The organism is Gordonia alkanivorans, from assembly GCF_004011905.1.
In the GTDB taxonomy this organism is placed as follows: Bacteria; Actinomycetota; Actinomycetes; order Mycobacteriales; family Mycobacteriaceae; genus Gordonia; species Gordonia alkanivorans.
Genome location: NZ_CP027114.1, coordinates 3329411 through 3790783 on the forward strand (window position 1 = coordinate 3329411; position 461373 = coordinate 3790783).

At 65.9% G+C, this 461373-nt stretch carries 415 protein-coding genes, 1 tRNA gene, 3 rRNA genes, 18 pseudogenes, 1 riboswitch and 1 other annotated feature (2 of these 439 only partly in view); of the genes and pseudogenes, 192 read left to right on the plus strand and 245 right to left on the minus strand.

All coding sequences use genetic code 11. The features are described from left to right. A protein-coding gene (locus C5O27_RS15135; RefSeq protein ID WP_035751714.1) for a precorrin-8X methylmutase crosses the window boundary here: on the minus strand, positions 1–311 show its 5' end (the start). It extends 313 nt beyond the left edge of the window; only the first 311 of its 624 coding nucleotides appear in the window; the start codon lies at positions 309–311; its stop codon lies off the left edge, out of view. Between the two features lie 13 nt (positions 312–324). Further along, positions 325–1506: a precorrin-3B synthase gene (locus tag C5O27_RS15140; RefSeq protein ID WP_006360379.1), complete on the minus strand. Its 1182-nt coding sequence runs from the start codon at positions 1504–1506 to the stop codon at positions 325–327. A gap of 112 nt (positions 1507–1618) precedes the next feature. Here C5O27_RS15140 and cobN point away from each other — a divergent pair, with 112 nt between their 5' ends. The 5 genes from cobN to C5O27_RS15165 all read left to right on the plus strand — a co-directional run bounded on the left by cobN (position 1619) and on the right by C5O27_RS15165 (position 10216). After that, positions 1619–5347: a cobaltochelatase subunit CobN gene (cobN, locus tag C5O27_RS15145; protein WP_279636545.1), complete on the plus strand. Its 3729-nt coding sequence runs from the start codon at positions 1619–1621 to the stop codon at positions 5345–5347. A 93-nt stretch (positions 5348–5440) separates the two neighbouring features. Further along, complete coding sequence (locus C5O27_RS15150) at positions 5441–5977, plus strand: FxsA family protein (RefSeq protein WP_127963045.1); 537 nt, start codon at positions 5441–5443, stop codon at positions 5975–5977. A 65-nt stretch (positions 5978–6042) separates the two neighbouring features. Further along, the gene (locus C5O27_RS15155; RefSeq protein ID WP_035751605.1) at positions 6043–7683 is read left to right on the plus strand and encodes an amidohydrolase; all 1641 of its coding nucleotides are present in this window, start codon (positions 6043–6045) and stop codon (positions 7681–7683) included. Further along, positions 7680–9362 (plus strand): apolipoprotein N-acyltransferase, encoded by a 1683-nt coding sequence (lnt, locus tag C5O27_RS15160; protein ID WP_127963046.1) that lies wholly within the window; start codon positions 7680–7682, stop codon positions 9360–9362. The genes C5O27_RS15155 and lnt overlap by 4 nt, the downstream gene beginning before the upstream one ends. Positions 9363–9370: 8 nt before the next feature. Continuing rightward, positions 9371–10216: a polyprenol monophosphomannose synthase gene (locus tag C5O27_RS15165; protein ID WP_035751607.1), complete on the plus strand. Its 846-nt coding sequence runs from the start codon at positions 9371–9373 to the stop codon at positions 10214–10216. 71 nt (positions 10217–10287) lie between these two features. On the opposite strand, the gene C5O27_RS15170 is transcribed toward C5O27_RS15165, so the two are convergent. Then, positions 10288–10632, minus strand: a complete 345-nt coding sequence (locus tag C5O27_RS15170; RefSeq protein WP_006360373.1) for an RNA polymerase-binding protein RbpA — start codon at positions 10630–10632, stop codon at positions 10288–10290. 281 nt (positions 10633–10913) lie between these two features. Here C5O27_RS15170 and C5O27_RS15175 point away from each other — a divergent pair, with 281 nt between their 5' ends. The 6 genes from C5O27_RS15175 to C5O27_RS15200 all read left to right on the plus strand — a co-directional run bounded on the left by C5O27_RS15175 (position 10914) and on the right by C5O27_RS15200 (position 14909). After that, a complete protein-coding gene (locus tag C5O27_RS15175; RefSeq protein WP_005199987.1) occupies positions 10914–11198 on the plus strand; it encodes a hypothetical protein in 285 nt (94 codons plus the stop codon). Next, positions 11195–12292: a DUF475 domain-containing protein gene (locus tag C5O27_RS15180; RefSeq protein ID WP_035751608.1), complete on the plus strand. Its 1098-nt coding sequence runs from the start codon at positions 11195–11197 to the stop codon at positions 12290–12292. The genes C5O27_RS15175 and C5O27_RS15180 overlap by 4 nt, the downstream gene beginning before the upstream one ends. A gap of 216 nt (positions 12293–12508) precedes the next feature. Further along, the gene (locus C5O27_RS15185) at positions 12509–12730 is read left to right on the plus strand and encodes a DUF3263 domain-containing protein (protein ID WP_006360370.1); all 222 of its coding nucleotides are present in this window, start codon (positions 12509–12511) and stop codon (positions 12728–12730) included. Positions 12731–12784: 54 nt separating this feature from the next. Then, positions 12785–13114 carry a hypothetical protein gene (locus tag C5O27_RS15190; RefSeq protein ID WP_127963047.1) on the plus strand — a complete coding sequence of 110 codons (330 nt, stop codon included), beginning with the start codon at positions 12785–12787 and terminating at the stop codon, positions 13112–13114. Continuing rightward, positions 13111–13845: a VOC family protein gene (locus C5O27_RS15195; RefSeq protein ID WP_042376276.1), complete on the plus strand. Its 735-nt coding sequence runs from the start codon at positions 13111–13113 to the stop codon at positions 13843–13845. Before C5O27_RS15190 ends, C5O27_RS15195 begins: the two co-directional genes overlap by 4 nt. Before the next feature lie 92 nt (positions 13846–13937). Further along, complete coding sequence (locus C5O27_RS15200) at positions 13938–14909, plus strand: oxygenase MpaB family protein (RefSeq protein WP_127963048.1); 972 nt, start codon at positions 13938–13940, stop codon at positions 14907–14909. A 223-nt stretch (positions 14910–15132) separates the two neighbouring features. Here the strand turns inward: C5O27_RS15200 and C5O27_RS15205 are convergent, their stop codons facing one another. Together C5O27_RS15205 and C5O27_RS15210 are read right to left on the minus strand one after the other, a co-directional pair. Beyond that, positions 15133–16500: an IS1380 family transposase gene (locus C5O27_RS15205; RefSeq protein WP_042378977.1), complete on the minus strand. Its 1368-nt coding sequence runs from the start codon at positions 16498–16500 to the stop codon at positions 15133–15135. 120 nt (positions 16501–16620) lie between these two features. Continuing rightward, entirely contained in the window at positions 16621–17724 is a 1104-nt protein-coding gene (locus tag C5O27_RS15210; protein WP_208651365.1) for an NAD(P)/FAD-dependent oxidoreductase, read from the minus strand. Between the two features lie 69 nt (positions 17725–17793). Here C5O27_RS15210 and C5O27_RS15215 point away from each other — a divergent pair, with 69 nt between their 5' ends. The 5 genes from C5O27_RS15215 (at position 17794) to C5O27_RS15235 (ending at position 24186) form a co-directional block, all read left to right on the plus strand. Beyond that, positions 17794–19023: a glucose-1-phosphate adenylyltransferase family protein gene (locus tag C5O27_RS15215; protein WP_035751613.1), complete on the plus strand. Its 1230-nt coding sequence runs from the start codon at positions 17794–17796 to the stop codon at positions 19021–19023. Further along, a complete protein-coding gene (locus C5O27_RS15220; protein ID WP_127963049.1) occupies positions 19002–20702 on the plus strand; it encodes a phospho-sugar mutase in 1701 nt (566 codons plus the stop codon). Before C5O27_RS15215 ends, C5O27_RS15220 begins: the two co-directional genes overlap by 22 nt. 39 nt (positions 20703–20741) lie before the next feature. Then, positions 20742–21173, plus strand: coding sequence for a helix-turn-helix transcriptional regulator (locus C5O27_RS15225; protein WP_127963050.1), 432 nt, complete (start codon positions 20742–20744; stop codon positions 21171–21173). A gap of 20 nt (positions 21174–21193) precedes the next feature. Further along, a complete protein-coding gene (locus tag C5O27_RS15230; RefSeq protein ID WP_164905322.1) occupies positions 21194–21604 on the plus strand; it encodes a VOC family protein in 411 nt (136 codons plus the stop codon). Positions 21605–21774: 170 nt separating this feature from the next. Beyond that, on the plus strand, positions 21775–24186 hold the full coding sequence (locus C5O27_RS15235) for an ATP-binding cassette domain-containing protein (protein WP_127963052.1): 2412 nt from the start codon (positions 21775–21777) through the stop codon (positions 24184–24186). 154 nt (positions 24187–24340) lie between these two features. Here C5O27_RS15235 and C5O27_RS15240 read toward each other — a convergent pair whose 3' ends face one another. Next, positions 24341–25603 carry an HNH endonuclease gene (locus C5O27_RS15240; RefSeq protein ID WP_052362772.1) on the minus strand — a complete coding sequence of 421 codons (1263 nt, stop codon included), beginning with the start codon at positions 25601–25603 and terminating at the stop codon, positions 24341–24343. A gap of 333 nt (positions 25604–25936) precedes the next feature. Between C5O27_RS15240 and C5O27_RS15245 the strand changes: the two genes are divergently transcribed. From C5O27_RS15245 to C5O27_RS15255, 3 genes are all read left to right on the plus strand, one after another. Further along, positions 25937–26374 (plus strand): globin domain-containing protein, encoded by a 438-nt coding sequence (locus C5O27_RS15245; protein WP_035751621.1) that lies wholly within the window; start codon positions 25937–25939, stop codon positions 26372–26374. Positions 26375–26467: 93 nt separating this feature from the next. Continuing rightward, the gene (locus tag C5O27_RS15250; RefSeq protein ID WP_127963053.1) at positions 26468–27745 is read left to right on the plus strand and encodes a glycosyltransferase 87 family protein; all 1278 of its coding nucleotides are present in this window, start codon (positions 26468–26470) and stop codon (positions 27743–27745) included. A 100-nt stretch (positions 27746–27845) separates the two neighbouring features. Then, complete coding sequence (locus C5O27_RS15255) at positions 27846–29261, plus strand: cytochrome P450 (RefSeq protein ID WP_187346496.1); 1416 nt, start codon at positions 27846–27848, stop codon at positions 29259–29261. A 224-nt stretch (positions 29262–29485) separates the two neighbouring features. On the opposite strand, the gene C5O27_RS15260 is transcribed toward C5O27_RS15255, so the two are convergent. The 13 genes from C5O27_RS15260 to C5O27_RS15320 form a co-directional block, all read right to left on the minus strand. Then, on the minus strand, positions 29486–30085 hold the full coding sequence (locus tag C5O27_RS15260) for an FKBP-type peptidyl-prolyl cis-trans isomerase (RefSeq protein ID WP_035751723.1): 600 nt from the start codon (positions 30083–30085) through the stop codon (positions 29486–29488). Between the two features lie 35 nt (positions 30086–30120). Next, on the minus strand, positions 30121–30588 hold the full coding sequence (locus C5O27_RS15265; RefSeq protein ID WP_127963054.1) for an SRPBCC family protein: 468 nt from the start codon (positions 30586–30588) through the stop codon (positions 30121–30123). Then, a complete protein-coding gene (locus C5O27_RS15270; protein ID WP_127963055.1) occupies positions 30588–31622 on the minus strand; it encodes an LLM class F420-dependent oxidoreductase in 1035 nt (344 codons plus the stop codon). Before C5O27_RS15270 ends, C5O27_RS15265 begins: the two co-directional genes overlap by 1 nt. After that, positions 31619–32032 (minus strand): nuclear transport factor 2 family protein, encoded by a 414-nt coding sequence (locus C5O27_RS15275; protein WP_127963056.1) that lies wholly within the window; start codon positions 32030–32032, stop codon positions 31619–31621. The genes C5O27_RS15270 and C5O27_RS15275 overlap by 4 nt, the downstream gene beginning before the upstream one ends. Beyond that, positions 31998–33008: a DMT family transporter gene (locus C5O27_RS15280; RefSeq protein ID WP_127963057.1), complete on the minus strand. Its 1011-nt coding sequence runs from the start codon at positions 33006–33008 to the stop codon at positions 31998–32000. The genes C5O27_RS15275 and C5O27_RS15280 overlap by 35 nt, the downstream gene beginning before the upstream one ends. After that, positions 33005–34132, minus strand: a complete 1128-nt coding sequence (locus C5O27_RS15285; RefSeq protein ID WP_127963058.1) for an MSMEG_0565 family glycosyltransferase — start codon at positions 34130–34132, stop codon at positions 33005–33007. The genes C5O27_RS15280 and C5O27_RS15285 overlap by 4 nt, the downstream gene beginning before the upstream one ends. Continuing rightward, positions 34129–34992, minus strand: a complete 864-nt coding sequence (locus tag C5O27_RS15290) for a carbon-nitrogen hydrolase family protein (protein ID WP_127963059.1) — start codon at positions 34990–34992, stop codon at positions 34129–34131. The genes C5O27_RS15285 and C5O27_RS15290 overlap by 4 nt, the downstream gene beginning before the upstream one ends. Before the next feature lie 52 nt (positions 34993–35044). Then, a complete protein-coding gene (locus tag C5O27_RS15295) occupies positions 35045–36496 on the minus strand; it encodes an MSMEG_0567/sll0787 family protein (protein ID WP_127963060.1) in 1452 nt (483 codons plus the stop codon). Continuing rightward, complete coding sequence (locus C5O27_RS15300; RefSeq protein ID WP_127963061.1) at positions 36497–37552, minus strand: MSMEG_0568 family radical SAM protein; 1056 nt, start codon at positions 37550–37552, stop codon at positions 36497–36499. A gap of 232 nt (positions 37553–37784) precedes the next feature. Then, positions 37785–39056 (minus strand): MSMEG_0569 family flavin-dependent oxidoreductase, encoded by a 1272-nt coding sequence (locus C5O27_RS15305; protein WP_127963062.1) that lies wholly within the window; start codon positions 39054–39056, stop codon positions 37785–37787. After that, complete coding sequence (locus tag C5O27_RS15310) at positions 39053–39370, minus strand: MSMEG_0570 family nitrogen starvation response protein (protein ID WP_127963063.1); 318 nt, start codon at positions 39368–39370, stop codon at positions 39053–39055. Before C5O27_RS15310 ends, C5O27_RS15305 begins: the two co-directional genes overlap by 4 nt. Further along, a complete protein-coding gene (locus tag C5O27_RS15315) occupies positions 39363–40262 on the minus strand; it encodes a carbon-nitrogen hydrolase family protein (RefSeq protein ID WP_127963064.1) in 900 nt (299 codons plus the stop codon). The genes C5O27_RS15310 and C5O27_RS15315 overlap by 8 nt, the downstream gene beginning before the upstream one ends. Positions 40263–40301: 39 nt before the next feature. Further along, complete coding sequence (locus tag C5O27_RS15320) at positions 40302–40826, minus strand: MSMEG_0572/Sll0783 family nitrogen starvation response protein (RefSeq protein ID WP_005195025.1); 525 nt, start codon at positions 40824–40826, stop codon at positions 40302–40304. Positions 40827–41334: 508 nt separating this feature from the next. Here C5O27_RS15320 and C5O27_RS15325 point away from each other — a divergent pair. Further along, entirely contained in the window at positions 41335–42021 is a 687-nt protein-coding gene (locus C5O27_RS15325) for a ZIP family metal transporter (RefSeq protein WP_127963065.1), read from the plus strand. A gap of 10 nt (positions 42022–42031) precedes the next feature. Here the strand turns inward: C5O27_RS15325 and C5O27_RS15330 are convergent, their stop codons facing one another. After that, a complete protein-coding gene (locus C5O27_RS15330; RefSeq protein WP_127963066.1) occupies positions 42032–43147 on the minus strand; it encodes an alpha/beta hydrolase in 1116 nt (371 codons plus the stop codon). Positions 43148–43272: 125 nt separating this feature from the next. On the opposite strand from C5O27_RS15330, the gene C5O27_RS15335 reads away from it, so the two are divergent. The 3 genes from C5O27_RS15335 (at position 43273) to C5O27_RS15345 (ending at position 49234) form a co-directional block, all read left to right on the plus strand. Continuing rightward, positions 43273–44793, plus strand: coding sequence for a DUF3375 domain-containing protein (locus C5O27_RS15335; RefSeq protein ID WP_127963067.1), 1521 nt, complete (start codon positions 43273–43275; stop codon positions 44791–44793). A gap of 257 nt (positions 44794–45050) precedes the next feature. Beyond that, complete coding sequence (locus tag C5O27_RS15340; RefSeq protein WP_482788943.1) at positions 45051–45899, plus strand: DUF4194 domain-containing protein; 849 nt, start codon at positions 45051–45053, stop codon at positions 45897–45899. Further along, entirely contained in the window at positions 45896–49234 is a 3339-nt protein-coding gene (locus C5O27_RS15345; RefSeq protein WP_208651371.1) for an ATP-binding protein, read from the plus strand. Before C5O27_RS15340 ends, C5O27_RS15345 begins: the two co-directional genes overlap by 4 nt. Before the next feature lie 271 nt (positions 49235–49505). On the opposite strand, the gene C5O27_RS15350 is transcribed toward C5O27_RS15345, so the two are convergent. Continuing rightward, positions 49506–52424: a UvrD-helicase domain-containing protein gene (locus C5O27_RS15350; RefSeq protein WP_127963070.1), complete on the minus strand. Its 2919-nt coding sequence runs from the start codon at positions 52422–52424 to the stop codon at positions 49506–49508. Between the two features lie 415 nt (positions 52425–52839). Between C5O27_RS15350 and C5O27_RS15355 the strand changes: the two are divergent. After that, a pseudogene (locus tag C5O27_RS15355) lies at positions 52840–53158 on the plus strand (SbcC/MukB-like Walker B domain-containing protein); the annotation flags it as partial. A gap of 275 nt (positions 53159–53433) precedes the next feature. Here the strand turns inward: C5O27_RS15355 and C5O27_RS15360 are convergent. From C5O27_RS15360 to C5O27_RS15385, 6 genes are all read right to left on the minus strand, one after another. Then, entirely contained in the window at positions 53434–53763 is a 330-nt protein-coding gene (locus tag C5O27_RS15360) for a hypothetical protein (RefSeq protein ID WP_127963071.1), read from the minus strand. Positions 53764–53862: 99 nt separating this feature from the next. Beyond that, complete coding sequence (locus C5O27_RS15365; RefSeq protein WP_127963072.1) at positions 53863–54888, minus strand: GIY-YIG nuclease family protein; 1026 nt, start codon at positions 54886–54888, stop codon at positions 53863–53865. An 86-nt stretch (positions 54889–54974) separates the two neighbouring features. Next, on the minus strand, positions 54975–55514 hold the full coding sequence (locus C5O27_RS15370; protein WP_425269569.1) for a DUF3320 domain-containing protein: 540 nt from the start codon (positions 55512–55514) through the stop codon (positions 54975–54977). 187 nt (positions 55515–55701) lie between these two features. Then, positions 55702–56490 carry an IS21-like element helper ATPase IstB gene (gene istB, locus C5O27_RS15375; protein ID WP_127963073.1) on the minus strand — a complete coding sequence of 263 codons (789 nt, stop codon included), beginning with the start codon at positions 56488–56490 and terminating at the stop codon, positions 55702–55704. Next, entirely contained in the window at positions 56487–57998 is a 1512-nt protein-coding gene (gene istA / locus C5O27_RS15380) for an IS21 family transposase (RefSeq protein WP_127963074.1), read from the minus strand. The genes istB (C5O27_RS15375) and istA (C5O27_RS15380) overlap by 4 nt, the downstream gene beginning before the upstream one ends. A 358-nt stretch (positions 57999–58356) precedes the next feature. Then, positions 58357–59495, minus strand: a protein-coding gene (locus tag C5O27_RS15385) for an IS3 family transposase (protein ID WP_127962480.1) whose coding sequence is annotated in 2 segments (ribosomal slippage) — positions 58357–59225 and positions 59225–59495 — 1140 coding nt in all. Because the reading frame shifts where the segments join, the coding sequence is not laid out codon by codon here. 174 nt (positions 59496–59669) lie between these two features. On the opposite strand from C5O27_RS15385, the gene C5O27_RS15390 reads away from it, so the two are divergent. The 3 genes from C5O27_RS15390 to C5O27_RS15400 all read left to right on the plus strand — a co-directional run bounded on the left by C5O27_RS15390 (position 59670) and on the right by C5O27_RS15400 (position 67596). Next, positions 59670–62558 (plus strand): SNF2-related protein, encoded by a 2889-nt coding sequence (locus tag C5O27_RS15390; RefSeq protein WP_127963075.1) that lies wholly within the window; start codon positions 59670–59672, stop codon positions 62556–62558. A 64-nt stretch (positions 62559–62622) separates the two neighbouring features. Beyond that, positions 62623–64602, plus strand: coding sequence for a site-specific DNA-methyltransferase (locus C5O27_RS15395; protein WP_127963076.1), 1980 nt, complete (start codon positions 62623–62625; stop codon positions 64600–64602). A gap of 3 nt (positions 64603–64605) precedes the next feature. Beyond that, a complete protein-coding gene (locus C5O27_RS15400; protein ID WP_127963077.1) occupies positions 64606–67596 on the plus strand; it encodes a restriction endonuclease in 2991 nt (996 codons plus the stop codon). A 121-nt stretch (positions 67597–67717) separates the two neighbouring features. Here C5O27_RS15400 and C5O27_RS15405 read toward each other — a convergent pair whose 3' ends face one another. Both C5O27_RS15405 and C5O27_RS15410 read right to left on the minus strand, forming a co-directional pair. Continuing rightward, positions 67718–68461 carry a hypothetical protein gene (locus C5O27_RS15405; protein WP_164905323.1) on the minus strand — a complete coding sequence of 248 codons (744 nt, stop codon included), beginning with the start codon at positions 68459–68461 and terminating at the stop codon, positions 67718–67720. 3 nt (positions 68462–68464) lie between these two features. Then, on the minus strand, positions 68465–69322 hold the full coding sequence (locus C5O27_RS15410; RefSeq protein WP_127963079.1) for an HAD family hydrolase: 858 nt from the start codon (positions 69320–69322) through the stop codon (positions 68465–68467). A gap of 211 nt (positions 69323–69533) precedes the next feature. On the opposite strand from C5O27_RS15410, the gene C5O27_RS15415 reads away from it, so the two are divergent. Together C5O27_RS15415 and C5O27_RS15420 are read left to right on the plus strand one after the other, a co-directional pair. Continuing rightward, positions 69534–69824 carry a transposase gene (locus C5O27_RS15415; protein WP_005195137.1) on the plus strand — a complete coding sequence of 97 codons (291 nt, stop codon included), beginning with the start codon at positions 69534–69536 and terminating at the stop codon, positions 69822–69824. After that, on the plus strand, positions 69821–70759 hold the full coding sequence (locus C5O27_RS15420) for an IS3 family transposase (RefSeq protein WP_020169777.1): 939 nt from the start codon (positions 69821–69823) through the stop codon (positions 70757–70759). The genes C5O27_RS15415 and C5O27_RS15420 overlap by 4 nt, the downstream gene beginning before the upstream one ends. Before the next feature lie 120 nt (positions 70760–70879). Here the strand turns inward: C5O27_RS15420 and C5O27_RS23135 are convergent, their stop codons facing one another. The 5 genes and pseudogenes from C5O27_RS23135 to C5O27_RS23005 all read right to left on the minus strand — a co-directional run bounded on the left by C5O27_RS23135 (position 70880) and on the right by C5O27_RS23005 (position 72575). Continuing rightward, complete coding sequence (locus C5O27_RS23135) at positions 70880–71485, minus strand: ATP-binding protein (RefSeq protein ID WP_341867538.1); 606 nt, start codon at positions 71483–71485, stop codon at positions 70880–70882. Beyond that, positions 71404–71649 (minus strand): ATP-binding protein, encoded by a 246-nt coding sequence (locus tag C5O27_RS23140; protein WP_279636548.1) that lies wholly within the window; start codon positions 71647–71649, stop codon positions 71404–71406. Before C5O27_RS23140 ends, C5O27_RS23135 begins: the two co-directional genes overlap by 82 nt. A gap of 62 nt (positions 71650–71711) precedes the next feature. Next, a complete protein-coding gene (locus C5O27_RS23000; RefSeq protein WP_244216518.1) occupies positions 71712–71942 on the minus strand; it encodes a hypothetical protein in 231 nt (76 codons plus the stop codon). Positions 71943–72022: 80 nt separating this feature from the next. After that, positions 72023–72172, minus strand: a pseudogene (locus C5O27_RS23225) (Mu transposase domain-containing protein); the annotation flags it as partial. After that, on the minus strand, positions 72099–72575 hold the full coding sequence (locus C5O27_RS23005) for a DDE-type integrase/transposase/recombinase (RefSeq protein ID WP_244216519.1): 477 nt from the start codon (positions 72573–72575) through the stop codon (positions 72099–72101). The pseudogene C5O27_RS23225 and the gene C5O27_RS23005, both read right to left, overlap by 74 nt. Positions 72576–73143: 568 nt before the next feature. Here C5O27_RS23005 and C5O27_RS15435 point away from each other — a divergent pair. After that, positions 73144–74306, plus strand: a protein-coding gene (locus tag C5O27_RS15435; protein ID WP_244216520.1) for an IS3 family transposase whose coding sequence is annotated in 2 segments (ribosomal slippage) — positions 73144–73428 and positions 73431–74306 — 1161 coding nt in all. Because the reading frame shifts where the segments join, the coding sequence is not laid out codon by codon here. Positions 74307–74341: 35 nt separating this feature from the next. Here the strand turns inward: C5O27_RS15435 and C5O27_RS23010 are convergent. The 6 genes and pseudogenes from C5O27_RS23010 to C5O27_RS15465 all read right to left on the minus strand — a co-directional run. Next, a pseudogene (locus tag C5O27_RS23010) lies at positions 74342–74642 on the minus strand (SAM-dependent methyltransferase); the annotation flags it as partial. 104 nt (positions 74643–74746) lie between these two features. Continuing rightward, positions 74747–75706: a hypothetical protein gene (locus C5O27_RS15445; protein ID WP_127963080.1), complete on the minus strand. Its 960-nt coding sequence runs from the start codon at positions 75704–75706 to the stop codon at positions 74747–74749. Further along, positions 75703–76443, minus strand: coding sequence for a T3SS (YopN, CesT) and YbjN peptide-binding chaperone 1 (locus C5O27_RS15450; RefSeq protein ID WP_127963081.1), 741 nt, complete (start codon positions 76441–76443; stop codon positions 75703–75705). Before C5O27_RS15450 ends, C5O27_RS15445 begins: the two co-directional genes overlap by 4 nt. Positions 76444–76835: 392 nt before the next feature. Beyond that, positions 76836–77441 carry a class I SAM-dependent methyltransferase gene (locus tag C5O27_RS15455; protein WP_127963082.1) on the minus strand — a complete coding sequence of 202 codons (606 nt, stop codon included), beginning with the start codon at positions 77439–77441 and terminating at the stop codon, positions 76836–76838. A gap of 57 nt (positions 77442–77498) precedes the next feature. Then, positions 77499–78329 (minus strand): mycofactocin-coupled SDR family oxidoreductase, encoded by an 831-nt coding sequence (locus C5O27_RS15460; RefSeq protein WP_127963083.1) that lies wholly within the window; start codon positions 78327–78329, stop codon positions 77499–77501. Continuing rightward, complete coding sequence (locus tag C5O27_RS15465) at positions 78326–79192, minus strand: amidohydrolase family protein (RefSeq protein WP_127963084.1); 867 nt, start codon at positions 79190–79192, stop codon at positions 78326–78328. Before C5O27_RS15465 ends, C5O27_RS15460 begins: the two co-directional genes overlap by 4 nt. 67 nt (positions 79193–79259) lie before the next feature. On the opposite strand from C5O27_RS15465, the gene C5O27_RS23145 reads away from it, so the two are divergent. After that, positions 79260–80171: a LysR family transcriptional regulator gene (locus tag C5O27_RS23145; RefSeq protein WP_127963085.1), complete on the plus strand. Its 912-nt coding sequence runs from the start codon at positions 79260–79262 to the stop codon at positions 80169–80171. Between the two features lie 4 nt (positions 80172–80175). Here the strand turns inward: C5O27_RS23145 and C5O27_RS15475 are convergent, their stop codons facing one another. Genes C5O27_RS15475 through C5O27_RS15485 form a run of 3 tightly spaced genes read right to left on the minus strand, consistent with a single transcriptional unit; the run spans position 80176 to position 82186 of the window. Beyond that, on the minus strand, positions 80176–80487 hold the full coding sequence (locus tag C5O27_RS15475; protein ID WP_127963086.1) for a hypothetical protein: 312 nt from the start codon (positions 80485–80487) through the stop codon (positions 80176–80178). Positions 80488–80506: 19 nt separating this feature from the next. Further along, complete coding sequence (locus C5O27_RS15480; RefSeq protein ID WP_127963087.1) at positions 80507–81013, minus strand: flavin reductase family protein; 507 nt, start codon at positions 81011–81013, stop codon at positions 80507–80509. 6 nt (positions 81014–81019) lie between these two features. Then, the gene (locus C5O27_RS15485) at positions 81020–82186 is read right to left on the minus strand and encodes an LLM class flavin-dependent oxidoreductase (protein ID WP_127963088.1); all 1167 of its coding nucleotides are present in this window, start codon (positions 82184–82186) and stop codon (positions 81020–81022) included. A gap of 206 nt (positions 82187–82392) precedes the next feature. Between C5O27_RS15485 and C5O27_RS15490 the strand changes: the two genes are divergently transcribed. Further along, the gene (locus C5O27_RS15490) at positions 82393–83151 is read left to right on the plus strand and encodes a helix-turn-helix transcriptional regulator (RefSeq protein ID WP_127963089.1); all 759 of its coding nucleotides are present in this window, start codon (positions 82393–82395) and stop codon (positions 83149–83151) included. A 206-nt stretch (positions 83152–83357) separates the two neighbouring features. On the opposite strand, the gene C5O27_RS15495 is transcribed toward C5O27_RS15490, so the two are convergent. Both C5O27_RS15495 and C5O27_RS15505 read right to left on the minus strand, forming a co-directional pair. Beyond that, positions 83358–83969 carry a DUF3558 family protein gene (locus tag C5O27_RS15495; RefSeq protein WP_127963090.1) on the minus strand — a complete coding sequence of 204 codons (612 nt, stop codon included), beginning with the start codon at positions 83967–83969 and terminating at the stop codon, positions 83358–83360. A 651-nt stretch (positions 83970–84620) separates the two neighbouring features. Then, positions 84621–85889 (minus strand): vWA domain-containing protein, encoded by a 1269-nt coding sequence (locus C5O27_RS15505; protein WP_127963856.1) that lies wholly within the window; start codon positions 85887–85889, stop codon positions 84621–84623. A 92-nt stretch (positions 85890–85981) separates the two neighbouring features. On the opposite strand from C5O27_RS15505, the gene C5O27_RS15510 reads away from it, so the two are divergent. Both C5O27_RS15510 and C5O27_RS15515 read left to right on the plus strand, forming a co-directional pair. After that, positions 85982–86701: an NUDIX hydrolase gene (locus C5O27_RS15510; protein ID WP_425269610.1), complete on the plus strand. Its 720-nt coding sequence runs from the start codon at positions 85982–85984 to the stop codon at positions 86699–86701. A 72-nt stretch (positions 86702–86773) separates the two neighbouring features. Then, positions 86774–88027 (plus strand): APC family permease, encoded by a 1254-nt coding sequence (locus C5O27_RS15515; RefSeq protein ID WP_127963093.1) that lies wholly within the window; start codon positions 86774–86776, stop codon positions 88025–88027. Between the two features lie 20 nt (positions 88028–88047). Here the strand turns inward: C5O27_RS15515 and C5O27_RS15520 are convergent, their stop codons facing one another. After that, positions 88048–88776, minus strand: a complete 729-nt coding sequence (locus C5O27_RS15520; protein ID WP_127963094.1) for a M23 family metallopeptidase — start codon at positions 88774–88776, stop codon at positions 88048–88050. A gap of 391 nt (positions 88777–89167) precedes the next feature. Here C5O27_RS15520 and C5O27_RS15525 point away from each other — a divergent pair, with 391 nt between their 5' ends. The 3 genes from C5O27_RS15525 to C5O27_RS15535 are packed head-to-tail and all read left to right on the plus strand — an operon-like array spanning position 89168 to position 96632. Next, on the plus strand, positions 89168–89563 hold the full coding sequence (locus tag C5O27_RS15525) for an SseB family protein (protein ID WP_127963095.1): 396 nt from the start codon (positions 89168–89170) through the stop codon (positions 89561–89563). Beyond that, on the plus strand, positions 89560–90198 hold the full coding sequence (locus tag C5O27_RS15530) for a hypothetical protein (RefSeq protein ID WP_127963096.1): 639 nt from the start codon (positions 89560–89562) through the stop codon (positions 90196–90198). Before C5O27_RS15525 ends, C5O27_RS15530 begins: the two co-directional genes overlap by 4 nt. Before the next feature lie 20 nt (positions 90199–90218). Beyond that, positions 90219–96632, plus strand: a complete 6414-nt coding sequence (locus C5O27_RS15535; protein ID WP_244216521.1) for a putative T7SS-secreted protein — start codon at positions 90219–90221, stop codon at positions 96630–96632. On the opposite strand, the gene C5O27_RS15540 is transcribed toward C5O27_RS15535, so the two are convergent. Further along, positions 96574–97712, minus strand: a protein-coding gene (locus tag C5O27_RS15540; protein ID WP_127962095.1) for an IS3 family transposase whose coding sequence is annotated in 2 segments (ribosomal slippage) — positions 96574–97442 and positions 97442–97712 — 1140 coding nt in all. Because the reading frame shifts where the segments join, the coding sequence is not laid out codon by codon here. The two genes, C5O27_RS15535 and C5O27_RS15540, sit on opposite strands and share 59 nt — an antisense overlap. A gap of 248 nt (positions 97713–97960) precedes the next feature. Between C5O27_RS15540 and C5O27_RS15550 the strand changes: the two genes are divergently transcribed. Together C5O27_RS15550 and C5O27_RS15555 are read left to right on the plus strand one after the other, a co-directional pair. After that, positions 97961–98380 (plus strand): hypothetical protein, encoded by a 420-nt coding sequence (locus tag C5O27_RS15550; RefSeq protein WP_006359083.1) that lies wholly within the window; start codon positions 97961–97963, stop codon positions 98378–98380. 92 nt (positions 98381–98472) lie between these two features. Next, a pseudogene (locus tag C5O27_RS15555) lies at positions 98473–98976 on the plus strand (nuclear transport factor 2 family protein). A gap of 7 nt (positions 98977–98983) precedes the next feature. On the opposite strand, the gene C5O27_RS23025 reads toward C5O27_RS15555, so the two are convergent. From C5O27_RS23025 to C5O27_RS15565, 3 genes are read right to left on the minus strand one after another with little or no spacing between them, the layout of a single operon-like run. Continuing rightward, positions 98984–99121, minus strand: coding sequence for a hypothetical protein (locus C5O27_RS23025; RefSeq protein ID WP_244216522.1), 138 nt, complete (start codon positions 99119–99121; stop codon positions 98984–98986). After that, positions 99118–99465 (minus strand): SRPBCC family protein, encoded by a 348-nt coding sequence (locus C5O27_RS15560; protein WP_244216523.1) that lies wholly within the window; start codon positions 99463–99465, stop codon positions 99118–99120. The genes C5O27_RS23025 and C5O27_RS15560 overlap by 4 nt, the downstream gene beginning before the upstream one ends. Before the next feature lie 31 nt (positions 99466–99496). After that, on the minus strand, positions 99497–100120 hold the full coding sequence (locus tag C5O27_RS15565) for a TetR/AcrR family transcriptional regulator (RefSeq protein ID WP_244216524.1): 624 nt from the start codon (positions 100118–100120) through the stop codon (positions 99497–99499). A 77-nt stretch (positions 100121–100197) separates the two neighbouring features. Between C5O27_RS15565 and C5O27_RS15570 the strand changes: the two genes are divergently transcribed. Continuing rightward, a complete protein-coding gene (locus tag C5O27_RS15570) occupies positions 100198–100485 on the plus strand; it encodes a hypothetical protein (protein ID WP_006359087.1) in 288 nt (95 codons plus the stop codon). A gap of 3 nt (positions 100486–100488) precedes the next feature. Here C5O27_RS15570 and C5O27_RS15575 read toward each other — a convergent pair whose 3' ends face one another. Next, positions 100489–101094 (minus strand): TetR/AcrR family transcriptional regulator, encoded by a 606-nt coding sequence (locus tag C5O27_RS15575; protein WP_127963099.1) that lies wholly within the window; start codon positions 101092–101094, stop codon positions 100489–100491. Between the two features lie 598 nt (positions 101095–101692). Here C5O27_RS15575 and C5O27_RS15580 point away from each other — a divergent pair. From C5O27_RS15580 to C5O27_RS15590, 3 genes are read left to right on the plus strand one after another with little or no spacing between them, the layout of a single operon-like run. After that, complete coding sequence (locus C5O27_RS15580) at positions 101693–102928, plus strand: ABC transporter substrate-binding protein (protein ID WP_127963100.1); 1236 nt, start codon at positions 101693–101695, stop codon at positions 102926–102928. Positions 102929–102979: 51 nt separating this feature from the next. Next, on the plus strand, positions 102980–105730 hold the full coding sequence (locus C5O27_RS15585) for a branched-chain amino acid ABC transporter permease/ATP-binding protein (protein WP_127963101.1): 2751 nt from the start codon (positions 102980–102982) through the stop codon (positions 105728–105730). After that, on the plus strand, positions 105727–106449 hold the full coding sequence (locus C5O27_RS15590; RefSeq protein ID WP_006359091.1) for an ABC transporter ATP-binding protein: 723 nt from the start codon (positions 105727–105729) through the stop codon (positions 106447–106449). The genes C5O27_RS15585 and C5O27_RS15590 overlap by 4 nt, the downstream gene beginning before the upstream one ends. A gap of 55 nt (positions 106450–106504) precedes the next feature. Here the strand turns inward: C5O27_RS15590 and C5O27_RS15595 are convergent, their stop codons facing one another. Next, on the minus strand, positions 106505–107071 hold the full coding sequence (locus C5O27_RS15595) for a TetR/AcrR family transcriptional regulator (protein WP_127963102.1): 567 nt from the start codon (positions 107069–107071) through the stop codon (positions 106505–106507). Positions 107072–107141: 70 nt separating this feature from the next. On the opposite strand from C5O27_RS15595, the gene C5O27_RS15600 reads away from it, so the two are divergent. Further along, a complete protein-coding gene (locus C5O27_RS15600; RefSeq protein WP_006359093.1) occupies positions 107142–108584 on the plus strand; it encodes a carotenoid oxygenase family protein in 1443 nt (480 codons plus the stop codon). Positions 108585–109318: 734 nt separating this feature from the next. Here the strand turns inward: C5O27_RS15600 and C5O27_RS15610 are convergent. Then, entirely contained in the window at positions 109319–110101 is a 783-nt protein-coding gene (locus tag C5O27_RS15610) for a FadR/GntR family transcriptional regulator (protein ID WP_006359094.1), read from the minus strand. Between the two features lie 174 nt (positions 110102–110275). Here C5O27_RS15610 and C5O27_RS15615 point away from each other — a divergent pair, with 174 nt between their 5' ends. Next, complete coding sequence (locus C5O27_RS15615) at positions 110276–110584, plus strand: ArsR/SmtB family transcription factor (RefSeq protein ID WP_050918698.1); 309 nt, start codon at positions 110276–110278, stop codon at positions 110582–110584. 1 nt (position 110585) lies between these two features. Next, the gene (locus C5O27_RS15620; RefSeq protein ID WP_127963103.1) at positions 110586–110981 is read left to right on the plus strand and encodes a VOC family protein; all 396 of its coding nucleotides are present in this window, start codon (positions 110586–110588) and stop codon (positions 110979–110981) included. A gap of 15 nt (positions 110982–110996) precedes the next feature. Here C5O27_RS15620 and C5O27_RS15625 read toward each other — a convergent pair whose 3' ends face one another. Continuing rightward, positions 110997–112130, minus strand: coding sequence for a DUF2235 domain-containing protein (locus C5O27_RS15625; RefSeq protein ID WP_127963104.1), 1134 nt, complete (start codon positions 112128–112130; stop codon positions 110997–110999). A 95-nt stretch (positions 112131–112225) separates the two neighbouring features. On the opposite strand from C5O27_RS15625, the gene C5O27_RS15630 reads away from it, so the two are divergent. From C5O27_RS15630 to fadD5 (C5O27_RS15650), 5 genes and pseudogenes are all read left to right on the plus strand, one after another. Further along, on the plus strand, positions 112226–112732 hold the full coding sequence (locus C5O27_RS15630) for a M15 family metallopeptidase (RefSeq protein ID WP_127963105.1): 507 nt from the start codon (positions 112226–112228) through the stop codon (positions 112730–112732). Between the two features lie 92 nt (positions 112733–112824). Then, entirely contained in the window at positions 112825–113202 is a 378-nt protein-coding gene (locus C5O27_RS15635) for a YciI family protein (RefSeq protein WP_006359099.1), read from the plus strand. Between the two features lie 10 nt (positions 113203–113212). Beyond that, entirely contained in the window at positions 113213–114460 is a 1248-nt protein-coding gene (locus C5O27_RS15640; RefSeq protein WP_127963106.1) for an RNA polymerase sigma factor, read from the plus strand. A 181-nt stretch (positions 114461–114641) separates the two neighbouring features. Then, positions 114642–116245: pseudogene (gene fadD5, locus C5O27_RS15645) on the plus strand (fatty-acid--CoA ligase FadD5). Between the two features lie 95 nt (positions 116246–116340). After that, positions 116341–117948: a fatty-acid--CoA ligase FadD5 gene (gene fadD5 / locus C5O27_RS15650; RefSeq protein WP_006359102.1), complete on the plus strand. Its 1608-nt coding sequence runs from the start codon at positions 116341–116343 to the stop codon at positions 117946–117948. Positions 117949–118029: 81 nt separating this feature from the next. Here fadD5 (C5O27_RS15650) and C5O27_RS15655 read toward each other — a convergent pair whose 3' ends face one another. From C5O27_RS15655 to C5O27_RS15680, 6 genes are all read right to left on the minus strand, one after another. Further along, entirely contained in the window at positions 118030–118725 is a 696-nt protein-coding gene (locus C5O27_RS15655; RefSeq protein ID WP_006359103.1) for a hypothetical protein, read from the minus strand. A gap of 31 nt (positions 118726–118756) precedes the next feature. Further along, the gene (locus C5O27_RS15660; RefSeq protein ID WP_006359104.1) at positions 118757–119914 is read right to left on the minus strand and encodes an FAD-dependent oxidoreductase; all 1158 of its coding nucleotides are present in this window, start codon (positions 119912–119914) and stop codon (positions 118757–118759) included. After that, positions 119911–120819, minus strand: coding sequence for a DUF1295 domain-containing protein (locus C5O27_RS15665; protein WP_006359105.1), 909 nt, complete (start codon positions 120817–120819; stop codon positions 119911–119913). Before C5O27_RS15665 ends, C5O27_RS15660 begins: the two co-directional genes overlap by 4 nt. Before the next feature lie 26 nt (positions 120820–120845). Further along, positions 120846–121322, minus strand: coding sequence for a glutathione peroxidase (locus C5O27_RS15670; protein ID WP_006359106.1), 477 nt, complete (start codon positions 121320–121322; stop codon positions 120846–120848). A gap of 66 nt (positions 121323–121388) precedes the next feature. After that, a complete protein-coding gene (locus tag C5O27_RS15675; RefSeq protein WP_006359107.1) occupies positions 121389–122105 on the minus strand; it encodes a ferredoxin reductase in 717 nt (238 codons plus the stop codon). Then, on the minus strand, positions 122102–122698 hold the full coding sequence (locus C5O27_RS15680) for a sulfite oxidase-like oxidoreductase (protein ID WP_006359108.1): 597 nt from the start codon (positions 122696–122698) through the stop codon (positions 122102–122104). The genes C5O27_RS15675 and C5O27_RS15680 overlap by 4 nt, the downstream gene beginning before the upstream one ends. 81 nt (positions 122699–122779) lie before the next feature. Between C5O27_RS15680 and C5O27_RS15685 the strand changes: the two genes are divergently transcribed. The 3 genes from C5O27_RS15685 to C5O27_RS15695 all read left to right on the plus strand — a co-directional run bounded on the left by C5O27_RS15685 (position 122780) and on the right by C5O27_RS15695 (position 125658). Then, a complete protein-coding gene (locus tag C5O27_RS15685) occupies positions 122780–122983 on the plus strand; it encodes a hypervirulence associated TUDOR domain-containing protein (protein ID WP_006359109.1) in 204 nt (67 codons plus the stop codon). Between the two features lie 111 nt (positions 122984–123094). After that, positions 123095–124057: an ABC transporter ATP-binding protein gene (locus tag C5O27_RS15690; protein WP_006359110.1), complete on the plus strand. Its 963-nt coding sequence runs from the start codon at positions 123095–123097 to the stop codon at positions 124055–124057. A gap of 8 nt (positions 124058–124065) precedes the next feature. Next, entirely contained in the window at positions 124066–125658 is a 1593-nt protein-coding gene (locus C5O27_RS15695) for an ABC transporter permease (protein WP_040004175.1), read from the plus strand. 99 nt (positions 125659–125757) lie between these two features. On the opposite strand, the gene C5O27_RS15700 is transcribed toward C5O27_RS15695, so the two are convergent. The 3 genes from C5O27_RS15700 to C5O27_RS15710 form a co-directional block, all read right to left on the minus strand. Then, on the minus strand, positions 125758–126624 hold the full coding sequence (locus tag C5O27_RS15700) for an LLM class F420-dependent oxidoreductase (protein WP_042376984.1): 867 nt from the start codon (positions 126622–126624) through the stop codon (positions 125758–125760). Positions 126625–126672: 48 nt separating this feature from the next. Continuing rightward, positions 126673–127563 (minus strand): hypothetical protein, encoded by an 891-nt coding sequence (locus C5O27_RS15705; RefSeq protein ID WP_127963108.1) that lies wholly within the window; start codon positions 127561–127563, stop codon positions 126673–126675. Between the two features lie 73 nt (positions 127564–127636). After that, positions 127637–128800, minus strand: coding sequence for a beta-ketoacyl synthase N-terminal-like domain-containing protein (locus tag C5O27_RS15710; protein ID WP_127963109.1), 1164 nt, complete (start codon positions 128798–128800; stop codon positions 127637–127639). A 292-nt stretch (positions 128801–129092) separates the two neighbouring features. Between C5O27_RS15710 and C5O27_RS15715 the strand changes: the two genes are divergently transcribed. The 4 genes from C5O27_RS15715 to C5O27_RS15730 all read left to right on the plus strand — a co-directional run bounded on the left by C5O27_RS15715 (position 129093) and on the right by C5O27_RS15730 (position 137794). Then, the gene (locus C5O27_RS15715; protein WP_231498932.1) at positions 129093–131489 is read left to right on the plus strand and encodes a sensor domain-containing protein; all 2397 of its coding nucleotides are present in this window, start codon (positions 129093–129095) and stop codon (positions 131487–131489) included. A 177-nt stretch (positions 131490–131666) separates the two neighbouring features. Then, positions 131667–133136: a sugar porter family MFS transporter gene (locus C5O27_RS15720; RefSeq protein WP_035752574.1), complete on the plus strand. Its 1470-nt coding sequence runs from the start codon at positions 131667–131669 to the stop codon at positions 133134–133136. Positions 133137–133154: 18 nt separating this feature from the next. Next, entirely contained in the window at positions 133155–134168 is a 1014-nt protein-coding gene (locus C5O27_RS15725; protein ID WP_006359118.1) for a nitronate monooxygenase, read from the plus strand. Positions 134169–134332: 164 nt separating this feature from the next. Then, complete coding sequence (locus C5O27_RS15730; protein WP_127963110.1) at positions 134333–137794, plus strand: serine/threonine-protein kinase; 3462 nt, start codon at positions 134333–134335, stop codon at positions 137792–137794. A 50-nt stretch (positions 137795–137844) separates the two neighbouring features. Here C5O27_RS15730 and C5O27_RS15735 read toward each other — a convergent pair whose 3' ends face one another. After that, entirely contained in the window at positions 137845–138603 is a 759-nt protein-coding gene (locus C5O27_RS15735; RefSeq protein ID WP_006359120.1) for an SDR family oxidoreductase, read from the minus strand. A 102-nt stretch (positions 138604–138705) separates the two neighbouring features. On the opposite strand from C5O27_RS15735, the pseudogene C5O27_RS15740 reads away from it, so the two are divergent. Then, positions 138706–139556: pseudogene (locus tag C5O27_RS15740) on the plus strand (helix-turn-helix transcriptional regulator). A 3-nt stretch (positions 139557–139559) separates the two neighbouring features. Here the strand turns inward: C5O27_RS15740 and C5O27_RS15745 are convergent. Next, complete coding sequence (locus C5O27_RS15745) at positions 139560–140030, minus strand: MarR family winged helix-turn-helix transcriptional regulator (protein ID WP_006359122.1); 471 nt, start codon at positions 140028–140030, stop codon at positions 139560–139562. 115 nt (positions 140031–140145) lie between these two features. Here C5O27_RS15745 and C5O27_RS15750 point away from each other — a divergent pair, with 115 nt between their 5' ends. Next, on the plus strand, positions 140146–140610 hold the full coding sequence (locus C5O27_RS15750) for a DoxX family protein (RefSeq protein ID WP_127963111.1): 465 nt from the start codon (positions 140146–140148) through the stop codon (positions 140608–140610). 267 nt (positions 140611–140877) lie between these two features. Continuing rightward, positions 140878–142392 (plus strand): acetyl-CoA hydrolase/transferase family protein, encoded by a 1515-nt coding sequence (locus C5O27_RS15755; RefSeq protein ID WP_075863084.1) that lies wholly within the window; start codon positions 140878–140880, stop codon positions 142390–142392. Positions 142393–142396: 4 nt separating this feature from the next. Here C5O27_RS15755 and C5O27_RS15760 read toward each other — a convergent pair whose 3' ends face one another. From C5O27_RS15760 to C5O27_RS15775, 4 genes are all read right to left on the minus strand, one after another. Continuing rightward, a complete protein-coding gene (locus C5O27_RS15760; RefSeq protein ID WP_127963112.1) occupies positions 142397–143413 on the minus strand; it encodes a YihY/virulence factor BrkB family protein in 1017 nt (338 codons plus the stop codon). A gap of 131 nt (positions 143414–143544) precedes the next feature. Continuing rightward, entirely contained in the window at positions 143545–144867 is a 1323-nt protein-coding gene (locus tag C5O27_RS15765; RefSeq protein ID WP_075863083.1) for an NAD(P)H-binding protein, read from the minus strand. 131 nt (positions 144868–144998) lie between these two features. Next, on the minus strand, positions 144999–145436 hold the full coding sequence (locus C5O27_RS15770) for a nuclear transport factor 2 family protein (RefSeq protein WP_006357261.1): 438 nt from the start codon (positions 145434–145436) through the stop codon (positions 144999–145001). 14 nt (positions 145437–145450) lie between these two features. Next, positions 145451–146359 carry a lipase family protein gene (locus tag C5O27_RS15775; protein WP_244216525.1) on the minus strand — a complete coding sequence of 303 codons (909 nt, stop codon included), beginning with the start codon at positions 146357–146359 and terminating at the stop codon, positions 145451–145453. 708 nt (positions 146360–147067) lie between these two features. Here C5O27_RS15775 and C5O27_RS15780 point away from each other — a divergent pair. Continuing rightward, positions 147068–147862: a hydroxymethylpyrimidine/phosphomethylpyrimidine kinase gene (locus C5O27_RS15780; RefSeq protein ID WP_042376974.1), complete on the plus strand. Its 795-nt coding sequence runs from the start codon at positions 147068–147070 to the stop codon at positions 147860–147862. 277 nt (positions 147863–148139) lie between these two features. Further along, on the plus strand, positions 148140–149348 hold the full coding sequence (locus C5O27_RS15785; RefSeq protein ID WP_005193666.1) for an IS110 family RNA-guided transposase: 1209 nt from the start codon (positions 148140–148142) through the stop codon (positions 149346–149348). A gap of 9 nt (positions 149349–149357) precedes the next feature. On the opposite strand, the gene C5O27_RS15790 is transcribed toward C5O27_RS15785, so the two are convergent. The 4 genes from C5O27_RS15790 to C5O27_RS15805 form a co-directional block, all read right to left on the minus strand. Beyond that, entirely contained in the window at positions 149358–150011 is a 654-nt protein-coding gene (locus C5O27_RS15790; protein ID WP_006360542.1) for a DsbA family protein, read from the minus strand. 265 nt (positions 150012–150276) lie between these two features. Further along, the gene (locus tag C5O27_RS15795) at positions 150277–150792 is read right to left on the minus strand and encodes a signal peptidase II (protein ID WP_005193672.1); all 516 of its coding nucleotides are present in this window, start codon (positions 150790–150792) and stop codon (positions 150277–150279) included. After that, a complete protein-coding gene (locus C5O27_RS15800; RefSeq protein WP_127963113.1) occupies positions 150789–152789 on the minus strand; it encodes a heavy metal translocating P-type ATPase in 2001 nt (666 codons plus the stop codon). Before C5O27_RS15800 ends, C5O27_RS15795 begins: the two co-directional genes overlap by 4 nt. Continuing rightward, positions 152786–153187 (minus strand): ArsR/SmtB family transcription factor, encoded by a 402-nt coding sequence (locus C5O27_RS15805; protein ID WP_010844639.1) that lies wholly within the window; start codon positions 153185–153187, stop codon positions 152786–152788. The genes C5O27_RS15800 and C5O27_RS15805 overlap by 4 nt, the downstream gene beginning before the upstream one ends. Positions 153188–153279: 92 nt before the next feature. Between C5O27_RS15805 and C5O27_RS15810 the strand changes: the two genes are divergently transcribed. Beyond that, positions 153280–153876 carry a class I SAM-dependent methyltransferase gene (locus tag C5O27_RS15810; protein ID WP_005193680.1) on the plus strand — a complete coding sequence of 199 codons (597 nt, stop codon included), beginning with the start codon at positions 153280–153282 and terminating at the stop codon, positions 153874–153876. 569 nt (positions 153877–154445) lie between these two features. On the opposite strand, the gene C5O27_RS15815 is transcribed toward C5O27_RS15810, so the two are convergent. Then, complete coding sequence (locus tag C5O27_RS15815; RefSeq protein ID WP_127963114.1) at positions 154446–154808, minus strand: Rv2640c family ArsR-like transcriptional regulator; 363 nt, start codon at positions 154806–154808, stop codon at positions 154446–154448. A 99-nt stretch (positions 154809–154907) separates the two neighbouring features. Between C5O27_RS15815 and C5O27_RS15820 the strand changes: the two genes are divergently transcribed. Continuing rightward, a complete protein-coding gene (locus C5O27_RS15820) occupies positions 154908–155396 on the plus strand; it encodes an ArsI/CadI family heavy metal resistance metalloenzyme (protein WP_174351863.1) in 489 nt (162 codons plus the stop codon). Positions 155397–155422: 26 nt separating this feature from the next. On the opposite strand, the gene C5O27_RS15825 is transcribed toward C5O27_RS15820, so the two are convergent. Genes C5O27_RS15825 through C5O27_RS15845 form a run of 5 tightly spaced genes read right to left on the minus strand, consistent with a single transcriptional unit; the run spans position 155423 to position 158432 of the window. Then, positions 155423–155833, minus strand: a complete 411-nt coding sequence (locus C5O27_RS15825; RefSeq protein ID WP_005193685.1) for an arsenate-mycothiol transferase ArsC — start codon at positions 155831–155833, stop codon at positions 155423–155425. Next, positions 155830–156255, minus strand: a complete 426-nt coding sequence (locus C5O27_RS15830) for an arsenate reductase ArsC (protein ID WP_006360546.1) — start codon at positions 156253–156255, stop codon at positions 155830–155832. Before C5O27_RS15830 ends, C5O27_RS15825 begins: the two co-directional genes overlap by 4 nt. A gap of 41 nt (positions 156256–156296) precedes the next feature. Next, positions 156297–156980 carry an arsenate reductase/protein-tyrosine-phosphatase family protein gene (locus C5O27_RS15835; RefSeq protein WP_127963115.1) on the minus strand — a complete coding sequence of 228 codons (684 nt, stop codon included), beginning with the start codon at positions 156978–156980 and terminating at the stop codon, positions 156297–156299. Then, on the minus strand, positions 156973–158073 hold the full coding sequence (gene arsB / locus C5O27_RS15840; RefSeq protein ID WP_127963116.1) for an ACR3 family arsenite efflux transporter: 1101 nt from the start codon (positions 158071–158073) through the stop codon (positions 156973–156975). Before arsB ends, C5O27_RS15835 begins: the two co-directional genes overlap by 8 nt. After that, positions 158070–158432 (minus strand): ArsR/SmtB family transcription factor, encoded by a 363-nt coding sequence (locus C5O27_RS15845; RefSeq protein ID WP_020173050.1) that lies wholly within the window; start codon positions 158430–158432, stop codon positions 158070–158072. The genes arsB and C5O27_RS15845 overlap by 4 nt, the downstream gene beginning before the upstream one ends. Before the next feature lie 176 nt (positions 158433–158608). On the opposite strand from C5O27_RS15845, the gene C5O27_RS15850 reads away from it, so the two are divergent. Next, on the plus strand, positions 158609–160084 hold the full coding sequence (locus tag C5O27_RS15850; RefSeq protein ID WP_006357572.1) for a flavin-containing monooxygenase: 1476 nt from the start codon (positions 158609–158611) through the stop codon (positions 160082–160084). A 57-nt stretch (positions 160085–160141) separates the two neighbouring features. On the opposite strand, the gene C5O27_RS15855 is transcribed toward C5O27_RS15850, so the two are convergent. Beyond that, the gene (locus tag C5O27_RS15855; protein WP_127963117.1) at positions 160142–161356 is read right to left on the minus strand and encodes a cation:proton antiporter; all 1215 of its coding nucleotides are present in this window, start codon (positions 161354–161356) and stop codon (positions 160142–160144) included. A gap of 173 nt (positions 161357–161529) precedes the next feature. Here C5O27_RS15855 and C5O27_RS15860 point away from each other — a divergent pair, with 173 nt between their 5' ends. After that, entirely contained in the window at positions 161530–161949 is a 420-nt protein-coding gene (locus tag C5O27_RS15860) for a DUF1622 domain-containing protein (protein WP_006357574.1), read from the plus strand. Between the two features lie 55 nt (positions 161950–162004). Here the strand turns inward: C5O27_RS15860 and C5O27_RS15865 are convergent. Further along, a pseudogene (locus C5O27_RS15865) lies at positions 162005–162955 on the minus strand (GlxA family transcriptional regulator). Between the two features lie 115 nt (positions 162956–163070). Between C5O27_RS15865 and C5O27_RS15870 the strand changes: the two are divergent. Continuing rightward, on the plus strand, positions 163071–163706 hold the full coding sequence (locus C5O27_RS15870; protein ID WP_127963118.1) for an isochorismatase family protein: 636 nt from the start codon (positions 163071–163073) through the stop codon (positions 163704–163706). Between the two features lie 87 nt (positions 163707–163793). Continuing rightward, entirely contained in the window at positions 163794–164582 is a 789-nt protein-coding gene (locus C5O27_RS15875; protein ID WP_006357578.1) for a thioesterase family protein, read from the plus strand. A gap of 23 nt (positions 164583–164605) precedes the next feature. Here C5O27_RS15875 and C5O27_RS15880 read toward each other — a convergent pair whose 3' ends face one another. Next, on the minus strand, positions 164606–165679 hold the full coding sequence (locus tag C5O27_RS15880) for a YihY/virulence factor BrkB family protein (protein WP_075863348.1): 1074 nt from the start codon (positions 165677–165679) through the stop codon (positions 164606–164608). A gap of 81 nt (positions 165680–165760) precedes the next feature. Beyond that, positions 165761–166420, minus strand: coding sequence for an FMN-dependent NADH-azoreductase (locus C5O27_RS15885; RefSeq protein ID WP_127963119.1), 660 nt, complete (start codon positions 166418–166420; stop codon positions 165761–165763). 96 nt (positions 166421–166516) lie between these two features. On the opposite strand from C5O27_RS15885, the gene C5O27_RS15890 reads away from it, so the two are divergent. Then, entirely contained in the window at positions 166517–166867 is a 351-nt protein-coding gene (locus C5O27_RS15890; protein WP_006357581.1) for a winged helix-turn-helix transcriptional regulator, read from the plus strand. Between the two features lie 9 nt (positions 166868–166876). Here the strand turns inward: C5O27_RS15890 and C5O27_RS15895 are convergent, their stop codons facing one another. From C5O27_RS15895 to C5O27_RS15920, 6 genes are all read right to left on the minus strand, one after another. Then, positions 166877–167608 (minus strand): lysophospholipid acyltransferase family protein, encoded by a 732-nt coding sequence (locus tag C5O27_RS15895; RefSeq protein ID WP_127963120.1) that lies wholly within the window; start codon positions 167606–167608, stop codon positions 166877–166879. A 113-nt stretch (positions 167609–167721) separates the two neighbouring features. Continuing rightward, positions 167722–168765: an NAD(P)-dependent alcohol dehydrogenase gene (locus C5O27_RS15900; protein WP_075863361.1), complete on the minus strand. Its 1044-nt coding sequence runs from the start codon at positions 168763–168765 to the stop codon at positions 167722–167724. A 118-nt stretch (positions 168766–168883) separates the two neighbouring features. Then, positions 168884–169282 (minus strand): TraR/DksA family transcriptional regulator, encoded by a 399-nt coding sequence (locus C5O27_RS15905; protein ID WP_050918651.1) that lies wholly within the window; start codon positions 169280–169282, stop codon positions 168884–168886. Positions 169283–169335: 53 nt separating this feature from the next. Beyond that, on the minus strand, positions 169336–169782 hold the full coding sequence (locus tag C5O27_RS15910) for a hypothetical protein (protein ID WP_127963121.1): 447 nt from the start codon (positions 169780–169782) through the stop codon (positions 169336–169338). Between the two features lie 74 nt (positions 169783–169856). After that, a complete protein-coding gene (locus tag C5O27_RS15915) occupies positions 169857–171362 on the minus strand; it encodes a protein adenylyltransferase SelO (RefSeq protein WP_127963122.1) in 1506 nt (501 codons plus the stop codon). Between the two features lie 46 nt (positions 171363–171408). Continuing rightward, positions 171409–171612 carry a zinc-ribbon domain-containing protein gene (locus C5O27_RS15920; RefSeq protein ID WP_035752409.1) on the minus strand — a complete coding sequence of 68 codons (204 nt, stop codon included), beginning with the start codon at positions 171610–171612 and terminating at the stop codon, positions 171409–171411. Positions 171613–171703: 91 nt separating this feature from the next. Here C5O27_RS15920 and C5O27_RS15925 point away from each other — a divergent pair, with 91 nt between their 5' ends. After that, complete coding sequence (locus tag C5O27_RS15925; RefSeq protein WP_244216526.1) at positions 171704–172429, plus strand: DUF6319 family protein; 726 nt, start codon at positions 171704–171706, stop codon at positions 172427–172429. Positions 172430–172436: 7 nt separating this feature from the next. Here the strand turns inward: C5O27_RS15925 and C5O27_RS15930 are convergent, their stop codons facing one another. Both C5O27_RS15930 and C5O27_RS15935 read right to left on the minus strand, forming a co-directional pair. Then, positions 172437–172841 (minus strand): VOC family protein, encoded by a 405-nt coding sequence (locus C5O27_RS15930; RefSeq protein ID WP_006357589.1) that lies wholly within the window; start codon positions 172839–172841, stop codon positions 172437–172439. An 82-nt stretch (positions 172842–172923) separates the two neighbouring features. After that, complete coding sequence (locus C5O27_RS15935) at positions 172924–173724, minus strand: crotonase/enoyl-CoA hydratase family protein (RefSeq protein WP_042377036.1); 801 nt, start codon at positions 173722–173724, stop codon at positions 172924–172926. Positions 173725–173801: 77 nt separating this feature from the next. Between C5O27_RS15935 and C5O27_RS15940 the strand changes: the two genes are divergently transcribed. From C5O27_RS15940 to C5O27_RS15960, 5 genes are all read left to right on the plus strand, one after another. Further along, positions 173802–174350: a YceI family protein gene (locus C5O27_RS15940; protein ID WP_006357591.1), complete on the plus strand. Its 549-nt coding sequence runs from the start codon at positions 173802–173804 to the stop codon at positions 174348–174350. Positions 174351–174499: 149 nt separating this feature from the next. Beyond that, positions 174500–175300: a hypothetical protein gene (locus C5O27_RS15945; RefSeq protein WP_006357592.1), complete on the plus strand. Its 801-nt coding sequence runs from the start codon at positions 174500–174502 to the stop codon at positions 175298–175300. Positions 175301–175724: 424 nt separating this feature from the next. Next, the gene (locus C5O27_RS15950; RefSeq protein WP_127963123.1) at positions 175725–176966 is read left to right on the plus strand and encodes an ABC transporter substrate-binding protein; all 1242 of its coding nucleotides are present in this window, start codon (positions 175725–175727) and stop codon (positions 176964–176966) included. A gap of 47 nt (positions 176967–177013) precedes the next feature. Continuing rightward, on the plus strand, positions 177014–179782 hold the full coding sequence (locus tag C5O27_RS15955) for a branched-chain amino acid ABC transporter permease/ATP-binding protein (RefSeq protein ID WP_127963124.1): 2769 nt from the start codon (positions 177014–177016) through the stop codon (positions 179780–179782). Beyond that, positions 179779–180504, plus strand: a complete 726-nt coding sequence (locus tag C5O27_RS15960) for an ABC transporter ATP-binding protein (RefSeq protein WP_075863353.1) — start codon at positions 179779–179781, stop codon at positions 180502–180504. Before C5O27_RS15955 ends, C5O27_RS15960 begins: the two co-directional genes overlap by 4 nt. Positions 180505–180897: 393 nt before the next feature. Here C5O27_RS15960 and C5O27_RS15970 read toward each other — a convergent pair whose 3' ends face one another. The 4 genes from C5O27_RS15970 to C5O27_RS15985 all read right to left on the minus strand — a co-directional run bounded on the left by C5O27_RS15970 (position 180898) and on the right by C5O27_RS15985 (position 184759). After that, positions 180898–181554 (minus strand): cytochrome P450 family protein, encoded by a 657-nt coding sequence (locus tag C5O27_RS15970; protein WP_244216527.1) that lies wholly within the window; start codon positions 181552–181554, stop codon positions 180898–180900. Positions 181555–181783: 229 nt separating this feature from the next. Next, entirely contained in the window at positions 181784–183034 is a 1251-nt protein-coding gene (locus C5O27_RS15975) for an NAD(P)/FAD-dependent oxidoreductase (RefSeq protein WP_006357600.1), read from the minus strand. Beyond that, positions 183031–184419, minus strand: coding sequence for a cytochrome P450 (locus C5O27_RS15980; RefSeq protein WP_127963125.1), 1389 nt, complete (start codon positions 184417–184419; stop codon positions 183031–183033). The genes C5O27_RS15975 and C5O27_RS15980 overlap by 4 nt, the downstream gene beginning before the upstream one ends. A 19-nt stretch (positions 184420–184438) precedes the next feature. Then, positions 184439–184759, minus strand: coding sequence for a 2Fe-2S iron-sulfur cluster-binding protein (locus C5O27_RS15985; protein WP_006357602.1), 321 nt, complete (start codon positions 184757–184759; stop codon positions 184439–184441). Between the two features lie 172 nt (positions 184760–184931). Between C5O27_RS15985 and C5O27_RS15990 the strand changes: the two genes are divergently transcribed. The 3 genes from C5O27_RS15990 (at position 184932) to C5O27_RS23035 (ending at position 186806) form a co-directional block, all read left to right on the plus strand. After that, the gene (locus C5O27_RS15990) at positions 184932–185567 is read left to right on the plus strand and encodes a TetR/AcrR family transcriptional regulator (RefSeq protein ID WP_040004000.1); all 636 of its coding nucleotides are present in this window, start codon (positions 184932–184934) and stop codon (positions 185565–185567) included. 307 nt (positions 185568–185874) lie between these two features. After that, positions 185875–186240: a hypothetical protein gene (locus tag C5O27_RS22760; RefSeq protein ID WP_051405881.1), complete on the plus strand. Its 366-nt coding sequence runs from the start codon at positions 185875–185877 to the stop codon at positions 186238–186240. After that, positions 186186–186806 carry a substrate-binding domain-containing protein gene (locus C5O27_RS23035; RefSeq protein WP_244216528.1) on the plus strand — a complete coding sequence of 207 codons (621 nt, stop codon included), beginning with the start codon at positions 186186–186188 and terminating at the stop codon, positions 186804–186806. Before C5O27_RS22760 ends, C5O27_RS23035 begins: the two co-directional genes overlap by 55 nt. 3 nt (positions 186807–186809) lie before the next feature. Here the strand turns inward: C5O27_RS23035 and C5O27_RS16005 are convergent. From C5O27_RS16005 to C5O27_RS16030, 7 genes and pseudogenes are all read right to left on the minus strand, one after another. Then, a pseudogene (locus C5O27_RS16005) lies at positions 186810–187674 on the minus strand (formate/nitrite transporter family protein). A gap of 228 nt (positions 187675–187902) precedes the next feature. Next, the gene (locus tag C5O27_RS16010; protein ID WP_006357606.1) at positions 187903–188478 is read right to left on the minus strand and encodes a hypothetical protein; all 576 of its coding nucleotides are present in this window, start codon (positions 188476–188478) and stop codon (positions 187903–187905) included. A gap of 79 nt (positions 188479–188557) precedes the next feature. Next, the gene (locus tag C5O27_RS22765; protein ID WP_164905324.1) at positions 188558–188704 is read right to left on the minus strand and encodes a hypothetical protein; all 147 of its coding nucleotides are present in this window, start codon (positions 188702–188704) and stop codon (positions 188558–188560) included. A gap of 39 nt (positions 188705–188743) precedes the next feature. After that, positions 188744–189514 (minus strand): ethanolamine ammonia-lyase subunit EutC, encoded by a 771-nt coding sequence (gene eutC, locus C5O27_RS16015; protein WP_127963127.1) that lies wholly within the window; start codon positions 189512–189514, stop codon positions 188744–188746. Next, entirely contained in the window at positions 189511–190920 is a 1410-nt protein-coding gene (locus C5O27_RS16020) for an ethanolamine ammonia-lyase subunit EutB (RefSeq protein ID WP_006357609.1), read from the minus strand. The genes eutC and C5O27_RS16020 overlap by 4 nt, the downstream gene beginning before the upstream one ends. Further along, a complete protein-coding gene (gene eat / locus C5O27_RS16025; RefSeq protein WP_006357610.1) occupies positions 190917–192359 on the minus strand; it encodes an ethanolamine permease in 1443 nt (480 codons plus the stop codon). The genes C5O27_RS16020 and eat overlap by 4 nt, the downstream gene beginning before the upstream one ends. A 219-nt stretch (positions 192360–192578) precedes the next feature. Beyond that, a complete protein-coding gene (locus C5O27_RS16030) occupies positions 192579–193472 on the minus strand; it encodes an SGNH/GDSL hydrolase family protein (protein ID WP_035752385.1) in 894 nt (297 codons plus the stop codon). Positions 193473–193735: 263 nt separating this feature from the next. Between C5O27_RS16030 and C5O27_RS16035 the strand changes: the two genes are divergently transcribed. Beyond that, positions 193736–194623: a universal stress protein gene (locus tag C5O27_RS16035; RefSeq protein WP_208651374.1), complete on the plus strand. Its 888-nt coding sequence runs from the start codon at positions 193736–193738 to the stop codon at positions 194621–194623. Between the two features lie 52 nt (positions 194624–194675). On the opposite strand, the pseudogene C5O27_RS16040 reads toward C5O27_RS16035, so the two are convergent. Then, a pseudogene (locus C5O27_RS16040) lies at positions 194676–196228 on the minus strand (heavy metal translocating P-type ATPase); the annotation flags it as partial. 85 nt (positions 196229–196313) lie between these two features. Then, complete coding sequence (locus C5O27_RS16045) at positions 196314–197237, minus strand: 1-phosphofructokinase family hexose kinase (protein ID WP_279636551.1); 924 nt, start codon at positions 197235–197237, stop codon at positions 196314–196316. Positions 197238–197475: 238 nt separating this feature from the next. Here C5O27_RS16045 and C5O27_RS16050 point away from each other — a divergent pair, with 238 nt between their 5' ends. Next, the gene (locus C5O27_RS16050) at positions 197476–198978 is read left to right on the plus strand and encodes a bifunctional aminoglycoside phosphotransferase/ATP-binding protein (RefSeq protein ID WP_244216529.1); all 1503 of its coding nucleotides are present in this window, start codon (positions 197476–197478) and stop codon (positions 198976–198978) included. Between the two features lie 12 nt (positions 198979–198990). Here C5O27_RS16050 and C5O27_RS16055 read toward each other — a convergent pair whose 3' ends face one another. Then, entirely contained in the window at positions 198991–201735 is a 2745-nt protein-coding gene (locus tag C5O27_RS16055) for a cation-translocating P-type ATPase (protein WP_127963129.1), read from the minus strand. Between the two features lie 12 nt (positions 201736–201747). Next, positions 201748–202308 (minus strand): Rv1733c family protein, encoded by a 561-nt coding sequence (locus C5O27_RS16060; protein ID WP_127963130.1) that lies wholly within the window; start codon positions 202306–202308, stop codon positions 201748–201750. Between the two features lie 447 nt (positions 202309–202755). On the opposite strand from C5O27_RS16060, the gene C5O27_RS16065 reads away from it, so the two are divergent. Both C5O27_RS16065 and C5O27_RS16070 read left to right on the plus strand, forming a co-directional pair. Next, a protein-coding gene (locus tag C5O27_RS16065) for an IS3 family transposase (protein ID WP_241548986.1) occupies positions 202756–204038 on the plus strand; the annotation gives its coding sequence in 2 pieces (ribosomal slippage) (positions 202756–203044 and positions 203044–204038; 1284 coding nt in all). Beyond that, positions 203034–203162: a sequence feature (AL1L pseudoknot), on the plus strand. It overlaps the preceding gene by 129 nt. Positions 204039–204144: 106 nt before the next feature. Beyond that, the gene (locus C5O27_RS16070; RefSeq protein WP_127963131.1) at positions 204145–204774 is read left to right on the plus strand and encodes a hypothetical protein; all 630 of its coding nucleotides are present in this window, start codon (positions 204145–204147) and stop codon (positions 204772–204774) included. A gap of 14 nt (positions 204775–204788) precedes the next feature. Here the strand turns inward: C5O27_RS16070 and C5O27_RS16075 are convergent, their stop codons facing one another. The 13 genes from C5O27_RS16075 to C5O27_RS22775 form a co-directional block, all read right to left on the minus strand. After that, positions 204789–205580, minus strand: a complete 792-nt coding sequence (locus tag C5O27_RS16075; RefSeq protein WP_084817259.1) for a Fic/DOC family protein — start codon at positions 205578–205580, stop codon at positions 204789–204791. An 82-nt stretch (positions 205581–205662) separates the two neighbouring features. After that, positions 205663–205899, minus strand: a complete 237-nt coding sequence (locus tag C5O27_RS16080; RefSeq protein WP_055475992.1) for an antitoxin VbhA family protein — start codon at positions 205897–205899, stop codon at positions 205663–205665. 98 nt (positions 205900–205997) lie between these two features. After that, the gene (locus C5O27_RS16085; RefSeq protein WP_055475991.1) at positions 205998–206192 is read right to left on the minus strand and encodes a hypothetical protein; all 195 of its coding nucleotides are present in this window, start codon (positions 206190–206192) and stop codon (positions 205998–206000) included. Positions 206193–206211: 19 nt separating this feature from the next. Next, complete coding sequence (locus tag C5O27_RS16090) at positions 206212–206898, minus strand: hypothetical protein (protein WP_055475990.1); 687 nt, start codon at positions 206896–206898, stop codon at positions 206212–206214. 28 nt (positions 206899–206926) lie between these two features. Next, positions 206927–207094: a hypothetical protein gene (locus C5O27_RS22770; protein ID WP_164905325.1), complete on the minus strand. Its 168-nt coding sequence runs from the start codon at positions 207092–207094 to the stop codon at positions 206927–206929. 99 nt (positions 207095–207193) lie between these two features. Beyond that, the gene (locus tag C5O27_RS16095; protein ID WP_127963132.1) at positions 207194–208255 is read right to left on the minus strand and encodes a hypothetical protein; all 1062 of its coding nucleotides are present in this window, start codon (positions 208253–208255) and stop codon (positions 207194–207196) included. Positions 208256–209010: 755 nt separating this feature from the next. Continuing rightward, complete coding sequence (locus C5O27_RS16100; RefSeq protein WP_127963133.1) at positions 209011–209349, minus strand: helix-turn-helix domain-containing protein; 339 nt, start codon at positions 209347–209349, stop codon at positions 209011–209013. A 2-nt stretch (positions 209350–209351) separates the two neighbouring features. Then, the gene (locus C5O27_RS16105; protein WP_127963134.1) at positions 209352–210464 is read right to left on the minus strand and encodes a tyrosine-type recombinase/integrase; all 1113 of its coding nucleotides are present in this window, start codon (positions 210462–210464) and stop codon (positions 209352–209354) included. 127 nt (positions 210465–210591) lie between these two features. After that, entirely contained in the window at positions 210592–210855 is a 264-nt protein-coding gene (nrdH, locus tag C5O27_RS16110; protein ID WP_127963135.1) for a glutaredoxin-like protein NrdH, read from the minus strand. Positions 210856–211231: 376 nt separating this feature from the next. Next, entirely contained in the window at positions 211232–212230 is a 999-nt protein-coding gene (locus C5O27_RS16115; protein WP_127963136.1) for a DUF3560 domain-containing protein, read from the minus strand. A 33-nt stretch (positions 212231–212263) separates the two neighbouring features. After that, entirely contained in the window at positions 212264–212761 is a 498-nt protein-coding gene (locus tag C5O27_RS16120) for a hypothetical protein (RefSeq protein WP_127963137.1), read from the minus strand. Between the two features lie 87 nt (positions 212762–212848). Continuing rightward, positions 212849–213280, minus strand: a complete 432-nt coding sequence (locus C5O27_RS16125; RefSeq protein ID WP_127963138.1) for a hypothetical protein — start codon at positions 213278–213280, stop codon at positions 212849–212851. 27 nt (positions 213281–213307) lie between these two features. After that, positions 213308–213457 carry a hypothetical protein gene (locus tag C5O27_RS22775; RefSeq protein WP_164905326.1) on the minus strand — a complete coding sequence of 50 codons (150 nt, stop codon included), beginning with the start codon at positions 213455–213457 and terminating at the stop codon, positions 213308–213310. A gap of 335 nt (positions 213458–213792) precedes the next feature. Here C5O27_RS22775 and C5O27_RS22780 point away from each other — a divergent pair, with 335 nt between their 5' ends. Next, positions 213793–213948: a hypothetical protein gene (locus C5O27_RS22780; RefSeq protein WP_164905327.1), complete on the plus strand. Its 156-nt coding sequence runs from the start codon at positions 213793–213795 to the stop codon at positions 213946–213948. A 20-nt stretch (positions 213949–213968) separates the two neighbouring features. Here the strand turns inward: C5O27_RS22780 and C5O27_RS16130 are convergent, their stop codons facing one another. Together C5O27_RS16130 and C5O27_RS16140 are read right to left on the minus strand one after the other, a co-directional pair. After that, positions 213969–214424 (minus strand): DUF4192 family protein, encoded by a 456-nt coding sequence (locus tag C5O27_RS16130; protein ID WP_279636577.1) that lies wholly within the window; start codon positions 214422–214424, stop codon positions 213969–213971. A gap of 697 nt (positions 214425–215121) precedes the next feature. After that, positions 215122–215598, minus strand: coding sequence for a PaaI family thioesterase (locus C5O27_RS16140; protein ID WP_006902447.1), 477 nt, complete (start codon positions 215596–215598; stop codon positions 215122–215124). 255 nt (positions 215599–215853) lie between these two features. Between C5O27_RS16140 and C5O27_RS16145 the strand changes: the two genes are divergently transcribed. The 11 genes and pseudogenes from C5O27_RS16145 to C5O27_RS16195 all read left to right on the plus strand — a co-directional run. Beyond that, positions 215854–216588, plus strand: a complete 735-nt coding sequence (locus tag C5O27_RS16145) for an MlaE family ABC transporter permease (protein WP_005194985.1) — start codon at positions 215854–215856, stop codon at positions 216586–216588. Positions 216589–216598: 10 nt separating this feature from the next. Beyond that, the gene (locus C5O27_RS16150; protein ID WP_006369623.1) at positions 216599–217462 is read left to right on the plus strand and encodes an ABC transporter permease; all 864 of its coding nucleotides are present in this window, start codon (positions 216599–216601) and stop codon (positions 217460–217462) included. Positions 217463–217471: 9 nt separating this feature from the next. Further along, complete coding sequence (locus C5O27_RS16155; RefSeq protein WP_127963141.1) at positions 217472–218509, plus strand: MlaD family protein; 1038 nt, start codon at positions 217472–217474, stop codon at positions 218507–218509. Further along, a complete protein-coding gene (locus tag C5O27_RS16160) occupies positions 218506–219519 on the plus strand; it encodes an MlaD family protein (RefSeq protein ID WP_127963142.1) in 1014 nt (337 codons plus the stop codon). The genes C5O27_RS16155 and C5O27_RS16160 overlap by 4 nt, the downstream gene beginning before the upstream one ends. Next, positions 219516–220511 carry an MlaD family protein gene (locus C5O27_RS16165; protein WP_127963143.1) on the plus strand — a complete coding sequence of 332 codons (996 nt, stop codon included), beginning with the start codon at positions 219516–219518 and terminating at the stop codon, positions 220509–220511. The genes C5O27_RS16160 and C5O27_RS16165 overlap by 4 nt, the downstream gene beginning before the upstream one ends. Beyond that, positions 220505–221566, plus strand: coding sequence for an MlaD family protein (locus C5O27_RS16170; RefSeq protein WP_127963144.1), 1062 nt, complete (start codon positions 220505–220507; stop codon positions 221564–221566). The genes C5O27_RS16165 and C5O27_RS16170 overlap by 7 nt, the downstream gene beginning before the upstream one ends. Further along, positions 221563–222606, plus strand: coding sequence for an MlaD family protein (locus C5O27_RS16175; RefSeq protein WP_006902456.1), 1044 nt, complete (start codon positions 221563–221565; stop codon positions 222604–222606). Before C5O27_RS16170 ends, C5O27_RS16175 begins: the two co-directional genes overlap by 4 nt. Then, positions 222603–223559: an MlaD family protein gene (locus tag C5O27_RS16180; RefSeq protein WP_006902457.1), complete on the plus strand. Its 957-nt coding sequence runs from the start codon at positions 222603–222605 to the stop codon at positions 223557–223559. Before C5O27_RS16175 ends, C5O27_RS16180 begins: the two co-directional genes overlap by 4 nt. Before the next feature lie 44 nt (positions 223560–223603). Beyond that, a complete protein-coding gene (locus tag C5O27_RS16185; protein WP_006902458.1) occupies positions 223604–224293 on the plus strand; it encodes a hypothetical protein in 690 nt (229 codons plus the stop codon). A gap of 29 nt (positions 224294–224322) precedes the next feature. Further along, on the plus strand, positions 224323–225966 hold the full coding sequence (locus C5O27_RS16190; protein WP_006902459.1) for a long-chain fatty acid--CoA ligase: 1644 nt from the start codon (positions 224323–224325) through the stop codon (positions 225964–225966). Positions 225967–226374: 408 nt separating this feature from the next. Next, positions 226375–226536, plus strand: a pseudogene (locus tag C5O27_RS16195) (helix-turn-helix domain-containing protein); the annotation flags it as partial. Positions 226537–226620: 84 nt separating this feature from the next. Here the strand turns inward: C5O27_RS16195 and C5O27_RS16200 are convergent. The 3 genes and pseudogenes from C5O27_RS16200 to istA (C5O27_RS16210) form a co-directional block, all read right to left on the minus strand. Then, a protein-coding gene (locus C5O27_RS16200; RefSeq protein WP_127962095.1) for an IS3 family transposase occupies positions 226621–227759 on the minus strand; the annotation gives its coding sequence in 2 pieces (ribosomal slippage) (positions 226621–227489 and positions 227489–227759; 1140 coding nt in all). 84 nt (positions 227760–227843) lie between these two features. Further along, positions 227844–228578 (minus strand): annotated as a pseudogene (gene istB, locus C5O27_RS16205) (IS21-like element helper ATPase IstB); the annotation flags it as partial. 36 nt (positions 228579–228614) lie between these two features. After that, a complete protein-coding gene (gene istA, locus C5O27_RS16210; RefSeq protein WP_127961568.1) occupies positions 228615–230126 on the minus strand; it encodes an IS21 family transposase in 1512 nt (503 codons plus the stop codon). Positions 230127–230177: 51 nt separating this feature from the next. On the opposite strand from istA (C5O27_RS16210), the pseudogene C5O27_RS16215 reads away from it, so the two are divergent. The 3 genes and pseudogenes from C5O27_RS16215 to istB (C5O27_RS16225) all read left to right on the plus strand — a co-directional run bounded on the left by C5O27_RS16215 (position 230178) and on the right by istB (C5O27_RS16225) (position 233598). After that, positions 230178–231516: pseudogene (locus C5O27_RS16215) on the plus strand (Mu transposase domain-containing protein). 101 nt (positions 231517–231617) lie between these two features. Then, positions 231618–232756, plus strand: a protein-coding gene (locus C5O27_RS16220; protein ID WP_127962095.1) for an IS3 family transposase whose coding sequence is annotated in 2 segments (ribosomal slippage) — positions 231618–231888 and positions 231888–232756 — 1140 coding nt in all. Because the reading frame shifts where the segments join, the coding sequence is not laid out codon by codon here. Continuing rightward, positions 232753–233598: an IS21-like element helper ATPase IstB gene (gene istB / locus C5O27_RS16225; RefSeq protein ID WP_127963859.1), complete on the plus strand. Its 846-nt coding sequence runs from the start codon at positions 232753–232755 to the stop codon at positions 233596–233598. Before C5O27_RS16220 ends, istB (C5O27_RS16225) begins: the two co-directional genes overlap by 4 nt. Positions 233599–233796: 198 nt before the next feature. Here istB (C5O27_RS16225) and C5O27_RS16230 read toward each other — a convergent pair whose 3' ends face one another. Next, the gene (locus C5O27_RS16230; RefSeq protein ID WP_006902476.1) at positions 233797–236889 is read right to left on the minus strand and encodes an MMPL/RND family transporter; all 3093 of its coding nucleotides are present in this window, start codon (positions 236887–236889) and stop codon (positions 233797–233799) included. Between the two features lie 82 nt (positions 236890–236971). Further along, positions 236972–237310: a DUF4873 domain-containing protein gene (locus C5O27_RS16235; protein WP_006902477.1), complete on the minus strand. Its 339-nt coding sequence runs from the start codon at positions 237308–237310 to the stop codon at positions 236972–236974. Between the two features lie 133 nt (positions 237311–237443). On the opposite strand from C5O27_RS16235, the gene C5O27_RS16240 reads away from it, so the two are divergent. The 6 genes from C5O27_RS16240 to C5O27_RS16265 all read left to right on the plus strand — a co-directional run bounded on the left by C5O27_RS16240 (position 237444) and on the right by C5O27_RS16265 (position 243815). Continuing rightward, a complete protein-coding gene (locus C5O27_RS16240) occupies positions 237444–238412 on the plus strand; it encodes an AurF N-oxygenase family protein (protein WP_005195186.1) in 969 nt (322 codons plus the stop codon). A gap of 161 nt (positions 238413–238573) precedes the next feature. Further along, on the plus strand, positions 238574–240094 hold the full coding sequence (locus C5O27_RS16245) for a flavin-containing monooxygenase (protein ID WP_035718354.1): 1521 nt from the start codon (positions 238574–238576) through the stop codon (positions 240092–240094). 47 nt (positions 240095–240141) lie between these two features. Then, the gene (locus C5O27_RS16250; protein ID WP_006369629.1) at positions 240142–241011 is read left to right on the plus strand and encodes an SDR family NAD(P)-dependent oxidoreductase; all 870 of its coding nucleotides are present in this window, start codon (positions 240142–240144) and stop codon (positions 241009–241011) included. Next, entirely contained in the window at positions 241008–242078 is a 1071-nt protein-coding gene (locus tag C5O27_RS16255) for a ferredoxin--NADP reductase (protein ID WP_005195189.1), read from the plus strand. Before C5O27_RS16250 ends, C5O27_RS16255 begins: the two co-directional genes overlap by 4 nt. Continuing rightward, complete coding sequence (locus C5O27_RS16260) at positions 242068–242973, plus strand: alpha/beta fold hydrolase (RefSeq protein WP_010844919.1); 906 nt, start codon at positions 242068–242070, stop codon at positions 242971–242973. The genes C5O27_RS16255 and C5O27_RS16260 overlap by 11 nt, the downstream gene beginning before the upstream one ends. Before the next feature lie 89 nt (positions 242974–243062). Then, a complete protein-coding gene (locus tag C5O27_RS16265) occupies positions 243063–243815 on the plus strand; it encodes a TetR/AcrR family transcriptional regulator (RefSeq protein WP_042378677.1) in 753 nt (250 codons plus the stop codon). A gap of 370 nt (positions 243816–244185) precedes the next feature. Here C5O27_RS16265 and istB (C5O27_RS16270) read toward each other — a convergent pair whose 3' ends face one another. The 7 genes and pseudogenes from istB (C5O27_RS16270) to C5O27_RS16295 all read right to left on the minus strand — a co-directional run bounded on the left by istB (C5O27_RS16270) (position 244186) and on the right by C5O27_RS16295 (position 250501). Next, positions 244186–244974, minus strand: coding sequence for an IS21-like element helper ATPase IstB (gene istB / locus C5O27_RS16270; protein WP_006902471.1), 789 nt, complete (start codon positions 244972–244974; stop codon positions 244186–244188). Beyond that, complete coding sequence (gene istA / locus C5O27_RS16275; RefSeq protein WP_127961568.1) at positions 244971–246482, minus strand: IS21 family transposase; 1512 nt, start codon at positions 246480–246482, stop codon at positions 244971–244973. Before istA (C5O27_RS16275) ends, istB (C5O27_RS16270) begins: the two co-directional genes overlap by 4 nt. Positions 246483–247001: 519 nt before the next feature. Beyond that, a pseudogene (locus tag C5O27_RS16280) lies at positions 247002–247973 on the minus strand (IS256 family transposase); the annotation flags it as partial. 54 nt (positions 247974–248027) lie between these two features. Next, positions 248028–248186, minus strand: a pseudogene (locus C5O27_RS23040) (IS21 family transposase); the annotation flags it as partial. Beyond that, positions 248183–248767, minus strand: a pseudogene (locus C5O27_RS16285) (NAD(P)/FAD-dependent oxidoreductase); the annotation flags it as partial. The pseudogenes C5O27_RS16285 and C5O27_RS23040, both read right to left, overlap by 4 nt. Next, positions 248764–250154 (minus strand): annotated as a pseudogene (locus C5O27_RS16290) (cytochrome P450). The pseudogenes C5O27_RS16290 and C5O27_RS16285, both read right to left, overlap by 4 nt. A 26-nt stretch (positions 250155–250180) precedes the next feature. Then, positions 250181–250501, minus strand: a complete 321-nt coding sequence (locus tag C5O27_RS16295; RefSeq protein WP_127963145.1) for a 2Fe-2S iron-sulfur cluster-binding protein — start codon at positions 250499–250501, stop codon at positions 250181–250183. A gap of 60 nt (positions 250502–250561) precedes the next feature. Here C5O27_RS16295 and C5O27_RS16300 point away from each other — a divergent pair, with 60 nt between their 5' ends. Beyond that, positions 250562–251665, plus strand: coding sequence for an AraC family transcriptional regulator (locus C5O27_RS16300; RefSeq protein WP_282579027.1), 1104 nt, complete (start codon positions 250562–250564; stop codon positions 251663–251665). Here C5O27_RS16300 and C5O27_RS16305 read toward each other — a convergent pair. After that, on the minus strand, positions 251643–252119 hold the full coding sequence (locus tag C5O27_RS16305) for a PaaI family thioesterase (protein ID WP_127963146.1): 477 nt from the start codon (positions 252117–252119) through the stop codon (positions 251643–251645). The genes C5O27_RS16300 and C5O27_RS16305 overlap by 23 nt on opposite strands. 207 nt (positions 252120–252326) lie before the next feature. Between C5O27_RS16305 and C5O27_RS16310 the strand changes: the two genes are divergently transcribed. Both C5O27_RS16310 and C5O27_RS16315 read left to right on the plus strand, forming a co-directional pair. After that, positions 252327–252953, plus strand: coding sequence for a TetR/AcrR family transcriptional regulator (locus tag C5O27_RS16310; protein ID WP_127963147.1), 627 nt, complete (start codon positions 252327–252329; stop codon positions 252951–252953). A gap of 86 nt (positions 252954–253039) precedes the next feature. Continuing rightward, the gene (locus C5O27_RS16315; protein ID WP_127963148.1) at positions 253040–256081 is read left to right on the plus strand and encodes an MMPL/RND family transporter; all 3042 of its coding nucleotides are present in this window, start codon (positions 253040–253042) and stop codon (positions 256079–256081) included. A gap of 51 nt (positions 256082–256132) precedes the next feature. Here the strand turns inward: C5O27_RS16315 and C5O27_RS23230 are convergent, their stop codons facing one another. From C5O27_RS23230 to C5O27_RS16365, 10 genes are all read right to left on the minus strand, one after another. Continuing rightward, positions 256133–256351, minus strand: a complete 219-nt coding sequence (locus C5O27_RS23230; RefSeq protein ID WP_244216531.1) for a transposase — start codon at positions 256349–256351, stop codon at positions 256133–256135. Positions 256352–256468: 117 nt separating this feature from the next. After that, a complete protein-coding gene (locus C5O27_RS16325; RefSeq protein ID WP_208651376.1) occupies positions 256469–256894 on the minus strand; it encodes an ArdC-like ssDNA-binding domain-containing protein in 426 nt (141 codons plus the stop codon). An 827-nt stretch (positions 256895–257721) separates the two neighbouring features. Then, positions 257722–257976, minus strand: a complete 255-nt coding sequence (locus C5O27_RS16330; RefSeq protein ID WP_127963149.1) for a hypothetical protein — start codon at positions 257974–257976, stop codon at positions 257722–257724. Positions 257977–258192: 216 nt separating this feature from the next. After that, the gene (locus C5O27_RS16335; protein WP_127963150.1) at positions 258193–259770 is read right to left on the minus strand and encodes a ParB/RepB/Spo0J family partition protein; all 1578 of its coding nucleotides are present in this window, start codon (positions 259768–259770) and stop codon (positions 258193–258195) included. 98 nt (positions 259771–259868) lie between these two features. Next, positions 259869–260147, minus strand: coding sequence for a hypothetical protein (locus C5O27_RS16340; RefSeq protein ID WP_127963151.1), 279 nt, complete (start codon positions 260145–260147; stop codon positions 259869–259871). 27 nt (positions 260148–260174) lie between these two features. Then, a complete protein-coding gene (locus C5O27_RS16345; RefSeq protein WP_127963152.1) occupies positions 260175–260402 on the minus strand; it encodes a hypothetical protein in 228 nt (75 codons plus the stop codon). Positions 260403–260931: 529 nt separating this feature from the next. After that, a complete protein-coding gene (locus tag C5O27_RS16350) occupies positions 260932–261402 on the minus strand; it encodes a hypothetical protein (RefSeq protein ID WP_227026573.1) in 471 nt (156 codons plus the stop codon). Between the two features lie 328 nt (positions 261403–261730). Further along, positions 261731–262999: a hypothetical protein gene (locus C5O27_RS16355; protein ID WP_127963153.1), complete on the minus strand. Its 1269-nt coding sequence runs from the start codon at positions 262997–262999 to the stop codon at positions 261731–261733. Positions 263000–263172: 173 nt separating this feature from the next. Further along, complete coding sequence (locus C5O27_RS16360; protein WP_127963154.1) at positions 263173–263463, minus strand: type II toxin-antitoxin system RelE family toxin; 291 nt, start codon at positions 263461–263463, stop codon at positions 263173–263175. Beyond that, a complete protein-coding gene (locus tag C5O27_RS16365) occupies positions 263460–263735 on the minus strand; it encodes a type II toxin-antitoxin system Phd/YefM family antitoxin (RefSeq protein ID WP_127963155.1) in 276 nt (91 codons plus the stop codon). The genes C5O27_RS16360 and C5O27_RS16365 overlap by 4 nt, the downstream gene beginning before the upstream one ends. A 327-nt stretch (positions 263736–264062) precedes the next feature. Here C5O27_RS16365 and C5O27_RS16370 point away from each other — a divergent pair, with 327 nt between their 5' ends. Beyond that, positions 264063–265010 carry an ABC transporter permease gene (locus C5O27_RS16370; RefSeq protein ID WP_127963156.1) on the plus strand — a complete coding sequence of 316 codons (948 nt, stop codon included), beginning with the start codon at positions 264063–264065 and terminating at the stop codon, positions 265008–265010. 16 nt (positions 265011–265026) lie between these two features. Here the strand turns inward: C5O27_RS16370 and C5O27_RS16375 are convergent, their stop codons facing one another. Together C5O27_RS16375 and C5O27_RS16380 are read right to left on the minus strand one after the other, a co-directional pair. After that, a complete protein-coding gene (locus C5O27_RS16375) occupies positions 265027–265404 on the minus strand; it encodes an SRPBCC family protein (RefSeq protein WP_127963157.1) in 378 nt (125 codons plus the stop codon). Between the two features lie 394 nt (positions 265405–265798). Further along, positions 265799–266632 carry a DUF4436 family protein gene (locus C5O27_RS16380; RefSeq protein WP_127963158.1) on the minus strand — a complete coding sequence of 278 codons (834 nt, stop codon included), beginning with the start codon at positions 266630–266632 and terminating at the stop codon, positions 265799–265801. A 250-nt stretch (positions 266633–266882) separates the two neighbouring features. Between C5O27_RS16380 and C5O27_RS16385 the strand changes: the two genes are divergently transcribed. Next, the gene (locus C5O27_RS16385; protein WP_035752373.1) at positions 266883–267272 is read left to right on the plus strand and encodes a DUF1304 domain-containing protein; all 390 of its coding nucleotides are present in this window, start codon (positions 266883–266885) and stop codon (positions 267270–267272) included. Positions 267273–267305: 33 nt separating this feature from the next. On the opposite strand, the gene C5O27_RS16390 is transcribed toward C5O27_RS16385, so the two are convergent. Further along, entirely contained in the window at positions 267306–267953 is a 648-nt protein-coding gene (locus C5O27_RS16390) for an LGFP repeat-containing protein (RefSeq protein WP_127963159.1), read from the minus strand. Between the two features lie 240 nt (positions 267954–268193). Here C5O27_RS16390 and C5O27_RS16395 point away from each other — a divergent pair, with 240 nt between their 5' ends. Next, entirely contained in the window at positions 268194–269522 is a 1329-nt protein-coding gene (locus tag C5O27_RS16395) for an oxygenase MpaB family protein (RefSeq protein WP_127963160.1), read from the plus strand. A gap of 168 nt (positions 269523–269690) precedes the next feature. Here the strand turns inward: C5O27_RS16395 and C5O27_RS16400 are convergent, their stop codons facing one another. The 4 genes from C5O27_RS16400 to C5O27_RS16415 all read right to left on the minus strand — a co-directional run bounded on the left by C5O27_RS16400 (position 269691) and on the right by C5O27_RS16415 (position 271808). Next, positions 269691–269894: a hypothetical protein gene (locus C5O27_RS16400; protein ID WP_230461933.1), complete on the minus strand. Its 204-nt coding sequence runs from the start codon at positions 269892–269894 to the stop codon at positions 269691–269693. Positions 269895–270016: 122 nt separating this feature from the next. Next, a complete protein-coding gene (locus C5O27_RS16405) occupies positions 270017–270472 on the minus strand; it encodes a nitroreductase/quinone reductase family protein (RefSeq protein WP_035752364.1) in 456 nt (151 codons plus the stop codon). Positions 270473–270538: 66 nt separating this feature from the next. Next, entirely contained in the window at positions 270539–271153 is a 615-nt protein-coding gene (locus C5O27_RS16410; RefSeq protein ID WP_035752361.1) for an AMIN-like domain-containing (lipo)protein, read from the minus strand. Positions 271154–271175: 22 nt separating this feature from the next. Beyond that, positions 271176–271808, minus strand: coding sequence for an LGFP repeat-containing protein (locus C5O27_RS16415; protein WP_035752551.1), 633 nt, complete (start codon positions 271806–271808; stop codon positions 271176–271178). A 122-nt stretch (positions 271809–271930) separates the two neighbouring features. Here C5O27_RS16415 and C5O27_RS16420 point away from each other — a divergent pair, with 122 nt between their 5' ends. The 7 genes from C5O27_RS16420 (at position 271931) to C5O27_RS16450 (ending at position 279095) form a co-directional block, all read left to right on the plus strand. Next, entirely contained in the window at positions 271931–272554 is a 624-nt protein-coding gene (locus C5O27_RS16420) for a TetR/AcrR family transcriptional regulator (protein WP_127963161.1), read from the plus strand. A gap of 43 nt (positions 272555–272597) precedes the next feature. Continuing rightward, positions 272598–273260: an enoyl-CoA hydratase-related protein gene (locus C5O27_RS16425; protein ID WP_035752356.1), complete on the plus strand. Its 663-nt coding sequence runs from the start codon at positions 272598–272600 to the stop codon at positions 273258–273260. 127 nt (positions 273261–273387) lie between these two features. Continuing rightward, a complete protein-coding gene (locus C5O27_RS16430) occupies positions 273388–274890 on the plus strand; it encodes an APC family permease (RefSeq protein ID WP_006357555.1) in 1503 nt (500 codons plus the stop codon). Between the two features lie 58 nt (positions 274891–274948). Then, the gene (locus C5O27_RS16435) at positions 274949–275950 is read left to right on the plus strand and encodes an alpha/beta hydrolase (protein ID WP_127963162.1); all 1002 of its coding nucleotides are present in this window, start codon (positions 274949–274951) and stop codon (positions 275948–275950) included. 105 nt (positions 275951–276055) lie between these two features. Further along, positions 276056–276685, plus strand: a complete 630-nt coding sequence (locus C5O27_RS16440) for a TetR/AcrR family transcriptional regulator (protein WP_035752350.1) — start codon at positions 276056–276058, stop codon at positions 276683–276685. Positions 276686–276717: 32 nt separating this feature from the next. Beyond that, positions 276718–277947 carry an oxygenase MpaB family protein gene (locus C5O27_RS16445; protein WP_127963163.1) on the plus strand — a complete coding sequence of 410 codons (1230 nt, stop codon included), beginning with the start codon at positions 276718–276720 and terminating at the stop codon, positions 277945–277947. Beyond that, complete coding sequence (locus C5O27_RS16450; RefSeq protein ID WP_127963164.1) at positions 277944–279095, plus strand: SRPBCC family protein; 1152 nt, start codon at positions 277944–277946, stop codon at positions 279093–279095. Before C5O27_RS16445 ends, C5O27_RS16450 begins: the two co-directional genes overlap by 4 nt. Positions 279096–279252: 157 nt before the next feature. Here C5O27_RS16450 and C5O27_RS16460 read toward each other — a convergent pair whose 3' ends face one another. Next, positions 279253–279744, minus strand: coding sequence for a GyrI-like domain-containing protein (locus tag C5O27_RS16460; protein WP_035752342.1), 492 nt, complete (start codon positions 279742–279744; stop codon positions 279253–279255). A 360-nt stretch (positions 279745–280104) separates the two neighbouring features. Here C5O27_RS16460 and C5O27_RS16470 point away from each other — a divergent pair, with 360 nt between their 5' ends. Beyond that, on the plus strand, positions 280105–280851 hold the full coding sequence (locus C5O27_RS16470; protein ID WP_035752339.1) for an MBL fold metallo-hydrolase: 747 nt from the start codon (positions 280105–280107) through the stop codon (positions 280849–280851). Positions 280852–280873: 22 nt separating this feature from the next. Here the strand turns inward: C5O27_RS16470 and C5O27_RS16475 are convergent, their stop codons facing one another. Beyond that, a complete protein-coding gene (locus C5O27_RS16475) occupies positions 280874–282046 on the minus strand; it encodes an acetyl-CoA C-acyltransferase (RefSeq protein ID WP_127963165.1) in 1173 nt (390 codons plus the stop codon). 121 nt (positions 282047–282167) lie between these two features. Here C5O27_RS16475 and C5O27_RS16480 point away from each other — a divergent pair, with 121 nt between their 5' ends. Next, on the plus strand, positions 282168–282641 hold the full coding sequence (locus tag C5O27_RS16480; RefSeq protein ID WP_035752544.1) for a winged helix-turn-helix transcriptional regulator: 474 nt from the start codon (positions 282168–282170) through the stop codon (positions 282639–282641). Positions 282642–282790: 149 nt separating this feature from the next. Here the strand turns inward: C5O27_RS16480 and C5O27_RS16485 are convergent, their stop codons facing one another. Further along, positions 282791–284167 carry an NAD-dependent succinate-semialdehyde dehydrogenase gene (locus C5O27_RS16485; protein WP_127963166.1) on the minus strand — a complete coding sequence of 459 codons (1377 nt, stop codon included), beginning with the start codon at positions 284165–284167 and terminating at the stop codon, positions 282791–282793. A gap of 297 nt (positions 284168–284464) precedes the next feature. Here C5O27_RS16485 and C5O27_RS16490 point away from each other — a divergent pair, with 297 nt between their 5' ends. After that, positions 284465–285466, plus strand: a complete 1002-nt coding sequence (locus C5O27_RS16490) for an alpha/beta hydrolase (RefSeq protein WP_035752334.1) — start codon at positions 284465–284467, stop codon at positions 285464–285466. 64 nt (positions 285467–285530) lie between these two features. On the opposite strand, the gene C5O27_RS16495 is transcribed toward C5O27_RS16490, so the two are convergent. Then, positions 285531–285974 (minus strand): hypothetical protein, encoded by a 444-nt coding sequence (locus C5O27_RS16495; RefSeq protein ID WP_230461930.1) that lies wholly within the window; start codon positions 285972–285974, stop codon positions 285531–285533. A gap of 451 nt (positions 285975–286425) precedes the next feature. Between C5O27_RS16495 and C5O27_RS16500 the strand changes: the two genes are divergently transcribed. From C5O27_RS16500 to C5O27_RS16520, 5 genes are all read left to right on the plus strand, one after another. Then, the gene (locus tag C5O27_RS16500; protein ID WP_006357543.1) at positions 286426–286791 is read left to right on the plus strand and encodes a hypothetical protein; all 366 of its coding nucleotides are present in this window, start codon (positions 286426–286428) and stop codon (positions 286789–286791) included. A 45-nt stretch (positions 286792–286836) separates the two neighbouring features. Next, positions 286837–287322, plus strand: a complete 486-nt coding sequence (locus C5O27_RS16505) for a GreA/GreB family elongation factor (RefSeq protein WP_035752330.1) — start codon at positions 286837–286839, stop codon at positions 287320–287322. 204 nt (positions 287323–287526) lie between these two features. Continuing rightward, positions 287527–287976, plus strand: coding sequence for a hypothetical protein (locus C5O27_RS23050; RefSeq protein ID WP_006357541.1), 450 nt, complete (start codon positions 287527–287529; stop codon positions 287974–287976). A gap of 82 nt (positions 287977–288058) precedes the next feature. Next, positions 288059–289417 (plus strand): NADP-specific glutamate dehydrogenase, encoded by a 1359-nt coding sequence (gdhA, locus tag C5O27_RS16515; protein WP_006357540.1) that lies wholly within the window; start codon positions 288059–288061, stop codon positions 289415–289417. A 144-nt stretch (positions 289418–289561) separates the two neighbouring features. Beyond that, positions 289562–290440 carry a hypothetical protein gene (locus tag C5O27_RS16520; RefSeq protein ID WP_075863417.1) on the plus strand — a complete coding sequence of 293 codons (879 nt, stop codon included), beginning with the start codon at positions 289562–289564 and terminating at the stop codon, positions 290438–290440. Positions 290441–290482: 42 nt separating this feature from the next. On the opposite strand, the gene C5O27_RS16525 is transcribed toward C5O27_RS16520, so the two are convergent. Beyond that, complete coding sequence (locus tag C5O27_RS16525; protein ID WP_035752543.1) at positions 290483–291064, minus strand: TetR/AcrR family transcriptional regulator; 582 nt, start codon at positions 291062–291064, stop codon at positions 290483–290485. 24 nt (positions 291065–291088) lie between these two features. Between C5O27_RS16525 and C5O27_RS16530 the strand changes: the two genes are divergently transcribed. Further along, positions 291089–292381 carry an MFS transporter gene (locus C5O27_RS16530; protein WP_127963167.1) on the plus strand — a complete coding sequence of 431 codons (1293 nt, stop codon included), beginning with the start codon at positions 291089–291091 and terminating at the stop codon, positions 292379–292381. Here C5O27_RS16530 and C5O27_RS16535 read toward each other — a convergent pair. Together C5O27_RS16535 and C5O27_RS16540 are read right to left on the minus strand one after the other, a co-directional pair. Further along, positions 292295–293044, minus strand: coding sequence for a DUF2332 family protein (locus tag C5O27_RS16535; protein WP_127963168.1), 750 nt, complete (start codon positions 293042–293044; stop codon positions 292295–292297). The two genes, C5O27_RS16530 and C5O27_RS16535, sit on opposite strands and share 87 nt — an antisense overlap. Before the next feature lie 2 nt (positions 293045–293046). Next, positions 293047–293730, minus strand: a complete 684-nt coding sequence (locus tag C5O27_RS16540) for a DNA alkylation repair protein (RefSeq protein ID WP_035752324.1) — start codon at positions 293728–293730, stop codon at positions 293047–293049. 129 nt (positions 293731–293859) lie between these two features. Between C5O27_RS16540 and C5O27_RS16545 the strand changes: the two genes are divergently transcribed. Next, entirely contained in the window at positions 293860–295515 is a 1656-nt protein-coding gene (locus C5O27_RS16545; protein ID WP_127963169.1) for an alkaline phosphatase D family protein, read from the plus strand. Between the two features lie 25 nt (positions 295516–295540). On the opposite strand, the gene C5O27_RS16550 is transcribed toward C5O27_RS16545, so the two are convergent. Next, complete coding sequence (locus C5O27_RS16550) at positions 295541–295978, minus strand: VOC family protein (protein ID WP_042375741.1); 438 nt, start codon at positions 295976–295978, stop codon at positions 295541–295543. 64 nt (positions 295979–296042) lie between these two features. Continuing rightward, on the minus strand, positions 296043–296474 hold the full coding sequence (locus C5O27_RS16555) for a PPOX class F420-dependent oxidoreductase (RefSeq protein ID WP_035752319.1): 432 nt from the start codon (positions 296472–296474) through the stop codon (positions 296043–296045). A 105-nt stretch (positions 296475–296579) separates the two neighbouring features. On the opposite strand from C5O27_RS16555, the gene C5O27_RS16560 reads away from it, so the two are divergent. Beyond that, positions 296580–297482 (plus strand): hypothetical protein, encoded by a 903-nt coding sequence (locus C5O27_RS16560; RefSeq protein WP_075862562.1) that lies wholly within the window; start codon positions 296580–296582, stop codon positions 297480–297482. A 49-nt stretch (positions 297483–297531) separates the two neighbouring features. Next, positions 297532–298086 (plus strand): DUF4334 domain-containing protein, encoded by a 555-nt coding sequence (locus C5O27_RS16565; protein WP_127963170.1) that lies wholly within the window; start codon positions 297532–297534, stop codon positions 298084–298086. 4 nt (positions 298087–298090) lie between these two features. Here the strand turns inward: C5O27_RS16565 and C5O27_RS16570 are convergent, their stop codons facing one another. After that, complete coding sequence (locus C5O27_RS16570) at positions 298091–298987, minus strand: hypothetical protein (RefSeq protein ID WP_035752315.1); 897 nt, start codon at positions 298985–298987, stop codon at positions 298091–298093. A 129-nt stretch (positions 298988–299116) separates the two neighbouring features. On the opposite strand from C5O27_RS16570, the gene C5O27_RS16575 reads away from it, so the two are divergent. The 5 genes from C5O27_RS16575 (at position 299117) to upp (ending at position 305227) form a co-directional block, all read left to right on the plus strand. Next, complete coding sequence (locus tag C5O27_RS16575; protein ID WP_035752313.1) at positions 299117–299536, plus strand: Fur family transcriptional regulator; 420 nt, start codon at positions 299117–299119, stop codon at positions 299534–299536. Positions 299537–299640: 104 nt separating this feature from the next. Further along, complete coding sequence (gene katG, locus C5O27_RS16580) at positions 299641–301869, plus strand: catalase/peroxidase HPI (RefSeq protein ID WP_127963171.1); 2229 nt, start codon at positions 299641–299643, stop codon at positions 301867–301869. Between the two features lie 189 nt (positions 301870–302058). Further along, a complete protein-coding gene (locus C5O27_RS16585) occupies positions 302059–303309 on the plus strand; it encodes a GTP cyclohydrolase II (RefSeq protein ID WP_006864987.1) in 1251 nt (416 codons plus the stop codon). Further along, positions 303306–304577 (plus strand): URC4/urg3 family protein, encoded by a 1272-nt coding sequence (locus tag C5O27_RS16590; RefSeq protein ID WP_127963172.1) that lies wholly within the window; start codon positions 303306–303308, stop codon positions 304575–304577. Before C5O27_RS16585 ends, C5O27_RS16590 begins: the two co-directional genes overlap by 4 nt. 20 nt (positions 304578–304597) lie before the next feature. Continuing rightward, the gene (upp, locus tag C5O27_RS16595) at positions 304598–305227 is read left to right on the plus strand and encodes a uracil phosphoribosyltransferase (RefSeq protein WP_127963173.1); all 630 of its coding nucleotides are present in this window, start codon (positions 304598–304600) and stop codon (positions 305225–305227) included. A gap of 11 nt (positions 305228–305238) precedes the next feature. Here upp and C5O27_RS16600 read toward each other — a convergent pair whose 3' ends face one another. Then, on the minus strand, positions 305239–305949 hold the full coding sequence (locus C5O27_RS16600; RefSeq protein WP_006360947.1) for a CPBP family intramembrane glutamic endopeptidase: 711 nt from the start codon (positions 305947–305949) through the stop codon (positions 305239–305241). A gap of 67 nt (positions 305950–306016) precedes the next feature. Between C5O27_RS16600 and C5O27_RS16605 the strand changes: the two genes are divergently transcribed. Next, positions 306017–307012: an arsenic resistance protein gene (locus tag C5O27_RS16605; protein ID WP_208651379.1), complete on the plus strand. Its 996-nt coding sequence runs from the start codon at positions 306017–306019 to the stop codon at positions 307010–307012. On the opposite strand, the gene C5O27_RS16610 is transcribed toward C5O27_RS16605, so the two are convergent. Together C5O27_RS16610 and C5O27_RS16615 are read right to left on the minus strand one after the other, a co-directional pair. Further along, positions 306987–307637 (minus strand): response regulator, encoded by a 651-nt coding sequence (locus tag C5O27_RS16610; protein WP_006360945.1) that lies wholly within the window; start codon positions 307635–307637, stop codon positions 306987–306989. The genes C5O27_RS16605 and C5O27_RS16610 overlap by 26 nt on opposite strands. Then, on the minus strand, positions 307634–308794 hold the full coding sequence (locus C5O27_RS16615; protein ID WP_127963175.1) for a sensor histidine kinase: 1161 nt from the start codon (positions 308792–308794) through the stop codon (positions 307634–307636). The genes C5O27_RS16610 and C5O27_RS16615 overlap by 4 nt, the downstream gene beginning before the upstream one ends. A gap of 135 nt (positions 308795–308929) precedes the next feature. Here C5O27_RS16615 and C5O27_RS16620 point away from each other — a divergent pair, with 135 nt between their 5' ends. The 5 genes from C5O27_RS16620 to C5O27_RS16640 all read left to right on the plus strand — a co-directional run bounded on the left by C5O27_RS16620 (position 308930) and on the right by C5O27_RS16640 (position 314136). Next, a complete protein-coding gene (locus C5O27_RS16620; RefSeq protein ID WP_208651381.1) occupies positions 308930–309844 on the plus strand; it encodes an ABC transporter ATP-binding protein in 915 nt (304 codons plus the stop codon). Further along, positions 309841–310653: an ABC transporter permease subunit gene (locus tag C5O27_RS16625; protein WP_127963177.1), complete on the plus strand. Its 813-nt coding sequence runs from the start codon at positions 309841–309843 to the stop codon at positions 310651–310653. Before C5O27_RS16620 ends, C5O27_RS16625 begins: the two co-directional genes overlap by 4 nt. A gap of 144 nt (positions 310654–310797) precedes the next feature. Beyond that, the gene (locus C5O27_RS16630; RefSeq protein WP_127963178.1) at positions 310798–312552 is read left to right on the plus strand and encodes an alpha/beta hydrolase; all 1755 of its coding nucleotides are present in this window, start codon (positions 310798–310800) and stop codon (positions 312550–312552) included. A 66-nt stretch (positions 312553–312618) separates the two neighbouring features. Further along, positions 312619–313581, plus strand: a complete 963-nt coding sequence (locus C5O27_RS16635; RefSeq protein WP_127963179.1) for a helix-turn-helix domain-containing protein — start codon at positions 312619–312621, stop codon at positions 313579–313581. Continuing rightward, positions 313582–314136: a dihydrofolate reductase family protein gene (locus C5O27_RS16640; protein ID WP_127963180.1), complete on the plus strand. Its 555-nt coding sequence runs from the start codon at positions 313582–313584 to the stop codon at positions 314134–314136. A 25-nt stretch (positions 314137–314161) separates the two neighbouring features. On the opposite strand, the gene C5O27_RS16645 is transcribed toward C5O27_RS16640, so the two are convergent. Then, the gene (locus tag C5O27_RS16645) at positions 314162–314821 is read right to left on the minus strand and encodes a PaaI family thioesterase (protein ID WP_127963181.1); all 660 of its coding nucleotides are present in this window, start codon (positions 314819–314821) and stop codon (positions 314162–314164) included. A gap of 72 nt (positions 314822–314893) precedes the next feature. Here C5O27_RS16645 and C5O27_RS16650 point away from each other — a divergent pair, with 72 nt between their 5' ends. Next, positions 314894–315736, plus strand: a complete 843-nt coding sequence (locus tag C5O27_RS16650; RefSeq protein WP_127963182.1) for a crotonase/enoyl-CoA hydratase family protein — start codon at positions 314894–314896, stop codon at positions 315734–315736. A 2-nt stretch (positions 315737–315738) separates the two neighbouring features. Here the strand turns inward: C5O27_RS16650 and C5O27_RS16655 are convergent, their stop codons facing one another. Beyond that, positions 315739–316668, minus strand: coding sequence for an N-acetylglucosamine kinase (locus C5O27_RS16655; RefSeq protein WP_127963183.1), 930 nt, complete (start codon positions 316666–316668; stop codon positions 315739–315741). A gap of 60 nt (positions 316669–316728) precedes the next feature. On the opposite strand from C5O27_RS16655, the gene C5O27_RS16660 reads away from it, so the two are divergent. Beyond that, positions 316729–317208 carry a nitroreductase family deazaflavin-dependent oxidoreductase gene (locus C5O27_RS16660; RefSeq protein WP_075862571.1) on the plus strand — a complete coding sequence of 160 codons (480 nt, stop codon included), beginning with the start codon at positions 316729–316731 and terminating at the stop codon, positions 317206–317208. A gap of 16 nt (positions 317209–317224) precedes the next feature. Here the strand turns inward: C5O27_RS16660 and C5O27_RS16665 are convergent, their stop codons facing one another. Next, on the minus strand, positions 317225–318208 hold the full coding sequence (locus C5O27_RS16665) for a hypothetical protein (protein WP_075862572.1): 984 nt from the start codon (positions 318206–318208) through the stop codon (positions 317225–317227). A 34-nt stretch (positions 318209–318242) separates the two neighbouring features. Beyond that, entirely contained in the window at positions 318243–320231 is a 1989-nt protein-coding gene (gene htpG / locus C5O27_RS16670) for a molecular chaperone HtpG (RefSeq protein WP_075862573.1), read from the minus strand. A 233-nt stretch (positions 320232–320464) separates the two neighbouring features. Here htpG and C5O27_RS16675 point away from each other — a divergent pair, with 233 nt between their 5' ends. Further along, positions 320465–321220 (plus strand): PIG-L family deacetylase, encoded by a 756-nt coding sequence (locus C5O27_RS16675; protein ID WP_127963184.1) that lies wholly within the window; start codon positions 320465–320467, stop codon positions 321218–321220. Positions 321221–321223: 3 nt separating this feature from the next. Here C5O27_RS16675 and recD read toward each other — a convergent pair whose 3' ends face one another. Genes recD through C5O27_RS16695 form a run of 4 tightly spaced genes read right to left on the minus strand, consistent with a single transcriptional unit; the run spans position 321224 to position 330461 of the window. Then, on the minus strand, positions 321224–323098 hold the full coding sequence (recD, locus tag C5O27_RS16680) for an exodeoxyribonuclease V subunit alpha (protein WP_127963185.1): 1875 nt from the start codon (positions 323096–323098) through the stop codon (positions 321224–321226). Continuing rightward, positions 323095–326544 carry a UvrD-helicase domain-containing protein gene (locus tag C5O27_RS16685; protein WP_127963186.1) on the minus strand — a complete coding sequence of 1150 codons (3450 nt, stop codon included), beginning with the start codon at positions 326542–326544 and terminating at the stop codon, positions 323095–323097. The genes recD and C5O27_RS16685 overlap by 4 nt, the downstream gene beginning before the upstream one ends. Next, a complete protein-coding gene (gene recC, locus C5O27_RS16690) occupies positions 326541–329975 on the minus strand; it encodes an exodeoxyribonuclease V subunit gamma (protein WP_127963187.1) in 3435 nt (1144 codons plus the stop codon). Before recC ends, C5O27_RS16685 begins: the two co-directional genes overlap by 4 nt. Before the next feature lie 9 nt (positions 329976–329984). Continuing rightward, positions 329985–330461: an acyl-CoA thioesterase gene (locus C5O27_RS16695; RefSeq protein ID WP_127963188.1), complete on the minus strand. Its 477-nt coding sequence runs from the start codon at positions 330459–330461 to the stop codon at positions 329985–329987. Between the two features lie 167 nt (positions 330462–330628). On the opposite strand from C5O27_RS16695, the gene C5O27_RS16700 reads away from it, so the two are divergent. Both C5O27_RS16700 and C5O27_RS16705 read left to right on the plus strand, forming a co-directional pair. Next, on the plus strand, positions 330629–331237 hold the full coding sequence (locus tag C5O27_RS16700; RefSeq protein ID WP_127963189.1) for a GNAT family N-acetyltransferase: 609 nt from the start codon (positions 330629–330631) through the stop codon (positions 331235–331237). 216 nt (positions 331238–331453) lie between these two features. Then, a complete protein-coding gene (locus C5O27_RS16705; protein ID WP_006360925.1) occupies positions 331454–332977 on the plus strand; it encodes an NAD(P)/FAD-dependent oxidoreductase in 1524 nt (507 codons plus the stop codon). A 36-nt stretch (positions 332978–333013) separates the two neighbouring features. Here C5O27_RS16705 and C5O27_RS16710 read toward each other — a convergent pair whose 3' ends face one another. From C5O27_RS16710 to C5O27_RS16740, 7 genes are all read right to left on the minus strand, one after another. Further along, positions 333014–333757, minus strand: a complete 744-nt coding sequence (locus C5O27_RS16710) for an urease accessory protein UreD (protein WP_035752291.1) — start codon at positions 333755–333757, stop codon at positions 333014–333016. 2 nt (positions 333758–333759) lie between these two features. Further along, complete coding sequence (gene ureG, locus C5O27_RS16715) at positions 333760–334446, minus strand: urease accessory protein UreG (protein WP_006360923.1); 687 nt, start codon at positions 334444–334446, stop codon at positions 333760–333762. Between the two features lie 48 nt (positions 334447–334494). Further along, a complete protein-coding gene (locus C5O27_RS16720) occupies positions 334495–335169 on the minus strand; it encodes an urease accessory protein UreF (RefSeq protein ID WP_035752290.1) in 675 nt (224 codons plus the stop codon). Continuing rightward, positions 335169–336887: an urease subunit alpha gene (locus C5O27_RS16725; protein ID WP_127963190.1), complete on the minus strand. Its 1719-nt coding sequence runs from the start codon at positions 336885–336887 to the stop codon at positions 335169–335171. The genes C5O27_RS16720 and C5O27_RS16725 overlap by 1 nt, the downstream gene beginning before the upstream one ends. Before the next feature lies 1 nt (position 336888). After that, positions 336889–337278 (minus strand): urease subunit beta, encoded by a 390-nt coding sequence (locus C5O27_RS16730; protein ID WP_127963191.1) that lies wholly within the window; start codon positions 337276–337278, stop codon positions 336889–336891. A gap of 45 nt (positions 337279–337323) precedes the next feature. Beyond that, positions 337324–337626, minus strand: a complete 303-nt coding sequence (locus C5O27_RS16735) for an urease subunit gamma (protein ID WP_006360919.1) — start codon at positions 337624–337626, stop codon at positions 337324–337326. A 185-nt stretch (positions 337627–337811) separates the two neighbouring features. Next, positions 337812–338234, minus strand: a complete 423-nt coding sequence (locus C5O27_RS16740) for a PaaI family thioesterase (protein ID WP_006360918.1) — start codon at positions 338232–338234, stop codon at positions 337812–337814. Positions 338235–338554: 320 nt separating this feature from the next. On the opposite strand from C5O27_RS16740, the gene C5O27_RS16745 reads away from it, so the two are divergent. From C5O27_RS16745 to C5O27_RS16785, 9 genes are all read left to right on the plus strand, one after another. Further along, positions 338555–338953, plus strand: a complete 399-nt coding sequence (locus C5O27_RS16745) for a BlaI/MecI/CopY family transcriptional regulator (RefSeq protein ID WP_006360917.1) — start codon at positions 338555–338557, stop codon at positions 338951–338953. A 47-nt stretch (positions 338954–339000) separates the two neighbouring features. Further along, a complete protein-coding gene (locus C5O27_RS16750; RefSeq protein ID WP_127963192.1) occupies positions 339001–339951 on the plus strand; it encodes a M56 family metallopeptidase in 951 nt (316 codons plus the stop codon). 96 nt (positions 339952–340047) lie between these two features. After that, the gene (gene gndA, locus C5O27_RS16755) at positions 340048–341505 is read left to right on the plus strand and encodes an NADP-dependent phosphogluconate dehydrogenase (RefSeq protein ID WP_006360915.1); all 1458 of its coding nucleotides are present in this window, start codon (positions 340048–340050) and stop codon (positions 341503–341505) included. A gap of 16 nt (positions 341506–341521) precedes the next feature. Further along, entirely contained in the window at positions 341522–342955 is a 1434-nt protein-coding gene (gene guaB1 / locus C5O27_RS16760) for a GMP reductase (RefSeq protein ID WP_127963193.1), read from the plus strand. A 1-nt stretch (position 342956) separates the two neighbouring features. After that, positions 342957–344378, plus strand: a complete 1422-nt coding sequence (locus C5O27_RS16765) for a hemolysin family protein (protein ID WP_127963194.1) — start codon at positions 342957–342959, stop codon at positions 344376–344378. After that, positions 344371–345444: a hemolysin family protein gene (locus C5O27_RS16770; protein WP_006360912.1), complete on the plus strand. Its 1074-nt coding sequence runs from the start codon at positions 344371–344373 to the stop codon at positions 345442–345444. The genes C5O27_RS16765 and C5O27_RS16770 overlap by 8 nt, the downstream gene beginning before the upstream one ends. Continuing rightward, on the plus strand, positions 345441–346331 hold the full coding sequence (locus C5O27_RS16775) for a 3-methyladenine DNA glycosylase (protein WP_127963195.1): 891 nt from the start codon (positions 345441–345443) through the stop codon (positions 346329–346331). Before C5O27_RS16770 ends, C5O27_RS16775 begins: the two co-directional genes overlap by 4 nt. A gap of 75 nt (positions 346332–346406) precedes the next feature. Further along, positions 346407–348599, plus strand: coding sequence for a malate synthase G (locus tag C5O27_RS16780; RefSeq protein ID WP_127963196.1), 2193 nt, complete (start codon positions 346407–346409; stop codon positions 348597–348599). A gap of 135 nt (positions 348600–348734) precedes the next feature. Next, positions 348735–349967, plus strand: coding sequence for a substrate-binding domain-containing protein (locus C5O27_RS16785; protein ID WP_006360909.1), 1233 nt, complete (start codon positions 348735–348737; stop codon positions 349965–349967). 3 nt (positions 349968–349970) lie between these two features. On the opposite strand, the gene gcvP is transcribed toward C5O27_RS16785, so the two are convergent. The 8 genes from gcvP to secA2 form a co-directional block, all read right to left on the minus strand. Next, positions 349971–352841: an aminomethyl-transferring glycine dehydrogenase gene (gene gcvP / locus C5O27_RS16790; RefSeq protein WP_127963197.1), complete on the minus strand. Its 2871-nt coding sequence runs from the start codon at positions 352839–352841 to the stop codon at positions 349971–349973. A 173-nt stretch (positions 352842–353014) separates the two neighbouring features. Next, a riboswitch (glycine riboswitch) is annotated at positions 353015–353113 on the minus strand. A gap of 97 nt (positions 353114–353210) precedes the next feature. Beyond that, positions 353211–353852 (minus strand): MerR family transcriptional regulator, encoded by a 642-nt coding sequence (locus C5O27_RS16795; RefSeq protein WP_006360907.1) that lies wholly within the window; start codon positions 353850–353852, stop codon positions 353211–353213. Between the two features lie 255 nt (positions 353853–354107). Further along, positions 354108–354620 carry a bifunctional nuclease family protein gene (locus tag C5O27_RS16800; RefSeq protein WP_127963198.1) on the minus strand — a complete coding sequence of 171 codons (513 nt, stop codon included), beginning with the start codon at positions 354618–354620 and terminating at the stop codon, positions 354108–354110. A gap of 157 nt (positions 354621–354777) precedes the next feature. Further along, positions 354778–355464, minus strand: a complete 687-nt coding sequence (gene ftsR / locus C5O27_RS16805) for a transcriptional regulator FtsR (RefSeq protein ID WP_127963199.1) — start codon at positions 355462–355464, stop codon at positions 354778–354780. Between the two features lie 42 nt (positions 355465–355506). Beyond that, positions 355507–355959 carry a glycogen accumulation regulator GarA gene (gene garA, locus C5O27_RS16810; protein ID WP_005199386.1) on the minus strand — a complete coding sequence of 151 codons (453 nt, stop codon included), beginning with the start codon at positions 355957–355959 and terminating at the stop codon, positions 355507–355509. Positions 355960–356307: 348 nt separating this feature from the next. Continuing rightward, the gene (gene gcvH / locus C5O27_RS16815; RefSeq protein ID WP_006360904.1) at positions 356308–356712 is read right to left on the minus strand and encodes a glycine cleavage system protein GcvH; all 405 of its coding nucleotides are present in this window, start codon (positions 356710–356712) and stop codon (positions 356308–356310) included. A 20-nt stretch (positions 356713–356732) separates the two neighbouring features. After that, positions 356733–357359 carry a CDP-alcohol phosphatidyltransferase family protein gene (locus tag C5O27_RS16820; RefSeq protein ID WP_006360903.1) on the minus strand — a complete coding sequence of 209 codons (627 nt, stop codon included), beginning with the start codon at positions 357357–357359 and terminating at the stop codon, positions 356733–356735. After that, positions 357356–359716: an accessory Sec system translocase SecA2 gene (gene secA2, locus C5O27_RS16825; RefSeq protein ID WP_040004407.1), complete on the minus strand. Its 2361-nt coding sequence runs from the start codon at positions 359714–359716 to the stop codon at positions 357356–357358. Before secA2 ends, C5O27_RS16820 begins: the two co-directional genes overlap by 4 nt. Positions 359717–359897: 181 nt before the next feature. Between secA2 and C5O27_RS16830 the strand changes: the two genes are divergently transcribed. Further along, entirely contained in the window at positions 359898–361439 is a 1542-nt protein-coding gene (locus C5O27_RS16830; protein ID WP_127963200.1) for a hypothetical protein, read from the plus strand. 194 nt (positions 361440–361633) lie between these two features. Here the strand turns inward: C5O27_RS16830 and C5O27_RS16835 are convergent, their stop codons facing one another. Then, the gene (locus C5O27_RS16835; protein ID WP_127963201.1) at positions 361634–362821 is read right to left on the minus strand and encodes a hypothetical protein; all 1188 of its coding nucleotides are present in this window, start codon (positions 362819–362821) and stop codon (positions 361634–361636) included. Positions 362822–362970: 149 nt separating this feature from the next. Here C5O27_RS16835 and C5O27_RS16840 point away from each other — a divergent pair, with 149 nt between their 5' ends. From C5O27_RS16840 to C5O27_RS16855, 4 genes are read left to right on the plus strand one after another with little or no spacing between them, the layout of a single operon-like run. Then, positions 362971–363366, plus strand: a complete 396-nt coding sequence (locus tag C5O27_RS16840; RefSeq protein ID WP_006360899.1) for an META domain-containing protein — start codon at positions 362971–362973, stop codon at positions 363364–363366. Then, on the plus strand, positions 363363–364346 hold the full coding sequence (locus tag C5O27_RS16845; RefSeq protein WP_127963202.1) for a malate dehydrogenase: 984 nt from the start codon (positions 363363–363365) through the stop codon (positions 364344–364346). The genes C5O27_RS16840 and C5O27_RS16845 overlap by 4 nt, the downstream gene beginning before the upstream one ends. A 28-nt stretch (positions 364347–364374) precedes the next feature. After that, a complete protein-coding gene (gene ppk2 / locus C5O27_RS16850) occupies positions 364375–365205 on the plus strand; it encodes a polyphosphate kinase 2 (protein WP_035752279.1) in 831 nt (276 codons plus the stop codon). 10 nt (positions 365206–365215) lie between these two features. Then, a complete protein-coding gene (locus C5O27_RS16855) occupies positions 365216–365512 on the plus strand; it encodes a DUF503 domain-containing protein (protein ID WP_006360896.1) in 297 nt (98 codons plus the stop codon). A 121-nt stretch (positions 365513–365633) separates the two neighbouring features. Here the strand turns inward: C5O27_RS16855 and C5O27_RS16860 are convergent, their stop codons facing one another. Then, the gene (locus tag C5O27_RS16860) at positions 365634–366197 is read right to left on the minus strand and encodes a mismatch-specific DNA-glycosylase (RefSeq protein WP_006360895.1); all 564 of its coding nucleotides are present in this window, start codon (positions 366195–366197) and stop codon (positions 365634–365636) included. Positions 366198–366213: 16 nt separating this feature from the next. Next, on the minus strand, positions 366214–366585 hold the full coding sequence (locus C5O27_RS16865) for a VOC family protein (RefSeq protein ID WP_006360894.1): 372 nt from the start codon (positions 366583–366585) through the stop codon (positions 366214–366216). A gap of 115 nt (positions 366586–366700) precedes the next feature. Between C5O27_RS16865 and C5O27_RS16870 the strand changes: the two genes are divergently transcribed. Next, on the plus strand, positions 366701–369898 hold the full coding sequence (locus C5O27_RS16870; RefSeq protein WP_035752538.1) for an ATP-binding protein: 3198 nt from the start codon (positions 366701–366703) through the stop codon (positions 369896–369898). A gap of 120 nt (positions 369899–370018) precedes the next feature. Then, the gene (locus C5O27_RS16875; RefSeq protein WP_127963203.1) at positions 370019–371446 is read left to right on the plus strand and encodes an FAD-binding oxidoreductase; all 1428 of its coding nucleotides are present in this window, start codon (positions 370019–370021) and stop codon (positions 371444–371446) included. A 24-nt stretch (positions 371447–371470) separates the two neighbouring features. Here the strand turns inward: C5O27_RS16875 and C5O27_RS16880 are convergent, their stop codons facing one another. Then, positions 371471–372352 (minus strand): LysR family transcriptional regulator, encoded by an 882-nt coding sequence (locus C5O27_RS16880; protein ID WP_127963204.1) that lies wholly within the window; start codon positions 372350–372352, stop codon positions 371471–371473. Positions 372353–372506: 154 nt separating this feature from the next. On the opposite strand from C5O27_RS16880, the gene C5O27_RS16885 reads away from it, so the two are divergent. From C5O27_RS16885 to C5O27_RS16930, 10 genes are all read left to right on the plus strand, one after another. Beyond that, entirely contained in the window at positions 372507–373700 is a 1194-nt protein-coding gene (locus tag C5O27_RS16885) for an MFS transporter (protein ID WP_075862588.1), read from the plus strand. After that, positions 373697–374092, plus strand: coding sequence for a PIN domain-containing protein (locus C5O27_RS16890; protein ID WP_006360889.1), 396 nt, complete (start codon positions 373697–373699; stop codon positions 374090–374092). Before C5O27_RS16885 ends, C5O27_RS16890 begins: the two co-directional genes overlap by 4 nt. 110 nt (positions 374093–374202) lie before the next feature. Then, entirely contained in the window at positions 374203–375834 is a 1632-nt protein-coding gene (locus tag C5O27_RS16895) for an FAD-dependent monooxygenase (RefSeq protein WP_127963205.1), read from the plus strand. 60 nt (positions 375835–375894) lie between these two features. Beyond that, a complete protein-coding gene (locus C5O27_RS16900; protein ID WP_127963206.1) occupies positions 375895–377199 on the plus strand; it encodes a polysaccharide pyruvyl transferase family protein in 1305 nt (434 codons plus the stop codon). Positions 377200–377278: 79 nt separating this feature from the next. Then, positions 377279–378454, plus strand: a complete 1176-nt coding sequence (locus C5O27_RS16905; RefSeq protein WP_127963207.1) for a serine hydrolase domain-containing protein — start codon at positions 377279–377281, stop codon at positions 378452–378454. A 25-nt stretch (positions 378455–378479) separates the two neighbouring features. Further along, positions 378480–378965, plus strand: coding sequence for a PPOX class F420-dependent oxidoreductase (locus C5O27_RS16910; protein ID WP_006360885.1), 486 nt, complete (start codon positions 378480–378482; stop codon positions 378963–378965). A gap of 62 nt (positions 378966–379027) precedes the next feature. Further along, positions 379028–379540, plus strand: coding sequence for a GbsR/MarR family transcriptional regulator (locus tag C5O27_RS16915; RefSeq protein WP_127963208.1), 513 nt, complete (start codon positions 379028–379030; stop codon positions 379538–379540). Beyond that, on the plus strand, positions 379537–380523 hold the full coding sequence (locus tag C5O27_RS16920) for an ATP-binding cassette domain-containing protein (protein ID WP_127963209.1): 987 nt from the start codon (positions 379537–379539) through the stop codon (positions 380521–380523). The genes C5O27_RS16915 and C5O27_RS16920 overlap by 4 nt, the downstream gene beginning before the upstream one ends. Beyond that, positions 380520–381323, plus strand: a complete 804-nt coding sequence (locus C5O27_RS16925) for an ABC transporter permease (RefSeq protein WP_127963210.1) — start codon at positions 380520–380522, stop codon at positions 381321–381323. The genes C5O27_RS16920 and C5O27_RS16925 overlap by 4 nt, the downstream gene beginning before the upstream one ends. Before the next feature lie 22 nt (positions 381324–381345). Further along, complete coding sequence (locus C5O27_RS16930) at positions 381346–381972, plus strand: GyrI-like domain-containing protein (RefSeq protein WP_127963211.1); 627 nt, start codon at positions 381346–381348, stop codon at positions 381970–381972. On the opposite strand, the gene C5O27_RS16935 is transcribed toward C5O27_RS16930, so the two are convergent. Further along, positions 381963–382400: a MarR family winged helix-turn-helix transcriptional regulator gene (locus C5O27_RS16935; protein WP_006360881.1), complete on the minus strand. Its 438-nt coding sequence runs from the start codon at positions 382398–382400 to the stop codon at positions 381963–381965. The genes C5O27_RS16930 and C5O27_RS16935 overlap by 10 nt on opposite strands. Positions 382401–382472: 72 nt before the next feature. On the opposite strand from C5O27_RS16935, the gene C5O27_RS16940 reads away from it, so the two are divergent. Then, positions 382473–383096: a maleylpyruvate isomerase family mycothiol-dependent enzyme gene (locus tag C5O27_RS16940; protein ID WP_006360880.1), complete on the plus strand. Its 624-nt coding sequence runs from the start codon at positions 382473–382475 to the stop codon at positions 383094–383096. Here C5O27_RS16940 and C5O27_RS16945 read toward each other — a convergent pair. Further along, a pseudogene (locus tag C5O27_RS16945) lies at positions 383054–383882 on the minus strand (helix-turn-helix transcriptional regulator). The gene C5O27_RS16940 and the pseudogene C5O27_RS16945 sit on opposite strands and share 43 nt — an antisense overlap. A gap of 165 nt (positions 383883–384047) precedes the next feature. Here C5O27_RS16945 and C5O27_RS16950 point away from each other — a divergent pair. Beyond that, positions 384048–384902 (plus strand): SDR family NAD(P)-dependent oxidoreductase, encoded by an 855-nt coding sequence (locus tag C5O27_RS16950; protein WP_127963212.1) that lies wholly within the window; start codon positions 384048–384050, stop codon positions 384900–384902. 84 nt (positions 384903–384986) lie between these two features. Here C5O27_RS16950 and C5O27_RS16955 read toward each other — a convergent pair whose 3' ends face one another. Together C5O27_RS16955 and C5O27_RS23055 are read right to left on the minus strand one after the other, a co-directional pair. Then, a complete protein-coding gene (locus C5O27_RS16955) occupies positions 384987–385403 on the minus strand; it encodes a DUF7715 family protein (protein ID WP_006360877.1) in 417 nt (138 codons plus the stop codon). A 219-nt stretch (positions 385404–385622) separates the two neighbouring features. Continuing rightward, a pseudogene (locus C5O27_RS23055) lies at positions 385623–385756 on the minus strand (LLM class flavin-dependent oxidoreductase); the annotation flags it as partial. Between the two features lie 160 nt (positions 385757–385916). Between C5O27_RS23055 and poxB the strand changes: the two are divergent. After that, the gene (gene poxB, locus C5O27_RS16965; protein ID WP_127963213.1) at positions 385917–387653 is read left to right on the plus strand and encodes a ubiquinone-dependent pyruvate dehydrogenase; all 1737 of its coding nucleotides are present in this window, start codon (positions 385917–385919) and stop codon (positions 387651–387653) included. A 33-nt stretch (positions 387654–387686) separates the two neighbouring features. On the opposite strand, the gene C5O27_RS16970 is transcribed toward poxB, so the two are convergent. Then, positions 387687–389312 (minus strand): HNH endonuclease signature motif containing protein, encoded by a 1626-nt coding sequence (locus C5O27_RS16970; protein WP_425269611.1) that lies wholly within the window; start codon positions 389310–389312, stop codon positions 387687–387689. A gap of 72 nt (positions 389313–389384) precedes the next feature. Beyond that, positions 389385–390032, minus strand: coding sequence for an MBL fold metallo-hydrolase (locus C5O27_RS16975; RefSeq protein WP_075862577.1), 648 nt, complete (start codon positions 390030–390032; stop codon positions 389385–389387). Positions 390033–390171: 139 nt separating this feature from the next. Here C5O27_RS16975 and C5O27_RS16980 point away from each other — a divergent pair, with 139 nt between their 5' ends. From C5O27_RS16980 to C5O27_RS16995, 4 genes are all read left to right on the plus strand, one after another. Next, the gene (locus tag C5O27_RS16980; protein ID WP_127963215.1) at positions 390172–391443 is read left to right on the plus strand and encodes an oxygenase MpaB family protein; all 1272 of its coding nucleotides are present in this window, start codon (positions 390172–390174) and stop codon (positions 391441–391443) included. Between the two features lie 83 nt (positions 391444–391526). Next, positions 391527–392579, plus strand: coding sequence for a fused (3R)-hydroxyacyl-ACP dehydratase subunits HadA/HadB (locus tag C5O27_RS16985; protein WP_006360872.1), 1053 nt, complete (start codon positions 391527–391529; stop codon positions 392577–392579). A 41-nt stretch (positions 392580–392620) separates the two neighbouring features. Then, positions 392621–393019, plus strand: coding sequence for an ArsR/SmtB family transcription factor (locus C5O27_RS16990; protein ID WP_042375720.1), 399 nt, complete (start codon positions 392621–392623; stop codon positions 393017–393019). A gap of 3 nt (positions 393020–393022) precedes the next feature. Next, positions 393023–394090 (plus strand): cation diffusion facilitator family transporter, encoded by a 1068-nt coding sequence (locus tag C5O27_RS16995; RefSeq protein ID WP_035752268.1) that lies wholly within the window; start codon positions 393023–393025, stop codon positions 394088–394090. 387 nt (positions 394091–394477) lie between these two features. On the opposite strand, the gene C5O27_RS17005 is transcribed toward C5O27_RS16995, so the two are convergent. After that, positions 394478–394900 (minus strand): nitroreductase family deazaflavin-dependent oxidoreductase, encoded by a 423-nt coding sequence (locus C5O27_RS17005; protein ID WP_006360869.1) that lies wholly within the window; start codon positions 394898–394900, stop codon positions 394478–394480. Between the two features lie 116 nt (positions 394901–395016). On the opposite strand from C5O27_RS17005, the gene C5O27_RS17010 reads away from it, so the two are divergent. Next, positions 395017–395538 (plus strand): methylated-DNA--[protein]-cysteine S-methyltransferase, encoded by a 522-nt coding sequence (locus tag C5O27_RS17010; protein ID WP_042375718.1) that lies wholly within the window; start codon positions 395017–395019, stop codon positions 395536–395538. Positions 395539–395551: 13 nt separating this feature from the next. Here C5O27_RS17010 and C5O27_RS17015 read toward each other — a convergent pair whose 3' ends face one another. Genes C5O27_RS17015 through C5O27_RS17030 form a run of 4 tightly spaced genes read right to left on the minus strand, consistent with a single transcriptional unit; the run spans position 395552 to position 400846 of the window. Beyond that, positions 395552–397282, minus strand: coding sequence for a dipeptide ABC transporter ATP-binding protein (locus C5O27_RS17015; protein WP_127963216.1), 1731 nt, complete (start codon positions 397280–397282; stop codon positions 395552–395554). Then, positions 397279–398163 carry an ABC transporter permease gene (locus tag C5O27_RS17020; protein ID WP_244216532.1) on the minus strand — a complete coding sequence of 295 codons (885 nt, stop codon included), beginning with the start codon at positions 398161–398163 and terminating at the stop codon, positions 397279–397281. The genes C5O27_RS17015 and C5O27_RS17020 overlap by 4 nt, the downstream gene beginning before the upstream one ends. Continuing rightward, positions 398160–399182, minus strand: a complete 1023-nt coding sequence (locus C5O27_RS17025) for an ABC transporter permease (RefSeq protein ID WP_127963217.1) — start codon at positions 399180–399182, stop codon at positions 398160–398162. The genes C5O27_RS17020 and C5O27_RS17025 overlap by 4 nt, the downstream gene beginning before the upstream one ends. Next, the gene (locus tag C5O27_RS17030) at positions 399179–400846 is read right to left on the minus strand and encodes an ABC transporter substrate-binding protein (protein WP_042375717.1); all 1668 of its coding nucleotides are present in this window, start codon (positions 400844–400846) and stop codon (positions 399179–399181) included. Before C5O27_RS17030 ends, C5O27_RS17025 begins: the two co-directional genes overlap by 4 nt. 232 nt (positions 400847–401078) lie before the next feature. Here C5O27_RS17030 and C5O27_RS17035 point away from each other — a divergent pair, with 232 nt between their 5' ends. The 10 genes from C5O27_RS17035 to C5O27_RS17080 all read left to right on the plus strand — a co-directional run bounded on the left by C5O27_RS17035 (position 401079) and on the right by C5O27_RS17080 (position 411165). Beyond that, positions 401079–402461: an LLM class flavin-dependent oxidoreductase gene (locus tag C5O27_RS17035; protein ID WP_127963218.1), complete on the plus strand. Its 1383-nt coding sequence runs from the start codon at positions 401079–401081 to the stop codon at positions 402459–402461. Further along, positions 402458–403657, plus strand: a complete 1200-nt coding sequence (locus C5O27_RS17040; RefSeq protein ID WP_127963219.1) for an acyl-CoA dehydrogenase family protein — start codon at positions 402458–402460, stop codon at positions 403655–403657. The genes C5O27_RS17035 and C5O27_RS17040 overlap by 4 nt, the downstream gene beginning before the upstream one ends. Positions 403658–404066: 409 nt before the next feature. Continuing rightward, positions 404067–404639, plus strand: a complete 573-nt coding sequence (locus C5O27_RS17045) for a recombinase family protein (RefSeq protein ID WP_127963865.1) — start codon at positions 404067–404069, stop codon at positions 404637–404639. Beyond that, positions 404636–404938: a hypothetical protein gene (locus C5O27_RS17050; protein ID WP_006360860.1), complete on the plus strand. Its 303-nt coding sequence runs from the start codon at positions 404636–404638 to the stop codon at positions 404936–404938. Before C5O27_RS17045 ends, C5O27_RS17050 begins: the two co-directional genes overlap by 4 nt. A 23-nt stretch (positions 404939–404961) precedes the next feature. Then, a complete protein-coding gene (locus C5O27_RS17055) occupies positions 404962–405249 on the plus strand; it encodes a cupin domain-containing protein (RefSeq protein ID WP_006360859.1) in 288 nt (95 codons plus the stop codon). A gap of 81 nt (positions 405250–405330) precedes the next feature. After that, complete coding sequence (locus C5O27_RS17060) at positions 405331–406431, plus strand: ATP-binding protein (RefSeq protein ID WP_244216533.1); 1101 nt, start codon at positions 405331–405333, stop codon at positions 406429–406431. A gap of 355 nt (positions 406432–406786) precedes the next feature. Next, positions 406787–407218 carry a chorismate mutase family protein gene (locus C5O27_RS17065; protein WP_006360857.1) on the plus strand — a complete coding sequence of 144 codons (432 nt, stop codon included), beginning with the start codon at positions 406787–406789 and terminating at the stop codon, positions 407216–407218. Between the two features lie 10 nt (positions 407219–407228). Then, the gene (gene pabB / locus C5O27_RS17070) at positions 407229–409343 is read left to right on the plus strand and encodes an aminodeoxychorismate synthase component I (RefSeq protein WP_127963220.1); all 2115 of its coding nucleotides are present in this window, start codon (positions 407229–407231) and stop codon (positions 409341–409343) included. Beyond that, positions 409340–410221: a prephenate dehydrogenase gene (locus C5O27_RS17075; RefSeq protein ID WP_127963221.1), complete on the plus strand. Its 882-nt coding sequence runs from the start codon at positions 409340–409342 to the stop codon at positions 410219–410221. The genes pabB and C5O27_RS17075 overlap by 4 nt, the downstream gene beginning before the upstream one ends. After that, positions 410218–411165, plus strand: a complete 948-nt coding sequence (locus C5O27_RS17080; protein WP_127963222.1) for a diiron oxygenase — start codon at positions 410218–410220, stop codon at positions 411163–411165. The genes C5O27_RS17075 and C5O27_RS17080 overlap by 4 nt, the downstream gene beginning before the upstream one ends. 236 nt (positions 411166–411401) lie before the next feature. On the opposite strand, the gene C5O27_RS17085 is transcribed toward C5O27_RS17080, so the two are convergent. The 10 genes from C5O27_RS17085 to C5O27_RS17135 form a co-directional block, all read right to left on the minus strand. Then, positions 411402–411728: a head-tail adaptor protein gene (locus C5O27_RS17085; RefSeq protein ID WP_127963223.1), complete on the minus strand. Its 327-nt coding sequence runs from the start codon at positions 411726–411728 to the stop codon at positions 411402–411404. Continuing rightward, positions 411725–412042, minus strand: coding sequence for a hypothetical protein (locus C5O27_RS17090; protein WP_127963224.1), 318 nt, complete (start codon positions 412040–412042; stop codon positions 411725–411727). The genes C5O27_RS17085 and C5O27_RS17090 overlap by 4 nt, the downstream gene beginning before the upstream one ends. Next, entirely contained in the window at positions 412042–412887 is an 846-nt protein-coding gene (locus C5O27_RS17095; RefSeq protein ID WP_127963225.1) for a phage major capsid protein, read from the minus strand. Before C5O27_RS17095 ends, C5O27_RS17090 begins: the two co-directional genes overlap by 1 nt. A 278-nt stretch (positions 412888–413165) precedes the next feature. Next, complete coding sequence (locus C5O27_RS17100) at positions 413166–413597, minus strand: hypothetical protein (RefSeq protein WP_244216534.1); 432 nt, start codon at positions 413595–413597, stop codon at positions 413166–413168. Continuing rightward, on the minus strand, positions 413594–414175 hold the full coding sequence (locus tag C5O27_RS17105; RefSeq protein WP_127963227.1) for a hypothetical protein: 582 nt from the start codon (positions 414173–414175) through the stop codon (positions 413594–413596). Before C5O27_RS17105 ends, C5O27_RS17100 begins: the two co-directional genes overlap by 4 nt. Continuing rightward, positions 414175–415458, minus strand: a complete 1284-nt coding sequence (locus C5O27_RS17110) for a phage portal protein (protein WP_127963228.1) — start codon at positions 415456–415458, stop codon at positions 414175–414177. Before C5O27_RS17110 ends, C5O27_RS17105 begins: the two co-directional genes overlap by 1 nt. Further along, complete coding sequence (locus C5O27_RS17115) at positions 415455–416927, minus strand: terminase large subunit domain-containing protein (protein WP_127963229.1); 1473 nt, start codon at positions 416925–416927, stop codon at positions 415455–415457. The genes C5O27_RS17110 and C5O27_RS17115 overlap by 4 nt, the downstream gene beginning before the upstream one ends. Positions 416928–417318: 391 nt before the next feature. After that, the gene (locus C5O27_RS17125) at positions 417319–417525 is read right to left on the minus strand and encodes a hypothetical protein (protein WP_127963231.1); all 207 of its coding nucleotides are present in this window, start codon (positions 417523–417525) and stop codon (positions 417319–417321) included. 144 nt (positions 417526–417669) lie between these two features. Then, positions 417670–417960, minus strand: a complete 291-nt coding sequence (locus tag C5O27_RS17130) for a hypothetical protein (RefSeq protein ID WP_127963232.1) — start codon at positions 417958–417960, stop codon at positions 417670–417672. Next, complete coding sequence (locus tag C5O27_RS17135) at positions 417957–418880, minus strand: DUF3631 domain-containing protein (RefSeq protein ID WP_164905329.1); 924 nt, start codon at positions 418878–418880, stop codon at positions 417957–417959. Before C5O27_RS17135 ends, C5O27_RS17130 begins: the two co-directional genes overlap by 4 nt. A 945-nt stretch (positions 418881–419825) precedes the next feature. On the opposite strand from C5O27_RS17135, the gene C5O27_RS17145 reads away from it, so the two are divergent. Then, complete coding sequence (locus C5O27_RS17145) at positions 419826–420482, plus strand: hypothetical protein (protein ID WP_127963235.1); 657 nt, start codon at positions 419826–419828, stop codon at positions 420480–420482. After that, positions 420479–421657, plus strand: coding sequence for a tyrosine-type recombinase/integrase (locus C5O27_RS17150; protein WP_127963236.1), 1179 nt, complete (start codon positions 420479–420481; stop codon positions 421655–421657). Before C5O27_RS17145 ends, C5O27_RS17150 begins: the two co-directional genes overlap by 4 nt. A 98-nt stretch (positions 421658–421755) precedes the next feature. On the opposite strand, the gene C5O27_RS17155 is transcribed toward C5O27_RS17150, so the two are convergent. From C5O27_RS17155 to C5O27_RS17240, 18 genes are all read right to left on the minus strand, one after another. Then, positions 421756–421829 (minus strand) — tRNA-Pro (locus C5O27_RS17155). 129 nt (positions 421830–421958) lie between these two features. Continuing rightward, positions 421959–422225, minus strand: coding sequence for a GlsB/YeaQ/YmgE family stress response membrane protein (locus tag C5O27_RS17160; RefSeq protein WP_006360853.1), 267 nt, complete (start codon positions 422223–422225; stop codon positions 421959–421961). 135 nt (positions 422226–422360) lie between these two features. Then, complete coding sequence (gene der / locus C5O27_RS17165) at positions 422361–423800, minus strand: ribosome biogenesis GTPase Der (RefSeq protein WP_006360852.1); 1440 nt, start codon at positions 423798–423800, stop codon at positions 422361–422363. Continuing rightward, positions 423797–424492: a (d)CMP kinase gene (gene cmk, locus C5O27_RS17170; protein ID WP_035752244.1), complete on the minus strand. Its 696-nt coding sequence runs from the start codon at positions 424490–424492 to the stop codon at positions 423797–423799. Before cmk ends, der begins: the two co-directional genes overlap by 4 nt. Beyond that, positions 424489–425424: a pseudouridine synthase gene (locus C5O27_RS17175; protein WP_006360850.1), complete on the minus strand. Its 936-nt coding sequence runs from the start codon at positions 425422–425424 to the stop codon at positions 424489–424491. The genes cmk and C5O27_RS17175 overlap by 4 nt, the downstream gene beginning before the upstream one ends. Positions 425425–425460: 36 nt before the next feature. Then, positions 425461–426165 carry an SMC-Scp complex subunit ScpB gene (gene scpB / locus C5O27_RS17180; RefSeq protein ID WP_006360849.1) on the minus strand — a complete coding sequence of 235 codons (705 nt, stop codon included), beginning with the start codon at positions 426163–426165 and terminating at the stop codon, positions 425461–425463. Further along, on the minus strand, positions 426162–427094 hold the full coding sequence (locus C5O27_RS17185; RefSeq protein WP_006360848.1) for a segregation and condensation protein A: 933 nt from the start codon (positions 427092–427094) through the stop codon (positions 426162–426164). Before C5O27_RS17185 ends, scpB begins: the two co-directional genes overlap by 4 nt. Beyond that, on the minus strand, positions 427091–428032 hold the full coding sequence (locus C5O27_RS17190) for a ParA family protein (RefSeq protein WP_006360847.1): 942 nt from the start codon (positions 428030–428032) through the stop codon (positions 427091–427093). Before C5O27_RS17190 ends, C5O27_RS17185 begins: the two co-directional genes overlap by 4 nt. Positions 428033–428199: 167 nt before the next feature. Continuing rightward, positions 428200–429117, minus strand: a complete 918-nt coding sequence (xerD, locus tag C5O27_RS17195; protein ID WP_127963237.1) for a site-specific tyrosine recombinase XerD — start codon at positions 429115–429117, stop codon at positions 428200–428202. Positions 429118–429154: 37 nt separating this feature from the next. Beyond that, entirely contained in the window at positions 429155–429778 is a 624-nt protein-coding gene (locus C5O27_RS17200; RefSeq protein ID WP_006360845.1) for an NUDIX domain-containing protein, read from the minus strand. Between the two features lie 5 nt (positions 429779–429783). Next, positions 429784–431568 (minus strand): CTP synthase, encoded by a 1785-nt coding sequence (locus C5O27_RS17205; RefSeq protein ID WP_075862581.1) that lies wholly within the window; start codon positions 431566–431568, stop codon positions 429784–429786. A gap of 163 nt (positions 431569–431731) precedes the next feature. Further along, entirely contained in the window at positions 431732–432667 is a 936-nt protein-coding gene (locus tag C5O27_RS17210) for a copper transporter (protein WP_035752236.1), read from the minus strand. A 3-nt stretch (positions 432668–432670) separates the two neighbouring features. Then, the gene (steA, locus tag C5O27_RS17215) at positions 432671–433858 is read right to left on the minus strand and encodes a putative cytokinetic ring protein SteA (protein WP_035752234.1); all 1188 of its coding nucleotides are present in this window, start codon (positions 433856–433858) and stop codon (positions 432671–432673) included. 101 nt (positions 433859–433959) lie between these two features. Further along, positions 433960–435714, minus strand: coding sequence for a DNA repair protein RecN (gene recN, locus C5O27_RS17220; protein ID WP_035752231.1), 1755 nt, complete (start codon positions 435712–435714; stop codon positions 433960–433962). A gap of 2 nt (positions 435715–435716) precedes the next feature. Continuing rightward, positions 435717–436736: an NAD kinase gene (locus C5O27_RS17225; protein WP_006360840.1), complete on the minus strand. Its 1020-nt coding sequence runs from the start codon at positions 436734–436736 to the stop codon at positions 435717–435719. 82 nt (positions 436737–436818) lie between these two features. Continuing rightward, complete coding sequence (locus C5O27_RS17230) at positions 436819–437679, minus strand: TlyA family RNA methyltransferase (protein ID WP_127963238.1); 861 nt, start codon at positions 437677–437679, stop codon at positions 436819–436821. A 25-nt stretch (positions 437680–437704) separates the two neighbouring features. Continuing rightward, positions 437705–438037 (minus strand): hypothetical protein, encoded by a 333-nt coding sequence (locus tag C5O27_RS17235; protein ID WP_040004403.1) that lies wholly within the window; start codon positions 438035–438037, stop codon positions 437705–437707. A gap of 11 nt (positions 438038–438048) precedes the next feature. Then, a complete protein-coding gene (locus C5O27_RS17240) occupies positions 438049–440280 on the minus strand; it encodes an HAD-IIA family hydrolase (protein WP_208651384.1) in 2232 nt (743 codons plus the stop codon). A gap of 114 nt (positions 440281–440394) precedes the next feature. Between C5O27_RS17240 and C5O27_RS17255 the strand changes: the two genes are divergently transcribed. Beyond that, positions 440395–441533 (plus strand): IS3 family transposase gene (locus C5O27_RS17255; protein ID WP_127962095.1). Its coding sequence is split into 2 segments (ribosomal slippage): positions 440395–440665 and positions 440665–441533, totalling 1140 coding nucleotides; the frame shifts between segments, so codons are not numbered across the junction. Between the two features lie 128 nt (positions 441534–441661). On the opposite strand, the gene rrf is transcribed toward C5O27_RS17255, so the two are convergent. The 15 genes from rrf to pheT form a co-directional block, all read right to left on the minus strand. Next, positions 441662–441778: ribosomal RNA gene (gene rrf / locus C5O27_RS17260) — 5S ribosomal RNA — on the minus strand. Between the two features lie 115 nt (positions 441779–441893). Continuing rightward, a 23S ribosomal RNA gene (locus C5O27_RS17265) occupies positions 441894–445030 on the minus strand. A gap of 441 nt (positions 445031–445471) precedes the next feature. Next, positions 445472–446994 (minus strand): 16S ribosomal RNA (locus C5O27_RS17270). The 16S, 23S and 5S rRNA genes sit together here, the layout of an rRNA operon. A gap of 432 nt (positions 446995–447426) precedes the next feature. Beyond that, positions 447427–448758 (minus strand): tyrosine--tRNA ligase, encoded by a 1332-nt coding sequence (gene tyrS / locus C5O27_RS17275; RefSeq protein WP_127963240.1) that lies wholly within the window; start codon positions 448756–448758, stop codon positions 447427–447429. A gap of 76 nt (positions 448759–448834) precedes the next feature. Beyond that, positions 448835–449050 (minus strand): Trm112 family protein, encoded by a 216-nt coding sequence (locus tag C5O27_RS17280; RefSeq protein WP_006360742.1) that lies wholly within the window; start codon positions 449048–449050, stop codon positions 448835–448837. A gap of 5 nt (positions 449051–449055) precedes the next feature. Next, the gene (locus C5O27_RS17285) at positions 449056–452052 is read right to left on the minus strand and encodes an AMP-binding protein (protein WP_127963241.1); all 2997 of its coding nucleotides are present in this window, start codon (positions 452050–452052) and stop codon (positions 449056–449058) included. An 85-nt stretch (positions 452053–452137) separates the two neighbouring features. Beyond that, positions 452138–453589, minus strand: a complete 1452-nt coding sequence (gene argH, locus C5O27_RS17290) for an argininosuccinate lyase (RefSeq protein ID WP_075864100.1) — start codon at positions 453587–453589, stop codon at positions 452138–452140. Beyond that, positions 453586–454785, minus strand: a complete 1200-nt coding sequence (locus C5O27_RS17295; protein WP_127963242.1) for an argininosuccinate synthase — start codon at positions 454783–454785, stop codon at positions 453586–453588. Before C5O27_RS17295 ends, argH begins: the two co-directional genes overlap by 4 nt. Before the next feature lie 158 nt (positions 454786–454943). Further along, a complete protein-coding gene (locus C5O27_RS17300; RefSeq protein WP_127963243.1) occupies positions 454944–455450 on the minus strand; it encodes an arginine repressor in 507 nt (168 codons plus the stop codon). A gap of 27 nt (positions 455451–455477) precedes the next feature. Beyond that, on the minus strand, positions 455478–456401 hold the full coding sequence (gene argF / locus C5O27_RS17305; RefSeq protein ID WP_006360747.1) for an ornithine carbamoyltransferase: 924 nt from the start codon (positions 456399–456401) through the stop codon (positions 455478–455480). Continuing rightward, on the minus strand, positions 456398–457609 hold the full coding sequence (locus C5O27_RS17310) for an acetylornithine transaminase (RefSeq protein ID WP_035752222.1): 1212 nt from the start codon (positions 457607–457609) through the stop codon (positions 456398–456400). Before C5O27_RS17310 ends, argF begins: the two co-directional genes overlap by 4 nt. After that, positions 457606–458532, minus strand: a complete 927-nt coding sequence (gene argB, locus C5O27_RS17315) for an acetylglutamate kinase (protein ID WP_006360749.1) — start codon at positions 458530–458532, stop codon at positions 457606–457608. The genes C5O27_RS17310 and argB overlap by 4 nt, the downstream gene beginning before the upstream one ends. Beyond that, positions 458529–459803 carry a bifunctional glutamate N-acetyltransferase/amino-acid acetyltransferase ArgJ gene (gene argJ, locus C5O27_RS17320; RefSeq protein WP_127963244.1) on the minus strand — a complete coding sequence of 425 codons (1275 nt, stop codon included), beginning with the start codon at positions 459801–459803 and terminating at the stop codon, positions 458529–458531. The genes argB and argJ overlap by 4 nt, the downstream gene beginning before the upstream one ends. Beyond that, positions 459800–460858 (minus strand): N-acetyl-gamma-glutamyl-phosphate reductase, encoded by a 1059-nt coding sequence (gene argC, locus C5O27_RS17325; protein WP_127963245.1) that lies wholly within the window; start codon positions 460856–460858, stop codon positions 459800–459802. The genes argJ and argC overlap by 4 nt, the downstream gene beginning before the upstream one ends. Before the next feature lie 72 nt (positions 460859–460930). Beyond that, positions 460931–461373: the end of a phenylalanine--tRNA ligase subunit beta gene (gene pheT / locus C5O27_RS17330; protein ID WP_127963246.1), read on the minus strand. Its footprint extends 2029 nt past the window's final position; only the last 443 of its 2472 coding nucleotides appear in the window; its start codon lies beyond the right edge, outside the window; it ends in the stop codon at positions 460931–460933.

Sequence of the window (461373 nt, forward strand, 5' to 3'; positions counted from 1 at the left end):
GGGAGACCCGGTTCGGAGAGATGGCACAGCACCTCGTTGTCGGCGGGCAGACGCTTGCGGGTGATGCCGGACGCCACCATCGACGCGTCGCAGAGGATCGGTGCTCCGGCCTCGAGTGCCCCGCGGGCCGCGCGTACGACGCCGGGTGTCGCGATGACGTCGCGTGTGAGATCGGTCTGTCCGCAGGCGTGGATCATCCGGACGACCACGGTCGACACGTCGGAGCCGAAGGCGGACAAGTCCGACTCGGCCCGAATCGTCGCAAAGGACTGGCGGTAGATCGCGGCGCCGTCGCGCAGGTACTCGGTCATGATGCGCACGAGCCTAGCGGCGACGCCGGTCGTACCCGCCGTCGGGCGTGGCCTGCACCGACAGGTGTGTACCGGCGGGGGAGCCGCAGCGACGCTCGCACCCCACCCAGTGTTCGCGATCGCCTACCGGGAGGCCGGCCTCGACATGGGCGAGCAGGTCCTCGCGCACCGGGGCGTTGGCCGATCCGCAGCCCGGGGCGCCCACACAACAGCTGAGCCGTGCCCACGGCGAGTTCGCGTCGAAGATCAGGCCCATCGGTGCGAGCACCCGCACCACGGTCTCGGCAACGCCTTCACCGAGGTCACAGATCAGGATCTCCCGGTCCGGGGTGAAGACCACCGGCGACTCCACCGCGCCGATGAACTCGGCGAGGCGCGCGGGCAGGCGGCCGAGTTCGACGACCGAGCCGAGCAGTACCGATCCGTCGTCCTGGTCGAACCAGCCCACGATCGGCTCCACCGGGGCCGCTACGTCGTCTTCGTCGGATTCGACGGTGGGGGCCAGGTTCTCGGCGACGAGCCGCTCCAGGCGGTGGCGGTCCTCGGCGCCGAGATCGCGGACGCGCCAGGCGCCGGGCGCCACCGCGTTCAGACCGGCGGCCACCGAGATGAGTGCCTCGACGATCCCGGGCACACCTCCGACCGATCCGACCGCGACGCCGCCGACCAGGATGTCGGCGACCACAGGTTCGGCCGAGCGCGCCACGGCACACGCGTCGGCGCCTCGGCGCCGGATGTCGCCGCGACCGTCGTCGACCCCGAACAGGAAGCGTCCCGAGATCGAGGTGGCCGCGGGATCGGCGCGCAGCGCGTCGTCGAGTGCCGCTGTCAGCGGACCTGCGTCGATGACACCGCCGATGCGGCCGGTCAGCGGGCTGACCTCGATGTTCCGGACCTTGTCGTGCGACGAGCTGGGCGCGAGGCCGGCGCTCACCACGGCGTCGGCCACGGCCTCGACGTCGGCGATCCCGCGCAGCTGCAGGTTCCCGCGCGCGGTGAGTTCGAGGAAGCCGTCGGCGTGAGCAGCCGCAGCCTGGGCGAGGGTGGTGAGCTGATCAGCGCGGATCCGGCCTCCGGGAAGCCGGATCCGGGCCAGTGCGCCGTCCTGCGCCTCGTGCGTGCTGAACACGCCGGGGCAACGATCCGCGGATTCCCGGATCGCCGTGCCGGGAGCGGGTTCAGCCGCTTCAGTCATCCCACCAGCCTACGACCGGACCAGGTGACGACTCCGCCGACCGGTCGCCGTAGGCTGAGACCCAACCGCGAGCGGGCTGAAGCCGGTGAGATTCCGGCGCGGTCGCGCCACTGTGAAGGGTCCCGGTAGACGCCGGTGCCCCAGCCAGACCAGTCCCTCGCACACACCCGACACTCCGGGCGCGACAACCCGGCGAGGAGACACGATGATCCTGCTGTTCTCGACCTCGGACACCGATCTGCTGACCGCGGCGGCCGCCGGCGAGGCGAACCCGGAAGTGGGGTTCCGCGGCGCGAATCCCGCACGACTGCTCATCGACGAGATCCCGGCACTGGCCGCCGACGCCGACCTGATCGTCGTCCGCATCCTCGGTGGAACGCGTGCCTGGGAAGAGGGACTCGCCGCGGTCGAGGCGACCGGCAAACCGCTGGTGGTGTGTTCCGGCGAGCAGCAACCGGACCCGGACCTGATGGCCCATTCGACGGTGCCGGCCGGTGTGGCCGCCCAGGCCCACGACTACCTCGCCGCCGGCGGCGTCGCGAACATCGTCAACCTGCATCATTTCCTCTCCGACACCGTGCTGTTCACCGGATACGGCTTCGAGCCGCCGCAGCAGACCCCGGCGTGGGGAATCCTGGAGCGCGCGCAGCGGGAGAATTCCGATGCACCAACCATCGCGGTGCTCTATTACCGCGCCCAGCACCTCGCCGGGAACACCCGCTACATCGACGCGCTCTGCAGCGCCATCGAGGAGCGAGGCGCCCGGGCGCTGCCGATCTTCTGTGCGTCCCTGCGTACCGCTCCCGACGACCTGATCGAGCTGCTCGGCACGGTCGACGCTCTCGTGGTCACGGTCCTGGCGGCCGGCGGCGCGACCCCGGCGACCGCATCGGCCGGCGGCGACGACGAGGCGTGGAACATCGAACGGCTTGCCGCACTCGACATCCCGATCCTGCAGGGCCTGTGCCTCACGGGTTCCCGGGCGGACTGGGAGGCGAGCGACGACGGTCTCTCACCGCTCGATGTCGCAACGCAGGTGGCGGTGCCGGAGTTCGACGGCCGGATCATCACCGTCCCGTTCTCCTTCAAGGAATTCGACGACGACGGCCTTCCCTGGTATCGGCCGGATCCCGAGCGCTGCGCCCGCGTGGCGGGCATCGCGGTGTCGCATGCACAGCTGCGCCGAATTCCGGCCGCCGACAAGCGCATCGCCGTCATGCTGTCGGCGTATCCCACGAAGCACGCCCGCATCGGCAACGCCGTCGGCCTCGACACCCCTCGGAGTCTGCTGCGTCTGCTCTCGGCCCTGCGCGCGGCCGGTTACGACATCGGACCGGAATCCGGTCCCGGTGCGATACCCGGTTTGGCAGAAGACGATTCGGATGCGCTGATCCACGAGATCATCGCGACGGGCGGTCAGGACCCGGATTGGCTGACCGAGGAAACCCTCGCCGCCAACCCGATCCGCCTGCCCGCCGCGGAGTACCGCGACTGGTTCGAGACGCTGCCGGAAGAACTGCGCAACGGCGTCGTCGAACACTGGGGCGAGGCACCCGGCGAGCTGTTCGTCGACCGGTCGAACAATCCCGACGGCGACATCGTCATCGCTGCACTGACTTTCGGCAACATCGCGATCATGGTGCAGCCGCCGCGCGGGTTCGGCGAGAACCCGGTGGCGATCTACCACGACCCCGACCTGCCGCCGTCGCATCACTATCTGGCGTCGTACCGGTGGATCGCCGCCCGACACGCAACGGGGCAGGCCGGTTTCGGTGCGGACGCGATCGTGCACGTCGGAAAGCACGGCAACCTCGAATGGCTGCCGGGCAAGAACCTCGGCATGTCCGCCAACTGCGGAACCGACGCCGCCCTGGGCGATCTCCCGCTCATCTACCCGTTCCTCGTCAACGACCCGGGGGAGGGGACCCAGGCCAAGCGCCGGGCCCACGCGGTGCTCGTCGATCACCTGATCCCGCCGATGGCGCGCGCCGAGTCCTACGGCGACATCGCCCGCCTCGAGCAGCTGCTCGACGAACACGCGAACATCTCCGCCCTCGACCCGGCGAAGCTTCCGGCGATCCGCCAGCAGATCTGGACGCTGCTCACCGCGGCGAAGATGGACCACGACCTCGGACTGGCCGAACGCCCGGACGAAGAGGTCTTCGACGACATGCTCCTGCACGTCGACGGCTGGCTGTGCGAGATCAAGGACGTCCAGATCCGCGACGGCCTCCACGTCCTCGGCGAGGCCCCCCGCGACGACGCCGAGGTCGACCTCGTCCTCGCGATGCTGCGCGCCCGTCAGCTGTGGGGCGGAACGTCGGCGTTGCCCGGACTCCGTGAGGCACTGGGCCTTGTCGAGGACGGCACCGCCGAACGCGGGACCGTCGACACCGTCGAGGCGCAGGCCCGTGAACTCGTCGCCGCATGTGCCAAGGACGACTGGTCGGAGGCTGCCGTCGCCGAGGCCACCGCCGGATTGCCCGACGCGGTCGCCGACGTCCTGCGTTTCGCCGCCGGCGAAGTCGTCCCGCGTCTGCGGCAGACCACGGGGGAGGTGCCTCGCGTGCTGCACGCCCTCGACGGCGGCTTCATCCCCGCCGGCCCCAGTGGCTCTCCGCTGCGCGGACTGATCAACGTGCTGCCGACCGGCCGCAACTTCTACTCCGTCGACCCGAAGGCCGTGCCTTCGCGGCTGGCGTGGGAGACCGGACGCGCGATGGCCGACTCACTGCTGGAACGCTATGTCGCCGACCACGGCCACCACCCGGCGTCGGTCGGCCTGTCGGTGTGGGGGACCAGCGCGATGCGCACGTCCGGTGACGACGTCGCCGAGGTCCTCGCACTGCTCGGCGTCATGCCGGTGTGGGACGAGATGTCACGCCGCGTCGTCGATCTCGAACTCATCGACCTCGCCGAACTGGGCCGTCCGCGTATCGACGTCACGGTCCGGATCTCCGGGTTCTTCCGCGACGCCTTCCCCCACGTGGTGGCGATGCTCGACGACGCGGTCGCCCTCGCCGCCTCAGCCGACGAGCCCGACGACCAGAACTTCGTCGCCGCCCACGTCCGCGCCTCGATGGCCGATCACGGCGACCGTCGCCGCGCCGTCACCCGGGTCTTCGGTTCCAAGCCCGGAACCTACGGCGCAGGGATCCTGCAGCTCATCGACTCCCGCGACTGGCGCAGCGACGAGGACCTGGCGCGGGTCTACACCGAGTGGGGCGGCTATGCCTACGGGCGCGGACTCGACGGCGTGCCCGCGGTCGACGACATGCGCGCGGCCTACAAGCGGATCGCGGTGGCCGCGAAGAACACCGACACCCGCGAACACGACATCGCCGACTCCGACGACTACTTCCAGTACCACGGCGGCATGGTCGCGACCGTCCGCGCGCTCACCGGAACGGCACCCGAGGCGTACATCGGTGACAGCACCCGGCCCGACTCCGTTCGCACCCGGACGCTCTCGGAGGAGACCGCCCGCGTGTTCCGCGCAAGAGTCGTCAACCCGCGCTGGATCTCGGCGATGCAGCGCCACGGCTACAAGGGCGCCTTCGAGATGGCCGCGACCGTCGACTACCTCTTCGGTTACGACGCCACCACCGACGTCGTCGCCGACTGGATGTACGAGAAGCTCACCGAGTCCTACGTCCTCGACGAGACCAACCAGGAGTTCATGCAGCAGTCCAACCCGTGGGCACTGCACGGCATCGCCGAACGACTGTTGGAAGCCGTCGAACGTGACATGTGGCACGAACCGCCCGCCGACCTCCTCGATCAGCTGCGCAACGTCTACCTGCAGACCGAGGGCGACATCGAGGCCCGCGGCGAAGACTGAACCCCGGGAGAAAAATCGCCCCGTCGTTCGTTAACCTGCCAGACCCTGACGTCGAGGGTGCCCACAAGGCACCGAAAGACAGGTGAGACGACCATGGCACTCCGCTACTTCGCCGTGTACGCGCTGCTGGAGATCGCCGCCTTCGTGGCGATGGCGGTATGGCTCGGGTTCGGCTGGGCCGTGCTGATCAGCATCGCGGCCGGCGTCCTGGGGTTCCTGACGCTGCGCTGGCAGGGCCGCAAGGTGTTCGGCGAGTTGCGCCGCGCCGCCAACAACGAGGTCGACGCACGGGCGCCGCTGGCCGACACCGCGCTGGTCGCCGCCTCGACGATCCTGCTGGTCATCCCGGGTGTCGTCTCGACTCTCGCCGGCATCCTGCTGCTGTTCCCGCCGACCCGCAAGGTGTTGCGCCCGGTCGTGGTGGCCGTGGGCGCGAAGCGGATGGCGACCGCGATGGACCGCGCGGGCCTGTACGCAACCGGCGTCTACGGCAGCCGAATCCGCGCTGGCGGCGTCCCCGGTGGTGGGACCGTCGTCGACGGCGTGGTTGTGGAGTCCGACACCCCCGGAACCGGCTTCGGCCCAGGAACCACACCGATGACCACCCCGCAGCTGCCGCCCACGCGCTGACCTGGGCACGCCCCGCCCGACCCCTCCCGGCCACATTCACTCACGGCAAGGCAGACTGAACGATCGTGGCAACCCAACTGCTTCTCGGCGGTGCCGTGTACTCGGCGGCCGCCCCCGACGCGACCGCGATGGCCATCACCGATGGGGTGGTGGTGTGGGTCGGTACCGATGACATCGGCCGGGCTCTCCACCCGGATGCGGAGATCGTCGACCTGAACGGGCTCTTCGTCAGCCCGGGTTTCGTCGACTCGCACGTGCACCTCACGTCGACCGGTCTCTCGCTCGACGGTCTCACCCTCAACGAGGCGACGAGCCGGACGCACTGCCTGCGTCTCGTCGGGAAGGCGGTGGCCGACGACGCCGCCGCCGGCCACGACGAGGGCGACCTGCTCTGGGGTCTCGGCTGGGACGACTCGACCTGGGAGGGCCCCGAACCCGAGGACGGCCGGTTCCCGACGACCAGCGAACTCGACGCCGTGGTCGGTGGCCGCCCGGTGTACCTGGCCCGCGTCGACGAACACTCCGCGGTCGCCTCGACGGCACTCCGTCGTCTCGTCCCGGAACTCGCGGGCGCCGTCGGCTACCACCCGGAGGAGCCGCTTGTCGCCGAGGCGCATCATCTCGTCCGCGGTGCGGCCCGCCTCCTCGTCACCGCCGCACATCGTGAACGGGCGCAGCGTCGTGCGCTCGACGTGGCCGCCGCGCACGGTGTCGTCGCCGTCCACGAGAACGGCGGCCCCGACATCAGCGGTATGGACGACTTCCTGGCCATCGCCGACCTCGACCACCCCGTCGAGATCCGCCGCTACTGGGGACAGACCGTCACCGACGCCGACCACGCGGCCGAGCTGATGACCATCACCCGCGCCCACGCCCTCGGCGGCGACCTCTTCATCGACGGCGCGATCGGGTCGCACACCGCGTGGCTCAACGAGCCGTACACCGACGCCCCGGACACCCGCGGCATCAGCTACCTCGACATGGAGACGATCCGCGATCATCTCCGCGGCTGCACACTGGCCGGTATCCAGTCCGGTTTCCACGTCATCGGTGATGCCGCCACCGGTGCCGTCGTCGCCGCGCTCACCGAACTCGCCGACGAGCTGGGCACCCCGGCGATCGCCCGCTGCGCCCACCGGCTCGAGCACGCCGAGATGGTCACCGCCCGCGACGCGGAGGTCCTGGCGCGCTGCGGCGTCATCGCCAGCATGCAACCGCACTTCGACGCCGAATGGGGCGGCGAAGGCGACCTCTACGACGCCCGACTCGGCAAGGCCCGCGCCGCAACGCTCAACGACTTCGCGATGCTCGCGAAAACCGGTGTGGCACTCTCGTTCTCGTCTGACGCTCCGGTCACGCCGATCGATCCCTGGTCGACGATCCGGGCCGCCGTGCACCATCATCAGCCGACCAACGCGATCTCCGCACGCGGCGCCTTCGCAGCGGCAACCCGCGGCGGCTGGCGCGCCGGCGGCATCAACGACGGTCTCACCGGCACCCTGACACCCGGCGCGCCAGCGAGCTACGCCGTCTGGGAGGTCGACGACCTCGTCGTCGCCGGCTCCCACGAGAAGGTGCAGCGCTGGTCCACCGACCCGCGTTCCCGTGTGCCCGCCCTGCCGGACGTCTCCCCGGGAGCCGAACTGCCGCGGTGCGTCCGGACCGTCCACCGCGGACAGGTCCTGTACGACCGGGCCGTCGGGTGAACGCCACCGACACGATGACGTCCGCCGAGGAGACCGAGGCGCGTTCGCGTCGCTTCACCCTGACCTGGGACTGGAGTCTCCGCACCCTGGCCGCGATCGTCGCCGGTCTGGCGATGTGGGCGGCCTTCCCGCCCCGCAACTGGTGGTTCCTCGCGGTCTTCGGGCTCGGCGTGCTGTTCTCCGCCCTGTACGTGCGGCGCCCGCGGGTGCGCACGGGTGCATGGGTCGGCTTCGTCTTCGGGCTCGCCTTCTTCATCCCGCTGCTGCCGTGGATCGGCGTCTACGTCGGGCCGCTGCCGTGGCTCGCATTGTCGGTGCTGCTGTCCGGGTACCTCGCCCTGTTCGGCGCGATCGCCACCCTGACCATGCGACTCCCGGTCCCGCCGGTCTGGTTCATGGTCTCCTGGGTGCTCGTCGAAGCCCTGCGATCGGCGTTCCCGTTCGGCGGGTTCCCGTGGGGGAGAGCCGCTTTCAGTCAAGTCGACGGCCCACTGCTACCACTGGCCTCCGTGCTGGGCGCCCCCGGGCTGTCCGCCGGCGTGGCGCTGTTCGGCGCGTCGGTCGCCTGGATGCTGGTCATCCTGGTCTCCGCCTATCGCCGATCCGCCCGATCGGCGGCGGCGCTCACCGGTGACCAGCCCTCGGGTTTCGTGCGGGTCGCGACCCTCGCCGTCGCCATCGCGCTGCTCGCGCCTGTGGCGGCGATCGCCCTCACACCGGCCACCATCGACCGCACCATCTCGTCGGAGTCGGTGCACATCGGGGCGGTCCAGGGCAACGTGCCCCGACTCGGCCTGGACTTCAACGCACAGCGTCGTGCCGTGCTCGACAACCATGTGCGCACCACCATCGGCTACGCCCAGGCGATCGATGCCGGCCTCGCCGCCCCGCCCGATTTCGTGCTGTGGCCGGAGAACGCCTCGGACATCTCGCCGCTGGACAACGCCGACGCCGCCGCGGAGATCACCGCCGCCTCCGAGGCGGTCGGCGCCCCGATCCTCGTCGGCACCCTGATCCGCAACTCCGACGGCCGCCCCACGAACTCGGTGCTCGTCTGGGACGGCGCGAAGGGACCGGTCGACCGCTACGACAAACACATCGTGCAGCCGTTCGGCGAATACCTGCCCTGGCGCCCGTTCTTCCGTCTCTTCTCGTCGTATGCGGACATGGCCGGCAACTTCAAGCCGGGCACCGGTCCCACCGTCGTGGACGTGCCCGGCCGCTCGGGTGAGGTCACGGTGGGTGTCGCGACCTGCTGGGAGGTCGCCTTCGACCGTGCGGCGCGCCAGTCGATCCGCGACGGGGCGCAGATGCTCTTCGTCCCCACCAACAACGCGACCTTCGGCCGCACCGAGATGACATACCAGCAGCTGGCGATGTCGCAGGTGCGCGCCGTCGAACACGGACGTGCCGTGGTCGTCGCCGCGACCAGCGGTGTGAGCGCGATCATCGACGCCGACGGCTCGATCACCGAACAATCCGGCGTCTTCTCCTCGGACGTACTGACCAGCACCCTCCCGCTGCACAACGGAACGACCCTCGCGACCCGCCTCGGGATGTGGCCCGAGGCCCTCGCGATCGTCGTGGCGGTGGGTGGTCTTTTGTTTGCGCTGGCCTCGCGTACTAGGTTCACACTCAAGCCACGCAGGGACGCCGCACGGGCGTCCGGTGACATTTAAGGAGCTCGATGGCATCGGGGATTGACGCCTCGGCAGGACAGCGGCAGTCAGGCGACGCGCCGCAGCCGGTGGTCGGCGCCGACGGAGCGGGCGCACTGGTCGTCGTGCCGACGTTCAACGAGCGCGACAACCTGCCGGTGATCGTCGAACGCCTCCAGGCCGCCCTGCCCGGCGTGCACCTGCTGGTGGTCGACGACTCCAGTCCGGACGGCACCGGCGAGGTCGCCGAGAAGCTGGCCCGCCAGGACGCCGAGGCACACGCCGAGAAGGGCGAGGAGTCGGGTCGCATCCACGTGCTGCACCGCGAGGAGAAGGACGGCCTCGGCAAGGCCTACCTTGCCGGTTTCGCGTGGGGCCTGAGCCGCGACTACCCGGTCATCGTCGAGATGGACGCCGACGGCAGTCACGCCCCCGAACAGCTGCACCGCCTGTTCGACGCCATCAACGACGGCGCCGACCTCGTGATCGGATCCCGGTACGTTCCCGGCGGCAAGCTGGTGAACTGGCCCAAGCACCGTGAGTTCCTCTCGCGCGGCGCCAACACCTACGCCCGCGTCGCTCTCGGCGCCAAGGTGCACGACATCACCGCCGGCTTCCGCGCCTACCGGCGCAGCGTGCTGGAGAAGATCCAGCTCGACACGGTCGAGTCGGCCGGTTACTGCTTCCAGATCGACCTGGCCTGGCGGACCGTGCGGGCCGGGTTCGATGTCCGCGAGGTGCCGATCACGTTCACCGAACGTGAGCTGGGCGTGTCCAAGATGAGTGGTGGCGTCATGTCGGAGGCCTTCACGATGGTCGCGCGCTGGGGCATCCAGAGCCGCCTCGAGCGCCTGGGCCTCGTCAAGAACTCCTAGCTCGGCATACACATACAGACCGGCCCGGCAGGTGTTCCTGCCGGGCCGGTCTGTATGTCAAGCGGTCGGGCTCAGTGCGAGATGCCCTTGCGACGTTGTTTCAGGAGGTCGAGGCGCTCGTTGAGAAGCACCTCGAGCTCTTCCTCGCTGCGACGCTCGAGCAGCATGTCCCAGTGGGTGCGCGGCGGCTTCGTCTTCTTCTCCTCGGGCTCTGCGCCCTCGAGGATCGTGCCTTCCATACCGTTCTTGCACGGCCACTTCGACGGCACCTCGGCGTCGTCGGCGAAAGGCACGTCGAAGATCTCACCGTTGTCGGTGCGGTACTGGACGATGCGACGTGGCGCGAGGTCGTGGTCGCGATCGGTCTCGTAGCTCACCGCGCCGAGGCGGCTACCCCGAAGTACTCGATCTGCCATGAAGGGTTCCTCTCAAAGCTTCGTCAGATTCTCAGTTTGCCGGATCTATCAGCTGTGTTCACGCGGCGTTCACCATCGAACGCAGCCAACTGAGTCGTCAACAGGAACATTCTACGCGCATTCCTCCCGGTGGCTCGCCACCGCCGACGACCCGTGTTGCCGGTGGCGGCTGCCGGACGTGCCGTGCCGGTCTCCGGGCGTCCGATCGGGGTACCGTCTCCGATGTGGAACAGGTCTCCCATCACCGGCGCCGCCCGTACAACTGTGCCTGGTGCGGCTCGATGATGGTCGACTCCGAACTCGGCCGGCGCCGCAAGTATTGCAAGCGTTCGTGCAGGCAGCGCGCCTATGAGCAGAGAACGCTCCTCGAGGGCACGTCCATTCCCGCCGACGCCGTGATCCTGTCCGCGGCCGAGGCCGCGGACTTCGGGGACCGGATGTTCGCCCTTCGCTGCGCCGCGGAGGACCTCGGCACCGCGGTCGCCGAACGCGCCGACCACGATGTCCTGGCAGAGCTGACCGACACCCTGCTCGAACTCGCGAAGGAAGCCGAGAAGCTGCGGTGATCACGCGCATCTTCGGCCTGTCCGCCGTCGTCTCGGTGGCGGCGCTGATCGTCGCCTATCTCTACCTCGGCTGGACCGGGCTCGCGCTGTGCGCCATCCTCGGCGTGCTCGAGGTGTCGCTGTCGTTCGACAACGCCGTCATCAACGCGACCATCCTCGAGCGGATGTCGGAGTTCTGGCAGCGCATGTTCCTGACCGTGGGCGTGCTCATCGCGGTCTTCGGGATGCGTCTGCTGTTCCCGCTGTTGATCGTCTGGATCACCGGCGGCCTGAATCCGGCCGAGGCGCTGCGGTTGGCCACCAACCCACCGCCGGAGGGGCAGACCCACTTCGCCGACGGCCAACCCAGCTACGAGACGATCCTCACCGAGGCGCATCCGCAGATCGCCGCGTTCGGTGGCATGTTCCTGTTGCTGCTGTTCCTGAACTTCGTGCTGACCGAGCGGGAGCGCACCTGGCTGACGTGGCTCGAGCGCCCACTGGCCAAGATCGGCAAGCTCGACCAGCTACCGGTCGTGCTCGCGTCGACCGGCCTCGTGCTCTGCGCGGAGTACCTCGCGTCCGACGACATCAGGGCCACCGTCCTGATCGCCGGGATCCTCGGCATGGTCACCTACATCACCGTCGACGGACTCAGTTCGCTGTTCATGTCCGACGGTCCGGAACACGACGAGCCGGGTCCGACCCGAGCGACCAGGGCGACCGGCAAGGCCGCGTTCTTCCTCTTCCTCTACCTCGAGGTGCTCGACGCGTCCTTCTCCTTCGACGGCGTGATCGGCGCGTTCGCGATCACCTCTGACCCGATCATCATCGCGCTCGGCCTCGGTTTCATCGGCGCGATGTTCGTCCGGTCCATCACGATCTACCTCGTGCGTACAGGCACGCTGGGGGAGTACCGGTATCTCGAGCACGGAGCGCACTGGGCGATCGGCGCGCTCGCCGTCATCCTCCTTCTGGGCGTGGAATTCCATATCGACGAGATCGTCACCGGCCTCGTCGGAGTGGCGTTCATCGGTGCCTCGCTCGCGAGCAGCATCCGGGCGAATCGACGCGACTCACGACGCCCGAAAACCCCGTCTTCGGTGAACGCCTGATGCCCCGATCGGAAGCGTTCGACGGGAATTCATGACCTTCCGGTGAACGTTCTGAGACACATTCGAATCACCCTGGGTCACTTACTCCCGACTGTCGGTCGACAGGTGTACAAAGGACTCCGTCGGTGACGTGCGTCACGCACGATCCCCGGGATTGCGCGACCGGGGCGAGGTGCCCCGGCACTACTTCGCAAACAGCACGCAGTTGGAGGTGGAATGAACGACAGGCAGCAGCAGATGATCCAGTTCGAGAAGTACTGGTACCCGCTGGGCGGTGGGTCGTCGAAGCAGATCATCGAGGAATTCGGGCTGTCTGATCGAGATTTCTTCACCGAGCTCAACCGGATCGTCGACGCCGATCCGCCGGAGGCCCTGAGCGCCGCCGAGCTACGCCGTATGCGTGAGGTCATCCGCCGTCGTCTGTGGATGGCCCGCTAGTCACGCGCCGGGCGCGGTTCTGCCGACGATCCGCGGTGAGGGGATAATCGATCCGTGCCCTTCTCCGACGACGATCTCGAATCGTTCTACCGCGAGATCGAGGCGCGGACGGCTTTCCACGAGCTGATGCACCGGCGCCCCGCGGCGCGAGCGGAGCGTCGGATCGAGACAGCCGAGTGTCCGACACCGGACAAGCTTCCCTTCTCGTCGCCGGCCGATGCGCTCGACGGCATCGACCGCATCAAGCGGCGAGCGCTGGGCACCCTGTCACTCCGCTACTACGAGTGCATGTGCGGTGCCTGGCACATCACCAGCTCGGCGCGGCTGACGTACCGACCCACCCCGCCGGGACCCCGTAGGCGGAAGGGTAAGAAGAAGCGGTGATCCCGCCGAACCCGTTCCCGACCGCGATCGTCGAACTCGCCTGCGCCGACCCCGCACTCGCCGCCCGTACTCACGCGAGCCTTCTCGGTCTCTCCGGTACGCCCGATGCCGATTCGCCGGCAGTGGTTCTCGGGAACACCGAGCTCCGGTTGCGTCAGGCACCCGCCGGGGATGCTGATGCCGAAGCCGATCACCGGGTGTATTTCACGGCCGACGACCTCCCGGCGATGCACCGGCTGCTGGTCCGACGCGGCTTCCCCGTGGTCGAGTCGACGCTCGGGGTGTTCGGCGAGACGGCCCCGCTCGGTGTCGCCGCCCGTGAGGCCGTGGGGGAGTCGACACATGCCGGGGACGTGACGGGGATGGACCACCTCGTCTTCACCTGCGACAACCGCGATCGGGCGGTCGCGCTGTTCGGCGGCGTGTTCGGCCTGGACTTCCGGCTCGACCAGCCGATCGGCGACAACGCCCGGCAGCTGTTCTTCCGCGCCGCTGACCTCATCGTCGAGGTCGTCACCGCCGCGACCTCGACCGAGCCGCCGACCCCCGCTGCGACCTCGCTGTGGGGTGTCGCCTGGCGGTCCACCGACGTCGAGGTGACCCACGCGCGTCTGTCGTCTGCGGGTTTGGCACTCAGTGAGATCCGTACGGGCCGCAAGAAAGGCACCCGCATCTTCACCGTCCGAGAACGCGCCCTCGGCACCCGCACGGTCATCATCGGTCCTGCTTGAGTGCCGAAACCTGGGTTTTCGGCGCCCCCTGCGCTAATCTGACTACGAATGTTGTCGAAAGACACGCTGTCGAAAACGACGTTGGGGGCACCATGACCGCGGTACACGACGAACCGACGACCGCCGCACTCGAGGACACCGATCGCCTGATCAACCACCGTGACGACGAGATCGAGCTGATCCCGCCGGATTCGCTGACTTCGCAGCTCACCGGGCTCTACACGTTCCTGCCGATCAACGGTGCCGCGTTCGTGATGCAGGTGATGCATCCGGTGATCGGCGATGTCGTCGACAAGTACTCGGTGTTCCGCACGGACCCGGTCGGGCGGGCGATCCGGTCCGCCGACTCGGTGCTGCGCTGGACCTACGGCGGTCAGGAAGCCATCGCCGAGGGGCACCGCCTGCGGAAGCTGCACCAGCCGCTGCAGATGCGCAACGCCGAGGGCAAGCACATCAGTGCGCTCAACCCGGAGGCCTACGCGTGGGTCATCGCGACCGCATTCCCGACGATGACCACGGCCGCGCCGCTCGTCCTCGGCCGTGAGTTCACACTCGAGGAGCGCACGGAACTACTCCGCGACAACCGTCGCATCGCGAAGATCGTCCAGGTCCCGATGAAGGGCTACCCGGAGACCCTCGAGGAGTTCGAGGAGTACTTCGACGACTTCGTCGAGAACAAGCTGGTCCGTCACCCGGTGGCGATCGAACTCATCGAGCAGATGCGTGCCGCCCCGCCGGTGCCGAAGACCGTTCCCAAGGCGCTGCGCCCGGCCGTCAAGAAGGTAGCCGCCACCGCGTCGGTCCCGTTCCAGGATTTCAACTACCTCACGACCGTCGGCGTCATGGATCCGCGCGTGCGCGAGATCCTCGGGCTGACGTGGACCAACGAGGAGCAGCGCCACCTCGAGAAGATCCACCGTCGCCTGCGGTTCGCCTACCGCACCCTGCCCGAGCGTGCGACCTACTTCCCGCTGGCCTACCACGCCCGTCGCCACCACGACGCGATCCAGGCCATGAAGAATCGCGAGAAGCAGAGCGCCGCTTACCAATACGCCGCCAAGTAGCTCCGCTCACGGGTCGCTCACGATCTCCGTTCCCGCTCACGCGGAAATCGTGAGCCGGTACAGAGATGATGAGCGGTTCGGCTCAGCCTTGATCCACCGACCGCATATGCGGCTGCGCTCCCATCGGGGTGAGGGTCGGGAAGGCGGATGTAGGCGTGACGGTATCGCCGGTCTGCCCGGCTTTTTCACTGGGGTCCTTGGTCGGGGCCGCTGGGGCCGGTGGTCAGTTAGCGGTCGCTGGTGGGCTGGTCGCGGAGGTGAACAGGGCTTGCCAGGCCGAGGCCCAGGGCCAGTCGGTGGGCAGGTGCAGGGTCAGTCGTCGTGCGGAGGAGGCGATGCGGGCGGGGATGTTGATCAGGTGGGTGCCGATGGTGGCCCAGCGGGCACGGGCATGTCGGGGTGAGGCCGCGGCGCCGGCAGCGCGGGCGAGGTTGAAGGCGATGACGGCATGGGCGAGCCAGGCGGCGTTGGCCGCGTATTTCCCTGAGGGCAGATGCGCCAGCGGCCCGTTCTTCAGTTCGGCGATGACCTGCTCGACGATGGCGTGATCGCGGTGATGGGCGTCGGCGTCGATCATCGGCAGGGTCGAGTTGGTGATGAACCCGTGGTGACGGTAGGTGGTGAACAACTCGTCTTGGCCATCGGCGCTGGCCGGGTTGAGGCGTTTGACGCGCCGCACGATCAACCGGCAGGTCACGTGGTCGCGTTTGCGGCGTGAGGTGAAGATCGTGACCGGGGTTTCGGCGACTTCGGCATCGGAAATCCAGCGCTGCTCGGCCTCGTCGTAGACGGCGTTGGTGTACTCGATCGGGGTCCATGCCGCCTCGTCGATGGCGGCGATCGCCGCGGTGATCTGTGGGTTGTGGCGGGCGGTGACCGAGAACCAGATGCCGGCCCGGATGGCGGCGGCGATGAAGGCGTGGCAGTAGTAGGCCGAATCCGCGCGGGCCAGGATCTGTCCGGTCACTCCGGCGGCGCGGGCGGTGTTGGCCGCCAGGGTGAGCAGGCGGCCGGAGCCGGTGTGGGAAGCGACGTTGCCGCGGCGGAGCCGGGCCCGGGCGATCACCGGTGCCGTCGTCGGGGTCGACAGTACGGCGAGCTGGGCGTTGAGGCCACGGACCTTGGAGTAGCCGAACGCAGCCGCCTGTTTGGCGTAGCCGTGGACTTCGCGGATGGTGTCGTCGATATCCAGAAATGCCAGCTCACCGGCCTCACCGAGGAGCGCCGGAACGGTTGCGGTCAGGCCGGCCAGGAGCCGGGTGGCCACGGCGTCGAGTTGCTGGACATGGCCGTGAGTGAACGAGCGCAGGTAGGTGCCCAAGGTCGAGGGTGCCCGTATCCCGGCGAAGAGCCGGTTCATCGCGCCGTGGCGGAGCAGGTCGAGGTCGTCGATGCTGTCGGCGCCGGCGAGCACGCCGGCCACGATGCTGGTCGACTTGAGGACCGGGTTGGGGCACTCCACGCTCAGGTGCCGCTCGCAGAGCTGGTGGAGGCCGGCGGTCTCGGCCAGGCGCATCACCGGGACCAGACCCGCCGCCGACACCAGGTTCGGGTCATCGAAAACTGGGGTGAGAGTGTGAGATGCTTTCATCTGCGAGATGCTCCTGTTTGGGCCGGAATTGTTGTTGTGGTAACTCCAATTCTCCAGCCCACCAGGGGCTCTCGCGTTCTACGACACGCTCAATCCCTCACATCATCGGTGGATCCAGGCTCAGAGACCGAGGACCCCGACGACGTACTCGCCGATCGCCAGGCACGAGGTGATGCCTGGCGACTCGATGCCGAACAGGTTGACCAGCCCGGCGTGCCCGTGTGTGGCCGGCCCGTGGATGGTGAAGTCCGCGGTCGCCTCGCCGGGGCCGCTGGTCTTGGGTCGGATTCCTGCGTATGCGGGAGTCAGTGTGCCCGAGGGCAATCCGGGCCAGTAGCGGCGGATCGACTCCTCGAACCCGGCCAGGCGTGTCTCGTCGACCGAGTAGTCGAGCTGCTCGCCGTCAACCCACTCCACGTCCGGGCCGAAGCGCGCCGCACCGGCGAGGTCCATGGTGAAGTGCACGCCCAGTCCGCCGTCGACCGGCACGGGATAGACCAGGTGCTCGAATGGTGCTCGTGCACCGGACAATCCGAAATAGTTGCCCTTCGCCAGGTGGCGCGGCGGGATCGGACCGTCGAACCCGTCCAGGGAGCGGGCAACGTCCCACGCACCCAGCCCGGCGCAGTTCACGAGCATCTTCGCCGACGCCGAGCCGGCCTCCGCAGTGTCGACGGTGACTCCGCCGCTGTCGACGTGCCCGCCGATCACCCTGCTGCGCAACGCCACTGCGCCGCCTGCGGACTCGAGGTCCCGTCGCAGAGCCCGGACCGTGCCGTCGACGTCGACGATCCCGGTCGACGGCGACAGCAGCGCGGCCACACCGTGCACATCTGGTTCCAGTTCGTGCAGTTCGGCACCGTCGATCCGTCGCAGATCGGCGACACCGTTCGTCAGTCCGTGCCGGAGCAGTACGTCGAGCCGGTCGGTCTGGGCGTCGTCGGTGGCCACGATCAGCTTGCCCGGGCGACGCCAGGAGACGCCGTGCTCGTCGCAGTACCGGGTGAGGAGTTCACGACCCCGCACGCACAACCGCGCCTTCAGACTGCCCTCGGGATAGTAGATCCCTGCGTGGATGACCTCCGAACTCCGCGAGGTCGTCTGCGTACCGACCGAGTCGGCCGCCTCGACGACGATCACCTCGCGCCCGGTCGAAGCCAGCGCATGAGCCACGGCCAGACCCACGATGCCGCCGCCCACCACCAGGCAATCGGTCCGTTCCACCGGGTTCTCCCTTCTCCTCGCCCATCCGATCATCCCGGTACAGATCGAGGTCTCGGGCACACTGGGCTGATGCGGCACTCTGATGTTCTCGCGATCGTGCAGGCCGGTGGGCGTGGTTCCCGGATGGAGGTGTTGACCGATCGACGGGCCAAACCGGCCCTGCCGTTCGCGGGGAACTATCAACTCATCGACTTCCCGCTGTCGAACCTGCACCACAGTCACGTCGACGACGTCTGGCTGTGCGTCCAGTACGAGGCGGAGACGCTGACCCAACTGGTCGCCGGCGGGCGCCCCTGGGACCTCGACCGCACGAGCGGCGGACTGCGGATCGTCATTCCCGAGCAGACCGACGCCCCGGAGACCGAGGACGGCTTCGCCACCGGCAACGCCGACCTTCTCTACCGGATCCGCGACCGCATTGCCGAACACGGACCGGCCGAGGTGATCGTCATGAGCGCCGACCACGTCTACGATTTCGACTTCCGCGACGCCCTCGACACCCACCGCAGCCGCGGCGCCGAATGCACCATCGTCACCACGACCTGTTCGCTGGAGGAGGCGTCCCAGCACGCCACGGTCACCTCCCGCCGCGACGGCACCGTCCGCGAGTTCCGCTACAAGCCCGACCGTGCGACGACCCGCACGATCGCCACCGAGATCTTCATCTACGACCCGCAGGTGCTCATCGAAGGACTCGAAGGCCTGGTGCGCGAGACGACGGTGGGTTCGGCCGAGGACGACACCGGGCTCGGCGACTTCGGCGAACACCTCGTGCCGTGGTTCGTCGACCGCGGAAAGACGGTTGCGCACGCGATGTCGGGGTACTGGATCGACGCCGGCCGGCCGGAGACCTACCTGCAGGCACATCGGGATCTGATCGACGGCAGGATCGACGTCTTCCGCGCCGAGCGACCGGTCCTGACGAACCAGCCGCAGCGCGCCGCGGCCCGGATAGAAACCGGGGCGGTCGTCGAGGACAGCCTCGTCAGCAGCGGCGCCCACGTGTGCGGAACCGTGCGACGCAGCGTCCTCGGACCGGGCGTGGTGGTGGAGAAGGGGGCCACCGTCGTCGACTCGGTTGTCTTCGCGGACTCCGTGATCGGCACCGGGGCGTCCGTGTCGTGGTCGATCCTCGACGAACGGGTCCGGGTGGGGCCGCGGGCGACGATCGGTGGCCATCCCCGAACCCGGCCGGTGCCGACCGAGAAGATCACGCTCGTGGGGATGGACACTCAGATCCTCCGGGGAGCGAAGGTCGCTCTCGGCGACCGCGTCGAATGTCACCGCCGGATCCGCTGACTGATAGCGTCGCGCGGGTGATCGAGACCGCGCGTACCTGGCGAGACCACGACCCGGATCCGGCGACCCGCGCCGAACTCGCCGGCCTCATCGAGGCAGCCGAATCCGGAGACGCCGCGGCCGCCGCCGATCTCGACTCCCGATTCCGCGGCCCGCTGACCTTCGGTACCGCAGGGCTGCGAGGCGAGGTCGGGGCGGGGGAGACCCGCATGAACGTCGCGGTGGTCACCCGCGCCACGTACGGCCTCGGCCGCCACCTCATCGAGACCGTCGGGCCCGATGCGCGCGCCGTCATCGGTTGCGATGCCCGGTACGGTTCCGATGCTTTCCTTGACGCCGCCGCCGAAGTCCTTGCCGCACAGGGCGTCACCGTGATGACGCTCCCTCGTCGGCTACCGACGCCGGTGACCGCGTACGCCACCCGCGCGCTCGACTGCGATGCCGGGGTGATGATCACCGCGTCGCACAATCCGCCTGCCGACAATGGCTACAAGGTGTACCTCGGTGGCCGCGCCACCGACTCTGCCGGTCGTGGCGTCCAGATCGTCCCGCCCGCCGACGAGCAGATCGCCGCCTTCATCGACTCCGCGCCGCCGGCTGACGAGATCACCCGCGACGCCGCCTCGGTCGTCGCCCTCGACGGTACGACTCTCGAGGCGTACATCGACCGGGCCGCCGCACTCCGGCCCGGCACCGGCCCCAGCCCGGTGCGCGTCGTCCTGACCCCGATGCACGGCGTCGGCGGTTCGACGGCACTCGCCGTGCTGAGCGCTGCAGGCGTCACCGACGTCCACGTCGTCGACGACCAGTTCTCTCCCGACCCCGATTTCCCGACCATCCCCTTCCCGAACCCGGAAGAACCCGGAGCCCTCGACCGTGCTCTCGATCTCGCCCGCCACGTCGACGCACATGTGGTGATCGCCCTCGATCCGGACGCCGACCGCTGCTCGGTCGCCACCCCCACCGACAGCGGCTGGCGGCAGCTCACCGGCGACGAGATCGGTTGGCTGCTGGGCGAACAGGCCGCCCGCGACGCCGGTCGCAACGGGAACACGCTCGCCTGCTCGATCGTGTCGAGCCGGCTGCTGGGGAAGATCGCCGCCCATCACGGACTTCGGTTCGCCGCGACCCTCACCGGCTTCAAATGGATTGCCCGGACACCGGATCTACGGTTCGGCTACGAGGAGGCCATCGGGTACTGCACCGATCCGGACTCTGTGCGGGACAAGGACGGGATCTCCGCGATGGTCCGGGTCATCGGTCTCGTCGAAGAACTCGCCGCCGCCGGACGCACGCTCGTCGACCTCCTCGACGACCTTGCACGCCGCCACGGCCTGCACGCGACCGCCCCGCTGACGATTCGCGTCGACGACGTCGCCGAGATCGGACAGATGATGGACCGGTTACGCACCACGACGATCGACGCACTCGCCGGCTCCCAGGTCGTCGAGGTCCTCGACCTCGCCACGGGTTCCGGCGACCTTCCGCCCACCGATGCACTCGTCCTCCGCACGGCCACCGACGACCGGGTCATCGTGCGGCCGTCGGGGACCGAACCGAAGCTGAAGTGCTACCTCGAGGTCGTCCTCGATTGTGCGGACACCGAGGTCCCGCACGTCCGCGCCGCCGAACGGCTCCAGGAGCTCAGCGCCGACATCGCCGCAGTTCTGCGCGGCTGAGTGGGTCCCGCGCGCCGGTTGACGATCTACGATCGACGGGTGCCCCGATCCGATTCCGACCAGCAGTTACGTGACCTGACCCTGCTCCGACAGGTCCGTGACCGGATCGACCGTGAGTACGCGCAGCCGCTCGACGTCGAGGCGCTGGCGCGGGGCGTCAACATGTCGGCCGGGCATCTGAGCCGTCAGTTCCGTCAGACCTATGGTGAGTCGCCGTACTCCTACCTGATGACCCGCCGCATCGAGCGGGCGATGACGCTGCTGCGCCGGGGCGATCTCAGCGTCACCGAGGTGTGTTTCGAGGTCGGCTGTTCGTCCCTCGGGACGTTCAGCACACGGTTCACCGAGCTCGTCGGGGTACCGCCGACGGTGTATCGCGAGCAGTCCGCCGATGCCACCGACGGAATCCCTGCGTGCATGGCCAAGAACATCACCAGACCGATCAGGAATCGAGAAGCGCAGCGGGGGTGAGGATGCCTAGCCTGACATCCATGAACATCAGCATCCAGTACGCATTCCTCCCACACACCGATGGCGAAGCAGCTCTCGGCTTCTACCGCGACATCCTCGGCTTCGAGGTCCGCAAGGACGTCGGATACGAGGGCATGCGTTGGCTGACGGTCGGCCCGCCGAATCAGCCGGGCACGTCGATCGTGCTGTACCCGCCGGCCGCCGAACCGGGCATCACGGACGCCGAACGGCAGACCATCCTCGAGTTGGTCGCCAAGGGCAGCTACGGCGCGCTCACCCTCGCCACCGAGGACCTCGACGGACTGTTCGAGAAGCTGCAGGCCAGTGGCGTCGACATCGTGCAGGAGCCGATGGACCAGCCCTACGGCGTCCGCGACGCCGCGGTGCGGGACCCTTCCGGCAACCTGATCCGTATCGACCAGGCGGCCTGAAAGGTGTGCGGCGCCGGTCGATTGCCGCCACGTGAAGCGCTCGCCGGGGGAGTTGCCGAATCGCCGATGACTCTCCTGGTTGGATCGAGTCAGACCAGTACGCCAACGGAAATCCTGCCCGACCACGACGATGGCTGCGCACCGAGACGCGCCGCCGCGATGGAGACACGATGAGCCCTGCCTCGCGCACGAAGTCGACGCCCCGATCCGCCCCGGTCGACGAGTACGACACCCATCCTGCCGACACCCACGACCGCATCCGGGTGCACGGGGCCCGCGAGAACAACCTCAAGAACGTCGACGTCGAGCTGCTCAAACGGCGGCTGACCGTGTTCACGGGTGTGTCGGGGTCCGGTAAGAGCTCTCTGGTCTTCAGCACGATCGCCGCCGAATCGCAGCGTCTGATCAATGAGACGTACAGCGCCTTCGTGCAGGGCTTCATGCCGTCGATGGCCCGGCCCGATGTCGACGTCCTCGAAGGACTCACCACGGCGATCATCGTCGACCAGGAACGCATGGGCGCGAACGTGCGGTCGACGGTCGGCACCGCTACCGACGCGAACGCGATGCTGCGAATCCTGTTCAGCCGCTTGGGGAAACCGCATATCGGTTCGCCGCAGGCGTTCTCGTTCAACGTCGCGTCGATCAGCGGCGCGGGTGCGGTCACCGTCGAGAAGGGCGGCCAGAAGGTCAAGGAGCGCCGCAGCTTCTCGGTCACCGGCGGCATGTGTCCGCGCTGTGAGGGCCGCGGCGATGTCTCCGACTTCGACCTGACCGCGCTCTACGACTCGTCGAAATCACTCAACGAGGGCGCCCTGACGATCCCCGGTTACACGATGGACGGCTGGTACGGGCGGATCTACCGGGGCTGCGGCTACTTCGACCCCGACAAGCCGATCGCCAAGTACACCAAGAAGCAGCTCAACGACCTGCTTTACAAGGAACCGACGCGAATCAAGGTCGACGGCATCAACGTCACCTTCGAGGGTCTGATCCCCAAGATCCAGAAGTCGATGCTGAGCAAGGACCGCGAGGCGATGCAGCCGCACATCCGCGCCTTCGTCGACCGCGCCATCACCTTCCAGACCTGCCCGGACTGTGAGGGCACCCGACTCACCGCCGAGGCCCGGTCGTCGAAGATCAATGGCATCTCCATCGCCGACGCCTGCTCGATGCAGATCAGCGATCTGGCGCAATGGGTCGCCGAACTCGACGAACCGTCGGCGGCGCCCCTGATCAAGTCGCTCCGCGAACATCTCGACGCATTCGTGGACATCGGCCTGGGCTATCTGTCCCTCGACCGCCCGGCGGGAACGCTGTCGGGCGGTGAAGCCCAGCGCACCAAGCTGATCCGTCACCTCGGATCGTCACTCACCGACGTCACCTACGTCTTCGACGAGCCGTCGATCGGATTGCACCCTCATGACATCGCGCGCATGAACGACCTCCTCCGGGCCCTACGCGACAAGGGCAACACGGTGCTCGTCGTCGAGCACAAGCCCGAGGTCATCGCCATCGCCGACCGCGTCGTCGACCTCGGTCCGCGAGCCGGCACCGACGGCGGCGAGATCGTCTTCGAGGGCACGGTCGAAGAACTCCGCGCCGCCGACACCCTGACCGGCCGTCACCTCGACGACCGCGCGTCGGTCAAACCCGACGTCCGCACACCCAGCGGTGCTTTCGAGATCCGCGGCGCGAACATGCACAACCTGCAGAACGTCGACGTCGACATCCCGCTCGGTGTCCTGGTCGTGCTGACCGGCGTCGCGGGGTCGGGCAAGAGTTCGCTGATCACCTCGTCGGTCGCCGGCGCCGACGGCGTGGTCTCGATCGATCAGACGGCGATCAAGGGTTCGCGACGCTCCAACCCGGCCACCTACACCGGACTGCTCGAACCGATCCGCAAGGCGTTCGCCAAGGCCAACGGCGTCAAACCGGCTCTGTTCAGCGCCAATTCGGAGGGCGCCTGCCCGAACTGCAACGGCGCGGGTGTCGTGTACTCCGACCTCGCCATGATGGCCGGCGTCGCGGCCCCGTGTGAGGTGTGCGAGGGCAGGCGTTTCCAGGCCGAGGTCCTCGAATACACCCTCGGCGGCCGCAACATCAGTGAGGTCCTCGAGATGTCGGTGGCGCAGGCCGAGGAATTCTTCGCCGATGGTGACGCCAAACTGATTGCAGCGCACAAGATCCTGCGTCGCATGGTCGATGTCGGACTCGGCTACATCAAGGTCGGTCAGCCGCTGACGACCCTGTCCGGCGGCGAACGCCAGCGTCTGAAGCTGGCGACGCACATGGGGGAGAAGGGGGACGTCTACATCCTCGACGAGCCGACAACCGGCCTGCACCTCGCCGACGTCGAACAGCTCCTCGGGCTGCTCGACCGGCTCGTCGACTCGGGTAAGTCGGTGATCGTCATCGAGCATCACCAGGCGGTGATGGCGCACGCGGACTGGATCATCGATCTGGGCCCCGGTGCCGGCCACGACGGCGGTCAGATCGTTTTCGAGGGGACTCCGGCGGACATCGTCGCCGATCGATCCACCCTGACCGGACAGCATCTGGCCGAGTACGTCGGAGCCTGATTGCCCGGCGTTCCGTCCTGCCCAGCGCAACTGCCGGGCAGGACGGAGCCCGTGGGCTCGCAGTGTTCACACTGTGTACTTGTCAAAGATCGAATGCGGTCCCGGCTCTGTGCTCGTATGCCGGGTGCGAGAAGGTGCTACGCGAAAGCTGGCGTCATGCGGCGTCGTCGAGGCGCATGGTGCGGCGGTTGTAGGCGGGGCAGGGCCGACGCTGTGGGTCGATCTCGACGGGCGGGACGAGCCACGGGTGTCGATCGAATCCCATGACGACGTCCCATCCGTGGTGATGAACCTGGGTATGGCAGCGCTGACACAGCAGGCAGCCATTGTCGAGATCGGTGTTTCCGCCGTCACTCCAGTGCTCGACGTGGTGCACCTGCGTATGAGACGGCGGTGCACCGCATTTGATGCAGAACTCATCGCGGATGATGATCGCTCGTCGCAGATGCGCTGGGAACAGTCGCTGGTCTCGGCCCATCTGCAGTGGCACGGTCTCGGCGTCGATGACGATCTCGGACACCGAGCCGTCGCATGACACTTGTCGCGCGGTCGAGTGTGTGACCGAGCCTGTCCACGGCAGCGCGGCGGGATCCTCACCGTTCGCCGGGATCGTCAGCACGATCTGGGTGCGTGGCGACCCCGCGCTGTCGACGGACGCGCCGAGAGCTGCCTGGTCCAGTAGTAGTTCGAAAGCGTCGGCCCGGCGTTGTTCGGCCGATCGTCGATCGTCCGCGCCGTCCGGCTCTGGGCGAGGTGCCGCACGCTCGTCGATCATCGCTGCGAACTTCTCACCGATCACCTGCGTGACATTGGCGCGGATGTCGATCCGAGCGTCATCCGTCACGCTGTGATTGAGCGTGTTCAATGAGCGATCGTCGGGTGCGGGAACGCCCGTGTCCACTGACTCGGCGACGTCGTTGCCGATCCGCCGGGCGAAGGTCTGGACCTCGGCGGGCGTCGCTCCCGAGAGGGCTTGGCTGACGAGCTGGGACTCGAATTCGGCCCGATCACCGTCGGAGAGGTCGTCAGGCGAGCGTTTCTCGATGAGTGCGACCCCGCTGACGACGGCGTCGACGACCTCGACCGACAGTCGCCCATCCGCAGCGTGTCCGACCACCTTGCCGAGGCCGTACAGGCCAGCGAGGATGCGCATGAGCCGGGAAGCTGCGGATGGTGGGAATCCCATCTCGATCAGCAGTCGCTTGGTGGTGGAACCGGATCTTTCCGCCAACTGACTCTGTCCGAGTTGCGCTGTGTGACAGACGATCTTGTGGTCGACGACGTTGCGCATCTGTCGCAATGAATCGATTTCTTCGAATGTTGCTCTCCCAGAGGGGTCGTCAACCGGAGGGGTGATCGCGATGAGCTGGTCGAGGAGGGAGTCGAGCTTTGCCATGACCCCAATGTACTCAAACATACGTTCGGGTACCAGGTTTCTCCACAGCCGTTCGGAACGTCAGAAACGCGGAGTTGCAATATCTTTCACATTCGTTAACTGCATCGTCGTCTCTGGTGATCAACAGTCACAGGCGTTACGCAATGCGGACGAAGAGGGGTGGGTTTGTCTTTCTTCTTGGCTCATTCTCTTCTGGCTGCTCGGTGACGAGGTGGACTCGCAGAACAATCCGGTCGACCGAGGCGACCGCCCGGCGTCCATCTCACACGCACCCAAGGTGCTTGTGAGATCACCGTTACGCAGCTCTTGCGGCACGACATTCCGGACGCAACGCCGCAGCGGCAGGGTCTGTGCATGGACAAGCAACTCTTGGAAGAAAGCCTGACCCTCGTCGATCTACCCGATTCCGGTCTCACCGTCCGGTTCTACGAGATCCTCTTCGAGCGCTATCCCGGCGTGAAGCCGATGTTCCAGCGGGACACCCGCGTCCAGGCTGAGATGCTGCGCACCGCCGTCGTCTCGGTCCTCGACCATCTCGAGGACGCGGCGTGGCTGACGACCAACCTGCACGCCCTCGGCAAGCGGCATGCGAGCCTCGGCGTCACCAGGCCGATGTACAGCGCGGTCGCCGAATGCATGATCGCCGCCATGGGTGAGATCGGCGGTGAGTCGTGGACGCCGGCGATGACCTCGGCGTGGGAGGAAGCGTTGGGCGCGGTCGCCACGATCATGCTCGACGGCTATCCCGACGAAGCCACGTCGGAGACCGCTGAAGAATCCGGCGCTGCCTGAGCCCTGAACACACAACCACCTCAGCGGGGTCGCCGCCGCCCCCGCTGACTCTCAGTTCCACCGCGATACGATCCCGCTCGGAAGAGAGGGCTCGTGACAGTTGTGGACATTCCCCGGTCGGTGATCGATCGCTATCTCCGTTCGGCGTGGGCGCGAAGGCTGACGCTCGTCGTCTTCCTCGTCAGTGCGGCGATCGCGATCTTCGTACTCCCGAACCATCCGCCGGTGCCCTATCGCATCGATTTCGACGTCTATCGCATGGGCGGCCGCGTCTTCCTCGACGGCGGTGACCTCTACGGCACCCTTCCGACGCTCGGCGGCGGCTCCTATCTGCCGTTCACCTATCCACCCCTGGCGGCGGCCTTGTTCTCCGTGTTCACCGTCGTCCCGTTGGGACTGGGTCAAGCGCTGTTCACCGCTGCGACCATCGCCTGCCTGCTGGTGGTCTGCCGGATCGTGGTGGCCCACCTGACCGACCGCTCGTCGTCGGATCTCTGGTGGCTGGCGACCGCCGCGACCACCATCGGCCTGTGGCTCGAACCGGTCCGCGACACTCTGAACTTCGGGCAGATCAACATCGTGTTGATGACCCTCGTCGTCGTCGACGCCCTGCTCGGGCGAGGGCGTTGGTGGCGCGGCCTGCTGGTCGGTCTGGCCATCTCGATCAAGCTCACCCCGGCGGTCTTCCTGCTGCTGTTCTTCCTCCGACGCGACTGGCGAGCACTCGTCGTCGGCGCGGTGTCGGCCGTCGCCTATGCCGGCATCGGGTATCTGCTGGCGGCCGACGACTCCGTCACCTACTGGACATCCACCCTGTTCGACACCGAACGCATCGGTAGTCCGCAATTCGCCAACAACCAGTCGGTGAAGGGCGAGGTGGCCCGACTCGGCTTCGAGTCGGAGCTCATCTGGTTCGGCGCGGCTCTCGTCGTCGGACTGCTCATCGCGTGGTCGGCGTGGCGCCTGCTGTCCGCGTCGGAGGCCTCTGCGAATGGTCGCGACGAGACGCTCGAGGTCGCGGCCGTGATGACCGTCGCCTTCGCCTGGCTGTTCTGCTCACCGGTCGCCTGGGACCACAGCTGGGTCTGGATCGTGCCGCTGCTCCTGGTGCTGATCGCACTGGCCGCACGCCTGGAGGCGTCGAGAATCTGGTGGTGGATGGTCGGCACCGGGCTGATCATCTTCGCCTACGCCCCGCATCAGCACGTCCCGCAGCGCTACGACGCCGAGCTGTCGTGGGCCTGGTGGCAGCACGTCATCGGGTCGTCGTACCTGGTCTGGGGACTGGTCGTGATCGTCTCCTTCGGCGTGCTCGCACCACGCCTGGCCTCGAACTCTGTCGGTGAAATCGTGAATAGCCGAGGGAACTGAGCGGCTGACACAGACTCGCCTCTTGAAACAACTGTCAAAATCCGTTCCAATGGTGCATAGTGACCTAAGGCACAACGGATCAACGGGGAGTGGCAAGGACATGGCTAGTCGGAAGAAGCAGATGCAGACCGCGCTCGGCAAGCTGAGCAGCATGTACCCGAGCAAAGAGCGCCCGCTGGCCGAGCCACCTGCGGGTTCAGGCCTCAAGCCGGTCATGGGTGATCCCGGTATCCCGTACCTGGGCAACACCCTTCAGGCCCTCGCGGACCCGCTGCAGTCGGCGATGGACCGCTTCGAGCGGTACGGCCAGGTGTCCTGGTCGGGTGCCCTCGGCATGAACATGGTGACCCTCGTCGGCCCCGACGCCATCGAGGCCGTGTGGATGAACCGCAACAAGGCGTTCTCCAGCGAGCTCGGCTGGGAGCCGATGATCGGTCCGTTCTTCCGCCGTGGCGTCATGCTCATGGACTTCGACGAGCACATGCAGCACCGCCGCATCATGCAGCAGGCCTTCAGTCGCCCGCGCCTGAACGGCTATCTGGACATCATGACCCCGCACATCGAGAAGACCCTCGCCAACTGGCAGGTGGGCAAGGGCTTCCACATGTACTCCAACACCAAGGACCTGACGCTCTCGCTTGCCACCGAGGTCTTCATGGGTGCGCACGTGAGCGAAGCCGAGGCGCATCGCCTCGAGAAGGCCTTCGAGGCCGCGGTCCGTGGCGGTCAGGCGATGGTCCGCAAGGATGTCGGCAACTGGACCTGGGCGCAGGGACTCCGCGGCCGCGAGGTCCTGCAGGAGTACTTCCGCTCCGAGATCCCGCTGCGCCGCGGCAGCGACGCCGACGACCTGTTCACCGTCCTCTGCAACAGCGAGAGCGACGAGGGTGAGACCTTCACCGACGAGGACATCGTCAACCACATGATTTTCGTGATGATGGCCGCGCATGACACGTCCACCATTGCGCTGTCGATGCTGACCTACTTCCTGGGTCGCCATCCGGAGTGGCAGCAGCGTCTGCGCGAGGAGTCGCTGGCCCTCAACAAGCCGACGATCGACTACGACGACGTCGACAAGCTCCCCAGCATGGAACTCGCCTTCAAGGAGACCCTGCGCCTCAACGCCCCCGTCGGCATGCTCTTCCGGATGGCGATCGAGGACACCGAGATCTGCGGCCACTACATTCCGAAGGGCACCCTGCTGGCCATCCACCCCTGGGCGACCATGCTGCGCAAGGAATGGTGGCCGAACCCCACCCATTTCGACCCCGAGCGCTTCTCGGCCGAGCGTCGCGAGGACAAGGTCCACCGCTTCGCCTGGGCCCCGTTCGGCGGCGGCGCACACAAGTGCATCGGCCTGTACTTCGGTGGCATGGAGGTGAAGTCGATCCTGCACCAGATGCTGCAGCGCTTCGAGTGGACCGTCCCGGCCGGCTACAAGCCCGAACTCACCTACGGCACCGGACCCACCCCGGCCGACGGTCTGCCGATCGACATCCGGCACCGCGCGCTGTAACGAGCGAGTTCTTCCGTCCAGCACGAGGCTCCGCAAACCGGTCGACTTCAACCCGACCTGCAGACTTCGATCGACGTCTGCCGGTCGAGTTGAGGTTCGGCAGTCGGAAACGAGGAGCGGTCGACGCCACCACTCGCTCCCTGAGGTGCGAGGAGCGATAGCGACGAGCCACGAAGGGCTGGTGACCAAACGGCCACCAGCCCTTCGTATTTCGTTCTAGATCCCTAAGACGCCGCGAGAATTCCGATCTCGAAGATGAGCGTGTCGCCGGGCTCGATCCCGGCGCTCGGCTGTCCCTGGGCGTAACCGTCGGCCGACGTCATCGCGACGCCTACCTTGGAACCGACCTTCTGCCCGGCGATCGCCTTGCTGAAGCCGGGGATCACGCCGTTCAGCGGGAAGTCGACGGGAGTGCCGCTCTGGTAGGCGCTGTCGAACTCCTCGCCGTTGCGTCCGTTGACGCCGACGTAGCAGACGGTGACCGATGCGGTCTCGGCGACGACGGGCCCGTCGCCCTCGACGAGGGTTTCGACCACGGTCTGATCGACGCTGAACGGCGACTGGACGGTGATCTTCGGCGCCTCGTTCTCGGTGGCGGCGACCATCTCCATCTCGCCGGTGGCGCCCTTCAAGGTCCACTGCGGCTCGGCGCCGTCCTTGGCCGACGCGGTGGGGCAGCTGGTCGGAGCCGAACCGGTGTCGGTGCTGCCGGCTGCGGCGGTACCGGTGGCTTCGGTTGTGCCGGAATCGGAATCGGAGTCGGAGCTACAGCCGGCCACCGCGAGGACGAGGGCCGCGCCGAGCGCGAGCGTCGCATTCTTCATGTTCACCCTGGTCACGCTACCCGAGCGGCCGGTGATCACCGACCATCATGCTCGGCGACGAGCCGGGCCGCACGAGCGAGGTCGGCGCGGATCGCCCGCGCCGCCGGCCACCGGTTCACCGCCAGCAGGGGCACGCCGATGGCAGGCACCGTCAACGTCGCCACGGCGTGGACATCCGTGCCGCCGTCGGATCGTTCCTCGAAGCCCAACGTCAGTACTGCGTCGACCGATCGCCATCCACCGACTTCCCGCCACAACCGATGCGGCTCGCAGTCGGTGACCTCCATCCGCGGACCGACCCCGGGCACGACGGTGACGTCGGTCCAACTGGTCCCGACGTCACCCGCCCGGTCGCCGATCACACGGAGATCGTCGATGCGCCGCAGACTCGACTGCCATGCGGGCCGATTGCTCGGGTCGGTGAGGTAGTCGAACGTGTCCGTGACAGGCGTCGGGAAGGCGACGACGTCGTCGAGGATCGTGAACCGGGCGGGGGACAGCATCAGCTGATGAGGCCGGCGAGCTGATCGATCTCCTCGATGGTGCGCGGGGAGACCAGCATCGTGGTGACACCGCACGACTCCCAGACCTTGATCTGCTCGCGGACGTGGTCGAGGTCGCCGACGATGGCCGAGTCCTCGACGACGGCGTCGGGAATGATCTGCGCCGCTTCCTCTTTGCGGTTCGAACGGAACAGCTTGGTCACCTCGTCGACGACGTCGGAATACCCCATGCGGCGATACACCTCGGCGTGGAAGTTGGTGTCCTCACTGCCCATTCCGCCCATGTACAGCGCGAGGAACGGCTTGATGGCGGCGTAGGTCGCGGCCCGGTCGTCGGTGATGACGATCTGGGCGGTCGCGATGATCTCGAAGTCGTCGCGACTGCGGCGGGCACCCGGCTTGGCGAATCCCTCGTCGAGCCAGGCGTTGTAGGTGTCGGCCATGCGCGGTGTGTAGAACAGTGGCAGCCAACCGTCGGCGATCTCGGCTGCGAGTGCGACGTTCTTGGGCCCCTCGGCGCCGAGCATGACCGGGATGTCGGCACGCAACGGATGCGTGATCGGCTTGAGCGGCTTACCCAGTCCCGACGCGCCCTCGCCGTTGTACGGCAGAGGATAGTGCGGCCCGGCGCTGGTGACCGGCGCCTCCCGCGCCCAGACCTGACGCATGATGTCGATGTACTCGCGCGTGCGGCCGAGCGGTTTGGCGAACTTCTGCCCGTACCACCCTTCGACGACCTGCGGCCCGGACACGCCGAGTCCGACGATGTGCCGTCCACCGGACAGGTGGTCGAGGGTCAACGCCGCCATCGCACAGGCGGTCGGCGTACGGGCCGAGAGTTGCAGCACCGAGGTGCCCAACCGTACGCGGGTCGTCGACGACCCGAGCCAGGCGAGCGGGGTGTAGGCATCCGACCCCCACGCCTCGGCGGTGAAGATCGAGTCGAAGCCGGCCTGTTCGGCGGCGGTGACGAGATCGGCGTGACCGGCCGGCGGCTGCGCGGACCAATATCCGAGTTGCAGACCGAGTTTCATGCGTTGGCCCCGCCTGCCGTCTCGGCGGCCGCTTCGGCCGCGATCTGGTCGAACTGTGCGCCCATGGCCTCGGCGAGGGCCTGCGCACCCGACAGTGGCCGGACCATCACCATGAAGTCGTCGATCTTCCCGTCGTCGTCGACGTGGATGAAGTCGCAGCCGGTGACAGCCTTGCCGTTGACGGTGGCCTCGAAGACCAGCGCCGAATCCCGACCGCCCTCGTCGTTGATCTCCCGGACGTAGCGGAAGTCGGTGAAGACGCGCAGCACGCCCCGCAGGATCGCCGAGGTGATCGCCTTACCCGGGTACGGCTTGAACGCGACCGGGCTGGTGAAGACGACGTCGTCGGCGAGCAGATCCTGCATCGCCTGCGCGTCACGTGCCTCGACGGCCTCTCGGAACTGCTTCATGCATGTCCTCCTCATCCACGGCGGGGGCGCCGTTGTGCGTACTTCTCCGCTCGACGCTAACCGATCTCCGACGCCGCGCGGGAGCCATCAACACGACGAGCGCCACCGCCAGCACCGCGATGCCCGCCCAACCGCTCGCGGTGATCGATTCCGACAGCACGACGACCGCCAGCACTGTGGCGACCGCCGGTTCGATGAGGGTGATGGTGGTGGCGGTCGAACTGTCGATCCGTCCCAGCCCGCGGCTGAACAGCACGTAACCGAGGAACTGAGGCACGACGATCAAATAGGCGAGGACGCCGAGGCTTTCCGGGTGATCGATCACCGACGGCACACAGACCGCGACCACCGGCAGCAACAGCACCCCGCCCAGTCCCATGACGCCACCGGCCGACGCCCCGCGGGCGAGCCCCTGGTTCATCAGGCGTCGCATCGCCCACGAGAAACCCGCGTAGGTCGCGCCCGCTCCCAGCCCGAGTACGACACCCCAGGCCGACGCGGTGCTGCCGGTGACCGAGTCACCATGCGACGACTCGCTGCGCGACAACGCCAGCGCGACACTGCCGGCGATGCCCAGCGCGCACGCGACGCACCACCGCGTCGTCAACGCCCGACCCTCCGCCACCCGTTCGATCACCGCCGAGAACAACGGCGCCGACGCCAGCGACACCACGGTGCCCAGCGCCACGCCACCGATCCGCATCGAGCCGTAGAAGCACAGCGGGTAGATCGCCACGCACACGCCGCCCGCCAGCACCGTCGGCCACCGCTGCACCAACGACGGCCACCCGGCACGCACCGCGCGAGAATTGATCGCACCCTGCAGCAATCCGCCGCCCGACATCGCGACGGCACCGATCGTGACCGCGCTGAGCGCGGGAGCCAAGGCGGCGACCGTTCCCGACGTGCCCCACAGAAACGCCGTCAGAATGACGGCGGCAATCCCGGCACGTTCAGCCGCACGCGGATGGGTCATGTGCGCGTGGGCATCGGATGCCGGGCGTAGAACTCGAGATGACGACGCGCCGCGTCCTTCCACGTCAACGACGCGGCCAACGACCGGCCGGCGTCGACGCGCGTCGGGTCGGGCGTGAACGCGTCCGCCAGCGCCTCGGCGAGCTCGGGCACCGTCGACGCGTAGGAAACCGTGTCGCCGAACACCTCCCGGAGAATGGGCAGCTCACGCGTCACCACCGGCCGCCCCGCGGACAGCGCCTCCATCGCGGCCAGTCCGAACCCTTCCTTGACCGATGGGAACGCGAACACCCGACTGGCCGCGACCAGCGACGGCAGCTCGTCGTCGGGCACATTGCCGAGGACGATCGGTTCGACGTCCAGTTCGGCTCGGCGACGATCGAAGTCAGCACGGTAGTCCCGATAGTCGAACAGCGTCTCCCCACCGGCGAAGACGAGCGACAGCTCCGGATGCCGTTCACGCAGCATCGCATACGCGTTGAGCAGGTCGATGCTGCCCTTGCGCGGCTCGATCCCACCGACGGCCAGCACGTACTCGCCGAGTTTGCCGGTCCACTGGGCGCGCGCCTCAACAGCTTCCGATACATCCGACGCCGCATCGGCAAACCGTTCGTACGCAACCCCATTGGGGATCACGTCCGGTGTCAGCCCCCAGCCGTGCTCAACCTCGTCGGCGACCGCCCGTGACACACAGATCCGCGCATACGGATTCACGACGGCCTTCTCGTGGCATTCGACGAGAATCGGCGTCGTGAACTGATCGAGGTGATGGATCGTGCGGATACACGTGCCGACGGCGTTCGCGCTGATGCAGTCCTGAGCGTGCACGATGTCGTAGGCGCTTGCGTCGAAGGCGTCGCGCAGGGTGTCGATGGACCGCACGATGCGGTCGGTGATCGTCTCGTTCTCCCGGTCGGCGAACGGCACGAGCCGCAGCGATACCGCCGGATCCACCGCGCGGAAGAACCCCTCATCACCGCCGCGGGCCAGCGACCAGACCGTCACGTCGACGCCGAGTCGCGCCATCGCCTCGGCCAGGTTCAGCGTGTGGACCACGCCGCCACGGGGTTTGGTGGAGTAGGTCAGCAGTGCGACGCGGAGTGAGGGGGAGTCCACACCGGTCATGATAGGTCCGCGATCGACCCGGCTTGACGTCTCGCGCTGCGGTAGGTGTCCGGGCGCAGTTCGGCGAGGTGGCTCAGCACGCGGCGGGCACGGTCGATCTCCGCGTCGACGTCGACGGTGACGCCGGCCAGTCCACCCTTGGACCGTGTGGTGGCGAGGATGTCGCCGCCGGGTCCGACGACCTTGGCCTGTCCGAGGAATCGCAGCGACCCCATCACGCCGGTCTGGTTCGACGAGACCACGAACACCTGGTTCTCGGCGGCGCGGGCGCAGTCGTAGAGGTCGAAGAGTCGTGACTGGCGGTCGGCGGGCAGCCGGGCGGCGCGGTCGGTCACGCTCGCCGGCCACGCGGACAGGGCAGCGATGATCCGCGCACCGTCGAGGGCGAGAGTGCGGCCCGATTCCGGAAACGTCTTGTCGTAGTCGATGAGCATGCCGATCCGGCCGACCGGGGTGTCGAACGCACGGAACTCGTCACCGGCCGCGTAGGCCAGGGACTCACCGGCGGGCTGGTGAACCTTTCGGTGCGAGCCGAGAATCCCGTCCCCGGACACGCACACCGCCGTGTTGAAATGCTTGTCGCCGTCGGCCTCGGTGTAACCGATACAAACCGTGGTGTCGCCTGCGGCGGCAATGATGGCGGCCAGTTCGGGTCCGTCGGGATCCAGCGCCGGAGGCAGCTCGTCGGGGTCGGGATTGCGCAGGTCGCCGAGGTAACCGCCGAGGGTGGCGTCCGGGAAGACGAGCAGGTCGACGCCATCGCGCGCGGCTGCTTCGACGATGCCGACGGCCTTGGACACACCGCGCTCCACGTCGCGGCCGAAGTGCGCGGCGAGAGCACCGAGGGTGGCAGTGCTCATGGTCGAACAGTACCGGCCGGGAGCCGACGAGAAGCGTGAAGCCGGGGTCCGATCACGCGGCCCCCAGCCCGGTGACCGTGGAGGCCACGGCGACGGTCACCGCACCGTCGGGCCACCGCAGTCGCACACCGGGTTCCGAGGTGAGACGCCCACAGTCCGCGACCGTGAGAGCGTCCGGCGCAGGCACACCGGTACGACGACCCGGCCGGTCCGTACTTAGCATTGCGTACCCGGGGAAGCAGGTCAGCCACGCGCCCATCGACGCGTCGTTCGGCCGCGGCACGGCGGTGGCGTTGAGTTCGGCTCCGGTGCCCGACGCCTCGGCGAGCATGCCCAGGGTCCCGGCGATCCCGGCCATGCTCACGTCCTTCGCCGACGCCGGTCCGACCTTCGCCAGATGACCTGCCATCGCACACAATTCGTCGCTGCTGCGTGAGCTCGTCGAGTCCCACTGGCGGTCGTGATAGCCCGGTCGCCACGACCCGCCGAGGTCTGCGTGCAGCGTCACCGTGTCGCCGACCGCGCCGCCACCGGCCCGCAGGGGACTGCTGGTGGTCCCCAACGCTGTCACCGACAGCGACGACGGCACGCCGACCTGGGTGTGACCGCCGAGAACCGGGGTCTGCCAGGCTCGTGCGGCTGCGGAGATCCCGCGGATGATGCGGGTCAGATGCGAGGTCGTGGGTGCGCCGACGGCGTCGAGCAGCCCGATCGGTCTCGCACCCATCGCGGACAGGTCGTTGATGTTGACCAGCACCGAACACCATCCGGCCCATTCGGGGTCGCGTTCGATCATCGACGGGATGATGGCATCGCAGGCTGCGATCACGTCGGTGCCGGGTAGCGGCACGCCGTCGTCGCCGCGGAATCCGGCTGCCCCGAGTCCGCCGTCCTGGTCGGCAAACGGTGCAAGTGCCTCCGCGAGGACTGCTTTGGTGCCGTCGACGGTCCGCTGGATCCTATGGATGGGCCACCGCATCTCCCGGTGCGCCTGACCCGCGATCACCGGACCGGCCCCGCAGTCATCCCAGCCGAGCCGCCGGAACATCCGCGCGTAGCGGTCCTGCACCGTCGCGTCGAAACGTAACGCGCCCTGCTGTTCGATGTGCGCACACGCGGCGCGCACGAGCGCTGGACCGATCCCGGCTGCGTGCCCGGGGTCGGCGACCACGAGCCGGCTGCCGAACCACCAGCCGATGTCCTCGGTGTCCGACGATCCGTTCCAGCGCACGGGCGCGACGCGAACCCCGCCGGCGATGGTCCCGTCCGCCAATGTCGCGACGAGGACCACCGTGCGCGGGTCGTCGTCGGTGTCATCGAGGTCGGTATGCGCGAAAAGCTCTTGTTGTTCGACGAATTCGCGGTGTCGCATCGCCCGGTAGGCGGCATGTTCGACGGCGGTGTCGGCGACCGTGATCAGGAAGTCCGGCCGTGCGGCGACGCGGCGTCGACCGGCGAGGATCGACAGTTCACCGCCGACAACGTCTGTGCTGGTTGTCCTCATTCAGCCACCCACCGTCGGCAGGATGCTGCACGCTCCGCATGCCGCGCATCCGGCCCGCTGATCCGCTCCCGCCATCCCGATCAGGGTGAGATGGCGCGCGACGTCGCGGCTGATCTTCTCCACGATGGCCGGGTCGGGTGCCGGCGCATCGTCGACGTCGACGGCGAGCGTTCCCGCGTGGCGCCGGAACGGTACGATGAACGGGTAGACGCCCATGTCGGCGAGTTCTTTGGCGCCGGTGATCATCTCGTCGGTGTCCTCACCGAGTCCGACGAGCAGGTACGTCGACACCTGGTTGCGTCCGAAGACGCGGACGGCCTCGGTCCACGCCTCGCGATACTCGGCCATCGAGACCGACGACTTGCCCGGCATCCACCGGCGCCGGACGTCGTCGTCGAGGGATTCGACGTGGATGCCGATCGCATCGGCGCCCGCCTCCCGCAGCTCGGTCAGGACCGCGAGGTCGGCAGGTGGTTCGCACTGGACCTGGATCGGAAGGTGGGGGACCGCGGCCTTGATCGTGCGGACGCACCGCGCGAGGTGGCGGGCCCCACGGTCGCGACCCCCGGTGGTGCCGGTGGTCATCACCATCTGGGTGATGCCGTCGAGTTCGACTGCGGCGCGGGCGACCTCGGCCAGTTGCTCCGGCTTCTTCACCGCGATCGTCGACCCCGACCGCAGCGACTCCTCGATCGAGCAGAACCGGCACCGCTCAGATTCGTCGTAGCGGATGCACGTCTGCACCACCGTCGTCGCCAGGACATTGCGCCCGTGTAGGCGGGCGATCTTCTCGTAGCTGATCCCGTCGGCAGTCTGCAGGTCGTAGAACCGGGGCCGCCCGATTGCCTCGACCTCGATGCCGACGTCCACCCCGTCGTATAGCACGCGCTGGCCGTCGAAAACGAACGGACTCTGCGGGTTCCGCGGTATCGCGGCGTGCAGGCCGTCGACCATCAGGTGGCCGTCGTCGCTCGGTCCGGCCCCGCCGGTCCGCTGCACCGGCGGTTCACCCCGAATCCCGAGCAATGCCAGGTCAACTCGTGTGGATACCGTCATGGGTACTCCTCTCCTTGAGGAAATCGATGTGCTCGCCCCTCGCTCCCTGAGGTGCGAGGAGCGCTAGCGACGAGCCACGAAGGGTTGGTGACCCGCGCTTCGAAGTCGACGAGTCTTTGCCCGCTCCCTGAGGTGCGACGAGCGTTAGCGATGCCCCCTCGCTCCCTGAGGTGCGAGGAGCGCTAGCGACGAGCCACGAAGGGCGGGCGACGACCGCATCCCGCTCAGCCATCTACTGCGCCGCCGCCAACCGCGGGCGGTTCTCACCCAGAACACCGACGATGTGCTCCGCGACATACTCCGCGTCCCGGTCGATCCCGAGGAACCGTCCCGATCCCCAGGTGTGCATCCATGGCAACCCGACGAAGCTGAGTCCGGGCACCTCGGTGATCCCGCGCGTCTGCATCGGGCGACCCCCGCCGTCGAAGGCGCTGGCCTCGATCCACCGGTAGTCGGGTCGGTACCCGATGGCCCAGATGATCGACGTGACGCCGGCGGCCGTCAGATCCAACTCCACGGGGTCGACCTCCGGAGTCCACACCGGTTCGTACCGTGAGGGTTCCGGCGCCTCGATCCCCAGCGAGTCGATGTGGCGGTCGATGTCGGCGCAGATGGAGTTGTAGGTGGCGTCGGCCTTGTCCAGTGCGTCGGTGAGTGTCGGCGCGAACCGCAGCGTCGAATCCTTGCCGTCGGTGAGCAGGCCGTAGAGCTGCATGCCCTCGACGGCGAAGCGTCGGAGGTCGATGTCGCGGCCACCGTCGCGGCCGGTGACGTAGTGGTTGGTCTTCTCCTGCGCGGCACGACCTCCCGGGTACTCCTGCGTCGGAGTGTCGTAGAGCCCCATGTCCGAGAGCCACGTCATGCAGTCGCGTCCCCGGTAGAACCGCGCGACCCTCGGCGCGTTGCCGATCGCGAGGTGAACCTGTCGGCCGGCCAGGTGTAGGTCTTCGGCGATCTGCGTGCCTGACTGCCCCGACCCGACGACGAGCACCGCGCCCTCGGGCAGCTGCTCCGGGTTGAAGTACTCCTCGGAGTGGATCTGATGGACGGCCGGGTCGAGCGCCGACGCGAACGCCGGGATCACCGGCAGCGGGTAACCGCCGGTCGCGATCACCGCCTGGTCGCACGTCACGGCGCGAACGCCGTCCGGCCCGTCGAGGGTCACCTCGAACCGGTCAGCACCCAGACGCTGCAGTCGGGTCACTCGCGTGTGCTCGATGAGTGGCGGGTCGAAGGTCTGCAACCACCCGGTCAGCCATTCCACAACCTCGTCGCGGGTCATGAACCCGTCCGGATCGGGACCGTCGTAGGCGTACCCAGGCAGTCGGCAATGCCAGTTGGGTGTCACCAGAGTGAAGTTGTCCCAACGCTTGTCGGCCCACGCATGGACCGCGGTCTCTGCTTCGACGACGACGTGCTCGACCCCGGCCTCACCGAGGTACCAGCTGACCGAAAGGCCGGCCTGGCCGCCGCCGATGACGACGACCGGAACATGTGTGTTCATGAGCGCTCCCGAAGGTCGGTGGTGTGGGCGGGTAGCGGCGGGTACATCGAGACCACCTCGACCTCCGCCGAATCCGGATGCCGCGCAGCATCGTCGGCGATCTCCTCGGCGGATGCGGCGGCCGAGGTGCACGCGAAACCGTATTTCGCCCGCACGCGTGCGCTCGCCTCCTCGAGTGCGGTGGTGGCCCGCGCCCGGAAGTCGTCGACGCGGTACGACCCCGGTGCAAGGTGGTCGTGCAGCACGAGGCTGGGGGAGTAGTACTGGCGGAACTGCCCGTCGGGCCAGCGCACCTGGACGGTCATCTCAGGCATGAGCGAGGTCCCGCCAGGCGAGGTCGTCGGCGGTCTCCGGTTCGGTGAGCAGGCCGTACTTGTCGGGCTGACGGTCCCGGAGATGGAACATGCCGGCGCGCATCGCGGTGAAGCTCTCGCAGATGTCCACCTCGGCGACGGCGAGTCCGCTGCCGAGAAGGGTCGTGTCGAGGATGTTGCCGCCCGGGTCGACGATCTTGGCGTTGCCGACGTAGCGCAATGATCCGAACGTCCCGCTCTGGTTCGACGCCACCCAGAACACCTGGTTCTCCAGGGCGCGAGCGGCGTCGAAGAGGTTGAATCGGTAGGTCCAGCGGTCCTCTTGAAGGTTCTCGGCGGTCGCGGTGCGCGCCGCCGGCCAGGCCGACAGGCTGGCGATGATCTCCGCGCCCTGGAGCGCCATGATGCGGGCGGCCTCGGGAAAGGCCTTGTCGTAACAGATTTGGAGTCCGACACGTCCGATCGGGGTGTCGAAGACGCCATATCCCTCGCCCGACGAGTACGACATGTTCTCGCCGAGCGGCTGGTGGACCTTGCGGTAACTGCCGTAGATCCGGTGGCCGTCGAGAACGGCGGCCGCGTTGTAGCGGGTCTCGCCGTCCTCTCCGAGTTCACAGAACCCGATCGCCACCACCAGATCTCCGACGATGGACTGCACCCGCGCGATCTCGGGTCCATCGAGGGAGATCGCCGGTGGCAGCGACCGTGCACTGTTCTTACGGGTGTCGCCGTGGTTGCCCAGCGACGACAGGTATCCGCCGATCGCCGCCTCCGGGAAGACCAGGAAGTCGACGCCGCGGGCCCGCGCCTCGACGACGTACTGTTCAATTGTTGCGTAGTTCTGTTCGAGATCGCGGGTGAAGTTCGCCGCGACGGATCCGATGGTGGTCATAGGATGTCCCAGGGTCGGTGATGCGGAAAGTGTGGTGGCCTAGACCATGTACGTCGAGTTGATGATCGCGCCCTTGCGTGCGTAGTGGATGATCGCGTCCTGGACGTCGAGCGGATGCGCCGGGATGACACCCTCGATCAGGTCCTCCTCGCGGCCGCCGTGCAGTGCGAGACCGAAGCGGCAGCAGAACACGGTGCCGCCCTCGGAGATGAAGGTCTCGAGCGCGTTGTTGATGTTCTGCTCACCGGGGAATCCGGAGTCACCGGTCGTCGGAAAGCCGCGCGTGGCAAGGCAATTGATGGCTCCGGGACCGTAGAAGTACATCGCCGATTCGAAGCCCTTGCGCAGGGCGCGGGTCGCCTGCAGGACCGCGACGAACGACACCGACGACTCGTGCGCGATGCCGTGTACCAGCGTGAAGTACGTTTCACCGTCCTCGGCCTGGTAGTCCGGGAAGATCTTGGTCCCGCCGTAGATGTTGGACCCCTTGGGAAGTGAGGGATGCGGGATCTCCGCCAGCGACGCGGCGATGTTCTCGGTGATGGTTTCGTCGAAAGAGGGCACAAGGACTCCTGGATGGCGAGACGACGGCGCCTGGCGGCTCGGCGTGTGAGACGAATGCGGATCGGGCATCATTGCCCAAGAGCGGTGGATCGGAAGATTTCGATCGCATCGAGTAGCTGATTGCTACGAGAACCAGTTCACCCCTCGACGATTACCGGGTGGTTACCGCTGGAATAAATGGATGGCCGGTCTGCGTAACACGTCGCTCGACGCGCGCCCGGCCCTCAACCGCTCGTCAGGACGGCGGGATGGTCCGGCAATGAAAATGTCCGACGAACCGGTCGGGTCGGGGGTCTGACCGGTTCATCGGACGTAAGTCAGCATATCCTCTGCGTCGCCGCAGGTCGAGCGCGGGATCCGCAATTCTGTGACCTGTTTCTCACGGATTCCGGACGAACCCGACCTCTACGGCTCCGTAACCGTCGTTCGCCGTCGTCCACCTGGACGACACCGATCCCGTCCGACGTGTCGCACCATCTCGCCGAACGACGAGGCGCAAGCTGGACCCATGCTCACTGCGATCCTCTACGGACTCGTGACTGCGGTACCCATCGCGATCGGAGCCGCGATCGGTCTCCGGTGGGATCTCCCGGCGCGCGTCCTGGCAACGCTGATGGCGTTCGGTGCGGGCACGATGATCGCCGCGGTGTCCACCGAACTGTTCCAGCCGGCGTTCACACAGGCCGGGATCGGCCTCGCCGGGGCCGCGCTGTGCCTCGGCACCGCGGTGTACGTGATCGCCGATCATGTCGTCGAGACCAAACTCGGCTCCCGCGCCATAGGTCCGGCGCTCATGCTGGGTGTCTTTCTCGACGGCGTGCCCGAGAACAGCGCGCTGGGCGTCTCGCTCACCGCGGGCGGCTCGCTGGTGCTGGTGGTGGCGATCGCCGTCGGCAACGTCCCGGAGGCGGTCAGCGGGGCGTCGTTGATGCGACGCGAACACGACATGTCACCGCGCGACGCGCTCGTGATGTGGGTGGTGACCGCCGCGATCCTCATCGCGGTGACCGTCGGCGGTTACGCAGTCTCCGACGCCATCTCGCCGACCGCGATCAGCGTCGTCCAGGCCTTCGCCGGCGGCGCAACGCTCGGTGTCCTCGCCAACGGCCTGATGCCCGAGGCCTATAGAGAAGGCGGCTGGTGGGTCGGCCTGGCCACTGCGGGCGGCTTCCTGCTCGCGTTCGTCCTGGGGTGAGCCGACGACCTCAGTGCGTCTGCGTCGCGTCCGGGTCGCTGGCGACGTGGCCTTGAGCAAGGTCATGGAGCGACCGGAACACCCGCTTCGACGCCTCGGCCCATGGCATGAGGATCGGGAACACATGGAACATGCCGGGTTCCTCGATGGCGTGCGTGGGCACCTCGGCCTTTTCCAGTCGCTGGGCGAACTCCCGGATCCCGTCGCGGAACATCTCGTCCTTGCCCCAGCACACGAACGTCGGCGGGAACCAGTCCGGGTCCGGGTCGGCGTGGATGATCGAGACGCGGGCATCGTTCGGCTGCACGCCATGGAGGTACGGCGTCACCGGGATGTTCCACGGCAGCACGTCGTACTGGGCGTTCTCGGTGATCGACGGGTGGTCGAGGTCGAGATCGATCTCGGGGGAGAACAACGCCATCGCACCGGGCTTGGGTAGACCCTGCTCGTGCAGGTGCGCCACGAGCGACGCGGCGAGCCCACCACCGCCGGAGTCGCCCGCGACGATGATGTGTTCCGGGCTCACCCCACGGCCCAGGAGTGCCTGGTAGACATCCGCGGCGTCGAGAACCCCGGCGGGAAAAGGGAATTCGGGTGCCATCCGATAGTCGGCGATGAAGACCTCGAACCCGGTGATCCGCACCAGCGACGACGCGAACGCCGAATACATGATCGGCGACGTCCCGATGTACCCGCCGCCGTGCAGGTACAGGATGGTCGCGCCGATCTCCTGCTTCTCCTCGTCCTCGTCGACGTAGGCGTCGGTACTCGCCTTCGCGCGACACCACAGGCCGGGGACGCCGCCGATGGTGTCGTCGGTGAGTTCGACGCCGTCGGTCAATTCGACGAACGGTGGCATCACCACGCGGCAGATCTCGTCGAGGATCTTCTCCATCGACCGGAATTCCTCGATCGGCAGACCCATCGAGTAACCCATGAACGTACGGATGGACTGCCGGGTGACAGACTGGCCGATGTTGTCCAACAGCCCCGACGGTCCCGACCACGGCCTCTTGAACGGCACGCGCGCGAGTCCACCGAGCATGCTCGACGCCAGGCCGGCGACGGCCAGCGCCGTCAGCGGTCCGGACGCGGTCTCGACCTCGGGACGATCAGCCATCACCATGACGCTCAGGGTAGCGAGGTGGGTCACCGGCGGCCGAACACACGACCACCGGACTGGGGTGCCGTCGCGGGGACGTGGCAGACTGTCGCGGGTCCTGTAGTCCCCGAGATCCCAGTGAGGCGGCGATGGAGATTTCTGCCTACCCGGCTCAGCGCGAGGCCGGGCGTCCTGCCGCGCCGCCCGAATCGGTGCAGGTCACGCTGGGTGATGCCCTGGAAGCGAACCGTGCGCTGCAGAAGTCGGCGGCGGTCAAGCTGTTCGCCGCGAACAACTCGGCTCTCTACGTCACCTTGATGGAGCGTCACCTCGACTACGGCACCAAGATGTCGGAGGTCGAGCTGACGATGCGGCTCGAACGCGACCTCGCCGAACTCGACCTCACCGACGATCAGCCCACCGGACTGGAACTGGTCAAACTGTGGGCCCGTCAGGGCTGGCTGCACCGCGTCACCGACACCACCGACCCCGACGCCCCCAACCTCTGCCACCTGACCAGCGAAGCCCGCTCGGTCCTGGACTTCATGCGCCGCCAGCGCCGCGAGGACTCCATCGCCACCGGCGGCTCGATCACCGGCATCGCCGCCGAACTCCGCCGCGTCGCCGGACAGGTCAGCAACGATCCCGAGACCATCCGCCTCGAGCTCGAGGCGCAGATGTCCGACCTCGACGCCGAGCTCGCCGACCTCGAGGCCGGCCGCCGCCCGCCGGTCGATCTGCGCGTCGCCGAGGACTCCGCCCGCGCCATCGGCTACCAGATGGAGCAGATCATCTCCGACATCGGCCAGTACGGCACGATGCTCGACCGCATCACCACCGCGTTGCTCGACGACCCGGGCGACTCCGACCTCGCCTACCGTGACCGTCAGCGCCAGCTCTTCGACGACTATGAGGCCCTGCTGCAGTCGTCGCAGTCGGCGTCGTACCAGGCGTTCAGCCAGATGATCCAGGACCCGGAGCGTCGCGCCCGCCTCAAGGTCGACATCGACACCATCATCGAGAACTTCCCCGGCATGGACGCCGGCCTGCGGTCGGTGATGGACAACTTCTTCGGTCTGGTCACCCAGCAGATGGCCGAGGTCGGCCGCACCCGCCAGCGCTGTGCCCGTCGTATCCGACGCTTCGTCGCGTCGGGAACCCTCGAGCAGAGCCGCGGTCTCGCGCGTCAGCTCAACGACGCCCTGGCCACCGCCAACGACCTGCTCAAGTCCTCGCTCGCGGACCGTCGCCTCGGCTACGAGCTACCGCTGGCCGCCCCGACCCTCAACTCGATCGGCCGCCTCGCCTTCGAGATCCGCGAACACGTCCCGCCCGCCCCGGCCCTGCCCGCCGGTGGCGCCGACGCCGACCTGACAGCGTTCGCTTCGATGACCGGCCAGGTCGACACCGTCGAACTCACCGAGACCGTGAACAACGCCGTCGCCGCCGGACCAGTGCCGCTCACCGACGTCATCGAGGGCCTCGACGAGGCGTACCTCGCGCACGTCATCGTGCTGTGGTCCTGGGCCCAGAAGCAGGCCGCGGAAGGGGAGAAGGTGCCGATGACCACCGTGCGCTTCCGGTCCCTCCTCGGGGAGGACCACGCCATCGAAGTCCCCGACCTCACCTTCACCGAACCGATTCCGACTGCGGAGGTCGACGCCGAATGACCAATTCTTCGCTCCCCGAAGCGCAAACGGACCCCTCGCTCCCCGAGGAAGCGCACCCCCCGCTCCCTGAGGAGGGCGCCGACCCTTCGCTCCCTGAGGTGCGAGCGCAGGCCGACCCCTCGCTCCCTGAGGTGCAAGCGCAGTCCGACCCCCCGCTCCCTGAGGTGCGAGCGCAGCGAGCCACGAAGGGCCCCGAGGTGCAAGACGAAGCCGACCCCCCGCTCCCTGAGGAGGGCGCCGACCCCTCGCTCCCTGAGGTGCGAGCGCAGCGAGCCACGAAGGGCCCCGAGGTGCAAGACGAAGCCGACCCCTCGCTCCCTGAGGTGCGAGCGCAGCGAGCCACGAAGGGCCCCACCGCAACCCCCGACGAATTCGCCGGCTTCGACGATCTCCCCACCGTCGCGAATCGAGCCGCATCGCACACACCAACCGCACCCCGCTTCGACGGCGACGTCAGCGAGATGCCCGACCGTGCCTGCTGGGCGCTGCAGAACCTGCTGGCCCGCCGCTACGTCAGCGGTGACCGGCAGCCGCAGCTGTGGTCGTGGGTGTCCGAGTATCAGGACGTCCTGCGAATCCGCCTGTCCGAGCTCGACCTTCGCCTCCGCCTCGTCGACGAGCTGCAGGTCGCCTTCGTCGAGCAGGCCGGCTACGAATCCCGGTGGGGCCGCCGCATTCTCAAGCGTGAGACCGTCCACACCTACGACGCGATCCTCGCGCTGCATCTGGCCAAGTACATCCGCGCCGCCCGCGACGAGGATGCGCTGATCACCCGCGAGGAGATCCACGAGCTCTTCGCCGGTGTCACCAACACCATCGACCGCGACCTCGCGCTCTTCGACAAGCGCATCGAACGCGCCATCGACAAGATGGAAGAGCTCGAGTTCCTGCGCAAGCAGCGCGACGACGCGGACACGTTCACCGTGAGCCCGGTGATCTCCGCGGTGATGACGGCATCGGTGATCACCGATCTGCAGCGGCAGTTCGAGCAGTTCATCGGTTCCGGCGACACGGGGGAGGAGCCGCCCGAGGGCGCGGCCGACGAACCCACCCAGCCCGACGACGCCGAGGATGCGTACGGCGACGACGAAGGAGAAGACTGGTGAGCGTCGACCAGTACCACCTGTCCCGGCTGCAGCTGATCAACTGGGGCGTGTTCGACGGGTATCACTCGATCCCGTTCAGCTCCAACGGTTCCCTGATCACCGGGTCGTCGGGTTCGGGTAAGTCGTCGTTGCTCGACGCCATCTCGCTGGCGTTCCTGCCCGACCACCGCCGCAACTTCAACGCCTCAGGCGACGCCACCGCGGCCGGCTCGTCGAGCGGCAAGCGCACCGTCGGCAAGTATGTGCGTGGCGCGTGGGGCGAGCGGCGCGACGGCACCAACGCCCACCGCGAGATCATGTACCTGCGCGGCACCGGCCCGGCGTGGGCGGCCATCGCGGTCACCTACACCTCCACCTCCGGTACCGCCATCACCGGTTTGGTCCTCAAGTGGCTGGCCGCGGGCAAGATGACCGACGCGCACAGCTCGTACTTCATCTACGACGGCGACGCCGACATCGTCGACGCCTGCAACGAGTGGGCCGCCGCCAACTACAACTCGGCCAAGTTCCGCGACCGCGGCTGGCGCGGCGGACCCGGCGAGGGCAAGTACCTCTCGACGCTGTACTCGCTCATCGGCATCCGCGGCTCCGACGCCGCGCAGCAGCTCCTCGGAAAAGCCAAGTCGCTCAAGAGCGTCGGCGGTCTCGCACAGTTCGTCCGGGAATTCATGCTCGACGCCCCGACCAGCATCGTCGGCATCTCCGACGCCCTCGAGCAGATCGACCCGCTCGTCGAGGCCCGTGAGCTGCTCGACGTCGCGCGCCGCAAGCGCACCATCCTCGGCAACATCGAGGAAGTCCACGAGCGGTACGCGAGCGAGTCGGCCACCTTCTCCGTCCTCGACACCATCGACAGCACCACGATCCGCAGCTACGTCAACAATCTGCGGATCCGCAACGCGCAGCCCGAGGTCGCCGACCTCGACGACCAGATCACCCGCCTCGACGGCGATCTCGCCGCGCTGACCACCCAACACGACCAGCTGCGCCAGGACCACAGCCTCCTGCTGGCCCGCATCGCCACCTCCACCGGCGACCTCGCACCGCTGCGCGAACAACTCGGCGGCGCACAGAAGCTCAGCACCGAGGTCACCGCTCGCCGCAACGCCTACGAGGACAAGGTCTCCGCGCTCGGCTTCAGCCCGCCGACCAACGCCGAGGGCTTCTGGTCGCTGCGTGAGGAACTGATCGAGGAGGCCACCAAGATCGACGGTCAGCTCGAAGCCGGCCGCGCCCATTACGCCGAGGCACTGGCCCGCGAGGTCGCCGCCCGCAGCCGCCGCGACACCGCCCAGGAAGAACTCGGCCGCGTCGAACAGGCCGGTTCCGCGCTGCCGCGCACCGAACACGAGATGCGCCGTGTCATCGCCCACGCGCTCCAGATCGACGAGTCTGAGCTTAAGTACGTCGCCGAACTCGTCGAACTCGATCCCGACGATGAACGCTGGCGCCTGGCCGTCGAGAAGGTCCTGCGCAACGCCGGCCTGCGGCTCCTCGTGCCCGACAAACACTTCCGCTCCGCCCTGCGCTTCGTGAACTCGCACGATATGCGCGGCCGAATCCAGCTGCACCAGGCCGAGACCCGCCCGATGCCCGACGTCGAGCCGGGCACCCTTGCGTCCAAGCTGCGTTCCGTCGACCCCGGCCACCCGTGTGCCGCCGAGGCGATGACAGTTCTCTCGAAGCTCGGCAACCACATGTGCGTCGACAACCCGGGGGAGTTCTCGCAGTACGCCAAGGCGGTCACCGACCAGGGTCTGCGCAAGGACTCGGCCAAGCTCGCCGTCAAGGACGACCGCCAACAGCTCCGCCGCTCGCAGTACATCTTCGTCGGCGACGTCGAATCCAAGATCACCGCGCTGCGCGACGAACTCGCCTACGAGGAACGCGTTTTCGAGGACGCCCGCGAGGACTGCGCCGAACTCGACCGCGAACGTTCCGCCAAGGAACGACGCCGCGACGCCTACCGCCGTGTGTGTGAGCAGTTCACGCAGTGGAACGAGATCGATGTCGACTCCGTCGACGACCGCGTTGACCAGCTCACCGACCAGTATGACCTCCTCATCGAGGAGAACCCCGACGTCGAGGCGCTGCAGCGCAAGGCCGAAGACCTGTGGGAGCAGGTACGTCACGCGATCTCGCAGGCCGCGCTGGTCAAGGACAAGATCGCCCGCCAGGACGAGCGTCGCACGCAGCTGCTCGATCTCATCGACCGGCTCAAGCCCGAAGACGTTCCAGCGCAGGCGGAGAAGACCCTCGACGGCTTCCGCGAGGACCTCTCGGCGACCCTCGACGTGCTCAACCCCGAGCCATACCGGCAGGAGATCGTCAAGGCCGCCGGCCGCGAACGCGACCGCATGCGCTCGGATGCTCGACGATCCCGCGACGAGCTGGCCCGGATCCTCGACACCTACGACGAGGAATTCCCCGACGCCATCCCCAACGACAGCGACGACTTCGACGAACGCATCCACGACTACGTCGCCGTCTGCCGCCGCATCGACGAACGCGAGCTGCCGTCGGCCTACGAGCGGATGCGCCGCTTGATCACCGAGCAGGCACCTGGCGCGATCCTGGGTCTGCACATGGCCGCCGACGCCGAGGAACGGCGCATCGTCGAGCAGATCGAGCGCGTCAACACCGGCCTGGGTGCGGTGGCGTTCAACCGCGGCACCCGCCTACGGCTGGTACCTGGTCGCAAGAAGCTTGCCGCGGTCGAGGAGTTGACCGAGAAGGCCCGGCAGATCTCCAACCGTGCAACGGCGGTCAGCTTCGGTGACGAGCAGGCCATCCTCGAGCAGTACTCCGACATCCTGCTGCTGCGCGAACGTCTCGCCGGCAACACCCCGGAGGACCGCCAGTGGACGCGCGACGCCCTGGACGTGCGCAACCGCTTCGACTTCTACTGCGAGGAACACGACGCCGAGTCCGGCGAAACCATCCGCACCTACTCCAACGCCGGCGACAACTCCGGTGGCGAGCAGGAGAAGCTGATGGCTTTCTGTCTCGCGGGCGCGCTGAGCTTCAACCTGGCCAGCCCGCACGGCAACGACAACCGGCCGATCTTCGCCCAGCTGATGCTCGACGAGGCGTTCTCCAAGTCCGACCCACAGTTCGCCCAGCAGGCGCTATCGGCGTTCCGCAAGTTCGGGTTCCAGCTGATCATCGTCGCCACGGTGCAGAACACCAGCACGATCCAGCCGTACGTGGACAACGTAATGATGGTGTCGAAGACGGAAGTCGGGCCGGAGCTGCGGCCGGTTGCGACGGCGACATCGACGACGATCAAGGCGTTCTCGGAGTTGCGGCGGTCGGGGAGTCAGTTGGTGGTCTAAGGGGCACCGACCCCCGCCGAATGATGGGATCTCGGTGCGAAGTTGACTCCACGTGTTGCCGACTCGATTTGTCGGAACGACGAGGTGCTGACCGTTCCGGGGCGTAGTTAGTCGAGCAAGTAACGCAGAAGGCGGGTTCGGATAGTTGGTCGACGGCGTCGGTGGTGTCGGGCCATGCTCGAGCCGTTCTTTGACCATCGGTGGTTGGAGAAACCTTGGGGCCCCTGCCCTGAACCTCAAAGTGTTGTTACGTTCTCCGGCGGAGGGCGGTTTACCAGTTGTGGGATGGCTGAGAATGAGTAGCCAGGAGCTGTCCCTGATGCCAGGCTTCCAATCGCACCCCCGGATACTTCCCAAGGCGCGATCTATGAAGTAGATCGCTACTGAAATCGGACTTGTGGAGGAAACGCACCCAATATCTGGTGTAGCTTTGATGGAATCTAAAGTCTGTCTTCTGGAGATGCCTACGTAAGTCTTCGAAGTTCTCCGCACCCGAGATGTAGGCGCGTATTTCCACGTAGTCGGGTTTGAGTGGTGCGGCTGCGTCGGGTAGACAACTCCAGGGCGCACGCGTCACGACTCCTGCGAGTTGAACCCTCTGGTGATCAGCATCGGGCCAGAATGGAGATCGATCTCGGCGGGTAGTAATCACATCGAGATACCGTCTGGGACGGCTCACAGCGACGTAAAATAATCGCCTTTCCGCAGCAGTTAGCGTCTCGATATCATCGCCGAAGACTTGGAACAAGACCCATGTCGGATGAATCAACGGATAATTACGGCCGTCGACGTCCAAGAGGATAACGGCGTCCGACTCTTGACCTTTGAACCCGTGCGTTGAGCTGAATATCAGGCTGCTTGGCTCGGTGACGTTTAGACGCTCGCGTATAAAGCCCCCGAGATCGCCTATTGTATAGAAGGTGTGATCAGTATTATCGATGCGAACTCTGTATCGTCGTCGAGCAACTCGGGCCAGCACCGCAACGCTCCGACCATACCGCAGATGACTTGTGATCAGGCGAATTAGGCTCGGCGTAAGATGATCAAATTGGCCGAAAGTATCTTCCTCAAGGGCGGAAGGGGAGAACAAATCCATCGAAAATTCCCTGATCTCACCGGAGTTGTCGGAAAATCCTCGCGCCTCGAACCCTTGGCCGGCCATGACAGTGTTTCCTAGACGTACGAGGTCATTTGTTGATCTCCGGTTTATGGACAGCTTCATACGCTGACCCCCGGTGAACAGATCCTCGAAACTTCGAAAGTATTCGGTTGTCGATCCGGCAAACTCATTGATGGCCTGCCACTCATCACCTACTGCCGTAACCTGGGCGCCGCCTGTTACAGAGACTATTTCGCGAAGTAATCGGTAAAACATCATAGAGAAGTCTTGAAACTCGTCAACAACCAGAAACCGGAGCCCTCGTAGATCGCCATCGATCACGCCCGCGCTTCCAAACTGCGTCACACCGGCGCGTATGCAATCCACAGCACGCCAAATCAGACCGGTGAAATCTTCCTTTCTGTCATTGATCAAACGGATCTCGTACCTGTCCAAGATGCGTGCACCCAGATCAATGAACATGTTCAAGTGGGGATCGGAAACTGCGACCTCTTGCCAATTGGCGTGGAGATCTTTCGAATCCCACCGGCGCTGTCGCGCCCGTCCTATCATGGTCGTTACTGTGTCGGTGAATCGGCCGATTGCCCTCTTCTTGATACGACGCCAGATCTGATCATCCGTGAGCTGATTTGGTCGCGCTCCGGCCTCCTCTAGATTCGAAAGAAGTCGAGTCCTAAATGAAGGGTCTTTAACGTCATACGCGTTGTACTCAAGGAACGTAAACTCGGGTCGACCTTTCCAGTATTTTCTCTTCTCAGCCGAGAGTCTGTCGTAGTCCGCTTCGCCTGTCAGTCCAAAATATTCTATAACAATTGATGTCTTGCCGTCATGATCGCACACTGTAAAATCCGGCTTGTAATTGAACCCATCCCAACGGTGATCGCGTTCATAGAAGTACGTCAAGTCATTCTCGGCCATAATATTGGCGATCAACTTCTCGCCGTATGACCGGACGAACTCGCCATTTATAGTTTCGCTCTGAAGGTGTTGCCGACGATACTCCACTTGATCGCTATGGCTGAGGTTATCTCCGCGTTGTGCGATCGATTCCCAGTCCATCCGAAAGTATGCAAGCATTATCTGCCGAACCTCTTCCTGAGATTCGGGGACTGAGATGAATTCGTCGATTACATCCTGGACCAAGCGGCTCAGTGGCCGAATGCTATCGGACTGGTCAAAAACCAGATTTTCGCTTGGGTGGACGAGGCGATATGCCAACGCATGGAAGGTCATGACGTGCGGTATTCGTCCACCAGGTAGGAGTTTTTCGAGTCTGTCCCGCATCTCTGCAGCCGCAGCGGCGTTGAACGCGAGCATCAAGATTTCGGACGGATCTACGGACGTCGCCTTGATTAGGAATACGGCGCGAGCAACGATTGTGGCAGTCTTCCCGCTCCCTGCACGAGCTTCGACCAGTGAGTGGCTCGATATGGCGCCGATCACCGCCGCCTGTTCTGGGTTCGGAATGTACTTTCGGGCGTCGCCTGAAGCTGTGCCCAGGTGGTGGCGACACCAATCCGTTACGAAATCGGAGACGAGATTTTGGTATTCTGCGCTGCTTACAAGGCTGTTCTTGTCGTTTAGTCGCCACCAACCGTGAGCGCCGAAGAAGTCGCGGGAGAACTCAGCTTTTAGCGAGCTGATCAGCGAGCTCTTCTGCTGTTCCCGCTTGGCGACTTCGGCTAGAACCTTGGCATGCGCAGCGGCTTCTTCTTGCTCTGCGGCTCGCTGGGCCGCCATGAATTCGGCGCGCTCGGCCGCCTCCGCTTCGCGCTGTGCACGAGCGAGCTCCTCAGCACGTGCTCGCTGCTCGTCTTGGTGTTTCACCAGATCCTCAACGCGGCGCTGGTCCACGCGGTCAACCAGCTCGGCTAGATTTCGCCAGTCAGACTCGTCCAGCACTGCCCGAAGGCGGCGCAAAAGATCCTGTTCTACGGGAGACCGGCCGGCCCGTGCCCCATTGGCCTCGACGTTCGGTAGGAAGGTGTGCAAGTACCAGAGAGGCCGTTCTTGCCAGTCGTTCCACAGCGCTCTCAACTCGACGAGTAGCTCGGCTGCGCTGGCTTGCATAGCCGGAATAGTAGCCGCAATGTGCGTCGGCGTCGGGTCGCCAGGCGTTCGGCGGCGTGGTCTTCAGTAAGCTCTTTGCGTGCGGTGTGAGCCGAGATGGACCGTAACCCGACTACGGGGAGATCCGGAGCCGACACCGCCAGATCGCGCTCCGGACGATCGACAACGACTACAACGAGGTGCCGTTTTCTGTTCGGCATGCGACTTTCCGGGCGCCAAGATCCATGTAGGAGGCTCAAGGCGGTGCGAAAGGCAGATACCGATTCCGACGCGTGGGAGTCGCTCGACCAGAATGTCTGCTCCGGCCATTCTTAAGCCACCGTCCGCAAGATCGCAGTCAAGGTCTTTAATGACTACGGCGACGAAGTACCCCGGGCGACAGAGAGATCCCTCAGATGGCCCCTTCCTTCTCGGAGTGGCCTTCTGTCTCGCCGGCGCGCTGAGCTTCAACCTAGCCAGTCCGCACGGCAACGACAACCGGCCCATCTTCGCCCAGCTGATGCTCGACGAGACGTTCTCCAAATCCGACCCGCAGTTCGCCCAGCAAGCGCTATCGGCGTTCCGCAAGTTCGGGTTTCAGCTGATCATCGTCGCCACGGCCCAGAACGCCAGCACAATCCAGCCGTACGTGGACAACGTGGTGATGGTGTCGAAGACCGAGGTCGGGCCGGAGCTCGACGACTATCAAGGCGTTCTCGGAGTTGCGGCGGTCGGGGAGTCAGCTGTCGGTGTAGGGGAGTCCCGGACCGGAGAAGCTGACACCCGCCGAGTGGCACGAGCGCAACGCAGAAATGATCCCGTGCATTGCGGCTGGATCGGTCGGTACGACGAGGTCCGTGACGTTGGGACGTGGACGCTGTTCGAGCGCGTTCTCCTCGTGTCGCTCGCCGGCCCGTTAGCTGAGATGTGCGAGGCGCTCGAGGTTTGCGGCCGAGTCACGTCATCGGTGACGATTTTCAGTGGGACTACGTCCGTAAGTGTCTGACTCTGACGAGACCCGCGTCGACACTCACTGGTTCTCCCTGCGGCTCGGCGCGCGATCGTCGTCTTTGGCACCCTCGTGCCGGTTGACGGCGTCCACAATCGCGAGGATCTGCGGGTACTCGACGGCGAAGTCGTCGTATGCGCCGCCATGCCGATGCGCCCGTGCAAGGTAGAACGTCCAGCCGCGAAGTAGGTCAACGCCGGCCCATTCAGGAATGTTTCCATTGCGATCAAACGCGCGCTGGAGAGGTAAGGTGAGTTCATAGAGATGTCGTGGACCGTTGCCTGCCAACCGCTCATACCCGTTGTATGAGTGTGCCCATTCTATGAGGAGCTGGTCGTAACTCGTGGTCATGCTTATTCCTCGGCTTATATCAGATTCGCCAGCTCGACGCCGTGTGGAAGTTCGTGCGCCAACGAGTGAGTACCCGAAAGTCTGTCGTATTCCAGTCACTCATCTTCCGCAGTGCTTGTTCGGCGAGCAAACAGTTGTGGGCCTCCCGATATCGCCCGGAGACTCGTCCTTTTCGCATGCGATCGAGCGCGAAGCGAGCAACCGCGAGACGCACCTCGGGGAGGTCGTCATGACATTGATGAAGCTGTCAACCGATCGGAACCGGAGGACTTCTTCGTTCGGACCGCCACCGGCGTGCGCAGGGCCGGTCTTCTTCACTCCTAGTCTGCGAAGCTTCAGCCACGTGAGCCTGCGTGGCAAGAACTGGTAGTCAGCACCTACGCTGATCTCGGTTCTGTTCCCTCCTAAGTCAGTAGCCCAGAACATCTCGAGGTAGCCCATGTTGAGGGTCACCAGACGATGTTTCGACCAGCCCGGCAAGCAAGTCAGACTCCAGTACTCGCTTTCGGTCTCCACCGGGAACGGCGTGCATGCGGCGAGATAAAGACTCAACGCATCGACGAGTCCTGGAGCACTTGGCAGCTTCATGAATTTCTGAAACTGTTTCGTCGCCCGAGCGGTCGCGGACGCTGAATCGTCTTTTCGTGCAGGCTGAGTTGCGTTCGCGCCAACTGGGTCGGCAAACCACTCCTGTTGGCGTGCTACGGAAATGTCTTCGTCGAAGACGGAATCGCCATAGATGATCGCACTGTGCTCGCGGTTGAACACTGTGAAGCCTGCGGCGAGGGCGTGGTGGATGAGTTCACGCTCGATCTCACGGAGCTTCTCCCGCGTGCCGGCGTTCGCGCGGTACCAGAAGCGCTGGATATTTGCCGCGTCATAGTTCTTCACGTGCTGTCGCAGACGTTTGGTTACCGAGTCATTTGAGATCCCGATGTACACCTCGTGATTGGCGCTCTCCCACATGTACAAGCCGACCGGCTTACCCTTGTGGGCCTTCGCGAGCTTGATCAGCGCGTTGTTGGACATCTCCTGCGCTGGGCCAAACCCGCGCTTGTGTGCCCAAGTCGCAACTCGCGGATCCGGGGTCCAAGACGCAATCAAAGTATTCGGAAGGTCTGCCACGCAAGAAGATTAGAGCAGTCTGGCCTCATATGGATGGACGGTGCCACCTCATGTGTCACTTGTGACGGTTTCCGGTGCTCGCTACTTCACGCTCCTGCTCTGATCGTCTGACCGATTCGCAACAACCTTCCTGTCTTCACCGCTAAAGCGATGCAGGCGGCGAGGCGCTCGGTTGTGCCCTGAGTCAGCCGGCGCTGTCCGAACTTGCCTATCGTCTCGCGCATCAGTGCCTCTTCATCGAGGCCGCGGGGCCCGCACGACGCGGCCATCGCGTTGATGATCTCCTCTGGGGCAATCTCTGACAGGGGCCGGGTCACACCAACTGAGGTGGAGCGAAAGCCACGCCACGTGTCCCGGTCGAGCTGTTCGGGCCATGCGAAACTTCCCAACTGGGTCCCATGAATCAGTGCACGCGGCACACAGTCGAGGATGAAGTCCTTACGTGTGGCGCGGAGGCGGTCGTAGCCGAAGCGCTGACCAATGCTTCGCGCCAGCCGATCTAGCTCGATCGGACCCTCGATGGACACGGTTTCACGTACGGCAGCGGTGATCGTTCGCCGAACCGACTGGGAGTTGACGCGGTCAAGGTCCTCGCGAGAGCCAAGTGTGGTCGTCGGGGATTGCATGTACTTTGCGCCCTTGCGATCCCAATCATGTCCGATATCTGCGGTGGTGACTGGCTGGGGGTCGTCCGTCGTGAGACTCGCAATGAGACGTGGTGACTCGCTCGTTGCCTCCGACGACTCGTGTCAACGGCCAGTTTGATGTCCCCGCTGGTGGCCAGGTAAAAGTCCCCACCCTGTGCGGGATGTTTTAGGTGGGTGGTACCTCCGTTCGGTGTGTCATGCGGTAGGAGTCGCCGTCGGTGATGACGATGGTGGCGTGGTGCAGTAGCCGGTCGAGGATGCTGGCGGCGGTGGTGTGTTCGGGCAGGAAGCGTCCCCATTGTTCGAAGGGCCAGTGACTGGCGATCGCGAGAGAGCGGCGTTCGTAGGCGCCGGCGACGAGCCTGAACAGCAGTTGGGTGCCGGTGTCGTCGAGCGGGGCGAATCCGATCTCGTCGAGGATGAGCAGATCTTGGCGCAGCAGGGTGTCGATGGTTTTACCGACGGTGTTGTCGGCCAGCCCGCGATACAGGGTCTCCACGAGGTCGGCGGCGGTGAAGTACCGCACTTTGTGTCCGGCGTGCACTGCGGCGATCCCCAACCCGATCAGGGTGTGACTCTTGCCAGTCCCGGCCGGGCCAATCAAGGCCAGGTTGTGTTGGGCCCGAACCCATTCCAGTGAGGACAGGTATTCGAAGGTGTTGGCCGGGATGGACGATGCGGCCACGTCGAACGATTCCAGGGTTTTGGTGAGCGGGAACCCGGCAGCTTTGAGTCGGTTGCGGATGTTGGAGGCGTCACGGGCGGCGATCTCGGCTTCGACCAGGGTTCGCAGTACTTCTTCGGGTGTCCATCGCTGAGTTTTCGCGGTGTGCAGCACCTCGGGTGCGGTGCGGCGGATCGAGGCCAGTTTCAATCGGCGTAGCGCGTGGTCGAGGTCGGCCGGTAGTGGCGGCACTGTTTGGGGTGCAACTGGTTTCGATGTTGTGGTGGTCATGACACCTCTTTGTCGCCGGCGCCGAGCTTGTAGGCATCCAGCGAGCGGGTGGGCGCGGTAGGCAGGTGGCCGAGCAGTGCTGTGCCGGCCGGTCGCGGGTTGGGGGTGCCGGCTCCGGCATCGAGGATCGAACGCACATCGGCGGCCTTGAACCGTCGGAACGCCACCGCCCTGGTCAGGGCGGTGAGTACCTGTTGATGGCCGTGGGAGGCGACTAGTCCGAGGATGTCATCGAGTTCACCGCCCAGGCGGGTATTACCGATCGCCGCAGCACCGACCAGGAACTGCTCAGCGACCTCACCGAGATCGCAGAACTGTTTCTCTACCGCAGTTTTGGGTCGTGGTGCACGACTGGGCGGTGTGCGTGGCCCCCCGTAGTGGTCGTCGTTGAGGACGACCTCTCCGGGTGCGGCCAGCAGATGTTCGGCAACCATCTCACCGGAGGCGGGTTCGGCGATCAGGAGCCGCTCACCGTCCTGGATGAGGGTCACGGTGGTGCCGATGAGCCGGTTGGGTACCGAGTAGCGGGCCGAGGCGTACCGGATACAGGACAGGCGGTCGACCTTACGAGTGACCGGTGGCGGACCGACCTGAGCCCGCAGAGACGGCAACGCCGACAACACTTCTCGTTCGATCACAAGTTGGTCGGCGGGAACGCATAGTGTGTCGCTGTGGCGGCGGGTGTTGACCTCGGTACACCAGTCCCGCGCGGCCCGGTTCGCTGCGTGCACATCCAGCTGCACGTCGTCGCAACCGGCGGCGATCTTGGCTTCGGTCCACAACGGTTGCGCCAGATCCGACTGCGCGTACCCGCACAGGTTTTCCACGATCCCTTTCGACTCTGGATCGGCGCCGTGACAGAAGTCCGGGGCGAACCCGTAGTGGGTGGCAAACCGCACATACGTGGGGGTCGGTACGACGACGTTGGCGACGACTCCGCCCTTGAGGCAACCCATCCGATCCGCGAGCACCTTGCTGGGCACTCCACCGATCTCCTCCAACGCCTCAGCAATGAATTCGAGGGTAGTGGTGGCTGTTTCGTTGGTGGCGAACCGAACGAAACGCCACCGCGAGAACGCCAGCACCGCGCAGAACATGTGCAGCCCGCCGATCACGGCCCAATCGATGACCAGATAGTCACCCGGCGCCCACACTGCCGGGCGACGGCCACGGTGATGGTCACGGCGCCACTGTGTCTTCTCGTGCGCGACCAGCCGGCGGAAGTTGCGGGACGACCCCTCATATCCTGCCGCTCGCGCTACTGGCAGCAGACGTTTGGCGGTGATCCGACCGTGTGAGCGTTCGACTCGCTCAGCGACCAGCTCGGCCACCGCATCGTAGTTGCGGGCCCGTTCCTTGCGGTCGGGTGGCTGATCGTCGGCCTCGAACCGGTCGACCACACGTTTGACGGTCTTGTGGGTGGTGCCGCACACCTCGGCTGCGGCGCGATAGCTTCCGAGTTCTCGGTAAGCAGAAATGATGTCCATACGGTCCTTCGCAGACTTCAATGGAACTCCCGGGCGGTGATGGTGATCGGTTGGCACCTTCACCGTCATCGCCTGGGCCTTCAGTTCCGGGTCGACACGACGAACACAGGGTGGGGACTTTTATCTGGCCACCAACGGGGACCTCGACCTGGCCACCAGTGGGGACTTTCTCATGGCCATGGACAGTGGCCACGGTCCGCATCACCTGACGCGGCAAGGGGGGAGTGGCCCAAGTTCACCGGCGTGTCACCGGCAACCTGGATGCCTCGATGGCGCCCACCGAAACAATCGGCGATGCCTGTGTAGTGACCCTCATCTCAGGTGAGTAGCGCGACGCGCGGTCCAGACTCTGAGGGGGACCCATTCGATGGTCCAGTCGCTATGCGGCTTGGGGTTGGTGGGTCGTGGTCCACTGTAGGGCGAACTCGGCGGGGGTGAGTCCGTGGTGGGCCGAATGGGGTCGGTTGGCGTTGTAGTCGATCCTCCAGTCTTCGATGATGACCCGGGCTTCGCGCAGGGAGTCAAAGCGCCAGGAGTTGAGCAGCTCGTCGCGCAGGCGGCCGTTGAACGATTCGATCCAGGCGTTCTGCCACGGGGAGCCGGGGTCGATGAATAGTGATCCGGTGCCGTTGAATCGGCACCAGTCGTTGACGGCGTGAGCGACGAATTCCGGTCCGTTGTCGAACCGCACGTAGCACGGTGGACCATGTATCAGGGCCAGGCGGTCGAGAACGTCAACCACGCCATCGGCGTTGATGACGCGGTCGACGTGGATCGCCAGGGCTTCGCGGGTGAACTCGTCGATCACGTTGAGCATTTTGATGGTTCGGCCGTCGGCGGTGGTGTCGAATTGGAAGTCCATCGCCCAGATCACGTTCGGCCGGATTGGGCACATCGCCCCAACCGCGGTCCCGATTCCGGTGAGCCGTTTCTTCCTGCGGCGCTGGGGAACTCGCAGCCCCTCCTCGCGCCACAGGCGGCGGATGCGTTTGTTGTTGACCGTGAAGCCCGCTTTGCGCGCGGCGATCGCGGCGCGTCGCCAGCCCCAGCGGGGCCGGTCGGTGGAAAACCCACGTAGCCAGGACCGCAGCTCGGCTTCCTCCGCGGTGATCGGCGCTGGGTGCAGTCGCATCGTGGAGCGGTGGATGCCCACCACAGCACATGCTCGCCGCTCAGATACCCCGAACCGCTCACGCAGCATCGTCACGGCGCTGCGCTTGCGGTTCGGGGTCAGAAGTTTCCCGACGAAACCTCCTTGAGCATGTCGATATCGAGGGCCTGGTTGGCGACCAACTTCTTGAGCCGAGCGTTCTCAGCTTCGAGTTCTTTGAGGCGTTTGACGTCATTGGCCTTCATGCCCCCGTACTGGGCCACCCAGCGATGCCAGGTCGACTCTGTGACCTCCAGATGCCGGCACACCTCAGCCAACTCCTGCCCGGTCCCGAGGAGCTTGCTGCCCTCGGCCAGCTTGCGGATGATCTGATCCGGCGTATGCCGCCGGCGCTTGCTACCTGCCATGTCGTCATCGATTCTTCCTGCCCAAACACTCGGGCAACAGAGTCGCACAACAACTGGACCACTACGAAGGGCCCACCTCAACTCCACGAATGTGTCGGCCCTTCATGGCAGGCTATTAGCGGTTGCCTGTGCGACACCTTAACCGATATCGACGGTTGCTAGATTAGGATCCAGATGGGGCTAAACGCATACCAGGCGAAGTATTACGCCTACGAGCTTCAGCGTTCCTATGCGAACGATCACGTCGGCAAAATTGCAGGCCTTCTTTTCGATGCCCAGGTCGAGCCCAAGCCTCATCAGATCGATGCGGCGCTTTTTGCGCTTCAGACCCCGTACCTCAACGGCGTCATTCTTGCCGACGAAGTCGGCCTCGGGAAGACGATCGAAGCCGGAATCGTCATCACACAGTACTGGGCTGAGCGCAAGCGTCGGATTCTGATCATCGCGCCTTCCAGTCTCCGACAGCAGTGGCAACAGGAGCTCATGGAGAAGTTCCTGATCCCCAGTCAGCTGCTCGATCCAAAGTTCAAGGACGAACAACTCGCGCGAACGGCTGCTCAAGGCGCAGAGGTGCTGATCTGCTCCTACGAGTTCGCGCTCCGCCACGAGACGAGTCTGCTCCGTGAATGGGATCTGGTGATCTGTGATGAAGCCCACCGGCTCCGCAACCATTACACCGGCCGAAACAAGGCCCCCGAGTCGATCAGCCACATCGTTAGAGGTTCTGGAAAGACCATCCTGCTCACAGCAACCCCGCTCCAGAACCGCCTCGAAGAGCTTTACGGGCTCGTCAGTGTGTTTGATCCCGACTACTTCTACTCACTCGACGCGTTTCGCGAGCGCTACGTTAAGGCCAAGGGCCTAGGCGACAACGACGACCTAGTCGAGCGTGTTGCCGGTATCTGTAAGCGCACGTTGCGTCGTGACGCCGAGAAGTACATCCACTTCACCAAGCGCCTGCCGTTGACGGTCGAGTTCATGCCCAGCCCTGCCGAGATCGAGCTCTACGAGAAGGTCAACGACTACCTGCAGCGAGACGAGTTGTTCGCGTTCTCGAACTCCCAGCGCCACTTGACCGCTTTGATTCTTCGCAAGCGTCTTGGATCGAGTACGTACGCAACGGCCAGTACGCTCGAACGCATTGCAGACCGGCTCGACGCGGAGGTAGAGGCAGGAATTCGTCGAGACAGCCGAGGCGGGTTGCTGCTTGCCGATTTCGATACCGACGACCTGACTGATGAAGAGGTCGAAGAGTTCGAAACAAGCGCAGCGTCCACGGAATGTGGCCCGGCTGCCGGGGCGAAGCTCGACAACAAAACACTTGAAGCGATGCGGGCTGAGGTTGACGAACTCCGCAGCTACGCGGCTCTCGCGCGGTCAATCGCGGTCAACCAGAAAGCCGTGAAGCTCGCCGAAGCTTTAGATCGAGGGTTTGAACGGCTCAAGGAACTTGGGGCGCCCCAGAAGGCCATCATCTTCACCGACTCCACCAAGACTCAGGAATACATCTTCCGCACACTGACCGAAGCGGGCCGCGGCGAGGGGCTCGTCCTCTTCAACGGTAGCAACAACTCGCCCGCGGCCAACGGGATCTACCGTGATTGGCTAGAAGCCAACCAGGACGGCGACGTCATCACCGGAATCCCGGCAGCAGACCGACGCAAGGCGCTTGTGGACTACTTCCGCGATCAGGGCACGATTATGATTGCTACTGAAGCAGCCGCAGAGGGTATTAATCTCCAGTTCTGCTCAATGCTGGTCAATTACGACCTTCCCTGGAACCCTCAACGTGTTGAGCAGCGTATCGGTCGTGTGCATCGCTTCGGTCAGAAGTTCGATGTCGTCGTCGCCAACTTCGCGAACAAGGGCAACGCAGCCGAGGCCCGCATCCTTGAGCTGCTCGCCAATAAATTCCACCTCTTCAAAGGTGTCTTCGGAGCTTCCGACGAAGTGCTCGGCTCCATCGAGGACGGCTTCGATTTCGAGAAAACCATCAACCGAATCTTAAGCAACTCTCGCAGTGATGCGGACATTAATAGAGCGTTTAAGGAACTCGAGAAGCAGTACGCAGGCGAGATCAGTTCGGAGATGGCGGCCGCCAAGTCCAAGGTGTTCGACAACCTCGACCCCAACGTTCAAGACCGCCTTAAGTCCTACGACGCCCAGTCCGGGGCCGTGCTCAACAAGTTTGAACGCTTGTTACTCGCGATCACTAAGCGCCAGCTGGCCGGCTACGCAGACTTCGAGGGCGACGGACGGCATTTCGTCCTGCACGATTCACCGGTCAACGACGCGCCGACGGGTCGCTACTATTTCAAGTCCGAACCACTCGACAACGCCCACCAGTACCGATTCTCCGGACCGCTCGCTACTTACGTCGTCGAGTCCGCCACTGCCGTCGACACCCCCGCCAGGGAACTTACATTCAGCCTCAGCAACTCCGAGCGCGTCAGCACCGCAGTTAGGGAACTCGTTGGTACGTCGGGTGAGCTTGCGGTTAAGCTCGTCACCTTCAGCATGAAAGCCAGGAACGACGACATCAGCGAGTCCTACATGCTTGCCGGAGCCGTGACCGATGAAGGTCAGTGGCTCGACCACGAGTACGCCGCCGACCTGCTCGATCTGGCCTGCATCGACGAAGGCGCCGAGGTCAGCATCGACGACAACAAATTTGAGCCGTACCTTGCCGAGCGTCGCGCCCACCTTGAGCGGGAGGTGCAGGGCCGAAACTCTCGCTACTACGACCAACAAGAAGAGTTGCTCTACCGCAACCTGCAGGATCGCCGTGCCGAGTCCGAAGGCAAGATCCGAGAGTACAAGGCTAAGGAGAAGGAAGCCCGCAAGAACGCGCGCGGCAACGACGATCCGATGCAGCAGCTCAAGTTCAAGAAGGAAGCCCGCAAGTGGGCCGAGCGCGCGGAGGACGAGGACGAAGAGGCTCGCGTCGCGCGCAGAAAGATGCGCGAGGAAGCCGACCACTACCTCGAGCTGATCGAGCAAGCGCTAAAGGGCACACAGACCATCGAGCACCTGTTCAACATCCGCTGGAAGGTGGTGACCTGATGAGAACCGCCACCGCGACAACACCGAACGACTAACCCATACGGGAACAACCGAGGAACCAGCAATGAGCAACGACAAACTAAAGGACATCTACGAAACGCCGAGCGGCACGCCCGACTTTAAGACGGAGCTCGCCGCGCAGCTCTCGGAGCTGTTTCCTGAGGCCATCGCGGATGGCAAGGTCGACGTCGAGAAGCTGAAGGAACTCCTTGGTGACGACGCTGGTGACGACCGGGAACGGTTCGGCCTGTTCTGGGCTGGCAAGAAGCGGGCGCTTCGAGCGGCGCAAGAGCCGACCACGGCGACGCTGAAGCCCGATTACGAGAACAGCAAGGACTGGGACACGACTAAGAACGTGTTCATTGAGGGCGACAACCTCGAAGTCCTCAAGATCTTGCAGAAGCACTACCACGGCAAGATCAAGATGATCTACATCGACCCGCCGTATAACACAGGCAAGGACTTCGTCTACCCCGATAACTACAGGGAAGGACTTGCGACGTACCTGGAGTGGACTCGACAGGTCAACGAAGAAGGCAAGAAGGTTAGGACGAACTCGGATTCCGAGGGGAGGTTCCATTCGAACTGGCTCAACATGATGTACCCGCGATTGAAGCTTGCCCGAAATCTTCTGACGCAGGACGGGGTTGTCGCTGTCTCAATCAATGATGTCGAAGTTGCGAATCTAAAGCATGTGATGGACCAGGTGTTCGGGTCGGAGAACTTTGTTGCCACCGTGGTCTGGAAAAACGCCACAGACAACAACCCGACACGGGTCGCGATCGAGCACGAATACATAGTAATTTACGCCCGGCGCATCGCCTCCAGTTCGGCTGTATGGAAGAGCTCTGATAGTGCAGCTCGGGATCTGCTTATGTCGGTGGGTGCCGACCTCGTTCGAGAATATGATGATCAAGCCGAATTGTCTGCCGCCTATACCAATTGGTTTCGCGAGCACCGTTCAGTGCTCGGCCCGCTTGATCGCTACAAATACATCGACCGTGACGGTGTATATACCGGAAGCCAATCAGTCCATAACCCCGGAAAAGAGGGTTACCGCTACGATGTGATTCATCCAGTGACAGGAAAAGCTTGCACTCAGCCGCTGTTGGGCTATCGATTTCCTGAGCAAACGATGCGCGATCTGCTTACCGAAGGCCGCGTGCTTTTCGGTGAGGACGAAACCAAGATCATCGAGCTCAAGGTCTACGCCAAGGATTACAAGCAGAAGTTCCCTAGCGTCATTGAGCTTGACGGTCGACTTGGCGCGAATGAACTTAGAACGTTGTTTCCTGGGTCCAAGAAGGTCTTCACAAACCCCAAGCCTGTTTCGCTAATTCGTGAGGTGATGTCATTCATTGTTGAAGATGGCGACACCGTTCTCGATTTCTTCGCCGGGTCGGGAACCAGCGCTCACGCGGTAATGGCGATGAACGCGGCGGATGGCGGTAGCCGTCGTTTTATACAGGTTCAACTACCTGAGCCGACGCCCGAGCCTTCCGATGCCAGGTCGGCGGGCCTCACGACGATTTCGGCGATCACACGTCGACGAATCGATCTTGCTGGCGACCAGATTCGTGCCGCCCGTCCGGAGCTATCAGGGGGTCGCGAAGTCTCGCTTGATGTCGGATACCGGGGCTACACGCTGACCGACACTAACTTCGCGAAATGGCAAGTATCTGGCCAAGTTGAACCTAGCGCGCTTGAGCAGCACCTCCTCGACCTTCGCGACAGCGCAGACGACACTGCAGCTCCTGATTCGCTGCTCACCGAACTCTTGCTCAAGCAAGGCTACTCGTTGACCGAACAGATTCGTGACGCCGAGGTTGATGGTCTCAAGCTGAAGTCGGTCGGTAACGGACTCGTCCTCGCCTATCTCCACGAGCACACCAAGCCGACGTTGCAGCAGCTGCGATCCGTCCTCGACAGTCCGGAGCTCGCGAGGTTCATCATCTTGGAGGATGCCTTCAAGGGCGACGACGAGCTGAAGACGAACCTTGTGCAGGAGGCGAAGACGCGCGGCGTGGAATTGTGGACGGCGTAAGCGATGGAGTTCAAGTTTGATCCTAAGCAGCCGTATCAGCAGGAAGCGATCGCTTCGGTCGTTGACCTGTTCGAGGGGCAACCTGCCGACGCTGATGTACTGGAAACGAAGCTAGAGAACGCGCTTCCGACACCAGGCGGGCAGCAGGCTCTCGACATCGCAGCTGAGGTTGGCGCCGTTGGCAACAACTTGTTGCTCGATGACGAGGCGTTGTTGCAGAACTTGCAGGCCGTACAGGACAGGAATGGCCTCGAGGTCGTGGCTGAGCTCGCGAATGGTGCCCTCGACTTTGACGTCGAGATGGAGACCGGCACGGGAAAAACGTACGTCTATCTTCGGACGATCTTTGAGCTCGCGCAGAAGTACAACTTCCGTAAGTTTGTGATCCTCGTGCCCAGCACCCCGATCAAGGAAGGTGTGACCACCAGCATAAAGCTGATGACGAAGCACTTCCAGGACCTCTACGCCGAGCCATTCGACGCCACTGTCTACAGCGGTTCGACCGCTGAGGAAGTGCAGTCGTTCGCCACCAGCACCAGCGTGCAGATAATGGTGATGAGCATTCACGCGCTTCGCGGTGACAAAAACTCTCGCGTCATTCACCAGAACCGCGACAAGCTTAACGGTCTACGCCCGATCGACTACTTGAAGGCTACCCACCCGGTGGTCATCATGGACGAGCCACAGAACATGGAATCGCTGCTTAGCCAGTCGGCGGTTGGGGAACTCGACCCGCTTTGCACGCTGCGCTTTTCTGCCACACATCGGAAGACGCGCAACGTCGTCTATCGACTGGACCCTGTGGATGCCCACGACCTCGGCCTTGTGAAGCAGATCGTTGTGGCAGAGGCAGTCCAGCAAGGCGCCGACGCTGCCCCGTATGTGAAGCTCGAATCCGTTCGCAACGACAAAGGCTTCGTGGCGCGGATGGAGCTGGCGGTCCGCAAGGAGTCCGACGGCTCGATCGAGCGCAAGTCGGTCAACGTCAAGAATGGTCAAGACCTGGCGCTTGTCACGAAGAACTCAGCCTATGAAGGCTGGCGTCTCAACGAATTCAGCATCGAGCCCGAATGTGTGGAAGTCTTTCCGCACGGATGGTTGAACGCGGGTGAGTCCATCGGCGGCTCAAACAACTCGATTTACCGCGAAATGATTCGAGAGACGATCCGCGAGCACCTCCGCAAGGAGACGATGCTTCGGCCGCATGGCATCAAGGTTCTCAGTCTGTTTTTCGTGGACAAGGTCGCTAGTTTCCTTGGCGATGGGCACGACAACAGCACCGCTGATGGTGATTTCGTGAAGTGGTTCGACGAACTGCTGGTTGAGGAGCGAGCTAAGAACCGACAGTGGGCAGAGATGCTTCCGCTCGACCCCGTGGATTATCGACGAGCGTATTTCTCGGTCCTCAAGGGAAAGAAAGGACAGAACGACACATTCAAGGACACCAGTGGCACGACCAAGGCTGACGACGACGCGTACGAACTCATTATGCGCAACAAGGCGCAACTGCTCGATCAAGCCGAGCCGGTAAGGTTCATCTTCAGTCACTCAGCACTGCGGGAAGGTTGGGACAACCCGAACGTATTCCAGATCTGTGCCCTCCGCGAGATGGGCGAGGCTGCGGAGCGACGGCAGACGATTGGGCGTGGACTTCGTCTACCGGTCAACCAGGCGGGCGAGCGCGTCCCTGATCGAGGTATCGCCCAGCTGACCGTTGTGGCGAATGAGTCTTATCGCGAGTTCGCCGACAGCCTCCAAAGGGAGTACCGCGAGTCCGGAGTCAGTATTGGCCTTGTCCGGGTGGGCGAGTTCGCCAAGATCACGACCGTTGACGAGAAGACGGGGGAGGAAGAGCGGCTTGGGTTTGCTGGATCGAAGTTGATCTGGGACGAGTTGGTGGAGCGACGCTTCCTCGACAAGGAAGGCAAGGTCACTGCCAACTTCCGACCCGAGACGCTCGGGTTCACGCTGGGCCCCAAGCCGGACTTCATCTGGCCCGAGGACGACATGATCCAGATCATGCTCGACTGCCGGATTGAGCGGATGGTCAAGACTCAGCGCAAGCGCGTCGCGCGCAGGCTCAACAAGGAGATCTACACTTCCCCTTGGTTCGAGGATTTCTGGCGAACCATCTCGAAGCGCACCACCTACAGGGTGTCTCTCGACCGCGAGCAAATCATCGCGGAGGCCGTGAAGAAGATTGAGGCGGAGCCGGTGATTCAGCCACTTCGCGTCCAGGTGACTCGCGCTGGTGTAAAGCTGGTTCGCGGTGGTACCAAGACCAGCGAGACTGCGACCCGCTCGGCTGAGCTAGCCGGGGCGTATCAACTTCCTGACATTATCAGCGAGTTACAGGAAACAACGTCGCTGACGCGCAAGACCCTGGTTGACATACTCACCCGCTCCGGCCGGCTGGACGAGTTCATTAGGAACCCGAACGACTTCATCACAATGGTGAAGCGCAACCTGCTCAACGTCGTCGCTGCCTCCGTTCAAGAGGGCGTACAGTACGAAAAGGTCGGTGGATATGTCTACGAACTGCGCGAGCTCCAGGCAGACGGCGCCGAAGCTCGTGACCTATTCATGGATCGTGTTTATGCGACCAAATCGTTTGAGGACAGCAACGCTAACGGCAAGACTGACTTCAATTACATTCAGATCGACTCCGACGGAGCCGAAGCGCCTGAGCGAAAATTCGCCGAGTTGCTCGACTCTCGCGAAGACGTGAGATTCTTCATGAAACTCCCCGGCAAGTTCAAGATCGAGACGCCCGTCGGTCCTTACAACCCAGACTGGGCGATCATCAAGCATGAGGATGGTGGGAACCGGATCTACATGATCCGCGAAACCAAGAGCACACTTGACGAGTCAAAGCGTCGCCCGACCGAGAACGCCAAAATTGGGGCTGCGGCCGAGCACTTCAAGCAGCTGGGCGTTGGTTCGGCCGACGTTCCTGGCTACGCCGTGAGCGTGCCAGGGAGCTGGAACCTCTGACGTCAAGCGCCCCGTACTGCTCGAAGGCATCCAACCGGATGCCCACGAGCAGTACGGGGTGGCATGTCCCCGCGTGAAATTTCGTCGGTGGATTCTACCGATCTATGCGGTGGTACCGCCCTTACCGCGGACTTGTCGGCGCGATCGAGTCCCGTGGCTGGGTGTGTGTCATTGATGGCGTGGGCGCTTCGTCGGACCGGTTCGAAAGTGGTTGACGGCCAATCGTAGGGCGTTCTGTCAACTCGGCACTCTCATCAATCTTGACGATGGCCGGTGAATCCTTAGGAGAGTCGACTGGGACTGCATCGGCCAAGCCGGCAACACCAAGAATAATCGCCGCGCTCGCGAGACCTAAGAAGCCAATCCGATAGAACCACACCAGCTTCCCTTCAGACCGCAACTTCTCGCCTCTGTTTACCTTCCTAGTGAAGGTACGTATGACGTTCGGACGGTCGATTGGGCTACCCGCAGAGATGGCTTTGGTCAGCGCGGCATCAGGCAAGCCGCACTCTTCGATCTTCGCTTCGATCTTGTGCCCCTGCAGGACCGACGCTATGAGGAGCGGGTGGTACCAGTACCTATCCACAAAGTAGAAGGCGTACCAAAGGATGATCCCTACCCCAAGGATCAGAGCCCCCGCGAGTGCGTGGCCGTTGTTGACGGAGAGGCCAGCTGCGCCCACTGAGAACGTCGCGGCGGTCAGGGCAAGACCTCGAATTCGCCACTCGATGTCGTTAAAGTGTTGTTGAACAGTGACGGTATGCTTCCACATTTCGACGTAGAGCGTGGCACGGTCCTTATCCGTAATGTTCGTTGGTGCAGGCGGCGCGTTTGGGTCTGGCGAAGGGGGCCCGGATCCAGTCATGGTTCAGTTCAGAAGCTCCTTGAGCGAAGCAAACTCGTCTATCGTGTGAGACGGGGTAATCTCGCAGTTGGAACGTAGCGCTTGCTCTCGGTCAACGTCCGCCTGCGTCCAATGTGTGACGGCCTGGAGAAGGCTGTAATCATGGCGCCCTTGTGCCTCGCCGTACACCGCATGTACATCCGTTACGCCGATGTGCTGAGCCATCGCGATGTCTTTCATGAGACTGTCTCCGACGTAGATCACTTCGTTCGGTTTGGCGTCTTCGTTCTCTAAGATCGACCGAAGGACGTCCGGGTTCGGCTTAAACGCCCCAATAGGTGTCGATTGATGCTCAGTGTATTTCAAGCCGTAGGACTCGGGATCGAGCGTGCGAAGATCCTCTATGGTGACTCCCGCGGGGACGTCGTGGTCAGGAGCTGAGTAGAGAACGTCGATTACTCCATCGAGCTCCGTGTGCTTGATCCTCCACTCGGTCCAGTAGGCAATCGACTCGGTATAAGCGACGATGCGTACCCCATCGCCCTTCAAATCAGTTAATGTCTCCATGACCCCGGGATAGAGCAACGTACTCTTCTTGCGTGCCCGATTGAGAGCGTGGATCGCGTCGTCATACGCCTCCAACGGTGCAGCGGACCCGGCCGCCTCGATGAGCGACGGAACCTCGTTGAGTAGGTACGAGTACTCGGTGGTACCCCGTTTTTGGTGTATCGCGCGGATTTCGGGGAGCAAGGTCTCTCGCGCCACCCCGCTCTGCTCGACTAAAGCGTCCAACATGGCAGAGAACGATGTGTGCCACGCTTCAAACCAGTCCCACAGAGTGTTGTCGAGGTCGGTGACGAGAAGTCGTGGAGCGGAACGCATGGTTTAACACTATCCCTTGGGTCCGACAAGCAGGTACGACTTGGGACCTCGAAGTGGTGCGGCGAGTGGCGTATTCGCGGGCACCGCTGTGGTAGCGAAGCTGCACGATCACGGCGGTATGCAGTGCCTAATTGGCGCGTCGATCTCCACCGCGGTGTAGGCGGTGTGAGGTTCCCCCCGAACCGTAGAGGCATCGATAATGAGGAGCACGATGCCAGAGAAGCGGAAGAAGTACGACCGGGAGTTTCGTGATGGGGCGGTCCGGATCGTCGAGGAGACAGGTAAGCCGATCGCCCAGGTCGCTCGAGACCTGGGGGTCAACGAGGGCACCTTGGGTAACTGGGTCAACCGGGCGCGCGCCGAGCGGGAGGGCCGCGGCGAGCTGACCGTTGATGACGCTGCTGAGCTCAAACGGTTGCGTGACGAGGTCGCCGAGCTGCGCATGGAGCGTGATGTCCTCAAGCGATCAGTGGTCCTGTGGGTGAAGGAGGCGACGAAGTGAGCGTGGCACGCTTTATCGCCGACCAGAGGACCAACTATCGGGTGCCACACGCGGTGTCCTGCCGGCTGCTCGGGGTCAGCGAGGCGTGGTTCTACAAATGGCATAAGCGGACCCAATCGCCGGGTGCGGCAACGGGTTTGCACACCACCCGCGACTATCGCCGGGACACCATCGACCGGGCCGTGGCGGTGGCGTTCGACAAGGCCCGCGGCCTGCACGGGTCACCGCGCCTGCATGCGGATCTGCGTGCTGACGGGTGGACGGTGACCGAGAAGACTGTCGCTGATTCGATGTGTCGTCAGGGCCTGGTCGCGCGGCGGATCCGCCGGCGCAACGGGCTGACCCGTCAGGACAAGACCGCCCCGAAGTTCCCCGATTTGTTGGGTCGCGATTTCACCGCACAGTGCCCCGATCAGCGGTGGGTCGGCGACATCACCGAGATCCCGACCGCGGCGGGCAAGCTGTATCTGGCCACGGTCATCGACCTCTACAGTCGCCGCCTGCTGGGGGCGGCCACCAGTCGTCACCCGGATGCAGCGTTGGCGTGTGCGGCGATCGAGATGGCGGTCGCCACGCGGGGCGGTATGCAGGCGATATGGCGTGATGACGATGCGCAGAAGCTGATTTTCCACACCGATCGTGGGTCGACGTACACCGCGAAACGGTTCACCAGGCTGTGCCAGAAGATGGGTATCCGGCAGTCGATGGGCCGGGTCGGATCGTGTTTCGACAACGCCGCAGCGGAGGCATTCTTCTCTTCTTTGGAGTGGGAAGTGTTGTCACGCAACGAGTTCCATACTATCATGGAGGCGCAGGCGGTCGTGTTGGAGTGGTGCTACGGCTTCTACAATCACCAGCGTCGCCACAGCGCGATCGGGATGATGAGTCCGGTCGACTACGAGAACACCGCAGTCACCGAGCCCGAAGCCGCATAGAGGAGTCCTCCACGATTCCGGGGGAACCACAGTGGCGGTGGGTCTCGCCTGAGGATGCGGGACTGGTATCGGCGGACGGGTCGGTGGGTGTACGACCTGATGTGTCAGTTTCCGGCGGTTTCATGATGCCGGGGTGTCGGTGGGTGTGACAAGTGCTTGGCGGTCTTTGAGGCGGTAGCTGGGGCCGTTGATGGTGACGACGTCGCAGTGGTGCAGGAGTCGGTCGAGGATGGCGGTGGCCAGGACGTCGTCGCCGAGGACGGTGCCCCATTCGGTGAAGTGTTTGTTGCTGGTGATGGTGGAGCCTTTCTCGTATCGGCGGCTGATGAGTTGGAAGAACATGCTGGCTTCGTCGCGGTCGAGGGGCAGGTAGCCGACTTCGTCGATCACTAGCAGTGAGGGGCGCATGAGGTTGGCGAAGTGTCGGGGTAGGCGGCGGGCGGCGTCGGCTGTCTTGAGTTTGCGGACGAGGTCGTCGAGGGTGGTGAAGTAGATGGATTTGCCGGCTTGGCAGGCCGCGACGGCCAGGCCGACGGCGATGTGGGTTTTGCCGACTCGGGGTGGGCCCAGAAGTGCGATATTGCCTGCGCCGGTGAGGAATTCCAGGGCGCGAGGTCCCTGATGCGTCGTGGTGGGAGGCCGGGTTAAAAGGTGTAGTCGAACTCGTCGAGGGTCTTGTGGTGTGGCAGGCCGGAGAGTTTGAGGGCGTTGCGGAATCGGCGTGATTCTCGGACCGCGACTTCTTCGGCGAGGAGGTGATCGATGAAGTCGAGGTAGCCCATCTGGGCTTGATCGGCGCGGGCGGCGGCTTCGGTGATGGATTCGGCGGTGTGGGTCAGGCCGAGTCGGGCGGCGTTGTCGATGATGCGGGTGGTGGTCAGTGAACTCATGGACGTTGTGTCCTCAGATGTTAATAGTGTTGTAGCGCTGCAGATTAGGATGTTCAGACCGGCTAGATGGCGGCATAGTCGGTCAGCGGGCGCTGAGCGACGTGGACGTGCCCGACGAGCTCGGCGACTCTGGCGTGCAGCACAGACACCTCCGCCTGCGTAGCGGTTGCCGCGGCGGGGTCTGCGGTGGCCGTGGTCGTGGAGCGGGTGTGCCCGTCAGGCAGACCGTCCCAATGGGAGTCATCGACGATCCAGGCCCCGCGAACGGCTGATCGGGGATGCACCGCGAGCATGTGAGCGCCTCAGTATCGAGGGCGCAGATCGCGACCCGGTCCACACCAGCGCGGACCTGCACATACTGTCCTCGGTGAACTTGTTGGGCAGGAACCGAATACAGAGATGGTTCGAACGAGGCCAGGCAGTCACGGCCGACCCGGCGTAGGTGGGTGTCAACCACCAGATAGGGCTGTGCCGGGCGCGGGGTGAGGGCGGCGTGATCGGCAACGGCGCGTTCGCCGATCACCTTGACGTGGGTGCGATGGGGTTTGGCCGCGGCGGATGGGTACCCAGTCGGCGAACGCGCCGTCGGCCTCGTCCAGATCGTGAAACGCGCGGCCGGCGGTCACGTGGTCACGCACGATCTTGACTTGACGTTCCACTTTGCCCTTACCGGTGGGCCGATAGACGGCCAGTACGTCGATATCGAAGCCGTAGTGGCCGGAGAACGCTACCGCCGCCGAATGCAGCGGTACGGCGTGACCAGGGCGGACGTGGCGGCCCACGACGGTTTCGGTGCGGTCGTAGACGATGGTGGCCGGTACCCCGCCGAAGTGGTCGAACGCCCGGATGTGCGAGCCCAAGAACGCGGCGGCGTCCATGCAATGGGTGTAGCAGCAGAACGGATCCCGCGAGTACGAGAGCACCATGTGGAACGAGTACACCTTGCGGCCGATCCCGAACAGATCGCCTTCATCACCCCAATGATTTGGGCTTGCGCGTCGGGCACGGTCTCGAACCGGCGATGTAACCCTCCCAGCCCGGACTGCTCGACGCCGAGTTCATCACGGATGACCGGACGTTCTGTGCGGCAATAGATTTTGACTCGTTGATAGTTGACCGTCACCGGATGCTCGCTTGCGAGGCGTTCGTGAATCACCGAGGCCGGCAGATCCACATCAGCACGCAGCATGTCAGCGCGGCCACCTCATCAGTGATCGCCCGTGGTTGTGTCCCGGCCCGCGAGGTGCCCCGCGGTGGATGTGGGGGTGCGTCCTCGGCGAGGTAACGGCGCACCGTGCGCCAGTCACAACTGACCTCACGGGCGATCTCGGCATAGGAGCCACCAGCCTCATGCAGGACTTTGAAACGACGGATATTCATCCAAGACTCTCAATCTAGGATCATGGAAAGGGCCACCCTTCGGGGTCGGGACCGCTGCACGGATAGGTGACATCTGATCTGGCTTGCCTTCGGGCGGTCGGGAAGGATGTAGCTGTGCCTAAGCCGTACCCTCAAGAGTTCCGTGACGATGTGGTCCGGGTGGCCCGTGATCGTGGTGAAGGCGTCACGATCGAGCAGGTTGCCAAGGACTTCGGGGTGCACCCGATGACGCTGCACAAGTGGATGCGACGTGCTGACATCGATGAGGGCCGCAGCCCTGGTGGGACCTCGACCGAGTCCGCTGAACTGCGCGAGGCCCGCAAGAGGATCCGGCTACTGGAGCAGGAGAACGAGGTGCTGCGTCGGGCGGCGGCGTATCTGTCGCAGGCGAACCTGCCGGGAAAAGGCTCTACCCGCTCGTAAAGGAGCTCGCCGCCGACGGGATTCCCGTCGCAGTGTCGTGCCGGGTTCTCAAGCTCTCTCGCCAGCCCTACTACCGGTGGTTGGCTGCTCCGGTCACCGATGCCGAGCTGACCGCGGCGTATCGGGCAAACGTTCTGTTCGATGCCCACCGCGAGGATCCGGAATTCGGGTACCGGTTCCTAGCTGGTGAAGCGTCCACCGTGGGCGAGTCGATGGCCGAGCGGACCGCATGGCGGATCTGCCGTGACAACGCCTGGTGGTCGGTGTTTGGTAAGAAGCGAGGCCGTAACGGCCGACGATCGGGGCCACCAGTCCATGACGATCTGGTCCAGCGAGACTTCACTGCCGAGGCGCCAAATCGTCTGTGGCTGACCGATATCACCGAACATAGCACCGGCGAGGGCAAGCTCTATCTGTGTGCAATCAAGGACGTCTACTCCGGGCGGATCGTCGGTTACAGCATCGATTCGCGGATGAAGTCCCGACTGGCCGTGGCGGCATTGCACAGTGCTGTCGCGCGTCGTGATGGGGTCGCCGGGTGCATCGTTCACTCCGATCGAGGATCGCAGTTCCGATCGCGTAAATTCGTACACGCCTTGAACACCCATGGCCTAACAGGGTCGATGGGCAAAGTAGGAGCCTGCGGCGACAACGCGGCGATGGAGAGTTTCTTCGCGCTTCTACAACGCAACGTCCTCGACCGCCAACGCTGGGACACCAGCGAACAGCTGAGGATCGCGATCGTCACCTGGATCGAACGGACCTATCACCGCCGGCGCCGCCAAGCCCGCCTTGGCCGGTTGACGCCTGTCGAGTTCGAAGCAATGATCAACACCGCCGCTGCCGCGGCATGACACCCCAACTGTCACCTATCCGTGCAGCAGTCCCGGTCGAGTTCGGCGAGGTCATTGACCAGCCACCGTGGTCCCGGGTGATCCTCCTCAAAGCCGCGGCGACGAGGACCGGATCGACATCGACGCCGACCACGTCATGACCCACGGCCGCCAGATGGCCGGCGGTGCATCCGGCTTCAAGGATGCGTCAACCGCGGGCGGCCATGGCGTCGATGAAGCGGGCCTCACCGACCACGGCCTTCCCCCACTCTCCATGGTGCGGAAACGCTCGACGTTCCACTGGCAGTGTCCCGGATCGTCGGCGGCCTTCTGTATCCAGATGCTCTGCTCGACCATGTTCGTGATTGTCCCAGAGCGACGCTGTGCGTCGACGCATTCACGCGTTCGGCGAGGACCCGCTTTCGTACGTCTCCCGCGAATTGAACTTACGCAAACCAGGATCAGGACTTCCGAGACTCCGACACCGTCAGGGGTTCGAGTGTGTCGAGATACAAGGTCGCGAGGACGGCCGAGTTGCCTGCCACTCCGCGGAGATGGTCGGTCTCCGAGGAGTTCACCACGTCATCTACCGCGTGTTCCAGCTCATCGATGGCGCCGACACGATCGAACCACGCCCGCTTGTCCTCGCGTTTCTGCACCCCGTCCACAACTTCGCGGTACTCGGCGAAGGCCTGCACTCGCCGCAACAGACCATCTGCGCGACTGTCGAGCACGCGTGCTTTCTCGACGTAGACACCCACCACGTCGTCGTCCTTCGCGAGATGTCCGGCTGGCGGTTCGCCCAGGAGCTCACGCTGATCACGTAACAGCGCGGCGCTGGCGGTGATGGCCGAGACCTGAGCGGCCAGGTCTATGCGAACGTTGTGTTCGTCGAAGAAGTCGAGGCGCCAGGCAGGGTAGGCGTGGATGCGCGCTGCGATCAGCCCCGCAACATAAGCGAACCGACCAACGAGGTCATCGCGCATTCCCTCCAATTCGGCTCGTTCCGTCTTGTTGAGGTCGTACACCCGGTCAAGACGTGCCTCGCGAGTCTCGTCGGTCTCCTCATGCTCGGGCGGATCGACAAACGGAAGCCAGCCTAGTCCGACGGCCCGATTGCGAAGCGTGAAATCCCGCCCTGACCAAACGTCAAGCGCGAGAACAACATGGCCCGCCGCGCGCCCCTCCGGAATCTGATCAACCAGGGCGATGCTCTCCAAGACCTTCGCTCGCAGCGCATCACAGGCCTCATTACGTTGCGCACGGGCGGCGAAGAGTTCCTCATTGAGCGCCAGAACAGGTGACCTCCGCCTACTCGGCTTGGCGTCGGACTTCCGGGTCTTCTGTGGACGCGGCCACGCGAACGACGCCGTCGAAGCGAGGACAACAGCACACAGTAGGAGCACAGCCACGGCCTTCATGACGAACCCAATGCCACATGTCGCAACGCGCCCCGCAGGTCGCGCGCGGTCTTCTCCCAGCCCCGCGCCTCGTGGAGGCAGGCCTCGGCTTCGTCGGTATCACCCGTGGCGAGCGCATCGTCTGCGCTGTTGCGCCAGTTGATCATCTGTTCCTCGACGATCCGGATGTACCGCAGTATGGCCGCACCGTCGTCGTCGCATATCCGTGCGACGTCTTCTGGTGACAGCGGGTGGTCGCCGTCTGCGTCGAGTTGGATGAGGATCATGATGGGAGTCGGCAACTCCTCGTCATCGTCGTCCTCGTCCGTAGCCGCGGGTTCCCATGCGAAGGTGCCGCCGACGTCCTGAGCGATATCGGCACCGTCGGTCATCACCGACTCGAACTCGGTGAGGCACCGAATCAGGTGGGCTTCTACCGGCGGATCTGCGTAGAGAATTGCCCGCACACGGATGGTGTCGCCCACGAGAAAAAACTTGAGAGTCGGATGAATTCTGTTGAGCATCTGCACGACGAATCCCGCGTAATCGGTCTTGACGATGTCGTGCACCAGCGGCGCGAACACGTGGATCGCTTTCTCGTCCTCGACAGCCTTGATATAGGCGGCGCCCGTGTCGAACTGGATAGGGAAGTCGCCGTCGTCGTCATTGACCGCCTCATGACCCACCATCGGTTCGAGAGCAGAACTGATCCAGATCTGCAGATCCGACAACGACAGATTCTCTTCGGCCACCTTCATCCCCTTGTCCTCGTGCCTCGCGGCTCAAGCCCCATCGTGGCGCACCGGACGACCACATGGTCGACATTGCCCGGGCACGTCCCATTCCGGGCCGGCCGGGGTAGCACGGGCTTCGGGACTGTGGACTACACCTCGTCGATGGCGTCGAGCCTGTGCGTGCAGCCGACCACGGAACCCGGCACCACACAAAGCCGATGATCGCATCGGCCACCGACAAGGTGGATCATCGTCGGATCAGCAACCTGCCGACAGCCCAAGGCCAGGGACGGTTTCGGACCAACATTGAGGGGATTGTCGATGTCCAAGGCGGTCCGGCGATGATCTCTTGTAGTGCGCTTGACCGCTCCACTTAGCGATCTCGAGCCTTCGTGGGCCCACCCACTGTGCGGTATCTACGCGGGCCGCAGAACCGCCACCAGGAACTCCGAGTCCGCCGTGAACGGCCGCACATCCCATGATGACAACAGCAGATCCTGAGCGAATCCCGCGGCGACTGCGTCGTCGAGGAACTCGTCGAACGCATAGTCTCGCCCGGCACCAAACCCGAGCACCGCTCGTCCGTCCTCCCGAAGATGCGCACGCAACCGCTCGAGCACCGTCACGCGGGTACTCGGCGCGAGAAACGCCATCACGTTGCCGGCCGAGACGATGATGTCGAACGGTTCCTCGATGCCGTGCGCCGGTAGGTCCAGCTCGGCCAGATCGCCGACCAACCATCGGGGTCCGGGATGGTCTTCCTCCGCTGCCTCGATGAGCACCGGGTCGACGTCGACGCCGACCACGTCGTGCCCGACCTCGGCCAGATATCCACCGACACGTCCCGGACCGCACCCTGCGTCGAGGATGCGGGATCCGCGCGCGGCCATCGCGTCGATGAGTCGAGCCTCACCGACCAGGTCGTCGCCCTTCGCCGCCATGGCGCGGAAGCGCTCGACGTACCAGGTGGAGTGATCGGGATTCGCTGCGACCTGTTGCATCCAGATGCTCTGTTCGACCATGCCGCCCATTGTCCCAGAGGCCGCGACGCACCTACGTGGGTGCGCCGCTCCGGCCGGTCACCCGCGCGTGGCCGTGGTCCCCAGATTGACCTCCAGCACGGTCCCCGTAGTGAGGCCAGGATCGTCGACAAAGTACAGGACCGCGCGGGTGACGTCCTCGGGTTCGAGCCACGGCACACCCAGCGGGCCGAGACCGGCGAACACCGACCGCGCGTCGTCGGGCGTGGGGTCGTCGAGGTCTGGCCGGAACCGCCTCAAGGTGGTCGGGTTCATGACCATCGGAGTATTCACCGACGTCGGGCACACCACGTTGGCGGTGATGCCGTACGCGCCGACCTCCAGGGCGACCGACTTGATGAAGCCGATGATGCCCCACTTGGTGGCCGCGTAGTGCGAAAGATCGCGCATGCCACCGCGTCCCGCACCCGACGACACTCCGACGATCCGACCTCGCCCAGTCGCCTTCATCGCTCCGACCGCGGCGCGCACGCAGTGGAACGTCCCGGTCAGGTTGGTGTCGACGATGTCGGCCCACTGGTCGTCACCGATCTCCTCGACCGGCGTGAAGGCGCAAACGCCGGCGTTGGCGACGAGGATGTCGAGCCGACCGTGCTGGGCCATGATCGCTTCAACAAGCACGGTGACTGCCGCAGCGTCACGCACGTCCAACCGCGTTGCCGTGGCCCGGCCGCCGTCGGCGACGATCTCAGCGACCGTCGTAGCCAGCTCCTCTTCGGTGGCCATCGGATAGGGGACCGTCGGCACCTGCCGGGCGATGTCACTGACGATGACGTGGGCTCCCGCTGCCGCCAACGCGCGAGCGTGGGCGCGTCCCTGGCCGCGCGCGGCGCCCGTGACCCAAGCGACCTGCCCGGTCAGGTCGGTCATCGTCCCTGCCCGAAGCCGTACACGCCGAGTGCGTTTCGGCGATAGAACCGGTCCTGTTCGTCCGCGGGCTCGTCACCGATGATCGTGTTCAGGGAGTCGACGAGATCCACGTAGCGGCCGCCGATGTGCTCGATCGGGATATTGCTGCCGAAGATCACCCGGTCCCAGCCGAACGCGTCGACGACGGGTTCCACCCATGGGCGCAGAGTCTCCGCGGACAGGACGCCAGTGGTCATGCCGAGCCCGGAGATCTTGCACGACGCCGACGTCTTCTCGGCACAGGTCGTGATGGCACGACGCCACGCGGTCCACGCCTCAGTGTCGGTCGCGGTGGGCCACCCCGTGTGCTCCAGGACGACCGAGAGGTTCGGAAAGTCTGCGAGCGTCCGCAACCAGCCGTCCATGGTCTCCGGGTGGGCGGTGAGGTCGAAGACCAGGTCGTGGTCGTCGAGCCAGCGCAGCACGGTGCGCGCCGCCTGCGAGTCCGGTTCGAAGCCGTAGAGCACGCGGACTCCTCGGAACTCCGGCGTGATCGCGGCCTGGGCGTCGAGGTCGGCGCAGATGTCCTGCGCGCTCAGCGTCGGGTCGACGGATCCGACGAAGCGCATGTCCGCTCCGCGGTCGGCGGCCACCTTCGACACCCACCGCAACTCGTCGAGGTACGCACGCGGCGCGGTCACCGCCGAGACGTGCACGTACTGCTCGACCGGGAACCCGCCGGCCGCCGCCGCGTAGTCGTCGAGACCGAAGTCGGAGTAGAGGTCGGGCTTGCCGACATCCTCGGCGAAAGCTTGCAAACCCGGGTACCAGGGATGGTTCAGGTCCCACAGGTGAAGGTGGGCGTCGACGACATGTTGAGGCATGGACTCATCGTCGACGCCGCGCGCGAAAACGACCAACACCCGTTGCCTATCGATCTAGCATCACAGGATGCTAGATGTGTCGTTGCGTGAGCTCGAGTACGTCGTCGCCGTGCACCGCGAACGCAACTTCACCCGCGCCGCACAGCAGCTGCACATGGCGCAGCCGGCCCTGAGTCAGGCCATCCTCCGTCTGGAACGACGCCTCGGAGTGCGTCTGTTCGACAGGACGAGTCGTCGGGTCGAACCGACGCCGGCCGGACACAACCTCGCGGTCGACGCTCTCGACATCATCGACCGCGTCGGTGCGGCCATCGCGCGAACGGCCGCACCTCGTCGTGCCGTCACCGTGCACATCAGCGAGCCCGCGCTCGAAACCCCACGCAGGCTGATGGCCGCGTTACGCTCCGCCGACCCCGCATTGTCCATACACCTCACGACGCTGCCCCGGTCGCTGACCGGCGACGACGCCAGGGGAGCGCAACTGTCGTTGACCATCGGTGCACCCATCCACGCGGCGGGGGCGCGAAGCACGCCGCTGCGTGCCGAACGCGTCGGCGCGCTGATGGACGTGAGACACCCTTTGGCACAGCAGAATTCGGTGACCGGAGGCGACCTCGAACGTTTACCGGTGGTGTCCATCGACGATCAGCTCAGCCAGTGGAACCGGTGGATCGCACAGTGGGCAACGAGTCAGGGCCGACACCCCAGATGGACGACGTCGGCGGTGTTCGGCATTGTCGCCGGCAGCGACATGGTCACCGACGGCGAGAGTCTGTTCGTGTGCCTGGAGTCGGTGGCCGCAGACGTCGGTGACGACTTCCGGTGGCTCCCGTTGGCGCCCACCGCGACCGCATCGTGGTTTCTCAATTGGATGGATGCGCAATCGGGTTCGCCGGAAGTACGCGACTGTGTCAGTGGCGCAGCCGCATTCGCCGAGGAATGTGGGTGGATAGCAGGCGGGAACCTGCCCGGTGGGTGAAGCGCTATGCGGTACCCGCACGCACGAGGTGTGCCCGCAACGATCCTCCGTCGTCCGACACCCATCCACGTTCATGCGCATAGGCGACCATCGCCTCGAACTGCCGGCCGTCGAATCCCTCGGACGCAGCCAACAGTACGGTGAGAGCGCCGATGTGAATCCACGCATGGTCGCCCTCGATCTCACCGAGGCGGGAGTCCTTGAGCTGCTTCGCGATGTCGGCGGCGGTGAGGCTTGCAGCGGCTTCGACCTGAAACCGGCGGTAGTCCGTGGCCTCGAGCACTTCGACCCGCCCGGGCTGGACGGTTACGTACACGACGAAAGACCTCCAGGTGTCAGGTGGCGTCGAGGATCGGGGAGTGGGTGCCGAAGATGCGACCGTGGTAGGTCAGCGGTGGCGACTCCTCACGAATGACGTGCCGCACGGCGCCGACGATGATCGTGTGATCGCCGCCGGCGACGAAACGTTCGGCGGCGCAACTCATCCAGATCACCGCGCCATTGAGAGCGGGGAGCGTCTGAGTGGTCGCCCACCCGATGCCGTCGAACTTGTCGTGACCCTTCCGCGCGAAGGCAAGCGCGACGTCGGACTGATGCGCGCCGAGTACGTTGACAGCGAAGTTCCCGTGCGCGCGGATCACGCCGAGGAGTTCCGAGTTCTGGTCGAGCGCGATGGTCACCATCGGCGGTTCCATCGACAATGACATGAACGCGCTGACGGTGGTGCCGTGCGGCCGGTCGCCGTCGAAGGCCGTGACGACGGCGACCGGGGAACACACGTGAGCCATCGCGTCGCGGAATGACGCTTGAAGCGAATCGGCGGCTGTTGTGTTGGAGGGCATCGTTGTTCAGCCCTTCGATGCCAGTTCCTGCTCGTACTTGCGCGTCATGTGGTCGACGGCCTCCAGCTGCTTCGCAGCATGGCCCTCTCGCACAGCGCGCGCGTGCTCAGCGGCGTCGAGCGTCGCCTGCGCCTGTCCCTGGAAGTGCGGGAACACTTCCTGGGCGAAGAGTTCCGCGGAACGCTTGGTGTCCTGCGGGTTCGCCCAATCGTGGCCCATCTGCAGCAGGCAGCCGAAACCTTGGGACTGATCCCACAGACGCTGGACCTGGGCCCGGGCCTGTTCTGGGGTGCCGATGACGCCGATGCCTGCTTCGTTGATGAAGTCGATCATCTCCGTCAGTTTGCTTCCGGAGACGGCCATCTGGGGGAACGCGGCGACGTGTTGGAAGTAGTCGAACCACTGCTCGATGCCGTACTCGACCTGGCGGTACGCCTCGGCCTCGGTCTCGGCGATGTGGAAAGGTCCGGCGAGGGTCCACTTGCTGCGGTCGACGGTCACGTTGTTGGCCGCAGCGCGTTCCTCCATGACGTTCCAGTGGTGGCCGAGGGCGTCGAATCCATCGGCGGAGAGTGTCGCGCCGATGGACAGCAGGCCGAGTCCGTGGGTGCCGGCGAGTCGCGGCCCGGTTGGCGACGCCACTGCGGCGACCACTACGTCGATGCCGTCGGCCGAGTAGGGCGCCAGCTGGAGCTTGGCGTCGTACAGCTCGTGCGTGCGGGTCTTCGCGGACACCGTCTCGCCACGGAGGAGTCGCACGACGATGTCGAGGTTCTCCTGCAGGAGTTCTCGGGTGTCGGTGGGGTTGAGGCCGATCATCGCGGAGTCGGTGGGCAGGGAGCCCGGCCCGACGCCGAAGATGGTGCGGCCGCGCGTGAGGTGGTCGAGCTGCATGATGCGGTCAGCCGCCCACAGGGGGTTGTGGTAGGACAGCGAGGTAACGCCGGTGCCGAACCGGATGCGCTTCGCCCGCTGCGAGGCGGCGGCGATCATGATCTCCGGCGAGGCGATGATCTCGCTGCCGGCCGAGTGATGCTCGCCGAACCAGGCTTCGTCGTAGCCGAGGTGGTCGAGGTGTTCGACCAGGTCGAGGTCGCGTTCCAAGGCGGCGGTGGGGTTGCGGCCGGGTGCGTGGAACGGCGCCATGAAGTATCCGAAGCGAAGCCTGCTCATGCGAGTCTCCTGTCGATCTGTCGGCCGGCGGTCTGTCGGCCACGACGAAAGACTAGAGAGAGTGTGACTGACGCCACAGTGCACGAAAGTGGACGGTTTGCTTTGGGCCTGCTGCCGCAGCGCCCGTTGCATGGCGTTGCATGTGCTCCACATCACAATTGAACCGGTACAGTTCAGGGATCGCGTCCGGAGGAAGGAGCACGGGATTGGCCAGTCAGTCGGTCGTGCTACCCGTCGATGAGTACGAGCGGGTCTTCGCCATCTTGGATGCATGCTCGCAGGCAGAAACTCTCGAGGCGTTCAAGAACGTCTTGATGGGTGCGCTGCACGAGCACTACAACTGTCTGAACACGACGTTCTTCACCGGCCCGACCTTTGTCACCGCGTTTTCGGATCCCAACCCCGTGGTCACGGGGCGGATCATGCCGGTGATCGACGAGTATCAAGCACGGTGGTATCCGAAGGACGTCTTCGCGTCCGCGCAGTCGCGGGCGGCGTTGTCGAAGAACCCGGCGATCTCGGCGGACAAGCTCGGCGGACTCGCCAGCGACTCCGTCAGTTATCTACAAGACTTCCTGTATCGCAAGCAGTTACACAGTGCATCCGTGATGCATCTCGACCTCGCGAACGATTGCCACGGGCTGGTCGGGTTGTTCGACTCAGAGGGTAGGCAACCGGACCGTCTGCGGTTGCATGCCATGGGGCTGCTGTCCCGGCAGCTGTCGAACCTGGCGAAATTGCTTCCCGGGGAGCCGCTCCCGTCGTGGCGGGAGTGTCTGTCGCCGCGGCAGATTGAGCTGGCTGAGCTCGTCGCCGATGGGCATACCAATGAGGAGATTGCGTCGATACTCAACCTGGGGGTCGACACCGTGAAGAAGTACGTCAGCCGGGTGTTCTTGGCTACTCGAGTCCGCAACCGGGCGGAGTTGGTGAAGTTGGTTTACGTCAGTTCGACGGATCGGTAGGAAGGCGAGTCGCTTACCTACGTGACGAGGAGCCGCAGGTCTGTCGACATCGGTGACGCGGGCCATTGACAGACTCCACCCCGAAACCGTTCAAAACCGCTGTAATACACGGACTTTGCACCCGGGGGCTCTGGACCGTATCCACGACCGAGCCATGGTCGCCGCTTGCATTCCTGTACCGGAGCATTAGACGGAGGTCGTCTCGCCTACTCTGGTATTTCGTCGATGGTCGCGCGGAGAAAGTCGGCCGCGGATGCGCACACGGCGTCCAAAGTTGGCGGGTTTTGCTCGATCAGGACGACGTTTGTTATCACCACAGACTTTCCGGACTGAACGTACGCCGCGCAGTCTGACGGAGCTGTGGATCCGATGCTTACTCGACGACCTTTGATCTCGATATCGGGGTGCCATGTCGTGGAGGAGTAGTCCTCCTTGTGTGCAGAAAGACCGCCCTGCGGCTGGTCTAGATTCCCAACGAACTGCGACATGAATGACAGCTCGTTATTCAAGTAGCTCCACTGGCAGCCGCGGGCTGTTTGAAAGTTCGACCCGGCGACGTCGCTTACCGACTCCACATTAAGTCCGAAGCGTCGAATAACTTCTTCGGACACCTGGGTGCAAGGCTCGTAGGAAGTCCCGTCGTTATTGCTACTCCAGCGATCTGGAAACTCGGTGTCGAACGGAAGCCGTCGCCCAGCATCGTCCGTTTGTCGAATTCCGGTTGCCGTTGACGAGTCGGGAACAGGTGAAGCTGTTGGGACAGGCGAGCCTGTAATGCCGCAGGCGGACAACCCGATTCCAACCAGAATGGTGCCCACAGGTACAACCGCTGAAGTGATCTTCCTACTCTTACGGTTCAAGATTGACGGCACCTCGAGCGTCAGTGTCTTCGAACTCCGAGGCGGCAGAGCGGCATTGTTCACTCAGTGCCTTCGCTTGCAGCGTTTGGTCGGTCAGCTGTGCCGAGAGTGACTCGATCACAGATCGAACAGCCCTAGTTACATCCCGACCTTCTGTGCATTCTCCCAGCTTGTTTGTCCGACCTGCGCCTGCTAGAAGACGTTTCGCTTTCGCTAACTCCACAGCGGCGTCGCCGGCAACTGCCGCTCGCCGCTCCCACAGTGCCCGCTCCGAGCGCAGCAAATACTCGTCCCCATGCGGACTTACCGGCATCGCCGGAGCAGGCTTAGGCAACAACGAGTCGTCTGAGAACGGTGTCGTCACAAGTCCCCCTCACGCTCGCGCGCCCCGACGGCGCCCCACCCTCGCCGAACAGACTAGCGTGGTCCGCCGATTCCGCCATCTAATCCCGATCGCTGTGGACGCCGAACACGGAGATCCCCACCGAAGCCAACCTCGTCGAGCAACTCCTCGGACTCGCTGCGACTGCACTGCCCGGGGAACACCAGCAGGGCGTGGGTGTGGGCCCTCGAGTCCAGCCCGGTGGCCCACCAATCGAGGACCCACTACTACCGCCGACGCCCGCGCTTCCGGTTCGCGAGGTGGTACGAGTCCCGCGACATCTTCGACGCGTATCCCGCACCCTCGACCCTCGCCTGGGCACCCAGCACCTCGATGCTCCGCAGCTCCTCCTCGATCGCCATGAACTCCTCGGGCGAAGCGAGCGCCGACGCCCGTCGAAGCTGAGACGCCGACTCCTCCAGAAGTGCCTCAGCCGCACCCAGGTCGCCGGACTCGTACGCCTTCGACGCTTCGAGCTTCGCCGCCTGCCCCTCTTGGTACAGGCGCTCGGACTCCACCTTCGGGTCCGGCACACGACCCGAAGCCTCGTCGCCCGGCACCACATTCACCGAAATCGGTAGCGACACCGTGTGTTCGGTGAGCGTCGAGGTCTCGACGTACCGCAACTCGAGCGTCGCGATCTGCGCCAGACCCAGTGCGGCGAGGCCGTCGACCTTCATCCGCAGCAACAGCTTGCGCTCTTCGAGCGCGTAGAAGTCGCCGAGCTCGATCATCACCTCGCCGTCGGCGGTCTGGTGTGCCGGCAGGTCGTTGTACAGCGACAACTCCTGCACCTGCGGGACGAAACGCACGGTCAGTGTCACCACCTGCGCCGACTTCGCCAGCAAACCCTCGACCTCGCCGGCGATCGCCGCACCCGCCGCATCCGGGTTGTCAGCGAACACGTGGTTGCCGTTGCCGGCGCGCGCCATCGCCGACAGCAACGTCTCGTCATAGCCCCGCCCGTAACCGAGCGTGGACGTGACGATCCCGTCGCCAGCGGCCTTCGACGTGACGCTCGCGAACTTGTCGACCTCGGTGATCCCGCGGTTCACGTGACCGTCGCTGATGATCAGCACCGTCCCGCCCTGGATCCCGGCCGCCTTGGCGCTACGCCGCAGCTCCCGCAGCCCGAGCAGGTAGCCCGACGACAGATCCGTGCAGCCACCGGCGACGATCGACCCGATCGCGTCCACCGCGCGCTGCTTGTCCGACAGGGGAGCGGCCGGCACGACCACCTGCGCGTCGTCGTCGAAGGTGACCACGCCGAACGCATCCGACGGATCCAGCTGCGCGACAACGCCGGCCAGCGCCTTCTTCGCACCCTCGAGCGGGCTGCCGGACATCGACCCGCTCCGGTCGAGCACCACCTGCACAGCAGTAGGGGTGCGTGTGGTCTCGGGTCCCGCGGGAGCCTGCAGTTCCAGCAGAACGGTCACTTCATCGGCAGTCTCGTGGGCCACCATCTCGACGTCCAGAGCAGCGGAGAGTTTCATCATTCTTCCTTCCTCCGTCTCGGCATCCGATCGAGACGGCGACTTTGCGCGAATCTGAGAATAGATCTTTGCGCAGACATTCGCATAATCTTTTGTTCGTGGCCACTGGTTCGACGACGCTCACTGACTACCCACGACCGAACGTGGCCGTCGACATCGCAGTCCTCACGGTCTCCGACGGCGCGCTGAACGTGGTGATCCAGCGCGACGAGCAGGGGAGGGCCGCGTTGCCGGGGCGGTTCGTCCGGGAGCGGCGCACCGTCGAGGAGACGGTGCGCGAGGTGCTCGAACTGAAACTGGGGCTCTCGCCCGATCACGTCCGCCCGCACCTGCTGGCGGTCTTCAGTGATCCTGACCGGGATCCTCGCGGGTGGACGATCTCGGTCGCGCATGCTGTGGCCCTGCCGGCCGTCGAATTGTCCGACGTCACGGGCGAACTCGCGCCCGTGACACCAACGGGGCAGCTGGCATCAGGGGAGCAGGTCCTTTACGACCACGCCGAGATCATTGCAGCGGCCACCGACAAACTCCGCGAACGCTACGAAGACCAGCCCGACCCGGACAATCTCCTGCGGCCGCCGTACACGCTGTCGGAGCTGCGGGAACTGCACGAGGCGATACTCGGTCGACGCCTCATGCGGGACTCGTTCAACCGGCGCGCGCAACCATTGCTCGCACCGCAACTCGACGCAGAAGGAAAACCCGCCACTCGTGTTGGCGGTGGACGCCCGGCCCGCTTGTACGCAAAAGACGCACCGCCGACCGCGACCTTCGGGTGGCGATTACCCAGCCCGAGGCCCGACACTCAGTAGCGGCGCCGCGGCCTCGCCTGAGCGACGCTTCAGGTTCCACAGCGTCGTGCAACCACTGAACAAAGGAATTCGATGACGGACTCCACGGACTCGTTGCGTCGTGCTCTCGGTCTTCACGACGCGGTGCTGGTGGGGCTCGGGGCGATGCTCGGTGCGGGAATTTTCGTAGCGCTTGCGCCGGCGGCAGCCGCTGCCGGATCGTGGTTGCTCGTGGGCCTCGCGATCGCGGGCGTCGTTGCGTATTGCAACGCAACATCTTCCGCCCGGTTGGCGGCTCTCTACCCGGTCTCGGGTGGCACCTACGTGTACGGCCGGGAGCGCCTCGGCGAGTTCTGGGGCTACCTCGCCGGGTGGGCGTTCGTCATCGGCAAGACCGCGTCGTGTGCGGCGATGGCGCTGACGGTCGGGGTCTACGCGTGGCCGGAGCACGCGCACGCCGTGGCTGTTGCCGCCGTGGTCGCCTTGACCGCGGTGAACTACGCGGGAGTGCAGAAAGCAGCGTGGCTGACGCGGATCATCGTCGCGTTCGTCCTGGCGGTGCTGGCCGCGGTCGCGGTGTCCGCGTTCACGTCGGACGTCGCCAGTCCCGACCGTCTGTCGCTGAGTTCTGACGCCGGCGTGCTCGGCGTGCTGCAGGCGGCGGGCCTGCTGTTCTTCGCCTTCGCGGGCTACGCGAGGATCGCGACGCTGGGCGAGGAGGTCCGCGACCCCGCCCGCACCATTCCTCGTGCGATCGGCATCTCCCTAGGTCTGACTCTCGTGGTCTACGCGCTGGTCGCGACCGCGGCCCTCAGCATTCTCGGATCCGACGAACTCGGCGACGCCGCTGCCCCGTTGACGACGGTCGCGGAAACCGCGGGCGTCGACTGGCTGGTCCCGGTGGTCCGCGTCGGCGCGGCGGTCGCTGCGATCGGGTCCCTGCTCGCGCTCATCCTGGGTGTCTCGAGGACCGTGCTCGCGATGTCCCGGGACGGTCATCTGCCGCGGGCGCTGGCCGCCGTCCACACTCGGACGCAGGTTCCGCATCGCGCCGAGTTGGTGGTCGGGGCGGTGGTGGCGGGGGTCGCCGCGACCGCGGATGTCCGCGCGGCCATCGGGTTCTCGTCGTTCGGTGTGCTGCTTTATTACGCGGTCGCCAACGCGTCGGCGTTCACGCTGACCCGCGAGGAGAACCGTCCCGCGCGCGCCATCCCGGTGGTGGGTGTCATCGGGTGCGTGGTGGTGGCGTTCACGTTGCCGCTCACCTCCGTGCTGGCCGGGATGGCCGTGTTAGCAGTCGGAGCCGGCGTGTACGCGATTCGCAGTACACGCCGGCTCCGACGTTAGGGCTCAGGAAGAAGCGTCCGTCACGGGTGGACGCCGCGCTGGTTCAGCCACACCTGCGGGTTGATTTTCTTGCCGTTGGCATCCCAGACCTCGTAGTGCAGGTGGGGGCCGGTGGACTGGCCGCGGTTGCCGACGGTGGCGATCTTCTGACCGGCGGTCACATGCTGCCCGGGACGGACGAAGCTCTGGTCGACGTGGCCGAAGACACCGGTGGTGCCGTCGTCCTGCTTGACGCGGACCCACTGGCCGAAGCCCGAGGCCGGTCCGGACTCGAGGACGACGCCGTCGGTGACGGCGTAGATGGGGGTACCGATCTTGTTGGCGATGTCGACTCCGTTGTGGTTGGTGCCCCAACGCGGGCCGTAGCCTGAGGTCACGGTGCCGCTGACGGGTTTGACCGCCTTGCGGATGCCGGGGTGGCCGGGAACGCCGGGGGTGAACGCCGACGGCGGGAGCACGTCGCGAGCGATCTTGTCCAGCTCGGGCGGCAGGACCAGACCGGCGGGCATCTTCACGCTCTCCGGCAGCGCGACCTTCGGCAGTGCGGGGGCGGGCTGTGCAGCTGCCTGGGCGGCCGTACCGGCGGTCAGTCCGACGGCACCGACGAATGCGGTGAGTGCGCCGACTCGGACCGCTTTGCCTACAGTGGACGGTGCGGTTGAACGATGCCGTCCGGGTCGGCGGCTACGGGGGGTCGAGTCGAGCAACGCGTGGAGCGAGTTGTGGGCATTCAGTCGGTGTCGAGGCACAGCTTTTCCGTCTCAGGTTAGGTAACAGTTCGGTCTCAGCGAGGACACGGCGAGGTTACCCACAGAGACTTAAGCAGAGCCTGAGAAGGGCCACTCAAAGTGGGCGAGGTCACGAGAACGTCCTGTTAGCCCCGGATTCCTAGATCCGTGAGTGCGACAAGTCGGACAAATAGCGACCAGGACTTCGACGGACGTATCGGTTCGGGTACGTCGTCGAACACGGATCCTTGAACGGCCGCGAACCCGATCGCCGGACAGCCGTCGGCACGGAATTGGCGAGTCCGGTGCCTCGTGGGGCGCGTGTATGGGTCCGCCCTGTGGACAGCCGCCGTGAGGATCGGGTCCGGGTGAATTAGCATCATCCGGCACGGGGTTGACTGTCGGGGATTCGATGACTGTCACGTATGCGGGGGAGGTACGCGCGTACCTGTCCGGGTTCGGCGACCCGCCGAAGCTGTACGACGCATTGCGTGAGGCGCGCCTGGCGGTGCCGCTCGACGTCCACGGCCGCTTCTTCACCCTGACCCAGAGCGGCATTGCGTGGATGCTCGCGTTCACGACGCCACAGCGTCTGCGCGACTTCGCCGACCTCACCGACCGCGATCCGGCCGAGATCACCTACGTCGACCTCGCAGGCCAACAACTGATCGACGAGGTGCTCGACAAAGCTCCCGAGCCGACAGGCCTCGTCGTCGACCCTTCGACGTCGGAGATGATGACGTTCCCGCCCACCAAGGAACTGACACCTCACTGCTTCTACGACGACGAAGGTGAGATCGTCCGATGACCGACAACCTGGGCGTCACTCCGGCGGATCTGGAGAAGGCGAGCACGGGAATCAACGGGGTGATCGACGGTCTCGGCCAGACCGGCGTCGGCTCCGGATACTCCGCCGGCCTGGGTCGCGGGTACGGGGACCTCGACCTCGACGGCAAGACCATCGGTCACGCCGACCCGAAGTCGGGGCTCGAAGAGTATTGCGATCGCTGGGAATGGGGCGTGCGGGCCCTGGTGACCGGCGCCGCTGAAGTGTCGCGGGGCCTGGGGCTGGGAGCCAGTCACTATGAGCGCGAGGAAGAGTGGGCGGCCAACCAGCTCAAGGATTGGACGATGGATCTCATCGGCGACCCCAACCTGACCGCCGAGCAGAGCAAGGACATGTCCTGGAGTGATCTCTGGGACCACAACCGCAACGCCGTGACGAACCCGCAGTGGGCCCAGACCCCCGAGGAGATGCAGCGCCACAAGGAGTTCTTCGGCGCCACCGGTGCCACGTTCCTCGACGACATGGGGACGATTGGGAAGCACGCCGTCAACCCGGTGTCGTCGGTCACCGACACGATCGACGGATTCCAGGAGAACGGCTTCACCGCTGACGCCCCAGCCGATCCCGATCCTGCCGTACCGAACGGCAATCAATGACCGAGGCAGCCTGAATGGGCATGTTCGACTTCCTCGAGGGCGGCAAGGAGTTCCTCGGGGAAGTGGTCGACGGCGCCACCGACCTCCTCGGCAGCGGCTTGCGCACCGTCGGCCTCGACAAGATCGCGGCCACGGTCGAGGACTTCGGCGACGACGTCGCCAACTCCCTGGGAGCGATGCCCGACGAGCTGGAGCTCGAGCGCACCAACAATCCCAAGGAATTGGTCCTCGGTGACCCGGCCGGGATCCGGGAACTCGCTGGGAAATTCACCGGTTTCGCCGGCAACTTCACCAGCGCCGGGGAGGGGCTACGCGGAATCTCGGCCGGCGACTGGACCGGGGATGGTGCGCAGGGCTTCGGCGACGCCATCGGAAGCCAGGTGCCGAAATGGTTCGCGGCGGCCGAGGCGGCGTCGAAAGCCGCTGCCGCGCTGACGAGCTGGGCCGGCGTTGTCGAGTTCGCCCAGCAGAAGGCGGCCGAGGCGGTCCGTGTGTGGGAGGAGGGTAAGCGCAAGCAGGCCGAGTGGGACGAGAAGCGGAGACAGTACAACTCCGAACTCGACGACTACCAGAACAACCGCCGCGACACCCCGCCCGTTCACCCGGGACCAGATCCCTGGCCGGGATACCGGGAAGAGGCGCGTCGAATACTGAAAATCGGCCGGGACCAACGCAATTCAGCGGCGCCTGGCACGAAGGCGGAACTCAGCGGCGCAGCGAACCTCGCACCGCCGATGCCCTCCGCGTTCGAGCAGGCGCAGATGAGTGCGAAGGACATCGGCACAGCCGGTTTCACCGCCTTCAACCATTTCGAAGCGGGCATGATCGGATCGGTGACCGAGGTCGTCAAAGCCCTCAACATGCTGAACCCGACCAACATCTACAACGTCACCAACCCCCACCAATACGCGCGCAACACCGCGGGCATGGTTGCCGGCCTCGTGCATCAGGTGGCACACCCCGATGAGTTCGTCCGCGGGTTCATCGGCTCCGGATGGTCGGGTGACCCGTCGCAGGCCCTCGGTAACCTGACCGGCAACATCCTGATGACGGTCGCGCCCGGCCCGAAGGGGACCGCGGCACTCACCGCGGGCCTCAAGACCACGCGGCATCTCCCGACGCCGGATTCGCCGACACCGTCCTCGCCGACGCCGCGCATCGATCCGGTGTCGCGCGAGACCGGACCGTCGCCGATCGCCCCGCAACCGTCCACGCCCGACATAACGCCCGCAAGTCACAGTGCCACACCGTCATCCGACCTTCTTGGCAGTGACGGACCTGATCTGCCGATCACGCACGACGGCCCGCCGGTACCGCAGGTCGATGGCTCGACGACGAGTGCCCAGCCCGACGTGCCTTCACCGTCCTCGGTTCCAGATCAGGGGACTCCGGCCGGTGGGGCCGTCGATTCGTCGCCCACCCCGACACCGGACGCACCACCGGCACGTCCCGACGCTCCACCGACATCACCGGATCAACCCGTCGGCGGCGCCTTCGACGGCTCTCCACCGGTCGGAACCCACACCGACGGACCCGCACCCACCTCGACACCCGAGCAAACGACGCCCCGCGGAGACGGACCGGACCCGACGTCCTCCGATCCGGTCGACGGCACCCCGAACTCTCGGCCCCTGGGAGACGACGACCCGCCCGGACCCGACCGCGGTGAGACGACCACGCCGACGGGGCTCGGCGCAGCTGACACCAGCTCGCCGTCCACGACGCCACACGCCCCGATCGACCAGAACGATGCGCCCAGCGTCGACCGCCACGACCCGCCGTCGACGACACCGGACGGCGACGCCGCGCAGCCGAACCCGGTCCGGGCCGACGACACCGGTGCCACCGACCGCGACGGTGCCCCGGTCACCGGCACACCGGAACCGACTCCGTCCAAGTCCGATGGAGACGGCCCCGGACACGGCCCGGCCCGCACCGACGAGCCCACCGGTCAGCACCCGCCGAAGGCGGCCGACGATCGCCCAGGGACGGCGGCTCCGCGCACCGACTCCGACGCACCGGGGTCGGCCAGACCCACGCCCGTGGCGCCGCACGCCGACGCTCCGGCGACTGGTCCCCACCCGGGAGTCGACACCCCGTCCCGTAGCCCGTCGAACGATTCGCCGACCACCCCGGTCGCGCCGGTCACCGGACCTCACACGGGACCGACGCCACACAGCACCCCCGACGCCGGACAGTCGAAACCGGCCAACGCACCAGTCAACCCGGCCACACCGAACAGGCCTGATGCGCCTGCGGCACCGCCGCGTACACCCGATTCCACTCCCGACCGCACCCCACCCGCCCGGGCCACACCCGAGGCGGTCCCTCCGCGTGACGGTGCCCGACCGGCACCGTCGAACCTCCACCACGCGCCCGAACCCGCTGTCCGGCACACGCCCGACCGCGACCCGGGGACTCCCGCGACCACACGGATCACCCCGGACGACCGGCCGATCCCGGCGGCGCTGTTCCCGGACCGACCGGCCGCACCGGACCGATCACCCACCGCGAACCCACGTCCTACGACGCCGGATCCCGACTCGTCACCGCGCCATCCCGGCCAACCGAACGGTCCTCATTCGGACACGCCCGATATCGACCACGACACCCGGGAACCCCACGACCCGGCGAACCCCGGCAGAACCGACGACCACGCGCCGGACCGGGCGGACACCAGCGAGGGCAACGAGGCGCCGACCCAATGCCGCAGCAACGGCGAACCGGTCAACGTTGCATCGGGGGAGTACTTCCTGCCGCTGACCGACGTCGAGTTGCCGGGCGTACTCCCGGTGCACCTAACGCATCGTCATCGCTCGAGGTATCGATGGGGCCGCTGGATGGGCCCGACCACACCGTCGACCTTCGACGCGCGGGCGATCGCCGGCGACGACCTCGTCACCATCGTCGACGCCGACGGCACGATGACGAACTTCCCCAAGCCCGAAGGCGATTCGGTGTCGCGCAGTGTCAACGCGACCGACTGGGAGCTACGGACCACCCCGACCGGCGGCTATCAGGTCACCCACGTTCGCGACCGCCTGAGCTGGTTCTTCGTCCCGATCCCCGAACTCACCGGGATCGATGTGCGTGCCGGAAGCATTGCGGTGTCGGCGATGACCGACCGCCACCAGAACCGGATCGAGTTCATCTTCGACGAGCGCGGACGGCCCACGGCGGTGGAACACTCGGCCGGTTACAGGATCGACGTACAGTGTGACGGCGCGCGGATTCTCGGCTACCGCCTCACTGCGGGACTGGACGGCGTACCCGTCGATCAGCAGCTCTGCACCTTCGACTACCACCAGGGAAACCTCGCGGTGTCGACGAATGCGGTCGGCGCCACAACGTATTTCGGCTACGACGATGCCGCCCGTATGACCTGGTGGCGGGACTCGCTGGGTATGGAGTACTGGAACGCCTACGACGATCTCGGGCGGGTGACCATTCAGTCCGGGATGGACGGGGTCTGGTCGGGGCGGTTCGACTATCACTTGCGTCCCGACGGCAACGGGTCGTACACCACCTATCGCGATGCCTTCGGTGCGACGACGGTCTACGGCATTGACACCGATGGTCGGGTGCGTCAGGAATCCGATCCCGGCGGGCGGATCATCGCCACCGACTACAACGCCAACCGTCAGCCGCTGTCGATCACCAGCCCAGGCGGTGCGCGTACGGTGCTGCGCTACAACGCGTTCGGCGATGTCGAGCAGGTCACGGCACCAGACGGGAAGGTCACCGACGTCGTCTACGCGGGGCCCGGTCGTCCGGAACGGATCGTCGAACCGGGCGGCATCACGACGCGAATCGGCTACGACGAGGACGGTTCGCCGACCAGCGTCGTCGACAATGCCGGTGCGGAGACCAGCTACACGTACGACGAGCACGGGGCGCTGAAGTCGCACACTGATCCTGACGGCGTCGTCGTGCGATACCGCAACAACGCTGCCGGCCTCCCGGTCACGATCTCAGACACGCTCGGTAACACCACACGAATCAGCTACGACGGATTGGGGCGTCCGACCGAGGTCGTCGATGCCGAGGACGCACAGACCGTGGTGACCTACGACGCGATGGGCAACCGGACGAGTGTCACGGCACCGGATGGCGGCCAGTCGCGGTGGGAGTACGACGGCGAAGGCAACTGCATCGCGTACACCGATCCTGTCGGTGCGGTGACCCGTTGGGAGTACGGGCATTACGACCTGCCGGTCGCACGTATCGACGCCGACGGGTCGCGCACCGAGTTCAGCTACGACGCCACACGTCGGCTGGTGGCGGTCACCAACCCCGACGACCTGGTGTGGACCTACACCTACAACGCCGACGGCACGCTGGCGTCGGAGACCGACTTCAACAACGCAACAACGAGCTACACCTACGACGACGAGGGTCGGCTGGCGTCACGCACGAACGCTGCCGGGCAGACGGTGTTCTTCACCTACGACGCTGCCGGACGACTGATCGGCGACCTGACTGCTGATCCGGTCAATGCTGACCTCGACGGGGAGACAACGGAATACAGCTTCGATGCGGCGGGGCGACTGGACGCAGCAACCGGTGTCTTCGGACGCTGGCACACGAGTTACACGGCCGCGGGTTTACCGCAGCTCACCGGTGTTCACGACGGTCGGAGCGACTGGATCATCGAGTCCGCCTGGACCGGCGCCGGACGCCTGGCGTCGCTGACGTCGCCGACCGGCGTAAGCACGCGGTACGGCTACGACCCGCGGGGTGTCCTCGGCTTCCTGTCCACTGCGGGACGCTCCTGCGACATCACCACCAGCCCGACCGGACGGGAACAGCGGCGGCGCTTCGAAGGCGCAGCGATCGATTCGACGTGGGATCCGGTGGGACGTCTCACCGGACGTTCCGTCATCGCTGTTGCTGAGCGCCCGGCGGCGCTGAACCTCGGACTTGGTGCAGCGGGCGTGGGGGAGAGGCGGCCCGACCGAACGGTCGCGGCCGCGGAGTACAGCTACCGTTCCGACGGGATTCTCACCGCGTCGACGTCGACACTGGCTGCCGGTCGGACTGACTATCGGGTCGACGTGCTCGGGCGGGTCGTCGAGGCCGCCAGTCCTGCCGGGACCGAACAGTTCTCGTACGCCGCCACGGGCAACATCACCGACTACGTATCCACAGGGGTGAGCAGCAGTAGCCCGGAGGTGCGTGGCGCTACCGACCCGCTGCTCCCTGAGGTGCGAGGCGCCAGCCGAGCCTCGAAGGGCACGAAGGGCCGCCGCCATTACTCCGGCACTCTCCTCGTGGACGACGGTCGCACGTCCTACCGCTACGACGCTGCGGGTCGCGTCATCTCGATGAGTCGTCGCCGACTGTCACGCAAACCAGATGTGTGGCACTACGCCTGGGATGCCCACGATCATCTGCGGTCGGTGACCACGTCGGACGGGACGGTGTGGACCTACACCTACGACCACGTGGGACGGCGACTGTCGAAGACCGATCAGTCGACTGGTGAAACCACGCGCTTCCATTGGCACGGGGAGCACCTCGTCGAGCAGACCGACCCCATGCCCGACGACGATCAGTGGTTGCAGGCCACAACCTGGGCCTACTCGCCGGCCGCGTACGCACCGCTGGCGCAGACAACTACTTCTGAGCCGATTGGCCTCACCGACGTCGACTCCTCCGAAGGAGCAGGCCAGGACCGTGAGTTCAGTCTCAACCTCGGCAACGACACTGCTGCTGTGCCACCCTCGGCGCGCCGATGGACACAGTCCGAGATTGATCGTGAGTTCTTCGCGATCGTCACCGACCAGATCGCCTCGCCGACCGCGCTGGTTGACCCGGGCAGCGGGGAGATCGCCGGCCGATCAGTCCGGACCCTCTACGGCGAAACCGCATGGACGGGCGTATCGACCCCTTGGTCTTACCCAGGCCAGTACCTCGATCTCGAGACTGGGCTGCACTACAACCGGCATCGCTACTACCACCCGGACACCGGGCGCTACCTGAGTCCCGACCCGCTCGGTCTGGCGCCGGCACCGAATCCGCACACTTACCCAACCAACCCCGCTATAACCTGCGATCCGTTTGGGCTGATGCCCTGTTCCGGTGACGAGATCGTCGACACGTACGGACCCCTCAATCCTGGCCCACTACCCGAACAGACGCGTGACTCCTTCCGTGGGGCGATCTACACCGAGAAAGTGACGACCGAACCGATGACCTTGTATCGAGTTGGAACCGCGGGAGAAGGGCCATTCGGGAAGTTCTGGACACGAGTTGAACCACTCGGACCGATTCAAGCGCGGATCGACAGTGCCCTGAATCCCTTGTGGGGCAATAAAGCCACGGCCGTGACGACGATCGAAGTACCTGAGGGGGACCCATTCGATGGTCCAGTCGCTATGCGGCTTGGGGTTGGTGGGTCGTGGTCCACTGTAGGGCGAACTCGGCGGGGGTGAGTCCGTGGTGGGCCGAATGGGGTCGGTTGGCGTTGTAGTCGATCCTCCAGTCTTCGATGATGACCCGGGCTTCGCGCAGGGAGTCAAAGCGCCAGGAGTTGAGCAGCTCGTCGCGCAGGCGGCCGTTGAACGATTCGATCCAGGCGTTCTGCCACGGGGAGCCGGGGTCGATGAATAGTGATCCGGTGCCGTTGAATCGGCACCAGTCGTTGACGGCGTGAGCGACGAATTCCGGTCCGTTGTCGAACCGCACGTAGCACGGTGGACCATGTATCAGGGCCAGGCGGTCGAGAACGTCAACCACGCCATCGGCGTTGATGACGCGGTCGACGTGGATCGCCAGGGCTTCGCGGGTGAACTCGTCGATCACGTTGAGCATTTTGATGGTTCGGCCGTCGGCGGTGGTGTCGAATTGGAAGTCCATCGCCCAGATCACGTTCGGCCGGATTGGGCACATCGCCCCAACCGCGGTCCCGATTCCGGTGAGCCGTTTCTTCCTGCGGCGCTGGGGAACTCGCAGCCCCTCCTCGCGCCACAGGCGGCGGATGCGTTTGTTGTTGACCGTGAAGCCCGCTTTGCGCGCGGCGATCGCGGCGCGTCGCCAGCCCCAGCGGGGCCGGTCGGTGGAAAACCCACGTAGCCAGGACCGCAGCTCGGCTTCCTCCGCGGTGATCGGCGCTGGGTGCAGTCGCATCGTGGAGCGGTGGATGCCCACCACAGCACATGCTCGCCGCTCAGATACCCCGAACCGCTCACGCAGCATCGTCACGGCGCTGCGCTTGCGGTTCGGGGTCAGAAGTTTCCCGACGAAACCTCCTTGAGCATGTCGATATCGAGGGCCTGGTTGGCGACCAACTTCTTGAGCCGAGCGTTCTCAGCTTCGAGTTCTTTGAGGCGTTTGACGTCATTGGCCTTCATGCCCCCGTACTGGGCCACCCAGCGATGCCAGGTCGACTCTGTGACCTCCAGATGCCGGCACACCTCAGCCAACTCCTGCCCGGTCCCGAGGAGCTTGTTGCCCTCGGCCAGCTTGCGGATGATCTGATCCGGCGTATGCCGCCGGCGCTTGCTACCTGCCATGTCGTCGTCGATTCTTCCTGCCCAAACACTCGGGCAACAGAGTCGCACAACAACTGGACCACTACGAAGGGCCCACCTCATACCCGCCGGTGTCCGGTACTTCGAGGGATTTGTCGCACCGCAAGACGTGTACGCTGGCGGCGTGCTGCTCGGAGGTGGAAATCAGATTGTCTTCCGCCCCGACATGAGGATCCCCAGCGAGTGGCTCCGGGTATCAGCAAGGCCATTCTGAGAACAGGATCGAACGGGTGAACAGAGAATTATGTGAGCTTTCCAGGACCGCACTGATCTATTTCTTTGAGACGTACTCAGAGTCGACCGTCATCTATCTTGAGTTGCCTGACACACCAAACTGGAAGGCTCTCGACAATTACTTCTATCTTGGAGATGTTCAGGTCATTGACGACACATCAGTTCGTGCCGACCTTGGCTACAGTTGGAGTGTTTCGCTCACGCCTTCCAAGGTAGAAATCGGTAGCGACTTGTTCGATTTGACCATCTCAGGAACCGACCTACACCTGGAGTCATCAACAATCCACCGGGTGTATCGCGAAGGTTGGGTTCGCTTCTTCGTCATTCCGAACACAGACATCACCAATGCCGCACGGGACGCGCATGGCACAAATCTACGCGAACTTCAGTCAGAGATCTCTGACGGCGAGGATTGATGCTCCGGCCAAGCGCCATACATGAACCCATTGTCCTCAGTCCGCTGCGTCGGAATCGCCCACCGGAACAGACGGGACCCTATGGTGACAACATGAAGCCCGACCGCACTGACCGCCTCGACAACCTTGTCCGCATCGAATCCATCAAGCAACTCAAGCACCGCTACTGGCGCGCGTGCGATGCCAAGGACGTCCACGGCTTTCGCAGGTGTTTCATTACCCAGGGAGCACGCGTCGACTACGGCCCGCTGGGCACCTTCGACGATGCGGAGCCGATGGCGAAGATTTTCGAGCAGGTCGCTCTCCACAAGGTCGACGGATAGTACGTCATCTTCGACATGCACCACGGCTTCCATCCCGACATAACCCTGACGTCGGAGACCACGGCGACCGGGCGCTGGACCCTGAAGTTCCGACAGGTGAATCTGATCGACCGCACCGAGACGGTCATGACGGGGGAGTACGACGACGAGTACGTCGTCGAGGACGACGAGTGGAGGATGGCTGCCAGCACCCTCACCGAACGGTGGTCTCTCCGACGACCACTCGATGACGACGCCACGGTGCATGCGGGGACGTTCGCCGACCCGGCCTGAACAGGCCTCAGGCCGGTTGCCGGACCATCACCGCCAGCCGCTCGAGGGTCTCCGTCATACCCTGTCGCAGATCGGTCTTGCGGTCTTTGAGTCCGTAGAGTGTGCCGATCAGGAACCACCCGAAGGCATTGAGCGGCTTGGTCACTTCGTACGATCAGTGACGGTCGTGCCGGTGGCGTCGGGCTCGAACTGGTAGCCCCACCGCAGGATCCCGCCGATCCACTCCGTCCGTTCGAAGGCGAACACACGCCCACGATCTGCGACCGTGATAACGGGTTTGTTGAACCAGTCCGGTCCGCGGCCGGCGCTGTTGCGGGCCCGGAATCGCGCTCCGACGGCGGGACTGGTCGCCCCGTCGAGCCACCTCACATCCGCTATCTCCGAGGACAACTCGGGTGTGCGCGTGACGTCGGAGACGATGTCGTACAACTCTTCGGGGCTCGCGTCGATGTGGCGCGACACCGAGTCGCTGGTGAGATCCTGACGCATGATGGTCCTTCCTGAGTGCCCCGAGGCTCGCTCAGGGCGAATAGTGACGCACCCACATCTGCAGGGCGTCATCGAGTAGTCCTGTGTACGAACCGGTTTCGTAGGTCGCTCCCGGTTCATTCGACATCTGTTGCGAACCGATGCCCGAGACGACCGACGTGAGGAGGCGCAGGGCATCCTCGGAATCGACACCGGGGCTCAATTCACCGCGTGCGACAGCAGTCGCCAGATCCTCACGAGCCTGATCGACGATCGCCCGCGCCGGAGCGAACGCCGCCTCGCTCGGCTCGAAACCGGGAACCGGTCGCCAGAACAACAGCGCCGCCAGGCCCGGTTCGGTCATCGACCAGCGGATGATCGCCCGTGACTGTTCGAGCAGTTGATCCAACCCGGGCTCACGGCTGAGTCGTGCGTCATCGACGTACCGACTCAGCTCGACATTTCCCATCTCGAACAGCCTGTCGTACAGGGCATTCAGCGACGGGAAGTACTTGTAGAGCGACGGGGGGCGCATCTGCATGCGTCGGGCGATCTCGGAGATGGAGACTGCTCCCACACCCTGCTCGTCGATGATGTTGCGAGCGTGGCCGAGTGCCTCATCGATCGTCGACTGCCGACGATCGGTCCTGCGCGCTGAGCTATAGGCTGTAGCCACAGCTACAGGGTATAGCTGTTGCCGGCCGGAGACAATGCCTACGCCGCAGAAACTCATGTTCGTGGCACCGTGGAACCATGACCAACCCCCAGCACACGCCCGACGGCCACTACGTGGTGATCAACGGCCGCAAGTGGCGTGCGACGGATCCGCTCATCCCGGACGAACGACGGTCCGAACTCCAGTCGATCCTGATGGCGTGGCGACGGGATGTGAAACGCACGAAGGGTGCACCGGAATCCCGTGCGGGCGTCCAGGCTGCGAAAGTCGCCTTGGGGGAGCGTGGCACTCCTTGGTGGGAGCAGACCGACGACGAGCGTCGTGTGCGCTGGGAAACCGAGGTGCCGCGACCGGGCGACGGGTGACCCTCAGCGCGGAACGATCGATTCGGCCGCGTATCGCCCTGCGCGTTCAAAGGTTTCGGTGATGTCGAGGTCGGGGTCGATCCGCCAGTAGCGCATCGTCGACAGGTAGATCGCCGCTACCATCTGGGCCAGGAACTCCACCGGATGATCGGTGCGCAGATCGCCTTGTTCCAGGCCGGGCTCCAACAGGCGCCGCACCTGCGCGGTGAACAGGTGGCTGCGCTCGCTCAGTCCCTCCGACGCCGTCGCCAGTCGCTCGATCTCCCCGGTCACAACACGCATGTAGTCGGGATCGGCCATCGACGACTGGGCGAAGTCGATGAAGACTCCGACCACCCGGTCGTGGGTGCTGACCGGCCGTCGCAGCATCGAGTCGACGACCCGCCCGAAGACGCCCATGAGTTCGGCGTACAGCGTACTGACGAGGTCGTCCTTGCTGGGGAAGTAGTTGAAGAAGGTTGCCCGGGAGACCTCGGCGCGTTCCGCGATCTCCTCGACGGTCGCATCGGTGCCTCGCGTCGCGAGAAGTTCACGAGCGGCGGAAAGCAGCCGATCGCGCGTCTGCTGCTTGTTCCGTTCACGACGTCCGACGTGCGCAACCTCGGTCATCGGTGTGCCTCCGTCGGGTCGTCGAGCGGCCGGGTGGCGCCCTAGGGACCAATTCTTACATTCGGCCACCGATTTCTGGATGGTGGTCTAACTTTTGCCTTGAAGTCCAGTGTGATGTGGGACACGGTGACCTCGATACGCGGCGTCCTCGCTGCGCTCGGTCGACGCTACTCGGCCAGCGGGGTGGGGCGGCGGTGGTGATCGCGATTGCCGCCACTCGGCCGGCAGGGTGGAGCGGCGGTGGTGATCCCGGTTGCTGCCACTCGGCCGGCAGGGCTAGGGCGGCGGTGATCGTGTCGCTCGGCTAGCGGGGGCGGGGTGGCAGCCTCGCGGGAATCAGGTGACGCCACTCGGACGGAATGACGTGTGCCGGCACCGGCCACCCGGTCGACAGGGGTGGCGTCAGTTGTCGTGTTTGTCGTACGCGCGCATCTGTAAAACACTGTGCTGCACTAGAACTGAAGCCCACCGCACTTTCCCGAAAGCACTCATACCCGACATCATCCGGGTTTACAGTCACCACGACGCCGACCACAGCTCACCTCCTGCTCGCGCAACATCATCAGGCGGGCGTCAACTCCTATCGAAGGGATCGCAGTTGAAATCACCAGTTGCACTCAAACGCGTCGCACGTACGACCGCCGTCCTCGGCTGCGCGAGCGTCCTGACTCTCGGCGCCCTCACGGCCTGCGCCGACGACAGTTCCGAGAGTTCGAGCGCCGGGGAGACCAGCTCGCTGCCCAGCAACGCGGCAACCGGCGACCCGGTCAAGATCGGCTTCATCACGCCCGAAGGCGGTGCGGTGACGACGCCGATGGTGCGCGAAGGTGGCGAAGCGGCCGTCGAGTACCTCAACAACAACGGTGGCGGAATCGGCGGGCACAAGATCGACCTCGTGGTGTGCAAGCAGCAGGAGGAGCCCGCCTCGGCGACCAAGTGCGCCAACCAGATGGTTGAGGAGAAGGTTTCGGTCGTCGTGTCGCCGCTTGGTGCTCAGGGTGCCGTGATGCTGCCGATCGTCGCCGGCGCCGGGATCCCCTACGTCGCTCAGGCTCCGGTCTCGCAGGCCGAGATGGCCACACCCGGCTCGTTCATGCTCTCCGGCGGCATCGTCGCGGTGCTCGCCGGCCAGGCCGCCACCGCTGCCAAGGACGGCCTCAAGAAGGTCACCCTCATCATCGGCGACTCCGGCGACGCCGCCGCGTCCGTCAAAGCTCTTGGTGATCCGATGTTCCAGCGCGCCGGCGTGGCACTCAACGTCGTCACGATCCCGACCGGCGCCGCCGACGTGACCCCGCAGATCACCGCCGGTCTCGCCGACAACCCCGACGCCGTCAGCATCCTCGGCGACACCCGCCAGTGCATCTCGGTGCTCAAGACTCTGCAGACCGTCGCACCAGACGCCACCAAGTACCTGATTGCCAGCTGCCTCGACAAGCCTGTCCTCGACGCCGTCGGCAACGAGGCCGTCGCCGGATCCAAGGCGTTCACCACCGTCAACCTCAGCTCCGACGACCCGAGCGTCACCCAGTATCGCAGCGTCATGGCGCAGTACGCCCCCGACACCGATCCCGCCGGTCTGGCCTACATCGGCTACCAGGTCGTCGCCGCACTCGGTGAACTCAACGGCCTCGAGGGAGCCGTCGACGCCCAGACGTTCAAGAACGCGCTGTCCGAGGCCAAGGACGTTCCGCTCCCTGCCGCCCCGGGCATCACGTTCACCTGCAACGGCCAAGCCTTCCCGCCGCTGACGTCCCTGTGCAGCAAGGCGATCCTGGTCAGCGACGTGACCTCGGACGCCAAGCTCGAGAACACCGTCGTCACCAACAACTGATTCCGACCAGATCGGGGCCACACTCCGGCGTGGCCCCGATCGAGGAGTTCCATGACTGACCATCTAGCGTTCCTGGTTCTCGGCCTCGGCAACGGGGCCGTCTTCGCCGCACTCGGTCTTGCCCTGGTGATGACCTTCAAGAGCTCCGGCGTGGTCAACTTCGCCACCGGCGCGGTGGCCCTGTACGCCGCCTACACCTACGCTTTCCTGCGTCAGGGTGAACTCCTCAACCCCATACCCGGCTTCCCGACGACCATCTCGCTGGGTTCGGATGTGGGAGTCGCTGTCGCCGTGCTGATCTCCGTGGTGATCGCCGCGATCCTCGGCATCATCCTCTACCTGCTCGTCTTCCGGCCGATGCGCGCCGCACCGGCTCTGGCCAAGGCGGTCGCGGCTATCGGGCTGATGCTGGTCATCCAGGCGCTCATCGCCCTGCGCGTAGGAGAGAACACCCCCAGCGTCGGCCCGATCTTCAAGGTCGACACCTTCAAGATCGGCTCCAGTGCGGTGCCCACCGACCGGCTGCTGCTCGCCGTCGTCATCGTCGGGCTCGCCATCTGCGCCGGACTCGTGTTGCGCTACACCCGCTTCGGCGTCGCTACAGAGGCGGCCGCCGAATCCGAGAAGGGTGCACTCGTCACCGGTCTCTCCCCGGACCGTATCGCCATCGCCAACTGGGCATTGTCATCGGCGACCGCAGGCCTGGGCGGCGTGCTCATCGCCCCGATCGTGCCCCTCAATCCGGTCGCCTACACGATGTTCATCGTGCCGGCACTGGCCGCGGCGCTGGTCGGCAACTTCACCGCGATCTCGGTGACGGTCGGCGCGGGACTCGTCATCGGCATGCTCCAGTCGGAGGCCACCAAACTCCAGGCGACCTGGGACTGGATGCCCGACGCCGGTGTCGCAGAGGCGGTTCCACTGATCCTGATCATCGCGTTCCTCCTCATCCGCGGTCAACCGCTGCCCGGACGCGGAGCAGTCATCCGCCAGGACCTCGGCCGCTCACCTCGTCCCGAACATCTGCTGGTCCCCGGGATCATCGGCGTCGTCGTCGCCGTCATCGCCCTGCTCGCCACGTCCGGCTCTCTCCGTCTGGCGGTGATCGCCACGATGATCTACGGGATCATCGCGCTCTCCCAGGTCGTGGTCACCGGGTACGCCGGGCAGGTGTCGCTGGCCCAACTGACCCTGGCGGGCGTGGGAGCGTACGCGCTGAGCAGGCTGACCGAGGACCTCAACCTGCCGTTCCCGCTCGCACCTCTTCTCGCCGCCTGCGCTGCGATGGTCATCGGCGTGATCGTGGGGCTGCCGGCCCTCCGAGTGCGTGGCCTGCCGCTCATGGTCGCGACCCTCGCCCTGGCGGTCTTCTGCGAGGCATTCTGGTTCCGCAACCCGTCCCTGAACGGCGGTCTGCAAGGCGCACCGGTCGATTCGCCGTCGATCTTCGGCATCGACCTCGGCATCGGTGCGGGCGAGGGCTATCCGCGTCTCGCGTTCGGCATCCTGTGCCTCGTCGTCCTGACGGTCGTCGCCTACGGCGTCGCGGCGCTGCGACGAAGTGGGCTGGGCGCGTCGATGCTCGCGGTCCGCGCCAACGAACGGTCCGCGGCCGCAGCCGGTATCAACGTCGGCGTCACCAAACTGTTCGCCTTCGCGATCGCCTCCTTCCTGGCCGGACTCGGGGGCGCGCTGCTCGCGTATCAGCAGACCCTGGCCACCGCCGGGACATACGCCGTGTTCGCCGGCATCGGCCTGTTCGCGGTGACCTATGTCGCGGGCGTCACCTCGATCTCCGGGGCGATCCTGGCCGGCGTCATCGCACCCGGCGGCGTGATGTACTTCGCCGTCGACAAATACGCATCCTTCGGCGACTACTACATGCTCGTCAGCGGCATCCTGTTGGTGCTCACCGTCGTCACCAACCCCGACGGCCTGGTCGGCTATCTCCACACGTTGCCGTACCCGGGTCGACGCACCGCACGGCCCGCCGCCGAGCACCCGGTGGAACCACCTGCAACGCCGGTTGCCGATACACCCGCGCCGCCAACCGGCTCGGTCATCCTCTCCATCCGCGACGTCACCGTTCGCTACGGCGCGGTCACCGCCGTCCGCGACGTCGGCTTCGACGTCCGGGCCGGCGAGATCGTGGGACTGATCGGACCGAACGGTGCCGGCAAGACCACGTTGATCGACGCCATCAGCGGCTTCGCACCTGCCGACGGCACGGTGTCGCTCGACGGCGCGTCCATCGACGGTCTGGCGCCACACCGTCGCAGCCGCGCGGGACTCGGCCGCACCTTCCAGGACATCGAGCTCTACGGCGAACTGTCGGTGGCCGAAAACCTGGCCATCGCGGCACAGCGCGCACCCGGCGACACGTCGGACAACGTGCGAAAGGTGTTGCAGATGCTCGAGATCGATCACCTTTGCGAGGTCCCGGCCGCCGACCTCTCACAGGGACAGCGCCAGTTGGTCGCGGTCGCACGGGTGCTCGCCGGTCAACCGAGGGTCGCGCTCCTCGACGAGCCGGCGGCCGGACTCGACAGCACCGAGAGCCGATGGCTGGGTGACCGGTTGAGAGCGGCTCGCGCACATGGGGTCTCGATGGTCCTTGTCGATCACGACATGGACCTCGTGCTGAGCCTCTGCGATCGGGTGATCGTGCTCGACCTCGGCGCCGTTATCGCCGACGGCACCCCCGATGAGATACGCACGTCACCGGCCGTCGTCGGGGCCTATCTGGGCACCCCGTCGTCGGCGATGGCAGCTGAACCCGAACCAATGAAGGAGATGTCGTGACGGTGCTGGAATGCCACGGCCTCGACGCCGGATACAGCCGAGGGAACCCGTGTGTTCACGGCCTCGAGCTGTCCGTGAACGCGGGTGAGATCGTCGCCCTGCTGGGACCGAACGGTGCCGGGAAGACAACTCTGCTGACGACCCTGGCAGGATTGATGCCGCGTCTCGGTGGTGAGGTCACGGTCGCCGGACAGTCGGTGCGTCCGGGCGACGCGCGCGCGGCGGTCCGTGCCGGACTTGTCCTCGTGCCCGACGACCGGGCGCTGTTCCGCCGCCTGACCACCCGACAGAACCTGCACCTGGCAACACGTCTGCGGGGACGGGCGCGTGCTGAGGCCGTCGACAACGTGCTCGGCCACTTCCCGTCGCTGACCAAACGACTGACGGTGGCGGCCGGGGACCTGTCCGGCGGAGAGCAGCAGATGCTGGCCATCGCCCGTGCACTGCTGCAGAACCCGAAGGTGCTGCTGATCGACGAACTGAGCATGGGCCTCGCACCCATCGTCGTCGAATCGATCCTGCCCGTTCTGCGCGACGTCGCCGATACCGAGAAGACCGCGGTGATCCTCGTCGAACAGCACGTGCGGCTGGCTCTCGGCATCGCCGACCGTGCCGTGGTCCTTGTCCATGGCGAAGTCGGCCTGGAGGATTCGGCCTCGGCGCTCGCGACCGACATCGAGCGGATCGAGGAGGCCTACCTTGGGACGGCACGCGCCTAGACGCCCACGGAAGCGCGTCGCCGACTCGTCGACCGTCGCGCCAGAGGGCCTCGGCTCAGGCGGTGTCGGACTGCGGCCGGTAGATCGCATCGGTGATCCGGTTGGCGATGTCGGCATGGGTGAGAAACCGGGCGGGGGACAGGAGCTCGGCGCACACCGAGCTGACCATGAACTCGACGGCGGCCTCGGGGCTGGGGGACAGGTATCGGGCAACCGGTGATTCGGTGATGAACGCCAGCGCGCGGTCGGTGACGATGTCGATCAGTGTCGGGTGGCCCTCGCGCCGGATCAGCCAGGGGGTCAACGACGCCGCGTCGTACCGTAGAGCGGCCTGGACCAGCTCGTTGTTGGCGTTGTAGTCGAGCACCTCGCGGACGAGCATGTAGATCGTGTCCCGCGGATCGTCGGCAAACCGCAGACGGCTCAACATGACCCGCTCGAGTGCATCCAACTCGGAGGAGACGATGGCCGAGATCAACTGATCGCGGGATGCGTACCGGCGATAGATGGTGGCCCGGCTGATGCCGGCCTCCTTGGCGACCGCGGCCAGCGTGAGCGCACCGACACCGACACGACGCGCGACCGCGCGCGCCGCACTCGTGAGGTCTTCGCCGCTCGACATTCCGCCATCCTAGATCACCCCATGTGAAACACCCTTGCGGAATTTGTCTCAAGCGTGAGACTCTTGAGCCATGTCTGTATCAGTCCCGACCCGGGCGCCTTCACGTGAGACCGGTGGAGAATCCCCGTGGGATTCTCAGCACGAAGAGTTCGACTACGAGATCGACGACATCGAGGGTCAGATCCCGTCCTCCCTGCGTGGCGTCCTCTTCCGCATCGGACCCGGTCGCTTCGAGATCGGTGGACATCCGATGACCCACATCTTCGACGGCGACGGCATGGTGTCCCGTTTCGACATCTCGCCCGACTGCGTCCACTACCGCAATCGCTATGTCCGTACACGTAGCTTCAAGCGCGCCAACGAGACCCAACTGCCGCCGAAAGGGTTCAACACCCAACGCGTCGGCGGGCCGCTGGCCAACGCGCTGAAGTTTCCCGAGAATCTCTCCAACACCAGCGTTCTCGTCCACGACGACGTGCTCTACACGCTGTGGGAAGGCGGACGACCGCACCGCCTCGACGCCGAGACGCTCGAGACGTACGGCAGCGAATCCTTCGACGGCGCCCTCAAACGCATCGGTGCGTTCTCCGCACACCCCAAGATCGACCCGAACACCGGTGACGTCTTCAACTTCGGACTCGACTTCTTCCCGAGGCCGATGATCCGCTGCTACCGGCTCGACAAGTCCAAACGCCTGCACAACGTCGGCACGGTGCCGATCCCCAAGCTCGGTTTCGTGCACGACTTCGCGCTCACCGAACGTCACCTGGTCTTCGTGCTCGGACCGCTGGTCGTCAGCCGGCCCATCCCGGTCGCATTGGGGATGCGCCCGTTCGGTGAGGCGCTCTCGTACAAACCGGAGTTGGGCACGACCATCGTCCTCGTACCGCGTGACGGTGGGAAGGCCACACGCATCGAGACGGATTCGCTGTTCCACTTCCATGTGGCGAACGCCTACGAAGCCGGACCCGAGACCGTCGTCGACATCGTCGCCCACGACGCGACCGGCGGATGGACGCAGTGGAACAACTACCTGTGCAACTTCCGCGACAAGGCCGGACCCGCATTCGGCGGAACCCTCACCAGGCTGCGGATCAACCGCAACACCGAAGCCGTTGTGCGTGATCCGCTCAACGAACTCGGATGCGAGTTCCCGCAGGTGGATTCGCGGTTCGTGACCACCGCTCACCGCTACACGTACTTGGCGGAGGCCGCCGTACGCGGGGGCGACCCTGATTCGATCACGACCGTCGACACGACGACCGGAGCGCAGGATCGCTACACCACGCCGGGCAACACCGTGTGCGAGCCCCTGTTCGCCGAGGATCCCGAGAACCCGGGCGAGGGTCGCGGCTGGTTGCTCAGCCTCGAACACCGGCCGTCGGACAAGCGATCCCGGTTGATCGTGTTGAACGCCGAACGCCCGAGCGCGGGCCCGGTCGCCATCGCCACGCTCCGGCATCACGTGCCGATGACGTTTCATGGGGCGTACAAGGCGGCCACGTCGGAATAGTCCGATGCACTTGGGGATACCACTCCTGATGTCTGAGGTGCGAGGAGCGTGAGCGACGAGCCACGAAGACCTGGTGAGGTACGGTCGCCGGCCCTTCGTGGCTCCTCGCTATCGCTCGTCGCACCTCAGGGAGCGAGTGGGGTTGCCGGACTTCGTTCGTCGCACCGCAGGGAGCGAGTGGGCCTACATCCGTCGAAATGAAGTCGCGGGCGACTTCGATGCGGCTCAACGACTTCGATCGAGGTCGTGCAGCCGGGTTGAGTTCGCACGCGACATCAATCCGGTTGCGCGCCGCTACCCCTCGAGATAACTCGCGCGCGGCTTTCATCGCTTCGATCCGGCGTCGTAACAACTGTTCCGCGGCGTTCCGGTCGTAGTCGCATTCCCAGGTGATGTTGTCGACTCCCACCGCGTAGCGGTGTCGATGCCGTGCTGGTCTTCGATGAAGCACCCGAACATGTGCTTGCGAAACAGATCCGACAGTCGGACCGTCTGATTGATGAGCTTGTCCAGCGACCAGGCGCACGACACGTTCTCGGTCAGCGTCGACCGTCGACGAGGATCGCGGCCACCTTGATGTCACGGTGTGTGACCAAGGATTGCGGCGGGGGTGGCCCCCGGACGACGCCGGTAACCCTCGAACATGATGAGCGGGAGCGACGCGGACGCAAGATGATCTCGCCGGGCCGACCGTCGCGGCACCTCGTCGCCCTGGTCGTCGACAATGGCGGGCTTCAGTCCATCACGTCCCGGACACGGGTGGTCTCGTGTCCGGCGAGGAGCGCCTGGTTGGAGTTCTTCATGTGACGCTGCCAGTGGGCTGCGGCCTCGGCGCCGTCGCCGGCGCGGACGAGGTCGACGAGCTTCTGGTAGGAGCGGATGAGCTTGGTGTACTGCGCGCGCGGCATCGGGTCGTCGTCGATGGTGTTGGCGATGTGGCGCTCGGCGATCTCGCTGAGCATGCCCGCGATCATTTCCATTGCCGAGTTACCGGACAGCTCGACAATCCGGCGGTGGAACCAGACCGATGCCTGGGCCATGGTGCCGTTCTCGAAGGCCTCGTCGAGTTCGTTGTCGATGATCGCCTGGAGTTCGTCGAACGCATTGGTGTCACCGGTCTCCGCGAGCATCTCCGCGGCTGCGGGTTCGATGACCTCGCGGGCCCGCATGACTTCGGCGACCGTGGTCCCGGACAGCTCCAGCAACAGTCCTGCCGGACGCGCGACGATCTCGGGGCCGGGGACACGGATCCGGGCACCAGTACGCGAACCGCGACGCACCTCGACCAGCCGCTCGGACTCGAGGACGCGGACCGCTTCACGCAGCGTCGGGCGGCTCACCTGGAAGTGCGCCATGAGATCGGCTTCGTGCGGGAGGAAATCGCCGTCCTTGAGCCGACCGTCGACGATCATCCGACGCAGGGTGCGTGCCACCAGCTCAGCGGTCTTGGGGGACCGGATCGCACCGCTCGTGGTCGCGGGGACCATCATGGGAGCCAGGTTGACGGGCTTGGTCATGAGTACCTTCCTCGTGCTTGACCACCGACGCTCCCGAGGTGAGGGCGGCGGCCGAACCGGATCTGATCCCCGGGCCGATCTGATACACCCAGTTGTCAAACCCAGTGATACAAGTCGATTCTACGCAACCGCGGCGAGCTGGTCGGCGGCAGAACCGATCGCAGCATCGTTGACATGCAAGCGTGCGCTTGCCTATCGTCAGGTGTGGCAGACGTATTCCATGCTCTCGACGATCCGACGCGGCGTGCGATCCTCGACGAACTCGCCGACCGTGACGGTCAGACGCTGTTCGAGATCTGCGGACGACTCACCACGAAGCGGGGCTTGAGCCTGACCCGCCAGGCCATCTCGCAGCATCTGGGCGTTCTCGAGGCCGCCGGGCTGGTTCACACAGCGAAGCGCGGACGCGCCAAGTTCCACTACTTTGATCCGGCACCACTGGCGGACATCGCCAGACGGTGGCCGGTGACACGAAAGGCATGACATGAGAATCACGTTGACCTCGATCTTCGTCGACGACCAGCGCAAGGCGCTGAGTTTCTACACCGACGTACTGGGCTTCACCAAACATCACGACATCCCGATGGGGGAGAACACGTGGTGGCTCACCGTGAGGTCGCCCGAAGCGCCCGAGAGCGCCGAACTCCTACTGGAGCCGGCCGGGCATCCGGCGGTGAAGCCCTACCGGGATGCGCTCGTCGAAGACGGGATCCCGTTGGCGCAGTTCACCGTCGACGACGTCGAGGCCGAGTACCGGCGACTCAGGGAACAAGGCGTCGTCTTCACCCAGGAACCGACCGACATCGGCACTGCGGTGGTGGCCGTCTTCGACGACACCTGCGGAAACCTGATCCAGATCGCCGCGATCAAGGACGCCTGATCGGCATCCGCGCGGTCACACCCCGACGAGCGGCTTGGTCAGCGGCGGGATCTCGACGACCCGTGCTCGCAGCGCGTCGGGGTCGCCCTGGAACGTGGCAACCCACCATCCGATGTTCGGCGCCTTCCGTCGCCGACCGTCTTGATCGGACTCCCACCGGGTCAGCGCGGGTTCGGCAATCAGCAGCGGGGTCGCCGGGTCCTTCTCGATCTCGAGCCGGCGTCGCTGGAGTCGATGCCGAATGGTGGTGCCGTGCAGTCGGAATGGCCCGATCGCGAGTTTGGCCAGGTTGACGATCTGGTACGCGGCGTTCATCGACCTGTTGGCGGCATACTCGGGGCACGCCGGATCGACCGGTTGCCGGATGGCGGTGAACCGGTCATAGGAAAACTCGAGACCACGCAGCGTCGCCTCCCGCACCATCCAGGCCAAGGTCAGCTCGGACGGTTCGACGATCTCGAGGCCACCGCCGATGTCGGAGTGGACACCCTCGAACCAGACCTGTTTCACGTCCGTCTGCGTGTTGTCGGCCTTTTCCCAGACACACGGATCGAAGGTCAGGCGGCACTCGTCGATCGCCAGCGCCTGCCGGGCGACGTCGACCTTCTTTCCAAGATGCACATCGTGGAACTTGTGCTTGTGCCGCGTGATTCCGGGTACGCCGAGAGCGCCCACGGTGTCGAACACCCCGATGAAGGCGATGGGCACCTCGCGTCCGAGGGCCGGGAACTTCTTCTTGTCCCGGTACAGCTCCAAGGCCTTCTCGAACAAGTTGCTGGTGGAGTCCTCGGCCAACTGGCGTGGCGTGATCAGACCGACCTTGCCGATCATCCCGGCCAGACTCCGCGCGGTATACGCGCCCCGACTGAACCCGAACACGAAGATCTCGTCATCGGGCTCGTAGTTGAGGACGAGAAACCGGTACGCGTCAAGAAGATTCGCGTCCAGACCACGACCGAAGGCGCCCCCGAAGACGCGGTCGGACCACGAGGAACCCGTACCGACCCCATTGACGTAGTGGACGAGTTGGACCGCGCCGTCGACGGCGTCGGTCTTCACGGCGCGAGCGATCTTCTCCACGTTGGAGATCCGCGGATCCTTGGCCGATTTCCAGGTGCCATCGCAGCAGATGATCAGTCGTTTCCTCATGTCGGCCCCCTTGGCTTCGACGGCTCCGACACATCGACGGTAACGCCGCAGACCGGTACCCGCAGCCCGGGTCAGTCGTACGGTTCACTGGTCTGATGAGCAACCTCGCGTCTCGACTGATGGGCGCCGCACTCGCCGCAGGCGCCGCCGCGTCTGCCGTGCTCGGAGTCGGTTCGGCGGCGGCAGCGCCCACGGTCCTTGCCCCAGGGACACAAGGCCTGGCTCCCGGCCTCGCCGCGTCGTACACGCTCGCCTCGAACGAGGCTCGGACGCAGGGTGTTCCGATCTGGATCACCTCGGGGAAGCGGTCGGATGCCGAGCAACGGCAGCTCTGGCGGAACGCGATCGCCACCTATGGCAGTCCCGAGGCCGCCAGACGCTGGGTCCTGCCCGCCGAAGAGTCACCGCACGTTCGCGGCGAGGCGGTCGACGTCGGCCCGTGGGACGGTGCGGCCTGGCTCGAACGCAACGGTCACCTGTGGGGGCTGTGCCGGACCTTCGTCAACGAGTGGTGGCATTTCGAACTCGCGACCACACCGGGGACTCCGTGTCCGCCGATGTGGCCGGATGCCGCGGTCCGGGCGGATCGGCGCGGAATCTGATCGAACGGTCGTAGGCTGTCGATCGACGGGTCGCACGCTCGTCATCTCCTCACACGGACCGAGAGCCGGTCCTGGTGATCAGGAGGTCGACCATGCACTACTCAATCTTGTTGCACTACCCCGAGCACGACGCCTCGACGCTCGGCGAGGAAGCCATCCAGGCCGGGCAGGCCGCATTCTCGGCGTACACCCGTGCGCTGCAGGACGCCGGAGTCCTCGTGACTGCCGAAGTGCTACGGCATTCGTCCGCCACCACGACGATCCGGAAGGTCGGCGGCGAGCTCGTCGTCCAGGACGGGCCCTTCGCAGACACCAAGGAGCAACTCGGCGGAACGATCGTCATCGATGTCGATGACCTGGATGCCGCCATCGACTGGGCAAGTCAGGCGCCTCCGATCGACTGGGGTGTCATCGAGATCCGTCCCGGTGCCACTTACACCGTGAACGGGGCCTGGACCCCCAACGGATGATGCCGTACCGATGACCCGGGACGGGGCGCACGCCGCCGCCGATCATGCCGCACGCGAGTCGTATTCGCGGCTGGTAGCGCTTCTCGCCGCCGCATCCGGCGACCTCGCACTCGCCGAGGACGCGTTGTCGACCGCCTTCGAACGCGCGCTGAGCACGTGGCCCGAGCACGGCACGCCGGAGAAACCGACCGCGTGGCTGCTATCCGTTGCCCGCAACCACCAGCGTGATGTCTGGAAATCCGCCGCATACCGGAAGTCGGTCGACTTCGACGATCGGGCCGACAACGTCGGGGAGGCAGTAGTGACACCCATCGACGACCTCGACCCCGATGCGATCGGCGACAAACGACTCGAGCTGCTGTTCACGTGTGCACACCCGGCGATCGACCCGGCCATCCGGACACCGCTGATGTTGCAGGCGGTGCTCGGATTCGAGGCAGCCGATGTCGCCGCGGCGTTCGCGGTGGCCCCCGCGACGATGGCGCAACGTCTCGTACGCGCGAAGCGACGTATCCGGGACGCCCGCATCCCGTTCGTCGTTCCCGGCCGCGCGGCCATGCCGGCACGTCTGTCCGCCGTTCTCGAGGCGATCTACGGGTGCTTCGCAATCGCCTGGGACGATCCGGCCGGCTCCGGTACCGACGCCGTCGACTCGATGGCCGGGGAGGCGCTGTATCTGGCGGTGACGCTCGCCGACCTCCTCGATGATGAGCCCGAGGCGTGGGGCCTGGCCGCTCTCATCGCCCTCTCGTCGGCACGCGTCCCTGCCCGCACCGGATCGTTCGTCCCGCTGGAGGAACAGGACCCAGAACTGTGGAACGGAGACCTGATCCGCGACGGCGAAGCGATGCTCCGGCGTGCCGCCGCCCTCGGCGCTCCGATGGGACGGTTCCAGCTCGAGGCCGCGATGCAGTCGGTTCACAACGACCGCGCACGCACCGGCGTCGTCGACTGGGACGCTCTGCGGACATTGTCGGCCGCCCTCGTCATCGTCACCCCGACCGTGGGTGCACAGGTGGCTCACGCCGCGATCGTGGGGCGCGCGGGGTCACCAGCCGAAGGTCTGGCTCTGCTCGACCGACTCGAAGCAGAGCACGATCTCGACGACTTCCAGCCGTTTCACGCCACACGAGCGGATCTCCTCTCCCGCACCGGGTCTGCGGCGGCCGCACGGCACCACTTCGAGCGTGCCGCAGTGCTGTCGCGTGACCCGCGTGTCCGCGACTGGTTACGCCGCCGTGTGGACCACTTGTGCTGATGCGATTCACGCCGCAGCGGACGCCGGCGCAACGGACGAGGCCGGGGTCATAGGAGTCGACTAACCCTGCCATAGGTGCAAATCATCGGCCGCACAGCGCTTTCCGCAGGCTCACGGCCTAGGGTGATGACTCGGAACGACAAGTCGGACAACGGGTGTCCGCCACCGTAGGGAGGCCGTAATGACCGCAATCGCCGAGGTCATCCCCGACCTGACCTCCGAGCCCTATCGCTCACGCCGCAATCACTGGAACAACCAGGTCTGCCGGCACGCGCTGATGACCCCCGCCGAGCCCGCGATCACCTACCTCGACGAGACCCGCACGTGGAAGCAGATCGAGGACCGGTCCCGTGCCTTCGCCGCGGCGTTGAGTCGACGCGGTGTGGGATTCGGCGACCGGGTCATGATGGCGCTGCTCAACCGCACCGAATACGCCGAGGCGATTCTGGGAGCGACCCTGATCGGGGCGATCGCGGTGCCCGTCAACATCCGCATGAGTCCCGCCGAGCTCGCCTACCTCATGACCGACAGCGGCGCGGCCGTCGTCGTCACAGAGACGGCGCTGACCGGCGTCGTCGATGCCGCACGCGCCCTGGACGGCGGCACGAACACGGTGATCGTCGTCGGCGAGAGCGACACACCCGAACATCTCTCGTTCGAGGACCTCGTCGCCGAGGACCCGTCGGACCTTCCGCTGGTAGACGTCCCCGAGGACGCCGTCGCGATCATCATGTACACCTCGGGCACCACCGGCCGGCCCAAGGGCGCGATGCTCACCCATCAGAACTTCCAGTCGCAGGCCGTCACGTCGATCTCCACCACGAATCCACGGACCGGTGACGTGGCGTCGATCGTCCCGCCGATGTTCCACATCGCCGGCCTCGCCACCTTCGCGATGGTCTTCTACCGCGGCATCCGCGCGGTCATCCATCCGCTCGGTTCCTTCGACCCCGACGCCATGCTCGACACCCTCGAGCGGGAGGGATCGACCTCGGTGTTCATGGTGCCCGCGCAGTGGCAGGCGGTCTGCGCCGCGCAACGGGCGCGCCCCCGGGAACTCCGGTTGCGTCACCTCAGCTGGGGCGGGGCCCCGGCGTCGGACACCGTCCTCGACGCCATCAACGAAACGTTCCCCGGAGTTCTCAACATGACGTCGTTCGGGCAAACCGAGATGTCGCCGGTGACCTGCATCCTGGAGGGCAAGGACGCCCTGCGGATGATCGGATCGATCGGCAAGGTGGTGCCCGCGGTGACCGCGCGCATCGTCGACCCGCTGATGAACGACGTCGCGCCCGGCGAGGTGGGGGAGATCGTCTATCGCGGCCCGACCCTGATGAAGGGGTACTGGAACAAGCCTGAGGAGACCGCCGAGGCGTTCCGCGGCGGCTGGTTCCACTCCGGCGACCTGGTCCGCCAAGACGAGGACGGATTCCTCTTCGTGGTCGACCGCGCCAAGGACATGGTGATCTCCGGCGGCGAGAACATCTACTGCGCCGAGGTCGAGAACGTCCTCTACGGCCACCCGAGTGTCGCCGAAGCCGCGGTCATCGGCCGGGCGGACCAGAAATGGGGCGAGGTGCCCGTCGCCGTCGTCGTCCTCGCCGAGGGCGTCGGCAATCTGACCCTGGCCCAGCTGGAGCCTCATCTGAACGAGCACCTGGCGCGGTTCAAGCACCCAAAGACCTCGTCATCGTCGGCGAACTGCCGCGCAACGCCGGGGGCAAGGTCACGAAACCCGTGCTGCGCCAGCGCTTCGGCAGCAAGGACGCCGGTCTGTCCGACTGACCCGGCGAAATCTCGCGAGCTACCCGGTGAGTCTGCGTAGGGTGTGACGCAGACAACAATGTCGACCATCGCACGATCGACACGGGAGCCAGTGAATGACTGCAACCACCGAAGCCGCCGCCGACCTGACCACCGAGCCCTACCGGTCACGCCGCAACCACTGGAACAACCAGGTTCACCGACATGCGCTGATGACGCCGGACAACGTGGCGATCACCTACCTGGACAAGTCCACGACGTGGAAGCAACTCGATGACCGGTCACGGGCGTTCGGTACGGCGCTCAGCCGACTCGGTGTGCAGTTCGGCGATCGCATCCTGATGGTGCTGCTCAACCGGACCGAATACGTCGAGGCCGTCCTGGGTGCGACGCTGATCGGCGCCATCCCGGTTCCGGTGAACATCCGGATGAGCCCGGCCGAGGTCGCCTACCTCGTCGCCGACAGCGGCGCCAAAGTCATCGTGACCGAGAAGCTCCTCGCGCCGCTGGCCGATGCCGTGAGTGCGTCCACCGGCGGGATCGACACCCTGATCGTCGCCGACGGCAGCGAGAACCCGCAGCATCTGGAGTACGAAGGCCTCCTCGCCGAGGGCGACGCGGACCTGCCGGCGGTCGATGTCCCCGAAGACACCGTCGCGGCGATCATGTACACCTCGGGCACCACCGGAAAGCCCAAGGGCGCCATGCTGACCCACCAGAACTTCCATGCGCAGGCGGTGACCACGATGGCCACCACCGCGTCGGCCGATGCCGACGACGTGGCGTCGGTGGTCCCGCCGATGTTCCACATCGCCGGCCTGGCCGCGTTCGCCCCGGTCTTCTACCGCGGCATCCGCGCCGTCATCCACCCGCTCGGCGCCTTCGACCCCGACGCCATGCTCGACACCCTCGAAAGAGAAGGCACCACCTCGGTGTTCATGGTGCCCGCCCAGTGGCAAGCGGTGTGCGCAGCCCAGAAGGCGCGACCGCGAAAGCTCCGCCTGCGCAACATCAGCTGGGGTGCCGCCCCGGCGTCGGACACCGTCCTCAACGCGATGGGCGAGGCCTTCCCCGACGCGCTCAACATGACCGCGTTCGGACAGACCGAGATGTCCCCGGTGACGACGATCCTGGAGGGGAAGGACGCACTGCGCAAACAGGGTTCGATCGGCAAGGTGGTGCCCGCGGTGACCGCGCGAATCGTCGACCCGCTGATGAACGACGTGAAGCCCGGCGAGGTGGGGGAGATCGTCTACCGCGGGCCCAACCTGATGAAGGGCTACTGGAACAAGCCCGAAGCCACCGCGGAAGCGTTCCGCGGCGGCTGGTTCCATTCCGGCGATCTCGTGCGCGAGGACGAGGACGGGTTTCTCTACGTCGTCGACCGCGCGAAGGACATGATCATCTCCGGCGGCGAGAACATCTACTGCGCCGAGGTCGAGAACGTCCTCTACGGCCACCCGGCGATCATGGAGGCCGCCATCATCGGTCGCGCACACGAGAAGTGGGGCGAGGTGCCGGTCGCCGTCGTGGTCCTGGCCGACGGCGTCACCGATCTGACCCTGGCCGACCTGGAGGCCCACCTCAACGAGAACCTGGCACGGTTCAAGCACCCCAAGGATCTCGTCATCATCGACGAGCTTCCGCGCAACGCGGGTGGCAAGGTCGTGAAGCCGAAACTGCGCGAGACCTATGGCAGCAAGGATGCCGGGCTGGCCGACTGACCACAATCGCCCTCGAACGATCAACCCGCCGCCTCGAAGAGGTGGCGGGTTGATCTTGTCAGCGGCGGGTCAGCCCGACCATCACTTCTTCTTCTTGTCTTTCTTGGGGCGGGTCGCCGCGAGCTCCCGGCCACGCCGCCGGTAGCGCCAGATGAACCAGCCGACGGCGATCGCGAGGATGACGCCGATGATCACGCCCCACGCGGTGGCGGCGCGGAAACCGGGTGCGTCGACGTCGAAGATGCGTTCACCCGCGTGTGCACCGTTGCCGCCGCCGATGACGACGGTCAGCGTCAGCAGGTTGGGGATCGCCACGATGACGCCGACCACGGCGAACGCGATGGCGGGGACATTTCGCATGCGGCTGCGACTCAGGAACGCGAACGTGAACAGCAGCAGCGGCACGAAGGTGCAGACGACACCGAGGACGAGGCCGGTCCAGACACCGCTGGCCATCGACCCGTCGACCCGGCGACCGATCTGTCCGGCCCACCACCGCGGCAGGAACGCCTCGAGGATGAAGTACGTGATCACCAGCAGGGCGGCGATGATCAGGCCGATCACGACCTTCTTGACGATCGTGTTCGCACGTTCGGCAGCCGTCGGTTTCAGTGACGTGTCGGTCGTCCCCGGCGTAGCCGGCGGTGTCGAGCCTGCCGTCGTACCCGGCAGTGTCGAGCCTGCCGGTGTCGACGCGGGCGGGACCGGCGAGGTGTGCGACCCGGGCGGCGGACCGGCCGGATCTGACGAATGGGCCGAGAACTGCTCGTTACTCATGAGGCCGAGTGTAGGCGCGAAAGATGACCTTTCAGGTGCGACGCCGCCGAGGATCGGCAGACGTCGGCGGACCGGTGTCGCGAATCCCGCCGTAGATTCCACGCCGCACGACCCACGGCTGCAGCACCGCGTCCACCGACCATGCGGGAAATCGGAATGCCCGGCCGTTCGGCGCGAACACCTGGAGGCCGTCGTGCTGCGCGCCGAGAACCGATCCCCACCGTCGCCGGGGTGGCACATAGCTCCGCGCACGGTCGGGGCGACCCGACAGGTCCCCGCGGATGTTGTGGGCGAGAATCCGGTCGGCTCGGTTGCGAGCCGAGCTCCGGAGTGCGTCGGTCGCGGCGATGTCCCCGACGGCATAGACGAACCCGTGTCCGGGCACCCGCAGTTCCGGTGTCACGCGCACGAACCCGCCCGGATCGAGGAGGTCCGGTGGCAGCCACTCCGAGTTCGGTATCACCCGACCGATCGCCCAGAGCACCGCGTCCGCCCGCACCGGCTCCTGCCCGGTGGTCCAGCGCACGGGTCCGCTGGTGATCTCGTCGCAGGCGAAGCCATCTGGTACCTGCGCGCGGTGTCCGCCATGCACTCCTACGCCGAGCCCGCGCAGCCGCGTCGACACGTTCTGCCAGGTTCGCCGGTGGTGACGGGGTAGCGCGCGGTCGCCGGGGTGGTAGAGCTCGATCCGCTTGCCCGGCCACGTCGCGGCCAGGTTCGCCGCCGCGCTCACCGCGGCGGCACCGCCGCCGATCACCGCGATCGAATCCGCCTCCGCCAGGCGGTGATGCGCTGCGGCGAGGTCCCGGTCGACGTCGGCAGGAGACTGTAGGACCGGGCGCCGCCAGAAGCCGTTGCGGACCCCGGTTGCGATGACCAGGGCGTCGAACGGTTCGACGTGCTCGGTTCCGTCGGCGTCGGTGACCGTGACCGTTCGTCCGTCGAGATCAGCCGCGGTCAGTGATCCGTGGACCGTGCGGACGCGGTCCAGCTTGCGGAACCGATCGAATGGGATCCGGTAGTCGCGGGCCCAGGTGTCGGGTCGGCTGAGGCGGAGTCCGAGTTCTTGACCGCTGACCAGCCCGGGCTTCGACGAGATCCCGACGACGTCGGCGTGCCCGGACAGATGGATCGCGGTGAGGATTCCTGTGTCACCGAGGCCGGCGATGACGACGCGGGGTCGGGTCATCCGGGGACGTGCTCGGTCGATTGCGGTGGTCGGGCACCGCGCGGCGGGCGGGGTACGAACAGCGATACCCGGTCGACGACATCGGCGTAACCGGGACGTCGAGACAGGCTGCGCTGCTCCATCATCGGAATGCTGGCGCCGAGGAACATCGCCAGCATCACCACGACACCCAGGAGCAACCACCACCAGTCAGAGGGTGATGCGGCGATGCCGAACAAGGCCATCGCAACCCAGAAGGAGAACTCGCCGAAGTAGTTCGGGTGTCGGGACCACGACCACACACCGGTGTCCAGGACCGCTCCCGGTGTGCGTTGTGCCGTGAAACGACGCAACTGGGCGTCGGCGGCCGATTCGAGGCCGATGGCGGCGAACCCCACGGCCGCGGCCAGTGCGGTCAGCCAGACGATCGTCGAATCCGAATGGGTCACCGCGACATACACCGGGACCATGCCCAGGAACACCTGGATGGTGGGAATGACGTGGATGGCGAACAGGTCGACGACGATCGCGGCACCACCGGCGCGCTGCTTGAGCAGTCCGTACCGCCAGTCCTCGTGGTCCAGACCCGGCCACCCGGTCGCCCAGTTGGCGGTCAGCCTGATCGCCCAGATCCCGACGACGACGGCGATGACCCAGCAGTGCACGGCATCGACGCCGACATCGCCTGCAGCCCACCAGTACACGAGCAGCACGGGCGGAATGACGCTCCAGTAGGCGTCGTACATGCTTGAGTTCGAGTACCAGCGGCTGAAGCCGAAGATCACAAGAGTCGCCCAGAGGTCGGCGACGAGGGTGTCGAGCCACAGATGACCGGTGTCGGGTCCCGACCACAGCCACGCGGCGGCGACCCCCAGTGCCACCACGTAGGCGATGACAACACGCACGAACGACGCTGTCCGGCTCACGGTGTCTCGTCCCTACCGTCGGCGGATCACAGTTGTTTCTCGATGGACCCGACCAGTTTCTCGGGTTTGGTGGCCGGTGCGAATCGTTCGACGACGACACCGTCGCGATTGACCAGGAACTTGGTGAAGTTCCACTTGATCCGCCCGCCGAACACCCCCGACTTCTGCGTGCGCAGCCACTCGAAGAGAGGGTGGGCGTCGGGTCCGTTCACGTCGACCTTCGCAAACATCGGGAACGTGACGTCGTAGGTCAGCGAGCAGAAGTTCTTGATCTCTTCTTCGTTGCCGGGCTCCTGATGGGCGAACTGGTCGCACGGGAAGCCGAGGACCCGCAATCCCTGATCCTGGTAGTCGCGATGCAGCGTCTCGAGCCCTTGGTATTGCGGCGTGAAGCCGCACTTCGACGCGGTGTTCACGATCAGCAATGGGTCGCCCCGGAACGTCGAGAGGTCGACGGGGTTGCCGTCGATCCCGGTCGCGGTGAAGTCATACGCGGAAGTCATGTCGCCACGCTACTTCCGGTCGGCCCAGAACAGCACGCATTGAACCGAACCCGCAGGCTACGAGCGTCAGTCGCCGAATCGTTCGGTACGGATCCGGGCTGGGTCGTGGCCGGCGTCGACCATCCACGTCGCACAGCCCTCGACGAACCTGTTCGGTCCGCAGATGTAGACGGTCGGCGACTTCGACGGGTTCATGGTGAGCGCGGCCAGCTCTTCCGAGTCGAGGCGCCCTGCTGGTCTCTGCGAACCTGCGGGTGCGACGCGTGTATGGACCAGATGGAGATCCATGCGGCGGTGCTCCAGGAGCTGCCGGATCTCGTCGCGGTAGTAGACGCGTTCGGGGCTGCGCACCGAGTAGACCAGGGAGAAGGGCGTGAGCGGTGCGTCGACCTCGCGGCTCCGGATCATCGACATGAGTGGCGCGACCCCGGATCCGCCGCCGATCAGCTGCACCGGGCGGTCGTCGCCGGAGGCCCAGGTGAAGTACCAGCCGTGTGGGCCGCTGATCTCCAGCGGGTCGCCGACCTCCACGACGTCGACCAGGTAGGGGGACACCTCGCCGTCGTCGAGACGTTCGACGGTGACCTCGATCGATCGGGTCTCCCGGGCGTCCGACACCGAGTAGGTGCGGGCGGTGGAGTAGCCGTCCTCTGCGGTGAGTCGGATGTCGACATGCTGGCCGGGTAGCACGAGGACGGGTTCGGGGAGAGCCAGCCGCAGGGTGCGTGCGGACGGGGTGATGTCGACGACGGAGGTGACCGTGGTGAGCAGCCAATCGGTCACGAGTACCGCTGCTCACGCCAGGGGTCGCCGTACATGTGATACCCGCGTTCCTCCCAGAAACCCGGCGTGTCGTCGGGCATGAACCGAAGGCGCCGAACCCATTTCGCGCTCTTCCAGAAATACAGGTGGGGGACCAGAAGCCGGGCGGGCCCGCCGTGTTCGGGTGCCAGGGGCTCGCCGTCGTAGGTGTCGGCGATCCAGCCCTGTCCGCCGGTCAGGTCGGCGAGCGGGACGTTGGTGGTGTACCCGCCGTGGCAATGCGCCATGACGTACGGTGCCGGTTCGAAGGGCAGCGCACCGACCAGGGTGTCGAAGGAAACCCCGCGCCAGCGCGTCGCGAACTTCGACCACCTTGTGACGCAATGGATGTCGGTCGTGATCTCCTCGTGGGACAGCGCCTGGAACTGTTCCCAGGTGAACGTCGTCGCACGGTGTTCGGCGGACTGCACGGCGAGCGACCATTTGTCCAGGGGCACCGATGGAGTGGGCTCGGCCGACAACACCGGGAAATCGAGGGTCGTGTACTGGCCCGGTGGAAGGCGGCGGGCATCGCGGTCGCGGCGGCCCACGAAGCCTCGGTTGACGATCGCCATGGTCGCGGAGTCTACGCGCAGCTGAACGGGACGGCTGTGTGGCGAGGTTTGGCGGAACATCGACCGTGGGCATTCCGGGACATGGCGATCAACAAGAACGACACCGTCCGCTGGAACACCTCGCAGGGTCAGACCGAGGGGACCGCGGAGGAGAAGCGAACCAAGGAGTTCACGTTCGAGGGGCAGAAATTCAAAGCCAGTGAGGACGAACCCTATTGGATCGTGAAGTCGTCGAAGACGGGCGCCAAGGCAGCCCACAAGGAGTCGTCATTGAGCAAGAAGTAGACGGTGCGATACCGCCGAACGTGCGGTTTAGCGGCAGTCGCTCACGTTTCGGGCCTACCTCACCGGCTGCTGTGCAACGCTTATGGCGATCGCCGAATCTGGAGGTTTGCCATGCCCACCGGAGTATCCGACGCCACCGGGCGGCCACCTGCTGATCTCGCCGTCGACGTCCGTAAGCTGCACAAGTCCTTCGGCAGTTTCGAGGCCCTTCGCGGACTCGATCTCGAGGTCCGCCGCGGTGAGGTCCACGGGTTCCTCGGCCCCAACGGTGCCGGCAAGTCGACGACGATCCGCGTCCTCCTGGGCTTGCTGCGTGCCAACGCGGGTGAGGTGCGACTGCTCGGCGGGGATCCGTGGCGCGACGTCGTCGAACTGCATCGCCGACTGGCGTATGTGCCCGGCGACGTCTCGCTGTGGCCGTCGATGACCGGCGGCGAGATGATCGATCTCCTCGGTTCGATGCGTGGTGGGCTCGATGAGGACCGACGCGCCGACCTCGTCGAACGTTTCGAGCTCGACACCGCCAAGCGTGGCCGCCAGTACTCGAAAGGCAACCGCCAGAAGGTGGCGATCGTCGCCGCCCTCGCGTCGGACGTCGAACTGCTCATCCTCGACGAGCCGACATCGGGCCTGGACCCGTTGATGGAGAACGTCTTCCAGGAGGTCGTCGGGGAGGCCAAGGCGCGTGGCACGACCGTCCTGCTGTCGAGTCACATCCTCGCCGAGGTCGAATCCCTCGCCGACCGTGTGAGCATCATCCGCGACGGCGTCATCGTCGAGACCGGCACGCTGACCGAGCTGCGCGGTCACACCCGGACCGCGGTGCGCGCCGAACTCGACACCGTCCCGGCCGCCGATCGGCTCACCGACTTCCACGATGTGGACGTCGACGGTCACCGTCTCAGCGCGACAGTCGATTCCGATCGGATCGGCGCGGCGATGGAGGTGTTGACGGCGAGCGGGCTGCGGTCACTCACCGTCGAACCACCTTCTCTCGAGAGTCTGTTCCTGCGGCTCTACGACAGCGACAGTGACGGGGTCCGCGTCTCCGACAACCCGGCGGCAGGGGAGTGACCAGCGCGATGGCGTCTTCCTCGACGGTCGGAACCCGACCACTGCTCCATGCCTCACTCCGTCACGAGGGCCGGTCTTTCGCGCCGTGGATTCTGCTACCCACCGCGTTGTCGGTGTCGTCGGTGCTCATCTATCCCTGGTTGTTCTCCGACGCGCTGGAACGTAAGGCGTTCGCGGCCACGATCGGGGCGAATCCGGCTCTGGGACTGATCTTCGGGCCCGCCTACGACCTGTCGACCACCGACGGGTTCAACGCGTGGCGCAGTCTCGCGCTCGGCGGGTTCATCGCCGCACTGGGCGCGATCTTCATCGTCGTCAAAGCCAGCCGCGGCCAAGAGGATTCGGGGCAGGCGGAACTGCTGGCCTCCGGCGTCTCGGGCCGGTCGTCGCGACTCCTGACGGCCGTGGTCATGGCGGTGATCTGTTCGGCCGCGATCGGCATCGTCTCGTGCGTGCTGACCGGATTGTGCGGAGGAGACTGGGCGTCCTCGGCGTTGCTCGCCGCCGGGTTCACGGTCTCCGGATGGATGTTCGCTGCCGTCGCCGCGGTCAGTTCGCAGATAGGGGCCGACGCCCGTGCGGCGACGACGATCTCGGTGTCGTTGCTCGGGATCCTGTTCGTCCTGCGAGGTTTCCTCTTCTCGATCAGCGCACCGGTGTGGACGTCGTGGATCAATCCGCTCGGCTGGATCGAGGAGACCCGGCCGGCATCGGGCAACCACTGGTGGCCGTTGCTCATCGGCGTCGCGTTCGCGGTCGTCGTCGCGGTCGTCGGTTTCGCATTGCAGTCGTCTCGCGATTTCGGTCAGGGTCTGATCCCGTCCCGTCCAGGGCCGCCGCGGGGGAGCGCCGGTACACCTCTGAGCCTGGCGATTCGTCTCAACCGCGCACCGATCGTGTCGTGGGCGGTGGCATTCCTCGGTCTCGGTGTCGTCTTCGGGTATTTCACCCGGTCGGTGAAGGACCTGCTGACGAGCAACCCGGCGATGGCGTCGATCTTCGCCTCCGGTGCCGCATCCCCGGCCGACCTGATCTCCGCGTTCGTCACCACCATCCTGAGCATCGTCGGCATCATCGTCTCGGTCGCCGGCGTGCAGATCGTCAACCGCGTGCGTACCGAGGAATTGGATGACCGAGCCGAGCCCGTGCTGGCGACGGCTGTCCACCGGCTCCGGTACCTCGCCACGAATGTCGGTGTCGCACTGCTGGCGACGGCGGCGTTCCTGATGATCGCTGGTGTCGTGGTGGGTGTCTTCGCGTCGACCGCGGATATCGGGATCACCTTCGGTGACGCCCTCCTGCAGGCGGTCGCAACCATCCCGGCAGCGTGGACGGTCATCGCTTTCGCGGTCGCCATACTCGGTGCCCGCCCGGCGGCCCGTCCGGCGATCTGGTTGGGCGTGCTCGTCTCGTTCGTGATGACGGTGCTTGGCCCCAGTTTCAAACTGCCCGACTGGGCGCTCGGTTTCAGTCCGTTCCACCATGTACCCGACGTCGTCGTCACCGACCCCGACGGGTGGGGGCTGGTGTGGATCGGCCTCGTCGCTCTCGGATTTCTTGCGATCGGTTTCGTCGGGTTCCGACGACGCGACATCCCGTGAGGTCGCTCAGATCCGTATGACGTTGAACCCGGAATCCGGGTTCAACGTCATACGGAAGATTCGGGTGGCCGACTAGTCACGCACGATCGCGCAACGTGATCAGTTCTGTCCGAGGGCCGCCGCGAGGCGACGCCACTGCTCGCGCGGGAAACCGCGGTGATCCTTCTGCAGGACCTGGACACACACGTGATCGGCGCCGGCAGATCGGTGCTCGTCGATGCGGGACAGGATCGCCGACTCGTCACCCCAGACGATCAGCGCGTCGAACAGCCGGTCGCTGACCGTGGTGAGGTCCTCGTCGGTGAAGCCGAGGCGACGAAGGTTGTTGGCGTAGTTCGGCATGGCGAGGTAACCCGTGAGCCACTTGGTGCCGATCGACCGTGCCTCGTCACGGTCCTCGGCGAAGATGGCGGTCTGCTCGGGCGCGAGGAGCGGCTCGGTGCCGAGGGTCTCACGGGCGGTCGCGGTGTGGTCCGGCGTCACCAGGTAGGGATGCGCACCGAGAGTCCGGTCAGCGGCCAGACCGAGCATCTTCGGCCCGAGGGCCGCGAGAACCCGGCTGTCGGCCGGGACCGGCTGCGGCGCCGAATCGAGTCCGTCGAGGAAGGCGCGGGTGGTCGCGAGCGGCTTCCGGTAGCGACCGGCCTCCTGCGCGTCGATCAGCGGCGCGTGGCTTATGCCCAGCCCGAGCAGGAAGCGTGAACCGAACTCGTCGGCGAAACTCGCGTGCGCAGCCGCGACGTCGTGCGGCTCGTGCATCCACATGTTGAGGATGCCCGTCGCGACCACGGTCTTCTTGGTGGCACCGAGCAGGTTGCGCACCGAATCGAGAACCGGGCCACCGACGTCGGGGATCCAGAGGGCGGTGAAGCCCAACTCGTCGAGCTCGGCCGCGGCTTCCGCGGCCTCCCCGGCGTCTCCGTACCGTAGTGGTGAACTCCAGATTCCTACCCCATCGAGATTCATGCTCTCGACACTACCGACGGCCTCGGCGATCGAGCGCGAATGCCGGGTTCATGCCGTCTCAGATGCTCCCGGCGCCGTCTGGGCGAGGCGGGCGTCGAGGGACGAGGTCAGCTGCCGGAAGATTCCTATGCCCACCGCACCGACCACGATGACGACGATCCCGGTCACCGTGCTGAACTCGTCGGTGAGCAATCCCGCGATCCCGATCGCCAAGACGAAGATCGGTACCCAGTCGAAGAGGTGGAGCATGCTCTGCGGTTTCTCGTCGGCGTCCCAACCCTCGCGGACCGCGGCGCGATACGTGGCGAAGTCGGGATAGAACTCGGTGAACGCGATGGCGAACACGGTACCGCCGATCTGGATGATCCAGCCCGTCCAGAAGTCGTTCGGATCATCGAGGACGAGGTCACCGACAGCACCGGACACCGCGGCGACGCCGAAGCCGACGACCCACGCCCACGTGATGACGTAGTTGATCCGGAGGAACAGCGGGCTGTCCCAGACCTCCTCGTCGGTGGACTCGCGCGCGTACTGCAGGGTGAACGGTTGGCGGATCAGGATCGAGCCCAAGGCGAACGCGACCAGCGCGATGTTGGTCATCTCGCCGCCCCACTTCTCCAGCCAGTCGATGACGCTCTCCGAGGCGAAGAGAGCCAGGGCGGCCATCGTCCCGAAGTAGGCGACGTCGAAGACCTCGAGAAGCTTGATCTTGGAGCCGCGTCGATGTCCGCCCACGACGAGCAGCAATGACAACACGAATGCCGACGCCGCGGCTTCCTCGAAGCGACCCGGACCGGTGAGCAGCGCCATCAGGATCCATGGCGACATCCCTGCGAAGGGGGAGTTCAGGAATGCGGTGAGGACGCGCCGCGCCCCCGTCGTCTGCACTGTGCTCACCGTCGGCTGATCGGCCGCCGGTTTGTCCGGCGAGTTGGTCATGCCTGAATTGTGCGGCTTCGCTGCGGTTTTCCGCAGGAAACTCGGTAGATCCGCGGAACATCGTCGCGCTCGATCAGCTCTGGGGCGCGATCACCACCGCCGAATTGTGGCCGCCCATGCCCAGCGAGGTCTTCAGTGTGGGTCCCGCTGCAAGCGGCGTGAGGCCGTCCAGCAGTTGCGGGATCCCGTCGGAAACCCTGGGTGTCGCCGGGACCTGGCCGCGGTCGTATCCGAGAATCGACGCGGCCAGCTCGACCGCACCCGCCGCACCCTGGCAGTGCCCGGCAAGGGGTTTGACGGAGAACACCTCGCTGTTGGGCAGCATCGTCTCGGCGATTGTCGCCTCGGCGCGGTCACACTGCCGGGTACCGGGACCGTGTGCGTTGAGGTACCGGATCTCGTCACCGGCGACACCGGCGGTCGAGAGGGCCTGTTCCACGCAGCCCACCACATTGGTGAGCTGGGGATCGATCGACGTGACGTGATAGGCGTCGTGGGACATGGCCCCGCCCAACACATCTGCGTAACCGTCGGTCTCGGCGTTGGTCATCGTGAACGCGATGGCCGCTTCGCCGAAGGTGAAGCCCCGGCTGCCTTCCTGGAACGGACGGCAGGCGTCGAGTGCGTCGGTGTCGGTGATGGCGACGCCGAGTTGAACGAACATCCCGACCACCTCCGGCTTGGCCGACAGATCCGTTGCGACGACGAGGACGTCGTCGACGAGATCGGCGTCGAGCCACGACTTCGCGGTAACGATCGCCGCCGAACCCGAGGTGCACATCGCCGACACGTTCAACGCCGGACCGTGAAAGCCGTACTCCTGCATCAGCAACGACACCGGCGTGGACGGTGTCACCGACAGATACTGCCGACCGGTGTACTGCCCGACGCCGGAAGTCACCATCGGATACATCTCGAGATCACCGAGCACACACGCATGAACCAAACCGACACGCGAACCCGGGCGCCAACCGCGTTCGGTCGCATCCTCGATGGCCTCCCGCGCCGCACTTCGCATCGCACGCGCGAAGCGGGTGCTCCCGTCGGCCTGGTCGCCGCCCTCCGGCACGCGCACGATCCACCCCGGACCGCCGTCGTCTCCGGAACCGAATCCGAAACCCTCGTGCAATGCGGCCGCCGACTTGCCGGAGATGAGGCCACTCCACAGCGCCTCTCGCCCCCAGCCGTATCCGGTCACGGCCCCCACACCCGAAATAGTCGATCGCTGATTCGTCATTGGTGAATCCTCTTCATGGATTTGGAATTGTCGGCAGTTCTGCCAGGTGATCCGACCGAACGCCACCTCAAGAATCCCCCGGAAAGCGGCATTCGACTCATTTCGCGACGGGCGGGGTCGCCAATTCGACTTTCGCACGACTCGGCGGCGTTTTAGCCCACCCCGCGCCCCCTTTTTGGGGGATCATGTACACCGGGGGTCGGAACAGGGCGGGGGAGGGACTGACGCAGTGCCGGAATCGACGCCTACGGACGGTGGCCACAGCGATCTCGTCGCACCTCATGCCGAGCCCATGACCCGATCCAGCGACGCTGCGGTGGCCGAACGCTATCGTCTCCTCCTCGAACTGAGCCCGGACGCGATCGCCGTGCACCAGCACGGCGTCATCGTGTACGTGAACTCGGCCGCGCTCGACTTCGCCAGGGTCACCGACCGGGACGAGATGCTCGGCCGCCCGATCACCGACTTCGTCCACCCCGATGAACTCCCACAGATGATCGAGCGGATCGTCAGCATGGGCGACGAAGCCGGTGCGGCGACGTACCCGGAAGAAGTCGTGATGGTCGACGCCCACGGGGTGTCGCGACCGATGGAGGTCACCTCCGTACGCACCGTCTGGCACGACGAACCCGCATACCAGGTGATCTTGCGGGACATCACCGCGCAGAAGGCCATCGAGGCGGCGCTTCGACGGCAGGCGGCACTGCTCGACCATGTCAGCAACGCCGTGATCGCCGTCGACCGGAACATGACGGTGCGGTCGTGGAATCCGGCGGCCGAGCAGATGTACGGCATCACCGCCGGCGACGCCGTGGGGCGCGAGCTGGGTTCGGTCACCGGCGGCGATCTCGACGTCGAGGCCGCCGTGGCCCTGGGCGGCACCGTCGACCAGCTTCACCGCCGCGCCGACAACGACCGGACATTTCTCGCCCACATCTCGGTGACGTCGATGGACGACGGCTTCCTGATCGTCGCCGAACCCACCCGTAGACCGCTGATCGAACGCCTGGGCACCATCCTCGCCGCCCTCCACCAGGCGGTCATCGTGGTGCGGGCGGACGGCGGGATCGAACTCGCGAATCCCGCCGCCGCGACCATGCTCGGCCCGCACGGCGTTCCCGGTTCGTTCGTTCACGATCTGCCGCTCGACTTCGTCGGCGGAGAGTCACCGATCGTCCGCTGCCTGCGGACGCGGACCGCGATCACCGACGCCACGGCGACGATCAGCACACCGGGCGGCGAACGGTGGTTGTCGTGCAGCTGCCGGCCGATCGACGACGACACCGCGGAAGCGGTCGTGCTGGTGTCCTTCGCCGACATCACCGAGCGCTACCGCGAACGCACCCGGCTCGCGTGGGACGCGGTCCACGATCCGCTGACCCGGCTGTACAACAGGGCCGGGATCCTCAACGAGATCGAGTCACACCTGAATGCACTCGCCGAACACGAAACGGGTTGCGTGGCGATCTATTACATCGATCTCGACAACTTCAAACTGGTCAACGACTCGCTCGGTCACGCCGTCGGCGACGAGGTGTTGCACACCGTCGCCCAACGGCTCGCGGGTGCGACGCCCCGGGAGGGCGCGGTGGGCCGGATCGGGGGTGACGAGTTCGTCCTGGTCACCACCCACACCGGAGCGAACACGCCCGCGGAGATCGAGCGCCGGATCGAGTCGATACGCGCCGCGATCCGGCCGCCGTTGAGTGTGACCGACCGCAGCGAACCCCTGACGGTGCGGGTGAGCATCGGCGTCGCCACCGTTGCGGCCGGCGACCGCTACACCCCGACAGACCTCCTTCGCGACGCCGATATTGCTCTGTATCAGGCGCGCAAGGTATCGCGAGAACCCTACGTCCAATTTCGGACCCATCACCGAGAGGAGCTCCAGCGCCGCCAACGCATCGAGGAGGAACTCCGTCGCGCACTGACCTCCGACCCTTCCCAGCTGGAGATCCACTATCAGCCGATCGTGTCCACCGATAGCGGAACACTCGTCGCACTCGAAGCCCTCCTGCGGTGGAACCACCCCGAACTCGGTTCGATCCCTCCGACCGAGTTCATCCCTCTGGCAGAGCAATCCACGCTCATCGACAAGGTCGGCGCCCACGTCCTGGCCACGGCCTGCGCCGAGGTGGCCGGAACACCTCAGTTGCGGCAGGTCATGTTGTGCGTCAACGTATCCCGACGCGAACTCACCAACGGGAGGTTTCTACGCCGTCTTCGTGAGACGTGTGAGCAGACCGGCATGAATCCTCGCTCCCTCTGCCTCGAGATCACCGAGAGCGCACTCGCGCCGCTGGAGAGCGACCTGTTGAACCTGCTTCGCGACATCCGGACCCTCGGCGTCAGCATCTCGCTCGACGACTTCGGCACCGGCGCTTCCTCGCTCAGTGAGCTCTACCGACTGCCGGTGGGCATCCTGAAGACGGCCAAGGCCTTTGTCGACGCCCTCGGGGAGAACCCGAACGCCCGTACGATCCTCGCGGGCATCGTCGACGTCGCACACGCGGTGGGTGTCCGCGTGATCGCCGAGGGTGTCGAGACCCCTACCCAGGCAGCCACGATCGCGGCCGTCGGGTGCGATTTCGCGCAGGGGTATCACTATGGACGGCCGAAACCGCTCGCCGAGATCGTGGCCGGGAATTTGGCGATCTCGACCACGACCGCAACGCAGCCCGACGCCTGACCAGTCGATTCAGACCAGATCGATACCGACGCGTGTTCGGATGTGCGCCGCCTGACCTCACCCCGCGAGTAGATTGGGCGCGAAAACGTCGGAGACGACGACCATGCAACCGGACAGCGAGGTCACGGACATGCCCCAGGATTCGTGCTGCACCACACCGGCGATCGGGGTCATGTGATGGCCGACGCGCAACAACGCGAGATCGCCGAACAACACACCGCGAAGGTCATCGGCGTCACCGTCGCCGCGGCCGTCGGTGGTTTCCTCTTCGGTTTCGACAGTTCCGTGGTCAACGGCGCCGTCGACTCGATCGAATCGAATTTCGGTCTGGGCAAACTGATGACGGGTTTTGCCGTCGCGATCGCCCTGCTGGGCTGTGCACTCGGCGCATGGTTCGCCGGACGACTGGCCGACGTCTGGGGCCGCAAGCGGGTGATGTTGCTCGGCTCCGCACTGTTCATCATCTCGGCGATCGGGACCGCCTACACGCAGACGATCCCGGACCTGCTGCTCTGGCGCGTCCTCGGCGGAATCGGCATCGGCATCGCGTCGGTGATCGCTCCGGCATACATCTCCGAGATCGCACCCGCCCGCTATCGCGGTGCGCTCGCCTCGATGCAGCAGCTCGCCATCACCATGGGCATCTTCGCCGCTCTGCTGTCGGACGCCATCCTGGCCGACACCGCCGGCAGCGCATCGAACGACCTCTGGTGGGGTCTGGAAGCCTGGCGATGGATGTTCCTCGTTGGCGTGGTGCCCGCCGTCGTCTACGGCGTGCTCGCGTTGCTGATCCCCGAATCGCCGCGATACCTGGTGGGCCGCAACCGCGATGAGGAAGCCGCACGCATCCTCCAGACGGTGACCGGAGAGAACAACCCGCTCGACCGGGTCAAGGAGATCAAGCTCACCGTCAAGCGCGAGTCCAAGACGTCGATCAAGGACATCACCGGGCCGTCGTTCGGGCTTCATCCGCTGGTGTGGGTCGGCATCTGGCTCGCGGTCTTCCAGCAGTTCGTCGGCATCAACGCGATCTTCTACTACTCGACGACGCTGTGGCAGTCGGTGGGATTCTCCGAGAGCGACTCGTTCAAGACGTCGGTGATCACGGCGGTCATCAACGTCGCCATGACCTTCGTGGCGATCCTGTTCGTCGACCGAATCGGTCGTCGGAAGCTGCTGCTGGCCGGGTCCGTGGGCATGTTCATCGGCCTGCTGATGGCGTGCGTCGCGTTCACCCAGCAGATCGGTGAGGGTGAGAACATCTCGCTGCCGGACCCGTGGGGTGTGATCGCACTGGTCGGCGCGAACCTGTTCGTCGTCGCGTTCGCCGCGACCTGGGGTCCGGTGATGTGGGTGATGCTGGGGGAGATGTTCCCGAACCGCATCCGTGGTGTCGCGCTCGGCGTCTGTACCGCGGTGAACTGGCTCGCCAACTTCACCATCTCGATGCTGTTCCCGCCGATGACCGAGGCCGTCGGACTCGGAATCATCTACGGGTTCTTCGCCTTCTGCGCCGCCGCGTCCTTCATCTACGTCTTCAAGAAGGTCGAGGAGACCAAGGGGCTGGAACTCGAGGACATGGATTCGGTGGCCGAGTCCCGTCTGTCCCGGGTCACCGCTGCCCGCGGAACGCGCGATCAGGCATGACGACAGGAGCATCGGCCCGTGGCTGACCTTCGTGACCTCGCGGTGCCGGTCGTCGGGGCGCCGATGGCCGGCGGGCCGACCACGCCTGAGCTCGTGGTCGCCGTCAGCACCGCCGGCGGGCTCGGCCAATTGGCCGCCGGTTATCTTTCGCCCGAGCGCGTCGCGGCGGACATCGCCGCCGTACGCGCCGGCGGCGTCGACACCTTCGGGGTCAACATCTTCGTCCCCGAAACCGAGCCGGTGGACCGGGACGCCGTGGCCCGTTACCGCGACCGTCTGCTCGACTACGCCGCCTCGCTCGACGTGGAGTTGCCCACCATCGAGGAGCTCGGGGATGACGACGACCACTTCGACGCCAAGATCGCGCTGATGTGCGACGAGCGAATCCCGTTCGTCTCCTTCGCCTTCGGCTGCCCACCGGCGGACGCGGTCGCCGAACTACGACGACACGGATGCAGCGTCGGGGTCACGGTCACCACCGCAGACGACGCGGTTCTCGCCGCCGACGCCGGAGCCGACTGGCTCTGCGCGCAGGGACCCGACGCCGGCGGCCATCGATCTGTCTTCGACCGCCGGACCGAACCACCCACCCAGCCCCTCGACGACCTCGTCGAGGAGGTTCGTGCCCGCGTCGCAGTTCCGCTGGTGGCGGCCGGGGGAGTCGCGACTCGCGATCGAGCCGACCGGCTGCGGTCATCCGGGGCGGCCGCCGTCCAGGTGGGCACGCTGCTACTGCGTACCCGGGAGGCCGGCACCAAGCCGGCACACGCCGACGCCCTGGCCGATCCGGCGCGTACCGAGACTGTGGTGACCCGAGCGTTCAGCGGACGTTCCGCGCGAGCGCTGCGAAACCGCTTCACCGACGAGTTCTCCGAGGCCGCGGTCGCCGAGTACCCGGCGGTCAACAAGCTCACCGGCGGCATCCGACGCGCAGCCGCCACCGATCCCGACGGCATCAACCTCTGGGCCGGGACCGGATTCCGCGAAGCCGTCGTCGAGTCCGCGACGGAAACGATCCGCCGTCTAGGCTGATCCATGTCGCGCCCGCCGCCGCGCCGTGGCGCCTAGACTCGTGGCACGACCCGAGGGGACGCCATGAGCGAGCCTGCGATGCAACAGTGGCCGGAACCGGACTCCGAAAGTCCAGCCGACCGACCGCGATCGACGATGCCACGATCTGACCTCTAGAACGCTCGATGGCCCGCCGGACAGTCACGAAGTCCCCCGATCCCCCTGCCCGGGAGATCGCGGAAGATCTGAGCGCGGCCGGTTTCACCGACGCCCGGATCGCGGGTCGTGGCGGCTTCGGAGTCGTCTATCGGTGCCGACAGCCCGCGCTCGACCGTGAGGTGGCGGTCAAGGTGCTGCGGACCGGTGGCGACGAGACCGATCGAGTGCGGTTCCTCCGCGAACAGCAGGCGATGGGACGCCTGTCGGGTCACCCCAACATCGTCCACATCCTCGAGGCGGGCGTTACGCGATCGGGATTCCCGTTCATCGTCATGCCTTTTCACGTCCGCGGATCGCTCGACACCCGACTCCGGCGACAGGGACGCTGCGATGTAGCCGACGTCATCGACCTGGGTATCAAGATGGCCGGGGCCCTGGAGACCTCGCACCGAGCCGACGTCCTGCACCGGGACCTCAAACCCTCGAACATCCTGCTCACCGAGTACGGGCAACCACAGCTGACGGACTTCGGCATCGCCCGCCACGCCGATCGGGACGACACCAGCCGCGGGCTGGTCCTCGGAACCCCCGCCTACACCGCAGCGGAGGTGCTGCGGGGCGACTCGCCGTCGGTGGCCTCGGACGTGTACGGACTCGGCGCCACTCTGTACGCGGCGCTTGCCGGTCGACCGGCGTACGGACGCCGCAAGAACGAGGACCTGGTCGCCCAGCTCTTGCGGATCACCACCGATCCGCTCCCGGACCTGCGCGTACAGGGTGTGGCGGAGCCCGTGTGGACCGTCATCGCGCGGTCGGTGTCCCGCACACCGGCGGACCGCTATGCAACCGCACTCGAGTTCGGCGAGGCACTGCGGCGGGCCGGCCTCGAACTCGGCCTCCCCGTTGCCGACGTGCCCGTTCCGCTCCTCGCCGGCATCAACGGTCCTACGCGCACCGACGCCGACTCGTCCATCGACACCTCGGGGTATCTCCATCTGGGCACGCCCGGCAACGGATCGGATGCCGGGTGCCCTCCCGTCGTCGCCACCAGATACCGGCCACCGGTCATGGCCCACGCCACGGTTCCGCGCATCCGACTGCTCGAGCGACTCGCCACCGACAACCGAACCCGCCTGATCCTGATCCACGGACCCGCCGGGTACGGGAAGACCGTTCTGGCCATCCAGTACGTCCAGGCGGCCGAGGCCTCCGGCGGCAAGACCGCGTGGTTGGCGATCGACGAGGACGACAACACCCCCGCGTGGTTCCTGTCCCACCTCGTCGACGCCATCAGCGTGACACTTCCCGGCCTCGGGACCGAGCTCACCCGCACCTTGGAGGAGTACGGCGAGGGCGCCGAGCGATACGTGCTGACCACGCTGATCAATCGAGCCCACACAACCGACGAGCACATCCGGGTCGTGCTCGACGACTGGCACCGGATCACCAACCCGGCGAGCCGGGCGATCGCGCGGTTCCTGATCGACAACGGCTGCCATCACCTGCAGCTCGTCGTCACCAGCCGGACTCGTCTGCATCTGCCGCTCAGTCGCCTCCGGGTGAAGCACGAACTGATCGAAATAGACTCTACGGCATTGCGTTTCGACATCGACGAGTCGCGGGAACTACTCATCGGGGGCACCGGGTTGTCGATCGACGACACCGATGTCGCCGAGCTGGAGGAGACCACCGACGGGTGGGTGGCGGCCCTGCAACTGGCGTCGCTGGCGCTTCGCGAGCACGATGATCCCCGCGCCGCCATTCGTCAGTTCTCGGCGAATCACCGCGAGCTGGGGGACTACCTCGCCGAGAACGTCCTCGACAGTCTCGACCCGGATCTGCTCGACTTCCTGCTGGCGACGTCGGTCGGTGAGCGCATCTGCGCATCTCTCGCGACCGCGTTGACCGGTCGACGACGCGCGCAGAGCGTGCTCGAGGACATCGAGGAACGCGATTTGTTCCTCACCAGGCTCGACCCCGAAGGACAGTGGTTCCGCTATCACCACCTGTTTGCCGAGTTCCTGCGTCGCCGGCTCGAGAAGCAGGAGCCGGACCGCTGCGACGAGCTCCATCGGCGGGCTGCCAGGTGGTTCGCCGAACGGCGCATGTTCAGTGCAGCCGTCGACCACCATCTCGCTGCCGGCGACGAATCCGAGGCGATCGAACTGGTCGAACGCGAGGGCTACGACATGCTCGAGCAGTCCAAGATGATCACCGTGCTCGGCCTCGCCGCGAAGCTCCCGCTCACGGCCCGTAGGCAGCGGCCCGACCTGCAACTGATGATCGCCTGGGCTCACGCGCTCCTGCACCACCGGGCGCCGGCCAACGCAGCACTGGCCTACATCGACGCAGCCCTACCGCCCGGGCCCGACACAGACGAAGACGTCGCCGACATACGCGCGGAGACGGCACTCATCCGTGCCGCGATGACCGTTCTCGACGACCAACTCGACGGCATCGACGAAGCCGTCGAGGCGTGCGTGGTGCGCGCCGACAACCTCCGCCCGTGGGTTCTGTCCGGTGTCGCCGCCATTGGATCGTTCCGCGAGGTCCAGCGGTTCGCCTACGACGAGGCACGAGACTGGCAGCGTTGGGCGCGTCCGCACCATCGGCGGACGAAAGGGCCGTTCAGCGTCATCTACGGATACATCCTCGACGGCGTGGCGACGCGGGAACAGCTCGATTTCGACTCTGCCGAGGCGGCGTTCCGGCACGCGATGAGCCTTGCCCGCGCCTCCGACGAGGACCGGTCCTACGGGTCTCGCCTCAGCGGCGCACTACTCGGGGAGTTGCTCTACGAGCGCGGTCAGGTCGAGGAGGCAGTGCAGCTCCTCGACGACACCTACAACCTGGGCGCCGAGGGTGGCATCGTGGAGATCATGCTTGCCACCCATGTCGTCGGCGCACGCGCGAAACACGCTCTCGGACAGGATGATCAGGCTGCCGAACGCCTGGACACCGGGGATCGGCTCGCACAGGCGCTGCACCTGCCGCGGATGGCGGCGCACATCACCGCCGAGCGCCTCCGTTCCGGAATCGGCGCGTCGGCGCTGTCCGCGGACTCGTTTCCGGCCGAGATGCCACACGACTTTCCCGACGGGATCGTCCAGGTCACCGCCGAGAAGACCGAGGAGGCTGCCATCCGGGCACTGCTGGCCGTCGGCGCCGACGACGCCCACCGCGCCGCGTGCCGCCGCGCACACGCCCTCACCGCGTCGATCGACACGAAGGCCCGACCCAGAGCGGCACTCAAGGCCCGACTGTTGCTGACCGAATGCGTCGCCGCGAGTGGATCTGCTTCTGAGGCGGAAGAACTCCTGCTTCCGATCCTCGATCGTTGTGCGCGTCTGGGTCTCGTGCAACCCGTGCTCGACGCGGGACCCGCTGTGCGACAGCTCGTCCGTAGACTCGGCACGACCGGCCGCGGGGACGTCGATCCGGCGGTGGTTCCGTTCCTGGAAAGATTGCACGCGCCTCGTGCGGAGTGATCGGCCGACACTGCCCGTGCCGGTGGCAGTACGGATCGCGCGGGACGAGTTCAGTGCGGGTCAAGCCGATTGAGCGTTGCGACGACCTCGGCGTAGTCCCCTCGGGACTCGGCATGACGTAGGAACTTCACCCGGTCGACCTGAATCTCGGTGGCGTCCGGCTGCGTGTCGATGAGTTCGATGACCTCGGTCACGAAATCGTCGAGGGGCATGGCGAACTCGCTGTCGCGCTGTCCCGGCATCAAATCCGTGCGGACCGCGGGCGGTACGAGCTCGACGATCTCGACTGTGGTTCCGTCGAACTGCAGTCGGAGAGACTCGCTGAGCATGTGGATGGCCGCCTTGGTGGCGTTGTACGTCGGCGTGACGCGCAGCGGGGTGAACGCCAGACCCGACGATACCGTCATGATCGTGGCGTGCGGACGTGTCTGCAGATGCTCGATGAAGGCGCCGATCAGCCGGATCGGCCCGAGTAGGTTCGTCGTCACGGTGGCCTCCGCGGTCGCGAGGAATCCGGCGGGGGAGGTCCAGTCCTCGACCCGCATGATGCCGGCCATCGTGACCAGGACGTTGAGGTCAGGATGTTCGGCGATGACCGAAGCGGCCGCGGCGTCGATGCTGCCGGGGTCGGCGGTGTCGATGGCCACGGTGTGGATGTCGGGATGTTCGGTACGGATCTGTTCGAGGAGTTCGGTGCGCCGACCGCCGACGATGACGGTGTTGCCCTTCTGTTGGAGGCGGAGTGCCAGAGCGAGTCCGATGCCGCTGGTGGCGCCGGGGATGAAGATGGTGTTTCCGGTGATGTTCATGCATTCGAGTGTTCGTCGAAGCCGGCCGGACATCCAGAGTGCGCTCATCGGGGGATCGGCGATCCCTGGCTGAGGCGTCGGCGTGCGCGCAATACTGCACAGATGGATCGTGACGCGCTCGCCGGCTTCCTCGTCAGTCGGCGGAACAACCTCCAGCCCTCGGATGTGGGGCTGGTGACCGGTGCGCGGCGTCGGACCGCGGGCCTGCGGCGCGAAGAGATCGCGCAGCTCGCGACGATGTCGACCGACTATTACACCCGTTTGGAACAGCGTCGTGGGCCACAACCGAGTACCCAGATGCTCGCGGCGCTGGCTCGTGCCCTGCGGTTGACGCCGGACGAACGCGACTACATGTATCGCGTCGCCGGGCACAGTGCTCCCGATCGCGTCGTCGGTTCCGACTACATCGCCCCCGGTCTGCTCCGAGTTCTCGACCGCCTCACCGGCACCCCGGCGCTGATCCTCTCCGCGCTGGGCGAGACGCTGGTTCAGAACGATTCGGCCCGAGCCCTGTTCGGCGATGTCAGCCACCTGACCGGTTTCGAGCGCAGCGCCATCTACCGGTGGTTACCCAACCCGATGTCGAGCGGCGCCGCTACCCGGAGGACGATCACGACCGCCAGAGCCGCGCGCAGGTCGCGTCATTGCGAGCGGCCTACGGCGTGATGGGAGCGCGATCGCGCGCGGGGGAGATGGTGCGCGAACTGTGCCGCCGGAGTGAGGAATTCGCCGCGCTGTGGGAGACACACCTGGTCAGTCGGCGATTCGAGGACCACAAGACCCTCATCCATCCCGAGCTGGGACCCATCGAGGTCGACTGCCAGGCTCTGTTCACCGAGGACGAGGCCCAGGTACTTCTCGTCCTCACCGCCGCTCCGCGAACCGATGCCGCGGAGAAGATCGAACTGCTCAACGTCCTGGGGACGCAGCAGTTGAATCCGAGTCGCGAATGACCCTCAGCGCGAACCGGACTCGGTGTCGTTGATCCGCCGTCCGATCGCCGACACCTGCCGTAGTTGGGTGCGGGTCAGACGGTCGACGACCAGCCGCCGCACATTGGCGACATAACCGGGTGCCGTGGCCACCACTTTCTCCCATCCCGCCGCTGTCAGCACGGCGTTGGTGAAGCGTCCGTCCTCCGGACACTGGTAGCGGCGGACCCATTCGCGCTTCTCCAGCCGGCTCACCACATGGGAGAGCCGTGAGAGGGAGCCGTAGGACATCTCGGCGAGCTCGCTCATCCGTAATGTGTGATCGGGCGCCTCGGAAAGCGCAGCGAGGACCTCGTATTCGAAGTGGGTGAGCTGAGCGTCGCGGAGCAGCTGTGCGTCGAGGGCATGGGGGAGCCGGGCCAGCGCCGTGGCCACCTGGATCCAGGCGTCCATCTCCTCGTCGTCGAGCCACTCGGGCTCTTGCTCTCCGGACACCCGGGCAGTCTATCGGATCGATTCACTTGAAGCTTCACTTGACTCTTCAACTCAATCCACTTAGGTTCGTCAATTGACACGTCAAGTCATCCCTCTCGAATCCAAGGCGGTTTCCATGTCCAATCCCATCGTCCGTAGCGTGGGAATCCTCCTCGCACGCATCGCGATCGGCGTCGTGTTCCTGGCCCACGGCCTGCAGAAGTTCCAGCAGAACGGCTGGGCCGGACCCAAGGCCGGGTTCGAGATGATGGACGTTCCGCTGCCTGCGGTCTCGGCGTTCCTGGTCACGTGGCTCGAGATCCTGGGCGGCATCGCACTGATCGTCGGCGTATTCACCCCGATCGTCGCGCTGCTGTTCGTGCTCGACATGCTGGGCGCGGTGTTCATCACCCACATCGACAACGGGCTCTGGGCATCGGACGGCGGCTACGAGTTCGTCCTGACCCTCGGCGCCGGCGCGCTCCTCCTCGCGGTCGTAGGCGCAGGCCGGTTCAGCGTCGACGCGGCTCTGGGTACCAAGCTGCCCTGGCTCGCCGTCGACAGCGGTCGACCGGCGGCGACGGTCGGCTCCGCCAACTGACCCCACGCACACCCGATTTCGGACCCGCAGCCCACGGCTGCGGGTCCGTACCGTTCTCGGGGCGGCTTCGCGCAAACGCCTCTCCACCGATGAAGGAGTCCTGTTCAACTGAGCGCAGTGCACTGAGACTCTGCAGTATTGGTCAAGCGACCTTCTCACACGGCGGCTTATACCATGTCTGAATCGACATGTCTCGGTAATCCGTGATTTTGCCCATGTGCATCTGTGCTTATCCTGGGGAACGTGACCCCCTCAGTAGGTAGTTCCGTGCCATCGGGACGTATTCGCAACACCGCGTTCGCGTCGAAGGTGATGTCCGCCGACGACGCCGTGAAGTACATACAGCCGGACGACACCGTGGCGATCAGCGGTTTTGCCAGTGCCGGAACCCCGAAGGTCGTCATCCCGGCCCTCGCCGACAAGATCAAGAACACCCGGGCGAACGGCTCGAACTTCACGATCAACCTGTTGACGGGCGCCTCGGTCTCGACCGAAACCGAACGTCTCCTCACCGAGGTCGACGGCATCGCGCTGCGCATGCCGTACCAGTCGGAGAGCACCGCCCGCAAGCGGATCAACGACGGCCGGATGGACTACGTCGACATCCACCTGTCCCACGTGGCGCAGCAGGTCTGGGTGGGCTACTACGGCCAGGTCGACGTCGCCGTCGTCGAGGTTTCCGGAATCACCGAATCGGGGGAGCTGATTCCGGCCGCGTCCATCGGCAACAACAAGACCTGGCTCGACGTCGCGAAGAAGGTGATCCTCGAGGTCAACTCGTGGATTCCCGAGGCCGTCGAGGGCATGCACGACGTCTACTACGGCACCGCACTGCCGCCGCACCGCAAGCCGATCCCGCTGACCCGGGTGCAGGATCGAATCGGGCAGCCGACGTTCCGGGTCGACCCGGCCAAGGTCGTCGCGGTCGTGGAGACCAACCAACGCGACAGCGCCAGCCCGGTGACCCCGCCCGACGCGATCAGTGAGGCGATCGCCGGTCACGTCCTCGAGTTCTTCGACTACGAGGTCCGCAACGGTCGGCTGCCCGCCGACACACTGCTGCCTCTGCAGGCCGGCATCGGCAACGTCGCCAACGCCGTCCTCGGCGGTCTGGACCGCGGCCCTTACAAAGGTCTGACCTGCTACTCGGAGGTCATCCAGGACAGCATGTTGCGGCTGATCAAGGACGGGACCGTCGCACACGCGTCGTCGACCGCTCTGGCACTCAGCGAGGCCGGCATCGAGGAGCTGACGGCCAACGTCGACTTCTACCGGAACCACATCACCCTGCGTCCGCAGGAGATCAGCAACCATCCCGAGGTCGTTCGTCGTCTCGGCGTGATCGCGATGAACGGCATGCTCGAGGCCGACATCTACGGCAACGTGAACTCGACGCACGTGATGGGCACCAAGATCATGAACGGCATCGGCGGTTCGGGCGATTTCGCGCGCAACGGCTACGTGTCGCTGTTCATGAGCCCGTCCACGGCGAAGGACGGTGCGATCTCGTCGATCGTCCCGATGACGCCGCACGTCGACCACACCGAACACGACTGCCAGGTGCTGGTCACCGAACAGGGACTGGCGGACCTGCGTGGGCTGTCACCCCGACGCCGTGCCCGGCTGGTCATCGAGAAGTGTGCGCACCCGGAGTTCCGGCCGATGCTGAACGACTACTTCGCCCGCGCCGAGGCGATGCCCGCGGCCGGCCAGACCCCGCACATCCTCGACGAGGCGTTCAGCTTCCACCAGCGGTTCCTGGACACCGGCTCGATGCGCTGAGTGGTCAGCTCGGTTCGTCGCCGCGCTGACCGTCCGGGGAGCTCTCGCCGTTCGTCCGGCCCTCACGAGGGTTGTCGAAGGTCACGTCGATCTCCTGGAACCCCTTGTTCCGCTGCGCCCGAACCTGCGCCGCATACGCGGCTTCGTCGCCCTCGGTGAGGATGACGTTGTCGGTGAACGGCGTCAGCAGCGACCGCGGGTACAGGTGGTCCACGCGGACGGCGTTCGCCTCGAGGCAGAACACCAGCACGATCGTGGTCACGTAGAGGAACGCGAGCAGGCCGAGAACGATCGCGAAGACACCGTTCGTCGAACTCGCATTGGCGATGACGCGCCCGACGTACACCGCGCCGAAGGTCTGAATCGCCTGCCAGCATGCTGCGGCCGCGAGCGCGCCGGGGAGCACGTCGCGCACGGACAGGGCGCGAGCAGTGCCGAACCGGAACGCCACGATGAACACACACGTGCTCAGCACCACCGAGCCGAGGATCGCGAACCACCGTCCGACAACGCCGAGCTCGATGCCGGCGGCGATGCCGTTGACCACGGTCAGTCCGATGACGGCGAGGCCGACCGTCGACAGCAGGACCAGGCCGCGCAGGCGCACGAAGATCGGATCCGGTCGTTCGTTGCGGGGGACGGCCCAGATGGTGTTCATCGCATTCTGGGCCGCGACGGCGACTCCCAGACCGCCGTACAGCGAGACCAGGACACTGATGATGAGCGCCGGGATCCCGCCGCTGAGTTTCTCGGGCTCGCCGAGTTGGCTGCCGATCACCGGGATCTGACTCATCGCCGAGTCGAGGATGCGCTCCTGCAAAGCCGGATTGTCGGCGAGCACGATGCCCAGGATCGTCGAGAACAGCAGCAGCAGCGGGAACAGCGAGATGAACGCGTAGTAAGTGCACAGGGCGGCCAGATAGGCGCCCTGGTCGTCGACGAACTTGTAGATCACCGCGAGCGGGAACCCGGTCGCCGGGTGTCGTCGCTGGAAGTCGTCGATCCGTTCCGACAGCGACACCCGCTCACCTTCTGCTCGTCGTTCAGCCGGTCCTACCGGCACCGCCCGGGCGGCGGGTGTGCTGACTGTATCCCGGCCGACAGCCGATCAGCCGTAGCCCGGTCCGTACCGCACTGAATTCGATCTGTGCCTCAGTGAAACGGATCCACGGCTGGTACACCGAGCTTGCGCAGCGGCCACCCGAGCCGCCAGTAGGCAAGTCCGACGACCCCGTGCGGAAAGAAGCGGCACGTGGTGGTGACCTCGGTGCGTGCAGGCTTCTGGCCGAGGTCACGAAGTGCGTACTCGACGAACCCGTTGCCGCGCGAGTTCTCGCTGACCTGGACGCGGAGGAACTCCGGTTGCTTCTCCGCGATTACGCGTCCCCTCCGTTCGAGCGAGTCCCAGATGTCGTCGGGTGTGCCGTTCTGGACGGTTGCGGACGTCGACTCGAACACCTCCTCGCCGGCCCAGTCCGGGTCGGTCGGGATGGGTTCGGCTGCGGGGGTGTCAGCGTTCGCGTTCGCCCACGTCGCGGCCTCTGAGCCGCGTTCGGCGCGGCTCAGCGTCTCGGCGACCGCTCGGCGGTACGGGGTCAGGCCACCCGGCGGGCGGGGGATGATCGAGTCGATGTCGCGGTTCCGGCAGACGGCGTCGCACTCGAGCGACTCGATCAGCGGTCGCGCGATCTTCCCTCGGATCGGGGTCACCAGGCGGACCCAGCGGCTCGCCACCGACGGCGTGAGGAACGGGAGGACGACCATTTTGCGCGGACGAAGACCGGCGACCTGCGCGTAGACCTGCATCATGTCGCCGTACTCGAGGACGTCCGGACCGCCGATGTCCCACGTCCGTGACTCCGGGACCTCCGCGGTCGCCGCCTCGACCAGGTAGTACAGCGCGTCGGAAGCGGCTATGGGCTGGATCTTGTTGCTCACCCAGCGCGGCGTCGTCATCGCCGGGAGCCGCTCGGTGAGGTGGCGGATGAGTTCGAACGATGCCGACCCGGACCCGATGAGCGTCCCGGCCTGCAGTGCGACGGTCTCGATCGACGAGTCGATGAGGATGTCGCCGACCTCGGCTCGCGATGCCAGATGTTCGGAGAGATCGGTGCCCTCGGGGTGCAACCCGCCGAGGTAGACGATCCGGGACACGCCGCACGCCTGTGCTGCTGCCACGACGTTCTCTGCGGAGCGTCGTTCCTCGGCCGCAAAATCCGCGTCGTTGCTCATCGAGTGCACGAGGTGATAAACGACGTCGACGCCGCGGAAGGCAGCGAGAAGCGAGTCCCGGTCGGAGAGATCACCTTTCACGACCTCGGCACGTGAGTCGTTCGTCCACGGCGCGTCGGACAGCTTCGACGGCGTCCGGGCCAGCGCGCGGACACGGTGCCCACGTTCGAGCAACCGGGGTGCCAGACGGCCTCCCACATAGCCGGTGGCTCCGGTGACCAGACAGGTTCGCGCTTCGTTCACATGACTCCTCTGTACCTTCGGGCGGTACCCCTCAGGCTAGGAGTGGAAACGTCGACCGCGGCCCGGTCGCCGGGTGTCGGTGCCGGATCGTTCCCTACGGCCACAGGTTGATAACGCGTGGCGGTGCCGGGTCAGGCGTCGCGCTCTTCGAGGGGTGAGTTCACGAACCAGAGGCTCTCTTCGTGCAGACGTTCACTCCGCCAACCGGTCTCGGTGCGGACCATCGAGTGGTGATAGTTGCCGCCGCAGGTGCTGAGCTCGGTCATCCCCACGAACTGCATGGGGTTGTAGAACATCGCCCGGATCTGTGCGCGGTCGCCTTCGAAGGAGTACTCGATGTTCGTGATGAAGTGTTGGCTGACGGTGACGAACGCGAAGTTCTCCTCGAGCCATGCGGCGATCTCGTCCCGACTCCCGGCCCGTCCGGCCGGAGCCGAGGTGTAGTCGACCGTGGCGTCCGCGGTGAACACGGAGCGCCACAGATCCCAGTCCTTGGTGTCGACCGCGCGGGCGTATCGGTAGAGGACGTCGGCGATCTCGAACCGGTCGGCGATCTCCTGGGTGTTCACGTCTCTCCGATCAGTTAGTTCTTCGGCAGGGCGGCAGCTTTGGCGTTCAGCCACCTCAGCGCCTCGAGTTCGGACACCAAGCCCACGCCGTGGCCGAGGAACGTACCCGGCAACAACACCGGCAGATGCATCGTCTCGACGGTGACGTCGGCCCCCTTGGCACGCCAGGACCGCACCATGCGATCAGTGCCGCGGGGATCGACCACGTCGTCGCCGCGGTTCTGGCTGACCAGGACCGGCATCCGCGGGGCGACCCCGCCGAGTCGTTGATCGTTCACCGCCGTCAGCCACGGCTCCTTGCGCAGATGCGCCGCGATCGGCCGGCCGTCCTTGGTGTAGAAGGTCGTCGGCACGAACGGAAGCATCCTCATCACGTCGAACACGCAGTACGAGTTGACATCTCGCAGCACACTCCGACCGAGCGGGTTGAACGCGGCGAGGAACTTCGCGCGATGCTCGGGGTACGCGGCGATGAAACCGTTGACGACCCACCCGACGCCACCTCCGAGCAGGCTTCCGTCCCCGAGTCGCGCAAGGTCCGCGAGATCTGGTGCGGGGGCACCCGCGAAAGCGGCGAAGATCGGGAGTTCCGGCGCGTATGTGCCGGCCAGTTCGGCGGCGGAGCCGGCTGCGAACCCGCCTTCGGAGTAGCCCCACAGCGCGACCGGGGCTTTGGAGCTCACACCGAACTTCGGATTCCGCGCCACACGGGCCATGTCCAGCATCGATGTCCCGAGCGACCTACGGTTCAGGTAGGGGTGATCGCCGGGCGTGCCGAGTCCTTCGTAGTCGGTCAGCGCCACCGCGTAGCCATTGGCGAGCAACGCTCCGATCGCCATTTCCTCGTAGGCCTGTCCGTACCGCAGCAGACGTGACGGTGCGCACTGGTCGCCGGCACCGATGGTCCCTGAACCGACCACCACGACCGGACGCTCACCGCGCCCGGCCCACGGGGGACCAGGACGCTGCCGGTCACGGCCGTCGGACGGTTCCGAGCGCCGGTGCTCGCATACATGACCGTGGTGGTGCGGGCGTCGATGTTCGCGCCGGTGAACGGGATGACAGCCGCGTACGACGGCGCCGATCGGATCAGCGATCCGGGACGGGCGTCGAAGCCCGACGGCGGGTTGTAGAACCCGGCATACGGGTCCGCCGACGCGGGACCGATTCCGGCGAGTGTGGCGGTGGCGGCCACCGCGCAGGTGGCGAGGAGGGCACGTCGACGAAGACGACCACCTCTCGGAAAGCGTGCGCGAGACTGTTCGCGCACGAGAGGACGTCGACCCTGACCCCCGATGAACATGTTCTAATTAGTTGGATAGATCACGTCCCGTGTCAACCGTCTGGAGAAAATCTCCCAAGGGCGGCGCGCGTCTCCGACCCGGCGGCGTGGGGCTCGATGCGGGGTGTCCGTTTCTCCTTCGACACGATCCTGCACAGCCCGCGACAGACGATGGCGCGCATCGTGTCCGTGCTCGTCGACGCTGCCATGCGGTGTCGGACACCAGGCTGTTTGCTCGGGGAAACGTCACGGTCGGGAGGCTGCGACGGCCGACTCCGGTGCAAATGGAGTAGGGCTGGGGGTGTACAAAAGGACCCGGTTCATCTGCGACCCCCGAAAGGATCGAGCAATGTCAGTGGTGTCGTACGTGATCGCCGGGTCCGAGGCGACCGGAGGCGCGGGAATCCAGGCCGACCTGCGCACTTTCGCCCAGCTCGGCACCTACGGCGTCGGAACCGTCACCTGCATCGTGTCCTTCGATCCGAAGGCCGGCTGGGGCCATCGTTTCGTGCCGGTGGACGCCGGCGTCATCGCCGACCAGATCGAGGCGGCCACGGTCGCGCACGAGCCCGAGGTCGTCAAGATCGGCATGCTCGGCACGCCCGCGACCATCTCGACGGTTGCCGAGGCACTGGCATCCCGGACCTGGCGGCACGTGGTCGTCGACCCCGTCCTGATCTGCAAGGGTCAGGAGCCCGGTGCGGCTCTCGACACCGACAATGCCCTGCGCTCGGAGATCCTCCCGCTGGCCACCGTGGTCACGCCCAACCTGTTCGAGGCCGCGACCCTCGCCGGCATGGACGAACTGGCCAGTGTCGACGACCTCGCCGAAGCGGCTCGCCGGATCGCCGATCTCGGGCCGAAGTGTGTCGTCGTCAAGGGCGGGGTCGGACTCGCCGGTGACGAAGCGGTGGACGTGGTCTTCGACGGCACCGACATCACCATCCTCCGCGCACCCAAGGTGGGCGACGAGCGCGTGTCCGGTGCGGGTTGCGTGTTCGCCGCCGCGACCACCGCCGGACTGACCAAGGGCGCCGACGTCCTCGACGCGGTGCGCGCGGCCAAAGAATTCACCCACCGCGGGATCGTCGGTCGCATCAGCTCGACCGCCCCGTTCGACGCCGTCTGGCACGGACAGCAGTAGCACTCCGCGCTGTGCGGTAAACCCACCCTTTATCGGCACAATCACCTTTACGTTGGAGTACGTCCGGGGCGGTCGCCTCGGACGCTCGTCCGCGGTTCGGGGCGTGGCTCGACAATCACCTGTGTGCCCTCGGTGGCTCGGCGTGGAAGGCCACCCCGGACCGTGACGGGTCGTTTCGGCCGCTGATTGAGAAGTGTTCGCGAACTTGTCGCTGTGTAAAGGTGCGCCGGCGAAACAACCCCTGACGAGGTCAACAGGTTCGAGCAGAGAGGTTCATGTGGTCGAAACAATCTGGGTAGGAATCGATGTCGGCCGTCACGCACACCACGCCGCCGCTGTGGACGACGCGGGGACGGTGCTGTGGTCACGTCGGGTACCGAACGATCAGGCGGCCATCGAAGCGATTGTGGACCAGGCGTGCCGTGTCGAATCGGTGGTGTGGGCGATCGACATGACCGCGCCGGAATCGGCCCTCCTCCGAGGGGTGTTGTCCCGCCGCGGCCAACACATTCGCTATGTACCTGGTCGCGTTGTGCACAGCATGACCGGCGCTTTCGCCGGCGAAGGCAAAACCGACGCCCGCGACGCGGTGGTGATCGCCCAGACCGCGCGCCTGCGTGGTGATCTCGCGACGGTCGCGGTCCCTGATGACGTCGCGATCGAACTCGACCTGTTGACCGGGCATCGCCGCGACTTGGTCACCGAACGCACACGAGGCATCAATCGACTGCGCGGCCTGCTGACCCGCATCTTCCCCGGTCTCGAACGGTGCTTCGACTACTCGACGTTGACTGGTTTGGCGTTCGTCACCCGCTTCACCACACCGTCGGCGATTGATGGGGTCTCCGACGAGGAGATTTACGACCACCTACGCGGTCAAGGAGTCCGCCGGCCGACCATCCCGAAGATGATCAGCAAGGCGCGTGCCGCCGCGGCCGCGCAGACCGTCGCTCTGCCTGGTGAGGCGACCACGGCATTGCTGGTGCAGCAGGCGGCTACCTCGCTGATGGCGCTCACTCGCCAGATCACCTACCTGGATAAACAGATCGCCGAGGTGTTCCGCCGAGACCGCCACGCCCGGATTCTTGAATCCGTACCCGGTATCGGCACCCGAAGTGGTGCCGAACTCATCGCGTTCACTGGTGGCGACCTCACGTCGTTCGGCTCGGCTGCCAAACTGGCTGCCTACGCCGGTCTTGCTCCCGTCCCGCATGATTCAGGTAACCGGCGGGGCACATTGCGTAGACCGCAGCGCTACCACCGGGGTCTGCGGAAGGTGTTCTACATGGCCGCACTCAACAGCTCGCAACGCGACGGACCATCACGGGAGTTCTACCAGCGCAAACGACGCGAGAACCGCTCTCACGTGCATGCGCTCATCTCGCTGGCCAGACGGTTGATTGATGTTGTGTGGGCACTCATCCGTGATGGCCGAGAATGGACTCCGAGGGGCGCCGGCCCGCCCATCGCGGAGGCTGCCGCCTAGCCCCTGAGATCATTCAGACGCCGCTGCACGCACCGCCGCGGTGAGGTCGTCGATCGTGTTCGGTTGTAGCCGATTCTCGTCGAGGAAGAATGTGGGGGTGCCTTGGACCCCGAGAGCCAGACCGTCAGCGACGTCGGCGCGGATCCGTTCGAGCGTGGCCGGGCTGTTGTAGACCGTGTCGAAGGCCGCCATATCGAGATCGAGGTCGACGGCGAAGCTACGGAACAGGTCGTCAGCGGGGACTTGCTGTTCGCCCCAATGGGTTTGGGTGGTGAACATGCGCTGGTACATCTGCTCGAACCGCCCCTGCTGGGCGGCGGCTTCGACCGCGCGAGCAGCACGTTCGGCGTTGAAGTGTCCGGGCATCGGAAAGTAGCGGACGACGAACGTAACGCGGTCGCCGTAGGTTCGCCGCAGATCCTCGATGACCGGGTAGATGGCTCCGCAGGCTTCGCACTCGAAGTCCAGGAACTCGACGAATTGCGCCCGGCTCTGCGCAGGCGACGTCAGCCGATGACTGTCGGGCCGGGCCACCAGATCAGACACCGCGGCGGTATCGGACGGGGCGGGTGTGGAAGTGTCCTGATCGACGAGGACGGCGACTCCGATACCGACGATAATGGTTACGAAGAACGCCCACGCGAACTTGGTTGGTCTGGTCATACGTTCAACATAGAGGCGATGTCGGCGGGAATGAGGATCGGTCTCATCAGGCCGGGGGTTGCCTTCGGGGTAGCGCCCGGAATGTATGAACCTGATGTCTGTTCTCAGTCTTCATGGGTGCGCGCTACAAGCGGATCAGATTCTGTATCCGGCAGCGAGGAGTCTCTGGCGTTTCCTCTGGGAGCGGACCATCGAGACTCCGGGCAGACGGTGAGCCGGGCAGTGACCAGCGCGGCCAGCCGGGCCCTGCGCCGGATCGGGGGGGTCAGCGCTCGGGTGAATGCTGCGCTCGTTCGTCGGGACTCCTGAATGCGGTGAGGGTGATCAAGATGGCAGCGCCGCCGACGATGAATGTGTCAGCGAGGTTGAACGTTGGCCACCAACCGGTGTGGAGATAGTCAGTGACCACTCCGTCGGGGAACCGATCGATGAGATTGGCGCTTGCCCCGCCGAGGATCGCTGCTAACCCCAGCCGCCCGAGGTGCCCGGTGCCTGGCGCCATCCGCCAGGAGGTGACCGCGACGATGAAGGTGATGATTCCGGTGACTGTGGGCAGCACCCATGCCGGGGCATCGGCGGCGATCGAAAACGCCGCGCCCGGATTGAATGCCAGCCGCAGCTGCACCGGCCCCGTTCCGATGACTGCGCCGTCCGCGAGCGCGCTTGTGGCCCATGCCTTGACGGCCAGATCGGTGGCCGCGAGTCCGACAGCGACGGCCAGCAGCCCGCACCGCCGTGTGAGGCGTACGCGGCGGTGCGCCACCGGAACCGCGGTGATCACTGCCCGACCGTCACTACGGACGGAGTCCGCTGGCCAGTTCCGGTCCTCGCCCGGGCTAGCGCTTTGACCCGGCCGGCGCGGACTCCGTTGGCGATGACGACGATCTCGGCGAGTTCGTGGACGGCGACGACGGCGGCGAGGCCGAGTATCCCGAACAGCGCGAGAGGGATGAGGATCGCGATCAGGGCGAGGGACAGGCCGACGTTCTGCAGCATGATCTTCCGGGCGCGGCGGGCGTGATCGAGTGCCTGCGGGAGGGTGCGGAGGTCTTCGCCCATGAGGGCGACGTCGGCGGTTTCGATCGCTACGTCCGATCCCATTGCGCCCATGGCGATGCCGAGGTCGGCGGTGGCCAGGGCGGGAGCGTCGTTGATGCCGTCGCCGACCATCGCGGTGAACGAGTTCGTTCGGAGGTCGCCGATGATGCGGGCCTTGTCTTCGGGGCGGAGGTCGGCGTGTACGTCGTCGATGCCGGCGATCTTCGCCAGCGCGTTGGCGGTGGCGGTGTTGTCGCCGGTGAGCATCGCGACCGTGGCGCCGATGCGGTGCAGGTGCTCGATTACCGCGCCGGCTTCGGGGCGAAGCTCGTCACGGACGGCGACCGCGCCGATGACCTGACCGTCGTGTTCGATCAGGACGGCGGTGGCGCCGTCGGCCTGCATGGCCGCGACCCGCTCATCGAGCGGGCCGGGCTCGATCCAGTCGGGACGGCCCAGCCGCGCGGGCCGTCCGTCGACGAGGCCGGTCAGGCCGGCCCCGGGAACAGCCTGCACATCGCGCGCGGCGGTGGTCTCGCCGTGGGCGGCGAGGATCGCGCGGGCGAGCGGGTGTTCGCTGTGCGCTTCCAGCGCCGCGGCGACGGCGAGCACCCGCTCCTGGCCCGGAGTGCGGTCGCCCAGGCTGCTCCCGGTGCTAGGAGCAGCGGTGTCGGTGGGGGTGGTGGCGATGTCGACGACGGTGGGCCGGTTCGCGGTCAGAGTGCCGGTCTTGTCGAGGGCGACGGTGCGGACCCGGCCGAGGGCTTCGAGGGCGGCACCTCCTTTGACCAGGACGCCGATCTTGCTGGCGGCGCCGATCGCCGCGACCACGGTCACCGGCACAGAGATCGCCAGCGCACACGGCGACGCGGCGACGAGCACGACCAGGGCCCGTTCGATCCACGTGGCCGGGTCACCGAGCAGGGAGCCGAGGATCGCAATGGCGGCGGCGAAGATCATGATCGCCGGTACCAGGGGCTTGGCGATCCGGTCGGCGAGGCGTTGCGCGTCGCCCTTGCGGGACTGTTCGGCCTCGACGATCTGCACGATCTTGGCCAGCGAGTTGTTCTCCGCCGTGCTGGTGACATGCACGATCAGGGCGCCGGTGCTGTTGATCGACCCGGCGTAGACCTGCGTGCCGGGTCCGGCTTCGACAGGCACGGATTCGCCGGTGATCGCCGAAACATCCAGTGCGGTGCGGCCTTCGGTGATGGTGCCGTCGGTGGCGATCCGCTCGCCGGGTTTGACCAACATCTGGTCCCCGACGGCCAATTCCGCCGGGGAGACGGTGACCGGGGTGCCGTCGCGGAGCACGGTCGCGGAGTCCGGGACCAGATTTAGTAGCGCCCGCAGCCCGCGGCGGGTGCGGGCGACGGCGTACTCCTCAAGGCCTTCGCTGATGGAGAACAGCACAGCGAGCATCGCGGCTTCGCCGACCTCGCCGAGGATCACCGCGCCGACCGCAGCAATCGTCATCAGGGTGCCGACGCCAATTTTGCCCTTCGCCAACCGGCTCAGGGTCGAGGGGACGAATGTCCACGCCCCGATCAGCAGCGCCACCCACTCCAGGGCGAGCGCGACCGGTTCGGGGCCGCCGGACCAGCTGGTGATGTACGCGGCGAGCAGGAACACCGCGGCCGCGGCGGCAGCCTGCAGCTCCCGCACCTGCCACCAGTGCTCCGGAGCCTGCTCGTCCTCACTGGCCGGTTCGTCGTGCCCGCATCCGCATGCGTCGCTCATCGCCGCACCCCCGCCTTCGTGTCGCCCGTTGTGCAGCAGGAGGTGGTGGCGTCGGTGCCGTAGTTCGGGCACAACACAACCGCGTTTCCGGTCGCTGCCAGGAGGGTTTCGGCGGCGGCGAGCACGTCCATCAGCTCCGGTCGGGCCAGGCTGTAGAACACCTGCCGCCCCTGCGGGCGGCCTTCGACGAGCCCACAGTCCCGTAAGCACGCCACGTGCGCGGAGACCGTCGATTGCGCCAACCCCAGCTCCGCCATCAGATCCGCCACCCGGGCCTCGCCACCGTGCGCGAGGCGGGTTGCGATTGCCAGACGGGTCCCATCGGAGAGGCTGTGGAACAACGCCACCGCGGGATCGAGGTCCGCCCCAGTCGCCACCGAGCACTCATTCATCGTCATATGACGATGATAGCGGCATTGTGTGCTGTAATCGAATCATCACGAAGAAGTGGCAGCAGGCGCGGCCGGGCGAGATGGTGGGAGCTGTTGGTATGCCGTCGATGTCGACGATCGAGTCTCTGTTCTGCCGCAGCGCACCGTGGCAGGCGGCCACCGGCAGGTGGGTACTCCCGTGGGCGCTGCAAGGCATCCATCCCCGAGGCCGGGTCCTTGAAATCGGTGGCGGCGCCGGCGCGATGACCGAACAGATCCTCACCACCAACCCCGACGAACTCGTGGATGTGACCGTCACCGACTTCGACCCGGTCATGGTCGCCGCCGCCAGCGATCGGCTGCAGGGTTTCGGGGCCCGCGCTCACGCCCAGGTCGCCGACGCCACAGCCCTGCCGTTCGAGGACGGAAGCTTCGACACCGTCGTCTCGTTCATCATGTTGCACCACGTCATCGACTGGGAACGCGCACTCGCCGAGGCCGCCCGAGTGCTCGCGCCCGGCGGAATGCTGGTCGGCTACGACCTGCTCGGCAGCGCACCGGCGCGGCTGCTGCACAACCTCGAAGGGGCACCGCACCGGTTCATCCCCCGTGGCGAACTCCGCCTGCGCCTGACGTCTTTGCCTCTGACCGACATCACGGTCCGCGAGAACCCTGCGCTCGCCCGGTTCCGTGCCCGCCGTGCTGGTGACCGATGACCACGCCACCACTGCACGGGCATCACCATGGCCCTCCCTCGGACGAGCTCGCCGAGCTCGAGCAGCGTGACGTCGCGGTGGCGTTCGTCGACCTCGCCGGATACAGCGTGTTCACCGAGTTCTGCGGCGACCAGGAAGCCGCAGAACTGGCCATACGGTTGGCCTCTCAGACCTGGCAGGCAGGCTCTACGACCGGGCACGCGGCTGGTCAAGGCCATCGGCGATGCGGTGATGCTCACCGCCGACGCCCCCCAAGTGATCCTCGCCACGATCACCGCCCCCGCGGCCGCGGCCGCCGGTCAAGACGGATTCATCGCCCTACGCGCCGGGATCGATCCACTACGGCAGCGCAGTCGTCCGCGACGGAGACCTGTTCGGGCACGCGGTCAGCGTCGCCGCCCGCATCACCGCCCTCGCTGGCGCCGGCCACGCCGTGATCACCGATCCGATCTGCCCGCCACCAGCCGAGCTGGATTGCTCGCCATGCTCGCTGACCTGCTGAAAGACACCGGAGTTGGCCTGCCAAAAGGACACCCGGATAAGGCTCGCTCAGTTCGTGCCGTCGCCGTTCAACAGCAACCCGTCGTAGCGCTGAGAACGTTGCGTAGTGCTTCCAACGAGTCCGGTTGCGCTCGGTAGTAGACGTTCATGCCGCGGCGCTCGGGGGTGACCATGCCGGCTTTGCGGGGCTGCCCCAGGTGGTGACTGGTGGTGGCTTCGGTGAGGCCGACCGCGGTCGCGAGGTCGCAGGTGCAGGTCCCGTCACCGGTGTCGGTAAGCAGGATTGAGACGAGCTTGATCCGAACGGGATCGGCAAGCGCCTTGAGCCGCAACGCGATCTGCAGCGCGGTGTCGTCATCGAGCGGTGCCGCCGATACCGGTGCGCAGCAGATCGGGGCGCTGATGTCGACCATCGGCAAGGGCTTCGGCATGACCAGATCGTACGCCCCTACTTGACATATGTCGAAAAGGTGGGCACGCTGCAGAGTGACCGCAGTTCGATATATGTCTCACAGGTGAAGGTGATGGTCATGTCCCGTATGCAGTTGGCGCTCAACGTCGATGATCTCGATACCGCGATCGAGTTCTACTCCAAGCTGTTCAACACCACCCCGGCCAAACGCAAGCCGGGATACGCCAATTTCGCGGTCGTCGAGCCGCCGCTGAAACTGGTGCTGCTAGAGAACCCCGGCCAGGGCGGCACGATCAACCACCTCGGCGTCGAGGTCGAATCGAGCGAGAAGGTGCACGCCGAGATCGCCAGGCTGTCCGGGGAGGGCCTGTTCACGCAGGAGGAGATCAACTCCACCTGTTGTTTCGCAACCCAGGACAAGGTCTGGGTGACCGGCCCGGCGAACGAGAAGTGGGAGGTCTACACCGTGCTCGCCGACTCCGACACCTTCGGCACCAGCCCGAAACTGTTGGAACAGAACGCCGCCGCCGACGACGCCGAGCAGGGTTCGGTGTGCTGCGGTGGCAGCGCCGCCGAACCGGCCGAAGCGCGCACGGCCTGCTGCTGAGCCCGACGTTCAGCCCGCGCTCCCGCCTACCGCGCGATGCGGTCGGCGAGGGCGCGGATCCGGGCGGTGATGTCGTCGCGGATCAACCGCATCCGTTCGATGCCGTCGATGCCCCGTTCGGAGGGTTCGTCGGTGTTCCACACCTCGAGGGCGACGCCGTCGGGTGGGGTGACGTCGGCGGTGCCGACCACCACGACGAGATCTGCAGTTTGCATCAGTTCGTCGGTGAGTTGGCGCGGCTGATGTCCGTCCACGGTGGCGCCGACTTCGGCGAGCACCTGGGCGGACAGGTCGTTGACCTGGCCGCCGATCTTCGCGCTGGTGCCGGCCGAGGATGGGGTGATCCGGGCGGTGACTGTCGGTGTGAGATGTTCGGCCATCACCGATTTGCCGCGATTGGACACGCACACGAACAGCACCTGCGGTGTCGTGCTCACCGGCCGACCTGCTGGTCGGCGGGTACGAGTTCGTCGAGGAGGTCCTCGACGAGTCCGCGGATCTGATCGCGGATCGGGCGGACCGCGTCAATGCCTTGGCCGGCTGGGTCGTCGAGGGCCCAGTCGCGGTACCTGACGCCGGGGAATACTGGACATGCATCGCCACAGCCCATGGTGATCACCACGTCGGAGGATTCGACCGTGTCGGGGGTGAGGATCTTCGGTGACTGCGCGGAGATGTCGATACCGACTTCGGCCATCGCCGCGACAGCGGCGGGATTGATTGAGTCGGCGGGAGCAGATCCGGCGGAGCGGACCTCGACACTGCCCTGGCTCAGAGCGGTGAGGAACCCCGCGGCCATCTGTGAGCGGCCAGCATTGTGGACGCACACGAACAGCACGCTAGGTCGAGAGGAAGACATGAAACACAGGCCCTTTCAGCTGTGGAGGAAAGCTCGGAAAGTCACACACGGTCGGCCGTGAGCTCGGCAAGGAGCTCGCGAACCCGGGCATCAAGGTCATCGCGGATGGCGCGAACCTCGCCTAGTGGACGGCCTTCAGGATCGGAGACCGTCCAGTCGAGATACCGCTTACCGGGATAGATCGGACACGCGTCGCCGCAACCCATCGCTACGACCACGTCGGCGGCGGCGACCACATCGTCGGTTAGCGGTTTGGGGTACTGCGTACCCAAGTCGACGCCGATCTCGCTCCTTGCTTCGACGACGGTCGGGTTGATCGAGTGCGCGGGTGTTGACCCGGCTGAGCGCACGTGTACCCGCCCAGCGGCGTGATGGGTCAACAATCCTGCGGCCATCTGCGAGCGGCCGGCGTTCTGCACGCAGATGAAGAGAACCTCGGGCACATCCTTGGGCACCGCGCCCTCAGCCTGGGCGAGGGCGCGTAACCGATCAGCCGCGAACCGGCCCGCCAAGGTCGTCAGATGCGTATGCACCCGGGAGGTACGCCGTAACACGGTGTAGGACTCGAAGACACAGCGTTCTACCGTCTGGCGAGACACCACCCCTTCGTACTTGGCGGCCAAGTCGGCGGCGGTACGGGCCAACACGGTATGAGGCATCAACAGTTCGGGCTGCTCGCGGTGTTCACCGCGACGTAGGTGTTCGTCCAACGCATTCTCAGACATCGCGAGCAGGCTCCTTCGACACATCTAGGCTAGTAGCAGTGGGAGTTGTGAAGCGTTTCCGCAACGCCAGGGACACATAGACGAGGGCGACGAGAACCGGGACCTCGATCAGTGGCCCGATGACCCCGGCGAGAGCCTGGCCGGAGGTCGCACCATAGGTCGCGATCGCGACGGCGATGGCGAGTTCGAAGTTGTTGCCGGCGGCGGTGAACGCCAGCGTGGTGGTCCGTGCGTAACCCAGCCCCATCGCGGCGCCGAGGACGAATCCGCCACCCCACATCACCGCGAAGTAGATCAGCAGCGGCAGCGCGATCCGCACGACGTCCCACGGGTGAGAGGTGATCTGCTCCCCCTGCAAGGCGAACAGGATGACGATGGTGAACAGCAGACCGTAGAGGGCCCACGGCCCCAATCGCGGGAGGAACGAGGATTCGTACCATTCGCGGCCTCTGGCCCGTTCGCCGATGCGGCGGGTGAGATAGCCGGCGATCAACGGGATTCCGAGGAAGATCAGCACCGACTTCGCGATCTGCCACGGCGAGGTGTCGATGGTCGTCTGTTCCAGGCCGAGCCATCCGGGTAGCACCGAAAGGTAGAACCAGCCCAGCACGGCGAACATGATCACCTGGAACACCGAGTTCAGTGCGACGAGGACGGCAGCCGCCTCGCGGTCGCCGCACGCCAGGTCGTTCCAGATGATGACCATCGCGATACAGCGCGCCAGACCGACGATGATCAGTCCGGTCCGGTATTCCGGTAGGTCCGGGAGCAGAAGCCAGGCCAGCGCGAACATCAACGCGGGTCCGACGATCCAGTTCAGCAGGAGCGATCCCAGGAGCAGGCGACGATCGCCAGTGACCGAGTCGAGTCGGTCGTAGCGCACCTTGGCCAGCACCGGATACATCATGATCAGCAGTCCGAGAGCGATTGGCAGCGAGATGCCGTCGATCTCCACGGCCGCCAGGGCGTCACCCAGGCCGGGAACGGTGCGGCCCAGCATCAGGCCCGCGACCATTGCTGCGCCGATCCACACCGGCAGGAACCGGTCGAGCATCGACAACTTCGCCGCGACCGCGGTGTCGGTGGTGGTCACTGGTCGGCCTCGCACGAACGAGTTTCCCCCACAACCATGGCGAGATCGCCCAGCAGGACCGACAGTTGTTGCAGTGCTTCGGTGTTCACACGGTAGTACACCCAGGTCGCGCGGCGTTCGCTCGTCACCAGACCCGCCTGACGCAGCACCTTGAGATGATGCGAGATCGTCGGCTGCGACAGCTCGAACGGCCCGGAGATGTCGCACACGCACGCCTCACCTCCCGGATGCGCGGCGACCTCCGACAGCAACCGCAGCCGAACCGGATCCGCGAGCGCCTTCAGCAGCGGGGTAACCGCTCCGGTCTCGTCACCACTCAGGCCGCGGCCTGGCAAGAGAAGCAAGTTCTTATTCGACACCCGTCAATATTGACATACATCGATTCAACGGGACAAGGCCCTCCGATACCCGGGAGCGCACTTGCGTTCCCGCATTGAGATCCACCTTGATGGGGGGTGCGTTTGCCGAAAAGTGGTGGGCTTGTCGGAGCTGGCATCCTGGAGACAGCACCACGTCGGACAGCCAGGAGTGAACAGTGACCGCACCAGACCGCGTCGACGTCCTCATCATCGGAGCCGGGATCTCGGGCATCGGGGCCGCCCGCTACCTACGGACCAAGCGTCCGTCGAAGACGTTCACCATTGTCGAGGCTCGTGCAGCCGCCGGCGGAACCTGGGACCTCTTCCGTTACCCGGGCATCCGCTCGGACTCGGACCTGCACACCTTCGGCTACGAGTTCAAGCCGTGGACCGACAAGCAGGCGATCGCCGACGCCCCGCGAATTCTCGACTACCTCCACGAGACGATCGAGGAGAACGACCTCACCGGCCACATCCGGTACCACCACAAGGTCATGGCCGCCGCCTGGTCCTCCGACGACGCACGGTGGCTCGTCGACCTCGAGCGCACCGACACCGGGGAGCGGACGCAGATCAGCGCGCGGTGGATCTTCTGCGGTTCGGGCTATTACGACTACGACGAGGGATTCAGTCCCGACTTCGCCGGCGAGGACCGCTTCCGCGGTCAGATCGTGCACCCGCAGCACTGGCCGGAGGATCTCGACTACGCCGGGAAGCGGGTCGTGGTGATCGGAAGCGGTGCGACGGCCGTGACGCTGCTGCCCGCAATGGCCGAGGAGGCCGCGCACGTGACGATGCTGCAGCGCACGCCGACCTACGTCATCCCGTTGCCGCGTGAAGACGCAATTGCCAACTCGCTGAAGAAGATCTTCGGCGACGAGCGGGGATATGCGCTCACTCGGCAGAAGAACGTCGCGCAGCAGCGAATCCTGTTCGAACTGTGTCAGCGGTTCCCCCAGGTGGCGCGACGAATGATCCGGAAGATCAACAAGTCTCAACTCCCGGAGGACTTTCCGGTCGACGTCCACTTCAACCCGCCCTACGACCCGTGGGATCAGCGCCTGTGCGTGGTGCCCGACGCTGATCTCTTCCGCACCATCCGGTCGGGCAAGGCGTCGATCGTCACCGACCGGATCACGTCGTTCACCGAGACCGGCATCCTCCTGCGGAGTGGCGCCGAACTCGAAGCCGACATCATCGTCACCGCAACGGGACTCAACATCAAGATCATCGGCGGCATCGACCTCACCGTCGACGGCAACCCGGTCTCGCTACCGGACACCGTCGTCTACCGCGGGATCATGCTGTCCGATGTGCCGAACTTCGCACTGGCCATCGGGTACACCAACGCATCCTGGACACTGAAGATCGGGTTGCTGTGCCAGTACTTCTGTAAGTTGCTCGGGTACATGGACTCTCACGGTCACGACGCGGTGTGGCCGGTAGCCGACCCGGGCATGCCCACCCGGCCGTTGCTCGACTTCGGCGCCGGGTACGTCCAGCGCGCTCTCGACACCCTGCCGAAACAGGGACCGCACACCCCGTGGGTGATGTCGATGAGCTACTACGCCGATCGTCGCCTGTTCAAAGGCGATGTCGCCGACGAGAATCTACGGTTTGCGCAGGCGCGGCAACCGGAGGTTCTCACGTAGGAAACACGGACAGAACGACATACCTCGCCGGCTTCACCTGTCGGGCAAGCGAAACAATCAGTCGAACTCTAAGTCCTTCGCGGCCTCTCGCCGGTTCAGTCGCTGGGCGACGACACCCACCCCGAAGCCGTGCAACACGACGCTCGCCAGGACCGTCACGGTCATCGCATACAGCGTCTCGTTGGCGACCATGCCGTCGAGTTCGTTGAAAGCAAGGAGACCGAAGACGATCGACGCGGTTCCGCGTGGCCCGAGGACGCCGATCAGAAGTCGATCACGTGGGCCGATGTCGGTGCGCAGCAGCGCGAGGTAGACGGGAACGATCCGGAGGACGGTCAGCGCGGCGAGGGCCAGAACGACGATCTGCCAGACGAACCCGAGTTCGAAGACCAGCACGGCGGCACAGCCGAAGACGAACCACATCGTGAGGGCCGCGAGCGCACTGACATCGTCGGCGAGGCGCAGTTGCTCGTCGCCCGGACCGTCGGCCCGTGCCGCCTTGTAGGCGATACCGCAGAGGAATGCCGCCACGAAGCCGTTGCCGCCGAGTTGCACCGAACATCCGTAGGCGAGGATCGGGATGAGGACGAGGCTGATCCGGATGGACTGTTCGGTGGCGAGCCCGCGGCGAATGGTGAAGTTCGTCAGTCGCGCGGCGAGGAGTCCGATGACGCTGCCCGCCAACACCGCCGACAGCGCAGACGGCACCGCCTGTTCGAGTGCTTCGGCGGGGGAGGAGGCGTGCTTGTGGTCGCCTGCGAGCGTCAGGGCGAAGATGAAGAGCGGCGCGATGATGCCGTCGTTGTAACCGCTCTCGATGTTCAGCAGGTGTCGCACCCGCGTGGGGAACCGCCGATCACGTACCAGCGACGAGGCGGGCGTCAGGTCCGTCGGGGTCACCACGCAGGCGATCAGCAGCGCGACGCCGACCGCCATCGACGGCAGGAGCGCGACACCCAGCAGGGTCGCCAGTGCGACCGACAGCGGCATCGCAATGAGCAACAGCCGCAGAGATGTTCGACGTTCACCGGCGAAGTAGCCGCCTCGCACCTCGATGGCGTCGACGAACAACAGGAGAGCCAGGATCAGTTCGACGAAGGGTTCGGCTGCGTCGGTGTCGAGTGCGTTGCCGATGGAGTTGTTCGTGGTCAGCCCGATCACGAGGCCGGCGACCACCATCACGATGGCCCCGGAGATCTGGAGCCGCGACAACCGGCCCGCGACGAGGGTCCACCCGACGATCACCACGATCGCGATCAGTGCGGGAGTCATCGACCTCGCCCACGTGACAGCATTGTCGGATCTTATCCCGGCCGGCCGCGCTGATCAGGTAGGTCGCAGCGAGATCAGTGCACGTGAGGCAGCTTCGCCACGTCGTGAATCCATGAAGTCGGCTCGCTCCGGACAGCCGTTGCACACGGGTGGACGCGGATAGGCTGACGTGCATGGAGTTCGAGGACATCTTCACCGCGGTGGCGGTCGCATTCGAAGCGCTCGGCGCACTGGCCATGATCACCGGCTTCATCATCGCGCTCGTCCTCGGTGCGCGGTCGTTGTCCCGCAGGGAATCCGGCAGCGAAGCCTTCTCGATCCTCCGGACAACCCTGGGCTCGGCCATCCTCCTCGGTCTCGAGATCCTCGTCGCCGCAGACCTCATCCGCACGATCACCTCGAAGCCCTCGATCGAGGACGCACTGATCCTCGGGATCATCGTGGTGATCCGGACGGTGCTGTCGATGTCCATTCAGATCGAGATCGAGGGCACTCTGCCGTGGCGGCGGGCGGTGCTGACCAACGGCGGTCAGTTGCTGAGCAAGGCGGTGGCACGTGACGCGGCCGCGAGTCGGGCGGTCGAAGAATCGTGATCGGCTGATCGACAACGCGTTCGGACGCCTACCAGATGCGCCTCGGGATGAGGAGTCAGCCGGTGACCCGGAATTGACGGCGATAACTGGTCGGCGACGTCGCGAACGTCGCCGCGAAGTTCTGTCGCATCGTCACGCTGCTGCCGAAGCCGCATCGTTCGGCGATGGTGTCCATTCCGACGTCGGTGGTCTCGAGGAGAACCCGGGCACGATCGAGGCGTTGCCGAAGGATCCACTGCGCGGGCGTCGTTCCGGTGACCATCTTGAAGTTCCGCACGAAGCTCCGGGTACTCATGGCGGCCCGGGAGGCGAGATGTTGCACGGTGAGCGAGTCGTCGAGATGCTGCGCGGCCCACTCCATGAGTTCGCCGATCGGGTTGCCTGTTGCCGTCACCGGGACGGGCTGTCGGGTGTATTGCGCCTGACCGCCGTCCCGGTGCGGCGCGACGACCAGGCGGCGGGCGACGTCGTTGGCGACGTCGGCACCCAACCGTTCGCGGACGAGGTGCAGGCAGGCGTCGATCGCCGACGCCGTGCCCGCTGACGTCAAGACGTCACCGTGGTCCACGTACAGTACGAGTGAGTCGAGCGGGATGTCGTTGTGGCGCTTGCGTAACGCGTCCATCGCCGCCCAGTGGGTCACCGCCGAACGTCCAGACAGCAGGCCGGCGTCGGCGACCGGGATCGCGCCGAGACACAGCCCGACGATGACCGCGCCACGGTCGTGGCCGTCGATGAGGATCTGGCGGAGAGAGGCGTCGAGCGGCGGGAGATCCTCGGGCCAGGACGGCACGACGATCATGTCTGCATCTGCGGCAGCCTACGGTCCCACAAGACCGGAGATCTTGTACCCCTCGCCGACGCCGACCTCGCCGCCGGCCGCACTCCACAAGACAGTGGTCCACGATGATCCCGGGTCCGTTCTCGCGGTCTCACCGAAGACCAGCTGCGGTGCGGCGAGATGGAACATCGAGATGCCGTCGAAGACATAGACTGCGATTCGCATTGGCCAGATCCCATCGAAAGTAGGCATTCGTGCCACTCCCGACCGTACTCTGCGACGACGCATAGTGAGGTGGTCGGTCGACACCCCCGGCCGCCGACAGATGGGAGACCCGACCATGACCACGATCCGCCGCGCACTGATCCTCGTCGACGTCCAGAACCAGTACTTCGACGGCCCGCTGGCCATTCAGTACCCGCCTCGAGACATGAGCGTGCAGAACATCGTCCGACTCATCGACCACGCGAAGGAGCAGGGCATCCCGGTGGTGGCCGTTCAGCACACGTACCCGGCCGACGCGCCGGCGTTCGCGGAGGGGTCGCGATCGTGGGAACTGCACCCGGACGTCGCCTCGCGGGCGACACCGTCGTGGAAGCGGGTGCGCAAGATCCACGGCAGCGTGTTCGCCGGGACCGACCTGGCGGAGTGGCTGCGGGCGCAGGACGTGAACACGGTGACGTTCGCCGGCTACATGACGAACAACTGCGACCTGGCCTCGGCCGCGGGCGCCGAGGAACTGGGCATCGCCGCCGAGGTGGTCTCCGACGCAACCGGCGCCATCCACATCGCGAACGCCGCCGGGAAGGCCTCGGCCGAGCAGGCTCACAACACGCTGATGGCGATCCTCCACTCCAACTTCGCCGCGGTCGCCACCACCGATCAATGGATCGACGCCAGCGCCGGTGGGGCCCCGCTCGACAAAGACGATCTGGCGTCCTCAGCCGTGGAAGGGCAGCGGGCATTCGGCGCCTGACGAGCGCGGTTTTATATGCCGACCGTCATAGAGTAGCGTGCAGTGCGTTATAGCGGTCGTCATAGTCGCGTGAGGAAGAGTCCTGCCATGCCCACACTCGCCGAACTCGTCTCGGGTTTCGATCCGACCTCGGAATTCGTCGTCCCCACCCAGTGGACGCAGGGTCGTACCGCTTACGGCGGGCTGACCGCTGCCATGTCGGTACTCGCCGCGCAGCTGACCGAGGGTAAGCCGCTACCGCCACTGAAGTCGGCACAGTTCCTGCTCAGCGCGCCGGTCGTCGACGCCGCGACGTTCACCGCCCGCCGACTCCGCGAAGGGCGATCAGCCTCGAGCGTCGCCGTCGAAACCGTGAGCGGGGGACAGATCGCCGCGCACGCGTCGCTGATCTTCGCGCAGCCGCGTCCGAGTGCGATCAGCCATGACCTCGTCGGCGCTCCCGAGGTTCCGGCACCCGAGGATTGTGGGCCGTTCGGCGACGCCTCGGCGCCCCTTCGTCCGGCGTTCGTCGACAACGTCGAGATGGTTCGGGCGGGTGGGACCGTCCCGCTGGGTGACGACGGGGACCCGCGGTTCCTCGCCTGGGTGCGGCATCGCGGTGCCGAGGGAGTGGATCCGACGATCGCGCTGGTCGCCCTCGCCGACGCCCTGCCGCCGGCGACCACGGCGGCGTTCACCGAGTGGGCGCCGATCAGCACGATGAGCTGGTCGCTGCACATCTGCACCGACGACCTGCCGAAGCCGACGGACTGGATGCTCCTGGAATCGTCGAGCACCTTCACGCGCGACGGCTACTCCCATCAGTCGATGACCCTGTGGGACAGTGCATCGCGTCCGATCATCCAGGCCTCACAGACGGTTGCGCTGTTCGCCTGACGAAGCCCGCAGAAGTGCGGCGTTCAGCCGCCGTGGGATTCCCTGAGGGCTCGGCCCTTCTCGATGTCTTCCTGGTGGATCTTCTCGTTCTTGTCCGAGACGGTGGTGTCGCGAGGGGGAAGCTGTAGCCGCTCTTCGGCAGCCATACCCGCCTGAAGCTGACGACCACGCTCGAGTTCGGCGTCGAACTCCGCGCCGAAGAGCAGGGCCAGATTGGTCAGCCACAACCACAGCAGGAAGACGATCACACCCGCCAGCGCGCCGTAGGTCTTGTTGTAGCTGCCGAAATTCGAGACGTAGAGAGCGAACGCCGCCGAGGCCACGATCCAGGTGACGATCGCCAGGACTGCGCCCGCACTGATCCACCGGAACTTCGGTTGTTTCACATTCGGTGTCGCCCAGTACAAGACAGCGACGATCACCACCACGAAGACCAGCACCACCGGCCAGCGCACGATGTTCCACACAGTCAGAGCGGTGCTGCCCAGACCGATCGCATCGCCGATGGAACGTGCGATCGGTCCACTGACCGCGAGCATCAGCGCCACAGCAGCGGCGAGGATCAGGGCCACCAGCGTCACCAGCAGCATGGCGGGCCGCAGCTTCCAGATCGGACGGCCTTCATCGACCTCGTACATGCGGTTCATCGCACGACCGAATGCGCCGACATATCCCGACGCCGACCACAGAGCGCCGGCGAGACCGATCACGAGGGCGAGGCCTGCACTCGGCGCGGACACGAGTTGTTCGACGGGTGCACGCAGCGTGTCCACCGCATCCGACGGGCCCAGGTCTTCGACCATCGTCAGCACCGCGTCAACCGTCTTCTCTCCCTGTCCGAAGACACCGAGCAGCGAGACCATGGCGAGCAGTGCGGGGAACAGTGACAGCACCGAGTAATAGGTGAGCGCGGCCGCCAGGTCGGTGCATTGATCACGGGAGAACTCGCGGGCCGTCTTTCGCAGCACGAACATCAGCGACGGCTTGGTGAGGTCGGTGGGCGATTCGGGCTTACGTGGATCGTCTGGATCGGCGAGAGTCGGGTCGTCTTCGACGTCCCGGCCGGCCTTGTCCATGGTCTGCTCGTCCTTGCTCATACCCCGGTGTAGCCGCCGGGTTCGCAGACCAAACTCTCCATGCCTTGACCAGGCGGGACGGGGGAGCGCGCCCGGTGGCGGTCAGCCCGCGGAGGCGACCACACGTGACAGCGCGAGCTCGAGGCCGGCGATGCGCGCGTTCTCCTCGGCCTCGACCTTGAGCTCGGCCGCGATATCGGCGAAGGCATCGAGGGCAGGATTCACACCGACGAGCGTGAACTGACGTTTGACGATCCGGAGGTCGAGTCCCCAGACATCCTCCAGGACGCGGCGCAGCCACGGCGTCGAGTGGTCCCAGCCGTCCCTCGGCGTTCCCGGGTCGTAGTTGCCGCCCTGGGTCGTGACCAGCACCGCGGGCTTGCCACGCAGCGCGGCCGGGTCGACGCCGATCCGCGGATCGGTAGCTGCGAGGTCGTACCAGCCCTTGAAGTGTTGGGAAACACCGAAGTTGTAGAGCGGAACGGTGAGCAGCAACGCCTCGGCCCCGATGACCTCATCCGCGATCTCGGCGGCGAGGGCGACTGCCTCGCGTTGCGCAGCGTCGCGGTCGGCCGGCGGGACCGTTCCGGCGATCACGGCATCGCGCCACACAGTCGCGGAAACGGGATCGGTCGACAGATCTCGGCGTGTGACCGTCGAGTCCGGGTGAGCGCTGGTCCATTCGCGCTCGACGAGGTCGCCGAGGGCGCGGCTCGACGACGTGGAGGGGAGGATGCTGGCATCCAGACGGAACAGAGACATTCGAACTCCTCGGGAGCAACTAGGTATTTAGAAGTGACTACTCACAAGGTAGTACCGTCGTCGTCGAAGCGCCACCGGGCGACTAGGATGTGGTCGATGTCCGATATTTCCGCGACCGGCCACGCGCCGCGCACATGCGACGATGCGTTGCGTCGTGCGTTCGGCTTCCTGGGCAAGCGGTGGAACGGCATTCTCATCGCAACGCTGATGAACGGACCGGCGGGGTTCGCCGAATTGCGTTGCGCCGTCGGAGGAATAAGCGATTCGGTGCTGTCCGGCCGACTCTCGGAACTGACCGCGGCCAATCTGGTGGAACGCCTGGTGGATCCCGGACCGCCGGTGTCGGTGTCCTATCAGCTCACCGAGTCGGGGCGCGCACTCATGCCGGCACTGACCGCCCTCACCGCTTGGGCTTGGGAGAATCTGCCGCCGTCGGTGGCGGAGTAACTCGACGGATCAGACTGCGATCCGACACACTTCGTCGACCACACCCTGCAGGTCGCCCTGGATCATCCTCGTCAGCGCGGCAGGCGTCTCGTCCTTGAAGCCGGTCAGGTCGACCGGATCCCCGAAGGTCACCATCGGTCGGGCCCGATCGCTCTCCGATGAGTAGGCGATACCGGCGGACACGAGCGTGACGTCGACGCCCGCTTTCAACGCACGGTAGGCGATGTGGCCGATCCCGGTTCCGAGCTTCTGCAACCGGGTCACGTCACCCTCGTTGCAGGTCCCCTCGGGGAAGACGGCGATGCTGTCGCCGCCGACCATTCGCTCGACGCAGACGCCGAACATCTGGCGACCGGCCTCCGCGGCAGCCCGGACACCGTGGTCCTTCTGACGGAAGACCGGAATGCCGCCCAGGGTGTCGATCTTGCGTCGCTGCTCCGGGTCCTCGAAGAGTTCGTCTTTCGCCAGCACGCGCAGGTGACCGATGCGGGGACGAAGCGGTGAGCGGAAGCCTGCCGCCGCCAACACCAGCGGATCGCGCTCGGACACATGGTTGGCCGCGACCAGTAACGGTTTGCCGCTGCGGACCGCGCGAACCAGACGATCGCGGGCGGTGAACCCCACGACGGGCCTGATCTTGGCGGCGAGCACCCCGTACATCAACTTCGCGCGTACGCGATCCTGCTGGTGATCGAGGTAATGCGCGTATACGGCCTCAGACCGGGTGAGCTCCACATCCACGTAAGTTACGGTACCGTAGGTAAGTTGTCATGCCCAAGGAACGGCGAAACCAGTCTGTCTGTGGACGACGAAGAACAGCAGGTGGGGGGCTTGAGTCCATGCCGGGGCGATGTTCAGTCAGGCACCACGACGGCTCGACCACGTAGGTCATTGGCGGCCAATCGCCGGTAGGCCTCGACCCCGTCATCGAGCGAGAACCGTTCGACCGCCACCTCTAGGACACCGTCTCGTGCGAGGTCGAGAACCTCGATGAGCTCGTCGCGTGCTCCCCAGTACGGCGCGCGCACCGACACCTCGTAGGGCTGGGTGAAGAAGCCGACCTTCGCCGCGGCGACCATGTCGCCGATGCCCACGATCACCACGTCACCCATGGTCCCGACGACGCCCATCGCGATGTCGAGAGTGGGTTGCAGGCCGACGAAGTCGAAGACTGCGGTCGCACCGTCGTTCCCGGTGATCCTGCGGACGCCCGCGACGGCATCGGCGTCGGAGAGCACCACCTCGTGGGCCCCGACCTCGCGCGCGAACTCGAGCTTCTCGTCGCTCACGTCGAGGGCGATCACTCGCGACGGAGTCAGGTGCCGAAGCAGTTGGATCCCGACATGCCCGAGACCACCGGCTCCGATGACCACTGCCGTGGTGCCACCGACCAGCTTCGGAAGCGAGGGTTTGATCGCGTGGTAGGGCGTGAGGCCGGCATCGGTGAGAGGGACTGCATCCACCGGATCGAGGTCGCCGAGGGGCACCAGGTGGCGCGCATTGTCGACGAGCAGGTACTCGGCCATCGCGCCCGGGTTGCCCAAACCCGGTGGTGCGATGCCCAGTTCGCCGGCTCGGCTGCAGTAGTTCTCCAAGCCGCGGGAGCAGAAGTGGCAGACGCCGCAACCCCAGGCTCCGTACACGGCCACCGAGATGCCCTCGGAGATACCGGTGACGCCGGTGCCCACCTCGGCGACCACGCCGGCTCCTTCATGGCCGAGCGTCATCGGAAGGGGATAGGGGAATCCTTCTTCGGGCAGGTTGAGGACGAAGTCGTCCGAATGGCAGGCGCCGGCTGCCGTCACCTTCAGGAGCACCTGTCCGGGACCCGGCGAGGGTTTGTCGACCTCACGCAGCTCCGGCAGTTTGCCCGGCTGGATGACCTGAATAGCCTTCATGCGCATACCTTTCGATCCGGCGGATGGTGGACCCGCCTTCCGGTCTACTCGGTCGGTCGCAAAGCCATGCGTCTTCCGTCGAACTCGGCACAATCCGCTCGGCGTGGCAACTTCCTGTTCACCACCGGCGGGATGGGTTCCGTGCCGCGCATCGCACGCATTGCCGGGCCGCGGGGAGGACCTCGAGTCGCTCGGGGTCGATGACCTCGCCGCACGTCTCGCAGCGGCCGTACGCTCCGCGACCGACGCGCTCGAGAGCAGCGTCGATCTCGTCCAGACGAACCCGCGATCGTTCGAGCTGGGCGACCAACTGGCCACGCTCGACGGCGAGTGTCGTCCCCTCCGGATCGTGTTCATCGTCGGAGGCGGCGTCCGCGGTCGACTCGATGACGGCGGCCAGACTCGCAGACAGTGATTCGATGAGCGTCGCGGTTCTCTCGCGCTCGGCGATCAGCGATGCTTCCGATTGGTTCGGGCCGGAGTTCGGGTCGGAGTGGATCACGTTGACCGAGCCCAGGTCTGTGGTCGACTCACGGCTCAAGTTGTACGCCGCAGGTACGACGTTCTCGGTCACGCATGAACGTCGCGGAGACCGACGGCGCCGCGCAACCCTGAACAGTTGACGCACCCCACGCAGCCGACACAGGCCGTGCAGCGGACGCAGCCGACACATCCAGCGCACCGCCGGCACAGCAGACAGGCCACGACACCGACACTGCCGGCGACCCCGAAACTGATTGCGGTGGCGACACTTCCGGCGACGAGCAGGCTGGCCATCGTCGCCGCCGAACCCGTGACGATCGCGCTCGCGACCGTAGCCGCCGAGGAACTGACACCGGCGCTGGCCACCGTGCCGGCCGACCCGGCGACGGCAGCGCTCGCGACGGTGCCGGCCGAACCGGCCACCGCCAGGCTCGACGTGGTCGCGATCGAGCCGGCGACCGCGGTCGAGTTCACGGTCGAGGGTGATTCGACGACAGAAGCCTCATCGCGGGTGAGTGTCCACATGATGTCCATGGTCGCGCAGTCGGAACACGCACGCAGGGGGTTCGGGGGCAACTCACCGGTGTCCCGCGGAACACTCCCGACACTCAGGTCCCGCAGAACGTCTGGAACGACGAGTTGAACTCGTCCGAAGCAGGCGCGGTGTACTTGACCCATTCGACGCGCCGCTCGAACGGGTGCGTCACGACGTCGAGTAACTCCTCGAACGGCGCGAGGTCACCCTCGTGCGCGGCGCGGAGGGCGGCGTCGACCATGTGGTTGCGTGGGATGTAGAGCGGGTTGACCTGATCCATCGCGTCTGCGGTGGTGTCGTCGTCCCGGCCGTGATCGGCGAGCGTCTCGCGCCATCGTGCGAGCCAGGGCGCCGAGACCTCCCGTGGGAGGAGTAGGTCGAGCGGAGCCGTTCGTCCGCGGAGTTCGTCGGCGAGCGCCCGGAAGGCCCCGGTCCAGTCGGCGCGGTGTTCTGCCATCAGGGCCAGCAGGTCGTCGATCAATGCGTGGTCGACAAAGGTATCGGCCAGCCCCAACTTGGCGGACAGACCTTCGTTGAGGTGCTGCTCGTACAGACCGTCGAAGGTGGACAGCGTGGCGGTCGCGATGGCGATCGCCTCGTCCGGCGTGGGGCTGATCAGCAAGAGAAGCGCTTCGGCGAACCGTGCAAGGTTCCATTTCAGGACGGCGGGCTGGTTCCCGAAGGCGTAACGCCCGCCCTGATCGATCGAGCTGAACACCGCTGCCGGATCGAAGGCGTCGACGAATGCGCACGGCCCGTAGTCGATGGTCTCGCCGGAGATGGTGGTGTTGTCGGTGTTCATGACACCGTGCACGAACCCGACGAGCATCCACTGGGCGACGAGGCGGGCCTGACGGTCGACAACGCCCTCCAGCAGCTTCGCGTAGCGGTTCCCACCACCGGTGGTCGGCAGATCGGATAGGTCGGGGTAGTGGCGAGCAATCGCATAGTCGGCGAGGGGTTGCAGGATGTCGCCGTTGCGGGCGGCGAACTCGAAGGTACCGACCCTCAGGTGACTCGCTGCGACGCGCGCGAGCACGGCTCCGGGCTCGACACCGGTGCGGTGAACGCCGCGACCCGTCGCCACCACCGACAGTGACCGGGTGGTGGGCACGCCGAGAGCGTGCATGGCTTCGCTGACCAGGTATTCGCGGAGCATCGGTCCGACGACCGCGAAACCGTCTCCTCCTCGCGAGAACGGCGTCGGACCAGAGCCCTTCAACTGCATGTCGACGCGGTGACCCTCGACGTCGAGCAGTTCACCCAGCAGAAGTGCCCGCCCGTCGCCGAGCAGTGGGGCGTATCCGCCGAACTGATGTCCGGAGTACGCCGTCGCCACCGGTTGCCCGTCGGCGGGCACGGCTGCGCCGGCCAGGATCGCGACCCCGTCGTCGGAGCGCAAGGCCTCGACGTCCAACCCCAACGACGATGCGAGCTGTTCGTTCACGACGAGGAGCTGCGGATCGGGCACGTCGGCTCCCCGCCATTCGACGGTGAGCGGCGTCAGCTCATCGACGAAAGTGCTCTCGAAGCCGGTGATCGCGTCGGACGTGCGGGCGGGGGAGTCGGTGGCAGCCACTCTTCGAGCGTAACCACTCGTCGCGCTGCCCGACTTTCGCTGATGTCTACAGTGCGATGGCGGCGCCGCAGATGCCGCAGGCCTCGAACTCGCGCCGTCCCCAGCGCGCGATCGGGATGAAGAACACGGTGAACTGCTTGAACTCCCGCATCCGGGTCCACTGGGTGGTGTTGTGACAACGGGGGCACGTACGGGTCTGTCCTGCGCCGAGTTGCTGCTGCTTGGGGCCGTATCCGAAGAGGAAGAACACTCCGTCATCGTATGCACGACCGCGACCGGCCCGTCCGGACTGGATCGAGACCCGGCACCCGTCAGTCGCACGCGTGTGCGAACATGGACGCGTGAGCTCGCAGAAGAGGACCGGCCTGACCGCCGTTGACCTGGAATCTCTGTCCGCCGCACTCGCGGCCGGCAAGCGCGTGACCGTCTACCTCCGTGACCCGATGCCGTCCCTCGGACTCGACGCCGGGACTTCGGCGCGGGTTCTGTCCGTCGACGGTTCGACGGTGACGGTGCGGCCCAAGGGCGTCGACGATCAGTTGCCCTTCGAGGCCGACGAACTGCAGCGCGCACGTTCCGCCTCAGCACCCGCGAAGGCAGCCCCACGGTCGCCCAGGACCGCCCCTGCCGACCCGACACCGTCGGTACGCCCTGCGCCGACACCGAAAGCAGCTGCAGTGGAACCGAAGCCGACGCCCGAGCCCACTACGCGTCCGGAGCCCGCACCGCCGCGATCGGCCGCGCCGAAGTCTGCTCCGGCGAAAGCTGCTCGACGGTCGAAGAACTCGACAGCGGCGGTGAGCGTGACCATCACGTCAGCGGGTGAGAGCCTCTGGACGGTGTCGGTGGCGCACGGGACCAAGAAGGGAAAGCCTGCTGAGGTGACCGCTGACCGCGTGGCCCGCGCGATGCAGGAACTCGGCGACGACGCAGCGATCACGGCCGTCGACGAGGTCATCGAATCCGCGCGCGAGGCCGCGCAGAGGAAGATCGAGGAGCTGACGCGCGAACTCGAGAACGCACGAGCAGCGCTCGCTCACCTCGACGTCGGGCCCGCCGAGAGCTGACTCGAGTTCATCCGGCCGGCGGGGCGAAGAACTCCAGCGCGATGTTGTCCGGGTCCCGGAACGATATCCCTGATCCGTAGTGGGCGTGCTTGATGCCGCTGTGCGCGATTCCGGCCTTGTCCAGACGGGCAACCCATTCTTCGAGTTCGGGCCGAGTGCAGGCGAATGCGACATGGTCCAGTCCGACGTTCCGCTCGTCGAAACCGTCAGCATCCGACCCGCTCGAACTATGGGTGTGGAGTCCGAAAAGCGTTCCGCCGGCGAGTGCGAAGACCGTGTGATGGAAGTTGCCGGATTCCTCGTCCTCGTCCAAGACCGGTTTGGCGTCGAACAGGGTCTGGTACCAAGCGGTACTCGCAGCAAGGTCACTCACGGTGATCGCGACGTGGGTGAGAGCGGGAAATGCAGGCATCGGATGCCTCCTCCCAGGAAGGGCGCCGGATGGGAACTCTGGACGCACCGACCAGTTTATCGCCGCAGCCAGAGTTCAGGCCTCAGTCCGGGTCGGTGAACCGAGGTTCCCGGCGGGCCAGGCCGGCGTGCACGGCCTCGAGCTGGTTCGGTGAACCGATCAGCTCGACCTGCAGTGTGCTCTCCAGCAGCAGCGCGGCCGATGGGTCGGTACCGGTCCAGGTCTCGTCGTAGAGGCGCTTCGCGGCGCGCACCGCGTGGGGCGACTTCGCCGCGATCTGGTGGGCGAGGTCCAGGGCGCGGGCGAGCGGGTCGTCGGCCGTGCCGGTGACCAGCCCGAGCTCGTGGGCCTCGGCTCCCGAGAGCACACGACCGGTGAAGGTGAGTTCTTTGGCCACGTCGGCCCGAAGGAGGCGCGGGAGCGTCTGGGTCATACCCATATCCGGCACCAGGCCCCACTTCACCTCCATGATGGACAGTCGTGCGTCGGGGGTCGCGTAGCGGATGTCGGCGCCGAGCGCGATCTGCAGGCCACCTCCGAAGCAGTTGCCATGGATCGCGGTGATCACCGGCGCCGGCACGTGACCCCAATCGAGAGACACCCGCTGCGCCTGGTTTCCGCGGTCGGCGTCGTCTCGATCCAGCAGAGAGTCGGCGAGCCCATCGCCGCCGAGTGATGAGATGTCGAGGCCGGAACAGAAGCTCTTCCCGGCTCCGTGGACGACGACCGCCCGCACTCGACGATCCGCCGCCAGGTCGCCCGTCACCGCGAGCAACGCGTCGAACATCGCGGGGTCCAAGGCGTTGTGCTTGTCCGCCCGATTGAGCGTGACCGTCGCGACGCCCGCATCGTCGACATCGAGCAGAATCCGTTGTTCCGTCATCGTCTTCACCACCTCGCCGTGTGTCGTCGGCCGTGCGATGGGCCCGGCCACGTACTCCGAGCGCTTACACTACGGCGGTGGCGGAATCAGTCTGGGAGTTCACCGAATCCGATGGTTCGGTCGTCGTGCACACCGATGTGGGCGGGCGGGCGGCACGCACCGGCCACCGACTGACGATCGCGATGCGCACCTGGTCGGCGTCGGTGACACTGACCGACGACCTCGTGCCGACGAACCTGAGCGCCACGATCGCGGTGGACTCGATGCACGTGGAATCCGGGGAAGGTGGACTCACCCCGATGACCGGTGCCGAGCGGTCACTGGCCCGCATGAACGCCCTGAAGTCCATGGGCGCCGACAAGTACCCCGAGATCACCTATGCGGCAGATACATTCAGCACTACGGACGGTGGTTACCGAGCCGACGGAGTGCTGACGATCCACGGTCGGTCACACCCGCATGGGCTGGACCTGCAGGTCGTCGAGACCGCCGATGGTTGGCAGATCTCGACCGAGTCCACCATCACTCAGAGCGACTTCGGGATCAAACCGTATTCGCTGATGATGGGCACGCTGAAGGTCGTCGACGACGTCCGCGTCGTCGTCGAGGTGGCCCGCACTCGCTGACCAGCGGTGGCCGCGCGCCTGACTTGGCTCCGGTGCGAGTGCGTTCCGGTCGGTACGCTCGATGGTGCGCGATTTGTCCGCCAGGTCCGTCAGCCCTCGCGGGCTTGCGCCGGACGAGCCCGTCGGACACGCACGAGCTGGAGAGAACCATGGAAGCACTGATCCTGATCGCCGTCATCGTCCTGATCGTCGTCGGGGTGGTGGTGATCGCTCAGCAGCGCTCGGGCACCAACGCGGCCCGAAACCTGGACGACGCGAAGGCCGACGCCCGACAGGCGATCGAACGGCTCGGCGGGCAGGTGTTCATGCTGATCGGCGACGGCCCGGCGTCGAAGCAGGCTCTCGCCGACGCGGGCGAGCGCTATACCGCGGCGGGGTCGCAGATCGAGCAGGCCAACTCACCCGCGCAGGCGCGCCTGGCCAAGCAGACCGCCATCGAAGGCCTGTACTACATCCGCGCGGCGCGGATCGCGATGAACCTCGATCCCGGTCCCGCCATCCCCGAACTCGAGGGCCGGCAGAGGGCGGGCAAGGTCACCGAGGATCGGAAGGTCGAGTTCGAAGGACGCCAGGTCGAGGCGTCGCCCAACCCGTCTGATCGGACGCCGAACTACTACCCGGGTGGCCGTGTCGCCGGGCGGCCGGTTCCGGCCGGCTGGTACTCCGAGCCCTGGTGGCGGCCGGCGCTCGTGGCGGGCGCCTGGGGTGTCGGATCGATGTTCCTGTTCTCCGCGATGTTCTCCGGCATGGCCGGCGTCCCGTACGACGCCCAGGGCTTCGAGAGTGGCATCGGCGATGGATCCGACATGGGAGCCATCGACGGTGGCGCCGGAGGCGACGACTTAAGCGGGGGTGCCCCCGGCGGCGATGGCGGTTTCGGCGGAGACGGTGGTTTCGGTGGAGACGGCGGCGGTTTCGGTGATTTCGGTGGCGGAGGATTCGACTTCTGATCGACCTGAGGGGCATCGAAAACCGCGGTGTGTAGCCATCTTCGAGATGTCCTCCACCGGCAACGACCGCTCGGCGACTCGTGGTTCGATGTGCGGGTTTTGCGGCACGGTCCGCTCAACGGCGAAGAGGTCTCAGTACCTGGAATGGGCATAGACGTACAGCAAATGGAGCATCTTCGCATCCGCATGATGAGCCGGATGCAGCTCCTCCGCGACACAGACTAGAGCCGGCCTTGTCGACCCACTCGTAGCTTCCACCCTCGAACCCACTGGTCAGCGCACCGGCTATGGGTCAATCGCCCGTCCTTCGATTTTGGTGACACAGGTCACTCGACGCCCATATAGTTACCCAATGCCACTTAGTCATCTAAGTGACAGAGGACGGCGGCGCCGTTCCTGATCCCCAATTGAAAAGGACACACCGATGAAACCGTTCAGAGGCTCGCGCGTCGCCAAAGTGGTGGCCGCATCGTTCGCGGTGGTCGCGCTCAGTGCGACAGCTGCATGTGGCAGCGACGACAGCGGTGACGGCTCCGCGTCGGAGAGCGTCGCCGCACCGGAGGGTTCCTTCCCTGGGACTGCGGCCAGTGGCGAGCCGGTGAAGATCGGTCTCATCAACAACGAGGGCGGACAGGCCATCTCGATGCCCGAGAACCGGGAATCGGCCGAAGCCGTCGTCCAGTACGCCAACGAGAACCTCGGCGGAATCGGTGGCCGGCCCATCGAACTGGTCATCTGCAAGCAAGGTGAAGACGCCAATCAGGCCCGAGACTGTGCCAACAAGATGGTGGAGGCCAAGGTCTCTGCCGTCCTCATGACCAGTAGCGGCCAGGGCAATTCGATGGTCCCGATCATTACCGGGGCCGGCATTCCCTACGTTTCCGCAGCGGGTCAGGCATCGTCGGAGCTGACCACCGACGGCGCGTTCATGTGGACCGCAGGCCTGCCCGGCGCGCTCACCTCGATGGCGAAGTACTCCGCCAACCAGGGCATGAAGAACGTCACGGCCTACGTCATCGACGTCCCGGCAGCGACCGCCGGTGTCCAGGCGATGGGCGCCCCCGCCTTCCAGGCCGCGGGAGTCAACCTCAAGGTCGTTCCGATCCCGCCGGGCACCCCGGACGCCACTCCGCAGGTGAGCGCGGGCCTCGGCGACAACCCCGACGGTGTGGTCGTCATCGGTGAATCCACCCTCTGCACATCGGTGTTCAAGGCACTGGGCACGGTATCGACGACGGCCGAGAAGATGACCATCCAGCCGTGCTCCGATCCGGCCGTGGTGGAAGCGGTCGGCAACCAGAACCTCAACGGCACCAAGGTCTTCACCGCCTCGGTCATCAACGCCGACGATCCCGAGACGCAGCTCTACAAGGCGATCATGGCCAAGTACGCGCCCGACACCGACATCGAAGGATTCGCGATCATCGGTTACCAGGGCATGCTCGGCCTGGTCCGCGCAACCGAGTCGGTCCAGGGGACGGACACGTCGCCGGCCGCGTTGACCGCCGCGATCAAGTCCGCCAAGGACGTTGTCCTGCCGGCCGGTTACGGTCTCAAGTTCACCTGCGACGGCAAGGCGATGCCCGGCATGGTCTCGGTGTGCGGCAGCGGAGGAATCGTCGAGACCTTCGAAAACGGCGAGCTCGTCGACCCCCAGCTCGTCTGACCTGACGAACGTTCACCACACCCGCACGATCATCCGGAAGTCGGTAGATGACCCAAGATATTCAGTTCTTGCTCCTAGGGCTCGGCAACGGCGCTGTCTACGCAGCATTGGCACTGGCCCTGGTCATGACCTATCGGAGTTCGGGTGTGGTGAACTTCGCCACCGGTGCCATCGCGCTGTACATCGCGTACACGTACGCGTACCTGCGCGACGGCGAGCTTCTCATCCCGATCCCGGGGTTCCCCAAGACAATTGATCTCGGGGGACCCCTGGGATTGGCACCCGCCATGGTGATCGCACTCCTGATCGCCGCCGGCCTCGGCGCCCTTCTCTATCTCTGCGTGTTCCGAATGCTCAGGACCGCACCAGCCACGGCCAAGGCGGTCGCCTCGATCGCCGTGATGTTGGTGATCCAGGCTCTGCTCGCCGCCCGGGTGGGCACCAGCCCGGTGTCGGTGGATGCGATCCTGCCCACCGACATCATCGAGATCGGAGACATCCGCGTTCCCGCCGATCGCGTGTGGATCGCGGCACTGGTCGTCGTGCTGACGGTGCTGTTGATCCTCGCCTTCCGCCTGACCCGATTCGGTCTGGCCACCCGGGCAGCCGCCGAATCGGAGAAGGGCGCAATCGTCGCGGGCCTGTCACCCGAGCGCATCGCCTACGCCAACTGGGCACTGTCGACGATGATCGCAGGTCTGGCAGGCATCCTGATCGCCCCGATCGTCCCGCTGATCCCGGTGTCCTACACGCTCTTCATCGTGCCGGCCCTCGCCGCGGCGCTGGTCGGCAACTTCTCCGCGATCGGTCCGGCGGTCGCCGCCGGTCTGGGAATCGGTGTCTTGCAGTCGGAGATGACACATCTCCAGGCATCCGTCAGCTGGATGCCACAGTCCGGGATGGCCGAGCTCATACCCCTGGCGATGATCCTGATCTTCCTGGTGGTGCGCGGCAAACCCCTGCCGACCCGTGGTGCCATCATCCAGAACACTCTGGGCGCCGCACCGCGACCACGAAACCTGTTGATCCCCGCCATCGTCGGTATCGTGGTCGCCCTCGGGTTCCTGATCTTCACCGAGGGCAGTATCCGAGGCGCGGTCATCGTCACCTTCACGGTGGCGATCATCGCCCTGTCGCAAGTGGTGGTCACCGGGTTCGCCGGTCAGATCTCGTTGGCGCAGTTGACCCTTGCGGGAGTCGCCGCGTACACGATGTCGCGCCTGACCACCGATTGGGGCGTTCCGTTCCCGATCGCGCCGGTGTTGGCGGCTCTGGTGGCGACGGTGGTGGGTGTCGTCGTCGGACTCCCGGCACTGCGGATCCGGGGCTTGCCGGTCGCGGTCGTGACGCTCAGTCTCGCGGTGTTCCTGGAGGCGTTCTGGTTCCGCAACAACGAGTTCAACGGTGGGATCGACGGGGCGGTCGTCCAGGATCCGTCGCTGTTCGGTCTCGACCTCGGCATCGGCTCCGGAAGTACCTATCCCAACATCGCATTCGGCATCCTGTGTCTGATCGTCCTGACGCTGGTCGGCCTGGGCGTCGCCCGGCTGCGGACCAGTCGTCTGGGTGCCTCGATGCTGGCCGTTCGCGCCAACGAACGCTCCGCCGCCGCCGCCGGGGTCAACGTGTCACGAACAAAACTGGTGGCCTTCGCAATCGGCGCGTTCATCGCCGGGATCGGCGGCTCCCTCATGGCCTATCAACAGACGGTGGTGGTTCCCGAATCCTATGCCGCCATCGCCGGAATCGGCATGTTCGCACTGGTGTACCTGGCCGGCGTCACCTGCGTCTCCGGCGGCGTCCTCGCGGGCATCATGGGCGCCGGCGGCATCCTGTTCGTGCTGCTCGATCGCGCGGTCAACCTGGGCACCTACTACCACGTCATCACCGGCGTGCTCCTGGTCATCACCATCATCGCCAACCCCGAGGGCATCATCTCCGAGGTCCACAAGGCGACGAACTGGTTGCGCAACAGAATCTTCGGCAACCGCAAGGAAACCGATGCCGACCTCGACCTCGCACTCTCGTCCGGGACCGACACGACGGTCGAAGGGTTTTCGCGCGCACCGGGAGAGGTCATCCTGTCGTCGAAGGGGATCGGCGTCCGATACGGCGGGGTCACCGCCGTCGAGAACGTGTCGTTCGACGTCCGCGTCGGCGAGATCATCGGCCTGATCGGCCCCAATGGAGCCGGAAAGACCACCTTCATCGACGCCATCAGTGGCTTCGCCGACGCCACCGGCAGTGTCAGCCTGGACGGCGACAGCCTCGACGGGCAGCGCCCTTACCAACGGAGCCGTCGCGGCCTGGGTCGCACATTTCAGGGCATCGAACTCTACGACGACCTGTCGGTCCGGGAGAACGTCGCGGTGGGCGCCACGGCCGCTCGACACCGTCCGAACACAGCAACGCTGGGCGACGACGACCTGGAGCGGCTCTTCGAGCTGTTGCATCTCACCCCGGTGGTGGACCGGCAGGTGAAGGAACTCTCGCAGGGGCAGCGGCAACTCGTCTCGGTCGCCCGCGCACTCGCCGGACGACCTCGAGTGGTCCTGCTCGACGAACCGGCTGCCGGCCTCGACAGCACCGAGAGCGTCTGGCTCGGACACCGCCTGCGTGCGATCCGCGATGCGGGGGTGACCGTCGTGATGATCGACCATGACATGGAACTGGTTCTCGCAGTGTGCGATCGGATCGTCGTCCTCGACCTGGGAAAGGTGATCGCGATCGGCACACCCGACGAGATCCGCACCGACCCCGCTGTCGCCAGCGCCTACCTCGGCGCCACCCACAGCGGTGAGGAGCTGAAAGCATGAGCCACGTACTCACCTGCACAGGTCTGGACGCCGGGTACACCGGCCGCCCGTGTGTCCGCGGATTCGATCTCGAACTCGCGGCCGGGGAAGTGCTGGCACTCCTCGGGCCGAACGGGGCGGGCAAGACGACGGTGCTGATGACACTGGCCGGGTTGCTGCCGAGCCTGGCCGGCGAGGTGTCCATCGACGGTCACAAGGTGAAGTCCGGACACGCACGGAGCGCCGCGAAGGCCGGACTGGTGTTGGTTCCCGACGACCGTTCGTTGTTCACCTCGCTCACCGTCGAGGAGAACCTGCGGCTCTCCGTCCGGTCTCGGCGTTCCTGGCCGACGGAACGGGACACCATTGTGGAGACCTTCCCCCAGCTCGCCGACCGGCTCAAGGTGGCCGCCGGTGCACTCTCCGGAGGCGAGCAGCAGATGCTCGCGATCGGACGGGCTCTCGTTCAGCACCCCAAGGTCCTGCTGATCGACGAACTCAGCATGGGCCTGGCGCCGGTCATCGTCGAACGCCTGCTGCCTATCGTCCGCGCCGTCGCCGACAACACCGGCACCGCAGTGATTCTCGTGGAACAGCACGTGCAACTCGCCCTTGGTGTCGCGGATACCGCGATGGTCATGCGGCACGGAAATCAGGTACTGCAGGGCAATGCGTCGGAGCTGGCCGCGACACCCGAGGTGATCGAGAACGCGTACATGGGTGAGGCGTTCGCTGGACCCTGACATCGCGGTGGTGTGCCACACGCCACGACTACGGGGCGGACGTCCGCGGCTGTGACCTGCGAGGACCATCGTTCTGCGGTGTCGAAACCGGGGCCTCGGCCGTGTCCGTACAGAGGTCGTTGTCAGCCAGTTTCCTGCGCTGCGCGCCGGCGAGGATCCGTCAGGAACGAAGGTGCATCGAGGTGTCGCCGACGTGGGTGATGTCGCCGTAGTCGCGACTCGCGAAGTGCCACTCACCGTCGTCGACAACGAAAGTGTCATGGTGTCGGCCGATCATGACGACGTACTCTCCGTCCGGCCCGTGCTCCACCACCGTGTACGCTGCCCGCACCGACCCGGTTGCCGGAGACGAACACTTCCGCTCGGCCGAAGAGCTCTGCGACACCTGTGAGGTCACCGCCATCCAAGCGTTGAACGTAACTGCGCAGCAGGGCCGTGATGGCCGAAGTCGGAGATCCCATCAGCCGTGGACTCGGACGGCCAGCGACCGGAGGCGGCGGACGAGAAGGCTTCGCTCCCAATGAGGATCGGCGGTGTCGACGGTGGGGATCCGAGCAGTTCGGCGACAACCGCCATCGGCAAACGTTGGGCGACGGCGGCGACCCAGTCGATCCGGCCGTCGCGGAGCCCTTCGGACCACAAGCGCTCGACGGTGACGTCGATGAACGGTTCGAGTGCACGAACCCGCTTGGCCACCAACGACGGCATGACCATCGCACGGTGGGCTTTGTGACTCGGGTCGTCGACCGTGGCCAACACATGGATGGGGGAGCCCAACTCGGCTATCGGGTACTCCTCGACCTTGCCGCCCTCTTTCCACACCATCGTCGCGGTGAGGTTGGAGGAGAAATCTTCGGGCCGTGCTACCCCCTCGGCGATCGCATCCCATCCCGTGACGAGATAGAAGTTCGAGTCACCGACACGGCTGACAGGAGCGGCTCGGGTCAGAGCGGACAGTTCTGGATACGGATCGTCAAGATCATGCACGCCACAAGGGTGTATGCCGTTGACCCGCGCACCTAGCAGTGTCGGCAGGGTCGATACGATCACGGCATCGATCCGACCTGCGATTGTCTCAACGTGACGCTTCGAACTGCGGTTTGTCTCTGGGTCGTGGTGTCATGTCGTCTCACGGTGAGATCACGCTGACGGCTGCCGACATCGACCGGAACCGGGCCCGGGCTGGAGAAGGCCAGTCGGCGACGGGCTCGATCGACTGCCGCAGCGGTCGTCCAGCGACTCAGGTCAGCCGTGTCACCGGTTGGCCGGGGTGATCGCGCTATGCGGTCGCCTTGTTGCGAACCGACGCGAGTTGAGACGCGATCGGTATGTCGAGATCGGCAAGTGCATCGCGATCGACCGGCAGGCCCTGTGTCAGAACACGTTTGCTGAACATGAACTCTTGCGGACGATTGACGCAGTCGGCTGCGATCAGTTCTCCCGCTCGCAGGTAGAAGCAGGCGAACTCGCGGTCCGACGTCGGGTCCCCGCGGAGTACGACGCTGTCGTACCCGGTGTTGAGTCCGGCGATCTGCAGCTTGAGGTCGTATTGGTCTGACCAGAACCACGGAAGAGCCGAGATCGTCGCCTCCTTGCCGCACATGGTGGCGGCGGCGACCTTGGCCTGCTCACCGGCGCTCGGCACCGACTCGAGTCGCGTCTTCCCGTACCGCTCATCGTGATACGCGACGCAGTCTCCGGCCGCGGTGATGTGGGGGTCGCTCGTGCGGCCGTGCGCATCGACGATGATGCCGTCGTCGACGGCGAGCCCGGCTTCGTGCGCGAGCTCGATGTTCGGCCGGACACCGATCCCGACGATCACGAAATCCGCAGGGACAGTCTCGCCGTCGGCGAGGCGTACCCCCGTCACGCGATCTGTGTCGTCGTCGCCCTCGAAGCCGACGACGGTCGCACCGGTCCGGATATGAACGCCCTCTGCTTCGTGGATTCGACGGAAGTAGTCGGAGACCTCCGGAGCGGTGACCCGCTGCAGGACACGGTCGGCCGCCTCCACGACGGTGACAGAGAGACCCAGTTTGCGCAGCGATGCCGCTGTCTCGAGTCCGATGTATCCGCCGCCCACGATGACGGCGCGCTTGCTGCCGGGAACATCGGCGCGGATCGCCTCGACGTCCTCGGCCGTCCGAAGGTAGTACACGCCGCCGAGGTCGGCTCCCGGAATCCGTAGGCGCACTGGGCGAGCACCGGTACACAGGGCGAGCCGGTCGTAGTACACCGACTCGCCATTCGTCAGGACGACGCGCTGTTCGGCGCGGTCGATGCGTTCCACTCGAGCACGACGAACCTCGATGTCCTGCTTGTCGTAGAACTCGGTGCCGCGGATCAGCAGGTCGTCGATCCCGACGGTGTCCGCCAGGTACGTCTTCGACATCGGCGGACGGTGATACGGCAGGTACGGCTCGTCGCCGACCAGGACGACCTCGCCGTCCCACCCCGACGACCGAAGCTGCGCACTCAGTTGGGCGCCGGCATGGCTGGCCCCGACGACGACCGCACGCCCCGTGGTCATGACCGTGTCTTCGGCGTGAGTTCGACCATCAGCTTGCTGTAACCACGGACGAAGTTGGACTGCACGTACTCGGGTTCCTCGATGACCTTGATGTCATCGAAGCGCTGCAGCAGTTCTTCCCAGAGGATGCGCAGCTGCAGTTCGGCGAGACGGTTGCCCATGCACCGGTGCACACCGAAACCGAATGCCATGTGGTTGCGGGCGTTCGGCCGGTCGATGATGAGTTCGTCGGGGCTGTCGAACTTGGTCTCGTCCCGGTTGCCCGAGGCGTACCACATCACCAGCTTGTCGCCCTTGCGGATGAATTGGCCGTTGAGAATCGCATCCTTCTTCGCGACCCGTCGCATGTACGCGAGCGGGGTCTGCCAGCGGATGATCTCCGACACCATGTTCGGGATCAGGCTCGGATCAGCCTTGAGCTTCTCGAACTCGGCGGGGAACTTGTTCAGTGCGTAGACACCGCCCGACATCGAGTTGCGCGTGGTGTCGTTTCCGCCGACGATCAGCAGCGTCAGGTTGCCGATGAACTCCATCGGACGCTTCACTAGGTCGGCGGTCTTCGGATCGGACTGCAGCATGCTGATGAGGTCGAATCCGGGTGCCTCGCCGGCGGCGCGTCGTGCGGCCTTGTCGTGCCACAGCGCGCTGAAGGCACGGGTCATCTCCAGGGCTGCCGCGTACACCTCGTCGGGATCGCTGGCGCCGCCGGTGGCCTCTTCGCTGCCGGACGCGAGATCGGACCAGCGGACGAGACTGCGCCGCTGCTCGTACGGGAAGTCGAGGATGGTCGCCAGGGTCCGGGCGGTGATCTCGACCGAAACGCGATCGACCCAGTTGAACGGTTCGCCGACGGGAAGGTTGTCGAGAACCTCGCACACGCGTTCCCGGATCAGCCCCGCCATCTCCTTGAGGTTCTTCGGGGCGACGACGCCCTGGACGGCGCGACGCTGCTCGTCATGCCGCGGCGGGTCCATCGCGATGAACATCTCGACGTCGAGGCCCGGTGGGGGAGTGCCGATCACGATGAAGGGTTCGGCCGAGAAGGTCTCGTGGTCCTTGTCGACTGTCATGATGTCGTCGTAGCGGGTGATCGACCAGAACGGGCCGAACCGGCTTTCCGGCTGATAGTGGACCGGCGCCTCGGCGCGGAGGCGAGCGAAGTAGGGAACCCACTGCCCCTGCCGGTACATGAACGGGTTGCTCATGTCGATCTCGTCCAGACCGACTTCGTTGACCGGCGGGATAGGCTGCTCCACATAGGTTTCCGGCCGCGACTCGCCGAGCAGGCGAGCACGCGTCTTGTGGAAGAGCTGGAGGCCCTGAACCTGACGGTCCAGCGGGATGTTCGCCTGCACCGTCTCAACGACGCGGTCGAGGATCTGCATCAGTGGTTCTCCGATCGGTTCAGAACTGGAATTCGGGAAGATTGACGATGAGGCCGTCGTGCTCGGCGTTCAGCGCGATCTGGCACGACAGACGCGACGTCGCCTGGCAGTCGGGATTCATCTCGAGCATCTGCTCTTCGGCGACAGTGCGGCTGCCGGCCGCGGCGGCCCACTGCTGCTCGACGATGACGTGGCAGGTGCCGCAGGCGGCGTCGCCCCCGCAGTCACCGTCGATTCCCGACACGCCGTTGTCGGTCGCTACTTGCATCAGGTTCTGTCCCTCGACGAACGGGACCTCCTGCTTTTCGCCGTCGTGGGTGACGAAGGTGACGCTGGCCATGACTTCCTCCTCGGGTTGGGCTGCCCCCGGTGTGACGATTGCCACGTGTTGGCGCTGTCAACATGAGAATGGCCCACGATGTTGTCCTTGTCAACATCCGTTGGCACACATGTTGCCCGTGTCGCGTTCACCCAGGTAGGAGGACTGCACACGCGTCGGTAGAGTGACCGCCATGGCATCGGAGCGCAGCACCTACCACCACGGCAACCTTCGCAATGCCCTCATCGACGAGGCGTGGGAGCTGGCCCGCACCAGCGCGCCAGAGAAGGTGACCGTCCGCGAGGCGGCGCGTCGCGCCGGCGTTTCCCACAACGCTGCCTACCGGCATTTCGCGGACCGCCAGGAGCTGATGACGTCGATCGCCGATCGTGCCCTCGCAACACTCGCCGACTTGATGCGCGAGCGGATCGCGACGGTTCCCGACGACCAGGCCCCCGGGGAGGTCGCACGATCCCGGTTCCGGGAGACCGCACGTGCCTATGCCCTCTTCGCGATCGACGAACCGCATCTGTTCCAGGTGGCGTTCCACGCCGAGTTCTCGCGACCGGGTGTCAATCCGGACGTGTCCGCGCGCCGCGACGGCCCGTACGCCATCCTGCACAGCGTCCTCGACGAGATGGTGGCAGTCGGGGAGATCCCGCCGGAACGCCGCCCGGACTCCGAGATCGTCTGTTGGGCAGCGGTTCACGGATTCGCCGAACTCTGCATCAAGGGACCGCTGGGGTTGTTACCCGAAGCCGAGCGCGAGAACTACTTCGAGCGACTCATCGGCACGATTCTGCACGGACTGAAGGCCCCGCTCGGCTGACCCGTGAACTTCTGCGTCGCACGACGTTTCGACACTTCTCCACGGATTGCCCACCACCGGTGTTGAGCTGACGTATGTTCACCTGAACCCAATGCCGAGGGATTCGGGTATCTCCGCACGGGCGAGTCCGCAGCAAACGCCGCTCCGGAACGATCGAATACCGTGGAAGAGGTACCGGATGTCAACGAGAGGTCGTCGGTGTCGTACGACGCGCCTGATCGCCGCCATAGCCGTCAGCGGTCTGGCAATTGTCAGCTCTGCGTGCAACCAAGAATCCGACGCGAGCACAGGGGAGTCGCTGCAGATTGTGCTGGGTTCGCCTCCACAGGCGTCGCAGATCCCATTGGTCTACGGCGTCGACCACTACGGCGGGGACCTCGGGCTGAACCTCAGCGTCGAACAGAACGTCACGATCACCGACACGCACACCGACGCGGTGAAGACCTTGTCCGACGCCGATGCCGAGGTCCTGGCGACGTCGTTCTCCGCGATTCTCGATGCGCGGAAACGGGGCGAGGACCTCAAGGTGTTCTGCCCGTACGTCAGCATGGACGACTTCGTTCTGGCCGGCGCGAACGGTGTGAACACGGCCGGCAGCTGTTCGAGACGTCGACCCGCGTGGGCATCGACAGCCCGGGCGGCGCCGGCGCCATCGTCCTCAACGCGCTGTTGAGCGGCATCGGCGAGCCCCGGGACGTCCACGAGATCCCGAATCCGAAGATCATCGAAAGCTCAAGCGCCCGAACCGAAGCGTGGGCTACAGGACAGCTCGACGCCACCGTCATCCACGACACGCAGTACGACGCCGCCCACTCAACGGTGAACCGGCCGGTCCTGATCGCCACCCTTTACGAGAACGCCCCCGGTTTCATCAAGGTGGCCCAAGCCGCCGAGGCCGACTGGCTCGTACAGAACCGTGAACTGGCCGCGCAGTACTGCGCCACCACGCTGCGGGCGATGAAGGAACTGAAGAGCGACTTCGCCGTCTTCCGGGCTGCGGTCGGCGAGTACGTCGAAGAACCGCCGTCCGAACAGTCACTCAGAGAGCTCTACGACCTCATCCAGAAGTACCCGTTCTGGACAGCAGACGGCGGGCTCTCCGACGAGAGTGTGGAATTCATGATCGACATCGCTACCGAGTCGGGCGTCCTGACCGGACCGATGAATGCCGCCGATGTCGTCGACCGGGAGACTCTGCGTAGGGCCGTCGAACTCGCGAACACGCCGTCGACGGGGTAGTACTCACTTCCTGCCTGAGGGCACGTCGTTGCGGTCGGAGTCGGGCCCGGGCGCTTGGCGTTCCTGCTCGACCAGTTCCTTGGTCCGGAGCAGGCGCAAGGCCGTCACCAGCACGATGCCGCCGATGATGTTGAACACGACGGTGTACCAGAACCATGACAACCACCCGACGACGGTGACCCCGCCGCCGACCTGGATCGCTCCGAAGATGAGCAGCGAGTCGAGGACGGAGTGGAACAGCTTAGACCCGCCAGCAGAAACGCTGTTCCGACAGTCGCCGCGATCTTGGCCGGGTCGGACGACGTGCCCTGCTGCATCCGGGTCAGGAGAGTCATGACGGCTCCACCGAGTACCGCCAGACAAATGCTCTGCAACGACAGCGGGGCGTCGGCGAAGTGGTGTGCCGACTCCGACAGGGTCTCGTTCCATTCCGGAAACGATCGCGTGATCAGCCACATGATGACCCAACCTCCGGAAGGTTGGCGAGCAGTGTGCCGACCCAGAGCTTGATCAGCTGAAGAACAGACCCCTTACGCGCCACCACCGCGGCGATGGGCATCAGGAAGTCCTCGGTGAACAGCTCGCTGTGCGCGAGGTATATCGCGATGAGTCCGATGCTGAAGGCGAGGCCTCCCAGGAGGTGGCTGCCGGTTTCGTGGACGACGGCCAGCATCGCCATGACGCCGAGTCCGACCTCCAGCCCACCGAAGAAGCCGGTGATGAGAACTGTGCGCACCGCCCGGTACAGGCGTTCGGTGCCCTCGGTCTCGACTTCGTCGAAGCTCTCCTCGAGTTGCTGTTCGAGGGGGCCGTCCGCGCGACCGGCCGCGCGTCGGTCGTCCTCGTGGTCCCGCTGGTTCGCAGTCATCGCCATTCCTCTCGGAACGCGGGGCAGGCGCCACGCACCGCCCCTGCGCGGTCCCGCGCTGCTGCAGGTGCGACCCGAATGCTACGCGTCGTCGACGACTACGCAGGGGAACCGACCGATGCACGGCCGGTGTGCGTTGATGACGGTCGGTGGGCGGGCTCAGGTACGAGGAGACCGAACAGGTTGCGACTCATTGTTTCCGGCCGACGAAACCCCCAGCGGTTGGGGTCAGGCCGGCTCCAGCGCCCGGTTCGCCTTCTCCAGAGCGGCGAGCGTACGCAGGACGGAATCCCGCTTCGCGGTCAGGTCCGACACCTTGGCCTTGCCGCTCAAGCCGGAGTCCTTCTGCGCGATCGCCAAGCGTTCCTCGATCTCCGCGAGCTGCGCCAGCAGGTTCTCGGCGCGGCTCATGAGCTCGGCGCGGTCGGGGCGGGTGACTCCGGACTTGTCATTCTGCGTCCTGGTCGCAGGCGCCTTGGTGCTCGCCTTCGGAGCGGTGGTCGTGGTGCGGGTCGTGACGCGCTGCCCGGTTCGAGACTTGGTACGGGGAGGTGTGTGCGAGCGGGTCTGGTTGAGCAGCGCCCGGGCCTCGCGAGCGGCCACCCGGTGTTCGTGTTCTTCCTCGTCCTCCGAGGCGAGCGATCCACCCAGGGGCCGCAGACCGTACAAACCGACGAACTCGCGGGCCACAGCAATGGTCTGTTCTGCAGTGCGGCAGCGCCCGCACCGCGGCTCACCACGGAACTCGGCGATGTCCCCGGTGGACGAGCACCACACGCATACGCGCGAAGTGAGGTCGGTCATGAAAGCATCGTCAGCAGCGGAATTCACGTGAGAAAAGACTACGGCACATGGCTTTTCGATCTGCAGCGGGGTTGCACCCTCAGTCCGACGGATGCCGCGACGGATGTTCCTCTGAGGACGTCGCCGCCCCGATGACCTCAGCAAAGTAGGCGTCGAGCCGGTCGAACAGTCCGAGGAAGGCCTCGACGTGGCGGTCACCCGGGTCCGCGTAGCCCGCGATCGCCATTCAAGCAGGCACGCCCAGCAACCTCTCAGGTCACTTCATCTAGCCGTCCAGGATTCGTGCATCACTGCCGGTGAGTTGGTCGCGTGAGGTGTCCTTGAGCGCGACTCCGGATCTCCCGAGTTTGCGAGCGCCGTCGACCAGGGCCGCGGTGATCGCGGCGGCGGTTGTGTAGTCGAGGCCGTCGGGCGGGTGGATGTTGGAGATGCAGTTGCGGTCTGCGTCACTGCGTCCGGCTCGCGGGAGATGGGTGAGGTAGATACCGAGACTGTCGGCGACCGATAGGCCGGGGCGTTCGCCGATGATCATGATCATCGTCTGGGCGCGGAGGGCTTCGACGAGGTGGTCGCCGAGGGCGACGCGCGCTTGGGTTGCGATCACCGGGGGAGCGAGGGAGTAGCGCGGGGCGAGGGTGTCGAGGAGCGCTTCGAGCAATCCTCGTCCGTGGTCGGCGAGCGCACGCGGTGAGAGTCCGTCGGCGAGCACGATGGCGAGGTCGGCTCCGGTGTCGGGCAGGTGAGACAGATCCGCGGGCCGTCGCCCGAGATCTGGTCGCCGCAGGTACTCACTTCGGGAGCCGGCCTCGCTGTGCACATGGAGTGCTGGCTCGATGTCGAGATCACTGATCTGATCGTTGAGGTCGGCCACGTCGAGCGGTTCGTGCACGGCGTCGCGGGCTGCGGAGTGGGCAGCCTTGAACTCGAGTACTCGACGCGAGGGGAGTGAATTCCCGGCCCGGCCCAATCCGATCCGTGCTCGGGTGGTCAGTCGCAGTCCAGCCCAATGGTCCTCGGCCGGTTGGCGGGCGTTCATCGGGCCGCACTCAGTGCACGCAGGGGAGAGTCGAGCACGTCGACGGGCAGGATGCGTCCGTCGGTGTCGGCCATACCGAGTCCGGCCAGCCAGGCCTCGAATTCCGGAGCGGGACGGAGGCCGAGTGCCTGACGCACGTAGAGCGCGTCGTGGAAGGACAGGCTTTGATAGCCGAGCATGACGTCGTCGGCGCCAGGGACGGCGATGACAAACGCGGCGCCGGCGACACCGAGCAGGGTCAGCAGAGTGTCCATGTCGTCTTGGTCTGCTTCGGCATGGTTGGTGTAGCAGACGTCGACACCCATCGGGAGACCGAGGATCTTCCCGCAGAAGTGGTCTTCGAGACCGGCGCGAATGATCTGTTTCCCGTCGTAGAGGTATTCGGGTCCGATGAAGCCGACGACGGTGTTGATCAGGAGAGGTTCGAGGTCACGCGCCACGGCATACGCACGGGTTTCCAGTGTTTGCTGATCGACGGGTTTGCCGCCGGTGCCGAGATGCGCATTCGCCGACAGCGCGGATCCCTGCCCGGTCTCGAGGTACATGACGTTGTCACCGACGGTGCCGCGGTGCAGAGAGTGGCCCGCTTCGTTGGCTTCTCGCAACATCGCGATGTCGACTCCGAAACTGCGGTTGGCGCCCTCGGTTCCAGCGATCGATTGGAAGACCAGGTCGACCGGTACCCCTTTCTCGATCAGGTCCACAGTGGTGGTGACGTGTGACAGAACGCAGGATTGCGTCGGGATCTGAAAGCGTTGTCGGATGTCGTCGAGCAGGTACAGCAGCTCCGAGGTCGCGTGCGGCGAGTCGGTAGCCGGGTTGATGCCGATCACCGCGTCTCCGCATCCCATCAACAATCCGTCCAGAGTCGCCGCCGCGATGCCGCGAGGATCGTCGGTGGGGTGGTTGGGTTGCAGTCGGGTGCTGATGCGTCCCGGCAGGCCGACTGTGGTGCGGAAAGCTGCGGTGACGGTCGCGGCTGAGGCAACCAGGATCAGGTCCTGGTTGCGCATGATCTTCGATACGGCGGCAACCATTTCGGGGGTCAAACCTGCTGCCACAGCGGCAATTCGAGCGGCACCGTCGTCGCGAACCGCGGTTTCGAGGAACCAGTCACGCAGTCCGCCGACGGTCAGGTGCGCGATCGACTGGAACGCCACCCGGTCGTGGGTGTCGATGATCAGTCGGGTGACCTCATCGGTCTCATACGGAACGACCTGTTCTTCGAGGAAGGTCGTCAAGGGTAGATCTGCGAGTTGCCATGCCGCAGCGGCGCGTTCGGCATCGGACTCGGCAGCACACCCGGCGAGTTCATCGCCGGAGCGGCGGGGGGTGGCCTTGGCCATCAGTTCGACGAGTCCGTCGAAGGTGTAGGTCGTGCCCGAGATCGACTGGGTGTAGATCATCGTAGGTCGTCCTCCGCTTCGGCGAGCGCTGCGAATTCCTCGTCGGGCGAGTTCGCGACGAGCCGGTGTCGGCTGTACAGGGCGAAGTAGAGCATGAACAGGGCGAACACTCCGAGGCAGCACAAGGCTGCCACCACGTCGACGAGGAAAGTCGCGATGACCGCGATGACTGCGACGACGAGTGCGAAGCCCGTGGTCGCGACGCCGCCGGGGGTGCGGTACGGGCGCTTCATATCTGGTTCGCGGCGCCGTAGAACGATGTGGCTGACCATGATCAACACATAGCTCGAGGCGGCACCGAAGACAGCCATGTTCAACAGGAGGTCGCCTTTGCCGGTGAGCGACAGCAGGAAGCCGATGATCCCGGGCACGATCAGCGCTAGCGTGGGGGCCTTGCGTCGGTTGGTCACCGACAACACCGTCGGCAGGTAACCAGCTCGTGAGAGTGCGAACAGCTGGCGCGAGTAGGCATAGATGATCGAGAAGAAGCTCGCGACCAGACCGGCAAGCCCGATGTAGTTGACCACCTTGGCCATCGACGAATCACCCAGTGCCTCGACCAGCGGATTTCCCGACTCCGACATCGGACCTGCACCACCTGCGCCGGTCGTCAGGAACAGCACGGTGACACAGGTGATGAGAAGGACGCTGATCGCAGCGATGATGCCCCGCGGAACGTTTCGTTCGGGGTCGGCGGTCTCTTCGGCCGCCAGCGGTACACCTTCGATCGCCAGGAAGAACCAGATCGCGAACGGAATGGCCGCCCAGATCCCGATGTAACCGAACGGCAGGAACGACGACGACCCGGCTGCGTCCGTGGGTGCGATGTCGGTGAGGTTGCCGATCTCGAAGTGGCCGATGGCAGTGATCGCAAAGATGACCAGACCGACCAACGCGATGGCAGTGATCGCGAACATCACCTTCAACGCCTCGCCTGCGCCGGACAGATGGATTCCGATGAAGATCATGTACACGACCAGATAGACCCACCAGCCGTCGGTGATACCGAACAGGTTCAACGACTCGACGTAGGCGCCGATGAACGTCGCGATCGCTGCCGGCGCGATCGAATACTCGATCAGAATCGCCGTGCCCGTGGCGAATCCGCCCCATGGACCGAGTGCCCGGCGGGCGAACGTGTAACCACCTCCAGCCGCTGGAAGAGCCGAGGACAGCTCAGCCATCCCCAGCACCAGGCACAAGTACATCGCGGCGATGATGACCGCGGCGATCGCCAGGCCGCCGAAGCCGCCGTGTCCGAGGCCGAAGTTCCATCCCGAATAGTCGCCGGAGACCACGTAACTCACACCCAGACCGGCGAGCAGCAGCCACCCGGCGGTGCCGCCCTTGAGTTGACGCTTCGCCAGATAGTCCGCCGATTCTGCGTGACTGTCCACGCCACCGGTGTGGTGCGAACTCTTCGATTCGTCGATAGCCAAACCGGCCTCCTCGGGAGAAGGACCTAGACCCAGTTATCCAGGCCACACTGGTCCGTGAACGTGACGCCTGACATTAAGGCGGGCAACGTTGCAACCGAGTTGGCCAGGGTTGCGCACTGCCCGAACGGGCAGGGCCCGTCCCAGGGTGCGAGCCGCGAGACGTCGGACACGGACCAGCCCGATCGCCGCACCGGGCGAGCAGGTACTCGAGGCGGCCCCTCAGCGCAGTGCGGCCACGACCTGGTCGGCCATCGCCCGCTGACCGAGTGCATTGGCGTGCATCGCCGGGAAGCTGACCGCACCCAACGTCGGCTCGACCCATCGCCGATCGCCCGCGCAGGCGTCGTGGCCTGCGGAGACCTTGGTCATGTCCACATAGGTTGCGCGCGTGGCTGCGGCGGCGCGGCGCATGGCGTCATTGAGGGCGGCGAAGGCCCGGTGTAGGTATTCGGTGTCTCCGGGCGTCGTGAGCAGAGACGCCGAGCAGAGCGCCGAGCCCACCGCCGGGAAGATCTGCGGATACCCCACGAGAAGGACGCGGGCTCGCGGCGCGGCGCGTTTGATGATGCGCAACGCGTTCACGAGGTCGGGGTAGGTCGCGGAGTTGATCCTGTCGACAAACGAGGTGCCGAACTTGTCGCGGCACGGGGTGGCCGACAGCGGCGCCGCCAGCCAGGCCTGCTGGCAAGCCGAGGTCGAGAAGCTGAAGAGCCCGTTGTTGTTCGCGCCGATCGTCAAGGTGATCAAGCGGGTGGCCGACCCCACCGCGGTGATCTGCGGTCCCTGCCACAAGTGTTGCGCCTGGGTCAGGTCTTCGGTCGACGCGCCTGAGCAACTGACGTCGGCGACCGAGAGCCCGCGTCTCTCCGCGACGAGATGGGAGTAGTTGACCAGCGAGTTCGAACAGAACATTGCCGCATTCGTCGCCTGGGGGAATACCGATGCGCCTGCGCTGTAGCTGTCACCGAGATTGACGTACGGGTATCCGTCCGCTGCCCGGGCCCCGCCGGCGTGGGCGAGTCCGCAGACGAGGGCGAGGGCGGTGGCCGCCGCGGTCAGCACGGTTCGAATGCCGAGGCGCCGGCGTAGGTCACGGCCGTACGGCAAGGGCATTCGGGCACTCCAGATCGTGGTGCTCAAGTTACTGATGGTGCTGATGAGACTAACACGGACGGAGAATTGCCTAAGTTGCAGCCGTCGATTCAACGGGCCTGCATTTGTCGCGTGTGACGATTCTCTTTTTGGTCGAATCGGGTCAGGACCTTTCGAGGTCATGCCGATGACCTTCGACTCCGGCTTGTCGGCGGTGGCGGGGCGAGGATGAGTGGAGTCGAGGGGAACTGCTGCCGCAGGCTGTGCAGGGTAGGAGACAAACCATGACTGATTCAGTGACCGATGCGACCGCACCGATTGTCGTCGGGGTAGACGGTTCGGACTCCGCTTTGATGGCGGTGAGGTGGGCGGCCGGTGCTGCAGTTCGGGAGCGACGACCCCTGCGGCTGATCTCTGCGGTGGGGATCGTGCCGGGCGCGTACGCGCCGACCGCGACGTTGACGTCCCCGGCAGTGGTCGAGGCGATGCACGCGGGCGCGGCGCGGGCCATCGAGGCCGCGACTCAGGTCGTCGCAGATGTCGACCCTGACGTGGACGTTGCAGGCAAGACTGTGAGCGGGTCGGCCATGCTGACGCTTCGTCACGCGTCCGCGTGGGCGCACATGCTCGTGCTGGGCAGGCGTGGTCTCGGCGGAGTGCGCGGACTGCTCCTCGGATCGGTCAGCACCGACGCCGCCGCGCATGCGGAGTGCCCTGTTGTGGTTGTGGGCGGGCCGGCGCCCACGACCGGCCCCGTGGTCGTCGGTGTCGACGGGTCGCCTACCTCGACTGCGGCGATCGCCCATGCGTTCCGTCAAGCTGACCTGTTGAACACATCTTTGCTCGGGGTGCACGCATATGGAGGGTCTTCGGGCGCAGCGTTCTACGGCGCAGACCAGAGGACCCTTCGACAGTTCGAGGACGAAGCCGAAGAACTGTTGGGTGAACAACTGGCCGGGTATCCCGAGGACTACCCCGATGTGCAGATCGAGCGTCACGTCGGCATCGCCTCACCTGCCGAAGAAATCTTCGATGCGGCTCAGACCGCGCAGCTCGTCTTCGTCGGGACCCGCGGACACGGGGGTATTCGGGGATTGCTGTTGGGGTCGACGAGTCGCGCCGTGGTGCAAGTGGCGCCGTGCCCGGTGATGGTGGTGCACCGCAAGCCCTGACCCGTGACCGGGTTGCTCACTCAGAAACAGGTGTTCCCGGAGGTGGAGCGAGTCACCGATCCTGTGCGGGCTCGCCGCGAGAGCGCCGTGACGGTTCCGGCGACGCGAGTGCGAAGTAGCTCTGTTCCTCTTGGGAGAAGTGAAGTCGCAGTAGCGCGTGCAGTCCGTAGAGGGTGGCGATCACGTCTCGTCGTTGATCAGATGTGATGTGCCCGTACCGGTCTGCGCGTAGCCGGTGGGCGTGCACTCGTCGCGCCAGCCGGTCGATTTCGACGTGCATGCGGCTCATCGTCACGGTTGCCTCCTTGCTTCCCAGCGGCTTCGCGAGAGCAGGGTAGAGGAGTGCCTCCTCAGCGTGCTCGTGGGGCAGGATCGTCGATTCCAACAAGTCGTCGGCCGCACGCAGGCGGGCCAGTGCTCCAGTTTCGTCTGCGGGGAAGTCCGGGCTTGCGATCTTCGCGGCGGCGTCGGCCAGCATTGTGAGCTTCGCTCGCAGCGTGTCGTGTTCGTCGGCGAATCTATGCAGCAGCACATCAGTCGATCTGTCGATGCGCGTCGCCGAGCGCGGTGCCGACAGCGCGCGCAGTGCGTTGAGAATGACCACGACGTCGATGGCTTCTTGAAGCAGCGCGCCAGCTGTCGGCGGTAACCATCCGAACGCCGCCACGGCCATCGCAGCGAGGGACATGGCCATACCTGCCCCCGCGCTCTGCAAGGCGATGCGCCGTGAACGTCGTGCGATCTCCATCGCGGTGGCCAGGGGTTCGATGCCGTCGGTGGTGACAACGATGTCGGCGGTTGCTGTGCTGGCGGTTGATCCACGGGCTCCCAGGGCCACGCCGACGCTGGCGCTTGCCAGTGCCGGCGCGTCATTGATGCCGTCGCCGACCATCACCGTCACGGCTGAGCGTCTTTCAGCCTCGACGTGGGCGACCTTGTCGGCGGGTGTGAGATCGGCGCACACTTCGTCGATGCCGAGAAGTGTGCCGACCTCGAGAGCGGTGGCGGCGTGATCTCCGGTGAGCAGGACGATCTTGGTCACCCCGGCAGCGCGCAGACGCCGAAGCGTTCGGGGGGCATCCGGGCGAATCGGGTCGCTCATCGCGATGGCGCCGGCCGGGCAGCTGTCGAGCGTGATCCACGCGACCGCTGCGCCGTCCAGTTCGCCGGCGCGGACCACCGCCTGCGCCCAGTCGGCGTCCGGTGGTGTTCGTGCACCGACGTCGACGAGTCTGTTCTCGACGACACCGGAAACCCCTGTGCCTGCCGATTCGTGTACCTCGCGCGGCACGGTCAGCTGGAGGTTGCGTCGTCCGGCCTCGCCGACGATGGCGGTGGCGAAGACGTGCGGCGACACCTGTTCGACCGATGCCGCGAACCGTAGGACCTCGTCGGCGTCGTAGCCAGGGGCAGCGGTGACTTCGACGTGTTCCGGACGGCCGGTGGTCAAGGTGCCGGTTTTGTCGACCATGAGCGTGTGAGCGTTTCCGAGGCTTTCGAGGGCGCCGCCGTCTCGGATGATGACGCCACTCGGGACGACCGGGACAGGCCGGCTACGATCGCGATGGGCGCGGCGAGCAACAAGGGGCACGGGGTGGCCGGGACCTATGTCATCCCGGTAGGCACCTTTGCCCACCTGGGACAGCGTCGACACCGGACCGAACGCCACCGGTCGTCGGCACCGTGGCGGTTACTCCGACACTTTATGAGCCGCACGGTCGTACAGGCGGTCGACGTCGCCGGCACGACAGGGTTCTGTACCCGGGGTGAGCATGGCCGCGGCGCCGGCCGCGGCGCCGTAGCGAACACCCTCGACCAACGACCACCCCCGGGCGAGGGCCACGGTGATGGCGGCAACCATGCTGTCGCCGGAGCCGACGCCGGTCCCGACGTCGGCCGGCACCGGCACGCCGGCGACGCCGTGGACCTCATCGGCGGTGACAACCAGAGCTCCGGCCGCACCCTGCGACACGACAACAACCTGACTGATGTTGCGGCCGATGAGTTCTCGCGCTGCTGCGACCTGCGAAGCGCGGTCTGGTAATGGTGCACCCACGCAGTCCCGCAGTTCGCGCACGCTCGGTTTGACCAGATAAGCGCCGGTGACCCAGGGGAGTGCTGCACCGTTGGTATCCACCACGAGGGTGCATTGGTGGTGACGAGAAATCCGTGCCACCGCGGCGAAGAATCCCGGCGAGCAACCCGGAGGCAGGCTGCCGCTGACCACGAGGTGTGTCGCCGTCGCGGCACAGTCGTCGATGGCGCTCAGGCAGCGGAGTTCGTCGTCGAGTTCCAGGTGGGGACCGGGCAGCACGAACCGGTAGCACTGCCCGTCGTGCTCATCGACGATGACCAGCGACTCCCGGGTGGGTTCATCGACGCGAACCGGGCGTAGATCGAGTCCGTCCGCTTCCAACAGTGACTCCACTCGTTGCCCGGTATACCCTCCGCTGACGATGACCGCCGTCGTGGTGGCACCGAGCCCAAGCGCGGCACGGGCCACGTTGATCCCGCCGCCGCCCGGGTCGTAGCGCGGATGCCCGCACCGCATCTTTTCGGTGTCCATCAGTCGCGGAACCGTGGAGTGGATATCCAGGGCGGGGTTCATGGTCACGGTGAGAATGTGCGGCACGGCGATCCTCTCCGGAGAGTGGCAGCGGTCGGACACCGCTCCGATCACACAAACTCTGCTCCGGTTTCGAACCCGCCGAAAAGAGCACTTCGGCCCAGAGACGCACCGACTTTCCCGCGTCCGGAAGGCTTCGGTCCTCAAGCAGAGGACAAACGACCGTGTTTCCACCGGCCGGACGTGAGCGAGGATGGACACAGATCTTCGGCTCGGGGAGGTGCGCGTGCAATCGAACCCAACTCCCAGCCATCTGTCACAGTTCGGCGGCGCACAGTCCATCGAGGTTCGTGAGACCCATACCGGCATCGTTCTGCTGTGCGGTGAGCGGGCGTTGAAGGCGAAGAAGCCGGTGGTCACCGACTTCCTCGATTTCGGGTCCGTGGACAAGCGGGAGGACGCCTGTCGCCGGGAGCTCCGTCTGAACCGGCGACTGGCGCCAGAGGCCTACCTCGGCGTCGGACACCTGTGCACCCCCGGGCAGGCACCGGAGCCGCTCGTGGTGATGGTCCGGTTACCGGAGAAGTACAAACTCGCGCACCTGCTCACGGCATATGGCGACGACGGCGATCACGCTGTCGCCGGCGAGATCGAACGTCTTGCCGTTCGTATCGCACGATTTCATCAGAACGCGAGCCGCAGCCTCGAGATCTCGCGCCGGTGCACCTCGTCGGCGATCTGGGAACGGTGGCGCACGAATCTCGATGAGATCCGAGAACTCGGCCCACCGAACCCGGACAGTGACCTGCTGGACGAGGTCGGTCTTCTTGCCCAGCAGTTCCTTGCCGGTCGCACCACGCTCTTCGACGAGCGGATCGCCGCCGGCCGGGTGGTGGACGGACACGGCGATCTGTTAACCGAGGACACCTTCTGCATGCCGGATGGTCCGCTCGTGCTCGACTGCCTTGATTTCGACAGCCGTCTACGCAGCGTGGACGGTGTCGACGACATCGCGTTCTTGGCGATGGACATCGAGTATCGCGGTCACCGGCGGCTGGCCGATGTATTGGTGTCGACCTACCTGGCCGAAGCAAGAGACTCGGCACCCAGATCACTCATCGATCACTACGTCGCCTACCGCGCGATCGTCCGGGCAAAGGTCGACTTGATCCGGGTCGCCCAGGGCGAAGCTGGGGCGGAGGGCCGGGCGTTGTCTCATTTGTTGTTGGGGCGCGACCGCCTGGGGAGCGCGCAGGTGCGGCTGGGTCTGATAGGTGGGCTACCGGGCACGGGCAAGACCACGGTGTCCCGAGCGCTGGCCGACGAGGTCGGAGCGAAACTACTGTCCAGCGACGAGGTCCGCCACGAACTACATCGTGCCGGTGCCATCGCGGGCGGGGCCGGCGAATTCGGCACCGGCCTCTACTCTGACGCGAACACCCGCATTGTTTACGCGACACTGCTGTCTCGCGCGACACACCACTTGGAGCGAGGTGAGTCGGTCATCCTCGACGCGTCATGGACCGACCCCGGGTTCCGTCTTCTCGCTCATGCCGTGGCCGACAGTTGTCATGCTGCGGCCATCGACATGCGGTGTGTGGTCGACCCGCACGAGGCCGAACGACGAATCATGCAACGTCCCGACGCGCATCATTCCGATGCCACTCCGGCCATTGCCGCTGCCATGGCCGCCAGGTTCGAGGACCAGTGGCCGGATGCGCTCTCCATCGACACCGGTGGTTCCGTTCACGGCGCCGTGGACTGCGCGATGCGACGGTGGTGGCGGTGAACTCGGCCACGATCAATGAACCAACTCTGTCGACTGTGTCCGACTCTCCGACGGCACGTCACCTCGGCGTCGCGCCCACCGATAGAGCTCGTCGGCGCCCCACACCACAAACGGCATGGGCAACAACCAGACCAGAAGATGCGCTGGAGGTGTCGTCGTCCCGAAGAGGTCCTGAAGCGGCGGAACGGTGATCACGACGATCACGAAAGCAAGCTCGAACAGGAACCCCCACAGCAACAGTCGATTGCTGGTCACACCGATCGAACGAAGTGACGCACGTTGGGTCCGCGATGCCATCGCCGTGCCGAACTGACATGCGACGATGCCCAGGAAGGTCATGGTTGTGGCCAGTTGCCAGGTGTCGTGCATCGGGCCACTGGCCACCGAGTCACCGAATCGCCACCCGCCTTCCACGAGGGTGCCGAGAAACACTGCGACCACAAGGACCGTCGAGACGCCGCCGAGAAGTCCCCACGCACGCGCCAACAGTTCTCGGTCGATGACGTTCTGAGACCGACGGCGCGGCGCGCGGTGCATGAGGCCCGGTTCTGCTTGTTCGCGACCCAACGCAAGGGCGGGCAGGGTCTCGGTGCCCAGGTCGATGGCGAGGATCTGCATGACTGTCAGCGGTAGCGGAATAGCGCCCCCGGACAGCGCATACATCAGGAATGGCACGACCTCGGGCGTGGCGTGAGCAAAAATGTAGACGATGAATTTACGGACGTTGTCATAGACGCGTCGGCCGGCGGCCACCGCCGTGACGATCGTGGCGAAGTTGTCGTCGGTCAGCACCATGGTCGCTGCTTCCCGTGCGACGTCGGTGCCGTTGCGGCCCATGGCAACACCGATGTCCGATCTGCGAAGGGCGGGAGCATCGTTGACGCCATCTCCGGTCATGGCCACCACCTCGCCCAGGTCTCGAAGTGCGTCGGTGATGCGCAGTTTGGCCTCGGGAGAGGTGCGGGCGAAGACGAGTTCGGTGGGGTGCCCCAAGATCTCGTCGAGTTCGGTCTCGGGCATCGCGTCCAGATCAGGTCCGGTGATCACCTCCAGCCCGCGGTGAGCGCCGATCCCGACTCCTTCGGCGATACCACGTGCGGTCAGCGCGTGGTCGCCGGTCACCACCATGATCCTGATCCCCGCGCGGTGGCACATCGCGACGGCGTCCCGCACACCGTTCAGCGGTGGGTCCATCATCGCAACGATCGCGTCGAGTCGCAGTTCTTGCTCGGCACCGTCCCGGTCGATGGTGTGGACCTGCTCTTCGTCGAGTGGTCGGGAGGCCACAGCGAGCAAGCGCAGACCCTGACTCGCCCAACGGGTGACGAGCTCACGAAGAGCCGTGCGGTCTTCCGCGGCAAGATGCCGATCGGCGATGAAGGTGCACCGCTCGAGGACTTCCTCGGGTGCACCTTTGACGTTGACCATTCCGCCGTTGGCGGTGGGGACGATCGTCGACATCCGACGCAGCGCGGGATCGAAGGCGAACGACCGGCGACCGTCGTTCGATTCGCCGGCGCGCGGGGGCACGACCCCGATCGAGGACGCTGCTCGTAGGAGGGCGAGTTCGGTTGGGTCACCGAACTCCGTCACCCCACCGGAGTCATCGACATCGATTGTTGCGGTGCAACAATCGACCATGATCTGCGCCGCGGTCCGAACGGATTCAGTTGGCGGAGATCGGACAGGGAGCGTGACGACACCGTCGGGAGTCCACATCTGGGTGACCGTCATCCGGTTCTGGGTGAGTGTGCCCGTTTTGTCGGTGCAGATGACCGTTGTCGACCCGAGCGTCTCCACCGCGGAGATCCGTTTCACCAGCGCGCCACTGCGCGCGAGGATGCGGACGCCCAGAGCCAAAGCGAGCGTGATGGTGGGCAGGAGTCCCTCGGGGACGTTGGCGACGAGCAGTCCGATTGCGAAGTTCACCGAATCGCGCAGGGACAGACCCGCAAACACAGTTCCGAGCGGAATGAACGCGATTCCCATTGCCACTGCCACAGCTGCGATGAGCCACGCCACGCGTTTGACCTGATGTTCCAGCGGACTCTCGTCATGCCCGACTCGTTGGGACAGGGAGGCGATGTGGCCGAGTTCCGTGTGCATTCCGGTCGCGAACACGACCGCGCGCCCATCGCCGCCCACCACGTTGGTGCCGCTGAAGACGATGTCGGTGGCCTCGACGATGGGCCCACTGCTGGCGGCCAGCTGGGTCTGCAGGTGAACCGGGACCGACTCGCCGGTCAGGGTCGAGAGGTCGACTTCGACGGAACCGGCGATCAGTCGCGCGTCAGCGGACACCCGGTCGCCCTCGGCGAGGTGTATCACATCGCCCGGTACCAACTCCGAGGCCGGGATCACGACCTCCGGCTGCTGGCGAATCACCCTAGTCGTCAGCGGGATGATGTCGGTCAATGCCTCCACGGCCCGTTCGGCGTGGCGTTCCTGAATGAACGCGAACGCGGCATTGATCACGATGACCACGACGATGGCTACGGACAGCGGACCAGATCCGCTGATCCAGGCCAACAGTGCGGCCACCCACAACAACAATGCAAGCGGGTGGGTCAGCTGTCGCAGCAGTTGACCCATCCAGGAGCCCCCGCGCGATCTCGTCAGCACGTTGGCCCCGTGAATCAGGCGACGTCGCTCAACTTCGCGCGCGGACAACCCGTCCGGCGAAGACCCGAGGTCCCGGAGCAGTTGCTGGATGTCTTCCTGCGGATCGATATCCGGCTCGTCTGGTGGTGAACTCATCGTCTTCCGGTGTCAGTGATGACTGCCGAGGTCGAGTTCGCGCCATTGCCTGTCCCACATGCGTGCACGATGTCGATCGGCGAATGTACGGACGGTCAGTATGAGCCCCCACCAGCTCAGGGCGGTGACCAGCGCGACACCGCATCCGGTCCCGATCCCCTGCAATACCGCATCTGAAGTGGTCGCCGGAGGAACCGCGACCGCGCCGGAGTCATCGAGCCAGATCTGGCGTGTTCGGCCGACGCGGTCAAGTGGCTCGTGGTCGACCGCGGCGGTGACCCGGTGCCCGTCGGAATCGGGCCACGCGACTGCTGTCCTATCGTCGTTGCGGTTGGGCGGACCGATCACCTTGGCACTTACCGGGTACCTCGGAGCCTGATCGTCGAGGCTCGCCTTGCGGGCGGCATAGGTGTCGCCGCCAGCCGTCAACGCGATCAACAGACCTGCCAGCGATCCGAGTGAAACTATCAGTAAGAGTGCACTTTCCAGACGATCGACCGGTCGTACCAGCCTGTTCGACGAGGCATGCATGAAGCGCCAGGCGTGCAGCTCGCGACACAGGAACCGCAACATCACTGACCTCCTCGATGGATCGATTCGTCTGACTCACTGCTGACGACAAACCGCGACGCTCGGCGGGGTTGATGCCCAAACCGTATCGCTCAGCCCATCACGGGTGCCTGCCGAACCGAAGTCTGGCCATCAGCGCGCGGTGCAGTCAGTAGTGCCGCTGATCTACGCAGGAGTCCCGATCGCGGCCTGCGAGGCCGACTGTTGATCATCGAAGCCCACCTCCGTTGTTGGAGCGTTCTTCGTTACAGCGTGCCCCCGAATGCGGTCATCACGTCAGGGACGGAAGTCACTTATCAACGGATCGCGATCCTGCCCGAACCGAGATCAGGACCTCCAGATCTACGAACCAGGTTGATGCCGTGCGGCAGTGTCGCCGGCCCGGCGTCCGAAGAAGCTGAACCGCCCCGGGTCTGTCGGAGGCTCTCGAACCTGTGAAGGATGGAGAGCATGGCAGCACCACGCAAGTACAGTGAGGAACTCAAGGACCGGGCCACCCGGATGGCATGTGAAGCGCGACGAGATCCCGATTCGTCGAGAGGTGCGATCAAGCGGATCGCCGATCAGCTCGGAGTCCATCCCGAGGCGTTGCGCAATTGGGTTCGTCAGGCCGAGATCGACGGTGGGGTCCGCCCGGGCACTACGAGTGAGGACGCTGACCGCATCGCGGCGTTGGAGCGGGAGAACCGTGAACTGCGGCGAGCGAACACGATCTTGAAGCAGGCTTCGGCTTTCTTTGCGGCGGAGATCGACCGCCCACAGCGCTGATCGTGGAGTTCGTCGCGGCTCACCGCGATGAACACGGAGTCGATCCGATCTGTGCGGCATTGCGCGATACGTCCGCCCAGATCGCTCCGTCCACGGTACGAGCCCACCTGAGCCCCCAGAAGACCGAGGCGCCTCGTGTGGTGCGTGACCGGGAGCTCCTTACCCAGGTCCGCGCGGTGCATGCCGACAACCTCGGCGTCTACGGTGCCCGCAAGGTGCATGCCCAATTGCGCAGACAGGGCCATAGTGTTGCCCGCTGCACCGTCGAGCGATTGATGAAAGCCGATGGGCTGCAAGGGATAGCGAGACTCAAGACACGCAAGACCACGCGCAGCGAGGGAGCTGAAACACCCCGGCCGGCTGACCGGGTCAACCGTCAGTTCACCGCGGCGGCACCGAACGCGTTGTGGGTGGCGGACCTGACCTACATCCGCACCCACTCGGGCTGGGTGTACGCGGCGTTCGTCCTGGACGTGTTCTCGCGGATGGTCGTCGGCTGGCAGGTCTCGACCACCATGCACACCGACCTCGCCCTCGACGCCCTGAACATGGGATTGTGGGCACGGTCGCGTGCGGGCCACGACGTGGCCGGGCTGATCCACCACTCCGACCGCGGAGTGCAATACCGAGCCATCCGCTACACCGAACGACTGGCCGAAGCCGAAGCGGTGACATCTGTTGGCTCCAAAGGGGATTCATACGACAACGCGATGGCTGAGGCGTTCAACTCGCTGTTCAAAGCCGAATGCATCCGTAACCCCGTGATGCGCCCGCGAGGCGGCTGGGCAGGTGTGGGCGAGGTCGAGATCGCCGTCGCTGAGTACGTCGAATGGTTCAACCACCGCCGCCTGCACGGCGAGATCGGACACGTCCCACCCGTCGAGTACGAGAGCGCCTACTGGTCGACCCACACCGTCACCAGCTACCGTGAGAACCCGGTCCCCGCAAACGCTGGAACCAACTAACCGAGCCTCCAGCAAACCCGGGGCGATTCACTACGCCCTCCTCGCCGAACTCTTCGCGCTCCCGACGACCGCGACCGCGACGCATCGGCGGCGGGTGCCGGCTTGCGTGACTCTCGGATGGAACTCCGTTCACGCCAGGCTTGAGCCAGCATTTGTCGACGCCGCACGGGAACGGTTCGCGACACTGCTGAGCGAAGCACTCGCAGTGAGCGAAACCCGGTTCGACGTCCTGTGGCAGGAGTTCGAAACGCTTCGCGCTACCGGGCAAATCCTCACCCACCTGACTGACGACCACATCGCTTCGCTGCGCACGGCAGAGGTGCAATGGGAACACCTCTCGGACCAACCAGCTAGCGACGATAAGGCAGCAGCACACATGGAACTAGACCGGGAACGGGCGGCCATCGCACGGCTCGCGGGCGACACTTCCGATCGCTATCCGCACATCGAAGTGGTTGACGAGAGCAACGCAGAAGGCGACCGTTGGGTCTCTCCTGTAGCGCAGCGACTTAACGACAACCCCGACCGGCTCGTCCCTCTGCAATCGCTCGGCATCGACGTCCCAGGGAATAGAAAACCTCAGGCGTTGACGATCGCGCTCGCGGGTGCGCAGAAGTACTTCGGCCTTTGCGCGAATCAAGTGGTGAACACACAGATTGTCTGGCCGGGCATAGCGACTGTGCTGCCGCGCAGAATTTGGATTGACCGATCAAGGCCAGACGCAATGCACCTATAAACCGAGGTGACGCATCAGTGTTCGTACCCAGCGCCGGGCCGTCGGCCATGGCTGCTCGGAACGCCGAACGGCGGGCGGCGGTAGGTCGTTGGGGTAGCGCCCGCAGCCGGGGACTGCCGAGACATGCCGCGGCCAGCGATCCGGGCCGCGCGCTGCGCATCGGTCTCACGCTCGGCCGCGGCGGCTTGGGGTGGTGTGAGTGGTTCGGCGATCCTCGCGAACACCGGGACCATGGTGTCGGGTACGGGCTCGAACGCGCCGCGGTCGGGGTGGGAGAGCATGGCGGCGTTGACCCACTGTTGCGGTGTGACGCGGCCGTAGTCGAGTCGGTAGCCGGCATCGGCGGCGAGTTGGGACATGAACACCTTGGCCGCGCGGCCGTTGCCTTCTCGGTAGGGGTGGCTCATGTTGATCGAGGCGTAGACGGTGGCGGCCTCGACGGCGAACCCACCGTGGTCCAGGTCGGTCCAGTCGACGGCGGCGATGTGGTCGCGGGCGTGGTCGAGGTACCGGCCGATCTGGTTCGGCTCAGCAAACGGCAGGCCGTCTTTGCTCAGCGGATAGGTGCGCGGAACGCCGGCCCACTCATAGATCGGGGAGAACAACGCGGCGTGGATGGCGTGCAAATGCTCGGCGTCGTAGGTGCGGGCGATCGGGATCTGCCCGTCAACGATCATCGCTTCGCGGTGCGCAGTGATCGTGTATTCGGCCGCGGCGAGCGCGTCGGGATCGGTGATGCCGAGTTTGTTGGCCAACACGGTGGTGCCAGGGATGAACGTGGCGTCCCAGTCCTCCTGTGCGGTCACTCAACCTCACCTTCCAGACACGCCGACGGCACCACCTCGACGAGGCGGTGCCGTCGTGAACAACTCCACAGTTTGTGCGCGGTCAGCCGAGGGCGTGTGCCGCTCGTGAGCCTGTCGCCATGGCGACGGCTTCGGCGATCACTTCGGCGTCGGTCAGTTCGCCGCGCGCCGACCGAGTGAGCAGGTCCACGTCGGCGCGTTGCGGGTCCCACCCCTCAAGGACGTTGTTGTCGATTGCCTGCACGACACCACGGACCTGGGTGTCGGTGAGACCGGCGAACAACTCCGGCCAGCGGGTGATCCATCGTGACTCGATCATCGCCGCACCTGCCTTTCCTGGATGTCTCGTCGTACTCAGTTTACCGATCATCGGCTCTCCCACGGTGGAGACGCTTCTCCCGACCTCGGGGGGCGTGATCAGAACAGCGCGATTTGGTCGCGGGCGGCGAGTTCGGCGGCACGCTGGTGGGCTTGGTCGGCGGCGCGTTTGACGGTGGCCTCGGGTAGGGCGAGGTCGTGGGCGATGTCGGCCCAGCTGCGGCCGTGCTCGCGCATGTCGGCGGCGAGGTCGCCGATTTCGCGGTCCTGGGCGTCGGGGTCGTCGTCAGTCATCACGGCGTGGTCTTTCCGTTCAGATGCGGGCGAGGGTGTCGCGGATGGCGAGCCACCGGGTTTCGGCGGCCTGCTGGTGTCCGGTGAGGGCCGTCCAGTGGCCCGCGAGTTCGGCGGTGGGGCGTTCGGCGGTCACGTGGGTCATGCGGGCCAGCAAGGCTCGGTAGCCGCGGCGGTACCAGCCGTCGATGAGGGCAGCGGCGAGGTGGGGTAGGTCGGCGCTGTCGGCGACGGGGCGGCCGTGCCGCGGGGAAGCGATCTCGAGCATGACGCTGCGAGTGCGGGTAGTCAGTCCTCGATCGGCAAACCGCGCATTGACCAGCACCGGTGTGGCGGGGCTACCTTCGTCGAGCAACGCAACGACGGTGTCGAACACGTCCTGGTGCACAGCACTGAGGAACATCACACTGCCGGCGGGAAGCACCGTGGTGGTGGTGCCGGCGTCGCGGTCGGCGCGCGACCCGATCAACGCTTCGACGACGTGGCGGGCTCGGGTCGGTGGTGCCCACAACAGTGCGGTGAGCATGTCCAGCTCCAGGGCGAGGGTGTTGTCGACCTCGGCGGTGTCGTCCCCGATGGTGCCGGTGAGGGTGAGGTCGTCTGCGGCGGTGACGGTTTCCAGTTCGGGCAGCGGTTCGATCGCGGTGGCCGGCGGCTGCGGCACATCGCAGGGTGTGACCTCGGGTTTGTCGGCCATGACGATCACCTGCTGTCTCCTCGTGCGTGTCGGTGGTTTAGGCGACGTCGCTGCGGACGCCGGTGAGGTCTTCGTACGCCCACTGTTCGCATTGGGCGGCCAGTTCGGCGAGGTCGGCGCCGTAGCGGGGGTCACCTTCGGCGTAGGCCCGTTCAGACTTGGCCCAATAGGCCACGGCACGCTGCGCGTAGTCAATGGAAGGCATGAGTCTCGGCCCCTTTCCCAGTCACGCGGCCGTAGAAACTGGTGGAAGGTCATTGTTTGGGTGGTCGTTATTCATGGTCTTGGCCTTTCTGGTTGGTGGTCATGGTTGGCGGGCGAGGAGGTACTCGGCGTTGTCGCGTTTGGAGATTGTGGCCCAGTTGGTCGTGGTGTTGATGTGCAATCCGAGTTGGGTGGCTACGACGGCGGCTGGTAGCTCGCTGGTCAGGGTGGCTAGGGCGTGGTTGCGGTGGGCTTTGGTGATGCCTATCGCGGCGAGCTTGCGGTGCAGGGTGGTCGGATGCATGGGGTGGTGGGGCCGGGCGCCGGGGAATAGGTAGTGGCCGGATCGGTCTGGTGTTGTTGTGCGGGCGTCGTTTTCGGTTGCTGCGGCGAGTTGGTGCAGCAGCGCGGCGACGGGTATGGGTAGGCCGATGGGGTGTGTGGCCAGGCGTAGCTGGGTGGTCGTCGCGGTGATGGTGATGTCCGCGGTGGTGAGTTGGTGGATTCTGCTGATGTAGGCGCCGTAGAGCAGGACCAGCAGACCGGCGACTCGGGTGGCGAGGTCGGAGGTCGGGGAGCCGTTGACCAGTGACGTGATGAGGCGTGTGTGATCGTCGGCGGCGGCGATATCGGCGCTATGACCGGTAGGTGGTGTTCCGATGATGATGTCGGTGACGATGTCTCGGCGTTTAAGCCAGGCGATGAACGCGGCGAGTCTGCGGGTGCGGTCGCGGTTGCCGGCAGTCCATGCCTCGGTGATGGGTTGGGTGAGATTGCTGATCGCGATGCCGAGATCGCCGAGGTGTGCCAGGAATCGGATAGCGGTCCTGATCTGTTCGCGTGCTGCTGCGTCGGCGTAGGTGGTGAATGTGTGGCCGCGGTGTGCGCGGCGGCGTGCTGCTCGTAGGACTGACCAGTGGCCGTAGGCCACGATCAGTGTTCGGTGGTGGTGGGGGAGTGTGTCGGCGGTTTCGGTCAGCCAGGTGCCGAGTCGTTCGATGTGTTCGTCTCGGTGTGTGAGGATGCCGGTCTCGACGAGGAGGGCGCGCAGGAAGTGACGGCCCTGACTGGGCGGGAGCGCGTCCACATCGGCGTGGGTGAGCTCGGTGTGTTGTGCGCGGTTGCCCAGCTGGGTCAGCCACGTGCGAGTGTGTGGTCGCATCAGCCACCGCATGGTGGAGGCCGGATCACCTCGTTCGCTCAGTAGTTGAGGTAGCCGCGTGAGGTCTGGATGATCGGTGGCGAGTAGATCGGTGACCAGTCGGGTGATCGAACAGGGCAGGCAGGTTGCGGTGAAGTGGTGTGGCCCAGCGGTTCCGCAGTGTCGGCACAGATAGTCTCGTGTCCCGGCACACGGCCCGCAGATTCGTTCGTTGTCCAGTTGTGCGGTGAGGACTTTGGTGTGGCCGCATCGGGCGCAGGGGGCGGGGTTGCGGAGTTCCCGTTTGTAGCAGGGCAGGCAGACTGGGCCCACGGGCCAGTGGGTGTGCACCGGGCGTTGCAGGGTGCACACTCCGCAGGTGTGCAAGGGCGCAACGAAACAGCTCTTACACAGGTTGTCGATGCCGTCTTGGGATCGGGCTGCGACGGGCCGGCGCTCACCGCATTGCCCGCAGATGCGGTGAGGTGGGGTGTAACAGCGTTGGCATAGTGGTCCGCGGTCGGTGGTCTTCTTGGCATGATCGAGTCGGCCGCAGGACACGCACAGGTGTTTGGGCCGAGCGCAGTTGCTGCACAGCGCTGAACCGGCGGGGGTGCGCTTCGATGGGTAACGCAGGCGGCCACACTGGGCGCAGTCTTCGAATCGGCGGGGGTCGCGGCGGTAGCAGGATCGGCATAGCCCGCCATCATCGGTGCGGGTGACCCGTGCGGCGCGTCGACCGCACTTATCGCAGTTGTGCTGCGGTGCAGGGGCGCTCATTCTGGAGTCTCGGTGGGTCGGGTGATGGTGGTGCGTCGTCGGGGTGCCGTTGCTCGGATAGCACGCCGCCCGGCCGCCGCGGCCTTGGTGGCTGTGGCGGTTTCGGTGATGGCAGGTTCGATGAGGTCGTTGGGGGTGCAGTCGAGGATGTCGCACAGCGCGATCAGGGTGTCCATGCTCATCCGCTGGGGGTGGCCGGTCACCAGGCGGTAGACCTGTTCACGGGAAAGTGTGATGCCACGTTCGGCGAGGTGCGGTTGCAGATCGGTGGTCGCGAACATGCCCTGGGCAGCCATCTTCGCGCGCAGATGCCAGTGGTAGTCCAGGTGTTTCATGACTAATCTCCCTGCAGAGCCGAACCGTAGCGGGCGGCGACCGCACGGGTCAGTAGCCGATTGCGGTACTCGTTGGACACCCCGATGTAGACCGCGGTGGTCGCGGAGAACGAGTGACCGACCTGCTCTTGGATGAACCGCTCGGGGTAGTCGAACTCCACCAGGTGGGTGACGTAGGAATGGCGCAGGCAGTGCAGCTGCAGTAGCGGGTCCAGGCCTGCGGCATCGCGCGTCTTGGCGAACACCGCGCCGGTCGCGCGGGTGCTGATCCGGGTGCCCCGTTCAGTCAGCCACAAACCAGGTGCCCGTCCGTTGCCCAGCTGGGGCCGGACTTCGTCGATGTAGTGTTCCAAAACTTCTGTGATCCAACCCATCTCCGGCACGGTGAGCACACTGCGCCGTTTACTCGGCCCGCCACGACTGGCTTTGCCGTGGCGCACGGTGACCGATCCGAATCGGCCGAACTGTGGGAGTTTCGGGTTGGAGCGCAGGTCTACCAGATCGCAGAGAGCGGCTTCACGGCGTCGCAGGCCATAGGCGTAACAGAACTTGAGCAGGGCCGCGTCACGCATCGCCGAGAGCACACCCTTGCGGTGCAGAGCGTGGATCCGGTCGACCCGGGCATCAGCGGTGTCGAACAGCGTCTGCACCTCGTCATAGGTCAACGGTCGCCGGCCCGGATCGCCCTCGTACTCGCCGACATGGACAATCGAGTTGTCGTCGTGGAAGACCTCCTGCGGCACGGTTCCGAACAGTTCAGAACACTCCTGCACCCACCCGTTTCGTGGATCGCGCAGGTACTCGCCGAACATCTTCAACTCAACCTCGTAGCTCCGTAACGTCGACAGCCGCAGCGGTTTCGGCCCGGACCGCAATGCGCTGATCCACGCCTCGCCCTCAGCTGGGGTCCACTGCCACGGATACAGATTGGTGAACTCTGCAAACCTCCGGACCAGCCGGGTCCTATTGCCGATCGTCGACTCACGCAGAAACCTCGCTCGCTGCTGGCGTTCCCAGCCTGTCAGCATCGCGTCGAACACCGCCGGTTTCGGATCGAGATGGACCACCCCATGCGACGACCACACCCGGCCGGCGCCACCGTTGTCAGCACCCATAGACAATGTTGTATCAGATGCAACATTGATGCACCGAGTCTGCCACGCTGGCCAACATTGGGACAACGGAGGTCGCCGCACCATCCTTGCCCCCTCACCAGCCACAACAGTCATGGTCACATCGCCCTTATGATGCAACTGACGACAACGATGCTTCTTTGCCGAGCGCTTTGATGTGGTCAGGGCGGAAACCTGACCAGTGCTCACTGCCGGCAACCACGACCGGCGCTTGCAGGTAGCCCAGGCTCATCACGTAGTCGCGGGCGGCGTCGTCGGTGCTGATGTCGACCACCTGGTAGTCGAGGCCCTGCTTGTCGAGGGCTTTGTAGGTGGCGTGGCACTGCACGCACGCGGGCTTGGTGTAGACGGTGATCGTGGTGGTCTCGCTCATGGTGGGGGATCCCTTCTCTGGTGTCGTCGCGTGGGGTGTACTCTCGTCATCGATTGTACCTCTTATTACGTTGTAGCGCAACGGATTTGCGCACTTCAGAGCATGTTCTGAGGGTGTCTGGTGGTGGTGCTTTTCCTGATATTCGCCGTCACCTAATCGGAGCGGCTACGCCGCGCTGTGACGCCCTTCGGGCGCAGTTGGGCGCCATGAGAATTCGGCAATGCAGGCAAATCCCGGGGTGACGTTTTGTGTCGGCTATTCACTGAGCGCCGTTGGCACGGTGCCCGTTTCGGCTGTGGTGTGGGATCGGGGAGGGAAGAGGGCTGCATCTGGGGGGTCTGCCGCTCTTCCCTCCCAACCCCTGAGGGGTGGCAGGTCAGGCGGTGGTTGTTTCGGGGGTGTCGCTCGGCGTGCGGTGGCCTTGGATCTCGGCGTAGGGCACGGTGTGGCGGATCAGGCGGCCGCCGAAGGGTGCTGGCGTGTGCACGCTGACGGTCTTCTTGTTCACGCGGAGCACGGGCACCCAGCCGTGATGGCGGAGTTTGACCAGGTCGCCGGCGGTGATGGTGTCGGGGCTGTAGTCGCCGGCCTGTCCGTCGGCGATCTGGGCGGCGCGGATGGTGTGCCAGTAGGTGATCTGATCGGCACGCTCGGCCATGCGGGCGATGATGCGTTCACGGTGGTCGCCGGTCGCGGCCGTGGTGGTCTCGACGTGTTTGACGCCTCGGCTGTCGGTGAACAGGGTTCGGGTGTGTCCGTCGAGGGCGCGTTGATCGGCGCGCTGCTCAGCTTCGAGTTTGCCGATCCGGTTTGCGACGGTCACCGGGTTGTAGCGGTGCTCGGTGGTGTGCGCTGCGGCTGCGGCTTTGTTCGTGGCGTGGGTGCTGGCCTGCTCGGCGGCCACAGCTTTGCCGAGTGCGGTGTGAGCGCGGTCGATCGCGCGACGGTGCCGACGCTCGCTGTGATGTCCCACTTTCACCGGCTCGCCTCCTGGGGGGAGCGCGGCGGCGGCCTGCTGTTCGGCGGTCCATGCGGCTTCGGCGTCGGCGGCGCGACGCTGCGCCTTGTTCTCGAGGGCGGCGACGCGGGCGGCTTGTCGGGCGGCGCGGTCGGCTTCGGCCTGGGCCGGGTCGCGGTGGGCGCGGTCGATGTCGAGGGTGACGGTGTGGCCGGCGTTCTCGAGGGCGCGGGCTGCGCGGAGGATCTTCGGTTCGTTGGGTTGGCGGTCGCGGCTGGATGCGATGCCCATCATGGCGAGGCTGCGGAACCAGCGAAAACCGTTCGCGCGCAGTATCTCGTAGGTGCCGTCTCCTCGGATCATGCCGTCGGCGAGGGTGCCGTCGGCGGCCGTGTGGCTGATGGTGATTGCGGTCATGGGTGTGCCCTTTCAGGTTCGGGTGTGGGGTGGTTACTGGGTGTGGTTGGGGCGGTGGCGGTCGATGTCGGGCCAGCGGCCGGGTAGTAGTCCCTCGGTGATGTCGCCGGGTTGGCTGGCGAGAGTCGCGGCGGTGGCGAAGATGGCCCAGAGTTGCGGGCCGGGGTGGCGGTGCTCGGCGATTTCGTGGGCGATGACGGCCTGCTGCCAGCTCATCCAGGCGTTGGGGGAACCGTGCAGGTCCGGGGTGAGGTAGGGGTTGCTGACGGCGGCGGCTCGACGTGCGGCGGCGCATGCTGCGGGGTAGGTCGCGATGATGGTGCGTTCGCGGCGTGGGTGGTGCTGGGTGAGGGTGTTGAGGGTCCAGGCGAGTAGGTCGACGTCGAGCAGCATTCGGTGGCCGTAGCGGCGGCGGGTGTCGGCGGCGAGGTTCGCGGCGGTCCAGAGGATGCCGGCGCGGGTAGCGGCGTAGTCGGCGGGTACGGCGGCCGGGCTGTAGGCGCCGGTGCTGGTGGTCAAGGTTGCGGTCATCGTGGGTGTTCCGTTTCTGGTGTGGTGATCGGTTGCGGCTCGGGGCTTTCGGGTGCCGGCCGAGCCGCAACCGACGTGGTGGGGTGTTCAGATGGGGAAGTCGTGGACTTTCACCTGTCGGGGTGCCTCGAGGTCGGCGATCTCGGGCAGGGTGGCGGTGCGGTGTCCGGCGGCGGTGCGGCCGGTGAGGGTGAAACCGTGCACGCCGGGGGTGACGGGGGCGAGGTACCAGCTGGTGCCGGTGGGCATGCCGGGGAACGCGGGCACGTATTCGGTGCGGCTGACGCCGGTGTTCGGGTTGGTGGTGGTCACTTCGGTTGCCCAGGTGACCGAGACGAGCGCGAACAGCGGTGCGTCGTGGTCGGTGGCTGCTTCGGCGTTGCCGGTGGTGAGTGGTTCGACGGCGGTTCCGGCGGCGGGGTGGCCGGGGAAGGAGTCGACGCGGCCGATGATGCGGGCGGTGGTGCCGTCGCTGAGGGTCACGGCGATGGTGGTTAGGGCTGCTCGGCTGGTGGTCATCGTTGATGCTCCTTCGGGTTCGGGTGGTCAGTGGGTGTGGAAGTCGCGGCGGGCGGCGGCGCGGTCCTGGCGGTTGGCCTGGCGCTTGGCGGCGCGAATGGTGTGGGGGTTCTGGTGTGCGCGCGATGCGCGGGTGAACACGTCGCGCTGGGTGCCGTTGCGGGTCTGGCGGGCCATCGGGGTTCCCTTCTGCGGGCGGCTGGTTTGTTTGACACCTGCCATCTCGTTGCCGGCGGGAGGCCGGTGCAAGGGTGTTCACAGCGACAAAAGTTGCCCGGGCCGCAGGCCTGGAACCCGTAGGGCGGGAAAGTTTTTCGCGGCCCTTGTCGCCGCGCCGACCAGAGGTAAGAGACTGGGAGGGGGCAACAAACCCCCGTCGTGTGCGGCGCACGCCGCACACAGATCGAGTCCGGCCGCCAGGCCGGTCGATGTGGCAGTGCCGGGCGATGAGCTCGGCCAACAGGGCTGTTCGGCGTAGCCGATCCGCTGCGCCGGCCGCTACCGTGACGGGTATGTCTGCTGTGGAACGTGCTCTGGTGGAGCTGTGGGTGCCGTTGCCCTCTGAGGTGCAGGCGGTTGTCGAGGGTCGGCCCCGCGACCTCGCCCCGGCGGTGGACCTCTGGTGGCGTGACGCGATGCCGCCGGGGGTGGAGGCTCAGATCCTCTGACCTGAGCCTCCCGTCACCGGTTAGGCGAAGTCCTCGGGGGTGGGGAAGTGGCCACCAAACAGCTCGTCGACCGTGCCGGCGTCGGGGATCACGTCGCGCAGCTTGCCGGGGGTGACGCCTGCGCGTAGTGCGTTGTCGAGCAGCTGCGCGAGGCTCGGCAGCCCTCCGGTGGTCTCGGTGATGTGGTCGAAGATGATTCCGGTCATGGCGCCGTTGCCGCTGAGGTAGTGGCAGGTGGCGGCCAAAGTGAGCACGTTCGCCCGGTCGCGGCCGCGCAGGGGCCGGGACAGTTCGGTGAACACTGCGGCAGCGGTGCGCGGGTTATAGGCGGCGGTACGCAGCAACGCATCCCGGTAGACGAGGTGCTTTCGAATCATGACGGCGACCTGGGCAGACAGTTCGCTCGGGACCTCGGTGGGCCAGTGCACCATTGCCGAAACGATGGCTTTGGCCGCGAGCTCGGGGTGCAGCTCGATTCCGAGTGCGACACAGGCTTTCGACCGCGCGTGGGATCGGTTCATCCCCTTCCTGGCATTCCCGCCAGAACTGCGCAAAGTGACGGCGCAGCCGTCAGTCCCACTGCTGCACAGCCAAACAGCCAGCAAGACGGCTCGACGCAACCACACCGGACGTAACCCCGCAGTCGGGGATCTCAATGCGCGAATGCAAACTGACATGCGGAGCGCGGCGAGGCTGCCGGTGCGCTGGTGTAGCGACTCAGCTGGCGGCCGCTGCTATCCCAGCATGAACACGATGACCACGTGCAGCAATTCAAGGTCATCGGCCGCGTACCGCGCGGCAGCTTTGGCGCGCTGGGGAGCGTGATATGTCTTGCGTCGTCACGGCGCTGTCGATGATCGTGGGGCACTTGTCCTTGGCTTCATCGACAGGCGGTGTTGTCGTGCGACCATTGGTAATGGCTGCACTCGTCTAGCCATGCTCTTAGCCGACCCTGGATACGATCTCAGCCGAACTGGATACGACGAGTTTGCCCTAGTCCCAGAAACTTTGACGCGGTCTAGACATCACCTTCCCTTGGCAACGATCAACTCGTCCAGACATGCCTGGCATCCTGTCCAGCAGGAACCCTTCGTGCCATCAGCTCGGCACTCACCCGGAATGGGAAGACACGGCACTCGCAATCTCTCTCCAGGTCTATGGGCCGATGCGGCGTCAGTCTGTCCGCGTGAAGTTGGTGAAGAAGTCATCGATTGTTGATACGTCGGCATACCGTCGGAAATGAGCGACGTCGACCTTGACGAAGACACCGCTAGAGGTGAAATACGTTTGAGCATCTAACGATCCAGCGGCCGCGATGTGCAGTAGACGATCCGACTCGTGGTCAATCCAGGCAGTGAGGCGCATGGGAGTGTGGAGAGGGACCGGCCGGCGATATTCGACGGTCAGAGTGCGGGTCACCGCGGGGGTCCGCGCGATCCACAGGGTGAAACCCATGATGTCGTCGCAGGCGGCCGAGATCGCGCCACCGTGTGCCAACCCTGGCGCGCCGACGTGTTTCTCGTCGAAGGTGTGATCGGCGTACACCCGCTCGCCGCTCCGGTAGACCTCAAGTTGAAGTCCGTGGGGGTTGTCGCTTCCGCAGCCCATGCACTGGGACGAGTGCGCCGGCAGTCTTGCTTCGGAGGTCATCTCTGATCGTTGTCCTTGTCTGAGCCCGCTACCTACGCAGCAGGGTGTGGGATCGATGAGGTGTGGGGAACCGGCCCCAAACACGGCTGCCCATGGACACTATAGGTAATACCGCTAGTACCTGATACTGTCCATTACGCACACTCGCATGAGTGGCATAGACCACACGCCTAGGGGGAGGAGATAGCCATCACCAGTAGAGCTGGCGCCAACCACATCCTGGACGGCGCTGCCACTTTTGGTAACACAGTCGGCTTGGCTGGCCAGGCCCTGCGGTGGGTAGCGGTAGACATTGCTACGGGACGGTTTCCGTTTCGCGAAGCCGTATCGCAGACTTGGTTCGTTATTGTCGTGACGACTCTGCCCGCGATTCTGGTAGCTGTGCCATTCGGTGTCATCGTGTCGGTACAAGTGGGAAGCCTCACTCAGCAAGTTGGGGCCACGTCAATTGCTGGCGCCGCTGGGGGCCTCGGGATCATTCAACAGGGAGCGCCCATCGTTACCGCCCTTCTACTCGGGGGCGCGGCCGGATCAGCGATTGCCTCTGATTTGGGCGCTCGAACGATTCGCGAAGAAATTGCCGCCATGGAGACACTCGGACTCAACCCCACCAGGCGCGTCGTAGCACCTCGGTTCGTATCTGTGTTGATCACTGCGCCGATGCTCTGCATGCTGATCGTCTTCACCGGGCTGCTGGCGGGCTACGCCATCAGCGTCGATGTCCAAGGCATCACACCCGGCAGCTATGTCGCATCGTTCGCGTCGTTCGCATCGGTAACCGACATCGTTGTCGCTCTATGCAAATCGCTTGTGTTCGGACTTGTCGTGGTGACGATTGCTTGTCACCGCGGGCTGTCGACGAAGGGCGGCCCTAAAGGCGTCGCAACCTCGGTCAATGCCACCGTAGTGCTGGGTGTCGTCGCGTGCTTCGTGATCAATGTCTTTATCACGCAACTAACAACCATGTTCGTCCCCCAAACCATTGGATGAGAAACGCCTCGTGACCACCGTTCCCTCCCGGAGGTTCTCCGCCGCCACCCGGCCGGTCGGTGCCGTGATCGCGCCCGTTGCACAAGTACCTGAACGTTTGGGGCACGTCGCGACCTTTGTGATCGCCGCGGTCCTCGGCATCCGCCATGTCATCACCACATACCGGCGCCAAACCCTGCTCTACATACAAGAATTCGCCTGGGGTAGAGGTGCAGTCTTGGTCGGTGGTGGAACGGCCATCGTCCTCGCCATCCTCGGCATCGCCGTCGGCGCCTCAATCGGTATCCAGGGTTACGCCTCGCTGGACCTCGTAGGGATGGGTTCACTGACTGGATTCATCTCTTCCTACGCTAACACCCGAGAGCTTGCGCCAATGATCGCTGCGATCGGGTTCGCAGCACAAGCCGGCTGCCGGTTGACAGCTGAGATAGGCTCGATGCGCATTTCCGAGGAGATCGACGCTCTCGAGGCTATGGCGGTACGTCCCATTCCCTTCGTCGTCAGCACTCGCGTAGTGGCGTCGATCACGACCGTGATTCCTTTGTACATCATCGCGCTTATTCTCGGATTCGCGGCCGCTAAGCTCGTCGTCACACAGGTACACGGCCAATCCGGCGGCACTTATGATTTCTATTTCGACCAGTTCCTCAAACCTCAGGACCTTATCTTCTCGCTCATCAAAGTTCTTGTATTTGTCGTTTCCGTAGTGATTATCCATAGCTATCAGGGCTACTTCGCCACAGGCGGAGCTGAGGGGGTAGGCCGGGCGTCCGGCCGAGCGATCCGCACGAGCCTCATCGTCATCGTCGTGGAGGACATGATTCTGACACTTCTGATGTGGGGATTCGATTCCGGCGTACGGATTTCTGGGTAGGGGGGTTCAGTGGCTGTCTTTCATGATCCGTCCGGGCGCGAACCATCGCACGGGAACCTGGTCCTTCGGGGGGTCGCCCTCTTAATCCTCGGCGCGATAGCTGCCTACTTACTGATAAGTGACGCTAACGGTGACTTCAGCGATCACACGTCGTTGACCATCAACACCGACGCGATAGGCGACGGATTGAAGGGGGGATCGGAGGTGAAGTACCTTGGGTTCACCGTGGGCGAGGTCTCGAGCATCTCGGTTCGAGACCGTGGCGCGACGGTCAAAATCAACTTCACCGGTTCCGGCAACGACCTAGATCTCCGGCAGGGCATGACGGTGAATTACACTTCGGCAAACGCACTGGGACCGACGGCACTGGAAATCGTAGATCCTGGACACGGACCGCCCATCGGTTCCGGCGAGAGTGTCTACGTAAGCAGGTTGCAATCTGAACAGACCTCGGTGTCAACACTTGTTCGCAAGATCTCCACGCTGGTCGAGGCACTGGACCAGCCCTCGTTTGAAGCGGTGTTGAGGTTCATCGTCGAGGACTCGCAGGCAATTGCTGATAGCGGAAAACTCGTATTCCAGATCGCGAAGCTCACGCGGGATGTCCAGAAACGGCCGGTCGGGGAGGACCTAGAAATTGCAGCCAATCTGTCCACCGGAGTGGCCGACTTCATGACGCCGTTCGTCCCTGGCGTCTTGAAGAACGTCGATATCGCTGACTTTTTCGCCACTCAACAAAACATCGATCGCACGAAAAGCAATCTCGGCGACACGGGAAAGGTTCTGTTCGGTGCACTCGGCGGACTGCTCGACAAGAATTACCCGGCCCTGAGTGCGCTGTTAGACGTCGGCCTTGACCTAGCGCGGCCCGTCGCCAGATCCGCCTCGGGGCTCGTTCGCACGGTGTACACGATCCCGCAGATCCTCGACGGCATCGATAAAGCCTTGCCGAAATTCGGCGACCGAGTCCAGCTCCAGCTAGCACTGGTGGTTCAGACCTCACCTGCTCTACAAAACGCATTGAGAATGGGGGGGCCCACGGGATGACTCTGAGGTCTCTGACACCCACAATCATTAAGATCACCGCGTTTACCGCTGTCATCGGCGTCCTTACATATGTCATCATCGCCATTCTGCAGCCGACCAACGAAGGATCCTCGAGTTCGCAGCGTTCCGCGGTTTTTGCCGACGCTTCCGGACTCAAGCCCCGCGACGGGGTACGACTCGCTGGAGTGAAGGTGGGATATGTAACGGCTGTCGACCTGAAGGGATCAACAGCGATCGTCCATTTCCAACTTGACGACGGCGTCTCGATTACCCCCGCGACGACTGCCGCCGTCCGTTACCAAAACCTGCTGGGACAACGGTATGTGGAGCTCATCAATGCCGGACAAGGCGCCGACCAGGACTCGATCACACAGGTGGCACTTGACAAGACCGTCCCGTCCTTCGACGTATCGACACTATTCAACAGTTTCAAACCAGTATTCGATACATTGAATACAGCCGAGATCAATGAGCTTCAGTCGAACCTGCTACGGGTCGCCCAGGGGGACGGTCGAGGTATCGCACCAGTCATGAAGCAAGTCGCGAACATCACCAATTACGGGAACCAGCGTTCAGAGATCATCACCAACATTGTGACGAGCCTGGGACAGGTGTCTGATCAGTTGATGGGGCGCTCCGCCGAACTGGTCGAGCTGATAGACAAATTGGGGTCAATCGTCGATGCGTTCAGCCGCGTGAGCGATCGCCTGAGGGCCTCGCTGCGGGAGGTCAACCGTTCGATGGCGAAGACTGTGCTCTCCGGTGAGCAGATCGAGTCGACCTACGACACCAGCTTCGCGGCCATTTATCAGAGATTGGTGCGGGAGCCAGGGGATACAGAAAGCTTACTGAACGGTGCCGTTCTCCTGAAGCCACTCCTGGACGCCCTGGAAGCTACATCCAAAGCGACACCTTCGTCCTCGGCGGCAGGGTGCGCCCGAGGAGTGCTCGACCTACCGAGAACAGCGCAGATCGCCCTGATGGGTCAACGACTGGTGGTGTGCCAGTGACCCGCTTCTTCGATAACCGTCCGCATCACCGCCCGCAGCGTCGGCGCGACCTCATCCTGGCGGGAGTCGTTACGATGGTCACGGTGGCCGGCCTCGTCGTGGCGGGTGCTGTGTACATTTCACCGCCCGGACAAACTATCTACAGTGCCAAGTTAGTCAATACCGGCGGATTGGAAGCCGGCGACCAGGTACGTATCGCAGGGATCAGGAAAGGCAAGGTCGCGTCAGTCGACCTGACCGGAACGTTCATCACCGTGCGATTCCGGCTGGATGACTCGATTGCCGTTCGGTCGGACGCGACGGCGAACGTCCGTCTCATCACCCCTATCGGTGGACGTGTATTGGACCTCGACCCAGGTTCAGGCCCGCCGGCCCTCGACGGTGCAATCCCACTGGAGCAGACAAGCAGCACCTACGACATTTCCAGCACGCTTGAGACAACCACACCGGTGTTCCGTGACGTGCGTGGTGTTGATCTACGGCGCACAGCGGCGCTGCTACAGAATGCTTTCTCCGACGGAAACACCAATATCCCTGATGCCCTGCAAAACGCGAGCAGCCTGATGGACCTACTGCAACGTCAGTACGCACAACTCGACAAGACGATGACGTTGTCCGATGAGTACGTCGCCGCCCTCGCAAACCGCAAGCAGGTACTCGTGGACTTCCTCCGCCAGCTCAGCTTCCTCGCCCGCACCCTTGGACCAGACATCGCCAACGTCCAGAGCGGATTCGATTATCTGCGCCGTCTTTTCAAGCTACTGACCCGACCGCTTGTCGCGTACCGCGACGGAATAGAACCATCGGTACAACAGTTCAAGAACCTTCTAAACAAGGTGTCGGCCCAGATGCCCGCCTACGCAAACGCGCTGACCCAGGTCGATCAGATCACCAGACGACTGAGCATTCTTCTCGACGCTCCAGAGGTCGGTCCAGCGAGTCCTGAACCGACTGTCCGCATCTGCATCCCGAGTGGTGATCAAAAATGCTGACAGAGCGGATGCGTCAGCATCTGATCCCGATCGCCACCATCGTCACACTGGCAGTAGTGATCGCGGCCGTAGGAATCAACTATGCGACAGCCGACGACGACACGCGGCCACTATGTGCGGAGTTTTCCGACGCATCAGGTCTGTACGAAGGCAACTCCGTCGCGATGCTCGGCAAGAAGGTGGGCAGGGTCGTAGGCATTCACGAGGAGGGCCAGAGGGGCGTGCGTGTCGACATGCGGATCGACAAGACCGTGCCGCTTCCCGCGGATGTGGGGGCCACCCTTGTGTCCACCTCGATTGTCACCGAAAGACAAATCGAGTTCACCCATCCCTATCGCGGCGGAGAGCATTACGAGTCGGCTAAGTGCATACCACTGAACAAAACCAGGACTCCACTGGGGATTAGTCAAACGCTCGACGCGATCAGCACTCTCTCTGATGAACTCGTCAAGGACGGCGGGCGTAACACCGATGCGATTCTCCAAGCGCTCACGCTCGTCTCCAAGAACATGGAGGGAACCCAGGGCGATATCTCTGGCATTCTCAAGGACTCGGCCACGCTGATCAACGATCCGACCCGGCGTGATGGTCAGATACGCAGAATTGTAGCCAACCTCGCGACCTTAACCGGTGTTGCCACCGAGAACAGTGCTGAGGTGACCCAGCTGTTCGACAACTTCGTCGGCGCAATCGAGGTGATTGTTGCTTTCGGCCAAACATTCGGCGCCGCAACAGAGTACGCAGGTACCTTCGTCCCCATCCTGTCGCGATTGGCGTCCGACTTCGGTCCACCGATCTTCGCAATTGGTGATGCTGCGGTCCCTCTCCTCGCGCAAGTAGGCAAGCAAGAGAACATCCTGGCGACCGTCGCCGCTCGAACGGCTGACCTCATCGTCAAGCATCCGGATGCGAAGTCGATCCTGCGGGCATTCGCCGTGTCTGTCCCACTGCAGACCTTAAAAACGGCGTGTACCTCTCCCGCCGTCAACGGCGTCTGCAGGACGGGTAACGAAGTGGCGATGATCGCTAACTTGATCGGAGGGCAATCTAAATGATGACCTACGGCTACCTTCGTCGTGTCACGGCCGCGATCGTGACGCTGTTCGCAGCGACCATCGCCCTCGCCGCCTGCAGCATCAACGCCGACAACCCGCCGACCATCGGCGGATCATCCGCCCGAGACGGCTACGACATCGAGATCGAGTTCACGAGTGCTCTGAACTTGCCTGCCCGTGCCAAAGTCCTCTCTCGAGGGATTGACGTCGGTGCCGTCACCAGCGTCACGTACGACGGAGGCCACGCGCTGGTTGCCGCCCGAATTGATAAAGACGCCCAACTGCCGGAAGATTCGCGCGCGGAACTCCGCCAAGACACTCTCCTGGGCGAGATTTATGTGGCCATCCTTCCCCCCGCACAGCAGTCCACCCAAGCCTTGCTGCACGCGGGATCGGTAATACCTCTCTCACGCACCGAACCGGCTGCCAACGTCGAGGACGTGATGCGGGGGATGGCTAATGTACTGGGCGGGGGTGAACTCGATAAAATCCATACCGCGATATCGACACTGAACTCGACCTTTCCGAGTGACCCCGCCCAATTCGATACGCTTTACCGCACGACGTTGCGCACCGTGTCTGAGGTGTCCGCCAACACCGACAAACTCGACGTAGTCCTGCAGTCGGCCGATCGCACACTGAAAGTGATCCTGGCCGACCCGTCAGGTACTGACCGAATGTTGACCAAGGGGGGAGTGAACTTCTATGGTCTGGGCTATTCGCTAATTGACGTCGCGCTACTTATCGCCAACCTGCGCGACTTCGCAGTATCTGCCGGCCGTATCGTCGACCCTGAGTATTCCCGCATCAAGGAAACGGTAGGAGCGATCGCGCCGGTAATCGCGTCCATCGCGTACTCGGACATCTACTCCAAGGATGTTTCCGACAAGGCGACGCGTGTAATACGCGAGAAGCTCATCCCATTCGTCAGCTCGCCAGATATCAACGTTTCCGACGTGTCTATCGACGGCCAAGATCTAGCCCGACGTGATGCCGGGTCGTTCATTAACGTATTGCGAGCGATCGGAATGATGCCATGATCCGCAGCACCGTCGTATCCCTGGTTGCCCTTGTCGTCGTCTTCCTCGTCGGAGCAACATACCTGACCATCGACGTGGCACGAATAAACCCGTTCCGCTCCGACTACACGATCTCGGCCATACTCAAGAGCTCGGGCGGCCTGCTCGACACATCGCCGGTGATGCTAGAGGGGGTGCCGGCGGGCAAGGTGACATCTATTCGCGTCACAGATAATCAGCTCGCCGTCGACATGTCCATCGACTCCGGCTACAAGATCCCTCGCGGCAGTGTCATGACGATCCAGAACCTCTCGGTCGCGGGAGAGCAATACATCAACTTCATCCCACCGGATACCACCACCAGTGAGTACTTGCGTAGTGGGGACCTAGTGCCCGCCAGCGCCATCCACGTGTCGCAATCCGTTCCCCAGGTGCTCGCGAAAATGTCGGCAGTGGCCGACGCGCTCGATCCAGCATCGATTCAGACCATCAACGAAACGATCTCCGCGGCAGTCGACGGCCGGCAAAAGGACCTCGACACGATCGGAGACATGATGCACCGCCTCGTGGACTTCGTCGGTGACGACGGTGCGGTCCGTACCACCGCGGACAATGCCGAGTTCCTCCTGGGCCTCATGTCGAACGTGGGCGGTGTGCTCAGTACCGCGTCGGTCCGGACCCCGGATGCCGTCGACGGTTTGGCGAGAATCCAACGTGCGTTCATCGTTTTCACCTCTACGTCCTACGACAAATGGCCACCAATCCTGAAGCTAGTGGAAAAGCTCAGCGGTTACATCCAGATACTTCAGCCCGACATTGTCGCCATCACCCGCGCGGTCAAACCGGCGACGGCGAAAGTCGCAGACACATACGTCGACTTCGGATCGATCGGTGATCTCCTGGCGCGAACATTCCCCGCGTCCCATCGGGGACAGGCGCAAATCCCGATCGCCGTCACGCCATCACCCCGCTGACGCCCGATGTCTCCCCCTACTCCAGCATTTACAGAAGGCAGCAAATGACCGCACACGACAACGGATCAGAATCCGAGGACAGCGGCACTGAAAATGAGCTGACTACGGCTTCCGATAAGGCAGACCGCGGCGACGCCACTAGTGCCACAGAACCTGCGACGTCACAGGACGTTTCCGCCTCGGACGAGGCAAGCCCCCCGACGTCCGAGGCCGAGCAGCGCTGGGGATCAGCACGCCTCCAGGTGGTGGCCGTCGGTGCTCTCGTGGTAGTACTCGCGGTGCTGGCCGGACTCTTTGCTTACCTCTACATTGACATGCGGCAAGCAAAGACGTCCCTGGAGGACGCCGCCACACAACGAGCGCAGGCAGCGCAGGCAGCATCGGACTACACCACAAAGTCGCTCACGTACAGCTACCAAAACACCGGCGCATTCTTTACCGAAGTGAAAGAGAATGCCAGCGATGCGTTGGTCAAGCGATACGACGATGTCGAACCCACCCTGACCCAAATCATGAAACAGGCCAAGGTCCAAGCGTCGGGACGCGTACTGGCGACCAGCGTCACCGGCAGCGCCAGCGAGAACCGGGGGGAATACACGGTGCTGGTCTTCGCCACCCAGAAGACCCAGAATGTTCAGAACCCTCAGCCGAGCGAACTCCCCACACTGTTGAAAGTCGTCGTGCTGAAGACCGATAACGGCTGGCAGATCCAGGATTACGGACCTGCCGAATGATCCAGCGTCCGCCGCGAAAGGAGAGTTAGATGAAAAGCACCATGCAGGAGGTGCCGATGACAGTGTCATCGATACTGCGCCACGTCGCAACCAATCACACTGTTAGGCAGGTGATTACCTATTCCGTGAACGGCTCTGCCCGGTATGCGACCTACGGCGATCTTGAAGAGCGATGCGCACGTCTGGCGAATGCTCTGCGTCGGGTCGGCGTGGTCGGCGACGACCGCGTGGCAACGATGCTGTGGAACAACCAGGAGCACCTCGAAGCGTACGCTGCGGTACCCGCGATGGGCGCGGTGCTGCATACGCTGAACATCCGGTTGTCACCGGCTCAGCTGCAGTTCATCGCGAACCACGCCGAAGACAAGGTCATTATCGTGGACGGGTCGCTGGTGCCGTTGTTGGCGGCGGTCCTACCGGGCTTGGCGACGGTTCGGGTTGTGTTCGTTACCGGCGACGGCGACACCTCCCCGCTCGACGGGCACGGCGTGACCGTGATGCGATATCATGACGCGCTCGCAGCGGAATCCCCAGTGTTCTCTTGGGTCGATCCCGACGAGCGGTCGGCTGCGGGTATGTGTTATACGAGCGGCACTACAGGCGATCCCAAGGGGGTCGTCTACAGTCATCGCTCGGTGTTTCTGCACTCCATGGCAGCGTGTACCGGTAACGCTCTGGCGATCGCAGAAGCCGATCGTGTACTTCCCGTCGTGCCGATGTTTCATGCCAGCGCCTGGGGTCTGCCCTACGCGTCGCTGATGGCCGGCGCGGACTTGCTGATGCCTGATCGATACCTTCAAGCAGCGCCGCTCGCTGACATGATCCAACAACATCGCCCCACGAAGGCAGGAGCAGTACCGACAATCTGGAACGATCTTCTTCAGTACGGTATCGCGAATCCGGGTGTCGACTTGTCATCAATCGACCTTGTCGCCTGTGGTGGAGCTCCCGTGCCGCAGTCGTTGATCGAAGGGTTTGCGGACCGCTTCGGCGTACAGATTATCCAGGCGTGGGGTATGACTGAGACGTCCCCGCTTGCAGCGGTAGGTCGGCCTCCCGCCGGGATCAGCCCCACAAAGGAATTGTCTTACCGCAAGCGACAGGGACGGGCAATTTGCGGGGTGGAGATGCGCCTCATCGACGAGGACGGTCTGCCTGTTCCCCGTGACGACAAGTCCGTCGGTGAACTCGAAGTGCGGGGTCCGTGGGTCACAGGCAGCTACTACCGGCTCGAGGACGCCGAGAGGTTTCGGGATGGCTGGTTGCGGACCGGAGACGTGGGACACATCAGCCCGGACGGGTACCTGACGCTGACTGATCGATCCAAGGACGTCATCAAGTCAGGGGGCGAATGGATCTCGTCTGTGGAGCTCGAGAACTGGATCATGTCGCACCCAGATGTCGCTGAGGCCGCGGTTGTCGCGATGCCCGACCCCAGATGGCAGGAAACAGCTCTCGCCGTGGTGGTTCCGGCTCCGGGTCGCAAGGTGTCGGCTGACACGCTCCACAAGTGGTGCTTAGAAACTTGCCCGGAAGAAATCCCGCACTGGTGGATCCCGAAGAACTGGACGTTCGTGGAGCAGGTGCCGCGTACGAGCGTGGGCAAGTTCGACAAGAAGATGTTACGCGCACAACATGAGCAGGGCGAGCTGCTCGTTGTATCGAAGAACTAGCGACGCACAGGCTTGGCTTCACGTCACACTGGCTGAGATAGGACACCGCCGAGATAGGGCGCAGATGTGCCCACCGACGCCGTTAGCGTTCGGTGGGCACTCATTCTTTTGACAAGCTCTTTTGGAGCGATGCGTCTGCCGATGGACACCTCCTTGATGGCACAGCACCGTCGCTCGCACCAGCGTTAAGCTGGGCAAGTCGTCGCGTTGTCCCCACACAACTGCATGGTCGCCGCCCGCAGGGCCGCCGAATCCAGGATGCGCAACAGCACTTGACGGCGCTCATCGAAATTCCCCAGTGATGCTCACTTAAATTCCCCACCCGTGTGGCTCCGCCAGCGAGGGCGGGCCTCCCGAGATGCTGATGGTCTCTGACCACGCATCAGCTCCAGGGAGGCCCGCTTTCTCATGTTGACATGGGAGGACGATGTGGAAGTACACGCACTACGCAAACGGGGGTGGTCGATCTCGGCGATCGCCCGCCATACCGGACATGACCGCAAGACGATCCGGGCGTATCTGACCGGGGCGCGCTCACCGGGGCTGTCAACGGCCAGTTTGATGTCCCCGCTGGTGGCCAGGTAAAAGTCCCCACCCTGTGCGGGATGTTTTAGGTGGGTGGTACTGAGGGGGACCCATTCGATGGTCCAGTCGCTATGCGGCTTGGGGTTGGTGGGTCGTGGTCCACTGTAGGGCGAACTCGGCGGGGGTGAGTCCGTGGTGGGCCGAATGGGGTCGGTTGGCGTTGTAGTCGATCCTCCAGTCTTCGATGATGACCCGGGCTTCGCGCAGGGAGTCAAAGCGCCAGGAGTTGAGCAGCTCGTCGCGCAGGCGGCCGTTGAACGATTCGATCCAGGCGTTCTGCCACGGGGAGCCGGGGTCGATGAATAGTGATCCGGTGCCGTTGAATCGGCACCAGTCGTTGACGGCGTGAGCGACGAATTCCGGTCCGTTGTCGAACCGCACGTAGCACGGTGGACCATGTATCAGGGCCAGGCGGTCGAGAACGTCAACCACGCCATCGGCGTTGATGACGCGGTCGACGTGGATCGCCAGGGCTTCGCGGGTGAACTCGTCGATCACGTTGAGCATTTTGATGGTTCGGCCGTCGGCGGTGGTGTCGAATTGGAAGTCCATCGCCCAGATCACGTTCGGCCGGATTGGGCACATCGCCCCAACCGCGGTCCCGATTCCGGTGAGCCGTTTCTTCCTGCGGCGCTGGGGAACTCGCAGCCCCTCCTCGCGCCACAGGCGGCGGATGCGTTTGTTGTTGACCGTGAAGCCCGCTTTGCGCGCGGCGATCGCGGCGCGTCGCCAGCCCCAGCGGGGCCGGTCGGTGGAAAACCCACGTAGCCAGGACCGCAGCTCGGCTTCCTCCGCGGTGATCGGCGCTGGGTGCAGTCGCATCGTGGAGCGGTGGATGCCCACCACAGCACATGCTCGCCGCTCAGATACCCCGAACCGCTCACGCAGCATCGTCACGGCGCTGCGCTTGCGGTTCGGGGTCAGAAGTTTCCCGACGAAACCTCCTTGAGCATGTCGATATCGAGGGCCTGGTTGGCGACCAACTTCTTGAGCCGAGCGTTCTCAGCTTCGAGTTCTTTGAGGCGTTTGACGTCATTGGCCTTCATGCCCCCGTACTGGGCCACCCAGCGATGCCAGGTCGACTCTGTGACCTCCAGATGCCGGCACACCTCAGCCAACTCCTGCCCGGTCCCGAGGAGCTTGTTGCCCTCGGCCAGCTTGCGGATGATCTGATCCGGCGTATGCCGCCGGCGCTTGCTACCTGCCATGTCGTCGTCGATTCTTCCTGCCCAAACACTCGGGCAACAGAGTCGCACAACAACTGGACCACTACGAAGGGCCCACCTCAGTACCTCCGTTCGGTGTGTCATGCGGTAGGAGTCGCCGTCGGTGATGACGATGGTGGCGTGGTGTAGGAGTCGGTCGAGGATGCTGGCGGCGGTGGTGTGTTCGGGCAGGAAGCGTCCCCATTGTTCGAAGGGCCAGTGACTGGCGATCGCGAGAGAGCGGCGTTCGTAGGCGCCGGCGACGAGCCTGAATAGCAGTTGGGTGCCGGTGTCGTCGAGCGGGGCGAATCCGATCTCGTCGAGGATGAGCAGATCTTGGCGCAGCAGGGTGTCGATGGTTTTGCCGACGGTGTTGTCGGCCAGCCCGCGATACAGGGTCTCCACGAGGTCGGCGGCGGTGAAGTACCGCACTTTGTGTCCGGCGTGCACTGCGGCGATCCCCAGCCCGATCAGGGTGTGACTCTTGCCAGTCCCGGCTGGGCCGATCAAGGCCAGGTTGTGTTGGGCCCGAACCCATTCCAGCGAGGACAGGTATTCGAAGGTGTTGGCCGGGATGGACGATGCGGCCACGTCGAACGATTCCAGGGTTTTGGTGAGCGGGAACCCGGCAGCTTTGAGTCGGTTGCGGATGTTGGAGGCATCACGAGCGGCGATCTCGGCTTCGACCAGGGTCCGCAGTACTTCTTCGGGTGTCCACCGCTGAGTTTTCGCGGTGAGCAGCACCTCGGGTGCGGTGCGGCGGATCGAGGCCAGTTTCAATCGGCGTAGCGCGTGGTCGAGGTCGGCCGGTAGTGGCGGCACTGTTTGGGGTGCAACTGATGTCGATGTTGTGGTTGGTCATGACACCTCCTTGTCGCCGGCGCCGAGCTTGTAGGCATCCAGCGAGCGGGTGGGCGCGGTAGGCAGATGCCCGAGCAGTGCTGTGCCGGCCGGTCGCGGGTTGGGGGTGCCGGCTCCGGCATCGAGGATCGAACGCACATCGGCGGCCTTGAACCGTCGGAACGCCACCGCCCTGGTCAGAGCGGTGAGCACCTGTTGATGGCCGTGGGAGGTGACCAGGCCGAGGATGTCATCGAGTTCACCGCCCAGGCGGGTGTTGCCGATCGCCGCGGCACCGACCAGGAACTGCTCAGCAACCTCACCGAGAGCGCAGAACTGTTTCTCCACCGCAGTTTTGGGTCGTGGTGCACGACTGGGCGGTGTGCGTGGCCCCCCGTAGTGGTCGTCGTTGAGGACGACCTCTCCGGGTGCGGCCAGCAGATGTTCGGCAACCATCTCACCGGAGGCGGGTTCGGCGATCAGGAGCCGCTCACCGTCCTGGATGAGGGTCACGGTGGTGCCGATGAGCCGGTTGGGTACCGAGTAGCGGGCCGAGGCGTACCGGATACACGAGAGGCGATCGACCTTACGGGTGACCGGCGGTGGACCGACTTGGGCCCGCAGAGATGGCAACTTCGACAGCACTTCTCGTTCCACATCGAGTTGCTCAGCAGGCACGCACAGTGTGTCGCTGTGGCGGCGGGTGTTGACCTCGACACACCAGTCCCGCGCGGCCCGGTTCGCTGCGTGCACATCCAGCTGCACGTCGTCACGACCTGCGGCGATCTTGGCTTCGGTCCACAACGGTTGCGCCAGATCCGACTGCGCGTACCCGCACAGGTTTTCCACGATCCCTTTCGATTCCGGATCGGCGCCGTGACAGAAGTCCGGGGCGAACCCGTAGTGGGTGGCAAACCGCACATACGTGGGGGTCGGTACGACGACGTTGGCGACGACCCCACCTTTGAGGCAGCCCATCCGATCAGCGAGTACCTTGTTGGGTACTCCACCGATCTCTTCCAACGCCTCGGCGATGAATCCGAGTGTGGTGGTGGATGTTTCGTTGGTGGCGAACCGAACGAACCGCCAGCGTGAGAACGCCAACACCGCGCAGAACATGTGTAGCCCGCCGATCACGGCCCAATCGATGACCAGGTAGTCACCCGGAGCCCACACTGCCGGGCGACGCCCACGATGATGGTCACGGCGCCACTGTGTTTTCTCCTGAGCGACGAGACGACGGAAGTTGCGGGCCGAGCCTGCATAACCCGCCGCTCGCGCTACTGATAGCAGACGTTTCGCGGTGATCCGGCCGCGCGACCGCTCGACTCGCTCAGCGACCAGCTCGGCAACGGTGTCGTAGTTGCGGGCCCGTACCATGCGATCTGGTGGTTGATCGTCGGCCTCGAACCGGTCGACCACACGCTTGACGGTCTTGTGGGTGGTGCCGCACACCTCGGCGGCGGCGCGATAGCTTCCGAGTTCTCGGTAAGCAGAAATGATGTCCATACGGTCCTTCGCAGACTTCAATGGAACTCCCAGGCGGTGACAGTGATCGGTTGGCACCTTCACCGTCATCGCCTGGGCCCTCAGTTCCGGGTCGACACGACGAACACAGGGTGGGGACTTTTATCTGGCCACCAGCGGGGACCTCGACCTGGCCACCAGTGGGGACTTTCTCATGGCCATGGACAGGGGCAGCGTAAGAAGCCGGATGAGGATCCGTTCGAACCGTTCGTCGTGTACGTGACCGCACGCCTGGCCGAGGATCCGCATTTGTGGGCGCGCACGCTGTGCGATGAACTCGAGGAGCTCGGTTACAGCCAGTCGTATCAAACCCTTGACTCGTCAGATCCGGGCTCGTGGTCTGCGCCCGACGTGTGAGCAGTGCGCCTCCGCCATCCACCGACCGAACGCGGTAATCGAGCACCCGCCGGGTGAAGAGACACAATGGGATTGGCTGGAACTACCCAATCCGCCGACCTGCTGGGGGTGGGGATCGACGGCGTACTTGTTCGTCGGATCGTTGGCGCACTCCGGGCGCTAGCGCGGCTATCTGGCACCGAATATGACCCGCCCACACGTGGTCGCCGGCCTCGATCGCATCACCCGCCGACTCGGTGGGGTGACGAAGGTGTGGCGGTTCGACCGGATGGCCACGGTCTGCCATCCGGCCAGCGGCGCGCTGACCTCGGAGTTCGCCGCAGTGGCCAAGCATTACGGTGTTGCGGTGGCGATCTGCCCACCACGACGAGGTAACCGCAAAGGTGTCGTCGAATCAGCCAATCGTGTTGCTGCTCAACGGTGGTGGCGCACCGTGGGCGATGACATCACTGTCGAACAGGCCCAAGCGAGTCTGGACAAGTTCTGTCGTACCCGCTCGGATGTGCGAATGCGCCGCACCCGTGATGGCCGCTACAACGTCGCCACCATCGCCCAACGCGAACCACTGTCTCCAGCACCGGCCACGCCGTTTCCGGCGTTGGTGAGCGAAGCCAGGACGGCGTCTCGTCAAGCGCTCGTCGCCTGGCGTGGAAACCAGTACTCGGTGCCCCCGGAGTTGGCGATGGCTGAGGTGACGGTGACCGAACGCCTCGGCGCGGGCCATATCGACATCGCCACCACCTCGGGGATCGTGATCGCCCGCCACCGCCTCGCCGCACCCGGAACCGGCGCCCAGATACGCGACCACGGCCATGTTGTCGCCCTCGACCAAGCAGCCATGGCTGCTGCGGTCACCGGCGGCAGGCCGCACCGCCGCAAGGAACGCATCCCACCCGGGCAACACGCTCGCGAGGCCGCAGAACGACTGCGCCACAACACAACAACGACAGCAAACCCATCGGTTGATGCCGGACCATCGGTCATCGATATGAGCGTCTACGAACGCGCCGCACAGAACAGGACCCAACTGCCATGACCACCCACACCACCATGCCCGTGAGGTGGGCCCTTCGTAGTGGTCCAGTTGTTGTGCGACTCTGTTGCCCGAGTGTTTGGGCAGGAAGAATCGACGACGACATGGCAGGTAGCAAGCGCCGGCGGCATACGCCGGATCAGATCATCCGCAAGCTGGCCGAGGGCAACAAGCTCCTCGGGACCGGGCAGGAGTTGGCTGAGGTGTGCCGGCATCTGGAGGTCACAGAGTCGACCTGGCATCGCTGGGTGGCCCAGTACGGGGGCATGAAGGCCAATGACGTCAAACGCCTCAAAGAACTCGAAGCTGAGAACGCTCGGCTCAAGAAGTTGGTCGCCAACCAGGCCCTCGATATCGACATGCTCAAGGAGGTTTCGTCGGGAAACTTCTGACCCCGAACCGCAAGCGCAGCGCCGTGACGATGCTGCGTGAGCGGTTCGGGGTATCTGAGCGGCGAGCATGTGCTGTGGTGGGCATCCACCGCTCCACGATGCGACTGCACCCAGCGCCGATCACCGCGGAGGAAGCCGAGCTGCGGTCCTGGCTACGTGGGTTTTCCACCGACCGGCCCCGCTGGGGCTGGCGACGCGCCGCGATCGCCGCGCGCAAAGCGGGCTTCACGGTCAACAACAAACGCATCCGCCGCCTGTGGCGCGAGGAGGGGCTGCGAGTTCCCCAGCGCCGCAGGAAGAAACGGCTCACCGGAATCGGGACCGCGGTTGGGGCGATGTGCCCAATCCGGCCGAACGTGATCTGGGCGATGGACTTCCAATTCGACACCACCGCCGACGGCCGAACCATCAAAATGCTCAACGTGATCGACGAGTTCACCCGCGAAGCCCTGGCGATCCACGTCGACCGCGTCATCAACGCCGATGGCGTGGTTGACGTTCTCGACCGCCTGGCCCTGATACATGGTCCACCGTGCTACGTGCGGTTCGACAACGGACCGGAATTCGTCGCTCACGCCGTCAACGACTGGTGCCGATTCAACGGCACCGGATCACTATTCATCGACCCCGGCTCCCCGTGGCAGAACGCCTGGATCGAATCGTTCAACGGCCGCCTGCGCGACGAGCTGCTCAACTCCTGGCGCTTTGACTCCCTGCGCGAAGCCCGGGTCATCATCGAAGACTGGAGGATCGACTACAACGCCAACCGACCCCATTCGGCCCACCACGGACTCACCCCCGCCGAGTTCGCCCTACAGTGGACCACGACCCACCAACCCCAAGCCGCATAGCGACTGGACCATCGAATGGGTCCCCCTCACCCGAGCCGCAGAGTCAGGCGGCGGTCTCGACCTATCAGAAGTTGCGGGGCCACCTCGCCGTACTCAAACTCGACGCGGCCGCCGAAGCGTTGCCCTCGGTACTGCAGACCGCTGGCGACGAAGAGTGGTCGATGACCCAGATGCTCGAACATCTCCTAGAGATCGAGGTCTGCGCGACCGAAGCCCGCCGCCTGGCCGGCCGGTTGCGGTTCGCGTGCCTACCGACCCCGGCCACCCTCGACGGCTTCGACTACGACGCCGCACCCGGCGTGGACCGCCACCTCATCCGGGAACTGGGCACCTGCGCCTACCTGGAATCAGCGACCAACGTGCTGCTCATCGGACCGCCCGGCACCGGCAAAACCCACCTCGCAGTCGGACTCGCGCGCGCCGCGGTACACGTCGGCTACCGCACCTACGTGACCACCGCCGCCGATCTGGCTGCCCGCTGCCACAAAGCGGCCATCGAGGGCCGGTGGGCCACCTGCATGCGGTTCTTCGCCGGGCCCACCCTGCTGGTGATCGATGAACTCGGATACCTTCCACTACCCGCCGAGGCTGCGTCGGCACTGTTTCAGGTTGTGGCGCAACACTATTTGAAAACAAGCATCGTGATCACCACCAACAGATCCGTAGCTGAATGGGGTGAAGTCCTCGGCGATACCACCGTCGCCGCGGCTATGCTCGACCGGCTGCTGCACCGCTCGGTCGTGCTCAAACTCGACGGAGACTCCTACCGCCTACGCGACCACCACGCCCGCTCCCAGAACCAGCGCACCGCGACCACACCGACCCGGCGAACGCTAGAGTAGAAGCCGCCTCCGGGTGGGGAATTTCAATGAGCACACCTGGGGAAGATCGATGAGCCTTGTCACACTAGCATTGAGTACCAACACAACTCGTCTATCGCCGGCGAGTGTGCCGCGACATGTACTACCTCGCTCCTAATCTGTTGGGGCAACACCGGGACCGGTTGCCCCAACAGATAGTGGTCGGGATGGTCGGGATGTTCAGGGACCGACGCAAGTCAGATCCCCAGGGGTCCGCCCGCGCGTCGTCTTCTGTGATGGTCCCGGGGCGTGCGGGGAACGGTCGATGTGACCCGGCCACCAGCTCGCATTGCCCAGCAACACGGCCAATGCCGGGACTACTAAGGTCCGCACCAGGAACGTGTCGAGAAGCAGACCGACACCGATGATGAACCCGATCTGCACCATCACATCGATGGAACCGACCATCAGTCCGAACATGCTGGCAGCGAAGATCAACCCGGCCGAGGTGATCACTGACCCGGTGTAGGCGACTGTACGCATTACGCCAACCCGCACGCTCGCCCTCGTCTCCTCTCTCAGTCGTGAGACCAGCAACATGTTGTAGTCAGCGCCCACCGCCACCAAAACAATGAATGACACCAGTGGAGCTGGCCAGGCAATCCCGGCACCGAACATATGTTGGAGTACAAGCACACCGATACCGAGCGCCGCCATGTAGTTCAAGACGACGGTTGCAAGAAGGTACACCGGCGCAACGACGGCCCGCAGCAGCAGCATCAGAATCAGACCCACGATGAGAAGGGTGGCAATGCCAAGCAGTTTGAAATCGTGCGACAACAGCCGCTGGACGTCGGCGTTGATCGCAGGAAAGCCCGCGACCGAAGCGCGTCCGCCCTCCAGCGTGGTGTTCGGCATTGCGTTCTCGGCGACGCTGGACAGCTCGTTCGCGAGCTTCATTGCCTCGGCAGAGTATGGGTCGTAGGCGGTCTGTATCGCATAGCGCACGGTTTTCCCGTCGGGCGAGATGAACTGTCGAGCGACCTGACTGAACTGCTGGTCCTTGAACGCATCCGCGGGGAGATAGAAGCCGGTTGCCGAATCAGAATCGCCGACCTCGCGGGCAGGAGCCCGAAGCTGTGCGGCGACCTGTGCCAGTCCACCGAGTAACTGAAGGTTGCTGTCCACCAAAGCCCCGACTCCATTCGACAACTGACGTGCGCCGTCGGCGAGAACGCCGACGCCGGACTCGAGTTGCGACACCCTGTTCCCGAGGTTCTGCCCACCGATCGTCTGTAGTGCAGAATCCAGCGTTTGAAAAGAACGCTGAAGCTGTGCCATGTCGGTAGAGCCTGGCGCACTCACGCGGCCGAGCTGCGCGGTAAAGTCAGCCACCCTCGCGAGCGACTGATCATCCGCGAGTGCCCGGATGTCGGCCGTCTGCGCGCGCAGTGCCGAGCACTCCGCGATCTGCTGACACCACGGAGCGTCCAATGCGGACAATGCCGGCGCGATCGCATCTGCCGCAGACTGGGCCCGACGGGCGAGTTGAGACAGCTCAGGCGCTTGCTGGGAGAACTGCTGAAGCGTTGGAGCAGCGCTCGCGAGCTGGTTCACCAACGGCCGATACTCGTCGAGTTGTGGGCCAAAGGACGACACCTCGTCGAGCAACCCCGACAGCGGAGCGAGATTGGAGGAGATCTGCTCTTCTAGCTGTGCCAGGCCTCCGGCTAGCTGCTCTGATCCGGTCTTAAGGACGGCCAGATCACCCTTGCGGGCCTGTACATCTCCGGTCTCCTCGGTGATCTTGGTACCGATCTGATCGTTCTGCCAAGACAATTGCGCCTGCTGTAGCTTCTCACCGGTCGGGCGCGTCACGCCAATGACCCTGGTCACGCCGGGAATCTGCGCGACGCGGGATGCCAACTGGTCGAGGTCGGCAAGGCCTTGAGCCGTGCGCATGTCGTTCTCGGACTCCACCACCAAGAATTCCGAGATAATGATGTCTTTCGGGAAGTGGCGGTTGAGCAGCGCGTAGCCTTCGTTGCTCCCTGTGTCAGTTGGCTGCCCCTCGCGATCGTCGTAGGTGATCTGAATTGTTGCGGCTACCAGGGCGAGGCCGATCAACGCGACCACACTGATCGCCAGCAGAGGTACCGGCCGCCGGATAACCATGACTCCGACTCTTCTCCAGTAATCCCGCGTCAGGTCACGGCGGGGAAGGCCGGCACCTCTCTTGGCGGCGAAGGAGAGCACGGGGGGCAACAATGTAACCGTTGCCAAGAATGCGAATGCTATGGCGATTGCGCAGGCCGGACCTAATGTGTTGAACACACTGAGATTGGCGAAGGCCATAGCCAGGAAGGCTAGGGCCACAGTGCCCGCCGATGCGAGAACCACGCGGCCGATAGTTGCATTCGCGTGGGCAATAGCGGCATCAGGAGAGTTGCCTGCTCGAATACCCTCATGATAGCGGCTTATGAGGAACACCGAATAGTCAACTCCGGCACCGAAGATGATGACGGTCATGAACATCGAGGTGAACTGGGATACCGGCATGCCCAGCTCGCCTAGTCCAGATAGAACTCCGCGACCTACGGCCAAACTCATGCCCACGACAAGCAGCGGCATCAGCGCGGTGAACACCGAACGGTAGACGACGAGGAGGATCACGGCGATCAGCAGCACGGTGGCGACAGTGATCAGGACCAGATCCGACTCGCCCACGGCGAGTTGGTCGCTAAATGTCGCGGGTGGGCCTGTCACACGGACTCTCGTCTCAGTGTCGCGAAAGATTCTCTCCGCGGTGTCGCGTACCGCTGCGACCGCCTCCGCGGTATCGGGTCCCCCGAGTGTGCCGGTCACTCCCACGGGCAGATACCAGGCTTGCTTGTCTTTGCTGAGAGCCTGACTCGCAGTGAGGGGATCGCTCAGCAGGTCTCGGACGGCGATGACGTGCTTGTCGTCCGCCCGCAGGGTGTCGACAAGCACGTGGTATCGATCGCGGGTGTTGTCGGACAGGCCTGCACTGTTCTCCATCACTACGAATACTGTGGTCTTGGCGCCGCGCTCGTCGAAAGCGGCGCCCATACGGTCCAAGGTCTGAAAAGACGGGACTCCGGCCGGGATCGGATCCACAGATTGTTCCCGTATCACTGACTCCAGTTGAGGAAAGAGAAGGCCTAAGCCGATGGCGGCGCCGAGCCAGACCAGCGTCACAATCCCTTTGCGGCGGAGGGTAAACCATGCAACCCGCTCAAGGGTCGGACTGTATTCGCCGAGTTTCTCGCCCCCTCTCGACGGGCGGGTTCGAATGGGAGACGAACTCACCATGTGAAATTTCCTCTCGACCTGAAGTGGGCGACCCAATCGTGCGCACCCGTTATGCGAACGTCCGTGCGGCGGTGGATGGTTGTCACTTGCGGTGGTGCTCGGCCATGTCTTCGACCTCCTCGAGAGTGGTGGGCAGGTGGTATGGGGGGGTGCTCTTACCTGAGATGCGGTATCGGCCCCAGAAGTCGGGATCCCCGACGACACACTCCGCTCGGCCCTCGGGGGTCGTAAATACAGCGATCGCGCGGGCGCCCTTCAGGAGCTCGTCGAGCTCATCATTCTTCTGAATCCGGCCATACCAGGTGTAGAGGCCGTTCAGCGGCTGGAAATAGCCTTTGATCTTCGCTTCGACATGGATCTCCGTCCCGCGGCACACCAGGGTTCCTTCGCCGGAGTAGTCGAGGTCATGGTCGTCAGACATGCAGCCCTACCTTCTTCGCATTGAGCGTTGACAAATAACGCGGTTCGTGGATACTAGCAGTACCAGATACTGCGAGTAATGGGTACTGGGCGCCAGGCCCCGACTCCCAGCCTTGAACGACCGAGGAGAAGACATGACCGTGCAGGATGCCCATATCAAGCCCGACTTTTCACAGGAGGGCATGGCCCGGGTGAACGGGCGCAAGCCCGTCGACATGGAACGATCTGCAGGTCGTCTGTTGCGGTCTTCCGCGGAGAAGTTCTACGACGCGGAGATCGACATCGACTGGGAGTCGCCCTGGGAGGAAGGCAAGTACTTTCTGCCAGAGCACCGGGTGTCGCTATACGGCACCAAACTATGGAACAAGATGACCGAGGAGCAGCGTCGCGAGCTGGGACGCCACGAGATCGTGAGCATCCTCAGTTTCGGCATCTACGCAGAGAACCTCTTGAGTTCGGCGCTCCTGCGCATGTCGGCAAAGGGGGCCCTAACCGATCAGAAGTCCCTATACGCGCTAACAGAAATCGGCGATGAGTCCCGCCATTCCACTATGTTCGCGCGCCTCATTAACAAAACAGGCGTGCCCCCTTACAAGCTCCCTAAGGGCTTCTTGAGCTTCGCAAAGATCCTGCATTTCGTCCCGCTCGGACCGTCGGTGTCCGGAGCCACGCTGCTGATCGAGGAAATCCTGGACCGCGCCCAGCGCGAGGCGATGAACGACCCCAGTATGCAGCCTCAGCTTCGCCAGCTCATGAAGATCCATGTCCTCGAGGAAGCCCGTCACATTACCTTTGCGCGACTGGAGATGATCGAAGGCATGCAGCGTCGACGTAAGGCGACGCGCGCTTGGCACCGAGGGGTGCTTGCCGTCATCGCGAACCTGGCGTACCCGCTGCTCATTAATCCGAAAGTGTACCCCGCAGTGGGAATTAGCCGCTGGCGTGGCGTATGGGCACAACAAACCAGCCCAAACTATCGGACCAACCTGCAGTTCATGTCGGAGCCCATGATTCGGTTCTTCCATGAGGCGGGAATGCTGGAAGGCAAGTTCACAATGGCCATGTGGCGCGCGACGCGGAGCCTTCCCGACGATCTCCGCTGATCTCCGTTCACGCGGCCGAGCCGTCACGGTCGACATCAGTTAGACCTGTGCGGAGCATTCTCGATGGCTTCGCGATCACTTCCGCCTCAACAGATCACCCGCTGCCACTGTGCGCAGGTGATGTGTTGTGCCAACGAACCCACGAGGGAGAAAGCATAAACATGGCATCTTCAACTACCCGGCGCGCCTCGCGCGCCGCCGCCAAAACCGACTCAACCGACGACCCGATTTCGACCAAGATTCTGATCATCGGAAGCGGGTTCTCTGGTCTCGGGATGGCCGCACAGCTAAGACGTCGCGGGTACAGCGACTTTCTAATCCTGGAGAAGGCAAGCTCCGTCGGTGGAACCTGGCGCGACAATACCTATCCGGGCTGTGCATGTGACGTCCCGTCGCTGATGTACTCGTACTCATTCGAAAGTCGAGGTAGCTGGTCGAAGGTGTGGTCGTCACAACCAGAAATTGAGCGGTATCTACAAGACGTCGCGGACAAGCGCGGCGTGACACAAAAGATTCATTTCGGTCAGAAGTTGGTTTCCGGATACTGGAGCGAGTCAGAGTCGCGGTGGCACCTGCGTACTGAGTCCGGACGTGAGTACATTGCTCAGTTCGTAGTTTCAGGAGTCGGTGCGCTGCATATCCCCAATTTTCCCGAAATTTCGGGGATTGAGGACTTTAAAGGCGAAGCGTTTCACTCCGCACAGTGGGATCATTCGGTGGATCTGGAGGGCAAGCGTGTCGCCGTGATCGGCACTGGTGCCAGCGCTATCCAGTTTGTGCCGTTCGTACAGAAGGAGGCCATGTCCCTCAAGGTCTTCCAGCGAACCCCTGCCTGGGTCCTACCCCGCAAGAATTTCACCGTTCCGCCGGCCCTGCGGACTCTTCTGAGCAGACTCCCGATTGCACGTCGTATCGCCAGGTGGTCGGTGTACTGGGGTGCGGAGAGCCTAGCCTTCGGCCTCAACGGTCACTCCAACCTTATGCGGCCAATCGAACGGGTCGCTCGGTGGAACATTGAACGCTCCATCTCTGATCCGGCACTACGCAAGAAACTGACCCCGTCATATCGCATCGGCTGTAAGCGAATTCTGGGGTCAAACGACTATTACCCTGCACTTGCGGCGCCCAACACCACCGTCATCAGCGATCGGATTGAGAGGGTCACCGCTGATTCCATCATCACCTCAGACGGCGTCGAGCACCTCATCGACGTAATTATTTATGCGACCGGTTTTCACGTGACTGATGGTTTCGATCAGCTCGCCCTGAAAGGTGCCACTGGCGAGGATCTCCCGTCCCACTGGCATCAGACGGGGATTAACACGCACCTGGGCATCACGACCGAGGGTTTTCCCAACCTGTTTTTCCTCCTCGGACCCAACACGGGCCTCGGCCACAACTCAGTGGTGTTCATGATCGAGCAACAGATCAAATACATCATGAAGGCCATCGACACAGTAGAAAGCCGAGGCGCTGAGAAGGTTGACGTACGCCCGTCCGTGCAAGAACAGTTCAACACCGACATCCAGCGGAAGCTGGCCAAGGGAGTGTGGACCAACGGCGGCTGCACGAGTTGGTATCTCGACTCGCAGGGCGTCAACCGGACCGTGTGGCCGGGCTTCACATGGCAGTACTGGCGCGCCACAAAAGATTTCGACCCCGCCGAGTACGACATCGCCTGAGCCCGAACGCACGGAGAGACACGATTCGTAGAAATGGTGAGACGACAGTGAGCAATTCTGACCGGCATGATTACACAGGCAAGGTGGCAGTGATCACCGGTGCCGCGTCAGGGATCGGTCGGTCTCTGGCACTCCAGTTGGCGGAGCGAGGTGCCGCACTGGCACTGTCCGACATTGATGAGATGCACTTGAAGGAGACTGCAGAACTTTGCCGCACCACGTATGCGGCGACGGTAACCGCCGCCGTACTAGACGTTGCGGACCGCAGTGCGTTTCAGGACTATGCCGACGGAGTGCGGTCAGAGTCGGGCCACGTCGACATGGTGTTCAACAACGCCGGCGTGGCCTTGGGCGTCGACGTGGTCGACATGACCTGGGAAGACTTCGACTGGCTCATGGGCATCAACTTTGGCGGAGTCGTTAACGGGTCGAAGGCGTTTCTGCCTCACCTGATCGCGTCCGGGGACGGACATCTCATTAACACGTCGAGCGTCTTCGGCTTGATCGGAATCCCCAGCCAGAGCGCATACAATGCCGCGAAATTCGGCGTCAGAGGCTTCACCGAGGCGCTCCGACAGGAGATGAAAATCAGTCGATACCCGGTCACAGTGACATGTGTGCACCCGGGGGGTGTAAAAACCAACATCGTCAACAATGCCCGAGGCGTTTCCGCCATGGGGGCAGACACCGCGACTGTCGCCTCGCTGTTCGACAGGATCGCACGAAGCACCCCGGATAAAGCAGCGGCGACAATCCTCAAAGGTATGGACAAGAAGAAGGCACGAGTGTTGATCGGTGCGGACGCCCGCGGTTTCGACTTCGTGGCACGGGTGATCGGTCCCCGCTACCAGGACATCGCGGCGCCACTGACACGGGCGGGTTACGCGGTCGCACGTAGACAGGGGATCCTCAAGTGACCGTCGAACCCGATGCACGTCCGGCTGCCGCAGCCCGCTCACGCACCTTGCGCGTCTCAGAAGTGACCCAGGAAACGAAAGACTCCGTCACCATTTCGTTCGAGATCCCCGATGCCATGGTCGAGGAGTTCAAGCATGTCCCAGGGCAATTCATCACCGTGAAGATCCCATCTGATCGGACCGGTCATGTCGCACGATGCTACTCGTTGAGCAGCTCGCCTCACGTCGAGGACTTCCGTCTCGAGATCGGGATCAAGCGGACGGAGAACGGTTACGCATCGAACTGGCTGTGCGACAACGCGATGACGGGAATGGAGTTGACCGTCCTCCCGCCGTCGGGGCACTTCACGGCTAAGAATCTCGACGTCGATTTTCTATTCTTTGCAGGAGGAAGTGGGATCACTCCGGTCTTGTCGCTGATTAAGTCGGCGCTTGTGTGCGGCGGGGGCGAAGTCACACTGTTCTACGCGAATCGCGATGCCGAGTCGATCATGTACGAGGGCCAACTGGCGCAGATCGCCTCCGAGTTCCCCGAGCGTTTCACGGTCTTCCACTGGTTGGAGTCGGCTATGGGGATTCCGGCACCTGAGGATGTCGAATCCGCCATACGTGAGCACCGCGGTGCACAGATCTACACCTGTGGTCCGGCGCCGTTCATGGATCTGGTTCAGAAGTCGGCGGAGGCCTGCGGTGTCGAGCACGCCTCGGTACATCGAGAAGTCTTTCAGTCACTGACCGGAGATCCATTCGAGACAGCCACGATGCGTCAGCTCAGTGACGACGATGGTGTGGCGACCGCCACGGTCTATCTGAATGGGCAGTCCATCACGACTGAGTGGCCGCGCAACACTCCGTTGCTCGACGTGCTATTGGCCCAAGGTCACAATGCCCCGTACTCCTGCCGAGAAGGGGCCTGCAGCGCGTGCGTATGCAAGCTGGTTGAGGGTGATGTAGAAATGGCACAAAACCACATCCTCGTTGAAGATGACATTGCCGACGGTGAACGGCTTGCGTGTCAGGCACTTCCGCTGACGGATGCAGTCACGGTGAGCTTCGATGACCTCTGAGATAGCGAGCGAGTCGCGAGGATCGCGGCACCTCGAGGTCCTCTCCTCCGACGGAACCAGGTTGTTCGCCCAGGAATTCGGCCCGGGCCGGGATGCTCCACTTCTAGTCTTTAGTCACGGCTGGGCCTGTCAGGGGCGTTTCTGGCGGCCACAGATCGAACAGTTCGCGGCGACGCATAGGGTAGTGGTCTACGACCAACGCGGACACGGGTGGAGCGACCGGGGCCGGGTACCGTTCTCGGCGAGACTTCTGGCCGATGACTTGGAGGCCGTAGTTCGGGCGGTAGCCACTCCCACCGACAAGGCTGTCGTGGTCGGACACAGCATGGGAGGTATGTCCATCATGAGCTGGGCAGCTGAGTACCCAGCCTCGGTGTCGGAGCTGGCCCGCGGAGTAGTACTGGCAAGCACCGGGCCATCACAGTTGGTGGATCGGTCAACGTTACTCAAAGTTCCCCGCCAGCTACGACCGAGACTTGAACGGGCCTTCGCGGCTAGTCTTGCGGTCGCGGGACCCGAGATGCAGGACACGCGTTTGTCTCGCCGCCTGATTCGTTACGGAACCCTGGGCCCGGGCGCGACTGTCGAGGTAATCGATGAGTGCGCCGACATCGTGTTGCGATGCCCACCACAGGTGCGGGGGATGTGGGGTGCGGTTTTGGCGACAATCGACGTCAGCAGGGGTGTTGACTCGCTGACAGTGCCGGCGGCGGTCATCGTGGGCGATGCCGACAGACTGACCCCGGCGGCCCATTCGGTGGATCTCGCAGCGCGACTGGGTCGGCAGGGCGTTCTATTTGAATTCACTCTTCTCGACAAGGTCGGTCACATGTCCAACCTAGAGGCCGTTGAAGACTTCAATTCAGCTGTGGCCAGGTTAGACAGATCCGCCTGAAGCTCGTCTCATCAACCAATGCCTCGGCCACGCGGGCGCCACGTGCTCACCGGCGCGACGAGTCGTCCATCCTGATAACCTAGGAGGCCATGTCTGTAGTCCGTCGAATCTCCGCGGCCCCGGTGAAAGTGCAGCGTCGTGTGCGCGACGCACGAAGCACGCGTTGGGACGACCACCGCGCTGTCGTTAAGGCTGAACTCGTCGACGCGGCTATACGCGCGATCGAAAAGTTCGGCGATGCTGTGAGCATGGACGATTTTGCGGAAGAGGCAGGTGCGTCGAAACCTAAGCTCTACCGCCATTTCGGTGACAGAGCTGGGCTCTATTCCGCCGTGGCAGCACGTCTGGGTTCGATGATGTGGGAGTCAGCGCAGTCAACTCTGCTCTCCGGACAGGAAGACAGCTCCGTTGACGAGCTTTTCCGTTCAGCGATCTCTGCATACGTATCCTTGGTCGACGACCATCCGGCGGTCGTCCGTTTCCTCATGACGAATCACATGTTCCAGTACTCTGAGTCCGGCGAGGGAGGGGCCGCAGATCAGCTGAGATCGGCAATGGAGATTATTTCTGACGAGTTCGCTCGTGGCCTCCGAGAGGTCGGCGCCGACGAGTCCCTCGTCGCCGTAGCAGTGGCCTCTATCCTAGGGGCTGGTCTATCAGCGACCCAGTGGTGGATCGATCACGGTCGGCAGAATGGAATGAGCAGGGACTTGTTTGCCGCGCACCTGTGCCAGACCTCGTGGGGGATTATTGACGGCGCTGCGGCCACGGTGGGCGTTCGCTTTCATAGAGACAGGCCCTTCGGAGACCCTGCATTCGCCACTCGCGTCGACCCCGTCTAATCACCCCGCACGAGTGGTCCGCCTGTTGTCACGCACGTGGCACGACAGCTCACTCAAAACGATGTGTATCCCACAAGTCCTGACTGCGGTGTGTGGAAAGTCGGCCTTCAACAGCATCGAAGATTGGTGTCGTCCGCCAATTTGTCTCCCCGCGATGGCCACACCGTGCACTACGCGATCCAAACAAGATTAATGCACCAGCCGGGGGCAGAGATGCTGTCATGACAGGCGGGAGCGGGAATGAACCGCAGTCGTGCATCCGGTCAGACGCGAGTGGGCATCGTTCGAACGAATTCGCTGGCGGTGTCAACGGCCAGTTTGATGTCCCCGCTGGTGGCCAGGTAAAAGTCCCCACCCTGTGCGGGATGTTTTAGGTGGGTGGTACCTCCGTTCGGTGTGTCATGCGGTAGGAGTCGCCGTCGGTGATGACGATGGTGGCGTGGTGTAGGAGTCGGTCGAGGATGCTGGCGGCGGTGGTGTGTTCGGGCAGGAAGCGTCCCCATTGTTCGAAGGGCCAGTGACTGGCGATCGCGAGAGAGCGGCGTTCGTAGGCGCCGGCGACGAGCCTGAATAGCAGTTGGGTGCCGGTGTCGTCGAGCGGGGCGAATCCGATCTCGTCGAGGATGAGCAGATCTTGGCGCAGCAGGGTGTCGATGGTTTTGCCGACGGTGTTGTCGGCCAGCCCGCGATACAGGGTCTCCACGAGGTCGGCGGCGGTGAAGTACCGCACTTTGTGTCCGGCGTGCACTGCGGCGATCCCCAGCCCGATCAGGGTGTGACTCTTGCCAGTCCCGGCTGGGCCGATCAAGGCCAGGTTGTGTTGGGCCCGAACCCATTCCAGCGAGGACAGGTATTCGAAGGTGTTGGCCGGGATGGACGATGCGGCCACGTCGAACGATTCCAGGGTTTTGGTGAGCGGGAACCCGGCAGCTTTGAGTCGGTTGCGGATGTTGGAGGCATCACGAGCGGCGATCTCGGCTTCGACCAGGGTCCGCAGTACTTCTTCGGGTGTCCACCGCTGAGTTTTCGCGGTGAGCAGCACCTCGGGTGCGGTGCGGCGGATCGAGGCCAGTTTCAATCGGCGTAGCGCGTGGTCGAGGTCGGCCGGTAGTGGCGGCACTGTTTGGGGTGCAACTGATGTCGATGTTGTGGTGGTCATGACACCTCCTTGTCGCCGGCGCCGAGCTTGTAGGCATCCAGCGAGCGGGTGGGCGCGGTAGGCAGATGCCCGAGCAGTGCTGTGCCGGCCGGTCGCGGGTTGGGGGTGCCGGCTCCGGCATCGAGGATCGAACGCACATCGGCGGCCTTGAACCGTCGGAACGCCACCGCCCTGGTCAGAGCGGTGAGCACCTGTTGATGGCCGTGGGAGGTGACCAGGCCGAGGATGTCATCGAGTTCACCGCCCAGGCGGGTGTTGCCGATCGCCGCGGCACCGACCAGGAACTGCTCAGCAACCTCACCGAGAGCGCAGAACTGTTTCTCCACCGCAGTTTTGGGTCGTGGTGCACGACTGGGCGGTGTGCGTGGCCCCCCGTAGTGGTCGTCGTTGAGGACGACCTCTCCGGGTGCGGCCAGCAGATGTTCGGCAACCATCTCACCGGAGGCGGGTTCGGCGATCAGGAGCCGCTCACCGTCCTGGATGAGGGTCACGGTGGTGCCGATGAGCCGGTTGGGTACCGAGTAGCGGGCCGAGGCGTACCGGATACACGAGAGGCGATCGACCTTACGGGTGACCGGCGGTGGACCGACTTGGGCCCGCAGAGATGGCAACTTCGACAGCACTTCTCGTTCCACATCGAGTTGCTCAGCAGGCACGCACAGTGTGTCGCTGTGGCGGCGGGTGTTGACCTCGACACACCAGTCCCGCGCGGCCCGGTTCGCTGCGTGCACATCCAGCTGCACGTCGTCACGACCTGCGGCGATCTTGGCTTCGGTCCACAACGGTTGCGCCAGATCCGACTGCGCGTACCCGCACAGGTTTTCCACGATCCCTTTCGATTCCGGATCGGCGCCGTGACAGAAGTCCGGGGCGAACCCGTAGTGGGTGGCAAACCGCACATACGTGGGGGTCGGTACGACGACGTTGGCGACGACCCCACCTTTGAGGCAGCCCATCCGATCAGCGAGTACCTTGTTGGGTACTCCACCGATCTCTTCCAACGCCTCGGCGATGAATCCGAGTGTGGTGGTGGATGTTTCGTTGGTGGCGAACCGAACGAACCGCCAGCGTGAGAACGCCAACACCGCGCAGAACATGTGTAGCCCGCCGATCACGGCCCAATCGATGACCAGGTAGTCACCCGGAGCCCACACTGCCGGGCGACGCCCACGATGATGGTCACGGCGCCACTGTGTTTTCTCCTGAGCGACGAGACGACGGAAGTTGCGGGCCGAGCCTGCATAACCCGCCGCTCGCGCTACTGATAGCAGACGTTTCGCGGTGATCCGGCCGCGCGACCGCTCGACTCGCTCAGCGACCAGCTCGGCAACGGTGTCGTAGTTGCGGGCCCGTACCATGCGATCTGGTGGTTGATCGTCGGCCTCGAACCGGTCGACCACACGCTTGACGGTCTTGTGGGTGGTGCCGCACACCTCGGCGGCGGCGCGATAGCTTCCGAGTTCTCGGTAAGCAGAAATGATGTCCATACGGTCCTTCGCAGACTTCAATGGAACTCCCAGGCGGTGACAGTGATCGGTTGGCACCTTCACCGTCATCGCCTGGGCCCTCAGTTCCGGGTCGACACGACGAACACAGGGTGGGGACTTTTATCTGGCCACCAGCGGGGACCTCGACCTGGCCACCAGTGGGGACTTTCTCATGGCCATGGACAGGCGGTCTGCAAAGCCGGCGCGGATGAATCCCCTCGTGTCTCCGACTGTGATGCCCATCTTGGGTGCCGGTTTCTCAGCGACGCGATGGTGGATCGATCAGGACGATCTAGATCGGTGAGTCACCGCGTGAGCTGTCGACTGCTCACCTGCTCAGTGTCAAGGACTTGGCGGCACGTTCCAGTGACATCGCAAGATCCGCCTCGAACTCAGGCAAAGCCGCAGCAAGACCGATCACGCAACGGAGCCGATCGGGTGCGGTCGAGTCCTTCTGCACCGCTGCACGTGCGATTGCCGTCCACCTCGTGGCCGCTCGATGGGCCGCACCGGCCAGGTCACCGGTTGCTTGATCGCCGGTGCGGTCTCGGCGTCGGGGGCGGTGTAGATCGGTTTAATCGCCCGAGCGACGTCTTTGCGGTCTTTGTAGTTCACGAACCGCATCGAGTTGCGGATCAGATGCACCACACAGGTTTGCACGGTGGCCAGCGGCCAGGTCGCCTCGATCGCTTCGGGGAATCCGGTGAGCCCGTCACAGCACACGATCAGCACGTCCTTGACGCCGCGGTTGGCCAGATTCGCACACACCCCGGCCCAGAACTTGGCGCCTTCTTCGGCCTGTATCCAGATTCCCAGCACATGCTTGACGCCGGCCATATCGACGCCAATAGCAATGTGGGCGTGCTTGTTTCGGACATGGGCGCCGTCTTTGACCTTCACCACCAGGGCGTCAAGGTAGATGACGGGATACAACGGCTCCAGCGGCCGGTTCTGCCATTCATCGACCGCGTCGAGGACCTCGTCGCAGATCTTCGAGATCGTCTCGTGCGAGAGATCGGTGCCGATCGTGGAGGCCAAATGGTGTTGGATGTCGCGCAACGTCATGCCGCCGGCGTAGAGCGAGATGATGATGTCGTCGAGGCCGCCGAGGCGGCGCGAGCCCTTCGGGACCAGCCGCGGGGTGAACGTGCCGTCACGGTCACGAGGAATGTTCAGCTCGACCGGCCCGGCCTCCGAGGCCACCGTTTTCGGGCTCGACCCGTTACGGGCGTTGGGCAACTCCCGCCCGGCCGGATCGCCCTTGGCATAGCCGAGGTGATCGGTCAGCTCGGCCTTCAGACCGCGTTCGAGGGCCAGTTTGATCAGACCTGGGATCAACCCGCCTTCGCCGGTGATCTGGACCTGGCCGGTATCGATCTGGGCGAGCAGCTCATCGACCATGCCCGAGGCCTGTAATGCCTCGGCGACTTCCGCGGTCGAGCGCGGCTCGGCCAGTTCAGGCAACTGCTCGTCGTCGTGGCCCTGCTGCTTGTCGTCTAACGCCATGCTCATAGATCTTCCTCTCACTGATGAGCACTGGACTTACACAGACCATCTGACACCCCCGATCATCACTGCCGACCGGTACCGGGAGAACGCCAACGTCATCACCAGGACCGGAAGAATGCCGAACTGGCCATGGCCCAATGGGATTCGATAATCGGGGAACCACAGGTCCCACTGCGAGCACCCGCCGGGCCGATAGACCACACGATCAGCCGGATCCGATCGAAGAACGCCGACACCACTGGTGCCGTAACCCGTTCGAGGACGCGTGCTGCGGCTTCAAGAACAGTCACCTCCACTCCCAGAGCACGTAGTGAAGCGGCCGTTTCCAGACCGATGTAGCCACCCCCGACGATGACGACTCTCCGGCCCTGTACGGCCGCAGCACGGATGGCCTCAACGTCGGACGCAGTGCGCAGAGAATGGACGCCTGCGAGTTCAGCGCCGGGCACCGGCAGTTGGCGGGCACGCGCGCCCGTGCAGATGGCCAGCCGGGAGTAGGTGACTACGTTCCCGCTGCCCATGGTGACGGAGCGTGCATCGCGGTCGATCGCTATCACAGTCTCGGCGTCGAGCTCGATGCTCTGTTGCTCGTAGAACTGCCGTCCGCGGATCGCGAAATCATCGAGTTCCGAGGTACCAGCCAGGTACGCCTTCGACAAGGGCGGGCGCTGGTAGGGCAACCTGCCTTCATCGTCGATGAGCAGGATGTCGCCATCCCACTTCTCCTTGCGGAGATTGCCCGCGAGCTGAGCGCCCGCGTGGCTGGCGCCGACGATGACCGCGCGATTTGCTGTCACGAATCCTCCTTGGGTGTCAGGCGCACCATCATCTTGCTGATACCGCGAACAAAATTCGACTGGACGTACTCGGGGGTGCCCACCACTTCGATGTTGTCGAAACGCTGCAGGAGTTCCTCCCAGAGGATGCGAAGCTGGAGCTCGGCGAGCCGGTTGCCCATGCATCGGTGCACGCCGAATCCGAAAGCGATGTGGTTACGGGCGTTGGAGCGGTCGACGATGAGCTCGTCGGGGCGTTCGAACACGCGCTCGTCGCGATTTCCAGACGCGTACCACATCACGACTTTGTCGCCCTTGCGGATGAACTGACCGTTGATCATCACGTCGGTCTTGGCGATGCGCCGCATATATGCCAAGGGCGTCTGCCACCGGATAATCTCCGACACCGCGTTGGGGACGAGGTCGTGATTGGCCTTGAGCTTCGCGAACTGGTCGGGGAACTCGTTGAGCGCCAGGACTCCGCCGCTCATGGAGTTCCGGGTGGTGTCGTTGCCCCCGACGATCAGTAGCACCAGATTTCCAAGGAATTCCATCGGGCGATCGTCGAGGAGATTCTTGGTGTCGTCGTTGCTCTGCAGCATGGTGATCAAATCGAAGCCGGGCTCCTCTCCGGCCGCGGTCCGTGCGGCTTTGTCCCGCCACAGGGCGCTGAGACCCTGCGCCATGGCCACCATTTCGCGAAACACCTCGTCGTTGTCTGAGGGTCCGCCGTTGGCCTGCTCCATCGAGGTGACGAGGTCGGACCACTCGACCAACCTGTGACGTTGCTCGTAGGGAAATCGAGCAGGGTGGCGAGCATGCGTGCGGTCAGTTCGATCGACACGTTCTTGACCCAGTCGAACGGTTCGTTGCTCGGCAGACCGTCGAGAACGTCCTTGACGCGGGAGCGGATGAGCCCCTCCATCTCGCGCAAGTTCTTTGGGGCGACGACTCCTTGGACGGCGGCTCGCTGCTGATCGTGCCGGGGGGGATCCATCGCGATGAACATTGCGATGTCCATGAATCGCGGCGGCCTACCGATGATGATAAATGGCTCGGCGGAGAACGCCTTATGGTTCTTATCGACAGCGATGATGTCGGCGTGGCGGGTGATTGACCAGAACGGACCGAAGGGACTGTGCGCCTGGTAGTGCACGGGCGCCTCATTGCGGACGCGCTCAAAGTACGAGCGCCATTTGCCCTGGCGGTAGAGGAACGGGTTGCTCAGATCGATGTCGAGAAGATCGACCTCGTCGACGGGGGGGATCGGTGTCTCAGTGAACATCGTCTGCCCATCGGTACGCGTGACCACTCGCCGCGTCTTGTCGTACAGATGCGCACCGCGGATCTGCAGATCGATCGGAATGAGGGACTGCGCCTTCTGTGTGACCGTGGCTGCGATGTTCATGCGATGCTCCTGTGGGCTGTCCGGGGTCAGAGTTGAAATTCGGGGAGGCGGACCGCCAGGCCGTCCCATTCGTCGGACGCCACCATCTGGCACGACAGTCGGGAATTCGCTTCGCGTTCCGGGTGCATACTGAGCATCTCCTCCTCGACCTCGGTGCAAAGGCCGACGGTGTCAATCCACGCCGCGTCGACGATGACATGGCAGGTCCCGCAGGCCGCCTCACCGCCGCAGTCCCCGTCGATTCCCGGAACCGCCTCGTCCACTGCGGTTTGCATCAATGACTTGCCAGGCGTCAGCGTGGCGGGATAGTTGTCTCCGTCATGGGTGACATAGGTGATCGTGGCCATGGCCGCCTCCTTGATCGTGAGTGCTTCCTCGAGTCTGGACGCATCGGGTTCACCCAATCCATGGTCCAACGTCGCAATGAGTTGTTAATTTGGCTCACTGTGATCCCTCCTCTTGAACCTGGGGTGCCCCCCTTGGCGTTCGCGCAGCTCCTCGACTGCGGTGCGCTGGGGGAGGAGGAGACCCGAGCGTTCAGCCGAATCATGATCAGGGAGCACGTCGACCTCAGATCGCTGATACAGCGAGAGGCGCAAGTGCCGGTGCGGTGGTTTCGTGAGGTCTACCCAAATATGGGACCCCGCGACGGATTTCGGCTGGGTGTCGCGTTCGCCGAACACGCCCAGCTAACTTCTTTCGGCCCACTGAGCCTGCCGCTGGTCAGCGCTGGGTCTGTCGCTGAAATCGTTGAGCTGCTTCGATTCCTGCCCTTGATCACAACCGCGCTGAGCGCAGATTTTCACCATGGCGACACTGGTCTGACCATCACTCTTGCTGGGCGCACCGACAGCGCCGGTACTGACTGCTTCGCCGTCACCTACGGGGGCCTGGCCGTACTACGCCTGGTGGAGATACTTGCCGGTGCTGTCCCGTCGGTGGAATTACACCTGACCTGCCCAGCACCGACCGCGCCGCCAAACGAAGGGGACGTCGCGCACCGGCTTGTCTTTGATGCACCGGCATCGTTCGTGCAGATTCCGGCTCACGTGCTCCATGAGGTGTGCCGCTTCTCGGACCCCGTCGCCTACCGGGTCGGTATCGCTGAACTGCGACGTGTTTTCAACCAGCGGCACAGTAGCTCATATACGCAGCTCGTCCGCGCTCAGTTCGAGACAGGCCCTGCTCGAATCGACAGCAATCAGATCGCCGGAGAGCTGGCGGTCTCAGTGAGTACGCTCAAGCGCCACCTCCAGGCCGAAGGCACCACATTGCGTCGCCTGCGGCAGGAGTTCATGAGGGAGCGTGCCATCGTCCGCCTCTTGGATGATCCCAGAGTAGGAGTTGGTCAAATCGCCGCCGAACTGGGGTACTGCGATGTTGCGAGCTTCTCCCACGCGTTCACACGTTGGGTCGGCTGCTCTCCGTCGCACTTCCGACACACCCGTGCGGGTCAACAACGTCGACAATCGGCAGCCCCTGACGTTGTCAGTCCGGGCGTAGAAAATTGACAAAGAAGCTGTCGACAATAGACGAATCTGCATACCGCTGGAAGTGCGCCAAATCCACTTTCGCGAACTCGCCAACAGCAGAGAAGAAGACCTGTTGCTCGATCGTCCCGGTCGCTTCGATGTGTAGCAGGTGATCGGCGCTCTCAACTATCCACGCGGTGAGCCGCACAGGTACGTGCAGAGGCACCGGCCGACGGTACCTGACGGTAAGTGTGCGGGTGACCGCGGGGGTGCCGGCAAGATGCAGGGTGAAACCCATGATGTCGTCGCACGCTGCTGAGATAGCCCCACCGTGCGCCAAACCCGGTCCGCCCACCTGCTTTTCGGTAAATGAATGATTGGCGTAAACCTGGTCATCGTCGCGGTAGGCCACAAGTTGCAGGCCGCTACAGTTCTCAGGCCCGCAGCCCATGCAGTGAGGGGAGTGCGCGGGCAGTTTGATGGGTGCTGTCATGGGGGGATCATCCTTGGTCGCCGCTCATCTTAGTAGCGAAGCGCTACAGACGGTACTGTTGACGACAGTGCCACAGTCGTGGCGCCACTCATAAGGCCCCCCCTCGAGCCTTCCATCGGTACCGCCACTGGCTGTTTCGTTCTGTTACCGACGGTATTGTTGTGGAGTCAGAGGTTCTTGATTTTGGTTTCATAGGGAGTGGCCAGGGTGGAAACCATCGATTCCGACGATGTTGACCCGAGGCGGGTTCGGTCGCGCCAGCGTTTGTTGGATGCCGCTGTGACCTTGCTGAACAGCGGCGGGGTCGAAGCCGTTACCGTGGAGGCGGTCACTCGACTGTCTCGTGTTGCTCGCACTACCTTGTATCGTCACTTCGAGAGCTCCACAGATCTGGTGGCGGCTGCTTTCGAGCGGTTGTTACCCCAGGCCGAGACCCCCGCGATGACGACGTCGATCCGCGATGACCTGCTAAAGCTGATGCAGCGGCAAGCTGAACTAATCGAGCAGGCACCGCTGCAGTTGACGACGCTGGCATGGTTGGCAATGCTTCCCGAACAACCCGGGCAATCCGAGCAATCCGACGGGGAGCAGAACGCGCTCGCGCCACTGCGCCGTCGAGTCGTCGAGCAGTATCGAGAGCCATTCGATCGAGTTTTAACGACCGATGTGGCCACGGCTGAGCTCGACAACTTCGATCTGACCATGGCAGTCACTCAGCTGGCAGGCCCCCTTATCTTTGCCAAGCTCACGGGTATTCGGTCGATGACCGTTGGCGATCTCGAACAACTTGTCGACGATTTCCTCACGGCCCACCGGCGGCACCAAATTACCTAACCCCCTTCCACATCCACGCTACTGCTAGTACCGTAACGCTACTGCCGGTTTCAGAAGCGGGCTGGGTCGAGGGTGAGGTGCTGCGTATGGTGGTCCAACGTCCGAGTGATGGGCGCTTGACGGCGCGCCGGTTGGTGGAGCGCAGCGAGTACAGCACAACACTGGGACGGTTGGCGCGGTTCACCTTGGCGCACAGACCTCTCGTCATCGGGGTGTGGGTGGCCGTGGGTGTCGTCTTGGCGATTCTGTTTCCCCAGTTGGAGACGGTGGTGCGGCAGCAGTCGGTTGATCCGATCCCTGCTGGGGTTCCATCGTTTCGAGCACTCGATCAGATGGGTGGCGCGTTCGGCGAGAAGGGCGCCAAGACCACTGTTCTCGTGACCATGGAGAATCCGAATGGGTTCACCGACGTGGCGCGGGAGCGCTACGACATGCTCGTTCTGCAGTTGCGCGAAAATTTCGACGATGTGCAGTCGGTGCGGGATTTGCTTTCCGATCCGACGACGGCCGGTCAGGCGTTGAGTGAGGATGGGCAAGCCTGGTACCTGCCTGTCGGGGTAGCTGGAACATTGGGGGGGCCAACGGCCACTCATGCTGTGGAGACCGTGCGCCAAACCGCGCATCGCGTGTTTGAGGGTACTGGCACCACTGTTCATGTCACCGGGCCGACGGCCACTTTCAGTGATCAGATCGTGAGTGCTGAAAGCGATTTAGTCGTGATCACTCTGGCGACGGTGGCGCTTATCGCGATCATTCTGTTGGTCGTTTACCGATCGCTGTTCACCGCGCTGGTGCCATTGTTGGTGATCGGCGTCAGCCTCGGCGTGGGCCGTGGCATCTTGTCCGCGCTCGGCGAGCTCGGTATGCCGGTGTCGCAGTTCACCGTCGCGTTCATGACCGTCATTCTGCTTGGAGCAGGGGTCGACTACTCAGTCTTCTTCATCAGTCGCTATCACGAACGGCTGCGCCAGGGCGCCACCACTGAGGTTGCTCTCGTGGACGCGACAGCAACCATTGGACGGGTCATCCTGGCTTCAGCTGCCACGGTGGCACTGGCCTTTTTGGCGATGGTATTTGGTCAGCTCAGCGTGTTCTCCACCTTGGGTCCGGCATGCGCGATCGCCATCCTCATCGGATTCCTCGCCACGATCACCCTGTTACCACCGGTGTTGCTGTGGGCGGCACGATTCGGCTGGGGCGCACCCCGACGAGATCTGACGCGGAAGTACTGGAATCGCGTCGCCGTGCTCGTCGTTCGGCGTCCTGTGCCGCTGCTGGCACTGACCTTGGTCGGGCTGGTCGTGCTCAGCGTCTTCGCGATGGGCATCCAGATCACCTTCGACGATCGTGAGGGGCAACCCGCGACAACCGACAGCAACGAAGGCTACGCGTTGCTCGACCGTCATTTCCCTCAAGACGTCACTATCACTGAGTTCCTCGTTGTAGATGCGCCGATTGATCTCCGTACTGCCAGCGGGCTGGCCGATCTTGAGCAGATGGCCTCACGTGTATCCCAGATCCCAGGAGTGACTCGAGTCATCGGCGTTACACGTCCCACCGGGGACAAGCTCGAGCAAGCTGAGTTGTCCTGGCAGAACGGCCAGATCGGGAACCGGTTGACGAGTGCGGTCGACGATGGCCAGAACCGCCGAGGTGACCTCGAGCAGCTACGTACAGGCGCATTTCAACTCGCTGACGGGCTTACTCAGCTCGACACCCAGGTACGCACCAACTTGGCACCGCTGGCCGGCATCCTCGATCAGGCGAGCACAACTGGGCAACAGATTCAGCAGTACCAGCCACTACTACGCCAACTCGCCGCCTCCGCACCAGCACTCGATCGCGCTTCTCAGAATGCCCCACAGCTGGCCGCGCTCACTCGCCAAACATCTGCAGCCCTGGCAACAGTGACCTCGATCCTGCCAATCCTCGATAATGCGCCCTGGTGCACCCAAGTCCCGCAGTGCGAAGCTTTCCGCGCGCAGACCCGCAATCTCGACGCCGCGCTGAACAACGGACCCCTCGACCAGCTCACCACGCTGTCAACACAACTCGCGCAGTTGGATACACCGATCGCAACGATCACCGATCAACTCACTTCCACCGCCAACTCCCTGGGCTCCACGCTGGGAAGCATCAACAGCCAAGACCTTCCCGGCAAGCTCACCCAACTGCAAACAGGTATCAGTCAACTCGCGGCGGGATCACGACAGCTGGCCGCCGGTGTGTCCGCGCTGATCGACAGCAACCTGCAACAACTCGCCGGGATGGCCGCGCTAGCCACACAGCTACAAACCTCCGCCCGCGAGACCTCCGGAACAGACTCCGCAACCGGCTTCTACCTCCCACCTCAGGCCAACTCAGACCGCCGTTTCGTCGATGTCGCTCGCCAGTTCGTCTCGCCCGACGGCCATACCGTGCGTTACGCAATACAAACCAGCTTCGACCCCTACAGCACCGAGGCCATGCAGCTGGCTGCCACAATCACCGATGTCGCACGCGCCGCGAGACCGAACACAACCCTGCAGGACTCCAACATCGCGATAGCCGGGTTCCCCGCCATCAACGCCGATCTGCAACGTCTACTCGCCGATGACTTTCGACTCCTAGCGTTGGCCACCCTCGCTATCGTCGGCCTGATCCTGATCCTCCTGCTCCGCGCACTCATCGCGCCGCTATACCTTCTGGGCACCGTCGTTCTCAACTACACCGCGGCACTGGGTATCGGCGTCCTGATCTTTCAACACATTCTCAAAACCGATATCGCCTGGCCCGTGCCACTACTGGCCTTCATAGTCCTCGTCGCGGTTGGCGCCGACTACAACATGCTTCTCATCTCTCGCCTACGCGAAGAATCCCAAAACAACATCCGCATCGGGGTCCTGCGAACCGTCACCAACACCGGATCGGTCATCACCTCGGCCGGACTCATCTTCGCTGCCAGCATGTTCGGACTCATGGCCGGATCCATCTCGATCATGACCCAGGTCGGACTCATCATCGGCATTGGTCTCTTGCTCGACACCTTCATTGTGCGCACCATCGTCGTGCCCACCATCGCCACAATTGTCGGTAGAGCAAGCTGGTGGCCGAGTACCCGAACCGACACGCGTCCAGCATCCCGCTAGCAACACATCTAACGAATCTGACCGGCCCAGCCAGTCATCCAGCCATCGCGCCTACCTCATCGACTGACACCCGCTCGACGGTCGGGCGCGGCACCACACCCGACCCACGTGCGAGCGCCCCTCGCGTCGTTGACGCTGGTAGAACTCACAGGAGGGCCCGTCGCGTTGCGAGGTGTTCAGTGCCGCCATGTAGAACACCTTGCGCAGACCGCGGGGGTAACGCTGCGGTCTGCGCAAGGCGCCGCGCCGGTTGCCTGAATGATGCGGCACCGGCGCTAGGCCGGCGTAGGCGAAACACCTTGGTCATCTGTTTGTCCAGCTCGGCGATCTGGCGAGTGAGCGCCATCCGGGAGGTCACCGCCGTGCTGCAGCAGTGCCGTGGTCACCTCACCAGGCAAGGTCAAGGTCTGCGAGGCCGCGGCGGCGCGCCTTGCTGATCCAGATCACCTTTTCGCCTTTGCGGACGTGGCGGCCGAGTTTGAGCCACTTGTTGCATCCGGCGATCTGGGAGGCGTCGGGGCGCTGGGCGAGGATGAACATCAGGTTGTTGAGGCTGTAGGCGTGAAACGTGGTGGCGTAATCCAAGAATGCGGCCCATTCAGCGGTGTCGGTGAGTGCGGCGACTGTGTCGGTAATGGTGACGTGCAGTTGCGCGGCGAGTTCGCGGTGTGCGGCGGCGCGGTCTTCGCGGCTGGTGGTGGCGGTACGGGCCTGGGTGGGTGCCTCCCTGCGGTGTCGGCCTCGGCGGGCCGGTGCTTTGCGTGACACCTGCCATCGCGTTGCCAGGCGGGAGGCCGGTGCAACGGTGTTCACAACGCCAAATGATGCCCGGGCCGCAGGTCTGTAACCCGTAGGGCGGGCCAGTTTTTCGCGGCCCTTGTCGCCGCGCCGACCAGAGGTAAGAGACTGGTGGGGGTCAGCAAAGCAACCCCAGTTCAGGTGGGTGCGGCGTAGCCGCTCCGCTGATCTGTCGTTCGGTCTCGGGCCGACTGGTCGAGTAGTCCAGTAGTCGAGTAGTCGAGGACGACACAGACCTCGGGCCGGGGCCGCCGTGGTGGCGACCCCGACCGCTGCCCGGTCAGAGGGTCCAGCGTCCCGGGGTGATGTGGGCTTCGAGGCCGGCGATCCGGGCGGCGATGCCTGCGGCGTCGGCGAGGATGGGCCAGGGCTCGGTGAGTACCTGCTGCCAGGCGGCCCAGTCGTCGTTGGTCCCGATCGTGGCGGCCAGCCGGGGTGGCAGTCGGCGGCGACCATCGTGGCGAGCTCGATGGCGGCGGTGCCCCGTCGGGCTGTGGTCTGCCCGGCGGCGATGATGTGGAGTCCGGCGTCGTGGATGGGGTCAACCGTCTCGGGGTTGGTGGCGGCGAGGTCGGCTGCTGCCCAGAGGATGCGGGCGACGCTGCCCTCGGCGGCGGCGGTGACGGTGTGAGCGATGTAATCCATGAGGAGTCCCTTCGTTGTGGTCCGGCCGGTGTGGCGGACGTCGAGAGACCTGGGGGACCGGCGGGGGTTGGCCGTCAACCCCGAAGAGGCAGGCGCGCCGGAAGCCACTTTCGTCGTACGAGCGTAGCGAGTGAAAGTGGTTGGAGCGCACGAGCGGAGCGCAGCGGAGAACGGGCGGTAGCCGCCTGGTGCGCGGTTCAGCCGGTGATCTGTCGGCAGTCGCGGCATTCCCACTGGCCGGGCGATGAGGACACACAGGCGGCGTTGTTCGAACAGCCAGCACGTTTGGCCGGGTTTGGGCTGCTCGCCTTGGCCTCGACGGCACGCAGCCGGTCGGCGGCTGCCTCGAGGCGGACGTTGGCCTGGGCGCGATATGCGGTGCGTATCGCCTGGTCGCGGGTGGTTTGGTCGTCGGCGGTCATCGGTTGCCCGTCGGGGTTGTGGCGCAGCATCGGGCCGAAGTCGCGGCGGCATTGGCCGCAGGGGGTGGCCTTGGGTGTCGGGGGTTCGCGCAGCCGGGTAGGGCGCAGCGGGGAAACAGTTCGCCGGCGATGGTCATGGTGATGGTGCGATGGTCATGGTGATGGTGATGGTGTCACCTGTTCGGGGTAGTCCGGTCGGGGGTTGGTGGGCCGCGACCGCGAGGGTCGCGGCCCACCGTGAGGGGTCTAGTCGAGCGGCACGTCGGCGGCGTCTTTCTCCCCGGCGATGACGTGCTCGACGTCGGAGAGGGTGTAGCCGGTGACCTCGACCAGGAATCGCAGGTAGTCGGCGCGAGCGCGGACGTAGCTGCCGAGGTAGTCCCGGTCGGTCACGTTGCGCCAGGCGTCTTTCCACATGTGCGCCTCCCGGGACGCCAGAGCGATCCCGAGTCCGACGATCTGGGCGCGGTCAGCGGTGCTGGCCTGCTCCAACAGGTCGGCGGGCTGGCCACCGAGGATCGTCGCGGCGATCTCGGCGGCGTTGCCCTGCATGCTGTTCGCGCCGAACATGTCGTGATGGGCGTGCATCGAGGTCGCGATGAACGTCGCGACCTTCGGGGCGCTGCCCTTGGGCAGGGTTTTGCGGGCCAGCCACGCGGTCAGCTTCTCGATCCGCACCTCGCGGGCGGTCGCGCTGGCGGCGTTGAGGACTCGCACCCGGCGACGTTCCTGCTTCTGCGCCTCCTTCTCGGCGGCGCTGACCTCGCCGGAGGTGGCCGCATTGCTCGGGGTGCTGTAGCTGTAGGCACGCTCGGTGAGTCCGAGGTCGTCGCTGCCCAGCACATACCAGGTGGTTTCGACCTCGCGGGTGACGTGGCGGGTCAGCGTGCGCGGGTCGAGCAACCCGTCCTCTGGCTGGTCGTCGGCGGGAGCGTCTTCGTCGCCGTCGAGCAGGTCGAAGTCGATGACGTGTTCGGGAACCTCGTTGCCCTCGGCGTCGGTCCACGATTCGGTGTCATCGGCCCACACATAGGCCAGACGGTTCTCGACCGGCATGTCCTCGATCCGGGCTGCAGCACCGTCGGCGGTCTCCAACCGGTCGATCCTGCGGGCCTGGTTGTAGCTGGGTTGGCGGGTCACCGCAGCGATCCCCTCAGCCGCGTAGGCCGCGACCTGGGCCAGCAGGGCGGGCCGCTCGTCAGCCTCGGCCAGTACCTTGGCCTGGAACTCGAACCGTCCGCTGTGTGCGGCGGTGATGAGCCATTGCTGGGCCTCGGGGTCGTGGTCGTAGGCCGCCAGCGTCGCCGACTGCTCCAACGTCAGCCCTGCACCTTGGTCGAGCAGGTCGAGGGTGGTCGCCGACTTCGCGACCGCCAGGGTGTGGTCCACGTCCTTCTTCTTGGTGCGGGTGGCCTTGGCGATCTTGGTCGCCGACATCCCGGCCAACGCCAGCTGCTCGATCGCGGCCACCCGGTCTGATGCACGCAGTTCTTCGCGCTCGAAACTGGTGAGCTGGTCCAAGATTCGGTCCACGGTCAGCGCTTTGTCGTCGGCGTCGGTCGCGACGGGCACGACGTAGACCGGGACGCTGGCCAGACCGGCCTCCCGGGCGGCGAGGGTGCGGCGCTGCCCGTCCCGCACGCGCACCTGCCCGTCGATCTCGACGGCCAGGATCGGCTGCCGGACACCCTCGCGGACCGAGTCGATGAACTCAGGCGTGAGGGTGGTTTCGGCTTCGGTGCGGATGTTGGTGTCGATGACCAGATCGGCCGGGGCGAGGTGGCGCAGCTCGCCGGTCGCTGCGGTGGTTGTGTTGTATGTCATGGGGTTTCTCCCTTACTGTGGTGGGTGAGACCCCGGCCAGCTAGTCCCTGGCCGGGTTTTCTGTTGTCCGCGTGCCGGTTTGCGACGCGGAAGCTCTTCTAAAGGTCGCCGGACTGTTCCCAGTCGTCCAGTGCGTCGGCGGCGGCGTCGGCGGGGGACCAGTCGTCGTCGTAGACCTCGCGCCATCCCCAATCGGGGAAGTCGCGGTGGTCGAATCCTGCGGTGCGCTCGCGGATGATGCGGTCAACGGCGTACAGCCACACCGCGCACTCGCGGTCACCGTCGACCTCTTCAATGCGATGGGGTTCGTGCGCGGCGATCTGATCGGCGAAAGCGTCGACCTTGGCGGGGTCTTTGGTGGCGATCCAAGCATTCATTGTGAGGTTCCTTTCGCAGGTCAGGGGCTAGTCGTGGGTGAAGATGCGGCCTGGACCGAGCTGGTCGAGTCCGCAGGCTTCGCACAGCCAGTAGCCGGGCGGGTCGATGTCGTCGGCGGGCACCAGGTAGCCGTGATCGGCCATGAACGCCAGGACCTCGGCGGCGTTGTCGGTGTCGAGGCCGCTCATGTCTCCGTAGGCGACAGCGACAGCGCAGCTGGTGCACAGCTGGTAGACGGTGGTGGCGATGTTCATGGTGACCCTCCCGTTGTGAGTGCTGGTTTGCGTTTGCACCGGCCATCTCTTTGCCGAAGCGATTGGGCCGCAAGGGTGTTCACAGTGAAAAAGTCATCCGGGCCGCAGGCCTGAAACCCGCAGGGCGGATTAGTTTTTCACGACCCTTGCGGCACGGGAGTGGAGGTAAGAGAATGCGGCGATGCAACGCAAACCAACTGCGCCCGAAGGGCGTCACAGCGCGGCGTAGCCGCTCCGATTAGGTGACGGCGAAGCCTGGCAGACAGACCTCGGCCTGCACCCGCCGGGCACCCTTCTGTGGGAGGTGAGCACGCCGGACGGAACCAGGCAGCAGAGGTGATTGTGCGGGAGCTGCGCCGAGTCCGGTAGGGCTTGGTGTCGCGGCAGCTCTAGTCTTCGTCGTCCTGGCGGGTGAGTATCTGCTGCCAGGCAGCGCAGTCGTCGTCTGACCTCACAGACCTGTGAAGCAAGTACCCCCGGAGGCCAGTGGCTTCCGGGGGTATCGGGTGGGAGATTAGTGTCAGGGCTACTACGGGATTTGGACGTAGTAGGAGACGCCCTTATTCGGGTTAGGGTGGGTGGTGAAGGACATGAGGTTGATGCCCTGCCCAACGCCTTTGAGGTTCACGCGAACTGGTGCTTGCGGCCGCGGGCCGAGGTTCATCGGTACGACTTTTTCGCGGTACTGGATGCCTGACCAGTAGCCGATCGCGACGTTGACTTTGCAGGAGGGGTTGCGTCCCCAGGCGGGTTGGGTGCCGGTGAATCCGCGTGAGGTGAGGGAGATGGTGGCCTGGCCTCGTTTGGCGGGGTTGGTGTCGATTCCGACGTGGATGGCTCCGTGGCAGAAGGCGTTGTTGCCCATGACCCAGATGTCGTCTCCGAGGACGCCGAGTCGTGGTGCTGGGGCGGCCGATGCCGTCGAAGGGACTGCCAGTAGCAGTGTCGACAGTGCTGCGACGGTGACCAGAGCCCGAGTGGAGATCGTCTTCATTGTCATGCGCCGCACACTACTGCAGGTGTTCGTCAACTTTGCCGATGACGACTTCGGAGCTCGGTGGCCTCGCGTGCTGTATGTGTAATCGGTTGCGGTATAGGAACTTTTAGATTGAGTGCGCGGAGGCGCTTGTGTCCATGCGCAAAGACGGGCGGCAGAGCTTGGACATCTCGGGCCGACCTGTGCAGCCAATGTGCACCTGCGGACACACCTGGGCACAGGACTGTCCGTGCGGTCAATCACGATCTGCAACCATCGGCCGTTGCCGAGCGGACGATAGATCTGCAAGAAGGGAGGATCGATCCCGCTCGGTTCCTGGCTGGCACCGCCCTCAGTCGTTCGTGGGGTCGACGGCGCGGAGGGCTTCTTGAACGGAGTCGAACATGTCTACGTGTTCAGTGGGAAGAGCGATCGGATCGCTTTCGAAGTACGTGCCGTACCCATGAGCTGTCACGGTGTACGTGACTGTAACTGTGTCAGCAGGGTCTCGCGCGACCAGGACCACGTCGTTTCCGTTGTGGCGCCACGGCGGATGGGGCCGAAGTTCCGGTAGGTCGATCGTGACCACGAGGTCACCGGCCTCGTTGTGATCCCAGGAGATTGGATATCCAGCCGGATTGATTCTCGGGAAGTTCTGTACGACATGACCAAAGGGACCCGCTGGGGGTTCCCAGGATGGGTCTTTCAGTCTCTCCCATTTGAATGTGTCAATCGCGGCATACTCCAGTCCTCGCGCTCCATGAAAAGTGAGGATGATCTGAACATTGTTGAGGAAAGACTTTTCCTGGTTCGTGATCTCGAAATGGAGTGCCGGCCAAGCGATCGCGGCCAGATAGTCTTGACATTGACCCCACCGGGAGGTCAGTTCCTCCCGCAGTGTGTTAACGCGGCGGGCAATCTCGTCGTCGCTCATCGGCGGTTGGGTATGTGGTTCGGACAAACCCAGGCCCAAGGCTTCGAGAAGTCCTGGCGTCATGGCGGTCTGTACTCGCTGTGGCTTCTTACTGCGTTCGATCAATTTGTCACGCTGTTTGATTAAAGCCTCACGTTCGATCTCAATCAGGCTTTCGAGAACCTGGTCGGAAAAGTCGAACGTTCGGGCGACGCCGACTACTTCTGCTGAGACAAGGATGGGGGGCGGGCCTGCGGAGATGTCTAGGTACTGTTCACGCACCGGAGACATTCGGGGGCGGTCGAGGATAGTTGCCAGTCGCTCGAGGTGGATCAGGTCGATGTCGATGTCCGGATCGAGACCGCGGAGGGTTTCACGATCTGCTAGTCGGAGTTCCTGGTTGGTGACGAAGACCAGGCCGGTGAGTCCTGGAACCTTCTTCTTGGCTGCCGCGATGTCGCTGGCTAGCTTGTCGGTGATGGTCTTGATGGTCTGCTGGTCCCGGGGAAAGTAGACCGCCATGACCCATGTCGCGCCGTCCTTCTTGACTAGGGCGTCAGCACCCCCGTCCTTGCCGCCAAGTGGATGGGAAGGGTCGATACTCTCGTACCCTTCTTCATCGAGGACCAGCGCAGCCAGACGCTCGGACGGAGTCTGCCCCGCTGTCCATTTCAGCAACCGGTGCCAGGTCTCGTCGAATCTCGTCACCCACAAAGGATAGAGCGACTATCTAGCTGTGAACGTCGGTGTTCTTGTGCTGCTGACAGCGATCAGGATGGGATGGATGGGGTCGTAGAGCTGGTCGATAGCCTGATCGAGTGTGTTCCCGGGGTCGTTCACGGCATCCTCTCCTTCGTTCAGCTATGCAGTGCCACAGTCAGTTAGGTGCGATAGGCGTGGGCGCGGTGGTCGATTCTGACAACGACGATGGTGTGGTTGGGGTCGTCGATGCGGAGCAGGATCCGATAGTCACCTCGGCGGGCGCTGTGAAGGTCGGTGAGGTCGTCGCGTAGCGGCTTGCTAAGTCGGTGAGGGTTCTCGGCGAGGGGCCCGGAGATGAATTCGATGACGGCGTGAACGATCCGGGATGGGAGTCGCCCGAGGTCGCGGCGGGCTGGGGAGGCGACCTCGACCCGGTACGGGCCGGACGAGTCTGGCGGAGCGTCGCTCATTTCGGCGGCATGCCGTGTTCGGCGCGCAGGTCGTCGATGGAGACGGTGTGGCCGGCGGCGTATTCGGTGTCGGCGGTAGCGACGTCGTCGCGGACACCGGCACGTGAGAGCCAGTAGATCGTCTCGTGGAGCGATTCGAGGTCGTCGGCCGACATCAGCACCGCGGCGGGTTTGCCGTGCTTGGTGATCGTGATGATGTCGTGCGTGGTTTCGGCGCTGTCGATGAGCGCTGAGAGCTTGTCTTTGGCTTCGCCGAGTGGCACTGTCGTCATGCGTCCAGTGTAGCCGATACACTGGCCCGTCACTAGCCAGACTTTTAGCCGATAATAGTTATTATGTCAAGTAGTCGGTAGCGAGTTGCATCATCCGCGAACTCGAGGTCATGCTCCGATTCGTCCAGTCACTCCTCGTCGACCCCGGCGACCCTCCTCGTTCGCCAGAGGAACTACGCGCATTCCTGCATCGTTGGGTTGGAACGGCCATTGAGGCGAAGATCCCGACGTCCTAGTCGGCTCGCCGATGGCCCGATCAAAGACATTCCCGCAGAGGGGGCTTCACCTCTCTGGACCCAACGCGCCGAAAACACTGTGCTCGCAGTCGTGGCCGACTCCGGCACAGCACCCACGGCACATCAAGCGACGGCCGACGCCGTGATCGCAGCGTCTCTGGCCAACATTGCTGTCGCTCAAGCGACTCTGGCGGCGGCGCGGGCAGCCGGGATACCGACGCCCACGCCCAACCGACGAGCCATGAGCCGAATCGCCGCACTCAGGTTCACCGACTCCCTCCCAGGGCTGGGCCGCGACGTCATTGCCGAAATACGTCACATAGTCGCCGGGCAACCGCGTTCGATACTGCTGCGTATCACCATCACCCTGGCTCTGAGCGCGGCGCTGTTGGTGAGTTACCACACTCTGGGATGGAGACGGGACGACGACGCCGCATCACTGACCCTGTATGTGTTCTCGGTGATCGTCGGAAGCGTGGTGTGCACCAACGCTCTGTGCTTCGAAGCCAGCCGAGTACGCCGCCGCCTGGCAGGTGGTCAACGCCTTTGGCAATTGCTGATCGTCAAGAATCTCGCAATGGCGGTCCTGGTGACGGCGGCCGGCACGCCGGTGATGGCCGTGCTCTCCCTCACCGCCGGCACCAACCCCATCGCGATGGTCGACCAGTTCATCACGATGGTCTTCATCTGGCTGGGAGTGGGCAACGTACTCTCGGTGGTCTTCCCCCTACGCCAAGAGCCCTTCTCGGCTCGTCTGCGAGACGGCACCTGGGTCCCGTATCTGCTGTCCTTCGCACTGCCCTACGGGATCGGGCTCACGGTCAACCTCATGATCTACTGGCGGCTCTGGGCCCGCCACAGCGCCGGCGACCACATCACCGGCGGCAACACCACAGCCTTCGTCGTGGTCGTCGCCAGCGCACTGAGCAGCTGGATACTACTGACACTCCTCGCGGTCGCCTGCAGTCACAATCCACGAATACGCCAACTCCTCTCCCAAGAAATGGTCGAATACCAGGCCCAGCGCACGCGACCCTGACACCACGGCCCGTCCCCTATTCCAGACGCGCCGCGATCCGTTCGATGCGCGGCAACGCAAAGGCCATTACCGGCAGATACGCCGCTGCCCAGACCGGCGCGCCGAAGCTGAGAACGCAGCCGCCCGCCATCGGAATCACCTCGTGCCGCGTCGCGTTCACACCTGCCACCCTCCAGGCCCACAACCGTCCATCCACGAACTCGGTGACCTCGAAAGGCAGCGGCACCCCAGCGATAGTCGTGATCGTCCCGCGTGCCCCGGACGCCAACTCGACGTCTCCGTTCACGCGTGCCCCTGTGACAGTGGGCCCCCATCTCGGCCAGGCGTTCACATCGGTGATCGCTGCCCACACCGCTTCGGGGGGCAGGTTCATCCGCAATTCGGTCGTCGGCATGCCGTGGCGGAACGAAGTGCGGACCCGCAGAGCCGACATCAGCGACGCTGGAGTCGCCGGACAACTCATCGTTCGGCCCGACCGAACAGCTCCCGCGCCCAGTCGACGTCTTGCAGCAGCCGTTTCCACCCCCGCGGTGCAGGACTGCCGTGGTCGAAGGTGTTACGCAACATCGAACCATCGTCGCAGAACGTGGTCGGGACGGCACTCGTCGCCACTCCCGGACGTGGCCGTCCATCTGGGTTGCGCGAGTAGGGTGCGCCTGTGAACGAGCGCCCCGGGTTGTCTACGTGAGTGCCGGCCAAACCTGACGACGAACCGATCGCGCCCAGGCGTCGTCACCGCGATCCCGGGAGGACCCGCACAGACTACGCGCGATTCAACGTGTCCCGGATCAGGGAGCCTGTTTCCACCAGGCGACGACATACAGCGCGAGCGACGCGACGAGACCACCGAGGACCCAGAGAACCACCGAGTAGTCGACCCATGATCCGAACGGGGGCGAACCGGGGAAGATGTTGCGCAGGGGTAGCACGGCAAACAGCATCACCGCGAACCAGGTCACCATCGGAGGCTGAAACGCCTTGCGGTGGCGGACCGTCTGGATCGAGACGAACAGGGTGCAGATCGGCAGAACGACCAGCATCGCGCACAACGCGAGATCAAAGGCCAGCGAGGCGGCCGCCCTGGACGAGGTGACCGGGAACGCCTTTCCGCCGGCGACGGTGTCCCCGGCTTTGATGTCCCAGCCGATCAGCGAGTCGACCAGCACGACCTCTGTCGGCAACGCGGCATCGTTCGGACCGAACGCCTGTACCGTCACCGACTCCGCGACGTATCTGTCGAACGGCCAGAGCCGGATGTCGCCGTCGCTGTACAACGACACCGGCAGAACCCCGGGGCGTGTACCGGCGGGGAACGTCAGCTCGGTGTCGGAGACCGTCGGCGAAACGTCTACGGTCAGATCCTGTTTGAGGTCGCCTCGACCATCGAGCAGATCACCACCGGCATCGATCGAGACGGTGCCGGCCACCTCGAAGTCGGCGCCGTTGACCGTGTTGATATCGAGGTACACCACGACGCCGTTCGCCACTGGTCTACTTGCTTCCGCACCGTCATCGGTTCCACCTTTGGCGTAGACCACCAGGACGGAGACATAGGCGATCATCAGGCCGACCACGATCGCCAGCGCCACAACCCACGAGAATCTTTTACCGGTCTCCGCCATACTCCAGCCTCCACGCTCATCACCCGTTCGGCGGCCGTAAGCAGGCGCCGGCTGCCGGAAAGTCTATGGGTGCACGCCAATACCGTTCCGGGCCGGGTGGAATTCGGAATGCAGAGCACGTCAGCAGCAGCAACCGACTATTCCGGGCAAGATCCCGCGGCGGGCGCAGCGGTTCCGAGGAGGCGTCCCAGTGGCACACTGGTCGGAACGCACTACTTCCGACGAAGCGAGCACGCGTGAGGAGTTCACAATGGTCATCGCAGGTTTGGTACTCGCCGCGGTCGCGGGGCTCCTCCACGTCCTCATCTTCTATCTGGAATCCATCGCCTGGACGAGCGAGCGCGCCCGCGCGACGTTCGGCACCGGGACGGTGGAGGAAGCGACAGTTCAGAAGGAACTCGCTTTCAACCAGGGGTTCTACAACCTGTTCCTCGCGATCGCGGTGTTCGTCGGAATCGTGTTGTACGCCATTGGATCTGACGCCGTCGGGGCGACGCTGGTCTTCACGGGCACCGCGTCGATGGTCGCTGCGGCATTGGTTCTGGCGCTGTCGAGCCCCGACAAGATCGCGGCCGCACTCAAGCAGGGCGTGGTTCCCTCGCTCGCAGTGATCGCGCTCGCCGTCGGCCTGATCGTCTGAACCCGGCGAACTCCTCGCCTACGCAGCCGCCGCTCACTTCAGGCCCGACGGAACGACCTTGCCGTTGACCGTCACGATGACGTCGCCGGCTGCTGTGTTCTCCGAGATGGTGCCGTACTCGAAAGTCGCCACTTCGAGGTCACCGTCGGTGGTCACGTCGCTCGTGGGCACACCGAGCGGCCCGGCCGAGCCGTTCTTGCCGGTGAGTAACGGCACGCCGTCCGGGGCACGTTCGGTATTCCATGCATCCCGGATCTTTCCCGAGGTGACGATATACGCGGGTGTCCCGGGGTTGGCGTTCTTCGCGATGATCACGCCGCGTTGGAATTGCTGGTACACGACGCCGCTGTCTCGGGTTCCGGCATTGTGATCCCCGGTCAGCGGTATGCCGATGGCCCGCTTCTGGGCGTCGGTCGCCGCCGCGTATTTGACTGCGAGCGGGCCGACCAGAGTCACCGCGACGTCGTCCACCCCCGTGATCGTCACCGTAGCGGGCGTCCCCGGGGTGCTGGTCTCCGCAACCGTCCGATCGTCGGCGTCTGACGGGGAGACGGAAGCCTCGGCCGATGATGCCTTCGATGACGTGTCGTTCGCGTCGGCACCACCGCAGCCGGCAGCGATCAGCGCGACGACGAACATTCCAGCAGCAAGGTTGGCAAGACGGAGAGCCACACGCGTCATGTTTTCCTCTCGGACATCGACACGTAGCGAATCCGGTACGCGCGAACCAGTGTCGTGTCGGAGTCTAGCGGCTCGACGCCCCACGTCGGCAGGTCCTCATCGTAGGCGGACACGATTCGATGCCATGTCACCAGGTGAGACGTTTTCGATGCAATGTCCCAAATCGGTCATGACAGGTCGCCAGACCTGCTCCAATGGCGATGAGAGCAATGACTCGTCGACGGTGACTGAGAGGTCGGGATGGCGCACTACTACCCAGAACTGGCGGAGCGGGTCGCACGGCAGGCCGACGAGTTGCCCGAGCTGTATGGCGACTTCGACTTCGACACGACCCCGGAACGTTTCACCACCGACCCCGATGTCGAGTCTGCGCTGCCGCGTCGATTGGGCGATCGCAGCAAGTATTTGAACGACCCGCGTCTGATGGAACTGGTCCACACATCGACATTTCTGGCCGACGTGCCCGCCGATCGGGTGGCTGCACTGTCTGCGCAGTATCCGGTCTCCGAACTCGTGAGTCTCGTTCGACGCGTATGCCGCTCGGGCGCGGAGAATGTTCCGGACGCTCCCCCGGAGATCGGCGAACTCATCGCCGTGATGCAGGAGAAGCCCGACTGGATCGACTTCGATCTCATCGACGACGGCGCCGCATACTCCCGTCTGTATGCCGCGCTCGTGTCACCCTTCATGACCCGGGGCGCATTCCTCGCGACCTTCACCAACAGCTATGCGGCGCTGCCGATGACGATCACCGGCGCGCTGTCGGGCACCCGAGCCGCACACCGTGTCAACGAGACCACCGCCTACTTCGCGGTCACGGCGCTACCGGGCGGTCTCAGGCGTTTCGGTCCGGGCTTCGAGGCGACCGTGATGGTGCGCCTGATGCATTCGATGGTCCGGTTCAACGCATTGCAGCGTACCGGCCACGGCAACAGCAGGAAACGAACTTGGGACACCAGGATCTACGGCCTGCCGGTCCCCCAGATCGACCAGTTCCCCGCAGGCATGATCGGCCCTTATCAGAAGGCAGACAAGGCAGTCAGGGCCAACCGTGAACTCCCCTACGACGAGCGGGCGATGGTCGAGTTCCATCGCTACCGCGGGTTCCTGCTCGGACTCCCCGAGGAACTGCTGCCCGGTTCCGCGCAGGAGATCGTCGACCTGTTCAACGCGCGGGCCGCAACCCTGCGCCACGGCTACGACGACGACTGCCGCAAACTCGTCAGCTCCACGATGGACGCCTACCTGCGCCCGTCGGAGAGCCCCTTCGACCGTGTAGCCGACGCCGTCGAAAAGAGCTACAGCAAGCTCGCTTTCGCGGCCGCCTTCTGCGAGGGAAACCTCAGGAAGGCTGCCGACATGGGTGTCGACCTCTCGATCGCCGACCTCGCGCGTGCAGCCGCGACCGCGCCGTGGTTGACCGGCCGGTTCGCCGCGGTCCGCATCGCCGGCAAACTCCCGGTTCTGCAGAATCTCGCCGATCAATACCTCACCGAACTCGTCAGGAGGCGCCTCGACGACTACGGAATCCCTGAGTACACAACCGATTCCCGTGAATACGCACACTGACGGACCCGTGCACAGGGCGGCCGGTCAGCGGTGCCGGGGCGACCGATACCGGACGACTTGCAGAGGCTTCATCGCCAGAGCACCGGGGGCACCCCTTCGGCCGTCAGACTTCCGCCGCCGGCGCGCCACAGTCGGCCATCTCGAGAACCGGTACCAACAAAACCGAAGTCAGGCGAGCTTCAGGACTGCCGGTTCCGCACGCGGGAGTTGGTCGGGACATGGCGTCGTGGCGCCGGCCTCCGACGCCGTGTCGAGCGAGTCGCGTCGCCGATTGCCGCCGGGATACTCCATGCGGCGCTGGAAACGATCCATGCCGACAGTGAACACCGTGAGCCCCACTGGGGCGAACAGTCCCACGATGAGTGCGACCATGCGTCGTTCCTCCTGGTGTTCCGATACGTTGACCGGGAGGGAATATAGCCATTCGTTCGTATCGGTAAACATCGCATCGCCGTCGTCGGCGACCGAAGGTCACCACAGCCCGGCGGCGCGGGTCAGCGGGGGTCGATTCGGAACACCCCACAGCGTCCCGCAACGGCGGCGAAAGCGTCCGGGGTGACGTCGGTGACCACGCCGGCATCCTTCATCATCTTCGGTCCGTCACTGCCCGACAGTTCAGGCCAGGCGCGGAGCACCGGCACCGCCTGGTCGGCGGGCAGTTCGACAAGACGGACATCGGTCACGTCCCCGCGAATCGACAGCTGCGCCAGCCCGTCGGCGGCGCGGACGTTGCGAGCCCAGTCGGCCCCGGGGAATCCTTCGAGGAGGTATCGGCCCCCGTCCACGGCGACGACGGTCAGCGGCGTCCGCCGAGGCTTCCCGCTCTTTCTGCCGGGCACGATCAGGACCGGCAACTCCTTCATCCCACCGAAGCGTTGCAGGAACAGGAACACCTTGTTCATCGGCTTGAGCCAGCGCGGCGGCGTGACAGTTCGCGGTGACGTGGGCATGCTCGCTCCTTCCGGCGCCTTACTCCGTACACCGTACTAGGTTTACGGCGGCGGGTACACCGGCGGTCAGCGCTGCACGTCGATGACGAGTCGCGTCGGGTTGGTCAGCACGTCGACGGTGAAAGGAGCTCCGCGTTCCGACACCCCGATGAAAGACTGTGTGACACCTTCGAATACGAGCGCGCCCCGCACCTCCACCACCGACCCGCCTGGCTGTGCACGAATCGGATCGGGACCGGCATACGGCTCGACCCCGCTGTCGAAGGGGTACGCCGACCCGGTGATCTGGACTTCCAGGATCGCTCCACCCGCGACATCGACCGGGAAGCCGCTTCCGTCCTGGAGCGCCTCGTCGACATAGGCGACGCGCCAACCGGGCCGGCCGCTGCCCCCGAGCTCGTAGACGACCCGATCGAATCCGTCGTGCGAGCCGGTACGGATGTCGGTGACGGTTAGTCGAGCGCCCTCACCTGCGGGCGCGGTCTTCGGACCGGCGCTCTCGCCATCGGTCGGCACATCGGACGCCGTCGAACCGGTCTCGGACGGCGGCGTCGACGTCACCGTCTCGGTCACCGTCGGGGCGACACCGACGTCACTGTCACGCTCACCGTCGGCAGCCGAACAGCCCGCAACGACGAGAGCAGCGGCGACCAGGACCACCGCGGCGCGCACACGCATCATGAGCGCCCACGCTACCCGGGGATCAGGGCCAGAAGATGGTGCCGTTCTGGAAGTCCTGGGCAAAGCGGCTGCCGATGCGGTACTCGCCGCCGAGCGGAACGCCGTAGTACCCCTTCGCGGCCCCCTGCGCGCGCCACTTCTGCAAGATCCCGCCCCAGACGATCTGGGCGCCGCCGTTCTTGGACCAGGTGATCGTGCCGCCCTGGAAGTCGCTGGTCCGCCCCTTGCCCGACTTGTACTCGTTGGTCGTGGGGAAGCCCAGCGCGCCGCGCTCGGCGCCGATCTTCTGCCAGCGAGTCCGGATCGCGCCGCCGACCTGATGAGCCGTTCCGGCGTCGACCGTCGGGTGCCAGTAGAACGACACGTCGCGGGAAAAGGTCTGGTACCGGCCACGCTTGGCGGACGCCCGTTCGGGACCGGTCGGTGCGCCCCACTTCCAGAAACCGCCGGTCTTGGAGTAGGCCTCCTCGATCTTCCCGCCGACGACGATCCCGTTGATCACCCGATCGGCCTGGGCGTTCGGAGCGAGAACGACGAGAGACATCGCGGTGGCCAGGATCGCCAGTCCCACCGAGGCAAACCGCGACCGGTTACGGCCGGCGGCGGGGCGGGTGTCACGTGAGGCGCGTCGAATCAGGGACGAGAGACCAGACATGGGCGTGATCATACGGATGCAACGGGTACATCGTTAGGGCAGCTCACGAGCGTCGTCACGAATCAGTCGCATGGCGGGGATCACAGCGGGTAACAGAGCAACTGCTCTGTTACCGTTTTCTCGTGCCCCGGCCCAGAACTCATGACCTCGAGCAGTTGCTCGATGCCGCCGAGGCGCTGGCGGTCCAATCGGGCGCTGCTGCAGTCACGGTGCGAGCCCTCTCAGAGTCGACGGCAGTGTCCAACGGTGCGATCTATCACGCCTTCGGCTCGCGAGCGGGTCTCGTCGGGCGGGTATGGCTGCGCGCCGCACAGCGTTTCCTGACCGCGCAACGCGAGGCAGTGGAGGCGACCCTCGACTCCGGGCGGGGCCGGGACATCGCCGTCGAGGCGGTCGTCGTTGCCGCCGACGCCCCGGCGCGCTTCGCTCTCGATCAGCCCCTGTCCGGGCGATTCCTGCTCACCGTGGACCGAAGCGAACTACTCGGGGACGCCGATCTACCCGACGATCTGGCCGATGAACTCCGGGACCTCGATCAAGCTCTCGTCGACCTGTTCCGGACGCTGGCGCACGCGGTCTGGGGACGCACCGACCGCCAGACGGTGGAGGTCATCAGAGATTGCGTCGTCGAGCTCCCGACCGCCCTCCTTCTCCGCGGCCGACGTACCGCCGACGCCGCGGTCCGCGAACGCCTCGCCGCGGCCGTCCGCGCCGTGCTGTCACTCGCCCCTCCTGGAACCAACTGATCAGCCGCTGCGACAACAACTCTCCACGGACAAGGAACCGAACATGACCGCAACACTGGAATTCCACGACGACATCGCAGTCCTGATCCTCGGCGAGGACGAAAACCGTTTCTCCCCCCGCTTTCTCGAGTCAGTCAGCACCCATCTCGACAAGGTCGAATCCGACGCCCGCGGTCTGGTGACCGTGGGCTCGGGCAAGTTCTACTCCAACGGACTCGACCTCGACTGGCTCCTCGCCAACGGCGACAAGGCCGACTCCTACGTCGGACAGGTGCAGGAACTCTTCGCCCGGCTGTTGAACTTCCCGCTGCCGACAGTGGCCGGGGTCAACGGTCATGCGTTCGGCGCCGGCGCCATGTTCGCCCTCGCTCACGACTATCGCGTGATGCGTGAAGATCGTGGCTACTACTGCTTCCCCGAGGTCGACATCCGAATCCCGTTCACCCCCGGCATGGCTGCGCTCATCCAGGCCAAGCTGACACCCCAGGCCGCACTGACCGCCATGACCACCGGACACCGTTACGCCGGACCGGAAGCGGTCGCAGTCGGACTGGCCGACTCGGTGGCCGACGAGCACGCCATCGTCTCCAGCGCGCTCGATCGGCTCAAGCCGCTCGTCGGCAAGGACTCGAACACCCTCGGCGCCATCAAGTCCACGATGTTCCGCTCGGTCACCGAAGTGTTGCGTGAGGGCCACACACACTGACCTGTCCGAGGCCCTCGCTGTTCGCGCACCCGTTCACCGCGTAGGCCGACCGGAGGACGTTTCTGCGTTTTGCGTCGTTCGTGACCGTCGCTGTCTAGGTTTGACTGACCTGAGCGGCGGAGGCCAGATGAGCAATCAGTCATCCCACAGTGATGCGAACGAGGTGTCCGCCGAGTTCGGTTACACCCCAGAGCTCAAACGCACGCTCGGCTCGTTCCAGGTGTTCGCCGTATCGTTCGCGTTCATCTCCGTCGCCGTCGGGATCTTCGGCACCTACGGCATGTTGCTGAACAACGCGGGCCCGGTGGGCATCTGGACCTGGCTGATCGCGCTGGCCGGTCAGATGCTGGTGGCGTTGGTCATCGCCCAGTTCGCCGCCCGCATCCCGCTCAGTGGATCGTCGTACCAGTGGGCGTCTCGGCTCGCCAACCCGCGCGTGGGTTGGATTTTCGGCTGGCTGACCTTCTGCTACCTCGTTGTGGGACTCATGGCAATCGACTTCGCGATGGCCAGCCAGTGCCTGATGCCATTGTTCAACATGACCCCCGACGAGCAGACCGCCCGCATCCTCACCGTCGTGATTCTGCTGGTGCAGGCGGCGCTCGCGATCGCATCGACCCGACTCGTCGGGCTGATCAACTCGCTGGCAGTGGGCGTCGAGGTGACGATCGTGGTGGTGCTGGTGGTCGCGCTGCTGGTGGCGGTCGCCGTGACCGGCGACGGTTCGGCCGCCAACCTCGGATCACGTGGCGTCGCAGCGGATTCAACAGAATACTTCGCCTTCGGCGGCGGCTTGATGGCCGTGATGATCGTCGGCCTGGCAACACTGGTGGGCTTCGACTCCGCGGCGAACATGGCTGAGGAGGCCAAGGATCCGCACCGCACGGTGCCGCGGGCCATCGTCGGCTCGGTCGCAGCGGCCGGAATCCTGGGAATGCTGTTCCTCATCGGACTGACCGTGGCGATCGACGACATCACCAAGGTGACCGCGTCGGAATCGCCGGTGGCGACCATCATGCGGGATCAGTTCGGAGCTCCGATGGAGCGAATCCTGTTGGTGGTGATCGCGATCGCATTCTTCGGCGGCGGACTGGTGTCGCTGACGTCGTGTGCACGCATGGTGTTCGCGATGTCGCGTGACGGGCGGTTCCCGGCGCATCAGGTGATGCGACGGGTCAACAAGCGGTCCCAGACCCCGATCCCGGCCACCGTGCTCCCGTTGGTCATCGGGATCGTCGTGATGATCGTGCTGCCGGGCGACGCGCTGATCGAACTCATCACCGCGGGCACTCTTTTCCCCGCGATCACCTACGGACTCGTCGTCATTCTCTATCTGGCCGTCCGCAAACGCCTGGACCGCAAGCGCGGTGCCTTCGACCTCGGTCGGTTCGAGTTGCCGGTGGCCGTGGCCGCCCTGGTGTGGTCGGTGTGTGCTGTCGTCATCCTGCTCTCCCCCATCGACGCGACCGTCCCCATGATCATCGTGGGCGGGCTGATCCTGGTCGGCTGTCTGTATTTCGGCTTTATGCTGATGTTCCGGCGGGAAGTCCTCGACAGCGAACCCGGACAGGACGTGTTCTCCGACACCGACCGTCGTACCGACCCCGACCCTCAGGACGCCGAGGTCTGATCCGACCGGGCGCCCGCGGTTTCGGTCACGATTTCCCCACCCCGAAACCGCCGCCGGCATGATTGAATTCGGCGTGCGCGTACATCATTTGATCGCAACAGCCGCAGCGGCTGTGTTCGTCGCCGGATCCGCCGGATGTTCCACCGATTCCGGCGAATCCCCGCAGCCCCCGTCCACGGCGGCACCCGAGACCACCCACGCGCCCACCGCAGCTCCGCCGGTCCCACAGGGTTCCGACGGAATCGACATCGAACGCATCGAGTATCTCGATCCCGCCGACGCCGACCCGGCCGAGAACTGGGCCAACCTGTACCTACCCACGGGCGACCACGAGGACGGAACCGTTCCTCTCGTCACCATCATTCACGGCGGCGGCTGGGAGAGTCGCGCCGGCGCAGAGCAGTTCGACGACATGGCCCGTGATCTCGCCGCCCGCGGACTCGCCGTCTACAACGTCGAGTATCGCCGCGTAGGCACGGGCGGCGGCTGGCCGACGACCTTCCACGACGTGGCCCGCGCACTGGACCACGTACCCGCGATTGCCGAGGCACATCCTCAACTCAGCATCGACGACGAGCTGGTGATCGGCCACAGTGCCGGTGCGCAATTGGCCGTCTGGGCAGGCACGCGACACCGCCTCGACGACGATGAAGTGGGCTCACGTCCGGCATTCGGCCCATCCCGAGTGGTTTCCATCTCCGGCCCCTTGGACATGCGCTACGCCGTGAACCACGGCAACGGACGGGTCATCAAGCAGATCCTCGGCGGCACACCGGAACAGGTGCCCGATCGGTACGCATCGGTGGACCCGATCCAGAACCTGGATCCCGCAATGCCGGTGATCCTCTTCCACGGTCTCGCCGACGACGACGTCGACCCGGACAACTCGCGGCACTACACCGCCGCAGTCCGGGCGGCGGGCGGCAGCGCCGAGTTGCACCTGGTGGCCGGCGAAACCCACACCTCGCTGGTGCATCGACGATCTCCTGCGTACGAGCAGATCCTGGACCGCCTCTCCGTCGTGGCCACGACCGACCTCGACAGGCTTCGCAGCGAGTAGGGCTCGACCGATCTGGCCGACCCTTCGCCCCCGGGTGCGCGAGTAGGGTTGTCCCCCGGGCAGTCCTGAGGTCACGAGGACCGCAGATATGACCGGGAGGTGCAGATGGCCGCAGAATCGACCCGGCGCGGTCGAGGTAGGCCACCGGGACCCCCGGTCGACCTCGACGCGCGACGGGAGATGTTGCTCGACGCCGCAGAGGCGACCATCCGCCAGTCCGGCGCCGCGGTCGGGCTCGCGGAAGTCGCCAAAGCTGCCGGCCTCACCCGCTCCGCGGTGTACGCGGCGTTCAACGACCGCGATGGGGTGGTCGACGCGCTCGCAACCAGACATGCACGACGGATCGTCGAGCGACTCACCTCGGTCGTCGGCGGAACCGCCGATCCCGCCGAACAGACGCGCGCCGCCATCGACATCCTGGCCGCCTGGTTCGACGACGAACCCCAGCTGGCCCACCTACTGACCGGACGACTCGATCAGACGGCCGAGAACACTCCCGGTGCCATCGTCGAAACCGTCGCAGACATCCTGCGAGCCGGTTTCCGGGCGCGCGGCGCAGACGACTCCCCCGCCGAACCTTGGGCATACGCCCTCGTCGGAGCGGTTTCCTCGGCCGTCGGATGGTGGTCACGAACGCGAAGCATCCCTCGTGCCGACCTCGTCGACCACTTGCATCGACTCATCTGGTCAGGCTTCGAAGGCGCGGGAGGCGCAGCACCGAGCAGCAGACCTTGACCGACGCGCACCTAAAAGACACACTGTATTTTATGACCTCGGTGTGGACAGTCAGTCCCGAACGCGCAGCCGCCATCACCGGTGCGCGCAACTGGACGGACGTGAGAGCCGAGCATCCCGAGGCGGTCGACGCGATGGCCGACGGCCTGATGCTCGGCGACGCCGCAGCCGATGCGGTGATCGCGGAGATGTATTCCGGCCGGGGTTGGGCATGGTCGGACATCACCGCGGCCCTCGACAGCCCCACCGAGATCTCCGATGCGCCACCCGCACTGCGTCATTTCCTCGAGGTGGCGACGGACCTTCCCTCCTGGTTCGATCCCGCCCTCGCGCGTGCGGGTGCCGAGGCCTGGTGGCGCTTCGGGTCACTCCAGTCGAGCACGTTGTACCAGTCACTGATCTACGGATACCGGGCACGCGGATTCACCCGGCCGCTGGTCGCCACGGGCCGCTTGACCGAGGGCACCTGGGATCGCGTCGTCGCCACCGGCCGATGGGTCACCCTGGCCACCGCCCCGGGGATGATGGATCCCGGCGAACCCGGATGGTCGGAGACGCTACGAATCCGGCTGGTGCATGCGATGGTTCGGCATCACCTCCACATGCACGGCCACTGGGACGACGAGCAGTGGGGCGTCCCGATCAATCAGACCTACTCCCAATTGACCATTACCGCAGGTTTCCTCGTCTTGCCGCTGCGAGTCGCCAAAGACTTCGGAATCCATTACACGCGCGCTGACATGGAAGCGATGACCCACCTCTGGAGGTGGGTCGGCTGGGTGATGGGAATCGAGGACCACCGACTCCCCCGCAACTTCGGCGACGCTCGCCGCACCGATCGGATCGCGCAGGACTTCCGCCTGGAACCGCCGCCGGAGTCCAGGGAACTCGTCAAAGCGCTTCTCGACGACGGCTATCGCACCAACCTCGGACTACCTGGTCCACTGAACGACATCGTCCACGTCCTGTCGCGTCCGTTCCTACGGACTCTGTTCGAATCGGTGTCCGCGAGATGGGTCGACGACGAGGTCGCCACCGCAATGGGTTTGCGCTCCACACCGATGCACCACCTCGTGACCCTGGCTCGGCCGGCAATCCGGTCCAGGGAGATCGCACGCTGGTTCGGTCTGCTCGGCTCTGAGCACGCGGTGGCCCGCCGCGAACTCCGTTTCGTCACCTCGAGATTGGGGCTCGACCTCCGCCGTATCGCCTCGAACCGTTATGACTCCGCTGACAAAGGACACCTGGAGACCGTTGCATGACCGCCACTTTCACCCTCCGGCAGAACCTCGACTGCACCCCGGAGGCCGCCTGGCATCTACTCACCGACCCTGACCAGATGTGCCGGTGGTCGACCGCGCCGATCACTCCTATCTCACTCGGCCCGCAGGATCGTCCCGACACCGCCGGTGCGCTGCGGATGGTCACGCTCCCCGGCGGAAGGATCCGGCTCCGCGAAGTCGTCGAGTACGCAGAGTTCCCACGAACTTTCCGTTACCGGGTCTACGACGGGGGTCCGCTGCTGGTGGAACATCGGGGCGAGCAGCGCGTCGTCGAGACCTCGGAGGGTGTCGAGGTGCAGTGGACGGTGGACATGACGCTCTTCCCCCGTCCGTTGTCGCATCTGATGGCTTGGCAGATCCGACGCGAGGTGCAGCGCTCGCTGACGGAGATGGAGTCGCTGGCCCGAGACCTCGACACGGCGACGCTGACCTCTCCGGACGAACTTCCCCGGAGGACCGCTCACAACCTGGACGACCTCGTCTCCTCAGCCCTCGAGATCCGTGTGTTGCAGCAGGAGATCGCCGACGAGCTTGCCGGCGCGGACGACCCCAAGCAGTGGTTCGCCAGGGTCTATCAGTACGTCACCGAAACCATGATCGAGGCGGCCACCGGAAGACTGGAACTCGGCCTCACACACCCTGATTGGGTCCTCGCCCTGATCCCGGTCTTCCACCGGTACTACGCCGGCAACCTCGACGCCTACCGCAACGGGGGTGTAGTCGAGGACGCATGGCAGGGCGCGTGGTCGACGTGCGAGATCGTCGATCCGGACCGGCCGCACGAGCCGGTCGTGAAAGGACTCCTCGCGGGAGTGGCCGCGCACATCGACGCCGACCTACCGCGTGCGCTGGCCGCGCTTCACCTGGACCGATACCCCGACCGTGACCTTCGCGAGTTCCGTCCCGATTACCTGCGACTCGCACCGGTGTTCACCGTCGCCTCCGACCGTTTGCTCGCGGATCTACCCCGTAGTCACAAGCCGTGGTGGACGAGTATCGCCGGCCGGGTCAACACCGGGATGCGCGACTCACTCCTGGCCAGGACGGGATACGACGTGTCCCGCCACCGGGTTCAAGCGTTCGAAGCGGCAGTGCAACGAGCGTCGTCGCAAACCGGGCCGTCCTAGTCGCGCTCACGTACTACTGGGCCGACATCGCCGAACTCCTGCCGGCTCTGGCGCTTCTGGTCACCTGGCGGTCGGACCACTGCGGATTCGCCGAACGCTCGAGGTCACGAACCCTCCCGGGGTCGTCGCCGCTACGACGCCGCCCGAACTGCGGGCCTCAGCGACCGGTACCCGCCGTCAACTCCGGTTCGGTGGGTCGAAAGGGCTGGACGATCTCGGTTCGCCAGCCCGCCGGATCGGTGGAGGGATCACTGAAGTAGACCTCCCAGGGATCGCCGGCCTTCCCGCCGTGCTCGTTCACCCACGTCTCCAGAGCCTTGTACGCCGGCTCCATCGCGTCGTAGGGTCCGGCGTGGGTGGTGACGGCGACCTGCCCGCCCGGTAGTTCGGAGGGCCCGACGTCGCCGACCGGGTCGATCGGCGACGTCGTGGGAAACCCTGCCTCGATCTCGAATCGGCCTTCACCGAGCATGCGATAGCGAGCGAAGGGCGGCCCGGTGGGACCCGCCTGACGTTCCGACAGCACGCGATCGATGTCCCCGTAGGTCTTGTTCAGCCAGGGCCCGATCTCCTCGACTGCCATCGTGGACCTCGCAACGGCTGTCACCTGGGCGGTCCGGGACTCCTCATGCACTTCATAGTCCTGCATTCTCACAGAATCGCTCTGCGGAGCCCCCTGTCACAGGGCCATTGGTCAACTGTTCGGGAGGTCTTGTCGACTTCGATCGCCAACGAGGACCTCAGCGACATCCCCCGGACACTCGAAATCCCGTACACCAACTGAAAATTCGGTGGGACCGAGCCCGGCCCCGCGTCACCGTTCCGACCGTTTGCGACCGGCGTCAGAACCCTCCGATGGCAGCGCCGCCGAGGACAACAGCGACAGCTTCTCCGCAAGACGTCGTGCGAGCCCACAGCTCGCGGAACCACGGGCTCACCAGGGACGATTCGCCCACCAACTCGACGAACCGTGGGTCGCCGACGTCGGTTCCTGGGGTTACGCTGAGGCATGGTCTTCCAACGCGACGTCGCACCGGGAATCCATCGCCTCGAACACGCGTACACCAACCAGTACCTGGTCGAGGACGGCGACCGACTCGTGATCGTCGACGCCGGACTGCCCCGCTCCTACGGTCCCCTGGTCGACGCGATCCACCATCTGGGCCACGACGTCGATGCGGTGTCTGCATTGATCGTCACCCACGGGCATTTCGATCATGTGGGCACCGCACGACGCCTGGCCAAACAGTGGCGCATCCCGGTCCACATCCATCGCGACGATGTGTGGCTCGCCGCTCATCCCTATCGGTACGCGCACCAGAACGCCACGCGCGTCGGAGTTCCGCTGCGCAACCCGCCGTCGTGGAAATTGCTCAGTCGCATGGCCTTTGCCGGAGCCTTCAGGGTCCGCGGAATAGACGAAGCCCATGTGTCCGCCTTCGCCGACAACGGCGAGCTCCCGGGAGGGGCCGAGGTGATCCCGACGCCCGGGCACACCTTCGGCCACGTATCCCTCTACTTTCCCGACCGCGATGCGGTCATCGCCGGCGACGCATTGGTCACCCTCGATCCGTATACCGGGGCGCACGGGCCCCGGCTGATCGCCGGGTCGGCAACCGCCGACTTCGAGCGGAACCGTGACTCACTCGACGCACTCGCCGCCACCGGCGCGAAGTCCGTCCTGCCCGGGCATGGCGTCCCGTGGCACCACGGTGTGGCGGCGGCCGTCGAGCGCGCACGCCACACCGACAGTTGACACCGACCGGCGCCTGCGCGACTCAGCCGAGGCGTTCGTAGATCGTCGCGTTCGCGAGACCGCCTGCCTCACACATCGTCTGGAGCAGGAATCGTCCGCCCCGCTGTTCCAGCGCGTTCAGCCCGGTGGTCGCCAGGCGGGCACCGCTGGCTCCCAGCGGGTGACCGAGTGCGATCGCCCCGCCGTTGACGTTCACCTTGTCGAGGTCGACGCCGAGCTCCTGTGCCCAGGCCAGGACAACCGGAGCGAAGGCCTCGTTGACCTCGAACAGGTCGATGTCGGCGAGGTCGAGTCCGCTGCGCGCGAGTACCTTTCGGGTCGCCGGGATGATCGCGGTGAGCATGAGGAGCGGATCGTCGCCGGCGACCGCGATGGTGTGGATCCGTGCCCGCGGCCGCAACCCGAGCTCCGCCGCCTTCTCCTCGCTCATGACGAGGACGGCGGCCGAACCATCGCTGATCTGGCTGGCACTGGCGGCGGTGATCCTCCAGTCGATCTCGGGGAATCGCCGCGCGATCGCCTCGTCGTAATAGGCGGGCCGCAGGGCGGCCAGACTCTCGAGGGTGCCGCCCAACCGGATCCCCTCGTCGGCGGTCAGACCGGAGATCGGTGCGAGCTCGTCGTCGAACATCCCGTTTTTGGTCGCCTGCGCCGCCAATTCGTGTGACCGAAGGGAGAATTCGTCGATCGCGGTGCGGGCGATTCCCCACCGGGCGGCGATGAGTTCCGCGGAGATCCCCTGCCCGACGAGCCCGTCGGGATAGCGCTCGTCGAACGCGACACCGTTCAGGTCCGACGTCCCGGCCGCGGCCGAACCCATCGGCACCCGTGACATCGATTCGACCCCTGCGGCCACGACCACGTCGTAGGTGCCCGCGATGATCCCCTGGGCGGCGAATGCGATCGCCTGCTGACCGCTGCCGCACTGGCGGTCGATCGACACACCGGGCACCGACTCCGGAAGACCTGCTGCCAGCAGGGCGCGCCGTGCGATGTTGAAACTCTGCTCACCCACCTGACTGACGACTCCGGTGATCACGTCGTCGATCTCGGCCGGATCGAGGCCAGTACGGTCGACGATCGCCCGGAGGCTGTGTGCGAGTAAGTCGACCGGATGGACGTCGTGGAGCCCGCCCGACGGCTTCCCCTTGCCGATCGGCGTGCGTACCGCGTCCACGATGACTGCAGTTGCCATGTCTGACCTCCATCGGTGTCGGATCGTCGACGACGATCCCCGTGTGGCTGACTTTTGTCTGCCATAGTCAGAGGTCTACGCCCTGACTATGGACTTGTCAAGTCAGGGTAGGATGGAGCACATGATGAAGCTGGTGGGACCGCTCGCGGAACGAGATCGGTGGGAGGCGACGCATTGCTCGATCGCCAAGGCGGTCGAGCTGGTCGGTACCCGATCAGCGATCCTGATCCTGCGCGAGGCGTTCTACGGCGCGACCCGGTTCGACCAGTTCGCCCGCCGGGTCGGCATCACCGATGCGGTCGCGTCGGCCCGGTTGAAAGAGCTGACCGAGGCGGGCGTCTTCTCGAAGGTCCCCTATCAGGAGCCTGGCCAGCGGGTCCGTTACGAGTATCTGCTCACCGACATGGGCCGCGACCTGTTCCCGGTCGTCATGTCGCTGATGCAGTGGGGAAACGAGCATCTCCAGCCCGACGGCGCACCGCTCACGATCACCGACGCATCCCGGAATCCGGTTCGCGTCGGGGTGGTGACCGGCGAGCAGAAGACCCTCGACCCCGAGGATGTCGAGGTGAGGGTCAACCGCTCGCGGCGATGAGTACCCGATCACGGATTCGTCGGAAGACGAATCCACCTGCTAGTCTCGGGCTCACGTTCACGCGGTGCTGTAACCCGCTTGTCGAACCAGAGGCCGGGGCGCTTACAGGAACCCCCGGTCTTGTCCAAACTTCCGCGGGTTCCGGCGAACTACTTCGCTGCCGTGCGCCGCAGCTTGGTGTTGACGAATTCGCCCAGGCCCCAACGTCCGAGTTCGCGGCCGTAGCCCGACCGCTTGACGCCGCCGAGCGGCAGACCCGGCAGCGTGGTGCCGTGCTCGTTCACGTAGGCCATACCCACTTCGAGTCGGTCGGCGACCTCCTCGGCTTTCGCGGTGTCGGTGCTCCACACCGAACCGCTCAGACCGAACTCGACGTCATTCGCCAATGCGACGGCCTCGTCGGCCGAGGACACCTTGTAGACCATGGCCACCGGGCCGAAGATCTCCTCGGCGTAGGCATCCATGTCCGGAGTGATATCGGTCAGCACGGTCGGCTGGAAAAAGGCACCGTCACGATCGAGCGCGGCGCCGCCGGTCCGCAGCGTCGCACCCTGGTCCACCGCGGTCTTGACCTGGTCGGCGACGGTGTCGCGTGCCGAGATCGACGACAGCGGTCCCATGCGCGTCGACGAATCGCCCGGGTCCCCCACCGTCGTCGCCTCGAACTTCTCGACCAGCCCTTGCACGAAGTCGTCGTAGAGCTCGTCGAGCACGATGAATCGCTTCGGCGAGTTGCAGGCCTGGCCCGCGTTGGACAGCCGGGCCCGCGCGGCGATCGTAGTGGTCCGGGCCATGTCAGCGGAGTCGAGCAGGATGAACGGGTCCGAGCCGCCCAGCTCGAGGACCGACTTCTTGAGATTCTCGGCGGCGACCTTGGCCACCGCGGCGCCGGCACCCTCACTGCCGGTCAACGACACCCCGCGGATGGCCGGATGCGCCAAGAGCTCCGCGACCTGGTCGCTGCTCGCGTACACGTTCGCATACACGTCCTGCGGCACCCCGGCATCGTGCAGGATCTCCGCCATCAACGCCGACGACGCCGCGCAGATCGACGCATGCTTGAGGACGATCGTGTTGCCGGCCAGCAGGTTCGGAGCTGCGAACCGGGCCACCTGGTAGTACGGGTAGTTCCACGGCATCACACCGAGCAGCGGCCCGATCGGCGCCGTCTGCACGATCGACGACTCGGCGCCCTGCGGATCGAGTTCCTCGCTGACCAGCAGGTCCGGGCCATGGTCGGCGTACCAGCGATAGATGTCGGCGGCGAGCTGCACTTCACCTGCCGCCTCCTTGGCCGGTTTGCCCATCTCGGTCGTGATCGTCGACGCCAGCTCGTCCGCACGCTGCTCGTACAGATCCGCGGTCCGGGACAGGATGGCCGCACGCTCCGCGACCTCGGTGCGCCGCCAGCTCTCGAAAGCTTCGAGCGACCGTGCCGCGAGCCCGTCGATCTCGTTGTCGGCGAGACCGGGGAACTCCCGGTCGGTGACGCCAGTGGTGGGATTCGCGGTGACGTAGGTGCTCACTGAGAACCGTCCTTCCGATGTCGGTGGTTCAGATCGGCCGCGTTGATGAGCCCACTCGATGGGGCCGGCCCTGGTCACGAACGGGTACCCGCGCGATCTCGACGCAAACACGAGCACCAGGGTCCACTCCAGACGGTCGTGCTAGTCCGTTCGGACGATATTCGGCGAAGCTCAGGTGGCGGACACGCGGACACTCGTCCAATACCTCGGCGGGTCGGCGGCGTCTAGTACATGATTGAGCGGATATCGCCGACGCGGAGCGTGGGGGCGCACCGTCGGAAAGCAGTAGGGGGAGAAATGTCGATCTGGCAGAGAGCCGTCGTACTCGCGTGCGTGGGCGTCGTCGTCATGACCGCGAGCCTGGCCGTCCGAGGATCGGTCGCCGCGGCGCCGAGCACTACGCCGAGTCGTGAGGTGACGCGCGTGCTGTCGGTGTCGCCGACGACGCCCACGCGTTCGACCGTGACGGTCTACTCGGCCGCCATGGAGCGACCCGTTCGGGTGAGCGTGCTGCTCCCCCGAGATCGTGAGAAGCCCCGCCCGACTCTGTACCTTCTCGACGGGATCGACGGCGGCATCTACACCAACTACACGCAGAGCGGCTGGACGTTCCAGACCGACATCGTGAAGTTCATGGAAGACAAACCGGTCAACGTCGTCATGCCCATCGGCGGCATGGCCGCGTACTACACCGACTGGCAGAAGACCGATCCTGTTCTGGGACGGAACAAATGGGAGACGTTCCTGACCGAGGAACTGCCCCCGCTGATGGACAAGCGCTTCAACGGCAACGGTCGCAATGTCATCGGCGGACTGTCGATGGGCGCTCTGGGCGCGATGTCGATCGCCGTCCGCCATCCCGACCTCTATCGCGGTGTCGCGGCGTTCAGCGGTTGCCTCGACCAGGGTTCACCCGAATACCGTCAGGCCACGGCCGCGTCGGTGTCGACCCGCGGCGGTAACCCCGACAACATGTGGGGACCGGTGGGCCACTCGACGTGGGACGACCACAACCCGGCCGCTCATGTGGAGGTACTGAAGGGCAAGCCGATGTACGTCGCCGTCGGCAACGGATTGCCCGATCCATCGCTTGGCATCGCCGGCCTCGCCTCCCCGGTGGGCGGTGTTCTCGAAGGTGTCGTTCTCCAGTGCACGCAGAGTTTCAAGCGTCGGGCCGACGCGGCGGGCGTGAAGGTCACCTACGACTTCAGGTCCGGACTGCACTCCTGGGGCTACTGGAACCAAGACCTCCACCGTGCGTGGCCGACCATCGCCAAGGGCCTCGGCGTCCGACGCTGACCGTATCCGACCAGCGCCGTGCGTGGGACGTGCTCCTCGCGCCCCGTCCCACGCACAGGTGCGCCTATCCGGCGGTGAGGGCCGCGGCTCGTCGGGATCGGCTGCGGACCGGCCGGTGCACTCCCGCCGGCGCTTCCTGGATGTCGAGCGTCCGGCGAGCCACGTCGAGGTGATGGCGGGCGATCCCCAACGCGGCGTGGTAGCCGACCCGGAACTCACTGTCATCGGGGTCGGCGGCCCACCGACCCTCTCGCTCGAGCCGGTCTGCCAGTCCCTGGATGATGTCGAAGTCCCGGCGCAGACCCCCTGAGTACACAGCTGCGCCGACGAACGCGTCGGGACGGAGAGACTCGGTCGTGATCTCGTCGAGGACGCAGACACGTGCAAACGTCATGCCCGCCCGGAATCCGCGAAGGAGCTCCGACTGCGGCCGCTCGACCGCGGCCAGCGTCGAGAAACGGTCGTGGAGATACGTGAGAACCTCTGCGAGGCGCGTGTTCTGATCCACGTCATCCCACATTCTTCCGTTTTCGGATGATCGAGCTGTCTTCACTCGCACGCTTCTTCTCGCGTCGCAATTTCAACTCTTGGCGGCGTTTTTTCGAACTGGAATTCTTCTCTGCCATGATTCCTCGCTGACATGAATGATGAAGTGGGGTTGGGCACCCACTCACCTCCGTGACCATAGCCCAGAAAAAATAAAAGTCCAGTCGCCGAATCTGCTGCTGAACAGCAGATCTCACAGACCGGTCGCCCGGGGTCGGCGCCGACTGGCTTTTATATTTTTTTCGGCTAGAGTCCGTGACACCGGCCCGACAGGCCGGTTTTCAGTGAAAGGGAGAGTCGCCGTGCAAGCGGTTGTCATGGAATGTCGTATCCGAGTCTGCGCATCGAAGAGTCGGGTGAGGAAATTTCTCGACCAGGCGTCGTCGCGCGCATTCAACGCTTTTCCGAAATCGGTGAAGTCTTCGCTTGTCGTCGAGGATTCCGACTCTCTGCTCCTGCGCCGGCAGTGGCATCGGGAAAACGATGTCGACGACTTCGGCGTGCCGGTGGGCAAGGACGCCTGTTTCGCGTTCGCGGATCCGTCGGGCCGGCTCACCGCATCGAAGTTGGAAAGCCTGTCGCGGGACATTCTCGGCGATCTCGAGCTCGATCCGTGGGACTCGAGTTCGGGGGTCGGATCGCCCGCGGGCGGGGCAGCCGAGTCGGTGCCCTGGATTCTGACCCTCAGCACCGACCTGGACCACATCGCGCGTGCGGAGATCGCGGCACGCCATCCGATGCTCGAGCTCCGCGCGAGGCCCCTGATCGCGACGTCCTGACCGGGACGTCAACACTCTCTTGCCACTGAAGCAGAGGAAGCAACGATGACCACCGCAACACCTGCCCCGAGGGCCCGCCTGACCCGACATCTGCTGGAGCGCGAACTGGCCGCCGAGATCCGCGATCGAGCCGTCGTCAGTGCCGAGGTCCTCGATCACCGCGCCGCCGGCGATCTGGACAACAACGACGCCTACCACCGCGCCCTGGCGCGCCTCGAGACCCTCGACCGGCATCTCGCACAGCTGTATGCCGCCCTGTCCACGGCAGACGCCGAACCGGCAGCGGACGGCACCGTGCAGGTCGGCTCGGTCGTCACGGTCGTCTTCGATGACGATCCGACCGACGTCACCACCTTCCTGGTGGGACCTCCGGAGCAGTATGCCCTGCTGGGGATGGACGTCTGTTCACCCGACTCACCGCTCGGACGTGCGGTGCTGGGCGCCGACGTCGGCGATGTTCGGACCTATCGGCTGCCCAACGGGCAGGAGAGCACGGTAGCGGTGAAAGACCACCGGATCGAGCTTCTCTGACGCAGCGTGGCCGTGTGCTCGCGGTCGCGCCCGTCCGGCGGCGCCCCGATGAGGGCCGGCGCACGACCGGCAGAGGTCTCGTCGAGCGACCTTCGGCCGTCCGCGCTTCCGACTCGGAACCCGACGGCGACTGCCGATGTCCTCGTCATCGGACGACCGGGCGCGTTGACCACCAGGCTGTGCCGAACCCTCCGCAACCACGGGTTGAGCATCGAGGTCGTGGACCTCGGGTTCGATGGCCCGGGGGTTCGCGATGACCGCTACGACCCTGTCCCGGCGCGGCGCATACCGGTCGGGGCGAGGTCGTGCATCGCCGTGCTGGGTCGCGCGCCACGGCCGCGGCGCAGATGGTGGGACTGGCGTGGCCGTCGGCTCGAACGGCGGCAGGAGGACGAACTGACAGACGCCGTGCTGACTGCCGCGTCCAACGCCCGCAGGCTCGGTTTGCTCGTGGTCGCCGAGGCATCAACACCGGGTGAGACCGAGGTCGCACGAGAGCGTGCCCGACACGTCGCGCGTGTCGCAGGCTACGAGGCCGCCGTCAATGGAAACGCTCTGACCTCGGCTTTCTATCTTGTGACGAGCGCGTCGGATTGCGCCCCCGAGAACTTCCCGGCGATCGTCGCCTGGGCGCGGCGCCGAGTGGATTTATAGATACTTCCTGCCGCTCGATAGGCTGCGGGGTGGTGACCCGGTTCAGGGTGCACCGGCGTTCCCTGGAGAAATCGAAAAGGAAGTGGTGGCCACCGTGGTCGTGCTCGACGAGAAGATCAGCGATCTGTACGAACAGGTGATTACCCGCAATCCCGGGGAGGCCGAGTTCCATCAGGCCGTTCGTGAGGTCTTCGACAGCCTCGGACCCGTCCTGGCCAAGCACCCGCACTACGCCGACGCCGGCATCATCAAGCGTCTGACCGAACCGGAGCGGCAGATCATCTTCCGCGTGCCGTGGATCGACGACCAGAACCAGGTACAGGTCAACCGCGGATTCCGCGTCGAGTTCAACTCGGCGCTCGGCCCCTACAAGGGCGGCCTCCGCTTCCACCCCAGCGTCTACCTCGGCGTGGTCAAGTTCCTCGGCTTCGAGCAGATCTTCAAGAACGCACTGACCGGCCTGCCGATCGGTGGCGGCAAGGGTGGCTCGGACTTCGACCCCAAGGGCAAGTCGGATCTCGAGATCATGCGGTTCTGCCAGTCCTTCATGACCGAGCTCTACCGCCACATCGGTGAGTACACCGACGTTCCCGCCGGTGACATCGGCGTGGGCGGCCGCGAGATCGGTTACCTGTTCGGCCAGTACAAGCGCATCACCAACCGATACGAGTCCGGTGTCCTGACCGGCAAGGGACTCGCCTGGGGCGGGTCGCAGGTGCGCACCGAGGCCACCGGCTACGGCGCGGTCTTCTTCGTTCGCGACATGCTCGCCGCAGTGGACGACAAACTCGACGGCAAGACGGTTGTCGTGTCCGGCTCGGGGAACGTCGCCATCTATGCCATCGAGAAGATCCAGCAGCTCGGTGGCCGCGTCGTCGCCTGCTCGGACTCGAGCGGTTACGTCGTCGACGAAGCGGGCATCGACCTGGAACTCCTCAAGGAGATCAAGAACGTCCAGCGGGGTCGCATCGGCGACTACGTGAACGCCCGCCCCTCGGCGCGGTTCGTCACCAAAGGCTCGCTGTGGAACGTGCCCACAGACATCGCGATCCCGTGCGCGACGCAGAACGAACTGAACGGCGCCGACGCCGCACAGCTGGTCAAGAACGGGGTCCGCATCGTCGCCGAGGGCGCGAACATGCCCTGCACCCCCGAGGCCGTACGCATCTTCGGCGAAGCGGGCGTCAGCTTCGCGCCCGGTAAGGCGGCGAACGCCGGCGGCGTGGCCACGAGCGCACTCGAGATGCAGCAGAATGCATCTCGCGACTCGTGGAGCTTCGGCTACACCGAGGAGCGCCTCTCCGAGATCATGACCTCCATCCACGATCACTGCCTGCACACCGCCGAGGAGTACGGCGCTCCCGGCAACTACGTGATGGGCGCGAACATCGCGGGCTTCACCCAGGTGGCCGATGCGATGCTGGCTCTCGGTCTGATCTGACCCGGACCGGCCGCTGGTTCGCGAGCTCACCCGCGAACCGGCGGCTTCTTCGACGGCGCTGTCGGCCGCGCGGACTATTGACACCTCGGTGACCACGGGTTTCACTTGGCCAACTCACAGGTCGGCGCGATTGGCAGGTCCCACATGCACATCGAGGTCTCTCCACTTCACCGTCACCCCGTCGCGCGGCTGCGATCCGGGCCCGTTGCCGTGGTCCTCGCAATGGTCGCGGCGCTCGCCCTCACCGTCGGCATCGCCCCGAGAGCAGCGGCGGCCCCGGGGAGTACAACCGGTTTCGACCTTCCGTTCTCGGGCGCTCCGGCCTTCGAGCGCGTCGCGCCACCCAAGCTCACCGACCCGTCGCAATTGAACCGACCACTCGGTCCCGCGGCCGCCGATCGGGTGGCCGCCGCCATCGGTTTGTCGCCGAAAGATGCACTGTCCGAACAGCAGTACCGTGCACTCCTCACCGGCGGCGGTATCGGCGGCAGCCGCGACGCCGCCAAGATCATCGACGCCTGCCTGCTCATCCTGACGAACACCACCGGTCGCCCGATGTTCGGCGACTCCGTCGTCGGCAGCTACGGCCTGTACGTCGACGCGCAGGGCATGCTGCAGAGTCCCGCGAACGCGAGTGCGCCCACGCGACAGGTCAATTCGCTGATCGCCCCCGGGGGCTACGTCGGTACGTGGCTGCGGAACAACGGAGCGACCGACAGCCTGATTGCGCTCTATCGGTCGGCGTACACCATCGAGGTCCCATTCGGCTTTGTCGCGCAACAGATGTCGGGAACCGCGCAGCTGGTGACGAACACCAAGGCCGGGTTGACGAGCACCGTCGGCATGTCGATGGCTCCCCCGCTCTGGATCGTGAACTTCGCGCTGCTCTACATCGTCAAACCGTCGCTGGCTGCCGCGATGCCCGCCTACTGGGCGCCCATCCCGCAGCCGGTGGCCGCCGCGATCACGGCGAGTCCCGACGGCCAGGTGCCCTACAGCAAGTACGCCTCGTACTTCGAGTGAGTCGGTTCGCCAGTACTCGAACCGCAGTACGCCGACGGGTACTCAATTCGTAGTAGATGTGCCCGCGTTCGCGATGAGGGTCGTGGCGACCTCCCGGCCGAGCGTCGACTTCCGTAACGGGTTGTCCCGCAGACGCATCGCGAGTTCGCCGGTGACGACGACGAGGATCTGTTCGGCGAGGTGGTCCGGGTCCGCGCACGGCACTCGTGCGGCGAGATCGCGCAGCGTCTCGCGCATGTAGTCGGTGTCGCGCGAGACCGCCTCGGCGATCTCGGCCGGCGGGTCGGACATCTCGGCCGCGGTTCCGAGAAACGCGCACCATCGCGCGCCGTCCGGCCGCGCGGCGAACTCGTCGATGGCGTCGAAGATGGCGAGCAGTCGGCCCTCGCCGTCGGCCGCGGCGGCGATCGCGCTCCCCCATGTCTCGCGCCAGCGTTCGTGTCGTCGTTCGAGCGAGGCGGCGACGAGCGCCTCCTTGCTGCGGTAACCCCTGTACAGCGTCGCGGCCGACACACCCGCACGCGCGAGGATGGCGTCGACGGGTGTCGTCTCGATTCCACGCGAGAACACCAGGTCATCAACTGCGTCGAGCAGTTTCTCCTCGGAGCTCTTGCGCACCGGCATGGCCATCAGCCTAGTATCGAAAATATGAAACGAGCGTTTTCGTTTGGTCTGGATCGCGAATGGCTGGTCATCGTGACCGGTATCGCGTTCATCGCCGCGACCTACGGGCTGGTGCGACTCGCCTATGGACTGTTCCTGCCCGACATCCAGACAGACCTGGCCCTCGACTCGGCCGGGGCGGGATACATCTCCGCGGGATCGTCGCTGGTCTACTGCCTGGCCGCGCTGTGCGGATTCCTCTTCGGACGACAGTGCCCGCGCATGTTGATCGTCGTCGCCACGGCGACCGCGGCCGGCGGTGTCTGGGGTATGGCCGCAGCGGCGCATCTGGTTGTCTTCGGACTCTGTGCCGTGATCGCGTCGGTCGGGGCAGGCCTGGCGTCGCCCGCGATGGTGAGTGTCGTCAGGCGCAACATCGACGCGAAGCGCATCGATCGGGCGCAGTCGATGGTCAATTCCGGCACCGGCCCCGGCCTTGTCGGCGCCGGCTTGCTGGCGCTGCTGTTCCTCCCCGGATGGCGACTCACCTGGGCCGTCATCGGCGTGATCACCGTGCTCATCGCGATCGCTCTCCTGACGGCCGACCGGCCCGATCCCGCCGATCGGAACGAGCAAGGAAATGCCATGTCCGCGGACTGGGTCCGTCGTCACCGAACGGCACTGACCGCCGCAGTCCTGTTGGGCGTGGCGTCGAGCGCCATGTGGACGTACGGCCGCGCGATCCTCGTCGACAGCGGCGGGTCGTCGCAGAGCGGCACGATCATCGCGTGGATCATAATCGGGTTCGGCGGTGCCGCCGTGGCAGGAACCGCGATTCCGCTGGCGAAGTGGACTGCGACGTGTGCGTGGACCCTCAGCTGCTCGACCATGACGGCCGGTATCCTCCTCGTCGCTGCCGCCCCTGGACAGATGGCGGTCGCGCTCGTCGGATGCCTCCTGTTCGGGTGGGGGTTCACCTCGTCGACGTCGGCACTCATCGCCTGGACCTCGACCATCGACGCCACTCGGTCCGCGGCCGGCACCGCACTCCTGTTCATCGCGATGGTGTTCGGGCAGGCCGTGGGCGCCACCGCCCTCGGCGCCATCATCACCGCCGCGGGTTATGGCGCCGCATTCGTGGTAGCCGCGGCGATCGCGGCGATGTCGATCGCCGTGTCGACACTCGCGCGGACAGACCGACGAGCAGAAGCAGACGAGCCGGATGCGTCGTTCGACTCGGTACGTGCGCCGTCACGCGAACCAGGACAACAGCTTTCCGCGGGACCAGCACCGGCCGAGCGCGTCGCCGGCGAACTCGGAGCGCAGCAGTGTCATTGACGGCTCGAAGACCGTGACGCCGATGATGCTATGTCCCGAGGCCGGGCGGTCCCCGAGCGTCGGTACGGTCGGCGCGACACCGACTCCCTCGACGGACACCCAGGCCACTCTCCGCACGGCGGAAGCCTCCCCCACCGCGTAGACGAAGCGGCGTAGCCTCTCCGGGGTGAACCGCGACAGCGACCACGTCGTGAGAACGACGGGCAGCGCACGGTCCGGGACACGTGCGACCGCTTCTGACAGCGTCGTGACCGGATTTCCCGAAATGCGTTCCGGCGAACTCGATTCCGCCAGACCGATCTCGGCCTCGAGAACAGACCAGTCCTCGATGACCTGCCGGATCCGGTCGCGGTCGCCGGGGTCTCGGGCGTCGAGCGGCGAACGGTCGAGGATCATCCGTGCATCGACCTCCGGCAGTGGCGTTCTCGGCACTCGACCGCCGCCCACCACCGAGCAGTCCACCTGTACCGGCGACGATGCGTCACCCAGATGTTGATCGTCGCCATAGGAGATCCCCACGCGGTCGACGTTGAGATTCAGTCCGAGGGGCCGTCCGACGTCGATCAGGCCGATGTACTCGGCGTCGCAGCGTCGGGAGGCCTCGGCGATGGCCGGATAGAGCACCGCATACCGTCCCGCGTGGTCCGCGGACCGCTTGATCACAGTCAGACCTCCTGGCGCGCGACCATCTCCGTGATCCAGACCGGCGCGTAGGGCGAGATGCATCCCGGCGACGTCGGATAGTCCTCGAGCACCCTCAGTCGCTCCCCGATTCCGATTGCGCGAGTGCGGAGTTCGGAATGCTCGATGCCGATCGTCGCCAGGCAGGTGTTCATCGCCCACTGCAGGCGTTGGGGAGCGTCCTTCATCCGCGCCTCGATGGTGTCGAGGAGCTCGACGAGGTCCAGACCGTCGGGCTTCTTGGCCACTCGCTCGGTCGTGAGGGCCCAACCCGCGCTGAGCGCCGCCTCATCGGCGTCGTCCATCCACGCGAGGCGCAGCTCCTCCTTGTGCCCGCTCTTCTTCACCACGTAGTTGACCAGCCAGTCGTGCACCTTGGGGCGTCCGGCTTCGCGGACCATCGTGTCGAGCTGCGCGGCGTCGAAGGCCTTCGGCCGGCAGATGAGCAGCGCGACCAGCCGAGCTGCCGTGTCGCCGGTGGCCCACAGCGCCAGCGCCAGATCTTGTTGGGTCTTGAGTCGTTTGGCGACGGCCCGCAATCTGGTCAGGTTCACACCGTGGTCGTCGCCGTGCGTCTCGTTGACCGTACGGATCCTCGGGTCCTCGAGATCGGCCAGCTCGGCGAGTACCTCGGCAACAGTCGCGTCCAGGTCGGTACTGCTCGTCATCGATCTCCACCTCGTCGTCGCCCCGGCACGTCCGTTCGTCAGCCTAGGACGCGGACGTCCGGACTCGATCGCATCCCACGTCACCAGAGACCGACCCGACCGAGGGCCGAGAGGCTTACGCTGGGTCGCATGGCCTTGATGCTCGGACCGATCCTGCGGCACGTCGACGAGACATCCGCGTTGGTCTGGGTCCAAACCGAGGCACCGGCAGAGGTCGAGATCCTCGGCAGCCGAACACACACCTTCGAGGTTCTCGGCAACCACTACGCCCTGGTCGAGATCACCGGACTGATCCCGGACACCACGACCGAGTACACGGTGACCATCGATGGTTCCCAGGAGTGGCCGCTACCGGATTCGACCTTTCCGGCCAGCGTCATCCGCACCCGTGGCCCCGCGTCCGCCCATCATCACCGGTTCGTCTTCGGATCCTGCCGGTACCCCCGGGCCGAGGACCCGAAGATCGACCGGAAACTCGGCCTCGACGCGTTGGACTGCTACGCCGTTCGCATGCGCCACCTGCCCGTCGCAGCGTGGCCGGACACGCTCATCCTGCTCGGCGACCAGGTTTACGCCGACGAACTGACCCCACAGGTCAAGGAGAGACTCGAGTCGACCAGGACCGCGACGGCCGGCCCGTCCGACGAGGTGGTGAGCTTTCAGGAGTACGAAGGTCTCTACCGGCACACCTGGGGCGACCCGGAGATCCGCTGGGTCCTGTCCACCGTCCCGACCGCGATGATCTTCGACGATCACGACATTCGCGACGACTGGAACACCTCGGACACCTGGCGCCGCGAGATGGACGACAAACCGTGGTGGCGTGACCGGATCCGGGCCGGACTCGCGTCGTACTGGGTGTACCAGCATCTGGGCAACCTGTCGCCTGCCGAACTGGCCGCCTCCGCGGACTACCGCACGGTGAAGGAGATCGACGGGGACTGCTGGCCGTATCTGCTCGACCTCGCCGACCGTGCCGACGCCGAAACCGACGGCGTCAAGGGGATTCGGTTCAGCTTCCGATGGGACCTCGGTGCGACCCGTCTGACGATGATCGACTCGCGCAACGGCCGCATCCTCGCCGACGGCGCACGGAAGATGCTGGGTGACACCGAATTCGAGTGGGTCGAACGCCAGGTGAACGACGACATCGAGTCGGTGGACCACCTGGTGCTCGGGTCGTCGTTACCGTGGCTGCTCCCGCCCGTCCTCAGCGACGTCGAGACTCTCGACGAGATCGGGGCCCGGCACGACGGCTGGGTCGGCAGCCTGGCCGAGAAGATCCGGCAGGGCGCCGATCTGGAGCACTGGCCGGCCTTCTTCGATTCCTTCACCCGGCTGAGCCGGATGATCAGCGGTGTCGCCGGGCGCGGCAACGGGACGGCCGGACCGGCGACCGTCAGCGTCTTGTCGGGCGACGTCCACCACAGCTACGCCGCACGAGCCGAATTCGACGAGCCCACGAGCGCGGCCGTGTTTCAGCTGGCGTGCTCGCCGGTGCACAACGCCATACCCCCATACATGAAAAGCGTGTTCCGCCTTGGCTGGTCGCCGCGCATCGCGCAGGTCGTCCGACGCTGGGCGAGCTTCCGCGGTTCACCGGAGCTCCCGGTCCGATGGCACAGCGAGGTCGGCCCGTTGTTCGGCAACACCATCGCATCCCTGATCGTCGACGGCCGGGACGCGCGGGTCACCTTCGAGCAACCCGACCTGAACGGCACCCTGCGTCTGGCGGGCGACATACCGCTGACGGGCCGGGAATCGGTAGAGAACGTGGGGACATAGCACCGTCGTTCTCTACGAAATGCGGTCAGTCCAAGCAGAATTCGTTGCCCTCGGGGTCCAGCATGACGATGTGCCCGGCGCTGAGCGGGGGTTCGGGTTCGACTCGTCGGACCCGCGTCGCCCCCAGCGCGACGAGTCGTGCCGCCTCGGCCTCGTGGGACGCCATGCGTTCGTCGCCTGCCTGGCCCGGAGCCGACCGGACGTCGAGGTGCACCCGGTTCTTCGCGGTCTTGCCCTCCGGAACGCGCTGGAAGAAGATCCGCGGACCCCGACCGTCGGGGTCGATCACCGCCGACGCATCGTTTCGGCGTTCCTCCGGGATGCCCATCGCCTCCAGTGCGGCGTCCCAGGTGCCGAATCCCGCAGGCGGCGCCTGGATCCGGTACCCGAGCACCTCGGCCCAGAACGCCGCGAGGGCCGCGGGATCAGCACAGTCGAATGTCACCTGGATCTCTCTGGTCATGTCTCCACTGTGGCCTACATCGAGGACAACCACGGTCCTCATCGCAAGGAAGCCCAGGCGTGGATCAGCGAAGCCGCTCGCCGTACACCCGCTTGACCGACATCACCATCAACACGCGCCGATCCGACACCATCACGCTGCGGTACTCATCCCAGTCCGGGTGCTGGCCGGCGGCCTTCCGGTAGTAGTCGACCAGTGCCTCCACCTCGGGGCCGTGGGGATCGGCGCCCGGCCCGATCAGCGTGACATCGCCCTCTGCGGTCGCCCAGGTGTAACGGTCGGGTCCGGTGACCTCGAGCGCCGCGCGCGGATCGCGGCGGAGGTTGACCGTCTTGGCCCGTCCCTCGGTCATCGACACGTAGATCGTGTCCGCGTCGCGGTCGTAGAACGGGGTCACCGGCGAAAGCTGCGGCAGGCCGGAGGACTTGATGGTGGCGAGAACGCCGAGACGTGATTCGGCGAGAAGGTCGCGCGGGTCGTACTCAGAGGTGGTCATGGTCTGGGCAACTGCCCTCGGTCGGCGACTATTCCGGCGCGACGGACGCACCGGACCCGGCGCGGAACCCGGACATCGGACCACGAGGGCCTATACCTTCATACGGTGTTCACGATCGGAATAGTGGCGGCATCGCTTGCCGCGGTGGCCTATGGACTGTCGACGGTCCTTCGCGCACTCGGCGCCCGGAACGCCGCCGGACCCGACGCCGCCGGTGTCACGGCCAAGGGCGGGCCGTCGTTGCGTTCGACGCTCGACACCTTCCGCGACCCGGCCTTCCTCGTCGGCACCCTCATGGTGGTCCTCGGTTTCGCCGGTGGCGCCGTCGCCGCACGACTGCTCCCGCTCTTCCTCGCACAGACGATTGTCGCCGGGAACCTGATCGTCACCGCGCTTCTCGGCAGCGTCCTGCTCGGGACCAAGCTGCGTGGCCGGGACCTGGCCGCGATGGGCATCGTCGTCGCTTCACTCTGCATGCTCGGCGCGTCGGCGTCGCATGAGGCCGCGACCGCCCACGACATGGCCTTCCACTGGGCTCTGTTCATCGTGTCGACGGTGGTCGCGGTCGTGGGCCTGATCGTCGTGCACCTCCTCGGAAGGCGCGGCGCGATCCTCGCGGGGGCGCTCGCCGGCGCGATGTACGGAGCCCTCGCGGTGGCGGTGCGCGTTCTCGACGGCGTGCACCCATTCGACCCCGCGGCGCTGCTGACCGATCCGGCGGCCTGGACCATCGCCCTCGCCGGCGCCCTTGCGTTCTACGTGCAGACGGTCGCGCTCCAGCTCGGTCCGGTCAACGCCGTCACCGCCGTTCTGGTGGTGGGCGAGGTCGGCATTCCGTCGGTGATCGGTGTGCTGTTCCTCGGTGACCGCGCCGTCGACGGACTCGGGTGGCTCGCCTACGTCGGTTTCGTCGGTGCGATCGCGGGCGCCTTCGCGGTCGCGTGGCTCACCTCCCAACCCGACGGCAACGACGCGCAGCGCGGAGTTGCCGCAGGTTCGACCTCCTGACATTGCAACATTCTTCTCTATTTGTGTCTTTGGCCGTAGGATCGGCGACATGGACGTGCGCGAGATCCTGACCACCATTCCCACCGACACCGCCGAGGCACTCGAGCTGTTCGACTCCTGCGACGCGATCGACCCGGAGTTCATGATCGGCACCTGGCGTGGCGCGGAGCTGCCGACGGGCCATCCCCTCGACGGCTTCCTCGCCGCCAGCGGATGGTGGGGCAAGCAGTTCGTCGACGCCGAGACCGTCCACCCGCTGCTCTTCCCCACCCGCGACCACACCGCGCTCTGGGCGATGAACCCGGCGATCGCCTTCAGCGGGCTCTCCGTCGCGGAGAAGACTCCTCAGGTCAAGGCCATGTCGTTCGCGACACCGATCGCTGCCACCCGACTGCTGAGCCAGACCCGCAAGGCGCGCGCACGGCTGCGCACCACTCGCTATCGCGGCACCGACACCGCAACCATGGTCTACGACCAGTTGCCGATCAACGATGTCTTCCACCGCATCTCCGACGACGCGGTGATCGGCGCCATGGATCTCAAGGGTTCGCCGGCACCATACTTCTTCGCACTTCGACGCGACGATTCGTTGCGGTTGATCTGAACACTCAGAGATCGGCGAGCGCCGCTCTCAGCGTGTTCGCCTCGGAGACCGCGTCGCGGAGTGCGAGCTTGGCCTCCGATCGGCCCTGCTCGGCGGTCGACAATCGCTGACGCGCGAAGCGCAGTGAGTCCTCGACGCGGGACAACTGCTCGCGGAGTTCCCGTGCCCGAGAGACGAGTTCGTCGACCTCCGCGGACGCCTCGTCCACCGCGGAGGACGCGTCGCCGAGACCTTCGCGCGCGGACTGCTCGTCGTCCTCGGCCCGGGCGATCCGGGCCTCGAGTTCACGCCTGGTCTGGTCGTCCTCATCTGTACTCCCGGCCTCGTCGGCCGACTCCTCGCCGACATCCTCCGGGCCGGCACCGCGACCATGCCCGGCAGCGCGCTTCGACTCGGCCGGCGGGTCGGGAACGACGAAGACCCCTGCGGGGCCGAAACCGCTGTACTCCGCAGAGGTGACGAGGCGTCCGCGTCGGAGATCGTCCAGGATCTCGGCGTCGGCGATCGCGGCGCGCAGCGTCGTCGCGACCTCGCGAACCGCGCTGTCGGACAGCTGCACTCCGAGCGAGGAGGCGGTGCCGGCCACGCCGTCGGCGGAGTCGTTGATCAACTCCTGGCGCCGACGGGACAGTTCGCGCATCGTGTCGACCGCCGAACGCCGTTGCGCCGCAGACAGGTCCGCGGCCAGCGAGGTGACCTGGTCGCAGTCGTCGGGATTCGCGCGCACCCACTGGTTGATCGCCCAGGCGGCCTGCGTCGGCCTGCGCAACTTCGAGATGTCCTTGGCCAGAGAGGTTTCGCCATCGGCCTTGACCTCCTTGGCGATCTCGTTTCGTCGCTTCACGAACAGGTCCGGCGTCAGGCCGTAGAGTTCGTCGACGGTTTCGTCGTACCGGGACATCACATCACCCGCGACCGGCAGGATGTCGCTTCCACATGAGCCGATCGTACGTCTCCGACTGCCCGTCATCCGACACATCACGGCGGCCTAAACTTGAACAGTTCCAGAAATGGGTGCATACTCGTCCACATGCTCACCGACGACGACTGCGCCACCCGGCTGCGCTCGGCTCGACTCCGCGTCACCCGCCCGCGGGTCGCGGTCATGCGTGCGGTGCATGCACACCCCCATGCCGACACCGACACCGTGCTCGGCTCCACGAGAGCCGAACTCGCCGACGTCTCCCAGCAGACCGTCTATGACGTGTTGGCCGCGTTGACATCTGCCGGTCTCATCCGGCGGATCCAGCCGTCGGGGCACGTGGCTCGCTACGAGTCCCGGATCGGCGACAACCACCACCACGTGGTCTGCCGCTCGTGCGGTGCGATCGGGGACGTCGACTGTGCCGTCGGCGCAGCTCCGTGCCTGACCGCGTCCAACGACCAGGGCTTCGTCATCGACGAGGCCGAGGTCGTCTACTGGGGCCTCTGTCCCGACTGCCAGGCCTGAACCACCGAAGATCCGACCACACCTGACCGCCCGGTCCACATCTGTGGACCGGGCGGGATCAAGGCTGCGCCCAGCCACCATCACCATTTCCCGAAAGGAATGACATGGCGCAACAACACCCGCCGATCGCCGAGGCCAACACGCAACCGCCCGCCGGCGGTTGCCCGGTCATGCACGGCCAGGCCAAGCAGCCCACCGAGGGCGGCGGAAACCGTGACTGGTGGCCGAACCAGTTGAATCTCAAGATACTGCAGCACAATCCGGATGTCGTGAACCCGCTCGACGCCGACTTCGACCACGACGAGGCCCTCAAGGGCCTCGATGTCGAGGCCCTCAAGGCAGACCTGATCGCCCTGATGACCGATTCGCAGGACTGGTGGCCCGCGGACTTCGGCCACTACGGCGGCCTGATGGTGCGCATGTCGTGGCACGCGGCGGGCACCTACCGCGTCCGGGACGGACGCGGTGGCGCCGGGGCCGGTATGCAGCGCTTCGCGCCGCTCAACAGCTGGCCGGACAATGCCAACCTCGACAAGGCGCGTCGTCTGCTGTGGCCGATCAAGAAGAAGTACGGCCAGGCCGTCTCGTGGGCCGACCTGCTGGTCTTCGCCGGGAACGTCGCACTCGAGTCGATGGGATTCGAGGCCGCGGGCTTCGCCTTCGGCCGCGTCGACGAGTGGGAACCCGATGACGTCTACTGGGGTCCCGAACTCGAATGGCTGGCCGATCAGCGGTACTCCGGTGACCGCGAACTCGAGAAGCCGCTGGCCGCTGTGCAGATGGGTCTCATCTACGTCAATCCCGAAGGACCCGAAGGTAATCCGGACGTCCTGGGATCGGCCGCCGACATCCGGGACACCTTCGCCCGGATGGCGATGAACGACGTCGAGACCGCGGCACTCATCGTCGGCGGTCACACTTTCGGCAAGACGCACGGCGCCGGGGATGCGAGCCAGGTCGGTCCCGAGCCGGAGGCCGCCGCACTCGAGGACGCCGGTCTCGGCTGGCGGAGCTCGCACGGCGAGGGCAACGGTGCCGACACCATCACGAGTGGTCTCGAGGTGACCTGGAACCCGACCCCGACCCAGTGGGACAACGCCTTCCTGGAGACCCTCTACGGCTACGAGTGGGAGCTGTACAAGAGCCCGGCGGGCGCCAACCAGTGGCGTCCCAAGGACGGCGCCGGCGTGGGCACCGTGCCGATGGCCTTCGGTGACGGCAAGACCCACCCGTCGATGCTGACCAGCGACCTCGCACTCCGTTATGACCCCGAGTACGGGAAGATCACCCGCCGCTGGCTGGATCACCCGGAGGAGCTCGCCGAGGAGTTCGCCAAGGCCTGGTTCAAGCTGCTCCACCGCGACATGGGACCCGCGATCCGCTACCGCGGACCGCTGGTTCCCGACGTCACCTACGACTGGCAGGACAACGTGCCGGTGCACGAGGGACCGCTCGTCTCCGAGGCAGACATCGCCGCACTGAAGGTTGCGCTACTCGGGTCGGGCCTGTCGGTCTCGCAGCTGGTGAAGACCGCATGGGCGGCCGCATCGTCGTTCCGCGGCAGCGACTTCCGCGGCGGCGCCAACGGAGGTCGCCTCCGTCTGCAACCGCAGGCGAGCTGGGAGGCCAACGAGCCCACCGAACTCGCCGACATCGTCGCGACGCTGGAGGGCATCGCCGAGTCGTTCACCGGTGAGGCGGGCGCGAAGATCTCCTTCGCCGACCTCGTCGTCCTCGGTGGCGTCGCCGCCATCGAGAAGGCAGCTCGCGATGCGGGAGTCGACGTCACCGTGCCGTTCACGCCGGGCCGCACCGACGTGGCGCAGGACGACATCGACGTCGACTCGTTCGCATACCTCGAGCCCACCGCGGACGGTTTCCGCAACTACCTCGGCAGTGACAACGGCAAGCGGGGTGCCTCACAGCCGGCCGAGTTCACGCTGCTCGACCGGGCGAATCTGCTCACCGTGAGCGCGCCGGAGATGACCGCCCTCATCGGCGGCCTGCGCGTGCTCGGTGCCAATTACCAGAACTCGGCACTCGGTGTGCTCACCGACAAGCCGGGCGTGCTGACGAACGACTACTTCGTCAACCTGCTCGACATGTCCACCAAGTGGTCGAAGACCGACGACGAGAACGTCTTCGTCGGCACCGACCGCGCAACCGGTGAACAGACCTGGACCGGCAGCCGCGTCGACCTGGCGTTCAGCTCGAACTCGCAGCTGCGCGCCCTGGCCGAGGTGTACGCCTCCGACGACGCCGAGGAGAAGTTCGTCAAGGACTTCGTCGCGGCGTGGGACAAGGTCATGAACCTGGACCGGTTCGACGTCTGAGCCGATCCGTCGGTCAGCTGACTCGCTGATCGCCTCTCACACGACGATGCGGTGGTATCCGACCCGGGTGTCACCGCATCGTCGTCTCCGAGGAACGCAGTCGTTCCGCGCGGCACGATCGCGAATTCGGAACTATGCTGGCGCTTTCCTCGAGGTGGCGGATGACCGTCGTGACAGAAGGAGATCGCGATGTCCGGCGAGCACAAATCCCTGGGGCACATCCGACTGACCTCGCACAGCGGCGGAGTCGACGCCCCGCCCATCCACTGGGGGGCACCCACCGCGGCCGAGCGCGGGCCGGTCATCGGGACGACCGGAGTTCGCGCTCACCGCAACGTGATCGGCACCCACAGCGGGTCGTACAGCGTCTACCGTGCGCTGGCGGTGGCCGCCGGTGCGCTGGCCCGCGACCATCGCGCGGATCTGACCAACACCTCCCCGACCGACCACATCGGACCGTATCCGCAATGGGGAGATCCGAAGGCGATCGTCTCGCTCGATCCCTGGGGAGCGACGGTCGCCGAGAGCTTCCCCGACAAGATCGCCGCCGGCTACGACATCCGACCGACCATCGCGGTCACCAAGGCGCACGTCATCCTCCCCGAGATCGCCGAGGCCATCGAGAAGGGGCGGCTCGTCCCCGACGGCAAGCTGCTGCTCCCGAGCGGCGCCGCCCTCGTCACCAAGGCCGCGGTCGAGCCGGTGTGGCATCTGCCCGGTGTCGCCGAGCGCTTCGGCTGTTCCGAGGCCGAGCTGCGGCGGGTGCTGTTCGAGGAAACCGGGGGCATGTATCCCGAACTCGTCACGCGATCGGACCTGGAGGTCTTCCTGCCACCCATCGGCGGCCAGACCGTCTACGTCTTCGGCGATGCCCGTGATCTCGCCGATCCATCGGTCGAGCTGACCGCCCGCGTCCACGACGAGTGCAACGGCTCGGACGTGTTCGGTTCGGACATCTGCACCTGTCGCCCGTACCTCACGCACGCGATCGAGGAGTGCATCCGCGGCACCCAGCGCGGAGGCGTGGGCCTGGTCGCCTACTCCCGCAAGGAAGGGCGCGCACTGGGCGAGGTGACGAAGTTCCTCGTCTACAACGCCCGCAAGCGACAGGAAGGCGGCGACACCGCCGACCAGTACTTCGCCCGCACGGAATGTGTTGCCGGAGTTCAGGACATGCGCTTCCAGGAACTCATGCCCGATGTGCTGCACTGGTTCGGGATCACCAAGATCCACCGGCTCGTCTCGATGAGCAACATGAAGTACGACGCGATCACCGGCTCGGGCATCGAGGTCGGCGAGCGGGTCAACATCCCCGATGAGCTGGTCCCGGCCGATGCCCGTGTGGAGATCGACGCCAAGATGGCCGCCGGCTACTTCACCCCGGGACCCGTGCCCGACGCCGAGGCGTTGCGAAAGGTCAAGGGCCGGGGGCTCGAGTGAGCGGCACCGTGCGGAACGGCACCGCCGACCGGTCCGCGGGGACACCCGACAATGACGTCGCCGCGGCCGCGCTGCTGCGAACGAGCACCGCGGTTCGCGAGCGTTCGCGCCGGCTCCTCGAGCGTGCCCGCGACGGCCGGTCCCCCTGGTTCACAGTTCACGACGATGCCCTCGGTGTCGCTGCGGACATCGTCGTCGAGACGACCCGCGGTCGCTATCCCGACGGCACGATCCCATTCCACAGTCGCTGGCGCCATTTCGAGGCCGGCGGCGTCGACCGGCTCGGAGCGCTTCGTGACGCACTACCGTCGACGAACTCCCCCGACCACACCCGTGCACTCATCGACGTCGTCCTGGTCAGCGTGCTCCTGGACGCCGGGGCCGGTCCCGAGTGGTCCTATCGTGAGGAGTCGAGCGGCCTGGTCCTGACCCGCTCGGAAGGACTCGGCGTCGCCAGCTGGCAGGCGTTCACCGCCGGGTCGTTCTCCGACGATGCGGCGCAACCCCTCCGCGTCGACGCGGCCGGCCTCCGGGCGGTGACGATCGAGAGTTTGGGCGGCGCCTTCCAGGTCTCCCCCACCAATCCGCTCACCGGATTGGCGGGTCGCGTCGAACTGTTGCGTCGGCTGGGCGACGTCCTCGCCGATGAGCCGACGGTGTTCGGCCCCGACGGCCGGCCCGGACGGCTGTTCGATCACCTGACCGCGGACGGTCGCGGAACGGTGACCGCTGCCGAGATCCTCGGCGCCGTGCTGACTCACCTCGGCCCGATCTGGCCGTCGGACAACAGGATCGGGTCCGTGCCGCTGGGCGATTGCTGGCCTCACCGCGCAGTGACCGGACCGGGTCTCACCGCCGGGTGGATCCCGTTCCACAAGCTGTCCCAGTGGCTGACCTACTCGCTGCTGGAACCGTTCCTCTGGTCCGGCGTCGAGGTCACCGGCCTCGACGAGCTGACGGGTCTCCCCGAGTACCGCAACGGTGGACTCTTCCTCGACACCGGCGTGCTCACACTTCGGGACGAGGACTGGGCCGACGTCGAATGGGAGGTCGGCGACCAGATCGTCATCGAATGGCGTGCCCTCACCGTCGCCCTGCTCGACGAGATCGCCGGACTCGTCCGCGAACGGCTCGGGACCGACGCGGCGACGATGCCGCTGGCCTGCATCCTCGAGGGCGGAACCTGGGCGGCCGGCCGGGTCCTGGCCACCCGCCTGCGGAACGGGCTGCCGCCCTTGTCGATCCGCAGCACCGGAACCGTCTTCTGAGAACCACGATAGGGGAACCCATGGGCACCGTCGCCGTCATCGACCATCCACTGGTGCAGCACAAGCTCACCCTGATGCGCCGGAAAGACACGTCCACCAACGACTTCCGGCGCCTGCTGAACGAGATCTCCACCCTCATGGCCTACGACGTGCTGCGGGACATCCCCATGCACGAGATCACCATCGACACACCGCTGGAGACCACCACGGCGAGCGTGATCGACGGCAAGAAGCTGGTGTTCGCGGCGGTCCTGCGTGCCGGCGCCGGGATCGCCGACGGCATGCTCACCGTCGTACCGGGCGCGCGGGTCGGCCACATCGGCCTCTATCGCGACCCCAAGACGATGGTCGTGGTCGAGTACTACTTCAAGATGCCGCCGGATTTGGACGAGCGCGATGTAGTGATCGTCGATCCCTCTCTCGCGACCGGCTTTTCGGCGGTCGCGGCGATCGACCGGATCAAGGAGTACGCGCCGCGATCGATCAAGTTCATGTGCCTCGTCGCCTGTCCGGAAGGCATCGACGTCCTGCACCGGGCACATCCCGAGGTTCCCGTCTACACCGCCGGGATCGACCGCGAACTCGACGCCGACGGATTCATCCGACCCGGCCTCGGGGATGTGGGTGATCGGGTCTTCGGGACGGCGTGAGCGCACGCCGGTCAGGAGACCTGCCACGCCACCGCGGCACCGATCGCGCCGGTCGCGTTGAGGGCCCAGTGCAAGGCGATGGGGGCGAGGAGACTCGTGGTGCGCTGCCGTAGCCAACCGAGAACGAAGCCCGCGAGGCCGGTCGCGACAACCGCACCAGCGATCCCGGCGACCTGCGCGACGGTGCCCGACCCGAGGGTGTCGCTGAGTCCTTCGTTTCCCTCGGTGAGTCCCGTCGAGGACAGGATGTGCCACAGTCCGAAGGCGACGGCGCCGTAGACAAGGGTCCCGGTCGGACCGCACAACCGGCCGAGGGTTCCCTGCAGGACGCCGCGGAACATCAGTTCCTCGGGGATGGCGGTCTGTAGCGGGATGACGACGAACGCGGCCAGCAACGCCTCGGATGTGTCGTCGTAGCGGTCCGAGAGGAAGAAGTCACGGGTCGCCGGGATCGCGACGGCGGTCGACACGATCGCCGCCACGACGATCACCGAGGCGACGGCGAACGGGACACCCGCGCGCAGTTCGGCGCGGCTCAGTCCCAGTTCGCGCCAGTCGAGTCCGCCGAGCCGCGCTATGAGCAGCAAGAGGATCGCCGCCACCGGGATGATCAGCACCGCGAACACGCCACTCGAGCGGTGAGCCGCGACGTTGACCGCGATCAGGGCCGCGACGATCACGACGAGCAGAGCCACGTCGTGGCGTCGGGACGGTGCGGTCATCCGTCGAGTGTCGCGCAGTACCGCGGCCCGTGGCGCCGATCGACGCCCGGTGGCCCAGAATGGTGCCGTGCCCGACACCGTCCGCGTTCCCGAACGTCTCGAACGACATCAGGTCGCGCTGTATCTCCTCGCGATCGGCGCGGGGCTGGCGTTCGGGCTGACGGTGCCGGCGGCGGCCGAGTCGATGGACGTGGCGGTCACCCCGTTGCTGGCCGCTCTCCTCTTCGCCACCTTCCTCCAGGTCAGGGCGACAGATCTCGTTGCCTCGCTGCGGGACCGAAGGTTTCTGGCGGTGGTGCTGGCGGTGAACTTCGTTCTCGTGCCGCTCGTGGTCTGGGCGTTGTCTCCCCTTCTACCGGCTGATGACGCCATCCGGATTGGTGCGCTGCTGGTGCTGTTGTGTCCGTGCGTCGACTACGTCGTCGTCTTCGCCGGTCTCGCCGGGGGTGACCGGCAGCGCCTGCTCGCGGCGACGCCGCTGCTGTTGGTCGCCCAGATCCTCATCGTCCCGGTGTATCTGACACTCCTGCTCGGCGAGGACCGGGCAGCGATCGATCCGGAGCCGTTCCTGTGGGCGTTCGCGGTTCTGATCGCCCTCCCCCTGGTCTTGGCCTGGCTCTCGCAGGCATGGGCCGTCCGGAGCGATGTCGGGCGTCGTACCGGCGACGCGGTGTCGGTGACGATGGTCCCGCTGATGATGGCGGTGCTTGTCACCGCTGTCGGATCGCAGGTCCCGCGGATCGATTCCCGTTTCGACGACATCGCCGGCGTCATCCCGGTCTACGTCCTGTTCCTGATCCTCATGGCGATCGTCGGGCTCGGCGTCGCCCGCGCCCTTCACCTCTCACCGGCGTCCGGGACAGCCGTCGTGTTCTCTGGCGCGACCCGCAATTCGCTCGTGGTGCTCCCGCTGGCACTGGCGCTTCCGGTCGGCGCCGAGCTGGCCGCGGCGACGGTGATCACCCAGACGCTCGTCGAGCTGATCGGGATGGTGCTCCTCGTGTGGGCGTTCAGCCGTGCGGCACGTCGGGGCGCTCTCAGACCACTCCGGCGTCGTGCATGAGGATCGCGACCTGGACGCGGTTCGAGGCGTCGAGCTTGGTGAAGATGTGCGAGATGTGCGCCTTGACCGTCGCGAGGCTCATGTAGAGCCGGTCGGCGATCTCCGCGTTCGACGCCCCCCGCGCGAGTTCGACGGCGACGTCGTGCTCCCGGGCGGTGAGCGACTCGATACGGGTTGTGGCAGAGAATGATCGGGCTCCCCCGCCGTCAACAACCTGCTTGATCAACGCGGCGGTGACCGAGGGACTCAGCGCGGGTTGCCCGGCGAGCACGTTGTGGATGGCTGCGACGATCTGGTCGGGCGCGGTGTCCTTGAGGAGAAAGCCGTCGGCGCCCATGGCGAGCGCGCGTACCACGAAGTCGTCGGCGTCGAAGGTGGTCAGCACGATCACCGCCGGCGGCGCCGGCAGTGCCTTGAATCGTCCGGTGGCCTCGATGCCGTCGAGAACCGGCATGCGCAGGTCCATCAGGATCAGGTCGACCGGATCGTCGCGATGGCTGTCGAGGGCTTCCTGCCCGTTGCCTGCTTCGGCGACGATGTCGAGCTCGGCGTCGCCCCCGAGGAGGAGCCGGAGTCCCGATCGGACGAGCGGGTCGTCGTCGACGATCATGATGCGTGCGGTCATGACTGCCACGGTAGCCAGACGTGCAGCAAGAATCTCTTGTCGTCGCTGACGGTCGCCGACTGCCGCCCACCGTGCAGGCCGACGCGCTCGGCGAGTCCGACCAGGCCGTAACCCGGGGCGGGTGAGGCGGCTCCGGCCGTCAGCGGCAACGGGTTCTCGACGAGGAGATCGACGCCGTGGTCGGGGCCACCGCGGATGTGCATCGTGACCGGCGCGCTCGGAGAGTGTCTGCGGGCGTTGGTCAGGGCCTCCTGCACACACCGATAGAGCGTGCGGGCGATAGTCGGAGGCAGTGCGGCGGGGTCGATCTCGCATCGCGCGTCGACCCGCATTCCGAGCCGCTGCGCCTCGTCGACGAGCGCCATCAGCTCAGGCGCATTCTGTGGTTCCTCCGGCGCGGCGTCGCCCGGGCCCTCCCGTAGGACGCCGAGGACCTCGCGCAGCTCGGTGAGCGCGAGATGTGAGGTCTCCTGGATCGTGCGTGCCGTCTCACGCACCTGCTCACCGGTCAGGTCCGTTCGGTAGGCCAATGCCCCGGCCGACATGCTCATCGCCGAGATCCGGTGGGCGAGAATGTCGTGCATCTCGCGCGCGATGCGCGCACGTTCCAGCGATCGCGCCTGCTGCACCTTGGCCTGCTGCTCGGCTTCCGACGCGAGCGCCCTGGCCTGCCAGCTCGCGAGGAGTTCCCGCCGCGAACCGATGTACATGCCCCAGGACACCATCGCCGCGGTGAGTGCGGCAATGACGGCGTAGACCACGAGCGCCGGGTCGTCTTCCTCGGCGGGGGTTGAGAAGAACTGCGACGCGACCACATTCGCGACCACGCACAGCAGCGTCAGCGGGATGATCTCGACCCATCGCCGGCGGGTCGCCATCGACACCAGCGAGAGAGTCGCCGGCCCGAGCGACGTCGTCGACACGATCCCCGCGAGGTTGGTGAACACGGTCACCGCAACGGGATACCGACGCCGCCACCAGACCGCCGAGTACGACGCCACCCCGAGTGCGAGGTCGGCGAAAAACCACCAGCGCACCTCGTTCCACAGGTATCCGGCGCGGGTGCTGAACACGGCCGCGGAGACCAGCAGCATGAGTGCGAGTCGCCACGCGTGACCGGCCCACGTGAGCGGGGGTTGGTACTGCTCGGGTTTCACAGTCGCTCACGCTAGTCGGACAGTTCGGGCGCGACCTCCGACCATCGGATACGACGCGTCTACGACTTTCGGCTGATGTACCCGTGAACCGGCGACCGATGTGGGCGACCACCTGCCCCGACAACCATGAGACCCATGATCACAGTGCAGAACCTCACCAAACGATACGGCGAGCACGTCGCGGTCGACGACGTCTCGTTCACCTGTCGGCCCGGGCAGGTCACCGGCTTCCTCGGCCCGAATGGTGCCGGCAAGTCGACGACCATGCGCATCATCGCCGGGCTCACGCCGGCCAGCGCTGGGGTCGCGCACCTCTACGGCGTCGACTACCGGACCATCCCGAACCCGGCCACGCAGGTCGGCGTTCTGCTCGACGCCTCTGCGCAGCACGCCGGACGGACCGGCGCCGAGATCCTTCGTCTGGCCGCGATGACGATGGGGATCAGCGGCGACCGGGTCGAGGAGATGCTCGAGAAGGTGAGTCTCACACCAGAGGAGGCGGGCCGTCGGGTGCGCAACTACTCCCTCGGAATGCGCCAGCGCCTCGGTATCGCCGCCGCGCTGCTCGGTGACCCGAAGATCCTCATCCTCGACGAACCGGCCAACGGCCTCGACCCCGCCGGTATCCACTGGATGCGAACTCTGTTGCGCAACTATGCCGATCGTGGCGGCACGGTCCTGCTGTCCTCGCATCTGCTCCACGAGATCGAGATCATCGCCGACGACATCGTCGTCATCGGCAACGGGCGGATCGTCGCGCAGGGGCCAAAGGCAGAACTGCTGGCCGGCGCCGGATCGCGCGTCCGCTCGCTCGATGACGAGGCCCTGCTGCGAGCACTGACCGCAGCTCAGATCGTGGCCCGTCCCAACACATCCGGAGGACTCGACGTCGACGCAGACCCGGTCGACGTCGGCCGCGCCGCGGCGGCGGTCGGTGTCGTCCTCACCGAGTTACGTCCCGCCGACGGTGCACAACTCGAAGCCATGTTCCTGCAGCTGACCTCCGACACGCAGCGCGAGCAGCCCACCCTCGAAGGAGCCCTCCGATGACCGTCGCCGACTTCCGCGCACCCCTCCCGACCACCGGCGGGATCGACGTCGACCGCCCCGGTATCCCGTTCGGGCGCCTCGTCGGAGTCGAACTCCGCAAGCTCGTCGACACCCGGGCCGGCTTCTGGTTGACCGCGTCGATCGGCGTCATCGCCGCGGTCATCATGGTCGCGATGCTCATCGCCAACCGCAACGATCCCGAGAACCTCAACCTCGGCGAGTTCTTCGGGCTGATGAACATCCCCACCGCGATCATCCTGCCGATCCTCGCGATCCTGCTGGTCACCGGCGAATGGAGCCAACGCACCGCGCTCACGACCTTCACGCTAGAACCCCGCCGGGAACGGATCATCGGCGCGAAACTCGTCGCGTCGTTGATCACCGGAGTGGCCGCGGTCGCGGTGGCACTGGTCCTCGGGATCATCGGGAACAGCATCGCCGCCATCGCCTTCGCCGACCCGGCCGGCGCCTGGGGACTGGGCGTGGCCGGATTCGTCAATTCCTTTGTCATCCAGGCATTCGGTCTGCTGCTCGGATTCGGTTTCGCCGCCCTGTTCCTCAACACCCCGGGAGCCGTCGTCGCCTACTTCGCGCTCCCCACGGCCTTGTCGGTGGTCAGCGAACTGGTCCCGTGGTTCAAGGACAACCTCGGGCAGTGGGTCGACACGACGCTGACCCACATGCCCTTCCAGTCCGGGGAGTGGGCCACCGGCGGCGAGTGGGCGCGGCTGCTGGTGTCCGGCCTGATCTGGATCGCGCTCCCCCTCGGCATCGGGCTGGTTCGCGTGATGCGGTCCGAGGTGAAGTAGGGCATCTCGACCGAACCGGGCACGGACGACCACCACCGGCGGTAACCGTGCGGGAGCAGTATTGGGCCGAAGTGGGCACACGCCATGTCGCCGACCGTCATCCGCTGCTAGGTTTGCCGGGTTCTCGAGAAAAGAGGAACCCACGTGTCGTCGTCGACCCCTGCCACCGACCCGGGTATCGAGCCCCCTGCCGAACCTGCCGCCGAACCGGTCGCGGAGGCGCCGGCCCCTGCCGAGGGCGGTGCCGATGACGCCCGCCCGGGGTGGTGGCGGCGGCGCCTCGACCGCTTCTCCTGCGTCGGCCTGAGTGTGGCATTGGTGTTCCTGTGGTTGTCGATGACACCGTCGCTGCTTCCCCGAGGCGCACTGTTCCAGGGTGTCGTCAGCGGCGCGTCGGCGGCGCTCGGATACTCGCTCGGCGTGTTCTTCTCGTGGCTGATCCGATTCATGATCTCCCGCGACAAGCCCTGGCCCGCCCTGATGCACCGGGTCTGGGTGGCGCTCGGCCTCGCCGCGATCGCCGGCACCCTGGTCATGCTCGTGATGTTCCAGCGGTGGCAGGATCAGATCCGCACCATGATGGACGTCGACCTGTTGTCCTGGACCGCATACCCGCAGATCGCGGTCATCTTCATCGTGGTCTTCTTCCTGCTCATGCTGATCGGCCAGGCGTGGGGCGACGGCGTCGTCTGGCTGGTCCGCAAGATCAACCACGTTGCCCCGCCGCGTATCTCCGCGGTCGCGGCGATCGTCGTCGCGATCCTCGTCACCGTCTTCGTGCTCAACGGCGTGGTCGCGAACTACGGTATGAAAGCTCTGAACTCGTCGTTCGCCGCGGTCAACGACGAGACCACCGCCGACTCCACGCCGCCGACGTCGCCGCTGCGGTCCGGTGGTCCGGGCTCGCTGGTGACCTGGGATTCACTCGGACGTCAGGGCCGGATCTTCGTCTCGGTCGGTCCGACCGTCGAGGAGCTGTCGGCGTTCAACGGCACCCCCGCGATGGAGCCGATCCGCGCCTACGTCGGCCTCGGCTCGGGAGACGACCTGCGCGCCAACGCGAAACTCGCCGCCGAAGAACTCGAACGCACCGGTGGGCTGCAACGGCAGGTCGTCGCGGTCGCCTCGACCACGGGCACCGGCTGGATCAACCAGGCGACAGTCGACTCCCTCGAGTACATGTACAACGGCGACACCGCCACGGTCAGCATGCAGTACTCCTATCTACCCAGCTGGCTGTCGTTCCTCGTCGACAAGGAGCGGGCGCGCCAAGCCGGTCAGGCCTTGTTCGAGGCCGTCTCCGAACGGGTCCGTGCGATCCCGGAGGCCCAGCGGCCCAAGCTGGTGGTCTTCGGCGAGAGTCTCGGTTCGTTCGCCGCCGAGTCGGCCTTCGGCACGATTCCGTCCCTCAACGCCCGGACCGACGGCGCGTTGTTCGTCGGCCCGACGTTCAACAACTCGCTGTGGGTCGACACAACCACCAACCGCGACCCCGGCACGCCCGAGTGGCAACCGGTCTACGAGGACGGTCGGCAGGTCCGCTTCATCGCCGACGCTCCGGATCTGTACAACGCCAAGGGCGAGTGGGTCCCGGGCCGCGCGGTCTACCTGCAGCATGCCTCCGACCCGATCTCGTGGTGGTCGCCGCGCCTGATCCTCCGCGAGCCCGACTGGCTCAACGAAGCGCGTGGACGGGACGTCCTGCCGGCGATGCACTGGATTCCCTTCGTGACCTTCCTGCAGGTCAGCGCCGACATGGCGGTGTCGACCGGGGTTCCCGACGGCCACGGCCACTTCTACCTGGCCGCGATCCCGGCGGCGTGGGCAGAGATCCTGCAGCCCCCGGGTTGGACACCGGAGAAGACCGAGAAGCTCATCCCCTTGCTCAGCCGCGACTGAGCAGGAAAGCCGACCGCAGCAAGAACGGTCGGGTCAGATCGGTGTCCGGCGTTCCATACTCGATGCGTGACCTCGACTCCCAGCGACCGGACCTCCGGCGACCGTGATCGACTGCGCGAGTTGCTCGACGCCGTACTGGCCGACAAGCACTCGAGTCTGGACGAGATGGCAGGCGGCGCGTTCTCGTCGCCGTTCCACTTCTCCCGGCTGGTGAGCCGGGGTGTGGGCGAGTCGCCGGTGGCGCTGCGTCGACGGGTGCTCCTGGAGCGTGCCGCCTGGCTGCTGCAACACGGCCGGACGGTCACCGAGGTCGCCTTCGACTCCGGCTACGAGTCCGTCGACGGGTTCGCCCGGGCCTTCACACGCGCCTTCGGACACAGCCCAGGACGAGCGGCGTCGACCACCACGCCGGCCGAGCACAGCCACTGGCTACCCGCGCCCAACGGCATCCACTTCCACTCGCCCACAGTGCTCTACGTCGACAGCGGCACCCCCACCACGGAGAGTGCCGGCGACGTCCTGATGCTCATGGTGCGACACGACCTCGACGACGTCGGGGTCCTGCTCGACGCCGCCAAGGGAATCGACGACGACGAGTGGAACCGGAGACTGCTTCCCGGCCACGAACCGCTGCACTGGAACGGACCGGAAGAGTCACTCGCGCAGGTGATGTCACATCTCGTCGTCGACAAGCAGCCGTGGCTGGCAACAATCGAGGGCGCCGACATGCCGCCCGACCCGCCGGTGGATCTGCCCACCCTCGTCGAACTGCACCGCGAACTGACTCCCCGCTGGCTGGCGCTGATCCGCGACATCGACCGCCGCAACGCCTGGCAGGACCGCGTCATCGATGCATTGTGCGACCCGCCCGAATCGTTTCTGCTCTCCCAGATCGTCGCGCACGTACTGACCTTCTCCGCGCATCGTCGTCAACTCGCGCGGTGGATGCTGCGCGCGGCCGGCGTCGACGTCGCGGCACTCGACCCCGACCCGATCATGTGGCACCGCAAGCACTCCGGAGGTTTCTAGATGTCCTTCCGCTACTACACCGCGACCACGCTCGACGGCTATCTCGCCGACGACCACGACAGCCTCGACTGGCTTCTGACCCAACCGCTCGAAGAGGGCGGTCCGATGAACTACGACGACTTCTACGCCGGGATCGGCGCCGCGGTCATGGGGTACACCACCTACCGGTGGCTGCTCGACAACGAACTCGCCGACGGCAAACCGTGGCCGTACGAGATCCCGTCCTTCGTGTTCACCCATCGGACGATCACCCCGGTGGCCGACTCCATCACCGTCATCGACGGGAATCCCGCCGACCACCGCGATCTGTTGACCGAAGCAGCGGGTGGCCAGGACGTGTGGGTCGTCGGCGGAGGTGATCTCGCCGCCCAGTTCGCCGAGGCCGGGATGCTCGACGACATGATCGTCTCGATCGCGCCGGTCACCCTCGGGTCCGGACGCCCGCTCTTTCCGCGACGCTACGATCTCGAACTGCAGGAGTTCGCCCGCAACGGCGCTTTCCTCTGTGCGCGTTACTCACTGGTCGGTGCGCGCACACCGCTCACCGAGTACTGATGCCCTACGCGCGGCACGAGGGTACTCAGCCCTCGCCGACCGACTTGCGCAACACGTCGGACACCTCACCGCGGGCCCACTTGGGCAGGATGAAGATCCCCTCGGCCTCGGCGCTGACCTTGCCGTCGCGCGTGATCGCGCCGGTGACAAAGGTTTTCACGCCCTCGACCCGGTCGACCCGCGCCTCACCACGGATCCGGCCGAGCGGCGTCGCGCTGCGATACCGGACGTTGAGAGTGCCGGTCATTCCCGGGACACCCTGGAACTCGGCGGTCGAACCGAGCAGCTGATCGAGTATCAGTGCCAGGACACCACCGTGGACGAGTCCGGCCGGACCCTCGTAGGCGGCCCCGAGTTCGACCTCGGTCCAACTGAACTCGGGCTCGTGATGCAGCTCGACGGGCGGTGCGATCGGATTGCGCCGCCCCAGAACGGCATTGCCCCACGAGCGTTTGGTGCCGTCGGAGTTGAACCGGATGCCGTAGGCGCCGGGCAGCTGGTCCTTACGGAGGATCTCGGTGGCGGCCTCGATGAGCCGGCGCGCCTCGGCGATGTCGGCCTCGCCGACCTCGGTTCGCACGGTCGCGTCGATCAGTTCGCGCACGGTCCCGGCGATCGACGACGCGAGCTCGGAACGATGCGCGAGCTCCTCGGGGCCGATGTCCTCCTGGATGTATCCGCTCATGAGTGTCATCTAACAGGGCGCCGCCGGTAGTCCGCCCATCGGACGTCCTGACTGCCGAGTAAGCTCGCTCGCATGACAGAGCAAGCCTGGAATGAACGCGACTGGACCGCGTTCGACGTCACCGTTGCCGACCACATCGCCGAGGTCGCGCTGACCGGCCCCGGCAAGGGCAACGCGATGGGCCCCGACTTCTGGCGCGAGCTCCCCGAGCTCTTCGGCCACATCGACACCGATCCCGAGGTGCGCGCCGTCGTGCTGACCGGAGCCGGCAAGCATTTCTCCTTCGGACTCGACCTCGTCGCGATGGGCGGCACCCTGGCCACCGTCCTGGCCGACAACGCCAAGGCCGCCGCGCGGACCGAGTTCCTGGAGTCGCTGCGCAAGCTGCAGGCCGGGATCACCGCGGTCGCGGACTGCCGCAAGCCGGTCGTCGCCGCAGTCTCGGGTTGGTGCATCGGCGGCGGAGTCGACCTGATCTGCGCCGCCGACGTCCGCTACGCGAGCGCCGACGCAAAGTTCAGCATCCGTGAGGTCAAGGTCGGCATGGTCGCCGACGTGGGCACTCTCGCCCGCATGCCGTACATCATCGGCGACGGCCACATGCGTGAACTGGCGCTGACGGGCAAGGACATCGACGCCGCACGTGCCGAGAAGATCGGACTGGTCAACGACGTCGCCGACGATCAGGACGCCGTGCTCGCACTCGCTCGCGCGACCGCACGGGAGATCGCCGACAACCCGCCGCTCGTCGTCCACGGCATCAAGGACGTGCTCGACCACTCCCGCAGCGCGGCCGTGCACGACAGCCTGCGCTACGTCGCGGCCTGGAACTCGGCATTCCTCCCCAGCGAGGATCTGTCCGAGGCCATCACCGCCGTCTTCGAGAAGCGCAAGCCGGAGTTCAAGGGGCGCTGACCTCACCGCCCGCTTCGGTGGACCTCGGCGGCCAGCGGGTGCGATTCGTCGAGCCCGGCCAGCAACCGCACACCGTCGAGGGGTTGCCCGTACGGCGCCCCGATGTCCACACCGGGCGCAGCGTCGCCGACCACTTCGACGAATCGCCCGCGGAGTCGGTCGTTGGCGGTCATCACCGAGCCCATCCAACTGATCCGCGCCTTCTCGCCGGGCCGGTGACCACTGCGATCCAGCGCGGTGAGCGCCGACCCGGCGAGTTCGTCCGCGGCGTCGTCGATGATCCCCTGTGCGACCGCGTCACCATCCCGTGCGGCCGCATCCACGGCCCGGGCGAATCCGGCCACCCGCGCCACGCGGTCCGGATCTCCCTGCACGACCATGTACAACTCGTCGAGCGGGCCGAAGACCTCGGCGGCCCGATCTCGTAGAACCGTCGCGCTCCCCCGTCCGTCGAAAGCACGCAGCGCGGCATCGATCCCGGCTCGTCCGATCCAATAGGCGCTGCCCGCGTCACCGAACAGATGGCCCCAGCCGTCCACCCGGTGGACCCCGGCGGGTCCGACGCCGAGTGTCACGACGCCGGTACCTACCGCGGTGACCACGCCGAACCCGTCCCGGTTCGCGGCCAGGTAGGCGGTGACCGAATCGTGTGCCAGCGCAACCGACGTCACCCCGAGGTCGGCGACCGCGGCAAGCAACGCCGACGGGCGCGCAGCCTGAGGAGTGAGTCCGGAGACCCCGGCGGCCATCGACCACGTGGCCTCCGGTATGCCGGCGTCGTGGAGGGCTCGCGCGATCTGTTCGACGACGGGCTGGTCCGTGCGGATCGGTCCGAGCTCGCGGTCGTCGGTTCCGGCCGGCGTTTCGACACGCAGACGCGTTCCCGTCTGCCCGCCGTCGATGAGGATGCGTCCCGTCGTGTGACCGCCCATGACGTGCACGCTATCCGGCACCCTGCCGACGCGACGACGATGTCATGTCACACTAGGCGGATGAAGGTGCGGCGCAGCCTCGCGATCAAGATCGGTTCGATCCCCTGGATGCCTCGGTTTCTCCCGCAGATCGTGGTGGGTGACAACGCCATTCAGACCGTCACCGGTCAACGGATGACCCTGCTCGACATCGCCGATCTCCCGAACATCACCATCCGGGTGACAGGTCGAAAGACCGGCGCCATCCGGACCACCCAACTCCTCGCGGTTCCCGACGGCGACGACTGGCTGATCGCGGGCTCCTACTTCGGTGGGCCGAAAATGCCTGCGTGGGTGTACAACATCCGGGCCGCCGACACGATCGAGATCGTCGTCGCCGGAGTGGTGTCCGTCGCGGTCCCGACCGAACTCGAGGGAGCCGACCGCGACGCGGCGTGGCAGAAGCTGCGCACGGTGTGGCCGAATTTCGACCTGTACGAGAAGCGCACCGATCGCCGGATCCCGGTGTTCCGACTCCGCCCTGCACCGCCGGCCGGGTAGGTCCGCCGCGTCGGGGTCAGGTCGCCGGTTCGGCGGTGAACGACGGTGTGCCGGCGGTGAGGTCGACTTCCCCGATGAGGTACTGGATGTCGGTCGTCTCGACGCGGGGTCCGTTCCGGTCGTAGTCCGGCGTGTAGGCCACCCGCCATTCGACCGCACCCGCGACGTCGACCGTGCCGAGGTCCTTCTCGTCCGGCATCGAACCGGTTCTCGCATCGGGGCGTCGGAGGAGGTACCGCAGACCGGACAGGTCTCGTGGGGCGGTCCATCGCACGCTGCCGTCGACCGCGGACCGGAACAGCCGCTGCGTGCAGCCGGGGACGTCGGCTCCGGCGTCGGCGCGGGTCGAGGCCGCGCATCGGGTGAGCTGTGCCGAGACGGCGTCGCTGACCGCCGACACCCCGGTGGGACTGAGCTCGGCGACCACCTGAACCGTCATCGGCGCGCGCGGACCGGTGGGCGGTCCGTCGGCGGGACGTCCGACGAAGTCGGTGTCCCGGGAACCCCATCGCTGCGGCCCCGGAAAGAGGAAGACGGTCTCCCCGGCCTTCACCTGCGCTCCGAACAACGTCGGGCTCGGCACCAGCAGCGACTCGATGCGCACCTTCACCGCGCCGTCGACCACCGCCCAGCCGTCCCCGGCCCGCGTCACCCTGATGGGCATGCCGACCTCACGTGCCCCGAGCCGATACCGCGCCTGGACCGTCTGTGCGAACTCCCCTGGATCGTCGACCTCGATGTCGGAGATCGGCGCTTCGGCGCGCTGCTGACGCAACACCCCGTCGGAGAGAAACCGGGCGTCCGGGCGCGATTCGACGACGGCAAGGGCCGCCGAGGCGTCGGCGTCGGCGAGCGCGGTGAGATAGGTCCGGACGGCACCGGCGGGCGTGCGGGCCCGCTCGTCCTCGCGTGACAATCCCACGAGGAGAGCGGACACCAGCACGACCGCCAGGACCAACGCCCCGACTCCGATGGTGATCGTCCACCTCCGCCGGGTCATTCCGGGCGACCCACCCGGGGCGTCGGGAATCCGATCAGGAATCCGAACCGGCCGCGAACGACTCGGTGAGGCTGCCCGCGAGCAGCTTCGCGAACTCCGCGGGATCCTCGAGTTCGCCGCCCTCCGCGATCACGGCCATGCCGTAGACGAGCTTCGCGGTCGGCACCAGCTTGTCGTGGTCGCCGTTCGCGTACGCCTTGTTGAGTGCCTCGACCAGCGGGTGATCGGGGTTGAGTTCGAGCGCCCGCTTGGACTTCGGGAACTGCTGTCCCGAGGCCCGGTACAGCTTCTCCAGCTGGGGTGACATCGAGAACGTGTCCCCCACGAGGCAGGCCGGGGACTCGGTCAGGCGCGACGACAGCCGGGTCTCGCTGACGTCGTCGGACAGCGTGGTGGTCAACCACGACAGCAGGTCGGCGTAGGCCTTCTCCCGCTCGTCCTTCGACGTGTCGTCGGAGTCCTCGTCGTCGGCGTCGAGATCGACCGCACCCTTGGCGATCGACTGGAACGACTTGCCGTCGAACTCGGCACCGGCCGAGACCCACATCTCGTCGACCGGGTCGGACAGGACGAGGACCTCGATCCCCTTGGCGCGGAACGCCTCCATGTGCGGGGAGTTGACTATCTGCTGCCGGGACTCGCCGGTCATGTAGTAGATCGTGTCCTGACCGCTCTTCATCCGGGCGATGTAGTCGGCCAGCGTCGTGAGCTCCTCCTCCGAGTGGGTGCTCGCGAAGGACGACGCCTTGAGCAGCGCGTCGCGGTTGTCCGGGTCGTTGACGAGGCCTTCCTTGAAGACGCGACCGAAACCGTCCCAGAAGGTGCGGTAGTCGTCGGGCCGGCTGTCGCGCATCTCGGTGACCGTCGAGATGACCTTCTTGGTGAGGCGACGACGGATCGCGCGGATCTGCCGGTCCTGCTGCAGGATCTCGCGGGACACGTTGAGCGAGAGGTCCGCGGCGTCGACGACACCCTTGACGAAGCGCAGGTACTCCGGCATCAGCTCGGCGCAGTCGTCCATGATGAACACGCGCTTGACGTAGAGGTGGATGCCGACCTTGCTGTCGCGCATGAACAGGTCGAACGGCGGCTGAGTCGGGATGAACAACAGCGCCTGGTACTCGAAGGTGCCCTCGGCCTGCAGGGTTATGGTCTCCAGCGGCGCGTCCCAAGCGTGGGACACATGCCGGTAGAACTCGTGGTACTCCTCCTCGGAGACCTCCGACCGCGACTTGGCCCAGAGGGCCTTCATCGAGTTGATGGTCTCGGCCTCGATGACCGTCTTGGTCTCGGGAGCCTTGTCGTCCTCGGCGGACTCCGATTCGGACTCGGGCTTCTCGACGGGCACCGTCTTCTCGACGTCCATGCGGATCGGCCACGCGATGAAGTCCGAGTAGCGCTTGACCAGCTGACGGAGCTTGGACTTGTCGGCGTAGTCGTACAGGTGGTCCTCGGTGTCGGCCGGCTTCAGTGCCAGGGTGACGGAGGTGCCCTGCGGGGCGTCCGGTACGTCGTCGATCGTGTAGGTGCCATCGCCGGTCGACTCCCAGCGGGTTCCGGTGGTCTCGCCGGCCTTGCGCGTCACCAGGGTGACCTTCTCGGCGACCATGAACGTCGAGTAGAAGCCGATGCCGAACTGTCCGATCAGTTCCTCGGCGGCGGCGTCCGAGACACCTTTCTCGCGTGCCTCGGCCAGCGAACGGCGCAGTTCCGCGGTGCCCGAGCGGGCGAGCGTGCCGATCAGTCCGACGACCTCGTCGCGGGTCATGCCGATGCCGTTGTCGGCGACGACCAGGGTGCGCTTCTCCGCATCCGGGACGAGCGTGATGTGCAGGTCGGAGGTGTCGACGTCGAGGTCCTTGTCGAGCAACGACTCCAGGCGCAGCTTGTCGAGCGCATCGGATGCGTTCGAGATCAGCTCACGCAGGAAACTGTCCTTGTTGGAGTAGATCGAGTGGACCATGAGATCCAGCAGCTGCCGGGTCTCCGCCTGGAACTCATGAACTTCGGGCTGAGCGCTCATCGCAAACCTCCATGTTCTGTTCTCGTGTGTTCGGTAGTCACGTGTTCAGTTGTGGACGTGGCGTTTCGGTGCTGGGTCCGGTGTCGGACGCGGGTCCGGGCGCGACACGTCGTGACGGACACCGACTTTACCGAGCGCCGGTGTGGCTACCCTGGGTCGGGGACCGACTACCCCGGTTGCGGATGGTGCCCGAGTGAGCGCCGTCCGCGGGGAACGATCAGGAAGCCAGGTGGATGGGTACGCCTCGACTGCTGCTGGTGCATGCACACCCCGACGACGAGTCGCTGTGGACCGGCGGACTCACCGCCCGTCACGTCGACGCCGGCGGTGAGGCCGACCTGGTCATGTGCACCTGGGCCGAGGGCACGGTCCGGCACCGGGAGCTGACCGACGCCGTCGACATCCTCGGCATGCCCCGCCCACCGATCATGCTCGGCTACGCCGACGACCGGCGGCCCGAATCGGCACCGGACGCCCCCCGGCTGTGCGCGGCGTCCTTCGACGAACAGGTCCGGGCGTTGACCGCCCACATCCGCGAGCTCCAGCCGGACATCGTCGTCACCTACGACGCCCTCGGCATCTACGGTCACCCCGACCACGTTCACGCCCACCGGCTGGCGTGCGCCGCCGCCGACGCCGCGGCCTCGACGAAGCTCTACCACCGGGCCGGGCCCGCCTGGCGGGTCCGCTCGCTGTACTTCGCGACGATCCCCGAGTGGATGATGGACCTGCTCGCCCCCAGCCTCTTTCCCGAGATCCCCCGCGATCAGCTGCCCGGCACACCGGATTCCGAGATCGACGTGACCGTCGACGTGTCGGATCTGGCGGCACGCAAGAAGGCGGGGGTCACCGCACACCGGTCGGAGGTCGACCGCAGCCGCGCGATCGCCGGATTCCTGTCGTTGCCCGACGACGTCCAGCACAAGCTGCTGAGCGTCGAGTGCTACCAGCGCCGCGACCTGGTGCCGGGTGGGTGTGAGCTGATTTGAGGGTCAGATCGCGCTGAGCGTCGACCGCAACCCGCTGGCCCGCTGCACGCGTCGGTTGACGGCCGCGGTGAGCACGTCGGCGGTGCCGACGATGCGCACCCGGCTCCGCGCGCGGGTGATCGCGGTGTAGAGGAGCTCGCGGGTCAGCAGTTCCGAGCCGGCCGGCGGCAGGACGACGGTCACCTGATCGAACTGGCTGCCCTGACTGCGGTGGATCGTCATCGCGTGGACCGACACCACGTCGGCGAGCTGGGTCGGGTGAAGCAACCGGACCTCACCGCCGCGCCGGAACGCCACCCGGACCGCATCCGACGAGCCGGGACGATTCGCGGGCTGCGGCTCCGTGTCCGGGCCGGCGATGACGACACCGGTGTCACCGTTGAAGGTCGAGGTCTGGCGATCGTTCGCCGTCACCAGGATGGGTTGTCCCACATACCAACCCATGTGTTCGGCCTCGGTTGTGCCCAGCCAGTCGGTGATCCGCGTCGTCCATCCGCGAACGCCCCACGAGCCCTCGCGGTGCGCACACAGGACCCGGTGAGAGTCGAGGGCGTCCAGGGCTCCCGCCGCGTCGCCCCGGCGAGCCGCGGTGCGCAGGCCACGGCCCCACGACAGGATGTCGCCGGCCACCCCGTCGAGGTCGTCGGGGGCGACCAGTTCGACGTCGCCGATCTCCGGTGAGGTGACCAGTTCCAGGACCGCATCGGGATCGCCGGCGTTGACGGCGGCCGCGACCTGCGAGATGCCGCCACCGAACCGGAACTGCCGCCGGAGGGTGATGACGCCGTCGGCCATGCGTGCCACGTCGTCGGGATCGAGATCCTCGGCGGCGGGATCGAGGCCCACGGCGTCGAACGCCTGCGTCGGTGTCGTCGGCGACCCGTCTGTTTCGGCGGTTGCCGGGACGTCGGTTCGTTCGACGAGATCGGCCAGTACGGCGCCCGCCTCCACCGAGGCCAACTGGTGCGGATCGCCGACGAACACGACCCGTGCGTCGGGACGAACCGCGTCGAGCAGCCGGCTCATGGCCGTCATCGACAGCATCGACGTCTCGTCGACGACGATGACGTCGTGCGGCAGGGTGCGCCCGCGTCCGTACCGGGGATTCGAACCGGGGCGCCAGCCGAGCAGAGAGTGCAGGGTGACCGCGTGGGCGGTGACCGGGAGGGTGGATTCGGCCTCGACGGAGGCCTGGAGCTGTGCAGCGGCTCGCCCGGTGGGTGCGCAGAGTCCGATGCGGAGGCCGGGTCCCTGGAGACGGTCGAGGACGGCGAGGATACGGGCGACGGTGTAGGTCTTGCCCGTTCCCGGACCACCGGCGAGGACCGTCGTCCAGCGGGTCGCCGCGACCGCGGCGGCAAGCTTCTGGAGGGCGCCGTCGTCGGGCGAGGAGTAGACCGCCGCGATGGCCTCGCGGAGTGCCGCCGTGTCCACGGAGGGTGCGGTCCGAGACCGCCGGTCGAGGATCTCCCGAATCGTCTGTTCCTGCCGGAAGTACTTCTGCAGGTAGACGAGCGGGCCGTCGACCGAGTCGCGAACCACCAGCGGGCACAACGGTCCGGCGTCGCTCCCGGCGACGAGCGGACTCGCCGCCAACGCGTCGAGAAGGTCGCCGGGCGAGGGCATCTCGATCTCCGCGGTGTCCTCCCCCGCCGCCAGCTCCCCGATCCGGTCGAGGGCGAGGCAGGTGGAGCCGAGGCGGACGGCGCGAACGGCGAGAGCCGCACCGAGACGGGCGTCGTCGGACACGGATTCGCCACACATCCGGACCAAGCGGTCGGTGATGTGCAGATCCGCAGCGGCGAGAAGGCCCGCGGCGTTCCAGTCGGCGAGCGTGCCCGTCGCCGAGTCGACACGCTGGACATCGGGTGTGCTCATCGGATCTTCCCTCCGGTACCGGCGCTCGACTCCGCACCGGCCAGTGCGTCGGACAGGTCGACGACGAGCCCGGCGGGCAGCATCCACTCGAAGACACCGCAGCCGGGCGGGGTGTCGGGCCCGGCCATGCCGCGCACGAAGTGGTACTGCACCGGTCCGAGATGCCGGGCCGGCTCGTAGTCCGGCACCCGCCAGCGCAGATACCGATGCAGCGCAACCGAATACAGCATGGCCTGGAGCGGATAGTGGGCAGCGATCATCTCGCCCGCCATGGCCTCGGCGTCGAAGTCCTCCACCACCAGGTCACCCGGTCGGATGCGGTTGGTCTTGTAGTCGACGATCACGTAGCGGCCGTCGGGGATCCTCAGCACCGAGTCGATACTGCCGGTGAGGAATCCGCGGAGGCGGCGGCCCGGCACCGCACGCAGGTGGTCGGCGTAAGCGCGCAACGGGTCCGACTCCGGCAGATGCTCTTCCATCAGGTCGGCGAGACGGTCCAGGGTCGTGCCGCCGTCGGATGCCGCCTCGCCCGCAGGGCCGAGCGGCAGTTCGAAATCGAGTTCGGCCAGGCGATCACGAGGGTCGATGCTCCAGAGATTCCCGAAACCGAGGGGCGTGGTGAGCACACCGATCAGGGCGGCGACGAGCCGGTCGGGGTCGATGTCGCCGGCGAGCGCGCCGAGTGCTCGCGAACAGAGCTCGCGGACATGGGCGTCGATCTCGGGCGCCGAGGTGTCGACGTATTCGAGAACCTCGTGGACGAGGGTTCCGAAGGCCGCACCGAACGGCAGACCGTTCATCAGCGATGGCATCCCGTGACGCATTGTGGCCGAATCGGTTTCAACATCCTCGGCGACGTCGCCGGGAAGTGCGACGGGTTCGTCGTCGAGGATGTCGGTCACCTCGTCGTCGGGTTCGCTGCCGGTCTCGACGACCGAGGTCGACGGCCCACCGGGTGAACCGTGCGCCCCGTGGGCGACATCGGCGGTGAGGGCCGAGTACGAGGTGCGACGCCAGTCCTGGTCGATCCGACGGTCGAAGTGCGCGATGTCCAGGGCGGCGGGGTTGTCTCCGTCGCCTGCGGCCGGAGGCACGGTGTCCGTGTCGAGTCGGCCGGCCGGTTCGACGGAGATCGACGGGTCCCGCTCGGCGAGGGTGCGCATGATGCCCACACAGTCGGCATCGGCCTCGGGGATCGGCACCTCTCCGGCGACCGTCCATTCCGGGTCCCCCGTCGAGGACCGAATGGCGTTCTCGCGACCGAAGATCAACCGATGCAGCGGTCCGGTCGTGGTGTTCCGCGATGGCGCCCACCAGGCCACGACCTGTGACTGGGCGCGGGTGAGCGCGACGTAGAGCAGACGCAGATCCTCGCCCGCGACCTCGTCGGCGTAGCGACGGCGTCGCGCGGCCCGGTCCGGTGCCTGCTGGCCGCCCACGTCGAGCCGACGGGTTCCCGATTCGTCGTGGTAGGTGATGTTGCCGCGGTCGTTGACCCAGGTGCCGTCCCACCCGTAGGGCACGTAGACGATCGGGAACTGCAACCCCTTGCTCGCGTGGACGGTCATGATCTGGACGGCCTGGGTGTCGCGGTCGAGGCGTCGGCTCTGGTCCTCGTAACGTTGCCGCGACGAGGTGTCGGTGATCCGTTCGGTCAGCCACTCGACGAGTGCGCTCAGCCCTTCACCGGTCTCGACGACGTGTTTGTTGCACAGCGCCGACACCTGGATGAGGTCGGTGAGGGTGCGTTCGCCGTTCTCGACCGTGAGAACGCGCGCCGCCACCTCGTGCGCGTCGAACAGGCGCTGGGCCATCGCGGCGAATCCGCCCTGCGCGAAAACCCGCGCGAGCATGGACAATTCGGCACCGAGTTCGGCAATCTCGGGCTCCGCGGCGGTCGCCACCCGTTCGGTGGACCACCCGAAGAGCGTGGTCAGGGCAGCGATGCGCACCCGGTCCGAGCGGGACGGTTGTTCGACGGCACGCAGCACCCACAGCCAATGCTGGGCAGCCGATGTCGAGAAGACGTTGACACCCGACCCGATCACCGAGTTGATGCCGCGCTCGGCGAGCTCTCGCTGCAGCGGTTCGATGGTGCTGTTGAGGCGCACGAGGACCGCGATGTCGCCGGGGTCGACCGGCCGGGACACACCGTTCAGGTCGATATGGTCGCCCACGGCCAGGACGTTGGCGATGTCGTCGGCGACGTCGGCGGCGATGCGTGACCGCACCTCCTTTACGCCGGGGAGGTTGAACGAGTTGAGGGCGCCGAAATCCCGGCGCAGGAACGCCCGGAGTCGGAACGGTGGGCGGCCTTCGAGCCGGCTGCCGGCGAAGGCGGCCTGGACCGGGCGCGCCACGATCTCCGGATGCCCTAGTGTCGCTTCGCCGTACAGGTGCTGAAGGGCTCCCACGAGTGCACCGTCAGAGCGACGGTTCACGTCGAGCGCTTTCAGCGTGTCGGCGGACGACACCGCGGCGAGGTAGCTGAGCACCTCGGCACCACGGAACCCGTAGATCGACTGCTTCGGGTCGCCGACGAGGATCATCCGACGATGGCCGTGGAAACAGCGGCGGAGGATGTCCCACTGCAGCGGATCGGTGTCCTGGAACTCGTCGACGAGCACCACGGAGAAGGTGTCGCGAATCCGTTGGCACGCACGGTCGCCGACCACGTCGTCGTTGACGATCCGGTGCAGGATCGCCTGGAGGTCGTCGTACGTGCGCACGCGGGCATCCCGCTTGCGGGTCTCGACGTGCTGCCGGACCGCCTTGGCGAAGCTCACCCGGCGCGCGGCGACATGGTCCAGGGCCGGCCCGTCGGCGAGTGCGCGCTCGTCCGGGGCGAGTGCCACCGACGCCTGGCGGACGGCGTCGCGCGCGATCTCCCGTGCCTCGGCGAAGCTGAACTCCGGTGAGTCACTGGCCCAGAAGCCGCGCAGGTAGAGGTCGAGCGCGACCTCCTCGGTGAGTTCATCGACTTCTTCGACGATGGAGTAGACGAGCTCTCGTTCGCCGAGGAAGCCCAGTGCCTCCAGCATCCGGTTGCAGAACGTGTGCGTGGTGGCGATCGTCGAGGCGTCGAAGTCGCTCAGTGCGCGGGCGAGGTTCCCGCGGCGCGTGCGGACGTCCTCCGGTGTGCCGCTCGCCAGCTGTCGTAGCAGTGCGTCGTCGTCGGCCTGCGCGGGCCCGGACAGGACCTCGGCGGGATCGGCGAGGGCGTCGAGCAGTTCACGCACACGGGCGCGCATCCGTTCCCGGAGTTCGGCGGTCGCCGCCCGGCTGAAGGTGACGAGCAGCATCTCCGAGATCGGTACGCCGTCGGCGAGATACCGGGCCGCGAGCCCGACGATCGCATAGGTCTTCCCCGTCCCGGCACTCGCCTCCAGAACCGTCGTGTGCTCCGGCAGTCCGGCGGTGATGTCGAAGGGTTCCGGGCGTCTCATGTGCCCTCCCGGTGTTGGCCGACGGGAACCCAGACCGCGCGGGCCAGCCCGGTGAACAGCGGTTCGTCCTCTGCCAGAGCGAGTTCCACCCCGCCGAGGACGCGGTCGGCCGGTGCCGGCTCCTCGAGCAGGACGTCGAACTCGACGTCGGCCAGGACATCGCCGCCGAAGGCCAGCTTGAGATACCGGTCGTGGCGAGGACCGAAGGTGTCGTCGAAGACCTTGCGCGCACTGTTCAGTGCCCAGTGGCTCCGTCGACCGGGCCCGTCGTTGTCGACGAAGGTGAACGCCGGTTCCAGCGGCAGCGGCAGCGGGCGGCGCAGACCCTCGTCCCGCAGCCTCACGAGCTGATCGAGCAGCGGTACCGGATCCTCCGGGCGCCGGAGCGTGAGCGTGGTGGTCCCGCCCCCTCGGGCTGCGCGACCGACCGATACCGCGGAACCGACCCGTGCCGCGCCGGCATTGCCCTGGGTCGCGGCCGCCGCGACGGCGAGCAGCGTGATCCAGGCGCTCAGCTGCTGTTTGGCCTTGAGGCGCGAGTACGTGGCGCGGACGAGGCGGGCCTGTCCGCCGCCGGTGAAGACGTCGCCGACCGTACCGTGCACGCGTCGCCCGTCCGGCAGTGTGACGAGGATGTCGAGGGTCTCCGGCGATCCCGGACGCAGCGGTGCGACGACGCCGTGCAGCCGGGTGACCGCACGCGAGATGGCCTGCAGTTCGCGGGTGCCGAAGGCGAAGGGCGGCAACGTACCCCGTCGGAGTTCGGCGGCCTCACAGTCGCCGAGGGGCACACCCGACAGCATCCGGGTGAGGAAACGGTCGCCGATCCCCCACTTGTCGAGCGGGTCGAGCTCGACGTCGAGCTGGTCGTCGTGCGGTGTCTCGTCGTCGGGAATCCGGGCGCCCAGCCGTTGGCGGACGAAAGCGGTGATCGGGTCGACGTGGAAGTCGATGAGCGACGCGAGGTCGATGTCGGCGAGCTCGGGCGTCGGTTCGGGCGCGGGGAGGGCCTCCCGGGCGGCGGGAACGACCGGGTCGGCCGGTCCGCGCAGGGCCTTGGCCCCCGCGAGCAATGACGCGTCGTGGCTGAACGGTCCGGCGATGCCGGGGACGCCGCCGTCGATGAAGTTGCGGGCGTCGAAGCCGTGCAGGGAATGTCGCCGCACGATCGTCGGCCGGTCCGGGCCGGTGAGACCGTCGAGGATGTCGATCAGTTCGCTGACCACCACCGCGGGTGGGATGTGCCGGCCCGACACGGGGTCGGCGCCGCTGTAGAAGACGAGCAGATTGTCCCGCGCCGCGCCGATCGCGTCGAGGAAGCACTGCCGGTCCTCGTCCCGCGGATTACGTTCCCCTACGAGCGGATCGACGCCGAGCACGTCGTCCCCGTCGATGCGCTGTACGCGCGGGAACACCTCGGCATCGATACCGAGCAGCACGATGACGCGGTGGGGCACCGAACGCATCGGGACCATCGTGCACACGGTGAGCTCACCGGTCCGGAAGTTCGACCGGGTGGGACGTCCCGCGATCAGGGCGGACAGCAGGTCGCGTACGTCGGCGAGACGAAGCACCTCCTCGGTGGTGCCGAAAGCGTCCTCGAGCATCCGGATAGCCTGTGCGCGTTGCCAGTCGTCGGCGGGTGCGGTCGCGGTGAGCGACCCGACCGCCTCGACGAGCGTCTCGGCCCACCGATGAGCGGGTGCGGTCGTGGTCAGCTCCGCGAGTACGCGCCCGAGGCGATCGAGGAACTCGTCGAGCCGGCCGACCAGGTCGATACCGGTGCTCTCCACACCCGCGAGAGGTAGTGCGGTGCCGAGCCATTCGTCGTCGGTCTCCTCGGCGACCACCCCGAGCGCGATGCGGTCGAGACCGGCGTCGAAGGTGCCCTGGCGGAAACGTTCGAGACCGAACCGGGCACGTTCGGCCGTGCCGAGTCCCCAGCGGACATTGCTGTGGCCCAACCATTCCCGGACCAGGTCCAGGTCGTCGTCGGTCATCGCGAACCGCGTCCGGACGGGTTCGGTCCCGAGCAGATCGAGGACGTCGCCCGCGGTGACCCGGCCGGCCGCGAGTTCGACCACGCCGACGACGGTGTCGATGACCGGGTTCACGTGACGCACACCGCGATCGGCGAGGCGAACCCGGAGATCGAAGGCGGGGTGCGGCAACCCGGCCTGTCCGAAGGCACCCCGGATCAACGGCGCGAAGGTCTCGACGTCGGGGCACATGATCAGGACGTCGCGGGGTTCGAGGGTCGGGTCGTCGGCGAAGAGGTGCAGCAACCGGTCGCGCAGCACCTCGATCTGCCGTTCGGGACCGTGGCACGCGTGGACCTCGACCGACCCGTCGTCGGTGAGTTCGGCAGACGGTGCCGCGCCGGGGTCGGCGTCGTCGCGGATACCCGACTGGAGTCCACCGAGCAACGTGTCGGGCAGCGGCGTGTGCGGCTGATGACGGACGTCGCGGTCGACGATGTCGCCCAGCCGCAGCTGCAGTTCCTGGAGGTCGCGGGACAGCCCGGCCAGCAACGGGTTCCGGAGTTCGGGGACCGGACGTTCGCGCCGGCGCGGCGGGACGCTCACGCCGGCCGCTCCCCCGGCGGACCCTCCCCCGGCGGCGGCTCCGAGTTCGTCCCACAGACGGGGACTCGCGTGCGGGACGAACAGATGGACGTCGTGGTGCACGCTCACCGCGGAGATGATGTTCCGGAACGACTCGGTGATCCGCGTGGGGCCGAACACCGAGAAGCGGTCGGGAAGGTCGGCGACCCCGGGGTCGGACCGTAGACGGTCACACACCTCGCCCAGGACCTCGGCCGGATGGGGCTGTCCGATCTCGGCTCGCACCGCACGCCAGAACCCCGCCTGGCAGGCCAGGTCGTCCCGCAGCGGCCCACCCGCCCCGTCGAGATCGTCGCCCGCCGCCCAGCCGGCGATCATCGACGGACGGGATCGTCCGTATCGCTCGAAGAGCTCGGCCAGATGTCGCGCGGTCGCGTAACGGCGGCCGATCCGGGGTGACGCGTCGTCGCCCGCACCGACGTGACGGGCGATCACCGTCAGCTCGGGGTCATCGATCCGTTCATCGAGGACTCGGAGCACCGGCCAGGTCAATTCCGCAGCGCGCCAGGGATTCCCGGTCGACAACGGGGTGTCGGTCGCGAAGCGGTCACCGGTGAGGACCGCCGCCGAGATCGCGTCCGACAGCCGTCCCGGACCGGTGAAATCGATGTTGGCCGCGATGCCGTCGGACAGCTCGGGACCGGAACCGAGCCGGCGGGCGAGGTGCTGGGCGAGCCAGCGTTCGACACCGGCCGCCGGTACCGAGATGATCTCGGTACGCATCGGATCGTCGAGCGGCGTGGCCAGCACCTCGGCCAACGTGTCGGCCAGGGTGTCGGTGCGCTCGGCGCGATGAAGGATCAGCACCAGGCTCGGTCAGCCGGCGGTGTTCGCGCGTGCCGAATGGAACTTCACCGGTTCGCCCAGGCTGTTGAGGAGGACCTCCCGCAGCTGATCCGGAATCGGCGTCGGCCGGCCCACCGCCGGGTCGACGACCACCAGCGTCGTCTCCGCCGTCGCGCAGAGGACGCCCTCCTTGTCGAACAGGCGCAGCGCCATCGTGAACGACGATCGACCGACCCGCCCGATGCACGAACGCACGGTCACGGGGTGGGTCGAGTAGTGGACGGGTGCGGAGAACTCGATGTCCTGGCGTGCCACGAGGAAGGAGAATTTCCGCGGCCCGTCGGGAATCCACTCGTGGAAGGAACGCACACGCGCCTCCTCGAAGAGGCGGGAGATCTGCACGTTGTTGATGTGATTGTTGATGTCCATGTCGCCCCATCGGAGATGGACGGGGATCTCGAGGACATAGTCCGGTGCAGATCGTTCAGAGGCCACGGCAACAACCATAACGGCGGGACACGCCCGCTGCGTACTGCGGTACCGACCGTGTCGAGACCGTAGACTCGCCTCCGGGGAAACGGCAGAGATGCGCAGGCAGGCAGTCGCCGCCCGCGTCTCCGCCACGGTGCGTCCGCGCGATTCGCGGGCTCAAGTCGGGCAGTGAGGGGCCTCGGGTGAACATCGACACGGCACGGGCACGTCTGCGCCCGGTGTCTGCGATGGACATCGACGACCTCGTCCACCTCGACAGCGATCCCGAGGTCATGCGTTTCGTCAGCGGCGGCACCCCGACCCCCCGGGCGGTCATCGAGGACTGGGTGGTGCCCCGGGCCGAGTCCGAGCGCCGGATGTACGGGACCGGCACCTGGGTGCTCTGCGATCCCGCCACCGACGCATTCCTCGGCTGGGCGTCGCTGCGTACTCCGCGTCACAGCCGACGCCCCGAACTCGAACTCAGCTACCGCATCCGCCGGACGGTCTGGGGACGCGGCCTGGCCACCGAGGCCGCATTCGCCCTGATGGCATTCGCCTTCGACCATCTCGACACCGAACGCGTCTTCGCCGGCACCGTCGCGGGCAACATGCCCTCGCGGCGCGTCATGGAGAAACTCGGCATGACGCTGTCGGGAATCCACGTGGGCGAGGAAACCGTTGGAGCAGGCATGCACACGCATCCGCTCCATCTCGGTCCCGACCGGTACGAGGTCGAGTACCAGATCCTCAAGACCGAGTGGCAGCGACGATCTCTGCGCTGGTCATCGGCCAGCGATCTGACAGCCTGACCCCTGTGGCGACACCGTCCGCACGGCCGTGACCGCGCTCAGGGCGTCGCGCCACGCCGTCCTGGTCGCGCCCGGTCGCGCATCATTGACTACCGTTGTGGGCAAGTACGGTTTTGCCTCGATCCCCGTCACGTGGTTCGGCCACGTCACGACACGAATCCACACGGTACCGAAGCACAAACCGTCCCCCATCGAGCGAGAAGGAGATGTCTGGAGATGAGCAGCCCCGCCGTCCAGGCCCCCGCTGTAGCGGCCACCGACCGCAGGAAAGTGGTCATCATCGGCTCCGGCTTCGGCGGATTGTTCGCCGCCCAGCGTCTGGCGAAGGCCGACGTCGACGTGACGCTGATCGCCAAGACCACCCACCATCTCTTCCAGCCGATGCTCTACCAGGTTGCGACGGGCATCGTCGCCGAGGGTGAGATCGCCCCGGCGACCCGCGTCGTCCTGCGCAAGCAGAAGAACACCTCGGTACTCATGGGCGACGTCTTCGACATCGACCTCGAGGCCAAGACGGTCTCCTCGCGACTCCTCGAGCGCATCACGGTCACGCCGTACGACGACCTGATCGTCGCGGCCGGCGCCGATCAGTCGTACTTCGGCAACGACCACTTCGCCGAGTACGCGCCGGGTATGAAGACCATCGACCACGCCCTCGAACTGCGCGGCCGTATCCTCGGCGCCTTCGAGCAGGCCGAGCTGTCCCACGACCCCGCCGAGCGCGCCAAGCTGCTCACCTTCGTGGTCGTCGGTGCGGGACCGACCGGTGTCGAGCTCGCCGGCCAGATCGCCGAGATGAGCGACAAGACCCTCAAGGGCGCGTTCCGCAACATCGATCCGACCGAGGCGCGGGTCATCCTCCTCGACGCCGCCCCGGCAGTGCTGCCGCCGTTCGGGCCGAAGCTCGGCGGCAAGGCCGCAGCCCGCCTGGAGAAGATGGGCGTGGAGATCCAGCTCAACGCGATGGTCGTCGACGTCGACTACGACGGCTTAGTCGTCAAGGAGAAGGACGGCACCACCCGTCGCATCGAGTCGCAGTGCAAGGTGTGGTCGGCCGGTGTGCAGGCCAGCCCGCTCGGCCAGCAGCTCGCCGAACAGTCCGGCGTCGAACTCGACCGCGCCGGCCGCGTGAAGGTCGGACCGGATCTGACGATCCCGGGTCACCCCGAGGTCTTCGTCGTCGGCGACATGATGGCCGTCGACGGCGTGCCCGGTGTCGCGCAGGGCGCCATCCAGGGCGGCCGCTACGCCGCGGACGCGATCAAGGCCGAGCTGAAGGGCCAGACGCCGGACCAGCGCAAGCCGTTCAGCTACTGGGACAAGGGTTCGATGGCCACCATCTCGCGGTACTCCGCGGTGATGCAGGTTCCGGTCCCGGGCTTCAAGAAGCCCTTCGAGACCGAGGGCTACTTCGCGTGGCTCGGCTGGCTCGCGCTGCACCTCGTGTACCTCGTCGGGTTCCGCAACCGACTGAACACACTGATCAACTGGTTCTTCGCCTTCACCACCCGAGGCCGTTCACAGCTCGCCGTCACCGAACAGCAGGTGTACGCGCGCACCGCGATCGGACAGTTGTCGGCGCTGGAGAAGCAGGCCGCAGAAGGCAACGGCAGCGGACCCGATGCCGAGGCCGCCGAGACCGACTCCGGAACGGTCGACTCGAAGGCCACCGACGCCTCGGGATCGGTACCGACAGAAGGCAAGGACGCTGTGGGCAAGCAGTCCGAAGCGGCCAGCTGACGCCAAGACCGGCAGACCCGCAACAGCGCTGGTTCCCTATCCGCTGGGGACCAGCGCTGTTGCGTCGAGGGCATCGGTGAGGCGGCGAGTGGCCGTCACCGACGAGCCGAGCGCACTGGTGAGGGTCGCTTCGCCGACCAGCCGTAGGCGGGCCGCGAACTCGCTCGGGTGCACGTCCTCGGCGCGATCGTCCGGATAGCGGAAGACACTGCTCATCGCACGATGGCCGATCGCGGCGGCCGGTGTCGACGCGCCCAGCGCCACGCGATGTGCCAGCCACACCTCTCCGCCGACCGCCACCCGTAGACCTCCGGTCCAGGCGCCGGTGCGGTCGCGCTCGATCCGGTCGAGATCCGTGGTGGTCGCCCCGTCTATCTGCACGGATCGGCCGATCTGGACGTGTTCGTACAGATCGAGGACCGCGGACGGATCGAGGGCGGCGACGATGTCCGAGGTGTGGATCGCGCCGCCGGCGACCACGGTCGGTTGCGGATCGAGGCGCAGGCGGCCACCCGCACCCACCTCGATCTCCCATCTCGCCCGGGAGTCCAGGTGGTCTCGTGCGGGCAGGGCGATCGTGGCGGCGACACTGCCGACGCTCAGATGCGCTCCGGGCTCCACGCGAATGCGGACCACGATCTCGTCACCACCCAGCGGTGTGGCCGCGGTGCCGATCAGCTGGGCGTGGCCGGGTGAGGTCACCCGGACGGCGAGACCACCCGTCGCGCGGTGCCGCACACCGCGGTCGGCGGTCGCAACGATCTCGACGTCGGTGCGCATCGCTACCTGGCCGTCACGGGCGCGGCGAGCTGCTCGCGCACCCAGGCCAGCACATCGGTCGCCGCCGGATCGTCGGTCAGCGAGATCATCGCCGTCGGACGCCCCTCGCGAACCTTGTCGGCATCGCGACGCATGACCCCGAGGTCGGCGTTGACGCGCTCGGCGAGATCGGTCTTGTTGATCACCAGCAGATCCGAGAAGGTGACGCCCGGACCGCCCTTGCGCGGGACCTTGTCGCCGCCGGCCACGTCGATCACGAAGATCTGGACGTCGATGAGGCCCGTCGAGAACGTCGCGGTGAGGTTGTCACCACCGGACTCGACCAGAATGAGGTCGAGCGGCGGGTTCGCCTCGACGAGGTCGTCGATGGCATCGAGGTTCGCGGTGATGTCGTCGCGGATCGCGGTGTGCGGGCATCCGCCGGTCTGCACGGCGGTGATCCGCTCGTCGGGCAGAACCGCGTTGCGGCGGAGGAAGTCCGCATCCTCGGTGGTGTAGATGTCGTTGGTCAGCACGGCCACCGACAGCTCGTCGCGCAGCTGGCGGCAGAGTGCCGCGACGAGGGCGGTCTTGCCGGACCCGACGGGACCGCCGACGCCGATGCGCAGCGCCTCACCGGGTTCACGCTTCCGGCGGGGCCGGTCGTGGTCGTGGCTGTGGGGCTGCCCGTCGATGAGATGCGGGGGCATCGTTGACTCCTCTTGGTCGGACCCACAAGTCAGGTACCTGCGGGTTGTTCAGGACATGAAGAGCGGCATCGGTTGCCGCTCATGACGTTCGGCGAAGATGTCGAGGACCGGGTCCGACGTTTCGGCGAGGCCCACCGCCGCCTCGGCCGCGACGCGTTCACATTCGGCGCCGAGATCGGCGATCATGATCGACACATCCGCCGGGTCCAGGGCGAGCAGGCGCTGGCCGGCGGTCGCCGACCCGCTCATCGTCGTGTACACGAGGACCAGTGCGGTGTGGAATCCGGACAGCGACGACGCCGCGCCGATCGATCCGCTGATCACCGGCAGATGTGTCGTCGGCCGATGCGCCGACCAGTCGTGGTCGGGGAACATCCGGCGCGCGAGCCGGACCATCCCGCGACCCTGCGCGAGCGAGGCCTTCCGGGCCGCGGCCGACGGGGTGCGGGCGTCCATCTCTCGTTGCGCCGCGCCGACTTCGATCACGCCGTCGGCGACCGCGGCGGCGACCGATGCCGCGACGAGACCGCTCGTCGTCACGCGGCGGTACAGGAAGTCGGCGAGATCGGCTGCCGTACGGATGAATCCGTCGGCAATCGCCTGCTCGACACCACCGGAGTGCACGTGCCCGCCGACCGGCAGCCGGGAGTCGGCCAGCGACAACATCATCGCCAACGGGGCGGGCGCGGGCGAGGACGGCGGCGGTTCCGGACGGTCGGACATCAGAACAGGAAATACCGCTGTGCCATCGGGAGTTCGGACACCGGTTCGGCATCCCACACCTCGCCGTCGACCTTCACCGTGAACGTGTCGGGGTCGACCTCGATCGTCGGGCACGCGTCGTTGTTCACCATGTCGGCCTTGCCGACGCCTCGGGTGTTCTCGACCGGGACCAGACGACGATCGACGCCGATCCGTTCGGCGAGGTCGGGGTCCGCGCCGGGGGCGACGAAACTCACCGATGTCGCGGCCGCCACTTTCGGTGCGGCACCGAACATCGGGCGAGGCAGGACCGGCTGCGGGGTGGGGATCGACGCGTTCGCGTCGCCCATCGCGGCCCACGCGATCGCGCCGCCCTTGATCACCAGATCGGGCCGGACGCCGAAGAATGCCGGATCCCAGAGGACCAGGTCGGCCAGCTTGCCGACCTCGACTGACCCGATCTCGTCGTCGAAGCCGTGCGCGACGGCCGGGCAGATCGTGTACTTGGCGATGTACCGCCGGGCCCGGTTGTTGTCGGCGCGACCGTCACCGGGAAGCGCACCGCGCTTGCGCTTCATGACGTGTGCGGTCTGCCAGGTGCGCAGGACCACCTCGCCGATGCGTCCCATCGCCTGCGAGTCCGAGCCGATCATCGAGATCGCGCCGAGGTCGTGGAGCAGGTCCTCGGCGGCGATGGTCGACGGCCGGATCCGGCTCTCCGCGAAGGCCAGGTCCTCCGGGACCGTCGGGTTGAGGTGGTGGCACACCATCAGCATGTCGAGGTGTTCGTCGAGGGTGTTCACGGTGTGCGGTCGCGTCGGATTCGTCGACGACGGAAGCACATTGGGATATGCCGCGACCGTGATGATGTCGGGCGCGTGGCCGCCGCCGGCACCTTCGGTGTGGTACGCGTGGATGCTGCGGCCGGCGATCGCGCCGAGCGTGCTCTCCACGAAGCCCGCCTCGTTCAGGGTGTCGGAGTGGAGTGCGACCTGCACCCCGGTCTCGTCGGCGACCCGCAGGCAGGCGTCGATCGCGGCGGGGGTGCTCCCCCAGTCCTCGTGCAACTTGAAACCCGAGGCGCCCGCGCGGATCTGCTCGTGCATGGCCGCGGCGCTGACCGTGTTGCCCTTGCCCAGCAGGGCGATGTTCATCGGCCAGTGGTCGGTGGCGGCGAGGATCGACGCGAGGTGCCAGGCGCCCGGCGTGACGGTGGTCGCCTTGCTGCCCTCGGCCGGACCGGTACCGCCGCCGATCAGCGTCGTGATGCCGTTGCCGAGTGCCTCGTCCATGATCTGCGGGCAGATGAAGTGCACGTGGCAGTCGATGGCGCCGGCGGTGACGATCTTGCCGTTGCCGGCGATGATCTCGGTCGACGGTCCGATGACGAGGTCGGGGTGGATGCCGTCCATCGTGTCGGGGTTGCCGGCCTTGCCCATCGCGACGATGCGTCCGCCGCGAATTCCCAGGTCCGCCTTGATGATTCCCCAGTGATCGAGAATGACGACGCCGGTGATGATCGTGTCGGGCACCCCGTCGGCGCGGGTCGCCCGGCTCTGGCCCATCGACTCACGGATCACCTTGCCGCCGCCGAAGACCGCCTCCTCGCCCGCACGGCCGGGTCCGCCCGAGAGGTCGTCGGTGACCTCGATGAGCAGATCGGTGTCGGCGAGTCGGATCCGGTCGCCGGTCGTCGGACCGAAGAGCTGCGCGTAGCGGTCGCGTCCGAGTGTCGCCATGTCACTTGCTCCCGTCGGCGTCGGTCGTGGGCGCCGGCGAGCCCACCGGCCCGCATTCACCCGGCGGATCCATCGAGATCCCGTACACCTCACGGGTTCCCCCGAGCGGGACGAGACCGACGGTCATCTCGATCCCCGGCTCGAACCGCACGGCGGTGCCGGCCGGGATGTCGAGGCGCCGTCCGTGCGCGAGCGCGCGATCGAAGTCGAGGGCGGCGTTGGACTGGGGGAAATGGACGTGGCTGCCGACCTGCACCGGGCGATCACCGGAGTTGACGACGCTCAACTCGACGACGTCCGCGCCGGCGTTCAACTCGATCGTGCCCTCGGCGGGGATCACCTCGCCCGGGACGAGCGAGGAGCGTGTGGCAGTGGGTGGCGTAGCCGACATCTCGGCCTCTCTTCGACAGCTGGAGATCGGTTGGCGGAGCGGAGTTCAAGCGATCGGGTCGTGGACGGTCACCAGCTTGGTGCCGTCCGGGAACGTCGCCTCGACCTGGACGTCGTGCAGCATCTCGGGCACGCCGTCCATCACGTCGTCGCGTCCGAGCACCTCACGACCGGAGGTCATGAGCTCGGCCACCGACCTACCGTCGCGGGCGCCCTCCAGAACGTGATCGGTGATGAGCGCGACCGCCTCAGGGTGATTGAGCTTCAGGCCGCGCGCCTGCCGCCGTCGCGCGAGCTCGGCCGCATACGAGATCAACAGCCGTTCTTGTTCATGCGGCGACAGTCGCACCGAGTTCGCTCCTCGCAGATGGCCGACCGGGTGGTCGTCGTTGATGGCAGTGGAGACATCCTGCCACGCCGAGGAGGCCTCGGCTCGCCGACGGCCACCGGGTTCGCCGGTGATCGCGAGATCAGTACTCCGGCGGTGAGACCGTGACCACTCGGACCGGGATTCGCGAGACGAACTCCGACCGGTTACCGGGCTTCGATGTTCTGGAGTCGCACCTGGGTCCTGGCGAGCAGCGTGCCATCCTGATCAACCATGTCGACGGCCCACAGCTGCTGACGCCGACCGCGGTGGATCGGCGTCGACGTCGCGGTGACCGTGCCGGCGCTGACGGACTTGAGGAAGTCGGTGTTGTTGTTGACGCCGACCGCGTGACCGCCGATGCCGGTCTCCTGCAGCCAGATGAATCCGCTCATGCTCGCCACGCTCTCACCGATCGCGCAGTAGACGCCGCCGTGGACGATCCCGAACGGCTGATGGTGACTCTCGGTGATCTCCATGGTGGCGACGATCCGATCCGGACCCGCCTCGACGACCTCGAGTCCGAGCACGCCGTCGAGTCCCTTGCCGAAGGAGTTCCGGAGGATCTCGTCCGCACTGTTCGCAGTCATGGCGTCAACATTGGCACGGCCGTCCGGCGTTCGCGATACCGACCCGGGAACACCGATGCCGGCCCCGGCGTTGTCTGTCCAGTGAAAGCGGAAGGCCCCGCACCTCGATGAGATGCGGGACCCTCCGTGACGTGAACCGGGGGTCTCTGCAGCCCTCAGTACTCTCGCGCGGTCCGACGTGACACTTAATGTAGGCTAGCCTTACCAACGTGTCAAGGGCTCGGGCGTAAGGCCACGTGAAAGGCGAAATCGCCTCCGCGGACGCGACAACCAGATGAAGACGTGAGCCGAGGGCGCACAACGGAAGGCACAGCAGTAAAATGCGAAAGATGAATGGGCTAGGCGACCTCGAGCGCGCGGTGATGGACACGTTGTGGGCGGGCTCCGAACCGAAGACCGTCCGGCAGGTGCATGCCGAACTGTCCCAGGATCGATCCCTCGCCTACACGACGGTCATGACCGTTCTGCAGCGTCTCGCGAAGAAGAACCTGGTGACACAGATCCGCGACGACCGCGCACACAAGTACGTCCCCACCCACCCCCGCGAGGACCTGGTCGCGAGTCTGATGGTCGACGCACTCAGCGAGGCCGACGCGCCCGGATCGCGGCACGCAGCCCTCGTCTCGTTCGTCGGACGGGTCGGTGCCGACGAAGCCGCGGCGCTCCGCCACGCTCTCGATGAACTCGAAGCCGCACGAGGAACCCGCGACACCGGTTAGATTCGCGGCACAACCCCCAACAGCCCACCCCTGAGGAAGCCCACCGGATGACCGCCCTGCTCTTCGGCATCGTCAGCCTGGTGCTCGCCGGACCCGTACCCGAGGCATTATCTCGGGCGCAGTGGCCGATCCGAGCGCCACGCGCGGCGATGACGCTGTGGCAGGCCATCGCACTCGCCGCCGTGTCGTCGGCGTTCAGCTGTGGCCTGGCGATCGCCGCCAACCTCCTGGTGATCGGGGCCGACGGCACGCCGACGACGCATCCGCTCCGCGAGATCGACCGCCTCGGCCTCCCCCTGTGGCTGACCTGCGTGGGCGTTTTCATCCTCACCCTGCTGGTCGGCGCCCGCCTCTTCTACACGACCATCCGCGTCGGACTGCGCACCCGCGCCCGTCGCAAGGCCCACCGCCAGCTGATCGACATCCTCGATCGCTGCGACCGGACCGACGCCGATGACCCCCTCTACGCCCGCGACGTCCGCATGATCGACGTCGAGCAGCCGCTCGCCTACTGCCTCCCCGGTCTGCGCCAGCGCGTCGTCGTCAGCGAGGGTGTCGTCCACCGGCTGACGCGCGACGAGCTCATCGCCGTCATCGCCCACGAACGCGCACATCTACGGGCCCGACACGACCTCGTGCTCGAGGCCTTCATCGCGCTGCACGAGGCCTTCCCGCGGTTCGTCCGTTCCAGGTCCGCTCTCGGCGCCGCCGAACTGCTCGTCGAAGCGCTCGCCGACGACCAGGCCGTCCGAGCCACCGCACCGACGACCCTCGGCCGCGCGCTCGTCGCCTGCGCCGACGCGGTGGCCCCCCGCGGTGCGATGGCGGTCGGCGGGCCGACCACGCTCACCCGCGTCCACCGCCTGCGCGACGACCGCCCCGCCCACTGGATCGCGGTCGGCGCCTACGCGACTGCCGCTGTCATCCTGGTGCTGCCGACCCTCGCGGTCGCGATCCCCTGGCTCACCGAGCTCAACCGCCTGATGTCGGCTTTCTGAGTCCGCCAACCCCCGACCGGTTGAACACCTTCCGCGCGCGGCCCGAATGGTGAGGCAGATCGCCGGATCGGATCGTGAGGCAATAGGCTGTCGGACATGAACAACGTCGAGGCATCGTCACCGTCCGGGAAAGCTCAGATCGGCGTCACCGGTCTGGCCGTCATGGGTTCGAACATCGCGCGTAACTTCGCCCGCAACGGGTACACGGTCGCGCTGCACAACCGCAGCATCGCCAAGACCGACGCACTGCTCGAGAACCACGGCAGCGACGGCAATTTCATCCGCACCGAGACGGTCGCGGAGTTCGTCGCCGCACTCGAGCGCCCGCGCCGCGTGCTGATCATGGTCAAGGCCGGCGACGCCACCGACGCGGTGATCAACGAGCTCGCCGACGCGATGGAGCCCGGCGACATCATCATCGACGGCGGTAACGCCCTCTACACCGACACCATCCGCCGCGAGGCGGCGATGTCGGCGCGTGGACTGAACTTCGTCGGCGCCGGCATCTCCGGTGGTGAGGAAGGCGCCCTCAACGGCCCCTCGATCATGCCCGGCGGACCCGCCGAGTCGTACAAATCACTCGGCCCGCTGCTCGAGTCGATCGCCGCCCAGGTCGACGGCGAACCCTGCTGCACCCACATCGGTCCCGACGGCAGCGGCCACTTCGTCAAGATGGTCCACAACGGCATCGAGTACGCCGACATGCAGCTCATCGGCGAGGCCTACGACCTGATGCGCAAGGCCCTCGACATGCCCGTCGCCGAGATCGCCGACGTCTTCCGCGAGTGGAACGGGACCGAACTCGAGAGCTACCTCATCGAGATCACCGCCGACGTGCTCAGCCAGGTCGACGCCGAGACCGGCAAGCCGCTCGTCGACGTCATCGTCGACGCCGCCGGCCAGAAGGGCACCGGCCGCTGGACCGTGAAGTCCGCGCTCGACCTGGGCATCCCGACCACCGGCATCGCCGAGGCCGTCTTCGCCCGCGCCCTGTCCAGCGCCACCGACCAGCGCGTCGCCGCCCGCGGCCTGTCGTCGGGCAACCTCGGGGACGCGCCCACCGACAAGGCGCAGTTCATCGCCGACATCAAGACCGCGCTGTATGCCTCCAAGGTCGTCGCCTACGCCCAGGGCTTCGACCAGATCGCCGCCGGCAGCGCCGAATACGGTTGGAACGTCGACCGCGGATCGCTGGCCACCATCTGGCGCGGCGGCTGCATCATCCGCGCGCAGTTCCTCAACCGCATCCGCGAGGCCTACGCCGACGATCCCGAGCTGCCCAGCCTGCTCCTCGCCCCCTACTTCCGCGAAGCGGTCGAGGTCGGCATCGACAGCTGGCGCCGCGTCGTCGCCACCGCCACCCTGCTCGGCATCCCGGTGCCGGCCTTCGCCTCGTCGCTGTCGTACTACGACGCCCTGCGCGCCGAGCGCCTGCCGGCCGCCCTCACCCAGGGCCTGCGCGACTTCTTCGGCGCCCACACCTACAAGCGCGTGGACAAGGAAGGCACCTTCCACACGCTGTGGAGCGGCGACCGCTCGGAAGTGACCGAATAGGAGCCTGCGAGAACCGGTGCGATTCATCGAAGGCCATCGGCCGACCCACGACCTGACCTACGACGATGTCTTCATCGTCCCCAACAGGTCTGATGTCAGTTCGCGATTCGATGTCGACCTGTCGACCTCGGACGGCAGCGGGACCACCATCCCGATCGTCGTGGCGAACATGACGGCGGTCGCGGGCAAGCGCATGGCCGAGACGGTCGCGCGCCGCGGCGGACTCGTGGTCCTCCCGCAGGATCTTCCCATCGAGGCCGTCGCGTCGTCGATCGCGTTCGTGAAATCGCGCCACCTCGTGGCCGACACCCCGGTCACGCTCACCCCGTCGGATTCGGTGTCCGATGCGGTCGCGTTGATCCCCAAGCGATCCCACGGCGTCGCGGTCGTCGTCGAGGACGGACGCCCGGTGGGTGTCGTCACCGAGAAGCGGTGCCGCGACGTCGACCGCTTCGCCCGGGTCCGCGAGGTCCTCGACCCCGACATCGTCACCCTGCCCGTCGACACCCCGCCCCGCGAGGTGTTCGACGCGCTCGGCGACCTCCACCTCGGCGTCGCCGTGCTCGTCGACGCCGACGGCAAGCTGGCGGGTCTCCTGAACCGCGTGGGCGCGCTGCGCCACGCGATCTACGAACCGAACGTCGACGCGTCCGGCAAGCTGCGGATCGCCGCGGCCGTCGGGATCAACGGCGACGTGGTCGGCAAGGCCCGCGCGCTCGTCGCGGCCGGTGCCGATGTGCTCGTCATGGACACCGCGCACGGGCATCAGGAGAAGATGCTGACCGCACTGAAGTCGGTCGCCGATGCGGGACTCGGTGTCCCGATCGCGGCGGGCAACGTGGTCTCCGCGGAGGGCACCCTCGACCTCATCGCCGCCGGCGCGTCGATCATCAAGGTCGGCGTCGGCCCGGGCGCGATGTGCACCACCCGGATGATGACCGGCGTGGGTCGGCCGCAGTTCTCCGCGGTGGCCGAATGTGCCGGGGTCGCAGCGAGTCACGGTGCGTCGGTGTGGGCCGACGGCGGTGTCCGTCATCCGCGCGACATCGCCCTGGCGCTGGCGGCCGGTGCGTCGAACGTGATGGTGGGCTCGTGGTTCGCGGGCACCCACGAATCACCCGGCGATCTCCTCGAGGACGAGCAGGGCCCGTACAAGGTGAGTTTCGGTATGGCGTCGAAGCGGGCGGTGGCCGCGCGGTCGACCGGCGACAGCCCGTACGACCGTGCCCGCAAGAGTCTCTTCGAGGAGGGCATCTCGTCGTCCCGGATCCGGCTCGATCCCGATCGTCCCGGCGTCGAGGACCTCATCGACCACATCTGTTCCGGGATTCGCAGCACCGCAACCTATACGGGGGCCAGGAACCTGCGGGAACTGCACGACAAGGTCGTCCTCGGAGTCCAGTCGCCCGCCGGTTTCGCCGAAGGGCGTCCCCTGCCGGGCGGGTGGTGACGTGGAGATCCTGCTTCTCGTCGCCAGCCTGATCGGCTTCATCGCCCTCACGCTGGGCACGGCGCTGTTCGTCGCTGCCGAGTTCTCGTTGACCGCCTTGGAACGCTCGACGATCTCGGCGGACGTGGCCAAGCGCGGGGACCGGCGCGCACGGCTGGTGCAGCGCGCGCATTCGACGCTGTCGTTCCAGTTGTCCGGCGCCCAGCTCGGCATCACGATCACCACGCTGATCACCGGCTACATCGCCGAACCCGTCCTCGCCCGCATCATCAAGCCGCCGCTGGAAGCGGCCGGGGTGAGTCCCTCGGTCGCCTCGGCGACGTCGCTGATCCTCGCTCTCGTCATCGCCACGTCGCTGTCGATGGTCCTGGGTGAGCTGATCCCGAAGAATCTCGCGATCGCCAAGTCGCTGGCCGTCGCCCGTGCCACATCGGGTCCGATGACGGCGTTCTCCGCGGTCTTCCGCTGGGCGATCAACGGACTCAACGGCACCGCGAACTGGATCGTCCGCCGGTTGGGCATCGAACCGACCGACGAGCTCGCCTCGGCCCGCTCACCGCAGGAACTCGTGTCGCTGGTCCGCAACTCGGCCCGGCGCGGCGCGCTCGACGAGCAGACCGCCACGCTGGTGGACCGTTCGCTGCGCTTCGGTGAGCTGACCGCCGAGGATCTGATGACGCCGCGAGTCACCATCGACACCCTCGACCGCGAGGACACCGTCCGCGATCTCGTGATGGCGTCGTCGCGCACCGGGCACTCGCGTTTCCCCGTCGTCGTCGACGGTGACCTCGACGACCTCGTCGGCGTGGTCCACATCAAGCAGGCGTTCACCATCCCGCCCGAGCGTCAGGCCACCACGCGCGTCACCTCGATCGCACGCAGCGTGCCGCGCGTCCCCGCCAGCCTCGACGGCGACGCTCTGATGCAACGCATCCGCGCCGACGGCATGGAGCTGTGCGTCGTCATCGACGAATACGGCGGGACCGCGGGCATCGTCACCACCGAGGACCTCATCGAGGAGATCCTCGGCGACGTCACCGACGAACACGACGACGAGCGCGCCGACGTCGCGATCGACGGCAACGGCTATCTCTGTGCGGGGCTGCTGCGCATCGACGAGCTCTACGACGCGACCGGCTATCACGCCCCCGACGGTCCGTACGACACGCTCGGCGGCCTGATCATGTACTGCCTCGGACGCATTCCCACGGTCGACGACGTCGTCGACCTGCCCCGCCGCTCCCCGGTCGGCGACGGCGACGACGAATCCCCCGAGATGCCCGAAGCCCGCGACGACATCACCTGGCGGGCCACCGTCGCCCAGATGGACGGCCGACGCATCGACGTCGTCGCATTGCGACCGGCCCCCGCCGGCGACTCCCTCGGCGACGAGCCACGAGACACGGAGGCCGGAGATGGGTGACCTCTGGGCTGTCGTCCTCGCCTTCGCACTGCTGGGCGGCAACGCCTTCTTCGTCGGCGCCGAGTTCTCGCTGATCTCGGCGCGCCGCGACCGGCTCGAGGCGTTGGCCGAGAGCGGCAAGAGTCGTGCACGAACCGTCATCAAGGCCGGTGAGAACCTGTCGCTGATGCTGGCCGGCGCCCAGCTGGGCATCACGATCTGTTCGATCCTGCTCGGCCGCGTCGGCGAACCCGCGGTCGCGCACCTCATCGAGAAACCGCTGGAACTCGCGCACGTGCCGCACGCGCTGCTGCACCCGATCTCGTTCGCCATCGCGTTGTCGCTGGTGGTGGTGCTGCACATCCTGCTGGGTGAGATGGTGCCGAAGAACATCGCCCTCGCGGGACCCGAGTCGGCGGCGATGCTGCTGGTCCCGGTGCACCTGATGTTCATCCGCCTGGTGCGTCCGCTCATCTCCTTCTACAACTGGCTCGCCAACATCTCGCTGCGCCTGATGCGCGTGGAACCGAAGGACGAACTCGAGTCCACGGTGTCGCTGGGCGAGCTGGCGCAGATGCTCGGCGAGTCCAAGCAGGAAGGTCTCATCGATGCCGAGGAACACGAGCGCCTCACCCGCGCTCTGCAGTCCATCGGCCGCACCGTCGCCGAGGTGATGATCCCCCTCGAGAAGATGCGCAGCGTCAAGGTCCAGGTGTCGGCGACCGGCGGGATCGGCCCGACGCTCGGCGCGGTCGAGAAGGCCGTCAGCGAGACCGGGTTCTCCCGCTTCCCGGTCCGCGGATCCGACGGCACGTTCACCGGTTACCTGCATCTGAAGGACGTCCTCGACGAGATCCTCGACGAGCACATCGGCCCGGACACCATCATCGGTGTCGACAAGATCCGCCCGCTGCCGGTCATCGCGTCCAACACACCCCTCGACGAGGCGACCACCGTGCTGCGCCGCACCAGCTCGCACCTGGGCGCCGTCGTTGACGACAACGGCCGCACGATCGGCATCGTCCCGCTCGCCGACCTCGTCGAGGAGTTCGTCGGCAACGTCCGGGACGAGACCCACCGGGTGTGACGACCGTGACCGCGCACGTGGAAGAGCAGACCGTGTTGACGGGCCGCGAGTGGCGGGCCCGGCGCGACGAGCATCAGGGACGCGTCGACGCGCTCATCGGTCCGTACCTGGAGGCGCGCCGCAAGGGCGGCAAGCATCCCGTCGTCGACTTCCTGTTCACCTACTACTCGTCGCGGCCGTCCCATGTGCTGCGCTGGCATCCGGGCTTCGGCGTGCGTCTCGAGGACGCCGACGAGTTCCTGCCCCTGCGCGGCTACGAACGTGCCGACTCCGGTGTGCACGTGGGCATCGACTACGTCCGACGCCGCCGCGACGCACTGCAGGCCACGGTGGATCTGCTCGACGCCACCGCCGCGCGTCCGGCCCGGCTGGGCTGCTTCGGGCTCCACGAGTGGGCCATGGTCTACCGCACCGACGAGACCCGGCACGACATCCCCTTGCGTCTGGGTGCCGCCGGCACCGACCGGGTCGTCGAACAGATGCCGTTGCGCTGCACGCACTTCGACGCGTACCGCTTCTTCACCGAGCCGGCGCGGCCGCGCAACGAGAACGAGCTGAACCGTGCGTCGCAGATCGACCACGAACAGCCGGGGTGCCTGCACGCGACCATGGACCTCTACCGGTACTGCTTCACCCTGGCGCCGCTGTTGCCCGCCGACCTCACCGTCGACTGCTTCGAACTGGCGCTGCGCGCTCGTGACCTCGACATGCGTGCGAGTCCGTACGACCTGCGCCACCTGGGATATGAGCCGGTCCCGATCGAGACCCCCGCCGGACGAGCCGAATACGTCCGGGAACAATCGGCCATCGCCGACGCCGGAACACAACTCCGCGCGGAGGTGTTGGGACGGTGTACGCACCTGGCCGAGATCGCTCGCCACGCCTAAACAGGACGCCTGTACGGTTCAGCGTTACCGGCTAGTAGCATGGATGTCGTCTTCATTCGCTCGAGAAAGGCAATCATGTCGGACCGGATCACCGTCAACGGGTTGCAGGTCGCTTCCGTCCTGTACGACTTCATCAACAACGAGGCGTTGCCCGGTACCGGTGTAGAGGCCGACGCCTTCTGGTCGGGTGCGGCATCGGTGATCGCCGACCTCGCCCCGCGCAACCGTGAGCTGCTCGCCGTCCGCGACGATCTGCAGACCAAGATCGACGCCTGGCACCGCGATCACCAGGGCGCCGACCTCACCCCGGGCTCTGCGGATTTCGACGCCTACAAGTCCTTCCTGACCGAGATCGGTTACCTCGCCGAGGTCCCGGCCGACTTCCAGATCACCACCGGCAATGTGGACCGCGAGATCGCCGAGACCGCCGGTCCGCAGCTGGTCGTGCCGGTCCTCAACGCACGGTTCGCGCTGAACGCCTCCAACGCCCGCTGGGGTTCGCTCTACGACGCCCTGTACGGCACCGACGCGATCCCGGAGACCGACGGCGCCGAGAAGGGTTCGTCGTACAACAAGGTGCGCGGTGACAAGGTCATCGCCTACGCCAAGGACTTCCTGGACAAGGCGGTCCCGCTCGAGCAGTGCAGCTACACCGACGTGCGGTCCTTCGCCGTTCAGGACGGCGCCCTGCAGGTGACCCTCGACGGGGGCGCGACCTCGACGCTGGCCGATCCGGCCGCCTTCGTCGGCTACCGCGGCGACGCCGGCTCACCGTCCTCGATCCTGCTTCGCAACAACGGTCTTCACCTCGACATCGAGATCGATCCCTCCTCGCCGATCGGTTCCACCGATCCGGCCGGCATCAAGGACGTCGTCGTCGAGTCCGCGATCACCACGATCATGGACTTCGAGGACTCGGTCGCCGCGGTCGACGCCGAGGACAAGGTCACCGGCTACCGCAACTGGCTGGGCCTGAACAAGGGCGATCTGTCCGAAGAGGTCACCAAGGGTGGCAAGACCTTCACCCGTGTGCTCAACGGCAACCGCGAGTACACCGCTCCCGACGGCACCGGCTTCGACCTCCACGGCCGTTCGCTGCTGTTCGTGCGCAACGTCGGTCACCTGATGACCAACGACGCGATCCTCGACGCCGAGGGCAATGAGGTTCCCGAGGGCATCCTCGACGGCCTGGTCACCTCGCTGATCGGCATCCACGGCCTGAGCGCAGAGGGTCTGCAGAACTCGCGGACCGGTTCGGTCTACATCGTGAAGCCGAAGATGCACGGCCCCGACGAGGTCGCCTTCACCGTCGAGCTGTTCGGTCGCGTCGAGCAGGTGCTCGGCCTGCCCGCCAACACGCTCAAGGTCGGCATCATGGACGAGGAACGCCGCACCACGGTCAACCTGAAGGCATGTATCAAGGCCGCCTCGGAGCGCGTGGTGTTCATCAACACCGGCTTCCTCGACCGCACCGGCGACGAGATCCACACCTCCATGGAGGCCGGCGCCATGGTGCGCAAGGCCGAGATGAAAAAGCAGAAGTGGATCGCGGCGTACGAGGACTTCAACGTCGACACCGGCCTGCACGCCGGCCTGCAGCACAAGGCGCAGATCGGCAAGGGCATGTGGGCCATGCCGGACCTGATGGCCGACATGCTCGAGCAGAAGATCGGTCACCCCAAGGCCGGCGCCACCACCGCATGGGTGCCCTCGCCGACCGCCGCGACCCTGCACGCGCTGCACTACCACCAGGTCGACGTCTTCGAACGTCAGGACGAGATCGCCAAGCGCGACCCGGCGTCGGTCGACGACATCCTCACCGTGCCGCTGGCCGCGAAGACCGACTGGTCCGACGAGGAGAAGCAGCAGGAACTCGACAACAACTGCCAGTCGATCCTGGGCTACGTGGTCCGCTGGATCGATGCCGGCGTCGGCTGCTCGAAGGTGCCCGACATCCACGACGTCGCACTGATGGAGGACCGCGCCACCCTGCGTATCTCCAGCCAGCTGCTGGCGAACTGGCTGCGCCACGGCATCGTCTCCGAGGCCGACATCGTCGCATCGCTCGAGCGGATGGCCCCGGTCGTCGACCGCCAGAACGCCGGCGACAAGGCCTACAAGCCGATGGCCCCGGACTTCGACTCCAACATCGCCTTCCAGGCGGCCAAGGAGCTGATCCTCGAGGGCACGACGCAGCCCAGCGGCTACACCGAGCCGATCCTGCATCGCCGTCGCCGCGAGTACAAGGCCGCCAACGCGGCCGGCTGACACCTCGGTCACGACGCACTGATACGACCGTGCCGGTCCCCGGTGGACCGGCACGGCGTATCGTCGTACCCTGCGCTGCACATCGACCGGGTGGAGCCCGGGGACAGCACGCTCAGAGCAGGGAGGGCATCGGCGTTGGCACATCATCGGAACCGCGGCGAGAGTATCCGCAACCGTGGCGTCAGCCGAGGTGTCGTCTTCGCACTGCTGTCGATTCTGCTCGTCGCCGCCATCGTGGTCACCTGGCGCGACCTCGGTGACCGCATCAACCGGCAGGCCGACGACGCCGCCGCCCAATGCGTCGAGGGCGCCACGTCGGTGCCGATCATCGCCGACCCCGACATCGCACCCGGGCTCGCCGCGATCGCGACCTCCTTCACGAACACGAAACCGGTGGTCCGCGACCACTGCGTCACCATCGCCGTCCGGCCCGGCGACGCGAAGATCACCCTCGACGGCCTGACCGGGAAGTGGGACGCCGAGTCGATGGGTGCCTACCCCGCTGCCTGGGTGCCGCAGTCGTCGGTGTGGTCGGCGGATCTGGCCACGGCCAAACCCGATCTGATCGAGGGCAACTCCCGTTCACTCGTCTCGACACCGGTCGTTCTCGCGGTCTCGCCCGAACTCGCCAAGGCCGCCGGCGACCAACTCGACTGGTCGCAGATCCCGCTCCTGCAACAACGCGACGCCTCGCTCACCGAGTTCGGCCTGCAGGGCTGGGGCTCGTTGCGCATGGCGATGCCGATCGGCGCCCAGTCCGATGCCAGTGCACTGGCGGCGCAGGCCGTCGCCACCCGCGTGACACGGACGACCGGCCCGCTGACCACCGCCGACGCCGAGTCGCCGCGGGTGACCTCCAGCGTGAAGGCGATGCTCGGCGGCGCGCCGCTCTCGCCCGATGGAACCCCGCAGGGCGCGGCCACCGCGATCGCCAATGCCGCCGACCCGGCCAAAGCCGAGATCCACGCCGTGCCGATCACCGAGCAGCGGCTGTACCAGATCACCAAGACCGACCAGCCCGCGCGGCTGTCAGAGGTGATCCCGTCCGGACCGACGCCGATCGCGGACTACCCGATCATCCGTCTCTCCGGCCCGGAGGTCGGAGACGTCGCGGCCGACGCGGTCGCGGACTTCATCTCCTACGCATCACAGCCCGAACAGCTGAAGCTGCTCACCGAACTCGGCTTCCGCGGCGACGCCCCGATGCCGTCGGCCACCGCCACGGTCACCTTCCCGCGAACCCGCGATCCGATGCCCACGCCGGAGGACGGCGCGATCGTCGCCATCAACCGCGTCGTCTACGGACCGACGAGTGTGCCGGCGAGCTCTGCGGTCTCGCCGGCACCTTCGGGAACCGCGGGCGGGTAGCCCTCAGCTGCTGTAGGCCTCGATCGGCGCGCAGCTGCACACCAGGTTGCGGTCGCCGTACACGCCGTCGATACGACGCACCGAGGGCCACACCTTGGCCCGGGCACCGGCCGACGGGAGTCCCTGCGGGTAGACCGCGATCTCTCGCGAGTACGGGTGGTCCCACTCGCCCACCAGCGCCTCGGCGGTGTGCGGTGCCCCGCGCAGCGGGTTGTCGTCGACCGGCCACTCGCCGCTGCCGACCCGGTCGATCTCCTCGCGGATGGCGATCATGGCGTCGCAGAACGCGTCGATCTCGTCGAGATTCTCGCTCTCGGTGGGCTCGACCATCAACGTGCCGGCCACCGGGAAGCTCATGGTCGGCGCGTGGAAACCATAGTCGGCCAGGCGCTTTGCCACATCGTCGACCGAAACGCCGGTCTCCTTGGTGATCGCCCTCAGGTCGAGAATGCACTCGTGCGCGACGAAGCCGCCCTCGCCGGTGTAGAGCACCGGGTAGTGGTCGCCGAGCCGCTTGGCGACGTAGTTCGCCGCGGTGATGGCCGTCAGCGTCGCCCGGCGTAGACCGGCCGCACCCATCATCGCGATGTAGGCGTAGGTGATCGGCAGGATCGTCGCCGAACCGTACGGTGCCGCGGCGATGGTCGCGGTGCCGGGCAATTCGTCGGCGAGGGGGTGCCCGGGCAGGAACGGTGCGAGGTGCTCGCGTACCGCAACCGGACCCACGCCCGGGCCGCCGCCGCCGTGCGGGATGCAGAAGGTCTTGTGCAGGTTCAGGTGGCTGACGTCGCCGCCGAAATGACCCGGACGTGCCACGCCGACCAGGGCGTTGAGGTTGGCACCGTCGACGTAGACCTGGCCGCCGGCGTCGTGGACGGCACCGCAGATGTCGCGGATGTCGTGCTCGAAAACGCCGTGCGTCGACGGGTAGGTGATCATGATGGCCGCGATCCGGCCCTCGTTCGCGGCGATCTTCGCGCGCAGATCCTCGAGATCGACGTCGCCGTTCTCCCGGCAGCCGACCACGACGACGCGCATGCCCGCCATGACCGCCGACGCGGCGTTGGTGCCGTGGGCGCTCGACGGGATCAGGCAGATGTCGCGGTCGAGGTCGCCCCGGCTGCGGTGGTACCCCCGGATCGCGAGCAGTCCGGCGAACTCGCCCTGCGACCCCGCGTTCGGCTGCAGGCTCACGCGGTCGTAGCCGGTGACGGCGACGAGCCAGTCCTCGAGGGTGGAGATCAGCTCGCGGATGCCGACGGTGTCCTCCACCGGCGCGAACGGGTGGAGACCGGCGAACCCGGGCCAGGTGATGGGTTCCATCTCCGTGGTCGCGTTGAGCTTCATGGTGCAGGAGCCGAGCGGAATCATGCTGCGGTCGAGCGCGATGTCCTTGTCGGACAAGGCCCGCAGGTAGCGCAGCATCGCCGTCTCGGTGCGGTACCGGTTGAACGCCGGGTGCGTCAGGTACTCGCTGGTGCGGTTCTCGATGGGCTGGGCGAAGTCGAGCGGTTGCACACCGGCGGCGCCGAACGCCCGCAGTACACCGTCGAGGTCGGCCTCGGCGGTGGTCTCGTCGCAGGCGATGGAGACGGTGTCGGTGTCGACGCGGCGGAGGTTGATGCCCTCGCGGCGAGCCTGGGCGATGATCACATCGGCCTGGCCGGGAGCACGGACCTCGACGGTGTCGAAGAACGAGCCGTGTGCGACCGAGAAGCCGCCCGCCGCCAGCGAGTTCGCCAGGCGGACCGCGGCGTCGTGGGTGCGGCGCGCGATGGCCCGGAGCCCCTCCGGTCCGTGGTATGACGCGTACATCGCGGCCATCACGGCGAGCAGAACCTGCGCCGTACAGATGTTGCTGGTGGCCTTCTCACGGCGAATGTGTTGCTCACGGGTCTGCAAGGCCAGGCGGTAGGCGAGGTTGCCGTCGGAGTCCTTGGAGATGCCGACCAGTCGCCCCGGCAGCTGGCGGGCGTGCTTCGAACCGACCGCGAGGTAACCGGCGTGCGGACCGCCGAAGCCCATCGGCACGCCGAAACGCTGCGTGGTGCCGAAGCACGCATCCGCGCCCTGCTCCCCCGGCGGCGTGATGAGCGTCAGTGCGAGGAGGTCGCCACCGACCGCGACCAGGGCGCCACGTTCGTGCGCGGCGGCGATGATCGGAGCGGCGTCGACGATGCGGCCCGACGCGCCGGGCACCTGCAGGATGACGCCGAAGAAGTCGCCGTCGGGCAGGCCGTGGTCCGGCCGCTCCGGATCCAGCGACGCCTCGACGACCTCGATGCCGAGCGGCTCGGCGCGGGTCTCGATCACCGCGCGGGTCTGCGGGAAGAGATCGGCGTCGACGACGACACGTGGCGACTTGGACTTGCCGGCGCGCCGAAGCAACGTCATCGCCTCGGCGGCCGCGGTGGCCTCGTCGAGCATCGACGCGTTCGCCACCTCCATGCCGGTGAGGTCGGCGACCATGGTCTGGAAGTTCAGCAGCGCCTCGAGGCGTCCCTGGCTGATCTCCGGCTGGTACGGCGTGTACGCGGTGTACCAGGCCGGGTTCTCCAGGACGTTGCGCAGGATGACGCCGGGCGTGTGGGTGCCGTAGTAGCCGAGGCCGATCATCGAACGGGCCACGGTGTTACGGGCCGCGAGCCCGCTGAGCTCGGCGAGCACCTCGCTCTCACTCTGCGGCTGCGGCAGTGCGCCCAGCACGTTCGAGTCGAGTTCGTCCGCGATGACCGCGGGGATGGCGCGATGGGCCAGTTCGTCGAGCGACGACACACCGATCACCGAGAGCATGCGCTGCGTCTCGTCGGGGTCGGGTCCGACGTGGCGGTCCACGAAGGTGACTGGCGCTGACGACGGGTCGGCTGAGGGCATGATGAGGGCAACCTCTCGCAGGCGCCGGCGCGGTGCCGGCAGGCTCGCCCTCCCCCTCTGTCATGTCGCCGGCCGGTGGCCGGGAGGACGCCTGAGAGATTCGGTGCCACGCGACGTTGCGTGACGACCTTTCACCGTGGGCGGACGACTGATCGTCACTTTCCAGAGACGCCGTCACCACCACGGTCCGGGTGCCTGAGAGTTTGACGGAGAGGTGTTGCTCCTTCGGCGGTCACCCGTACTGCTCGGTGACGCTCTCCCGTGGCGTAGCGACGCGCGCACCAGTGTACGCAGGTCGTTGCCGTGTTGGTCCAGACGACATCGCGAGAGTCGTGAGGATCACGTGACGGGATGCTGTGAGGGGCGGTGCTAACCGGTGCGACGGGTGCGGCTCTTGCGTCGCGCCGCGAGCTCGTCCTCGGGTGCCGTCTCGCTGACGCCGCCGTCGGCGCGTTCCCCCGGGAAATCGGCGATGGTGCCGGTCAGCTCGCGCATCGCACCGCTGACCGCGATGCCGAACACTCCCTGCCCACCCTGGAGGAGGTCGACCACCTCTTCGGCGGAGGTGCATTCGTAGACGGTCGTGCCGTCGGAGAACAGGGTGATCTTCGCCAGATCCTCGACGCCACGCTTGCGGAGGTGGTCGACGGCGACACGGATGTTCTGCAGCGAGATGCCGGTGTCGAGCAGTCGCTTGACGATCTTGAGGACGAGGATGTCCTTGAACGAGTACAGACGCTGGCTGCCCGAGCCGGCGGCGCCGCGGATCGACGGGACGACCAGCGAGGTGCGAGCCCAGTAGTCGAGCTGGCGGTAGGTGATGCCGGCGATCTGGCAGGCACTCGGCACGCGGTAGCCGACGAGCTCGTCGGGCACGGTGTCGTCGGGGAAGAGACCCGGTGCGATCTCCTCGAGGCTGCCCTGGGTCGGGCCCGCGGGGCGATCGGACACAGCGTGGTCGGGTGACGGGTCGCTCGACGTCACTTCACTGTCGACCGGACGATCGCCCACTTGATGTCTCCCTCGCAAAGCTCGGACCGGATGCCGCATCACATGCCTGACATCCACGTCCACAGTACGCGGTCCAGGCCCTGCTCGGGTCAGCCGATCACATCTTCATCGGCCCGTGAGTGGTGCTCGATGTCGGGTTTGACGCTATGCCGCGCGGGACACCGGATCAACGCGACGCGCCATGTGGCTCAACCTCAAGTTGAGATTGAGACAAACGGTGACCTCTCGGTTGCCGTTCCGTGACCGGGTACAGCCTCAGGCGCCGCTGGCCTTGAAATCGTCGGGCGAGACGTTGTCGAGGAATTCCTTGAACTTCTCGACCTCGTCCTCTTTGGTCCCGTCGACCGACTCGGCGGTGGCGTCCTCGGGCTCCTCTTCCGGGATCAGCAGACCGGCCTCGACGAGGACCTCTTCGTCGGCGATGATCGGCACCTCGGCACGCATCGCGACGGCGATGGAATCCGACGGCCGCGCGGACACCCGGAGATCGCCCGAGAAGATCATCTCGGCATAGAAGGTGCCCTCTTGCATGTCGACGATGCGCACCTCGAGGAGCGTCTGGCCGAACTCGCGGATGAGGTTCACGATCAGGTCGTGGGTCAGCGGACGGGGCGGCTCGATCCCCTTCTGACGCAAGGCGATCGACGCGGCCTCACTCTGTCCGATCCAGATCGGCAGGTAACGCTCGCCGTCGACCTCACGGAGTAGGAGCACGGGCTGACTCTGCGGGGGCTCGACCCTGATGCCCACCACACGCATCTCGCTCATCTCGCACCTCCCAGACGCCTCGTAGGGCGATCGATTGATGACCTCGACGCTACACCGCTCAGGCGATACACGGCGGCCGACTCGCTGCTGCGCGACACGATCATTCCGGCCCGATGAGGACCCCGGGGAACGCGGAGTGTGCTGGTCGAGGAAGAGTTCAGTCGAGCACGTCGCGGACGGCCGACTTGACCAACTGCGTGTGCAGGGTCACCGACAGCGCCGCGATCTCGCGCACGAGTTCCTCGGCGCGGTCTCGCGCACCGGTCCCCTTGCCCTTGGCTATGGGGTTGGCGATCTGGGCGACCAGACCGGCCTCCCGGTCCGCGGACACCTTGAAGGCACGCAGATGGCGCGTCTCGAGGCCATAGCTGGCCAGCGCCGCGGCGGCCTCGACGAGGCGCACCGCGTCCTCGTCGAAGAAGCCGGCCGGTCCGGGGGTCAGCAGTCCGTTGCGCTGCAGCTCGGTCACGAACGCCGAGTCGACGCCCGTGCGCTCGATCAGCGTATCCCGGGACACCCGACCGGCGCGCGCGCCGAAATCGGTTGCGGGGGCCACGGTGCCGCGGGCCGTGGACAACGCCACGGTCCCGCCGGAACCGAAGCCACCGTTCCCGTTGTCGATCGCGTCGAGCTGTTCCTTGATGACCTTCAGCGGGAGATACCGGTCCCGCTGGGCGGTCAGTACGAAGCGCAACCGTTCACAGTCGGCTTCGCTGAATCGCCGATAGCCGGACGGCGCCCGCTCCGGGGTCACCAGACCCTCCGATTCCAGGAACCGGATCTTCGAGATCGTGATGTCTGGGAAGTCATCACGCAACTGGGCGAGGACCGTGCCGATGGACATCGATCCCTCGCCGCGGGAGGCTGTGGACGCCGTCACGACGTATCAGGCGTCGGCTTCGTCGCGTGGTCCGCTGAGGAAGACCAGACGGAACTTGCCGATCTGGACTTCGTCGCCGTTGCTCAGCGATGCGGTGTCGACGGGCTCCCGGTTGACGTAGGTGCCGTTGAGGCTGCCCACGTCGACGACCTGAAACTCGTTGTCGCCGAGACGGAATTCCGCGTGACGACGGCTGACCGTCACATCGTCGAGGAAGATGTCGCTGTCGGGATGCCGACCTGCGGAGGTCGTCGGCTGGTCGAGGAGGAACCGCGATCCCGCGTTGGGTCCCCGCTTCACGACAAGCAGCGCGGTCCCGGGAGCGAGTCGCTCGACTCCCGTCTCGGCCGGCTCACTCGAGGTGCTGGTTCCGGCATCGAGTTCATTGATGAACTCCTCCCGGAACACCGAGGTGGTCTCCACCGGCGCCTCGAAGTCCCTGTCGTTTTCGCTCACCACTTCTCCTTCGTCGTCGTCAGTGCAATCGCACTGTCAGTGCACACCGCACTGTTCGGCCAGCCGCACTGTCCGGCCGTCCACGTCTCCGGTCCCGATCGCGGTCTCGCGTCGGCTCGGAGTCGGCTCTCGCACGATGGCCGGTTGAATCTACATGACATGTGCGGACGGGTAGATCTCGGTGCATGATCGCGAAGTTGGTTCACGTCACGCCTCTTTCCCACTGCCGTAACCGTACCGGTCATGTCGATCGCACCGGCGAGCGAGTCGACTCCGGCACGGTCGATCATATCGTCACCGGGGCGATCAGCCAGGTCGATCAGAGCCACCGGGGCGTATCGGCGGGAAGTCCTACCCTTCGATGACGGCGCGGTAGCCCGCGGCGTCGAGAACATCACCCAGTTGCTCGTCGAGGGTCGCCTCGTCGGCGGCCTCGATCTCCACCAGCCAGCCCTCACCGTACGGGTCCGAATTGACCAGTTCCGGTGAGGCGTCCAGTGCGTCGTTGACCGCGCTGACGGTACCGGTCAACGGCCCGAAGATGTCGGAGACACTCTTGGTCGACTCGACCTCGGCGAAGGACTCGCCGACGGTGACCTCTGCACCGGAGTCGGGCAGCTGCACGAACACCACGTCGCCGAGCGCATCCTGCGCGAAGTCGGTGATGCCGATGCGCACGGCCGTCGGCCCGATCTTCTCGATCCACTCATGTTCTGCGGTATAGCGCAGGTCTTCTGGCACTTTGCTGTCGGTCACAAGGGCCCCTTTCGTTCCCGTCAGACTCTACTGTCTGGGGAGGTGTCGGCCTGACGGCGCGACGGCATGTGTCGCATCACCAGGATCGTCTGATACCAGTACAGGACGAAGGACCACAGGTAGAGCCCCACGCCCCAGATCATGAACGCCCACCCGATCGGGTAGGCGAAGCCGCTCACCGCATCGATCTGTCCGGCGAGCAGCCACGGGAACGCGCTCATCAGCGCGAAGGTCGCCGCCTTGCCGATGTAGAGCACCGGGAGTGCGAACACACCGCGCGAGCGCAGCAGCGGTGCCGTGGCGAACAGCAGTACGTCGCGCCCGATGATGATGCCGATGAGCCACCACGGGATGAACTCCCGCACGCCGAAGGCCAGCGGGATGATCACGATGTACAGCCGGTCGGCCGCCGGGTCGAGCAGGGCCCCGATCCGCGAGGACTGATCGAGCAGCCGCGCGAGTTTCCCGTCGAGCCAGTCGGAGACCCCGGAGAAGATCAACACCGCGAACGCCCACCCGTCGGCCTTCTCGACGAGCAGCAGCCAGAGGAAGACCGGGATGAGGACGAGCCGAAGCACGCTGAGCGCGTTCGGCACCGTCACGATCCGGTCCGGAGCCGGCGTGGGTGCCGCCTCCGGTTCGGTCACCGGAAGATCCCGATGATGCCCTGCAGCGTCTTCGCCCCGCCGGAGGAGAAGAGGTTGTCGTGGACCATGTAGGTCCACGTCGTCGTCGAGCGGTGCAGATCCGAGGAACCGAGGTCGACTCCGTCCGCGGTGATCTCGGCCTCCCGGAACGTCTCCCGTGCCTTCTCGAGCGCCTTGGCGGGCAGATCGGAGAACTCCGCGAGGATCATCCGGTGGAACTCGTCGAGCGGGCTCTCCTTACCCAACGACCGCAGATGGATGCTCGCCCGGACATCGGAGACGAACGCGAGATGGTCTGCCCACGCACGGTCGAGGTGGTAGAGCACGATCTCGCGGGCCGCCTGGCTCAGCACCTCTCGCGGCACGGTCTCGGTGGCGGCCTTCGACGTTTCGTCCGACTTCTCCGCGTCGCCCGACGTCGTGGGCTTCTCCCCCGTCAGTTCGGCGTAGCGCTCCGGTTCGAGTTCGGCGAGCTCGTCGAGCGCGGTGTCGGTGGTGAGGATCTTCATGCGCCGGTCGACGATGATGTCGCGCTGCTGGTTGACGAGCTTGTTGTAGCGCCAGGTGTTGGCGTGCAACTCCAGGCGGACGCCCTCGGCGATCCGCTGCGCCTGCTCGATGAGGTCGATGCCCTTGCTGCCCATCGAGCCGTCCTCGTTGGGCGACACCGGATCACGCTTGAACGCGAGGTTCTTGGTGACGACCGGGTCCTCGAGGCTGGAGAAGAAGACCGACGTGCCGGGGTCGCCCTGGCGTCCGGCGCGACCCCGCAACTGGCTGTCGAGACGCTCGGTGTCGTGCCGTCCGGTGCCGACCACGCACAGTCCACCGAGCTCGACGACCGCGTCGCGGGCGGCGGCGTCGTCGGCCGAGCCGCCCAGCCGGATGTCGGTACCACGACCGGCCATCTGCGTCGAGACCGTCACCGCGTTCAGCGCGCCGGCCTCGGCGATGATCTTCGCCTCCTGCGCGTCGTTCTTGGCGTTGAGGACCACCGACGACACACCCGCCTTCTCGAGGAAGTACGCGAGCTCCTCGGACTCGGCGACGTCGTGGGTGCCGATGAGGACCGGCTGGCCGGTCTCGTGGATCTCCTTGACGTAGGCCACGATCGCCTCGACCTTGTTGGCCTTGGTGTCGTAGACCCGGTCGGGCAGATCGGTGCGGATGTTCTCGGTGTTCGGCGGGATCTGCGACACCCGGAGGTCGTAGAACTGCCGGAACTGCTCTCCGGCGGCGAGCGCCGTACCGGTCATGCCGCACACCTTCGGGTAGCGGCCGATGAGCGCCTGCACCGTGATGGTGTCGATGACCTCGCCCGAGTCGGTCTGGGCGAGCCCCTCCTTGAGTTCGACGGCCGCCTGGACGCCGTCCGGCCAACGCTGCAGCTGGGCCACGCGGCCGCGCGAGGCGTTGATCAGGTGGACCCCGCCGTCGCGGACGATGTAATGGATGTCGCGTTCCAGCAGGTAGTGGGCGTGCATCGCGATGCTGACGTGCACGAGCGTGGAGCCGACGTGTTCCTCGCTGTAGAGGTTGATCCCGCCGAGTTCCTCCTCGACGAAGGCCGCGCCCTCGTCGGTGAGCGTCACGTTGCGGCCCTCGGCGTCGACCTCGTAGTGCTTCTTCTTCATCCGCGACACCACGTCGTGGATGGCCTGGTCGGGAACCTCGGTCTCGGTCGATCCGGCCAGCACCAGCGGCACGAGTGCCTCGTCGACGAGCACCGAGTCGGCCTCGTCGATGATCGCGACGTCGGGCTTGGGTGAGACGAGGTCGGCCTCGGACAGGGCCAGCTGGTCGCGGAGGACGTCGAATCCGATCTCGTTGACCGAACCGTAGGTGACGTCGCCGGCGTAGGCGCGTCGACGCTCCTCGCGGCTGGAGTTCTCCGAGATGGCATGCACCGCAATGCCGAAGACGTCGAAGAGCGGCTTCATCCACTCGGCGTCGCGGGTGGCGAGGTAGTCGTTGACCGAGATGACATGGACCTGGTGTCCTTCGAGGACATACCCGATCGCGGCGATCGCACCGGCGAGCGTCTTGCCCTCACCGGTGGCCATCTCGACGATGTCGCCCTCGAGGAGACGCAGCGCGCCCTGCAGCTGGACGTCGAAGGGGCGCAGGTTGATCGAGCGGTCCGCGGCCTCCCGGACGAGCGCCAGGAACTTCGCCCGGTCGCCGGGCTTGGACCCGATGTCGAGCTTCTCGGCCTCACCGACGAAGGCGTCGTCGGCGAGTTCGGCTGCCCAATCGGTGTGGGTCTCGGCCTCCTTGATCACACTCAGCGACTTCGACTGGTTGCGAGTCGACTGGGCGCCCAGAAGTCGCCACATGCTGTTGCTCAGCTTTCCCACCGAAACACTTCTCCTGATCGTTTCCCGGCCACCTACACGACCCGTCGGGCCTCGCGGCGCCGTCAGGTCAGCAACAACGGTACGCGGCCCCTGGTAGCGCAGGGTCGGCGACATTATGATCAGTCCACCGATTTCGCCCCTGACGCATTTCGCCCCTGCTCCCCTCACCCTAGGACGGCTGATGAGCGCGACCCTCTCGAGCAGGACACGCCTACGTCTGGTCCGGGCCGTCCTGGCCGGGTTGCTGGTGGCGACCGGTATCGGGCTCGGCGCGTTCAACGCCTGGTGGGTCGCCTTGTCCTTCGGTGTTCCGCTGGTCTTCCTGGGGATCGCGATCAGTCCGCGCGCGTCGCGGGTGTCCGAGCTGCCGGAGTTCCGGCGCGGTGTCACGCGAGACGCACCGCAGATCGAGGTCGGGGCGCTCACGCGCAGCAGCCTCGGGGCCGAGGACATGCAGCCGACGATGGTGACCGCGACCGTCAACCCGCCGAATGACACCGCCTACGAGGCGCGATGGATCACCTCGATGAGCAAGGGGCATTTCCAGGCGCTGGCGTCGAGCCCGTTCACGACGCTGCCGCCCGACCAGTTGCCGCCGCGCGATCAGACCGACACCCCCGAGTTCGACGACCACCCCGGCCGGTGGGCGGTCATCTATCCCGCGGTGACCCTCGTGACGGCCGTCGCCCTGCTCTTCGGTGTCGCCGAGAGCTGGACGATCTCGGTCCCGTCGATGCCGTCCTTCGGTTCGGCCGTCGACATCGACGACGCCGACGACGCCGAGGCCACACTCGCCGAGCGCCACCAACGACTCCTCGACGAGATCGTCGACTACCTCGGACCCGGCGCGACCCGAAATCTGTTGCGCCTGAGCTACAATCTCGATTCGACCTCCGATCAGGCCATCGTGTTCGATCCCACGAACGGCCGCGCGACGAACATCAACGTCTGGGACGGGGGTTCCAATGCGTCGGCGACCCGCACCATGGACCGGGCGGACAAGACCTTCGACGCGGCCTCGATCAACCCGGGTTCGCTGGGCGACATCGTCGGGTCCATGCACGCCGAGGTCACGCCCATCGTGCCGGATGCCCAACTCGACGGATTCGAGATCCGACGTCCGGCGGCGAACGAGCCCGTCGTCCTCACCGGTTCGTTCGATCCCGGTGACGCTTTCATCCACGACGTCGAGATCGAGGCGCGCTCCGACGGCACCGTCGCGACGTTCTTCGACCCCGCGGACTTCGACACCGCTTTCGCGGTGGGCCGCGCCGCGCTGCCGCTCGCCGGCATCGCCCCTAACGCAGCGGCCCTCGACCAGTTCGTGATCCGCGGTATCGCCGACAACACCCCGATCATCAGCGCCAGCAGCATCCAGAACAGTGGCGGTGTCCTGATGCAGTACCGGACATCCACCAGTGACGGGCAGATCGTCATCGTGCCGGGCAAGTTCCCGGCGGTCAGCGGCGTCGAGGGAAGCTACCGGCCCGACGGTTTCTCCATCGACGCGATCTCACCGCGATTGTTCGACCGTGTGCGCGACGACGCGATGAAGCGCGGTTCGGTCCCCGACTACGATCACGGGGCCGTCGCCATCGATGTCATCGAGCCGCATCTCCGCGACGACACGGCCTTCGTGATCCGCATCGAGATGGCGCGGGTCGACGCGTCGAAGGGCATGTATTCACTCGACGGACAGTTCATCAAGGCCGCGCACTACTGACTCGGCACCGGCCGGACTCCGAGTGGGACGGCGCCGTCGACCCGAGGTCACCAGCGATCGCGATGGATGACGGTCTCCGGGTCATACCGGCTGACCGGTCCGAAACGTCCTCGCGGCCAGCCGATCGGGACGATCGCGAACGTCTTGACCCGCCGCGGTATCCCCGCATGATTCCTCCCGAGATCGTCGACGGGTCACGCGTTGGACTTGCCGGCCTCCAGCGCGCGACGCGTGACGGCGCTCAGTTCCGCGACCGCCGCCTCCGGCGGATGCAGGACCCCGCGGTCGGTCATCGTCGTGACGATGTCGCGAACCCGGCCGTAGTACGTCGCCTGCTCTGCCGGGGTGCTGCTCGCCTCGGCATGGTTGTACAGCTTGAGTGCGGTGTCGAGGGCGTTCTGGTCGGCGGGTTCGAGGTAGCCGGCCCCGATGCGTCGTCCGTGCTTCTCACAGGCGATCCAGGCACGCCGCAGGGCAGCCACCGACTGTTGGTAGGCGTCGGCGCGACCGCGATTGCCCGGGTAGGAGTCGGTGCGCAGGGCGGTGGCCTCGTCGAGCGCGAGATGGAAGGTCTGGGTCTGATCGACGGTCACGTCGGTGACCGCGGGATACTTCAACAGCAGCGCCGGATCGAGCTCATAGCTCCCGTACGCGCTGAGCACCTCGTCGTGGCGCCGCGTCGCTTCCTCCCACAACCGCTCGGCGGCCTCGTCCGATCCCGCGTCGGCGATGCGAGGCCGGCGCAGATCGACGGGTGAGTGCTCGTCGTTCGAGGGGTCGTGGTCGGGCGGCACCGTCGCCACCGACGCCTTCTCCTTCGGCGGAGCGGCCTTCTTTTCCGTCGAAACACGTTGCGGCGCATGGACTCGTAGCCTGTCGATCACCGCGGACGCTGCCGGATCGCCCTCGATGATCGCGACCCGCCAGAAGTCGGGGTCGAGATCTTCGTCGGCTCCGGTGCCGGCGCGCGGTTGTTCTCGCGCGAAGGTCAGCTTGAGGTACTTCTGTCCGAAGACGGTGAGGTGCTGGGCCCGCCGGCCGGTCATCGGCGAGGTCTCGTCCGCCGGTCCGCCGATCGCGAACGAGCGCAGCGCGCTCAGGGGGTAGGACACCAGCGTGCGGTCCTCGTTGCCGAAGTAGACGGTGTCGTCGTCGACGGTCAGCAGCACCGCTCCGCGCTCGCCCAGTCGGCCGTATGCAGCCGCGAACAGCGACAAGGCGAGCAGTCCGGCGACCACTGCGGAGATGAGCAGACCGTCGACGCCGGCGATGTTCAGCCCGACGAGCGCGATCATCGCGACCATCATGACGATCCACGCGGCACCCGCGGAGTTGTGGTGGCGCCCCGTCAGATATTCGGTTCGGCAGGTCACCGGAACCACATCTCACCTCCGATGGCCATATCGCATCCCCCATCCGGTCGGCTACCGTAGTGAACGTGAGCCTCGGGGATCGCCGACAGACGGCACGCGTACTCCACCCAGCCCGCGAACATCGCATCAGCTTACGCATTGTTGCGCTGGTCAGCGCGGTGTTGTTCGTGTCGGGTCTCGGTGCGTTCGCCGCCGGTCGGGGTGACGCCGCGCCTGCGGTTCCGCCCTTCGTCGGCAAGTCCTACTCGTCGACGGCGGTGACCGGCCCCGAGATCCCCGGCGGCGGCCCCCTCCAGTTGACCTTCACCGCCGCCAACCGCATCTCGCTGTTCGCCGGCTGCAACCGTCACGTCGGTGAGATGACCGTGGAGGGATCGGTGCTGCGCGTCGGCTCGCTCGCCTCGACGATGATGGCGTGCCCCGGTCCACGCGCCGGCGCCGACGAGTGGATCACCGCGCTCACCCGAGAGCCCCTCACCTGGTACTCGGCGGGCCACGCACTCGTACTCTCCGGACCGGGAACCCAGGTCCTCCTGATGGAAAAGTACTCGTGAGACGTTCCGCACCGGCTGTCGTCACCGTGACCGGTGCGGCCGGGAGCATCGGGTACGCCAGCGTCTTCCGGATCGCCGCCGGCGCCATGCTCGGCCACGACCAGCCCATCGCCCTCCGACTCCTCGAGCTGCCCCAGGCGGTCCCGGCCGCCGTGGGAACCGCGATGGAACTCGACGACGGCGCGTTCGGTCTGCTGAAGTCCGTGGACGTCTTCGACGACCCGCGCAAGGCATTCGACGGTGCGAGTTTCGCTCTGCTCGTCGGCGCTCGCCCACGGTCCAAGGGCATGGAACGCGCGGATCTGCTCGCGGCCAACTCCGACATCTTCGCGTTACAGGGAGCGGTCATCAACGAGGTTGCCGCCGACGACGTCCGGGTGATCGTCGTGGGCAATCCCGCGAACACCAACGCCGCGGTGGCCGCTGCCCACGCTCCCGAGGTGCCACCCCAACGGTTCACCGCGCTGACCCGCCTCGACCACAACCGCGCGATCGCCCAGCTGTCCCATCGCGCCGGGGTCGAGGTCGGCGAGATCAGCCGGGTCACCATCTGGGGCAACCACTCGGCGACGCAGTACCCCGACATCTTCCATGCACGCGTCGGCGGCCGGAGCGGCGCCGACCTCGCCGCGGACCGCGAATGGCTCGTCGACGACTTCATCCCGACCGTCGCACGTCGGGGCACCGCGATCATCGAGGCGCGCGGCTCGTCCTCGGCGGCGTCGGCGGCCAACGCGACCATCGATCACGTCCGTGACTGGGTGCTCGGAACCCCCGCCGACGACTGGACGTCCACCGCACTCCCGTCACCGGGCGTGTACGGCGTGCCCGAGGGCATTGTCTGCTCGTTCCCGGTGCGCTCGGTCGACGGACAATGGGAGATCGTCGAAGGACTCGAGATCAACGGGTTCTCCCGGGCACGCATCGACGCTTCGGTCGCGGAACTCGAAGCCGAACGCGTCGCTGCTCTGACCTCCTGATCGCCTCCGCAGCCCGTAGTCTCTTCCCATGGCGAAGAAGGACAAGCAGAGGCCTCAGAAGATTCCGAACAATGTCTACGAGGCCGAGCTGTTCCGGCTGCAGACCGAGCTGGTCAAGCTCCAGGAATGGGTGCGCGAGACCGGCGCTCGCGTGGTGGTGGTCTTCGAGGGCCGCGACGCCGCGGGCAAGGGCGGCACCATCAAGCGGATCACCCAATATCTGAGTCCTCGCATCGCACGCGTCGCCGCGCTGCCCGCGCCGACCGATCGTGAACGCGGGCAGTGGTACTACCAACGCTACGTCGCGCATCTCCCGGCGCCGGGTGAGATCGTGCTGTTCGACCGGTCCTGGTACAACCGTGCCGGAGTCGAGAAGGTCATGGGATTCTGCACGCCCGAGGAACACACCCGATTCCTGCGGCAGACGCCGATCTTCGAGCAGATGCTCATCGACGACGGCATCATCCTGCGCAAGTACTGGTTCTCCGTCTCCGACGACGAACAGCTCAAGCGGTTCCGGCAGCGGATGAAAGATCCGGTGCGACAGTGGAAATTGAGCCCGATGGACCTCGAGTCGGTGTACCGCTGGGAGGACTACTCGCGCGCCAAGGACGAGATGATGGTGCACACCGACACCGCCCTGAGCCCTTGGTACGTCGTCGAATCCGACGTGAAGAAGCACGCGCGGCTCAACATGATCTCGCACCTGCTCGACAACATCGAGTACGGCGAGGTACCCCGCCCCGAGGTGACGTTGCCGAAGAAACCGATCCAGTCGGGCAACTATCACCGGCCGCCGCGATCGCTGTCCAAGTACGTTCCCGACCACGTGGCGACGCTGATCCGCACCGACCACTGATCGCGTTCTGATGTGGATCGGGTTCGCCGAGTTCGACTATCGCCTCGGTGACGTGCACTCGCTGAAACAAAAACGGTCCATCGTCCGGCCGATCGTCGCCGAACTCCGACGACGGTTCTCGGTGTCTGCGGCCGAGGTCGGTCACCTCGACATGCATCGGCGCGCGGTGATCGGCACGAGCGTGGTGGCGGCCGACCGGACCCACGTCGTCGATGTGCTCGATGCGGTCGAGCGGTCCGCCGCCAACCATCCCGAGGTGGAGCTCCTCTCGGTGCGGCGTCGGATCCTCAACTCAGAAGACCTCTGAGACCCGGCCGAAGGTCCGGCTGAGAAGCGCCCCCGGAATCCGCCCTCCAGAAGCCGACGGACGCTGGGTCGCCCGTGGCACTGTCCAGGGTCGTTTTCGGGCAGATTTCGGCGACGCCCGCTCAGACCACGCCGGCCGCGACCGCTGCCTCCCGATACGCGGCGGCCAGCGAGTCGACGGTCTCGTGCGCGTTGAGTCCGCTGGGGTTCGGGACCACCCAGAGCTGGGCCCCGTCCCAGGTCTCATCCTGGCGACCCGACACCGCGTCGCGACGCCCGAAGGCGCTGCGGTAGGCGGTGATCCCGGCGACCGCCACCACTCGTGGCCGGATCTCACGCACACGTTCCCGCAGCCGACGACCCCCGTCTTGAAACTCCTCGACCGTGAGTTCCGCGGCGGTCGCGGTCGCCCGGGCGACGACGTTCGTGATGCCGACTCCTCGTCCGGTCAGCAACTCGGCGTCGGCCTCGGACATGCCGCGGGACGCGTCGATGATCCGGTCGACGATCCCGGCGCGTGCCAGCGCGGGATAGAAGCGGTTGCCGGGGCGCGCGAAATGGGCGCCGGTGGCGGCGGTCCACAGGCCGGGGTTGATCCCGACGAACAGCAATCGACAGTCGTCACCGACGAGGTCGTCGACGGTGCGATCCCGGAACTCGAGGAGTTCGGCCCTGGTGAATCCCATCCCCCGAGGCTAGACGTCAGTCGAAGGTCCCCTCGGCCTCGTGCCGTCCGGCGACGCAGAACTGGTTGCCGTCGGGGTCGGCCAGCGTCACCCAGCCGAAACCGGGCATCTCACGGTCGGCGATCTTCGTCGCGCCGGCGGCGATGAGTCGTTCGACCTCGGTTTCGCGATCTTCGGTCGTGAGGTCGAGGTGGATGCGGTTCTTCCCCGGGGTCGGGTCGTCGACCTGCTGGAATGCGAGGAGCGGTGCCCCCTCTTCGAGGGAGACGACGACGAAGAACCCCTCGTTCTCCTGGATGATCCGGCCACCGAGGGCCTCGGCCCACCACGTGGCGAGCGGCATCGGCTGAAGGGTGTCGACGGTGATCATGCCCACTGTGAGAGTCATGCGGACAAAGGTATCGCCGCCCACCGACATCTGGCGTCCGCGTCTGTCGGACGAAGGACCGGTCCTGGTCCTCAACCCCTCCCTCGAGGGGTTGTGGAGCATTACACTCACGCTGATGCTCGGACTCTCGTACACGGTCTTGGGCGGGCTCGGCGCCCAGATCGGTTCCGATCCCGTCGAACTCGGCACCCGCAAGCAGCGGGCCACACTCGCGCAGCTCGTCCTCGCCGAGGGTGCACCGCTACGTGCCGACCGGCTGATCGAGGGCATCTGGGGCGACTCACCACCCGACCGCGCCGAAGTGTCGCTGCAGTCCTACATCTCGGGGTTGCGCAAGGCCCTCGAACCCGACCGTAAGCCGCGTAGTCCCTCGACCGTGCTGCTCACCCACGGAACCGGCTACAGCCTGCCGACGACCCCTGACCAGGTCGACCTGCGCCGGCTGACCACGGACCTGGCCTCGGCGCGAACCCTGATGCAGCAGGGCGACACCGCCGCCGCGGCCCCACTCCTGCAGAAGGTACTCGAGTCCTACCGGCCGATCCTCCCGGAGTTCGAGGGACTGGCATTCCGCGACGAGGCCGCCGACCATCTCGACCGCATGCTCGGCGCGGCGCGGGAGATGTCCTTCGAGGCGCGGATGGCCGCGGGCGACCATCATCTCCTCGTCACCGAACTCGACGGCGCCGTCAAGAGATCGCCGCTCGACGAAGGACTGTGGGTTCTGCTCGCCACCGCGCTGTACCGGCTCGGACGGCAGTCCGATGCGCTCGGCGCGATCGCCGGCGCCCGACGCATCCTCGCCGACGAGATCGGTGTCGACCCGGGCCCACGACTCCGTGAGCTCGAACGCGACATCCTCGATCACGCACCGCACCTCGATGCACCGGCAGCGTCGCGCAGGTCCGTCACCGCTGCAACCGGTTCCCTGAGCACCGATGCCGTGGAACCCACCGCGGCGACACACGCCCCCGAACCTCTCGACGACGCGCCGACGCTGGTCGGGCGAACCGACGAACTGGCCGCGCTGCACCGCGCCGTCCTCGCCTCGATGGCCGGGCACGGCGGGGTCGTCGTGGTGGAAGGCGAACCGGGTGCGGGCAAGACGGCCCTGATCGACGAGGCGGGACGGCGAGCGGCCGGGGCCGCCGACCTACGGGTGTTGTGGGGACGGTGCGTGGACGATCCTGCGGCACCGTCGATGTGGCCGTGGGTGCAGATCCTCGGCACGGTACTTCCCCAGCTCGATCCGGCCGACCGGGAACGACTCCTCGACAGCTCGCTGGGCCGAATGGTCACCGAGGGCGTCAACGTCATCCCGCCACCGCGTCAGATGCCAGACGCCGCAGCACGTTTCCAGTTCTACGACCAGGCCGCCGACCTCCTCGACGGCGTCGCCGAGACGACCAAGCTGATCATCGTCCTCGACGACCTCCAGTGGGCGGACGGCGCCTCGCTGGAACTGTTCGCACACATGGCCTCTCGTCGGACAGCGGGCGTCACGTTCTTCGCCTCGCTGCGGTCGCCGACCCACCGGCCGGTCGTCGCCTCGACCCTCGCCACACTGGCGCGGCTCCCCGAGCACCGCCGTATCCACGTCGGCCCCCTCCGCGGGGACGACATCTCCGAGCTGATCCGCCGCGAGACGCAACAGTGGCCGGAGGTCGCGACCGTCAGTTCGATCGAGCGACGCACCGGCGGCAACGCCTTCTTCGTCCGCGAACTGGCACGCATCCTCGCCGATCGGGGCTCGATCGCGGGCAATGCCGTGCCATCCGGGGTGCGTGACGTAGTTCGCCAGCGACTGCTCGGATTATCCCCGGAGACAACCGAACTCCTCGACATCGCCGCCCTCATCGGCACCCGGGTGGATCTGGTGTTGCTCGCGACCGCGGCCGGACGACCGGTGGACGAGGCGCTCGACACCCTCGAACCCGCCTCCGCCGCCGGGGTCGTCGACCTCGGACCCGCCGACCCGTTCGGATTCAGCTTCAGCCACGACATCATCCGCGAGGCGATCGCCGACGGGATTCCGTCGATGCGCGCGCGGCGTATCCACCTCGCCATCGCCGATGCGCTCGCCGGCAACTCCTCGCCGCATGCGGTCAGCCGGGTCGCGCGCCATCTCTGGTCGGCGGGTCCGCTCGCCGACCGGGAGCGCACGACCAGCGCGCTGCTGACCGCAGGTGACATCGCTCTGCGCACCTACGACTTCGACGGCGCGAAGCGCCATTTCGGCGACGCGTCGACCCTGGCACGGGCCACCGGCGACCAGCAGGCCGAGCTCCGCGCGATCGCCACCCAACTCGCCGGCGAGGTCTCCGTACACGGCTACTTCGCCGCCGATCCCGACCTTCAAGAACGCGCCCGCACGCTGGCCACCACGCTCGGCGACCGGCGGCTGCTGGCCTCCCTCGACTATGCGCGCTGTGCCGCGCACATCCAGGTCGCCGACGCGCACACCGGACACCGGCTCGCGAACGACCTACGCGTCCGCGCCGAACGGTCCGACGATCCCGTCGTCGTCCACCTCGGCATGCAGGCCGCCGGGATCGACGAGTTCACCCGCGGCAATTACGGTGCGGCTCATCGCATCCTGGAGACCTACGGGCCGCTCGACGACGTCGATGGGCTCCGCGACGACCAGCTCACGATGGCACGCGGCTTCCGGGCCTGGGCCGCCACGGTCCACCTCGGCCGGGATGCCGGCCGCACACTGTTCGCAAGCATCACCGACGCACGCCCCGACCCCAGGTCCCGGCTGGGCACCGCCATCTTCGCGGTCGGCGCGGCGGCGACGATCGGCGATGCGGAGTGGGCGCTCCACGCTGGACAGATCATCGACTCCGAGAGTGCGGGCCCGCTCGCCTATCTGCGTCGCGGCGGCGAACGCATGTACTGGTGGGCACGCGCCATGGCCGGCGACATCGACGACGCCCTGGTCCGCATCGACCGGTTGGAGACGGGTGACGCCGGCCCCGACCGACCCGGCAACGCCGACCGGCCGCGCACCGGCGACGGATTCTGGCTCGGACTGCATGCCGAGATACTGGTCACCGCCGGCAAGCTGACCGACGCGGCCGCCCTCCTGGATCAAGCCGACGACTTCGCCGAACGGACCGGGGAACACTACGGGGACGCACACCGTCTTCTCGTTCGCGCCCGCTACGAGTACGCCAACGGTCGCCCGGCGTCGACGTTCGGCACGACCCTCGGACGGGCTCGCGCCACCGCCGTGGCGCAAGAGGCAAAAGCGCTGGTCGAACGGGTCGACGCCGTCGCCTCGGCATGGGGCGTCTCCCCGACCGCGTAGGCCCCAAGTCCGCCTCAAGTCGCCCTCAAGAACCGTCGGTGAATCTGGTCTGACGAACCCGGCCTGCCCGGAACCAGACCGAACGCCCGGCGAAGCCGGCCACACCCGAGGACTCACCGTATGACCGCGACTCCCACCTCACCGACCGGCCGCCCCGAACGGCTGATCGTCCGCACCCGCACCTCGGTGCTCGCACAACTGCGTGACCGGATCGCCGGCGCGGTCCTCGGCCCCGGGGACGCGGGCTTCCGCGAGGCACGCGCCGGATTCAACCGACTCGTCATCCACCGCCCGTCGGTCATCGCCGTTCCCGAGAATCACTTCGACGTCGTCGAGGCCGTGCGGTTCGCCGCCGAGGAGGATCTGCGGATCACGGTCCAGGCCACCGGTCACGGGACCGGGGTGGCGGCCGATGGCGGCCTGCTCATCAACACGTCCCGGCTCACCGCGGTGGCCGTCGACCCTGTCACCAGGACCGCTCGCGTCGCCGCCGGCGCCACCTGGAAGGCGGTGCTCGACGCCGCGGTTCCGTACGGCCTTGCGCCGCTGGTGGGTTCGGCAAGCATCGTCGGCGCGATCGGCTACACCCTCGGCGGCGGTTTCGGTTGGCTCGGCCGACGGTTCGGGCTGGCGTCGGACTCCGTGCTCTCCTTCGATCTCGTGATCCCCGACGGGACGCCGATCCGCGTCAGCGACGCGAGTTTCCCGCACATCTTCTGGGCTCTGAAGGGCGGGGGTGCCGGCAGCCTCGGTGTGGTCACCTCGATGGAGATCGCCCTCGCCGATGTGAGCACGGTGTACGCGGGCAACCTCTTCTACCCGGCCGCCGAGGCCGAGGAGATCATACGTCGGTTCCGCGACTGGGCACCGGCTCAGCCGGAAGCCCTGACCTCGGCCGTCACCATCCTGAATCTGCCGCCCACCGACGACGTCCCGGAACCGCTGCGCGGCGGCAGTTTCGCAGTGGTGCGCGGATGCTGGTCCGGAGACCTCGCCACCGGCCGGGCGATCGTCGACGGGTGGCGGAACTGGCGGACACCCCTGGTCGACATGTGGGACGAGATGCCCTTCGCCGCAACGGACGCGATCAGCATGGACCCCACCGAGCCGATGCCGGTCATGGTCACCACTGAGTGGTTCGACGATCTGCACGACGAGGCGATCGACATCATCGCCGGATGCGCTCGTCCGGCCCCGGGCTCGGCACCGCTCATCATGTCCGCCGAGATCCGTCACGCCGGCGGCGCGATCGCCCGAGGTGCGGCGCACGCCGCCAACGACCGGGCACGCTCCGGACGGTTCCTCCTCGAACTGATCTCGATGGTCCCCGACCCCCAGGTGGCGCTCGCCGTCGAATCGACCCAGCGCGTTACCCGCACCGAACTCGCGCCCTACGTCACCGGCGCCACGTATCTGAACTTCACCTCGGGTGCCGAGCGCGCCGGCCGCGCCGCCGACGCCTACAGCGCCGAGCACCGCCGTCGGCTGCTGGAGATCAAGGCGACGCTCGACCCGTACGACCGGTTCTGTCACGGCGACATCGGCTGACGCGGGCCGTCGATCGAACACCGGTCAGCGCGGATGGTCGAGCAGGCCGAGAAACCGCTTCGCAGCAGGATTGGTCGGTCCTCCGGTCCTCGACAACAACGCCAGGGACCGAGTGGCCGGCGGGGTCGTCTCCAATGGAACGGCCACCACCAGGTTCGCCGCGTGCGCCACCGGAGCCGGTACGACGGCAACACCGAGACCATGGTGGACGAGATCGACCAACCGACCCATGTCACCGACACGACAGGTGATCTCGCGCTGGACGCGCGCGGCGGAGAACAGGTCCGCCACAACGGTCTGCAGTCCGGGACCGGCCTCGAAGTCGATGAAGCCGTGCTCGGCGAGTTCGTCCAGGTCGACGCTGCGTTTCACCGAGATCGGGTGGTCGGGGCCCGCTATCGCGACGAGCGACTCGTCGTATCTCGCCACCTCCGTCAGGGAGGTGTGCAGTGGCGTCGCGTCGAGAGCCACGAATGCCAGATCCAGTTCCCCTTCGATCAGCGCTTCGATGAGTTGGGTGGTGGTCGCCTCGCGGAGTCGCATCTGCACCATCGGATGGTGACGATGGAACAGCGCCATCGTCGCGGGAAGGTCGATCGCGGTGAAGGTCTGCACGGTTCCGATGTCGATCGTTCCCGCATCGACGCCGGTGATGGATTCCACCGCCAGGCGCGCAGCGGCGACCTCACCGATGATCCGCCTAGCGTGATCACGTAACGCCACGCCCGCGTCGGTGAGCAGCACCCGTCGTGTGGTTCTCTCGAAAAGCTCTGCGGACAACTGCCGCTCCAGAGAGCGAATCGAGGAGCTGAGCGCCGACTGCGACATGTGCACGAGAGCTGCTGCGCGAGTGAAGTTTCCCTCGTCTGCAACCACCAGGAAGTGCTCTAACTGCCGGAGTTCCATCGACGGATGGTATCCAGCACGCCATCCATCGGTCCAGTCGCTTGGAACGATCAAGTCTATCTGTTGGACAGCTGAAAAGGGCCTCGGCAACGATCGGTGCATGTCACTCTCCACGACGGCAGCACACTCGCTGAGTCGGCGATCCGTTCTCCTGATGGCACTCGCATCCGGACTCGTCGTCGCCAACAGCTACTACGCGCAACCCATCGTCGCCCTGATCGCGAACGATCTCGATGCTTCGACCACGAGCGTGGGACTTGTCGTGACGGCGAGCCAGATCGGTTATGCGATCGGTCTGGCCCTGCTCGTGCCGCTCGGCGATCTACTGGATCGGCGCAAGTTGCTGTGGGCGATGCTGATTGTCACCGGCGTGTGTCTGGCCGTCATGGCGTGCGCGCCGTCCTGGCAGGTGCTCGCATCTGCTGCGGTCCTGGTCGGCACGGGCTCGGTCGTCGGCCAGCTTCTCGTCCCTCTCGCCGCGACACTTGCCGCGGAGGCCGAACGTGGGCGCGTCATCGGGAACGTGATGACCGGCCTGTTGCTCGGGATACTCCTGTCGCGGGTGGTCGCCGGTCTGATCGCGGAGGTGGCCGGCTGGCGTACGGTCTTTCTGACCGCCGCGGTCCTGATGGCGGTCGCGGGCATCGCCGTCGCCGCGCTGCCCACCAGTCCACCGACCACCGAGCTGACCTACGGCGCCTTGCTGCGATCGGTGGTCCACTTGGTGGCCGATGAGCCGGTGCTCCGCTGGAGGATCGGCTACGGCATGCTCACCTATGCGTCGTTCGGCGTGGTGTGGACCAGCATCGGATTCGTGCTCGCCGGACCACGATACGACTGGTCGGACGCCGGCATCGGGCTCTTCACGCTCACCGGGGTCGCCGGTGCACTTGCCGCACGAGGGGCCGGCCGAGGAGTCGACCGCGGATACGGACACCAACAGACCGGTCTCATGCTGGCTGTGACGGCAGCGAGTTTCCTGCTGCTGGCCGCCGGAGAGCGTTCCATCGTGGCGATGGGCCTCGGTGTCGCTCTCCTGGACCTCGGAATCCAGGGCACGCACATCACCAATCAGAGCGTGTTCTACCCATTGCGGCCGGATGCCCGGAGCCGGCTGAACACCGCATACATGACCACGTACTTCACCGCAGGATCGGTCGGCAGCATCCTGTCGGTTCTCGTCTTCGCATCGTTCGGCTGGTCGGCCGTCTGCGTCCTGGGCGCCGCGTTTCCGGTCACCGGAGTGGGACTGTGGTTCGTGGAGACCAGGTTTCGGCGGCGTGATCAACACCGTCGAGGGACATCGGATTTGCGCGACGGCGCCGACCGTGGGCTCATGGGCACATGAACGATCCGACGCCGTCCCGCCTCGACGTCCCGCTGCTCGTCGTCGACGGCGCGAACGTCGTCGGATCCGTGCCGGACGGTTGGTGGCGGGACCGCCGGGGTGCGGCGCAGCGGTTACGGGACCGGCTCGCGCAACTCGCCGAGCCCGGGCTCGACGTGTTGACCGGCCCGATCGAGGTGGTGCTCGTCGTGGAGGGAAGAGCGCGCGGGATCGCGTCGGTTCCCGCAGTGACGGTCGTCGAGGCCCCGGCGTCGGGCGACGACACGATCGTCGACGTCGTCGGCGACCACCCCCGCCGCCGTCGAGTGGTCGTCACCGCCGATCGCGAGCTGCGCGCCCGGGTCACCGAGCTGGGTGCCGAGATCCTCGGACCGTCGTCGATCCCGCGCTGAGTCCGCAACGATGCCGTGCCACATTTACCGAGTACCGCACCGGCATCGGTGGTCCAGCGAATAATCCGGTCCGGGAACACCGCACACGACCACCGACGAAGGGTCTCTGTATGAACGACGTCGACGTACTGATCGCGGGCGCGGGCCCGATCGGCCTGACCGCCGCCATCGAACTCCGCCGACGAGGTGTGCGGGTCCGGATCGTCGACCCGCTCCTCGAGCCTCCCCAGTACGCGAAAGCCGTTGGTATCCAACCCCGCACGCTCGAGGTGTTCGAGGGCATGGGGGTGCTCGAACCGATCTTGGACGCGGGCATGGAGATGCGCGGACAGTACGTGTTCGTCAACGGTGCCCAGGTGTCACGGATCGACCTGGTCACGCCGGCCGACGTGCCCTTCCGGTTCCACCTGCTGCCGCAGTACGCCACAGAGCGCGTCCTGCGGGACCGGCTCACCGACCTCGACGCCGAGGTCGAGCGCGGCGTCCGTGTCTCGGCGTTCGTGCAGGACGACGACGGGGTGACGGTCACCCTGACCGACGCGGCCGGCGTCGAGACCTCCGTTCGCGCGGGCTATCTGGTTGGCGCCGACGGTGCGCACAGCACGGTCCGCAAAGGTCTGGGCCTGAGCTTCGAGGGCGGAGCCTTCGCCGAGCAGTACATGCTGGGGGACGTGGCCGTGGACTGGTCGATGCCCCGCGGCTACGCGATCCGCGCGATGCACCAGGCCGCCGACGGCACGACCGACGATCTGCTCGTGTGCATTCCCCTGCCGGGACGGGGCCGATACCGCATGTCGATGCTCGTGCCCGACGAACTCGCGATCGGTCCGGCCTCCGGTGGCGACGGTGTCGCCCACGGTTTCGAGGGCACCCGCGCCCCCGAGCTGTCGCACATCCAGGCCGTCGTCGACCGGTTGTCGCCCGAGCCCGCGACCGTGTCCGATCTGCGGTGGTCGTCGGTGTTCCGCATCAGCCACCGGATCGTCGACTCCTACGGCCGCGGAAGGGTGTTCGTGGCCGGGGATGCCGCGCACATCCATCCACCGACCGGCGCTCAGGGCATGAACACCGGTGTGCAGGACGCTCACAACCTTGCGTGGAAGTTGGCTCTCGCCGTCGCCGGTGACGCGGCTCCCGGCCTGCTCGACAGCTATGACCTGGAACGACGCCCGGTCGGCGAAGAGGTCGTCGGACGGACGGTCCGCGATGCGCGGGAGGGTATCGGCTCCGACTCCAGCGATGTGGAGTTCGTGACGCGCCGTGAAGCCCAGCTGCTGATCTCGTATGCGGGCAGCCCGATCACCGCGGGTTCGACGGTCCCCTCCGTGCCGGCCGCACCGCGGGCGGGTGAACGGGCCCCGGATGCCGCCGGGCTCGGTCGTGATTCGGTGAATCATCCGCTCCGGCTGTACTCGTTGCTGAGCGGCGTCGACCACGCTCTCGTATTGTACGCCGACGCCACCGCGGGCGCCGAGGACGTGGCCGTGCTCGAGAGCCTCGCCGCCGAGGTGACCACGGCGGCCCGCGGGCACATGACCGTCCACGTGGTGGCCGCGCCGACCGCGCAGGTCGGCAGCACGGACCTGCCGCTGCTCCGCGACACCGAGAGCCGCTTCGCCGCCGGATACTGCCCGGACGGGTCGACGGCCTTCGTCATCCGTCCCGACGGCTATCTGGGTTACCGCGGGCCGCTGGCCGACACCGCCGCGGTCCTCTCCTACCTCCGGGCCACGTTCGCGTGAGCGTCTCAGCTGTCCGGGCCGCCGAGTGGCGCCGCCGGACCGCCGCCGTAATCTCTCACCATGACGAAATGGGGGCGGGTGGAGCGTGTTCGCTCGCTGGCGAGCCGGGTGGAGGCATCGGCGCGACGCCGGGCGAGTGAGTCCTCTGTCGCTCGCGCGCTGGGTTACGGCGAGGTCATCTACCTGATCGCACCGACCGGCCACCCGAACTACGGCGACGAGCTCATCGCGCGCACGTGGCTGCACCGTCTCGCGCGTATCCGCCCCCAGGCGACCGTGATCCTGGACTGTCACAGTCCCGGATCGGCGAGCGCGCTCATGGGCGACGCCCACTCCGATCTGCGCGTCGTCGACACACTGTGGCAACTCTCGAACCACGCCGCCGACACCGAACCCGACGCCCCGTGGTCATGGGTCGGACGGGCGGTCCTCGATGCCGGCCTGGCGCCACGTCTCACCGCCGGCATCGACCTCCTGCACTCGGCTACCACCATCCACCTGCTCGGCGGCGGATATGTGAACAGCGTGTGGCCGCACCACGTGTCGCTGCTCGTGGCGGCCGCCGCGGTCTCCGGCCGATCGGGGGCGAAGGTGGTGGCCACCGGGCAGGGCCTGATGCCGACGGTCGAGGAACCGGCGTGGACGGCTCTGGTCACGGCGCTGGGCGCGTTCGACATCGTCGACGTGCGCGACACCGCATCGGCGCAGGCGCTGGAGGGTGCGGTCGACGTGCGGCAGTCCGGGGACGATGCCTGGCTCGCGCTGCACCGGCCGCAACCGGCGGTCTACCGCGACGAGGTACCTGCCGAGACACCCGGGCAGGGCGGCGGCGTCGTGCTCTGCTTGCAGTCGGACCTCACCGAGAAGTTCACCGGGCCAAGCGGATCGGGCGTCGAAGCGCTCGCAGCATTCGTCCACGACACTCTCGACGCCTGGGAGGTCCCGGGATCGGCGGTCACTGTCGTCGAAGGAATCCCGGGTCACGACTACGAGGTGCCCTACCGTCTCGGCGCGCGACTCGACGGCGCGCGCATCATCACCTTCCGCGATGTCTGGTTCGGCGGGCTGCCCGCCGGGCAGGGCAGCACCTGGATCAGCACGCGTTTCCACCCGCACCTCATCGCGGCTGCGGCGGGAGACCCGGGCGTGGCGATCGTGCCGATGCCGGTCTACTACTCGACCAAGCATCGATCCCTCGTCGAGGCCGGATCGGCCTGGAGCGTCGTCGATTCCGGAGACACGATCCCCGATCGCCCCACCGCCGGCGGCTTCGGCACGACGGACCGCGCGCACGCCATCGAAGCCAAGGTCGCCACCGCACTCGACATCTATCCGGTGGCCCCGCTGTTCGCACACCGCGCCTGACACCTCCGACAGCGCGGAATCTGCGCCGGGATCGCCCGATGTGCCCGCTGTTCCGGCATCCGCGGGAGAGGATCACAAAATGACCCGTCGGCCCGCGCGCCCCACTGCCCTACGACTTCTGGTGTGCGGTGTGACCGCCGTGCTCGGCATCGCCGCCTGTTCGCCATCCCAGACGACTTCGGAGTCGTCGAGCACCACCCCGACCTCGGTGTCCGCCGAGAGCGGCGCGGCCTTCCAGCAGGTGCTCGACGACCTCCGATCATCCGGCGGATTCCCCGGCGTCATCGCTCGCGTCATCTCGCCGGCGGGCATCTGGACGGGCACGGCCGGCACTGCTGTCGAGGGCGAGGACCGGCCGATCACCGCCTCCGATCACACCCGCATCGGCTCGCTCACCAAGACGATGACCGCGACGATCCTGCTGCAACTCGTCCAGGACGGGCGGGTCTCGCTCGACGATCCGATCAGCGAGTACGTCCCCGACGCACCCAACGGGAACGCGACCGTCCGTCAGGTCGCGGACATGACCAGCGGCATCCCGTCCTACACCCTGTCCGACGCCTTCACACAGAGGTTCTTCGCCGATCCCGGATACGACTGGCCGCCAACCCAACTCGTCGACGCCGCGAGGTCGTTGCCGCCAGCATTCGCACCCGGGGCGGGCTGGCAGTACTCGAACACCAACTACGTTCTGCTAGGGCTGCTCATCGAAAGGGTTCTGCGGCAGCCGATTCGCGACGCCTTCGACGACCGGATCTTCCGTCCCCTGGGCATGAACGATTCGTCGTGGCCGGGCGGGTCCGTCGAGATCCCGGATCCGCACGTCGACGGCGTGACCAGCCAGGGGCAGCCGGCCGGCAAGACGGTCGACTCAACGAACTGGAACCCGTCCTTCGCCTTCACCGCGGGCGCGGTGATCTCGACCCTCGACGATCTGCAGCGGTGGGGTGACGCCTTGTTCACCGGCCGGGGCGTGCTCAATCCTTCGACACAGCAACTGCGGCGCGACTCGATCCTGACGTCTCCCCCGCCGAACACCGCGACCGCCGGCTACGGCATCGGTATCGGCAACCGGGACGGCTGGTGGGGGCATGACGGCGACTTCCCGGGCTTCAACTCGTCGCTGTTCCACGACTACGACTCCGACACGACGATCATCATCCTTGTCAACAGCGACGACGACATCACCGTCGACGGCAAGCAGGAGTCGCCGGTGTCGGCGATTCTCGCCGGTCTGATCTCCGCTCTGCCCTGAACCGCTGCGGCGTAGGGTCGTCGGCATGGCCAGAACCGTTGCGAAAGCCGATGCCGTCGACCGCGAAGCACTGCTGGAGTTCATCCGGCCACGCCACAAGATGATCCTCGGCACCGTCCGATCCAACGGCGGGCCACAGCTGTCCCCGGTCACCGGCGGAGTCGATGCCGACGGTCGGATCGTGATCTCGACCTACCCCGGCCGGGCGAAGGCCGCGAACCTCCGCAACACCCCCGTCGCGAGCGTCGTCGTGCTGTCCGACGAGTTCAACGGCGCCTGGGTCCAGGTCGACGGAGACGCCGAGGTCCTCGACATGCCGGACGCCGAGGATGCCCTCGTCGACTACTTCCGCAGCATTTCCGGAGAGCACCCGGACTGGGACGAGTACCGCGCCGCGATGCGTCTGCAGGGAAAGTCGCTGATCCGCGTCACCCCGACGCACTGGGGACCGATCGCCACCGGCGGATTCCCCGCCGATGTCGCCGCGAAGCTCGACGCGCAGGACGACTGAAGGTAGTCGCTTCAGATGACACATATTTGTGTCATCTCAGTCATGCGCGCACACTGTGATGCATGGCACTCGACGCCCAGCTGACGTTCGCCGATCACATGGCGCGGTTCTGTGCGCGCCGGTACAGCTATCCGCCGATGGTCGGACGCGTTCTCGGCTATCTGGCGGTGTGCGAGCCGCCCGCCCCGACGATCGCCGAACTGAGCGACGCCCTGCTGGCGAGTCGCTCGGCGATCACCAACGCCATCACGACGTTGGAGTCCGTGGGCCAGGTGAAGCGGTCGCGCGCGGCCGGTGAACGGATGGATCGCATCTCGATCGACATCACGTCGGCACGCGGCCTCGGGATGGACAACGCCGAGTACGAGGAACTGGGGGCGCTCGCACGCGAGGGACTCGAGGTCCTCCGCGACGCCCCGCCGGAACGTCGCGCGGTCCTGAGTGAGATCGCGACGTTCACCGAGTTCCTCACCAACCGCATCCCGGCCCTGTACGCCGAATGGCAGAAGGAACGCGAGGTGCTCATCGCGGCCGGCGAGATCCCGGCCTCCCCGCCGGAGGGCACACGGTCATGACCCACAGAGAGACCACCGGCGCCGAGATCCTCATCCGCGGACTGGCGAAAAGCTATGGCGAGCACCAGGTTCTGAGCGGTATCGATCTGACTGTTCCAGCCGGTTCGGTGACCGCACTGCTGGGGCCCAACGGTTCGGGCAAGACGACGACGGTGAGCATCGCCTCGACACTGTTCCCCGCCGACTCCGGCAGTGTGACCATCGACGGCCACGACACGGTGACCGATGCCCGCGCGGTGCGATCGATCATCGGAGTCACCGGCCAGTACGTCGCCATCGACGACCTGTTCACCGGCCGCGAGAACCTGACCCTCATGGCAGATCTCCGTCACCTCGGACGTGCGGCCGGCCGGCGGCGCGCAGACGATCTGCTCGAACAGTTCGACCTCACCGGCGCCGCGGACCGGGCGGTGTCGACCTACTCCGGCGGCATGCGCCGCCGCCTCGACCTCGCGATGACCCTCGTGTCCACCCCGCGCGTCATCTTCCTCGACGAGCCGACGACCGGGCTCGACCCGCGAAGCCGACGGGTGTTGTGGGACATCATCACCGGCCTCGCCGGAGACGGGGTCACGATCTTCCTCACCACCCAGTACCTGGAGGAAGCCGACCAGCTCGCCGATCGCATCGCCGTGCTCGATCACGGCCACATCGTCGCCGAGGGCACCGCCGCAGAGCTGAAGAGGCGGGTGCACGACTCCGAGGTACGGCTCGCGTTCGTCGACGACGCCGCCTTCGACTCGGCCCGGCGACTTCTCCCGTCCGCCCGGCCGATCGTCGAGTCACGGCGGCTCGACATCGCCACCGACGACACGGTGGCCACCATCCGCTCCACACTCAATCTGCTCGACGCCGCGGACGTGGAGGTTGCCGACGTCCACGTCCACACCCCCACCCTCGACGACGTCTTCTTCGCCCTCACCGGTGCGCCGGCCGAAGAACCCGTCCAGACCGACGCCGACACGTCCGGAGCCGCGAGATGAGCACACTCACCTATGCGGTGTCCGACTCCCGGGTCATGTTGCGCCGCAACCTCCGGCGCCTCGTCAAGTACCCGTCGCTGACCATCATGCTGGTGGGTCTGCCGGTTGTGTTCCTGCTGCTGTTCGTCTTCGTCTTCGGCGGGCAGCTCGGCGCCGGGATGACCACGTCCGGCGGGGCCACCGGGCGCGCCGCATACCTCGACTACGTCGTCCCCGGCATCATCCTGGTGACGATCGCGTCAGCCGTGCAAGGCTCGGCAATCGTCGTCGCGATGGACATGACCTCGGGGATCATCAACCGCTTCCGCACCATGGACATCGGACGGTCATCGGTGCTCGTCGGACATGTCCTGGCCAGCCTCATCCAGGCGCTGTTCAGCATCGCGGTCGTTCTCGCGGTGGCGATCGCCCTCGGCTTCCGCCCCACCGTCGACCCACTCGGGTGGCTCGGAGCCCTGGGCATCACCGGGTTGTTCTCGATTGCCCTGATCTGGCTCGCGATCTACCTGGGCCTCGCCGCGGACACCGTCGAAACCGCAAGCAACTCGCCGATGTTCCTCACGATCATGCCGTTTCTCAGCACCGGTTTCGTTCCCGCCGACTCGTTGCCCGTCGGCGTCAAACAGTTCGCCGAGTACCAGCCGTTCACCCCGGTGATCGAGGTTCTCCGAGGAGCCCTCACCGCCGCAACGGTTTCCACGAGCAGTGTGATCGCCGCGATCGCCTGGAGCCTGGGGATCGGCGCGGTATCGTACGGACTCGCCCTGCGCACCTACGAACGCCGGGCCATCACCTCCTAGCCGATGACCGGAGCGGAACCCTGTGAGCGACAAGGTCGACTTCAAGAAGACACTCGACTCCTACCGCGCCAGACGCGGCGAGTTCCGCATCCTCGAGGTCCCGGCTATGCGATACCTGATGATCGACGGCACGGGCGATCCCAACGACTCCCCTGATTTCGCCGCCGCGATCGAAACCCTGTATCCGGTCGCCTACAAGCTCAAGTTCGCGAGCAGCCGCGGACTCGCGCGTGACTACGTCGTCCCACCCCTCGAAGGCCGGTGGTGGGCCGAGGACCTGACCGTGTTCACCGACGCCCTCGACAAGACCAGGTGGAACTGGACACTCATGATCATGATCCCGGATTGGTTGCCCGACGACATGATCGACTCGGTGATCGAAACCGTCGGCGCGAAGAAACCGCCGCCCCGACTCGACGATCTACGCACCGCAATCCTCGACGAGGGACTCTGTGTGCAGACCCTGCACCTCGGTTCCTTCGACGACGAGGCGCCCGTCCTGGCACGGATGCACCACGAGTTCATCCCCGCCAACGGCCTGAGCATGAGCGGACACCACCACGAGATTTATTTCAGCGACTTTCGCAAGACCGCACCGGAGAAACTCCGCACGGTCCTGCGGCAGCCCGTCGAGAGGATTCAGCGATAGGGGTCAGTGACCTCACGCAGGCGCATCAACGACTTCTCCAGAGCCGCGAAGTCGTCGGCACCCAGGTGATCGCGCCACTCCTGTTCGATGGCCTCGACCTCCCGCGCCGCGATCTCACACAGCTCGACGCCACGGTCGCTGAGAGTCACCAGCCGGGCCCGGCGGTCCGACGGGTCGGGGACGCGGACGAGGTATCCCGCGGCTTCGAGCTGGTCAACGATGCCACCGGCGGTCTGCTTGGTGACGCCCGCCTGCTCGGCGAGGTCGGTCAGCCGCATCGGCTCGGGCGCGAGCCGTTGCACCACGCGACTCTGCGCGAGGGTGATGTCGTCGGCCCCGACGGCGGCGAGCCGTGCCATGACCCGCCGTTCGATGGACCGGTGGGCCACGAACATCAGGACGCCTAGGGCCGGTCGTTCGTCGGTCACGCCGTTGACTTTAGTACGGATTCCTGACTAATATGGTCAGGCACCCTGACTAATTCGGAACGGGAGCCCGTCATGGACAGTGACACCCTGTGGAAGCACATCGACGAGCAGCGGATCGACCTCGCCGCACTGATCGAATCCCTGTCCGAAGAACAACTCGCGACACCGTCGCTCTGTGCCGGATGGACGGTCCGCGACGTTGCAGTGCATCTCACCCAATCACACGCGGGCGCCCGCCAGGTCATCCCGGCAGCCGTTCGGTACGGCTTCCGGTTCAACACGATGATCCGCGAGATGGCCGTCCGCGATCAGACACCACCGCGCGAGGCCGCGGACAAACTCCGCGCGATGGTCGGCTCACGACGTCACCCGTTCGCGACCAACGAGCGGGCGCCCCTCATCGATTCCCTCCTCCACGGCCAGGACATCGCCGTTCCGCTCGGGATCGATCGACCGATGCCGGTCGACGCCGCCGCGGCCGCGGCACAGGAGATCTGGGATGTCGCCTTCCCGTTCTTCGCCCGACGCCGCAACCGCGGGCTCCGGTTCGAGGCCACCGACGTCGACTTCGCAGCCGGGTCGGGTCAGGTCGTCGAGGCTCCGATCCGCGACATCCTGATGTGCTTCAGCGGGCGCGTCCCGGCGAGTGCACCTCAGCCGTCCGATGGTTCGGACTCCGGTTCGCGCGCGGGCTGACTCCAGCTCGCCAGGATCGCGATCGCTTGGCGGGACGACGATCCCGGCTCGGTCGTGTAGATGTAGAGGGCCTGTTCGTTGTCTCCGGGCAACTCGAAGGTCTCGTAATCGACGGTGAGGTCGCCGACGACAGGGTGGACGAGTCGCTTCGAACCGAAGGTCCGCTGGTGGACCTGATGTTCCGACCACCACCGCCGGAACTCCGGACTCGACACCGACAGCTCCCCGACCAGTTCGATGAGGTCGCGATCCTCCGGCGCGCGTCCGGCCTCGAGCCGGAGCGCCTCTACTGCGTTGCGGGCCTGCACCTCCCACTCCACGAAGAGGCTGCGCGCATCGTCGGAGAGCAGCATCCAGCGGGCGTAGTTCCGTTCGCGTCCGGGCATGCGCTCGAAGTCGGCGAACAACGCACACGCCATCCGGTTGGCCGCCAGCACTTCGGTCCGGCGGCCGAGGACCAGCGCGGGATGCGCGTCGAGTGAGTCGAGCAACCGGCGCAGTCCGGGTCGCACGCGCTGCACCGCTGAACGCGACCGTACAGCCGCCCGCGAAGTCCGCGTCGCCGAGACGAGGTCATGCAGGTGGGTACGCCCCACGTCGTCGAGCCCGAGGGCACGCGCGACCGCGTCGATGACCTGCGTCGACGGGACGATGCGCCGGCCCTGCTCGAGACGCGTGTAGTAGTCGGTGGACACCCCGGCGGTCGGGGAGGCCGGCCTCTTGCGGATCGCGCGCGGCCCGAGCACGGCGGAGGAAATCCGCGAGTTCTCGATTCAGATCGGCCATGACCACATCATGCGCGTCCGGTGCGGACCGTGCCTGGGTCTCTCAATCCCAGGTTGCGCGGTCCTGGGTTCGACGTGATCAGTTATGACGTCCCACAGGGCCTTTCGCGGCGCGATTCTGGTGCCACCGGTTCGAGAGACGAGCCGGAGCACACAGGAGGCAATCATGAGCTACCCCACCGATCGTCCGGCCACCTGGTTCGTCACCGGCGCCTCGCGCGGCCTCGGCCTGGAGCTGGTCACGCAACTGCTGCAGCGCGGTGACAACGTCGCCGCCACCACACGCTCGACGGATCGACTGACCGAGGCCCTCGCCGGCATCGACACGAGTCACTTTCTCCCCCTGCAGGTGTCGCTCGCCGACGAAGCCGAGGTCACCGCTGCGGTCGCGGCCACGCACGATCGGTTCGGCGGCATCGACGTGGTGGTCAACAATGCGGGCTACGGCTTCCTCGCCGCAGTCGAGGAGGTCACCGACGCCGAGGCCCGCGACATGTTCGACGTTCAGATCTTCGGGGTCTGGAACGTGCTGCGGGCAACGCTCCCCCAGATGCGGGCACGCCGCGGTGGCCACATCATCAACGTGTCGTCGATCCTCGGCCTGACCACGTTCCCCGGTTGGGGCCTGTACAGCGCAGGCAAGTTCGCACTGGAGGGCCTCACCGAGTCGCTCGCCGCCGAGATCGCCGACTTCGACACTTCGGTCAACCTGATCGAACCCGGGTACCTGCGGACCGACTTCCTGCGTGCCACCTCGCTGGGTCTGCCCGGGTCCACAGTCGACGCCTATCCCGCCATCCGCGAGATGACCCGGGCACACCAGGCCATGCCCGGCACCCAGCTGGGCGATCCGGTCCGCGCCGCGGCGGCCATCATCACCGTCGCCGTGGAGGGCGACGCGCCGCTGCACCAGCTCCTGGGTTCGGGCTCACTCGAGTTCGCCGACGCCCGGCTGAACACTCTCCGGGCAGAGTTCGACGCCGCGAAGGACCTCGCGGTGACCTCGGATCACCAGGGCTGAGTCCATGGGACTTCGTTTCGGTGATGCGACCTCGACCGAGGACGCATCACCGAAATACTGTCTGCCGGCGAGCAGGCGTGGTGATCAGCTCGCCACGGCGTACTCCCACGCGTCGGCTCTGCGGTTGTAGGCGACCCGGATGATGACTCCGGGATCGAGTTGCGCGGCCAGCACCAGCGTCGGCACCAGCAGCTCGAGGGCGTATGCCGCAACCGGGTCCGCCGGCTCTTCGGGCACGACATCGGACCTGAGCAGATCGGCCCATCCTGCGGACTCCAGATATCCGAAGGCGGCCGCCACCAGATCCTCGACGGTCAGGTCGAGGTCGCGGACCATGATCGTCGTGGTGGCCTGGTGAGAGTTGAGTCCGCCGAACGCGCGGTCGCATCCGCAGGTCCGGGAATCGCACACCACCGACGGCAGCACGATCTCGCCCTCGACGGCGTGGCAGAAGTCATCCTCTCGGGTGGCACCGGAGGAGGTGGCGGTCAGGACTTTCATGAGCGACTCCCGTGTGTCGATTCACCTCGCAGAACACGAGGCCCACGCCGCCCGGCGTGGTGCGATCCACTGTGACGACGGACCCCGACGAGAAGCGTCGTGGCCGACGACGCCATCCACAGCCCGGCGGCATCCACAGGCGCCGGGGCTACCCCGCCAGCACAGGTCCGAGTCGTCGGGCGAGGTCGCCGAGTCCGTGGGATGACGACGAGACCCTGGGACGACGCGATCCTTGGAGAAGTTCTCGATGTCATGGGTTTCCGGGTGGAGTGGGGCCTGAAATCGTCGTAGCGCATCGAAACACTCACGGCGACGCCGGGATTGAGGCGTCCGCCGCTGAGGAGGTCGACGGAGTCCCTGCAGTGGTTCACCGCGCTGTGCCGGACAGCTGGTGTCATCGGCGAAACCGAACGCCACGCCGCGAATCATCGCGCACGAAAGTTGAACCAGGTCGGTACCGCTGGCGTCGCGTCTATAGTCGGGGTTCACACGGACTCGACCGAATGGATCGCCATGTCGACAACAGTCGCCGAGAGGATCGTCGAAGAGCTCGAACGTTCCGGAGTGCAGCGTGTATACGGGCTTCCGGGCGATTCCCTCAACGGTCTCACCGACGCCCTACGCAGCACCGAGGCCATCACCTGGGAGCATGTCCGCCACGAGGAAGCCGCTGCATTCGCTGCCTCCGCCGAGGCTGCTCTCACCGGCGAACTCGCAGTCTGCGTGGGCAGTTGCGGTCCCGGCAACCTCCACCTGATCAACGGACTCTTCGACGCCCATCGCAGCCGCGTCCCGGTGCTCGCCATCGCCGCCCACATCCCCGGCCCCGAGATCGGCAGCGGTTACTTCCAGGAGACCCACCCCGAACAGCTCTTCCGTGAGTGCAGCGCATTCTGCGAGATGGTCAGCACCCCCGACCAGATGCCGCGACTGCTCGATGTGGCGTTGCGGACCGCGGTCGAGCGACGCGACGTGGCGGTGCTCGTCATCCCCGGCGAGCTGTTCCTCAAGCCGTGCCCCAAACGCCGTGCGGGAGCCCCGATCCGGCAGGTTCGGCGCGTCGTGCGGCCCACCGATGCCGACCTGACGCGCACCGCGGACACCCTGAACGCCGCCCAGCGCGTCACCATCCTCGCGGGCGCCGGCGTGCAGGGCGCCCACGATGAGGTCGTCGAACTGGCCCGCACACTACAAGCACCGGTCGTGCATGCGTTGCGCGGCAAGGAGTTCATCGAGTACGACAATCCCTACGACGTCGGAATGACCGGGCTGCTGGGCTTTTCGTCGGGCTATCGCGCGATCGAGAAGTGCGACACCCTGCTGATGCTGGGCACCGACTTCCCGTACGAGCAGTTCTACCCGTCGAAGGCGACCATCATCCAGGTCGACATCCGCGGCGAGCAGATCGGCCGCCGGTGCCCGGTCGACGTACCGCTGGTCGGAGACGTCGGCGACACCGTGCGCGCGTTGATCCCGCTGGTCTCGACCGGCCGCGATCCGGAACATCTGACGTCCTCTCTCGCGCACTACACCAAGGCGCGTCGACGTCTGGACGAACTGGCCGACAACGACCGCAACCGGGCACCCATCCACCCGCAGTACCTCACCCGGCTGATCAGTGAGAAGGCCGGTGCGGATGCCGTGTTCATCCCCGACGTCGGCTCCCCGGTCGTGTGGGCGGCGCGCTATCTGGTGATGAACGGCGCCCGCCGCCTGATCGGTTCGTTCACCCATGGGTCGATGGCGAATGCGGTCTCGCAGGCCATCGGTGCGCAGACCGCCTTCCCCGGGCGCCAGGTCATCGCACTCGCCGGCGACGGCGGACTCGCGATGCTGCTCGGCGAGCTGTTGACCATCACCCAGAACAAACTGCCGGTGAAGATCGTCGTCTACAACAACTCCTCACTGAACTTCGTCGAGGTGGAGATGAAAGCGGCCGGGTTCGTCAACTACGGGACAGATCTGGAGAACCCCGACTTCGCGAAACTCGCCGAGGCCGTCGGGATACGCGGACGCAAGGTCGAGCAGCCCGACGATCTCGCCGGGGCCATCGACGAATTCCTGGCCCACGACGGACCGGCGCTACTCGATGTCACAACCGCCCGCCAGGAGCTCTCGATCCCGCCGACGGTAACTGCCGCCCAGGCCAAGGGATTCACGCTCTACGCCCTCCGCACCGTGTTGTCGGGCCGGGGCGACGAGCTGGTCGATCTCGCCGAGACCAACGTGTTCCGGCGACTGTTCGACTGACTGCCACCAGTTCTGGATACTCGGCAGGCCGTCTCAGTTCAGGTAGGCAGCATTCAGCAACACCGAGGCAATGGCGAGTTCGGCGGGTGACGCCTCCTGCCGATCGATGACCTGCCGTAGTTGTGGGCGTGGTGCATCGACGGACAACGGTTCGAGTTGTCCGTGGATGGCGTCACGAATGTCGGTGAGGACTTCGCGGAACCGTCCGGCTATGTCGGGTCGCCGGTTGATGCGTTCGGGGTTGGGTGGCGCCCCTGGTTCGGCGTTCAACTGCCAGACACATCTGCCTTCGTCGGCGCCGTCGGCGATCATCCGGGTCGAGTATTGACCGGGTTGGTCACCGACCATGTGGTGGTGGCGGGTGCAGGCCGGAGTGAGATTGTCGATGTCGGTGAATCCGCCATCACCCCAATCGGTGTGGGCGTGATGCATTTCCACGTGTGTGGTGGGCATGTCGCAGTCCGGGTTGGAGCACATCTCGCCGTCAGGTCTGGCAAACGAGACGAGCCGCTGTTCCATGGTGGCGAGTCGTTTGCCGCGTCCGAAGTACAGCGGGACCGCGGTGGCGTCTCTGAACACCGCCAACCAGGGCTGCACGTCGGCGCCGATGGCGATGAGGTCTGCGATGGGGATCAGGGTGCCGTCGGCGCTGGTGGCGGACCCGGTTTCGCGGATGAGGTCGTCGAGCTCGGCTTTGGCGATCAGCTGGACCGGCAGGCCTCGGTGGGTCTTGCCGAGCATTCCGTCGTCGAACACCGCTTCCAGCAGTGCGTTGAGGGCGTCGTGATTGCGCTGTGCGGGGGTGCGGTGGTCGCGGTCGGCTGCTGCCGCGACCACCTCGGGGTCGGCGTCCTCGATCGAACCGCACGGCGATTCGGGATCGGTGGGGTTGTTCATGCCCGGTCGGGCCCAGACGGCCAGGAAAGTCATGATCCGCGCCCGCGCCAGAGGGGTGAGGTTGGCGATGAGTTTGGAGGTCCCGTCGGCGCGTTGCCGGTTCACCTGCAGGTTGCGGCGGCGTACGCGGTCGTCGTGGTCGGTGAGGGTTCCGTCGGGGTCGAGGTGTGCCAGCAGTCGGGCACCGACCTGACCGATCTCGGCGGGCGTGAGCGTGGCGGCGTATTCGGCCAGGGTTTGCTCGGCGGCGGCGCGCACATCGTGTGGGACGGCATGTGGGATCTGGTCCACGACGTCCATCACCGCATGAACGTGGGCAGACCCCACCCGGCCGTCGGCCAATTCTCGGGCGAGCGTCGGCAGTTCGGGTTCGAGTGGTTGTCCGGTGGTGAGGTCGGTGTAGGTGGCGGTGGCTTTCACCTCGGCGTGGCGTCGGCCGGGGAAGGCGATCCGCAGGCGGTGTTGCATATACTGGATGATGCTGCGGTGACCGGTCTTTCGGGCCAGGCTGCGGTTCTCGACCTCGACGATCTGCTGGTTGCCGGCGTAGGTCAGGCGGGCGATCAGACGCTCGTTCTCGGCGGCCACCTGGTCGACCTCGACATCGGACAATCGAGAGAGGTCAACATTCTGCAACCGGTCGGTGAGGGCGTGCATCTGCTCGATGATCGCGACCGCGTCAGAGGGTGCCGGGTCGGCGGCGTCGACAGTTGCAGCAACGGCCACGACGGTCACCCCCAAGATTCCGCGGTTCGAATGCATGTTCGATGTTACGCACGAATCCGTCGTCACGCAGGAAAGCTCCACAGGCTTCACCAGCAGATCACCCGCACATCAACGTGTTGTTCCGGACGCGATTGCCAATCTTTCGAGCGCCTGCTCGATGTAGCCCGACCAGTCCTGCGCGGCAACCTGATTCACCGCCGACTCCCCGGCGAATGCGCTCGAGATGACCACGTCGGGAGCGAGGGTCGCCAGCAGATGCAGGCTCTCCGCGAGGGTATTCGCATTGCTGAACGGTAGGTATCCGGCGGCCCATTCCCCGGATGCGCTCAGATACAGGGTGTCCCCGGTGAACAGGTACCGAAGACCGTCATCACCAGGCACCAGATAGCACGTGCTGCCGGGCGTGTGCCCCGGAGTCGGGATCACCTCGACCCCGTTGTCGTCGACGTACCGTTCCGCGACCGCGATGTCCACGCGCGCAAAGCGGCCGATCCGCTCGACCTCGGGAGCGGGCGCGTGCAGCGTCGCCCCGAACCGGTCTTCGACACGACCGAGAATCGGGCCGGCCTCGTCCTGATGGGACAGGTACTGGTCGTCGACACCGCCCAGCTTCTCCAGATCGTCGAACTCGGCGTCCGATGCCATCGAGTAGAACAGCGCGTTGCGGTCGGACGTCCACAGATACGCATGGGTGGTGAGACCGGGGAACGGGTTGTCGGTCGTTGTCTCCCAGAGGTCGGGTAGCACCTGTCGCATCGGATCTCCTCGTTGAGTGGTGACGGCTCCGCCCCCACCGTGCAACTTCAAGTGAACTTCAGGTCAAGGGCGAACGTGCGCTGGTCAACCCTCGAGTGATACACATCATTCGATTCGTCTCAAACAGTTGGGGGTTCCCGTGTCCGCAGTGCTGCCGAGTCGACCGATCGACGACGCCCCCGGCTTCCCGAGGGCCGTCAGCTACGACGCCGCGATGTCGAACCGAAAGCTCCGGCGTACGCGCGCCCTCGTCCGCAAGGTCACCGGCAAGGACCTCTACCCCGAGCCCGAACACCTGCACACCTTCGCCGAGGACATGTTCCGCACCGATCCCGTGGCCGAGCGGTTCGTCGACGAGGTCTACGGCACGCTCGGCCCCGAAGCCGCGCGCACACTGCTGGACAAGGCCCTGACCGACGGACTCGACAGCGTCGAGAACCCGCCGCCCGCACTCGTCGAACTGTTCGAGGAGTTCGAGACCGTTCCCGACTGGGTCGATCCGCATCTCATCGCCGAGGGTGAGGCGATCTGGCGCCGCTGGGGTACCGGCCTGTTCAGTGTCGCCGGTGGGATCACTCTCGAGATGAACACCGAGGCCGCGGTCGCCAAGCCGTTGTCACTGGCAGGCGGATATGCCGGCGACAACGCGCTGCGCCGATTCCTGGAGACCTCCCGTTTCTGGATCGACGTGTCCCAGCCCGGCGCGCTGCTCACCCCGGGATCAGCCGGCCGGGCGACGGCGATGCGGGTCCGCGTGATGCATGTGTGGGTCCGACGCACCGTCGCGAAGCACCCCGAGTGGGACGTCGAACGGTGGGGCGAGCCGATCAGCCAGTCGTATCAGCTGCTGACCCTGCTCGGCGGCAGCGTCGTGCCGGCGTCGGCGCTGTGGCTGACCGGGGTCCAGACCACACCCCGAGAGATCCGGGTGCTGCTGCACTACCAGCGCTACCTCGGGCACCTCCTCGGCGTGCGGACCCAGTGGTTCCCCGAGACCATCGCCGACTCACTGCGATTGCTGGCCCTCGTCAACACCACCCGCAGCTACGACGCCGGCGCCGACGGCGCCGAACTCATCGAATCGTTCCCGGCCGCGTTCGCCAACGAGAGCGCGACGGGCCTCGAGCGCATCCGCGGCAAGTACAACGCCATGATGTACGCCGCCTACTCGACGATCTACATGATGCCGACGACGTGCTTCCGCTACGACATGCCCAACCCGATCCCGGGACTCGCACTGATCCTCCTGCGGTTGCCGGCCGTGACGCTCGTCGAGACGCTGCGCCGGATCTCCCCGACGTTCCGTCGGCTGCACGAGAAGGTGATGTGCCGGCACCGGGAGAACTGGCACGCCTGGCAGTCCTCGGGACGCCCCGCGGAGTTCGCGCACGGCAAGGGATTGCGACGGTGACCTTCCATCCGACACGGTCGAGTACGTGACAGGACACCGACCACGGTTTTGCCGACGGAACCCGCGCGATTAGCGTTGTCAAAATGACCCAACCCCCGATCACGGAACCGACGGCAGCCGGCGAGGCGCCAGACCTCGAGACGCGCGTCGGCCACTACTACGTCCTCGACGGCTCCTATGAGGTGGGACGCGAGAAGGTCCGCGAGTACGCCCGCGCGGTGCAGGACTACCACCCCGCCCACTGGGAGCCCGAAGCTGCTGCCGCACTCGGGTATTCGGGACTCGTCGCGCCGCTGACGTTCACCTCCATCCCGGCGATGGCGGCGAACCGCGAGCTGTTCGAGTCCGTGATCGTCGGCTACGACACCTACGTGCAGACCGAGCAGGCCTTCGAACAGCACCGGCCGATCGTCGCCGGCGACGAGCTCGTCACCGACGTCGAACTGTCGGGCGTGCGCAAGGTCGCGGGCCGCGAACTGATCACGGTGACCAACACCATGACCGACGCCGCGGGCGAGAAGGTGCACACGATGCACACCACCGTCGTGGGCGTGACCGCCGAAGAGGTCGATCCGGGCCTCAGCGCCGCGGTACGCAAGGTGATGATGCACGACGTCAACATCTTCAGCCACGAGGACACCCACCACCTGTACGAGAAGACCGTCCGGCCCGAAGGCGAGATCCGCGTCGCCGACGGCGCGACGCGCCCGTCCGGCGCCCGCTCCTTCGACGATCTGTCGGTCGGCGACGAACTGCCGATCCACACCGCCCGCATCTCCCGCGGCGACCTCGTCAACTACGGCGGTGTCGCCGGCGACGCCAACCCGATCCACTGGGACGAAGCCGTGGCCAGGCTCGCCGGCCTGCCCGACGTCATCGCCCACGGAATGTTCACCATGGGTCTCGGTGCAGCATTCGTCGCGTCGTGGTCCGGCGACCCCGGCGCTGTCACTCGCTACTCGGTCCGCCTGTCGCAGACCGTTCCCGTGTCGGCCGTCGACGGTGGCGAGATCGAGTTCAGCGGACGCATCAAGTCGCTGGACCCGGAGACCCGGACCGGCGTCGTCATCATCGTCGCGAAGTCGGGCGGCCGAAAGGTGTTCGGCCTCGCGACCATGAACATCCGCTTCTCCTGACGCCGGTTCCGCCCCTCATCGGAACCCGCTACTATCTGCATATGAATGCAGATAAGCATTCACCGAACGCCCACCCTCCCATCGCGGAGGACCAGGTGCGATTGGTGGTCGAGGTCTTCCGGATGCTTGCCGATCCGACCCGTATCCAACTGCTATGGGCGCTGGCCGACACCGAGATGTCGGTCAGCGAACTCGCAGAAGTGGTCGGCAAGCCCGGGCCTTCGGTGTCACAGCACCTCGCCAAGCTCCGGATGGCGCGGCTCGTCCGGACCCGACGCGCCGGGACCACCATCCACTACTCCCTAGAGAACGAGCACGTCCGACGGCTCGTCACCGATGCGGTCTTCAACGCCGAGCACGCCGGGCCGGGTGTGCCGCCGCACCATCGTGGTGACGCCGCTCTGCGCGCCGTCGATCACGACACCGAGCGGGAGGCCTGAGCGATGACGCACCTTCGCCGTGAACAGGATTCACACGATCACCCGCATGACCATGCCCACGGCCATTCGCACGACCACGGCCACTCGCACCGCCGCGGACTCGCCGGAGTCGTACGCGAGATCTTCGCGCCTCATTCCCACGACGCCGCCGACAGCCTCGACTCGGCGCTCGAATCGTCGCGAGCGGGTATCCGGGCCGTGAAGATCAGCCTGGTGGTCCTGGGCGTCACCGCGGTGGCGCAGGCCGGGATCGTCGCCGCATCGGGCTCGATAGCGCTGGCCGCGGACACGATTCACAACTTCTCGGATGCGCTCACCGCGCTACCGCTCTGGATCGCGTTCGCGATGGGCACCCGGCGTGCCACTCGCCGCTACACCTACGGGTTCGGACGGGTCGAGGACCTGGCCGGTCTGTTCGTCGTCGCGATGATCGCGCTGTCGGCCGTGATCGCCGGATACGAGGCCGTGGGCCGACTCGTCGATCCCCGCCCCATCGACCACGTCGGATGGGTGGCACTGGCCGGACTCGTCGGCTTCATCGGCAACGAGTGGGTGGCGCTCTACCGCATCCGGGTCGGCCGACGCATCGGCTCGGCCGCACTCGTCGCCGACGGACTCCATGCGCGCACAGACGGTTTCACGTCGCTGGCGGTGCTGCTCAGCGCAGCCGGCGTGGCACTCGGGATTCCACTCGCTGACCCGATCATCGGCCTGCTGATCACCGTCGCCATCCTCGCGGTGCTCCGCACGGCAGCGCGCGACGTCTTCCGCCGCCTCCTCGACGGCGTGGACCCGGCCCTGGTCGAGACCGCGGAGAGAACCCTCGCCGAACGTCCGGGAGTGCTCGCCGTCCGGAGCGTCCGCATGCGTTGGATCGGCCACCGTCTCCATGTCGACGCCGAACTCGACGTCGACCCGAACCTGCGGCTCATCGAGGTGCACACCATCGCGCAGGACGCCGAACACGAGCTGACCCATGCCGTTCCGAAGCTCACCAGTGCGCTGATCCACGCCTGTCCGGCACACGAGGATCGCTCCCACGACGAACACTCGGTCAGTACTCGCCCTTGACGACGAAGTACGAGCCGCGGACGGTGCCGGCGAGTGTCGAATTCTGCCGCGCGAACTCGAGCCTCGATTCGAGTTCTCCGGGCACGTCCGTGCCGTCGGACAGTGTGAAGCCGACGGCGCGTTTTGATAGCCGGGTCGATGCTGTACACGACGTTGATCGCGAGTCCCGAGTCGTAGAACACGTACGACACGTGGAGGCCGTCGACCTCGAAGTCGCTGACCTCGAGCGGACGTGAGGCGATCATCATGTCGCCCTGCGTGGAGACGTTCGTGAAATCGACGACGTGTCTCATGCCCACTCCCGCTTCGCTGACGCACACTCGGTGGCCACAACACCAGAGCCCCCGACGTCGTCGGGGGCTCTGGTGCCTGCGGGCTGCAGAAGGATCACTCCAGGATGAAGACCGGGATCTCTCGGTCGGTCTTGGTCTGGTACTCGGCGTAGGGAGGGAACGCCGCCACCGCGAGCTCCCACCAGTGAGCGCGCTCGTCGCCACTGATCTCGCGCGCGGTGAGTTCCTTGATCTCGGTGCCGTCCTGCACGGTGACGTGCGGGTTGGCCTTGACGTTGAAGTACCAGGCGGGATGTTCGGGGGCGCCGCCCTTGGAGGCGACCATCGCGTACTTGCCGTTCTCCTCCACCCGCATCAACGGGACGTACCGCTTCTTGCCGGACTTCGCACCGGTGGTGGTGAACAGGACGATCGGGCGGTCCATGACCTGGACCCCGTCGGTGGTGCCCTGCTCCAGGATCTTCTCGGTCTGCTCGCGGACCCAGCCTTCAGGACTCAATTCAGCGTTGGCACTCATGGGCTCGGAAACGCCGCAGAGTCCGCGCTTATTCCCGCGAGCACAGCTCCGGACACTGCCATGAATGTCGGGGTGGCCGGTTACCGTGGGTTCGCACGCTCGCGAAGGGCAGACCCATGACCTCACCTCGGGTAGACAGCGACCCCACGTCGACGGCCACCGTCTCGACTCCGGTCGGCCCGATCACGATCACCGGAAACGGACGGGCAATCGTTCGTGTCGCCTGGCGGGAGACACCCGAGCCAGGAGATGGGGCACCGACGGAACCACTCCTCGTCGAGGCGGTCGGTCAGCTCCACGCCTACTTCGACGGCTCGTCGACCACGTTCGATCTCCCGATCGATCTCTCCGGGGTGTCCGGAGCGGCCTGTGCGGTCCTGAACGCCCTCCACCGTGACGTCCCGTATGGCGCGACCGTCACCTACGGGGAGCTCGCGACAATGAGTGGCGCCGGCATCCCGGCGCGTAGCGTCGGCTCGATCATGGGCGTCAACCCGGTCCCCCTGCTGATCCCGTGCCACCGCGTCGTCGCGGGCGACGGCCTGGGCGGTTTCTCCGGCGGCCTCACCGGGGAAGGTCCGGCGACCAAACGATGGCTCCTCGAATTCGAAGGTGCGCTCCCGCCGACGCTGTTCTGAGCGGGGCGTGGTCTCACGCGATGGGCTCCCCGTCACCGATCGTCGGAACCGCGGCGAGCAGTTCCCGCGTGTAGGGATGCTCCGGGCTGCCGAAGACGCGATCGGCCTCGCCGTATTCGACGACCTCTCCCCCGCGCATCACCAGGATGTCGTCGGCGACGTGGTGGATGACCCCGAGATCGTGCGAGATGAAGACCAGCGAGACACCGGTTTCCACCTGCAACATCGCGAGCAGGTCGAGGATGCGGGCCTGGATCGAGACGTCGAGAGCCGACACCGGTTCGTCGCACACGATCACCGACGGTTCCGGAGCCAGCGCACGGGCGATGGCGACTCGTTGTCGCTGCCCGCCGGACAGGTGCAGCGGGTGACGCCGGCGGAACGCGTCCGACAGTCCGACGCTGTCGAGCAACTCGGAGATGCGGTCGTCGAGTGCTGTGCCGCGCAGATTCCGCGAACGCAGGCTGTCGCGCAGGATGCGTTCGACGTTCCAGCGGGGATCGAACGAGCTGAGCGGGTCCTGGTAGATGACGGAAATCTGGTGACGGTTCGCGCGTCGTCGGACATCGGACAATGCGCTCCACGGTCGCCCGTTCAGCTCGACGGTCCCGGTGTCCGGGGTCGTGAGCCCGAGGACCATGCGGGCGGTGGTCGTCTTGCCCGATCCGGATTCGCCGACGATGCCCAGTGTCTTACCGGGCAGGACGTCGAAACTCACGCCGCGCACCGCCGGTCGTGCCGTCTTGTCCTTGCTGTCGAACGACTTTCGGAGATCCCGGACACGCAGCGCGGGCGGCGCCTCGGTATGCGATGGCACGAGGGTCTCCGGGAGCGTCTCACCGCTCGTCAGGAGCGTGCCCTTGGAGGTGCGCGACGGCACCGACGCGAGCAAGCTCTTCGTGTAGTCGTGGGTGGGATTGCGCAGCACGTCGTCGGTGGAGCCGTACTCGACGATCTCACCGTGCCGCATCACCGCGACGCGGTCGGCGAGACGTGCGACGACCGCGAGGTCGTGGGAGATGAGGATGACGCCGTTGCCACGATCCTTGGCCTCGCCGAGGACGTCGAGGATCTGGGCCTGGACGGTGGCGTCGAGGGCGGTGGTCGGTTCGTCCGCGATGAGCAGCTTCGGGTCCTGCGCGAGAGCCGACGCGATCAGCGCGCGCTGACGGAGACCACCGGAGAGCTCGTGCGGGCGCTGCGCTGCACGGACTCCGGGCTCGGGAACCCCGACCAGGGTCAACAGTTCTTCGATCTTCTCGTCGCGTTCGGCGCGTCGGCGCGGTGATCGATTCCGGAAGAGACCGCCGCCACGGGAGTCTGAATGGGCGGTCAGGGCCTCCCCGATCTCGCTGCCGACGGTGCGCAGCTGATCCAGCGACACCAGGGCGTCCTGGAGGACGAATCCGATGTCCCGGCCGCGCAGACGGCGCCAGTCCCGGTCCTTGTACCCGAGCAGCGACCGACCGTCGAAAGCGATTGTCTCGGCGCTGATCCGGGCGCCCTCACCGGTGAGCCCGATGAGCGTGCGTGCGGTGACCGACTTGCCCGACCCGGATTCTCCGACGACCGCAAGGCATTCGCCGGCGCTCACCGAGAACGAGACGCCCCTGACCACCTCGCGGCCGCCGAAGGACACGTGCAGGTCCCGGATCTCGGCGAGTGGGGCCGTCGAGTCGTCGGTGCCGGTGGGGTCGGCGACGTCGTCGGTCCGGTCCTCGAGGGGAGTCGCGACTACGGTCATCGGGTGGTTCCTTCCAGACGGGCGCCGAGGTGGCGTCCCACGGTGGTGAATGCCAGGGCGGTGATCACGATGACGAGACCGGGGAAGATCTCGAGCCACCAGGCCACGGTGATGTAGGTGCGTCCGGCGTCGAGCAGGGCGCCCCACTCGGGCGACGGGGGCGCAACGCCGAGACCGAGGTAGGCCAGCCCCGACGCCCAGATGATCGCCTGACCGATACCCAGTGTCGCGGTGACGATCATCGGCCGCAGCGCGTTGGGAGCGATGTGCTGCAGGAGGATTCGCGTCCGCGAGTGCCCGAGCGCCGTCGCCGCCTCGATGTAGGCGGCATTGCGGACCGTCAGGACCTGGCCGCGGATGATCCGCGCATATCCCGGGGCGATGCCGATCCCGATCGCGAAGATCAGCGTGTACGGCCCTGGGCCGAACACCGAGGTCAGCAGGAGTCCGAGCAGGATCGTCGGGAAGGCGAACAGAACGTCGATCCACCGGTTCGCCAGGGCCTGTGCGATACGTCCCGAGAGTCCGGCCGTGATTCCCAGTGCCAACGCGAGGACGAGGGCCACGCCTACCGCACCGAGTCCGATGGCCAGCGACTGCCGGGTACCGAAGATGATGCGGCTCAGCAGGTCTCGCCCAGAAAGGTCGGTGCCGAACCAATGCGCCCAGGTCGGCGGCGACAGCGTGTCGTCGAGGTTGATGGCGAGCGGATCGTACGGCGCGATGAGTCCGGGCGCGACGACTGCCACGGCCAGCAGGACCAGCACACCGAGCGCGACGATCAGGGTGGGTGGCAGCGACCGCGGCCGCCGCGAGGTCGCCGGCAGTGCGGTGACCGTGCTGCGAGACGTCTTGATGGACGGTTTCTGGGTGGTGGTCACGGGACCTCGATCCGGGGGTCGATGACGGTGTACAGGAAGTCCACCAGCAGGTTGGCGACGGTGTAGATCGCGGCGACGAGCACGACGATGCCGCTGACCAGCGGGACGTCGCGAGAACTGGCGGCCGCGACGAGGGTCTGTCCGATGCCGGCCCGCGCGAACACGGTCTCGGCGATGACCGCACCCGAGAGCAGCGCCCCCATGGCCCAACCGGAGACCGTGACGGCGGGAATCACCGAGTGGCGCAGCACATGTCGGGCGCGAACCGACAGATCGCCGAGACCACGGCTCCGAGCGGTGAGAACGAAGGGCTGGTCGAGCGCCCGGGCGAACTCGTCGCGGGCGATGCTGCCGAGGAATCCGGCCAGCGGTATCGCCAGCGTGAGAACCGGGAGGACCAGACCGCGCAACGAGTCACCGCTCTCGACCGGGAACCAGGCGAGGTTGATCGCGAAGACCACCAGCAGGATCGAACCCAGCCAGTATTGCGGGAGCCCGGCGCTCACGGTCTCGAGCAGGGCGCCGAGCGCTCCGCCCGGACCGCGGCGGCCGGCGGTCAGCGTCGTGGTCACCAGGACAAGCAGCCAGGCCACGATCAGCGCACTGATGGTCAGCACCAGCGTGGGACCGAGCTGGGCGGCGATCACCTCGGTGACGGGTTCACTCAGCTGGTACGACGTCCCGAGGTCGCCGCGCAGCAGACCCTGTAGGTAGTGCAGGTACTGCTGCCAGATCGAGTCGGTGAACCCGAACTGGTCGTTGACCGGGCCCAGTTCGTCGGGGGTGCGTTCGCGGCTCTCCCCCGACGACAGGTTCAGCAGCAGCGTGGCGCGGTCACCGGGCGCGAGCACCTGGAGGAGGAACGTGATCGTCGCAGCCGCCCACAGCACGAACACGGCCGAGCCGAGTTTGCCGAACCACCGCAGCCACACCGCAGAACCCCCGCGGCGTCGACGTCGGGTCGGCTCGCCGGCCGACTCCGGGTCGATGATCGTCGTCTTGTCGACCTGTATGGTCATCGCACAAACCTCGCATCCGCGAACACCGGTTCACCTTGGGATTTCTCGACCCACACGTCGTGCAGTTTCGGGTTGACCGCGATCGAGGTCGTCTGTGTGTACAGGCCGATGGACAGTGCCTCGTCGCCGATCAGCTTCTGGGCCCTGCGGTAGAACTCGCGCTGCTCGGCCGGGTCTGCCGCACTGTTGGCCTTCTCGATGAAGCCCTGCAGGGTCGGATCGTTGTAGTAGGCCGTGTTGTGGGGATTCGGTGAATCCTCGAGTCGCTGGCGCCAGTTGATGTAGAGCAGCCCCGGGGTCGGACTCGTCCAGTAGCCGACGTAGGCGTCGTAGGTGGGCGCCTTGGCGTAGTTGCCGCCGAAGTATTCGCTCTGCGTCGCCGGGACGAGTTCGATGTCGAAGCCGACGTCGCGCGCCTGGTGGGCGATGTTCTGCAGGATCGCCGCGCCCTCGGGTCCGACGATGGCGTCGGCCGCGTACACCACGCGTGCGGTCAGACGGCGGCCGTCCTTGGTTCGGATGCCGTCGGAGTCGCGCGCGGTCCAACCTGCCTGGTCGAGCAGTGCATTCGCCTTCTCCGGATCACGGACGTAGGCGCCGGCGGCCGGGTCGTAGTCGGGGGTGCTCTGACTCAGCGCTCCGTTCGAGTTGAACGGGACGACGCCGAGAAATGCTGTCTCCACTGCCTTCTCGCGGTCGGCAGAGTAGGCGAACGCCTGACGCACCCGGACGTCGTCGAACGGTGCGTGATCGACGTTGAGCGTGATCGCGTTGGGGCGTCCCGGTGTCACGTACTGCCTGGTCTGGAACCGAGTTGTCGCGTCGGCCCAGTTGATGGCCGGGACGTTGTAGATGACGTCGGATGATCCGCTGGTCAGCGAGCCGTACCGTAACACCGGGTCCTTGAGGAACTTCCAGATCACCTTGTCGACATAGGCCGGTCCCTGGTGTTTCGCGTTGGCCGGCGCCGAGTTGTAGTTCGCGTTCCGCACGAAGGTGATGCTGCGGTTGCGATCCCAGCGTTCGATGATGAACGGCCCGGACCCGACGGGCTTCGAGCAGTTCTCCTTCTTCCCGCGCGCGAGCGCGGTCGGCGACTGAATCCCGAAGTAGCCCTGGGTCAGGACCGTGAGGAGCGGACTGTACGGCTGCTTGAGGTGCAGTACGTAGGTGTTGCGATCGCGAACCTCGCCACCGGCGTAGTACTGGCCGATATAGGCCATCACCGTTCCGTTGGGAGCGTCCGGATCGAGGTACTTGTCGAAATTGGTCTTCACCGCGGCCGCGTCGAGATCGGTCCCGTCGCTGAACCTCACGTCGGGCTTGAGGCGGAACGTGTAGGTCTTGCGGTCGGGCGAGATCTCCCAGCTCGTCGCCAGCCACGGCACCGGTGACCCGTTGTCGTCGAGTGAGACGAGGTTGTCGAGGTATTGCCTTGCGAGGTAGGCGTTCTGGACCCAGCCGCCGTGGATGCACGGCGGTTCCTGTTCGTGTCCGTACTCGATGACGCCGCCGTCGAGGTATTCACCGGCCGCTGCGGGCACGCCCGTCGACGTACCGTCTCCGGTGGCCGGGCGTTCGCCGCACGCCGACAGCAGCGCAGCGGCCGACAGGCCGACTGCCAGTAGGGTTCGAGTCCGTCTGGAACGGACAGATCTGAACACGCCAGGTACTCCTCGAGATCGAGAGTCGTGATTTCGACAGTGATGGAAAACAGAAGAACAAGTTCGGACCACGGGGGCCGGCGGGTCGGCGCCGGTGTCGCGGCACGTAGAAGCTGCAGAGGCGACCCGCGGTCAGCTCGTACGGTAGTGATCGGCGACGTCGACGTCAGGCTTTGGATTCACCCTGAGCACAAGGACGCACGAAGCGGGGGGCGTGAGTACCGTCATCCGGGTGTCAGAGCCAAAACCCTTGCGTTTCGCCGCATTTGTGATGAACACGACGTCCCACATCCTGCACGGGGCGTGGCGTGCTCCCGATGCGCGACAAACGGACTTCAACTCCCTCCAGCACTGGATCGACCTCGCAAAGACGTTGGAGGAAGCCAGATTCGACTTCATCTTCTTCGCCGACGTCGTCGGACTCTACGACGACTACCAGGGCGACTGGAAGAAGTTCGTCGACACCGGACTGCAGATCCCGAGCAACGATCCACTGGTTCTCGCCTCTGCGCTCGCGTCGCACACCGAGAACCTGGGCATCGCCATCACCAGTTCGATCCTGCAGGAACATCCCTTCGACTTCGCCCGCAAGATCTCCACGCTCGATCACGCCTCCAACGGACGTATCGCGTGGAACATCGTGACCAGCCTGTCCCAGAATGCCTGGCGCAACTTCGGATACGACGGCATCACCGCGCACGACGACCGGTATGCGTGGGCCGAGGAGTACGTCGACGTCGTCTACAAGCTCTGGGAGGGCAGCTGGGATGACGGCGCCCTGGTCCAGGACAGGATCCGCGGCATCCACGCCGACTTCGACAAGGTCCACAAGATCCACCACGTCGGCGACCGCTACCGCGTCGAGGGACCGCACCTGGTCGCCCCGTCGCCGCAGCGCACACCGGTGCTGTTCCAGGCCGGCTCGTCACCCACGGGCCGTCGGTTCGCCGCACGAAATGCCGAGGCGCAGTTCATCGTGTCGCCCACACCGCAAGCAGCCAAGGGACTCGTCGACGACACCCGTCGTCTGGCCGCCAGAGCCGGCCGCGATCCTCAGGACATCCAGTTCTTCCAGGGTCTTTCGTTCGTCATCGGGAGCACCGAGGAGGAGGCACGGCGAAAGGCGGCCGAGCTCGACGAGTACATCGACCCGAGCACGATCATCGCCCACTCGGCGGGTGGTCTCGGGTTCGATCTCGGGTTCTACGACCTCGACACCCCGATCGGCGAGATCAAGACCGAGGGCACGCAGAGCACCCTGCTGTGGCTGCGCGAGGCCGTACCCGATCGTGAGCCGACCGTCCGCGACCTGGCCGAACTGCGTAGCCGCAGCGGACGCGTCGTCGGCACGCCGGAGCAGATCGCCGATCGACTGGCGGAATGGCGCGACGCCGGCGTCGGGGGCATCAACGTCATCAACGCGACGATCCCGAACAGCTACATCGAGTTCGCCGAGCATGTCCTGCCGGTGCTGCGAGAGCGCGGACTTGCCCAGCACGAATACGCGCCGGGCACGAGCCGGCGCAAGCTGACCGGCCGGGACACCCTTCCGGACACGCATCCCGCCGCGGCGTACCGCGGCGCGTTCGCCGAGAAGGTCGAGGTGCCGGCATGAGTGTCCTGACCCGCGTCGTCTCCGATCGTTCGACGATCCTGTCCGAGATCGCAGCCGATGCCGCCGTGCGCGAACTGACCGGCATCGACCCGCACGCCCAGGTGCGATTGCTGAGTGAATCCGGTTTGACCGCTGTGACTCTCGACGAGTCGTCCGGCCCCGGTGCCGGCGCCCCCGAGCTGTTCGATTTCCTCATCGATCTCGCCCGTGCCGATCCGATCGTCGCCCACATCCTGCGGGCGCACTTCTGGTTCGTCGAGCAGATCCGCCGGTTCCCCGACGGCCCCGTCCGCGACCGCTGGGTCGCAGAGATCGCGGCGGGCAGGGTGTTCGGCAACGCGACCAGTGAACGCACCGGCAGCGCGGGTTCGCTCTCGTTCCAGACCGAACTGCGTGCCGTCGACGGCGGGTGGTTGCTGACCGGGGTCAAGTTCTACAGCACCGGCACCGCATTCTCGGACTACGTGTCGGTCACCGCGACGGTTCGCGGCGGCGAGTTCGACGGTCAGGTCGCTCGGATCGTCCTGCCCGTCGACCGCGACGGCGTCACCATCGTCGACGACTGGGACGGGATCGGACAGAACCGTACCGGTACCGGCACCACGACCTTGGACAGCGTCCGGGTGACCGCCGACGACATCCTGGCCTTCACCGACCCGGCGTCGACCGCCGCGATCGCCAACGACGGACCGTTCCTGCAGCTTTACCTACAGGCGCTGATCACCGGAATCCTGTTGTCGGTCAGCGACGATGCGACCGCGCTTCTGCGGTCACGGACGCGGACCTTCGACCATGCGCCCGCCGAGTCGCCGCGCCACGACCCCGTGCTGCTCGGCACCGTCGGTGAGATCGACGCGGCCGCCCACGTCGCGCGGGCCGCGGTCCTCGATGCCGCACGGACGATCGAGGAGGCGTTCGCGCCGGCACGCAGCGGCGTGATCGAGCCGGACCTGTTCGTCCGGGCATCCACGGCGGCCGCGCGAGTGAAGGTCCACGTCGACCGCGTCGGGTTGCGTGCTGCCGCCGATCTGTTCGACGTCGGCGGCGCGTCGTCGGCCAGCCGGGCCAAGAACCTGGATCGGCACTGGCGCAACATCCGCACGGTCACGCTGCACAACCCGACGTCATACAAGGCGATCGCGCTCGGTGACCTGCTGGTCAACGGCACTCCCCTCCCGGCGAACGGGTACTTCTGACATCTTGCCTGCAAGAGAGGGAACGGCAGCAACAATCCCTCGCTCCCTGAGGTGTGAGGAGCCATAGCGACGAACCTCGAAGGGCCTGGTGACATTCCGTCACCAGGCCCGTCGTGCTGTCACGCCGAGATGAGGTCGCGCGCGATGTCGATCAGGGTTCGACGACTTCGGCCGATGACGCTCAGCCGGATCCGCGTCGGCGACCGGGCCCGGATGCAGTCCAGCCCCCAAGGTCACGTCTCGAAACTTATGAGACGCCTATTTTGCGTCAGACGATCTCGAAATGGCTCCTATCGCGAGACTTTTGCAACCGACGTCTCGAATTCCCGGCGCGTCTCAGAATCAGTATCGAGACTTTTGAGATAGAGTCCCTCTCGTGACGGACCAAGCGAGAGGTGGCGCACCGGGGATGTCCCTCGGATACGCGCGCGAGACCCCGGGAGCGCACGCTCTCGGACCACAGATCGATGCACTGACCGAGGCGGGGGTGGATCCGGGTCGGATCTACACCGACGCCGCCGATCGGGCGCAGCCCGCGGACCGTCGGGCGGGGATGAACGCCTTACTCGACTATGCGAGAGCCGGTGACACGACGGTGGTCGTGGGCATCGACCGACTGGGCCGTAACATCCGCGAGGTCATGGCCATCTCACGTGAACTCGCGAAACGACGCATCGGTCTCCGCTCGTTGCGCGAGGGCATCGACACCGACGATCCGACCGGCGCGATGGTCGTCGGCGTCCTGGCTTCACTGGCCGAACTCGACGACCCCTCCCCCGCGCTCACCTCGGCGCGGCCACTGACGACGCGCCGGCGGTCGGAGTCGACGGTCGGACGGCCCCGCGTCCTCGACGACGAGCAGGTGCTCCGCGCCGAACAGATGCGTGCCGCAGGCGAATCCGTGCCGCGGATCGCCCAGGCGCTGGGGGTCAGCCGTGCGACGCTCTACCGCACGCTCGCCGAAAGGCGCACGGTCCGTTGACGAACCACGAGAACGAATTTCCCGAACTCGACATCGTCACCGAATACGGAGTCGTCACCCGGCTACCCACCTCCTTCCCGATCTACGATGCCGACCTCGACGAGCACCTCGATCCCGATCTGTTCCAGAAAGGATTCGAGGATGCGGAGGCCGCGCTGTGCGCTCTCCCGGCACCGTGGGCACGTCAGCTCGCGTCGTCGACCCTCGACTGCCCGCCCGACCCGGACGACGAGGAACCCAGCTACACCCGCGGCTACCGCGCGGCCCTGTACGGGCACCTGCGGCACGCCGGCAGGTGAGCATCGACGACACGGAGGACGCAATGGGCACGGGTTCACACGCCGAGGTGCAGCAGGACGACGGACGGTTCCGAGTCACCCGGTGGACCATCGAGCCGGGTGGAGCCATCCCCATGCACCGGCATGAGCACGACTACGTCGTCGTACCGCTCGTCGACGACACGATGTATGCCGTCGCACCGGACGGTTCGGAGATCGCCGCAGAACTCCGGATCGGCGAGAGCTACACCCGGATCGCCGGTGTCGAACACCGCGTGGAGAACCGGGGTTCGACGAACACGATTGTCTTCGTCGAGGTCGAGCGGCTCTGACGATCTCCCGGCGAAAGTCCGGCACACATCGCGCGGCGCTGCGAGTCGGTGCCGTGTCCCTCGACGCCGTATTCTTCAGGCGTGGTTCAGCTGACAGTGGGAAGCCATCGCGACGACGCGACGTCCGACGTCGTCCTCTCCGCACACAAGTTCAACCGGCACACCTTCTGGTGCGGCCAGAGCGGTTCGGGAAAGACCTACGCACTCGGGGTGGTGCTGGAGCAGTTGCTGCTGAACACGCGCCTGCCACTGCTCATCCTCGATCCGAACGCCGACTTCACCCGGCTTCCGGAGACGCGTGACACCACCGATCCCGAACTCGCCGCGGCCATCGCCGCATCGGACATCCAGGTGCTGCATTCGACACGACGCGATCTCCCGCAGTTGCGGGCGCGGTTCACCGATCTGCCGTTGACCGCGAAGGCCGCCGTCCTGCAGCTGGATCCGATCGCCGATCCCGACGAGTACAACGTCCTGCTGCACGCCGACGCCACCCTCAGCGGCGGCGCCGGCGACACACCCGACCAGAGCACCTACATCTCGGCGCTGCGGGCGTCCGACGATCCCGGTCACCAGCGACTGGCCAAGCGGATCGAGAATCTCCAGGTCCTCGACTGGGACCTGTGGGCTCGAGGCGAGGTCGCGGCCACCGACATCATCGACGAACGCCCCCAGGCGACCGTGCTCGACCTGGGCGGTTTCGCCCACCCGGCAGAACCCAAGGTGGCCGCCCTCTCCGCGCTCGAACACCTGTGGGCGCGTCGCGAAGAGCGGCGACCCGTGCTCATCGTGATCGACGAGGCCCACAACATCTGTCCTCCCGTCGCCACCAGCGCGGTCGAGCAGGCCCTCATCGACCGCGTCGTGCAGATCGCCGCCGAGGGACGCAAGTTCGGACTCTGGCTCCTCCTGTCGACGCAACGGCCGACGAAGATCCACCCCAACGTGCTGTCCCAGTGCGACAACCTGTGCCTGATGCGGATGAACGCGCCGCGCGATCTGGCCGAACTTGCCGACACCTTCGGGTTCGTCGGTGAACACATGCTGGCGGAGTCGCCCGAGTTCCGTCAGGGCGAAGCGCTCTTCGCGGGCGGGTTCATCACCACGCCCACCTTCACCCGGATGGGAGGCCGGATCACCGAAGAGGGCGGAGCCGACGTCGGGGTGCCGCTGCTCGCCTGAGCGTCTTCTCCCTCTGTCACACCGCGAGCGGCGCGCGATCGGAGCCGGATCCCGGGCCGTGACACAACGTTGCCGTCGGTGGAGGGTGGACGGGATCGTCGAGGACCGAGTGCGAAAAAACGGGCATCCAACCATCCGAACGGATGACGGTGACGGCAGTGTCGTTGGTGAATCGTGATCTCCTGGTGACGCTTACGCCCTCGTGGTGCGCATGGTCGGTGCGACCATGGACCGAGTCGGGGTTGCGGTTCGCGAGCGCGGACCGGGCGCAGTGTCAGTTCGGGCCCGCGTCGCGTTTCAGCGGTTCAAGTCGGCGGGCCGCACTTCCCTTCGGACAGTGCAAGGTGGTCGAGCGGTGAGCGAATCGACGGGCAACAACGGACAGACGGTGACCGAGGGCGACCTCGGCGAGCGCGAGCTCGCCGACCTCCGAGCGGAACTGGACACAATCGACAACCGGCTGCTCGACGATGTCCGCGCCCGGCTGGAGGTCTGCACTCGCATCGCGTACCTCAAGGAGCGCCACGCCATTCCCGTGATGCAGCCGCGCCGCGTCGGAGCGGTGCACGATCACGCCCACCGTTACGCCCTCGACCACGGACTCTCCCCACAGTTCCTGCACGACCTCTACGACCTGCTCATCTCGGAGACCTGCCGGGTGGAGGACCTCATCGTGGCGACCGATGAACTGCGGACGAACGGGGCTCCGGTCGCGCATGCGGGCCCTGATCGCGTCCTCGTCCAGCGGACAGCCGTGGACGGCGCCGCCGACGCCAGCGTGGACTGAGGCGGACGCGGTGCGGACACTTCTGATCGACAACTACGACTCGTTCACCTACAACCTCCATGCCCTGTTGACGGAGGTGAACGGCTCGGAGCCGGTGGTCGTCGCCAACGATGCGCCGTGGTCGTCGGTGAACCTGACGGCATTCGACAACGTGGTGGTCTCCCCCGGCCCGGGGCGTCCGGACTGCGCCCGCGACTTCGGGATCAGCGGGCGGGCCCTGACCGACAGCGGACTTCCCGTCCTCGGAGTCTGCCTGGGCCACCAGGGACTGTGTCACCTGTTCGGCAGTCCGGTTGTCTCGGCCCCGGAGCCTCGGCACGGACGGATCAGCGCGGTGCACCACGACGGGCAGGGCCTGTTCGATGGTCTTCCGTCCCCGTTCCGGGCAGTCAGGTACCACTCGCTGGCGGTCCTGGAGGTCCCGGACGGGTTGGAGGCCCAGGCGTGGTCGGACGACGGCGTCCTGATGGCGGTGCGTCATCGGAAACTCCCGCTGTGGGGGGTGCAGTTCCATCCGGAGTCGATCTGCACCGAGTACGGGCGGGAGCTGCTCTCGAACTTCGCCGCGGCCACCCCGGTGCGGATGCGGCGACCGATACCGGCGGCGCCGAGGAACACCTCCACGGAGCGGCCGGCCGAGGCGGCACCGATGAGGCCGGAACACGACTACCGGGTGCGGTCGGAGCGGGTGGACCGGGTCGTCGACCCGGCTGCGGTGTACGAGCGACTGTTCGCTGATGGACCGAACAGCTTTTGGCTCGACGGGTCGGCGGCCAACGAATCGGGGAGCCGGTTTTCCGTGATGGGTGACTGCTCGGGCCCGCGCGCCGAGTACGTGACCTACCGGATTCCGGAAATGACCGTGCGAGTGGAACATTCGGACGGGGCCGAGGAGGAGATCCGCAGCACCTTCTTCGACTATCTCGACGCCCGGCTACGGGAGCGGTCGGTCGCGCCCCGGCCGGATCTGCCATTCGGGTTCTGTCTCGGCTACGTCGGTTATCTCGGCTACGAACTCAAAGCGGACACCGGCGGCCAGTTGGCCCACGCATCTGAACAGGCCGATGCGGCACTGGTGTTCGCGGACCGGGCCGTCGTGATCGATCACGAACGCGGGTGCGCATACCTGCTCGCACTCGAACCGGTCGATGACGCGGAGCCCGGCACCGTGGACCCTGCGACCGCGCGGTGGTTGCGCGACACGGCGTCGGCCATCCGGGAGCTGCAGGATCATGCCTCCGAACCGATGGTCACCGCTCCCCCGCTGGTCCAGGAGTCGCACGAGGTGCCGATCGTGTTCCGGCACGACCACCCGACCTACCTGAGGCTCATCGAGCAGTGCTTGGCGGAGATCCGGTCCGGGGAGTCGTACGAGGTGTGCCTGACGAACTCGGCAACCGTGCACCGCGGCCTCGACCCGGTGTCCGGATACTCCTGCCTCCGCGAGATCAGCCCGATGCCCTACAGCGCGCTGCTCCAGTTCTCGGGGTTGTCGGTGCTCAGCGCATCCCCGGAACGGTTCCTGAAGGTGGGGGCAGATCGCACGGTGGAGTCGAAACCGATCAAGGGCACTCGGCCACGGTCCGCGGATCCCGTGCAGGACGAGGGGTTTCAGTATGACCTGCGACACAGCGAGAAGGACCGGGCGGAGAACCTGATGATCGTCGACCTGGTCCGCAACGACCTGTCGCGGGTCTGCGAGCCCGGCTCGGTGCACGTGCCGTCGTTGTTCGCCGTCGAAACCTATTCGCCGGTACACCAACTGGTGTCGACGGTGCGCGGAACGTTGCGCGCGGGTGTGTCCGCAGTGGACTGTGTGCGGGCGGCGTTCCCGGGCGGGTCGATGACCGGAGCGCCGAAGATCCGCACGATGGAGATCATCGACAAACTCGAGGCCGGTCCGCGGGGGGTGTACTCGGGGGCGATCGGCTACTTCTCACTGACCGGAACCGCCGACCTGTCGATCGTGATCCGCACGATGGTGGCCACCGAGTCCGAGGTGACGTTCGGGGTCGGTGGTGCGATCGTCGCGCTGTCGGATCCGGAGGACGAGTTCGAGGAGACGATGGTGAAGGCGCTGTCGATGCGACGCTGTCTGTCCGTCGCCGACGAGAGTGGACCGTGACCGGATCGCCCGCGCCCGAAGCCCGGTCGATCGTCGTCGCCGGCGGTGCCGGAGCCGTCGGGACGATGCTCGCCGATCGGTGGCGCGGTGACGGGAACACCGTGCACGTGCTCGACGCCCGCCACGGTGACGACATCCGATACCCCGACCGGGGGGCGGAGTCACGACTGCGGGAGGCCGATGTCGTGGTGCTTGCGGTCCCGGAGGGTGTGGCGTTGGAGGCCGTGAAGTCGGTGATCCCTCTGCTGAACGCGGCGGCGCTGCTGGTGGAGACGTTGTCGGTGAAGACGCGGTTCTCCTCGGCCGTCGCCGAACTCGACGGGGACGACGTCGACAGGGGCGGTCCGATCGTCGGGATCAACCCGATGTTCGCTCCGTCCCTCGGTCTTTCGGGCCGGGCGGTCGCGGTCGTCGTCCATCGTGACGGTCCGGGTGCGGATCGCTTGCGCGACGACCTGTCTCGGTGGGGCGCGCGGGTCGAGATCACGACCGCCGATCGGCACGACCGGGTGTGCGCGGCGGTGCAGGCCCTCACCCACGCGACGATCCTGGCGTTCGGGTGCGCGCTCGCCGACCTGGGAATCGATGCCGACGAGGCAGCCGCCCTGGCCACTCCGCCGTTCACGACGATGTCGGCACTACAGGCACGGATCACCGGCGGGACACCAGAGGTGTATCGGGACGTGCAGGCGTCAAACCCGTGTGCACCCGCCGCACGAGAGGCGTTGGCGCGGGCCGTGTGCCGGGTGTCCGCTGCGTCCGCGGGCGACACCGACGACTTCACGGCACTGCTCACCGAGGCCGGTGGTCCGTTGGGCGGCCACGCGGACGACTACGCGCGACTGTGTGCGCGGATGTTCGAGAGGCTGTTCACGTGACCGGCCACCTGCCCGAGCACGACGCGTCCGACCCGGTGGAGTCGGCGGTCATCGACGGCCTCGTGCGGAGCTGGCCACGGCGGGCGACGGTGCGGCGCACCGAACCCGAGCTCGACATACCGACGATGGACGACCTCTACGACGACACCCGCGAGGACTATCCCGAGGTGCTGCTCCCGTTCGCCGGGCATCCGAGCTGGGAGCGGCTCGACGAGGACGTCCGGACCCGGGTCCGGGCCTGGGCGTGGATCGCCTACAACAAGAACGTCGTCGACATCGAACAGGACGTCGTGACACCCGGTTTCGGGTTGCTGTTCCGGGACGTGTTCGGCACCGGCTTCTCTGATGCGGACCGGGCGGCGGTGGTGCAGTCGATGGTCGACGAGGAGTACCACACCCTGATGCACCTGAACGCGTCCGCGCTGACTCGTCGTCGTCGCGGCTGGGCACTACCGGACTCGACGTTGCCGGAGTCGTCGACCGCACGCGGGCACCGAGAGTCGTTCGCGCAGGCAGAGTCCCCGCGAGCAGCGGCGCTGACGACTCTGGCATACGCAACGGTCGCCGAGACCTCCATCGCCGACTACCTGAGCCTGATCGCCGGTGACCGGACGATCCAGCCCGTGCACCAGGCCACCATCGCGCTACACCGCCGCGACGAACGCGCTCACGCCTCGGTTGCGACCGAGATGATCGCGATGGTGCACGACAAGCTGGATTCGGACGACCGGAGCTTCCTGGCGCGCGCGCTGCGGGACGGCGTCGACGCGTTCACCGCCACCGATGGGGCCGTGTGGTCGGCGATTCTGGCCGCGGAGCAGGTCCCGGACGCAGATCAGATGCTGCGTGACGTCGCCGAGGACCCCGACCGCCGGCAATTCCTCCAGGACTGCAGCGCGATCGACCGCCTGCTCGGCCGGTTCGGCGAGCTGGAACATCGCTGACAGCCGGAGGCACAGACAACAATGGCCAGCACCTTCGGTGCTGGCCACTCTGTCGGGCTGACAGGATTTGAACCTGCGACCACTTGACCCCCAGACTCAATTTCGTTGTATGCCGGTGTTCTCCGGTGTCCAATCATCGCTGGTCAGCAACGATTCGGGTATATGGGCGGACGTCAGCGAACACACAGAAATCCGACGGCGTTGCTGTACCGGTTGCTGTACAGCGTCACCCCCTACTATCCCGTCAGCTTCCCGATGGCTTCGTAGTGGTGGAGTCGGCCGCGGACCATGTGTGCCTCGATGCTGCCCTCGACGTCGAACTGGCGTCCCTGCCACGTGATGCGGAGGTACGGGTCGTCCGGGTCGAAGTTCGCGGTCTTGGACATGGAGACCTGGTACCGCTGCACGACGGTCAGGCTGCCTTCGCCGATCTTCTGGTCGGTGTTCAAGGGCCACACGTCCGCGGGGACAGTCTGCTCGATCCATTCGTACTCGTCGTTGCCGTGGGCGTCCTCCCCGACCTTGACCGAGGTCGCCAGCGTCACGGTGTCATGGAAGATCACCCGGCCGCCTTCTTTCGGTACCTGTTGAGGACGAACAACTCCGCGAGGGTCCAGCCGTTGAAGCCGCCGTCGACTGTCACCGATCCGACGGTGGTGCCGAGTTGTTCGGGGTTGGCGACCAGGCGGGCGGTCGCGGTGATGATGACTGCCTCGATGTCGGGGTTCGGTTCCCCACCCTCGAATCCGACGCCGCGGGTGTAGGCGCGGGCCATCGCCGTGATGATGGGGACGTGCTGGCCGGCCAGGGCGACGAGTTCGGTGTCGCCACCCTGGCCGAGGAACGCGGCGATGTCTACGCCGGTCAGTGCCGGCATTACGGGGTTTCCGGTCCGAGGACTGCGACCGCTTCGGGGTGCAGCAGGCCGAGGTCGTAGCGGGTGACCACTCGCAGGCCAACCTGGTCGTATTCGGCGTACCGCTCGTTGAGGACGGTGACCGAGGGTGCAACGTCACGGGCGACTGCGACGGTCGACATGTCCGCGAGGACCGCGGTGCCGGCCGCGAGCTTGTTGGTGACGGTGGCAGGGATACCGAAGATCGTGGTGCCGGACTCTCGGGTCGGATCAGGCTCGAGGAGGTAGCGGTTCGACGTCGATGACTCCTTCACCTTGCGCAGGGCAGCGAAGTCCGCGCCGGAGATGAACCACCGATTGGGCGTGATCTCCTTCGCATTGAGAGAGGCGATGGCGTCGAGCATCGAGTCGGCGTCGGTCGGGTCGAACGTGCCGGTGGTGACGCCGGCCTGCTGGGTGAGGCCGGTGATGGTGTCGGCGGTGCCGGTGCCCTTGAGGAGGGCGTCGTCGAGGGCGTCGGAAACATCTTTGACGAGACGCTGTTTGAGTACGGCGTCGATACCGATCACGGCCTGCCGGACGAGTTCGTTGGTGTAGCGGAGGATGATCTTGATGCTCTTTCGCTCGTTGGGCATCAGGGTCATTTCGTCGAACTCGATCTCGCCGTCGTCGGGAATGAGTGCCCCTTCGGCGACGAAGGTGGGGTTGCTGCCGGAGACGAGTTTGGGGATGCGTAGCTGGCCGGCGGTGTCGAAGATGCGGGGGCCGGAGGCGAGGACGACACTGCCAGCTTCGAGGGGTTGGACGAGCAGGCTGGAGACCTGGTCTGCGAGGAGTTCGGAATTGGTTGCGGTGGTTTCGGCCACGGTGTGCTCCTGGGGAGTTGAAGGGAATGGTCACCTTCGCCACCAGGACGATTCAAGGGGACGTTCACCAGGAACGTCCCCTTGAGCATACCCCTAGGGGGTTTAACCTGATACTGCCTTGCGTGGACTACCACTGCTTGTGCTGACGCTGGAGACAAGCGAGAAGGCTTCCGCGAGGTCTCGGACGTAGGACGAAGCGCTAGTTTCCTCTGCCAATTCCTTGATCTTCGCGTACAGCGCGTCTGCTGCCTCATCCTTCAGTGACATCGAAATTCCTTTCAGCGTTGGCCGCGGAGTAGTGCGGTGAGGTCAACGCTAGCGGTCGACGGGGTTGCGCCTTGGCCGATCTCGCCGGTCACGCGGCGCGCTGCCAGATGCGGCTTGGCGGTGAGTAGTTCGTCGATCGCCGAAGTCAGTGACTCGGTGTCACTGAGATGGTCTTCGTCGAACGGTAGGTCGCTGGCGTCCTGGAGCCGGCCGGTCTGCTCGACAAGGGCGCGGTGCAGGCGGTGGGCGAGTTCGTCGGCACGCTGGGCTCGCTGACGGTACTTGCCGTTCTCTTGGCGCAGCTGCTCGACATAGGACCGCGGGAAGGTGTCAGGCTCCTCGTTTTCGGTGCCGTCACCGGAAACGTCGGGATCGGAGACGGGTTCGGGTTGAACCGCGGTTGCCGGGTCCTGCTGGGACCCCTCGGTGGTGTCGTCGGTCATCTGATCCCCTTCGCTCGCGCTGTTGTCCATGTTTCCTTGATCCCTTCTGCAATAACTGGTTTCGGGGTGCAGGTGCATCCCTTGTGTGTTTGGAATGGGTGTTCTGCCGGCCAGACGCGGCCTTCGCGCCACCACCAGGTGCAGAGTTGGCAGCACCCGGCCGATCGTTGACGCACCCACCCTCGGGTCTTGCCGTCCCGGATCATCGACTGCGAGTAGGACTTGGCGGCGGTCTCCAGCGGTTCGGCCCGACCCAACCGGCCGACGACCGCTTCGGACGCTGCAGTCGACGCGGCAACCTCGATGACCGTGGACGCTGCCTTGGTCAGTCGGTCGAGGTCGTCAGGTGGTGCGGTGTTCACCACCGCGGCTGGTGTTCCCAACTGCGCCATGACTTCGGCGGCGTAGGCCAGGTTCGCCAGTGCGTGGGCCTGCCCATTGGAGACGGTGATCGCGGAGGCAATCCACCGCACACATTCGTCGTGGGTGAGGTTGCCCGACAGGTACGCGGTGTAGGCGGCGATGACCTGTCGTTCGGATCTCTCCGACAAGGCGATGAGGGTGTCGCGGTAGGCCATCAGGACACCAGCTTCCCGAGGTCGACGGCCATCGCGTTCAGGGCGTCACCGCGGCGTGCGGCGGCGATCTCGGCAACCTCGGTGTCGGAGTAGCCGAGTCGCTTGAGCGCGTACGACGCCGGGAGCAGGCCAGCCTGGTGCAGCTTCACCACGGCGTCGGCCTCCTGGGCGATGGAGCGGGTAGCGGCGTCGGCCCACGTCACCCGAACATCAACCAGCTGAGGGTCGGCACCGTCACGGACACCGACAATCAGGCGGGCCACGTCTTCCCACGCTCGCCCGAACGCGGCCTGGCGAGCCTCGGCGCGGGCGGTGAGACTGGCCTCAGCTGCACGTAGGGCATCCGCCGATGCCGGGGTGTCCGACAACTGCCCGATGTAATGAGCCGGGAGTGCAGAGACCGCCATGATCTGACCGAGCAGCACGTCGACCGCCGACTGGTACCCGTCGAGCCTGGCACCCTCGAGCTGACCAAACTTCGCGGTGTCGTTCTCCGAGATCATGGCCCGGTCACCCTCCGGTATGGGGTTGACCGCTTCGCCCTCCTCGTTCTCTTCCAGCTCGATGCCAGTGGCCCACCGTCGCGGCCGGCCCACGAACTCGCTGGTGGTCATCATGTCGACCAAAACCTTGTTGAGCGCGTCGACCAGCGGGCGAAGGTCCTCGATCTCGGACACCCCGTCATCTAGGAGGCGGTCGGAGTTTTTCAGCTGCACAACCGGCACCACGCCGAGCGGGTTCGGAATCTCCTCGACGGTGCGGAAACCCTGCGTGGTGGCCCCGGTCTGCTCTGCCCGCAACCGGATCAGCAGGTCGTCGAGGAACACGGTCGCTTCGGTGGTGGTGGCGGTCTCCCACCTCTTCACCGCTGCCGTGATGCGGCGTGAACCCGGATCGGTGAGCACCCCGACCTGGGTGGCCGATTCGACGGTGACCTTCGGCCGGCCGAACGGGTCGGCCCACACCATCGCGTACGACGACCCGAGTAGTAGGGCTTCGCGGTGGGCGATACCAGACGTTTGGTCGAGATCGTTCCGAATCCAGTCCTCCCAGACGTCCGCGCCAGTGAAGCCGGTGACCCGCAACCTCTCGGCCAACGAGGTCACTGCCAGTCTTGGCAGGTTGGTGGCGAGGCGACCGAACCTGTCACCCAGAGCTTTCCGGGCCTCCGGGGACAGGAAAGCCAACGGCTGAGTGCCGGCGTAGTAGCGGTCGAGGTCAGCGAAACGGGCTGACGGTTCGTCGATCTTCTGCAACAGAGTGGTAAGTAGGTCAGTGTTCATGCTGCGAAACTCCTTGTCTTGGAACGCTTCTTGTGGGTTGCGCGCCAGGTGGCGCGACTATGGGCCATGACCAGGCACGCGGCGAGGTCGATCTTTCGAGCCGACTTTGATCGGCTCGCCTTGCTGAGGCGTATCCCGCGGACGTCCTCGACGATGACCGCGGCGCTGACGTGCTCGGCCAACGTCTTGTCTCCCGAGTGCGTCAGACGGGCGTTCGTGGCCGCCGAGAACAGATCCGTAGTGGCCGCGGTCAGGCGTGCCGGTGAGTGCGGAAACTCGACAACCGGCAGATTCTCCGATTCGAGGATCTGCAACGTCCGTGTCCAACGAAAAGGGTCTGCGACGATCTCCAACACCTTCCAGCGTCGGCACGCATCGCGGATGGTCTGCTCGACCTCAGCCACCGGCACCCGATAGCTCTCATCGTTCGCTGGCCGCTGCCAAACTTTGATCCGGTCGACGTGCGGTTCGGTTCCGACCGATGCCACCAGCAGCGCCGTCGTGTCATCAGAGAACGACCCGTCCAAGGCGATGACGACCTCGGCACCATCCGGCACCGGCTGGCCTGTTGACAGCCCCTCCCACACACCAGCCGGGAGGAATGCGCCATCGGTGTCGGTCGCGAACTGACAGAGACGCGCACGCCGGAACGTCGACTCCCTGGTCTTCGGTGGCAACAAGGCGACCAGAGCGTCACGGTGTAGAAAGTCGTCAAGAGCCGGATTCGCGAGCTCCCAACAATGTCGGCAATCCACTGGGTGATCCTCGAAACCCGCGGCCGAGAACTCCCGCCACACCAAACTCTTGTCATCGGGATGCTCGGCGGCATAATTGCGCAGATCCGCGAGCACCTGATCGTTGACCTTCGGACCAGGCGTGCCGATACACACCAGCGTCGAACGTTCCCTCTTACCCTGAGCCAACGTCAGCACCTCGTAGGCATCCCGGTTCGCCACACCAGCCTCGTCGAGGATCGCCAGCGTGTAGTCCAAACCCTCCAACGACGCCGGAGACGCCGGCAGGCAATGGAAATACGAGTCGGTCGTCGGCCAATACAGCCGATCCTTGAACACCTGCACCCGCGCCGACAACTCGTCGTCCAATTCGACCATTCGGCGGGCAATGTTGAAGACGATGCCGGCCTGGCGCTCGTCGACCGCAACCACCGCGACGACCGAGCCCTCCCCGTCAGTGAAGAACCGATACAGGCCATACGCGGCCACCAACGTCGACTTCCCCTGACCGCGGGGAAGCATCCAACCTGCCGTGCGCGGAGTCACCTCGGCGTCCTCAACCGAACCGATCAGATCCAGCTGCCAATCTCGCAGGCGCAGCGCCTTCTTAGCGTTCGTGCCCTTGGGTACCTTGATGAACTTCTCCGCGAACGACGCGAACCGCTTTGACCCCACTGACCTGGGCCGAAACGGCAGTGGAGAGTCGTCCACCTTCGCCTTCGGACCGGCCTTCACCGATACCCCCCAGGGGTGTGTAACGATCTCTGCGCCTTGCCTTCGGGTTTCGGTCCGCTTACGGTTACCCTATCCCCCCTGGTCACAGGCTTGGTTGTGCCTCTCGCTGCGCCTCTGGTCCGGTTGCAGGGTCCGCATACGACGTCGATGTCTTGGAGGCGGATGGGTTTGCCGGCGTTGTGTCGTCGCCATGCTTCGGGCGAGTGGTCGGCTTGTAGGTCGGTGGTGGTTCCGCAGTCGGTGCAGAACGGCTGGAGTCTGCGGGCTTTCGCTGACAACCGTCGCCACCGGCTGTCGTATCCGCGTTGGTGGGTGGTTTGGTGGTGGGCGTCGAGTCGGTGGTCGGGGCAGCGGGATTCGGGGCTGGGTTCACCGCAGGTGAGACAGGGCTTCACTTGGGGGCCTCGGCTCGGTCGGCGGCGAGGTCGGCGTAGAAGCGGTCGAGGGTCTCGTGGACGGCCAGCAGTTCGTCGGCGTCGTAGTCCAGGAGTCTGCCGAGCAGCTTGTGCAGCCGGTTCTGGGCGCGGACTCGGAGTCGGCGTTCTTCGGCGCGGCCGATGGGTGCTGCGTAGTTGGGCATGTCAGCAGGGCTGGTCATGGTGGTGTTCCTGTCTGTCTAAGAGGTCGTGAATGGTGTCGGCTAGTGCTCTGGCCTCGGTGCTGTTGAGCCAGTGGCCGGCGATGAGGATGCCGTCGCGGGCTGGGTCTCCGACGACGTAGAGGCAGGCGCGGAGACGGGCCATCAGTCGCCAACCTCACGGAGTCGCTCTTGGCGTAGGAGTTCTGCTCGGTCCCAGCGCCTTCCGGCACGGTGGGCTCTGGCTTCGCACGCCTCGAGCCAATCTGTGTACGCGTTCAACACTTCGGCCTCGAGCTCGACCCATGCTGCAAGCTCGGCACAGAGTTCGAGGGACCAGTACGGGTAGCCCGAGAGTTCGAGCAGGCTGCGACGAGCGGAGGCGTCGAGCTTGTCGCGTTCCTCCTGTGTCAGGTTGAACCAGAAGGCCAACCGAGGGTCGTCCTCATGTCTCATGGATTTCTCCTATCGTCCGGTTCGGTCGGCTCGTCCGGTCCGGCCGGTTTGGTCGGAGGGGTTAGGCCGAAGCCTCGGAAGGCAGGGCCGAAGTCGTCCACGCTGTAGCCGCGGGTCCGGTCACCCACTGTTGGCCGAGTGCTGTGGATGTTGTAGTTGCGCGTCAACATGCGACCAAGCCCCTGAGCGGTAAGTGCCTTCTCGAACTTTGATGCGGTACCCCACCTCTGCGGACTGGTGGCAGTGAGACGGGCAAGGAGGTCATCGGTACCAATGAATCGCTCGTCGTCCTGCCAGACTGCACGGATGTCTCGGAGTAGGGTCACGTGCCGCTTCTCGTGTGTAAGTCCCTCTGCCCGTTCGGCTTCCACACGCTTTACGTCGCGCTCGGCCAGGTCGTCAATAACGTCAGGCCACCGGCCACCCGCCGCTTCCGCGACGCGTTTGAGGGGTGACCACCGTTCCCTTGCGCGGCCTTTCACCGGGTCGGGCAACGCGGGGCGGTTTGTGCGGACCTGCTCGCGAACCTCGTCGGCCCATGCGGCGAGTTCCTGGCCCACGCCGCGGGCTTCCTCGTCGATGACTTCCCAGTCGGTTTCCTCGACACGTCCTTCGAGATCGGGGAGCAGGAGTACTCGGATGCACCGGCTCACCGTGTCGTCGGGCAAGTCTGGGCTGTTGCCGGCCATTGCGACGGGCGAGAAGGTAGGCATCTCGGAGACCTTCCAGTCACCTCCCTTCGCGGGGACCAGGACCGGGCGTGTGCCGCCCCGCTTGTACCCGGAGTTGAGGATCGCCATGAGGTCAGCGATGCCGTCCTTGTTCGGATCGAGACTGCGGTCGGCCTCGTCGATCAGCATCGTTCTGATGCCGTTGGCGAGGAGACGAGCCAGCATCGCAGGCGACGACACGGTCGCCATCTGCACCGGCCACACGCAGAGACGCTCGAGGTGTTCGAGGACGGTGGTCTTGCCTGACCCCGGCACCGGACTGTCGATAACAAGCCGCGGGGTCGTGTAGGTCTCCGCGACGAGGTGGGTGTGCGCGGCCCAGAGGGTGAGGAGGTCGAGATCGGCTGGTTCGACGGTGCAGATGTACCGGCCGAGGTGAGCCCGGACGGTTTCTAAGGGGGTCGGATAGAAACTGGCCGGACCGGACGAGCTGGCCGAACTGGACGGACGGGCGAGGATCTCGCGTGCGGTGGCCGAAAGATGAGGTTTCATCGGCACCACCGTCGAGGTGTCAACTGACCGAGGGCGGTGCAGGTCGAGTCGTCGTGGTTCCCAACGCATTCGCAGTGCTGCCAGGGGCAGACCTCTACGACGAGGCCGTGTGTTGGGCACTCGATGATCTGCGGCCAGCGGGGGCCAGTGCACCTGTGTGCCAGCGGGTCGCGGTACCAGGCACCGCAGTCTCCGCACTCGATCGGTGGTAGTCGGAGCGCGGCGTCTCGTCTGCGTCGGCGGGCTGCGCTATCGTCGTAGTAGGAGTGAGCGTTGTGGTTCTGACTTCTGGAGGCGGTTCCGTTGGTGGCGGGGCCGCCTTCGTCGTGAAGGGTCATCTGACCTCCGTCAGTGTGTGGATGTACTGGTCGATTGAATCGCCGGTTACGAAGCTGCGGCGACCGATGTTCACGCGTGTCACCTCTCCGTCCGCGATGAGTTTGTAGAGAGTCGAACGCGAGATTCCTCCCAGCGCGCTTTGCGCGTCAGCGATGGGGACTAGTTGGTTCATGTCACCTCCCTTCTTCTAGGTCGATGTTGTTTTCTTCTGTTACTCAATGGTTTTCGCTATGGAGTTCTCAAGGAACGGTGTCGGCTGGTGTTCGACGGTTGCCGTGAACGTGTGCCGGTGTCATTGACAGCGTGCCCTTTGTGATGTCTCATATCAACAAACCGATGTGTCAAAACAGCGACCGAAAGTTTGAGGCGGCTATGCACCAGCGAGAAACCGGAGATGGCGGACTCATCGAATGGGATGGGTGGGCCGACATCGTGGATATCGGCGGCAACCGTGGAGTTCCGGCCACGTTTAGCTTTTCGCATCCCGGCGGACCGGAACAGCCGGCTTTCAGGTTCGACTTCGGAGTACAGGACGGAATCCCTGTGTGCACCAATGCAACTGTGACGGCCAAAGAAGGAGTCCCGGTGCGCGGACGCGACCTGCGGATCGTTCGGCTCGACGACCTACTTGTGTCGGTCGTGCAAGCTGTCGCGTATCGGCGGGACCCTGACGACCCTCCGGGGCACTGGATGCGGGGCTACGGTCCCGGCGAGGACCTCCGCTACGGGGTAAGCAACCGTCGCGCGGCCGAGCGGGCGTTGGCGAAGCGCCGCAACCGTTCGCCGCGTAACTCGGTGGATTTGGAGTTAGTGGCACGCACATGGCTCGAGGCACCGAAGGACGGGCAGGAGGCTGCGCTTATGGCCGTGTTTGGGAAGTCGCGGTCAACAGTGCAGCGCTACAAGCGACAAGCGGTCGAAGAGGGGTATCTCACCGAGGACGAGGGTCGGCGCAAGTGAGTAAGAACGCGAACGGCGAGGGCAGCATCTACAAGCGGACCCGCAACGGCAAGGTCATCGGCTACGCGGGCGCACTCACCTACCTGGACGAGTCCGAGACGTCCAAGCGTCACACGGTGTACGGGCGTACGAGGGCTGAGGTCCGCGACAAGCTGAAAGCTGCGCGTGAACGCTTGGACGCTGGCGCACCAGTTCGTGACGCGAGCAGGACTGTGGGCGATTGGATGCGGCAGTGGAGGACGACGACGCTCGCAGCGTCAGATCGGAAAGAGTCGACCCGCGATCTGTACAGCAATCTGTCGCGCCGGCACCTCGAGACCGAGCCGTTCGGTGCGACCCGCCTGGACCGGTTGAAGCCGTCCGACATTGAGGGTCTGGTCCTGTCTATGCGTGCGCAGACGAAGGTGCGCGGGGGTGAGACGGTCCGGGCACTGTCGGACTCCACGATTCGGCAGGTGTACACCGTCCTGCGCGCTGGTCTTGATGGCGCGGTGCGTGACGGGCTGCTGGCGGTCAATCCTGCGGCGAAGGTGAAGCGTCCGGGAATTACTCGTCAGGAGGCGAAGCACTTGCCGGCCGATGCTGTGCAGCGGGTGCTGACCGCAGCGTCGTCGTCTCGCTATCACGCGGCGTTGGTGCTGATCGCAGCAACCGGGCTGCGCAAAGGTGAAGCTCTGGGGCTGTCGTGGGACCGGGTTGATCTTGATGCCGGGTCGTTGACGGTGCTTGCGACGCTAGGGCGGATCGGGAACCGGCTGGTGATCTCGGAGCCGAAGACGGCCAGGTCGCGGCGAACGGTGCCGCTGTCCCCTGCTGTCGTCGCGCTCTTGCGGCGGCACCGTGTGGCCCAGGCCGAGGAGCGGTTAAGGGCAGGCGATCAATGGCAGGACTCGGGGCTGGTGTTCACCACCGAGTTCGGTGGCCCTGTCGATCCGCGCAACTTGCTGCGGGTGTTGGAGGTGGCCGCGGCCGGGGCTGGTGTGGACAAGGTGGGTGTCCACACTTTGCGGCATTCCGCGGCGGTGGCGTGGCTGGAGTCGGGGGTGCACATCAAGGCGGTGGCCGATTTGCTCGGGCACTCGTCGATTGCGATTACCGGTGACGTGTACGGCCACACCAGTGATGACACGGCGCGGTCTGCTGTTGCCGGATTATCAGAGGTGCTGGGATTGTGACCGCGTTGCTGTATCGGTTGCTGTACATACCCCCGCTGGGTAGCAGAAAGGCGGCTCCGGATTTCTCCGAAACCGCCTCTGATCTGCTACTTACTCTGTCGGGCTGACAGGATTTGAACCTGCGACCACTTGACCCCCAGTCAAGTGCGCTACCAAACTGCGCCACAGCCCGTTGTCTCTGGACCTCTCGGTCTTTCGACTGCCCACCGGAGCGGGCGGATTAAAGACTAGCCGACGAGTGCTGTTCTGTACCAATCGCCTGGTCAGAGGAGGTGTTCCCCGACTCGTCGGCTGCCGACGGTCAGTTGGTCGAGGAACGCTTCTTGAACCAGATCCAGCCGCCGGTGACGATGAGCGCGCCGACGAGCGAACCGATGATGCCGCTGGCGTGGAGTTCGATGCCGTGACCGGTGATCAGGCTGATCAGCAACCCGCCGATGAAGGAGCCGACGACGCCGGCGACGAGCGCCAGACCCCAGTCGATACTCCACATGTTCTTGCCACCGATGATGAGCTGAGCCAGAGCACCGATGACCATTCCGAAGACGATGATTGCCAAGATGAGCACGAGAGGCAGTATCTCACAGCGCCTCCCACATCAGTCACAGCCGCACCAGGAACGCACAAACCCACCCTTTTTCGGTAAACGCTCCAGCCGAGGAGGCGGCGGGTTTACCGAAAAGAGGTGGGCTTGCGGAGGCGGTCAGCGCTTGCGGCGCTGCTCCCGCTTGTCGCGCACACGCACGTTGATGCGCACCGGTGAACCGTCGAAGTTGAACTCCTCGCGCAGACGACGCTCCAGGAAGCGGCGATAACCGGCCTCGAGGAAGCCGGTGGTGAACAGCACGAAGGTCGGCGGTCGCACCGACGCCTGGGTCGCGAACATCACGCGCGGCTGACGACCACCGCGCAGAGGCGGCGGGTTGGCCGCGATGACGTCCTTCAGCCAGCTGTTCAGGGGCCCGGTCGAGATGCGCTTGTCCCACGCCTCGAGCGCGCTCTCCATCGCGGGCACCAGCTTCTGCACCGAACGACCGGTCGACGCCGAGATGTTCACCCGACGCGCCCACGGCACGCGGGCGAGCTCGCGGTCGATCTCCTTGTCGAGCTGATAGCGACGATCCTCGTCGACCAGATCCCACTTGTTGAAGGCGATGACCAGGGCACGGCCGCTCTCGATGATGAGCGAGAGCACGCGCAGATCCTGCTCGGTGATCGGCTGCGAGGCATCGATCAGCAGGATCGCCACCTCGGCGGCGTCGAGGGCCGCCCGCGTGCGCAGCGAGGCGTAGTACTCGTGACCACTCGCGGTACGCACCTTGCGGCGCAGGCCTGCGGTGTCGACGAAATTCCAGACCTTGCCGCCCAGTTCGACGATCTCGTCGACCGGGTCGACGGTCGTACCGGCGACGTTGTCCACCACCGAACGCTCGGTGCCGGCCAGCTTGTTCAGCAGCGAGCTCTTGCCCACGTTCGGCTTGCCGACGAGTGCCACACGACGCGGGCCGCCCAGCACCGGGGTCTCGCGCGGAGTCGCGGGCAGCTTCTGCAAAATGACGTCGAGCAGGTCACCGGCACCACGGCCGTGCGCCGCCGACACCGGGTGCGGTTCACCGAGTCCCAGCGACCACAGGGCAGCCGTGTCGGCCTCCATCCGCTCGCTGTCGACCTTGTTGGCGCACAGGATCACCGGCGTCTTGGACCGGCGCAGAACGCGCGCCACGGCTTCGTCGGTCGCGGTGGCACCGACGGTCGCGTCGACGACCACGACGATCGCGTCGGCGGTCCGCATCGCGAGTTCGGCCTGGGCCGCGACGGCCTGCTGCAGGCCCTTCGCGTCGGGCTCCCAGCCGCCGGTGTCGACGACCGTGAAGCTGCGTCCGGACCAGCTCGCCGAGTAGGACACGCGGTCACGCGTGACACCCGGGATGTCCTCGACCACGGCCTCACGCCGGCCGAGGATTCGGTTGACGAGAGTGGACTTGCCCACGTTGGGGCGTCCGACGATCGCCAGCACCGGCATGTGCTCGACCTCGGCGGCGCCGTCGGCGCCCTCGATATCGGTCAGCTGCCAGTCGGATTCGTCCGACCAGATACCGTCTCCGGGCAATGCCGCCAGGTCGGTCTCGAAGTTGTCGCTCACCGTTCTGATACTCCGATCCGGGTCTCGACGAGGCCGCTCAGTTCGTCGAGCACCTCCATGAGGGTCTTGTCACTGGTGTCGACGACGACGGCGTCATCGGCGGCACGCAGCGGAGACACCGCGCGCGTCGAATCCAGATGGTCGCGGCGGTTCACGCTGTCCAGGACCGCTGCGTAATCGCTGTCGCGTCCCGCGGCCAGATTCTGCTTGTGCCGCCGGTCGGCTCGTGCCTCCGGCGTGGCGGTCAGGAAGATCTTGACGTCGGCCGCCGGGAACACCACGGTCCCGATGTCGCGACCCTCGACCACCACGAAGCGCCCCTGCGCGTTCTGTCGCTGCAGCGCAACGAGTTTGGTGCGCACCTCGGGAACCGCGGACACCGCCGACACCGCACTGGTGACATGGTCGGTCCGGATCGGCCCGGACACGTCGCGACCGTCGAGCAGCACCGTCGACGACCCGTCGCCGTTGGGGATCAGCTCGATGTCGACCGCGTCGACAACCCGGGCGATACCGGCCGGATCGTCAAGTGCCACACCGGCGTCGAGAACCGCCAAGGTCACCGCGCGGTACATCGCCCCGGTGTCGAGATAGCTGGCGCCGACCTTGTCGGCGAGCAGCTTCGACACCGACGACTTGCCCGTACCGGCCGGCCCGTCGATGGCGACGACGCGCGTCGTGCCAGCGGTCACAGTCCGACCGCCTTGTACAGGCCGCCGACCTCGTCGCTGCCGAGGACACGCAGGCTACCGGGTCGCTGCTCCCCCAGCGCGACCGTACCCACATGGGTGCGAACGAGTTTCGTGACCGGGAAACCGACCTCGTCCATCATGCGGCGCACGATGCGGTTGCGTCCCTCGTGCAGGGTGATGCGCACCAGCGACTGTCCCTCGTGGACCTCGATGACGGTGAACTTGTCGACCTTTACCGGGCCGTCTTCGAGTTCGATGCCCTCGCGCAGGTGACGAGCGATCCCGCGCGGCACCTCACCCTTCAGGGTCGCCAGGTAGGTCTTGGGCACCTCGAACGACGGGTGCATCAGCCGGTGGGCCAGCTCGCCGTCGTTGGTCAGGAGCAGCAGGCCCTCGGTGTCGGCATCGAGCCGGCCGACGTGGAACAGGCGCTGTCCGGCCATCACGCGTTCGGCGACCACGTCACCGACGCACGGCCGGCCCTGGTCGTCGGCCATGGTCGACTGCCAGCCCTTGGGCTTGTTGAAGGCGAGATACTGCTTGGTCTCGTCCATGATCACGCGCGCATCGTCGACGTGGATGATCGCGGTGTCGGGGTTGATGCGCAGACCCTGCTCGGTGACGACCTTGCCGTCGACCTTCACACGTCCGGCGGCGATCATCTCCTCGGCGCCGCGGCGCGAGGCCACACCCGCCTGTGCCAGGACCTTCTGGAGTCGGACACCGTCTGCGACGAATTCCGGCCCGTTGCCGCTCACCTGCTCCGGTGCCACCTGGTGGCGTGCGGGCCGGGCGTTGTTGAGCCGGATCTTCCCGACGTCGGCGTTGGGTTTCGACGACCCCTTGCGGTGCGTCTTCTTCGTTCGCGGTTGCTGTGCGGGGGCGCCCTTACGGCGTTTTCCCGGTGAGCCATCTCGGCCAGCGGAAGCCATTGTTCTCAATCCTGTGTTCGGCAGATCCATGCGGATCTAGTCATCGTTCAGGTCACCGTCGGTGACCAGTACCTTCGAGTCTGACGGCTGAGGTGACAATTTGGCGAATCGGGGATCCGACAACAACTCCTCGTCGAGGTCGTCGATGAGGTCGACGTCGGGCAGCAGCGGCGCCAGATCGGGCAGTTCGGACAGCGAGGCCAGGCCGAGCCGCTCCAGGAACATCTCGGTGGTCGCGTAGGTCGTGGCGTTGGTCTGCGGGTCCTGGCCGACCTCGTTGATCAGGCCGCGGGCGACGAGCGTCCGGATCACACCGTCGACGTTCACACCACGGATCGCGCTGACACGCGCACGCGTCACCGGCTGCCGGTAGGCGATCACCGCGAGCGTCTCCAGGGCCGCGCGCGTCAGCTTGGACCGCGCTCCGTCGAGCAGCAATCGCTCCACATACGGCGCGTAGTCGGCCCGCGTGTAGAAGCGCCAGCCGTCGCCGGCGAAACGCAGGTCGAAACCGCTGCGCGCCGCGGTGAACTCCGACGACATGGCATTGAGCATCTCGCGCACCCGTGTCCGGTCCTGGTCGACGGCATTGGCCAGCTCCTCGGTGGTCACCGGGGTGTCGACGACGAGCAGCACGGCCTCCAGCGCCGACCGCAGGGTTTCATCGTCGAGGACCTCGGCCTCGTCGGCCACCGCCTCGTCGTTCACGTCGTCCGCGTCGTCGATCGGTCCGTCGGTCATCCGTAGTCCTCTGCCTTGTCGATGCGCAGGTCGTCGATCTGGCGCTCACCGGTCCACATCACGGCGAGATCGCCGAGCGCCTCGGGTTGTTCGAAGGTAATGGCCTGCTCGCGGTAGAGCTCCAACAGACCCAGGAAGCTACCGACGATCTCCAGCCCACTCTCGCAGTCGGCGGTGAGATCGCGGAAGTGGACCCACTCCCCGACCGACGCGCTCAGCAAAGCCGCCATCCGCCGGGCCTGACCGGGCACCGACACCGACTGGACGTCGTGGAGATGGTCGAGTCCGACGGTCGGCACCGGCCGCGGGGTCAGCGCGGTCGCGGCCACCTGCACGAACCCGTTCGCGTCGACGCCGAGCGTGACCTCCGGCAGCAGGTCCTCGAACCGCTGCTCCAGCGAGACTGCGCGCGGATAACGTTGCAACGCAGCGGCTTCCAGCTCGCCGAACAACTGTGCCACCTGCTTGTACGCACGGTACTGGAGCAGTCGCGCGAACAGCAGGTCACGGGCTTCGAGGAGTGCGAGGTCCTCGGGGTCGTCGACCTCGCCCGACGGCAGCAGCCGTGCCGCCTTGAGATCGAGCAGCGTGGCCGCCACGACGAGGAACTCGGTGGTCTGGTCGAGCCCGACCTCCGGTCCGAGCTCGCGGGTGTAGGCGATGAAGTCGTCGGTAACCACGTGCAGCGCGACCTCGGTGACATCGAGCCGGTGCTGCGAGATCAGGTTCAGCAGCAGGTCGAACGGGCCCTCGAAGTTGCGGAGTTTGACGCGGAAACCGGATTCGGGGGCCTCGGATTCAGCCGCGTCGTCGTTCTCCGCGGGGGTGTCGCCGACCGGCTCCGACACCTCGACCGGAGCCGGCGCATCGGGTCCGTCCACCTCGGGTGCAGAAGGATCGGACACGGCCGGGTCGGTGTCGACGGTCATGCGCCCTTGAGGTTGCGCGCGATCACCTCGCGCGCCAGCGCCCGGTACGCCTTCGCGCCGGCCGAGCGGGGTGCCCAGGATGTGATCGGTTCACCGGCGACGCTCGTCTCCGGGAAACGGACCGTACGGGAGATCACGGTGTCGTAGACGGCCTCGCCGAACACCTCGACGACACGTGCCATCACCTCGCGGGAGTGCAGCGTGCGGGCGTCGAACATGGTGACGAGGATGCCGCCGAGGTCCAGGCGCGGGTTGAGACGGTCGCGCACCTTGTTGATCGTGTCGGTGAGCAGCGCCAGACCGCGCAGTGAGAAATACTCGCACTCCATCGGGATGAGCACGGTGTCCGAGCAGGCGAGGGCGTTCACGGTGAGCAGGCCCAGCGACGGCTGGCAGTCGATGAGCACCACGTCGTAGCGGTCCAGGACGGGGTGCAGCGCACGGCCCAGGGACTGTTCGCGCCCCACCTCGGTGACGAGCTGGATCTCCGCTGCCGAGAGGTCGATGTTGCTCGGCAGGAGGTCGAGTCCCTCGACGCGTGTCCGCATCAGCACCTCGTCGGTGGCCACCTGCGGCGGGACGAGGAGGTTGTAGACCGTCTGCTCGAGTTCGTGGTGCGGCACACCCAGACCCGCGGACAACGCACCCTGCGGGTCGAGGTCGACGAGCAGGACGCGACGGCCGTACTCGGCGAGCGCGGCACCGAGGTTGATGGTCGAGGTGGTCTTGCCGACCCCGCCCTTCTGGTTGCAGACGGCGATGACCGTCGCCGGACCGTGACGGTCGAGGGGTCGCGGTTCGGGAACCTCGCGATAGGGACGTCCGGTGGGGCCGATCTCGTCGGCCGCGTGGTGGTCGACCTCGTCGGCGTCATGACCCGGTGAGACCTGGATCCTGTACTGATCCCCCGCGGAGGTCACGACCGCGTCCCCGAACACTCGAGGCGGGTGCCAGACCGCGGTGCGCTCGGAGTGGTCACGTGCCCGCCGCTCCCTTCACTCTTCGGTGTCCGATGCGTGTCGGCCGGGCGGCGGATGCCGGTCCCTGGTCGACGACTCGTATCAGCCTAGGACATCGCGGACGTTCACCCGCGGTCGGCGCGCGGTCAGCGGGCACGCGGATGTGCGACGGCATAGACCTCACGCATCGTGTTCACCGTCACGAGTGTGTACACCTGCGTGGTGGTCACGGATGCGTGCCCGAGGAGCTCCTGGACGACGCGGACGTCGGCGCCGCCGTCGAGCAGATGCGTCGCGAAGCTGTGCCGCAACGTATGCGGGGAAACCGCCTTGTCCAGCCCGGCACGTTCGGCGGCGGTGACCAGTACCTGCCAGGCCGACTGCCGGGAGAGGCGCCCACCCCGGGCGTTGAGGAACAGGGCCGGCGTCGCCCGCGACACCAGCGCGGGACGACCGCGGACCAGGTAGGCGTCGATGGCGCCGATCGCCGGTCCGCCGAGCGGGACGAGACGTTCCTTGCCGCCCTTGCCCCGCAGACGCACCGCCCGAGTGTCGAGGTCGAGGTCGTCGATGTCGAGTGAGGTCGCCTCGGAGATGCGGGCTCCGCAGCTGTAGAGGAACTCCAGCAGGGCACGGTCGCGCAGGGCGCGGGGATGGTCTTCCGCGCCGGCGGCCTCCAGGATCGCCAGCACCTCGTCGACCGGTAGCGACTTCGGCAGACGCCGCGCCGGACGCGGCGGACGGACCGCATGCGCGACGTCGGTCGTGACGATCCCCTCCTCGACTGCGAACTTGTGAAAACGCCTCGTCGCCACCAGGGTTCGCGCAATCGAGCTGTCCGCGAGTGGCGTGAACCCGGCATCGGGATCACCTCGACGAAGATCGACGAGGAACTCGCGCACGTCCTCCTCGGCCACCGCGTCCAGCGACGCGATGTCGCGCGATTCGAGATACCGCTTGTACCGCTCGAGGTCCCGGCGATACGAGGACACCGTGTTGGCCGCCGCACCCCGTTCGACGGTGAGGTGATCGAGGAAACGCGAGATGTCGGCGGCGATCGTCACAGGCGACCCACCGCTCGGGTACTCACGGCTGGGGTACTCACGAGCGGCGCCGACGATCGCGAAGCGCGGTGGGTTCGTCGGTCCACGGCGCGTCGACGCCCCGTAGACCGGTCCCCGACCGTTCCGCCGCCGTGGCGGCCAGGATGCCCGCGACGCTCGTGGCGTTCACGATCTCCCCGGCCAGCACCATCGCGACGGCGTCGTCGAGCGGCACCCATTCGACCTCCAGGTCGGCTTCCTCGTCGACGCGCTCCGCCTCGTCGAGGTGATGCAGGTCCTCGGCGAGGTAGAGACGGAGCGCCTCGTCGGTGAACCCCGGCGACAACGCCAGGTCGACGAGCACGTGCCAGGTGCCGGCGGCCAGGTCGGCCTCCTCGGCCAGTTCGCGCTGCGCCGCCGTCAGCGGTGCCTCACCGTCCTGGTCGAGAAGGCCGGCAGGCAACTCGAGAAGTCGACGGCCGATCGGATGCCGGTACTGACGCACCATCGCGATCCGGCCGTTCTCGTCACGGGCGAGGACCGCCACCGCACCGAAGTGCTCGACGACCTCCCGCTCCGCGATACGTCCCCCGGGCATGGCCACGTCGTCGACGCGCAGCGTGATGATCGCCCCGTCGTAGACGGTGCGGGTGCCGGTGACGTCGAACTCGTGGCCACCCAAGCCCGTCAGCCCTCGGTGCCGGTCTGGTCGATCCCGGCGACCGGCTCGACGGTGACGTCGTTGACCGCCGCGACGGTGTCGGCGGGCGCGTCGTTCGACTCGTAGTCGTCACCGAGATCCACCGGAAGCCGTTCGGCTGCCTTGTATTTCAGTGCCGCCTCGATGAACGAGCGGAACAGCGGATGGGGACGGGTCGGCCGGCTCTTGAGCTCCGGGTGCGCCTGGGTGGCGACGAAGAACGGATGAACCGACTTCGGGTACTCGACGAACTCGACGAGGTGCCCGTCGGGCGAGGTGCCCGAGAAGACCAGACCCGAATCGGCGATCTTGTCGCGGTAGGCGTTGTTGACCTCGAAGCGGTGACGGTGACGCTCGGACACCTCACGGGAGCCGTAGGACTCGGCCACGACCGAACCCGCCTTCAGGACGGCGTCGTAGGCGCCGAGGCGCATCGTGCCGCCCAGGTCCGCCTCGCCGGCGACCGCGTCGGCCTGGTCGGCCATGGTCGAGATGACCGGATGCGGGGTGTCGGGATCGAACTCCGTCGAGCTGGCCTCGTCGAGACCCACCGAGCGTGCCGCCTCGATGACCACGCACTGGAGACCCAGGCACAGACCGAGCAGCGGGATGCCCCGGCGGCGTGCATACGAGATCGCGCCGACCTTGCCCTCGATGCCGCGGATGCCGAAGCCGCCGGGGATCAGGATCGCGTCGACGTCGCCGAGTGCGGCCTGCGCACCCGCCGGGGTGTCGCAGTCATCCGACGGCACCCATTTGATCTCGGTGCGCGCCTTCCAGGCGAACCCGCCGGCACGGATGGCCTCGGTGACCGACAGGTAGGCGTCGGGCAGGTCGACGTACTTGCCGACCAGCGCGACCCGCACCGTCTCGCGCGGCTCGTGGACGCGGTGGAGCAGCTCGCCCCAGACCGTCCAGTCGACATCGCGGAACGGCAGCCCGAGCTTGCGGACCACATAAGCGTCGAGGTGCTCGTTGTGCAGCACCTTGGGGATGTCGTAGATCGACGGCGCGTCGGGGGTCGAGATCACGCCGTCGAGCTCGACGTCGCACATCAGCGCGATCTTCTTCTTGAGTCCCTCGGGCACGTCGCGGTCGCAGCGCAGGATCAGCGCGTCGGGCTGGATACCGACGTTGCGCAGCGCGGCGACCGAATGCTGGGTCGGCTTGGTCTTCAGCTCACCAGACGGCGCGAGGTACGGGACCAGCGAGACGTGGAGGAAGAAGACGTTGTCGCGACCGACCTCGTGGCGCACCTGTCGCGCAGCCTCGATGAACGGGAGCGACTCGATGTCGCCGACCGTGCCACCGATCTCGGTGATGACGACGTCGGGAACCTCGCCGTCGGCGTCGGGCTCGCCCATGGCCAGCACACGGGACTTGAGCTCGTCGGTGATGTGCGGGATGACCTGCACGGTCTCACCGAGGTACTCGCCGCGTCGCTCCTTGGCGATGACCGTCGAATACACCTGTCCCGTGGTCACATTCGCCGACTGTGAGAGGTTGCGGTCCAGGAAGCGCTCGTAGTGTCCGACGTCGAGGTCGGTCTCGGCGCCGTCCTCGGTCACGAAGACCTCTCCGTGCTGGAACGGGTTCATCGTGCCGGGATCGACGTTCAGATAGGGATCGAGCTTCTGCATCGTGACCCGTAGGCCCCGAGAAGTGAGAAGTTGACCCAGGCTCGAGGCCGTGAGGCCCTTACCCAGTGAAGAAGCGACGCCACCAGTGACGAAGATGTGCTTGGTGTCGTGAACGTGTCGCAAAGGTCGCAAAAGCGTGTCTCCCGTCGGCCGAATCGGGGCGGATGCCCTGATTACCTACGGGACTCCAGGGTAACACCACTGTGCCGCCGCGCTGTACCGCCACACCGACGCGCGGCGTGGCGGTACTCACTCCGACGACGTGATCGGCTCGATTGCGGCGGTCCCGATGGTGTCAGGCGGCCGGCTTGCCGTCGGCCCCGACGGTGACCGCGGTGGCGCCGGCGCCGGTTCCGTAGGACCCGGTCGCACCCTTGCCCTCGGCGGCGAGCGCCAGGACGGTGGTGATCAGGCCGGTCGGCTGATCGACGTTGTCGACGGTGGACACGGCGTTGGTCAACGACGGGTCGGCGCGGACCACGGCGATAGGCGAGCCGCCGTTCGCCGAACCGGTCCGACCGACGAGCACTCCACCCACGCCACGGACGGATGCCGCCGCGGCCAGGCGTGCGACCACAGCACCCTGGGCGCCCGAGTCGGGGCCGAACTCGTCGCCGGTCACGACGACCATCAGATCGGCAGGCGTGACGGCGTTGTTGGCGTAGTCGATGAACCCACCGTCACGCAGGGCGGCCAACCCGGTCCGGCGGTCCGCGGACGACGCTGGGCGGGTCGTCTTCCCGGAGAGCACGAGTGTTCCGAGCAGGTCGCCGGCCCGGCTGCCCGAGTCGGTCAGCTCGGCACGCAGGATCGCTCCCGGCGGGATCGTCTGGTCAACGATGGTGCGCAGCTGCTCGGCGTTCTGGTCGCTCAGAAGGGACTCGGTCAGCGCGATCTGACCGGCGAAGCGCGCGCCGGCGCCCGAGATGTTCTCCTTCACGGCGTCCACGTCGGCCTCGGCCGCGTTCGGCGCGGTCACCACGAGAACCGACTGGCCGCGCAGAGTGTTGGCGATGAGCCGGGGCCCGATCGCCAGGTCGAAACTGTTGGCCGCGTTCAGTTTCGCGTTCAGGTCGTCGCGCTGGTTCTCGAGATCACCGATGCGGTCCCGGCTGGTGCCGGTCATCGAGTTCACGCGATCGCCGACGAACCCCGAGCCGAGGAACAGTCCGAGCGCCAATGCCAGGAATACCGCGACCAGTGAGATCGCATGCTGTCGTAGCGAAATCATCGCCTATCGGTTCCAGACCTCTCGTGCCCAGTCGAGCAGCGCATTCCACTGCGTGACAATCCAATCGGTGACGTCGGCGCCGGTGTTGGACAGCAGCAGCGCCGCGATCACGGCGACCAGTGCGGCCAGGACGACACATGCGATCGCGGCACCTGAGACGCGGCTGCGGTACAGCGTCGCAACGGCTTTCGCGTCGACGAGCTTCTGTCCGACCTTGAGGCGGGTCAGGAACATCGACGGGTTGCTCTCGCGACGCGAACGGTCGAAGAAGTCGTCGAGCGTGCCGGGGTAGCCGACGGTGACGATCAGGTCGGCACCGTGGTAGTCGGTCAGCAGCAGGGCGAGGTCTTCCGCGGAACCGGCCGCGGGGAAGGTGGTCGCACCGATACCGAGATCCTGGATGCGCTCGAGGCCTGCGGCGTGGCCATCGGTGTCGGCCGGAAGGACCAGCTGGGCACCGGATTTCAGCGTCGGGGTCTTGATGTTCTCCGGATCGCCGACGATGATCGCGGGCTTGTAGCCGGCCTTGGTCAGGGTGTCGGCACCGGTACCGACGCCGACCATCACCGGCTGGTACTCCTTGATGAACGGCTTGAGTGCGCGCAGATCTGCGGCTCGGTCGGCGCCTTCGCCGACGATGATCACGTGCCGGCCGGCGAGGTCGACGTCGATGTCCGGCACGCCGACACCGTCGATCAGCAACGGGGACTCGCTGCGGATGAACTCGATCGTGTTGCCCGAGAACGCTTCCAGATGATCGACGAGGCCCGCCTTGGCGCCGATCATGATGTCGGCGATGTCGCGCTCGTCGAGCTCGGTGCCCAGGGCCAGTCGACGCTCACCGACGAACAGGCGGTCGTCGTGGACGCGCACCTTGGCGCCGTCCTTGACACGCTTGAAGATCTCCGGACCCACATCGTCGAGGAGCACGATGCCGGAGGCGACGAGCACCTCCGGGCCGAGGTTCGGGTAGCGGCCGGTGATCGAGCGGGAGACGTTGACCACCGCGACCACGTTGGCCTCGACGAGGGCGTCGGCGGTGACGCGGTCGAGGTCGACCTCGTCGAGGATGGCGATGTCACCCGGGCCGACCCGACTGAGCAGCCGCTTGGTGTTCTTGTCGATCCTGGCGATACCGGTCACGCCAGGCAGTTCTTCGGTGTTACGCGCGAGCAGTGCAGGCATCTTCATGCCCGCAATGATTGACCGAGGACACGACGGAGCCCGGGAGGCGCGCCGTAACACGAGAAACTTTTGTCACACAAGCAACACGGGCACCAGCCCGTCCGAGGTCAGTGCGCGGCCCGTTCGGCCTCCGCGGTGGCCAGCAGTTCCTCGGCGTGGGCGCGTCCGGTGTCGGACTCCCCCAGGCCGGCGAGCATCCGTGCCAGTTCGGCGACGCGCTCGTCTCGGTCGAGAGTCCGCACACTGCTCGTGACCAGCGAACCCTTCTTGGACTTGCCGATGACGAGGTGGTTGTCGGCGAAGGCCGCGACCTGCGGCAGGTGGGTGACGACGATGACCTGATGAGCTCGGGCAAGCCGAGAGAGACGCTTGCCGATCTCCACGGCCGCACGACCGCCGACACCGGCGTCGACCTCGTCGAACACCATGACCGACCCTGACGTCGGCGCCGCGAGGACCACCTCGAGCGCGAGCATCACCCGCGACAGTTCACCGCCCGACGCCGACTTCGCGATCGGGAGCGGCGTGGCCCCGGGGTGCGCGACGAGCGCGAACTCCACCTTGTCGGCGCCGTCGGCACCGGCGTGGGCGCGGGTGCCGTCGATGGTGATTGCGAGTCGGTCCTCGGGTGAGGCGGGGTCAGGGCTGACGGAGACCGCCAGAGCAGAGTCGCCCATTGCGAGGCCCTTCAGCTCCTTGGACACCTTGTCCGCCATCGACGACGCCGCTTTGACGCGCAGCGTGTGAAGTCTGGTCGCGGCGGCCTCGACCTTCTCGAGCGCCGTGGCGGCCGCTGATTCGAGTTCCTCGATGGATGCCCGTGGGTCCTCGATCTCGGCGAGCCGGGCCTGCGCCTTGTGCCGCCAGTCGATGACGCCGTCGACGTCGGGTGCGTACTTGCGCACGAGCGACTTGAGTTCTGCCTGACGTGCCAGGAGTTTGTCGAGCTCGTCGGCGTCGGCCGGGAGGCTCGAGGTGAACGCGGTCAGTTCGGCACCGACGTCGGTGATCACGGTGAGCGCCTCGGAGACGCGTGGGACCAGTCCTCGCAGGGTGTCGTCGGCGGCGCCCTCGAGGAGGGTGCGCACGGCGCCCAACCCCTCGATGACCGACGATCCCGAGTCGCCGGCGACGATGTCGTGGGCCTGATCGGCGGCCCCGCGGATGGATTCGAGGTCGGACAGGCGCCGGATCGTGGCGGTGAGTTCCTCGTCCTCGCCCGGGACCGGGTCGACCGCGGCGATCTCGTCGATGCCGAAGCGGAGCCGGTCGGCTTCCTGGGCGAGCTCGCGGTAGTTGGCGCGACGGGCATCGAGTTCGTCGAGGATGTCGACCCACGCGGTCCGCGCCTTGCGGTAGGCGTCCAGCGCGGCTGTCGCCTTCGTCCCGCCGAACGTGTCGAGAGCTGCACGCTGATGCTCCGGGCGCAGCAGGCGCAGTTGATCGTTCTGACCATGAATGGCCAGGACGGCGGTGGTCAGCTGACCCATGACCCCGACGGGGACCGAGCGGCCACCCAGGTGAGCGCGGGAGCGTCCGTCGGCGCTGACCGAGCGCACCGCGATCACGGTGTCGTCGTCGTCGAGTTCGGCTCCGGTGGAGTCGAGGATGTCGGCGACCACCGGGTCCTTCTGCACACCCTCGGCGTTCGCCAGCCGGAAGCGACCTTCGACGATCGCCTTGGCGCTACCTGTTCGGACGCGGGTCGCGTCGGCGCGCGCACCCGACAGCAGGTGCAGGCTGGTGACGATCATCGTCTTCCCCGCGCCGGTCTCACCGGTCAGCACCGTGAAGCCCGGGTGGAAACGCGCCTGCGCCTCCTCGATGACACCGAGTCCGGTGATCGACAGTTCTTCGAGCACCCCTATGCCTGCCTCCCTCGCCATCCCGTGACCGGGAGGGCGAACTTGGTCACGAGCCGGTCGGCGAACGGATCGGAGTCGATCCGGATCCAGTTGACCGAACGATCGCTGCGTACGACCTCGACGCGGGCGCCGGCCGGCACGTCGAGTGCTCGACGGCCGTCGCACAGCGCCACCGCCGAGCGTCCGTTCTTGTCCACTTCCACGGCGATGCGCGACCGCGGGCTCGTCACCATGGGCCGAGCGAACAGCGCGTGGGCGTTGTTGGGCACCACGAGGATGGCCTCGAGGTCCGGCCACATCACCGGGCCGCCCGCGGAGAATGCGTAGGCCGTCGACCCGGTCGGGGTCGCGACCAGCACGCCGTCCGCGCCGAATGCCGATACCGGGCGACCATCGACCTCGGTGACGAGTTCGAGCACACCGTTCTTGCTGGTGTTGAGGATCGCGACCTCGTTGAGCGCCCAGCTGCTCGCCGTCGGCGGGTCGGGGTCGGCCGGGTCGACGATGTCGATCTCGAGCGTCATCCGCGGTTCGATGCGGTAGTCGCGGGCGATGAGCTGATTCATCACCTCGTCGACCTTGTGCGCCTCCGATTCGGCGAGGAAGCCGATGTGCCCGAGGTTGATGCCCAGCACGGGCACCCCCGCCGGACATGCCAACTCGGCGGCGCGGAGAAACGTCCCGTCGCCGCCGAGGACGATGACGAGCTCACATCCCTCGGCCGAGGCGGACTCGGCGGTGGTCACCTCGACCACGGCGCCCAGGGACCGGAGGTACTCGGGATCGACGGGTACGTTTCCGGGTCGCGACTGCTGATCGTCGCGGTTGCGGTAGATCACGTCATGATCGGGGGCGTCCCGGTCGAGGGTGTCGTGGTCGACGACGCGCAGCGCGACACCGGCGGCACCGCAGTGGCGGGCGATGGCCTCGATCGTCTCGAGGACGTTCTCGCGTCCGGTGTGGGCGACCACCAAGAACTCGCGGGCACCGGCGGACTCGGCTACCGAATCGTCGGTCACTGGTGGTTCCCTCCCAGAGAAGTGTGGTCGGACGTGTGTGGTCGAGCAGGAACGAGATGAGCAGGCGCCGGCCGATTCGGACTCAGCTCGGCCCCTCCGCGACCGCACGCTCGATCATGGAGCGGAGTTCGTCGGACGATGCCGACGGGTCGACCCTATCGCTCTCCCCCGACTCCTCGCCCGTCCGGCCACCGGGCTCGTTGCGCAGCCAGAGGAAGAACTCGACGTTGCCCGACGGGCCCGGCAGCGGACTGGCCACGACGCCACGGGTCACGAGCCCGAGTGCGGCCGCCTCTGTCGCCACCGCCAGCACGGCCTCGGCACGCAGAGCGGGGTCGCGCACGACGCCGCCGGAACCGACGCGGTCCTTGCCCACCTCGAACTGCGGCTTGACCATGGGCAGCAGATCGGCACCCGGCACCACGCAGCGCGCGAACGCCGGCAGGACGAGTCCCAACGAGATGAAGGACAGGTCGGCCACCACGACGTCCACCGGACCGCCGATCGCTTCCGGTTCGAGGTGCCGGACGTTGGTGCGGTCGTGTACGTGAACGCGGTCGTCGTTCTGCAGACGCCAGATCAGTTGTCCGTAACCGACGTCCACGGCGACGACCTCCCGGACGTCGCGACGCAGCAGGACATCGGTGAAGCCGCCGGTCGAGGCACCTGCATCGAGGCATCGGCGACCTGCCAGGGACAGCCCTTGGGGCTCGAACGCCTCGAGAGCACCGAGGAGTTTGTGGGCGCCGCGCGACGCCCAGTCGTCCTTCGGTGCTTCCACCACGACGATCGGGGTATCCCTGGTGACACCGGTCGCGGCCTTCGCCGCCACCGTTCCGTTGACCTTCACGACGCCGGCATCGACGAGTTCGCGCGCCTGCTCCCGGGATCGGGCCAGGCCACGCCGGACGAGTTCCGCGTCGAGTCGTGCTCTGGTGGCCATCGTCAGTGCCGCGTCCGGAGTCGGATCATCGGCGGTCCACCGCGTCGAGCGCCGCGGTGAGGGCGTCGTGAGCCTGCTCGAGGAGGTTGGCCTGACGCTCGAGGGCAGCGAGCGAGAAGGTGTCACCGACCGACTCCCGGAGATCGTCGACCTGCACGAGGAGCTCGGAGACGGTGGCCTCGACGTCGGGCAGGTCGAGTGCGGCGTCTGCGCCCGACGAGGGATTGTCGTCGAGTGCTGCCATCGGGTCGTACTGACGACGCGGCATGGCGCCCGGACCGGGTCGGGGCGCCATGCTGTTCGGTGTCGGAACGCTGCTCAGGCCCGAAGGACTGCTCTCGTCACTCGGATAAGTCATCGTCACCCACGCTAGCCGACGAGGGTGACACCCAGCGACGCCAGCTTGTCGCGCGCCGGGCCCTCGGCACGGATCCGCAGTTCCTCCGGATCAGCGGTGCCCGCATCGACCGCGGCCCAGGTGGCAGCTGCCAGAGCGGGAACGAGTCCGATCACGTCGCCCGAGCCGGAGACAGTCACGGTGGATGCCTCCACGCTCACGGTCCAGCCCGGCTGATCGGCCACGCGAACCGCGTCGATCTCGTCGAACACGCCGGCCAGATCTTCGATGACGTAGGTGGGACGCTGCTCCGGCGGTGCGGCCAGCAGGTCGGTGACCGTGCTGACGCCCGTGAGAACCAGTGCACTCTCGATGCCGACGGCGTGTGCGCCCTCGATGTCGGTGTCGAGACGGTCGCCCACGACGAGCGGTGAATTCGCCGCAGCACGGGCGATCGCGTCCGCCATCAGCGGGGCAGCCGGCTTGCCTGCGACGAGCGGCTCCTTGCCGGTGGCGTTACGCAGTGCGGCGACCATCGAACCGTTGCCGACGAGCAGACCGCGCTCGGACGGCAGTGTGGCGTCGACATTGGTGGCCACCCACAGGGCGCCGGCCCGGATCGCCAGCGCGGCCTCGGACAGCTGGGCCCAACCGGTGTCGGTGGAGTGTCCCTGGATGACGGCTGCGGGACGGTCGTCGGCACTGCGCGTGACGCCGATGCCGACCTCGCGCACCTCTTGCGCCAGCCCGTCGGTGCCGATGACCAGCGCCCGCGACCCCGGAGGGAGATGCTCGGACAGCAACCGCGCCCCCGACTGGGCACTGGTGACGACGAGGTCGTCGGTCGCATCGAAGCCGAGTTCACGAAGGTGGGCGGCGACCTCTGCGGGACGACGACTCGCATTGTTCGTCACGAAGAAGCGGGGGATGTCGAGCCGGTCGAGGGTGTCGACTGCGTTCGGCAGTGCCTGGTGGCCCGCGAAGACGGTTCCGTCGAGGTCCAGTAGCAGCGCATCGTATCGATCGACGAGTGCCTGCGACCCGGTACTGCCCTCTTCTATGTAGCTGGACGTCGCCGACAGATCGGCAGTGCCTTCCAGGCTGTCGATCGTGTCGGTGTCGGCCGGCTCCGAAGAGGCGACCCGTTCGGGTGCAGTAACCGGCTCAGGAGCAGCGATCGGCTCAGGTGCGGAGACCGGTTCAGGTGCAGCCACCGGCTCAGGAGCAGCAACGGACTCGGGAATCGCGCTCGTCTCGGCCGGAGCAGGCTTGGCAGTCACAGGCTCGGCAGTTACCGCCTCCGGCTTCGCCTGCTCGGAGGCCGCCGGAACCTCGGACACCGCGCTGTCGGCGAGAACGTCGACTCCGTCGACGTCCGGCTCGCCGTTCCCGACGGGTGTGTCGTCGTTCGCGAGCTCGGTCAGGCGGAACTCGGCGTCGGTGACGTCGTCGATGTCGGCGGCGGCCGCATTCATGAACCAGGTGATGGCCTCGTCCCGACGACCGGACGCGTACAGCGCCGATGCGTAGGCGTAGAACAGGCGTGCGGGACCGGTTCCCACCTGTCCCGGCTTGAGGTTCTCGGCCTGCAGCGTCACCACGGCCTTCTCCGGCTCGCCGAGGTCGATACGCGCACCGGCTTCGACTATGCGCATCTCGGTGGCTTCCTCACCGGTCAGCGCACGGCCCTCGTCCCCGCGGGCGATCTCGACGGCACGTTCCGGACGTCCCAGCCCACGCTCGCAGTCGGCGATGAGGGGCAGCAGCGCGTTGTTGCCGGTGATACGACGGGCAGCACGCAGTTCGGTGGCGGACTCCTGCCACTCGCCGGCGTTGTACGCGGCGATACCGGTGGTCTCCCGGACCACGCCGACACGGGACGCACGGCCTCGTGCGGCACGGGCATGCTCGAGGGCGAGAGCCGGCTCTTCGAGAAGTAGACGCGAGACCATCACCAGGTGTTTCGCGACGATCTCGGCATTCGCCTTGTCGAGGGTCAGCAGGTCGCGACGAACTTCCGGATCGAGATCCGACGCATTGAGGTCATCGGGTAGCGGCGGACCCTGCTGCCGTCGGCCACCGTCGCCGCGCTCACGCCCCGGACGGTCCGGGCGACGCCCCCGGCCCGAATCACCACGGCTGGAGTCGCCCTGGCCACGGGATCCCCGCTGACCTCGGGGGCCACCCTGGCCCCGCGACTCGCGCTGATCTCGCGTATCACGTTCACCGCGTCCGTCACGACGCGGACGATCACGATCACTCATAGCTGCCAATCTATGCCCTCGAACCTTGATGGGATGAGGTGGGCCCTTCGTAGTGGTCCAGTTGTTGTGCGACTCTGTTGCCCGAGTGTTTGGGCAGGAAGAATCGACGACGACATGGCAGGTAGCAAGCGCCGGCGGCATACGCCGGATCAGATCATCCGCAAGCTGGCCGAGGGCAACAAGCTCCTCGGGACCGGGCAGGAGTTGGCTGAGGTGTGCCGGCATCTGGAGGTCACAGAGTCGACCTGGCATCGCTGGGTGGCCCAGTACGGGGGCATGAAGGCCAATGACGTCAAACGCCTCAAAGAACTCGAAGCTGAGAACGCTCGGCTCAAGAAGTTGGTCGCCAACCAGGCCCTCGATATCGACATGCTCAAGGAGGTTTCGTCGGGAAACTTCTGACCCCGAACCGCAAGCGCAGCGCCGTGACGATGCTGCGTGAGCGGTTCGGGGTATCTGAGCGGCGAGCATGTGCTGTGGTGGGCATCCACCGCTCCACGATGCGACTGCACCCAGCGCCGATCACCGCGGAGGAAGCCGAGCTGCGGTCCTGGCTACGTGGGTTTTCCACCGACCGGCCCCGCTGGGGCTGGCGACGCGCCGCGATCGCCGCGCGCAAAGCGGGCTTCACGGTCAACAACAAACGCATCCGCCGCCTGTGGCGCGAGGAGGGGCTGCGAGTTCCCCAGCGCCGCAGGAAGAAACGGCTCACCGGAATCGGGACCGCGGTTGGGGCGATGTGCCCAATCCGGCCGAACGTGATCTGGGCGATGGACTTCCAATTCGACACCACCGCCGACGGCCGAACCATCAAAATGCTCAACGTGATCGACGAGTTCACCCGCGAAGCCCTGGCGATCCACGTCGACCGCGTCATCAACGCCGATGGCGTGGTTGACGTTCTCGACCGCCTGGCCCTGATACATGGTCCACCGTGCTACGTGCGGTTCGACAACGGACCGGAATTCGTCGCTCACGCCGTCAACGACTGGTGCCGATTCAACGGCACCGGATCACTATTCATCGACCCCGGCTCCCCGTGGCAGAACGCCTGGATCGAATCGTTCAACGGCCGCCTGCGCGACGAGCTGCTCAACTCCTGGCGCTTTGACTCCCTGCGCGAAGCCCGGGTCATCATCGAAGACTGGAGGATCGACTACAACGCCAACCGACCCCATTCGGCCCACCACGGACTCACCCCCGCCGAGTTCGCCCTACAGTGGACCACGACCCACCAACCCCAAGCCGCATAGCGACTGGACCATCGAATGGGTCCCCCTCAGGGAAGCATCGCCGGCCACGTCGAGACGACGTGCGCGAACGAGAAAAGCCCCGTATCCGACGAAAGAAATCATCGAATACGGGGCCCTTCTGAAATTGTGTTCGGCGGTGTCCTACTCTCCCACACTGATTAAGGTGCAGTACCATTGGCGCTGGAGGGCTTAGCTTCCGGGTTCGGAATGGGGCCGGGCGTTTCCCCTCCGCTATGGCCGCCGTAACTCTATAAAACAACCAACAAACCGGTTATTTGTTTGTTTGTGTGTTGTTTCAGAAGATGCATAGTGGATGCGAACACACCAAAAACATGTTGTTTTGGTGATGTTGTGGGTGTTGTTGGTAAGTCCTCGGCCGATTAGTACCAGTCACCTGAACACATTGCTGTGCGTACAGTTCTGGCCTATCAACCCCATGGTCTGTAGGGGGCCTTAACCCCGCAAAAGGGGGTGAGAAACCTCATCTTGGAACAGGCTTCCCGCTTAGATGCTTTCAGCGGTTATCCCTTCCGAACGTAGCTAACCAGCAGTGCCCCTGGCGGGACAACTGGCACACCAGAGGTTCGTCCGTCCCGGTCCTCTCGTACTAGGGACAGGTTTCCTCAAGTTTCTTACGCGCGCGGCGGATAGAGACCGAACTGTCTCACGACGTTCTAAACCCAGCTCGCGTGCCGCTTTAATGGGCGAACAGCCCAACCCTTGGGACCTACTCCAGCCCCAGGATGCGACGAGCCGACATCGAGGTGCCAAACCATCCCGTCGATATGGACTCTTGGGGAAGATCAGCCTGTTATCCCCGGGGTACCTTTTATCCGTTGAGCGACACCGCTTCCACTTGCCGGTGCCGGATCACTAGTCCCGACTTTCGTCCCTGCTCGACATGTACGTCTCACAGTCAAGCTCCCTTGTGCACTTACACTCAACACCTGATTGCCAACCAGGCTGAGGGAACCTTTGGGCGCCTCCGTTACTTTTTAGGAGGCAACCGCCCCAGTTAAACTACCCACCAGGCACTGTCCCTGAACCCGATCAGGGTCCGAGGTTAGAAGTCCAATACGATCAGAGTGGTATTTCAACAGCGACTCCATGAACACTGGCGTGCCCACTTCACAGTCTCCCACCTATCCTACACAAACCGAACCGAACACCAATACCAAGCTATAGTGAAGGTCCCGGGGTCTTTTCGTCCTGCCGCGCGTAACGAGCATCTTTACTCGTACTGCAATTTCGCCGAGTCTGTGGTTGAGACAGCAGAGAAGTCGTTACGCCATTCGTGCAGGTCGGAACTTACCCGACAAGGAATTTCGCTACCTTAGGATGGTTATAGTTACCACCGCCGTTTACTGGGGCTTAAATTCTCAGCTTCGCCACCCAAAGGTGACTAACCGGTCCTCTTAACCTTCCAGCACCGGGCAGGCGTCAGTCCGTATACATCGTCTTACGACTTCGCACGGACCTGTGTTTTTAGTAAACAGTCGCTTCTCTCTGGTCTCTGCGACCCACACCCGCTCAGAGAGTAAATCTCGTCACCGGTCTGGGTCCCCCTTCTCCCGAAGTTACGGGGGCATTTTGCCGAGTTCCTTAACCACAGTTCTCTCGATCGCCTTAGTATTCTCTACCTGACCACCTGTGTTGGTTTGGGGTACGGGCCGTGTACCAACTCACTAGAGGCTTTTCTCGGCAGCATAGGATCATGGAATTCGCCGCAACGGCTACGCATCACCTCTCAGGCTATATGTGTTCCGGATTTGCCTAGAACACGCCCTACAGGCTTACACCAGTACAACCACTGACTGGCCCCACTACCTTCCTGCGTCACCCCATCGCTTGCCTACTACCAGCCAAGGTCCCATGCATCACCCCACCCGGCACCCGAAGGCGCTCTTGGGGGATCTGGATGGTTAGTACAACTGATTCAGCATGGGCGCGGATACACGGGTACGGGAATATCAACCCGTTGTCCATCGACTACGCCTGTCGGCCTCGCCTTAGGTCCCGACTCACCCTGGGCGGATTAGCCTGGCCCAGGAACCCTTGGTCATTCGGCGGAAGAGTTTCTCACTCTTCTTTCGCTACTCATGCCTGCATTCTCACTCCCACACCCTCCACCACTAGATCACTCTGTGGCTTCCACGGATGCAGGACGCTCCCCTACCCACCCACACACCTGGTTGACACTCCGTAGAACATCAACGGGCTAACGTGTGAGTGCCGCGGCTTCGGCGGTGTACTTGAGCCCCGCTACATTGTCGGCGCAGGATCACTTGACCAGTGAGCTATTACGCACTCTTTCAAGGGTGGCTGCTTCTAAGCCAACCTCCTGGTTGTCTTCGCGACCCCACATCCTTTTCCACTTAGTACACGCTTAGGGGCCTTAGCCGGCGATCTGGGCTGTTTCCCTCTCGACTACGAACCTTATCGCCCGCAGTCTCACTGCCACACTCTCACTTACCGGCATTCGGAGTTTGGCTGACGTCAGTAACCCTGTGGGGCCCATCGGCCATCCAGTAGCTCTACCTCCGGTAAGAAACATGTGACGCTGCACCTAAATGCATTTCGGGGAGAACCAGCTATCACGGAGTTTGATTGGCCTTTCACCCCTACCCACAACTCATCCCCTCCATTTTCAACTGAAGTGGGTTCGGGCCTCCACGACGTCTTACCGTCGCTTCACCCTGGCCATGGGTAGATCACTCCGCTTCGGGTCTAGACCCGGCGACTCTTTCGCCCTATTCAGACTCGCTTTCGCTACGGCTACCCCACACGGGTTAACCTCGCCACCGAGCACTAACTCGCAGGCTCATTCTTCAAAAGGCACGCCATCACCCACCACAGTAAACTGTGCACAGGCTTTGACGGATTGTAAGCGTCCGGTTTCAGGTACTATTTCACTCCCCTCCCGGGGTACTTTTCACCTTTCCCTCACGGTACTTGTCCGCTATCGGTCACCAGGAAGTATTCAGGCTTACCGGGTGGTCCCGGCAGATTCACAGCAGATTCCACGAGCCCGCTGCTACTTGGGCATCCATCACGCAAGACCATGTGTTTTCAGCTACCGGACTCTCACCGTCTACGGCAGACCATTCCAGGCCACTTCACCTAACACACGATTTTCTGACTCACGCTTCCACAGGCAGATGGAAGAAGATGAACCCCACAACACCACACACACAACCCCTACCCGGTATCACATGCGCATGGTTTAGCCTCATCCGCTTTCGCTCGCCACTACTCACGGAATCACTTTTGTTTTCTCTTCCTATGGGTACTGAGATGTTTCACTTCCCCACGTTCCCTCCACACCCCCTATACATTCAGAGGTGGGTAACACGACATCACTCGTGCTGGGTTTCCCCATTCGGACACCCTCGGATCACAGCTCGTTTGACAACTCCCCGAGGACTATCGCGGCCTACCACGTCCTTCATCGGCTCCTGGTACCAAGGCATCCACCGAACGCCCTTACACACTTACAACAACACCTACAAACCACCCCCACCCCAAAAGAACGAGGATCGAATGTAGACATCACAAAACAAACAAATTTTTGCTAAATCACAGACCAACGTCAACGTTGATTTGAAATAAAGATGCTCGCATCCACTATGCACTTCTCAAACAACACACACCGTCTGACCGCCCACACCTCCGCGCCCCATCACAGGACACCTCACCAGCATGATTGACCGAACAGCTAGGTCAGAGACAACCCGACACACACCCGAAGGCATGCCGCGTGTTCTCTCAGAACCCCGATAGTGTGACGTGAACCCACCGGCCTCACAGCCAAGCGGTACCCCCAACATTCCGTCCTGTGACAGAACATCGAACAGGGCTGTCTGATGTTTCACCCTCGAACACACACCCACCGCACGGACATACGCCGGCAGAAATGGGTGATGTTGTGTGCTCCTTAGAAAGGAGGTGATCCAGCCGCACCTTCCGGTACGGCTACCTTGTTACGACTTCGTCCCAATCGCCGATCCCACCTTCGACAGCTCCCTCCCACAAGGGGTTAGGCCACCGGCTTCGGGTGTTACCGACTTTCATGACGTGACGGGCGGTGTGTACAAGGCCCGGGAACGTATTCACCGCAGCGTTGCTGATCTGCGATTACTAGCGACTCCGACTTCATGGGGTCGAGTTGCAGACCCCAATCCGAACTGAGACTGGCTTTAAGGGATTCGCTCCACCTCACGGTATCGCAGCCCTCTGTACCAGCCATTGTAGCATGTGTGAAGCCCTGGACATAAGGGGCATGATGACTTGACGTCATCCCCACCTTCCTCCGAGTTGACCCCGGCAGTCTCCTGCAAGTCCCCGGCATAACCCGCTGGCAATACAGGACAAGGGTTGCGCTCGTTGCGGGACTTAACCCAACATCTCACGACACGAGCTGACGACAGCCATGCACCACCTGTACACCAACCACAAGGGAACATGTATCTCTACATGCGTCTGGTGTATGTCAAACCCAGGTAAGGTTCTTCGCGTTGCATCGAATTAATCCACATGCTCCGCCGCTTGTGCGGGCCCCCGTCAATTCCTTTGAGTTTTAGCCTTGCGGCCGTACTCCCCAGGCGGGGTACTTAATGCGTTAGCTACGGCACGGAACTCGTGAAATGAGCCCCACACCTAGTACCCACCGTTTACGGCGTGGACTACCAGGGTATCTAATCCTGTTCGCTACCCACGCTTTCGCTCCTCAGCGTCAGTTACTACCCAGAGACCCGCCTTCGCCACCGGTGTTCCTCCTGATATCTGCGCATTTCACCGCTACACCAGGAATTCCAGTCTCCCCTGTAGTACTCAAGTCTGCCCGTATCGCCTGCACGCCTACAATTGAGTTGCAGAATTTCACAGACGACGCGACAAACCGCCTACGAGCTCTTTACGCCCAGTAATTCCGGACAACGCTCGCACCCTACGTATTACCGCGGCTGCTGGCACGTAGTTGGCCGGTGCTTCTTCTCCAGGTACCGTCACTTGCGCTTCGTCCCTGGTGAAAGAGGTTTACAACCCGAAGGCCGTCATCCCTCACGCGGCGTCGCTGCATCAGGCTTGCGCCCATTGTGCAATATTCCCCACTGCTGCCTCCCGTAGGAGTCTGGGCCGTGTCTCAGTCCCAGTGTGGCCGATCACCCTCTCAGGTCGGCTACCCGTCGTCGCCTTGGTAGGCCATTACCCCACCAACAAGCTGATAGGCCGCGGGCCCATCCTGAACCGCAAAAGCTTTCCACCCCAGAGCATGCACTCCAAGGTCATATCCGGTATTAGACCCAGTTTCCCAGGCTTATCCCAAAGTTCAGGGCAGATCACCCACGTGTTACTCACCCGTTCGCCACTCGAGTACCCAGCAAGCTGGGCCTTTCCGTTCGACTTGCATGTGTTAAGCACGCCGCCAGCGTTCGTCCTGAGCCAGGATCAAACTCTCCATGAAAAAATAGCGAAACAAAACCAACACCCAAAGGCGCCAGCGTTTCAACACAATCAGGAAAGCAAAACCTGACCAATCCAAAACTAGCAAAACATGTGACACCCAGACAAAGCCGAGCGCCACACAAAAAACAAACATCAACATCCATAAAGAATGCACGATGCCAACAATGGCATCAGACAATTCATCATCACACTATCGAGTTCTCAAAGAACACACACCCACCAGACGTCCTCGTGATGAGTCCGGCTCCGATGAGCTTTCCCAGAGCACGAGATGTACTCGTGATCTTGTTCTTGGGAGTGGCCCCGCACAGGCGGCCCGCGATTGGCTCGGGCACTTCAGGCTCCCCGGTGCTTGCGGCTCCGGGGCAGTTGCTCTCTGCGGTGCGTCGATTAAGTTACACAGCCGCGAACAACGCGTCAAATCCCCTGGTCAGAGGCTCAGCTTTGCTCCGGCAAAACTCTTCTTGCCTCGTCGCACGACCAACCAGCGACCATGAAGCAGGTCGGAGGCGGCCGGCTGCCACTCCGGATCTGTGATCTTGGTGTTGTTCACGTAGGCGCCGCCTTCGGACACCGCACGACGTGCGGCCTTGTTGCTCTCGGACAGTTTGGTGTCGACGAGCAACTGGATGATGGTGGGTCGCTTCTCCGAGTACTCGGCGATGACGGTCTCCCCCACGGCTGCTGCCAGCGTGGCCTCGTCGAGTTCGTCGAGCTCAGCACGTCCGAACAGTGCGTGGCTGGCGAGCTCGACGGCGCGAGTGTTCTCTTCCCCGTGGATCAGCGTGGTCATCTCGGCGGCCAGCTTCTTCTGCGCGAGGCGCAGGTGCGGCTTCTCCTCCGTCGCCTGCTCGAGGTCGGCGATCTCCTCACGACCGAGGAAGGTGAACCACCGCAGGTAGCGGATCACGTCTGCGTCGGCGGTGTTCACGAAGTACTGGTACCAGGCATACGGGCTGGTGAGTTCAGGATCGAGCCAAAGGCTCCCGCCGCCGGTGGACTTGCCGAACTTCTTGCCGTCCGACGAGGTCACGAGCGGCACGGTCAGCGCATGCAGCGACAATCCGTCGAGACGGCGTCCCAGGTCGACACCGCCGATGATGTTTCCCCACTGATCAGAGCCACCGATCTGCAGCAGGCAGCCGTACCGGCGGTTGAGCTCGACGAAGTCGTTGGACTGCAGGAGCAGGTAGCTGAACTCGGCGTAACTGATCCCGTCACCCTCCAGGCGCCGCTTCACGGTGTCCCGGGCCAGCATGACGTTCACCGAGAAGTGCTTGCCGAGGTCGCGGAGGAACTCGATGGCGGTGAGCTGTCCGGTCCAGTCGAGATTGTTGACGACGAGTGCACCGGTCGGCGATTCGTCGATGTCGACGAAGCGGCGCAGCTGCGCGTCGATCCGGCCGGCCCATTCGGCGACCGTGTCGGGAGCGTTCATGGTGCGCTCCCCCACCTCACGCGGATCACCGATGAGGCCGGTGGCGCCACCTGCGAGAACGATCGGTCGGTGACCGGCGAGCTGGAATCGCTTGAGGGTCAGCAGCGGCACGAGGTGGCCGGCATGGAGGCTCGCCGCCGTCGGGTCGAAGCCCGCGTACAGCGTGATGGGCCCGTCCGCCAAAGCCTCGCGCAGTGCGTCGAGGTCGGTGGACTGCGCGATCAGACCTCGCCAGCCGAGTTCGTCCAGGATGTCGACGGGAGCGTTCCCGGTCCGGACGGTTCCCTCGGTCGTGTTGGCGGTTCCCTCAGTCTCAGCACTCACCCCTCGATCTTGTCATCCATCGAGATCGGCGCTCGGACGAGGTGACACGTATGGGCGTCGAGACCGGTGCGTCGGGCTACTGCCCGGAGACCAGCCGTTCGTGCTCGGCGTCGTCGACCTTGCGTGCCTCGTCGATGAGCATGACGGGGATTCCGTCGGCATCGATCCGGTACGCGACGTGCAGCCGCGGGTTGTAGAGCTCGTCGCCGGCGTTGATCAGCGGGCCGTGGTCCTGCGGGCAGGCCAGCCGTTCGCGCACGATCGGGTCGATGGCCTCAGCGCGTGTCGTCACGCGGCTCAGCCTAGGGCATCGTCGACCGACGACCCGCCCCAGTCCAGCTTCTCGGCGATCGTCTTGGTGTACCGCCGGTAGCGCCCCTCCTCGTCGCGGTACCAGATCCGCGCTCCCGGCTTGGGCAGCCCTTCGGCCGCGAAGACGGTGCTCAACGGACGGTACGACGCGGAGTGCGGGATCTCGTCGACCACGCGGATGAGGTGCGGTCGGATCTCAGCAGGGAACTCCCCGAGTGCGATGCGCAGCTGGGTGACGGTGAGAGACTCGGGCTTGGCATCCGGGCGCAGGGTCAGTGTGGCAACGAGCACCTGGTGTCCGGGCTCCCCCACTCCGTAGGCGACGACCCGGTCGACGCCCTGCATCCGCGACAGCGCGTGGGTGATCGGCGGGATGAACGCGGGTCCGGCCTCGGTTCGGACCACCCGGTCGGTGGCGCCGAGGAAGTACAGGTCGCCGTCGGCATCGCGGACGAACAGGTGCCCCGAGACCTCCCACCGGTCGCGGCTGGTGAAGACGTCACGCAGCACCGTGCCGTTGGTGTCGAACTTGTGCCGGGCCTTGGCCAGCAGCAACCCGGGCTCGCCCACCTCGGCACGCCGGACGAATCCGGACTCGTCGATCAGAAGACGATCGTTTGCGATGTCGTAGGCCGCGACCTCGACCGGGTTGGTCTCCGGGAGCGGCCGCCCGACGGAGGACAATTTGTCGCCGGAGACGTTGGCCAGGATCGCCGAGCCATCGGCGGTCGCGAAGAACTCGAGGATCCGGGCGCGGGGGAAGCTGCTGCATACGTCTTCCCATAGACCCGCCGACATCCCGGAACCCATGAACAGCCGGATCGGGTTGTGCTGGTTGATCCGGAAGCGGGGATCGCGTACTACGTCGCCCAGCATCGACCAGGTGTAGGACACCACGGTGACGCCGTAGCGCTGCACCTCGGTCGCGAAGGTCTCCGGGTCGATGCCGTTGGACAACGCGATACGGGACCGGCCGACCACCGTCGCGCCGAGGGTCGTCAGCAGGCCGGAGGCATGGTGCAGGGGCGGCAGGCAGTACACGGTGTCGCGGTCGGAGAGCGCCGCCGCCGAGGCTGCACCGAACGCCGACATCGCGAATCGGTGGTTGGTCACCGGCCACGGCACGAGCTTCCCCCGGGCACGGCTGAACAGGATGAACGCGAGATCTCCCGCGAGACCGGGATCGGGCCGGTACCACGTGGGCAGGTCGACGGCGTTGGGGTCGATCTGCTCCATGTCGATGATCGTCGCGCCGTCGACACCGTCGATGGCGCGGGAGTCGCCACTGCCACCGCCGAGCACCAGCACCCGGTCCGACGCCGCGCCGGCGAGGTCCAGGTTGGTGGGGTCGGTGACGATGACCGAACTGTCGGCGAGACGCATCATCTCCCGCACGTCGGCGTCTGCGGCCAGCAGCACCGAGACGGCGCCGAGCCGGGCCAGGGCCGCGACCACGACCAGGGCGCTCGGGCGGGTGTCCATCAGGACGCCGATGTGCTGCCCCGGCCGCACGCCACAGTCGATGAGGCCGGCGACGACGTTGTTGATGCGGGTGTCGACCTGGGCGTGGGTGAGTACACGGTTCTCGAAGAGGAAGAGCTCGCTGTCACCGTGCTTCTTGGTGTTCTCGGCCATCAGCTTCGACAGCGAGATCCGGGTGCCGCTCTGGATCTGGCCCAGGCGCAGCAGGCGGGGCACCGTGCGCACCGACTCCGACGCGACGGCCCGCGACGTGCGCTGCAGCGAGTTGACCAGTGTGAGCAGTTCCCGGGAGGCCGCGGTGCCGGCGTCGGCGACCGACCCCACGCCGTGGGTGATGCGCGACGACAGGCTGACGCCACCGCCGTGCCCCGGCTCGACCAGCGACATCTCGTTGATGAGCTCCGGACGGGTCCCGTTGTCCGACAACCAGTTCACCCAGTCGGCCGTGGTGGGCCAGGTGTGCTGACCCGCCGTGGAACCGACCACCAGACCGAAGTGTCCGACCGGCAGGGTGGATTCGTAGACCTCGGCATCGGGTGCGGCGCGCACGATCCCGCGCACCGCGGCGGGCTGACCGATGTCGTCGGCCTCACCGACGAACGCCAGTACCGGGCAGGTGATCTCGGTGAGCGACACGAGGTCGCCGTTGATGACGAAGCCACCGGAGACCATGCGGTTGTGGGCGACGAACTGGCGCAGCAGTTCGGCGATCGCCGGGCCGGACCAGGCGACCCAGCCATCGGCCTCGAGGAACCGCCGCTGATCCTCACGCGGGAGCAGCGCCTCGCGGTCGTGGAGACGGCGGAGGAAGTCGATCCGGCTGCGCACGGTCTTGACCGGGTCGAGTAGCTGAAAGCCGGTGCGCGCCATCCAGTCCCGGATCCAGAGGTTCCGCACGAAGGACCGCTCGGCGAGGAACTCGGCGGCCGGCGCCACCAGACTAGCGGGTAATCCGAGGGGCAGCGCCGCCAGGACGTCCACCGGGCTGCCGAAGGTGATGACGCTCGCGATTCCCTTCGACCGCCGGTAGGCCGCGGTCTGGTAGGCGAACATGCCGCCTTGGGAGTACCCGGCGAGGTGGATGTCGCGGCCGGTCGCCTCGACGATCAGGTCGATCGCGTGGCTGATGGCCACCACGTGGTCGGCGAGGTTGCGCTCCATCCCGCCCTCTTCGGTGTCCGGGGACCCGAAGTCGATCACCCAGGGGGTGATGCCGTTGCGATGGAGGATGGACACCGCACCGTTGTGCTCGGTCACGTCATAGACGTTGGCGGACACCATCATCGGCGGCACGAGCACGATGTTCGGGCCGCTGGACGGCTCGTTCGGGAAGTACCGGCGCAGCCGGAACATCTTGTGGGTCTCGACGATCGCGAAGGGGGCCGGTTCGGTCCCGGTCTCGAGACCGCCGAAGCGGAGCACCTCGAGTCCGTTCTGAGCGGTCGCCACCACCCGGCTGACCACACCGCCCAGATCCGGGAGCCCGTCCAAACCCACCATCGCGTCGATTCCTCCCCGTTGTCAGCGAAACGTCCACCACCGACACGTCGGTGACACATGTCACTCTACCCACTCGGAAGTGGTTCTAGCCTCGTCCTCCGGGACCGGCGCCCCAGCGTGTCCGCAGGTCGGCCGACTGCGCCGACACCACGTCTATCTGACGTCGTACCTGATCGGGCGCGGTACCGCCATGCGCGTTGCGCGACTCGACCGAACCGCGCACCGTCAGCACCTCGCGGACCGCGGGGGTGAGCGAGGGGTTGATGCCGGTCAGCGTCTCGTCGTCGAGCTCATCGAGGCCGATGCCCCGCGACTCGGCCTCGCGGACACATGCTCCGGCGACCTCGTGGGCGACGCGGAAGGGCACACCCTGCCGGACCATCCACTCGGCGATGTCGGTGGCGAGGGTGAAGCCGGCCGGGGCCAGCTCCTCCATGCGGTCGGTGTGGAACTCGAGCGTCGCGACCAGTCCGGTGACGGCCGGCAGCAGCATCTCGAGCTGCGCGACCGCGTCGAAGACCGGTTCCTTGTCCTCCTGGAGGTCGCGGTTGTACGCCAGCGGCTGCGCCTTGAGCGTCGCGAGGAGACCCGTCAGGTCGCCGATCAGGCGGCCGGCCTTGCCGCGCATCAGCTCCGCGACGTCCGGGTTCTTCTTCTGCGGCATGATCGAGCTGCCCGTCGACCAGGCGTCGGCCAGCGTCACGTACCCGAATTCCGGTGTGCTCCAAATGATCACCTCTTCGGACAACCGGGAGAGGTCGACCGCGATCATCGCGAACACGAACGCCGCCTCGGCCGCGAAGTCGCGGGACGAGGTGGCATCGATGGAGTTCTCGGCCGGGGCGTCGAACCCGAGGTCGGCCGCGATGGCGGCCGGATCGAGACCCAGCGACGAACCGGCCAGGGCGCCGGAGCCGTACGGCGAGACCGCGGTTCGGCGGTCGGCGTCGGCGAGCCGGTCGATGTCGCGGAGCAACGGCTGCGCATGGGCGAGCAGGTGGTGGCCGAGCAGCACCGGCTGGGCCGCCTGTAGGTGCGTCTTACCGGGCATGATCGCGTCGGGATGCGCAGCCGCCTGGGCGGTCAGCGCGTCGACGACGTCGAGCAGTCCGAGGGCGACGCGGCGCATGGCGGCGCGCAGCCACATCCGGAACAGCGTGGCGACCTGGTCGTTGCGCGACCGGCCGGCTCGGAGTCGCCCGCCGAGCTCGGGGCCGACCCGTTCGATGAGGCCGCGCTCGAGCGCACCGTGGACGTCCTCGTCGGACTCCGCGGGACCGAAGGTCCCGTCGGCCACGTCGGCCGCCAGACGGTCGAGGCCGTCCAGCATGCCGGTCAGGTCGTCATCGGTGAGCAGCCCCGCCTTGTTGAGCACTCGGGCGTGGGCCTTGGATGCCTGGATGTCGAAAGGTGCCAGGGCCCAGTCGAAATGGGTCGACTTGCTCAGGGCAGCCATCGCCGCGGCCGGACCGCCGGCGAAACGGCCGCCCCAGAGCGAACCCTCGTTGGTCGTCCCGCCGGTCTGCTCGCCACTCACAGATTCAGGTCCCGCTTGGCCGAGATCTTGGAGGACAGGCCGTGCAGCTCGACGAAGCCACGGGCTGCCGACTGGTCGAAGCTGTCGCCCTCGTCGTAGGTCGCGAGATTGAAGTCGTAGAGCGACTCGGAGCTACGACGTCCGGTGGCGGCGATGTTGCCGCCGTGCAGGACCAGGCGGATCTCGCCGGAGACGTGCTGCTGGGTCGAGTCCACGAAGGCGTCGAGCGAACGCTTCAGCGGCGAGAACCAGAGACCGTCGTAGACCAGCTCGGCCCACTTGCGGTCGGTGCCGCGCTTGTAGCGGCCGAGCTCGCGCTCGATGGTGACGTGCTCGAGTTCCTCGTGGGCGCGGATCAGCACCATGGCGCCCGGGGCCTCGTAGACCTCGCGGCTCTTGATGCCGACGAGACGGTCCTCGACGACGTCGAGGCGTCCGACACCCTGCGCACCGGCGCGGCGGTTCAGCTCCTCGATGGCCTGCAGCACGGAGACCGGCCGGCCGTCGATGCTGACGGGGCGACCCTTGTCGAAGCCGATGATGACCTCGTCGGGGGTGTTCCAGTTGACGGTCGGGTCCTCGGTGTAGCTGTAGACGTCCTTCGTCGGTGCATTCCACAGGTCCTCGAGGAAGCCGGTCTCGACGGCACGACCCCACACGTTCTGGTCGATGGAGAACGGCGACTTCTTGGTCACGTTGATCGGGATGTTGTTCTCTTCGGCGAAGGCGATCGCCTTCTCGCGGGTCCACGCGTAGTCGCGAACCGGTGCGATGACCTCCAGATCGGGTGCGAGGGTGGCGAAGCCGACCTCGAAGCGGACCTGGTCGTTGCCCTTGCCGGTGCAGCCGTGGGCGACGACGGTGCCGCCGTGGTCGCGGGCGGCGGTCACGAGGTGCTTGGCGATCAGCGGACGCGACAGCGCCGAGACCAGCGGGTAGCGGTCCATGTAGAGGGCGTTCGAGGTGATCGCCGGGAGGCAGTACTCGTCGGCGAATTCGTCACGGGCGTCGACGACGACGGCTTCGACCGCGCCGCAGTCGAGGGCGCGCTGGCGGATGACGTCCATGTCCTCGCCGCCCTGCCCGAGGTCGAGAGCCACGGCGACGACCTCCTTGCCGGTCTCCTTCTGGATCCAGCTGATCGCGACCGAGGTGTCCAGGCCGCCCGAGTATGCGAGTACGACACGTTCTGCCATGAGGTGAAGCTCCTGTTCTAAGCGATGACCCGAGTCCATCATCGGCCCCGGGGTTCCGACCACACCGTCCGGGTCTCGGTTGGCGGTGTGTTCGGTTGCGGTACTTGTGCTGTCCGGCCGTCGGCGGGCGCGGCCGGTGGTTCTGCAGCGGAACGGGGCTACACGAGGCCCTCGATCCGTTTGGCGAGTTCGGCGCCGTCGAGCGGTTCGCGGGCGACGACGAAGATCGTGTCGTCACCGGCGATCGTGCCCACCACGTCGGGGAGCCGGGCGCGGTCGAGGGCGGCCGCCAGGTAGTGAGCGGCGCCCGGCGGCGTGCGCAGTACGGCGAGGTTGCCGCTGCTGTCGGTGGAGACCAGCAGTTCCGACACGAGGCGCGAGAGGCGATCGGTCCCGCCGGACACGCCGCGCACCGGCGATCCGTCCTCCGGCACCACGTACACACCCGCGCCGCCGTCGGCGGCCCGCAGCTTCACGGCCCCGAGCTCGTCGAGATCGCGCGACAGCGTGGCCTGGGTGGCATCGATCCCGTGCTGGGCCAGCAACCGCTGCAGCTCCGACTGGCTGCGCACCTGGTGGGTCGACAGGATGTCGATGATCCGCGCATGCCGGCCCGCTCGGGTCGCGGCGAGGCGGTTCTCCGCGGGTTCGGCTCCGGCGGTCACAACTCGTCCTGACTCTCTGGTGTCATCTCACTGGTGCTCCAGCAGCCAGATCAGCAGGGCCTTCTGCGCGTGCAGACGGTTCTCGGCCTCGTCGAAGACGACACTGCGCGGACCGTCGATGACCGATGCCGTGATCTCGTCGCCTCGATGCGCCGGCAGACAGTGCAGCACGATCGCATCGTCGGCGGCGTGGGCGAGCAACTCGTCGTTGATCTGGTACGGCCGGAAAGGTGCCGTGCGGTCCCTGCCGTCCTCCTCCTGACCCATCGACACCCAGGTGTCGGTGACCAGGACGTCGGCACCGGTGACGGCTTCGACGGGATCGGTCACGAGGTGTACCGATCCCCCGGTCTCCGCGGCACGACGCTCGGTGTCGGCGATGATCGCCGGATCTGGCTGGAAACCCTCGGGAGCACTGATCGTGACGTGCATCCCGGCGGTGACGCCGCCCAGGCCGAGCGAGTGGGCCATGTTGTTGGCGCCGTCGCCCAGATAGGTCATCTTCAGACCGCTGGGCGAACCCTTCTGCTCGATGATCGTCTGCAGGTCCGCGAGCACCTGGCACGGGTGGAACTCGTCCGACAGCGCGTTGACGACCGGCACGGTTGCCGTCGACGACAACGCCTCGAGGCGGTCCTGCCCGAAGGTGCGCCACACGACGGCGTCGACGAAGCGCGACAGCACGCGTCCGGTGTCCTCGAGGGTCTCCTCGCGGCCGAGCTGGGTGGTGCGACCGTCGACGACCACCGCGTGACCGCCGAGCTGGGCGATGCCCACCTCGAACGAGAAGCGCGTACGAGTCGAGTTCTTGTCGAAGATCACCCCGACCCCGCGGGGTCCCTCGAGCGGGCGGAAGGCGAACGGCTGGGCCTTCACCAGGGCGGCGAGGGCGAGCACCTCGGCCTGCTCGTCGGGGGTGAGGTCGTCGTCGCGTAGGAAGTGACGCGTCATGCCCTGTTTTCCTTGTTCACGAGGTCTCCCTTGTCGTTCTGGGCAGCGGTGTCGAGGATCGCCGGCAGCGCGCCGACGAAGGACTGTGCCTGTTCCTCGGTGATGATCAGCGGCGGTGCGAGCCGCAGCACGTCGGGTGCCGGTGCGTTGATGAGGAATCCGGCGTCGCGCGCCGCGGCCTCGGCGCGTCCGGACAGCGCCTCGGTCAGTTCGATACCGAGGAGCAGACCGGCGCCTCGCACGCCGGCGATCAGCGGGTGGTGGAGGTCCTCGATGCTGGTGGCGATCGTCTTCCCCACGGCGGCAACGTGATCGGTGAGGCCTTCGGACTCGATGACCCCGAGCACGGCGAGCGCGGCCGCCGCGGCGACGGGATTGCCACCGAAGGTCGTGCCGTGCTGGCCGGGTTCGAACAGCTCGGCGGCCGGGCCGGTGGCGATGCACGCACCGATCGGCAGTCCGCCGCCGAGGCCCTTGGCCAGTGTCATCACGTCGGGCACCACACCCACCTGTTGGTGGGCGAAGAAGGTCCCGGTCCGTGCGACGCCGGTCTGCACCTCGTCGAGGATCAGCAGCGCGCCGCGCTCGCTGGTGATGCGGCGGGCGGCGGCCAGATAGTCGGCGGGCGGGACGATCACGCCGGCCTCACCGAGGATCGGTTCGAGGATGACAGCGGCGGTCTGGTCGGTGACCGCGGCGTCGAGTGCCTCGGTGTCGCCGTAGGGCACGAACCGCACGCCCGGGGGCATCGGCTCGAACGGCGCACGCTTCGACGGCTGCCCGGTCATGGCGAGCGCACCCATGGTGCGGCCGTGGAAGGCCTTCTCGGCGGCCACGATCTCCGGCCGGCCGGTCCGGCGCGCGAGCTTGAAGGCGGCCTCGTTGGCCTCGGTGCCGGAGTTGCAGAAGAACGCGCGACCCGGGTGGCCGAAGCGGTCGAGCAGCTTCTCCGCGAGTTCGACGACGGGCGGCGAGATGTACAGGTTCGACACGTGCCCGAGCGTCTGCAACTGGGTGGTGACGGCCTCGACGATCGCGGGATGCGCGTGGCCGAGGGAGTTCACCGCGATCCCACCGAGCAGGTCGAGGTATCGCTTGCCGTCGGCATCGGTGACGTACGGCCCCGAACCGCCGACCAGGGCGATCGGCGGGGTGCCGTAGTTCTTCATCAGGGACTGGCCCCAACGCTGTTGCAGCGGTGCGGTCACTGGTCCTCCTCACGCGGGTCGACGACGGTGGTGCCGGTGGAGCTCTCGGTCAGCAATTGGGCCAGCACGGAATGGGCGACGCGGCCGTCGATCACATGGGCGCGTTCGACTCCCCCGGTCACCGCACGCAGGCAGGCCTCCATCTTCGGGACCATGCCGGAATCCAGCGAGGGCAGCAGTTCGGCCAGGGAATCGGTGTCGATCCGGGACACCAGCGACCCGCGGTCGGGCCAATCGGTGTACAGCCCTTCGACATCGGTGAGCATGACCAGCCGCGATGCGCCGAGCGCCTCGGCGAGCGCACCGGCCGCGGTGTCGGCGTTGATGTTGTGGACGACGCCGTCGCGGTCGGGGGCGATGGTCGAGACCACCGGGATGCGCCCTGCCGCAACGAGATCGAGCACCGCGGAGGTGTTCACCGAGGAGATGTCGCCGACGAGTCCGATGTCGGTGGCGACGCCGTCGACGAGAACCGTCCGCCGCGTTGCGGTGAACAGATGGGCGTCCTCACCGGTGATGCCGACGGCGTAAGGGCCGTGGGCGTTGATGAGACCGACCAGTTCACGACCGACCTGACCGAAGAGAACCATCCGGGCGACGTCCATCACCTCGGGTGTGGTGACCCGGAATCCTCCCTTGAATTCTCCTTGCAGGCCGAGCTTTTTCAGCATCGCCGAGATCTGCGGTCCGCCACCGTGCACGACGACCGGGTGCATCCCGCAGGCCCGGAGGAACACCATGTCCGCGGCGAACGCCTTCTTCAGCTCGTCGTCGACCATGGCGTTGCCGCCGTACTTGACGACGATCGTGGCGCCGGCGAGTTCCTGCAGCGCGGGAAGCGCTTCGGCGAGGACCTTCGCCTTCACGAGGCCGGCGGCCGGATCGATCTGGTGGGCACCGGAATCCGGTGTCGTGTCGCTCATGACGAGTACGCCGAGTTCTCTTCGACGTACGCGTGCGAGAGGTCCGTGGTCCGGACCGACGCCGAGGCGTCGCCGAGCTTCAGGTCGACGAGGACGTCGATGTCGGCACCGGAGAGGTCGACGTCGCGCGCTCCTTCGACGCCACAACCGTTCTCGCACACGGGGAATCCGTTGAACGACACGGCGATCACGTCCGGATCGATCCGGACCGGTGACGCGCCGACCGTGGCCAGCACCCGGCCCCAGTTGGGGTCGGAGCCGAACAGAGCGGTCTTGACCAGCGAGTCGCGGGCCACGAACCGGGCGACGACCAGGGCATCGTCCTCGGTCGGTGCGCCCGTGACGGTGATGGTGACCCGCTTGGTGACACCCTCCGCGTCGGCCTGCATCTGGGCGGCCAGGTCGTCGCAGACCGCGAAGACGGCCTCGTCGAGATCGGCCTGGTCGACCGGGATCTGGCTGGCACCCGAACTCAGCAGGAGCACGGTGTCGTTGGTGGACATGGAGCCGTCGATGTCGAGCCGGTCGAAGGTCCGCGCGGTCGCGCGACGCAGTGCGGTGTCGAGCTGTTCGGTGGTGGCCGCGGCGTCGGTGGTGAGCACCACGAGCATCGTCGCGAGCGAGGGCGCCATCATCCCCGCGCCCTTGCCCATGCCGCCGACGTTCCACCCCTGGGGATGGTGCAGCGCAGCCTGTTTCGGCACGGTGTCGGTGGTCATGATGGCGTATGCGGCGTCTGTGCCGCCGGTGAGTCCGCCGCCCATCTCCTGGACGATCTCGGTGACGCCGGCGAGGACCTTGTCCATCGGGAGGCGATCGCCGATGAGCCCGGTCGAGCAGACCGCCACCTCGACGGCGCCGGTGCTGGTCCCCCAGTTGCTCAACGCCTCCGCGACGGCCTCGGCCGTCTTGTGGCTGTCCTGGAATCCGCCGGGCCCGGTGCACGCGTTGGCGCCGCCCGAGTTGAGGATCACCGCGCGCAGCTTGCCGGTGGTGAGAACCTGCTGGGACCACAGGACGGGTGCGGCCTTGACCTGGTTGCTGGTGAAGACGCCGGCGGCCGAGTAATCCGGGCCCTCGTTGAACACGAGGGCGAGGTCGGGGTTGCCGGACACCTTGATACCGGCCGCGATCCCCGCAGCACGGAAGCCCAGCGGCGCGGTGACGCCCTGTTCGCGGACGAGCCGCGGGGTGTCGCCGGGGGCGCCGCCCTCGATGCGGTCCGGACCCGGTTGTGGGGCCTGGATTCCGGTTCCCTCGACGCCTGTCATGGTGCAACTCCCACGGTGCTCAGTCCCTCGTTCTCTGTCCAGCCCAGCGCCAGGTTCATCGACTGGACCGCGGCGCCGCCGGTCCCCTTGGTCAGGTTGTCCACGGCGCCGACGACCACGAGGGTCTGGGCGCGCTCGTCGACGGTCACCCCGAGCTGGACGGCGTTGGAACCGATGACCGAACCGGTGGCCGGCAGGCGGCCGTCCGGCAGGACATGGATGAATTCCTCATCGGCGTAGGCCTTTTCGTAGACCGCGCGGACCTCGTCGCCGGTCGCGGTGGTCCGTGCGGTGCACGTCGCGAGGATGCCCCGGGCCATCGGCGCGAGGATCGGGGTGAACGAGACGGTGACGGGCTGCTGCGCCGCCTCCGACAGTGCCTGCGAGATCTCCGGGGTGTGCCGGTGGACGCCGCCGACACCGTAGGCCCGGGCGGACCCGATGACCTCGGAGGCGAGCAGATCGACCTTCGGCGAACGCCCGGCACCCGACGCGCCGCTGACCGCGACCACGGTCACGTGCGGCTCGGCAAGGCCGGCCGCGATCGCCGGGAGCAGCGAAAGGATCGACACCGTCGGGTAGCAGCCCGGGACGGCGATCCGGCTGGCGTCCTTGAGGACCTCACGATTGCCGGGGAGCTCGGGCAGGCCGTACGGCCAGGTGCCTGCATGATCCCCGCCGTAGTAGGAGGTCCAGTCACCGGCATCGCGCAGCCGGAAGTCGGCGCCGCAGTCGATGATCAGCGTGGTCGGCGGCAGGGCGTCGGCGATGACGGCCGATGCACCGTGCGGCAGCCCCAGGAAGACCACGTCGTGGCCGCTCAGGATCTCCGGAGTGGTCTCCTCGAGAACCCGATCTGCCAGCGGCAACAGGTGCGGGTGGTGGGATCCGAGCGTGGTGCCGGCGTTGCCGCCGGCAGTCAGCGCACCGATCTGGAGCTCGCCGGATCGCAGACGTGGATGCCCGCACAGGAGTCGGAGGATCTCACCGCCCGCGTAGCCGCTCGCGCCGGCCACCGCGACCTTCACCTTGCTGGTTGAGCTTGTCGAAGCCATGCAATCATTATGCAGCAGCCTGCAAATCAATTCATAGACGGGGTGGAGTGGGTCGGCGGTCCGGCCCTCGTGTCAGCGGAGGCGGGCGCCCACTCGTTCGGCGGCGGCGTCGACCGCGGCCAGCTTCGCGGCGTTGGCCTCGTCCTCCGTGAGCGTGCGATCACTCGCGCGGAAGCGCAGCGAGAACGTCAGCGACTTGTTGCCGTCGCCGACCTGCTCGCCGGTGAAGACGTCGAACAGGGCAATGTCCTCGAGCAGCTCACCCGCGCCGTCGCGCAGCGCCGACCGGACCTCGGCGGCCGGCACATCGGCCGCGACCACCACGTTGACGTCCTGCAGGACGGCCGGGAACACCGACACCGCCGGAGCGGGCAGCACCTCGCGGAGCGGCAAGGCATCGATGTCGATCTCGACCGCGCACGCACGCTTGGGGAGGTGGGCGCGTTCGAGGACCGCCGGATGGAGCTCGCCGGCGTAGCCGACCGTGCGTCCGTCGACGGTCAGGCGGGCACAGC

Bases quoted from the DNA above. Each gene is read 5' to 3' on its own strand.
- C5O27_RS17130 (WP_127963232.1), bottom strand. From the start codon at position 417,960: ATGAGACATGAGGACGACCCTCGGTTGGCCTTCTGGTTCAACCTGACA.
- argF (WP_006360747.1), bottom strand. From the start codon at position 456,401: ATGACGCGTCACTTCCTACGCGACGACGACCTCACCCCCGACGAGCAG.
- C5O27_RS17015 (WP_127963216.1), bottom strand. From the start codon at position 397,282: ATGACCGTAGTCGCGACTCCCCTCGAGGACCGGACCGACGACGTCGCC.
- C5O27_RS16940 (WP_006360880.1), top strand. From the start codon at position 382,473: ATGGACAGTGACACCCTGTGGAAGCACATCGACGAGCAGCGGATCGAC.
- C5O27_RS15910 (WP_127963121.1), bottom strand. From the start codon at position 169,782: ATGGACATCATGTGGACACTCACCCGCGATGAGGCTTCTGTCGTCGAA.
- C5O27_RS17110 (WP_127963228.1), bottom strand. From the start codon at position 415,458: ATGAACACTGACCTACTTACCACTCTGTTGCAGAAGATCGACGAACCG.
- C5O27_RS17090 (WP_127963224.1), bottom strand. From the start codon at position 412,042: ATGCCGGCACTGACCGGCGTAGACATCGCCGCGTTCCTCGGCCAGGGT.
- C5O27_RS15525 (WP_127963095.1), top strand. From the start codon at position 89,168: ATGACTGTCACGTATGCGGGGGAGGTACGCGCGTACCTGTCCGGGTTC.
- C5O27_RS16830 (WP_127963200.1), top strand. From the start codon at position 359,898: ATGAGCGCGACCCTCTCGAGCAGGACACGCCTACGTCTGGTCCGGGCC.
- C5O27_RS15350 (WP_127963070.1), bottom strand. From the start codon at position 52,424: ATGCAAGCCAGCGCAGCCGAGCTACTCGTCGAGTTGAGAGCGCTGTGG.
- C5O27_RS16365 (WP_127963155.1), bottom strand. From the start codon at position 263,735: ATGACGACAGTGCCACTCGGCGAAGCCAAAGACAAGCTCTCAGCGCTC.
- recD (WP_127963185.1), bottom strand. From the start codon at position 323,098: ATGAGCACACCCGATGTCCAGCGTGTCGACTCGGCGACGGGCACGCTC.
- C5O27_RS15530 (WP_127963096.1), top strand. From the start codon at position 89,560: ATGACCGACAACCTGGGCGTCACTCCGGCGGATCTGGAGAAGGCGAGC.
- C5O27_RS16305 (WP_127963146.1), bottom strand. From the start codon at position 252,119: ATGACAGCACCCATCAAACTGCCCGCGCACTCCCCTCACTGCATGGGC.
- C5O27_RS16300 (WP_282579027.1), top strand. From the start codon at position 250,562: ATGGTCCAACGTCGCAATGAGTTGTTAATTTGGCTCACTGTGATCCCT.
- C5O27_RS16770 (WP_006360912.1), top strand. From the start codon at position 344,371: ATGGGTGACCTCTGGGCTGTCGTCCTCGCCTTCGCACTGCTGGGCGGC.
- C5O27_RS16445 (WP_127963163.1), top strand. From the start codon at position 276,718: ATGACCTCGGTGTGGACAGTCAGTCCCGAACGCGCAGCCGCCATCACC.
- C5O27_RS16380 (WP_127963158.1), bottom strand. From the start codon at position 266,632: ATGGCGGAGACCGGTAAAAGATTCTCGTGGGTTGTGGCGCTGGCGATC.
- C5O27_RS15600 (WP_006359093.1), top strand. From the start codon at position 107,142: ATGTCTGTATCAGTCCCGACCCGGGCGCCTTCACGTGAGACCGGTGGA.
- C5O27_RS15255 (WP_187346496.1), top strand. From the start codon at position 27,846: ATGGCTAGTCGGAAGAAGCAGATGCAGACCGCGCTCGGCAAGCTGAGC.
- C5O27_RS15280 (WP_127963057.1), bottom strand. From the start codon at position 33,008: ATGACCCATCCGCGTGCGGCTGAACGTGCCGGGATTGCCGCCGTCATT.
- C5O27_RS16405 (WP_035752364.1), bottom strand. From the start codon at position 270,472: ATGCCCACGTCACCGCGAACTGTCACGCCGCCGCGCTGGCTCAAGCCG.
- C5O27_RS16330 (WP_127963149.1), bottom strand. From the start codon at position 257,976: ATGCTGCGCCACAACCCCGACGGGCAACCGATGACCGCCGACGACCAA.
- C5O27_RS16095 (WP_127963132.1), bottom strand. From the start codon at position 208,255: ATGCGACCACACACTCGCACGTGGCTGACCCAGCTGGGCAACCGCGCA.
- C5O27_RS15215 (WP_035751613.1), top strand. From the start codon at position 17,794: ATGCGGCACTCTGATGTTCTCGCGATCGTGCAGGCCGGTGGGCGTGGT.
- C5O27_RS15575 (WP_127963099.1), bottom strand. From the start codon at position 101,094: ATGACCGAGGTTGCGCACGTCGGACGTCGTGAACGGAACAAGCAGCAG.
- C5O27_RS15200 (WP_127963048.1), top strand. From the start codon at position 13,938: ATGACCGCGGTACACGACGAACCGACGACCGCCGCACTCGAGGACACC.
- C5O27_RS16695 (WP_127963188.1), bottom strand. From the start codon at position 330,461: ATGGTTGTTGCCGTGGCCTCTGAACGATCTGCACCGGACTATGTCCTC.
- C5O27_RS22765 (WP_164905324.1), bottom strand. From the start codon at position 188,704: ATGGCGATCGCGGGCTACGCGGACCCGGGTGACCGCCACGTCGAGGCC.
- C5O27_RS16080 (WP_055475992.1), bottom strand. From the start codon at position 205,899: ATGATCGAGTCACGATGGATCACCCGCTGGCCGGAGTTGTTCGCCGGT.
- C5O27_RS16650 (WP_127963182.1), top strand. From the start codon at position 314,894: ATGACAGAGCAAGCCTGGAATGAACGCGACTGGACCGCGTTCGACGTC.
- C5O27_RS16655 (WP_127963183.1), bottom strand. From the start codon at position 316,668: ATGGGCGGTCACACGACGGGACGCATCCTCATCGACGGCGGGCAGACG.
- C5O27_RS16020 (WP_006357609.1), bottom strand. From the start codon at position 190,920: ATGATCTACACCCAGTCGATCTCGGGCACGACCTACACCTTCGACGGA.
- C5O27_RS16625 (WP_127963177.1), top strand. From the start codon at position 309,841: ATGACCGTCGCCGACTTCCGCGCACCCCTCCCGACCACCGGCGGGATC.
- C5O27_RS16055 (WP_127963129.1), bottom strand. From the start codon at position 201,735: ATGAGTTCACCACCAGACGAGCCGGATATCGATCCGCAGGAAGACATC.
- C5O27_RS15570 (WP_006359087.1), top strand. From the start codon at position 100,198: ATGACCAACCCCCAGCACACGCCCGACGGCCACTACGTGGTGATCAAC.
- C5O27_RS16855 (WP_006360896.1), top strand. From the start codon at position 365,216: ATGTGGATCGGGTTCGCCGAGTTCGACTATCGCCTCGGTGACGTGCAC.
- C5O27_RS15405 (WP_164905323.1), bottom strand. From the start codon at position 68,461: ATGACTGGATCCGGGCCCCCTTCGCCAGACCCAAACGCGCCGCCTGCA.
- C5O27_RS16010 (WP_006357606.1), bottom strand. From the start codon at position 188,478: ATGACCGACCTCACTTCGCGCGTATGCGTGTGGTGCTCGTCCACCGGG.
- ureG (WP_006360923.1), bottom strand. From the start codon at position 334,446: ATGCCCCCGCATCTCATCGACGGGCAGCCCCACAGCCACGACCACGAC.
- C5O27_RS16640 (WP_127963180.1), top strand. From the start codon at position 313,582: ATGTCCTTCCGCTACTACACCGCGACCACGCTCGACGGCTATCTCGCC.
- C5O27_RS15680 (WP_006359108.1), bottom strand. From the start codon at position 122,698: ATGGCGATCGTCAACCGAGGCTTCGTGGGCCGCCGCGACCGCGATGCC.
- C5O27_RS15330 (WP_127963066.1), bottom strand. From the start codon at position 43,147: ATGGTGATGGCTGATCGTCCCGAGGTCGAGACCGCGTCCGGACCGCTG.
- steA (WP_035752234.1), bottom strand. From the start codon at position 433,858: ATGAAGATGCCTGCACTGCTCGCGCGTAACACCGAAGAACTGCCTGGC.
- C5O27_RS15465 (WP_127963084.1), bottom strand. From the start codon at position 79,192: ATGCCTCAACATGTCGTCGACGCCCACCTTCACCTGTGGGACCTGAAC.
- C5O27_RS17285 (WP_127963241.1), bottom strand. From the start codon at position 452,052: ATGGTGGGTTTGGACGGGCTCCCGGATCTGGGCGGTGTGGTCAGCCGG.
- C5O27_RS17010 (WP_042375718.1), top strand. From the start codon at position 395,017: ATGACCTCACCTCGGGTAGACAGCGACCCCACGTCGACGGCCACCGTC.
- C5O27_RS15880 (WP_075863348.1), bottom strand. From the start codon at position 165,679: ATGAGCAAGGACGAGCAGACCATGGACAAGGCCGGCCGGGACGTCGAA.
- C5O27_RS16910 (WP_006360885.1), top strand. From the start codon at position 378,480: ATGGCCAGAACCGTTGCGAAAGCCGATGCCGTCGACCGCGAAGCACTG.
- C5O27_RS15820 (WP_174351863.1), top strand. From the start codon at position 154,908: ATGTCCCGTATGCAGTTGGCGCTCAACGTCGATGATCTCGATACCGCG.
- C5O27_RS15445 (WP_127963080.1), bottom strand. From the start codon at position 75,706: ATGAAGGCCGTGGCTGTGCTCCTACTGTGTGCTGTTGTCCTCGCTTCG.
- C5O27_RS16315 (WP_127963148.1), top strand. From the start codon at position 253,040: ATGGTGGTCCAACGTCCGAGTGATGGGCGCTTGACGGCGCGCCGGTTG.
- C5O27_RS16490 (WP_035752334.1), top strand. From the start codon at position 284,465: ATGTCGATCTGGCAGAGAGCCGTCGTACTCGCGTGCGTGGGCGTCGTC.
- C5O27_RS16970 (WP_425269611.1), bottom strand. From the start codon at position 389,312: ATGCATTCGAACCGCGGAATCTTGGGGGTGACCGTCGTGGCCGTTGCT.
- C5O27_RS16875 (WP_127963203.1), top strand. From the start codon at position 370,019: ATGACCGCGACTCCCACCTCACCGACCGGCCGCCCCGAACGGCTGATC.
- C5O27_RS15515 (WP_127963093.1), top strand. From the start codon at position 86,774: ATGACGGACTCCACGGACTCGTTGCGTCGTGCTCTCGGTCTTCACGAC.
- C5O27_RS15985 (WP_006357602.1), bottom strand. From the start codon at position 184,759: ATGGCCAGCGTCACCTTCGTCACCCACGACGGCGAAAAGCAGGAGGTC.
- C5O27_RS15270 (WP_127963055.1), bottom strand. From the start codon at position 31,622: ATGAAACTCGGTCTGCAACTCGGATATTGGTCCGCGCAGCCGCCGGCC.
- gcvP (WP_127963197.1), bottom strand. From the start codon at position 352,841: ATGCCCTCAGCCGACCCGTCGTCAGCGCCAGTCACCTTCGTGGACCGC.
- C5O27_RS15265 (WP_127963054.1), bottom strand. From the start codon at position 30,588: ATGCTGTCCCCCGCCCGGTTCACGATCCTCGACGACGTCGTCGCCTTC.
- C5O27_RS15945 (WP_006357592.1), top strand. From the start codon at position 174,500: ATGGAAGCACTGATCCTGATCGCCGTCATCGTCCTGATCGTCGTCGGG.
- scpB (WP_006360849.1), bottom strand. From the start codon at position 426,165: ATGACCGACGGACCGATCGACGACGCGGACGACGTGAACGACGAGGCG.
- C5O27_RS16585 (WP_006864987.1), top strand. From the start codon at position 302,059: ATGTCCGGCGAGCACAAATCCCTGGGGCACATCCGACTGACCTCGCAC.
- C5O27_RS15335 (WP_127963067.1), top strand. From the start codon at position 43,273: ATGGAGATTTCTGCCTACCCGGCTCAGCGCGAGGCCGGGCGTCCTGCC.
- C5O27_RS16180 (WP_006902457.1), top strand. From the start codon at position 222,603: ATGATCCGCAGCACCGTCGTATCCCTGGTTGCCCTTGTCGTCGTCTTC.
- C5O27_RS16160 (WP_127963142.1), top strand. From the start codon at position 218,506: ATGACTCTGAGGTCTCTGACACCCACAATCATTAAGATCACCGCGTTT.
- C5O27_RS15150 (WP_127963045.1), top strand. From the start codon at position 5,441: ATGGCACTCCGCTACTTCGCCGTGTACGCGCTGCTGGAGATCGCCGCC.
- C5O27_RS16185 (WP_006902458.1), top strand. From the start codon at position 223,604: ATGACCGCACACGACAACGGATCAGAATCCGAGGACAGCGGCACTGAA.
- C5O27_RS15635 (WP_006359099.1), top strand. From the start codon at position 112,825: ATGCACTACTCAATCTTGTTGCACTACCCCGAGCACGACGCCTCGACG.
- C5O27_RS16705 (WP_006360925.1), top strand. From the start codon at position 331,454: ATGAGCAGCCCCGCCGTCCAGGCCCCCGCTGTAGCGGCCACCGACCGC.
- C5O27_RS16415 (WP_035752551.1), bottom strand. From the start codon at position 271,808: ATGTCTGGTCTCTCGTCCCTGATTCGACGCGCCTCACGTGACACCCGC.
- C5O27_RS16645 (WP_127963181.1), bottom strand. From the start codon at position 314,821: ATGAGCGGATACATCCAGGAGGACATCGGCCCCGAGGAGCTCGCGCAT.
- C5O27_RS15890 (WP_006357581.1), top strand. From the start codon at position 166,517: ATGTCCGATATTTCCGCGACCGGCCACGCGCCGCGCACATGCGACGAT.
- C5O27_RS17240 (WP_208651384.1), bottom strand. From the start codon at position 440,280: ATGAGTGATCGTGATCGTCCGCGTCGTGACGGACGCGGTGAACGTGAT.
- C5O27_RS16860 (WP_006360895.1), bottom strand. From the start codon at position 366,197: ATGGGATTCACCAGGGCCGAACTCCTCGAGTTCCGGGATCGCACCGTC.
- C5O27_RS15170 (WP_006360373.1), bottom strand. From the start codon at position 10,632: ATGGCAGATCGAGTACTTCGGGGTAGCCGCCTCGGCGCGGTGAGCTAC.
- katG (WP_127963171.1), top strand. From the start codon at position 299,641: ATGGCGCAACAACACCCGCCGATCGCCGAGGCCAACACGCAACCGCCC.
- C5O27_RS16230 (WP_006902476.1), bottom strand. From the start codon at position 236,889: ATGGTGAGTTCGTCTCCCATTCGAACCCGCCCGTCGAGAGGGGGCGAG.
- C5O27_RS16620 (WP_208651381.1), top strand. From the start codon at position 308,930: ATGATCACAGTGCAGAACCTCACCAAACGATACGGCGAGCACGTCGCG.
- C5O27_RS15615 (WP_050918698.1), top strand. From the start codon at position 110,276: ATGCAAGCGTGCGCTTGCCTATCGTCAGGTGTGGCAGACGTATTCCAT.
- C5O27_RS15835 (WP_127963115.1), bottom strand. From the start codon at position 156,980: ATGTCTGAGAATGCGTTGGACGAACACCTACGTCGCGGTGAACACCGC.
- C5O27_RS15290 (WP_127963059.1), bottom strand. From the start codon at position 34,992: ATGAGCACTGCCACCCTCGGTGCTCTCGCCGCGCACTTCGGCCGCGAC.
- C5O27_RS16955 (WP_006360877.1), bottom strand. From the start codon at position 385,403: ATGAAAGTCCTGACCGCCACCTCCTCCGGTGCCACCCGAGAGGATGAC.
- C5O27_RS16780 (WP_127963196.1), top strand. From the start codon at position 346,407: ATGTCGGACCGGATCACCGTCAACGGGTTGCAGGTCGCTTCCGTCCTG.
- C5O27_RS17185 (WP_006360848.1), bottom strand. From the start codon at position 427,094: ATGACCGTCGACACCGACCCGGCCGTGTCCGATCCTTCTGCACCCGAG.
- C5O27_RS15310 (WP_127963063.1), bottom strand. From the start codon at position 39,370: ATGCCTGAGATGACCGTCCAGGTGCGCTGGCCCGACGGGCAGTTCCGC.
- C5O27_RS15780 (WP_042376974.1), top strand. From the start codon at position 147,068: ATGTCAGTGGTGTCGTACGTGATCGCCGGGTCCGAGGCGACCGGAGGC.
- C5O27_RS15585 (WP_127963101.1), top strand. From the start codon at position 102,980: ATGACTGACCATCTAGCGTTCCTGGTTCTCGGCCTCGGCAACGGGGCC.
- C5O27_RS22780 (WP_164905327.1), top strand. From the start codon at position 213,793: ATGTCTGCTGTGGAACGTGCTCTGGTGGAGCTGTGGGTGCCGTTGCCC.
- C5O27_RS15560 (WP_244216523.1), bottom strand. From the start codon at position 99,465: ATGCGTCAGGATCTCACCAGCGACTCGGTGTCGCGCCACATCGACGCG.
- gndA (WP_006360915.1), top strand. From the start codon at position 340,048: ATGAACAACGTCGAGGCATCGTCACCGTCCGGGAAAGCTCAGATCGGC.
- C5O27_RS15690 (WP_006359110.1), top strand. From the start codon at position 123,095: ATGCCCACCGGAGTATCCGACGCCACCGGGCGGCCACCTGCTGATCTC.
- C5O27_RS17055 (WP_006360859.1), top strand. From the start codon at position 404,962: ATGGGCACGGGTTCACACGCCGAGGTGCAGCAGGACGACGGACGGTTC.
- C5O27_RS15610 (WP_006359094.1), bottom strand. From the start codon at position 110,101: ATGACCAAGCCCGTCAACCTGGCTCCCATGATGGTCCCCGCGACCACG.
- C5O27_RS15670 (WP_006359106.1), bottom strand. From the start codon at position 121,322: ATGACTTCCGCGTATGACTTCACCGCGACCGGGATCGACGGCAACCCC.
- C5O27_RS15415 (WP_005195137.1), top strand. From the start codon at position 69,534: ATGCCAGAGAAGCGGAAGAAGTACGACCGGGAGTTTCGTGATGGGGCG.
- C5O27_RS16475 (WP_127963165.1), bottom strand. From the start codon at position 282,046: ATGGCAACTGCAGTCATCGTGGACGCGGTACGCACGCCGATCGGCAAG.
- C5O27_RS15640 (WP_127963106.1), top strand. From the start codon at position 113,213: ATGACCCGGGACGGGGCGCACGCCGCCGCCGATCATGCCGCACGCGAG.
- C5O27_RS17135 (WP_164905329.1), bottom strand. From the start codon at position 418,880: ATGGCGACCGTGTCGTCGCCTGCGATGCTGGCTCGTCTCCTCGCCAAC.
- C5O27_RS15975 (WP_006357600.1), bottom strand. From the start codon at position 183,034: ATGACCACGGGGCGTGCGGTCGTCGTCGGGGCCAGCCATGCCGGCGCC.
- C5O27_RS15705 (WP_127963108.1), bottom strand. From the start codon at position 127,563: ATGACCAACTCGCCGGACAAACCGGCGGCCGATCAGCCGACGGTGAGC.
- C5O27_RS15230 (WP_164905322.1), top strand. From the start codon at position 21,194: ATGAACATCAGCATCCAGTACGCATTCCTCCCACACACCGATGGCGAA.
- C5O27_RS16720 (WP_035752290.1), bottom strand. From the start codon at position 335,169: ATGTCCGACCGTCCGGAACCGCCGCCGTCCTCGCCCGCGCCCGCCCCG.
- C5O27_RS15750 (WP_127963111.1), top strand. From the start codon at position 140,146: ATGTCCAATCCCATCGTCCGTAGCGTGGGAATCCTCCTCGCACGCATC.
- C5O27_RS15950 (WP_127963123.1), top strand. From the start codon at position 175,725: ATGAAACCGTTCAGAGGCTCGCGCGTCGCCAAAGTGGTGGCCGCATCG.
- C5O27_RS17175 (WP_006360850.1), bottom strand. From the start codon at position 425,424: ATGGCTTCCGCTGGCCGAGATGGCTCACCGGGAAAACGCCGTAAGGGC.
- C5O27_RS16915 (WP_127963208.1), top strand. From the start codon at position 379,028: ATGGCACTCGACGCCCAGCTGACGTTCGCCGATCACATGGCGCGGTTC.
- C5O27_RS15395 (WP_127963076.1), top strand. From the start codon at position 62,623: ATGAGCAACGACAAACTAAAGGACATCTACGAAACGCCGAGCGGCACG.
- C5O27_RS15955 (WP_127963124.1), top strand. From the start codon at position 177,014: ATGACCCAAGATATTCAGTTCTTGCTCCTAGGGCTCGGCAACGGCGCT.
- C5O27_RS16665 (WP_075862572.1), bottom strand. From the start codon at position 318,208: ATGACCCGGCGGAGGTGGACGATCACCATCGGAGTCGGGGCGTTGGTC.
- C5O27_RS16925 (WP_127963210.1), top strand. From the start codon at position 380,520: ATGAGCACACTCACCTATGCGGTGTCCGACTCCCGGGTCATGTTGCGC.
- C5O27_RS15360 (WP_127963071.1), bottom strand. From the start codon at position 53,763: ATGACCACGAGTTACGACCAGCTCCTCATAGAATGGGCACACTCATAC.
- eutC (WP_127963127.1), bottom strand. From the start codon at position 189,514: ATGAACGCCCGCCAACCGGCCGAGGACCATTGGGCTGGACTGCGACTG.
- C5O27_RS15685 (WP_006359109.1), top strand. From the start codon at position 122,780: ATGGCGATCAACAAGAACGACACCGTCCGCTGGAACACCTCGCAGGGT.
- C5O27_RS16740 (WP_006360918.1), bottom strand. From the start codon at position 338,234: ATGACTGCGAACAGTGCGGACGAGATCCTCCGGAACTCCTTCGGCAAG.
- C5O27_RS15220 (WP_127963049.1), top strand. From the start codon at position 19,002: ATGTCACCGCCGGATCCGCTGACTGATAGCGTCGCGCGGGTGATCGAG.
- C5O27_RS16730 (WP_127963191.1), bottom strand. From the start codon at position 337,278: ATGTCGGCTACGCCACCCACTGCCACACGCTCCTCGCTCGTCCCGGGC.
- C5O27_RS16920 (WP_127963209.1), top strand. From the start codon at position 379,537: ATGACCCACAGAGAGACCACCGGCGCCGAGATCCTCATCCGCGGACTG.
- C5O27_RS15205 (WP_042378977.1), bottom strand. From the start codon at position 16,500: ATGAAAGCATCTCACACTCTCACCCCAGTTTTCGATGACCCGAACCTG.
- C5O27_RS15300 (WP_127963061.1), bottom strand. From the start codon at position 37,552: ATGACGGTATCCACACGAGTTGACCTGGCATTGCTCGGGATTCGGGGT.
- C5O27_RS15730 (WP_127963110.1), top strand. From the start codon at position 134,333: ATGGCCCGCCGGACAGTCACGAAGTCCCCCGATCCCCCTGCCCGGGAG.
- C5O27_RS16745 (WP_006360917.1), top strand. From the start codon at position 338,555: ATGCGAAAGATGAATGGGCTAGGCGACCTCGAGCGCGCGGTGATGGAC.
- C5O27_RS16985 (WP_006360872.1), top strand. From the start codon at position 391,527: ATGACCCAACCCCCGATCACGGAACCGACGGCAGCCGGCGAGGCGCCA.
- C5O27_RS16125 (WP_127963138.1), bottom strand. From the start codon at position 213,280: ATGACCACCAGCCGAGCAGCCCTAACCACCATCGCCGTGACCCTCAGC.
- C5O27_RS16950 (WP_127963212.1), top strand. From the start codon at position 384,048: ATGAGCTACCCCACCGATCGTCCGGCCACCTGGTTCGTCACCGGCGCC.
- C5O27_RS16060 (WP_127963130.1), bottom strand. From the start codon at position 202,308: ATGTTGCGGTTCCTGTGTCGCGAGCTGCACGCCTGGCGCTTCATGCAT.
- C5O27_RS15805 (WP_010844639.1), bottom strand. From the start codon at position 153,187: ATGACGATGAATGAGTGCTCGGTGGCGACTGGGGCGGACCTCGATCCC.
- upp (WP_127963173.1), top strand. From the start codon at position 304,598: ATGGGCACCGTCGCCGTCATCGACCATCCACTGGTGCAGCACAAGCTC.
- C5O27_RS15695 (WP_040004175.1), top strand. From the start codon at position 124,066: ATGGCGTCTTCCTCGACGGTCGGAACCCGACCACTGCTCCATGCCTCA.
- C5O27_RS16895 (WP_127963205.1), top strand. From the start codon at position 374,203: ATGAACGACGTCGACGTACTGATCGCGGGCGCGGGCCCGATCGGCCTG.
- C5O27_RS16235 (WP_006902477.1), bottom strand. From the start codon at position 237,310: ATGTCTGACGACCATGACCTCGACTACTCCGGCGAAGGAACCCTGGTG.
- C5O27_RS16430 (WP_006357555.1), top strand. From the start codon at position 273,388: ATGAGCAATCAGTCATCCCACAGTGATGCGAACGAGGTGTCCGCCGAG.
- C5O27_RS16905 (WP_127963207.1), top strand. From the start codon at position 377,279: ATGACCCGTCGGCCCGCGCGCCCCACTGCCCTACGACTTCTGGTGTGC.
- C5O27_RS15870 (WP_127963118.1), top strand. From the start codon at position 163,071: ATGACCACGATCCGCCGCGCACTGATCCTCGTCGACGTCCAGAACCAG.
- C5O27_RS17045 (WP_127963865.1), top strand. From the start codon at position 404,067: ATGTCCCTCGGATACGCGCGCGAGACCCCGGGAGCGCACGCTCTCGGA.
- C5O27_RS16030 (WP_035752385.1), bottom strand. From the start codon at position 193,472: ATGCCCTTGCCGTACGGCCGTGACCTACGCCGGCGCCTCGGCATTCGA.
- C5O27_RS16865 (WP_006360894.1), bottom strand. From the start codon at position 366,585: ATGACTCTCACAGTGGGCATGATCACCGTCGACACCCTTCAGCCGATG.
- C5O27_RS16120 (WP_127963137.1), bottom strand. From the start codon at position 212,761: ATGACCGCAACCTTGACCACCAGCACCGGCGCCTACAGCCCGGCCGCC.
- C5O27_RS15815 (WP_127963114.1), bottom strand. From the start codon at position 154,808: ATGCCGAAGCCCTTGCCGATGGTCGACATCAGCGCCCCGATCTGCTGC.
- C5O27_RS15295 (WP_127963060.1), bottom strand. From the start codon at position 36,496: ATGAGGACAACCAGCACAGACGTTGTCGGCGGTGAACTGTCGATCCTC.
- C5O27_RS16450 (WP_127963164.1), top strand. From the start codon at position 277,944: ATGACCGCCACTTTCACCCTCCGGCAGAACCTCGACTGCACCCCGGAG.
- C5O27_RS16245 (WP_035718354.1), top strand. From the start codon at position 238,574: ATGGCATCTTCAACTACCCGGCGCGCCTCGCGCGCCGCCGCCAAAACC.
- C5O27_RS16565 (WP_127963170.1), top strand. From the start codon at position 297,532: ATGGACGTGCGCGAGATCCTGACCACCATTCCCACCGACACCGCCGAG.
- C5O27_RS15960 (WP_075863353.1), top strand. From the start codon at position 179,779: ATGAGCCACGTACTCACCTGCACAGGTCTGGACGCCGGGTACACCGGC.
- C5O27_RS15175 (WP_005199987.1), top strand. From the start codon at position 10,914: ATGATGGTCGACTCCGAACTCGGCCGGCGCCGCAAGTATTGCAAGCGT.
- htpG (WP_075862573.1), bottom strand. From the start codon at position 320,231: ATGAGCGCTCAGCCCGAAGTTCATGAGTTCCAGGCGGAGACCCGGCAG.
- C5O27_RS16800 (WP_127963198.1), bottom strand. From the start codon at position 354,620: ATGAGCGAGATGCGTGTGGTGGGCATCAGGGTCGAGCCCCCGCAGAGT.
- C5O27_RS15790 (WP_006360542.1), bottom strand. From the start codon at position 150,011: ATGACCAGACCAACCAAGTTCGCGTGGGCGTTCTTCGTAACCATTATC.
- C5O27_RS23140 (WP_279636548.1), bottom strand. From the start codon at position 71,649: ATGAGTTCACTGACCACCACCCGCATCATCGACAACGCCGCCCGACTC.
- C5O27_RS16460 (WP_035752342.1), bottom strand. From the start codon at position 279,744: ATGCAGGACTATGAAGTGCATGAGGAGTCCCGGACCGCCCAGGTGACA.
- C5O27_RS15370 (WP_425269569.1), bottom strand. From the start codon at position 55,514: ATGCAATCCCCGACGACCACACTTGGCTCTCGCGAGGACCTTGACCGC.
- C5O27_RS15535 (WP_244216521.1), top strand. From the start codon at position 90,219: ATGTTCGACTTCCTCGAGGGCGGCAAGGAGTTCCTCGGGGAAGTGGTC.
- C5O27_RS16140 (WP_006902447.1), bottom strand. From the start codon at position 215,598: ATGACCTCCGAAGCAAGACTGCCGGCGCACTCGTCCCAGTGCATGGGC.
- poxB (WP_127963213.1), top strand. From the start codon at position 385,917: ATGTCGACAACAGTCGCCGAGAGGATCGTCGAAGAGCTCGAACGTTCC.
- C5O27_RS16100 (WP_127963133.1), bottom strand. From the start codon at position 209,349: ATGAAACACCTGGACTACCACTGGCATCTGCGCGCGAAGATGGCTGCC.
- argB (WP_006360749.1), bottom strand. From the start codon at position 458,532: ATGAGCGACACGACACCGGATTCCGGTGCCCACCAGATCGATCCGGCC.
- C5O27_RS16295 (WP_127963145.1), bottom strand. From the start codon at position 250,501: ATGGCCACGATCACCTATGTCACCCATGACGGAGACAACTATCCCGCC.
- C5O27_RS15980 (WP_127963125.1), bottom strand. From the start codon at position 184,419: ATGCAGATCCTCGACCGCGTCGTTGAGACGGTGCAGGCGAACATCCCG.
- C5O27_RS16885 (WP_075862588.1), top strand. From the start codon at position 372,507: ATGGCACTCGCATCCGGACTCGTCGTCGCCAACAGCTACTACGCGCAA.
- C5O27_RS16410 (WP_035752361.1), bottom strand. From the start codon at position 271,153: ATGATGCGTGTGCGCGCCGCGGTGGTCCTGGTCGCCGCTGCTCTCGTC.
- C5O27_RS17210 (WP_035752236.1), bottom strand. From the start codon at position 432,667: ATGATTTCGCTACGACAGCATGCGATCTCACTGGTCGCGGTATTCCTG.
- C5O27_RS15240 (WP_052362772.1), bottom strand. From the start codon at position 25,603: ATGTTTGAGTACATTGGGGTCATGGCAAAGCTCGACTCCCTCCTCGAC.
- C5O27_RS16710 (WP_035752291.1), bottom strand. From the start codon at position 333,757: ATGCGCACCGACGTCGAGATCGTTGCGACCGCCGACCGCGGTGTGCGG.
- C5O27_RS15700 (WP_042376984.1), bottom strand. From the start codon at position 126,624: ATGAATCTCGATGGGGTAGGAATCTGGAGTTCACCACTACGGTACGGA.
- C5O27_RS15935 (WP_042377036.1), bottom strand. From the start codon at position 173,724: ATGACGGAACAACGGATTCTGCTCGATGTCGACGATGCGGGCGTCGCG.
- C5O27_RS15875 (WP_006357578.1), top strand. From the start codon at position 163,794: ATGCCCACACTCGCCGAACTCGTCTCGGGTTTCGATCCGACCTCGGAA.
- C5O27_RS16335 (WP_127963150.1), bottom strand. From the start codon at position 259,770: ATGACATACAACACAACCACCGCAGCGACCGGCGAGCTGCGCCACCTC.
- C5O27_RS15140 (WP_006360379.1), bottom strand. From the start codon at position 1,506: ATGACTGAAGCGGCTGAACCCGCTCCCGGCACGGCGATCCGGGAATCC.
- C5O27_RS16520 (WP_075863417.1), top strand. From the start codon at position 289,562: ATGCACATCGAGGTCTCTCCACTTCACCGTCACCCCGTCGCGCGGCTG.
- C5O27_RS16530 (WP_127963167.1), top strand. From the start codon at position 291,089: ATGAAACGAGCGTTTTCGTTTGGTCTGGATCGCGAATGGCTGGTCATC.
- C5O27_RS15860 (WP_006357574.1), top strand. From the start codon at position 161,530: ATGGAGTTCGAGGACATCTTCACCGCGGTGGCGGTCGCATTCGAAGCG.
- C5O27_RS16555 (WP_035752319.1), bottom strand. From the start codon at position 296,474: ATGACCACCTCTGAGTACGACCCGCGCGACCTTCTCGCCGAATCACGT.
- C5O27_RS16435 (WP_127963162.1), top strand. From the start codon at position 274,949: ATGATTGAATTCGGCGTGCGCGTACATCATTTGATCGCAACAGCCGCA.
- C5O27_RS16425 (WP_035752356.1), top strand. From the start codon at position 272,598: ATGACCGCAACACTGGAATTCCACGACGACATCGCAGTCCTGATCCTC.
- C5O27_RS16350 (WP_227026573.1), bottom strand. From the start codon at position 261,402: ATGACAATGAAGACGATCTCCACTCGGGCTCTGGTCACCGTCGCAGCA.
- C5O27_RS15260 (WP_035751723.1), bottom strand. From the start codon at position 30,085: ATGAAGAATGCGACGCTCGCGCTCGGCGCGGCCCTCGTCCTCGCGGTG.
- C5O27_RS16385 (WP_035752373.1), top strand. From the start codon at position 266,883: ATGGTCATCGCAGGTTTGGTACTCGCCGCGGTCGCGGGGCTCCTCCAC.
- C5O27_RS23000 (WP_244216518.1), bottom strand. From the start codon at position 71,942: ATGCTCGCGGTGCATCCCCGATCAGCCGTTCGCGGGGCCTGGATCGTC.
- C5O27_RS16660 (WP_075862571.1), top strand. From the start codon at position 316,729: ATGAAGGTGCGGCGCAGCCTCGCGATCAAGATCGGTTCGATCCCCTGG.
- C5O27_RS17040 (WP_127963219.1), top strand. From the start codon at position 402,458: ATGAGTGTCCTGACCCGCGTCGTCTCCGATCGTTCGACGATCCTGTCC.
- C5O27_RS22770 (WP_164905325.1), bottom strand. From the start codon at position 207,094: ATGCCTTCCATTGACTACGCGCAGCGTGCCGTGGCCTATTGGGCCAAG.
- C5O27_RS16265 (WP_042378677.1), top strand. From the start codon at position 243,063: ATGTCTGTAGTCCGTCGAATCTCCGCGGCCCCGGTGAAAGTGCAGCGT.
- C5O27_RS17295 (WP_127963242.1), bottom strand. From the start codon at position 454,785: ATGGCAGAACGTGTCGTACTCGCATACTCGGGCGGCCTGGACACCTCG.
- C5O27_RS15460 (WP_127963083.1), bottom strand. From the start codon at position 78,329: ATGACCGACCTGACCGGGCAGGTCGCTTGGGTCACGGGCGCCGCGCGC.
- istB (WP_006902471.1), bottom strand. From the start codon at position 244,974: ATGACCACCACAACATCGACATCAGTTGCACCCCAAACAGTGCCGCCA.
- C5O27_RS15165 (WP_035751607.1), top strand. From the start codon at position 9,371: ATGGCATCGGGGATTGACGCCTCGGCAGGACAGCGGCAGTCAGGCGAC.
- C5O27_RS16600 (WP_006360947.1), bottom strand. From the start codon at position 305,949: ATGACCGCACCGTCCCGACGCCACGACGTGGCTCTGCTCGTCGTGATC.
- C5O27_RS15305 (WP_127963062.1), bottom strand. From the start codon at position 39,056: ATGAACACACATGTTCCGGTCGTCGTCATCGGCGGCGGCCAGGCCGGC.
- C5O27_RS16505 (WP_035752330.1), top strand. From the start codon at position 286,837: ATGACCACCGCAACACCTGCCCCGAGGGCCCGCCTGACCCGACATCTG.
- C5O27_RS16610 (WP_006360945.1), bottom strand. From the start codon at position 307,637: ATGACCGCACGCATCATGATCGTCGACGACGACCCGCTCGTCCGATCG.
- C5O27_RS15735 (WP_006359120.1), bottom strand. From the start codon at position 138,603: ATGAACATCACCGGAAACACCATCTTCATCCCCGGCGCCACCAGCGGC.
- istB (WP_127963073.1), bottom strand. From the start codon at position 56,490: ATGACCACCACAACATCGAAACCAGTTGCACCCCAAACAGTGCCGCCA.
- C5O27_RS15410 (WP_127963079.1), bottom strand. From the start codon at position 69,322: ATGCGTTCCGCTCCACGACTTCTCGTCACCGACCTCGACAACACTCTG.
- C5O27_RS23145 (WP_127963085.1), top strand. From the start codon at position 79,260: ATGCTAGATGTGTCGTTGCGTGAGCTCGAGTACGTCGTCGCCGTGCAC.
- C5O27_RS16170 (WP_127963144.1), top strand. From the start codon at position 220,505: ATGCTGACAGAGCGGATGCGTCAGCATCTGATCCCGATCGCCACCATC.
- C5O27_RS15315 (WP_127963064.1), bottom strand. From the start codon at position 40,262: ATGACCACCATCGGATCCGTCGCGGCGAACTTCACCCGCGATCTCGAA.
- C5O27_RS15630 (WP_127963105.1), top strand. From the start codon at position 112,226: ATGAGCAACCTCGCGTCTCGACTGATGGGCGCCGCACTCGCCGCAGGC.
- C5O27_RS16085 (WP_055475991.1), bottom strand. From the start codon at position 206,192: ATGACTGACGACGACCCCGACGCCCAGGACCGCGAAATCGGCGACCTC.
- C5O27_RS15660 (WP_006359104.1), bottom strand. From the start codon at position 119,914: ATGACCCGACCCCGCGTCGTCATCGCCGGCCTCGGTGACACAGGAATC.
- C5O27_RS16400 (WP_230461933.1), bottom strand. From the start codon at position 269,894: ATGGTCGCACTCATCGTGGGACTGTTCGCCCCAGTGGGGCTCACGGTG.
- C5O27_RS17235 (WP_040004403.1), bottom strand. From the start codon at position 438,037: ATGACTTATCCGAGTGACGAGAGCAGTCCTTCGGGCCTGAGCAGCGTT.
- fadD5 (WP_006359102.1), top strand. From the start codon at position 116,341: ATGACTGCAACCACCGAAGCCGCCGCCGACCTGACCACCGAGCCCTAC.
- C5O27_RS16995 (WP_035752268.1), top strand. From the start codon at position 393,023: ATGACGCACCTTCGCCGTGAACAGGATTCACACGATCACCCGCATGAC.
- C5O27_RS15800 (WP_127963113.1), bottom strand. From the start codon at position 152,789: ATGAGCGACGCATGCGGATGCGGGCACGACGAACCGGCCAGTGAGGAC.
- C5O27_RS16750 (WP_127963192.1), top strand. From the start codon at position 339,001: ATGACCGCCCTGCTCTTCGGCATCGTCAGCCTGGTGCTCGCCGGACCC.
- C5O27_RS16395 (WP_127963160.1), top strand. From the start codon at position 268,194: ATGGCGCACTACTACCCAGAACTGGCGGAGCGGGTCGCACGGCAGGCC.
- C5O27_RS16240 (WP_005195186.1), top strand. From the start codon at position 237,444: ATGACCGTGCAGGATGCCCATATCAAGCCCGACTTTTCACAGGAGGGC.
- C5O27_RS22775 (WP_164905326.1), bottom strand. From the start codon at position 213,457: ATGGCCCGCCAGACCCGCAACGGCACCCAGCGCGACGTGTTCACCCGC.
- C5O27_RS16575 (WP_035752313.1), top strand. From the start codon at position 299,117: ATGCTCACCGACGACGACTGCGCCACCCGGCTGCGCTCGGCTCGACTC.
- C5O27_RS15710 (WP_127963109.1), bottom strand. From the start codon at position 128,800: ATGACGAATCAGCGATCGACTATTTCGGGTGTGGGGGCCGTGACCGGA.
- C5O27_RS16975 (WP_075862577.1), bottom strand. From the start codon at position 390,032: ATGCGACAGGTGCTACCCGACCTCTGGGAGACAACGACCGACAACCCG.
- argC (WP_127963245.1), bottom strand. From the start codon at position 460,858: ATGGCTTCGACAAGCTCAACCAGCAAGGTGAAGGTCGCGGTGGCCGGC.
- C5O27_RS17100 (WP_244216534.1), bottom strand. From the start codon at position 413,597: ATGACCGACGACACCACCGAGGGGTCCCAGCAGGACCCGGCAACCGCG.
- C5O27_RS16440 (WP_035752350.1), top strand. From the start codon at position 276,056: ATGGCCGCAGAATCGACCCGGCGCGGTCGAGGTAGGCCACCGGGACCC.
- C5O27_RS23005 (WP_244216519.1), bottom strand. From the start codon at position 72,575: ATGGTGCTCTCGTACTCGCGGGATCCGTTCTGCTGCTACACCCATTGC.
- C5O27_RS15185 (WP_006360370.1), top strand. From the start codon at position 12,509: ATGAACGACAGGCAGCAGCAGATGATCCAGTTCGAGAAGTACTGGTAC.
- C5O27_RS17105 (WP_127963227.1), bottom strand. From the start codon at position 414,175: ATGGCCTACCGCGACACCCTCATCGCCTTGTCGGAGAGATCCGAACGA.
- C5O27_RS16525 (WP_035752543.1), bottom strand. From the start codon at position 291,064: ATGCCGGTGCGCAAGAGCTCCGAGGAGAAACTGCTCGACGCAGTTGAT.
- C5O27_RS16345 (WP_127963152.1), bottom strand. From the start codon at position 260,402: ATGAACATCGCCACCACCGTCTACCAGCTGTGCACCAGCTGCGCTGTC.
- C5O27_RS16340 (WP_127963151.1), bottom strand. From the start codon at position 260,147: ATGAATGCTTGGATCGCCACCAAAGACCCCGCCAAGGTCGACGCTTTC.
- C5O27_RS16480 (WP_035752544.1), top strand. From the start codon at position 282,168: ATGATGAAGCTGGTGGGACCGCTCGCGGAACGAGATCGGTGGGAGGCG.
- C5O27_RS15625 (WP_127963104.1), bottom strand. From the start codon at position 112,130: ATGAGGAAACGACTGATCATCTGCTGCGATGGCACCTGGAAATCGGCC.
- C5O27_RS15720 (WP_035752574.1), top strand. From the start codon at position 131,667: ATGGCCGACGCGCAACAACGCGAGATCGCCGAACAACACACCGCGAAG.
- C5O27_RS15400 (WP_127963077.1), top strand. From the start codon at position 64,606: ATGGAGTTCAAGTTTGATCCTAAGCAGCCGTATCAGCAGGAAGCGATC.
- C5O27_RS15505 (WP_127963856.1), bottom strand. From the start codon at position 85,889: ATGAAACTCTCCGCTGCTCTGGACGTCGAGATGGTGGCCCACGAGACT.
- C5O27_RS16675 (WP_127963184.1), top strand. From the start codon at position 320,465: ATGGGTACGCCTCGACTGCTGCTGGTGCATGCACACCCCGACGACGAG.
- C5O27_RS15595 (WP_127963102.1), bottom strand. From the start codon at position 107,071: ATGTCGAGCGGCGAAGACCTCACGAGTGCGGCGCGCGCGGTCGCGCGT.
- C5O27_RS15620 (WP_127963103.1), top strand. From the start codon at position 110,586: ATGAGAATCACGTTGACCTCGATCTTCGTCGACGACCAGCGCAAGGCG.
- argJ (WP_127963244.1), bottom strand. From the start codon at position 459,803: ATGACAGGCGTCGAGGGAACCGGAATCCAGGCCCCACAACCGGGTCCG.
- C5O27_RS15285 (WP_127963058.1), bottom strand. From the start codon at position 34,132: ATGACCGGTGTGGACTCCCCCTCACTCCGCGTCGCACTGCTGACCTAC.
- C5O27_RS15930 (WP_006357589.1), bottom strand. From the start codon at position 172,841: ATGCCTGCATTTCCCGCTCTCACCCACGTCGCGATCACCGTGAGTGAC.
- ppk2 (WP_035752279.1), top strand. From the start codon at position 364,375: ATGGCGAAGAAGGACAAGCAGAGGCCTCAGAAGATTCCGAACAATGTC.
- C5O27_RS16360 (WP_127963154.1), bottom strand. From the start codon at position 263,463: ATGAGCGACGCTCCGCCAGACTCGTCCGGCCCGTACCGGGTCGAGGTC.
- C5O27_RS16105 (WP_127963134.1), bottom strand. From the start codon at position 210,464: ATGGGTGCTGACAACGGTGGCGCCGGCCGGGTGTGGTCGTCGCATGGG.
- C5O27_RS15885 (WP_127963119.1), bottom strand. From the start codon at position 166,420: ATGTCTCTGTTCCGTCTGGATGCCAGCATCCTCCCCTCCACGTCGTCG.
- C5O27_RS15900 (WP_075863361.1), bottom strand. From the start codon at position 168,765: ATGAAGGCTATTCAGGTCATCCAGCCGGGCAAACTGCCGGAGCTGCGT.
- C5O27_RS15235 (WP_127963052.1), top strand. From the start codon at position 21,775: ATGAGCCCTGCCTCGCGCACGAAGTCGACGCCCCGATCCGCCCCGGTC.
- C5O27_RS16890 (WP_006360889.1), top strand. From the start codon at position 373,697: ATGAACGATCCGACGCCGTCCCGCCTCGACGTCCCGCTGCTCGTCGTC.
- C5O27_RS15990 (WP_040004000.1), top strand. From the start codon at position 184,932: ATGGCATCGGAGCGCAGCACCTACCACCACGGCAACCTTCGCAATGCC.
- C5O27_RS16035 (WP_208651374.1), top strand. From the start codon at position 193,736: ATGACTGATTCAGTGACCGATGCGACCGCACCGATTGTCGTCGGGGTA.
- C5O27_RS16540 (WP_035752324.1), bottom strand. From the start codon at position 293,730: ATGACGAGCAGTACCGACCTGGACGCGACTGTTGCCGAGGTACTCGCC.
- C5O27_RS16880 (WP_127963204.1), bottom strand. From the start codon at position 372,352: ATGGAACTCCGGCAGTTAGAGCACTTCCTGGTGGTTGCAGACGAGGGA.
- C5O27_RS16545 (WP_127963169.1), top strand. From the start codon at position 293,860: ATGGCCTTGATGCTCGGACCGATCCTGCGGCACGTCGACGAGACATCC.
- C5O27_RS15245 (WP_035751621.1), top strand. From the start codon at position 25,937: ATGGACAAGCAACTCTTGGAAGAAAGCCTGACCCTCGTCGATCTACCC.
- C5O27_RS16375 (WP_127963157.1), bottom strand. From the start codon at position 265,404: ATGCCGACGACCGAATTGCGGATGAACCTGCCCCCCGAAGCGGTGTGG.
- C5O27_RS15810 (WP_005193680.1), top strand. From the start codon at position 153,280: ATGCCGTCGATGTCGACGATCGAGTCTCTGTTCTGCCGCAGCGCACCG.
- C5O27_RS15275 (WP_127963056.1), bottom strand. From the start codon at position 32,032: ATGAAGCAGTTCCGAGAGGCCGTCGAGGCACGTGACGCGCAGGCGATG.
- C5O27_RS15450 (WP_127963081.1), bottom strand. From the start codon at position 76,443: ATGAAGGTGGCCGAAGAGAATCTGTCGTTGTCGGATCTGCAGATCTGG.
- C5O27_RS16685 (WP_127963186.1), bottom strand. From the start codon at position 326,544: ATGAGACGCCCGGAACCCTTCGACATCACCGCCGGACTGCCGGAGCAC.
- C5O27_RS17025 (WP_127963217.1), bottom strand. From the start codon at position 399,182: ATGACCATACAGGTCGACAAGACGACGATCATCGACCCGGAGTCGGCC.
- C5O27_RS16115 (WP_127963136.1), bottom strand. From the start codon at position 212,230: ATGACCGCAATCACCATCAGCCACACGGCCGCCGACGGCACCCTCGCC.
- C5O27_RS16990 (WP_042375720.1), top strand. From the start codon at position 392,621: ATGAATGCAGATAAGCATTCACCGAACGCCCACCCTCCCATCGCGGAG.
- C5O27_RS15830 (WP_006360546.1), bottom strand. From the start codon at position 156,255: ATGTCTTCCTCTCGACCTAGCGTGCTGTTCGTGTGCGTCCACAATGCT.
- C5O27_RS16260 (WP_010844919.1), top strand. From the start codon at position 242,068: ATGACCTCTGAGATAGCGAGCGAGTCGCGAGGATCGCGGCACCTCGAG.
- C5O27_RS15325 (WP_127963065.1), top strand. From the start codon at position 41,335: ATGCTCACTGCGATCCTCTACGGACTCGTGACTGCGGTACCCATCGCG.
- C5O27_RS16470 (WP_035752339.1), top strand. From the start codon at position 280,105: ATGGTCTTCCAACGCGACGTCGCACCGGGAATCCATCGCCTCGAACAC.
- C5O27_RS15390 (WP_127963075.1), top strand. From the start codon at position 59,670: ATGGGGCTAAACGCATACCAGGCGAAGTATTACGCCTACGAGCTTCAG.
- C5O27_RS15455 (WP_127963082.1), bottom strand. From the start codon at position 77,441: ATGGTCGAACAGAGCATCTGGATGCAACAGGTCGCAGCGAATCCCGAT.
- C5O27_RS16550 (WP_042375741.1), bottom strand. From the start codon at position 295,978: ATGACCAGAGAGATCCAGGTGACATTCGACTGTGCTGATCCCGCGGCC.
- C5O27_RS15480 (WP_127963087.1), bottom strand. From the start codon at position 81,013: ATGCCCTCCAACACAACAGCCGCCGATTCGCTTCAAGCGTCATTCCGC.
- C5O27_RS16190 (WP_006902459.1), top strand. From the start codon at position 224,323: ATGAAAAGCACCATGCAGGAGGTGCCGATGACAGTGTCATCGATACTG.
- C5O27_RS16725 (WP_127963190.1), bottom strand. From the start codon at position 336,887: ATGGCGACACTCGGACGCGACCGCTACGCGCAGCTCTTCGGTCCGACG.
- C5O27_RS16390 (WP_127963159.1), bottom strand. From the start codon at position 267,953: ATGACGCGTGTGGCTCTCCGTCTTGCCAACCTTGCTGCTGGAATGTTC.
- C5O27_RS17005 (WP_006360869.1), bottom strand. From the start codon at position 394,900: ATGAGTGCCAACGCTGAATTGAGTCCTGAAGGCTGGGTCCGCGAGCAG.
- C5O27_RS16870 (WP_035752538.1), top strand. From the start codon at position 366,701: ATGCTCGGACTCTCGTACACGGTCTTGGGCGGGCTCGGCGCCCAGATC.
- C5O27_RS16900 (WP_127963206.1), top strand. From the start codon at position 375,895: ATGACGAAATGGGGGCGGGTGGAGCGTGTTCGCTCGCTGGCGAGCCGG.
- C5O27_RS15855 (WP_127963117.1), bottom strand. From the start codon at position 161,356: ATGACTCCCGCACTGATCGCGATCGTGGTGATCGTCGGGTGGACCCTC.
- C5O27_RS17125 (WP_127963231.1), bottom strand. From the start codon at position 417,525: ATGACCAGCCCTGCTGACATGCCCAACTACGCAGCACCCATCGGCCGC.
- C5O27_RS17230 (WP_127963238.1), bottom strand. From the start codon at position 437,679: ATGGCCACCAGAGCACGACTCGACGCGGAACTCGTCCGGCGTGGCCTG.
- C5O27_RS15715 (WP_231498932.1), top strand. From the start codon at position 129,093: ATGACCCGATCCAGCGACGCTGCGGTGGCCGAACGCTATCGTCTCCTC.
- C5O27_RS16570 (WP_035752315.1), bottom strand. From the start codon at position 298,987: ATGTCCCGGTACGACGAAACCGTCGACGAACTCTACGGCCTGACGCCG.
- nrdH (WP_127963135.1), bottom strand. From the start codon at position 210,855: ATGAGCGAGACCACCACGATCACCGTCTACACCAAGCCCGCGTGCGTG.
- C5O27_RS15655 (WP_006359103.1), bottom strand. From the start codon at position 118,725: ATGAGTAACGAGCAGTTCTCGGCCCATTCGTCAGATCCGGCCGGTCCG.
- C5O27_RS16175 (WP_006902456.1), top strand. From the start codon at position 221,563: ATGATGACCTACGGCTACCTTCGTCGTGTCACGGCCGCGATCGTGACG.
- ftsR (WP_127963199.1), bottom strand. From the start codon at position 355,464: ATGTCCATCGGCACGGTCCTCGCCCAGTTGCGTGATGACTTCCCAGAC.
- C5O27_RS15485 (WP_127963088.1), bottom strand. From the start codon at position 82,186: ATGAGCAGGCTTCGCTTCGGATACTTCATGGCGCCGTTCCACGCACCC.